Source organism: Paenibacillus sp. FSL P2-0173, from assembly GCF_038008045.1.
Lineage (GTDB): Bacteria > Bacillota > Bacilli > Paenibacillales > Paenibacillaceae > Paenibacillus > Paenibacillus polymyxa_B.
On record NZ_JBBOYK010000002.1, the window covers coordinates 692,058 to 1,153,430 of the forward strand.

409 protein-coding genes, 8 tRNA genes, 5 pseudogenes and 5 riboswitches (1 of these 427 cut by a window edge) are annotated in these 461,373 nt (G+C 46.0%); of the genes and pseudogenes, 102 read left to right on the forward strand and 320 right to left on the reverse strand.

Features of this window, described 5'->3' with window-relative positions:
- Positions 1-42: 42 nt before the first annotated feature.
- From MKX30_RS13435 to MKX30_RS13465, 7 genes are all read right to left on the reverse strand, one after another.
- Positions 43-612 (reverse strand): manganese catalase family protein, encoded by a 570-nt coding sequence (locus MKX30_RS13435; protein ID WP_013309567.1) that lies wholly within the window; start codon positions 610-612, stop codon positions 43-45.
- A 33-nt stretch (positions 613-645) separates the two neighbouring features.
- Entirely contained in the window at positions 646-1,095 is a 450-nt protein-coding gene (locus MKX30_RS13440) for a spore coat protein CotJB (protein WP_023987893.1), read from the reverse strand.
- 1 nt (position 1,096) lies between these two features.
- On the reverse strand, positions 1,097-1,321 hold the full coding sequence (locus MKX30_RS13445; RefSeq protein ID WP_025722540.1) for a spore coat associated protein CotJA: 225 nt from the start codon (positions 1,319-1,321) through the stop codon (positions 1,097-1,099).
- A gap of 240 nt (positions 1,322-1,561) precedes the next feature.
- Positions 1,562-2,911, reverse strand: a complete 1,350-nt coding sequence (locus tag MKX30_RS13450; RefSeq protein ID WP_023987891.1) for a hemolysin family protein — start codon at positions 2,909-2,911, stop codon at positions 1,562-1,564.
- 108 nt (positions 2,912-3,019) lie between these two features.
- Entirely contained in the window at positions 3,020-4,150 is a 1,131-nt protein-coding gene (yfkAB, locus tag MKX30_RS13455) for a radical SAM/CxCxxxxC motif protein YfkAB (protein WP_075154000.1), read from the reverse strand.
- 97 nt (positions 4,151-4,247) lie between these two features.
- Entirely contained in the window at positions 4,248-5,408 is a 1,161-nt protein-coding gene (locus MKX30_RS13460; protein ID WP_025722542.1) for an HD-GYP domain-containing protein, read from the reverse strand.
- Entirely contained in the window at positions 5,362-6,816 is a 1,455-nt protein-coding gene (locus MKX30_RS13465) for a bifunctional metallophosphatase/5'-nucleotidase (RefSeq protein WP_341062900.1), read from the reverse strand. Before MKX30_RS13465 ends, MKX30_RS13460 begins: the two co-directional genes overlap by 47 nt.
- Positions 6,817-7,135: 319 nt before the next feature.
- On the opposite strand from MKX30_RS13465, the gene MKX30_RS13470 reads away from it, so the two are divergent.
- A complete protein-coding gene (locus MKX30_RS13470) occupies positions 7,136-8,200 on the forward strand; it encodes an HD-GYP domain-containing protein (RefSeq protein ID WP_023987887.1) in 1,065 nt (354 codons plus the stop codon).
- Positions 8,201-8,413: 213 nt separating this feature from the next.
- Here the strand turns inward: MKX30_RS13470 and MKX30_RS13475 are convergent, their stop codons facing one another.
- From MKX30_RS13475 to MKX30_RS13505, 7 genes are all read right to left on the reverse strand, one after another.
- Positions 8,414-8,776, reverse strand: a complete 363-nt coding sequence (locus MKX30_RS13475; RefSeq protein WP_023987886.1) for a YmaF family protein — start codon at positions 8,774-8,776, stop codon at positions 8,414-8,416.
- A 304-nt stretch (positions 8,777-9,080) separates the two neighbouring features.
- Positions 9,081-10,478 (reverse strand): Fe-S cluster assembly protein SufB, encoded by a 1,398-nt coding sequence (gene sufB / locus MKX30_RS13480; protein WP_013309556.1) that lies wholly within the window; start codon positions 10,476-10,478, stop codon positions 9,081-9,083.
- A gap of 30 nt (positions 10,479-10,508) precedes the next feature.
- Positions 10,509-10,931, reverse strand: coding sequence for a Fe-S cluster assembly sulfur transfer protein SufU (gene sufU, locus MKX30_RS13485; protein WP_013309555.1), 423 nt, complete (start codon positions 10,929-10,931; stop codon positions 10,509-10,511).
- Positions 10,921-12,144: a cysteine desulfurase gene (locus MKX30_RS13490; RefSeq protein ID WP_076264325.1), complete on the reverse strand. Its 1,224-nt coding sequence runs from the start codon at positions 12,142-12,144 to the stop codon at positions 10,921-10,923. Before MKX30_RS13490 ends, sufU begins: the two co-directional genes overlap by 11 nt.
- A complete protein-coding gene (sufD, locus tag MKX30_RS13495; protein ID WP_023987884.1) occupies positions 12,141-13,445 on the reverse strand; it encodes a Fe-S cluster assembly protein SufD in 1,305 nt (434 codons plus the stop codon). Before sufD ends, MKX30_RS13490 begins: the two co-directional genes overlap by 4 nt.
- Before the next feature lie 23 nt (positions 13,446-13,468).
- Positions 13,469-14,251 (reverse strand): Fe-S cluster assembly ATPase SufC, encoded by a 783-nt coding sequence (gene sufC, locus MKX30_RS13500; RefSeq protein WP_013309552.1) that lies wholly within the window; start codon positions 14,249-14,251, stop codon positions 13,469-13,471.
- A 445-nt stretch (positions 14,252-14,696) separates the two neighbouring features.
- A complete protein-coding gene (locus tag MKX30_RS13505) occupies positions 14,697-15,167 on the reverse strand; it encodes a Dps family protein (protein WP_013309551.1) in 471 nt (156 codons plus the stop codon).
- A 313-nt stretch (positions 15,168-15,480) separates the two neighbouring features.
- Between MKX30_RS13505 and mtnK the strand changes: the two genes are divergently transcribed.
- Both mtnK and mtnA read left to right on the forward strand, forming a co-directional pair.
- Positions 15,481-16,704, forward strand: a complete 1,224-nt coding sequence (gene mtnK / locus MKX30_RS13510) for an S-methyl-5-thioribose kinase (protein ID WP_028542908.1) — start codon at positions 15,481-15,483, stop codon at positions 16,702-16,704.
- Between the two features lie 5 nt (positions 16,705-16,709).
- Complete coding sequence (gene mtnA, locus MKX30_RS13515) at positions 16,710-17,819, forward strand: S-methyl-5-thioribose-1-phosphate isomerase (protein ID WP_338533427.1); 1,110 nt, start codon at positions 16,710-16,712, stop codon at positions 17,817-17,819.
- Positions 17,820-17,970: 151 nt separating this feature from the next.
- On the opposite strand, the gene MKX30_RS13520 is transcribed toward mtnA, so the two are convergent.
- From MKX30_RS13520 to MKX30_RS13530, 3 genes and pseudogenes are all read right to left on the reverse strand, one after another.
- Positions 17,971-18,273, reverse strand: coding sequence for a YunC family protein (locus tag MKX30_RS13520; RefSeq protein ID WP_023987881.1), 303 nt, complete (start codon positions 18,271-18,273; stop codon positions 17,971-17,973).
- Positions 18,274-18,588: 315 nt separating this feature from the next.
- On the reverse strand, positions 18,589-18,879 hold the full coding sequence (locus MKX30_RS13525) for a hypothetical protein (protein WP_071558963.1): 291 nt from the start codon (positions 18,877-18,879) through the stop codon (positions 18,589-18,591).
- A pseudogene (locus MKX30_RS13530) lies at positions 18,863-19,411 on the reverse strand (WXG100 family type VII secretion target); the annotation flags it as partial. The pseudogene MKX30_RS13530 and the gene MKX30_RS13525, both read right to left, overlap by 17 nt.
- Positions 19,412-20,923: 1,512 nt before the next feature.
- On the opposite strand from MKX30_RS13530, the gene MKX30_RS13535 reads away from it, so the two are divergent.
- Positions 20,924-21,616 carry a hypothetical protein gene (locus MKX30_RS13535; protein ID WP_279831432.1) on the forward strand — a complete coding sequence of 231 codons (693 nt, stop codon included), beginning with the start codon at positions 20,924-20,926 and terminating at the stop codon, positions 21,614-21,616.
- 546 nt (positions 21,617-22,162) lie between these two features.
- Here the strand turns inward: MKX30_RS13535 and MKX30_RS13540 are convergent.
- From MKX30_RS13540 to MKX30_RS13640, 21 genes are all read right to left on the reverse strand, one after another.
- The gene (locus tag MKX30_RS13540) at positions 22,163-22,414 is read right to left on the reverse strand and encodes a hypothetical protein (protein WP_023987879.1); all 252 of its coding nucleotides are present in this window, start codon (positions 22,412-22,414) and stop codon (positions 22,163-22,165) included.
- Between the two features lie 13 nt (positions 22,415-22,427).
- Positions 22,428-23,591, reverse strand: a complete 1,164-nt coding sequence (locus tag MKX30_RS13545; protein WP_076294942.1) for a WXG100 family type VII secretion target — start codon at positions 23,589-23,591, stop codon at positions 22,428-22,430.
- A 460-nt stretch (positions 23,592-24,051) separates the two neighbouring features.
- On the reverse strand, positions 24,052-24,273 hold the full coding sequence (locus tag MKX30_RS13550; protein ID WP_104495212.1) for a hypothetical protein: 222 nt from the start codon (positions 24,271-24,273) through the stop codon (positions 24,052-24,054).
- 476 nt (positions 24,274-24,749) lie between these two features.
- Positions 24,750-25,286: a DUF5984 family protein gene (locus MKX30_RS13555; protein ID WP_341062901.1), complete on the reverse strand. Its 537-nt coding sequence runs from the start codon at positions 25,284-25,286 to the stop codon at positions 24,750-24,752.
- Between the two features lie 116 nt (positions 25,287-25,402).
- Positions 25,403-25,801 carry a hypothetical protein gene (locus tag MKX30_RS13560; protein ID WP_279831443.1) on the reverse strand — a complete coding sequence of 133 codons (399 nt, stop codon included), beginning with the start codon at positions 25,799-25,801 and terminating at the stop codon, positions 25,403-25,405.
- Between the two features lie 668 nt (positions 25,802-26,469).
- Positions 26,470-26,601 (reverse strand): hypothetical protein, encoded by a 132-nt coding sequence (locus MKX30_RS13565; protein WP_279831444.1) that lies wholly within the window; start codon positions 26,599-26,601, stop codon positions 26,470-26,472.
- A gap of 177 nt (positions 26,602-26,778) precedes the next feature.
- The gene (locus MKX30_RS13570) at positions 26,779-27,225 is read right to left on the reverse strand and encodes an RNA 2'-phosphotransferase (RefSeq protein ID WP_279832193.1); all 447 of its coding nucleotides are present in this window, start codon (positions 27,223-27,225) and stop codon (positions 26,779-26,781) included.
- Between the two features lie 345 nt (positions 27,226-27,570).
- A complete protein-coding gene (locus tag MKX30_RS13575) occupies positions 27,571-28,059 on the reverse strand; it encodes a hypothetical protein (protein ID WP_071640119.1) in 489 nt (162 codons plus the stop codon).
- Positions 28,059-29,402 carry a WXG100 family type VII secretion target gene (locus tag MKX30_RS13580; protein WP_341062902.1) on the reverse strand — a complete coding sequence of 448 codons (1,344 nt, stop codon included), beginning with the start codon at positions 29,400-29,402 and terminating at the stop codon, positions 28,059-28,061. The genes MKX30_RS13575 and MKX30_RS13580 overlap by 1 nt, the downstream gene beginning before the upstream one ends.
- Before the next feature lie 182 nt (positions 29,403-29,584).
- Positions 29,585-30,130 carry an RNA 2'-phosphotransferase gene (locus tag MKX30_RS13585; protein WP_341063007.1) on the reverse strand — a complete coding sequence of 182 codons (546 nt, stop codon included), beginning with the start codon at positions 30,128-30,130 and terminating at the stop codon, positions 29,585-29,587.
- A 33-nt stretch (positions 30,131-30,163) separates the two neighbouring features.
- Positions 30,164-30,364: a hypothetical protein gene (locus tag MKX30_RS13590; RefSeq protein ID WP_023987867.1), complete on the reverse strand. Its 201-nt coding sequence runs from the start codon at positions 30,362-30,364 to the stop codon at positions 30,164-30,166.
- 179 nt (positions 30,365-30,543) lie between these two features.
- Positions 30,544-31,089 carry a hypothetical protein gene (locus tag MKX30_RS13595; RefSeq protein ID WP_220031013.1) on the reverse strand — a complete coding sequence of 182 codons (546 nt, stop codon included), beginning with the start codon at positions 31,087-31,089 and terminating at the stop codon, positions 30,544-30,546.
- Between the two features lie 366 nt (positions 31,090-31,455).
- A complete protein-coding gene (locus MKX30_RS13600) occupies positions 31,456-32,829 on the reverse strand; it encodes a helix-turn-helix domain-containing protein (RefSeq protein WP_220031012.1) in 1,374 nt (457 codons plus the stop codon).
- A 428-nt stretch (positions 32,830-33,257) separates the two neighbouring features.
- Positions 33,258-34,625 carry a helix-turn-helix domain-containing protein gene (locus MKX30_RS13605; RefSeq protein ID WP_310167802.1) on the reverse strand — a complete coding sequence of 456 codons (1,368 nt, stop codon included), beginning with the start codon at positions 34,623-34,625 and terminating at the stop codon, positions 33,258-33,260.
- A 179-nt stretch (positions 34,626-34,804) separates the two neighbouring features.
- On the reverse strand, positions 34,805-35,260 hold the full coding sequence (locus tag MKX30_RS13610; protein WP_264453973.1) for a GNAT family N-acetyltransferase: 456 nt from the start codon (positions 35,258-35,260) through the stop codon (positions 34,805-34,807).
- An 81-nt stretch (positions 35,261-35,341) separates the two neighbouring features.
- Positions 35,342-36,016 carry a VOC family protein gene (locus MKX30_RS13615; RefSeq protein ID WP_053325064.1) on the reverse strand — a complete coding sequence of 225 codons (675 nt, stop codon included), beginning with the start codon at positions 36,014-36,016 and terminating at the stop codon, positions 35,342-35,344.
- A 94-nt stretch (positions 36,017-36,110) separates the two neighbouring features.
- Positions 36,111-36,635 (reverse strand): hypothetical protein, encoded by a 525-nt coding sequence (locus MKX30_RS13620; RefSeq protein WP_341062903.1) that lies wholly within the window; start codon positions 36,633-36,635, stop codon positions 36,111-36,113.
- Between the two features lie 53 nt (positions 36,636-36,688).
- Positions 36,689-37,864 (reverse strand): MFS transporter, encoded by a 1,176-nt coding sequence (locus MKX30_RS13625; RefSeq protein ID WP_279831463.1) that lies wholly within the window; start codon positions 37,862-37,864, stop codon positions 36,689-36,691.
- Between the two features lie 76 nt (positions 37,865-37,940).
- Positions 37,941-38,252, reverse strand: a complete 312-nt coding sequence (locus MKX30_RS13630) for an ArsR/SmtB family transcription factor (RefSeq protein WP_023987858.1) — start codon at positions 38,250-38,252, stop codon at positions 37,941-37,943.
- Positions 38,253-38,381: 129 nt separating this feature from the next.
- Entirely contained in the window at positions 38,382-40,430 is a 2,049-nt protein-coding gene (locus tag MKX30_RS13635; protein ID WP_341062904.1) for an iron ABC transporter permease, read from the reverse strand.
- Positions 40,427-41,422 (reverse strand): ABC transporter substrate-binding protein, encoded by a 996-nt coding sequence (locus tag MKX30_RS13640; protein WP_023987856.1) that lies wholly within the window; start codon positions 41,420-41,422, stop codon positions 40,427-40,429. Before MKX30_RS13640 ends, MKX30_RS13635 begins: the two co-directional genes overlap by 4 nt.
- A gap of 168 nt (positions 41,423-41,590) precedes the next feature.
- Here MKX30_RS13640 and infC (MKX30_RS13645) point away from each other — a divergent pair, with 168 nt between their 5' ends.
- The 3 genes from infC (MKX30_RS13645) (at position 41,591) to MKX30_RS13655 (ending at position 43,922) form a co-directional block, all read left to right on the forward strand.
- Positions 41,591-42,106, forward strand: a complete 516-nt coding sequence (infC, locus tag MKX30_RS13645; RefSeq protein WP_341062905.1) for a translation initiation factor IF-3 — start codon at positions 41,591-41,593, stop codon at positions 42,104-42,106.
- Between the two features lie 60 nt (positions 42,107-42,166).
- Positions 42,167-42,937 (forward strand): ANT(4')-I family aminoglycoside nucleotidyltransferase, encoded by a 771-nt coding sequence (locus tag MKX30_RS13650; protein WP_023987854.1) that lies wholly within the window; start codon positions 42,167-42,169, stop codon positions 42,935-42,937.
- A 436-nt stretch (positions 42,938-43,373) separates the two neighbouring features.
- Positions 43,374-43,922, forward strand: coding sequence for a hypothetical protein (locus tag MKX30_RS13655; protein WP_023987852.1), 549 nt, complete (start codon positions 43,374-43,376; stop codon positions 43,920-43,922).
- Between the two features lie 107 nt (positions 43,923-44,029).
- Here MKX30_RS13655 and MKX30_RS13660 read toward each other — a convergent pair whose 3' ends face one another.
- On the reverse strand, positions 44,030-44,413 hold the full coding sequence (locus tag MKX30_RS13660; protein ID WP_340981450.1) for a DUF423 domain-containing protein: 384 nt from the start codon (positions 44,411-44,413) through the stop codon (positions 44,030-44,032).
- Positions 44,414-44,632: 219 nt separating this feature from the next.
- Between MKX30_RS13660 and MKX30_RS13665 the strand changes: the two genes are divergently transcribed.
- The 3 genes from MKX30_RS13665 to MKX30_RS13675 all read left to right on the forward strand — a co-directional run bounded on the left by MKX30_RS13665 (position 44,633) and on the right by MKX30_RS13675 (position 47,767).
- Positions 44,633-45,106 carry a hypothetical protein gene (locus MKX30_RS13665; protein ID WP_053325059.1) on the forward strand — a complete coding sequence of 158 codons (474 nt, stop codon included), beginning with the start codon at positions 44,633-44,635 and terminating at the stop codon, positions 45,104-45,106.
- A gap of 32 nt (positions 45,107-45,138) precedes the next feature.
- Positions 45,139-45,990 (forward strand): DegV family protein, encoded by an 852-nt coding sequence (locus MKX30_RS13670; RefSeq protein WP_068940141.1) that lies wholly within the window; start codon positions 45,139-45,141, stop codon positions 45,988-45,990.
- Positions 45,991-46,147: 157 nt separating this feature from the next.
- Complete coding sequence (locus MKX30_RS13675; RefSeq protein WP_341062906.1) at positions 46,148-47,767, forward strand: S-layer homology domain-containing protein; 1,620 nt, start codon at positions 46,148-46,150, stop codon at positions 47,765-47,767.
- Between the two features lie 68 nt (positions 47,768-47,835).
- Here the strand turns inward: MKX30_RS13675 and MKX30_RS13680 are convergent, their stop codons facing one another.
- Both MKX30_RS13680 and MKX30_RS13685 read right to left on the reverse strand, forming a co-directional pair.
- Positions 47,836-49,425, reverse strand: coding sequence for an amidohydrolase (locus MKX30_RS13680; protein WP_341062907.1), 1,590 nt, complete (start codon positions 49,423-49,425; stop codon positions 47,836-47,838).
- 45 nt (positions 49,426-49,470) lie between these two features.
- Complete coding sequence (locus MKX30_RS13685; protein ID WP_028542930.1) at positions 49,471-50,169, reverse strand: 4'-phosphopantetheinyl transferase family protein; 699 nt, start codon at positions 50,167-50,169, stop codon at positions 49,471-49,473.
- Positions 50,170-50,396: 227 nt separating this feature from the next.
- Between MKX30_RS13685 and MKX30_RS13690 the strand changes: the two genes are divergently transcribed.
- The gene (locus MKX30_RS13690) at positions 50,397-51,863 is read left to right on the forward strand and encodes an RICIN domain-containing protein (RefSeq protein WP_025723966.1); all 1,467 of its coding nucleotides are present in this window, start codon (positions 50,397-50,399) and stop codon (positions 51,861-51,863) included.
- A gap of 108 nt (positions 51,864-51,971) precedes the next feature.
- Here the strand turns inward: MKX30_RS13690 and MKX30_RS13695 are convergent, their stop codons facing one another.
- Together MKX30_RS13695 and MKX30_RS13700 are read right to left on the reverse strand one after the other, a co-directional pair.
- Positions 51,972-52,487 (reverse strand): acyl-CoA thioesterase, encoded by a 516-nt coding sequence (locus tag MKX30_RS13695; RefSeq protein WP_013309488.1) that lies wholly within the window; start codon positions 52,485-52,487, stop codon positions 51,972-51,974.
- A gap of 100 nt (positions 52,488-52,587) precedes the next feature.
- Positions 52,588-53,136, reverse strand: a complete 549-nt coding sequence (locus tag MKX30_RS13700) for a helix-turn-helix domain-containing protein (protein WP_341062908.1) — start codon at positions 53,134-53,136, stop codon at positions 52,588-52,590.
- Between the two features lie 413 nt (positions 53,137-53,549).
- Between MKX30_RS13700 and MKX30_RS13705 the strand changes: the two genes are divergently transcribed.
- Positions 53,550-54,788 carry an MFS transporter gene (locus tag MKX30_RS13705; protein ID WP_028542931.1) on the forward strand — a complete coding sequence of 413 codons (1,239 nt, stop codon included), beginning with the start codon at positions 53,550-53,552 and terminating at the stop codon, positions 54,786-54,788.
- Between the two features lie 73 nt (positions 54,789-54,861).
- Here MKX30_RS13705 and MKX30_RS13710 read toward each other — a convergent pair whose 3' ends face one another.
- Positions 54,862-55,035, reverse strand: a complete 174-nt coding sequence (locus MKX30_RS13710; RefSeq protein ID WP_160790889.1) for a hypothetical protein — start codon at positions 55,033-55,035, stop codon at positions 54,862-54,864.
- 154 nt (positions 55,036-55,189) lie between these two features.
- Between MKX30_RS13710 and MKX30_RS13715 the strand changes: the two genes are divergently transcribed.
- Together MKX30_RS13715 and MKX30_RS13720 are read left to right on the forward strand one after the other, a co-directional pair.
- The gene (locus tag MKX30_RS13715) at positions 55,190-55,915 is read left to right on the forward strand and encodes an AzlC family ABC transporter permease (RefSeq protein WP_023987840.1); all 726 of its coding nucleotides are present in this window, start codon (positions 55,190-55,192) and stop codon (positions 55,913-55,915) included.
- Complete coding sequence (locus MKX30_RS13720) at positions 55,912-56,235, forward strand: AzlD domain-containing protein (protein WP_341062909.1); 324 nt, start codon at positions 55,912-55,914, stop codon at positions 56,233-56,235. The genes MKX30_RS13715 and MKX30_RS13720 overlap by 4 nt, the downstream gene beginning before the upstream one ends.
- Positions 56,236-56,279: 44 nt before the next feature.
- On the opposite strand, the gene MKX30_RS13725 is transcribed toward MKX30_RS13720, so the two are convergent.
- The 6 genes from MKX30_RS13725 to MKX30_RS13750 all read right to left on the reverse strand — a co-directional run bounded on the left by MKX30_RS13725 (position 56,280) and on the right by MKX30_RS13750 (position 60,800).
- Positions 56,280-56,435, reverse strand: coding sequence for a hypothetical protein (locus MKX30_RS13725; RefSeq protein WP_155613660.1), 156 nt, complete (start codon positions 56,433-56,435; stop codon positions 56,280-56,282).
- 57 nt (positions 56,436-56,492) lie between these two features.
- Positions 56,493-57,227 (reverse strand): ABC transporter permease, encoded by a 735-nt coding sequence (locus MKX30_RS13730; RefSeq protein ID WP_013309463.1) that lies wholly within the window; start codon positions 57,225-57,227, stop codon positions 56,493-56,495.
- 14 nt (positions 57,228-57,241) lie between these two features.
- Positions 57,242-57,949 carry an ABC transporter permease gene (locus MKX30_RS13735; RefSeq protein WP_023987832.1) on the reverse strand — a complete coding sequence of 236 codons (708 nt, stop codon included), beginning with the start codon at positions 57,947-57,949 and terminating at the stop codon, positions 57,242-57,244.
- Positions 57,946-58,869 carry an ABC transporter ATP-binding protein gene (locus MKX30_RS13740; RefSeq protein ID WP_023987831.1) on the reverse strand — a complete coding sequence of 308 codons (924 nt, stop codon included), beginning with the start codon at positions 58,867-58,869 and terminating at the stop codon, positions 57,946-57,948. The genes MKX30_RS13735 and MKX30_RS13740 overlap by 4 nt, the downstream gene beginning before the upstream one ends.
- Positions 58,870-59,013: 144 nt before the next feature.
- Positions 59,014-60,084 carry a sensor histidine kinase gene (locus MKX30_RS13745; protein ID WP_069080729.1) on the reverse strand — a complete coding sequence of 357 codons (1,071 nt, stop codon included), beginning with the start codon at positions 60,082-60,084 and terminating at the stop codon, positions 59,014-59,016.
- The gene (locus tag MKX30_RS13750; protein WP_023987829.1) at positions 60,081-60,800 is read right to left on the reverse strand and encodes a response regulator transcription factor; all 720 of its coding nucleotides are present in this window, start codon (positions 60,798-60,800) and stop codon (positions 60,081-60,083) included. Before MKX30_RS13750 ends, MKX30_RS13745 begins: the two co-directional genes overlap by 4 nt.
- 164 nt (positions 60,801-60,964) lie before the next feature.
- Here MKX30_RS13750 and yhbH point away from each other — a divergent pair, with 164 nt between their 5' ends.
- From yhbH to MKX30_RS13765, 3 genes are all read left to right on the forward strand, one after another.
- The gene (gene yhbH / locus MKX30_RS13755; protein ID WP_023987828.1) at positions 60,965-62,131 is read left to right on the forward strand and encodes a sporulation protein YhbH; all 1,167 of its coding nucleotides are present in this window, start codon (positions 60,965-60,967) and stop codon (positions 62,129-62,131) included.
- Positions 62,128-63,570 carry a SpoVR family protein gene (locus MKX30_RS13760; protein ID WP_264454001.1) on the forward strand — a complete coding sequence of 481 codons (1,443 nt, stop codon included), beginning with the start codon at positions 62,128-62,130 and terminating at the stop codon, positions 63,568-63,570. The genes yhbH and MKX30_RS13760 overlap by 4 nt, the downstream gene beginning before the upstream one ends.
- 214 nt (positions 63,571-63,784) lie before the next feature.
- Positions 63,785-64,816, forward strand: a complete 1,032-nt coding sequence (locus MKX30_RS13765; protein WP_341062910.1) for an aromatic ring-hydroxylating dioxygenase subunit alpha — start codon at positions 63,785-63,787, stop codon at positions 64,814-64,816.
- On the opposite strand, the gene MKX30_RS13770 is transcribed toward MKX30_RS13765, so the two are convergent.
- The 7 genes from MKX30_RS13770 to MKX30_RS13800 all read right to left on the reverse strand — a co-directional run bounded on the left by MKX30_RS13770 (position 64,803) and on the right by MKX30_RS13800 (position 72,516).
- Positions 64,803-65,984 carry a WD40 repeat domain-containing protein gene (locus MKX30_RS13770; protein WP_341062911.1) on the reverse strand — a complete coding sequence of 394 codons (1,182 nt, stop codon included), beginning with the start codon at positions 65,982-65,984 and terminating at the stop codon, positions 64,803-64,805. The two genes, MKX30_RS13765 and MKX30_RS13770, sit on opposite strands and share 14 nt — an antisense overlap.
- A gap of 122 nt (positions 65,985-66,106) precedes the next feature.
- Positions 66,107-67,690: a sensor histidine kinase gene (locus tag MKX30_RS13775; protein WP_053325049.1), complete on the reverse strand. Its 1,584-nt coding sequence runs from the start codon at positions 67,688-67,690 to the stop codon at positions 66,107-66,109.
- On the reverse strand, positions 67,687-68,373 hold the full coding sequence (locus MKX30_RS13780; RefSeq protein WP_025723943.1) for a response regulator transcription factor: 687 nt from the start codon (positions 68,371-68,373) through the stop codon (positions 67,687-67,689). Before MKX30_RS13780 ends, MKX30_RS13775 begins: the two co-directional genes overlap by 4 nt.
- 34 nt (positions 68,374-68,407) lie before the next feature.
- Positions 68,408-69,943 carry a PucR family transcriptional regulator gene (locus tag MKX30_RS13785; RefSeq protein ID WP_053325048.1) on the reverse strand — a complete coding sequence of 512 codons (1,536 nt, stop codon included), beginning with the start codon at positions 69,941-69,943 and terminating at the stop codon, positions 68,408-68,410.
- 258 nt (positions 69,944-70,201) lie between these two features.
- Entirely contained in the window at positions 70,202-70,828 is a 627-nt protein-coding gene (locus tag MKX30_RS13790; protein WP_068940131.1) for an aspartate/glutamate racemase family protein, read from the reverse strand.
- A gap of 15 nt (positions 70,829-70,843) precedes the next feature.
- Positions 70,844-71,794: an aminopeptidase gene (locus MKX30_RS13795; RefSeq protein ID WP_028542944.1), complete on the reverse strand. Its 951-nt coding sequence runs from the start codon at positions 71,792-71,794 to the stop codon at positions 70,844-70,846.
- A gap of 26 nt (positions 71,795-71,820) precedes the next feature.
- Positions 71,821-72,516, reverse strand: a complete 696-nt coding sequence (locus MKX30_RS13800) for an AroM family protein (protein ID WP_341062912.1) — start codon at positions 72,514-72,516, stop codon at positions 71,821-71,823.
- A gap of 326 nt (positions 72,517-72,842) precedes the next feature.
- Between MKX30_RS13800 and MKX30_RS13805 the strand changes: the two genes are divergently transcribed.
- The 6 genes from MKX30_RS13805 (at position 72,843) to MKX30_RS13830 (ending at position 78,321) form a co-directional block, all read left to right on the forward strand.
- The gene (locus MKX30_RS13805; RefSeq protein WP_023987818.1) at positions 72,843-73,544 is read left to right on the forward strand and encodes a response regulator transcription factor; all 702 of its coding nucleotides are present in this window, start codon (positions 72,843-72,845) and stop codon (positions 73,542-73,544) included.
- Positions 73,541-74,902, forward strand: a complete 1,362-nt coding sequence (locus MKX30_RS13810; RefSeq protein WP_341062914.1) for a sensor histidine kinase — start codon at positions 73,541-73,543, stop codon at positions 74,900-74,902. Before MKX30_RS13805 ends, MKX30_RS13810 begins: the two co-directional genes overlap by 4 nt.
- 22 nt (positions 74,903-74,924) lie before the next feature.
- Positions 74,925-75,518: a PepSY domain-containing protein gene (locus MKX30_RS13815; RefSeq protein WP_316243474.1), complete on the forward strand. Its 594-nt coding sequence runs from the start codon at positions 74,925-74,927 to the stop codon at positions 75,516-75,518.
- Positions 75,519-75,637: 119 nt separating this feature from the next.
- The gene (locus tag MKX30_RS13820; RefSeq protein ID WP_023987815.1) at positions 75,638-76,189 is read left to right on the forward strand and encodes a PepSY domain-containing protein; all 552 of its coding nucleotides are present in this window, start codon (positions 75,638-75,640) and stop codon (positions 76,187-76,189) included.
- Between the two features lie 206 nt (positions 76,190-76,395).
- Positions 76,396-77,406 carry an aminoglycoside phosphotransferase family protein gene (locus tag MKX30_RS13825; RefSeq protein WP_341062915.1) on the forward strand — a complete coding sequence of 337 codons (1,011 nt, stop codon included), beginning with the start codon at positions 76,396-76,398 and terminating at the stop codon, positions 77,404-77,406.
- A gap of 18 nt (positions 77,407-77,424) precedes the next feature.
- A complete protein-coding gene (locus MKX30_RS13830; RefSeq protein WP_023987813.1) occupies positions 77,425-78,321 on the forward strand; it encodes an aminoglycoside phosphotransferase family protein in 897 nt (298 codons plus the stop codon).
- A 140-nt stretch (positions 78,322-78,461) separates the two neighbouring features.
- Here MKX30_RS13830 and MKX30_RS13835 read toward each other — a convergent pair whose 3' ends face one another.
- Both MKX30_RS13835 and MKX30_RS13840 read right to left on the reverse strand, forming a co-directional pair.
- Entirely contained in the window at positions 78,462-79,484 is a 1,023-nt protein-coding gene (locus MKX30_RS13835; RefSeq protein WP_279831530.1) for a globin-coupled sensor protein, read from the reverse strand.
- 291 nt (positions 79,485-79,775) lie between these two features.
- On the reverse strand, positions 79,776-81,671 hold the full coding sequence (locus tag MKX30_RS13840; protein WP_023987811.1) for a PrkA family serine protein kinase: 1,896 nt from the start codon (positions 81,669-81,671) through the stop codon (positions 79,776-79,778).
- Between the two features lie 283 nt (positions 81,672-81,954).
- On the opposite strand from MKX30_RS13840, the gene MKX30_RS13845 reads away from it, so the two are divergent.
- Positions 81,955-82,788 carry a DUF2161 domain-containing phosphodiesterase gene (locus tag MKX30_RS13845; RefSeq protein WP_023987810.1) on the forward strand — a complete coding sequence of 278 codons (834 nt, stop codon included), beginning with the start codon at positions 81,955-81,957 and terminating at the stop codon, positions 82,786-82,788.
- Between the two features lie 19 nt (positions 82,789-82,807).
- Here the strand turns inward: MKX30_RS13845 and MKX30_RS13850 are convergent, their stop codons facing one another.
- Positions 82,808-84,061 (reverse strand): aminotransferase-like domain-containing protein, encoded by a 1,254-nt coding sequence (locus tag MKX30_RS13850; RefSeq protein ID WP_029516518.1) that lies wholly within the window; start codon positions 84,059-84,061, stop codon positions 82,808-82,810.
- Positions 84,062-84,111: 50 nt separating this feature from the next.
- Complete coding sequence (locus MKX30_RS13855) at positions 84,112-84,768, reverse strand: response regulator transcription factor (RefSeq protein WP_023987808.1); 657 nt, start codon at positions 84,766-84,768, stop codon at positions 84,112-84,114.
- A 275-nt stretch (positions 84,769-85,043) separates the two neighbouring features.
- On the opposite strand from MKX30_RS13855, the gene MKX30_RS13860 reads away from it, so the two are divergent.
- Positions 85,044-85,451 carry a hypothetical protein gene (locus MKX30_RS13860; RefSeq protein WP_023987807.1) on the forward strand — a complete coding sequence of 136 codons (408 nt, stop codon included), beginning with the start codon at positions 85,044-85,046 and terminating at the stop codon, positions 85,449-85,451.
- On the forward strand, positions 85,448-86,515 hold the full coding sequence (locus MKX30_RS13865; RefSeq protein ID WP_341062916.1) for a phosphodiester glycosidase family protein: 1,068 nt from the start codon (positions 85,448-85,450) through the stop codon (positions 86,513-86,515). The genes MKX30_RS13860 and MKX30_RS13865 overlap by 4 nt, the downstream gene beginning before the upstream one ends.
- A gap of 99 nt (positions 86,516-86,614) precedes the next feature.
- On the opposite strand, the gene MKX30_RS13870 is transcribed toward MKX30_RS13865, so the two are convergent.
- The 12 genes from MKX30_RS13870 to MKX30_RS13925 all read right to left on the reverse strand — a co-directional run bounded on the left by MKX30_RS13870 (position 86,615) and on the right by MKX30_RS13925 (position 99,376).
- A complete protein-coding gene (locus MKX30_RS13870) occupies positions 86,615-86,863 on the reverse strand; it encodes an AbrB/MazE/SpoVT family DNA-binding domain-containing protein (protein WP_013309439.1) in 249 nt (82 codons plus the stop codon).
- A 376-nt stretch (positions 86,864-87,239) separates the two neighbouring features.
- Positions 87,240-87,704: a tRNA (uridine(34)/cytosine(34)/5-carboxymethylaminomethyluridine(34)-2'-O)-methyltransferase TrmL gene (gene trmL / locus MKX30_RS13875; protein ID WP_023987805.1), complete on the reverse strand. Its 465-nt coding sequence runs from the start codon at positions 87,702-87,704 to the stop codon at positions 87,240-87,242.
- A 239-nt stretch (positions 87,705-87,943) separates the two neighbouring features.
- Positions 87,944-89,035: a 3-phosphoserine/phosphohydroxythreonine transaminase gene (serC, locus tag MKX30_RS13880; RefSeq protein WP_028542950.1), complete on the reverse strand. Its 1,092-nt coding sequence runs from the start codon at positions 89,033-89,035 to the stop codon at positions 87,944-87,946.
- A 265-nt stretch (positions 89,036-89,300) separates the two neighbouring features.
- On the reverse strand, positions 89,301-90,725 hold the full coding sequence (gene glnA / locus MKX30_RS13885) for a type I glutamate--ammonia ligase (RefSeq protein ID WP_023987803.1): 1,425 nt from the start codon (positions 90,723-90,725) through the stop codon (positions 89,301-89,303).
- A gap of 270 nt (positions 90,726-90,995) precedes the next feature.
- Entirely contained in the window at positions 90,996-92,033 is a 1,038-nt protein-coding gene (aroF, locus tag MKX30_RS13890) for a 3-deoxy-7-phosphoheptulonate synthase (protein ID WP_023987802.1), read from the reverse strand.
- Between the two features lie 263 nt (positions 92,034-92,296).
- Positions 92,297-93,253, reverse strand: coding sequence for a 4-hydroxy-3-methylbut-2-enyl diphosphate reductase (locus MKX30_RS13895; protein ID WP_341062917.1), 957 nt, complete (start codon positions 93,251-93,253; stop codon positions 92,297-92,299).
- Between the two features lie 110 nt (positions 93,254-93,363).
- Complete coding sequence (locus MKX30_RS13900; protein ID WP_013309433.1) at positions 93,364-94,842, reverse strand: sensor histidine kinase; 1,479 nt, start codon at positions 94,840-94,842, stop codon at positions 93,364-93,366.
- 1 nt (position 94,843) lies between these two features.
- Positions 94,844-95,533 carry a response regulator transcription factor gene (locus MKX30_RS13905; protein WP_013309432.1) on the reverse strand — a complete coding sequence of 230 codons (690 nt, stop codon included), beginning with the start codon at positions 95,531-95,533 and terminating at the stop codon, positions 94,844-94,846.
- A 149-nt stretch (positions 95,534-95,682) separates the two neighbouring features.
- Positions 95,683-97,269 carry a S1C family serine protease gene (locus MKX30_RS13910; protein WP_023987800.1) on the reverse strand — a complete coding sequence of 529 codons (1,587 nt, stop codon included), beginning with the start codon at positions 97,267-97,269 and terminating at the stop codon, positions 95,683-95,685.
- A 195-nt stretch (positions 97,270-97,464) separates the two neighbouring features.
- Positions 97,465-97,773, reverse strand: a complete 309-nt coding sequence (locus tag MKX30_RS13915; RefSeq protein WP_023987799.1) for a hypothetical protein — start codon at positions 97,771-97,773, stop codon at positions 97,465-97,467.
- 84 nt (positions 97,774-97,857) lie between these two features.
- Positions 97,858-98,433 carry a 3D domain-containing protein gene (locus MKX30_RS13920; protein ID WP_023987798.1) on the reverse strand — a complete coding sequence of 192 codons (576 nt, stop codon included), beginning with the start codon at positions 98,431-98,433 and terminating at the stop codon, positions 97,858-97,860.
- A 61-nt stretch (positions 98,434-98,494) separates the two neighbouring features.
- The gene (locus MKX30_RS13925) at positions 98,495-99,376 is read right to left on the reverse strand and encodes a putative sporulation protein YtxC (protein WP_028542952.1); all 882 of its coding nucleotides are present in this window, start codon (positions 99,374-99,376) and stop codon (positions 98,495-98,497) included.
- Between the two features lie 240 nt (positions 99,377-99,616).
- Here MKX30_RS13925 and MKX30_RS13930 point away from each other — a divergent pair, with 240 nt between their 5' ends.
- The 4 genes from MKX30_RS13930 (at position 99,617) to MKX30_RS13945 (ending at position 102,893) form a co-directional block, all read left to right on the forward strand.
- Complete coding sequence (locus tag MKX30_RS13930; RefSeq protein WP_025723301.1) at positions 99,617-100,012, forward strand: hypothetical protein; 396 nt, start codon at positions 99,617-99,619, stop codon at positions 100,010-100,012.
- 207 nt (positions 100,013-100,219) lie between these two features.
- Positions 100,220-100,714: a cation:proton antiporter regulatory subunit gene (locus MKX30_RS13935; RefSeq protein ID WP_209941468.1), complete on the forward strand. Its 495-nt coding sequence runs from the start codon at positions 100,220-100,222 to the stop codon at positions 100,712-100,714.
- Positions 100,715-100,718: 4 nt separating this feature from the next.
- Entirely contained in the window at positions 100,719-101,945 is a 1,227-nt protein-coding gene (locus MKX30_RS13940) for a cation:proton antiporter (RefSeq protein ID WP_341062918.1), read from the forward strand.
- Between the two features lie 84 nt (positions 101,946-102,029).
- Positions 102,030-102,893 (forward strand): YitT family protein, encoded by an 864-nt coding sequence (locus MKX30_RS13945; RefSeq protein WP_069080466.1) that lies wholly within the window; start codon positions 102,030-102,032, stop codon positions 102,891-102,893.
- 96 nt (positions 102,894-102,989) lie between these two features.
- Here the strand turns inward: MKX30_RS13945 and mqnC are convergent, their stop codons facing one another.
- The 4 genes from mqnC to metA all read right to left on the reverse strand — a co-directional run bounded on the left by mqnC (position 102,990) and on the right by metA (position 107,958).
- Positions 102,990-104,123 (reverse strand): cyclic dehypoxanthinyl futalosine synthase, encoded by a 1,134-nt coding sequence (gene mqnC, locus MKX30_RS13950; protein WP_023987792.1) that lies wholly within the window; start codon positions 104,121-104,123, stop codon positions 102,990-102,992.
- Between the two features lie 433 nt (positions 104,124-104,556).
- Positions 104,557-105,735, reverse strand: coding sequence for an aminotransferase class V-fold PLP-dependent enzyme (locus MKX30_RS13955; protein WP_053325033.1), 1,179 nt, complete (start codon positions 105,733-105,735; stop codon positions 104,557-104,559).
- Entirely contained in the window at positions 105,732-106,916 is a 1,185-nt protein-coding gene (locus MKX30_RS13960; RefSeq protein ID WP_023987790.1) for a PLP-dependent transferase, read from the reverse strand. The genes MKX30_RS13955 and MKX30_RS13960 overlap by 4 nt, the downstream gene beginning before the upstream one ends.
- Positions 106,917-107,040: 124 nt before the next feature.
- Positions 107,041-107,958, reverse strand: a complete 918-nt coding sequence (metA, locus tag MKX30_RS13965) for a homoserine O-acetyltransferase MetA (RefSeq protein WP_068940112.1) — start codon at positions 107,956-107,958, stop codon at positions 107,041-107,043.
- Between the two features lie 118 nt (positions 107,959-108,076).
- Positions 108,077-108,202: riboswitch (SAM riboswitch) on the reverse strand.
- Between the two features lie 551 nt (positions 108,203-108,753).
- Here metA and corA point away from each other — a divergent pair.
- Complete coding sequence (gene corA / locus MKX30_RS13970) at positions 108,754-109,689, forward strand: magnesium/cobalt transporter CorA (protein WP_023987788.1); 936 nt, start codon at positions 108,754-108,756, stop codon at positions 109,687-109,689.
- A gap of 161 nt (positions 109,690-109,850) precedes the next feature.
- On the opposite strand, the gene MKX30_RS13975 is transcribed toward corA, so the two are convergent.
- From MKX30_RS13975 to MKX30_RS14030, 12 genes are all read right to left on the reverse strand, one after another.
- Positions 109,851-110,858, reverse strand: coding sequence for an HRDC domain-containing protein (locus MKX30_RS13975; protein WP_028542957.1), 1,008 nt, complete (start codon positions 110,856-110,858; stop codon positions 109,851-109,853).
- 166 nt (positions 110,859-111,024) lie between these two features.
- Positions 111,025-111,903 (reverse strand): ROK family protein, encoded by an 879-nt coding sequence (locus MKX30_RS13980; protein WP_023987786.1) that lies wholly within the window; start codon positions 111,901-111,903, stop codon positions 111,025-111,027.
- 223 nt (positions 111,904-112,126) lie between these two features.
- A complete protein-coding gene (locus MKX30_RS13985; protein WP_013309415.1) occupies positions 112,127-113,023 on the reverse strand; it encodes a 5'-3' exonuclease in 897 nt (298 codons plus the stop codon).
- A gap of 72 nt (positions 113,024-113,095) precedes the next feature.
- The gene (locus MKX30_RS13990) at positions 113,096-113,461 is read right to left on the reverse strand and encodes an arsenate reductase family protein (protein WP_075153966.1); all 366 of its coding nucleotides are present in this window, start codon (positions 113,459-113,461) and stop codon (positions 113,096-113,098) included.
- Between the two features lie 43 nt (positions 113,462-113,504).
- On the reverse strand, positions 113,505-114,464 hold the full coding sequence (locus MKX30_RS13995; RefSeq protein ID WP_028542958.1) for an RluA family pseudouridine synthase: 960 nt from the start codon (positions 114,462-114,464) through the stop codon (positions 113,505-113,507).
- Between the two features lie 21 nt (positions 114,465-114,485).
- Complete coding sequence (locus tag MKX30_RS14000; RefSeq protein ID WP_028542959.1) at positions 114,486-115,049, reverse strand: cob(I)yrinic acid a,c-diamide adenosyltransferase; 564 nt, start codon at positions 115,047-115,049, stop codon at positions 114,486-114,488.
- 18 nt (positions 115,050-115,067) lie between these two features.
- On the reverse strand, positions 115,068-115,637 hold the full coding sequence (locus tag MKX30_RS14005; RefSeq protein ID WP_341062919.1) for a hypothetical protein: 570 nt from the start codon (positions 115,635-115,637) through the stop codon (positions 115,068-115,070).
- Between the two features lie 101 nt (positions 115,638-115,738).
- Entirely contained in the window at positions 115,739-115,945 is a 207-nt protein-coding gene (locus tag MKX30_RS14010; RefSeq protein WP_023987781.1) for an aspartyl-phosphate phosphatase Spo0E family protein, read from the reverse strand.
- Positions 115,946-116,060: 115 nt separating this feature from the next.
- Positions 116,061-117,272, reverse strand: coding sequence for an aminotransferase class I/II-fold pyridoxal phosphate-dependent enzyme (locus tag MKX30_RS14015; RefSeq protein ID WP_341063008.1), 1,212 nt, complete (start codon positions 117,270-117,272; stop codon positions 116,061-116,063).
- Between the two features lie 12 nt (positions 117,273-117,284).
- Complete coding sequence (locus MKX30_RS14020) at positions 117,285-117,785, reverse strand: Lrp/AsnC family transcriptional regulator (protein ID WP_023987779.1); 501 nt, start codon at positions 117,783-117,785, stop codon at positions 117,285-117,287.
- Between the two features lie 143 nt (positions 117,786-117,928).
- Positions 117,929-118,315 carry a spore coat protein gene (locus MKX30_RS14025; RefSeq protein WP_013309407.1) on the reverse strand — a complete coding sequence of 129 codons (387 nt, stop codon included), beginning with the start codon at positions 118,313-118,315 and terminating at the stop codon, positions 117,929-117,931.
- Positions 118,316-118,349: 34 nt separating this feature from the next.
- Complete coding sequence (locus MKX30_RS14030; protein WP_013309406.1) at positions 118,350-118,586, reverse strand: hypothetical protein; 237 nt, start codon at positions 118,584-118,586, stop codon at positions 118,350-118,352.
- A 113-nt stretch (positions 118,587-118,699) separates the two neighbouring features.
- Between MKX30_RS14030 and MKX30_RS14035 the strand changes: the two genes are divergently transcribed.
- Positions 118,700-119,938: an NAD(P)/FAD-dependent oxidoreductase gene (locus tag MKX30_RS14035; RefSeq protein WP_028542960.1), complete on the forward strand. Its 1,239-nt coding sequence runs from the start codon at positions 118,700-118,702 to the stop codon at positions 119,936-119,938.
- Positions 119,939-120,009: 71 nt separating this feature from the next.
- On the opposite strand, the gene MKX30_RS14040 is transcribed toward MKX30_RS14035, so the two are convergent.
- The 4 genes from MKX30_RS14040 to MKX30_RS14055 form a co-directional block, all read right to left on the reverse strand.
- The gene (locus MKX30_RS14040) at positions 120,010-121,263 is read right to left on the reverse strand and encodes an MFS transporter (RefSeq protein WP_023987777.1); all 1,254 of its coding nucleotides are present in this window, start codon (positions 121,261-121,263) and stop codon (positions 120,010-120,012) included.
- A 116-nt stretch (positions 121,264-121,379) separates the two neighbouring features.
- Complete coding sequence (locus tag MKX30_RS14045; protein ID WP_023987776.1) at positions 121,380-122,087, reverse strand: hypothetical protein; 708 nt, start codon at positions 122,085-122,087, stop codon at positions 121,380-121,382.
- Positions 122,088-122,141: 54 nt separating this feature from the next.
- The gene (locus MKX30_RS14050; RefSeq protein ID WP_013309402.1) at positions 122,142-122,555 is read right to left on the reverse strand and encodes a DUF350 domain-containing protein; all 414 of its coding nucleotides are present in this window, start codon (positions 122,553-122,555) and stop codon (positions 122,142-122,144) included.
- Between the two features lie 58 nt (positions 122,556-122,613).
- A complete protein-coding gene (locus MKX30_RS14055; RefSeq protein WP_023987774.1) occupies positions 122,614-124,983 on the reverse strand; it encodes an endonuclease MutS2 in 2,370 nt (789 codons plus the stop codon).
- A gap of 152 nt (positions 124,984-125,135) precedes the next feature.
- On the opposite strand from MKX30_RS14055, the gene MKX30_RS14060 reads away from it, so the two are divergent.
- Positions 125,136-125,495 carry a phage holin family protein gene (locus tag MKX30_RS14060; RefSeq protein ID WP_023987773.1) on the forward strand — a complete coding sequence of 120 codons (360 nt, stop codon included), beginning with the start codon at positions 125,136-125,138 and terminating at the stop codon, positions 125,493-125,495.
- 151 nt (positions 125,496-125,646) lie between these two features.
- On the opposite strand, the gene zapA is transcribed toward MKX30_RS14060, so the two are convergent.
- From zapA to ilvB, 15 genes are all read right to left on the reverse strand, one after another.
- Positions 125,647-127,671: a cell division protein ZapA gene (gene zapA / locus MKX30_RS14065; protein ID WP_341062920.1), complete on the reverse strand. Its 2,025-nt coding sequence runs from the start codon at positions 127,669-127,671 to the stop codon at positions 125,647-125,649.
- A 209-nt stretch (positions 127,672-127,880) separates the two neighbouring features.
- On the reverse strand, positions 127,881-130,328 hold the full coding sequence (gene pheT / locus MKX30_RS14070) for a phenylalanine--tRNA ligase subunit beta (protein WP_341062921.1): 2,448 nt from the start codon (positions 130,326-130,328) through the stop codon (positions 127,881-127,883).
- 28 nt (positions 130,329-130,356) lie between these two features.
- Positions 130,357-131,388: a phenylalanine--tRNA ligase subunit alpha gene (gene pheS, locus MKX30_RS14075; RefSeq protein ID WP_269321413.1), complete on the reverse strand. Its 1,032-nt coding sequence runs from the start codon at positions 131,386-131,388 to the stop codon at positions 130,357-130,359.
- 450 nt (positions 131,389-131,838) lie between these two features.
- On the reverse strand, positions 131,839-133,689 hold the full coding sequence (gene abc-f / locus MKX30_RS14080; RefSeq protein WP_053325022.1) for a ribosomal protection-like ABC-F family protein: 1,851 nt from the start codon (positions 133,687-133,689) through the stop codon (positions 131,839-131,841).
- Positions 133,690-134,056: 367 nt separating this feature from the next.
- The gene (locus MKX30_RS14085) at positions 134,057-135,097 is read right to left on the reverse strand and encodes a polysaccharide lyase family 1 protein (protein WP_053325021.1); all 1,041 of its coding nucleotides are present in this window, start codon (positions 135,095-135,097) and stop codon (positions 134,057-134,059) included.
- A 271-nt stretch (positions 135,098-135,368) separates the two neighbouring features.
- Positions 135,369-135,439: transfer RNA gene (locus MKX30_RS14090), tRNA-Gly, on the reverse strand.
- A gap of 107 nt (positions 135,440-135,546) precedes the next feature.
- Positions 135,547-137,688 carry a bifunctional diguanylate cyclase/phosphodiesterase gene (locus tag MKX30_RS14095; RefSeq protein WP_341062922.1) on the reverse strand — a complete coding sequence of 714 codons (2,142 nt, stop codon included), beginning with the start codon at positions 137,686-137,688 and terminating at the stop codon, positions 135,547-135,549.
- Positions 137,689-138,029: 341 nt separating this feature from the next.
- Positions 138,030-139,133: an ATP-binding protein gene (locus MKX30_RS14100; protein WP_023987764.1), complete on the reverse strand. Its 1,104-nt coding sequence runs from the start codon at positions 139,131-139,133 to the stop codon at positions 138,030-138,032.
- A 337-nt stretch (positions 139,134-139,470) separates the two neighbouring features.
- On the reverse strand, positions 139,471-139,887 hold the full coding sequence (locus MKX30_RS14105; protein ID WP_013309391.1) for a hypothetical protein: 417 nt from the start codon (positions 139,885-139,887) through the stop codon (positions 139,471-139,473).
- 260 nt (positions 139,888-140,147) lie between these two features.
- A complete protein-coding gene (locus tag MKX30_RS14110; protein WP_023987763.1) occupies positions 140,148-140,687 on the reverse strand; it encodes a peroxiredoxin in 540 nt (179 codons plus the stop codon).
- Between the two features lie 322 nt (positions 140,688-141,009).
- Complete coding sequence (leuB, locus tag MKX30_RS14115; protein WP_023987762.1) at positions 141,010-142,086, reverse strand: 3-isopropylmalate dehydrogenase; 1,077 nt, start codon at positions 142,084-142,086, stop codon at positions 141,010-141,012.
- Positions 142,087-142,290: 204 nt separating this feature from the next.
- A complete protein-coding gene (locus tag MKX30_RS14120; protein ID WP_025724101.1) occupies positions 142,291-143,832 on the reverse strand; it encodes a 2-isopropylmalate synthase in 1,542 nt (513 codons plus the stop codon).
- A 124-nt stretch (positions 143,833-143,956) separates the two neighbouring features.
- A complete protein-coding gene (gene ilvC / locus MKX30_RS14125; RefSeq protein WP_013309387.1) occupies positions 143,957-144,949 on the reverse strand; it encodes a ketol-acid reductoisomerase in 993 nt (330 codons plus the stop codon).
- Positions 144,950-145,111: 162 nt separating this feature from the next.
- Entirely contained in the window at positions 145,112-145,597 is a 486-nt protein-coding gene (gene ilvN, locus MKX30_RS14130; protein WP_023987760.1) for an acetolactate synthase small subunit, read from the reverse strand.
- Between the two features lies 1 nt (position 145,598).
- Positions 145,599-147,344 carry a biosynthetic-type acetolactate synthase large subunit gene (gene ilvB / locus MKX30_RS14135; RefSeq protein WP_341062923.1) on the reverse strand — a complete coding sequence of 582 codons (1,746 nt, stop codon included), beginning with the start codon at positions 147,342-147,344 and terminating at the stop codon, positions 145,599-145,601.
- 613 nt (positions 147,345-147,957) lie between these two features.
- On the opposite strand from ilvB, the gene MKX30_RS14140 reads away from it, so the two are divergent.
- Positions 147,958-148,398 carry a GNAT family N-acetyltransferase gene (locus MKX30_RS14140; RefSeq protein WP_068940002.1) on the forward strand — a complete coding sequence of 147 codons (441 nt, stop codon included), beginning with the start codon at positions 147,958-147,960 and terminating at the stop codon, positions 148,396-148,398.
- A 34-nt stretch (positions 148,399-148,432) separates the two neighbouring features.
- Here MKX30_RS14140 and MKX30_RS14145 read toward each other — a convergent pair whose 3' ends face one another.
- The 9 genes from MKX30_RS14145 to MKX30_RS14185 all read right to left on the reverse strand — a co-directional run bounded on the left by MKX30_RS14145 (position 148,433) and on the right by MKX30_RS14185 (position 156,969).
- Positions 148,433-148,780, reverse strand: coding sequence for a hypothetical protein (locus MKX30_RS14145; protein WP_023987757.1), 348 nt, complete (start codon positions 148,778-148,780; stop codon positions 148,433-148,435).
- Positions 148,781-149,163: 383 nt separating this feature from the next.
- Complete coding sequence (locus MKX30_RS14150; protein ID WP_010349245.1) at positions 149,164-150,123, reverse strand: ABC transporter permease; 960 nt, start codon at positions 150,121-150,123, stop codon at positions 149,164-149,166.
- Position 150,124: 1 nt separating this feature from the next.
- Entirely contained in the window at positions 150,125-151,204 is a 1,080-nt protein-coding gene (locus MKX30_RS14155) for an ABC transporter permease (protein WP_013309382.1), read from the reverse strand.
- The gene (locus MKX30_RS14160; protein ID WP_023987756.1) at positions 151,197-152,735 is read right to left on the reverse strand and encodes an ABC transporter ATP-binding protein; all 1,539 of its coding nucleotides are present in this window, start codon (positions 152,733-152,735) and stop codon (positions 151,197-151,199) included. Before MKX30_RS14160 ends, MKX30_RS14155 begins: the two co-directional genes overlap by 8 nt.
- Before the next feature lie 140 nt (positions 152,736-152,875).
- Positions 152,876-153,913 (reverse strand): BMP family lipoprotein, encoded by a 1,038-nt coding sequence (locus tag MKX30_RS14165; protein ID WP_023987755.1) that lies wholly within the window; start codon positions 153,911-153,913, stop codon positions 152,876-152,878.
- A 377-nt stretch (positions 153,914-154,290) separates the two neighbouring features.
- Complete coding sequence (gene rplT, locus MKX30_RS14170) at positions 154,291-154,650, reverse strand: 50S ribosomal protein L20 (RefSeq protein ID WP_007429517.1); 360 nt, start codon at positions 154,648-154,650, stop codon at positions 154,291-154,293.
- 52 nt (positions 154,651-154,702) lie between these two features.
- The gene (gene rpmI, locus MKX30_RS14175) at positions 154,703-154,903 is read right to left on the reverse strand and encodes a 50S ribosomal protein L35 (protein WP_013309379.1); all 201 of its coding nucleotides are present in this window, start codon (positions 154,901-154,903) and stop codon (positions 154,703-154,705) included.
- A gap of 20 nt (positions 154,904-154,923) precedes the next feature.
- A complete protein-coding gene (gene infC, locus MKX30_RS14180; protein ID WP_013309378.1) occupies positions 154,924-155,421 on the reverse strand; it encodes a translation initiation factor IF-3 in 498 nt (165 codons plus the stop codon).
- Positions 155,422-155,730: 309 nt separating this feature from the next.
- Positions 155,731-156,969 (reverse strand): glycosyltransferase family 2 protein, encoded by a 1,239-nt coding sequence (locus MKX30_RS14185; protein ID WP_023987754.1) that lies wholly within the window; start codon positions 156,967-156,969, stop codon positions 155,731-155,733.
- Positions 156,970-157,579: 610 nt separating this feature from the next.
- On the opposite strand from MKX30_RS14185, the gene MKX30_RS14190 reads away from it, so the two are divergent.
- Positions 157,580-158,107, forward strand: coding sequence for a phosphatase PAP2 family protein (locus tag MKX30_RS14190; RefSeq protein WP_013309376.1), 528 nt, complete (start codon positions 157,580-157,582; stop codon positions 158,105-158,107).
- Positions 158,108-158,158: 51 nt separating this feature from the next.
- On the forward strand, positions 158,159-159,292 hold the full coding sequence (locus MKX30_RS14195) for an MGDG synthase family glycosyltransferase (protein WP_023987753.1): 1,134 nt from the start codon (positions 158,159-158,161) through the stop codon (positions 159,290-159,292).
- 40 nt (positions 159,293-159,332) lie between these two features.
- On the opposite strand, the gene trmB is transcribed toward MKX30_RS14195, so the two are convergent.
- On the reverse strand, positions 159,333-160,046 hold the full coding sequence (gene trmB / locus MKX30_RS14200) for a tRNA (guanosine(46)-N7)-methyltransferase TrmB (RefSeq protein ID WP_023987752.1): 714 nt from the start codon (positions 160,044-160,046) through the stop codon (positions 159,333-159,335).
- A gap of 104 nt (positions 160,047-160,150) precedes the next feature.
- Positions 160,151-160,348, reverse strand: coding sequence for a hypothetical protein (locus tag MKX30_RS14205; RefSeq protein ID WP_013309373.1), 198 nt, complete (start codon positions 160,346-160,348; stop codon positions 160,151-160,153).
- A 306-nt stretch (positions 160,349-160,654) separates the two neighbouring features.
- Here MKX30_RS14205 and MKX30_RS14210 point away from each other — a divergent pair, with 306 nt between their 5' ends.
- From MKX30_RS14210 to MKX30_RS14225, 4 genes are all read left to right on the forward strand, one after another.
- Positions 160,655-161,608 carry a TIGR01212 family radical SAM protein gene (locus tag MKX30_RS14210; RefSeq protein WP_028542970.1) on the forward strand — a complete coding sequence of 318 codons (954 nt, stop codon included), beginning with the start codon at positions 160,655-160,657 and terminating at the stop codon, positions 161,606-161,608.
- Positions 161,609-162,190: a class I SAM-dependent methyltransferase gene (locus tag MKX30_RS14215; protein ID WP_341062924.1), complete on the forward strand. Its 582-nt coding sequence runs from the start codon at positions 161,609-161,611 to the stop codon at positions 162,188-162,190.
- A 169-nt stretch (positions 162,191-162,359) separates the two neighbouring features.
- Complete coding sequence (locus MKX30_RS14220) at positions 162,360-163,334, forward strand: type I phosphomannose isomerase catalytic subunit (RefSeq protein WP_023987749.1); 975 nt, start codon at positions 162,360-162,362, stop codon at positions 163,332-163,334.
- 25 nt (positions 163,335-163,359) lie between these two features.
- Positions 163,360-164,367, forward strand: coding sequence for an alpha/beta fold hydrolase (locus MKX30_RS14225; RefSeq protein ID WP_053324957.1), 1,008 nt, complete (start codon positions 163,360-163,362; stop codon positions 164,365-164,367).
- 96 nt (positions 164,368-164,463) lie between these two features.
- Here the strand turns inward: MKX30_RS14225 and MKX30_RS14230 are convergent, their stop codons facing one another.
- The 3 genes from MKX30_RS14230 to MKX30_RS14240 form a co-directional block, all read right to left on the reverse strand.
- Complete coding sequence (locus MKX30_RS14230; protein WP_053324956.1) at positions 164,464-164,994, reverse strand: YfiT family bacillithiol transferase; 531 nt, start codon at positions 164,992-164,994, stop codon at positions 164,464-164,466.
- A gap of 136 nt (positions 164,995-165,130) precedes the next feature.
- Positions 165,131-166,429 (reverse strand): 2-oxoglutarate dehydrogenase complex dihydrolipoyllysine-residue succinyltransferase, encoded by a 1,299-nt coding sequence (gene odhB / locus MKX30_RS14235; protein ID WP_341062925.1) that lies wholly within the window; start codon positions 166,427-166,429, stop codon positions 165,131-165,133.
- A 5-nt stretch (positions 166,430-166,434) separates the two neighbouring features.
- The gene (locus MKX30_RS14240) at positions 166,435-169,326 is read right to left on the reverse strand and encodes a 2-oxoglutarate dehydrogenase E1 component (RefSeq protein ID WP_023987745.1); all 2,892 of its coding nucleotides are present in this window, start codon (positions 169,324-169,326) and stop codon (positions 166,435-166,437) included.
- A gap of 707 nt (positions 169,327-170,033) precedes the next feature.
- Between MKX30_RS14240 and MKX30_RS14245 the strand changes: the two genes are divergently transcribed.
- Positions 170,034-171,305, forward strand: coding sequence for an MFS transporter (locus MKX30_RS14245; RefSeq protein ID WP_341062926.1), 1,272 nt, complete (start codon positions 170,034-170,036; stop codon positions 171,303-171,305).
- A gap of 247 nt (positions 171,306-171,552) precedes the next feature.
- Here the strand turns inward: MKX30_RS14245 and MKX30_RS14250 are convergent.
- Positions 171,553-171,626 (reverse strand) — tRNA-Pro (locus MKX30_RS14250).
- Positions 171,627-171,791: 165 nt separating this feature from the next.
- Between MKX30_RS14250 and MKX30_RS14255 the strand changes: the two genes are divergently transcribed.
- Positions 171,792-172,097, forward strand: a complete 306-nt coding sequence (locus MKX30_RS14255) for a hypothetical protein (protein WP_341062927.1) — start codon at positions 171,792-171,794, stop codon at positions 172,095-172,097.
- Between the two features lie 41 nt (positions 172,098-172,138).
- Here the strand turns inward: MKX30_RS14255 and MKX30_RS14260 are convergent.
- Positions 172,139-172,542 (reverse strand): annotated as a pseudogene (locus tag MKX30_RS14260) (hypothetical protein).
- Between the two features lie 284 nt (positions 172,543-172,826).
- Between MKX30_RS14260 and MKX30_RS14265 the strand changes: the two are divergent.
- Both MKX30_RS14265 and MKX30_RS14270 read left to right on the forward strand, forming a co-directional pair.
- The gene (locus MKX30_RS14265; RefSeq protein WP_023987741.1) at positions 172,827-173,039 is read left to right on the forward strand and encodes a helix-turn-helix domain-containing protein; all 213 of its coding nucleotides are present in this window, start codon (positions 172,827-172,829) and stop codon (positions 173,037-173,039) included.
- 210 nt (positions 173,040-173,249) lie between these two features.
- Positions 173,250-173,471 carry a helix-turn-helix domain-containing protein gene (locus MKX30_RS14270; protein ID WP_010349271.1) on the forward strand — a complete coding sequence of 74 codons (222 nt, stop codon included), beginning with the start codon at positions 173,250-173,252 and terminating at the stop codon, positions 173,469-173,471.
- 105 nt (positions 173,472-173,576) lie between these two features.
- On the opposite strand, the gene MKX30_RS14275 is transcribed toward MKX30_RS14270, so the two are convergent.
- From MKX30_RS14275 to MKX30_RS14285, 3 genes are all read right to left on the reverse strand, one after another.
- On the reverse strand, positions 173,577-174,134 hold the full coding sequence (locus MKX30_RS14275; RefSeq protein ID WP_076264337.1) for a hypothetical protein: 558 nt from the start codon (positions 174,132-174,134) through the stop codon (positions 173,577-173,579).
- A 29-nt stretch (positions 174,135-174,163) separates the two neighbouring features.
- Positions 174,164-174,964: a barstar family protein gene (locus tag MKX30_RS14280; RefSeq protein ID WP_341062928.1), complete on the reverse strand. Its 801-nt coding sequence runs from the start codon at positions 174,962-174,964 to the stop codon at positions 174,164-174,166.
- A 79-nt stretch (positions 174,965-175,043) separates the two neighbouring features.
- Positions 175,044-175,691 (reverse strand): hypothetical protein, encoded by a 648-nt coding sequence (locus MKX30_RS14285; RefSeq protein ID WP_341062929.1) that lies wholly within the window; start codon positions 175,689-175,691, stop codon positions 175,044-175,046.
- Between the two features lie 462 nt (positions 175,692-176,153).
- Here MKX30_RS14285 and MKX30_RS14290 point away from each other — a divergent pair, with 462 nt between their 5' ends.
- On the forward strand, positions 176,154-176,912 hold the full coding sequence (locus MKX30_RS14290; protein WP_069080684.1) for a DUF2087 domain-containing protein: 759 nt from the start codon (positions 176,154-176,156) through the stop codon (positions 176,910-176,912).
- 155 nt (positions 176,913-177,067) lie between these two features.
- Positions 177,068-177,409, forward strand: a complete 342-nt coding sequence (locus MKX30_RS14295) for a GIY-YIG nuclease family protein (RefSeq protein WP_053324945.1) — start codon at positions 177,068-177,070, stop codon at positions 177,407-177,409.
- 2 nt (positions 177,410-177,411) lie between these two features.
- Here MKX30_RS14295 and MKX30_RS14300 read toward each other — a convergent pair whose 3' ends face one another.
- From MKX30_RS14300 to MKX30_RS14350, 11 genes are all read right to left on the reverse strand, one after another.
- Positions 177,412-177,972, reverse strand: a complete 561-nt coding sequence (locus MKX30_RS14300) for a GNAT family N-acetyltransferase (RefSeq protein WP_254347824.1) — start codon at positions 177,970-177,972, stop codon at positions 177,412-177,414.
- 29 nt (positions 177,973-178,001) lie between these two features.
- Positions 178,002-178,559 carry a hypothetical protein gene (locus MKX30_RS14305; RefSeq protein WP_023987734.1) on the reverse strand — a complete coding sequence of 186 codons (558 nt, stop codon included), beginning with the start codon at positions 178,557-178,559 and terminating at the stop codon, positions 178,002-178,004.
- Positions 178,560-178,867: 308 nt separating this feature from the next.
- Positions 178,868-179,812, reverse strand: a complete 945-nt coding sequence (locus MKX30_RS14310; protein WP_254347822.1) for a class I SAM-dependent methyltransferase — start codon at positions 179,810-179,812, stop codon at positions 178,868-178,870.
- 115 nt (positions 179,813-179,927) lie between these two features.
- Positions 179,928-181,139, reverse strand: coding sequence for a rhamnogalacturonan acetylesterase (locus MKX30_RS14315; protein ID WP_254348193.1), 1,212 nt, complete (start codon positions 181,137-181,139; stop codon positions 179,928-179,930).
- A 60-nt stretch (positions 181,140-181,199) separates the two neighbouring features.
- Positions 181,200-181,682: a ribosomal maturation YjgA family protein gene (locus MKX30_RS14320; RefSeq protein WP_254347820.1), complete on the reverse strand. Its 483-nt coding sequence runs from the start codon at positions 181,680-181,682 to the stop codon at positions 181,200-181,202.
- 223 nt (positions 181,683-181,905) lie between these two features.
- A complete protein-coding gene (locus MKX30_RS14325) occupies positions 181,906-182,493 on the reverse strand; it encodes a GNAT family N-acetyltransferase (RefSeq protein WP_160789227.1) in 588 nt (195 codons plus the stop codon).
- On the reverse strand, positions 182,490-183,203 hold the full coding sequence (locus tag MKX30_RS14330; RefSeq protein WP_013309351.1) for an HAD family hydrolase: 714 nt from the start codon (positions 183,201-183,203) through the stop codon (positions 182,490-182,492). Before MKX30_RS14330 ends, MKX30_RS14325 begins: the two co-directional genes overlap by 4 nt.
- A gap of 250 nt (positions 183,204-183,453) precedes the next feature.
- The gene (locus MKX30_RS14335; protein WP_053324940.1) at positions 183,454-184,011 is read right to left on the reverse strand and encodes a hypothetical protein; all 558 of its coding nucleotides are present in this window, start codon (positions 184,009-184,011) and stop codon (positions 183,454-183,456) included.
- A gap of 25 nt (positions 184,012-184,036) precedes the next feature.
- On the reverse strand, positions 184,037-184,432 hold the full coding sequence (locus MKX30_RS14340; protein ID WP_071558994.1) for a hypothetical protein: 396 nt from the start codon (positions 184,430-184,432) through the stop codon (positions 184,037-184,039).
- 145 nt (positions 184,433-184,577) lie between these two features.
- A complete protein-coding gene (locus MKX30_RS14345) occupies positions 184,578-185,663 on the reverse strand; it encodes a saccharopine dehydrogenase family protein (protein WP_053324939.1) in 1,086 nt (361 codons plus the stop codon).
- Positions 185,650-186,465, reverse strand: coding sequence for a class I SAM-dependent methyltransferase (locus tag MKX30_RS14350; RefSeq protein ID WP_034095001.1), 816 nt, complete (start codon positions 186,463-186,465; stop codon positions 185,650-185,652). The genes MKX30_RS14345 and MKX30_RS14350 overlap by 14 nt, the downstream gene beginning before the upstream one ends.
- Before the next feature lie 172 nt (positions 186,466-186,637).
- Between MKX30_RS14350 and MKX30_RS14355 the strand changes: the two genes are divergently transcribed.
- Positions 186,638-187,729 carry a LuxR C-terminal-related transcriptional regulator gene (locus MKX30_RS14355; RefSeq protein ID WP_076294965.1) on the forward strand — a complete coding sequence of 364 codons (1,092 nt, stop codon included), beginning with the start codon at positions 186,638-186,640 and terminating at the stop codon, positions 187,727-187,729.
- Between the two features lie 76 nt (positions 187,730-187,805).
- On the opposite strand, the gene MKX30_RS14360 is transcribed toward MKX30_RS14355, so the two are convergent.
- The 15 genes from MKX30_RS14360 to MKX30_RS14430 all read right to left on the reverse strand — a co-directional run bounded on the left by MKX30_RS14360 (position 187,806) and on the right by MKX30_RS14430 (position 198,061).
- Positions 187,806-187,985, reverse strand: a complete 180-nt coding sequence (locus tag MKX30_RS14360; protein WP_023987721.1) for a hypothetical protein — start codon at positions 187,983-187,985, stop codon at positions 187,806-187,808.
- A gap of 77 nt (positions 187,986-188,062) precedes the next feature.
- Entirely contained in the window at positions 188,063-189,064 is a 1,002-nt protein-coding gene (locus tag MKX30_RS14365; protein WP_023987720.1) for a sugar kinase, read from the reverse strand.
- Positions 189,061-190,122 carry an SPFH domain-containing protein gene (locus tag MKX30_RS14370; RefSeq protein WP_013309343.1) on the reverse strand — a complete coding sequence of 354 codons (1,062 nt, stop codon included), beginning with the start codon at positions 190,120-190,122 and terminating at the stop codon, positions 189,061-189,063. Before MKX30_RS14370 ends, MKX30_RS14365 begins: the two co-directional genes overlap by 4 nt.
- Before the next feature lie 170 nt (positions 190,123-190,292).
- A complete protein-coding gene (locus tag MKX30_RS14375; RefSeq protein ID WP_264454033.1) occupies positions 190,293-190,958 on the reverse strand; it encodes an HD domain-containing protein in 666 nt (221 codons plus the stop codon).
- Between the two features lie 52 nt (positions 190,959-191,010).
- Entirely contained in the window at positions 191,011-191,730 is a 720-nt protein-coding gene (locus MKX30_RS14380) for a HEAT repeat domain-containing protein (RefSeq protein WP_264454034.1), read from the reverse strand.
- 224 nt (positions 191,731-191,954) lie between these two features.
- A complete protein-coding gene (locus tag MKX30_RS14385) occupies positions 191,955-192,989 on the reverse strand; it encodes an NAD(P)/FAD-dependent oxidoreductase (protein WP_023987717.1) in 1,035 nt (344 codons plus the stop codon).
- Between the two features lie 153 nt (positions 192,990-193,142).
- Complete coding sequence (locus MKX30_RS14390; protein ID WP_341062930.1) at positions 193,143-193,646, reverse strand: DinB family protein; 504 nt, start codon at positions 193,644-193,646, stop codon at positions 193,143-193,145.
- Positions 193,647-193,670: 24 nt separating this feature from the next.
- Positions 193,671-194,120, reverse strand: a complete 450-nt coding sequence (locus MKX30_RS14395) for a hypothetical protein (RefSeq protein ID WP_023987715.1) — start codon at positions 194,118-194,120, stop codon at positions 193,671-193,673.
- Positions 194,121-194,148: 28 nt separating this feature from the next.
- Positions 194,149-194,670, reverse strand: coding sequence for a GNAT family N-acetyltransferase (locus MKX30_RS14400; RefSeq protein WP_341062932.1), 522 nt, complete (start codon positions 194,668-194,670; stop codon positions 194,149-194,151).
- Between the two features lie 38 nt (positions 194,671-194,708).
- Positions 194,709-194,930: a hypothetical protein gene (locus MKX30_RS14405; RefSeq protein WP_053324930.1), complete on the reverse strand. Its 222-nt coding sequence runs from the start codon at positions 194,928-194,930 to the stop codon at positions 194,709-194,711.
- Positions 194,931-194,945: 15 nt separating this feature from the next.
- Positions 194,946-195,437, reverse strand: a complete 492-nt coding sequence (locus MKX30_RS14410) for an 8-oxo-dGTP diphosphatase (protein WP_023987712.1) — start codon at positions 195,435-195,437, stop codon at positions 194,946-194,948.
- A 154-nt stretch (positions 195,438-195,591) separates the two neighbouring features.
- On the reverse strand, positions 195,592-196,053 hold the full coding sequence (locus tag MKX30_RS14415) for a hypothetical protein (protein ID WP_340858836.1): 462 nt from the start codon (positions 196,051-196,053) through the stop codon (positions 195,592-195,594).
- Positions 196,054-196,064: 11 nt separating this feature from the next.
- Positions 196,065-196,493, reverse strand: coding sequence for a GNAT family N-acetyltransferase (locus MKX30_RS14420; RefSeq protein ID WP_340858838.1), 429 nt, complete (start codon positions 196,491-196,493; stop codon positions 196,065-196,067).
- Positions 196,494-196,790: 297 nt separating this feature from the next.
- Entirely contained in the window at positions 196,791-197,144 is a 354-nt protein-coding gene (locus tag MKX30_RS14425) for a FlxA-like family protein (RefSeq protein WP_340858840.1), read from the reverse strand.
- Between the two features lie 80 nt (positions 197,145-197,224).
- Positions 197,225-198,061, reverse strand: a complete 837-nt coding sequence (locus MKX30_RS14430; RefSeq protein WP_068939950.1) for a hypothetical protein — start codon at positions 198,059-198,061, stop codon at positions 197,225-197,227.
- A 288-nt stretch (positions 198,062-198,349) separates the two neighbouring features.
- On the opposite strand from MKX30_RS14430, the gene MKX30_RS14435 reads away from it, so the two are divergent.
- The 3 genes from MKX30_RS14435 to MKX30_RS27400 all read left to right on the forward strand — a co-directional run bounded on the left by MKX30_RS14435 (position 198,350) and on the right by MKX30_RS27400 (position 199,789).
- On the forward strand, positions 198,350-198,925 hold the full coding sequence (locus MKX30_RS14435) for a class I SAM-dependent methyltransferase (RefSeq protein ID WP_053324924.1): 576 nt from the start codon (positions 198,350-198,352) through the stop codon (positions 198,923-198,925).
- 15 nt (positions 198,926-198,940) lie between these two features.
- A complete protein-coding gene (locus tag MKX30_RS14440; RefSeq protein WP_023987704.1) occupies positions 198,941-199,546 on the forward strand; it encodes a DedA family protein in 606 nt (201 codons plus the stop codon).
- Between the two features lie 153 nt (positions 199,547-199,699).
- On the forward strand, positions 199,700-199,789 hold the full coding sequence (locus MKX30_RS27400; RefSeq protein WP_007429455.1) for a putative holin-like toxin: 90 nt from the start codon (positions 199,700-199,702) through the stop codon (positions 199,787-199,789).
- Between the two features lie 204 nt (positions 199,790-199,993).
- Here the strand turns inward: MKX30_RS27400 and MKX30_RS14445 are convergent, their stop codons facing one another.
- The 3 genes from MKX30_RS14445 to recQ all read right to left on the reverse strand — a co-directional run bounded on the left by MKX30_RS14445 (position 199,994) and on the right by recQ (position 205,313).
- The gene (locus MKX30_RS14445) at positions 199,994-201,307 is read right to left on the reverse strand and encodes an alkaline phosphatase (protein ID WP_023987703.1); all 1,314 of its coding nucleotides are present in this window, start codon (positions 201,305-201,307) and stop codon (positions 199,994-199,996) included.
- Between the two features lie 184 nt (positions 201,308-201,491).
- Positions 201,492-203,360, reverse strand: coding sequence for a B12-binding domain-containing radical SAM protein (locus MKX30_RS14450; protein WP_028543002.1), 1,869 nt, complete (start codon positions 203,358-203,360; stop codon positions 201,492-201,494).
- 54 nt (positions 203,361-203,414) lie between these two features.
- Positions 203,415-205,313: a DNA helicase RecQ gene (gene recQ, locus MKX30_RS14455; RefSeq protein WP_025724305.1), complete on the reverse strand. Its 1,899-nt coding sequence runs from the start codon at positions 205,311-205,313 to the stop codon at positions 203,415-203,417.
- A gap of 223 nt (positions 205,314-205,536) precedes the next feature.
- Between recQ and MKX30_RS14460 the strand changes: the two genes are divergently transcribed.
- Positions 205,537-206,550 (forward strand): RluA family pseudouridine synthase, encoded by a 1,014-nt coding sequence (locus MKX30_RS14460; protein ID WP_023987700.1) that lies wholly within the window; start codon positions 205,537-205,539, stop codon positions 206,548-206,550.
- Positions 206,551-206,634: 84 nt separating this feature from the next.
- Here the strand turns inward: MKX30_RS14460 and MKX30_RS14465 are convergent, their stop codons facing one another.
- Complete coding sequence (locus tag MKX30_RS14465) at positions 206,635-207,483, reverse strand: hypothetical protein (protein ID WP_075153940.1); 849 nt, start codon at positions 207,481-207,483, stop codon at positions 206,635-206,637.
- 698 nt (positions 207,484-208,181) lie between these two features.
- Here MKX30_RS14465 and speD point away from each other — a divergent pair.
- Entirely contained in the window at positions 208,182-208,988 is an 807-nt protein-coding gene (gene speD / locus MKX30_RS14470; RefSeq protein WP_076264349.1) for an adenosylmethionine decarboxylase, read from the forward strand.
- Positions 208,989-209,261: 273 nt separating this feature from the next.
- Positions 209,262-210,680: an NAD-dependent malic enzyme gene (locus MKX30_RS14475; RefSeq protein ID WP_322155896.1), complete on the forward strand. Its 1,419-nt coding sequence runs from the start codon at positions 209,262-209,264 to the stop codon at positions 210,678-210,680.
- Positions 210,681-210,765: 85 nt separating this feature from the next.
- Here MKX30_RS14475 and MKX30_RS14480 read toward each other — a convergent pair whose 3' ends face one another.
- Together MKX30_RS14480 and MKX30_RS14485 are read right to left on the reverse strand one after the other, a co-directional pair.
- Positions 210,766-211,446, reverse strand: a complete 681-nt coding sequence (locus MKX30_RS14480) for a serine/threonine protein kinase (protein WP_023987697.1) — start codon at positions 211,444-211,446, stop codon at positions 210,766-210,768.
- Between the two features lie 136 nt (positions 211,447-211,582).
- Positions 211,583-212,314, reverse strand: a complete 732-nt coding sequence (locus MKX30_RS14485) for an HAD family hydrolase (protein ID WP_075153939.1) — start codon at positions 212,312-212,314, stop codon at positions 211,583-211,585.
- A gap of 359 nt (positions 212,315-212,673) precedes the next feature.
- Between MKX30_RS14485 and MKX30_RS14490 the strand changes: the two genes are divergently transcribed.
- The 3 genes from MKX30_RS14490 to MKX30_RS14500 all read left to right on the forward strand — a co-directional run bounded on the left by MKX30_RS14490 (position 212,674) and on the right by MKX30_RS14500 (position 214,852).
- Positions 212,674-213,528 carry a hypothetical protein gene (locus MKX30_RS14490; RefSeq protein ID WP_339201659.1) on the forward strand — a complete coding sequence of 285 codons (855 nt, stop codon included), beginning with the start codon at positions 212,674-212,676 and terminating at the stop codon, positions 213,526-213,528.
- Between the two features lie 113 nt (positions 213,529-213,641).
- Entirely contained in the window at positions 213,642-214,397 is a 756-nt protein-coding gene (locus tag MKX30_RS14495; protein ID WP_013309319.1) for a threonine/serine exporter family protein, read from the forward strand.
- A 20-nt stretch (positions 214,398-214,417) separates the two neighbouring features.
- On the forward strand, positions 214,418-214,852 hold the full coding sequence (locus tag MKX30_RS14500; RefSeq protein WP_013309318.1) for a threonine/serine exporter family protein: 435 nt from the start codon (positions 214,418-214,420) through the stop codon (positions 214,850-214,852).
- Between the two features lie 121 nt (positions 214,853-214,973).
- Here the strand turns inward: MKX30_RS14500 and MKX30_RS14505 are convergent, their stop codons facing one another.
- Complete coding sequence (locus MKX30_RS14505) at positions 214,974-215,486, reverse strand: GNAT family N-acetyltransferase (protein WP_023987694.1); 513 nt, start codon at positions 215,484-215,486, stop codon at positions 214,974-214,976.
- Positions 215,487-215,689: 203 nt separating this feature from the next.
- Here MKX30_RS14505 and MKX30_RS14510 point away from each other — a divergent pair, with 203 nt between their 5' ends.
- Together MKX30_RS14510 and MKX30_RS14515 are read left to right on the forward strand one after the other, a co-directional pair.
- Positions 215,690-216,418 (forward strand): MBL fold metallo-hydrolase, encoded by a 729-nt coding sequence (locus MKX30_RS14510; RefSeq protein WP_028543006.1) that lies wholly within the window; start codon positions 215,690-215,692, stop codon positions 216,416-216,418.
- A gap of 72 nt (positions 216,419-216,490) precedes the next feature.
- Complete coding sequence (locus MKX30_RS14515; protein WP_258297394.1) at positions 216,491-217,579, forward strand: M24 family metallopeptidase; 1,089 nt, start codon at positions 216,491-216,493, stop codon at positions 217,577-217,579.
- A gap of 65 nt (positions 217,580-217,644) precedes the next feature.
- Here the strand turns inward: MKX30_RS14515 and MKX30_RS14520 are convergent, their stop codons facing one another.
- The 5 genes from MKX30_RS14520 to MKX30_RS14540 all read right to left on the reverse strand — a co-directional run bounded on the left by MKX30_RS14520 (position 217,645) and on the right by MKX30_RS14540 (position 224,620).
- A complete protein-coding gene (locus MKX30_RS14520; protein ID WP_023987659.1) occupies positions 217,645-218,343 on the reverse strand; it encodes a queuosine precursor transporter in 699 nt (232 codons plus the stop codon).
- 250 nt (positions 218,344-218,593) lie between these two features.
- Positions 218,594-219,991 carry an L-cystine transporter gene (locus MKX30_RS14525; RefSeq protein WP_025724316.1) on the reverse strand — a complete coding sequence of 466 codons (1,398 nt, stop codon included), beginning with the start codon at positions 219,989-219,991 and terminating at the stop codon, positions 218,594-218,596.
- A gap of 243 nt (positions 219,992-220,234) precedes the next feature.
- A complete protein-coding gene (locus MKX30_RS14530) occupies positions 220,235-222,139 on the reverse strand; it encodes a beta-glucoside-specific PTS transporter subunit IIABC (RefSeq protein ID WP_023987657.1) in 1,905 nt (634 codons plus the stop codon).
- 170 nt (positions 222,140-222,309) lie between these two features.
- Entirely contained in the window at positions 222,310-223,143 is an 834-nt protein-coding gene (gene licT / locus MKX30_RS14535; protein ID WP_023987656.1) for a BglG family transcription antiterminator LicT, read from the reverse strand.
- Between the two features lie 205 nt (positions 223,144-223,348).
- The gene (locus MKX30_RS14540) at positions 223,349-224,620 is read right to left on the reverse strand and encodes a PTS transporter subunit EIIC (RefSeq protein WP_341062933.1); all 1,272 of its coding nucleotides are present in this window, start codon (positions 224,618-224,620) and stop codon (positions 223,349-223,351) included.
- Between the two features lie 502 nt (positions 224,621-225,122).
- Between MKX30_RS14540 and MKX30_RS14545 the strand changes: the two genes are divergently transcribed.
- Positions 225,123-226,823 carry a methyl-accepting chemotaxis protein gene (locus MKX30_RS14545; protein ID WP_341062934.1) on the forward strand — a complete coding sequence of 567 codons (1,701 nt, stop codon included), beginning with the start codon at positions 225,123-225,125 and terminating at the stop codon, positions 226,821-226,823.
- Between the two features lie 219 nt (positions 226,824-227,042).
- Here MKX30_RS14545 and MKX30_RS14550 read toward each other — a convergent pair whose 3' ends face one another.
- From MKX30_RS14550 to cobD, 10 genes are all read right to left on the reverse strand, one after another.
- Complete coding sequence (locus tag MKX30_RS14550; RefSeq protein ID WP_341062935.1) at positions 227,043-228,662, reverse strand: cobyric acid synthase; 1,620 nt, start codon at positions 228,660-228,662, stop codon at positions 227,043-227,045.
- 38 nt (positions 228,663-228,700) lie between these two features.
- Entirely contained in the window at positions 228,701-229,570 is an 870-nt protein-coding gene (cobS, locus tag MKX30_RS14555) for an adenosylcobinamide-GDP ribazoletransferase (RefSeq protein WP_341062936.1), read from the reverse strand.
- Positions 229,567-230,133, reverse strand: coding sequence for a bifunctional adenosylcobinamide kinase/adenosylcobinamide-phosphate guanylyltransferase (gene cobU / locus MKX30_RS14560; protein WP_341062937.1), 567 nt, complete (start codon positions 230,131-230,133; stop codon positions 229,567-229,569). The genes cobS and cobU overlap by 4 nt, the downstream gene beginning before the upstream one ends.
- Positions 230,130-231,200, reverse strand: a complete 1,071-nt coding sequence (gene cobT, locus MKX30_RS14565; protein WP_076264351.1) for a nicotinate-nucleotide--dimethylbenzimidazole phosphoribosyltransferase — start codon at positions 231,198-231,200, stop codon at positions 230,130-230,132. Before cobT ends, cobU begins: the two co-directional genes overlap by 4 nt.
- A gap of 43 nt (positions 231,201-231,243) precedes the next feature.
- Positions 231,244-232,077, reverse strand: a complete 834-nt coding sequence (locus MKX30_RS14570) for an ABC transporter ATP-binding protein (RefSeq protein ID WP_053324912.1) — start codon at positions 232,075-232,077, stop codon at positions 231,244-231,246.
- The gene (locus MKX30_RS14575) at positions 232,074-233,120 is read right to left on the reverse strand and encodes a FecCD family ABC transporter permease (RefSeq protein ID WP_209941360.1); all 1,047 of its coding nucleotides are present in this window, start codon (positions 233,118-233,120) and stop codon (positions 232,074-232,076) included. Before MKX30_RS14575 ends, MKX30_RS14570 begins: the two co-directional genes overlap by 4 nt.
- Positions 233,117-234,124 (reverse strand): ABC transporter substrate-binding protein, encoded by a 1,008-nt coding sequence (locus MKX30_RS14580; protein ID WP_338533386.1) that lies wholly within the window; start codon positions 234,122-234,124, stop codon positions 233,117-233,119. Before MKX30_RS14580 ends, MKX30_RS14575 begins: the two co-directional genes overlap by 4 nt.
- A 209-nt stretch (positions 234,125-234,333) precedes the next feature.
- A riboswitch (cobalamin riboswitch) is annotated at positions 234,334-234,527 on the reverse strand.
- A gap of 121 nt (positions 234,528-234,648) precedes the next feature.
- Positions 234,649-235,407: a histidine phosphatase family protein gene (locus MKX30_RS14585; protein WP_445671561.1), complete on the reverse strand. Its 759-nt coding sequence runs from the start codon at positions 235,405-235,407 to the stop codon at positions 234,649-234,651.
- Positions 235,408-235,445: 38 nt separating this feature from the next.
- A complete protein-coding gene (gene cbiB / locus MKX30_RS14590; RefSeq protein WP_209941358.1) occupies positions 235,446-236,417 on the reverse strand; it encodes an adenosylcobinamide-phosphate synthase CbiB in 972 nt (323 codons plus the stop codon).
- Complete coding sequence (gene cobD, locus MKX30_RS14595) at positions 236,407-237,510, reverse strand: threonine-phosphate decarboxylase CobD (RefSeq protein ID WP_053324909.1); 1,104 nt, start codon at positions 237,508-237,510, stop codon at positions 236,407-236,409. The genes cbiB and cobD overlap by 11 nt, the downstream gene beginning before the upstream one ends.
- A 159-nt stretch (positions 237,511-237,669) precedes the next feature.
- Here cobD and MKX30_RS14600 point away from each other — a divergent pair, with 159 nt between their 5' ends.
- A complete protein-coding gene (locus MKX30_RS14600) occupies positions 237,670-238,671 on the forward strand; it encodes a lipoate--protein ligase (RefSeq protein WP_023987643.1) in 1,002 nt (333 codons plus the stop codon).
- Positions 238,672-238,833: 162 nt separating this feature from the next.
- Positions 238,834-239,634: a Cof-type HAD-IIB family hydrolase gene (locus MKX30_RS14605; protein WP_023987642.1), complete on the forward strand. Its 801-nt coding sequence runs from the start codon at positions 238,834-238,836 to the stop codon at positions 239,632-239,634.
- 138 nt (positions 239,635-239,772) lie between these two features.
- Here the strand turns inward: MKX30_RS14605 and MKX30_RS14610 are convergent, their stop codons facing one another.
- Positions 239,773-240,684, reverse strand: coding sequence for a DMT family transporter (locus tag MKX30_RS14610; RefSeq protein WP_023987641.1), 912 nt, complete (start codon positions 240,682-240,684; stop codon positions 239,773-239,775).
- 132 nt (positions 240,685-240,816) lie between these two features.
- Between MKX30_RS14610 and MKX30_RS14615 the strand changes: the two genes are divergently transcribed.
- Positions 240,817-242,310: an aminotransferase-like domain-containing protein gene (locus tag MKX30_RS14615; protein WP_023987640.1), complete on the forward strand. Its 1,494-nt coding sequence runs from the start codon at positions 240,817-240,819 to the stop codon at positions 242,308-242,310.
- A 15-nt stretch (positions 242,311-242,325) separates the two neighbouring features.
- Here MKX30_RS14615 and MKX30_RS14620 read toward each other — a convergent pair whose 3' ends face one another.
- Positions 242,326-243,096, reverse strand: coding sequence for an MBL fold metallo-hydrolase (locus tag MKX30_RS14620; RefSeq protein ID WP_341062938.1), 771 nt, complete (start codon positions 243,094-243,096; stop codon positions 242,326-242,328).
- 165 nt (positions 243,097-243,261) lie between these two features.
- Positions 243,262-244,323, reverse strand: coding sequence for a sulfate/molybdate ABC transporter ATP-binding protein (locus MKX30_RS14625; RefSeq protein ID WP_023987638.1), 1,062 nt, complete (start codon positions 244,321-244,323; stop codon positions 243,262-243,264).
- Between the two features lie 219 nt (positions 244,324-244,542).
- Here MKX30_RS14625 and MKX30_RS14630 point away from each other — a divergent pair, with 219 nt between their 5' ends.
- Entirely contained in the window at positions 244,543-244,944 is a 402-nt protein-coding gene (locus tag MKX30_RS14630; protein WP_023987637.1) for a secondary thiamine-phosphate synthase enzyme YjbQ, read from the forward strand.
- Between the two features lie 173 nt (positions 244,945-245,117).
- Here MKX30_RS14630 and MKX30_RS14635 read toward each other — a convergent pair whose 3' ends face one another.
- The 3 genes from MKX30_RS14635 to MKX30_RS14645 all read right to left on the reverse strand — a co-directional run bounded on the left by MKX30_RS14635 (position 245,118) and on the right by MKX30_RS14645 (position 247,841).
- The gene (locus MKX30_RS14635) at positions 245,118-245,699 is read right to left on the reverse strand and encodes a TetR/AcrR family transcriptional regulator (protein ID WP_023987636.1); all 582 of its coding nucleotides are present in this window, start codon (positions 245,697-245,699) and stop codon (positions 245,118-245,120) included.
- A gap of 5 nt (positions 245,700-245,704) precedes the next feature.
- The gene (locus MKX30_RS14640) at positions 245,705-246,337 is read right to left on the reverse strand and encodes a YigZ family protein (RefSeq protein ID WP_023987635.1); all 633 of its coding nucleotides are present in this window, start codon (positions 246,335-246,337) and stop codon (positions 245,705-245,707) included.
- A 148-nt stretch (positions 246,338-246,485) separates the two neighbouring features.
- Entirely contained in the window at positions 246,486-247,841 is a 1,356-nt protein-coding gene (locus tag MKX30_RS14645) for a glucose-6-phosphate isomerase (protein WP_013369975.1), read from the reverse strand.
- Between the two features lie 251 nt (positions 247,842-248,092).
- On the opposite strand from MKX30_RS14645, the gene MKX30_RS14650 reads away from it, so the two are divergent.
- Complete coding sequence (locus MKX30_RS14650) at positions 248,093-248,992, forward strand: NAD(P)-dependent oxidoreductase (RefSeq protein ID WP_028543020.1); 900 nt, start codon at positions 248,093-248,095, stop codon at positions 248,990-248,992.
- Between the two features lie 108 nt (positions 248,993-249,100).
- Here MKX30_RS14650 and ppnP read toward each other — a convergent pair whose 3' ends face one another.
- The 4 genes from ppnP to MKX30_RS14670 form a co-directional block, all read right to left on the reverse strand.
- Entirely contained in the window at positions 249,101-249,415 is a 315-nt protein-coding gene (gene ppnP / locus MKX30_RS14655) for a pyrimidine/purine nucleoside phosphorylase (protein WP_023987633.1), read from the reverse strand.
- A gap of 215 nt (positions 249,416-249,630) precedes the next feature.
- A complete protein-coding gene (gene tkt / locus MKX30_RS14660) occupies positions 249,631-251,676 on the reverse strand; it encodes a transketolase (RefSeq protein WP_341062939.1) in 2,046 nt (681 codons plus the stop codon).
- Between the two features lie 416 nt (positions 251,677-252,092).
- Positions 252,093-252,992, reverse strand: a complete 900-nt coding sequence (gene purU / locus MKX30_RS14665; protein WP_023987631.1) for a formyltetrahydrofolate deformylase — start codon at positions 252,990-252,992, stop codon at positions 252,093-252,095.
- Positions 252,993-253,014: 22 nt separating this feature from the next.
- Positions 253,015-254,142 carry a deoxyribonuclease IV gene (locus tag MKX30_RS14670; RefSeq protein ID WP_025722686.1) on the reverse strand — a complete coding sequence of 376 codons (1,128 nt, stop codon included), beginning with the start codon at positions 254,140-254,142 and terminating at the stop codon, positions 253,015-253,017.
- Between the two features lie 297 nt (positions 254,143-254,439).
- Between MKX30_RS14670 and MKX30_RS14675 the strand changes: the two genes are divergently transcribed.
- Positions 254,440-255,354 carry a TIGR01777 family oxidoreductase gene (locus MKX30_RS14675; protein WP_028543022.1) on the forward strand — a complete coding sequence of 305 codons (915 nt, stop codon included), beginning with the start codon at positions 254,440-254,442 and terminating at the stop codon, positions 255,352-255,354.
- Between the two features lie 201 nt (positions 255,355-255,555).
- On the opposite strand, the gene MKX30_RS14680 is transcribed toward MKX30_RS14675, so the two are convergent.
- The 15 genes from MKX30_RS14680 to MKX30_RS14750 form a co-directional block, all read right to left on the reverse strand.
- The gene (locus MKX30_RS14680; RefSeq protein WP_341062940.1) at positions 255,556-257,358 is read right to left on the reverse strand and encodes a DUF6382 domain-containing protein; all 1,803 of its coding nucleotides are present in this window, start codon (positions 257,356-257,358) and stop codon (positions 255,556-255,558) included.
- Positions 257,359-257,421: 63 nt separating this feature from the next.
- Positions 257,422-257,934, reverse strand: a complete 513-nt coding sequence (locus MKX30_RS14685) for an A24 family peptidase (protein WP_209941351.1) — start codon at positions 257,932-257,934, stop codon at positions 257,422-257,424.
- 94 nt (positions 257,935-258,028) lie between these two features.
- Positions 258,029-259,024, reverse strand: coding sequence for a TadE/TadG family type IV pilus assembly protein (locus tag MKX30_RS14690; RefSeq protein ID WP_341062941.1), 996 nt, complete (start codon positions 259,022-259,024; stop codon positions 258,029-258,031).
- Positions 258,993-261,209 carry a hypothetical protein gene (locus MKX30_RS14695; RefSeq protein WP_341062942.1) on the reverse strand — a complete coding sequence of 739 codons (2,217 nt, stop codon included), beginning with the start codon at positions 261,207-261,209 and terminating at the stop codon, positions 258,993-258,995. Before MKX30_RS14695 ends, MKX30_RS14690 begins: the two co-directional genes overlap by 32 nt.
- Before the next feature lie 40 nt (positions 261,210-261,249).
- Positions 261,250-261,918, reverse strand: coding sequence for a TadE family protein (locus tag MKX30_RS14700; RefSeq protein ID WP_075153925.1), 669 nt, complete (start codon positions 261,916-261,918; stop codon positions 261,250-261,252).
- The gene (locus MKX30_RS14705; protein ID WP_023987623.1) at positions 261,918-262,109 is read right to left on the reverse strand and encodes a Flp1 family type IVb pilin; all 192 of its coding nucleotides are present in this window, start codon (positions 262,107-262,109) and stop codon (positions 261,918-261,920) included. The genes MKX30_RS14700 and MKX30_RS14705 overlap by 1 nt, the downstream gene beginning before the upstream one ends.
- A gap of 13 nt (positions 262,110-262,122) precedes the next feature.
- The gene (locus MKX30_RS14710) at positions 262,123-263,007 is read right to left on the reverse strand and encodes a type II secretion system F family protein (RefSeq protein WP_080751609.1); all 885 of its coding nucleotides are present in this window, start codon (positions 263,005-263,007) and stop codon (positions 262,123-262,125) included.
- A 6-nt stretch (positions 263,008-263,013) separates the two neighbouring features.
- The gene (locus MKX30_RS14715) at positions 263,014-263,805 is read right to left on the reverse strand and encodes a type II secretion system F family protein (RefSeq protein ID WP_023987621.1); all 792 of its coding nucleotides are present in this window, start codon (positions 263,803-263,805) and stop codon (positions 263,014-263,016) included.
- Positions 263,802-265,049, reverse strand: coding sequence for a CpaF family protein (locus tag MKX30_RS14720; protein WP_023987620.1), 1,248 nt, complete (start codon positions 265,047-265,049; stop codon positions 263,802-263,804). Before MKX30_RS14720 ends, MKX30_RS14715 begins: the two co-directional genes overlap by 4 nt.
- Before the next feature lie 15 nt (positions 265,050-265,064).
- Complete coding sequence (locus tag MKX30_RS14725) at positions 265,065-266,231, reverse strand: hypothetical protein (RefSeq protein WP_034095159.1); 1,167 nt, start codon at positions 266,229-266,231, stop codon at positions 265,065-265,067.
- A 517-nt stretch (positions 266,232-266,748) separates the two neighbouring features.
- On the reverse strand, positions 266,749-269,076 hold the full coding sequence (locus MKX30_RS14730) for a histidine kinase (RefSeq protein WP_023987617.1): 2,328 nt from the start codon (positions 269,074-269,076) through the stop codon (positions 266,749-266,751).
- Between the two features lie 219 nt (positions 269,077-269,295).
- On the reverse strand, positions 269,296-270,183 hold the full coding sequence (locus tag MKX30_RS14735) for a metal ABC transporter permease (RefSeq protein WP_023987616.1): 888 nt from the start codon (positions 270,181-270,183) through the stop codon (positions 269,296-269,298).
- Entirely contained in the window at positions 270,180-271,109 is a 930-nt protein-coding gene (locus MKX30_RS14740) for a metal ABC transporter permease (protein ID WP_341062943.1), read from the reverse strand. The genes MKX30_RS14735 and MKX30_RS14740 overlap by 4 nt, the downstream gene beginning before the upstream one ends.
- A gap of 5 nt (positions 271,110-271,114) precedes the next feature.
- A complete protein-coding gene (locus tag MKX30_RS14745) occupies positions 271,115-271,879 on the reverse strand; it encodes a metal ABC transporter ATP-binding protein (RefSeq protein WP_023987614.1) in 765 nt (254 codons plus the stop codon).
- Positions 271,880-271,893: 14 nt separating this feature from the next.
- Positions 271,894-272,865 carry a metal ABC transporter solute-binding protein, Zn/Mn family gene (locus MKX30_RS14750; protein ID WP_069080978.1) on the reverse strand — a complete coding sequence of 324 codons (972 nt, stop codon included), beginning with the start codon at positions 272,863-272,865 and terminating at the stop codon, positions 271,894-271,896.
- A 236-nt stretch (positions 272,866-273,101) separates the two neighbouring features.
- Here MKX30_RS14750 and MKX30_RS14755 point away from each other — a divergent pair, with 236 nt between their 5' ends.
- The gene (locus MKX30_RS14755; RefSeq protein WP_341062944.1) at positions 273,102-273,878 is read left to right on the forward strand and encodes a DUF3153 domain-containing protein; all 777 of its coding nucleotides are present in this window, start codon (positions 273,102-273,104) and stop codon (positions 273,876-273,878) included.
- A gap of 8 nt (positions 273,879-273,886) precedes the next feature.
- Here MKX30_RS14755 and MKX30_RS14760 read toward each other — a convergent pair whose 3' ends face one another.
- The 3 genes from MKX30_RS14760 to MKX30_RS14770 all read right to left on the reverse strand — a co-directional run bounded on the left by MKX30_RS14760 (position 273,887) and on the right by MKX30_RS14770 (position 275,312).
- Positions 273,887-274,312, reverse strand: coding sequence for a thiol-disulfide oxidoreductase DCC family protein (locus tag MKX30_RS14760; protein ID WP_023987611.1), 426 nt, complete (start codon positions 274,310-274,312; stop codon positions 273,887-273,889).
- 130 nt (positions 274,313-274,442) lie between these two features.
- Positions 274,443-274,769 carry a hypothetical protein gene (locus tag MKX30_RS14765; RefSeq protein ID WP_025722703.1) on the reverse strand — a complete coding sequence of 109 codons (327 nt, stop codon included), beginning with the start codon at positions 274,767-274,769 and terminating at the stop codon, positions 274,443-274,445.
- Positions 274,770-274,892: 123 nt separating this feature from the next.
- Positions 274,893-275,312 (reverse strand): organic hydroperoxide resistance protein, encoded by a 420-nt coding sequence (locus MKX30_RS14770; RefSeq protein ID WP_013309264.1) that lies wholly within the window; start codon positions 275,310-275,312, stop codon positions 274,893-274,895.
- Between the two features lie 642 nt (positions 275,313-275,954).
- Between MKX30_RS14770 and MKX30_RS14775 the strand changes: the two genes are divergently transcribed.
- On the forward strand, positions 275,955-277,274 hold the full coding sequence (locus MKX30_RS14775) for an Nramp family divalent metal transporter (RefSeq protein ID WP_023987609.1): 1,320 nt from the start codon (positions 275,955-275,957) through the stop codon (positions 277,272-277,274).
- Between the two features lie 77 nt (positions 277,275-277,351).
- On the opposite strand, the gene MKX30_RS14780 is transcribed toward MKX30_RS14775, so the two are convergent.
- The 6 genes from MKX30_RS14780 to MKX30_RS14800 all read right to left on the reverse strand — a co-directional run bounded on the left by MKX30_RS14780 (position 277,352) and on the right by MKX30_RS14800 (position 283,709).
- The gene (locus tag MKX30_RS14780; protein ID WP_023987608.1) at positions 277,352-278,242 is read right to left on the reverse strand and encodes a GNAT family N-acetyltransferase; all 891 of its coding nucleotides are present in this window, start codon (positions 278,240-278,242) and stop codon (positions 277,352-277,354) included.
- A gap of 166 nt (positions 278,243-278,408) precedes the next feature.
- Positions 278,409-279,137: a potassium-transporting ATPase subunit KdpC gene (gene kdpC, locus MKX30_RS14785; RefSeq protein ID WP_023987607.1), complete on the reverse strand. Its 729-nt coding sequence runs from the start codon at positions 279,135-279,137 to the stop codon at positions 278,409-278,411.
- A gap of 19 nt (positions 279,138-279,156) precedes the next feature.
- The gene (kdpB, locus tag MKX30_RS14790; protein ID WP_023987606.1) at positions 279,157-281,187 is read right to left on the reverse strand and encodes a potassium-transporting ATPase subunit KdpB; all 2,031 of its coding nucleotides are present in this window, start codon (positions 281,185-281,187) and stop codon (positions 279,157-279,159) included.
- A gap of 37 nt (positions 281,188-281,224) precedes the next feature.
- A complete protein-coding gene (kdpA, locus tag MKX30_RS14795) occupies positions 281,225-282,901 on the reverse strand; it encodes a potassium-transporting ATPase subunit KdpA (RefSeq protein WP_053324899.1) in 1,677 nt (558 codons plus the stop codon).
- 151 nt (positions 282,902-283,052) lie between these two features.
- Positions 283,053-283,130 carry a potassium-transporting ATPase subunit F gene (locus MKX30_RS27405; RefSeq protein WP_071559652.1) on the reverse strand — a complete coding sequence of 26 codons (78 nt, stop codon included), beginning with the start codon at positions 283,128-283,130 and terminating at the stop codon, positions 283,053-283,055.
- Positions 283,131-283,313: 183 nt separating this feature from the next.
- Positions 283,314-283,709, reverse strand: a complete 396-nt coding sequence (locus MKX30_RS14800) for a hypothetical protein (RefSeq protein ID WP_023987603.1) — start codon at positions 283,707-283,709, stop codon at positions 283,314-283,316.
- 115 nt (positions 283,710-283,824) lie between these two features.
- Positions 283,825-283,997: riboswitch (cyclic di-AMP (ydaO/yuaA leader) on the reverse strand.
- 466 nt (positions 283,998-284,463) lie between these two features.
- Between MKX30_RS14800 and MKX30_RS14805 the strand changes: the two genes are divergently transcribed.
- Positions 284,464-284,949, forward strand: a complete 486-nt coding sequence (locus MKX30_RS14805) for a glutathione peroxidase (RefSeq protein ID WP_023987602.1) — start codon at positions 284,464-284,466, stop codon at positions 284,947-284,949.
- 145 nt (positions 284,950-285,094) lie between these two features.
- Here MKX30_RS14805 and MKX30_RS14810 read toward each other — a convergent pair.
- A tRNA-Leu gene (locus MKX30_RS14810) sits at positions 285,095-285,177 on the reverse strand.
- A gap of 262 nt (positions 285,178-285,439) precedes the next feature.
- On the opposite strand from MKX30_RS14810, the gene MKX30_RS14815 reads away from it, so the two are divergent.
- Complete coding sequence (locus tag MKX30_RS14815) at positions 285,440-286,177, forward strand: urease accessory protein UreF (protein ID WP_028543043.1); 738 nt, start codon at positions 285,440-285,442, stop codon at positions 286,175-286,177.
- A gap of 296 nt (positions 286,178-286,473) precedes the next feature.
- Positions 286,474-286,722 (forward strand): hypothetical protein, encoded by a 249-nt coding sequence (locus MKX30_RS14820; protein ID WP_013309254.1) that lies wholly within the window; start codon positions 286,474-286,476, stop codon positions 286,720-286,722.
- Positions 286,723-286,818: 96 nt separating this feature from the next.
- Here MKX30_RS14820 and MKX30_RS14825 read toward each other — a convergent pair whose 3' ends face one another.
- The 6 genes from MKX30_RS14825 to MKX30_RS14850 form a co-directional block, all read right to left on the reverse strand.
- Positions 286,819-287,202 (reverse strand): helix-turn-helix domain-containing protein, encoded by a 384-nt coding sequence (locus tag MKX30_RS14825; RefSeq protein WP_013309253.1) that lies wholly within the window; start codon positions 287,200-287,202, stop codon positions 286,819-286,821.
- 94 nt (positions 287,203-287,296) lie between these two features.
- Positions 287,297-287,671, reverse strand: coding sequence for a helix-turn-helix domain-containing protein (locus tag MKX30_RS14830; RefSeq protein WP_069079636.1), 375 nt, complete (start codon positions 287,669-287,671; stop codon positions 287,297-287,299).
- A 185-nt stretch (positions 287,672-287,856) separates the two neighbouring features.
- Positions 287,857-288,312, reverse strand: a complete 456-nt coding sequence (locus MKX30_RS14835) for a MarR family winged helix-turn-helix transcriptional regulator (RefSeq protein ID WP_023987598.1) — start codon at positions 288,310-288,312, stop codon at positions 287,857-287,859.
- A gap of 163 nt (positions 288,313-288,475) precedes the next feature.
- Positions 288,476-288,558: transfer RNA gene (locus MKX30_RS14840), tRNA-Leu, on the reverse strand.
- Between the two features lie 15 nt (positions 288,559-288,573).
- Positions 288,574-288,649, reverse strand: a tRNA-Lys gene (locus MKX30_RS14845).
- Between the two features lie 86 nt (positions 288,650-288,735).
- Positions 288,736-288,807 (reverse strand) — tRNA-Glu (locus MKX30_RS14850).
- Positions 288,808-289,051: 244 nt separating this feature from the next.
- Between MKX30_RS14850 and MKX30_RS14855 the strand changes: the two genes are divergently transcribed.
- Together MKX30_RS14855 and MKX30_RS14860 are read left to right on the forward strand one after the other, a co-directional pair.
- Positions 289,052-289,813 carry a DeoR/GlpR family DNA-binding transcription regulator gene (locus tag MKX30_RS14855; protein ID WP_013309250.1) on the forward strand — a complete coding sequence of 254 codons (762 nt, stop codon included), beginning with the start codon at positions 289,052-289,054 and terminating at the stop codon, positions 289,811-289,813.
- Positions 289,814-289,882: 69 nt separating this feature from the next.
- The gene (locus tag MKX30_RS14860; protein WP_023987597.1) at positions 289,883-290,758 is read left to right on the forward strand and encodes a Cof-type HAD-IIB family hydrolase; all 876 of its coding nucleotides are present in this window, start codon (positions 289,883-289,885) and stop codon (positions 290,756-290,758) included.
- 178 nt (positions 290,759-290,936) lie between these two features.
- On the opposite strand, the gene MKX30_RS14865 is transcribed toward MKX30_RS14860, so the two are convergent.
- From MKX30_RS14865 to MKX30_RS14875, 3 genes are all read right to left on the reverse strand, one after another.
- Positions 290,937-291,025 (reverse strand) — tRNA-Ser (locus tag MKX30_RS14865).
- Between the two features lies 1 nt (position 291,026).
- Positions 291,027-291,102, reverse strand: a tRNA-Asn gene (locus MKX30_RS14870).
- A gap of 44 nt (positions 291,103-291,146) precedes the next feature.
- Positions 291,147-291,671 carry a SprT family protein gene (locus MKX30_RS14875; RefSeq protein WP_053324897.1) on the reverse strand — a complete coding sequence of 175 codons (525 nt, stop codon included), beginning with the start codon at positions 291,669-291,671 and terminating at the stop codon, positions 291,147-291,149.
- A gap of 144 nt (positions 291,672-291,815) precedes the next feature.
- On the opposite strand from MKX30_RS14875, the gene cmpA reads away from it, so the two are divergent.
- Positions 291,816-291,950, forward strand: coding sequence for a cortex morphogenetic protein CmpA (gene cmpA / locus MKX30_RS14880; protein ID WP_007429337.1), 135 nt, complete (start codon positions 291,816-291,818; stop codon positions 291,948-291,950).
- A gap of 103 nt (positions 291,951-292,053) precedes the next feature.
- On the opposite strand, the gene MKX30_RS14885 is transcribed toward cmpA, so the two are convergent.
- From MKX30_RS14885 to MKX30_RS14910, 6 genes are all read right to left on the reverse strand, one after another.
- Positions 292,054-294,276 carry a Tex family protein gene (locus tag MKX30_RS14885; RefSeq protein ID WP_341062945.1) on the reverse strand — a complete coding sequence of 741 codons (2,223 nt, stop codon included), beginning with the start codon at positions 294,274-294,276 and terminating at the stop codon, positions 292,054-292,056.
- A 179-nt stretch (positions 294,277-294,455) separates the two neighbouring features.
- Entirely contained in the window at positions 294,456-294,806 is a 351-nt protein-coding gene (locus MKX30_RS14890) for a type II toxin-antitoxin system PemK/MazF family toxin (protein WP_007429335.1), read from the reverse strand.
- Positions 294,807-294,812: 6 nt separating this feature from the next.
- On the reverse strand, positions 294,813-295,094 hold the full coding sequence (locus MKX30_RS14895) for a CopG family ribbon-helix-helix protein (protein ID WP_007429334.1): 282 nt from the start codon (positions 295,092-295,094) through the stop codon (positions 294,813-294,815).
- A 293-nt stretch (positions 295,095-295,387) separates the two neighbouring features.
- Positions 295,388-296,584, reverse strand: a complete 1,197-nt coding sequence (alr, locus tag MKX30_RS14900) for an alanine racemase (protein WP_028543050.1) — start codon at positions 296,582-296,584, stop codon at positions 295,388-295,390.
- Between the two features lie 258 nt (positions 296,585-296,842).
- Positions 296,843-298,120 carry an outer membrane lipoprotein-sorting protein gene (locus MKX30_RS14905; RefSeq protein WP_339201637.1) on the reverse strand — a complete coding sequence of 426 codons (1,278 nt, stop codon included), beginning with the start codon at positions 298,118-298,120 and terminating at the stop codon, positions 296,843-296,845.
- Between the two features lie 110 nt (positions 298,121-298,230).
- Entirely contained in the window at positions 298,231-298,863 is a 633-nt protein-coding gene (locus MKX30_RS14910; protein ID WP_053324896.1) for a LysE family translocator, read from the reverse strand.
- A 236-nt stretch (positions 298,864-299,099) separates the two neighbouring features.
- Here MKX30_RS14910 and MKX30_RS14915 point away from each other — a divergent pair, with 236 nt between their 5' ends.
- Both MKX30_RS14915 and MKX30_RS14920 read left to right on the forward strand, forming a co-directional pair.
- On the forward strand, positions 299,100-300,092 hold the full coding sequence (locus MKX30_RS14915) for an ABC transporter substrate-binding protein (protein WP_341062946.1): 993 nt from the start codon (positions 299,100-299,102) through the stop codon (positions 300,090-300,092).
- A 109-nt stretch (positions 300,093-300,201) separates the two neighbouring features.
- Positions 300,202-301,932 carry an ABC transporter substrate-binding protein gene (locus MKX30_RS14920; RefSeq protein ID WP_341062947.1) on the forward strand — a complete coding sequence of 577 codons (1,731 nt, stop codon included), beginning with the start codon at positions 300,202-300,204 and terminating at the stop codon, positions 301,930-301,932.
- Between the two features lie 24 nt (positions 301,933-301,956).
- Here MKX30_RS14920 and MKX30_RS14925 read toward each other — a convergent pair whose 3' ends face one another.
- The 3 genes from MKX30_RS14925 to MKX30_RS14935 form a co-directional block, all read right to left on the reverse strand.
- The gene (locus MKX30_RS14925) at positions 301,957-303,588 is read right to left on the reverse strand and encodes a formate--tetrahydrofolate ligase (protein ID WP_023987590.1); all 1,632 of its coding nucleotides are present in this window, start codon (positions 303,586-303,588) and stop codon (positions 301,957-301,959) included.
- A gap of 212 nt (positions 303,589-303,800) precedes the next feature.
- Positions 303,801-304,109, reverse strand: a complete 309-nt coding sequence (locus tag MKX30_RS14930) for a hypothetical protein (RefSeq protein WP_341062948.1) — start codon at positions 304,107-304,109, stop codon at positions 303,801-303,803.
- 100 nt (positions 304,110-304,209) lie between these two features.
- Positions 304,210-304,713 (reverse strand): DUF6933 domain-containing protein, encoded by a 504-nt coding sequence (locus tag MKX30_RS14935; RefSeq protein ID WP_023987589.1) that lies wholly within the window; start codon positions 304,711-304,713, stop codon positions 304,210-304,212.
- Positions 304,714-304,981: 268 nt separating this feature from the next.
- On the opposite strand from MKX30_RS14935, the gene MKX30_RS14940 reads away from it, so the two are divergent.
- From MKX30_RS14940 to MKX30_RS14965, 6 genes are all read left to right on the forward strand, one after another.
- The gene (locus tag MKX30_RS14940; RefSeq protein ID WP_023987588.1) at positions 304,982-305,689 is read left to right on the forward strand and encodes a response regulator transcription factor; all 708 of its coding nucleotides are present in this window, start codon (positions 304,982-304,984) and stop codon (positions 305,687-305,689) included.
- 1 nt (position 305,690) lies between these two features.
- Positions 305,691-306,635: a sensor histidine kinase gene (locus MKX30_RS14945; RefSeq protein ID WP_049828512.1), complete on the forward strand. Its 945-nt coding sequence runs from the start codon at positions 305,691-305,693 to the stop codon at positions 306,633-306,635.
- 108 nt (positions 306,636-306,743) lie between these two features.
- Entirely contained in the window at positions 306,744-307,667 is a 924-nt protein-coding gene (locus MKX30_RS14950) for an ABC transporter ATP-binding protein (RefSeq protein WP_075153913.1), read from the forward strand.
- Complete coding sequence (locus MKX30_RS14955) at positions 307,660-308,355, forward strand: ABC transporter permease (protein WP_069080825.1); 696 nt, start codon at positions 307,660-307,662, stop codon at positions 308,353-308,355. The genes MKX30_RS14950 and MKX30_RS14955 overlap by 8 nt, the downstream gene beginning before the upstream one ends.
- A gap of 121 nt (positions 308,356-308,476) precedes the next feature.
- Positions 308,477-308,621, forward strand: a riboswitch (FMN riboswitch).
- A gap of 172 nt (positions 308,622-308,793) precedes the next feature.
- A complete protein-coding gene (locus tag MKX30_RS14960; protein ID WP_023987584.1) occupies positions 308,794-309,741 on the forward strand; it encodes a DMT family transporter in 948 nt (315 codons plus the stop codon).
- Between the two features lie 240 nt (positions 309,742-309,981).
- A complete protein-coding gene (locus tag MKX30_RS14965; protein ID WP_053324890.1) occupies positions 309,982-312,012 on the forward strand; it encodes a methyl-accepting chemotaxis protein in 2,031 nt (676 codons plus the stop codon).
- Between the two features lie 143 nt (positions 312,013-312,155).
- Here the strand turns inward: MKX30_RS14965 and MKX30_RS14970 are convergent, their stop codons facing one another.
- Both MKX30_RS14970 and MKX30_RS14975 read right to left on the reverse strand, forming a co-directional pair.
- Positions 312,156-313,637 carry a carboxylesterase/lipase family protein gene (locus tag MKX30_RS14970; RefSeq protein WP_338533694.1) on the reverse strand — a complete coding sequence of 494 codons (1,482 nt, stop codon included), beginning with the start codon at positions 313,635-313,637 and terminating at the stop codon, positions 312,156-312,158.
- A 153-nt stretch (positions 313,638-313,790) separates the two neighbouring features.
- Positions 313,791-314,354, reverse strand: a complete 564-nt coding sequence (locus MKX30_RS14975; protein ID WP_023987581.1) for a GbsR/MarR family transcriptional regulator — start codon at positions 314,352-314,354, stop codon at positions 313,791-313,793.
- A gap of 514 nt (positions 314,355-314,868) precedes the next feature.
- On the opposite strand from MKX30_RS14975, the gene MKX30_RS14980 reads away from it, so the two are divergent.
- Together MKX30_RS14980 and MKX30_RS14985 are read left to right on the forward strand one after the other, a co-directional pair.
- Positions 314,869-316,092: a quaternary amine ABC transporter ATP-binding protein gene (locus MKX30_RS14980; RefSeq protein ID WP_028543061.1), complete on the forward strand. Its 1,224-nt coding sequence runs from the start codon at positions 314,869-314,871 to the stop codon at positions 316,090-316,092.
- Positions 316,067-318,664: a glycine betaine ABC transporter substrate-binding protein gene (locus tag MKX30_RS14985; protein ID WP_075153911.1), complete on the forward strand. Its 2,598-nt coding sequence runs from the start codon at positions 316,067-316,069 to the stop codon at positions 318,662-318,664. The genes MKX30_RS14980 and MKX30_RS14985 overlap by 26 nt, the downstream gene beginning before the upstream one ends.
- Before the next feature lie 96 nt (positions 318,665-318,760).
- Here MKX30_RS14985 and MKX30_RS14990 read toward each other — a convergent pair whose 3' ends face one another.
- The 6 genes from MKX30_RS14990 to MKX30_RS15015 form a co-directional block, all read right to left on the reverse strand.
- Positions 318,761-319,984: an ABC transporter permease gene (locus tag MKX30_RS14990; protein WP_023987578.1), complete on the reverse strand. Its 1,224-nt coding sequence runs from the start codon at positions 319,982-319,984 to the stop codon at positions 318,761-318,763.
- A gap of 1 nt (position 319,985) precedes the next feature.
- Positions 319,986-321,350 carry an HlyD family secretion protein gene (locus MKX30_RS14995; protein WP_279831817.1) on the reverse strand — a complete coding sequence of 455 codons (1,365 nt, stop codon included), beginning with the start codon at positions 321,348-321,350 and terminating at the stop codon, positions 319,986-319,988.
- 23 nt (positions 321,351-321,373) lie between these two features.
- Positions 321,374-321,958, reverse strand: coding sequence for a TetR/AcrR family transcriptional regulator (locus MKX30_RS15000; RefSeq protein ID WP_023987576.1), 585 nt, complete (start codon positions 321,956-321,958; stop codon positions 321,374-321,376).
- A gap of 255 nt (positions 321,959-322,213) precedes the next feature.
- Positions 322,214-323,578 carry an ABC transporter substrate-binding protein gene (locus MKX30_RS15005; protein ID WP_340958517.1) on the reverse strand — a complete coding sequence of 455 codons (1,365 nt, stop codon included), beginning with the start codon at positions 323,576-323,578 and terminating at the stop codon, positions 322,214-322,216.
- 124 nt (positions 323,579-323,702) lie between these two features.
- Entirely contained in the window at positions 323,703-324,524 is an 822-nt protein-coding gene (locus tag MKX30_RS15010) for a carbohydrate ABC transporter permease (RefSeq protein WP_340958518.1), read from the reverse strand.
- A complete protein-coding gene (locus tag MKX30_RS15015) occupies positions 324,521-325,486 on the reverse strand; it encodes a carbohydrate ABC transporter permease (protein ID WP_023987573.1) in 966 nt (321 codons plus the stop codon). The genes MKX30_RS15010 and MKX30_RS15015 overlap by 4 nt, the downstream gene beginning before the upstream one ends.
- Positions 325,487-325,678: 192 nt before the next feature.
- Here MKX30_RS15015 and MKX30_RS15020 point away from each other — a divergent pair, with 192 nt between their 5' ends.
- Entirely contained in the window at positions 325,679-325,999 is a 321-nt protein-coding gene (locus MKX30_RS15020; protein WP_023987572.1) for a hypothetical protein, read from the forward strand.
- A 114-nt stretch (positions 326,000-326,113) separates the two neighbouring features.
- Here the strand turns inward: MKX30_RS15020 and MKX30_RS15025 are convergent, their stop codons facing one another.
- A complete protein-coding gene (locus tag MKX30_RS15025) occupies positions 326,114-326,488 on the reverse strand; it encodes a PH domain-containing protein (RefSeq protein ID WP_023987571.1) in 375 nt (124 codons plus the stop codon).
- 371 nt (positions 326,489-326,859) lie between these two features.
- On the opposite strand from MKX30_RS15025, the gene MKX30_RS15030 reads away from it, so the two are divergent.
- Complete coding sequence (locus tag MKX30_RS15030; RefSeq protein ID WP_023987570.1) at positions 326,860-327,648, forward strand: polysaccharide deacetylase family protein; 789 nt, start codon at positions 326,860-326,862, stop codon at positions 327,646-327,648.
- A gap of 238 nt (positions 327,649-327,886) precedes the next feature.
- On the opposite strand, the gene MKX30_RS15035 is transcribed toward MKX30_RS15030, so the two are convergent.
- Both MKX30_RS15035 and MKX30_RS15040 read right to left on the reverse strand, forming a co-directional pair.
- The gene (locus tag MKX30_RS15035) at positions 327,887-329,215 is read right to left on the reverse strand and encodes a prolyl oligopeptidase family serine peptidase (RefSeq protein WP_339201635.1); all 1,329 of its coding nucleotides are present in this window, start codon (positions 329,213-329,215) and stop codon (positions 327,887-327,889) included.
- Between the two features lie 100 nt (positions 329,216-329,315).
- Entirely contained in the window at positions 329,316-330,197 is an 882-nt protein-coding gene (locus MKX30_RS15040; protein ID WP_053324884.1) for an AraC family transcriptional regulator, read from the reverse strand.
- Between the two features lie 1,086 nt (positions 330,198-331,283).
- On the opposite strand from MKX30_RS15040, the pseudogene MKX30_RS15045 reads away from it, so the two are divergent.
- Positions 331,284-332,035: pseudogene (locus MKX30_RS15045) on the forward strand (IS110 family transposase); the annotation flags it as partial.
- A 164-nt stretch (positions 332,036-332,199) separates the two neighbouring features.
- On the opposite strand, the gene MKX30_RS15050 reads toward MKX30_RS15045, so the two are convergent.
- The 3 genes and pseudogenes from MKX30_RS15050 to MKX30_RS15060 all read right to left on the reverse strand — a co-directional run.
- Positions 332,200-333,873, reverse strand: a complete 1,674-nt coding sequence (locus MKX30_RS15050; protein WP_341062949.1) for a hypothetical protein — start codon at positions 333,871-333,873, stop codon at positions 332,200-332,202.
- Positions 333,874-333,903: 30 nt separating this feature from the next.
- Positions 333,904-334,932, reverse strand: coding sequence for a LamG-like jellyroll fold domain-containing protein (locus tag MKX30_RS15055; RefSeq protein WP_341062950.1), 1,029 nt, complete (start codon positions 334,930-334,932; stop codon positions 333,904-333,906).
- A 1,579-nt stretch (positions 334,933-336,511) separates the two neighbouring features.
- Positions 336,512-337,252 (reverse strand): annotated as a pseudogene (locus MKX30_RS15060) (aldo/keto reductase); the annotation flags it as partial.
- Between the two features lie 131 nt (positions 337,253-337,383).
- On the opposite strand from MKX30_RS15060, the gene MKX30_RS15065 reads away from it, so the two are divergent.
- Together MKX30_RS15065 and MKX30_RS15070 are read left to right on the forward strand one after the other, a co-directional pair.
- Positions 337,384-337,878: a MerR family transcriptional regulator gene (locus tag MKX30_RS15065; protein WP_053324878.1), complete on the forward strand. Its 495-nt coding sequence runs from the start codon at positions 337,384-337,386 to the stop codon at positions 337,876-337,878.
- Positions 337,879-338,682: 804 nt separating this feature from the next.
- On the forward strand, positions 338,683-339,753 hold the full coding sequence (locus MKX30_RS15070) for an SDR family oxidoreductase (RefSeq protein WP_025685980.1): 1,071 nt from the start codon (positions 338,683-338,685) through the stop codon (positions 339,751-339,753).
- Between the two features lie 44 nt (positions 339,754-339,797).
- Here the strand turns inward: MKX30_RS15070 and MKX30_RS15075 are convergent, their stop codons facing one another.
- Both MKX30_RS15075 and MKX30_RS15080 read right to left on the reverse strand, forming a co-directional pair.
- On the reverse strand, positions 339,798-340,178 hold the full coding sequence (locus MKX30_RS15075; protein ID WP_025685981.1) for a winged helix-turn-helix transcriptional regulator: 381 nt from the start codon (positions 340,176-340,178) through the stop codon (positions 339,798-339,800).
- Positions 340,179-340,525: 347 nt separating this feature from the next.
- A pseudogene (locus tag MKX30_RS15080) lies at positions 340,526-340,624 on the reverse strand (WGxxGxxG family protein); the annotation flags it as partial.
- Between the two features lie 11 nt (positions 340,625-340,635).
- Here MKX30_RS15080 and MKX30_RS15085 point away from each other — a divergent pair.
- Both MKX30_RS15085 and MKX30_RS27410 read left to right on the forward strand, forming a co-directional pair.
- The gene (locus MKX30_RS15085) at positions 340,636-341,430 is read left to right on the forward strand and encodes a site-specific integrase (RefSeq protein ID WP_053324876.1); all 795 of its coding nucleotides are present in this window, start codon (positions 340,636-340,638) and stop codon (positions 341,428-341,430) included.
- 16 nt (positions 341,431-341,446) lie between these two features.
- The gene (locus MKX30_RS27410; RefSeq protein ID WP_445671562.1) at positions 341,447-341,644 is read left to right on the forward strand and encodes a hypothetical protein; all 198 of its coding nucleotides are present in this window, start codon (positions 341,447-341,449) and stop codon (positions 341,642-341,644) included.
- Positions 341,645-341,710: 66 nt separating this feature from the next.
- On the opposite strand, the gene groL is transcribed toward MKX30_RS27410, so the two are convergent.
- The 7 genes from groL to MKX30_RS15120 all read right to left on the reverse strand — a co-directional run bounded on the left by groL (position 341,711) and on the right by MKX30_RS15120 (position 347,065).
- The gene (gene groL / locus MKX30_RS15090) at positions 341,711-343,339 is read right to left on the reverse strand and encodes a chaperonin GroEL (RefSeq protein WP_013369880.1); all 1,629 of its coding nucleotides are present in this window, start codon (positions 343,337-343,339) and stop codon (positions 341,711-341,713) included.
- 73 nt (positions 343,340-343,412) lie between these two features.
- On the reverse strand, positions 343,413-343,694 hold the full coding sequence (gene groES / locus MKX30_RS15095; protein ID WP_007429271.1) for a co-chaperone GroES: 282 nt from the start codon (positions 343,692-343,694) through the stop codon (positions 343,413-343,415).
- A 360-nt stretch (positions 343,695-344,054) separates the two neighbouring features.
- Entirely contained in the window at positions 344,055-344,822 is a 768-nt protein-coding gene (gene tatC, locus MKX30_RS15100) for a twin-arginine translocase subunit TatC (protein WP_023987474.1), read from the reverse strand.
- Between the two features lie 111 nt (positions 344,823-344,933).
- Positions 344,934-345,185: a twin-arginine translocase TatA/TatE family subunit gene (locus tag MKX30_RS15105; RefSeq protein ID WP_013309213.1), complete on the reverse strand. Its 252-nt coding sequence runs from the start codon at positions 345,183-345,185 to the stop codon at positions 344,934-344,936.
- A 103-nt stretch (positions 345,186-345,288) separates the two neighbouring features.
- Entirely contained in the window at positions 345,289-345,771 is a 483-nt protein-coding gene (locus MKX30_RS15110) for a MogA/MoaB family molybdenum cofactor biosynthesis protein (protein ID WP_013309212.1), read from the reverse strand.
- 113 nt (positions 345,772-345,884) lie between these two features.
- Positions 345,885-346,373, reverse strand: coding sequence for a cyclic pyranopterin monophosphate synthase MoaC (gene moaC / locus MKX30_RS15115; RefSeq protein WP_013309211.1), 489 nt, complete (start codon positions 346,371-346,373; stop codon positions 345,885-345,887).
- 38 nt (positions 346,374-346,411) lie between these two features.
- Positions 346,412-347,065: a 5-formyltetrahydrofolate cyclo-ligase gene (locus MKX30_RS15120; protein ID WP_339202283.1), complete on the reverse strand. Its 654-nt coding sequence runs from the start codon at positions 347,063-347,065 to the stop codon at positions 346,412-346,414.
- Positions 347,066-347,335: 270 nt separating this feature from the next.
- On the opposite strand from MKX30_RS15120, the gene MKX30_RS15125 reads away from it, so the two are divergent.
- Positions 347,336-349,300, forward strand: a complete 1,965-nt coding sequence (locus MKX30_RS15125) for an ABC-F family ATP-binding cassette domain-containing protein (RefSeq protein ID WP_254348189.1) — start codon at positions 347,336-347,338, stop codon at positions 349,298-349,300.
- Positions 349,301-349,847: 547 nt separating this feature from the next.
- Here MKX30_RS15125 and tsaD read toward each other — a convergent pair.
- The 4 genes from tsaD to tsaE are packed head-to-tail and all read right to left on the reverse strand — an operon-like array spanning position 349,848 to position 352,761.
- Complete coding sequence (gene tsaD, locus MKX30_RS15130; protein WP_075153902.1) at positions 349,848-350,912, reverse strand: tRNA (adenosine(37)-N6)-threonylcarbamoyltransferase complex transferase subunit TsaD; 1,065 nt, start codon at positions 350,910-350,912, stop codon at positions 349,848-349,850.
- Positions 350,909-351,424: a ribosomal protein S18-alanine N-acetyltransferase gene (gene rimI / locus MKX30_RS15135; RefSeq protein WP_071639897.1), complete on the reverse strand. Its 516-nt coding sequence runs from the start codon at positions 351,422-351,424 to the stop codon at positions 350,909-350,911. Before rimI ends, tsaD begins: the two co-directional genes overlap by 4 nt.
- A gap of 17 nt (positions 351,425-351,441) precedes the next feature.
- The gene (gene tsaB, locus MKX30_RS15140; RefSeq protein ID WP_075153901.1) at positions 351,442-352,278 is read right to left on the reverse strand and encodes a tRNA (adenosine(37)-N6)-threonylcarbamoyltransferase complex dimerization subunit type 1 TsaB; all 837 of its coding nucleotides are present in this window, start codon (positions 352,276-352,278) and stop codon (positions 351,442-351,444) included.
- 3 nt (positions 352,279-352,281) lie between these two features.
- Positions 352,282-352,761: a tRNA (adenosine(37)-N6)-threonylcarbamoyltransferase complex ATPase subunit type 1 TsaE gene (gene tsaE, locus MKX30_RS15145; RefSeq protein ID WP_053324873.1), complete on the reverse strand. Its 480-nt coding sequence runs from the start codon at positions 352,759-352,761 to the stop codon at positions 352,282-352,284.
- Positions 352,762-352,895: 134 nt separating this feature from the next.
- Here tsaE and MKX30_RS15150 point away from each other — a divergent pair, with 134 nt between their 5' ends.
- The 5 genes from MKX30_RS15150 (at position 352,896) to MKX30_RS15170 (ending at position 357,378) form a co-directional block, all read left to right on the forward strand.
- Positions 352,896-353,426: a cysteine hydrolase family protein gene (locus MKX30_RS15150; RefSeq protein WP_075153900.1), complete on the forward strand. Its 531-nt coding sequence runs from the start codon at positions 352,896-352,898 to the stop codon at positions 353,424-353,426.
- Between the two features lie 612 nt (positions 353,427-354,038).
- Positions 354,039-355,223: an acetyl-CoA C-acetyltransferase gene (locus tag MKX30_RS15155; RefSeq protein ID WP_075153899.1), complete on the forward strand. Its 1,185-nt coding sequence runs from the start codon at positions 354,039-354,041 to the stop codon at positions 355,221-355,223.
- A 55-nt stretch (positions 355,224-355,278) separates the two neighbouring features.
- Positions 355,279-356,019 (forward strand): acetoacetate decarboxylase, encoded by a 741-nt coding sequence (locus MKX30_RS15160; protein WP_068938650.1) that lies wholly within the window; start codon positions 355,279-355,281, stop codon positions 356,017-356,019.
- Between the two features lie 40 nt (positions 356,020-356,059).
- Positions 356,060-356,725 (forward strand): CoA transferase subunit A, encoded by a 666-nt coding sequence (locus MKX30_RS15165; protein WP_023987464.1) that lies wholly within the window; start codon positions 356,060-356,062, stop codon positions 356,723-356,725.
- On the forward strand, positions 356,722-357,378 hold the full coding sequence (locus MKX30_RS15170) for a 3-oxoacid CoA-transferase subunit B (RefSeq protein WP_341062951.1): 657 nt from the start codon (positions 356,722-356,724) through the stop codon (positions 357,376-357,378). Before MKX30_RS15165 ends, MKX30_RS15170 begins: the two co-directional genes overlap by 4 nt.
- A gap of 241 nt (positions 357,379-357,619) precedes the next feature.
- Here the strand turns inward: MKX30_RS15170 and MKX30_RS15175 are convergent, their stop codons facing one another.
- Together MKX30_RS15175 and MKX30_RS15180 are read right to left on the reverse strand one after the other, a co-directional pair.
- Positions 357,620-357,799: an H-type small acid-soluble spore protein gene (locus MKX30_RS15175; RefSeq protein ID WP_023987462.1), complete on the reverse strand. Its 180-nt coding sequence runs from the start codon at positions 357,797-357,799 to the stop codon at positions 357,620-357,622.
- 56 nt (positions 357,800-357,855) lie between these two features.
- A complete protein-coding gene (locus tag MKX30_RS15180; RefSeq protein WP_023987461.1) occupies positions 357,856-358,095 on the reverse strand; it encodes a hypothetical protein in 240 nt (79 codons plus the stop codon).
- An 814-nt stretch (positions 358,096-358,909) separates the two neighbouring features.
- On the opposite strand from MKX30_RS15180, the gene ku reads away from it, so the two are divergent.
- Positions 358,910-359,824, forward strand: a complete 915-nt coding sequence (gene ku / locus MKX30_RS15185; protein WP_341062952.1) for a non-homologous end joining protein Ku — start codon at positions 358,910-358,912, stop codon at positions 359,822-359,824.
- A gap of 22 nt (positions 359,825-359,846) precedes the next feature.
- Here the strand turns inward: ku and MKX30_RS15190 are convergent, their stop codons facing one another.
- The 8 genes from MKX30_RS15190 to MKX30_RS15225 all read right to left on the reverse strand — a co-directional run bounded on the left by MKX30_RS15190 (position 359,847) and on the right by MKX30_RS15225 (position 368,701).
- Complete coding sequence (locus MKX30_RS15190) at positions 359,847-361,652, reverse strand: ABC transporter ATP-binding protein (protein WP_071559030.1); 1,806 nt, start codon at positions 361,650-361,652, stop codon at positions 359,847-359,849.
- 142 nt (positions 361,653-361,794) lie between these two features.
- Positions 361,795-363,291 carry a nucleotidyltransferase domain-containing protein gene (locus MKX30_RS15195; RefSeq protein ID WP_341062953.1) on the reverse strand — a complete coding sequence of 499 codons (1,497 nt, stop codon included), beginning with the start codon at positions 363,289-363,291 and terminating at the stop codon, positions 361,795-361,797.
- 47 nt (positions 363,292-363,338) lie between these two features.
- On the reverse strand, positions 363,339-363,806 hold the full coding sequence (locus MKX30_RS15200) for a lasso peptide biosynthesis B2 protein (protein ID WP_209941286.1): 468 nt from the start codon (positions 363,804-363,806) through the stop codon (positions 363,339-363,341).
- Between the two features lies 1 nt (position 363,807).
- Positions 363,808-364,110, reverse strand: coding sequence for a lasso peptide biosynthesis PqqD family chaperone (locus tag MKX30_RS15205; RefSeq protein ID WP_025720436.1), 303 nt, complete (start codon positions 364,108-364,110; stop codon positions 363,808-363,810).
- A complete protein-coding gene (locus MKX30_RS15210; RefSeq protein WP_341062954.1) occupies positions 364,097-365,140 on the reverse strand; it encodes a serine kinase in 1,044 nt (347 codons plus the stop codon). The genes MKX30_RS15205 and MKX30_RS15210 overlap by 14 nt, the downstream gene beginning before the upstream one ends.
- Before the next feature lie 189 nt (positions 365,141-365,329).
- Positions 365,330-365,458: a paeninodin family lasso peptide gene (locus tag MKX30_RS15215; RefSeq protein WP_023987454.1), complete on the reverse strand. Its 129-nt coding sequence runs from the start codon at positions 365,456-365,458 to the stop codon at positions 365,330-365,332.
- Positions 365,459-365,510: 52 nt separating this feature from the next.
- Complete coding sequence (locus tag MKX30_RS15220; RefSeq protein ID WP_076264378.1) at positions 365,511-367,436, reverse strand: asparagine synthase-related protein; 1,926 nt, start codon at positions 367,434-367,436, stop codon at positions 365,511-365,513.
- Positions 367,433-368,701 (reverse strand): sulfotransferase family protein, encoded by a 1,269-nt coding sequence (locus MKX30_RS15225; RefSeq protein WP_341062955.1) that lies wholly within the window; start codon positions 368,699-368,701, stop codon positions 367,433-367,435. The genes MKX30_RS15220 and MKX30_RS15225 overlap by 4 nt, the downstream gene beginning before the upstream one ends.
- Positions 368,702-368,915: 214 nt before the next feature.
- Between MKX30_RS15225 and ligD the strand changes: the two genes are divergently transcribed.
- A complete protein-coding gene (gene ligD / locus MKX30_RS15230; RefSeq protein ID WP_013309189.1) occupies positions 368,916-369,818 on the forward strand; it encodes a non-homologous end-joining DNA ligase in 903 nt (300 codons plus the stop codon).
- A gap of 69 nt (positions 369,819-369,887) precedes the next feature.
- Here the strand turns inward: ligD and MKX30_RS15235 are convergent, their stop codons facing one another.
- Both MKX30_RS15235 and cls read right to left on the reverse strand, forming a co-directional pair.
- Positions 369,888-370,832: a YitT family protein gene (locus MKX30_RS15235; RefSeq protein WP_081384250.1), complete on the reverse strand. Its 945-nt coding sequence runs from the start codon at positions 370,830-370,832 to the stop codon at positions 369,888-369,890.
- A 195-nt stretch (positions 370,833-371,027) separates the two neighbouring features.
- Positions 371,028-372,458, reverse strand: a complete 1,431-nt coding sequence (cls, locus tag MKX30_RS15240; RefSeq protein WP_028543093.1) for a cardiolipin synthase — start codon at positions 372,456-372,458, stop codon at positions 371,028-371,030.
- Positions 372,459-372,604: 146 nt separating this feature from the next.
- On the opposite strand from cls, the gene MKX30_RS15245 reads away from it, so the two are divergent.
- Both MKX30_RS15245 and MKX30_RS15250 read left to right on the forward strand, forming a co-directional pair.
- Positions 372,605-373,636 (forward strand): M23 family metallopeptidase, encoded by a 1,032-nt coding sequence (locus MKX30_RS15245; protein WP_023987449.1) that lies wholly within the window; start codon positions 372,605-372,607, stop codon positions 373,634-373,636.
- A gap of 45 nt (positions 373,637-373,681) precedes the next feature.
- Positions 373,682-374,143 carry a bactofilin family protein gene (locus MKX30_RS15250; RefSeq protein WP_341062956.1) on the forward strand — a complete coding sequence of 154 codons (462 nt, stop codon included), beginning with the start codon at positions 373,682-373,684 and terminating at the stop codon, positions 374,141-374,143.
- Positions 374,144-374,182: 39 nt separating this feature from the next.
- On the opposite strand, the gene MKX30_RS15255 is transcribed toward MKX30_RS15250, so the two are convergent.
- The 16 genes from MKX30_RS15255 to MKX30_RS15330 all read right to left on the reverse strand — a co-directional run bounded on the left by MKX30_RS15255 (position 374,183) and on the right by MKX30_RS15330 (position 391,189).
- The gene (locus MKX30_RS15255; RefSeq protein WP_023987447.1) at positions 374,183-375,268 is read right to left on the reverse strand and encodes an AI-2E family transporter; all 1,086 of its coding nucleotides are present in this window, start codon (positions 375,266-375,268) and stop codon (positions 374,183-374,185) included.
- 243 nt (positions 375,269-375,511) lie between these two features.
- The gene (locus MKX30_RS15260) at positions 375,512-376,294 is read right to left on the reverse strand and encodes an ABC transporter permease (RefSeq protein ID WP_023987446.1); all 783 of its coding nucleotides are present in this window, start codon (positions 376,292-376,294) and stop codon (positions 375,512-375,514) included.
- Positions 376,287-377,207, reverse strand: coding sequence for an ABC transporter ATP-binding protein (locus tag MKX30_RS15265; RefSeq protein WP_068938660.1), 921 nt, complete (start codon positions 377,205-377,207; stop codon positions 376,287-376,289). Before MKX30_RS15265 ends, MKX30_RS15260 begins: the two co-directional genes overlap by 8 nt.
- A 109-nt stretch (positions 377,208-377,316) precedes the next feature.
- Complete coding sequence (locus MKX30_RS15270) at positions 377,317-377,808, reverse strand: hypothetical protein (RefSeq protein ID WP_023987444.1); 492 nt, start codon at positions 377,806-377,808, stop codon at positions 377,317-377,319.
- A 131-nt stretch (positions 377,809-377,939) separates the two neighbouring features.
- Complete coding sequence (locus MKX30_RS15275) at positions 377,940-378,917, reverse strand: LCP family glycopolymer transferase (RefSeq protein ID WP_068938662.1); 978 nt, start codon at positions 378,915-378,917, stop codon at positions 377,940-377,942.
- 14 nt (positions 378,918-378,931) lie between these two features.
- Complete coding sequence (locus tag MKX30_RS15280) at positions 378,932-380,272, reverse strand: UDP-glucose dehydrogenase family protein (protein WP_076264381.1); 1,341 nt, start codon at positions 380,270-380,272, stop codon at positions 378,932-378,934.
- Positions 380,273-380,323: 51 nt separating this feature from the next.
- Complete coding sequence (locus MKX30_RS15285; RefSeq protein ID WP_341062957.1) at positions 380,324-381,133, reverse strand: WecB/TagA/CpsF family glycosyltransferase; 810 nt, start codon at positions 381,131-381,133, stop codon at positions 380,324-380,326.
- A complete protein-coding gene (locus tag MKX30_RS15290; protein WP_341062958.1) occupies positions 381,111-382,352 on the reverse strand; it encodes a glycosyltransferase family 4 protein in 1,242 nt (413 codons plus the stop codon). The genes MKX30_RS15285 and MKX30_RS15290 overlap by 23 nt, the downstream gene beginning before the upstream one ends.
- Positions 382,349-383,581 (reverse strand): glycosyltransferase family 4 protein, encoded by a 1,233-nt coding sequence (locus tag MKX30_RS15295; RefSeq protein WP_341063011.1) that lies wholly within the window; start codon positions 383,579-383,581, stop codon positions 382,349-382,351. Before MKX30_RS15295 ends, MKX30_RS15290 begins: the two co-directional genes overlap by 4 nt.
- A 751-nt stretch (positions 383,582-384,332) precedes the next feature.
- Entirely contained in the window at positions 384,333-385,595 is a 1,263-nt protein-coding gene (locus tag MKX30_RS15300) for a hypothetical protein (RefSeq protein WP_340858924.1), read from the reverse strand.
- Positions 385,582-386,925 carry a flippase gene (locus MKX30_RS15305; protein ID WP_023987437.1) on the reverse strand — a complete coding sequence of 448 codons (1,344 nt, stop codon included), beginning with the start codon at positions 386,923-386,925 and terminating at the stop codon, positions 385,582-385,584. The genes MKX30_RS15300 and MKX30_RS15305 overlap by 14 nt, the downstream gene beginning before the upstream one ends.
- Before the next feature lie 77 nt (positions 386,926-387,002).
- Entirely contained in the window at positions 387,003-387,992 is a 990-nt protein-coding gene (gene gmd, locus MKX30_RS15310; RefSeq protein ID WP_023987436.1) for a GDP-mannose 4,6-dehydratase, read from the reverse strand.
- A gap of 21 nt (positions 387,993-388,013) precedes the next feature.
- The gene (gene fcl / locus MKX30_RS15315) at positions 388,014-388,952 is read right to left on the reverse strand and encodes a GDP-L-fucose synthase (protein WP_023987435.1); all 939 of its coding nucleotides are present in this window, start codon (positions 388,950-388,952) and stop codon (positions 388,014-388,016) included.
- A 36-nt stretch (positions 388,953-388,988) separates the two neighbouring features.
- Entirely contained in the window at positions 388,989-389,687 is a 699-nt protein-coding gene (locus MKX30_RS15320) for a sugar transferase (protein WP_023987434.1), read from the reverse strand.
- A gap of 85 nt (positions 389,688-389,772) precedes the next feature.
- Complete coding sequence (locus tag MKX30_RS15325; protein ID WP_023987433.1) at positions 389,773-390,459, reverse strand: CpsD/CapB family tyrosine-protein kinase; 687 nt, start codon at positions 390,457-390,459, stop codon at positions 389,773-389,775.
- Complete coding sequence (locus MKX30_RS15330) at positions 390,440-391,189, reverse strand: YveK family protein (RefSeq protein ID WP_023987432.1); 750 nt, start codon at positions 391,187-391,189, stop codon at positions 390,440-390,442. Before MKX30_RS15330 ends, MKX30_RS15325 begins: the two co-directional genes overlap by 20 nt.
- A 327-nt stretch (positions 391,190-391,516) precedes the next feature.
- Here MKX30_RS15330 and MKX30_RS15335 point away from each other — a divergent pair, with 327 nt between their 5' ends.
- On the forward strand, positions 391,517-391,885 hold the full coding sequence (locus MKX30_RS15335) for a helix-turn-helix domain-containing protein (protein WP_023987431.1): 369 nt from the start codon (positions 391,517-391,519) through the stop codon (positions 391,883-391,885).
- Positions 391,886-391,938: 53 nt separating this feature from the next.
- On the opposite strand, the gene MKX30_RS15340 is transcribed toward MKX30_RS15335, so the two are convergent.
- The 25 genes from MKX30_RS15340 to thpR form a co-directional block, all read right to left on the reverse strand.
- Entirely contained in the window at positions 391,939-392,121 is a 183-nt protein-coding gene (locus tag MKX30_RS15340; RefSeq protein WP_071559043.1) for a hypothetical protein, read from the reverse strand.
- Positions 392,122-392,432: 311 nt separating this feature from the next.
- Positions 392,433-394,727: a hypothetical protein gene (locus MKX30_RS15345; protein WP_341062959.1), complete on the reverse strand. Its 2,295-nt coding sequence runs from the start codon at positions 394,725-394,727 to the stop codon at positions 392,433-392,435.
- A gap of 48 nt (positions 394,728-394,775) precedes the next feature.
- The gene (locus MKX30_RS15350) at positions 394,776-396,350 is read right to left on the reverse strand and encodes a glycosyl hydrolase (protein WP_023987428.1); all 1,575 of its coding nucleotides are present in this window, start codon (positions 396,348-396,350) and stop codon (positions 394,776-394,778) included.
- A gap of 13 nt (positions 396,351-396,363) precedes the next feature.
- Positions 396,364-396,444: riboswitch (cyclic di-GMP riboswitch) on the reverse strand.
- 155 nt (positions 396,445-396,599) lie between these two features.
- A complete protein-coding gene (locus tag MKX30_RS15355; RefSeq protein ID WP_013309163.1) occupies positions 396,600-397,976 on the reverse strand; it encodes a sugar phosphate nucleotidyltransferase in 1,377 nt (458 codons plus the stop codon).
- Positions 397,977-398,231: 255 nt separating this feature from the next.
- Positions 398,232-398,378, reverse strand: a complete 147-nt coding sequence (locus tag MKX30_RS15360; RefSeq protein ID WP_155613653.1) for a hypothetical protein — start codon at positions 398,376-398,378, stop codon at positions 398,232-398,234.
- A gap of 257 nt (positions 398,379-398,635) precedes the next feature.
- On the reverse strand, positions 398,636-399,964 hold the full coding sequence (locus MKX30_RS15365) for a UDP-glucose dehydrogenase family protein (RefSeq protein ID WP_279831889.1): 1,329 nt from the start codon (positions 399,962-399,964) through the stop codon (positions 398,636-398,638).
- Between the two features lie 5 nt (positions 399,965-399,969).
- Positions 399,970-401,070: a glycosyltransferase gene (locus MKX30_RS15370; RefSeq protein ID WP_023987424.1), complete on the reverse strand. Its 1,101-nt coding sequence runs from the start codon at positions 401,068-401,070 to the stop codon at positions 399,970-399,972.
- Between the two features lie 28 nt (positions 401,071-401,098).
- The gene (locus tag MKX30_RS15375; RefSeq protein WP_028543108.1) at positions 401,099-402,247 is read right to left on the reverse strand and encodes a glycosyltransferase family 4 protein; all 1,149 of its coding nucleotides are present in this window, start codon (positions 402,245-402,247) and stop codon (positions 401,099-401,101) included.
- Positions 402,244-403,431 carry a glycosyltransferase family 4 protein gene (locus tag MKX30_RS15380; RefSeq protein WP_341062960.1) on the reverse strand — a complete coding sequence of 396 codons (1,188 nt, stop codon included), beginning with the start codon at positions 403,429-403,431 and terminating at the stop codon, positions 402,244-402,246. The genes MKX30_RS15375 and MKX30_RS15380 overlap by 4 nt, the downstream gene beginning before the upstream one ends.
- Entirely contained in the window at positions 403,418-404,257 is an 840-nt protein-coding gene (locus MKX30_RS15385) for a glycosyltransferase family 2 protein (protein ID WP_023987421.1), read from the reverse strand. The genes MKX30_RS15380 and MKX30_RS15385 overlap by 14 nt, the downstream gene beginning before the upstream one ends.
- Before the next feature lie 22 nt (positions 404,258-404,279).
- A complete protein-coding gene (locus tag MKX30_RS15390; RefSeq protein WP_013309157.1) occupies positions 404,280-405,659 on the reverse strand; it encodes a lipopolysaccharide biosynthesis protein in 1,380 nt (459 codons plus the stop codon).
- A gap of 5 nt (positions 405,660-405,664) precedes the next feature.
- Positions 405,665-407,107, reverse strand: coding sequence for an O-antigen ligase family protein (locus MKX30_RS15395; protein WP_023987420.1), 1,443 nt, complete (start codon positions 407,105-407,107; stop codon positions 405,665-405,667).
- A gap of 5 nt (positions 407,108-407,112) precedes the next feature.
- Complete coding sequence (locus MKX30_RS15400) at positions 407,113-407,883, reverse strand: WecB/TagA/CpsF family glycosyltransferase (RefSeq protein WP_028543109.1); 771 nt, start codon at positions 407,881-407,883, stop codon at positions 407,113-407,115.
- Between the two features lie 4 nt (positions 407,884-407,887).
- Positions 407,888-409,225, reverse strand: a complete 1,338-nt coding sequence (locus tag MKX30_RS15405; protein ID WP_023987419.1) for an O-antigen ligase family protein — start codon at positions 409,223-409,225, stop codon at positions 407,888-407,890.
- A gap of 10 nt (positions 409,226-409,235) precedes the next feature.
- Entirely contained in the window at positions 409,236-410,171 is a 936-nt protein-coding gene (locus tag MKX30_RS15410) for a glycosyltransferase (RefSeq protein WP_023987418.1), read from the reverse strand.
- Positions 410,171-410,869: a sugar transferase gene (locus MKX30_RS15415; protein WP_013309152.1), complete on the reverse strand. Its 699-nt coding sequence runs from the start codon at positions 410,867-410,869 to the stop codon at positions 410,171-410,173. Before MKX30_RS15415 ends, MKX30_RS15410 begins: the two co-directional genes overlap by 1 nt.
- A gap of 16 nt (positions 410,870-410,885) precedes the next feature.
- Positions 410,886-411,779, reverse strand: a complete 894-nt coding sequence (galU, locus tag MKX30_RS15420; protein ID WP_013309151.1) for a UTP--glucose-1-phosphate uridylyltransferase GalU — start codon at positions 411,777-411,779, stop codon at positions 410,886-410,888.
- A 39-nt stretch (positions 411,780-411,818) separates the two neighbouring features.
- Positions 411,819-412,457, reverse strand: a complete 639-nt coding sequence (locus MKX30_RS15425; RefSeq protein WP_341062961.1) for a CpsD/CapB family tyrosine-protein kinase — start codon at positions 412,455-412,457, stop codon at positions 411,819-411,821.
- The gene (locus tag MKX30_RS15430; protein ID WP_023987416.1) at positions 412,441-413,184 is read right to left on the reverse strand and encodes a YveK family protein; all 744 of its coding nucleotides are present in this window, start codon (positions 413,182-413,184) and stop codon (positions 412,441-412,443) included. The genes MKX30_RS15425 and MKX30_RS15430 overlap by 17 nt, the downstream gene beginning before the upstream one ends.
- Before the next feature lie 281 nt (positions 413,185-413,465).
- Positions 413,466-414,104, reverse strand: coding sequence for a response regulator (locus MKX30_RS15435; RefSeq protein ID WP_013309148.1), 639 nt, complete (start codon positions 414,102-414,104; stop codon positions 413,466-413,468).
- A 116-nt stretch (positions 414,105-414,220) separates the two neighbouring features.
- Positions 414,221-415,858 carry a sensor histidine kinase gene (locus MKX30_RS15440; RefSeq protein WP_028543112.1) on the reverse strand — a complete coding sequence of 546 codons (1,638 nt, stop codon included), beginning with the start codon at positions 415,856-415,858 and terminating at the stop codon, positions 414,221-414,223.
- A 321-nt stretch (positions 415,859-416,179) separates the two neighbouring features.
- Complete coding sequence (gltB, locus tag MKX30_RS15445; protein WP_068938671.1) at positions 416,180-420,778, reverse strand: glutamate synthase large subunit; 4,599 nt, start codon at positions 420,776-420,778, stop codon at positions 416,180-416,182.
- 463 nt (positions 420,779-421,241) lie between these two features.
- Positions 421,242-421,925, reverse strand: coding sequence for a metal-dependent hydrolase (locus tag MKX30_RS15450; protein WP_028543114.1), 684 nt, complete (start codon positions 421,923-421,925; stop codon positions 421,242-421,244).
- Between the two features lie 217 nt (positions 421,926-422,142).
- A complete protein-coding gene (locus MKX30_RS15455) occupies positions 422,143-422,955 on the reverse strand; it encodes a cell wall hydrolase (protein ID WP_279831903.1) in 813 nt (270 codons plus the stop codon).
- A gap of 111 nt (positions 422,956-423,066) precedes the next feature.
- Positions 423,067-423,633: an RNA 2',3'-cyclic phosphodiesterase gene (gene thpR, locus MKX30_RS15460; protein ID WP_028543115.1), complete on the reverse strand. Its 567-nt coding sequence runs from the start codon at positions 423,631-423,633 to the stop codon at positions 423,067-423,069.
- A gap of 227 nt (positions 423,634-423,860) precedes the next feature.
- On the opposite strand from thpR, the gene MKX30_RS15465 reads away from it, so the two are divergent.
- Positions 423,861-424,817 carry a D-2-hydroxyacid dehydrogenase gene (locus MKX30_RS15465; protein ID WP_076157882.1) on the forward strand — a complete coding sequence of 319 codons (957 nt, stop codon included), beginning with the start codon at positions 423,861-423,863 and terminating at the stop codon, positions 424,815-424,817.
- A gap of 4 nt (positions 424,818-424,821) precedes the next feature.
- Here the strand turns inward: MKX30_RS15465 and MKX30_RS15470 are convergent, their stop codons facing one another.
- The 12 genes from MKX30_RS15470 to MKX30_RS15525 all read right to left on the reverse strand — a co-directional run.
- Positions 424,822-425,808 (reverse strand): TRM11 family SAM-dependent methyltransferase, encoded by a 987-nt coding sequence (locus tag MKX30_RS15470; protein ID WP_023987410.1) that lies wholly within the window; start codon positions 425,806-425,808, stop codon positions 424,822-424,824.
- Between the two features lie 13 nt (positions 425,809-425,821).
- The gene (locus MKX30_RS15475) at positions 425,822-426,766 is read right to left on the reverse strand and encodes an MsnO8 family LLM class oxidoreductase (RefSeq protein ID WP_053324846.1); all 945 of its coding nucleotides are present in this window, start codon (positions 426,764-426,766) and stop codon (positions 425,822-425,824) included.
- A gap of 69 nt (positions 426,767-426,835) precedes the next feature.
- Entirely contained in the window at positions 426,836-428,251 is a 1,416-nt protein-coding gene (locus tag MKX30_RS15480) for a deoxyguanosinetriphosphate triphosphohydrolase family protein (protein ID WP_053324845.1), read from the reverse strand.
- A gap of 242 nt (positions 428,252-428,493) precedes the next feature.
- Complete coding sequence (nikC, locus tag MKX30_RS15485; protein ID WP_023987407.1) at positions 428,494-429,405, reverse strand: nickel transporter permease; 912 nt, start codon at positions 429,403-429,405, stop codon at positions 428,494-428,496.
- Between the two features lie 35 nt (positions 429,406-429,440).
- The gene (locus tag MKX30_RS15490) at positions 429,441-430,445 is read right to left on the reverse strand and encodes an ABC transporter permease (RefSeq protein ID WP_053324844.1); all 1,005 of its coding nucleotides are present in this window, start codon (positions 430,443-430,445) and stop codon (positions 429,441-429,443) included.
- A gap of 29 nt (positions 430,446-430,474) precedes the next feature.
- A complete protein-coding gene (locus MKX30_RS15495) occupies positions 430,475-432,130 on the reverse strand; it encodes an ABC transporter substrate-binding protein (RefSeq protein WP_341062962.1) in 1,656 nt (551 codons plus the stop codon).
- Positions 432,131-432,581: 451 nt separating this feature from the next.
- Positions 432,582-436,451 (reverse strand): non-ribosomal peptide synthetase, encoded by a 3,870-nt coding sequence (locus MKX30_RS15500; protein WP_068938673.1) that lies wholly within the window; start codon positions 436,449-436,451, stop codon positions 432,582-432,584.
- A gap of 4 nt (positions 436,452-436,455) precedes the next feature.
- The gene (locus MKX30_RS15505) at positions 436,456-447,768 is read right to left on the reverse strand and encodes an amino acid adenylation domain-containing protein (protein ID WP_341062963.1); all 11,313 of its coding nucleotides are present in this window, start codon (positions 447,766-447,768) and stop codon (positions 436,456-436,458) included.
- A gap of 33 nt (positions 447,769-447,801) precedes the next feature.
- Positions 447,802-449,049 (reverse strand): ACP S-malonyltransferase, encoded by a 1,248-nt coding sequence (gene fabD / locus MKX30_RS15510; protein ID WP_341062964.1) that lies wholly within the window; start codon positions 449,047-449,049, stop codon positions 447,802-447,804.
- Between the two features lie 13 nt (positions 449,050-449,062).
- A complete protein-coding gene (locus MKX30_RS15515) occupies positions 449,063-456,196 on the reverse strand; it encodes an amino acid adenylation domain-containing protein (protein ID WP_341062965.1) in 7,134 nt (2,377 codons plus the stop codon).
- Positions 456,197-456,232: 36 nt separating this feature from the next.
- Complete coding sequence (locus tag MKX30_RS15520) at positions 456,233-457,867, reverse strand: carbamoyltransferase N-terminal domain-containing protein (RefSeq protein ID WP_023987400.1); 1,635 nt, start codon at positions 457,865-457,867, stop codon at positions 456,233-456,235.
- A gap of 41 nt (positions 457,868-457,908) precedes the next feature.
- Positions 457,909-461,373, reverse strand: the 3' portion of a protein-coding gene (locus tag MKX30_RS15525) for an SDR family NAD(P)-dependent oxidoreductase (RefSeq protein ID WP_341062966.1). 570 nt of this gene lie beyond the right edge of the window; 3,465 of the gene's 4,035 nt are visible here — the last part of the coding sequence; its start codon lies off the right edge, out of view; its stop codon occupies positions 457,909-457,911.

Here is a 461,373-nt window from a genome sequence, read left to right on the forward strand (position 1 = left end):
CTGCAAGCTTAAGCTCACCAAGAGACCTTGTGTATCATTTTCTCAGAACACTTTCTTCCGATCTCTTTCCCCCTTCAAAATTTCCACAGACTCATGGAAACGGAGCGAATGGATTATTTCGCGTTCACGCAGAAACTTCAGACTATCCTGCAAATCCACATCATCTGTTAAATCAATCAGCCACTGATATGTAGCTCTCGCCTTTTCTTCTGCCGCAATATCCTCATACAAATCCGCAATTGGATCACCCTTGGCTTGAAAATAGGTCGCTGTAAAAGGAACTCCGCCTGCGCTCTGGTAATACAGCGCATGATCATGCGCCGCATAATATTCCCCCAGCCCGGCTGCCTTCATTTGCTCTACACTCGCATCCTTGGTCAGCTTGTAAATCATAGTCGCAATCATTTCGAGGTGCGCAAATTCTTCCGTACCTATATCATTAAGTACGCCGATAACCTTATCCGGAATCGTATACCGCTGATTCAGATACCGCAAAGCCGCCGCCAGCTCGCCATCCGCTCCACCATACTGCTCCATAAGCAGTTTGGCCATATGAGGATCACATTTGCTGACACGTACGGGATATTGCAGTTTTTTCTCATATACCCACATTCATGTTCCTCCTTTATAAAAGGTTGTACCTACCTAGACCTGCCACGGCCAAGGAGTTTGGTTCCATTCCCAAGGATACTTGGAATAGGCACGGCCAAAATTTTGTAAAGGCCCATATAAGATCTGGTACTCGTTAGCAATCGCCGTTCTTTCCTGCGTCAGCTTATTGAACTGTTCGATAGCCTGTAAATCATCCGGGTGTGTATTGAGATACAAATTCAGTTCCACCAATACAAAATCTACCGCCTGAAGCTTCTCCAACAGCGCATAAAACTGGGCATCACCCGGCTTGGTTTGGGGCGTGCAGCCTTGGGCTGGGTTTCCGGCTTGACTATAGTCCTGAGCTTGGCTCTGATACTGGTTCTGGTATGAATACGGATTTGAATAAGGGCTTTGATATGGATTCGGCTGTTGATACCCACTCTCATGCTGAATTTGCTGTTGGAATGGGTTTGGGGACTGACCCTGTTTTGGATTCTCCATTCTATTCGCCTCCCCCCTGGTTTCTCATAGGCTCATAAGGGCTGTAAAGTAGAGGCCATAGTGTCCCCTTCGTCAGCGCCTCATCTGGACTGAATTGCGGTAGACCAGGGGGCTGAAATTGTACAAATAAGTTTGGCGGAAGCACATAAGTCTTGCACAGGACGGGTGGACACGGATCGAACGGGCCGACAAACGGGGCATACTCACCTTGCTGTGGAAATTTCACGGGCCGGGACCTCCTTTGATTGATCCATCTGCTTTACTATTCAACATATGCCGCATCGCCCAAGTCTCGAACAAAAAATCACAGATAAAAATAATTGTTCAAAGAAAATAACTATAGAACTGTTTCTAATCAAAAAAGAGCCTTTAAACCCACGGTACGTGGATCTAAAGGCTCTTTCTTCAGCACTCTATAATAACTTACATACCTCAACTGATCTTACCTATCTCTGTGGATCAGGAATCAATCGGTAGAAAGCTCATCTTCAATCACAGGCTCAGGCTTGCGGTGAATCTTCACTCTCATTATGCGAAGCCTTGTTGCTTCCTCCACCTCAAAGGTAAGGTTATAAAACTCAATTTTCTTCCCTTTCACCGGAATGCCTTCCAATTCCTTGAACAGCCATCCCCCGATGGAATCCACCTCGTCGTCTTCAATATTCACTCCAGTCAAATCATTGACATCCTCAATGAGCATACGACCGTCCACAGAGATGAAGTTCTCCTTCATTTCCACGCTCGGGCGTTCATCCTCAAATTCATCATAGAGATCCCCGACGATTTCCTCCAAAATTTCCTCCGCTGTCAGCAGCCCGGCCGTTCCGCCGTACTCATCTACCACGAGAGTCATTTGGGAATGTTTTTTCTGCATAAGGCGTAGCACGTGACTCACTTCCATGGACTCCGGCACATTCAAAATAGGACGTACCACCGAAGCCAGATCCAGTTGCTCTCCCTGCTCAGCTAGCAGAAGATCCGTAATATGGACAAAACCGATAATCTGGTCTTTATCCTCAACCGCTACCGGGTAGCGGGAATGCTTGGTCTCGCTGATAATCTTGAGATTTTCCTTAAACGACAAATTCGTGTACAAACAATCCATATCTGTACGCGGCAGCATGATTTCGCGGGCAAGCAAGTCAGAAAAATCAAAAATATTATCCATCAGCTTAATTTCGTCCTTATCAATCACACCGCTTTTGGCGCTCTGATTCATCAATATACGAATCTCTTCCTCCGAATGAGCCGCTTCGGCTTCACTCGCCGGCTGAATGCCGAATGCACGCAACAGTAAATTTGCCGCAGCATTCAATACCCAGATCACAGGCAGAAAGACCTTATAAAAAAGCAGCAAAGGCGCCGATAAAAACAACGCCACACCTTCGGTCTTCTGAATCGCTAAGGACTTTGGCGCCAGTTCCCCCAATACGATATGCAAAAAGGTAATTACGCAAAATCCGACGATAACGGATACCGTTGTAATCAGTGTACCGTCAGTTACACCGAGTTTGTGCATGAGTGGCTCTATCAGGTAGCCGGATATTGCTGGCTCTCCAATCCAACCCAAGCCCAATGAAGCCAGCGTAATGCCCAATTGGGTGGCGGACAGATAAGCATCCAACTTTTGGTTCACCTTCAGCGCATAGCCTGCCAGGCGATGACCCTCGCTTTGGAGCTGCGTCAATCGGGATTGGCGCATTTTGACCAACGAAAATTCTGCGGCCACAAATACACCATTTAGAAAGACAAGCAGCAGTACCAAGAGGAGATTCACAGCTAGCAATCCCCAATGAAACTCGGTATGACCATCCAATACGAACTCCCCATTTCTATAGTTTGCATTTTGCATCTTTTGGTTTGCAAGCAATTCAATCCAAATTTTATTGATTGGAAGTTGCTAATTAAAATCATGCAAAAATACTCATAATTGTAATGCTTTTCTTGATTTAAAGTCTATTCCTTTGTAGTACATATCCGCCACGAGCAGGTTCGGTCCACAACAGGCAGCGGCATCACAATGACAGTTCACAGTCTGATTCAGCGGATGCTCATTCAGCCATTCACCAAAAATATCGTCCAGACTGTCTTCCTGAATGTTTCCGAAAGCCGGAATGTCTGCAAAATCCGTCACATACACGCTACCCGTGAACATATTCACATTCACACGGTTTCTTCCGTCTGGATCATTACGCACCGTAATATTCGGTTCCTGACGCAAGCGGCGAAGCAGTTTGCGGTCTTCTTCCCGATCCGAACAAGCAAAGAACGGTAATGTCCCAAACAACATCCACATGTCCTGATTACGTACATCCAGCAGCTTATGGATAGAGTTTCGCATATCGTCGAGTGAAAGCACAGGCAAAGCAGAGGCAAAATTCGACGCATACATTGGATGAACTTCATGCCGTCGGCATCCCATTTCGTTGATTAACTGATGAATGCCCTCCAGCTTCGTGTGTGTCCGATAATTAATCATGGATTCAGCTGAAATGAACATTCCCATTTCACTCAATCTGCGGGCATTTTCCATCATTTTTTCATACAGGCGAACAGCACCCGCACGTGGAGTCGGCCGGCGGGTATTTGCAAAACCCACTTCATAAAAATCGTCCGCATTCAAATAGTTAAACGAAATATGCATCACATCCAGATAAGGAAGCATCTTCTCATATCTGCGAATATCTAACGTCAGATTGGAGTTGATTTGTGAGCGAATACCGCGCTCCTTGGCATATTTCAGCAGTGGAACGATCACTTCATCCACTGTTTTATCGAGTAAAGCAGGTTCCCCGCCTGTAATACTGATGGTCTCCAGATGCTCGACTTCATCCAGACGCTTCAGCATTAGGTCTAACGGCAGGAAAGGGGCCTCCTTCATAACCAACATGTCGCCAACAGCGCAATGCTCACAGCGCATATTACATAGATGCGTTACGGTCATTTCCACACTCGTTAGCAAATGACGACCATGTGTACGCAGTGAGACAATCGGGTCCCACGGATCATAGGTTGGCGATATTTGGGGTAGCGTGTTATTTTGTAGAACTGTCATTATGTTTTCACCTTATTTCTGTTATTAACCTCAAAAGACGTATAATTATCATATCATGATGTGTAAAGTGTCTGCATGCTTTCTTCCACATCATCTGCTAATCTACGTGTACTCCTCCGAAAGGGGCGGCAGTAGCGCCCAATGTGTTTGTAATCATAACCGAGAGGGATACGGACAAATCGACATCATAAGGTGCCTTCACTTCCTGCCCATCCCGGTCCCTTACAATGCGAATGACGGGTCTTTGCGGGATTTTGGGATGTATACGCACCACGACCCCCTCTTCCCCCGTGTTGAGCACCACAGAGAGTCCCAGGGGATAAATAGCTACACAATCACGAAAGGCTTCCAGCATTCGCTGCTCATATAACGTTCCTGCCCCGGCGTACAGCACTTCCATCGCTTCATAAGGCAACAAAGCCTGTTTATATATCCGACTTGCTGTCATTGCGTCGTACGAGTCCGCCAGACCGATCCATTTCGCATATTCGTGGATCTGGTCCTTTTTCCAACCATGTGGGTATCCACTGCCGTCGATACGCTCATGATGCTGTAATGCACAATGAGCCGACAACAAGGGAATTCCAGGCTCGTCTTTGAGCAGCTTGTAGCCGATCACCGTGTGTGTTTTCATATGCTCATATTCCTCATCCGTCAATTTACCCGGCTTATAGAGTACTTGAGGTGAAATTTTCATTTTACCGATATCGTGCAGTAGTGAACCTATCCCCAGCTCCATGAGCTGGTTATTATCGTAGCCATTGGATATTCCAAGTACTAGTGAATATAAACATACGTTCAAAGAATGATGATACAAATCCTGATCCGCGGCCCCGATATCCATCAACATAATGATGGTGTCCTGACGGCCTCCAATATCGTCCAGAATGGATTCCATCACCTTATAAAATGACTTGCCAAAATATTTGTGCTTATGATCTACGGAGTAGGATGACAACCCTTGAAACTGCTTTTTGATTTCCTGTAGCGCCGCGGCCCTTGTCTGTTCATGGATCATCTCAGGAATGACGATATCTTCTGTCACAGCATCCTCAATGTATACATATCCAATACCGACTTGGCCTAGACGTTCAATCAATCGCGAAGTAAGCTCAACACCTTCCGAGAGCAGCACCATTCCGTTTTCATTGTATATTTTTTTGCCCAGCTTCATGCCGGCTCTCAATAATGTAACAGGTACCAGTCGCAGCTTAATCCTCTCCCGATTGTTTTGATACCTGAAGCCACCTAGCTGCAAAACATTCTTCCATCGCGCCCGGACGCTTCAACTCCATTTCAATCAAATCCCGTAAAAATTCTGGAAGCATAAATCGGAGATCTGTTCCGTTCGCAAGCACTTCATAACCTGCTTTGAAAGTGAACATATCCAACGTGCCCACTGTGTATTCCTCATGCTCTTCCAATAGTTGACCCGCTACACGAATGTCCGTCACTTTTTCATAAGGAGCACGGCCCGAGTCATACTGAATGGCCAAGCCTTCCACACACATCGTGCCAAGCACTTTGCCTCTGAAGCCAAAGCCCGTCATGGGCTTGTCTGTAAATTCAGGCAGCAAGGACTGCTCCAGCGCCAACCGAATATCTCTTCCCCGCAACTTCATAACACAGGCATTAATCGGCGAAGGGCATAAGGAATGTAGTATTCCTTTGCTGATATCCCCTTGAGGTAATGGGCCGAGCAGTTGTCCCGCATTGACGAGGGCAATTTCTGTTCCTGTAAAATGGGACACCGCTTGTGCCAGCATATTCCCAAAAGGGGATTCCTGATCATATGCAATCTCCAGTTTCCGATCCGTCACCGCAATGGTGCTCTCCATGGTGCGCTCTGCTTGTCTGCGATGCACCACAATGGCCGATGCCACTTTTTCGTCCAGTAGTGTCTGATCTACAGGAACTACGCCGCCTGACGTGACTCGAAACGGTTCGAGGCTATTGTTACGACTTAGTGTCACTTCACCCAGCAGCGTTCCGAACTTCCCCGCCCCACATAAAGCTGTTTTTCCGATCCAAAGCGGTTCCTCCAGCACATGATGGGTGTGACCTCCAAGGATAACGTCAATTTCAGGAAACTGCGACGCTAATTTTTGATCGGAAGGTAGACCCAGGTGCGACATCACGACCAAAACATCAACCTGCTTTCTCAGTGCCGCGATCTGCTTCCCCAGCACCTCAAACGGATTGAGCACATCCCAGCCCAGCAATTGATAAAACTCTACAAAAGGAGCCGTCACACCGAGTAAACCGACCTTGATTCCAGCTTTGTTTACGATAAGGGATTCCTTCATCCACGAAGGGCTCATCCCCGTAGCACGCTCTGTCATATTGCCGCATACGACCGGACAATGAATTCCCGCATATGCCTGTTCAATCATATCCGGGGTAAAAGTCAGTCCCTCATTGTTACCGATCGTAATTGCATCGTATCCTGTTAGATTAATCACATCCACATTTGCCCCACCGAGCGTTCCTTCCGTTTCGGGGGCCATCCGGTCCATGTGGTCTCCTATGTCGAGCACAAGCAGCGCATCCCGTGATGCGGCTCTTCGTTCATCGATCATCGCGGCTATCGAAGGCATACTGCCAAAATGACTATGGATATCATTGGTATGCAAAATGGTCAACGTTTGCCGAGTCGTCATCTCCATAACCGCCCTCCTCTATACTTTATATATATCGACTTTGGAGCTTCTAATGTTTAAGCATACCATGTTATTTAGCAATATGGTACATATGAGTGGACATAGTCCTTAAGCTTCGCTGTACTCTCTGAACAATCTCACATCATAAACATAGTGAAAAGCATTGACGTTATCTACTGTAGGTATCTGATAGGAAACGGGTTCCTGGGACCTATTTTACAGCTTGGAATAATAGTAATTTAGTCGTTGTCATCCCATATAATTCTTGATATATTAGGGTTGTTTCATATTTTCGACAAATTTACGACAATAAGGAGGTTAGCACATGAGAGTTCACGTTACCGATGCCAAGCCGGGAGATCGCCTCAAATCCGATACATACAACGGGCACGGTGTACCTGTCATGATTCAGGGCACCGAGCTTCAGCATGACGACATTTCCAAACTCATTATGCATGGTGTCGATTATATCGACATTGATGCCGGTTCTGCGAGCATTCCGGTTGACTTTGCCCCCGATGTTCCAGCTTCCCCTGAATCCCTCAAACGCGCCGTTCCCCTCATGGAGCAGACGATCAGTGGCTTTGAAAGCATGTTTCTCGAAGCTTCCTCAACTGGAAAATTTGATGAATATCGAGTTGATGAACTGTTCGGCCCTCTCGTTTCAGAGCTGGCTCGTCAAAAAGATGTCGTATCTCTGCTGTTAATTATGGAGCGGGGAGATCACTATACCTATAATCATTCTCTCCAAGTAGGTGTACTGTCATATTACATTGCCACATGGCTTGGATATACAGAAGAAGAAGCTTATGCTGCTGGTAAAGCCGGATATTTACACGATATAGGCAAATCCATGATACCGGATGAAATTTTGAACAAACCAGATAAACTGACACCTGAAGAATTTCATGAAATGAAGAAACATTCTCTCTATGGCTATGATATTATTCGCAATTCAACCAGCGATGAGATTTCTGCAATTGTCGCCTTGCAGCATCACGAGCGTGAAGATGGAAGTGGATATCCCCATGGACTGTTCAAGGAAGAAATTCATCCTTTTGCCAGCATAACAGCTATTGCAGACGTGTATAGCGCGATGATTTCCAATCGTGTGTACCAGACGAAGCAGGAGCTACTCGCCGTATTACGCGAGCTGCACAGCATGAGTTTTGGACATCTAAACCCAGAAGCTACCCAAGTGTTCATCAGACATATGCTTCCTAATTTCATTAATAAGCAGGTTCTGCTGACTACAGGGCAGACAGGAACGATTATTCTGAACAATCCTGCTGATTACTTCAGACCCTTAGTGAGAATTAACGATGATGAATATGTAGATTTATCTAGGGAACGCCATGTATCCATTGATGAAATTTATTTGGAATCCTGATCCGCTACTGCCTCCCGGCGTTACTTCGGTGGAACGAAATGTCTTGCCGAAGCCCAGGCTACGCGAATAAAAAGAGACTGTCCTTGATTCGTAGGTTATTCTACGAAGGACAGCCTCTTTTTATGTTAGGGACATTAACCTAGTCACAATTTACAACGATCAAAAACAATAAAAACGCGTTTCTACTACTATATTATTTGCTACATTTGTTTATTAAATAAGAGGTGCCTGAATCAATGTTGCGAAATTGAACTGGTGTACATGACCATCATTTAATGTGGTTTGGCCCGTAACAAAATGTACGTGCTTGCCATTTCCGACTGGAATAGCGGGTCCTGTTCTAATCCTTCTCAGATTATGAAAATGGTTCACGAAATCAGTTTTTGAAAGATCAATTTCATGGACATGACTTCTTCCAACTCGAATCGCTTGCCCAGTAACACCTGCAAAGCGGTGGTTATGTCGGTCTGCGCCTTCTTCAGCCAGTTTGGTACTACCTTCAAATTCATGTACATGCCTCTGTGTCTGTTTAGAAGAGAGGGTTTTCTTCTTCACTCCAGCTTTATTCTTCTGCATCCGTTGCCTGCCTCCTTATGTTTTGTGGCTTTACAATATCCTATTAAGCAAACATAGTTAAGTGCTAGGCAATTATCCGCAGTCCTAACAATAATTTTTTTTAATTCTATCTCCCCTTATAAAAGCGGTTTCAGAAAACTGCCGAAGTCTTTTTAGACATTACGGAAAAAATAGAAGAAGACGAACTTAAAAAGTTCGCCTTCTATACTAGCAGGAAATCCGAGTCGGCACAAAATCGGCACGACTCCGATTTAACAGCTTTAGAATACCTCAAAAACCTTGTCACACCAAGGGTTACTGCGTTTTAACCAATACTGCCTTCCATTTCGAACTTGATCAAACGGTTCATTTCTACCGCATATTCCATCGGCAGCTCTTTGGTGAACGGCTCAATAAAGCCCATAACGATCATTTGCGTTGCCTCTGCTTCAGTCAAACCACGGCTCATCAGATAGAACAGCTGATCTTCCGATACCTTGGAAACCGTTGCTTCGTGCTCAAGCGTGATGTCGTCATTCATAATTTCATTATAAGGAATAGTATCTGAAGTTGATTGATTATCCAAAATCAGCGTATCACACTTGATATTCGATTTTGCACCTTGAGCCTGACGACCGAATGAAGCTAATCCGCGATACGTTACTTTACCGCCGTGCTTACTGATCGACTTGGATACAATTGTGGAGGTGGTGTCTGGTGCCAAGTGGATCATTTTCGCACCTGCATCCTGATGCTGGCCTTTGCCTGCAACAGCGATGGACAGGACCATCCCTTTCGCTCCACGGCCTTTCAATACAACGGCTGGATACTTCATCGTCAACTTGGAACCGATGTTACCATCGACCCATTCCATCGTTGCGTTTTCTTCTGCAACCGCACGTTTGGTTACCAGGTTATAGATGTTTGGTGCCCAGTTCTGGATCGTTGTATAACGAACGCGTGCGTTCTTCTTACAAATAATTTCGACCACGGCACTATGCAGTGAGTTCGTGCTGTAAATTGGAGCCGTGCAACCTTCTACATAATGCACAAAGCTGTCTTCGTCCGCAATAATAAGCGTACGCTCAAATTGACCCATGTTTTCCGAGTTGATACGGAAGTAAGCCTGCAATGGAACTTCACATTTCACGCCTTTTGGTACATAGATGAAGCTACCACCTGACCATACCGCACTGTTCAGTGCAGCAAACTTATTGTCCGCAGGAGGTACAACTGTTGCAAAATACTCTTTCAGAATCTCAGGATGCTCACGCAACGCCGTATCGGTATCCATGAAAATAACGCCCTGATCTTCCAGTTCCTTTTGCATACTGTGGTAGACAACCTCGGATTCATACTGTGCGGATACACCAGCCAAAAACTTTTGCTCCGCCTCAGGAATACCCAGTTTATCAAAGGTTTCTTTAATTTCCGTCGGAACTTCTTCCCATGTCTTCCCTTGTTTCTCGGAAGGTCTTACATAGTACTGGATATCGTTGAAATCCAGTTCATCCATATCTCCGCCCCAGTTTGGCATTGGCATTTTTTCAAACTGTTTCAGTGCTTTCAGACGGAACTCCAGCATCCATTCTGGCTCATCCTTAATTTTGGAGATTTCCTTTACAATTTCCGGAGTGAGACCCTTACCTGTTTGGAAAATGGACTTGTGCTCGTCACGAAAGCCATATTTATACTCTTCCATTTCCGGTGCTTTCTTGGCCATGTTTCTCAAACCTCCTCTGTTCTATTTAAATTATTTATCTTCATCAATCCCTTTGCGCAGCGCGTTCCAAGCCAGTGTCGCACATTTGATGCGGGCCGGGAACTTATTCACGCCTGACAAAGCTTCCAATTCTTCATAATCATCGAATTCAACGGCTTCTCCCTTCATTAAAGAAGAGAAGCGGCTTGCCATATCCAGTGCCTGATCAATCGTTTTTCCTTTGACCGCTTCTGTCATCATCGAAGCTGAGGACATACTAATCGAGCAGCCTTCGCCAGTAAAACGGGCATCTTCGACCACGCCGTCTTTCGTTTTGAGTTGAAGAGAAATCCGGTCACCACACGTAGGATTATTCAAATCCACCGTAACGGCATCGTCCTCAAAACGTCCGCGATTGCGCGGATTTTTATAATGATCCATAATCACGCGTCGGTACAAGTCATCAAGTTGCATCGCCAAAATACTCCTTTGTTTGGATTAAGGCGCTGACCAAAGCGTCGACTTCCTCTTCCGTGTTATAGAGGTAAAAGCTGGCACGTGCAGTCGCGCTGGCTTTCAACCAGCGCATCAATGGCTGGCAGCAATGATGGCCTGCACGTACAGCCACCCCTTTGCTATCCAATACGGTAGCTACATCATGCGGATGCACATCATCCAAGTTGAATGTTACAAGCCCGACATGACGTTCTGCAGGTCCGTAAATCGTCAACCCCTCCACTTCACGGAGACGTTTGAGAGCATAGTCGACCAGACGGCTTTCATGCTGTGCAATGGCGTCCAGTCCGATGCTTTCCAGAAAATCAATGGCAGCTCCCAAACCAACGGCTCCGGCTATAATCGGGGTTCCACCTTCGAATTTCCAAGGCAGCTCCTTCCATGTGGATTCATACAATCCCACATCGTCGATCATTTCACCGCCGAACTCAATGGGCTCCATGTTTTCCAGCAGCGCCTTCTTGCCGTACAGTGCTCCGATCCCAGTAGGAGCACACATTTTGTGACCCGAAAAGGCATAAAAGTCAGCATCGATGTCTTGCACGTCTACTTTCATATGTGGTGTGCTTTGTGCACCGTCTATAACGATGACTGCGCCTTTGCGATGCGCAATAGCTGCAATCTCTTTGACAGGGTTCACAACACCCAGCACATTGGAGACATGCGCAATCGCTACAATTTTCGTATTTTCTGTAACGGTATTCTCCACATCAGCAAGATCAACGCTACCATCCTCTTGAAGTGGAATATATTTCAAAGTCGCGCCTGTGGCTTTAGCTACCTGTTGCCACGGAATCAGATTACTGTGATGCTCCATTTGGGTGATGACAATTTCATCACCTGCCTGGCAATTAGCCCTGCCATAGGAAGAAGCGACCAGATTCAACGCCGTTGTTGTTCCTCTTGTAAAAATAATTTCCTGACTGCGCTTTGCATTCAGAAAGCGGGCTACCTTCTCCCGCGCACCTTCATAAGCATCCGTTGCGCGACTACCCAAGGTATGCACACCACGGTGAACATTTGAATTATCATATTCGTAGTAGTGCTTGATCGCCTCGATGACCGCCAGCGGTTTTTGCGAAGTGGCCGCATTATCCAAATAAACCAGCGGATGACCGTTAATCTCCTGATGTAAAATCGGGAACTGTTCACGGATCAATGCAGTATTCATTGGCCTAACTTCCTTTCAACAAGGCTTTGCAGCTGATGTTGAAGTCCTTCGAGCGGAATTTCAGATACGACAGGTGCCAAGAAGCCATAAATAATCAGACGTTCAGCTTCTGCACGGCTAATCCCGCGGGACATCAAGTAATACACTTGTTCACGGTTTACCTGACCAACCGATGCTGCGTGACCTGCCGTTACATCATCTTCATCAATCAGCAGGATCGGGTTAGCGTCACCACGCGCTTTCGGGCTGAGCATAAGAACACGTTCTGTTTGCTGACCGTCTGCTTTGGTAGCACCTTTTTCAATTTTTGTAATTCCGTTAATGATGGAAGACGCTTCTTCACGCATTACTGCGCGCGTAATCATCTGACTGGCGGAATTTTTACCAAAATGCTGTGCTTGTGTCGTATAGTTCAGCTTTTGTGAGCCGGAACCAACAGCAATGATCTTGGCATCCGAATTGGAGCCATTGCCTTTGAGCACGGACATGGTATTGCTTGCTGTATTGCCGTTGTTCATTTCGCCCACAATCCATTCGATAGCTGCGTCATTTCCCAACGTAGCACGACGAATCGAAATATCCGTTACTTGCTCTCCAAACTGATGGACTGTCGCATAACGTACTTTAGCTCCTGCATTTGCAACAACTTCTACCGCACCGTTATGAAGAACAGGTGCCGCCAAATCCGCAGATACATAGTTGTCTACGTAAGTCACGGAACTGTGGCTTTCGACAATGAGCAGCACATGCGGCGCAAACGTTGCAGTCGCATCGTCCGTCAGGAATACAGCTTGAAGCGGAACGTTCAGCTCTACATTTTTAGGCACATAAGCAAATACTCCACCGTTCCAGAGTGCTGCGTGCAATGCAGATAATGAATTTTCTTCAGCCTTAATAACTGTGTTCAGATGAGCTTTAACCAAATCAGCATGCTCTTTAACCGCTGTTTGTAAATCCGTGAAAATGACGCCTTGCGCCGCCAATTCCTCGCTCAGCTTCACATATACCGCGCCGGAGTTGCGCTGAATAATCAGACCACCCTCCTGTTGCTCTTTGACCAGATCAGCAATGGCTGCCGGGACCTGCCCTACCGATGCAATGACCTCGTTCTGTTTATGTTGACCGTAATCGTTTAATTTCCATCGTTCGATTTTTGTTTTTTCAAATACCGGAAGCTCCAGTTTGCCTGCAAGCTCAAGTGCTTTTTGTCTGTCTTCGGCCAACCAAGATGGTTCGCCGTTACGTTCGGACAGAACACGCAGTTGCTCGGAATCTACCGGAAGGATTGTTTGTGTAGTCATTAGTTTTCCTCCTCGCTTCCGGCTTACGCCTCTTGTCCTACAGTTTCATCAACGATACCCAGCTCTTCCTTGATCCAGTCGTAACCGTCCGCTTCCAGACGCTCAGCAAGCTCAGGACCACCGGATTTAACGATACGTCCTTGCATCATTACATGTACATAATCTGGTTTAACGTAGTTTAACAGACGTTGATAGTGAGTAATGATAAGGAAACCACGCTCTTCGGAACGCATAGCGTTGACACCGCTAGCCACGATTCTCAAAGCATCGATATCCAGACCGGAGTCGATTTCATCAAGAATGACAATTTTCGGATCAATCATCATCATTTGCAAAATTTCATTCCGTTTTTTCTCACCACCAGAGAAGCCTTCGTTCAGGTAACGGTGAGCAAACTCAGGATTCATTTCGAGCTCTTTCATTTTGCTTTCCATTTGACGGATAAACTTAATCAGGGAGATTTCTTGTCCTTCTTCACGGCGTGCGTTGATCGCACTACGCAAAAAGTCGGAGTTCGTTACCCCTGCAATTTCACTCGGATACTGCATCGCCAAGAACAATCCTGCACGTGCACGCTCATCCACTTCCATATCCAGCACGTCTTCTCCATCCAAAGTTACTTTGCCATCTGTGACTTCATATTTAGGATGACCCATCAAAGCAGACGCGAGTGTACTTTTACCCGTACCGTTAGGACCCATGATGGCATGGATTTCTCCGCCCTTCATTTCGAGGTTAATACCTTTCAAAATTTCCTTGCCTTCAATGGTCGCCTTGAGACCTTCAATCTTAAAGTTTGTAGCCATATTCGCAATACCCTCCAAAAAATGTAGTGTGGTGTCGAAATCAGAAAGTATATTTAAACAGGGGAGCCCCCTGATTTCAAGTAATATTTAAAAATTTATTTATAATCATTCTAAACTGATTCTCAATGATTCTCAAGTTATTTTATAATAAATATCTTTAAGGGTGCAACCAACAGACACACGTTATCCAACTTTCTTCATAAAATGTTCACCCTACTAGGCACACAAATAGCAAAATTCATCCTGTGGTTGTTCATATAATTATAAATTTGTACAAAAAACATGGGATGCATGATCTTTTTCCAGCCATAAAAACGCTACTGACAGCATGACGTCAGTAGCGTTTTACATGTAGAGAGTTTATTTCAGAGCGTAACCCCATCACTATGGAGTGGAATTAATTTCACCGAACTAGGCATTGGGTAATGGAGCGAAATTCGGCCAATTAGCCCAAATAAGAGCGAAGCATCCACATATGTTTCTCCAGATCCGCTTTATAACCAATCAGCAAATCTGCAGTTGGCTGGTCGGAATTGCTTTCCGCCAGTTCGATACCTTCCTGAAACTCCTCGCATACAGTTGCAAAATCCTCGATCAAGGTTTGTACCATCTTAGGAGCATCTTCGTTGCCGGTTGCTTCCTGAATCGACGACAGCTCCAGATATTCCTTCAACGTTGCGGAAGGAGAACCTTTCAACGCGAGCAAACGCTCGGCGATCTCATCCATTTTCAATGTCACTTCATTGTATAACTCTTCAAATTTAACATGGAGTGTGTAGAAACTAGAGCCTTTCACATACCAGTGATAGTTATGAATTTTTACATATAACACATTGAGGTTAGCGACTTGACGGTTTAAAAGTTCCTCCACCGATTTGGTTTGCGTATTTTTCGAGTTACTTGTTGTTTTAGCCATCATAAATCCCTTCCTTTTTCATCAAATTGACTTTCAGGAACGTTTACATATCCATCACCGTCATTACTGACGGTAAGACGCCAGCGGGCATCCTAATATCACCTGCCGGACGTCTGTCTCATATTTACCCTCTCTATACGGAGACGAAACAAAAAAAGAGTTCTCCTTTCTTCCTCTTTCAATCCCCATAAAAAAAATGTACAAAACTTCAATGATTTTCGTTATACTTTCTATATCATATCAAAATACTTGGTTTAATATTGTGATATTTTTTAAACTATTTACATGCGCACATTTTATGGAGGTGACTTCGTTGTCCCAATATCATCCTTTAACGACTGAAGAAGCAATCGAATTCGTGAAGAACATCCCCGGATTTTTTAGTCAGGAAGCCCATCTGGAATGCCGAGAAATCGGTGATGGTAACTTAAATCTGGTTTTTCATATTACGGATTCTGAATCTAACAAGAGTATCATTGCCAAGCAGGCACTTCCCTATGTAAAAATTGTGGGTGAATCCTGGCCGCTTTCACTGGATCGTGCCCGTATTGAACGCGAGGCACTTCAGCAGGAACACTACATTTGCCCCGAATTGGTTCCTGCGGTACTGGCGTATGACGATGAGCTTGCGTTGACCGTGATGGAGGATCTTAGCTCACACACCATCATGCGCAAGGGACTAATAGAAGGAAACACCTATCCATATTTCGCTAATCATATTGGGGAGTTTCTGGCACGCACGCTCTTCTTCACCTCAGATTTGGGCATGAATCAGCAGGATAAAAAAGACCTGGTTAAACGCTTTATCAACCCGGATCTCTGCAAAATAACTGAAGATCTGATTCTGGATGAACCGTATCGGATCTCAGATAATAACAACTATGGTGCGTACATCGAAGACGAAGCAGAGGCACTACGTACAGATCAAGTGCTTCACCTGGAAGTGGCTTTGCTGCGAGAAAAGTTTTTGACACGAACCGAAGCGCTTCTGCACGGTGACCTTCATACTGGCAGCATTTTTGTAACGACCGAATCGACTAAAGTCATTGATCCTGAATTTGCCTACTACGGACCCATGGGCTTTGATATCGGAGCAGTGATCGCCAATCTGCTGTTGAACTACGCAGCACAACCCGGATGGACCTCTGGCGAGAAGGCTCTAAAGGAAAGGCGTGACTGGGTTCTGGAGACCGCCATTCAGGTATGGGAGCAGTTTGAGCGTAGGTTCCGCAAACTGTGGGATGAGCATGTCACCGATCATATGGCACGTACAGCGGGATATCAGGACTTGTATCTCCAGAAAGTACTGCAAGATACGATTGGTTTTGCAGGGTGCAAAGTGATTCGCCGTATCATCAGCCTGTCGCATGTGGCAGATATCGACACCATTGCCGATCCTGCTATCAAGGAAGCTGCGGAACGTCTGGCGTTATCTATCGGTAAATCCTTGGTTCTTCGCAATCGCGAGCTTCATTCGATTCGGGAACTGGGAGACATTGTTCGGACAGCAACAGCTGCCCAAACTAAAGGAGCTTAAAGAATATGAGTGAAAAGAAAGAATCGGCGCCCGTAACCTCTGGGAAAGCTGCAGTGTCCAGTCAGGCTCTATCTTCGCTGGTGTGGAAAGGCAACCGCTTGTCTATGTTGGATCAGCGTCTGCTGCCCGAAACGATTGTCATGCTGGATTTATTCACGGCCGAGGAAGTATGGGATGGCATACATGCCATGAAGGTACGTGGTGCGCCCGCTATCGGGATGGCTGCGGCCTACGGCGTTGTGCTAGGAGCTACCGCCTACGACGGCACCGACGCTGCTGGGTGGCTGCAGCATGTACACGCCGTGTGCGGACATTTGGCTACTTCACGCCCGACGGCAGTGAACCTGTTCTGGGCCTTGGACCGCATGAAGAAGCGGGCTGGGGAACTCATCGATGAAGCTAGCGGAGGTCAGGTCGAAGACTGGAATGCCGGGCTGGAGCGTGAAGCCACAGCCATTCAGGCAGAGGATGAGGAAGTATGTCGCCAGATCGGTATCCATGCTTTACCTCTGTTCGAGGACGGGATGGGCGTACTTACTCACTGCAATGCAGGCGGATTGGCGACAGCGAAATACGGAACAGCGCTCGCGCCGATGTACCTTGCGCAGGAGAACGGCATTCACCTCAAAGTATTTGCCGACGAAACCCGCCCCGTGCTGCAGGGGGCGCGCCTGACCGCTTTCGAGCTTCAGCAGGCAGGCATTGATGTCACCCTGCTCTGTGACAATATGGCGGGCATGGTGATGTCCAAAGGATGGGTACAGGCCGTTATTGTCGGCACAGATAGAGTCGCTGCTAATGGAGATGTGGCCAACAAAATTGGCACCTATAGCCTAGCTGTGCTAGCGAAGGCGCATGGCATTCCTTTTTATGTCGCTTCGCCACTATCTACCATTGATTTGCAGACCGCAACAGGCGCAGATATTCCGATTGAAGAGCGTTCTGCGGAGGAAGTTACCGAAAGCTTTGGTAAAAGGACCGCCCCGCAGGGCATCAAAGTCTACAACCCAGCATTCGACGTTACACCTCATGAGTACATTACCGCCATCATTACCGAAAAAGGGATTGTACAAGCACCCTTTAGCGAGAACCTGACCCATTTGTTTGCCGAATAATTGTTCTTGCAGGTCATATCGTTCGTATATAATTCAAATGATTCTTCTCGATAGAATAATACTTTTCATAGAAAAAAACCGGAGCCAAAAAGTCCGGTTTTTTTCGGTTCTTGTTCCTCTACTTTTATGCAACATATGCACATAGGCTTCATTACACCAGTTTCAAAAGTGCTTCGTATCCTGGCATACCTGGCTTAATCCCCAGTTGCTCCGCTTCAGTCGTCACCGATTCCATCGGCGCTTCCAACAATTCCTTCAGCGTTTTTACCCCCACAGCTCGTGCGGCAAGAATTTTCCGATCCGCCAGCCGCTCATTGAGCAGCCCAACATCCAGTGCACCACACATGATGTAACCACGGGAGTTAGAGATCGTCAACAGCGTTGTTTTAGGCAGTTTGACCTCAACTCCGATAAATGTATGCTCACCCACTTGCACGGATTCCATGTGTATCATGGTTATTACATGCACCTCCTCTTTGTTCACCCGGGATATTTTATGCAGCATTTCCGGGTAAGTGTGGACGCCCGTGGATACATTCAAAATATTAGGAGGCTTATGGGTCTAGACTAGAAAGTGGACACATTTACTTTATCTGTGTTCACAATATTATTCCTTCAGTATCTCTGGTCCAACATCCTTACTTGCTCAGATGTGGCTGTTCCTTGCTGCTATTGCAGCATACCATTTATAGTCTTCAACCCATTCATCTTCTCCAATTGAATCGGGGATATCTTTTATATGGACATTTTGTCCATCTGCTTGATTACCTTATCCATCCAACAATTGCACTACTTGTGTTCCCTTTTTTATATCTTTAATATTTTCTGAATCCTTTACACTAATACCAATGAGTGGAAGGTTAGCAATGGAAAAAGAAAGGCTAATATCCAATACGTCCAGTTCACATTTTGTCCCATCTACCTTATCTACTTGTATTTTTGAACCTATCAAACTTTTCAGATTCGTATGATCCTGCTTATCTAATCCAATATTTGTTCCAATTAAAATGATTCCTTTATTGGGTGTTTTAATAATATCGTCTAACTTCATAATCTCCAAAAGAACATCTCCATGAATCGTTTTGTTTAGCTGCCCGTTCCATGTACCCATGATACATTCCTTTTGGAATACCAAAAGACATATATCTAAGAAGCTTCACACTGAATTGAATTTCTTCTCATAGCATTTTGAATTAGCGGCTACAAAATCCTGACCTAGTTCAGTTAAGCTATCTGCCGATTTTCGAAATGCGTTTCATGTATCTGCAGTAGGAACATCACAAGAATTAGGTGGGGGTGGTAAACAACTTGCGTCAATGTTCCCTGCTTCCATCAGATCTGCTAATCTGAATTTATCTGCATGGTGACGTACTCCCTAGCACTAGAATTCGTCAGGGTAAGTCATTCATATTCTTCTGAGATGTATGGGGTTAATTGTAAAATTCCTCCTTAGTCAGCCCTTCCCACAATTGCCCCATAGATGAAATTTGTTGTACTAAATTGCTATTCATTTGAGCTACTAATTGTTGTGCCTGTTCTAATTTCTTGGAGACAGTCGTAAGCTGCTCAGGTGTCACTTTAATTGTTGTCATATTATACCTCTGTTTAAGTTCGTTATGACATAAAAACACTATTCAAATTTATGGAACACCATATTAATTCCCAATCGTTACAAGAAAGGATAAACTTTCTATCTGCGTCTAAAGGCCTTATAGGATGTAACAACAACCATATCCTGCAACTCAGGAATAAGCATTAGCAATATCCCATGAGTTTTGCCATCATCGAGTTCTTTTAATCTTTTTTGAGTTCTTCTAATTCCTTATGCACTTTCTCAACTGCGGCATTAACAATCTTATGAATTTGGTACTGGGTTAGATCTTTATCAGTCTGCATTCTAATTCAAAATTTAATGTTACAGCCATAAAATCTTTTTACCATTGCCATACTGTTATGGTTTATCTTTTCAATGTTATACTGTTATGTTTTATTCTATATATTTGAGCAACTTTCCATCTGGGATAAAATCGCACTTGGCGTAAAAAGTGTATACTTCTTCATAGGTCATATTTTCATTGGGGCGAATCCATCCAGTAATTTTTGATATTCTCATTGATGGCCATTTGGCAGTCTTATTGTGGTAATCAATTTTAATACTGAATTATCTCCAAAAGGCTCTCCAGCATCATTTTTCCCTAACCAACTAGTTTTTCGTGCGTTTGCAACTCTTCAATCACTAATTCATCGAAATATGTAAAGTATCAGCATGAAAGGTTCCAAAGTTAATTGTATTTAAGATAAATCGATACAAAAATGATTCTTTGCCATTGAGAATTGTGATTTTACTATTCAACAACTTGCCTTCCTATATTTATTCCATATACATTTCTTAAAAGTGACAGTAAAATCCTGCTTTTATGGTGTTACTCCATCGATGCAACAACTGTCTCATTTCTTCCATTTTACATTCAGGAACAATTTCAAAGTAGATGTCAAATCAATTGGTTTTTCACCATGCTTCTCGCAACTAGCTACATACCAGTTATTATAAACATATTTGTATTTTGAGTAGTGCTTCATACGTAATTTTCTCCCTTCAAAAGATTATCAAATACTGTTTTTATGTTCCTCAAGTAAGTAGTAAGTGCTTCACTAACTTCTTGAAGTAGTACTTATTATTCGGTTTTCTCAAGAACTGATTAATTGTTATAGTAACAGCAACTTTTCTCCAATTCATAAGCATTGCTAGACTATTTACATCCTTAATCAGTGTAACCCATCCAACTTCCTTATCATCATTAGTTAAGATATGTACATCGCCTCATTACTTCCCCTAAAGGGATCTCGCAACCAGAAATAATAAAAGATGCCGTTTGACAATTCATATATGTTATAGTCTCCATCCTTAGCTGAACTTTAGTTACATACTTTTATTAAATTATCAACTTTCATTATATTTATTTGTTTGATTTCAATTAGATTTATTACTAGTCTACAATTTGATAATTTATTTTATATATGGTAGTATATTCCTTGTAAATCAAATCCATTTAAAGGATGTTAATGGTTTTGTTTTACTAACATATCTAAGGAGTGATTATAAAGTGAAAAAATTATTAAGTTTGTTTGTTGTATTTGTATTATTTTTAAGTGTACTTCCTTACTCAGTTAACGCACAGGATTCTTTATCTATTAACACCCCTGAAGACTACATTAATTATCTAAAAGCCAATAATAAAGAACTCAACTCGCAGAACGATAATGACTCCTCTGTCATTCTAGAGCAGTTCACAAATCTCTCGCAAGAAGAACAACAAAAGTTTGTAAATTATATGAATGATCCTGAAGCGATAAAATCAATTTTTAATGTAATACAAAGCGGAAAAGATTCAGATTTATATAATGGAGATATAAAAGTGAGGGTAAACCAAAACAAACAAGCACACTCTACTACTCCTTTTGCGACTGAATATACACCTCATGCTGAAACAGTCGTTTCTACATTTGGTATCAATATTATTACAACACAAGTATATATACATTACAGAGTTAGTGCGGGGAAAGTGACTGAAATTCTAAATGGCGGTGGAGTTGTTACAAGAAAGTGGGTCCCTTTAGTGAATATCACCATAAAAGAAGAGAAACCACATATTAACTCTGACAAGCGCAGCGCCTACCAGACAGCATATTTCACTTGGAACTTTACTCATCCGTCTCTTGAAGAGGTAATCGGAACTGGTACACATACAATTTGGGGATATGCAGACGGTACTTGGGAATCACAATTTTTAAATTAATAACAAAGGACGCAATAAATATTATGAATAAGAACCTGTTACAATAATAGGGATAGCGCTAGGCATACTACTTATTCTATATCTATTAACCAGATTATTAATAAGAGAAGCGTTTGATATATTTACTCAGCGCTTCTCTTTTCGTGATAAAAGTAGCACTTTATTAATTCATAGCGCCTTGTGAAGTAAAGCACTAATGCCCCGGTAAGGAAAAATGTATCTCAAATTAAAAAACCTCTTATCAAAGCCATGAAAAAAATTTCTGATTCATCCCCCTCCTCTCTAATAGTCTCATTAGACTATTTTGTTCTTCCCATAATTTTAAGTATGCATCATACTTCATAACATTCACGTACCTTCCGTTACTTTAACCATATCACTAAGTAAGTAGCCTGATTGAAGACTCTCCTGTTTAAACCCACCTCTAAATTCTTAGGTGCATGCAAATTATCTTCTTTATCAGATAAATTACTATGAAAAATGAAAAAAGCTCACTCCTATTTTATTGTTAAAGGAGCAAGCTCGGTTCGTATTATTGAAGCTACTTTATGATTCAAATGTCAACTTTTCGGGAAATATACCACCTTCTTTAACGAAGCAACGTGCCATCCGCTGTGCAGCCCTATCAAAATAAAATTTATTTGAATGACTCGGATCTGGTAAAGGTTCAATTTCAGAGAATAGCTTAGTCTCTTTGTTCAATTGAATTTTCCCCATAATGTGTTCATTTGGGCCATATCTATAAATAACTACATTCTCATCCTCATGCTCTTTAAAAAGTAAAACAAATGCTCCCATTATAAAATCTCCTCTATTCTATTTCCCATGGACGACCCGACCTTACCGCAGCTTTATGAGCAGTCTCATAGTCTGTTTTAAATATACCCTCAAATCTGGATTCAAACAATTCATGATTAAGCAAATCCATATCTTTTTCTGTTTGTAATCCTTTTTGTAATCTATCCCATGCTTGAGCTATTTCGTAATCAGAATGAAATCTGCCATAACCACTCGACTTTATATGTTCATTTATGAAAACGTGTTCTTTGATTCTTTGAACTCTACTTTCCTTCATTCCAGAATTTTCAGCTATTGCTCTTACATCACTATCAGACGCTCTGATTTGATCATACATCTCATCTGCTTCAGCTTCTCTACGAAAATATTCATCAATTGAAAGATCGTTTCTTCCACCTGTTTGTACTTCTGTTTTAGGTTCAGATTCTATTGAATTACGCAATTTCGAATTCGCATTATTCTTCGGAATCTCATACTTAATAGATGATTTCAAACCAATTTTAGGCTTGATTACTGAACTAACTCCTCCAATTAATCCAGCTGTACCGATCATATTAGCCCAGTGTTCCTTTGACCAGGCATTGTTTGGATTAAATGCCCCTTGAATCATACCTGTTACTCCAAATGTACCGAAATTGAGCATGTCATTCCATGAATCGTTTTGTTTAGCTGCCCGTTCCATGTACCCTTGGTACATTCCTTTTGGAATACCATATGACATATAATCTAGAAAGCTCCAGACTGAATTAAACTTTTTCTCATAGCGTACTGAGTTAGCGTCTACAAAATCCTGACCTAGTTCAGTTAAGCTATCTACTGATTTTTGGAACGCATTCCGTGTATCTGGAGCAGGAACAGCACATGAATTCGGTGGAGGTGGTAAACAACTTGCGTCAATGTTACCTGCTTCCATCAGATCTGCTAATCTGAATTTATCTGCATGGTGACGTAATTCCCTAGCAATAGAATCCGTCAAGGTAACAAAGTCATTCATATTCTTCTGAGAGGTTTGGAAGGAATAGTAAAAGTGCTCTTTAGTCAGTCCTTCCCACAATTGCCCCATAGATGAAATTTGTTGTACTAAATTACTATTCATTTGAGTTGCCGTTTGCTGTGCTAACTCAAACTGCTTGGAGGCAGTCATAAGCTGCTCAGGTGTCACTTTAATTGTTGTCATAATATACCTCTGTTTGAGTTCGTTATGACATAGTAACATTATTCCGATTTATGGAAAACGAACTTAATTCCTAATTGTTATGTGAAATAAGATAACTTTATACCTATGACCAAAAGCTTATAGTCATCGCTTTCAACTCCTGATCTTCAAACATACCCTGTAACTCAGGAATCAACTTTAGGAGTTTTTTATAGTTATGTAGCTGTTGTTTCGTGATACCGAGTTCCTTAACAATATCGGTAATATCTTTTAGATGGGCATTTTGTTCATCTGCTTGATTCCCTTATCCTAGCTCAACAACTTGTAATGTTGATATTGGAGCATGGTAATTTGAATTTGACGCACCTTCGTTTGAAGCAAGGTGTTTGTAAATGTCATCCTCCTTTATTCAGATTGACTAACTATGTAAAAGGCCCACTCCCGTTTTTATTATTAAGGAGTAGGCTCAAATAGTACTTTTTCAAATGTCTATGTTATCCCACAACTCTAAAATAGTCTTATCATCAATCTTCCCAAGAATAAACAACTCTCTTGCTGATTCAAACGACTGCGAAAAACTGTCTCTTTCACGAGTAAGAAAGTACCCTTCTTCATTCTGGCTAATCCAATAGCTATCATTTTTATAGGAGAACTGAAACTCTTCCCCCATTTCAAAACGTTCCACCAATTCATTGTATTCCAAAAAAGTCCCTCCTACTTCTTGTTAACTCTTTTAAATGCCCCATCTTTCTTTCCATTCAAAAACATGTTCATGAGACCACTCTGGATGCTGCTTTAAATTTCCATGATTCGTGTAACCTACATCGCGTGTAGCGCAATTGTTTTAATTTTCTTAGGTGTAATGGCATCTTACTACTTTATAACGAATGTTAGAGCATAGGAGACTATATGCTTTGTCGTGCTTACAATTTATATAGTACCCATACACAGCACCCAGACCACAAAAAGTCCTTTAAATGAGGCTTTATTTTTTCAGTCTTTAAAAAACATAAATCCTCTAACCCATACTAACCAAAAAGGCTAGATGAATAATCCCATCTAGCCCACTGTATCGTTTAGTGTTAAGTATTAAGAGTTATAGTTTAATGATTGGTTTATTGGGCACTGATAGCTCATCAAAAAAGCCTTAGAGGCATAAAGATAATCAAAGCAGTAAAACTATTCTTGGACTATTAAACCCTTTATTTTTTCACAAATTCTTTCGGCGTCACTTTTGTTCTTAGAATTAAATAGAAGATTATCCAAGAAATCTTCAACAAAATTCCTTACAGTAGAATCAAATATACCCATGGGGATATATTCAACTCCAATTGGATTCATGAAAGTGATCCCTTCCGAAGAGTACGTAGACTCATTATCCCATGCAATCTCTATTTCATCGTTAACTCTCCTGAAGAATACATCAGGCAAAAATGAGCCTGCTCTATTTGAAAACCATGAGTGTTTAAACTCCCATTCTTGCTTTGTATCAAACCATTGATCAAATTCAGCGTCATTATCGGACTCAAACAACAAACAATTATTTATAAGTTCAAGAGTGTTTTGTCCTTCAGCTGGAAGAGGAAATGCTTCATCACTCAATATATGCATATGATTTTCACTAAACCATTCAACAATATAAATTAAATTCCATTGAAAAGGTATTGCAACGTTTTCTCTCTTATACTCGAAAATATTTCTTCCTCGAACAAACAATTCAATTCTTCCCCATGATTCACCAGCTAAACTCTTTTCGTTAAAAGGATTATTTACAAATTCATATTGGATAGCAAAAGTACTTTTATCTCCAAATGTTCTCAGAATAACGCACCTCACTTATTTCTTAATAGCTTATTGTACTCCACTTTCGTAATTTTACCATCCCTTAGGAACTGCCTTAATACATCGGCAGGTACTTCCCTAGCAGGGTTCGTAACCTCATATGGATGCCAACCCATTTCACCATCTGGTTTAAATTTAACAAGCTTCCCCTCATAAATATTATATAGTTGCTTATTTTTTGAAGATGAGTAGGCTGCATCCAATAACTTTTGCCCTGTCTCAGCGTCTGGAATTGGGTTGGGACTCCCCCACCCACTTTGAGGATCATGTTTGGGATTAGGCTCATACGTTCTCTTTTGAATTTCACCCGTTCCTTCAAGTCCATCAGGTATCTTTTCTACCTTAACTTCTGGGGATTTAGATGAACCTCTACCTTTTCCTTTCGCCATCTGCCACAATTCCGCTGAGCTCTTCCCTATTCCGCACCTAATAACCTAGATTTTCAGGGATTTTATCCATAGCGCTAATACCAAAGATTGAGTAAAGATGAATATATCATTATTCCTTTTTCTTGATTCAAAACAATATAATTGACATAATATCAATAAACATCCTTACCAAAGATTTTTAAGATCGCTATATTAATAGACTTTTCCTACATTACTTTGAATGGCTTCATAGTACAAGAATTCTACTTTTACAAAAACATTATTGGAGGCTAACAAATGAGTAAATTCGAAAAAAATCTTATTAAGTATTTGTCTTACGGTTTTTTTGTAGGAATATACTATTCTTTTATTAAAGGGCCAACAACAACGAGCTCTTCGGTCAACGGTATGTTTGAATTCTATACGGTACCCACTTCTACTTTTATTTTCAGAACATTATCAACCTCGTTTCTACTAAGCCTCTTTGCTGGAGTGGTGTATACAATTACTTTTTTATGCATAAGAGTAAATAAGTAGATTTCATCCGAATAATTTTAAGGCAAAGGAGCCATCCAAGCAACGGCTTCTTTTCTTAATTGACGGTTCGAAGCAAATATTTATGAAAGCTTGTCCTGCTTGACTTTAAGGCTTAAATAAAGGAGATTTTAATCCCCTGAAGTAGCCGTATCTTAGACGCACCAAACATGAGTAACCACGGAGTAGGAGATAGTCAGCAGCGTTGTTTTAGGCAGTTTGACCTCGACTCCGATAAATGTATGCTCACCCACTTGCACGGATTCCATGTGTATCATTGTTCTCACATGCACCTCCTCTTTGTTCACCCGGGATATTTTATGCAGCATTTCCGGGTAAGTGTGGACACTCGTGGATACATTCAAAATTTTAGGAGAATTATGTATTTACAGCAAACAGGCCATATCAAAAAGACTAGATGATTCATCACATCTAGTCTCTTTATCATCGTTAATGTTCTAGGTCTACGCTTTGTCAAACTTCTTTAAGTACTGTGGCGGTACAAGGTCAGCAAGCCAAACACCATGGTTGGCTTTATAAAACTTCACTTGATTAGCTAATGCCTTTTCTGTGTCTACTTCGAGGATCACTAGTTCCCCACGTCTTTTGCCTACTAAAATTGCAAACTCAAGGGATTCCGATAGATGTACATACTTTCTGCCTATTGGCTTAATTCCTTCATTAAAAATGTTGTGGATTACCTTTGTGTTTTTACCGTGATAGAGAATGGTTGGTGGAGTAGCTTCCTTATAATCTAACCTGCCTGTACTGTGACCGTAATTAGCTTTTATGTATCCATTAACAGTTTCATACCTTTGCTTTGGACAATGGTTTACTACTTGCTTGATATCCGACTCACAGACATCGGCCCATCTATTCTCTGATCTTATCCCTTGAATCAAATCTTGAATGTCACAATAACCCTAATGTAGCTCCAATTAAAAAAACTCTTATCAAAGCCATGATAAAAAATTTCTGATTCATCCCCCTCCTCTCTAATAGTCTCATTAGACTATTTTGTTCTTCCCATAATTTTAAGTATGTATCATACTTCATAACATTTACGTACCTTCCCGTATACTTTAACCATATCACTAAGTTAGTAGTCTGATTGAAGACTCTCCTATTAATCCTGCCTCTTAATTCTTAGGTGCATGCAAATTATCTTCTTTATCAGATAAATTAATATGAAAAAAGCTTTCCCCCATTTTATCATTAAAGGAGCAAGCTTATAGATATTTATCAATTGCTGTGAATTATATTGATTTAGGATTTTTATAGCACCAGTTTGGATCATAGGGCAGAGATCTGAACTTCTGAATATCTTCCCAACTGTAAACCCAATCATAATCAGGAATCCAAAAATAGTCAGTAGGATTTAGCTTGAGATATTCATATATAAATCGAAAAATTAGCTCTTCAACACCATAAACATCTTCAATACATCCTACTTGATACAAGGACAAGCTTGAATCTAATCCACTAATATCTTCATCATGCTCATAATTAATTTCGTAATTATCAATTCCGTCAATATAGAATATAAACTGCTGGTTATTTTCAGCACCCAGTGGGTTATAAGATATATTTAGAGTTGTTGAAAAAAACTGTTCGTTCTTATATTTTTTATCATTGTCAAAATATAATCCAGCATCTGCATGAAAGGCAGCTACGATTGCATCTCCCAGTAATTTCTCAGGTGTATATTTTTCTCGTTCTATTAAAATAAAAGCCGAACTTCCCATCACTTAACCACCTTTCTTAATTCCTCTAAGGAATTTACAACAGTTACTCCTAGCTTCTTGATATTATCTAATTTTTCTATATTACTTTGAGATAGATTGCCCAAAGGCTTATCGATATAAAGTATAACTTTCTTCTGTTCTGGATTAAAATAAAGCTTATCAGTCGTAATTGTCATTTTCTCAAGTTGTCCTTCTTTAACTGCTTTGATTGAAGCCTTAACCTCAATTAATTCATTTTTTGTAACTACATCTAAATCACCTGCAAATTGACCATCTTTCTTTAAAATTTTTTGTCCAAAACCAGTGACTTCCCGTTCTTCTTTTAAAAAGCCAGCTACTTTTGCTTCAGTTGCCTTTCCTACATCTGAGCTATTCATAAAGTTCTCAATATCCCGGTTAATATTTTTGGGATGTTGATCAACCCATGTCAATTCATTGCCAGCAGGGTTTGTATATTTCGTCTTATTTCCTTCCTTAATTATACTCCCTATATTATTATTGTGAGTTCCCTCGATTACATGTGGAGCCTTTTCTGCCTTAGCTCCCGAAGATGGAGTAGATTTAGATGAACCTCTACCTTCTCCTTTCGCCATCTGCCACAATTCCGCTGAGCTTTTTCCTATTCCGCTTGCGCCTTTAACTGCGGTTGTACCTCCATGTGCCGCTAAAGCTGCTGAGCCAATCAATCCAGGTATTCCGATAATACTACCAACTCCTGTGGATGAAACAGCAACTGATAATCCTTCTCCACCTGTTCCAACGATTACCTCACCAGCTCCCTGCAATGTCGTAGCTACGTGACCGAGAATTTCACCTACTTTAGCAGCCATAGGATGATCATAGTCACGGTCTTTGTCGGGCAGCATTCCCAAGGTTAAATCTTCCTGAATGGCTCCTTTTGCTCCCTGAGCAGTATCCCACAGAATTTCTCCTTGAAGCTTGCTAGCTTCCATCTGGGCTTCAGCCTTGGTGATCTCAGCTTTACCGATTTGTTCAAAGATTTTATGTAACCAACCTTCACCGCTTGATGCCGTTTTAACAGGCACACCATTCCCCGGCACATCCAGTACGACTTTTTCTCCATCTACCTGTGTGAAGTTTTTTGAAATAAAAATGAGTTCTTGTGCAACCGTAGAAAGTCGTTCAAGCGTCACGCCCATGGATTGTCTAGAGACCTGAAAATCTTGGAAAAACCTCTCTCGGGTAGCACCAGACCAACCTTGTTGGACAAAATCAATTCTTCCATTCAGTAAATTCAACATACGTTCCATTTCGTGTTTACCATGCAAGAACTGGTCAGCCACTTCCATTAGCTTGTCAGGTGGAACCAATATTCTCCCCAATTGATCACGTCCATTTTAATTTAGATGGAAATAATCTTATCAGAAGGAGATGTTTAGGGATATCCACCTGTTATCCTGAAATTTCCTTTTATATTATGTGACAAATGGACTGATATAAACGGATTTACTATGTCAAAAGTATTGTATAAACCCTCTTTTTAATATAAACGAAAATATCAGTGTTAAATTTTTTTAAAATATTGTGGGGGCACAAAATCCGCAAGCCAAACACCATTGTTAGCGATATAGAACTTCACATTGTTAGCCATTGATTTTACTGTATCGATTTCAAGAATGACTAATTCACCACGTCTCTTACCTGCCAATGTTGCAAATTCAAGTGTCTCAGATAGATGAACATACTTTCTCCCCATGGGTTTAATTCCCTCGGTAATAATTTTATCAACTACTTTGCTATTTGTTCCGTGATAAAGAGCAGTTGGTGGAGTGAATTCTTTGTAATCTAATCTTCCTGTACTATGCCCGTAGTTAGCTCGTATGTATCCATTTACCATGTGGTATCGCTTCTTTGGACAATTAGTTACGACTTGATCAATTCCTGCTTCTCCTATATCCGACCATCTATTCTCTGACTTAATTGCTGAAATTAAGTCATGCACGTGACAATAACCTTCATGATCCAACTTAATTCCAAACTGTTCTGGTGTATGCCTAAGAATTTTACTCATAAATTTACTAAGGCTCTCTTCTTGTTTTGGTGATAACATCATATACTCCTTGTAATGAAATATTTGTTTTATCTATAGTAACCAATCTGATGATTCATAGCTTCTTGTGAAATAAAGCACCAATCCCCCGATAAGGAAAAATGTAGCTCCAATTAAAAAACCTCTTAGACTATATCTGCTATAAGCCTCCAATAATACTGCAACTCCCAGCCCACAAGGGAAATACCCGAAAATACCCCTTATCAAAGCCATGATAAAAAACTTACGATTCATAAATTTTTCTCCTCGCTAATCGTACTTCATTATATAAAAACGAACAAATTTATTTCATCCATATCCATATATCCTCTTTGTCCCCATTTCACAGCAATCCAAAGTCGACCAACAATACCTTTCCATTCTAAGCCTAAATTAAAAAGACAACAGGTGATACCTGCTGCCTTTACTCACCATTATTCAGCTTCCGTCAACATTTTTAAAATGCCAGTAAATGAGCCGTCAATCGACATAATATCTCCATTAACTTGTTTGCTAAATTGAGACTCCGTAAGTTTATCTTTTCCTGCTGTGTGATTCTTAATGAATTTTATAAGCTCTGCTTTCTGATTTGCAATATCCTTTAATGCTTGTTCGCTTTCTTTTTTGTAATTTTTAACTGTTTTATTTAGTTCCACTTTAGCCACGCTGAGCTGCTTCTTTAATTTATCATAGTCTGCTTTGGCTTGAGCTATTACCGCTTTACTAGACTTATTTTTCACTTCGTTTTTATAGCGCGCTGATGCTTGACTTAATCTCTGAGTTAGCTCACGAACTTCTGCCCCCAGAACAGCATTAAGTTTTTTTTGTGCAATTTTAATTTCCTTCACACGATCTTTGTAATTCTCAAAGTATATTTTTTCGATTTCACTTGTTGACATTGCTTTTGTAGATGTTGCTGCCAATACTTGTGATGGAATTAAGATAGCAAACATTAATAGTAGTAGAATAGCTTTCTTCATATGTATCTCCTTCTTTGGTAGTAGTGCAATTATCATAAGGGAAATGAAGGGAATAGGCAATATGTCTTGTTATTTAAATACTACTTTCCACATTTTATAATCTTCCAATGATCGAATAAGCATTTGACAGATAAAAGTCCAAGCTAAGTCACTTCTAGAAGCTTATTTATGTAGAGCAAAACAAACGATATAAAAAAAGCTAGACGGATAATTCCATCTAACCTCTTGATCATAGTTAATTTTCTAGGTCTATTGTGATCTTAAACTTGAGATTATTTTATTCCAACATTCCTCCATGTTGTCCAGTTGGATCGTAACTACTACTGCTACTGACATAAAACTGGATACTAGGAGGGTGGAATCAACTTACTCTTCATCTTCATTAACCACTTTAATTAGATTTCCGTAGACTGCCCTCGTATGAGCAGATGCATGTTCTTTAAAATACGTAAACAACCTCATACATCTAATTGCTTGTATTTTATTATTAACTTCAGCAGACTTTTCCAAACAACTTAACAAAAATGTGAAGCCGTCTGAAAACTTCCCTTTACGTAAAAGATAGATTGCCAATTCCCTTGAAAAATGAGTGTATCGCTCCGTTGTGAATCGATGAGAATACAACCCTTCAACTTTTTCCTGCTCCAGAAAGGAGATAATTTCTCTTTCAAATTGCTTTAAAATATCATCTACATCAAAATGGTATCGGTTTGCTGCCTCAATCATAATATCAAGTGCGGGAAGAATCTCATCTTTTCTTGAAGAAATATAAGCTACATAATCAGAAAGAACGCTCTTATCGCCAGAAAGAAGCTTATTAACATACGTGTTTACTACTGCCCAGTCTTCGTACTTTTTTCTCCATTTCAAAGCTTCTTCATCTGTATCAGTAACCCAACTTAAATCAGCGTATTTTTTAATGTGTTGAAGTCCCTTTTCATAGTCTTTCCTCTCACCACATGCTTGTGAACGAAGTAAATGCGAGAATGCCCAATACGCAAACAAAGGAAAATTAGGTTTCTTCGAATTGTCTTTGTGTACATGATGCCGCTGTTGTTGCAGTTTATATTGAATTTTTGCCTTGTCTCCCATTGCTTTAGCGAATAGTTCTACTTTATCCCATTTTCGTAACGAGCGGTATGTATTCGCCAAGTCTTTTAAGGCATCTAACTGATCTACCTCATCTAATCGATCAACGTAAGGCTCAAATTGAATGGCTGCATCATAGTTTTTCTCTTGATCGTCTCCAATACGAATCGTAAACAATCGATACTGGCAAACCGCCAATCGTTCTGAATACTGATACTTTTCCCCTTCTGACACGTTTTCATAAAGGAACGCCGCTGCTTCAGTATTACCCTTTTTAAAAGAATCCTCGGCTACTTCAAAAAGTGAAGGAAGATAAACAGGATTATCTAGCAACATACCTACAACTCTTCGCAAGCAATCAAGTCGTCCTAACACCACGCATCGGTACAAAAAAGGGCTGATTCTTCGCCAGTTGAGCGGTTCTTCTTCAATACATTCATCAATATAACGTTCATAAAAATAATCCGGTGGCAAATTCATACCCATAGTGATACGATCTAGCTGGTGAACAGAAATAGGTCGGTTGCCCGTCACAATGCCACTAACTGTTCCTACATTCAAATCAATAATGTGACCAAACTCGGTCATGGTTAAGCTTTTTCTTATCAGATAGGTTTGAACTTCTGCTCTAATCGTAGGTGTGATCTCCATAGATAAACCACCCTTTCAACGTAGACTCGGCATATGATACATAATTAAACCATGTAATGAGAAACAGTTAGTAAGAATTACTTTAGCCCATCATTTTCTTTTGGAACAAAGTCATATACCCTTCAGTTGTTTACAACAGCACACATAACATTTTTGCACTTTTTACATATATTTCTCAAAAGAAGATTTCCTCATATTGCTTATATACAGCAAAACGCAATAAAAAGGCTAGACGGATCATTCCGTCTAACCACTTAATAATAGTAATTTTTTAGGTTCTACTGTGCCTTATACTGGAGACTTTTTATTCTTAGATTCCCCCGTGGTGCCCTGTTGGTTCGTATCTAGACCCAAACTCTTGATATTGGAAAGGAGCAACCACTATCGTCATTAATAGAAAGCTAGTCACCAATATGGTTAGAACAATTTTATGCTTCATCTTCCTCCACCTCTTTAATCAAATTTCTATACGCTGTCTTTGTTTCAGGTGATGCATACTCTTGATAGGACTCATAGAGTCTTACACATTTGATTATATATGATTTATTATTAATAGCTGTAGATTTTTCCAAACAACTCAACAAAAAACGAAACCCTTCTGGATATATCCCTTTATTCAAATAGTATTTTGCTAATTCATTGGAGAAATGAGTAAAACGTTCTAAAATAATTTGTTGAGTATATACGCCTACTCGATTTTGTTCATTCAAAAAAGATTGAATTTCTACTTCAAACAATGCAAGTATATGATCTACATTTATATTGTATCGATTAGCCGCCTCGATTATGTTATCTATTGCGGGAAGTATTTCATCTTCCTTCGAAGAAAAATAAGCAACATAATCAGAGAGTACGCTTACATCGCCAGACATAAGCCTATTCACATAAGTATTGGCGTCGGCCCATTCTTTAAATTGATTTTTCCATTTTAAAGTTGTATCATCTTTTTCTTCTACCCAGCTTAAGTCGGCATACTTTTGAATATGCTGAAGCGCTGTCTCATAATCTTTATTAGCATCACAAATTTCAGCACGAATTAAATGCGAAAATGCCCAATAAACAAATGGAGGATAAAAAGGCTTCTTTGTTTGCTCACTCTTTGTATGCTGCTGGTCAATTTTATATTGTATTTCAGCTTTATTGCCCAAAGCCGTAGCAAAGTTATTTGCCTTATCCCACTTTCGCAATGAACGACAAGTATTTACTAAATCTCTTAACGCATCTAACTGGTCCGCTTCATCCAAACGTTCCACGTAAGCCTCAAATTGAACAACCGCATCATAATTTTTTTCTTGATTATCTCCTTGCCTCGTTTGGAACAGTCGATATTGGCAAATTGCTAAACGTTCCGAATACTGTTTTTTCTCACTCATAGCTACATTCTCGTACAGAATAGTTGCCGCTTCATAACATTCTTCTTTAAACAGCTCTTCAGCAAGCTCAAATAAGGATTCTGAATAGCCCAACTTATCCATCAATAGATTGACCACATCATGAATGCAGTCCAGTTTGTTCAATTTCGCACAATTATGTATAAAAGGACTCATTCGACGCCAATTCGGATTAGCCTCTGTTAAATACTCAGACACATACCGTTCGTAGTAATAGCCAACGGGATGCCCCATTGCTTTTGTAATTCGGTCTAGCTGATCCACTGAAAGAGTGCGGTTCCCATTAATAATACTGCTCATGGTTCCCGGATTCATTTCTGCCTCTCTGGCAAGATCACTAAGGATTAAATCTTTATCTTTCATATGTTTTGTTATCTCTGTGAGTATCGTGGTTGTGTTGTACAAAAGTAACCACCCCTTATCAGGAACTTGTTAGGATATCAACTCATTAAAAAGAGGACTATTGCAATCCAATGATTGTATAGCCTTTCCGCAATTTATTGTACCATCTTTTGGCACAATATCATATACCTTTCAGAACCTTACTTAAGATACCTTTGAAGGGTTTGCAAAGAAATTAAGCTCTATAAATCCTGAGACATACGAATCATATCTCTACACTGTATGCCATTCTCATAAATTTCTTCTAGATAGTTATGTCTGACAAAGAAATCTAGATCTACACCGACAATTCTGAACCCACATTTTTGGTAGAGAGCTAACTGCCCAATGCTAGAGTTTCCTGTGCCCATTTCCATCGTTTTATAACCTTGTGCCCTAGCTGTTTCAATTGCATGTGTTGCTAATTGTCTGCCTATTCCTTTACCATGCATACCTTCTGATACTGCTATATTCACTAACTCAACTGTTTCAGGTCTTGTAGGTAAAAGAACATAGACTCCAACAATATGATGGTCAATCTCTGCTACAAAACACTGCCCTCTTTTTAAGTATTCCTCAACAAGTTGGTGCGAAGGATCAGCTAGTAACAAGAGCTCTAATGGATATTTTTCATTTGAATCAAGTAGTCTAATATTCATATATTCTCTCCTGAATGTATTATGGCCCCCGGATTTCCCCCTTGTGTAAGCTTTATTCCAGAAATCCGGGGAAGCCCTAAATCAGTTTGATCTCAATTCATACAAACCATTGTGAAGCGAAAGACTGGCAGAGCATGGAGCTTCGAACAAGACTCTGGTGTTAAATACGGCCGGAAGCCTATCATCAGGGAACCAAGGCCGTTGTTTGTCTATGACTATAAATGATCCTTCTACATCCCCTAGCGGCGCGAATTTCTGTCCAGCCCCTCCCCATGAATCAAGTTGGAACGTTTCGGTGATTATCCTTGATACTTCGGAGACATCATCGACAGGAAGACCGATCTCGCTTATACGAAGTAGAGAGTGGGGCCCGAAAGCTTCAGTGACTGCGTTGTTGAGTGTATGGTGAGCGATGAACTCGACAAGGTTATGATCCGGATCATAGAAGTAAAGCGCTGTTGCATTCCAGTTTTCGAAAAAAAACTCATCTTCTTGGGGTCTTGAAATCAATGAAATCCCACGGTCGATTATCCACTGTTTTGCTTCTATGAATTTATTCGTTGGAATCGTAACCGCAATATGATAAAATTCATTTTCCATGTGGGAGGATTCCTGAAAAGCAAGAACCGATTCCCCTACTTGAAAAGACAACCGCGAAGGGTTTTCCTCCACAACCTGCAAATCCAAGAGAGAGCCGTAAAAAGCTTTTATCGCTTCGAAACTGTGGGTGCCTAAAAGCACTTCTTTTAATTTCAATGCATTGGTCCTCCCCATAAATAATATTGAAACCCATTTTCCGTCGTATCCAGATCAGCATTTTATCTCAGACTGTATGAGGCCATTACATTGGTTATTGATTATCCTTTAAATCGCTTAGAAGTTTGGCATTCACATCTAACGCCGCAAATTGAAGTAATACATCCTGTTCATCCAGAGCTTTACTTTTCGCCATTTCGAGATAAAGCTTGGGCTGATCCCGAAATGCCCGTGCGCCCCCAATCGAGTATGCCTTCTTGAGATATTTATGAGCTAATCCAGGCTTGCTCTGAAGAAGAAGCGTTTCCGCCATTTGAATGTAAGGCTCTGCATGTATGATTCGGTACCCTGAACCTTCTAAATCTAAAATCTCCTCATTTAAAAGCTCTACTGATCGCTGCATATGGCTGTTATAGTTGAGTATTTGAACATACTGATGCAAAGTTACACCTGTAATGCCCCATTTATGCTTAGGCTCAGGGATTAGATCCCAAGCCTTCTGTGCCTTTTCCTCGGCCATATCGCTATCTATGGGGAGTGTAAGAGCTGCTTCCTCTCCAAGAGCCCAAATCACTTCTTCCAATTGAGCCTCCAGATCGTGATACATTCGAATATTCATCTATTCCTCCCAATTAGATAATGTAGAGTACTCTTCTAATGTCTCTCCATATTTTAACGCACGTTGACTTCCGTTGCATTCGAATTGAACAATTTTATTTTTATAATCATAGATAAGAACGCTAGCAGCGCAAACATCATTCCGCTCCAGATGAGCTGGTGTATTCCCAAGTGAGAGATAAACCAGCCGCCTATAGCAGCTCCCATCGTAATACCTAGATTAGAAAATGAGACAAACAGGCTGTTACCAAACTCTGGAGCTTCTTTCGCTTCAGTGGTTAACCATGTTTGACTAATAATAAGCCCCCCGGAATGCACGGCCCCCCAAATGAGCACAACCACAATCATCGGTAGGAAAGAAGTCCCCAGAGCATAAGTGAATACGTAAATGACCATATATAGCAATGGGAACATGATGACAGTCTTGGTCAGATTTTTATGTAATAATCCCCCAAATAAAAAGTTTCCAAAAATCATGACGATTCCAAAGACCATCAACATCATACTGATCCATGACCCGTTCATAAGAGTTACTTCTCCAAGATATTCAGCAAAGTAGCTATACACCGAAAACATAGCTGCAAAGATAAAAATAACAGTCACAATGTTGAACCACAATTGAGGTTTACGTAATATACCAAGCTGTTTGCCATAAGACATCTTTTCCTGAACTGGCAGGGAAGGAAGCCATACGAGTATTCCTACAAATGCAATCATGCTTACGACAGCACCAAATAAGAAAGCAGCTTCTAACGATATCTTATCAGCAAGATAGGAAGTCAAAGGCACGCCAAAAGCAAATCCTACTGTAATTCCAGCGAAAACCTTGGTGACTGCTTTACTACTCTTTTCAGGGGGGACAAGATGAGATGCAGTCACGAGAGCGACCGAAAAAAAGACAGGATGAAAAATAGCAGGAAGAACACGAAAAATGAGCATGACCTCAAAATGAGTGGTATAGGCATAGACAATATTGGAAATGACAAAACTGAATACAGCGGTTAATAGAATGACTTTACGATTCATGCCGGAAACGAGTAAGGTCAAGAACGGACCTGAAATCGCTACAACTAAAGAAAAAATACTGACGAGCCAACCAGCCTGGGCAGCTGATACATTGAATTTTTGAGTTACTTGAGGAAGAACGCCTATAATCCCCATTTCCGTTGTAATAATGCCGAATACGCCTAAAGCCAGAATGATAATAAGTAACGGGTTAACCTTTTTCATTTTAAGTATAAGCCTCCATTTTAATTATATATATAGATTTGTAGATATGTTATGTGAAAAAAAACCTCCTTTCAGTTTATAGTTCCTTTTGAACGTACTCGGCAAATTCCCGGATTGTTTTTTCATTCCGACGATAGTACGTCCACTTCCCAATACGCTCAGACTCTAACAAACCGGATTTTTGCATCGTTAATAAATAACTTGAAATCACAGACTGCGCAAGTCCCGCTTTAGCCTGTATATCTCCCACACATACACCAATTTGAAAATTAAGCCCTTGTTTTAGATAAGCCTGTTCATCAAAAAACTCTTCTGGTTTTTTTAACCACAGCATAATTAGACGACGAGTTTCGTTTGACAATGCTTTATAAATCAATGACGGTTCCATATAAAATATTATATCTATTTTATTAGATTTGTAAATATAAAGCCCAATGACTACGTAGGAGAATTAATAATAAAGGCTGCTTCCCCACAGAAATCCGCTGGGAAACAGCCTGTTTGTGTACATATTCAACTACACTGACTTACTCTTATTGGAGCGATACATCAAGTACAGGAAATACGGTGCACCGATCAGTGCGATCAGCAATCCGGAAGGAATTTCGGTCGGCGCAAGCACTGTCCGGCCAATCGTATCAGCCAGCACCAGCATCACCGCTCCCAAGATGCTCGACAGAACAATGGAGCGGCGTACATGGTGCCCAATCAACGTACGCACGATATGCGGGGCAATCAGCCCGATGAAGCCAACTGTACCCACACAGGCCACCGCTCCGCCCGCCAGCAGTACACCCACTGCCATGGCCAGTAGCCGGGTGCGGCGCACCGGAAGTCCCAGTCCCATGGCGCTGCTATCGTCAAATACCAAAAGATCGAAGCGGCGAGCTAGCCACCAGGCTATTGGCAACAACACGAGCAGAAAAGCCAGAATCGTCGCCACCTGCCCCCAGTTTCGAGCGTAGGTACTACCCGTCAGCCAAATATAGCCTGTGCTGCCCCAAAGCGAACCTTGGATAATCAGTATCTGAATGCCGGCTGCTCCGATCGCTGATACAGCAATCCCAAGTAGGATGACCACAGACGGGTTTAGGTGCTTGTTCCATGATAAAAAGAAGATCACCGCCGCCGACACCGTCGCTCCGGCAATCGCCGCGATGGGCAGCATATAAACAGGCAGCCCAGGCCAAACGATAATCACTGCAAGCGCGCCGAAACCAGCCCCTGAAGAAACACCGATGATCGAGGCATCCGCTAAGGGATTACGAACAGCTAATTGGATCAAGACACCGCTGACCGCAAGCGCGATACCAGCCCCGGCTGCCACCAGCGTGCGCGGAATTCTAAACTGCAGCAAGGCCGAATTTGCGTTCTCACCGCCGAACAGGCCGGACAGCAAATCGCCGACCGGAATTCGCATTCCTCCAAACATCAGGCTGAATACGGTCAACAGCACGGCACCGCACCCAAGCAACATGACCAGCCTGCCATACGGTAATTTCCGAGAGCGCACACCTATGTTCATTGAAGATTGTCCACTAATACCAGAAGGTAGCTTCATCTTCCACAGAATCAGCCAAATTAACCAAGGAGCACCGATCAAGGCCATCATTGCTCCGGTCGGCAGATCCATGCTTGATTGGTGGACCATTTTCGCCAGCACGTCAGCGCCAGTCAACAGTAATGCCCCCCACAGGAAGGAACCAGGCAGCACCCAACGATGCATTTTTAGACCGCTTAAGCGAACCAAATGCGGAGCTACCAGACCCACAAAACCAATGGGTCCAATGACGCTGACTGTAATGGTCGACAGCAGTACAGCCAATACAATTCCCACCGCCCGGGTCAAGCTAACCTTTTGTCCGAGCGACGTGGATGTGGACTCATCCAGATCCAGAACATCAAACTGCCTTGACAGCAGAACGGCAATGATCGAGAGTCCTACGACCCAGGGCCAGGCGTAAGTCGTCCCGCTCCAGTCGTTTTGCACAAGCGAGCCAGAACCCCAGAGAAACAGTCCCTGCGTTTCAAATGAATAAAAGATATGCAAAGCTCCGGTAAACGAACCGAGAACCATGGATACAATCAAACCGGCAAGCGCCAACCGAATTGGACTTCCAGATCGTCCCCCGCCCATGAAGTAAGCCAGCACCGCTGCAAGCAGGCCGCCGACAGCGGCAAATAGAAACGGCGCCTGATGCAGCAATCCGGGAAACATCACCGCGCCAAGGACGACCACAAAGTAGGCACCGGCGTTAATTCCTAGTGTATCAGAAGCCGCCAGCGGATTTTTAGTGATGGCCTGGAGCAGAGCACCGGCGATGGCCAGCGCACCACCTGCTAGGATTCCGATGACCGTACGCGGCATTCGGAGATCCCACACCATGTTATGATCGAGCGTATTCTGACGCTGGGTCAACGCCTCAATTACTGTATGCAGCGGGATTGAAGCCTCTCCATAACACAAGCTTACAAAAAAAAGCACGATGAGGACGATCAATCCGCCCCCAAAAATGCTTCCTACACGCCAAGTCTTCGATAAACCCGTTGTGCCTGTTCGGGTCATTTCGTCAGAGCTCCGACTACTTGATCAACCAGCACTTTGGATGAGATTGGGCCGCCGAACGTCCATGTTGTACCGTCCAGTGGGTAGGTCCGTTTTTCTTTGACAAAGTTCAGTCCGTTCCATACCGAGTTGTTCTTCATCGCGGCTCCAAATACATCGTCCGTCTTTTGCGTAATATAGATAAAATTGCTGTCCTGCACAGCTGGAAGAGCTTCAATGCCAACGGTGCTAAACCCGTATTTCTCGGTCTTGTCCGACTTCCAGTCGTTCACCATGCCGATTTTCGCAAGCGTTCCCACTACAACCGAATTTTCTTTGAACATTCGCAGACTGGCAGCATTTTGAGCTGTAAAGGCTTGTGTCAGCGCATAGTGAAAGTCTGCTTTGCCTGCCTTCTCCAATGTAGCCTTTGCATCTACATAGTGCTGGTCAAGTTCGCTTAGGACCTTATCAGCCTGTTCCGTTTTTCCGGTAGCCACAGCGACTTGCTTGAAAATTTCGACCATACGGTCGTAATCATAGCCGTTCCCCTTGTAAGGATCGAATTCTATCGTCGGTGCAATCCCCTTAAGCTGTGCATAGATCGCTGCATTGTTATCGGCGTTAGAGATAATAAGATCTGGCTTGAGCGCCGCAATCGCTTCTAGATTCGGTTCGCCCCGTGTGCCGATATCAGTTACGGTATCAGCCAGCTTTGCCTCCGGTGTTACCCACAGCTTGTAGTTTTCATTGTCCGCATTGCCGACAGGCTGTACGCCAAGTGCAATGAGGTCCTCGGTAAACGTCCATTCGAGTACAACGACACGTTCCGCTGGCTTGTCCAGCTTGACTTCCCCGTGGTCGTCCTTAACCGTAACCGGACCAGCCGTAGTAGATGTCTGCTCAGACCCAGCAGTACCTTCCGTCTTCGAGCTATCCCCAGCTGCACCGCAGCCCGCCAATACAATAGTAAATACTACAAATAACAATAGGCTATTCAACATCTTTTTCATTTCTTTCAATCACCCCTGTATGTATATTGCATTGGAAAATGATAATCATTATCAGTAAAAGAGTATAGGCCTTAGTGACTTTTGTCAATACGGATAGATCTAAAATTGAATCGCAAACGGGTTCCGTATATGATAGCTTTATCATTGTTTAAGGGAGGCTACATTTACGTGGCAGTATTAATCAACGAGCAAATTAAAGCTGACGAAGTGGTACTCACTGGACTCGCAGGGGAGAAGCTCGGCGTTGTCTCGAAGTCAGAAGCCTTGGCTATGGCCCGATCCAAAGGGGTGGACCTGGTCTGCACCTCACTGATGAGCAGTCCACCGCCCTGTAGCTTGGTCGCAAAGGGCAAAGGAAAAGCGATTGCGCAAAAAGAAGCCGCAGCAAGCAAAACGAATGTCGGCCGAACCGCAAAAAACAGCGGCAAAGAAAAGGTCAAGGAGCTTCGCTTCACTGCTCATATTGAGGAGCATGATTACGACACGAAGCTGCGTCAGGCAGACAAACATCTGCGTTCCGGCAAACCGGTGCAGTTGGTCGTTAAAGCGTCTGGTGCAAAAGAAGCACCTGTCGCCAACGCTGTACTAGAGCGGCTACTGGTCGATCTGAAGGAAGCCGGAGTGAAGGATACTGGAATCCAGACGGGCGGCAAGGGCTCACAAGTGAAATTAAACCCTCGCTGAATGGCAAATCCGTAAATTGGACAAGTCACTTAGACCGTAGGAAATAGAGGGAGATCACTAATGGACATGAATGGACCTGTCAACATTTCTCGAAGTGAGAGACTTCAGACTTGCCACGAAATAGCTGCGAGGTTACATGAAGTATACAGAGACAAAATTCTGGCTATAGGGATCTATGGATCTGTTGCCAAAGGTACTGACGGCCCTTTCTCGGACATTGAAATGTTTTGTGTACTAAGTGAACCAAACGGCCCCGTAGAATTTAGCCATGAATGGTCGGCGGGGCCCTGGAAAGCTGAGGTGAACGTCTGTAGTTCAGACATTCTTCTTAAAATTGCCTCTACTGTTGAGGGCGATTGGCCATTGACACATGAACCCTTCTTTTCCCCACTTCGTCTGTATGATCCTAAAAACTTTTTTTCTATATTAAAGGAAGCGGCTGAATCCCCAACAAAGGAAGATTTCAGGCATGCCATCAACGAAGTGCTTGTAGGTGAAATGTACGAGTTTATAGGAAAGCTTAGAAATGTCCGTGTAAATGGCCCTCATACCTACTTGCCGTACTTGGTAATGCAGTTTGCCCAATATGGGGCTATGTTAGTTGGGTTGCACAATCAGAAGCTTTTCTCAACGGGTTCAATGGTTCTACCGGAGGCCCTGGAACTGCCGAGTCGTCCAGAAGGATTTGATCATGTAGTTAAGTTGGTGATGTCCGGAGATTTAGCTGAACCAGCGAAGATCATTTCAGCCTGTGAAGATTTCTGGAGTGGTCTTGTGAGTTGGGCAGTCGAACATGACTACCTTATTCGACCACAACGAATCCCCTTTTGATCGCAAATAAAATTTACTTTAATTGCGATTACTATAATATATCATGTTTTTGATATGCCCCATCCCCCCTTTCGTTAAGGGGGATTTTACTTTTCTTCTGGATGGATGATACTGCTTCGTTATATTTTCCCACTGTAACATGTTTAAAATTCAAACTACTTGATTTCACCCCCTACCTCCTTTATTCTCTGTATATGTAACTCTGGCTTTGCTTATCTATATCTAGTGCTCACATACTGACCTCATTCGTGTACACATGCAAAAATGTACAATTCCGGTGTACTCCATTAAAATTTTACACATAGGGCTTTATATAGATTTTATTTTTGTTAATATCCAACAACAGGGCCTTAGGCACTATGATAGATTACGTTTTAATGATATATTGATAGGTACTATAAAAGACTAATTACCCATGGCTTGGGCTGGAGGATGTATGAAAAAGGAATCAAATCAAGACGAAACCAGTTATTTATTTAATGTAGATGTATTAGTTAAAGGCCGTTCGAACGTAGAGGCCCTTCAGTTCCTGCTTAATCTCTTGAGCCAAAACGAACACATTGCGGATAGCCGGATTCAATCCGGTATTGAACTTGGGAATTTAATCGAAGCTGCACTGTATCTAAAAAAACAGTCAGCCAGTAATAACCCGTCTGACGCAGCTGCTACGCTTGCGGAAAAGTTCTCCAAAAAGAAGTCAGCCGCAGTTACGAACAAGCCGCCAGTCGTTCAAGAGATCAAACAATCCCACGTACAGCCAAAGCCTGCAACACAACAAGAACTTAGTACGTATGAATGGATCAAACGCTATATACAAGATAATACGCTTGTACGGTTAATTGTGAACCGCTATGGCGGACAGCGTAGCATCCCTTGCCGCATCCTCAATCTGGATCATGATAATAGCCTGCTGAGTGTGTATCATGTAGATGAGAAGCAAGTGTACTCCTTTAAAATGAATGAGATCGATGAAATTACATCGTAAATGTAAATACTTCATAAAAAAACGAAGCAAAAAAAAAGAGAACGGGCAGGAAAAACATGACGTCTTTCTTGCCCTTTCTCTTTTTTTTGCATTATCCGAAAAGAACTCTAATCCTCTTTCTTCAGGCCCATGGCAGCCCATGCCAACAATATCCATCCTGCAATAAAGCATACGCCTCCTAAGGGGGTGATAGCCCCCAGCACACGGATTCCGGTCAAACTTAGTACATACAAGCTGCCGGAAAACAAAATGATACCCGTTAATAACAGACGCGCTGCCCATCTCAAACGGTTGGAAGAACCCCACTGTCCAGCAGCCAACGCAATGATCAGCAAACCGACAGCGTGAATCATATGATATTTCACACCTGTTTCATACACGGCCAAAGCATCCGCGTCGATCCGGGCTTTCACAATATGTGCCCCGAACGCTCCAATGGCTACCGCCAACATCATCATTATAGATCCCATAAATATCCATTTTCGTTGCATGTTTGTGTACTCCTTTTCATCTCATCCTTTTAACCGAATGTTCTTCTTATTTTATCGAAACCGTATGAAGTTTACCAGCCAGCGTGTGTGAACAGACCACATACAGAATTGGATGATTAGACCCTGTCTTTTGAAGGGTAATGTATAGGGTGGCTTGCTTTTTTGTTTATTTTGTGGAAAATTAGTACCTGTTCGGACTATGTTCAAGGAGTTGAAAAAATGAGTTACCAAGATCCTAATTTGCAAAAGCCTGCTGCGCCTGAGGAGCACCCTGTTTTTTCAGAAACTCCTGTGTTCCAGCCTCCGGTCAAGCTCAAACATTCCGGTCCCGGAATTGCTTCTTTTATTATGTCGCTTGTCAGCCTGATCGGATATATTATTCTGGCTATTATGGTTATTAATCTGCTGGCTCATTTCGGCCAATACCAAACGATGAACCCGGAAGTCGCTCTGCAGCAAACCGGAACGGTACTGCTTCCTTTTATTTTTTTAGGCAGCCTGTTGCTGAATTGTAGCGGACTTGTGGTCGGTATCATTGGAATTGCGTTAAAAAACCGTAAGAAAACCTTTGCTATTACAGGCTTAATCATTAATGCACTTATTATTGTGGGCTTTATTGCACTTCTTGCCATCGGTCTTTCCGTTCCGAATAGCACAGCGGATATCTATCCTTCCTCCGTGCAATCTTTATAATTTTTCCGCATCACACAGAGAGGATTCAATGTATGAACAAAATTAAAATTTTTGCCGACAGTACCAGTGATATTCCTGCTCACTGGCGTCAACAGTACGAGATTAGTATTGTGCCATTGTATACAGTATTTGGTGATGAAGCATTGCAGGATGGTGTGAACATTCACCCAGAACAATTATTTCAACGTGTAAGCCGCGAGGGACATTTACCGCGTACCGCCGCACCTTCTCCGTCGGATTTTATTCAAGCCTTTGCGCCCTACATAGAACAAGGGGACGACATTTTATATATCAGTCTGTCTTCCGAGCTATCATCGACGTACCAGAATGCGCTACTCGCTGCCTCCGAATTTCCGGAAGGTCGCATTACGGTTTTTGATTCCTTGAATTTGTCGTGCGGCTTTGGCCTGCTTGTGATGAAAGCTGCTCGTGCGGCAACCAACGGCAATACGATAGAGCAGATTGTAGACATGTTGACAAAAACCAGGCCGTTAATAGACACGGAATTTGTCATTGATACACTTGAATACCTGTATAAAGGCGGAAGATGCTCAGGCATGCAAAACCTGATTGGCAGTCTGCTCAAAATTCGTCCGGTGATCAAAGTGATTGACGGAAAAATGACGCCTGCCTACAAAGTCCGCGGCAAACGTGAAAAAGCACTGGATCAGATGCTGCAAAACGCTCTGAATCAACGAGATCAGATGGATAACGATATCATTATTGTCGTGCACGCTTTGGCCGAGGAAGATGCGCTGATGTTGCAAGCTCGCTTGAAAGAAGAAACGAACGCACAAGAGGTACTGCTAACTACAGCAGGCTGTGTCATTTCCAGTCATTGTGGTCCACAGACTATCGGTATTATGTATGCCAAAAAAGCATAGTTTATCCAATATCAAACCCGTTGCCGCATAGGTAGCGGGTTTTTTGGTGTTTTTCCAGCAATTTAGCAATGAATAACTTTCCTCTTTTTGATAGTATTATTCGTCGAGTAACGATATATGAATCTACAATCTATCATAAAAAAGAAGGTTATTTGGTATGAGTTCCAAACGATCACGTTGGTTAACCAGGCTCACCCTTTCAGCAACTGCAGCCATCACAACATTCACTTCATACTTAGCTGCTCCAGCAGCAGCATCATCCGGCGCTACGTTCCAAGATATTGCACACAGCTATGCCTATCAGTCTATTATTTCCCTGCACGCTAAAGGAATTTTGAACGGTACACAACCTGGTTACTTCTCTCCTAAAAAGGCTGTTACCAGAGCCGAATGGGTTACCGCACTGGACCGTACACTCGGTCTGGAGCCTGTACAAGCAGCCGTTTCCTCCTACCGAGATGTTGCCAAAAAGACGTGGTACTATGGATGGATTGAAGCGGCTTCTCAACTCAATATCGTTCAGGGGGGAACGTCTGCCACATTCCAACCTAATAGTCCTATAACCCGTCAAGAAGCGGCCTTGATGATCGCACGTCTCATCCGTTCTTCGGGCGGATCAGGAAATGCTACTTCCTCCTTCACAGATACTGGGGAAATTGCAGATTGGGCTCTTGATGCGGTAACCACCGTAAATCGTTACGGCTTTATGAAAGGTGAAAGTAACTATTTTCGTCCAGCATCCTCTCTAACCCGCGAAGAAACAGCGGCATTGCTGGAGCGTCTGCTAACGTATTCAACAAAGCATGCTAACCAAACTGCTTCCACGGCTTCTTCCATCCGACTAGGCTGGCAATATGATCAAACCGTTCAGCAGTTTGAAAATACGGTGCTCCAATCCAACATCAACACCCTGTCACCACGTTGGTTTTTTCTAAATGAAACAGGTAGTATAAGCGACTATACTAATTCGTCGCTGCTCACCTGGGCCAAACAGCATCATAAAAATATCTGGGCTATGGTAGGCAACCGTTCCAATCTGGTGCTGACGCACCAAATTCTATCCAGTGAGGTTCTACGGAATAAAACTATAACTCAGCTTGCCAATGCCGTATCTGTATACGGTTTGAACGGACTTGTCATTGATTTTGAAAATGTAGATGGTCAGGATCGTGCCAATTTAACATTGTTCGTCCAACAATTAAAAGCTAAGTTGAAGAGTCAGAATACGGTACTGGCGATTTGTGTATCTCCTGATTATGGAACGGACTGGACTGCCGCCTTTGATTATAAACAGCTTGGCGCTGCGGCAGACTATCTGATCCTGATGGGATATGACGAGCATTGGGGAGGTAGCTCGATCCCCGGCTCTGTGTCCTCATTGCCATGGCTCCGTGAAAGCGTACGGCGTTTTGTACAAACCACCTATCCGGAGAAAGCGATCTTGGCGTTGCCATTATTTACACGGAACTGGACGCTTAACGCTAGCGGACATTCAATCGCTTCCTCTGATATATCACTAGATCAGCAAAACCAGCTAGTATCCCGTTCCGTCTCCAAACCAATCTGGAATGAGGATATTCAGCAGTATACCGTGTCTTACAAAGACACACAGCTTCATAAGCTGTGGCTTGAGGAAGGACGATCCTTCACTCGTAAGTATCGCTTGGGGCAGGATGCTGGGTTTGCTGGCTTCGCCTACTGGTATCCGGGCGGAGCCAGCTCTGATCTGTGGTCCAGTGTAAAAAACGCAGACCGATTTATACAGCGTGGTTTATAAAATACAAAGCCTTCAACCTCACGTGAAAAGTGAAGTTGAAGGCTTTTGGCATACAACTTATCACCAGCCTATGACCGATATGCTACTTTCCCGTTTACAACTGTCATTCGTACCCTCACGTCAAGTAAAGCTTGCGGGCTTTCCGATACATCACGGTCAATGACTGTAAAGTCAGCGGCTTTCCCTTCAGCTATCGCCCCTCTTTCATCAGCTTCCCCGGCTGCTACTGCGCTTCCCGTGGTAAACAGACGAATGGCTTCATGTACATCCAGCTTTTCAGCGGGAAGATAGCCCTCATGTATTTCTTCGGGCTTGGCGCGAGTCACTGCCGCATGAATACCAAGAAAAGGGTTTAACGGCTCAATCGGCGCGTCACTACCTCCAGCACATGGAATGCCTGCTTCCAGCAGCTTTTTCCAGGCATATAAATATTCAGTCCGTTCTTTCCCCACACGATCCAGTACCCAAGGGAAGTCACTTGCGACAAAACGGGGCTGGATGTCCGCAATCAGCGGCAGCTTCGCCATTCTCTTGATCAAATCCCTCCTAAGCACCTGTCCATGGATCAGGCGATCTGGCAAACCGCTTTCCTCCGTGAGCACATGGGCCTCCATCGCTGTCAAAATCATGTGCGCTGCCCCATCCCCTATAGCATGTACAGCCACTGGAAAGCCTGCGGCCCTGGCAGCTGCCACCATCTGATTCAGCTCTGGCTGCGGTTGAATCGCCATTCCGCGGGTATGTGGAGCATCACTATAAGGTTCTGACAATAATGCCGTTCTTCCACCAATAGCGCCATCGGCAAACATTTTAATCGCACCGATTTTAAACCACTCATTTCCGGTACCTGCACGCAGCCCTTGCACTTGCGCTTCTTCCATAAAGGGATGATAGATGAGCTGGTGTGTGCGAAAAGCAAGACCTTCTTCCCTCAGCTCCCTGTAAATTCGCTGCATCGTCTCCACGCTGCCCAAAAAACGTAAATCTTCCGTGTGCGCAGCAGTTAGACCAAGCCGTAGCGCATCCAGGCAAGCCCGCCGAATCGTATCCTTCTTAACCGAATAATCCGGCTCTGGCTGCACGCTAGTAAAGGCAAAGGATGCTTCCTCATAAATCAATCCGTTCAACCGTCCATGTGCGTCTCGTCCATAGGCTCCAGAAGCCGGGTCAGGGGTGTCCTCGCTAATACCCGCACGCCGAAATGCCTCTGAATTGGCCAAGAACGTATGAAAGCACGTACGAGTGAGATATACCGGATGCTGATCTGTAATGGCATCCAGCTCGGCTATACCCGGAATTTCAACAGGAATAAACGCATTTTCATTCCAGTTAAGTCCTAAAATCCACTCTCCCGGCGGTGTTACAGCGACCCGTTTGCGCAGCATAGCCAGCATCTCTTCCTTGGAGGTAGCTGATGTTAAATCCAGCATAGCCAGCTTCATACCATGCATAGACAAATGCATATGTGAATCGGTTAAGCCTGGCAGTACATAGGCGTCTTCCCAATCCACAGTTTCATATTCCTTACCGGTCAACTGCAATTCAAGCTCCCGAGCATATCCGATGGCTTGTATCCGACCCTGCTGTACAACGATGGAGTCTCCTTTGGAAGCCCAATCCCCATGCAACCGGCCGTGCTTGAACAAAACGAATGTCAACGCCACTCATCTCCTTTTTTCAACTATACGCATATCCACTTCATATTACGCCTGTGTTGCCACTTCCAAGCGTAGTGTATTTATATCTATCTGCTGCACCTGCTGGGCAAATTGGTCATGAGCTGCACAGACAGCCATTTTATAATCCTGATCCAACTCATACTGCTTAAAATGACAATACTCGGTGGTAAAGCCCTCTGTCGTGAAGCCTATGAACGGTTGTGCCTTCAGTTCGAATGAAAAAGACTTCAACGGTAGAGTTAGTCCCTGCCCCTCGGCCTTCACAAAGCTTTCTTTAAGCGTCCATAGATCGTAAAAATAGGACAATCGGTTGTCTGCGTCCTGACGCATTAACGCATCATACTCTTTGTCCGAAAAGCACACTCTGCCTACCTCAAAATCAATAGGACGGAGCTGTTCAATGTCGATTCCAAGCGGGTGATCATCAATAGCGCACACCACCCATTTTCCCGAGTGAGAAACATTAAAATGGAATGCGGGTGCATTTATCAAGGAAGGCTTACCGAACGCATTGTATGTAAATTGAAGACTGGCATTAGATACCTTCAATTGCCGGCAGACCAACCATCTTAGCAGCACATCGGCATATAAGCCCCTCAAAGCATCTTCCCGATGTAAAAAACGATCTAACTTGTGCTGCTTTTCCAGCGAAACCCGATTTACCAGTAATTCGTAATGCTCCTCAGCTTCCGGCTTGCTCGTATCAATCGCGTATATTTTCATGGTTGCCTCCTGTATATCTAATGAATATCAGCCAGTTTGTAACACTCACCGTTCGATTGAAGTCTGTTAGATATGGATGGCGTGTGCCGTGTACATGGTCAATATACTACTCTAGCACTTTCAATTCAATATGGATACAATTGGGATAAGCATCTCTATTAAAACTACTTCATAGAGCCTATTAATGAAAGCGCTTTAAAATAACGCATACAGAGGAGGACGAAACAATGAAATATGATTTTGCCCGCTTGCTGTGTATTATGCTCTCTATTTTGCTGACGTTGAGCATTTTTCAGATGTTTTCACCTAAGATCGCTTCAGCCGCTTCAGCGAATGTTGTGAATGGCATTCAGTTTAAAGATACAGATGGAAACGTGGTCCATGCCCATGGGGGTGGTATGATTAAAGTAGACGGTTACTATTATTGGTTTGGTGAAAATCGTAATCCCAACGGCACGTTCAAGGCGGTATCCGCCTACCGTTCCTCTGATTTAAAAAACTGGGAGTTTCGTAAAAACGTACTAACCAGCAGCTCCGCTGTAGAGCTGAATGTTTCGAATATTGAACGTCCGAAAGTGATTTACAATGAAAAAACACGTAAATACGTATTATGGATGCATAAGGAGAATGGGGTTAATTACAACGAGGCCCGAGTGGCTGTCGCTTCTTCCGATACCGTGGACGGCGATTACACGTATCAGGGCAGCTTCCGTCCTCTGGATCACGATTCGCGCGATATGACCGTATACAACGATAACGGTACAGCTTACCTCATTTCGGCTACCCGGGTAAACGCGGATCTGAACATCTATCGTCTGACACCGGATTTTCTGCAAGTTGAATCGCTGGTGACTACACTTTGGCCAGGACAATATCGTGAAGCTCCGGCGATGTTCAAAAAAGGAGACGTCTACTTCCTGATTACATCCGGGGCAACCGGCTGGAATCCCAATCAAGCCAAGTATGCTACCGCATCCAGCATTGAAGGAACCTGGAGTAATACGATAAACTTCGGGGACGGTACGACATATGGTTCACAGTCGGCTTACGTGATTCCTGTTGAAGGTGCCCAGACAACTTCATACCTGTATTTGGGCGACCGTTGGGCGGGTGCGTGGAGCGGTCCTGTGCAGGATTCTCAATATGTATGGCTGCCACTGCGTTTTCCAACAGCGACTTCATTAGCCATGGATTGGTTCGACAGCATTAATATTGACACCGCCAGTGGTGTGGTCGAGGGGATAACAACGCCAATTGCCATTGATCCGGATGCCTATTATCAGCTAGTGAATCGCAAGAGCAATAAGCCACTAAGCATTATTGGCAATGCAACGACGGACGGCGCAGACCTGGAGCAGCGTGCAAATTCCGGAGCTGCAAACCAGCAATGGCAGCTCAAGGATGCAGGCAGCGGATATTATAAAATTGTGAACCGCAACAGCGGAAAGCTAATTGGTGTTGAAAGCGGTACCACAACAGACGGTACAGTTATTGAGCAGTGGAGTGACGGAGGCTGGTCCAGTCAGCATTGGCAATTAGTATCCGTAACCGGTGGTTATTACAAGCTGAAAAATCGGGCAACCGGCAAGCTGATCGATATTTCTGAAGGCGCCACCGCCGATGGAGCCAAAGCCATTCAATGGGGCGATAATGGTGGGACGAATCAGCATTTCCGTGTAGTTAAAGTAGAATAGCTCAAGTTATTTTCAAAAGGAGCCGTATTCCGAGCAGACATGGTGACTGCTAACGGAAAAGACGGCTCCTTTTTACGTAAAACGATGAAATTGATAATCTCTAGTACGTTACAATTCCCACGGATAATCTGTTGTCAAAAAACTAGCCAACTGTTTGCTTTCTTCCCTCCGCTGACGCCGTATGGCTGCGCGTGATGGAGCCGTCTGGTGCAATTGTAACTGCTCTTCTGTTTCTGGAATCACCTGCGGGACAGTCACCTTACGGTTGTTCTCGTCCAATGCCACAAAGGTCAGAAAGGCGGTGGCTGCGATTTTTCGGTCACCAGTCATCAGTCCTTCACGAATTACCTTTACGAACACCTCCATCGAGCTACGGCCTGTCCAGGTTACGAACGCTTCTAGCGTGACAGAATCACTCGGATGGATAGGTAGCAAAAAATCCACCGAATCCGTAGAGGCTGTAACTGTGTTCGTACGACACAGCTTAGCAGCTGCAATAGATGCGATATCGTCGATATACGACATTAATCGGCCGCCGAAGAGCGTGTTATGATTGTTGATATCGTTGGGAAATACTCGGGACGTCTTGAAGCAGTAGGTTTCTCGGATGTACTTGCTTTCCATGGATTCTTTCCTCTCTTTTCCTCGTTGCTCTCTTTTTATATCTCAGGATTTTGCAAAATCATGATGTGGAAGCCTGTTTTAGACTATGCTAATCATCCCACTAATCCGCATAATAAATCAATACATAAAAATCGGCATCCTCATCCGAATCATTCCGGTAGGTATGTATGTCAGATACTTGAAATTGCACGGCATCCCCTGCACTCAGCTTGAGCTGTTGCCCCTGCATTTCAAAGTACATTTCCCCACGGATCATGAGAATCGTTTCCTCTCCCAAATGCTTCTCTGCCTGGTGTGTAAAGCCTGGCTTCAGACTTACCGTGAACACCTCAAACTTCTTTTCAGCGTGATACGGGAATACAGGGTAAACAAAATAGTTACCGTCCTCATCAATAACCGGATGCAGGTCTTCCCTCCGAATCTTCGTGATTTGCGGCGGATCTTGTTTGAGAAAGGTGGAGAAGGATACATGCAAACCGTTCGCAATTTTCCAAAGGGTTGTTACCGTAGGATTGGATTTCCCCTTCTCAATCTGAGCCAGCATCCCTTTGCTGACCCCTGTCAGTTCAGCCACCTTATCCAAACTTAATCCTCTAGTCTTCCTGATTTGAGCCAAATTAGAGCCAATAATATGCTGCATTGAATCCACGGACGATGCCTCCTTGTATCCAAAAGTCTATATAAGAAGAATACACAAAAGACTGTGTGTTCGCTATATATAGACTGTATCGTAAAATATCATTTATCTTTTGCAATTTTGGATGCATGACTTATTATCCACAGTAAATTAAGTGTAGCCGATCAAGGTAATACAAAGCTTAAACGGGAAGTAGACATGCTACAATTTACTGTAATTGTAATATGGTCAGGTTCCTCGCTTACTTCAACATGCAATAAAAACATTTGACATTGAATATAAATGTCCTTAAACTTTTCACTTATTAAAACTTTTTTCAAAACTATTGTAATATCCTGAAGGAGGGCTGCTATCCTATGACTTTTCCGTCCCTGAACACCCAACAGGTGAGAAAATCAAGTTTGGCTATCTAGGAGGGACTAAATTTGAATCTGCAAACCCGCAAGTCCCGCCACATGTATACGATGCAGCTGGCGACAATTTTTATTGGCTTTATTGTATTTGGCATCTCGGAAAATATTAAAGGCCCTGCCATTCCACGCATCCAATTCGACTTCAATCTGGATGAACAGCAGCTCGGAACATTGTTGTCTCTAAACGCACTTGGTTATTTGATTGCCTGCTCGTTCACCGCTGTCCTTGTCCGTAAGTGGGGAATCAAGGCGGTCAGCATCATTTCCTTTGCTTCCATGATCATCTCGGGAGTGTTCATCTATCTGTCGCACACGTATCCGTTCTTCGCCTCGTCCTACTTCTTGATGTATATCGGGAACGGCATGCTGGAGATTGCGCTCGCAATTTTGGGGGCGAGGATTTTTGTGAAAAATACCGGCACGATGATGAATTTGTCCCACTTTTTCTATGGGCTCAGCTCAACAGTCGCCCCTTTGCTGGCGACGGGAGTCATGTCACTGACGGTATTTGGACATATGCTGGACTGGCGGGGGATGTATCTGGCTATGTTGTCGCTCTGCCTGCTGCCGATTGTGGCCGCACTGCTCAGCACCTTCCCGGGAGACGATTTGCAGCATGAGGATCGAACCTCACTCAAGACGCTAACCCGCGATCCAGCACTCTGGATGATGGTAATGATCCTGTCGTTTGGAGTAGTCTCTGAGCTCGCAGTTGGGGGCTGGCTGGTCAACTTTTTAGAGAAAGCGTATTCATGGAGCACGGTGGAGGCGTCCAGCATGCTCTCAGCGTTCTTTCTTACCTTCTCGTTGGGGCGCCTATTGCTTGGTCCACTCACAGACCGGATGGGGTTCGTGCTTTCGACGATTCTATTCTCCGCCTTCTCAGCGATATGTACGTTCGCAGCAATCGCGGGTGGAGAGAGACTGGCGTTTCTCTTTGCCGTATCAGGTGCAGGTATTGCAATGATCTATCCGACCGTGATGGCGTTCATAGCAAGGAGATATCCGAAGGACAGTGATACAGCTATTACGTTCGTCGTCACGCTGATGGGCATAGGTAGTGTCATTGGCAACTATGTGATCGGCTGGGTAATCGAAGGGGTCAAGATAGTCTACGGCGCAACCACTGAGCTTGGCATACTGCGCGGACTTCAGGCGGGATATGGAGTTATCGGTCTATGCGCAGCCATCTGCGCGATCTCGGGAATTATTCTCTACGGATATCTGAAAAAGCGGCAGGAGCTTATATAAATCACCACCTTAGGGTTGTCCCATAAGTCATGAACTGACTGGGACGCCCTTTTTTTACGAGTTCCCCATTCAGTCAAAACAGCCCTTGTATGAACACATCCGAGCTGCTTTGATTCATCATCAGTTCTTGCTCATTTTCCATTTCGAAGAGCTCATCGGGAGCACATTTGAACACCACTTTTGGATGACTGGCTGCTGCCAAATCGTCTGGAACCGGAACACGACCGAACCTTTTTGGTAAGTACATAGCCTTCATTGGGTTGTCAACAGTAAAACAGCTTTTTAAGAGCAATTCTCCTGCAGGAACTATTCAACATAACATACAAACGTATAATATATTGATACTTTACAACTTACGTTATATACTATTATAAAATTTATACACTGGGGGTAAGGTTAAAATGTCCATAGCTTCGGAGTTGAGCGGAACGAAGCACGATTCACTCAGCTTTTTACAAGGGGTTAAAGATTGTATTCCTACATTGCTCGGTTATGTATGTATTGGGTTCGCGGCAGGCATTGTGGGCGCTTCATCAGGGGTTAGCACCATGGAAATTGCCTTCATGTCGGCGCTTGTATACGCAGGAGCCTCCCAGTTTATCATGTGCTCGATGCTGGCTGCAGCCAGTCCTCCATCCGTCATTATTTTAACGACTTTCATTGTGAATGCTCGTCATCTGCTGTTAAGTGCGTCGCTGGCTCCTTACTTTTCTAAATATTCATTGTGGAAAAACATAGGCATCGGTGTTCTTTTGACGGACGAATCCTTTGGAGTAGCGTCGGATAAATTGGCTAAAGGCGGGCAGGTCAGTGACCGCTGGATGAACGGGCTTAATATTACAGCTTATCTCGCCTGGATTGCATCCTGTGTAGCGGGAGGGGTTCTCGGGAACTGGATTTCCCGGCCGGAGGCTTTTGGTCTGGACTTTGCCTTGCCAGCGATGTTTCTTGCCCTGCTCATTTCCCAGCTCCAAAGTGTCCAGACCTCCAAACTCAAGCATCGTCTGCTGCTTGTGCTATGTATGGCTGTTCTGATGTACCTTTTGGCCTGGTGGGTGCCATCACATATCGCCGTCATTATAGCGACCATGATCACCGCAACGATTGGAGTGTTAACCGACAAATGAACATTAATCCCAATGTCCTGTATATCATTATCGGTGCCATGATTGTCACGGCGATTCCAAGGATCATTCCCTTTGTCGTGCTGCAAAGGCTGGCGCTACCCAAGCCAGTGCTACAATGGCTTTCCTATATTCCCATCTGCATATTCACGGCCCTCGTGATGGAAAATCTGCTCGTTCGAACCGAAACCTCAGTCACTCTTAATGGGCAAGTGCTTATGGCTGTTCTTCCTACGCTAGTGACCGCCTTGTGGAGCAAAAACCTGCTGGCTACCGTCGTTGTCGGTATTGTGAGTATGGCTGTAACTCGACTTTTGTGGTGAAGAAAAAAATTACCCTCCTACAATAGGAGGGCATCTGTCCTTTCTTAGGCTCCACCTGTCGTCCTTACTAACGAGGGCGACAGATCTCCTTCCTCAAAACCACGTTCTCGTTGTGAAAGATACGAGGAGGCTTGCAGCCTAAACATTTCTGCATACACTCCGTCTATATCCATTAAGTGTTCATGACTACCTGCTTCCACAATTTTGCCCTCCTCCATTAAAATAATGGTTGGGATTACATCCTCATGCTATCCTAACTACAACCAGTCCCTATTCACAAACATCTTTCTTCCACCATACAGATAGGCTAAAAACGTAAAAATGACAATCAGTCCGAGACTATAAGGCTCAACTCTGGGTGCATAAGTCGCTGTTTGCGGCATCATAATATAATAAGGAATCGTAAAAGGAAACCACGCACCTATGGAAGAGTGAAAGCCTGTTATGACAATATTAGGAACCACACAACAAATGGACATTCCCAGAGAAGCTCCAAAATTCCGAATTTTTATCGAGAGCATAAGCTGTAGTGCTGCCAGGGGAAAAATCCCGAGCCAACCTCCCAAACCGGTAGAAAGAACGACAGACCAAGGGATTTCTCCTGGAGCACCTGCTATATTTCCACTTACAAAATAGCCTACTATAAATATAAGCTGATCCAGACCCAGTATGAGAATGAGCAATATATATTTTGCATAATAAATTTGCTGACGAGGATACGGGCTGCTCAATAAAATCTTCCATCCTCCATCCCGGTGCTCGTACGCACACAAAAGAGAAGCAATAATTCCACAATAGAGCGGATAAAAAAACATAGAGTGAAATTGCGCTGAATAAGTATATAAAGTTAACCAACTGGGTGAAAAAAACTGCTTCAAATCATTCAGTTCCAGGACTCCCATTAAAGAATTTATGATCGCATCCAATATAATGAGAATCCAAACCATGATCCATTGAAGCTTTATTGTCTCCACGCGTAAAATAGAGCCCATGTATCTTTTCCTCTCTATTTGAATTCATGCTTGGTAAACTGTAGTGTACCAAGTCCCGTAAAGATGACTCCTGCACTTAAAGCAACGATCACCCAAATCATGTGTTCCTTCATCAGAGGACTTGATAATGCAGGGTACGACCAAGGCAATATTTTAATCCACAGAATACTTGTGCGTGCCAAAAACAAGCTTGCAATTGAACCGAATATACCAAACGCTAATGGGAATGCCTGATTAGTGAAAAGCGTAGACAGCCAAAGTTGAATTGCAAGTACTGGTAGGGTAGCCAAGCTTGCATTAATCGGCTGTAACAACATGATCCGCCAAGGAATGGGTTCGTTTGTATATAACACCCAGATGAGGCTCATACCTGCTACAGTGATCAAGGCGGTACCCAACTGCAGAATCACAATCCATACGATTTTGGATAAATAGATATAACTTCTGGGAACAGGCATGGCCATAAGCTGCTTCCATGTTTGAGTATCATGCTCTGTACCGGCCATAATGCTCGCCAAAAGTGTACCGCCAAGCAGCATCACAAACGAAAGGAACATAAACATAACGGCAAAACCAGCGTAGACACCTCCCGGTCCTTGCCGAAAGTAAAGATACCATTCCACAGCAGTCATGCCTGTAAGTACACACCCCTGTATAAGAGGAATCCACCAGCATATTTTCTTCAGCTTAAGCCCCTCTGCCTTTATAACCCGGAGTATCATAAGCTTCGCTCCTTACCTGTCAGTTCCAGGAATATCTCCTCCAATGTTTTTTTCTTCTCTGTGACCCGATAAATGGGATGATTGTGTTCCACAAGCACCTTGATCATCTCCGAAGATTGTTGCCGATCTACAATAGGAGTCACGACCTCATTTTGTTCAATCGATTCAGCTCCGGCCGTCCACCCATGCTGAATCAGTGCACCGGCAGCCAGAACAGGATCTGGGGTTTCAATGAATAATTGAGGCTTGCTTTTGGCGGTGAGTTCCTTCATCGTTCCCTGGAAGATCATTTCACCCTGATTAATAATTCCTACATAGGTTGCAATCTGCTCAATTTCGCTTAATAAATGGCTCGAAACCAGTACCGTCATTCCGTAAGCGCCAGGGAGGCTCATAATTAACTCCCGAATTTCCTGAATACCAGACGGGTCCAAACCATTCGTCGGTTCATCAAGTATCAATAATTTGGGGTTGGCAATAAGCGCCATAGCAATCCCCAGTCTTTGTCGCATCCCCAAGGAATATCCCTTTACCGGACGATACGCATCCTTGGTTAATCTCACTAAATCCAGCACTTCATGAATTCTTCGGGTCGGCAGTCCACGCATGGTTGTAACGATTTCTAAATTTCGATATGCGGATAAATGGGCATAATAGGCAGGTGATTCAACCAAGGAACCAATATCCTTCAATATTTCCATACGCTGATCCTTCAGCTTCTTCCCAAAAATCTCAATTTCCCCGGATGTGGATTTAATCAGCCCAAGTAGCATACGAATCGTGGTTGTTTTACCCGCCCCATTAGGTCCTAAAAATCCATAAATCTGCTGTCCGGGTACCTGGAGATTTATTCGTTTTACAAATTCCCGTTTTCCAAAACGCCTAGTTAGCTGCTGTGTATGTATTACATATTCAGACATTTCCTGATCTCCTCTCGACTTCTAATGCTGAAGCTTAAGTTACATACAGTTTACTGAAGTAAAGTAAACATCAGGTAAACAGTCCCTAAACAACAGGCAAAAAAACCGAGCAAACTGCAAAATGTGAGATCAAATGTTAAAAAGTTAGATGTTTAGCGGCAGTGAAATCTCCATCCTAGTACCCGCTTTACTGCCTGAAAGGATATGAAGCGTTCCGTTATGCGCCTCAATAAAGCTTTTGGCAATAGGTATTCCATGCCCTTGGGAATGAGATACCTGCATGTACTCATTGGAATTCATTCCTATTCCGTCGTCTTCGATAGAAATATGAAGCTTATCGTTCGCTTTGCTTACTTCCATGGAAACGTGTGTACCTGGAGGATTATGAATGATAGCATTAATCAAAAAATTCTGCAGCGCTCTGCCTAATAATTTACTATCGAAGGGCATAATACATGCCGCGTCCATTGACGTAAAAGAAAATTCGTATTGCTCGGCTGAAGGATGGTTAGCGATATCTATGACTGTACTACGGAGAAACTCCACAATGTCCTCCTTCTCCAATTGGATTGGCAATGGACCTTCCTTAAGCTGCATAGAAGCATTCAAATCCTGAATCAACTGCTTCATTTCCGTCACTTTCTCACTGATACCCATACTAAAGCTTCTTCTTTCTTCATCAGACCAGTCATACTCTTGAGCAGTTAGCATAGCCGCATATCCTTCAATATAAGATAATGGTGTTTTGAGATCATGGCTTACACCTGCTACCCACTGCTGTTTTCGTTTCTCTAATTCCACTCTCTCTTCCTCATTGCTGCGCAATTGAGCCGATAAGATGTTCATTTGTTCAAAAACTTCTTTATACAATTGATACGGAGGTTTATAACTATTTTTCTGATTTTTTTTGCCCTCTGGCAGTTCCAGTTCACTTAGCGGCGCTTGGAATTCCCCTGTCGCAATATTTCCAATCCATTTAATTACATACACCAAAGGTTTGCCTATATACCATCCGTAGGCAGCTATGAACACAACACTCTGCACGATACCAAGTCCTGTCCAGAATAGATCAATATTTATATTTTGAGATGCTCCAAATATACTTTTTATAAAAATATATAAGATCGTGCAAATAACAAAACATAGAACATAGGCCAGTACAAAGCATAATGTTACTTTCATAAAACGAAAGGACATCTTAACTAGAGAGTTCATTCTTGCTCCTCCATCTTGACTGACATCATTTTATAACCAAGTCCTCTTACATTGATTAAAAATTGCGGGTGCTTGGGATCAGGTTCTATTTTTTTCCGCAAACGGGAGATATGAATCACTACAGTCTTCTCATCACCCAAGAAGGCCTCGCTCCATATCGCCTCATAAAGCTGCCGTACACTGAAAATACGGTTAGGATGCTTGCACAGAAATACCAGCAGTAGCCATTCACGTGCCGGACAATCGACCTGCTTGTCCTCCACATACAATACACCGGATTCCAGTTCCAGACGAAAATATCCAAAATCTAAAGTGCGTAAGGTCGGTTTCATGGCCACTGTCGAAACTTTCCGATATTTCATTCGAGCTTTCATACGCGCAACGACTTCCAGCGGGTTAAACGGTTTGGTAATATAATCGTCCCCTCCGATACCAAACCCCATTAATTTGTCTAGGTCTGTATCTCTTGCCGTCAAAAAAAGAATAGGGGCATCCGTATATAGACGCATTTGACGACACACCTCAAACCCATCGTTATCAGGCAGCATAACATCAAGTACAATCACATCCACATGAGATTCCATCACGACTTGCAGCGCTTCCCGACCCGTTGCAGCATGCTTGACTTGAAGGAATCCTTCTTTTTTTAACACCGTTGTCAGCATATCCCGCAACCCCTGCTCATCGTCTACTATAAGTACTGCAATTTCTTCCATAACCCAAGGTTCTCCATTCTTTTTTTACATTTTTTACTTTCATTATAAAAGCAAACGGGCAGAATTTAAATCGAGTTCCATCACATATCGTTCATCCCCGTGAATATACTTAATAACCAACAAGGCCAAACTGTGCCGTGTATCCACTTGGGGGGTGCCTAATAATGCCGGAACCACGCCAGCCATATTCATTCGTCGTATCCCGCGAAGATTGGTCGCTGCATCGCAAAGGGTACCAGGACCAGCAACGTCATCAGCAGAAGGTCAAAGATGTCATTAAGCAAAATCTACCCGATCTGATAACGGAAGAAAATATTATTATGTCGGACGGTCAACAGATTATTAAAGTGCCGATTCGCAGTCTGGATGAATATCGCTTCATTTATAACTATCAAAAGCAAAAGCATGTAGGCCAAGGAGATGGCGACAGTCAGGTGGGGGATGTCATTGGACGTGATCCTGCTTCCCAGAAGCCAGGTAAAGGTGAGAAAGCCGGCGACCAGCCGGGACACGATATTATGGAAACGGAAGTCAGCATAGAAGAACTGGAAGATATGCTGTTTGAGGAAATGGAATTGCCGAATTTACAGCAAAAAGACAAGGATCAAATTGAGGTTGAATCTATCGTATTTAATGATATACGTAAAAAAGGCATGCAAGCGAACATTGACAAGAAACGAACCATTCTCGAAAATCTGCGCCGCAACGCCCGTGAGGGGAAACCGGGCATTCACCATATTAGTCCGGACGATCTTCGCTACAAAACATGGGAAGAGAAGACCATTCCCCAATCCAACGCGGTGATTATAGCTATGATGGACACCTCAGGTTCGATGGGCTCTTTTGAAAAATATTGCGCTCGCAGCTTCTTTTTCTGGATGACCCGCTTTTTGCGCCGTCAGTATGAAAAGGTGGAAATTGTCTTTCTCGCGCATCATACCGAGGCTAAAGAGGTTACGGAAGAAGAATTTTTTACCCGCGGAGAAAGTGGCGGCACGATCTGCTCTTCCGCTTATTTGAAAGCACTGGAGATTATCGACAAACGATATCCTCCTTCCAGCTACAATATTTATCCCTTCCATTTCTCGGATGGCGATAACCTGACCTCGGACAATGAGCGGTGTGTGAAGCTAATCGAGGAACTTATAAAGCGGAGCAATATGTTCGGCTATGGAGAAGTGAATCAATATAATCGCAGCAGCACGCTGATGTCAGCCTACAAGAATATTAAAAAGGATCAGTTTATGTACTATGTCATCAAGGAAAAAGGTGAGGTATACCAAGCCTTACGTACCTTTTTTCGCAAACGGGAAGGGGGATCGGTGGGATGAGTACCGACCAGAAGGAGCTAGAATATGCGATATCAGAAATTATGGAGATTGCCGATGGATTCGGGCTCGATTACTACCCGATGCGGTATGAGATTTGTCCGGCGGATATTGTATACACGTTCGGAGCCTATGGTATGCCCACGCGCTTCAGCCACTGGAGTTTTGGAAAAACATTTCACAAGATGAAAATGCAGTACGATTTTGGATTGAGCAAAATCTATGAGCTGGTCATTAACTCCAATCCCTGCTATGCCTTCCTGCTGGAAGGAAATTCTTTGGTGCAAAATAAACTGATTGTCGCCCATGTACTGGCACACTGTGATTTTTTCAAACACAACGCTCGCTTCTCAGCTTCTAATCGCAATATGGTAGAGAGTATGTCGGCCACAGCAGATCGAATCAACAGCTATGAAGTGGAATACGGGTCAGAGGCTGTGGAATCCTTCATTGACTCTGTACTGGCGATACAAGAGCATGTAGACCCACAGATTATCAAACCAAGGCATCTGGATAAACAACGCTATATGGAGCTCAAAATCCGGGAGCAGAAAGAACCTGGAAAACGCCAGCGCCCTCCTGGGCCTTACGATGATCTATGGTCACTGGAAACAGCGAAGCAGCATGATCCGACCGAGACCGAGGGCATCAAGGTACGCAAGTTCCCACCGGAACCTGAAAAAGATATCGTCTGGTTTATTCAGGAATTCTCGGAGGTACTGGAGGACTGGCAGCGGGATATTATGACGATGCTACGGGACGAAATGCTGTATTTCTGGCCCCAAATGGAGACCAAAATCATGAATGAAGGCTGGGCCTCCTATTGGCACCAGCGGATTGTAAGGGAACTGGATTTAACCGGGGAGGAAACCGTTGAATTTGCGATGCTGAACGCTTCTGTCGTACAGCCTTCCAAGCAAAGCCTGAACCCGTACTATTTGGGACTGAAAATATTTGAGGATATTGAAAAACGATGGGATAACCCAACCCGTGAGGAGCAAGAGCGACAAGGACGCAAACCGGGCGAAGGACGCGCTAAAATGTTCGAGGTACGAGAGTTCGACTCAGACACCTCTTTTATACGCAATTACATGACCAAGAAACTGACAGAGGATTTGGATCTGTACGTGTTTGAGAAACGGGGACCCGATTGGAAAATCACCGATAAATCCTGGGAAAACATACGGGATCAGCTCGTGTTTTCACGTGTGAATGGAGGCTCCCCTTATATCGTCGTCGAGGATGGAGATTACCTGCATACGGGCGAGTTGAAGCTCAAGCACCAGTACGAAGGCATTGAGCTGGATTTAAAATATATGGAGCGCACACTTCCGTATGTATATCAGCTGTGGGGGCGCACCGTTCATTTGGAAACCTTGATTGAGGGTAAGCTTGCCTTATTCTCATATGACGGTAAGAAACATCATCGTAAGTTTGTATAGTCATACAAAATCAAATAGCCAGCCTAATTTAAAAAAGGGGCATTCCTAAAAAGGATATGCACCTTTTTTTACTATTTCATACAACCTTAAGCGACCTTCGTTTCTTGCCAATTTCAGGACACCTGTTTCGTTTTGGATCAGGGGTGTATTATACTAATATAATAAATGACCCACGGGTCATAATTGAGAAGCAGAACGAGGAGCGCTGATATAGATGAACACCCATCCCAGCTTTCGTGAAGTTCGTGAAAGTGACCAGCAGGTATTCCCGATTGCCTGGTACGCCGTTGGCTGGTCCAAGGAGCTAAAAAATAAACCGCTTAAAAAGCGATTGCTTGGCAAAGATATTGTCCTGTACCGTGATGATCATCGTCAGGTACATGCCATCCATGCTTATTGCCCGCACCGAGGAGCTGATTTGTCGCTCGGCTATTGTCAAAACGGGCACATCACATGCCCATATCATGCATGGTCTTTCGATGAGAGTGGGCAGTGTGTGGATATTCCGGCACATCCGGGACGGGCTATTCCTGAGTTTGCTCATACCTATGCCTATCCCGTGATTGAAAAAGCCGGCCTGCTGTGGGTATATCCTCAGGCCGTTGGCTCAAAGTCTGAGATAAACTCAGGGTTGGGAACATCCACATCCCCCCCTCCTCTGGAGATTTTCCCCGAGCTGGAGGACCCCTCTCTCATTTTGTCTCCCTACGATTCCGTGTGGAAGGCACATCTGACGAGAGTTGTGGAGAGCGTGCTGGATGTCGCTCATTTGCCAATTGTCCATAACAAAACGATCGGTAAAAAATCCTCCACCGACATTCATATCGAGTTTGAAGCGGATGACAATCATATTCGAGTAAAAAACGGGAAAGGTTTATTACAATATACCTTTCCACAGCAATGGATTTTGACTCCCGCCAAGGAAGGACGCAGCAAGTTTATTAATTTCGTCACCTTCACTCCGATTGAGCAAGAGTTAACTGCCATCTACGGACTGGCTGGACGTAATTTTGCCAGATTTGTACCGGGCATGGGCCACATTTTTTCCAGATACAGTGGCAAGGTGCTGGAAGAGGATCGGGCCGTGGTGGAAAGCCAGCATCCGCGTCCAATCCCAGAAGCGCTGCGAATGGAGGCACACGTCCCCGCTGATGGACCTCAGGTTCGGTTTCGCAACCGCTGGTATGATTTCCTTGTCAACGATGAGCCTCGTGTACGACTGGGTCCAGAAACTACTTCCTCTTAAATTCGACGATGTAGCTTTGATTGAGCTGTTTTCCACCTTCCGAGATGTTCTGGTACATGGATAAAAACCGGGCGGATGGGCTCCATACCGTTGGGCTGTCATAGGATTGGATATCGGTCGTAACCGGAGTGGTTTTACCCGTAGACTGGTCAAACACATACAGCCCTCTCATGCCTTGCTGATCCTCATCATAAATGGAATAAGCAAGCTTGGACCCGTCGCTGGACCAGCTTCCACGACTCATTAAAGTGCCTTGACCGACGATTCCTTTCTCTTTGCCCTGTTCATCCAAAATGATCATACGGGCTGGTTCGGATGTATTCCATTTCCGCTTTTCAATGGCAATTGACTTACCATCAGGCGACACGGCAAAGGACATGGCACCCTCTGCAATGGTCACAGCCTGAGGATGATTGAGGGTGAACCGATTCAGCACCGGATACCCTTGTTTATCACTGCCTGTATAAAATATGGCGTTACCCACTTTTTCGACATGAGACATCAATTCAGAGCGATTCGGATCTTGAAAACTCAATTCTTTAGCTTTTCCGTCCAGACCAATCAGCTGGATTTTACCATCCGGTGTGCCTGTAATGAGATCATTCTCATCGCTCCAGCTCACTTCGTTAGTCATATCCAGCTTGCCGATCGATGTAACCTTACCACTGCCTAGTTCCAAAATGTAGCCTTGAATATCATATTTGCTGCTGGTGCTACCTTCAGTAAAAAAGACATGGCGCTGATCCGGTGATACCACAGCAAGTAACTGTGGAGCCTTACGACCTGGTGTTAAAATCCGCTCCTTGTCTGTCTCTACATTATGAATCCACAGCTGGGTTTTACGCTCCACAATCAGCTCTTCGTCGCTCAGCCAAGACCTCGCGTAGACATCCCCCAGCCTGTCGATAGACGATACCACCAGCTCGTCCGTTACTTGCTGCTGGGCTGCATCCGTGTCAATCACAGTAAGCTGTTGGCCCGGTTTCATACCGGATGCTGGATTTGTCTCTCCTGCGCTCTTCATGCCGCAACCGCTGAACAATGCCCCGGCGATTAAGCCGGTCATGAGCACCCCCGTGGCTTTCTGTCTGAAAACTCTTGTACGGGAATCTTCGCGATGAGAGGAGCCGTTCTTTTGCCCATAGCTGTCTATGTTTTTCTTTATCATGTACAACGGCCTCCTTGTTAACGATACCCCCAGTTTAATGCCCGAACATCTCATGAATACATCGGATTGTTTCCAAGTTGTAAACAAGACACCATTTTAGCCCTGTGCTAACAGTTGGCCATTTACAGGGAGCCATCGTGAACCAAGAGAGGGAGTCTAAGCGAAAATTCATTCCCACTTACATTTGTATGCCCGTTGTCATTTTCTAACCCACTATGATCTGAAGCTGTAAGCTGCAACTCTCCCCCCATGCGCTCCGCCAGTCTGCGCGCCAGAGGAAGACCGAGTCCCGTACCGCTGTCCTGACGAGATCGATCACGACTTAAGGTAGCAAACGGCTCAAAAATCATGTCCCATTGCTCCCTAGGAATCCATGGGCCGGAATTGCGTATACACACAATCACGGTGTCCTGTTCTACTCGATTCGATAACGTAATCCATCCACCGTCCCGATTGTACTTCACTGCATTATCCAGCAAATTCAGTACAATATGCATCAGATGCTTAGGGTCTCCCCACACCTGGGCAGGAACGGTATCTATCGAAAAATTCAGCCTACGCGCTGCCGCTTTTCCTCGAATACGGCTCCCTGCATCTTCCAGCAACGAATGCAGTTTCACAGCCTCTGTATGCAATTCAAAATCATATTTATCCAGCACAGATAGCCGCAGCGAGTCCTCGACAAGCTCGTATAACCGTTTTGTTTCCTTACTGATACTTTCTCTCGCTTCACGCACCAGTTCAGGATCATCCCCATACATATCCAGTAAATCAGCATAAGCCTGAATAGAGGTTAATGGAGTCTTCAGTTCATGGCTGATATTTCCAATAAAAGATTTTTGCTGCTGCTCCAGCTCTCTCAAACGCTGAACCGCTTCTTCCAGCCGAAGCTTTTCGTTTTCCAGCGCGGTAATGCTCTCCCGGATCACATGACTCATCTGGAGCATTCCTTCATCCAGTCTTCCCAGCTCATCCTGCCGCCGCAGCAGTCTGGTTTCCGGATAATGCCCTGCCGATATCTGTTCGGAAGCGCGAGTCAGTCGTCCGATATCTCTCGTCTGGCGGCTGACATAGCCTAAGCCCAAAATAAAGCTCAATACCAGCACCGCACCCCCTGTCCATAGAAACAACTGGGCAATAGCCTGGTAGAACTGCTGCTGCGCTTCTGTTGAGCTATGAAGCTGTACCACTCCCAGTAAGCCGTCCGGACCTTGAAGCGGAGCCAAATAGGTGACTGCGCTACCTTCCGTAATATACGCAATTTTGCCTTGGAGCGCATAGGAAAGGGCCTGGCTGACATTTGTTCTAAAAGCCAGCGGTAGAGAATTGCCAACCTCATGCCCCTGACCATCATATAAAATAACGCGCATATTGCTGGATACGCCCAGTTCCACTGCGAGTTGGGGCGCCTGCTTCTTCATGAAGCCTTCCGGTGATTGGCGCACTCCCAACAGGTAAGACTGTTTTACACGCATTTCTACAATTTCGGCCTGGCGCTTTAAACTGCGTTCCATTTGGTCTGTCTGGTTAGCGCGAATGCCAGTAAGCACGAGCCAGCTCAGCACACCGACAGTAAACAGCAGCAAAGCCGCCAGTACCAGGGGAAATTTCCAACGCAGGCTTAAGCCTGTAGGTTTGCGTTTGCGTTTCTGTTGGTCGGTGGACCGCAAGCTTCCTTGCTGATGGAGTGAATGATGTTCGTTCACGTCATTTTCTCTGCCTTATAGCCGATACCATACACGGTCTGCAATATCGCCTGATGCGGCTCAAGCTTCTTGCGCAAGCGCTGGATATGAATATCCACCGTACGCGTTCCGCCCACATAATCGAAGCTCCATACCTGCTCTAGCAGCTCGTCCCGTGTATACACCCTCCCGGCATGAGACACCAACAGCGCCAGCACATCAAACTCCTTGGGGGTCAGATCCAGCGCTATGGCTCCAAGTTCAGCCGTTCGGCTGGACGGACGTACCCGTAATGGGCCGAGTACCATTTCCGTTCCTTCCGGGGCAGGCGCTCCTTCTCGCTCCAGTCTCCGTACCAATGCTTTAATACGAGCGAGCAGCTCCCTCAGGTCAAACGGTTTGCTCATAAAATCGTCCGCACCCAGCTCCAGCCCGAGTACCTTATCAACGATATCGTTTTTGGCCGTCAGCAGTAAAATACCGATGCCCTTCCGACTTTCCAAACGGCGGCACACCTCATATCCACCCAGTTTGGGCATCATCACATCCAGTATGAGAACATCCGGGTGGAACAAACGCACTTTTTCCAAGGCGTCCTCCCCATCAACAGCAGTTTCCACCAAAAAACCCTCTCGCTTTAACGCATAAGCCAGCGCATTCCGAATGCTCGCCTCATCGTCCGCTATCAGTATTTTTTTATCCATGTCCTGCCCTCCCTGCATTAAAAAAATGCTCCAGCTACCTATGTTCCCGCAAATAATAATGAATCAGACATGTATGACATATAAACTGCTCACGTGGATCGTTAAGATCAAAATCTGTCATGTCGCGTATCCGTTCCAATCTGTATTTTACTGAGTTACGATGTATAAAAAGATAATTGGCTGTATCTACCAGACTGCCCCTGTTTTCCAAATAATAAAATAACGTTTTGAGTAAGTCACTGCCATGTGAGCGATCATATTGCTGAAGTCTCCCCAGCTTGCGTTCAAACAAATTTGAAAATTCCTCTTTGTCCATCGCTTCTCCAAGCATATAGTGCATCTCTATATCGCTGTATTTGCATACACGTTTATCAGGATACAGCCGCTGGGCTACAGTAATGGCACGACGTGCTTCATTGTAGCTTTGCAGCAGCTCCCATAACTTTTTGGCACTTCCGATGCCTAAATAATAATCGGCGGTACCCCAGGCTTTTTCAGTTGACCAGTTTTTCAGCGTATCACTCCAGGACGTTTCCTGATCAGAGCCAGGTGCGTTCTGATGATCATTCGGCTGAAGAGTCGGCAGAAATAATATCGCACGATTTGAACGGAACTCAATATGAGACACCACACGCCGTCGGGTCGATTCGATACTCAATAACCCAGAAAGAATCTCTTCTGGCGGAGCCGTAGCACTTTCCAGTACAGCCACCTCCCAGTTATATTCCGGGTTGAATCCCAATTGACGACCTCTCCGCTCAACCTCATGCCGCACCGGCAACGGAGGTGTCATGAGCTCATCTATAAAATTCCCCCGTAGTCGGCTTTCCGTATCTTCTACTGCCTTTTCACGCATTAATTCTAACGCCATCACCAGCCGTGCCTGCTCAATACCAACCTGCTCCATATCATCCAGTTCATTGCGGGCAATGACCAACTTGGCGACTGTACGTTTATCCACACTAATTGGAAAATGACGAGCATCTTGTACCTTCGCCCAATCCCAATCTTGTGGTGAAGTGACAATGGCTTGACCACCATTATCAACCAAAGCAACCGGAGCTTTAAAAAGCTCTGCTATATTATCGCTTACAGCCTGTATGCCACTGTTCTCCAGCACCATCGTCGTTAACGTTCGATAGATTTCTTCCGAACGTCGCAGCAGCTCTGCCTGTCGGTTCAACACCATATCCATGACACGCTGCGTAATATCCGTATAGGGAATATCGGCTGGAATCTCAATCACAGGAAGGCCACAGGCATTGCTTTCTTCAAGCGCACTATGGGGAATTTCCGTGAGAAAGCGGGTAGGCTTGATCACAAGCGCCGCCGCCCCGCCCTGATGCAGTAATTGAATAATTTGACACAATACCTCAGGCTCATGACGGATCGAATAAGCCGTTGTCATTAACAATACACCTTCCCGGACCCAGCCTTTCAGGTCAGGGACTTCCATAATGTCAATAAACCGGACAACCCGGCTTAGCCCTTGTTCTCCGCTTAATACCTTCGCCTCCTTCAACACGGGTATTGCCATGAGCTCTTGAACTGTTACACCCGGTATTTTCATAAAGACAGACCACCCTGCTATTTATTTTGCAAAATCCTTAGTTCATCTAATTTTCAGGATAGTGTACCAAAAAAGTGTACAAAACAAAACCTTTTACCGCTTGGTCAAATCTATCCACACCAGCCCATTCCTATCTTTAGGAGCTCAATGGAACATAAATAAACCGCCCTTTTCTGGAAAAGGCGGTTTATTTTAATATTCAACTATTTATAATGAAGTTTAAGAACTATCCTGCTTGTACCCCACACGAAGTGGCTGCTAGCGTACCGAAACAGCTGCACCCAACGCCACAATCGGGTCAATAGCCCGAATCCCTAGTGTACGCTCCAGCTCTGGCGCAAAGTTCATTGTTACAAAACCTGTACAGGCAAGTACAATTACCTCAGCCCCCTTCTCCTGAAGCCGTAACGCTGCTGCCATAGCTGCCTCTTTACCTTGTGGAGTGTTCAAGTCCAGTGTCGTCTGCACACCTATGGGACGCTCTGTACCGATATAGGAATCGCCCAAAATGCGGCGAATCAGCGGCGGAGCCTCCTCCAAAATGGTCAACACGCCTACACGGCTGGCCGATGTCAGAGCCAAGAGTGCCGCACAGGACCCCGCCCCGTATACAGGTACAGATACAGCCTGACGAGTTTCCTCTAGCGCCGGATCAGCCGCGCAGCTAATACCGATAGACGTACAGCCTTGTTCAACGAGTTGTTGCGCCGCGAGCACAATTTTAGGCACCGCTTCCCGGTCTGTGATATCATCGTAGATTCCTTTCGGCTGATCGGGGATACATACACTGGTGACAGGCAGCCCGTAGTGCTGCTCAATAACCCGGCCGTGAAGGTCGATAGCTGCTTTGTCCTGCATGGTAAGCACTCTGATCATTCCAAGCATGATAACTTCCTCCCTTTATCGCTCTAGCAACTGACCAGCCTTCATAATCAGACGATCATCCAGATATACATCCGGTTTTTGTACGACTCCGTCAATATGTACACCCGCAGCGACAGTTCCCCCAAAGGTATTATTGCTGCCAAAAGCGACATGAATCGTGCCATATACTTTCTCGTCCTCTAACACAACACCTGTAATGCGGGCTTTATCATTCGTTCCAATACCAAATTCGGCCAGCATTCTACCATCGCCTTCGCCGAGCATATCCAACAGGGACTGTCCGGCTTCCCCTTCTGCCGCGATTAATCTTCCATTTTGCACCGTCAGCAGCAGCGGCTCTTTTAAGGCACCGATTCCCGCTACAGAACCGTCCACCACAATCTGACCCTGTGCCGTTCCTTCCAGCGGAGCAATATACGCTTCACCGGAAGGCAGGTTCCCCGATTCGCCGGGATTCAAATACATACCTGTGCTGGGAACACCGTTGCGCCCTTCTATGGTAAAGTTCAGACTATATCCATCCTTTTCAATCCGTACCTGCTTGGCAGCAGTCAGCAATGCGGTCACCTCTTCGGTCAGCGCCTTGACCTTCGGATAATCAGCAGCAATTGCTCCATTCATGAACATATCGTCTGTCATGCCAGGCATGGTCGCCAGGCGTGCTCCAGCAGCTGCGGCTTGCTTACGGGCACTTGTATGTGTCAGCGAATACCGGGTGACACATACAACAACGTTGGAGCGAAGCATGGCTTCGGCAACAGGGGCTGGAGGCTCCTCGCCCGATTTGGAACGAACCTTCATCGTCAAAATAGCTGCTTCTGCCCCCAGTGCCTTGCCAGCTTCATATATGGACTCGCCCAATTCTTTTTTATCATCGTCGGTTACGACCAGAAGCGTCTCTCCAGCGGTAAGTCCCAAACATTTTTGCAATACATTTTTACTGATTTCAATACGTTGTTGACTCATAGTTCTTACCTCCAATTTTTAGCTCCTTACACCATTTCCGATACCAGTTTGCCAATCAAGGCATTGGACAATACAACGGGAACCCCTGAGTAATGCGCCGCTAGTTCTCTATGCGTTTCCGTATAGCCCATGCAATCCAGTACGATCAGATCGGCTTGATTCTTGAACTGTCCTGCTGCTCGGTGAAATTCTTCCTCACTGCCACTGTAAGGCGAGGCCGCCGCAAACTCTGGATTCAATCCATAAGGGCTGAATTTAAGCTTGAGGTTGTTCTTCTGTTCTTCGAGCGGTCCAATGAGACCCAACCTTCTTCCGCTGGACATGGCCTTTAGTACAGGAGGAAGCACATGATCTGGCTCAATTAGAAAAGCGCTTCGGGTATGCAATCCAGGAAACACACCGGTACAGAGTAGCAAAATAGTACGTATGCCTTGCTCCTCCAAACGTGTGATTTTGTCTTGGAGCAGTGGCTGGATTTTTTCGCGTGAAATGACCACCGACTCCCCGGTCGTCAAGCGCGAGGTTAATACATATTCTCCCGGTGACGGTGATAGATGCTGTTGTATATAGTCCAATGAGAGCCCATCTAGCGCACCAGCCTGTACCAGCTCTGCCCGTCCTTCCAATGCCCTTTCTACGATAGGGGTCACATCTGACCGGGGGGCTTGCCCAATCGTAATCATCCCAAGCTTATGCATTTTGAATCCCTGCTTTCGCTTCATTTTATTTTACGCTCCTGGCGACAAAGGGCAAGCTCGCGGTCTGCCCTTATTTCGGTTCTGGTGAATAGTTTTAACTTATGTTACTGCAACTTTCCTCACATAGACAATGTTCATACTGACCAAAACAAAGGCTTGTTTGTTGTGCATAAAGGATAAAAAAACAAAATCATAGCGCTACCATTACATTTTATTCCTTTTTAATGTCAAGAAATATAACGCAGCATAAACATCTCTTCCCTCACTGCCCTGCGCTATGAAGTGCCTTACCTGTCCGTATATGCTAAAATACTTCCGTATCGGCTATTCGCCTACAGGAGGGCATGATCATGAAACAATCTATTTTGATCGTAGAAGACGAAGAAAAGATTGCCCGGCTTCTAGAGATCGAACTTCAATTTGAAGGCTATCAAGTATGTAAAGAAAAAAACGGAATTGATGGGCTGGAGACGTATTGCAAAGGCAATTGGGATCTAGTGTTGCTGGATATTATGATTCCCGGTCTCAATGGCATCGAGCTACTTCGTAGGATTCGTAAGCATGATGCGAACGTTCCTGTCATTTTGCTGACGGCTAAAAGTTCCATTGCAGATAAGGTCGAGGGACTCGATTTGGGAGCCAATGATTATGTTACCAAACCGTTTGTGATCGAAGAGCTGCTTGCACGTGTACGGGCCGCACTCAGAGTGGGTGCAACGAAAGACATGGCTCCACAAGGGGTAGATAAATGGCTTAGTGCCGGGGATTTACGTCTCCATGAAGGTACTCGTGAAGTTCTTCGAGGAGAGCACAACATTGAGCTTACACCGCGAGAGTTTGACTTGCTCGTTCATTTACTCAGACACCAGCGGCAGGTACTTAGCCGTGAACAATTACTGGAGAATGTATGGGGCATAGATTATATGGGCGATACCAATGTGGTCGATGTGTATATTCGCTACGTGCGCAATAAAATCGACCCTACGCGCCAGCTCCCTGAGCTGATCCATACTGTACGCGGAATTGGTTATGTACTGAAGGAATCTTTATGAAGCTACAAAACAAAATCCATACGTACACCTCGTTATTATTCGCGGTCTTACTTGTAGCCATTAATTTTTCGATCTATTTCCTATTCAGCCAATTTTCGATAGACAATCGAAAAGACCAGGTAGAGGCCGCAGCAGAGAACATAGTTCGTGGGATTCAACGTGCTCCGGTATCCGTAGCCGCTGAGGATCTTCTCCGAGCCTATGTACCGCTGGATGGCATGCTTCGGCTGATGAAACCAGAAGGCGACTTTCTTCCCCCTATCACCTCTTCTTCCGAGCAATCTCTTAGCTTGATGAAGGGCGTTTTTGATGAAACACGGCAGGTTTGCATGATTACCTATGAAAGCAATCGTTACATTCTTGTATCGCTCCCCATGATTTGGACCAATGGCGAGGTTGTCAATCTCCAGGTGACCGAAAGTCTGCAACCGACGATGCAGACGCTACAGGTACTCAGAATCGTACTTGTGGCTGTCACTGGAATTGCGCTCATTCCTGTCGTGGTGTCGGGAAGGCTGCTCGGCAGACTGATCACACGTCCAATTACATCTATGATTAGCACGATGAAAGAAATTCAGCGCAGCGGGAAATTTAAACGTCTTCCGCTCAATTCATCATCACGCGACGAACTGGTCGAAATGGGTGAAACATTTAATGACATGATTGAACTGCTGGAGCGGAATTTCGTCAGGCAAGAACAATTTGTATCTAATGCGTCCCATGAATTGAAGACACCGCTCACCATTATTGAAAGTTATGCCAGTCTGCTCAAACGGCGGGGGTTGCAGTATCCCAACATTTTCGCCGAATCCGTTGAAGCGATCCATTCCGAGGCGATTCGAATGAAGGACATGGCAGAGCAGCTTCTTCTGTTGGCCAGAAACGAAGAACAATGGAATGTCGCGCTGGAGCCTGTACGCCTGACCAGAATAGCGACAGAATTAAAAGCTACATTTGAAAATGCGTTCGCCCGACAAATTCAACTGGATGTACAGGCAGACTGCATTGGCTATACCGATGAAAATAAGCTGAAGCAGCTCCTATTTATCTTTTTGGATAATGCACGCAAATACAGTGACGAGCCGATACACCTGATGATTGATACGGTGGGCGGTACAGCTCAACCCTGCATAAGAATCACAGATCAAGGAATTGGAATCCCGGAAGAAAAGTTATCTAAAGTATTCGACCGCTTCTATCGTGTGGATGAAGCCAGAAGCCGCGAGGAAGGTGGGGCTGGGCTAGGCTTATCATTGGCTACAGGAATTGCACAAGCTATACATGCTCAAATTGGGCTAGAAAGTGTAGAGGGGAGCGGAACAACTGCAACGATCATCCTCCCTACCGTTCCAAAATAATAAGCCAAAGGAGGGAATAACGATGAAAGCCATCTATGTGTGGGTGATTGGAGGTACGCTGGCGGCTGTGTTGATTACAATTTGTCTTTTACAGTGGCCTTGGGCACGGTCGTTAGCAGCTTCTCCATTGGAAGAAAAGGCCGTCATCCAATCCGTTTTGCATCAGTATCCCGGCGAGGTGCTCGAATCCCAACGCTTGGGTGATTTTTATCTGATCAGGCTGGAACGCGCCAAAGGGAAGTACGATATAAAAGCCAATGCCTATGACGGTGTCATCGACTCCATTAAGCGGACACAGGCTTATACAGATGCGAAGCAGGAGCCCCAAGATCACAAACCCGGTACCTCACCAACCAGAGACACATCGAATCCAGCTAATAAACCTGACCCGGTTTCTCTCGTTATTACAGAGAAAGAAGCAGCCAAGCTTGCTGCCAAAGCAGTTAACGGAACATCCGATGATATTGAGCTTCATCGCAACGACAAAGGCCTCTACTATCTGGTTGAGGTTGAGGTAAAAGATGGGCGTGAAGCAGTAGTACAGGTCAATGCAGTATCGGGCTCTATCGACTCTATAACGTGGGAAAAAGAAAAACAGGAGCACAACGAATCATGACGACTTGATGATCATCTCAGCTCATGTTTTCTCATGGTTTTCTCATGATTCTATTATGTTCCTCTCATGTTCAAGAGATAAGCTGTATTCATGCTTATAGCACAAGGAGGAATTATGTAATGAAAAAAAACTATACATTAGGAATTATGGCAGCCACGGTTCTGCTTGGAGTTACAGTTACGGGTGTCTCAGCGAATGCCGTATGGGCCGCTAAACCTACGGGCCTTATTGGAGCGACCGCCGCTGCCAACATTGCCAAGAAGGCTGTGGGGAATAATGCACAAGTTGAAGATGTCGAACTGGAGCGCAAGAACGGAAAAGTCTACTATGAGGTGGATCTCCAGCAAGGGGATAAAGATTGGGATATAGATGTTGATGCTTATACTGGGAAAACCATCCGTTCCCATTCTGAGCTTGATCATGACTCGAATGACGAGTCCTCCCTTAACAAGCCAAATCACATCACCCTGACTGAAAAACAGGCTGGACAAATTGCGCTTAAGCACGTACCCGGGAGTACCCTTTTGTCTTCTAAATTGGATAAGGAAGATGGACAGTTCATCTACGAGGTAAAGGTACTCACCAACGAAGGAACCGTTGAGCTTGAAATCCATGCATCATCTGGCGCAATCGTGGATACAGACGAAGATGATGATGACAACGAATATTAATCACCCAGGTCATAATCAGGGTAACTAAATACAGAGCTAATTAAAACGGAGCAGCGAACTTTTGCTGCTCCGTTTTTTTGACCAATGTGACATAGGAAAAGAACGAAGATGGCTTCATAAAACTGCACCTATTATTTCTTCATGAATAGACTGATAACTAACAGAGGATTACCTTTTTCTTCAATCCAAAGTCAAGTGAGGTTCTTATGGCGAAATCCTATACTAAAGCACAGATTCGCAAAATCACCCGTCGTTTCGGCCTGATCCCGTTAAAATCAAGCTTAGTCTCATCATTATACCGAAAAAATGCAGTGATCCAGGTGAAAACGAAAAAGGGAACTTATGCATTAAAGCCCTTTAGTCGTACAAAGATGGTCCGTTCAAATACGATTCAACAGATGGAACGAGCTGCGAGTCATATAAGGCTTTTGAAAAAGAGAAAGTATACCTACATGCCCGCATGGCTCCCCACTCATTCCGGCAAGTTATGGACTCTACATCAAGGAACGCCATTTTATGTAAGTCAGTGGATCAAAGGACGGGGACTGGAAACCGCTGAAGATTTCGAAAAACTGGGGCGGGCACTTGCCACACTTCACGCCACCTCCACCGGCTTGCATCGGATGGATAAAGGAAAGTCCCCTCCGACCATTCAACAATTGCGGATATGGAAAAACCAGGATCGTCTTTTTCAAAGAAAAATGATAAAAAACAGTCGCCATGATAAAACGTACCGCAACTGGTACAATACTCACGGCGAAAACTGCAAACGTTTATCCAGGCGAGCATGGAAGGATTTGCAGGATGCATCCATCATAAGGCTGCTTCGGATGGAACATCGGCATCCCTCCTTGATACACAGTGATATCACTACCCCAAATGTCATTATTTCGGATGACGGTCATCTCAAAATCATTGATTGGGATCGGGCTAAAATCGGCTCAATCTATGCTGATTTGGCAAAGGCCCTTATGAATACGACTCAATTCAATCCTGAATTTGTGCAATCCTTGCTGAAGGGATACCAAAAGCGTAAACCACTAAGCCGTACTGAACGGAAGATTGTTACAGCTTTATATAAACTACCACGAGAAGCCTGGCATGCTTCCCGACACCCGAATCGTTCAAGAGATCGCGAAATCCTGGACAATTGGGATCAGTCGTGGCCTCTTCGATTACAAATCATCCATATTTTGCAAGAGTGGGCTCATGTATAAAAGAAAGTGAGGATCAAAATGTCGATTTTATCGAACGTTGAGCAGATGTACGGAATCAAAATTCAGCGTACCCGTCAAATGAAGGACATTCACAAGATTGAGACCGCTAATACGACTTATTGCTTAAAACCCTACAAATTTCCGGAAGAAGAGATCCGTTTTATTACACGTGTCTTGTCCTACTTGGATGAGCGCGGGTTTACACGCAGCCAAAAGGTCTATCCAACAGTACAACAAACGGCTTACATGACCTATGAAGGTGTTTCGTATACATTAACCAATTGGGTTCATGGACTCAGACCAGAATTCACAAAAAGAATAGACTTCAAAAAGGGAATTGCTACTTTAGCCAAATTCCATTCCAGTGCCGTTAGCTTTCCTATCACTGAAGCTCCGCCATCCAGAATCCGTTATGAAGGCTTGAGCGATGAAATAGCTGGATACAAAAAACGCCTCATCCCATACAGAGGTACAGCACATCTCGTAGCTCTTTGTGAAGAAGTGTCCCATCGCCTACAGCAGCCCAAAGTTAGAGAAGCCATTGCTCAAGAGCAAAAAGCCGCCGCATTTATACACGGCGACTATAATTATCCCAATCTGATTAAAGACAAACAGCTCAAAATCCATTTGATCGACTTTGAAAACTGCTCCCTACATGTAAGGATGAAAGATCTCTCCCATCTTCTTCATCGGAATTGTCTTTGGAATGGGACAAAGATGCTGCGCGCGATAGATTACTATCAACGATATCGTCCATTGAGCACCCATGATTTGCATCTGCTTCACGCACTATTGATCTCTCCCTATCATGTGGTCCGCAATATCAGAATAGGCGGCTTCCGTTCTGCCAAGCGAGTCATTCCGTCGTTCGTGCATTTGAACAAATACCGACGTGAACTTAGATCGTTATTATAATCTGTCAGCTTGGAACTAAACAAAAAAAACAGACCCGCTGAAAAGGTCTGTTTTTTTGTGTTCTGACAACAACTACAGGAAAAGCGCATGCCGCTAAAGCCAATCGACTTGCTGCCCCCATAGTACATTCAAGCCACATCTTACACCTGCAGCATTTCCGAGGAGTGCTGTAGCATTTCCAATTCCTTCACCATGTTTTCGATCAGCTTTGTGAACGAAGCCAATTCCTCTGAGCTGGAAGCCTGTTGCCGGGCACTGGCTGTTGTGGCAGCTGTTTCGGATTGTACACTGTCAAGCATACGGGCAATATCCAGCACCTTGCGCTGAATTTGCTCCTGTGCTTGCTTCGAATTAGATGCAAGCTTTCGCACCTCCTGTGCCACAATTTGAAACCCGCGCCCTGCTTCCTGCGCATGGGCAGCCTCAATCGCCGCATTCAGTCCCAGCAGATGAGTCTGATCGGACAGTTCCCGGATCGTACCGCTCATCTGCTCAATATGCTTAATCTCGTCACTCAAATGCTGTACCAATTCCTCTGTATGTTCCTGCGAATAAGCAGTGTTGCAGGCACTCTCCGCGATATTATCCGTATTTTCCCTAAGCTCAGCAATCATCCCGGTCAAATTTTGCGCAATTCGGGACACAACGGTCAGCACCTGCGTTTGTTCGTCGGCCAGCTCGTTGATTTGTTCCTTTTCCTTTTCCTGATAAGCTTCCAGTACAAGCTGGGAATCCAGGTTGAACATTTTGGAAAGAGCATGCACAATAAAAAACCAGTCCTCTATCCCCGAACGCTTTAAAATGTCCACTGCAATATCAAGATAAGCAATGTACGTGCCCAAATAATAATCGGAAGACAATCCGATTCGGGAATGTACCTGCCCCACAAAAAGACGGTGTTCGATAAACGGATCATCTATTTTTCCATCTGCGAGAGAAAGCCAGTATTCACGTTGCGTTTGTTTTAGTCGTTCAATATTCGACCATTTGGAAATAATCGACATGAGATGCGGAACCTTTTCTACATGCTCATAAAACCGATCGACCACCTCATTCACAATAGATTGGAATAGTCCCTGATAATGATGCAATAAAGCCAAATCATCATCAGTAATACCAATATATTGTATCTGTTTTAATCTACTCTCCGCGACATGAATCATAAGTTCCTCCAAATAATAGTTTACATAGATTTTACATTACCATATTTATCGGCAACTTTTTAGAAATTGTTAAAAAAGCAGAAGATTGATTATGATTTTTTTCATAGCAATTTCAGAAAATATATAATCACAACTGCCTGATGATACAAAAAAAGAATCCGGCAGCACCTGAAATCCCCTGTGCTTGCCGAATTCCCTCTACGAAACACGTTGATCGGATACCTCACAACCGTGTGGCACCATCCAGATCAACCCATGGTTTCACCATACTTACTTGTTTATTATTTCGTCTTACCGATTCAGGAGGCTACCTACATACCTCAACAGATCGTTAGCGCTGGCTCCTGTGTAGCCATGCTCCTCAATCAATCGCTTAATCACTTCATTCATCCGTTTGAGCTGATTAGCGTCAGGCGTTTTGGTCGAAGTCGTAATCTTCACAATATCCTTCAAATCGGCGAACAGCTTCTTCTCAATGGCTTCTCGCAGCCGATCATGATGATGATACTCAAACTTCCGTCCCTTGCGAGAATACGCGGAAATACGGATTAATATTTCTTCACGGAACGCTTTTTTCGCATTTTCCGATACCCCGATTTGCTCCTCAATAGAGCGCATGAGCCGCTCATCCGGGTCGAGTTCCTCATCTGTGAGTGGATCGCGAATTTTCGCCCAATTGCAAAAAGCTTCGATGTTATCCAAATAGTTGTCAAACAACGTCTTGGCTGATTCCTCGAAAGAGTACACAAAGGCCTTCTGCACTTCTTTTTTAGCCAATTCGTCATATTCCTTACGAGCCACGGAAATGAAATTCAGATAGCGTTCTCGTTCTTCCTTTGTGATGGAGGCATGTTGATCCAGACCATCCTTAATTGCTCGTAAAATGTCCAGGGCATTGATGGATTCCACATTTTGCTTAATTAATGCACTAGAAATACGATTAATGACGTACCGCGGGTCTACCCCGGACATACCTTCCTCTAGAAACTCACTTTGCATTTCTTTCAGATCGGCTTCCTTGTATCCTTCGACCTCTTCACCGTCATACATGCGCATCTTTTTGACCAGATCCATCCCCTGTTTCTTCGTCTCCTTCAAGCGGGTAAGCACGGAGAAAATGGCAGCCGTTCGCAGCGCATGAGGCGCAATGTGGATATGTTTCATATCACTTTGTTCAATGAGCTTGGCGTAAATCTTTTCTTCCTCAGATACTTTCAGGTTATAAGGAATCGGCATTACAATCATCCGTGATTGCAACGCCTCGTTCTTTTTGTTTGCAATAAAGCTTTTATACTCGGATTCATTGGTGTGAGCCACGATCAGTTCATCTGCACTGATGAGCGCAAACCGCCCAGCCTTGAAGTTTCCCTCTTGGGTCAGAGAAAGCAAATTCCACAAAAACTTCTCATCGCATTTCAGCATTTCCTGAAACTCCATCAGTCCACGATTCGCTTTGTTCAATTCTCCGTCAAACCGATACGCACGCGGGTCAGATTCCGAACCATACTCCGTAATCGTGGAAAAGTCGATGCTGCCCGTCAAATCAGCAATATCCTGTGACTTCGGATCAGAAGGGCTGAACGTACCAATACCAATCCGGTTTTCTTCCGATATAAATACCCGCTCCACGCGGACCTTTTCAATATCGCCATCAAATTCCGTGCGCAATCTCATCTGGCAGGATGGGCAGAGATTACCTTCAATCCGTACACCCAGCTCCTTTTCAAAATCGGGACGCAGCTCATGGGGAATCAGATGAAGCGGGTCCTCGTGCATGGGGCAGCCTTCAATCGCGTATACAGCTCCCTGATCCGTTCTCGAAAATTTCTCCAGACCACGTTTTAGCAACGTGACCAGTGTCGATTTCCCCCCACTGACGGGTCCCATCAAAAGAAGGATACGCTTGCGCACATCGAGCCGCCTGGCTGATGAATGGAAATATTCCTCCACCAACTTTTCCAGCGCTCGATCCAGTCCAAAGATCTCCTGCTCAAAAAATTTGTATCGCTTATGTCCCCCAACCTCTTCTACACCAAAAGATTCAATCATCTTGTAAACCCGTGCATGAGCTGTCATCGCCGGCGTCGGGTCTTTCTTGAGTATCTCAATATACTCTCTAAAAGTGCCGCTCCAGGCCAGACGGTTGTTTTCCGCCCGGTACTCCGCAACGCGTTCAAAAATATTCATGCTCGGTTCCTCCCATGACTGCGTAATGACTATCCTCCACTCCTGATGATTATGGCTACACTCGTCACGCCTTTCAGGATATGATGCAATCCCCTTAAAAAAAGTGTAATACATACCTATGCAGATTGATTTCAGAATTGACCTATTTTTTATGACAGGTCTCTCTGCTTTTTCGAAAAAAACAAGGGATACACTGTGCTAAAATATACAACAACGACGCGGACCTGACGCATTATGGTACAATATAAGCTCGGAATAATGGGATAAAGGAGCGGGAGAAGTCATGGCGGTTCGGCATGAGACGGAGCTGTACGCTCCGGTGAAAGCCTTTTTTGAGAACTTGGGATATGAAGTCAAAGGAGAGGTACGCAACTGCGATTTGGTGGGTATCAAGCCAGGGCAACAGACACCACTGATTGTGGAGATCAAAAAGACGTTTAACCTGGCGCTTGTGCTGCAAGGCATGCAGCGTTTGAAACTAAGCAGCAATGTATATGTAGCTGTAGAACGGAATCGTGCCAAAAAAGGGGCAGTCAATCAGCGCTGGAACGAGCTGGTCGGACTGTGCCGCCAGTTAGGACTTGGCTTGCTCACTGTCACCCATTTTAAAACTAAGCCGCCGCTCGTTGAGGTACTGTGTAAGCCTGCGGCGCCTAGCGACAATGTCCACAATGCAGCAAAGGTACGCCCCGGCTCGCGCAAGGAAAAGCTGCTGCGGGAATTTCACGCACGCAGCGGTGACCACAATATCGGCGGCAGCACCCGACGCAAGCTGGTCACTGCCTATCGGGAAAAAGCGCTGCGTGTAGCCGTAGCCTTGCAGAGCTTGGGGGAAGCCGCTCCGGCGCAGCTAGCCCGCATAGCAGCCGTCAGCACAGCTGCTGCCGTACTTCAGCACAACTACTACGGCTGGTTTGAGCGCGTATCCCGCGGCCGCTATCGACTGACTCCGTTTGGCGAAGCTGCCCTGAACGAGTATGCGGCAGTACTGCAAGAGCATGGCATTAAAACGGCCACTGGAATGGACGCAGAGCTTGACGAGGACAGTGGACAGCTTCAGATTGCGGAAGCGCCAATCACTTACTCCACCGTTGCTGCGGAAGCGGAGGATGACTGACATGGGGCGATGGTTTTTGCTAGCTCCGCGCAGTAAATTCACTGATCGTCTCACCGATCAGATTCATGCCCATAAGCAATTGCTCACGGCCCGGATGGCTAAAATTGAGTCGGATATGGGACGCGCCTTCACTGCCAACCGCACATAGCGCACCTGGCATAAAGGCTACGCCTTTGGGTAACGCCGCCTTTAGCAGCAATGCGCTGTCCAGCCCATCGGGCAACTGCACCCATACATACATGCCACCGGACGGAATATGATACGTCACGTCTTTCCAAAACGGGCGCTTGAGCAGCTCCAAGATTAATTGAAGTCGAGTCGAATATTCCTTGTTCAGCATCGCTAAGTGCTCGTGCCATTGAAAACGCGAGCTGGTCAGCAATTGGAACAGCAGCCGTTGGTTCATCGTACTGGATTGCATATCAGCCAGCTGCTTCAAGGCGTACATCCCTTCAATTAACGGTGCAGGACCAGCAGCCCAACCCGTTCTCAGCGCAGGAGCAACTGTTTTATTAAACGAACCGATATAGAGTACTTGACCTCCCTGGCCCGCATGATCCAGCGCAAATAGTGAGGGGTAAGTCTCTGCAAATTTTCGACTCTGACCATGCGGACTCTTGTCATGGGACTCATTTTTTTGCTTCAAATGCAATTCACCATAAGAATCATCCTCAACTACTAGCACCTCATGATGCCTGCACAGGTCCAAAATTTCCTGCCGCCTTGCCGCGCTCCACAAGGAGCCCGTCGGGTTTGTAAACGTTGGCGTGGCAAAAAAAAGCTTGGGTCGATAACGGATCATTAAAGCTTCAAGCTTATCAGGAATGACACCTTCCCCATCTGATTCTACAGGAACGATCTGCGCACCCTGCATAGATAGTACTTGTAAACATCCAGGAGATGTAGGGTTTTCAACCAATACCGGATCACGCTCATCCACCATCAGCCTTATGATCAGGTCAATGGCCTGCTGACTGCCTGTCGTGAGAAGGATTTGACCTGGTGGTACTCTTACTCCTTTACGCTGTTCCCACTCTCCCGCAAGCCATGCCCGCAAAGGGAAATAGCCCTCCGGTTCACCATACTGGAGGGCGTCAGGGCCGGAGCCAAACACATCATGGGCCGCTTCTTCCAGCAACTTCACCGGAAACAGCTCTTGTGCAGGTAGTTCTTCAGCCAGAGATATAAAGGAGTGTCTTCTCGCATTTTCCCGGATATGACGCACTGGAGAAGCCAACATCGCAGCCGTTCGTGAAGCAAAGGAATATTGCATGAACATCCTCCTTCTCCTGAAAAATAGGTCATGATCTCCGGGCTGACGCGTCAGGCATATAGCTGCTTCATCTGACGCGCATATAAGGCATAACGTTCAATCGCCTGCGCCCGGCTGGACACGCCTAATTTCGCATAAATTTTACGTAGATAATTATCAATGGAGCGCCGGCTAACTTCGATCTCGATAGCAATTTTGTCATATGTAATACCTTGTACAATACGTTCCATAATAAACACTTCGGTTTGTGTCAATTCGTCAAAAGGCTCGGATGCCATTAACGGCATAAAGGGCCAGTTTCCACACCGAATCCAGTCCATTGGTAAAGAAGCAAATCCTTCGCGTAAACCGTTGATCAGATGGATTAACTGGCTCGGTGATGCCTGCTTGGATAGCATTCCATTTGCTCCAAGCGAAATTAGCTGCTGAAACAACGTAATATTATCCTCATCCGTCATAATAACAATATGGCTGTCCGGAGACAAGGCCCGCATTTGTGTCAAAAATGGTTCCGCCGTTCCCTCAGGCAACCTGTAGTCCATTAAAATGATTTCCGGTCGAATGGAACAAGCCAGCTCCAAGCCTTCCGTTCCGGAGGAAGACATCCCTCTGACAAGCAAATCCTGCTGGTCTTCCAAAATAAGCTTTGTTCCCAGCATACTTGTAGGATGGATATCTATGATGACCACCTGCCATACTTTTCTCATATCTAAACCTCCTGATTTTACAAAAAAATACATAGTTAGTAGCGAAAATAATTTTAAAATTAGGGATTGCATATGTAGAAATTGCGCGAATGTGAACGTATAGGAAGCGAAAAACGTTTAAGGAAATTGTATCCTAGGACTTCCTTCCGATGCAATCTCTTTTTCCAATATTTTTATACGACTATTTCGCTTTTGCGAAATAAATAGGCCCATGATAGAATTGGAACTGCAAATAAAGACTGGAAATTTGACTTTACACGGGAGTTGAAAATCGTATGCAAGCTTCACCTGAACGTCCTCCTACCGAAGCTCGGCGGAGCAATTCAAGAAAGGGGTTACCCGTAAAGGCTTTTCTGCTATTTTGGTTCATTCTTATTATACTAGGTGCTCTCGCAACCTATCTGTATAGCAATCACTTGAAGCAGCAAATGCTAAACGAGATGCAAACCCATACAGACCAACAGATTCAAGCACTCAAATCTGACTATGAAAAGCAACTGACTGCTCTTTCCAAGGAAGTTAGCGGATTGCAGGGAAAAGTCCAGTCCTTCAATGAACTACTGACCTTTACGAAGGATAATGCAAACAATAAGACCGATAACAGCAATAAACTGTATACCCAATTAAACGAAGTCAAGCAGCAACTCAATACACTTCAGAAAAAAATGGACTTGCTAAAATGAATGTAGACGCAAAACAAGTGAACCGGTTCTTTATGTTGGCCCTTGCTCCTTTTATCGGTTTGTTGGGGTGTATTTTGTTAGTGCATCCCTCATTGAGCTTTCCTGGGTCTACTTCTTCGAGTCTGCAAAAAGCTGAAGTCACTCTACAAACGCAATCAGTAGGCAAGCAGCTTGATGAAGCCAAGCAAACGGCAACATACACCTTGTCTACGATTCACCGGACTTCTGAGCTATACAAGCAAACGACCCAAACGATGAATCAGCTTGTCGTGACTGCCTCTACGCAGTCCAAGCGGCCCGCGGTCATCTATGATCGACGTATCACCGCCAAACTGGGGGTTCCCTATGAGCGGGTAGATAGCAACCGGATTACCATTGAATTGTTTAAGGTAAACCCGGGAATTTATCATGGCTACGCTATGAAGGTCAAACTTAAAGATCCTACTGCTATGAAAATGTCTTTGGGAAGTGACAAATTGGGTGGCTCCGAAACCACCATGCGTGCAGTCTTGAGACACGGAGCTATTGCAGGCATCAATGCAGGCGGCTTTGCGGATGGAGACGGCAAACGCTATCCATTAAGCACTACTGTCTTGAACGGCCACTACCTTACTGGCTTTCAGTCCAGTTTTAAGGATTTATCCTTCGTCGGACTGAGTAACGATGGCAAGCTTATCGGTGGCAAATTTTACAGTCAAGGTGCTCTTGACAGCTTAAAGCCTGCCTTTGGGGCTACCTTCGTTCCCGTCCTGCTGCAAAGGGGACAAAAAATGCCTATTCCTGACAAATGGAAAGTCTCCCCCAAGCGGGCCCCGCGTACGGTCATTGGCAACTATAAAGATGATCAGTTGCTCATTATTGTCGTAGACGGCTACAATGAAAGCGGGGGTTCGGGCGCGACGCTCGAAGAACTGCAAGGGAAAATGTACAATCTAGGTGTTCAAGATGCCTATAATTTGGACGGAGGCGGTTCCTCGTCGCTTATACTTAACGGTCGAGTCGTAAACAAACCGTCCGATGGTAATTTGCGTCCAGTCCCTACTCATTTTTTGTTCTATAAATAGCTACCTAATAGTCTACTACTAAATTAAATATGCTAGCCGACGTACGGCTCTATCCGAAAAAAAGCATCACGAACGAATGTCGTGATGCTTTTGCCTCATTTAGGAGGAATACTGTGTCATTTCTGTCAGGCATTGAGCACAAATATAACGGTCTTTGAAATCGTTCACTTGTTCTACTGACCCACAGAATACACATTTTGGACGGTAACGCTCCAAAATAATGTGGTCACCCTGAACCAAAATTTCGACAGGATCTCCCTCATTCATTTGGTATCTTTTACGCAGTGACTTAGGCAAAACTATTCTCCCCAGCTGATCAACTTTACGTACCACACCGGCAGGTTTCATCGTGATCGTACACCTCTCCTATTGAGTAATAACTTACAAATTTCTTACCATGCGAAAAACTAGGTACAAAGACACTATTCTTTATGTAGTATTCGCTGTCTTTTTGTCGAATCCTGCTGATCACAGGAAATTTTATTACATTTTTTCATAAAATCATGAACCATATCAAAGTATGGTACAGAATGTCTATAATATTTTTATCGACCGGAAAGCCAATTATCATTAGCCCTCGCTGAGAAATTTCGCAAATTTTCGACCATACAACCTTTATTTAAGCTCCACTGTCATGTACCTTTGAGCAACAAAGGTGAAACTCTTATTAGCAACTAAGGTCCTGGTTCTTTATTCGCATTTATACTTGTTCACTCGATGCTCTTTATGATAAATCCGGAAAATCCATTTGTCTCAGCGCTTCATATACAATAATCGCAGCGGAATTCGACAAGTTTAGAGATCTTACTTTATCAGACATAGGCATCTTGATACATGTATCTGGATTAGCAGCTAGCAGCTCTGGAGGCAAACCTTTCGTTTCTTTACCAAATACCAAGAAGTCTCCATCCTGAAATGCAATATCACTATATCGCTGATTCGCTTTGGTCGTCGCATAAAAAAAGCGGCCTTCCTGATATTTCTCCTGCACTTCAGCAAAAGACTCGTGATATTCAATGTGGACAGCATACCAATAATCAAGTCCAGCCCGTTTTAACGTGGCATCGTCGGTACGGAAGCCCAGTGGCTTCACCAGATGCAGATGAGTTCCGGTTGCAGCACACGTTCTGGCAATGTTACCTGTGTTAGCCGGGATTTCCGGCTCGACAAGCACAATATGTAATGGCATCACGTTTCGTTCCCTTCATCATTAAATTCATCAGACAAATAACCTACAGTTTAACCAAAGTGTATACATTAAAAACATACACATTCTTTTATTTTAACAAAATCAGACAGATATGAACATCAAACGACAAAAATTTCAACCCACACCACTAAAAGCCTTCCCCTATACACATTCAGGGAAGGCTCTACATTTACTTTTTCGATTTTAAATATCGTGTATCGAAATATATGTCCGCGTAATTAACTGTTACGTTGCTTGAATCCGTCCATAAACTCGGCTAATGCTTGACAGTTCTCCAGTGGAACAGCATTGTAGATCGAGGCGCGAAGCCCTCCTACACTGCGATGTCCCTTCAGTCCGATAAATCCGGCCTGTTCGGATTCCTTAATAAATTGTTTTTCCAGATCCTCATTCGCGAGGCGGAAGGTTACATTCATGATAGAGCGATCAGCGCTGTCCACACAACCACGATAGAAGCCTTCGCTACTGTCAATACGGTCGTATAGCAAAGCAGCTTTCTGCTGGTTCACACGCTCAATGCCTTCCAAACCGCCTTCTTCCTGAATCCATTTCAGCACTTCATTCACCATGTATATGGCAAAGGATGGGGGAGTATTGTAGAGAGAGTTATTTTTTTCATATGTGCTATAACGCAACATCGTAGGAATATTGTCTGGTGAGGAAGTCAGCAACTCTTCACGGGCAATCACGACCGTCACACCAGAAGGTCCCAGATTTTTTTGTGCGCCAGCATAAATCAATCCAAATTGAGTAACATCAAAAGGCTTGCAAAAAATATCGCTGGACATGTCCACAATCAATGGTACGGACCCCGTATCCGGGAATTGCTTAAATTGTGTACCTTCAATCGTTTCGTTGGACGTCATATGCACATAAGCAGTATTCTCAGGCAAGTCCAAGGAATCCACATTCGGAAGACGCATGTACTTCTCATCAGCGGAGGATGCGGCAATATGAGCCTTGCCCAGTAGCTTGGCTTCTTTATATGCCTTGTCCGACCAGCTACCTGTCATTACATAGCTCGCAGTCTGTCCTTCGCGCAAGAAATTTAAAGGCAGCATTGCAAACTGCGTACTTGCGCCCCCTTGTAGGAATAACACCTTGTAGCCTTGTGGATTGCCCAGCAGAGATAACAGACGTTCCTGCGCCTCATTATGAACAGATTCATACACAGCTCCACGGTGAGACATTTCCATGATCGACATCCCTGTTCCCTGGAAATCTACGAATTCAGCTTGTACACGTTCCAGTACTTTAAGCGGCAATGCCGCTGGTCCTGCATTAAAATTGTAGGCTCTCTTACTCAACAAATTCCCATCCCTTCTCTACTCTGGTGTGGATATTATCGCTATGATAGCAGTATTCATAAATGCGTTCAAGACTTGTATAAAAATGTTTTCAATTTCATTTATGATGTGACAAAGTTGTGAATGTTAACGTATTTAACATCTTTATTTTGTAATTTTCACTTTAATATTAAAAGGTCCCCGGCATAAGACCGGAGACCTATCTTGAATAACAACTGTTACCCGTAAGCTAGTGGTTGTTATTCAAAGCAGCTAAGCAATCAAGTTATTAGCAGTCAAAATACAGGCTATATTCGTGTGGATGAACACGGATGTTCACCGATTTAGCTTCAGAACGTTTGAACTCTACATAGTTATCAATAAAGTCCTTCGTAAATACGCCACCTTCAGTTAAGAATTCGTAGTCAGCTTCCAGAGCATCCAAAGCCTCATCCAATGAACCAGGTACGCTACGGATTTTACCTTTTTCAGCGTCAGACAGCTCGTAGATGTTGGTGTCAAGTGGACCATAACCCAATTCGATTGGGTTCAATTTGCGCTTGATACCATCCAGACCCGCCATCAGCATCGCTGAGAAGGCAAGGTAAGGGTTAGCAGTGGAGTCTGGTGTACGGAACTCGATCCGACAGCCTTTTGGAGTAACAGCCGCTACTGGAATACGTACAGCCGCAGAACGGTTACCTTTGGAGAATACCAGGTTAACTGGTGCTTCGTAGCCAGGAACGAGACGTTTGAACGAGTTTGTGCTTGGATTTGTCAAAGCGATCAATGCAGGTGCATGGTACAGAATACCGCCAATATAATGAAGAGCCATTTCGCTCAGATTAGCATAAGCACCTTTTTCGTAGAACAAAGGAGTGTCGCCATCGAAAATGGATTGGTGAACGTGCATACCACTTCCGTTGTCCCCGAAAATTGGTTTCGGCATGAATGTTGCCACTTTACCATATTGACGAGCTGTGTTGTGTACAATGTATTTATAGACGAGCAGGTTATCTGCTGTTTTCTTGAGTGTGTCAAAACGGAAGTTGATTTCCGCTTGGCCTGCCGTAGCCACCTCATGGTGATGGCGCTCAATTCTCAGACCTGCTTCTTCAAGCAAACGGCACATTTCACTACGGATATCTTGTTGGGTGTCTACTGGCGCTACAGGTACATATCCGCCCTTCACTCCCACTTTAAAGCCCAGGTTGCCGCCTTCTTCCTTACGGTTCGTGTTCCAAGCTGCTTCCTCGGAATCTACGAAGAAGGAGGAGCTATTCATGCCGCTTTCGTAGCGAACATCATCAAAGATGAAAAATTCGGACTCAGGTGCAAAAAATGCTGCTGTGCCCACTCCTGCGGATTGCAGAAATGCCTCAGCTTTTTTTGCAATGCCGCGAGGATCGCGGTCGTATTTTTCGCCATCTGGCGTAGCAATGTCACACAGAATATTCAGTGTAGGATGCTGAGTGAAAGGGTCGATAAAAACCGCTTCTGGATCGGGCAGCATAACCATGTCGGATTCCTCGATGCCACGATAGCCGGGAATGGAAGAACCGTCGAAAGCAACACCGTTAACAAATGTTTCTGCATCTACTTCGGAAGCTGGCAATGAAATATGGTGAGCACGACCAGACAAATCTACAAAACGAAAATCTACCCACTCAATATTATTTTCCTGAATTGTTTTCAATACGTTTTCAACGGACATGTCTTCTTCCTCCCAATTTTTCCGAACATTAAGTCTTATACAACCCTGAAATGTTCATGATCGAATGTTTTTTTCTGTCGTCATTATAAATCTCAAACATGACACGGGTCAATAGCTATGTAAGGTATTTTTTAAACTAATGTTAGATATGCTTACGCCCTTGATAACATTTGAATAGCACAAAAAGCCCGAAACATCGGGCTTTTAGGTAATTTAAATCTCATTACTGCGTTGCAGCAAAACTTTTATGCATTAATGTTAAACATTGGTTTAAGCAATGGTACTAGGCGTGTGAAATGTTTTCCCCACAGCAGGAGCCAATATTTCCAAATCTTTCAGCAAATCTGAAAATTGATCCGGGAACAGGGATTGTACACCATCCCCCGTCATTGAGTTATCGGGATCTGTATGCATTTCAATAATTAGTCCGTCCGCTCCGGCAGCGACCGAAGCCTTCGTCATAGGAACAACCAATTCACGTCTACCCGTGCCATGGCTAGGATCAGAAATAACCGGCAAATGGCTCAACTGTTGCAACACAGGGATCGCAGACAAATCGAGTGTATTTCTGGTGTAGGTTTCAAAAGTGCGGATACCGCGCTCACACAGCATAACATTCGGATTGCCACCTGCCAAGATGTACTCGGCAGCATTCAAGAACTCGTCATAAGTCGAGCTAAAGCCGCGTTTGAGCAACACTGGCTTGCCGCAAGTACCCAACTTACGCAGTAGATCGAAGTTTTGCATATTCCGTGTACCTACTTGCAGGATATCGGCATATTCCGCACAAATGTCTACGTATTCAGGTGTCATAACCTCTGTGATGGTCAGGAGGTCGTGCTTTTGACCTGCCTCAGCCATCATGATCAAACCTTCTACACCAGTTCCCTGGAAGCTATAAGGCCCTGTACGCGGCTTAAAAGCACCACCACGGAGAACTTGCGCACCTGCTGCTTTGACCAATCCGGCAATTTCATCTATCTGTGCAGCAGATTCAACGGCACATGGTCCACCCATAATGACAAGCTCGCCTCCGCCGATATTTACTCCTTTAATGGAGATAACCGTATTTTCCGGATGAAAATCACGGCTGGCCAATTTGTAGGACTTCGATATTTTAACCACATTTTCTACGCCTTTCATTTGACGCAGATGTTCAGCCAGCTTGGGCTCTACGCTACCGATCAGTCCGATGATCGTGCGATCCGATCCTCTTGATACATGAGCCTGCAATCCTTCTTTCTCAATAACTTCAACAATAGCTTGAATATGCTCTTCAGGTGTTTGAACACCAGCGATAACGATCATTTTTTTCTTCCTCTCTATGATACATATTTTATTAACCCATTATAGATTGATATTATGACACTTAGACGCTTGTTCGCTTTTAAGCTTTTATTCGTTAAAGCAACTATACCTGTTTTAGCTATACTCGTCAAGGCTTAATTATCCCGAATTATTCAATATTCTAACTTAGTGAAGCTAACCGAATAATATCTATAAATTAAAACAATTTGAAAAGCCGCTATCCGGATGGTTGTATCCGAATAACGGCTGTAATCAATCACAAACTATTTCGTCGTTTTTGACTTCTCCCGTACAGGAGGCAGCAGTTTTTTCATATCTATGGTTCGCTGAATCTCCCACGTATCCGGGTTAGCCGCATCATACTGCTCCAAATACGTAATAACCTCTTTGGTAATCAGTGTCGGCGTGGAAGCCCCAGAAGTCACAGCCACTTTGGCTACTCCCTCAAGCCACTCCCTCTTCAGCTCGGTCACATCAGAAATACGATAAGCTGTTGTACCAGCAATTTCCTCCGAAACCTGAGCCAATCGGTTTGAATTGTTACTGCGCGGATCACCGACAACGATCACCAGATCCACCTGTCCAGCCTGCTCAGCTACCGCTTCCTGACGTACCTGCGTCGCCAAACAGATTTCATTGTGTATCTCAGCACCTGGGAACTTCTCCAGCAGCTTCTTCATAATGTGCTTAATGTCCCATTGACTCATGGTCGTCTGATTCGTGATAAGGATTTTGCCAGCTGGTAACGTAAGACTGTCGATTTCTTCTTCCTTTTCAATCAGATGAACATGGTCAGGAGCAATACCGATAGCTCCCTCCGGCTCTGGATGATTCTTTTTGCCAATATAAACAATCTGATAGCCTTCGGCAGACTTCTCCCGAATCAGATCATGCGTTTTGGTGACGTCAGGGCAAGTCGCATCTACCGTAGTCAGCCCCTTGTCTCGTGCCAGCTTGCGAACCTCTGGTGATACGCCATGAGCAGTGAAGATAACAGTGCCGCTCTCTACCTGGCTTAAAATCTCCATACGGTTCGGACCGTCCAGTGTAATAATCCCTTCGTCTTCAAAGGAATTGGTGACATGACTGTTATGCACAATCATGCCTAATATATAAATAGGCCGGGGTAAGTCCAGATTTCTGGCTGCCTGACGTGCCAATACCATGGCATCGACTACGCCGTAGCAGTAACCCCGGGGCGAAATTCTGAGTACTTCCAAAATGAGCCCCCGCTTTCTTCGACACAGTATACAGCTCCAAAACTGGGCAGCTGTGGGCTTCCACGCCTCTACCGGCCAATTCTATGATGTAGTTGCCTTCCTATTATAGCCTATTCCAAAGGCGCGGAAAAGCTGACCGGAAGCCAGATGACAAATGTCGTTCCTTCTCCTTGGCGCGTAACCACTTCCACAGACCCGTGATGTTCATCAATAATCCACTTGGCAATAGATAGCCCCAACCCAATTCCCTCCGTCACCCCGCGTGACTCATCTGCCCGGTAAAAGCGGTCAAAAATAAAGGGAACCTCACTCTTATCCATTCCAATGCCCGTATCACTGATCCGTAGCCCCACCTGTCCTTGATAAATAATGGCATCAAATCGGACTGTGCCTTCAGGTGTATATTTGAATGCATTATCAATGAAAATGAATAGCATTTGCTGCAAATAATCCTTGCTGCCATCCATATAAATACCATTCAGCAACGAAAAATCTCCCACATTCCATTCGGCCGTTCGCTCTAAAAACTGAGCACGACGGGCAACCTCACTTACAAGCGGTTCCAACGCAACGGGAGTCTTATCGAACGTTTTCCCTGTGTCCGCTCTCGCGAGTGACAACATATCACTCACCAAACGGCTCATCCGTTTGCCTTCATCCGCCATGTCATTTAATGCCTCCATAGAAAGCTCGCGAATCATCTCTTCATCCATATTCGGTCGCTCTCCTGGTTCGGTAGTCCACATTTTGAGCAAAAAATCAACGTTGCCACGGATCGTCGTTAGCGGCGTACGAAGCTCATGGGAAGCATCAGCCACAAAACGACGCTGTGCACCGTACGCATCTTCCAGCTCCTTGTAAAACACCTCTGTACGCCCCAGCATGTTGTTAACCGTCCCGATTAATTGTCCAATTTCATCTGGTGGTCCGTCATATTCAATCCGTACACTCAAATCATTACTGGATTGAATCTGATTTGCCCCCTCAATGACCTTGACCAGCGGCTTCATAGACTTGCGAGCCAGAAAGAGACCTGAGGTCGCAGCAGCGAGTAATGCAAACAACGAACCGTATACAAGCACATTTTGTAACCTGTTCATGAGTCGATCCTGAGAGCCCGTGAATTGTCCTACCTGTAGCAACCCGACCACCAACCCCAACTCCTCGGACTTAATGGGCTGTTGATAAATCATAAAGGAATCCCCATTTACGTTCACACGTCGAATCCCCTCATTTTGAACTGCTCCTGCCGCTGTAGATGGAACAGGGAAGGTGATATTGAGGTCTTTCATATTTTGGGTGGTTTTGGTAACCCCGGACGTATAATTGTAAATTTGTACATATAGCTGTGAGTCATCTATTCCACGCCCCTGCTCCAATCCTAAATCCAAGTTAGGGACTTCAAACAATCCCCCTTTAATAATAAGGCGTAATTGCTTGTTAATCTGTGGCGCCTGAGTCATAAGCTGACTTTTCACTTCATTATATGTGTAGTAATATACTAGTCCGTAAATAGCCAGACCAAAAATGACAAGTACAATAGCCAAGATGCTCGAATACCAAGCTGTCAGCCGCCACCGAATAGACATATTACACATCACCTCTTAAAATATAGCCAGCTCCCCGAATTGTACGAATGAGCCGTTTACCGCCATCCTGCTCCGTTTTTTGTCGTAGCATGGCAATATATACTTCCAGCACATTCGATTCTCCGCTATAGTCATAGCCCCAAATTTTGTCCATAATCAGATCACGCGACAGAACACGCTTGGGGTTTTGCATGAACAAATGGAGCAGTTCAAATTCTTTGGCTGTCAGTTCCAAGCGTTTGCCGCCACGAACCACTTCACGGGATTCGTTATCCAGTTGTAAATCCTCGAAGGTAAGCCGATTTCCGTTATTGTCCTGTTGTTCGGTTTTACGCCGCAAAAGCGCTCGCACTCGCGCCAGCAGCTCCTCCAGAGCAAACGGCTTGACGAGATAATCATCGGCCCCTAGATCCAAGCCCTTAACCCGATTCTCAACCTCATCCTTGGCTGTAAGCATCAGGACAGGTACCGTGCTTCCACCCTCCCGCATGCGACGGCATACCTCAAAACCATCGACCTGCGGCATCATTACATCCAGCACGACCACATCAGGCTCAGCTGTCAGCATTTTATTTAATCCCTCTGCTCCATTGGCGGCTGTCAGCACTTCATAGCCTTCAAATGCCAGCCCTCTGCGTAGCATGGAAACAATTTTTTCATCGTCATCAATAATCAGAATAGTAGAACGCATACACGATCGAACTCCTTTATCTCTTCTTTTCCCTCTATTGTAGCAGGAGTAGACGCGTGTAGCATCTGGCTGCTCCATACAGCAAGAAACGGAAGGGATCTTCCTTCCGTTTCTTGCGTGCACATGTTCATTTTTGTAGAGTTATCAGCTTATTGCTGAAGCGTCGAGCTAAAGTCATTTTTGTTGCCTATTTTCAGCTGAACATCTTTTTTCTGCCCAGCTCGTTCGATGTTAAGCGTCAGTGCTGTACCCACTTTTTGTTTTTGAATGAACTGGATCAGCTCTTGTGATGTGCTATAAGGCGTGCCATTGGCTCCGATAATCACATCGTAAGGACGCAGATCGGCCTGATAAGCTGGCGATTTGTATATAATATCCCGTACTACCGAGCCTTCGGTTAGGGATGTGCCCAATTCTTTGGCTACTTCAGGACTCAAATTTAACAGACTTGCACCAATGAAAGGTACAGGTTCTTTCGGGATAGGCTGGTTATTTTTCAGCTTATCGACGACTTCCAAAATTGTATTGGACGGAATCGCAAACCCGATTCCCTGTGCGTCTGCACTAACAGCTACGTTCATACCGATAACCTGCCCTTGCAGATTTAACAGCGGTCCGCCAGAGTTACCAGGGTTAATGGACGCATCCGTCTGAATGAGATGCTTGTATTGCGTCGGTTTTCCAGTCGATTCACTATTAATGGTGATCGTACGTTCTTTCGCACTTAGCACCCCGGCTGTTACCGAATGCTCAAAGCCTTCAGGGTTGCCGATTGCGACCATCCACTCGCCGACTTTAGCGTTATCGGAGTCACCCAAAGTTACTGTCGGAAAGTTGTTTTTGCCTTCAATTTTAAGTACCGCCAAATCAAGATCAGCATTTTTGCCCAAGACTTTGGCTTCGTAAGGCTTATTAGTTCCCTCTACTGTAACCTGAACCACACTCGCGCCTTCAACAACATGGTTGTTGGTTAGGACGTAACCCGATTTATCAAAAATAAAACCGGAACCAATACCAAGCGGAGTCAGCTGCCCGCTGTTGCTACCTTCATTTTCATTACTGTTACCGCTACTGCCACTGTCACCATACTGATTACCGAAAAAGTATTGATACAGCGGGTCATTGTAATAAGGGCTGCTTTGTCTGCCGCTGCTACCACTGGTTTGTTTGGCAAGCGTTTCGATTTTGACGACTGCCGGACCAGCCTTGGCCACAACAGATTGAACATCAGCGGTACCTGAAGGCATCACAGCCGGAACTGCGCTTGGAGTCGAGCCAGTTGTTCCTGAATTAGTCGTTTCTCCACTTTCAGCTGCCGCCGAAGTTAACGCCGTCTCGGGTGTGAACATATTTGTTCGGTCAGCTGTGTACATCAATACCGTAATGACCAGCATCCCAGCCAAAAAAGATAAGAAAATTGTTTTCACCTGCGACTTGGGCTTATTCGGTTTGAATTGCCAGTTGCCACCATTCCGACCCGAACCATCCTGTTGCTCAGGCATAGCGCGATGGTATGAGGGAGGAAGAGGTCTCACTGCCTGTGGTGGCGTAATCTCAACATCCTTTTCCACCGACTGCCCTTCCTTACGTTGTCCGTCCGATTGAACTGAAGAAAAAGGGCCGTAAGAATAATAATATGAGGAACCGTTCGAATCGTTTTGCCGAGTTGCATTATCGGTATCAACCTGATCGTTGTCGTTCCGGCGTCCGGAGTTATTATTTTTAAATTCGTCCATTGTATATCTCCTCCCAAACCCTATGCTTCAAGGTGGTGTTGTTTAACTGACTTTATTTTGCACTTTAAACCTTAATTCCACCTTAAAAACAATTAAAAAGGAGATAAAACCTTAGACCTATTGTACCTATTCACTTTCACTTAAAACGAAATGCCCCGGATATAATCCGGAGCATTATCAATTGTATATGCTTTTTTATTTCGTGTTAAAGTTTTCGTCGAACTTTTCGTTCGGTGTTTGAGCATTGTTTTGAACTTTGTTGCGACTGGAGTTTTGAACTTTTTGAGCTACAGCGCCTGTACCGCCTTGTTCTGTTGCAAATTCTTCATCATACTTCTCATTTGGTGTCTGAAAGTTGTCTTGAATTTTATTTTGTTCAGACTGCTTTACCTTTTGTGAAACGACACCAACCGTATTGTCTTGTGCAAATTCCGCTTTGAACTGATTTCCTGCGCTTGCCTTGAAGCCTTTGTTCGTGAAAGAACTTCCGCCTTGATTTGGCATAATTCTCAACCTCCCAGTATGTTTTGCGGGATAAGCTCATCCCGCAACATAGTATGTGATGTTGGAAAAAACAATATTCAAGGATTATATGGAAGCATCCAGTGTCGCGGTCGGAATAGTTTTATGCGTTTCTATCACCTTTTGGAGCGATTTGACCATCTTTTCTGTACATTTTCCGTTCCCTTTTTTTATAATTTGAACATCCACATCTTTCTTGCCCCATTCAGAATATACCTGCCGGGTTGTTTTAAAATACAAGTCAATTTTATTGCCCTTAATCGCAGAACCTGTATCTGCTACAATCCCGTATCCATAACCTGGAATGTACAATATGCTTCCCAAAGGAAACGTTTTGGGATCAGCCGCAATCGTAGACAGTGTGTTCTTGTCACGACGTACTTTTACACCGGAATACGTAATACCGTAACCGGGATGACTTGGCCGTTTGCCAGTCGATTCATAGCCTGCTGTATATCCTGTTGCCGTGACCGTCATGGTCGTAATAACCTGCTCTTCGCGTGGAGCTAAAACAGGTGTGGACTGCCATTTTTTATGCTGGACCGGTTCTTTGTGACCGTAAACTTCATTGCCGGGCAATACCAGACAGGTTGCAATTAACACGGTTCCCAAAATCCGTTTCCATACCAACATGGATCTCATAAAAAACCTCCCCTTGAGGCAAAGGCTTTCCAGAAATCCATTAGTTTATACGAACAGATTATTATTTTTGAACATCCTGACCTGGATAAAGTCTGCTCAGTTTCACTTTATCTTCAAAAATATGCAGGAGTGTCCGCACTATGGGGGTGTGTTCATCGTCTGTGTGCAATATAATGGAAGCAGGAGAAATCGAAATAAGGGTGCTCACGATTCGATCCTCGACCTCCATTTCCAATTCAATGCCTGGCATCTCGACAATGATGTCATCTGCATCAGGAATCGGTATGGGCACCATGGCACTATCCAGAATCGTAAAATTATGTCCGCCTTGGTGAAGTACGTGTACGAGCGGAACTTTGCTTTCCTGAAAAAAAACAAAATATTTAAGCAGCCCCATAAATTCTTCGTATTGCCGATCTGCCCAGAATTCTTCCATAGCATAGTCGACGATTTCTTCAAGCTCTTTTTTATACGCATGGAGCCTAAATTGAATCAGCCCTTCCAAATTGATCACACGAAGCTCCTTGAAATCCTTCTCCAGGAGAGTAGTCAGCTTACCATGACGCTTCAAACGACCTCTGGGGCCATCATCGTTTAACAGTGAACGAATCATACTGCGAATTTGCTCTGCATCCTCTTTCTCCAGCAACGAACAGGCTTTGGTGAGAATGAGATTGAGCAGCCCCCACTCCTTGACTTCGATAATATAATCCGCTATTGCCGAAGACATGATGCTGTATACACAGGGGAGAAAGCTTTCAAACGCCGAATTGCTTTCTGTGCCCTTGCAGGTCCATGCCACTTTGTTATCCAGCTGTCTGAAAGTGAATCGAAATCCGCGCCGTGACATATGTAGTCCCTTTGTTCTACTTTTGACCACTTCGTAAAACCGGTCGGTTTCCTGATCTCCGTCTGTATTGGTCCACACTGTAAACAGTTCCATTGGCTCACTCCTTTCGATCACTGCTTTCAGTATATGGCGGCCTCTGAAGGGTTATACGAAGTGAACGACTGGAAACAGAAAGACATATTCAAAAGAGGATGATCTGGTTTCAAAAAGCCGGTTGGCGTGTTATAAACATTACTGTGATATAGGAAAAAAACCGAAAGACGTTTGAATATTTAGGGTGGGGTATGTTAAGGTTATAGTAATATGAATTTTTCACAAGAGGGAGGAGATAAGATGTCAACGATGCTGAACATGCTGCGTACATTCATGATCGTCATATTGAGCCTCGTTCAGATTTTGTCCCTTCCTGTGACGTTTCATGCGGAAGACACCACTCAATCCCTTCAGTTTACGGCGGGATCTTCTCTTATGCCTCATGCTGATATTTCCTCGTTAGAAACAGACTCTCACGGTCTGGAGCATCATTCCAAACCAGCTATACGCAAGTCCTCCCCTTTACTTCATCTGGTGATCGCTGCGGCCAAATCACTTCCCTTTGTCATTTTGATAGCGCTTGTGCTGCTATTGAGCATCCCTAAACTACGTCTGCCTTTTATTCCTGTCATTTGCAAACTAAAGAAGCAATTGTACTTGTTCCCCATCAAATTTACCTCTAGTTATGTGGCTTAACCTCCCTTTGCATGCACATCACCACATTTGCATGTCTATTTGTTAACCTGTCCCAATAAGTGTAATACGTAAAGTCTATTTATCAGGTTTTTTATGTTAATTTATAAAATTTAATACAAAAAGAAAGTTTCCATGTCACTCCCAAAGTATGTGATTTATTTCCCATACCATTCATTTAAATAACGTATCATACAGGAGGCTTTACAAATGGATATTAGAGAGTCTATTTTGCCAGGAATCGGGATTAAGTATCGAATAGATGCAGAGAGTGGCGACCGAATTGTCATTATTATTCATGATGATGGCAGGCGCGAGTTGTATCACTTTGATTACGAGGATCTGGAACAAAGTATTTCTATGACAACCCTGAATGATCAGGAAGCGCGATTGGTAGCCTCCATCATCGGTGGTATGACCTATAAGCCCAAACAGCTTGAAAGTGTAGAAATGACGTTTGACGATTTTATAATCGAATGGTATAGAGTGGAATCTGATTATGCAAGTGTCGGCAAATCCATCGGTGAGCTGGATGTAAGGCAAAATTCGGGAGCCACTGTTATTGCCATTGTGGAGAAAAAAGGAAATAAATATGTAAATCCTGGTCCTGAAGTGATGATTAACGATGATGCCACTGTAGTCGTTGTTGGGGAACGCGATCAGCAAAAACGCTTTAAACAAATCCTTATGAACGGAAGCGGGTGATTGGATGGATCATCTGGTATTTGAGGTTGGATTGGCTATTGCTCTCATCGCTGCAGCCGGACTTATTTCCTCCAAACTGCGCTTCTCGGTCATCCCTTTTTATATCCTGATCGGAATGGCAGTTGGACCGCATGCGATGGAGCTATGGCATTTTGATTTTCGCTTTATCGAAAGCGCCCCATTTATTGATTTTATGGGAAGAATCGGAGTGCTGTTTCTTCTCTTCTACTTGGGTCTCGAGTTCTCAGTAGGTCGGTTAATTAAATCAGGCCGTTCCATTGCCGTGGGCGGAACCATTTATATTGGCATCAATTTTACACTGGGGCTGGCTCTTGGCTTCCTGAGCGGCTTTCCTGTAGCAGAGACACTGGTTATCGCCGGAATTACAACAATATCATCCAGTGCTATTGCTGCGAAGGTGCTGGTAGATCTCAAGCGGACCGCCAATGCTGAAACTGAAATGATTTTGGGCATTATTATGTTCGAGGATGTTTTCCTCGCCGTATACATCTCCATCCTCTCCGGATTGGTTCTTAGCGATTCATCCTCGCTCGGGGGTGTGCTGCTATCAGCGCTAATCGCGCTAGGCTTTATGCTTGCAGTCATTATTATCGGCCGTAAGGCCGTCCCTCTGTTAAATCGGATTCTCCGTATTCGCTCCAATGAGGTATTCGGACTTGTTGTTTTCGGCTCTCTGTTTCTGGTGGCTGGTTTTTCGGAAACGATTCATGTGGCGGAAGCTATCGGCGCCCTGTTAGTCGGTCTGGTACTAGCCGAAACGGAACACGCCAAACGGATCGAGCATTTAATTGTTCCTTTCCGCGATTTCTTTGGCGCCCTGTTTTTCTTCAGCTTTGGACTATCCATTGATCCACTGTCCCTGGGAGGAAAGGCGATATGGCTTGCACTGGTAGCAGTCATCCTCACGTTGTTTGGTAACATTTGGGCAGGAATGCTGGCTGGGCGTACAGCCTCCTTATCTCCCAAAGCGTCAGCAAATATCGGCCTGACCATTGTGGCACGGGGTGAATTTTCGATTATCATGGCCAACTTGGGTAAAGAAGGCGGTTTGCTTGATATTGTTCAACCCTTTGCAGCCATCTATGTACTCATACTGGCGATTCTTGGACCACTTCTGACAAAGCAGTCAAAACCTATTTTTAATATGTTAAACAAAATATTTAAGTTCAAGGACCCCCGCCTACGAAAGGAAGAAAGTAACTCGGCGTAACTGTAAAAGCTGGATACGACAATCCATAGGAGGGAAGGCTATGCCGCACGCTGTAAAACATGCCGAAACTCTATGAGGCGGCTTGTGAAGCCCGCTTCAGGAGATGCGAGCAGGTTCCCTGTCTTTTATACGGTGATTGGCGGAATTACGGCATCCGTCGGTCTGGAATTGTTTTTGCATCCGCATGATATGATCGCTGGAGGCGTCACGGGGATCTCCAGACTCATGTCGCTTTATACACAGGAGCATTTTGGGTTACTGCTATTCGTTTTGAACTTGCCACTCATGCTGCTGTATTCTCTGTCTACTCACAAACCCATGCTGCTTCGTGCACTACCCGGCTTGTTCGCCTTTTCGGGCTCAGCCATCATTCTTTCGCCTTTTCCGGCAGTGAGCGGCCATCCGGTCGTATGTGCTTTGGGCGGCGGAATCTGTATAGGGCTTGGCGCAGGGCTGGCAGCTCGTCACGGTGGTCTGCTCGATTCACTAGGACTTAACGAGTCAGACGATGGCCGTCCATCCACATTATTGCTAACACATCGCAAGATTCCGTTAATACAGATTGTTATGCTATGTAATGGTCTGCTGCTCATTACGGCTGGCTTTGTGCTAGGCTGGGAGCCAGCTCTCTATTCAGCCTTATCCTGCCTCGCTGCCTATGAAACGACCCGGCTGATGTTTACCGGTCTGACGCGTATGGTTTGTGTAGTCAGCAAGAAGCAGCAAACCATCGAAGATGCCATATATCGCATGCTGCGTATACACAGCACGCCTGTTGGAGGCTATGCCCAGATAGAGAGCAAGATTAAAAGCGAATCTGAGGATAAAAAAGAACAAATGGTCATCGTTTACAGCGTTCATCTGTTGGATTTGCAGCGCTTTAAGGCAGTCATCCAAATGGCAGACCCGCAGGCTGAGATCATGTATATGAAACGATGGAAAGCATAGCAAAGTAACACATCAAAAAACGCTTATCTACACTAATCCTTGTACATAGATTAGTGATGGATAAGCGTTTTGTAATTAACAATATATTAACGGATATTAATTTTGCATGATAAAATCATGTTCAATACTGCTGGCACTGTCAAAAGTACGAATAATATCATAACGGGTATTGCGCTGTGCTGGAACGTGACCCGTCTCGCGGATCAACTGTAGAATGGATTCAATGTTAACCTTATACGTTGCGCCTGCAGCGGAAACTACGTTTTCCTCAATCATGGTGCTGCCAAAATCATCGCAACCGTAGTACAACGATTTTTTACCGATTTCAGGTCCCATGGTTACCCATGAAGACTGAATATGCTTGATGTTATCCAATACAAGACGACTGATCGCAACGGTCTTCAAATATTCCTCTGGCGTCTGGCGTTCCTTCTTCAGATTGGTGTTGTCTGGCTGGAAGGTCCAAGGAATAAAGGCCAAAAATCCTTCAGAATTATATTTGTTTTCAATGCATTCGTCCTGAGCATCACGAACACGCAACAAATGCAGCGCACGCTCCTCCATCAACTCGCCAAAGCCGATAACCATCGTAGCAGTCGTGTTCATCCCAACCTTGTGAGCCGTTTGCATCACATCCATCCAATCACGCCAAGAGCCTTTGAGACGGCTAATTTTGCGGCGTGTGCGGTCATCCAAAATTTCTCCGCCTCCACCCGGAAGCGAATCCAATCCAGCTTCATGAATGGCTCGAATCGTGTCTTCCATGGATAGACCGGATTTTTCCTTCATTTTGTGAATTTCAGCTGGCGAGAAGGAGTGCATCGTAATATCGGGAAAACGCTCCTTGATAGCTTTCAGCAAATCCGTATAATAACTGAACGGCAGATTCGGATTCACACCGCCTTGCATTAGAATTTCGGTGCCACCTACATCCTGCGTTTCCTTGATCTTCTGAAAGATCACCTCGTCCGGCAAAACATAACCTTCATCAGAACCCGGTCTACGGTAAAAAGCGCAGAAGCGACAATATACGTCACATACGTTCGTATAGTTAATATTTCGTCCGATGACGAAGGTTTTAATGGGATCGGGGTGCATGCGATTCATAACTTTATTCGCCGCATGACCTATTTTTTCTACCTCATCTGATTCGAACAAAGCAACGGTATCCTCTAAATTCAGGCGTTCGCCGCGTAGGGCTTTATCTAAAATATGGTCGATTACACTCATGGTGTATCCTCCTTCGCTGTCACAGGGCGACGAAATGAAAGACAGGACTTATGAACGAGAATGCTTTCACAAACCTGCGTTCGAACCCTGCCGTAATGTATGTTCATGACTGGCCTTGTATGTTGTCTGTGCTATTTAGCATAGTAAAACCTAATGATAATACTAACATATCTTTAGGTAAGGAACCATACTTATTCCCGCTTCTTTCTGCTTTTCACCTAGGAAAACAGGCAACTGCCAAGCTTGTCTCAACATTGCATATAGCCAAGAAATAAGAAAATAGAACTGAAAAGTGCATTTTTTCACACTGTCCTTCATGTCATTCTTATAGAAAACAGCAAGCCTCCTGAATGAATGGAAACTTGCTGTTTAGTACTGTACATATTTGCTCCCTGCCTGAAAACGACAAAGATACTACTGATGTGCTAACGCTCTAGCGCAGCGCCTCATCCAGATCACTAATCAGGTCGTCAATATCCTCCAGACCTACGGAGAAACGAAGTAATCCGTCCGTAATCCCGCGCTCCAATCGTACACTATGGGGCATAGCCGCGTGTGACATCATCGCCGGATACGACAAGATGCTTTCCACAGCTCCCAGACTCACCGCTACAATTGGAATACGTACGCGACTGAGGACTTCTTTTGCACGCTCACCAGAACCCACATCAAACGATATCACTGCACCATAACCGCTGGATTGACGCTCATGAACTTCACGTCCTGGATGATTCTCCAGACCCGGGTAGTACACCGCCTCAATGTCGTTGCGCTCGTTCAGCCAATTGGCGAGCTTTGCTGCACTCTTTTCGCTGTGAGCCATACGAGCCTCCAGTGTCTTCATACCGCGCATGAGCAACCATGACTCCTGCGGAGCCAGCACGGTACCCAGTCCATTTTGGAGCTGCTTGATTTGTCTCCCCAGCGATTCGGTACGTGCTACTGCAAGTCCTGCCAGCACATCGCTGTGTCCGCCCAGAAACTTGGTCGCACTGTGCAATACAATATCGACACCCTGCTCAATCGGACGTTGATAATAAGGTGTCATAAAAGTATTATCCAATAACGTCAAAAGTCCGTTATCCTGTGCCCAAGAGGTTATTCCTGCTACATCGGTAATTTTGAGTGTCGGATTGGACGGGGTTTCCATATATACAGCCCTTGTATTCTCCTGCAACGCCTCTTTCACATGGTTGAGGTCCGTCATGTCAACGAAGGTCGTTTCGATATTCATCCGTTTCAAAATGGAGGTCAGCAGTCGATATGTTCCTCCATATACGTCCTCGGAAACAATGACATGATCTCCAGCAGACAAGAGCATAAATGTAGTAGAGATGGCCGCCATACCTGATGCAAAGGCAAAACCGCTAGCTCCGCCTTCTAATAAGGCGATATAATCCTCCAAAGCTTGTCGTGTCGGATTACCTGAACGGCTATAGTCATGCTGTGGAGGATTAAAAATATCATGATGGTGAAAGGTAGAAGCTTGATAGATCGGGACGCTCGAAGCCCCCGTAACACTGTCAATTTCAGAGCCGAAATGCAGCAGCTTGGTAGCGAACTTCCGCTCTTTGTCCAGATCCTGGCCGATCCTTCTCGCATCCTCTATCATTGCTGCTCCCCTCCTTCTACTTCTTGACGTGCCGCTTCCAGCGCCGAACGCAAATCTTCAATTAGGTCGTCTGTATGCTCAATGCCGACGGAGAAACGCAACAGCCTGTCATCTACCCCGACTGCATCCCGAATTTCTGCTGGTATGTCCGCATGTGTCTGCACAGCGGGATAGGTCATTAGCGATTCCACACCGCCGAGACTTTCCGCAAACGCAATGAGCTTAATGTGACGAAGCAAAGGCTCCACATAACGAGCATCCTTTACTTTAAAGGAGAAGATACCCGTATTTCCGCTGGATTGTTTATTTTGAATCTCACGACCTGGGTGGCCTTCGAGAGCTGGATAAAATACTTCCGCCACCGCCGGATGCGTCAGTAAATAGTTAGATAGCACTGTTGCATTATGCTGATGTCGGTCCATACGCAGCGCTAACGTCTTCATCCCCTTCATCAACTGATAGCAGTCGCTCGGGGAAAGCACGGCCCCTATGGAATTGTGCAGGAAGGAAATTTCAGCTGATAGCTCTTTGCCTTTGGTTACGATCAGCCCTGCCAGCACATCATTGTGTCCGCCCAAATATTTGGTTGCGCTATGTACCACAATATCAGCGCCCAGCTCCAATGGCCGCTGGAAATATGGGGTTAGCAGCGTATTATCTACAATGGTAAGCAACTGATGTTGTGATGCCCACTCGGCAACCGCTCGAATATCAGTGATCATCATTAACGGATTTGTAGGTGTTTCTATGAATACAGCTTTGGTATTCGGTCGACATGACTGTTCGAGTGCTTCAAGATCGTTCGTATCCACATAACTTGCTGTTACACCAAATTTAGATAAAATACGCTCCAGCAAGCGATATGTCCCGCCATACAGATCCAGCGATACAATGAGGTGATCTCCCTGTCCAAACAATGCAAATACCGTTTGCAGCGCCGCCATACCTGAGCTACATGCAAAACCTGCATCACCCGATTCAAGTGCAGCAGAAGCCTCTTCCAGTACCTTTCGCGTAGGATTGATCGTCCGAATGTAATCAAATCCTGTGCTTTGACCTAGACGGGGATGGCGGAACGCCGTAGATTGGTAAATCGGGTAATTAACAGCCCCGGTTACTGGCTCCTCTACTGAACCGATTTGTGCCAATCTGCTTTCGATTTTCCACTGTTTCTCACTCATATGAATCCTCCTATTAACTTCCATAGTGGGTGCTATAACATATCCTGCAAAAATGGATGTCAAAGACTATACTGCTGCGCTACTGCAAGGTGGTACTGTACAAGGGTAAACTACAAGCCCCTTTTTAAATCTGGGGCCCGATATCGTAAGGTGTTTCTTGGTATACATAATAGTTCAGCCAATTCGAGAATAATAAATTGGCGTGTGCCCGCCAGATTGAGGGTGGTGTGCGCTTGGGATCATCATTAGGGAAATAATTTTTGGGGACTTCAACATCCATTCCTTTGCCCACATCGCGGTCGTATTCCCATTTCAGGGAAAGCGGGTCATATTCAGAATGCCCAGTTACAAAAATTTGTTTACCGTCAAGCGTGGCTACGAGGTACACTCCAGCCTCCTCGGATTCGGATAAAACTTCTAATTCGGTAATATGATCAATATCTTCCCGCCGAACCTCCGTATGTCTGGAGTGAGGAGCATAAAACAATTCATCAAAGCCGCGTAGCAATTTTACTTTAGGTTTAATCACGGTGTGTGGAAATACGCCAAAGCATTTGTAGTCGAGCCCGTATTTAGGGACATCGAAATGATGGTATAAGCCTGCCTGTGAGGCCCAACAGATATGCATGGTCGAAGTTACATTCGTTTTCGTCCATTCAAAGATTTGCTGGATCTCCTCCCAGTAGTTAACATCCTCAAACTCAAGCTGTTCAACCGGGGCTCCTGTAATGACCATGCCGTCAAAACGACTGTTCTTGATCTCGTCAAACGTTTTATAGAACATGTTCAAATATTCTTGCGATGTATTTTTGGATACATGAGATTTCATGTGCACCAGCGTGACGTCCACTTGCAGCGGCGTATTGCCGACCAAGCGCAACAGTTGGGTTTCCGTCGTCTCCTTTGTAGGCATTAAATTCAAAATGGCGATACGCAACGGACGAATATCCTGATGATAAGCCAAGCTTTCATCCATTACGAAAATATTTTCGCCCTCCAGCACTTCCTTGGCAGGTAGCGTGTCTGGGATTTTAATCGGCATGTAAACTCACTCCTTGTTCGGTAAGTTTTGCGAAAATCGTCTTGTTGAGATGCCGGGCATATAATAAAAAGACCTTTCTCAGGTTAGAGAAAGGTCATATTTGTATCCATATGCGCCTCTCTCATCTGTCAGGGCAACGCTCTTTGTACAAAGCGCGCGTCCTGCAAGAATTAGCACCGTGCGATTAAAATCGCCGGTTGCCGGGTATCATCGGGCTAGTCCCTCCACCTGCTCTTGATAAGATTTCGCTATATTCATTTTAGGTTCACAAAGTTCTTGTTGTTCACTTTAATGCATCGGCTGGGCTTCGTCAAGATGGGACTTTTAAATTTGTACCCTGCATTCACATTTTGTCTACCTTTTCCATAGGTTAAATCATATCCCTCCTATCGTTGAAGCTCTTGCCACTACTGTTGATTTAGCCCATGATTTTGCGCTTGAAAGGCCGTAGGCCGAGCGTTATACTATACAAGTGCTATTAGGCAAAAATATGGAGCAGTAGTGCAGATTTGAGTGTTTCCTGCGATACTGTGGCAATCTAAAAAAGAACATTTGAGAGGTGAATCCGGAATGGAAGGCGACCCGAGTCCGAATAGGCGGCGATCCCTGAACAACAGCATAGGAATGACTTCAGCTTGCCGAAAGACGGGACGCCAGGCTCTGCATGCTCCAAAAGCCTCCGGCTTTTGATGGGAGTGCACGCTTACCCGCACCGGCTAACTGGCTAACTGAGTCCATTCCTTATGCTTAAGGTAAACGTATTTCCGTTACGACGGAGCATAAGGAGTGACATATATGAAAATCCGTTTGGTCAACAACGGGGTTTTTACCCCTGTCGAAGAAATTGAAATGGCGCTTACTGCACCGGCAGAAGGTTTTTATTGGATTGATGCCGATGTCGATGATTTGGCAGTGCTTCAGCCTTTATTTTCCATGCATGATCTTGCAGTAGAAGACTGTTTGAGTGAAGAAGAACAGCGTCCGAAGATTGAAATTTATGAAAGCCATTATTTTATCGTTGTAAATAGCATTCGTTTTGATGATGAAGAAATATTTTTGCGAGCTTTGAACATTTTTCTCGGCCGCCATTTTATCATTACGGTGACCAAGCAGAAAATAAATGAGCTTCGTACCCTCAAGCCTATGCTGTGGGAGCAAGAAGTCAGCCAGCCTGACCGTTTTATGTATCTGTTGGTCGACTTGATTGTTGACAACTATTTTCTGGTTGGTGACCGGATTGAGGTCCGCATTGAGAAGCTGGAAGAAGATATTCTAATGCATACGAAAAAGTCGCATTTGAACGAAATCATCGGCTTACGAAGTGAGATTCTGTGGCTGAAAAAAGTGCTGGGTCCACAAAAAGAAGTCATCAATACCCTGAACAAACGGGATTTGCGGCTCATCGACGATCAATTGCAAAAATATTTCAGCGACATTTATGAAAATGCTGTGAAAATTTCGGAGACTTTTGAAACTTACCGCGACTTGATGGGTAACCTTCGAGAAGCTTATCAATCCAGTATCGCCAACCGTGCCAATGAAATTATGCGTGTGTTTACGGCAATTACGACCGTATTTATGCCATTGACAGTCATTACCGGAATATATGGGATGAACTTCGATAATATGCCTGAGCTTCATACACGTTATGGCTATTTTGTCGTCATTGGTATTATGGTGGCATTAGGTGTCAGTATGTTCTGTATTTTCCGCAAGAAAGACTGGGTTTAAAAAGAACAGGGGGGAAAAGTACCGAGTTGGATACTTTTTTCGATTTTCAGCTTGGTCATAAAAAGCAGCAGCCGTGTCCTGTGTGGAACTCGCTGCTGCTTTTTAGTATGTTGAACCCTGAATGTACTTTAATACTTTAGCTTTATTCAATCAGTTCTATATTATCCAACATGTCGGTCGGGTACCTGCTGATGACGAAACCGTATACGGATCAGACGCAGACGCTCGTAAATTTGATCCAGTCCTGTTTCGGTTGCCTTTTCTTCCCCATACACTTTCAGCATGACGGGCTTGAGCAGCGTATCCCCCAACTCTTCATAAGCAGACCAGATGGCTGCCTGCTCCTCCTCAGATACATTCACCAACTCCTTGCGGATCAGCTTCTCCATATCAATGCCATCCCTGTCCAAATGCTCCACAGCTTCAATCATCTCTCTACGATGCAAACCTGTCTTCATTCCGATATGCTCCAGTGAAAGACCGTCCGAAATGCCTTCGATAATCGTTCTAGTTAGGCTGAATTTGTTCAGCTCCTGCCTGTACTGGTTCTCTTTTTGCTTGTATAGCCATGACAAAAAAACTTCTTCTTCCAGCGTCTCTGTTACCCAGTTTAACGGAAATGGTGTGGTCCGGTCATTTTGTGTCGTAATAGCCAATAGCTCCGTCCCATATTGCGACACTTTACCCTGCCCCATACCAGGAAGTTCCAACAGTTCTTCTTCGGTATGGGGAAGATAGACGCTAATGAGTCGAAGCAGCCGATTCGTAGCAATAAAATAAGGTGCTTTTCGTTCCGTTGCTGCCTTTTGCCGTCTCCACATCGTCAACTGCTCATACACTTCATCACGTGGAAACAAATCACTGTAGCAATACAGCTTTTGCAGCGTTTGTCCTCGTCCTGATGATCCTTCTTGCTCATGAAATACGCCATGGATTAAGGGCCTATAGCCCTCAGCCATTTTGAGCGCCAGCTCATGACGGTATACATGTAGTAATTCCTGCCACAAGCTGCCCTCATACCAAAGGTCGTCTATACTTTCATCCGGGACATGCTGTGTGCTCCAGCCTGCACTCCATCCCCCTTCATGCTGCCCAATCCATACCTGAGCAAAGTCCTCATAGCCCTGTTCATTTCGTTTGGACAAGCGATTTAAAAATACAATATCCATGATTTCTTCCTCCCTCATATCGTTGAAAGACAGTCCCGCACAACACAAAAACGCAAAAAAAAGCACCCATCCTGCGTATTCGCAAGAAAGGTGCTTCCCTTTTTGAGCCGTACTATACTGTTGCCTATATAATAACCGTACCTTGGAGTGCCGTCAACCATAAATTCTAATGATTCAGCTTTTCCTTTGCCAATGCCAGAGCACCGCACAATCCAGCATTGTCACCCAATCCCGGAGATACGATATATTGCTCAATATCTGTTGCCAGACTCGAATGCTGTACGTATCCGTTCAAAAGTTCTTGAAGCTTGGTACGAATGAGCGGGAACAGTTGGTCCTGCTTCATCACTCCCCCGCCCATAATAATTTTTTGCGGTGACAGGATTAATACATAGCTCATTAAAGCCTGTGCCAGATAGTACGCTTCCATTTCCCAGGCCGAGTGATCGACAGAAAGCTCATGTCCTTTAACCTTCCATCTTTTTTCGAGCGCAGGACCTGCTGCCAGTCCCTCCAAACAATCTCCGTGATAAGGACATGTCCCCTCGTAAGTATCTTCTGGGTGACGACGTACCAGAATATGCCCCATTTCCGGGTGGGATAATCCATGTATCAGCTTTCCACCAACCAAAGCACCCGCCCCGATGCCTGTACCTATCGTAATATACAGACAGTTGTCCAATCCTTTGGCGGCACCCCAAATAGACTCACCAAGTGCTGCTCCATTCACATCCGTGTCAAACCCCATAGGCACATCAAAATGCTCTTTCAGTTTGCCAATCAGATTGTAATTTCCCCAATGTGGCTTTGGCGTTGTTGTAATATAGCCATATGTATCACTACCTTCGATAGGATCAATCGGCCCGAACGAGCCTACGCCCAATGCTTCAATGCCCTTGCCTTCAAAAAATGCGATGACATTCTCCATTGTTTCTGCTGGGGTGGTTGTTGGAAAGCTCGCCCGTTCCAGTACCTCTCCACGTTCGTTGCCAATTCCACATACAAATTTGGTACCGCCTGCCTCAATTGCTCCCAATACTGTCATAGTTGCTGTTGTCCCCTTTCGATAATCCGGTTCTCTCTCCACTATATTCACCTGAAATGTACCTGAGGTCAATCCCCTTATCGCAATTGTATATAATCCTTCACATGACTATATAACTCCGTCGACATATGGGTATACAAATAAGGACACTAACGCATCAAGCGTCAGCATCCCTATATTACTTACTTTACCTGAATTGTACGTACCAAGCCTAACAGCTTCATTAAGATCCGGTTGCGACACCCATCAATGTACACAAGCTTTTCATTTCAAGCTGCTCAAACTTGTCTACAATTTGCACGTGATCCAGCGTCAGCAGACAGCTATCCAAAGCACATGCTACAGGTACACCACAGTGAATTTCAGCAAGTTTGCGTGAAAGATGCAGCATATCCAAATCACTCTCAATTTTTTTACGGACCGAGGGTGTTAATTGATCCAGATTCTCCAGAATGCCCTCAATAGAGTCGTATTCCTGAACCAGCTTGAGTGCCGTTTTCTCGCCAATACCTCGTACTCCGGGATAATTATCGCTTGCATCCCCCATCAGGCCTTTAAGGTCCACCACTTGACGTGGCTTAAGCCCTTTTTCAGTCAGCAGGGTCTCCGGGGTGTATACCATATAATTGCCGTGCCCTTTTTTCATAATAATGACCCGTGTCCGCTCATCCACTAATTGAAGTAAATCATGATCTCCTGAGAGAATCATTACATCCATGTCCTCATTTTGCGAATAATGACGTGCAAGCGTACCGATACAATCATCGGCTTCAAAGCCTTCCGCTCCAATGTTGGGAATGCCGAGGCTGTCCGTCACTTCACGAATCAATGTAAATTGGGGAATCAAATCATCCGGTGCGTCGGCTCGGTTTCCTTTATACGCAGCAAAATGTTCCCCACGGAATGTCGTTCCGCCCATATCCCAGCAGCAAATGACATGTGTAGGATTAAACGTTTGGACTGCGTCCCAAAAATATCGAATAAAACCATATATGGCGTTCGTTGGCACCCCAGCTTTTGTACGACGGATATAACCGTTTGCGGCGGTTGCATAATAAGCGCGAAATAGCAGGGCCATGCCGTCAACCAGCATTACGGATTGTTCATTGCGTTGTGTCACAGATTGTATTGCTCCCATTCATCATAATATTTAACCCCCACAGTATAACATATCGTGAGTGTAAATTGGGCGTTATTGAGCTTCCCATGTGCCCTCAAATGTTTCCTCTTTGAATCCTATCGTTACTTTGTTCCCGTCGGTTACAATCGGGCGTTTGATTAATCTTCCATTCGAGGATAAAAGCGAAATTTGCTCTTCACGACTCATGTCTCCAAGCTTATCTTTCAGCTTTAACTCTTTATACACCTCACCGCTTGTATTAAAAAACTTTTTTAGCTCCAGCCCGCTTTTTCGAATTAAATCTTCCAATTCCTCCGAGCCGGGCGGCTGTTCAAAAATAGGAATAAGTTCCGTCTCATGTCCCTTGTTTTGCAGCCATTTCACTGCATTACGGCAGGTACTGCATTTAGAATACTGATATACTTTCAGTTGGCTCATCGCTAGATTAACCTCCATTTGGTTTTGATAGCTTATTTATATTTTATTCTGAAAAATATTGCGCTCTTAATAGCTCCTGCATTTCAGCCATATCTTCAGGTAGAGGAGCATAGAACGTCAGCCGCCCCCCGGTTACAGGATGCTCCAAGGAAAGCTCTGAGGCGTGCAAGGCTTGTCGAGGCATCCTGGCATCAAGCTGATCATATCGTTCACGTTGCGCAGCATCATCGGGTGTAATCCGGTACATTTTATCTCCGATCAACGGACAACCGATATAAGTCATATGCACTCGAATTTGGTGCGTACGCCCGGATTCCAACTTTAGTCCGATGCGACTTCCCCCGTTCCACACTTCCTCCAGCTTATACAGCGTAAGGGCAGGATAACCATCCGGGGTCACCATACGTAAATGCGGATTATCCGGGCTGCGGTCAATTGGTCCGTCTACCTTACCTTCCTGCAGCTCAGGACGCCCATGCACCAGAGCCGTATAGCGCTTATCCACCGTTCCCGCAATCATCTGCTCAGAAATATGCTGGTGTACATACGGATTTTTGGCTACTACCAGCACACCCGTCGTCTCTTGATCAAGACGATGAACAGGACGAAACCGGAACAGTTCTCCCTTGGCCTGCCAATAATGCACAACCCCATTAGCCAGTGTTCCAGTGTAATGACCGTGAGTTGGATGGACAATCATACCCGCCGCCTTGTTCACCACTAACAAATGTTCATCCTCAAACAATATCTCAAAAGGAATGGGTTCAGGTAAAATATCATCAGAACGCTCGCGCTCCATGCGAATTTCTACTCGATCCCCGGACTTCACCTTTACGCTGATGTACACACGTGTCCCGTTCAGCATAATACCTTGCTCGGTCAGCTTGAGTTTGGATATTAACTTTCGAGAAATGTTCATACGTTTTTGTAAAATAGTCTTCAACAGCATGCCCTCCTCCTCAGGAGGGATCGTATATACGATAGGTTCATAGTACAAGCTCATCACAAATTCCCGGTTGCCTCCTTATTTGCGGAACACTTTTTTGCTGCGCACATATTCGACATCGGGCACACCCTGACGGACATTCGCTGTGCGAGCAACGGCAAAGAAATAATCGGAAAGACGGTTCAAATACCGACGTACCGCCGGATTGATGTCCGTATGTTTACCTAGTGTAACAGCACGGCGTTCCGCGCGTCGGCAAACCGTACGGCAAACATGAAGCGTTGAGGATAATGTGCTACCACCCGGTATAATAAAACGCTCCACCTTCGGATTTTCCTCCTGACATGCATCAATCCAGCCTTCCAGTCGCTCTGCCAGCTCGTCTTTCACCTTATATTTGCTTTCACTGATTTTAACAAACGCCAAATCCGAACCACAATCAAACAGCTCCTGCTGTATTTCCTCCAATTGAGTCCGAATATCCGCAAACTTTTCCCCTTCGGCAAAGCTGATCGCTTGTCCTACAAAGCTGTTCAGCTCGTCAATTGTACCGTATGCCTCCACACGGTCATCATCTTTGGACACTCGACCTCCAATCACAGAAGTTTGTCCTTCATCACCTGTTCTGGTATAGATCCCCATATTACTCCATCCCCCTTATCATTCCGTAAGTGCTTTCAGCACCTTGATGGCTTCTTCCTTATTGCTTGTACGAGGCGGCACGGTAGCAAATAATGTTTTTGAGTTATATTTTAGCTCCTTAAACATCTTCATCTGCTCCACCGGAATTCCGAACAAATGAGTTTCCTTGCTTACATCTGTTTCTTCTTCCTCCTGCCCCTTCTTCTTAAATACGCCGCCCTCGAACACGCCCCGAGCGTACGTCTTCTTGTCAAAAGCATCATCTAACGGCAGATTCGAACCATTCTGTCCATACAGCTTCATGTCCTCTTCCGGCAAAAGAAACAGATCATGCTCCCCGGCCGCATATTCTACAACCAGCTTCTGCTGGTTATACAGCGGACTGACTGAAATCTCAATAGTCGGAGCCTGTTTGCCCAGCTTATCCTTAAGCTTTTGTGCCAGCTCTTCACGGATGACTGAAGCATCCCCTTTATCCATAATAAAAATGGAGAAGCTGTCCTTGTCCCGTCCCCCACATCCAGCCAATAATACAAGTGTCAACATTCCGATAATCCATGGCGATAGCCTTTTTAGCCCTGTTCTCATATGTACGCCCCCTCTTCCATGCCATTAATATATCATAAGTTGTGAACGCAAAAAAAGAAGGCCCTACGGCCTCCTTCTTACCTTTGGCTGACTTCACACGGTTAAACCTTGCATTCCGTACCATACATTTTCATGTATTCATTGATTTTCAAATCGAGCTTGCAACTAATCTCGATGACAAGATCAGAGGTGAAGGACTGCTCTTCCTGAAACGTCCGCATCATCTCATTGCGCAGGAACAAAATTTCATCTTCTAGGGAAATGTCGTATCCTATTGAACTAGACGAATTATATCCAACATATGACATGAGCATTCCTCCTACAATTGAAAAATTGAACTTCCTGCTTTCGAATTCAAATTATAGCATAGAAATTTAGAAATAAAAGACTATTTTTTATGAATTACCCATAAAAAAAATAATTTTAACCTTCTTTTCTTACTTTTTCTACAAAATGACCAATCCGATCCAGTGCCTCCGTCAGCTGAGCAACAGAAGTCGCGTATGAGCAACGAAGATAGCCTTCGCCTCCCAAACCGAACACATTACCCGGTACAGCCGCAACTTTAGCCTCTGCCAATAGACGCTGTGCAAATTCATCTGAGCTAAGTCCCGTGCTTTGAATACTAGGGAAAACATAAAAAGCCCCTCTTGGCTCATGGCACTCCAGGCCGATTTCCCGGAACCCTTCAACCATCAGACGGCGACGCTGATTATAGGCTTCTACCATACGATCTTTCTCACCCAAACCATTCCGCAAACCTTCCAGTGCCGCAACTTGCCCCATAGAAGGCGCACACATTACGGTGTACTGATGGATTTTGAGCATAGCCGCAATCAGATCTGGATGTCCGCATGTATATCCAATACGCCAGCCTGTCATGGCGAAGGCTTTGGAGAAACCACTGACGAGAATCGTACGATCCATCATACCAGGCATAGCGGCAAAACTAACATGCTTCTCTCCATAATTCAATTCAGCATAAATTTCATCAGAAATGACGATCAAATCATGCTTTTCCACGACTTCGGCAATCGGAAGCCAATCTTCATAAGTCATCGTAGCCCCAGTTGGATTACTCGGATAGCATAAAATCAGCACCTTGGATTTAGGTGTAATTTTTGCCTCCAACGCCTCAGCCGTCAGCTTAAATTCATCCTTAGCAAATGTTTCAATACCTACCGGAATCCCGCCTCCAATTGAAGTGATTGGAGAATATGAAATGTAGCACGGCTCGGGCACGAGAATTTCGTCGCCAGGTACAATTAACGCACGCAAAGCAAGATCAATCGCCTCGCTTCCCCCAACGGTCACGATAATCTCATTTTTAGGATCATAATTAACTTCAAATTGCTCATTCAGATAATCACTAATCGCATCACGCAGTTCTGGCGTTCCCGCATTAGACGTGTAGCTGGTAAAACCTCGCTCTAATGAATAGACACAGGCTTCCCGCATATGCCAAGGGGTTGTAAAATCCGGTTCGCCTACACCAAGGGTAATAATATCCTTGTTGCCACCCACCAAGTCAAAAAACTTACGAATGCCCGAAGATGGAATTTCGCGCACCAACGGGGACAAATAGGAACTCATGGCTTTGTTACTGTCGGTAAATGCTTCTGTTTTGAGATTCATCATGATCTTCCTTTACGGCGAAATCACCAGACGATTATCTTCCTGATGATCCTCAAAGATAATTCCGTCCTGCTTGTATTTTTTAAGCGTAAAATTAGTCTTGGTGGACAAGACCGAGTCAATAGGAGACAGTTTCTCCGACACAAAATTAGCGACCTCACGGAGGTTGCGGCCTTCAACTTCTACCAGCAAGTCGTATGCTCCAGACATGAGATAAACCGATTTAACTTGCGGATACAAATAAATCCGTTCTGCAATACCTTCAAATCCTCTTCCACGCTCGGGTGTAATCTGTACTTCAATCAAAGCAGTAACCTTTTCGTCGTCGACTTTATCCCAATTGACTACGGCGGCGTACTTAACGATTACATGTTGGTCTTCTAGCTCTTTAATTGAGGTGCGTACATCCTGCTCGTCAACCCCCAGTAAAGTAGCCAACAAAGTCGGTGTTCTTCTTGCATCTTCTTTTAACAATTCCAGCACTTTTAATTTCAAACCATTTAGCTCTGTCATTCTACATAAGGCCTCCATCGAAAGAGATTACTATACATCATACAATACGCACTTTAAACCTGCAAAGAAAAACCGTCCGCCCCGGTAAACCCGGCAGACGGACGGCTGTTATGGGAAATTGCTTCAAAAACGGAATATCCCGTTTACATATAGTAAGGGTTATTTTGGTGAGTAGGCTGCCCTTGCTGATGCATAGGTTGACCATATCCCCCCGCTGATGACGACTTTTGCTGAATGAACTGTTGGCATTCGTGTTGGGTCTTGCGAGCTTCTTGAATCTGTTTGTCCAAATCGATGCGCAGTGCTTTTGACGAAGTGGAGTACATATTGTTTTGACTCATCAGACGATACAAATCGCCTTGTAGGCGCAGCGTATCGTTCGTAAGGTCGGTGAACATCTGACGCACAGACGGACAATTGGATTCCGTTGTCGCTGTTGTATACTCTCCCACCGTGCGTTTCATATCGGCAAGAATGGTATAGAGCAAATCTTCTTCGGGCATAAATGACGTATTGTTCTGTGAAAACATCGTGATATTACCTCCTTTATTGGTTAATCCATAATTACTGCTGCGGTTGCATAGGAGCAAGCTGCTGGTGCTGTTGAAGTGCATTGGAAAGCAGGTTCAGGTGGTTCTCATGAGTTCTCGCGAATTGCAGACAAGCTTGCTGAATGGCTGGATGCTGAATGGATGCTGCTGTCGCCGTACATTGCTTGAGCAGCAGTTCTTCATTGGAAATGGAGTCCACGATGTACTCCAGCTCTTTGCCTGTCAAGGGTTGCATGTTGGTAGATTGCATAGTCTCTGTGCCTCCTTAAATGTTTTGTTGCACGCTGGTTATCTTGTCCGTTTGGCGAAATACTATGTACACATAAGAGATACTACATATTGCCTATAAGGAGTGCTGTTTATATGGAATTGATTAGCGGGAATACGTATTGGCCGAGTACCTTGGAGCAAACATCGGATTTTCCGCCTTTGGCAGAGGATTTAAATTGTGATGTACTGATCATCGGAGGCGGGATGGGTGGGTCCATCTGCTCCCGGCTATTGGGAGAACGACAGGTAGACACCGTGGTTATTGACAAACGCAAGCTGGTACATGGAAGTTCTTCGGCCAATACCGGACTGCTGCAATATAGCAATGATAAGACCTTAACCTCCTTCATCAATACGTTTGGTGAAACGAACGGTGTACTGTTTTACCGTATGTGCAAAGATGCTCTGGATCAGTTGGAAAAACTGTCTACCACGCTGGAAATTGATCCGTCCTTTATACGCCGCAGTAGCCTGTACTATGCAAGTACATCGGAGGATGTGCAGATCCTTCAGGAAGAGTACAAACAGCTAACCCGGTTTGGATTTCCCGTCGAATACTGGGATGAGCAACAGATTGCAGCCCGATTTCCTTTTCGAAAATCAGCAGCCTTGTACACGCACGAAGATGCCGAGGTTAATCCATTTTTGTTTGCCCAAGGACTGTTGCAATCCGCCAGCCGTCTCGGTGTACGCTTATATGAGCATACGGAAGCCAAGCATTTTGAATTTAATGAAAATGAAGTTGTTTGTTATACCAGCGGTGGAATTATCCGAGCGAAAAAAATCATTTTTGCAACGGGTTATGAAACACAGGAGATTAAATCAGATCGCGGAGCCGTTCTAGAAAGCTCTTATGCTATCGCCACCAATCCAATCGGAGATGTTCCCTTGTGGTATGAGCAGTGTCTGATTTGGGAAACTACTCGTCCTTATCTGTACATACGCTCAACACCGGAAGGACGCATCATTATTGGTGGTTTGGATGAACCTGTACTGGACGCCCATCAACGTGAAATCAGGCTGCTACACCAACAGCAAAAGCTGCTGCAAACGCTACAGGAGCATTTTCCGGGTGTTCCATTTCAGATCGACTATGCTTGGGCGGCTGTATTCGGCTCCTCTCACGACGGCTTGCCGTATATTGGTCCACATCCACGTTTTCCAAACTGCTATTTTTTGGAGGGTTACGGGGGAAATGGGACGGTTACGAGTATGATGGCCGCACAGCTATTGGCTGATGAACTGACGGGCACACACCGACCTGAAATGGAGCTTTATTCTCTAAACCGTACTACCAAGCCCTCGCCTGAAACAACGGAACCGATGGTTTAACATATGAATACAAAAAGAACCTCTTTCCCCTACTAATTGGGTCTGGAGGTCTTTTTTAATGTATTTTCAAACTATTCGGTTTGCTTGTGCCAGCGTTGTGCATGGGAATGAGATTTGCTCTGCTTCGTCTTTTGTTCCATTTTCAGCACACTTCGCATAAAAAACCATCCGAGCACTGGCATCAATGCAAGGCCAATCAACAACCAGATCATCGCCGTAGGAGCCTTGCTGATACTTAGGACACCCAAGAAAATGAGTGTTCCGGTCAATCGGCCTACCATTAAGCATAGTTCGCGCAGTACAACCAGTTCCACTCTCTGATTGGCATCTCCTTTACTCGTCCCCATTAAATCAAAGCTCGCAGAAATCATGGGAATTAAATATAAAGGCATAAATAAAGCGGTGCCGATCCCCATAATCAGTAGTGTGCTATACTCCATACGCCACAATAACGGTAATAACGCGATCACCAACAACACGGCACCCAACAGCATACCCGCCGAACGATAGTGTGGCTTGAGCCATTTTCCGACAGCCCAAAAGCTGAAAAATGATACCGCCGAGGTGATAAGTGAAAACTGTGCCAGCTTCCATTCCTGTTGAGTAGCTACATATACGAGCAGCGTAATCAGGAAGGCAAACACCCCTTCACGGATGCCCTGGGCAATAAGCGATAACGACAACGGACGCCACATACTCCCTTTTTGTGACAATCGTTGCTTGGGCTCTTTCCAATTGTAATTTCCTGTCGGCTTACGTTTGCGAAGAAAGAAACTAAGCACCACTCCTACGACATAAAAGGCCAAGGAAATACTGAATATCACGCGATAACCTGCGTCATCCTCCATACGGGCAATAATCCAACCGGACAGCCAAGGACCCACTATACCAGAAAACGAGCCCAGCAGACCCACCCATCCGTTAAAATGATCACGGCTTGCCTGATCCGTGACTTCGAAAAAAATCACATTAAACGCCAGCCAGAATAAACCTAATGCTGCACCCAGCAGCATCCCGAGCGGCCATATGTAGTTCACAGCCTGCGGTCCCGTATATAACACGATCAGATAAAATAGGCCTGATAATGCGGTCCCCACGCGTAGGGCATTCATTTTGTTATGTTCCTTGACCCACTTTCCAGCCACCCAGACCATAATTCCCAGTGCAATTTGTTGACTAACATTAAACCAGCCGATCATCGCGTAATCCTGCCTGCTTTTCCACAAATACACGTTAAGAAATGTGCCTGACAATGCTGCTGCAAACACAAACAATCCATTCAAGCTTAATAGCAGAATGGATTGTCCGTTCAGGTTTGATTTCAATGCAGTTCCCCCTAACCGAAAAATCACCAATCAGCTTATTTCAAGCCAGCTTGTTCAAAGATTTCTTCGATTTAAGATGCCCGTATTGAGCTTGGGCCTATCCGGGGAATTGCTATTTAATTGTTGGAAATACCGCTGAGCTTCTCCAGCATCCGCAGTCGGTCATTCTCTGACAGTGTCTGCTGGACATGGAAGCAGCTAGGGCACACATAAACATTCAAGACGAACGGCAAATCCAGAACGGGCTTGCCAAGCGCTGGAGACATCGACGGTTCAAAACCTTCTCTGGTTACGGTTTGCGAACCTGCATGCAGCATGTACTCCCCACATTGAGAACATTCAAGAACCTCATCTTGTCTGTCGAGTATTTGTTCAGCGCCTTGTTCATAAGCCATCAGATCCGCACCGCTTTCTTCAAATTTTTGCAAAGTATGCAGCACAGGCAACTTATGAAGCTCATTATCCTGCAACAACGGTGCATCAACCGGTTTTTCAACTACGATTTCATCATCTGCCTCATATAAAATATCCTGCTCCTCATCATCACCGAGCTGAATACTCAATGTCCGATAACCCTTCAGGTCTTCTTTTCCATGAGAGTGGGGCGCCGGGGTTACAGAAGCCACATGATCATGTTTCGTCTCTTCATGTCCATGCTCACCGGCATGTCTATGAACAGGTGGAGAAACAGACTCATCTTCATCATCGGTGATGTCAGAGTACCCTTTCAGATCATTATGGCAATAAGGACATTCTTCCTCAGGTCCTAATTCTTCATCCCAAATAATTTCCATGTTACACCATGGACAAATAGTCATTTCCAAGCTTTATCATCCTTCCGTTCCAAGCGTATACCAAGCTCTAGTATACAAGATGTGTTAAGTTACACTGGCACCGATCACATAAGATAAAGATATGGAAATAATCATGGAGAACAAGCCGACAGCACGATTATCCTCTTTAATCTGTTGATCGATAGAAAATACTGGTGTCAGAAACTCAAAAAGAAAGTACGCCGCAAGAAGCAGTAAAAAGCCAACGAACGACCAAATCATCGTATCATACACACTGGATTTGGCTTCCATTGCAAAGCGGAGTACGTTGCAAATACCGAACATTTTCCCTCCCGTAGCCATGGCTACCGAAACATTGCCGCGCTTGATCTCTTCCCAGCATTTATAGCGGGTTACCAGCTCAAAACACGACAAAAATACAATTAGCTCCAGCACCGCCACCGAGAAATAACCCAGCATCATCCCCAACGGATGTGACAGCAATTCATCAATCGCCATCTTCACTTCGTCCCTCCCGTTCTACCAAGCGTTCCCGGGCAAAGCCGGCAACCCCTAGCTATTCCAATTCAGCAACTGTTACGCCTGTGCCGCCTTCATTGTAATTACCGATACGGTAGCTTTTCACATGCTTATGCTTGCGGAGGTACTCCTGAATACCGGTTCTCAGGACACCCGTACCTTTACCATGAATAATGTGTACCTGACCCAGATTGGCCAGAAACGCTTCATCCATGAAGCGGTCCACTTCCATCAAGGCTTCCTCCACGTTCGCCCCCCGAAGATCAAGTTCACTTCGTACGTTATCATCCCGTGTCCGCTTAACGCCAGTCACTGGTTTTTGAACTCTTGGAGTCGTTGTTTGTGCAGGTTGCAGTAGTTCCAGATCATCCAGACTGACCTTCATCTTCATGATTCCCAGTTGAATCACAGCTTCCTTGGTACCGGACAGTTCAACCACGTGGCCTTTTTTATTTAGACTGTGGACGGATACTTCATCGCCAGCCATGATAGAACGAGTACGCGTAGCAGCCGGGCGTTTGACGGTACTTTTTTTGCGTTGTTTCGGTTCAGCCTCATCCAGTTCTCTGCGAGCTGCAATCAGCTTATGCTCCTTAACCGAGGCCCCTTCTTCCTGAGCCAATTTACGCAAATCAGTAATGATTTTCTCTGCTTCACTACGAGCCTTATCCACGAGAACCCTTGCTTCGTCCTCAGCTTTTTCCAGCATACGGTCCCGTTGGGACTCCAGCTTATCCAGCTCCATCTGATGACGGCTACGCAATGCTTCCATTTCCTTACGTAGCTGCTCCGCTTTTTCCCGTTCTTGCTCAGCTGTCAAACGGTTCTGCTCCAGTGACGCGATCATGTGCTCAACGCGCTGGTCTTCTTCCGTTACCTCACCACGGGCATAGTCTAAAATACGCCCTGGCAATCCCAATCGCTCGGCAATGGCAAATGCATTACTTCGTCCGGGTACACCGACCAGAAGGCGGTAAGTCGGGCTTAATGTAGCGACATCAAACTCCATGCTTGCATTAATAATTCCTTTGCGCTCATAGGCATACGCCTTCAATTCACTATAGTGAGTCGTCGCAACCATGCGGCAACCCATGGCATGTATATGCTCCAAAATAGATACAGCCAGAGCCGAACCTTCTGCGGGGTCCGTTCCTGCCCCCACTTCGTCAAGCAATACAAGACTTTTTGGCGTCATATTTTTCAGGATGCTAATGATATTGGTCATGTGACTGGAAAATGTACTCAAGTTTTGCTCAATGCTCTGCTCGTCACCAATATCGGCATAGATTGCATCAAATACACATAGCTGGCTTTCATCCTCAACAGGTACAAACAGTCCAGACATCGCCATCAAGCTAAGTAGGCCAATGGTTTTCAGGGTAACGGTTTTCCCCCCTGTGTTCGGTCCGGTAACGATAATAGAGGTGTATGAATTGCCTAACTCCACATCAATGGGAACAACCTGCTCCAACGGAATTAGAGGATGTCTGCCCTTTTTCAGCTTCAAATATCCGCGGTCATTCATTAAAGGTAAGGTTGCCTTCATTTCACGGGCGAGACGCGCTTTTGCAAAAATAAAATCAAGATTGCCCAAAATGTCCACATCATACAGCAACATATCTGCTTGTTCTGCGACGAGTGCGGTCAGCTTTTGTAAAATGACTTCAATTTCACGCTCTTCTCTCAGCCTTGTTTCCCTCAGCTTATTGTTCATGGCTACGATGGATTCAGGCTCGATAAACAATGTTGCACCAGACCCGGATTGATCATGAACAATTCCGCCAAAATAAGAACGGTATTCGGCCTTAACCGGGATCACAAACCGATCTCCGCGAATCGTAATCAACTGATCTTGAAGCATTTTGGATACAGTTGAAGAACGAATCATGGAATCCAGCTTTTCACGAATACGCACTTCTCCCGAGCGCAGCTCCCGACGGATTTGAGAAAGCTCTGTGCTGGCAGAATCCAGCACCTCTGCATTCTCGTCAATACAGCCTTTAATGGAGTTTTCCAAACCTCTCTGCTCCGAAAGCTGCTCACTCCAATACAGCAATGTTTCGACAGGATTTTCCTCATGCAAACTTGTCACGTATACCTGTATACGGCGTGCGGCCTGAACTGTTGTCCGAATGCCGAGCAACTCCTGCGGGCTTAACGTTCCACCAATACGGGCACGCTTCACCGCCGGAGTGATATCTACTACTCCGTTAAATGAAGGCACTCCTTTGAGGCGATCAGCAGCATAAGCCTCATCCGTGCCTTTCAGCATTTTCTTGATATGCTCCAAATCATCGCTGGGCTGTAGTCGAAGGGCTGTCTGTTGTCCCGTTGCCGTTTGGGCATAGTGACTTAGTTTATTTAGAATTTTTTGATATTCAAGGGTTTTGAAAATTTTAGAGTCCAACTTCACTACTCCTTTCACTTATATCTATATTATACCGAAAGCAGCAAACTTACGCTATTTGCCAACTCTGTTTTACACATAAGAAAGCTCTTCATGCCACACACTAACCTTTGTCTAACCCTGTAAATTCAAAAAACAAAGGAGGTTATTCCGTGAGCATTCTCGGGCACATTGTACGTTTCATCGTTGCCGCTCTGGTGCTGATGGTCGTAAGCTGGATCGTTCCCGGATTTAGTGTAGGCGGCTTTTGGAGCGCGCTGATTCTTGCCATTGTCATTGCCTTGGTTGGTTACATCATCGAGGCAGTGTTCGGCCGACGCGTTTCTCCATTTGGACGCGGTATCGTAGGTTTTCTAGTGAGCGCTCTGGTTATCTGGATCGCTCAGTATGTGGTGACCAATGTCAGTGTTTCCGTTCTGGGCGCATTGCTCGCTGCATTGGTTATCGGGATTATCGACCTGTTCATTCCGGTATCGACACCGTTTGAAGCCGGTCGCAAAGACGGGAAATAATTTCAGTAGACCCTCCCGGCAAAGCTGTCCCGAAGCAGATTTCGTCTGCCAAAGGACAGCTTTTTGTCATAAACACTTCTGAGTGGATACAATAAGCAAACAATCCCCGGCGATGAGCAGCCGGGGATTGCCATACATTTATAATCCGTATCTACTGATCCTGTTCGATAAGTTCAATCCATTCATTGTACTCCGTTTGAAGCTTAGTGTACTCTTCCTGTAATTGACGTAATTCTGTAGAAATCTTCTCCGTATTTTCCCGATCTACGTCCTGTTGTACTTGTAACAGACGAAGCTGATGCGCCGCCATTTCATATTTTTGACCCACTTCGTCCAATTCAGACTGCAAGGCCATTCGTTCCTGCTCTATGGACTGCTGCTCAGCTTTCGCCGTTTTGGCAGCTTCAACCGCCAAACGAGTCTCCTCCTGAAGCTGTTCCTTTTGTTCAACTGTTACCGCTATTTCGCGTTCCCAAGATGCAAATTCTTCCTTACGGGCAGCATCTTCAGCTTCCAGACGTTCCGCTTCTGCCTTCAACTGATCGTATTTAAGTTGCCACTCCAGAGATTCTTCCTCAGCATGTTCCAGCTTACTCCGCCGTTCGTGATCTTCCTGTTGAAGCTGCTTGATATTTTGCTCCAGCTGTCCAGCTCGGCTCTTCATGCTTCCATATTGCTCCTGAAGCGATTGATACGCCTTCGCTCCCTCTTGCTCTCGGACTTTGGCTTTTTCAAGCTCATCCTGAACACGAATCAGCTCAGGTGAAAGCTCCTTGATTCTCGCTTCGAGTTGAACTAGCCGTTGCTGTTGTGAAGCAAATTTATCATTAATAGCTTCGAGCTCAGCTGCTGCGTGCTGTAATTGCTCCTGTATCGCTTCCTTCTGTTCACGTGCTTCCAGCAGGGAGAGCTCCAGCTCATCAACTGCCAACTGGCGTTCTTCTGCAAGTTTCCTCCATGACTTCTCGCTTTCAGCTAGCGTAGCCAGCTCACTTTGCATCTTGCGAGAAGATACGTGAGCTTGCTCCAGCAGCTTCTGCATCCGCCGCTGTTCTTCCTCCAGCTTAGCCGTCTGCTGCTGCGCAGCCTTGGCTTCAGCTTCTAATTGATCATATCGGCTTTGCAGTTCTTCACGTGCAAGCGTATCTGCCTGCTCTCGCTCTATCGCAACCTGTCGCTGTGTTTCCAGCACAGACTCCAGCTCGGACTGTTGTTGCTTCAGTACTCTTGCTTGCTCTTGAGCCTCTCCCAGACGAGAAGAAAGCTCTGTACTGCCTGCCTGTACTTGTTCTAATTGTTCCTGAAGCTCCTCAACCCGAATCTCCTGCTCCAGTGCAGCTTCATCAGCTCGTTTCTGCGCTTCCTGATGCTGGAGCTTTTCTTCATTCAACGCCAATTCAGCCTGTTTACGTTCCTGCTCCAGCTGCTCATTCAGCCCGGAGCACTTGGTCTGCCATTCGCTTACCTTCTTACTATGCTCTTGCTGCAAAGCAGATCGCAGCTTGTCCAGTTCTGTACGCTTTTGCTCCTGATGAGTCTTCTCTGCAGCTGACAGCTTGGCTTCAGCCTGCTTAGCCGCTTCAGCCACTTCCTTCTTCATCTGCTCTTCTATCTGCCGGATACGAGCATTGGCCGCCTCCTGCTGCTCTTTCAGCTTGCGAGAAGCTTCTTGACGAGACTCCTCTAATTCACGTTTAGCTTGTTTTTGTCCATTTTCAAGTTCAGCCGCTTTTTTCTCCTGCTGTTCCAGCTTTGCCTTCAATTGGGCAATCTCCTTGGCTGATACAGATTCGGTTTCCATCAGCTTCTTCTGCGTTGCTTCCTTTTCTTCCTTTAGTTGAATAAGAGATTGATGCATATCTGTATTTTTTTGCTGCTGTTCCCCTAGAGCCGTCTGGAGTTGCGCCAGATCTCCCCGGAGCTCTGCTCGTTCCGCTGCTAAGCGGTTCATATGACTCTGAATTTCCTGGATTTGTACAGCTTCCTCTGCCATATGAACCGCAGCCAGCACGGCAATTCGGGGCATATCCAGACGCGAATGAGCTTGAGAAATGCTGTGCATACGCTCATCCACGTAATTGGCAACCTGCTTCATATAATCGGTATTGCTGCCGACGAGTTTATAAGAAGTACCGTAGATCTCTACAGTGACGCGAGTACGATCTGGTGTAGTCACAATTATGCCCTCCTTCAATACTACTGTATGTTGATTCTAAGGTGTGTCCGGTACTATGGTAACCCGCCTTCCGTGAAGCGTTCAACCTTATTAGTCCGGCTTCCCCGCAGCGGGTAAATATCAGAGTAAGAGAGCTCCTATGATGATAGGCCAAAAAGCCGTATCGAACCTCTGTCACTAAGATTCGATACAGCTTCCCGCATTTCCTGCTACTTTCTCAATTCCGCTCCAAAAGTTTGTTCCAGAGACGTAACGACAGGAGTATGCGCCGCATTGATCTCTTCATCCGTCAACGTATGTTCCCAATGACGATAGGTCAGAGAGATAGCTACGCTCTTCTTATCTTCACCAAGCTTACTGCCTGTAAATACATCAAACACTCGCGCATCCTGCAATAGCTCTCCGCCTGCAGCGTGAATAACACGAAGCAGTTCACCTGCCTCAACGTCTTTATTTACCACGAGGGCAATGTCACGTTCCACGGATGGGAAGCGAGCCAGCTCTCTGAACTGAATATGAGAGTTTGCGTGTTCAACGACCTGTTGCAACGCAATTTCCGCTACATACGTATCATTCAGCCCATAAGATTGTTGAAGCTCCGGATGAATCTGCCCAATGGTACCGATCCGTTGAGAGTTCCCATTCACATCCAGCCATACCGAAGCGGAACGGCCCGGATGGTAGCTTTGCGGTTGGTCAGCCACATAACGAATGCTGGCACTCAACCCGAAATAGTCAAACACCGTTTCAAGCGCGCCTTTAATATCAAAGAAATCAACCTTTTCAGCACCAATATTCCATTGTTTTTCACGGCGTACCCCAGTCAGCAGTAGACTAAGCACTTGAATTTCCTGCGGCTGACGGGTTAATGTTTGTTCCTCTGTATAAAATACCGTTCCCATCTCAAAAATCGCCAGATTGTCTTGCTTGCGATTCATGTTGTACACTGCTGTATCCAGCATCTGTGGAATGATACTCGTACGCAAAACACTACGGTCTTCGCTCATAGGCATAGCCAAACGTACCGGATGGCTACCTTCTGTCAGGGCATTAAATAACCCCGTACTTTGCGGATGTACAAAAGAGTAACTGATCGTCTCCTGCCAACCACCATGAGCCAGCAATCTGCGCAGGGAGCGGCGCAATGATTGCGATGCTGTCAAAGCTCCCGGAGTTGTCGGCCCTTCAATCGGCGTGGTCGGGATATTGTCGTAACCATACAGACGAGCTACCTCTTCGATTAAGTCCACGTCAATGGTAATATCTCCACGGCGTGTAGGTACTTCAACTTCCAGTACCCCTTGCTCTGCGTCGCCACATCCGAAATGAAGTCTACCGAAAATCGTTTTCACCTCAAGCAGCGACAGTTCGGTTCCCAAATATCGGTTTATTTTATCTAGCGACAGCTTGATAATGCGGTTTTCAGCTTTTGCAGACGCAGATTCTACGATGCCCTGGTGTACAGTGCCTCCCGCATAACGCTGAATCAGCGCAGCTGCACGATTCACAGCAGGCACAACAGCTCCTGGATCAACCTCTTTTTCAAAACGCAGACTTGCTTCCGAACGCAGTCCAAGTTGACGGGATGTTTTGCGAACTGTACCGCCGTCAAACTTCGCAGATTCCAGCGCAATGCTGACCGTCGCATCCGTAACCTCGGAGTTGGCTCCACCCATCACGCCTGCCAATGCAATTGGTTTCACACCGTCTGTAATCAGCAGCATATGCGGCTCCAGCTTACGCTCCTGATCGTCAAGTGTAATCAATGTTTCGCCGGCACGAGCGAGTCGAACTTCAATATTTCCATTTTCTAGCTTATCCGCATCAAAAGCATGCAGCGGCTGACCGTATTCCAGCATGACGTAGTTCGTAATATCTACGATGTTGTTGATCGGACGAACACCTGCCGCCATCAGACGGTTTTGAATCCATAACGGGGAAGCCCCCACTTTTACACCTGTGATATAACGGGCCGCATAGTGCGTACACAGTTCAGGAGTATCTACCTTCACAGACAGATGATCTGCTGCTGCATCGCTAATTTCCACCAGATCCTTAGCCGGATCAGCCAGCGAAATGTCACGTCCCAGAATCGCACTCACTTCATATGCTGCTCCGTGCATGCTCAGGCAATCCGAACGGTTGGGTGTCAGATCAAAATCCAGTACCTGATCATCCAGCGCCAGCAGCTTCGTAATTGGCATACCAATTTCAGCATCCTCAGGCAGCACCAAAATACCTTCTTGCAATTCCTTTGGAAGCAGCTTGTCATTCATGCCCAGTTCTTTGGCCGAGCAGATCATGCCCATAGATACAACACCGCGTAGCTTGGCTTTTTTAATGTGGAAATCTCCCGGCAACTTTGCCCCTACAACTGCAACAGGAACCTTTTGACCTGCATCCACGTTTTTGGCACCACACACGATTTGCAGATCTTCCTCTTGACCTGCATCGACAATACATACATTCAGCTTATCAGCATCTGGATGCTTTTCCTTGCTTTTAACATAGCCGACAACGACGCCAGTAATCCCTTGATTGCGCTGCTCGACCTCATCAATTTCTATACCCGAACGGGTGATTTTCTCTGCTAGCTCCTCCGCGCTTACCTGATCCAGCGATACATACTCGGACAGCCACTCGAATGATACTTTCATATGGGTTCACTTCCCTTGATATAGTTGTTTATTGACGCGCAAACTGTTTCAGGAACGACAGGTCACTGTTATAAAAATGACGAATATCGTCGATACCGTATTTCAATATAGCAATCCGCTCTACACCCATACCGAATGCAAAGCCGCTGTACACCTCGGGATCAAAACCGCCCATCTCCAGCACTTTCGGATGGACCATGCCACAGCCCAAAATTTCGATCCATACACGTTCGCCATTTTTCTTCACAAAAGTCACGTCTACTTCAGCACTCGGCTCTGTGAACGGAAAGAAGCTTGGTCGCAAACGGATTTCGGTCGATTCTCCGAACATTTCGCGTGCAAATTGAAGTAAGGTTCCTTTCAAATCACTCATACGAATGTCTTTTCCAATGACAAGCCCTTCAATTTGGTGGAATTGAAAAGAATGCGTTGCATCGTCATCATCACGTCGGAAAACTGTACCCGGACAGATAACCTTAATAGGCGTTTCGCCCTTCATCGCTTCCATCGCACGAATCTGAACCGGTGACGTATGGGTACGCATCAACAGATCCTCGGTCAGGTAAAATGAATCCTGCATATCCCGTGCTGGGTGATTTTTAGGCAGGTTCAATGCTTCGAAGTTATAATAATCCGTCTCTGCCTGTGGGCCTTCAGCCACTCGATAGCCCATACCTGTAAAAATATCCTCGATTTGCTCAATCACTTTGTTGAGCGGGTGCAGTCCACCTTGCGGCAACGCGCGTCCAGGCAGCGTAACGTCGATCTTTTCCGCTTGCAGACGCTCATTCGTTTCTGCTTTCGTGAACTCGTCCTGCTTACGGTTAACGACTTCTTCAATCGCCTCGCGCACCTCATTGGCTACCTGTCCAACAACCGGACGCTCTTCCGCGCTCAGCTTGCCCATACCGCGCAAGATTTCAGTCAGTGCGCCCTTTTTCCCCGAATATTTGACCCGTAAATCAGCCAGCTCCTTGGGTGTTGCCACCTTCTCCAATACTTCCAGTGCTTCTTCCTTCAAGGCCAGCAAATGTTCCTTCATTTGGATGGTTTCGCTCATCGCCTGTTCAGTCCCCTTTCTTCATATCCAGCTTTTCAGACAACAAAAAAAGGTCTTTTCTCCCGGTAAGGGACGAAAAGACCGTGGTACCACCCTCGTTAGACAATAAGCTCAGCTCACCCGGCGTCCTGCCTTACGGCAACTAGTTACAGGTGATTGTTCATGCTATGCATCATCGTCTCGCTCTGCACGTTGTAACGGTCGTGAACCGGTATCCCCTACTTGCACATTCGCCATTCACATGGCGCCTGAGGTTCAAGGAACTGCTCCGGAGCGAACTTCAACAGCCCAGTATTTGCAGAAACGCTCTCAATCCTACGGCGCTTCCTCCCTGTTCAATCGGACACTGCCTACTCTTCTCCATCAAGACATTTTCAAAAATTCGAACTATTGTTCATTATTATATGCAAACTACCGCGCTTTGGCAAGCAGGGCATACGTTTCATTTCTTTAGATATCTAGATCATCCAACCGTTCCAGATTTGCACGAATGCGCCTGATTTCGCTCAACAACTTCTCATTTTCGTCATTCGTGCCCGTCATTCCCATCAACTCTGTAAGACGCAATTGTAATCGAAGACGTTCCTCACGCCGCTCCTGGTCTTCTGGCTCCCGTTGACGGCTCCGCTCATCTTCTTGCTTTTCGTCGGCTGTCCCCTCATAGATTTCATATCCGCCCCCCGGCTTCATATCGAGTAACCGAGTTGCCGTGTACCTCACCAGCTCCCGATCATGTGAGACGAGCACCAGTGCTCCATCATAGTTACGCAAAGAATCCTCTACAATTTCACGGGTTTCAATGTCAAAATAATTCGTCGGTTCATCCAGCACCAGCAGATTGGCTCCACTAAAGTACAGACGCAGAAAAGCTACCCTGCATTTTTCTCCCATACTAAGTGTCCCGATCCTTTTAAACACGTCCTCTTTCGCAAAAAGAAAGCAGCCTAATACCGTTCTCGCTTCTGTTTGGGTCATCGTCGGGAGCGCAAGCAGACTGTCCAGCAACGTTTGATCCTCCGGAAGCTGCTCCAACTCCTGTGAAAAATATCCGATGTTCAACTGTGGGTTGGCTGTGATTTTTCCCGTCTGCGGCTCCAGTTGACCTGTTAATAACCGAAGCAGCGTGGTTTTACCAATTCCATTGGGCCCCCGAACAGACAGACGGTCTCCACGTGCAACGATCAGATTTAGATTTTTCACAATGATACGGTCGTCGTAGCTAAAGTCAACCTGCTCAGCACGCAGCAAATATTTTGCCTGAAACCCGCTGTCACTTAATTTCATGTGCAAAGACGCAGCCTCACGCGGTTGCTCTACTCTATTGGCTTCCAGTCGCTCCAGTTCCTTCTCCTTCGCATGATAACGGGAAATATTTTTTTTAGCCTTGGCCTTATAAAAGCTCTGCGTAACGGCCATCTCAACCTTGGATGCGCCACGATGCGCCTGATGAAACCATTCCCTGTAATTTCGAATCGTTTCCTCCAACGCCTGTTTCGCCAGCTCCTGCTTTCGATAGCTGGCTTCCTGCTCTCGCAGTTCCCGCTCCTTTTGCGCTTTATATTCCTTATAGCCGCCTTTATAGCGCCCAATACCTGTCGATGTGAGCTCAACTATACTCGTAGCCACCCGATCCAAAAAGGCTCTGTCATGCGATACAAACAGCAGCGTTCCCGGATACGTAGACAGCCACTGCTCCAGCCAAAGCAAGCTTTCGGCATCCAAATGGTTGGTCGGCTCATCCAACACCAGCAGCTTCGGCTGCCTGACCATGAGTCCGGCCAATCGCACTCTCGTCTTCTGGCCGCCACTCAGGTCACCATAAGCAATGGACCACGTCTGGACAGGCATTCCCATTCGAGTGAGCGCCTTTTCCACCTCAGACTCCCAGGCAAAGCCTTGCAGGCGTTCGTATTCATCCATTAGCTCGCCGTAACGCTCCAGATGATGCTCCATATCCTTCCCAGCATCGGCTAGGTCAGCTTCCAGCTGTCCCAACGCTTGCTTGAGACGCCAATGCCGAGGGCTGGCCTGCTGTGCGGCCTCCAGTGCGGTTCGAGACCAAGCCACCGTATCCTGCTGCTTCAGCCAGCCCCGCTCTTCCAGTGGCAAATCATGCTCTACTTGACCAGAGGTTGGTGCCTCATCTCCCAGCAATATTCGCAATAGCGTCGTTTTACCTGCTCCATTTCTTCCAAACAGTGCAAGCCGTTCTCCTTCCATCACATCCAGCGACACATTCTCAAATAAAGATGTCCCGTTCCAATCCTTTACTACATTGCGAATACGCAAAATTGTTCTCATACCACGATCATCCTTTCCCAGTCCGGTTTTTTGATCCCGGAAGCAATAAAAAAAGCCGCAGAAGGCTGCGGCTTGCATACAAGGAATATAGAATGACTGTTATGAATCGTTTCAGAACATACGCTTATGAAAAATAACACCGCAAACGAATAAACCAAATCCCGTTCCGGAATAAACGCATACGTCCCTACATTCATTTTCAGACACACTTCTCCCGTTGCAGCTTACAGCCGCCTGCCAGTAACTGTGCAGTTAAGTGGGAAAATCAGTGTGCTTACTTCATCGGACGTATGGTTACCTTCCTTTTCATGGGATACTTACTTGCAGTCAGTATAGCAGATCACAACACATTTGCAAATAACCCGCGTTATTTTCCGAATACCAAAGTTGTATTGGACGAACCTGCATATTTCGTTACAAACTCTTTAGTATATTCAGGAGTCTGTACCTGATAGCTATAGTTTTTGCTTGGGTTCCAGTTGGTTACACGCGATTTTTGGTTGTTGATGGCGGGTAAACTCCCCACATCTTTAAACTCGCCATTGGCTTTATCATCAAGAATACCGCCCTTTTCACTACCTTTTCCAAAGTAGTTGTACTCAGAATAGATTCTTGCATTCGTAGCAATGGTGTAAGCAAGCTGGAAATTATTAATATAATTATTTTTAACATGGAAATATCCATATCTCATAAGTCCTGGGCCACGTACAAGCAAGTTTTCAAAGTAATTATTAGCGATCGTGATATGGGGCATACCATCATAATTTTTATTGCCATCATCAGGGTATCCCAAAATGAGACCATATTTATGATTGGCAAATTTGGAGTTACTAATGGTTACATAATCAGCCGATTGACCTATGTACAAAAGTTTGTCCAGATCCGAGCCATTCGCATTATAATTGTGACCTGCAAATGTAACATGATCAATCCAATAATTTGTACCTGCCGTAAGATAAAGTTGGATGTCATCGTTACCGTTAATGTTGGAACTGTGCTCAAAAGTTAAATTTTGAAAGATCACATTTCCCGAATTATTTGTTGTTTTCAAATGAATGTTAACCAGCTTGTTTTGCGCGTAAGAACCAATGAGTGACTTGTTGGAACCAATGTTGACCACGGTTTTAGAGGAGGCAGAAATATTTTTTTCGATTACCAGAATTTTAGGAGTTGAATCCCCTAACTGGTTTTTCAAATCGTTTAGATTATTGATATAGATGACCTGACCACCTTTTCCCCCCGTTGTGGCAGACTTCGTAGTTCCATTTTCACTTTTAGCCTGTCCGGCAAAACCAGTCATTCCATTCGTCGACGTATCTGGAAAATCAGCAGCGGCGAACGTAGAACTTGCTGGAAAAGTAAACAGCAGCAAAGTTAATGCTAAAAACAGAAAAGAAAATTTCCTCATTGCAGCTACACCATCCTTTTTTTAGTTAAATCCCAACAATGCGACTATACTTATTTTTTAGTAATTGGTAAATAGTTCTTTTTATCTGTTTATTTATAGCATATAAGCTAAATATTTTATATTTTATTTTGTGCAGCAATGTAAAAATAGTTCGTAAGAACGCAAAAAAGCCGTGATACCCCGTTGGCACCCCGGCTATAATGTATTTATCCAGCTCCAAACAAAACAAAAACCCTTGCGTCACAAGGGTTCCGAACTTCTTAAAACAGTAAGCGGGTGATGGGAATCGAACCCACGCTATCAGCTTGGAAGGCTGAAGTTCTACCATTGAACTACACCCGCATTTTATAACATCTCGATTCTTATGTATGACACGCTCAATCTATCGTCAAGCAGCTGAATCAGGATGTTATTTAGTATAACTTACCTTTCAGCAAAACGCAAGCATACTACAAACTATCCTGAGCCAGCCAATTCATAGGTTTACGTAAAAACAATTTTTCAAAGACTTCTGCCGGAATGGGGCGACTAAAGTAATATCCCTGACCCTCATGACAATCCTGTGCCTGCAAAAAATGAAGTTGCTCCTCATTTTCCACCCCTTCAGCCGTAACCTTCAGCTTCAAATGGTGAGCCATGGAAGCAATAGTAGATACAATTGCCGCATTTTTGCTGTCGACCAGTACCTCATTTACAAAGGAACGGTCAATTTTTAGACGATCTATCGGGAGATTCTTCAAATAATGCAATGAGCTATAGCCAGTTCCAAAATCATCAATACTGATTGCGACACCAATAGCCTTTATTTTTTTCAACTGTTCAAAGGCCCGATCCTTATCAAAGGTCATACTTTCGGTAATCTCCAGCTCTAGATAGCGTGCTTCAAGTTCCGTATAGGTCAAAATGCCCCGAATTACATCCACCAGCTTTTTTTGCTGAAATTGGCGCATGGATAAATTGACCGAAATCGGGATTGGTGGGTACCCGAGCTCCTGCCACTGCTTATTTTGCAGACAAGCCTCCCGTAACACCCATTCTCCCAAGGGCACAATTAAACCACTTTCTTCAGCCACCGGAATAAAATCGCCCGGCATCACCATCCCACGATGAGGATGATTCCAGCGCACCAGCGCCTCCAAACTCGTGAGCTCACCACTTTGCAGGTGGACACGTGGTTGATACACCAATGAAAATTCCTCATTTTCAAGTGCTCGCCGCAGATCATTTTCCAGCTGGAGTCTTTCATGCGCTCGCATCTGCATCGCGCTGGCATACCGCTGAAAATTCACTCCCTGCTCTTTGGCACTATGGACAGCCGTATCCGCCTGCTGAATAAGCTGTTCACTCTGATTCGCATCCAACGGGTATAAAGCTATACCAACGCTCACCGTCACATGATAAGACTCTCCATCAATATCGAAAGGCTGATCGAACAGCTTCACCATATCATCAATACGATTTCTCATAGCATCTGTATCTTCGTATCCCGTTAGAAGAAAGGCAAATTCATCTCCGCCCATGCTAAAGACAGCTTCCCCTTCATGGCTAAAATGCCCCAAGCGTTCGCCTACTGCATACAGCAAATAATTCCCTGCCATATGTCCAAGCGAATCATTAATCGCCTTGAAACGATCAATATTTAGCACTAAAAGCGCTATTGTCTCATCCGATTTTAATGATTTGCACAATATTTTATCTAAGCGTTGGGAAAGGCGACGACGATTGGGGAGTCCTGTTATATCATCATTATAAGCAATGTGATTAAACTCAGATTCTGCTGCCTGCTTTTCACGATAAGGAACCAGAACCATCAACCGAACCAGCCCGCTCAACATATTATAAAATGCTATCGCGTTGGTCAAAAGTCCCAGAAGGTGATTAATATCGCTCATTTGCTCAGCAAATAAATAGAACAACTGACTCACAACACACAGCCCAATCCCACGAATAATAAGCAACATGCCCAACTCTGCCGGGCGGGCTTTCCGATATTTTCTCACCCCGAAAATAAAAGTGAGCACAAGCAGTAACATCACAGCCAGATTTAACGTCCAGCCCAGGTTGCCTATTTCGTATCGTATACGTAGATCTGGTAAGCCTGCACCAAATGTCTTAATAACTCCTAGAATCAGCAAAGTGCAGCCTATCCCCGCCCACAAAGCCACTGTTTTGTATTCAGACTTCGTCTTGCTAAACGGGAGGAAACAAACACATAAGAGCAAGACAGCGGTAAAGGCACGATTTACAAACAGCAGCCATAACGAAATGCCCGGAGACAAAGCAAAGTCCGTCAGGCTTACGAAACTAAACGAAACAATATGAACAAGGTAAAGCAGACCAGCCACCAAAAACGTCGGGGCAATAAGAAGCCTCTGCAAAGATAACTGTTCCAGTAAAACGGACCAGGATTGATAAAAAATACAAAAACAAATCGCAGCACAGGCAAATCCTACAATCGGATATAACAAGAAAAAAACATTATGGGAGTATATCTTATTCAAAGTTACGTGAAATAACTGAACCAAGACAAACAAAACTATCGAAGCAATGCCGATACCTATCGTTTTTTTTACTTCCAGCCGTATACTCATTCAGCCTCTTCAGCCCCCTGCATATCGGAGATTCCGATCATCTAAGACGTTTGACAGCTTTGGAAGCCGTTGTTTAAGTCTATAGTATCAAAAATAATGTTGTATTCTGGTATATAATAGCATTTAATCTGTGAAAGGTGAATCATTTTTTTGTCTTAAATTCGTGAATTCATTTTCGCATTTACGCAAATAACCGAGCTTACAGCACCAAAAAAGCGCATCATCTTGTCAGATTATGCGCTTCAGACAACCTTTTCCAAAAAGGTGATACCTATACCCCAACGCTGCACAACATAAAAGAAATAGTATGTACAGGACCCCTCTGCGAAAACCTCCCCATATTAAACTACAGGAAGCGTAATTTTAAATTGTGTGCCACTTCCATGTTTACTGTCTACATGTATGAAGCCTCCGTGATTTTTGATAATTCGATAGCTCACAGCCAGTCCCAATCCGGTTCCACTTTCTTTTGTTGTAAAAAAAGGATCAAATAAACGCGCCAATGTATTGTGATCCATACCTAATCCGTTATCTTCAATACAAATGTGAACATAATTGCCCTCAAGCACTGTATGGATATCGATGCAGCCCTCTCGTTCCCCACCGATGCTTTCAATGGCATCCATCGCATTTTTAATCATATTGAGGATAACCTGCTTAATCTGCTTCACGTCAATGGAAACCTTCATGAGCTCATCATTTTCGTCCAATGCAATCTGGCAACCCTTCATCAATGCTTCGCTTTCTGTCAGCATCACTACCTCTTTCAGCAGACCCATCACAGATACAGCCGTTTTTTGCGGAGCCGAAGGCTTGGACGAATTTAAGAACTCATAAATAATGTCGTTCGCACGATCAATCTCTGTTAATATAATCCGAGCATACTCATCCCTGCCCAACTCCACCAAATGCGGTCGAAGCAATTGAATAAAGCCCCGGATTGCGGTAAGCGGGTTACGGATTTCATGGGCGATAGAGGCAGAGATGCGTCCCAGCATCGCCAGCTTATCGTTTTGATACGCCGTCTGCTCAATCTGCTTATAATCCGACACATCCTTGACGCTAAACAAAAAATCGCCATCCATCTGATCACCGTAGGTCACTGTTATCAACCAATGCCGACCATACTCATCAATCAACTCATGATAGCGCTTTCTATGAAAGATAGTTTCTTTATAAATCCGCATGATTTTCTTCTTCTTAAACCGACTTAACTCAGGATGATGCAAAATTTGCATCAAATTGCGACCTGCTAGCGAACTCCGTGGTAGCTCCAGCAATTTCGCCATTTGCACGTTAATAAAGGTCAGTACCCCGTCACTGTCAAACAGCATGATACCACTATCCAGGTTCTCCAGCACATTTTCATACTTGTTATTGGCGATCTGTGTGGAAGGACAAGCTCCCACGGTATCAAGCAAGGCTTCTTGGAATTCACTGATCATGCCAGGCTTCCCCCTTGTTTCGGAATGACAAACTGGCCGTATCGGACGCGTAATAATCTTGAAGAAGAGAAAGGCATCTATCGACTACCCTTCAATGGTGTAGAAAACAGTTTCACAGAAATCCGACCATCTGTTTCCAATTCGAGTCTTATTTTATGATAGACAAGATTAAGGATCGCAGTCAATCGGAAAAAGTGTCGAATCCACATTTTTATCCTGTTTTCTTTCGTCATAATATCTGCGCAACATTACCAAAATGAAAGATTACGTTAGGAACAAGCGCCCTACACACCAAAGAAGCTCTCCAGAATTGAGAGCTTCTTTGGTGTGTAGGATGTCAACTGCCGCTCTTATTATGTTGAAGCCGGGATCGTCTTTGGCTCATAACGGCCAGTCTTCTCTTAAGCTCTCCCTGCCATTTTTCATCATTCATCTGTTTGGCTACCATCAATAAATCCAGGGATATGTCAATTTGACGCTTCACAATTTCAAACGCATCTTCACTTTCACGATTCACACAATTTTCAAATATCGTATCATCGTCTTCCATGACATAATCCTGAAAATCAATCTCGGTTGCCCCATCTCCATGTGCATATTCAGCCAAAATTTCATACTCATTTTCGACTTTATAATGAACTTCAATGCGACGACATACCGGGCAAAACAGCAAAGGAACATTATGAACTTGGGTGCGGTAATGCTTCAGCGTTCCCTTGGTTCCTACCATGCTTGCTCCACAGCAATAACTCATCCGGGCTCAGCCTCCTCTGAACAAAACCTGTTCTGCCTTGTTTATCTTCTACAATACCTTATTCGCTTTCATCAGGCAAAATTCCTCCAGAACACAACAACATTTCCATAATTATTTGTTACTTCACTCTGTATTGTCTCATTCAAACAGGCTATCCTCACATCTTCCGCTGCACAGAGCAGGCAAGCAAGCCCCCAATAACGGAAGAGTAACCGCTAGTTGGGGGCTTGCTTGTTTAATTTCAACTTGTGAAGCTTATATTACAGATTTTGATCGCCTGGTTTCCAGTTCATTGGGCACAAGCCACCGGATTGCAAAGCTTGCAGTACACGCAAAGTTTCTTCCACACTGCGGCCTACGTCGTTGTGGTTAACCACTTGATATTTCAATTCGCCTTCTGGATCAATGATGAACAAACCGCGCAATGCAACGCCTTCTTCTTCGATCAGAACACCATAATCGCTTGCTGTTTTTTTCGTGATGTCAGAAGCCAATGGGAAGTTCAGTTTGCCCAGACCGTTGTTTTCTTTAGCTGTGTTAATCCATGCTTTGTGGCTGTGCACGGAGTCTACACTGATACCCAGAATTTCAGTATCCAGCTCTTTGAATTGGTCAGCAGCATCGCTCAATGCTGTAATTTCCGTAGGGCACACAAAAGTGAAATCCAGTGGATAGAAGAAAAATACGAGCCACTTGCCACGGTAATCGGAAAGCTTCACCGAACCAAATTCTTGACCGTCTCCAGTCACTGTTTCCAATGCAAAATCAGGGGCGGGTCTTCCTACCAATCTTTCTGCCATAATATGAAATCCTCCTTTAAAATATGTAAGAAAAACACCGAATGTGCTTTCCTCAATCATCTGTATTGTAATGAACAACTTACTTGATAAATGTTATCATTCGCTGAAATCAAAGTCAATATTGTAACCATTACTTTTTTATAATTATTTTAAACTAGCTCGAAAATTCACAACTTATTCACATTTTGAACTTTCGAATATACAAGTAGCTCCTGATTGCTCAGGAGCTACTGTGCTAAACATCTGCAGAAAAGGCTGTACTGTATAACCTTACTATATAATAGGAAGCTTTTTTTTCAGAACGGGTACATTTACAAAGCTTTTAACGAATAGCTGCTGCGATCAGATCGCCCATTTGAGTTGTCGAGATCGCTTGAGATTTATCCACCGCAATATCCGCCGTACGGTGCCCTGCATCCAGTACCTCAGCTACCGCTTTCTCAATGGCATCAGCTGCCTTCTCGTACCCGAAGGTGAGACGGAACATCAAAGCAACGGACAAAATCGTTGCAATGGGATTCGCCAGTCCTTGACCTGCAATGTCAGGCGCCGATCCATGTACCGGCTCGTATAGGCCGAAGCTGCCTTGTCCAAGTGATGCGGAGGAGAGCATGCCGATGGATCCGGTCAGCATAGCCGCTTCATCACTGAGAATGTCACCAAACATATTTTCCGTCACGATGACGTCAAAGCTAGATGGACGACGCAGCAATTGCATGGCACAGTTATCGACCAATACATGCTCCAACTCGACATCCGGGTAGTCTACAGCAACCCGGTTAACTACTTCACGCCATAAACGGGAGGTTTCCAGTACATTAGCCTTATCCACCGATGCAAGTTTTTTGCGACGTTTTTGTGCAATTTCGAAAGATTGGCGCACAATACGCTCTACTTCCGTTACATTATATGCACAAGTATCAACTGCTTCCTCACCTTGAGGACTTTCTCGTCTGAACTTCTCGCCGAAATAAATGCCGCCCGTCAGTTCGCGCACCACGATCAGGTCCGTTCCTTCCAACACTTCCGGTTTCAATGTAGATGCGTCCTTGAGACAGTCAAAGACGACAGCAGGACGAAGATTCGAAAACAGACCGAGCTCTTTACGAATGCCCAGCAGTCCAGTTTCAGGACGAAGTTCCTTTGGATTGTTGTCCCATTGTGGTCCTCCTACCGCTCCCAGCAGAACGGCATCTGCAGTTTGACATACTGCCAGTGTTTCTTCTGGCAATGGTGTGCCCTTCTTATCAATCGCAATCCCGCCGAACAGCGCATGCTCCGTTTCAAATGAAAGGCCGAACACTTCTTCCGTACGTTTCAAAATTTTTTCTGCCTCTGCGACCACTTCCGGTCCAATTCCATCTCCCGCTATTACCGCAATCTTTTTAACGTCTGCCATCACGTACACTCCTCTTGTTATACAGCTATACAACTGTATTTTTCATACCTTCTTTGTAACATACATGGCAGGGCTTTGACCAAGATATAGAATCTATCAATTCAATAGGCACAGCCTATAAGCTTGTTTTTTCATCAGAGAAAAAGAAAACAGGACCGGAAACACCCGATCCTGTATATATCCAACTCTTAAGTCCGCATAAAATTAGGATTTATAATCTACGCGATTACTGTAGTTTTTACGCTTGTCGATCAAACCATTCAGCGCATCCACGTAAGCCCGAGCACTTGCTTCCAGAATATCGGTGCTTACCCCGCGTCCCTGTACAGACAGTCCGTTTTGCGTCAGTACTACATGGACTTCACCCAGAGCGTCCTTACCATGGGTAACAGACTTGATGGAGTAATCTGAAAGTACAACGCTCTCGCTGCTGGCTTGGTCAATCGCATTATAGATCGCATCGACTGAACCATTTCCTTCAGCTTCTGTCTCGATAACCTGACCTTCATCGTTAACCAGACGCACTTGTGCGGAAGGCGTAGCCTTGTTCCCATAGGTAACAAAGATGGTTTCCAGCTTGAAAACTTCAGGTGCATCGGCCAATTTTTCTTCCAGCAATGCCAAAATATCATCGTCCGAAACTTCCTTCTTCTTATCAGCCAAATCCTTGAACTGCCCAAAAGCGCGATTCAGATCTTCTTCGTTCAATTCGTAGCCCAACTCGATCAAACGCTCACGGAAAGCATGACGACCTGAGTGCTTACCGAGTACCAGCTTGCTTTCTTTCAGACCGATACTTTCTGGTGTCATGATTTCATAGGTCGTTTTCTCTTTCAGCATACCGTCTTGATGAATACCTGATTCGTGCGCAAAAGCATTGGCTCCAACAATCGCCTTGTTGCCCGGCACTACCATCCCCGTCAAACGGCTAACCAAACGGCTCGTGCGCGCAATTTCAGACAATTGCAGAGACGTTTTGGCCTGAAAAAATTCCTGTCTCGTCTCCAGTGCCATGGCGATTTCCTCAATGGCCGTGTTCCCAGCGCGTTCACCGATACCGTTAATGGTTCCCTCAATCTGATCCGCACCGTTCAGAATGGCAGCAAGTGTATTAGCGGTAGCCATTCCCAGGTCATTGTGGCAATGTGCACTCAATTGAATCTTCTCCACATCGACCACATTTTCCTTAATGTGTTTGAATATATTTCCATACTCGTAGGGTGTCAAGTAACCTACCGTATCTGGAATATTGACGACAGAAGCCCCTTCTTGTACAGCCATAGTGACCATTTCAACCACAAAATCAAGCTCTGTACGACCTGCATCCTCCAAAGAAAACTCCACTTTAGGCAAATATTTCAACCCATAGCGTATGGCAGCACGAGCGGTTTCCAATACCTGTGCCTTCTCCATCCGCAGCTTGTGCTGACGGTGAATAGGAGAAGTTGCCAAAAAGATATGGATACACGGGTCCTGAGCTCCCTTGAGTGCCTCGCGAACCGCATCAATATCCTGTTCCCTTGCACGTGAAAGGCCAATAACCGTCGAATTTTTTACAGCTTTTGCTACTGCATTAACAGCCGCCAGATCACCCGGAGAAGCAGCCGGGAACCCAGCCTCCATACGATCGATTCCCAGCTTCTCCAACTGATGAGCGATCTCCACTTTCTCACGAGTATTCAAGTTCACGCCAGGTGACTGTTCTCCGTCTCTCAACGTTGTGTCAAATATATATATTTTGCGCAACCTAACGCACCTCCTCAGGATTAGGACCCTTAAATTACAATGCGGCTCACGCAATAAGCAGGGCCGCATTGTAATTAATATTTATAAATAATTCATGTTGTCGAGTTCATAGTACAAAAGATTATTACTTTTTGATCCAATGCATCATTTCACGCAATTGTCCGCCCACCACTTCAATCGGATGGTTAGCTTCATTACGACGAGTAGCCGTCAGGAATGCACGTCCAGATTGATTTTCAAGGATGAAGTCACGAGCAAATTTACCTTGTTGAATGTCAGTCAATACATCCTTCATGGCTTTCTTCGTATCTTCCGTTACCACGCGTGGTCCAGTTACATAATCGCCATATTCCGCTGTATTACTGATGGAATCACGCATCGTTGCCAATCCACCTTCATACATCAGGTCAACGATCAGCTTAAGCTCATGCAAGCATTCAAAGTATGCCATCTCAGGAGCATACCCCGCTTCAGTCAATGTTTCAAAGCCCGCTTTTACAAGTGCGCTCACGCCGCCACACAATACCGCCTGCTCACCGAACAGATCCGTCTCCGTTTCTTCACGGAAGGAGGTTTCAATTACGCCCGCACGTGTACAGCCAATGCCTTTTGCGTAAGCAAGACCGATTTCTTTGGCTTGACCCGTTGCGTCCTGCTCAATTGCGATCAACCCCGGTACCCCAAACCCTTCTACATAGGTACGACGTACCATATGTCCTGGGGATTTTGGAGCAACCAGCAATACATCGCTATCTTTAGGAGCTACGATTTGTCCAAAATGAACGTTGAAACCATGGGAGAACAAAAGAGCTGCGCCTTTTTTCAGGTTAGGTTCAATTTCATTTTTGTACACAGAAGCTTGAGTTTCATCAGGTAACAAAATTTGAACCACATCTGCACGGCTTGTTGCATCAGCTACGTTCAGAACTTCGAAACCGTCGTTTCTTGCGACATCAGCTGATTTGCCTTCACGCAAACCAATAACAACATTCACACCACTGTCACGCAAGTTTTGTGCCTGAGCATGTCCTTGGCTACCGTAACCGATAACGGCCACTGTCTTTCCTTTCAATACGCTGAGTTCTGCATCTTTTTCGTAGTACGTTGTAACTGCCATGGTTAATTTCCTCCTTTTAATTGGACCCTTCATAATGAGCGGGTACTCCAAGAGACTTCCCTCGTGATTAGTATCTAAAAATCTCTTCGAGCCCCCGCTCTTATGCGGGCGGTTCTTTATTGATGTAATGCGCTATAAGCGGTAATTCGTTAAAGCTCCATATTAAGCATTGCCACGTATCATAGCTGTAACCCCGGTTCGAGTCAACTCCCGAATACCGTAAGGCTTCAACAACTCGATCATGGCATCAATTTTTTCTGTATCGCCAATGACCTGTACGATCAAGCTCGTCGTTCCAACATCAATTACAGCTGCTCTGAATGTTTCTACCACGCCCATGATCTCTGGCCGCTGAGGCGGTTCTGCCTTTACCTTTATCATCGCCAATTCCCGAGCTACCATCGGCTTGGAACTGAGATCAATGACCTTGATCACATCAACCAGCTTGTAAAGCTGCTTTTCAATCTGCTCCAGGTTGTTCTCATCCCCTACAGTCACAATGACCATACGGGATAATCCAACTTCTTCCGATTGTCCCACAGTTATGCTCTCAATGTTAAAGCCTCGGCGACCGAACAGGCCGGAAACACGTTGCAAAACGCCGGGTTGATCATTTACCAGTACAGCAATGGTATTTTTTGTTGTCATTTTACTCGTCCCCCATCAGCATTTGATCAATTGTCGAACCTTGCGTCACCATCGGATATACATTCTCTTCCTTGCTGACTACAAACTCGACAACGACCGGTCCGGGTGTATCAAGCGCCTCCTGCCAAGCCCGACGTGCCTCTTCCTTATTCGTAGCACGCAGCCCTTTGACACCGTATGCTTCGGCAAGTTTCACAAAATCCGGACTTCCAGCCAGGTCAATGTGACTGTACCGATTGTCATAGATCAATTCCTGCCATTGGCGAACCATTCCAAGCACCTGGTTGTTGATAATAACGATTTTAACCGGAATGTTATTGATTGCACAGATGGCTAATTCCTGCGAACACATCTGCATACCGCCGTCCCCGTTAATCGATATTACTAATCTGTCGGGATTGGCCATCTGAGCACCGATTGCAGAAGGGAAACCAAATCCCATCGTACCGAGTCCACCAGAGGTGACCCATGAGCGTGGCTGATTGAATTTGTAATACTGCGCTGCCCACATTTGATGCTGTCCCACGTCCGTCGTTACGATTGCGCCGCCCTTGGTCGTTTCATCCAACAACTCAACAACCCATTGTGGTTTAAGCACCGTTTCAGAATCCTTATAAGAATAAGGTTTCTCATTCTTCCAACGCTGAATTTGCGCTCTCCATGCATCAGCTCGATCCGCGCGTTTCACATCCTGATTCAGCAATTCCAGCACTGCCTTCACGTCACCCACGATAGGAATATCCGCTGCAACATTTTTTCCAATTTCAGCAGGGTCGATATCAATGTGGACGATTTTAGCTTGAGGAGCAAACCCATCCAACTTGCCTGTTACCCGATCATCGAAGCGGGCTCCGATACAGATCAACAGATCTGACTGTTGAATCGCCTGATTGGAGGTGTATGTTCCATGCATCCCCGGCATCCCCGTCCACAGTTCATGTCCACTTGGGAAACCACCCAATCCGAGCAATGTTGTCGTAATAGGAATTTCCGTTTTACGAACAAGCTCGTAAAGTGCTTCATGTCCACCGGAGTATACAACTCCTCCACCTGCCAGAATGAATGGACGTTCTGCTTCGGAAATAGCTTGAGTTAGCTTGTCTAGTTGAATTTTGTTGGGCAGCACTTTCGGGTTATAACCCCGCATGGTCACTGGTCCCGTTTGTGGAACGAACAACGTCTGGGCTGCGGAAATATCCTTCGGAATATCAATCAGCACCGGTCCCTTCCGCCCTGTGTTGGCAATATGAAATGCCTCATGGATGATTCGCGGCAGATCCTCTACATCTCTTACCAGATAGCTGTGCTTCGTAATCGGCATTGTAATTCCCGTGATATCGGCTTCCTGGAAAGCATCCGTACCGATCAGGGAAGATATAACGTTACCCGTGATGACCACCAACGGCACCGAATCCATAAAAGCTGTCGCAATACCAGTTACCAGGTTTGTCGCTCCAGGTCCAGAAGTCGCGATACATACGCCCACTTTACCGCTCGCCCGTGCATAACCATCTGCCGCATGAATAGCTCCTTGCTCGTGACGAGTGAGGACATGCTTGAAATCCTTAAAGCCATACATGGCATCATAGATATAAAGCACTGCACCACCTGGATATCCGAAGACACAATCTACTCCCTCCAGCAACAGGCTACGGAGTAAAATTTCCGAACCTGTAATCACTTCAGGCTTCATCCACTTTTCACGTAATTCATTGGTTGACCTAACTTCAGGAATTTGTGCACTCATTGGTCATCCTCCTTTACAAAATTTACATACATCTGACATTTGTAAAAACAAAAAAACCTTTCATCCCTAGAACAGACTTGCTGTTACTGAGGGACGAAAGGCTGTAGCTTCCGTGGTACCACCCGTGTTTGCCCGATATTTCGCAATATCGAACCTTGGCAGGTACAGAAATCGCAAAGGATCTCCATATCTGGCGTCTGTAACGTAGACCGTACGATTTTCCCTAATAGGTGATTCAGCGCACCGTTAATATCATCGGGCCCAAATACTTTTCAGGAAAACAGCTCCAAGGTGAGCTCGTTAAAAAGGGATTTTGGTGAAGCTTGCAGCTAATGCCTCACTCTCTGAACAAAAGAGCCCTAATCACTTCGTCCTCTTCATTGCCGTTGAGTTCATGTCATTCTTTCAAATGTTTAGACACATTATATGTCTCTCATCTGGGATAGTCAATACCCATATTTCATAAAAATTTATGTTTCTTTTCTGAAGCACCTCAGAGTCGCACGCTTGTAAGAGGTACCCGCATATTATAAAAAAGACCACACGGTGAGACAGTGTACTCCTCCAAAGCCACGTCTTATCTTGTTAAAAGGGTAGAAAAGGAGGCCCGTTTATGATTCGAAAACGCAGCTCTCAAGATGACACCATCATCTTTCGCCTAATCGAGCAAGAGCTTGTCCCCCTATCGCATTTAAGTGCCCAAGAAATGGAACAAATACGCAAAGAATTACCCCGGCGCTTAAACCGGGGCATCACTTTTGTAGCTTGCAGACCGGATAATGCACAGGTTGTTGGCTTCATTCATGTTATGCTGCATGGCGAACTATTATACATTGATTTGATCGCAATCTCTTCGGCTCATCAAGGTATGCGATACGGAAAAAAACTGCTGGAGCATGCCGAACACTACGGACGACTACGTCGCTGCAAGCGGGCTAAAGTTATGGTGGACGAAGACAATATCAGGGGGATCCATTTTTATCTGCGTCATCAATATCAAATACTGCGATACGTAGCTCTGAGCCGATGCCATGAACTCGAAAAGTCACTGTAAAAAGTATCTTTTTCGGGCTCAAAATTTTGTATGACTAAAATAAATTAGGGTAATACGGATATCCTACTCCGGGGTATCCCCCGTCTGTATACGGGCCTGGCTGCGGACCATATCCTGGTCCTCCATAACCTGGACCGTAGCCTCCATATCCCCCACCATAGGCACCAATGTATGGAGCTGTGCCGATGGCAAGCAAGTCAAACAGCACCAGAGGAATAATCGCCTTCGTGTTTACCTTTTTCTTGCGGTTTGGTTGAAGAACCAGTCGGTTACCCGAAATGCGAATCAGCTTGCCGCTGACCTGGGAACCATCCTTGCGAGTAGCAAAGATGACTTTGCCGACAAGCTTCTCCACCTGCTTTCTGGTTACTGCCTGTTTCATCGTATTTCCTCCTTCTTTCTCAACGGATGGACAGATTGAACGGCTCCTTGATAGCTCATCACCACCACAAAATAGACCGGAGCTGACAGGGGCCGAGCGTCCCGTCCAATCTGCATAGCACAGTCTATTCCATTCATGCCAGTAGCGTATGTTTAAATGCCTGCACAATATAAAAAAATCTGGTACCTGCACATGCAGATACCAGATTTTTATACACCAGGATTTTGCGAAATTCGATTCCCGTCGCTCCGAAGTGCAAGATATAGACGAACTAAACCATTTCGATCTATATCTTGTTCACTGGAAGTCGCTTATGGGATTTTTGCAAAATCCTCACACCAATGTACATTTTTCAAAACATGCACATTAGCTGTCTATAAGTTTTAACGCTTGCTTGGATCATAAAGTTGACCCAAAGCGGCTGGAGCGCGTGAACGTCCGACAGCCGCCACCAGTACAATAATCGTCAGGAGATACGGCAACATAAAAATAATTTCCTGGGGAATACTTTGCGACCATGCGAACAGCTGCACATAGTTGCGAATGGCTTGTGAAAAACCAAAAAACACTGCTGCGCCGAAAGCGCCGAGCGGATTCCATTTACCGAAAATCATAGCGGCAATAGCAATATATCCCTGCCCCGAAACTGTATTGTGAGAGAACATGTTGGTTGTAGTCAGAGTAATTGTAGCTCCACCAATCCCAGCCAACGCCCCACTGATCATAACGCCAATATAACGAAGACGATTTACTTTAATACCCACTGTATCGGCCGCTCCTGGATGCTCCCCAACGGAACGCAAACGCAAGCCAAACGGTGTTTTATACAAAGTAAAATAGCCAATAATAACTAATAGAATGGCTAAATATGTCGTTGGGTAAGCTTGGAAAAAGGCTTTTCCTGCAATCGGGATATCCACAAGGTAAGGGATCGATATTTCGTTAAAACCCTGAATCCGACCGGTGTCACCATCTCCCTCAAATAAAAGCTTAACCATGTACAGTGTACTACCTGCTGCCAGAAAGTTAATAACTATACCGCTTATAACCTGATCGGCTTTAAACGTAATAGAGGCTACAGCATGAATTAGCGAAACCAAAATACCGAACACGGCAGCTGACAGCACACCTACCCAAGCCGCAGAGGTGCCTCCTAGTCCAGCTTGCTCGGCATAAAATCCGCCAACACCCGCTGCAAACGCTCCAAATACCATAAGTCCTTCCAACCCGAGGTTCGTTACACCGGATTTTTCTGAAAAAACTCCGCCGAGAGACGCAAAAATAATCGCCGTCGCAAAAACGAGCGTTGTATGGATTAATTCACCAAGTGTTAACCAACTCATTTTACAACACCTTCTCTTTCTTACGCTTGGAGTAGAGCGGCTTCACAACCCAACGTACAATACCTTGGGCCGCAATGAAGAAAATAATCGAGCCAATGACAACCCGGATAATCTCGGGCGGTACATCTGCGCTAAAGCTCATCCCCGCAGAACCATACGTAAGCGTTCCGAACAAAACAGAACCGAGCAGCACACCGAATGGGTTATTCATCCCAATCAGAGCTACAGCGATACCATCAAAACCCGTTCCCGGTGATCCTGCCATGACAGATTGATAATGGAATACTCCCAGCACTTCAAAGGCGCCTGCCAATCCGGCAAAAACCCCACTAATAAACATCGCTTTTATGATATTACGATTTACATTCATACCTGCATAACGGGATGCATCCTGATTAAATCCGACAGCCCGAAGCTCATAGCCCTGCTTTGTTTTCCACATGAAAATGTAGAAAAAGACTGCTGCCAGCACAGCAATAACTGTGCCCCAATGTACCCGAGCATTCCCCATCATCTGGGACAGCCATTCGATGGAAATTGAAGCAGAAGGCTGAATATCCACAGAACGATTTTCACCATCCATAAGTGCGAACTGATTGATCACCAAATTAGCCAAATACAGACCGATCCAGTTCATCATAATACATGTAATAACTTCATTAACGCCTCGTTTGGCCTTCAAATAGCCAGCAATCGCAGCCCACAGACCTCCGAAAACTGCACCTGCAATTACAGCTAGCGGTGCATGAATGATAGCTGGCAACCCATGAAGTTTAATGCCCACAATCGAAGCAGCTGTCATACCTACCAGAAACTGACCTTCGCCGCCGATATTAAACAAACCGGCGCGGGCCGCAAAAGCAAATGCCAACCCCGTTAAAATCAGCGGAGTCATCTCACGGATAGCCTCTCCAAAGTTGTAGGAATCTCCGTATACACGGCTAAACAAAGCAGAATAGGCCACAATAGGGTCATACCCGCCAATCAGCATCACAATAGCACCCAGAAGGAGACCCAAAATAATAGAGACCAGCGCCAGTACAAAGGAGTCTTTTGTGAATATTTTCAATAGATTAGCCATTCTCTACTCCTTTCTTCACTGCACTTCCTGCCATCATCAGTCCCAGTTCCTGGTCATTCGTTTCTTCTGGCAGCACTTCCCCGACAATCTTGCCCTCATAGATGACAGCAATTCGGTCGGATACATTCATAATCTCGTCCAGTTCAAAAGATATGAGCAATACAGCTTTACCTTGGTCCCGTTGGGCAATCAGTTGTTTCTGGACAAATTCAATAGCTCCGACATCCAGACCGCGTGTAGGCTGTGCTGCAATGAGAAGGTCTGGATTTTTATCAATTTCACGCGCAATGATAGCCTTCTGCTGGTTCCCACCAGATAATGCTCTTGCCTTCGTGTGAATATCCGGTGTTCTTACATCAAACTTTTCGATAAGACTTTTGGCCTGTTTCTCTATAGCATCTTTGTTCAAGAAGCCATTTTTACTGTAAGGCGCCTGGTAATACGTCTCCAGCACCATATTTTCACTCATAGAAAAATCGAGCACCAACCCATGCTTATGACGGTCCTCCGGTATATGTGAAACGCCTGCCTCTGAAATTTTGCGTGGTGGCTGATTGGCCACCTCTTGTCCGAGCAAACGAATGCTCCCACCATCCACCTTGCGTAAGCCTGTCAAAGCTTCGATCAGCTCACTCTGTCCATTACCATCTACTCCGGCAATCCCCAAAATCTCGCCCGCCTTAACCTGCAGGTTCAACTCATTTAGAACATTAATGCCATCCTTGTTTTTAGAAATTACATTGTTCATTTCCAGTACCGTCTGTCCTGGTTGCGCAAGCTGCTTGTCCACTTTAAAGGACACACGACGGCCCACCATTTTTTCAGCCAGCTCATTGGGTGTTGTTTCAGACGTCTTGACCGTATCAATAACCTGACCTCTGCGAATGATCGTAACCGTATCTGCAATTTGCATAATTTCTTTAAGTTTATGAGTAATAAGAATAATTGATTTGCCTTCAGCGACCAAGCGTTTCATAATGTCCAGCAACTCAGTGATCTCCTGCGGTGTCAGTACAGCTGTAGGCTCATCGAAAATCAGAATATCTGCACCGCGATAGAGCGTTTTGATAATTTCTACACGTTGCTGCATACCAACAGATATATCCTCAATTTTGGCATTCGGATTTACCTGAAGGCCGTACTGCTCAGACAACCGCTGTACTTCTGCGGCAGCCTTTTTATAATTGATTTTCAGACCCTTACGTGGCTCCGAGCCCAGGACAATATTTTCGGTAACGGTAAACGGCTGTACGAGTTTAAAATGCTGATGCACCATGCCAATCCCCAGATCAATTGCCTTATTTGGACTATCAATCTGTACGGGTTTACCTCCGATTTCAATTGTCCCTTCATCCGGCTGATACAGTCCGAAAAGAATATTCATAAGCGTAGATTTACCCGCGCCATTCTCACCCAAAAGGGCATGAATTTCTCCCTTATGCAGCTTAATGCTGATGGAGTCGTTGGCAACGATGCCGGGGAATCGTTTTGTAATTTGCTTTAACTCAACGACGGGGGTCGCTGCATCCATGAGATCACCCTTATACACTTTATAGTATGTGCTCCAATGAGCTGATTTTGCCCGTTATAATCCATATAACTCCAGACGTAAGAACAAGGCTAGTCTTATGAACCAGCCTTGTCGCCACCTATATGTTCTTCAAGCCAAACTTATTTCGAAGGAACTGTAATTTCGCCCTTAATAATTTTTTGCTTGTATTGTTCTACAAGATCAAGCACGTCTTTAGGTACGTTTTTCGTTGATGTGTCTGCCAAACCAATACCATTATCCTTCAGAGCCAGTGTCTCGACACCGCCCTTAAATTTACCGTCAATCACTTCTTTAGATACGCGTTTTACAGCTTCATCTACACGTTTTACCATCGAAGTCAATGTTACGTCGTCACCAAACTCAAGCGATTGGTCTTTATCTACGCCAATAACCCATACTTGCTGCCCTTGTTGCTTACGTGCGAGTGCTTCGTTAAATACACCTGTACCAGATCCGCCAGCTGCATGGAAAATAATATCCGCACCGCTGTTATAGATCGTCGCAGCTGCTGCTTTACCCAGGTCCGGCTTATCAAATGCACCTGTGTAGTTAACTTCCAATTTTGCATTTGGATTTACAGCTTTAATTCCTGCTTCGAATCCTTTTTCAAAACGTTTGATCAACGGGCTGTCTTGTCCACCCACAAAACCAATTTTGTTTGTTTTGGTAAGTTTACCAGCTACAACCCCCACCAAGAAGGAACCTTCATTTTCAGCAAAAACAACCGATTTCACGTTAGGCGCATCCACGACACTGTCAATGATCGCCAAGTTTTTGCTTGGGTTGTCTTTCGCTACTTGTCCAATCGCATTCGCCAGATTAAAACCGATTCCCCAAGTCAAGTTAAAATCACCCTTAACAAATTGGTTCAGGTTAGGAATATAATCTTGATCGGATTTACTTTGCAGGTATTTAACTTTAGCGCCTGATTCTTTCTCAGTGGCTTGTAGTGCCTCCCAAGCAGATTGGTTAAACGATTTGTCGTTTACTCCACCCACATCTGTAACCATGCCAATTTGGACATTCGATGTTTTGGCAGAACCACCTGTGTCTCCACCATTTGCGTTGGACGCACCTTGATTTTTGTTACCGCAGCCTGCGAGAATGACCGAGATCGCCAGCAGCATAACCAAAGACATACTGAACATTTTCTTCATGCTGATACTGTTCCCCCTTAGTGTTAGATCCCTGGACTGTCTCTTTTCTTTGAACATGTACATGCTCATGCATGTCATTTACTGACGAGACAGATCGTACAGAAGACTTACTTTAGAGATTATACAATTATGATCGGCTAAAATCTAGACAATTAATAACCTTGGGTCAATTTTTTTTAAAGTTCCATCAATGTAAGCGCTACAAAGTTAAAAAAAACATACATTCTTCCATCTCACGTCATATTTATTCGTATTTTGGAGAAAACGAAGTCTTTACCATAACATTGAGTATGTACAAAAAAAGGCATCCCTACACAGCGTACTGCTTGGGATACCTTTTTACCACTTTCGCGGTTTCCACGCTTCATTATTAATAATTAAGCGTTGATTTTGCCTTTAGCAACAGTTGCCAAAGAGTTGAATGCATTAATATCATTGACTGCAAGATCAGCCAAGATTTTGCGGTTAATGTCCACACCAGCCAATTTCAGGCCGTGCATCAATTTGCTGTAAGACAAACCGTTCAAACGAGCTGCTGCGTTGATACGCACGATCCACAGTCTGCGGAAGTTACGTTTCGTCTGACGACGGTCACGGTATGCGTAAACAAGCGATTTCATTACCTGCTCGTTAGCTGTTTTAAAAATGCGGTGTTTGGAACCAAAATAACCTTTAGCAAGCTTCAATACTTTTTTATGACGACGACGAACGACGAATCCGCCCTTTACTCTTGCCATATCAATAGACCTCCCAAATAATGTTTATACTTCATTCATTGCAGTGCTAGTGCTATTTCAGGTTAGCAAGACCTTGTTTCAGACGTTTAACGTCCCCAGGTGCCATCTCAGGGTTAGTACCCAGAACGCGTTTTGCACGTTTGGATTTGTGGGAAAGCAAATGGTTTTTGTAAGCTTTGTAACGCATTACTTTACCAGTACCGGTAATTTTGAAGCGGCCTTTAAGGCTGCTATGTGTTTTCATTTTAGGCATTGAACTTCCTCCTTAATTTGTCATTGACTCTTTGGAGCCAATATCATAATCATGCTGCGTCCTTCGAGCTTGGGTTGGCGCTCCACGGTACAAAGATCAGCAACTTCCAATTTCACACGTTCGAGAATTTTTTGACCCACATTAGCATGAGTAATTTCACGACCGCGGAAACGAACGGAGCATTTCACCTTGTCCCCTTCATTCAGGAACTTCACCACATTGCGAAACTTGGTTTGGTAGTCATGTTCCTCGATGTTGGAACGGAACCATACCTCTTTGATGTCAACGATCTTCTGGTTTTTACGGGCTTCCTTTTCTTTCTTCTGTTGCTCATAGCGGAATTTTCCGTAATCCATAATCCGACACACGGGCGGCTTCGCTTGAGGCGCCACGTTCACGAGATCCAAGTTTGCGTCAATCGCCATTTGCAAAGCTTCACGCGTCGGTGTAATCCCGATTTGTTCCCCATTCGCACCAACTAGACGTACTTCTCTCACCCGAATCTCATCATTGATCATATGTTCCTTACTAATAACCCTCCACCTCCAGAACCTGTTATTGTTGTATTGTGTTTAAGCACAAAAAAGGGATGACGACTACACAGCCGACATCCCTGTCTGATACTCAATTCATCATGAAAGTTCAATTCACAAATCATTGGATCATGACCAGCCGGCAATACCGGGCAGGTGAGAAGTCGGACCTTCTACTTGTTAATCCATCTTTTCAATTAACATACTCGAATATCTTATCACGGTGCAATCGAGGTGTCAACCCTTTAATGAAAAATGAATGACACCGATCTTCAGTCCTATTTCACCGTCCAATTAACCTTGCTTACTTTGAACCTCTTCCAAGCGAACGACACGCGTATGCTGGGTATGGCTCCATTGCTTATTGTTCTGTGTAAAGAACGCATAGACCGTAATCGGATACCACGAAATCGCATAGATCGGGAACAGCAATAAGTACAGATATACTTTTTTGAATGTGACCTTTTCCAAAATCATTGCGATCACAAAAGTAGCAACATTCAGACCAATAGCTATAACACCAGTCCAAGCTGGTAACTGTACATAGATGTTCTCGATATTAGGTCCACCAAAGAAGGCGATATCTATCCACATCGCTACTGTCATCAAGAAGGTGAGCAGTACGATATACACGTTCAGACCATAAAGAGCCATATCGAATTTAATCAGGCTTCTATGCTTGATACTTTGCCACAGCAACGGGAAGAAATAACGACGAGCAACAGTGAAGTGACCTTGCATCCAGCGCAGACGCTGTCTTGACGAGGCCTTGAATGTCAACGGCTTTTCATCATATACCTTGGCATCGTAATTAAATCTTGGATATACGTTGCACTGTGTGCAGCGCATGGTGAATTCCAAATCCTCTACCAGACTTGTCGCACCCCAGCCCATTTCCTTAAGCAGATTTGTTTCAAAGCACATGCCTGTACCACCGAGGAAATTAGCCATGTTCAGATTGTGACGTGACAGCTGCCACAAACGGTTGATGTACCAATAAGATACCCCGTATGCCGCTGTAATCCAAGAATCCTCAGGATTCTTAGTATCAATGTACCCCTGAATAACACGGGCACCTGTACACAGATCATTGTTCATTTCACTCAAGAAATTAGTATGCGCCAAATTGTCAGCATCAAACATGACAATAGCATCATATTGGCGCGGCATAGCCCATAATTCCTTGAGCATCCACTCAATAGCGTAGCCTTTACCACGCAGATTCGGATTCGTACGTTCACAAGCATTCATGCCGTGAGCGCGAACGATGTCCGCAGTCTTATCTGTACAGTTATCACAGATTACGAACACATCGTAAAGTTCCTTCGGATAATCAAGTTGCTTCAAATTTTCCATCAATGCTCCGACAACCTGTTCTTCATTGTGGGCAGCGACTAAAATGGCAAATGATTTTTCTGGAGCCGCGTGCTCTTTCCTTTTCTTGCGAACCAATCCGAACAAGGAGAATGCAAACTGATAGACTGCGATCACCGCCAGTATGATCTGGAGCGTCACGAAAATAGCGTCTAACATGATCTCTTGTTACCCCCTTTTTATACCCCTTAAAATCTTGCGTTTGTTTGTTTTCTATCTGTGTAGCGCAAGTTGCGGCGCTTTGCGCGCCTTTTCTGTAGTTTTTGACCCGACCCTTGCTTTCTTCATTGGCTGTGCGCAGCCCCCTTTTGGCTGACACAGGAATGCCATTACGATTTTCGTTGGTTTTCAATCTTTTGTCAAAGCCCTTAAACTGGTCTCAGCAGCAAAAAAACACAACAAACTCCCGTTTGAACCGGGAATGCGGCGCTGGGCTTCTCATTCATGACGCTTAGGTCTTATTTTCATCCATTTGCTAACTTTTTATTTCTTTGGTCCCTCCTTTTTGTGGGCCAATTAGCAACCACTTCTAAACACTCTATCTTATTAGACGGATGAACGCAAAGAAAGTTATACAATTCGGCTTATATTCCATTAACATTTTTGTGTAGAATTGAACCAAGTAATTTATGAATCTTTAGTGATTCTTGAAATGAACAGCGTTTAAAAATATGATGAGAGCAAGAGAATAATTACTTATGGTCTGATTATGTCAAAATGACTCAAAATATTTGCCGACTGACCTGAACCGGCAACCGGAGGAAACCAAATGCAACGTCTAGTCGTAAAACTTGTAAATCTGGAGCAGCAGTTGTTCAAATGGATCAACGGACGCTTACACAACCGTTTTTTGAACTTCTGGCTTTATTATCTCACACATTTAGGTGGGGCTACCTTTACTATAGCCTCCACACTCCTTATTTGGTGGCTCGCTCCGAATCCGTGGAAAGATTCCGGTATGAAGGGAGCCATCGCTCTCGGGGTCAGTCACATCCCCGTAGCTATCGTTAAAAGGCTGTATCCGCGGATTCGCCCGTATTTGGCGCTACCAGGTACAAATACATTCCGCAACCCCTTGTCGGACCATTCTTTTCCCTCAGGGCACACGACCGCTATTTTTTCAGCTACCGTGCCTTTTATGCTACAGTCACCGATGCTAACACTGCTGCTGTTGCCTGTAGCGACAATTGTAGGTTTTTCTCGGATTTATCTGGGTCTCCACTACCCAACGGATGTACTCGCAGGAGCGGTCATCGGAACGTCTGCAGCAATAGGAACGGTTGCATTCTGGCCTTAAAGCCGATATGGTATGATTGAGAACATCCCAGCAGGAACAGGTGAAATGAGAGTGGCTAAAAAACGAGTGTTATTATTATCGGAAGGTTTCGGTGCCGGACATACTCAAGCTGCCTACGCGCTCTCAAGCAGTTTGCGGAAGCTTTCTCCGAATGTGCAGACAAGAGTGCTGGAGCTGGGGAGTTTTTTGAATCCAAGAATGGCCCCGCTTATTATTACAGCATACAAGAAGACTGTTGTATCGCAGCCTCGCCTAGTCGGATTGGTTTACCGTCATCAGTACAAAAAATCATTAAACCGTCTTACAACGCTCGCTTTGCACCGTCTGTTCTACACGCAGACCCGAAACATTCTCCGGCAGCTTCGTCCCGATTTGGTGGTATGTACTCACCCCATCCCAAGCGCGGTAATTTCACGTTTGAAGCGCTTAGGTTTACATGTTCCGCTTTGTACTGTCATTACAGACTACGATGCACATGGAACATGGATTAGTCCCGAGGTTGACCGGTACTTTGTATCTACGCCTGAAGTCATGCGTAAGCTACGCGCGCGCGGAGTACCCGTCTCGAAAATCCAGGTGACCGGCATTCCCGTTCATCCAAATTTTTGGGAACATCCTGGGCACGATGAAATTAGAGAACAATTTGGACTTAAACCCATCCCGACCGTACTCGTTATGGGTGGCGGCTGGGGCCTTATGAATGACGAAGTCATACATCGTTCGCTTACTCAGTGGAGAGAAAACATTCAATTTATTTTTTGTTTGGGGCATAATGATAAAATTCGTCGTAAAATGCAATTGGATCCTAGGTTTAATCATCCAAATATTCATATCTTCGGATTTACACGGGAAATCGACAAATTAATGGAGGTATCGAATCTGCTCATCACCAAACCCGGCGGAATGACATGCACCGAGGGATTGGCCAAAGGGATTCCGATGCTGTTTCACAAACCTCTCCCTGGACAGGAGGAGGAAAATTGTCAATACTTTACGGCTCAAGGCTTCGGAGAACCGATTACTTCGCTGGATGTTGTCGTTAAATGGATGAACCGACTGCTACACGATTTTCCAGAAATCGTCCGCAAGCGACAGGAGCACGTCCATAATGTAGCGCGATATTATCCTCTTCAGAGCGCACAGAGTATTCTGGATATACTGGAACCGAACAGGGTGCTTTCCTAAAAGGAAGCACCCTGTCTTATTTTATCCGTTTGATCTGTTTTTATTTCCCATACTTTTCGAGACGTGTTTTTCCGTACTCTTCCAAAGCATCTTTGCCGATCAGCACCTCGACTCGATGAATATTCATACCTTTGCCCATGAACTTTTGTTCATATTCCGTCATGACATGCTCTTCGTTGATCCCCTCACGATGAAGGTTTAACGAAATATTCGTCATCTGCAAACCGCTATCGGCAAACGAATTCAGAGAAAACTCAAACAGTGTCTCCGAATCGGTCTTAAAATGAATTTGTCCTTTGCTGTTCAAAAGCTGACGGTACTTGTCCAAAAAACGCGGATGCGTCAAACGACGACGTGCATGCTTGGCTTTAGGCCAGGGATCACTAAAATTCAGATAAATGCGTTCAATCTCTCCTGGTTCAAAAACATTCTCGATCTGTTCAATGTTTGCCAGTGCCAATTTGATATTAGGCGGCGTATCAACCTCTGAATTACTCCAGGCCAGACGAGACTTTTCTGTTGCACGGCGAACCAGCTCATCATACATATCAAAGCCAATATAGTTAACCTCCGGATTCCGGAAGCTCATTTGGCTTATAAATTGCCCTTTACCCATACCGAATTCCACATGAATGGGACGATCATTACCAAAAACCTGCTGCCATTTCCCCTTATACTGTGCCGGCTCCAAGATGACTAGATCCTGCTGTTCTTCCAGACTTTCCCGTATTCCTTTTCTTCCGCGTAAACGCATGTTACTCCTCCATATACTCTGTTATCAAGGAAAAAGGAATTTCACCCCCGCTTGAAGATACGGAAATGAAATTCCTTTTTCAATATATTTGGATTGGGGTCCAACTAATTTAATTGTTCATAGTCTACCCCATCAGCAGGTGAAAAATCAATTGTCTTTTGGCAAGCCGCTCTGATTTTTTGACGTGCGGTCGTTCCAATCTGACGATCCTGCCCAAAACGGACACCAGTCAATGCCAACGCCTCATCAAAGGTTAACTCAACAGTAACTTTATCCATACGCGTCTTATCCTGCGCATTCATAAAAGATCACCTCACGGGTTATTTGTGATGGAACCGACGTGCACTTACCCTAAAACAGGCGATAGAAACAGCATAGCTGCCTCCCTGAAGAATAATCATTAGCAACGGATAACTTTTATCTTCAGGATCGAAAACAGTCCTTTTATTGTATGTCTGGTACCGCTTACAATATAACACATTGTGTAACCTTTTTCAATCCGCAACGCCATAAAATCCGCACATTTTATTGACTTGTTCGGTCAAATGATTCCCAATGAAGACTGATTTTTGTTACAATAGGGTGATCGTAAAAAAAGGAGTACACCCATGAAAACAGATTTATTGCCTGCTCCTCTCCTGTGGGGAGATAAACGGTTCCATACTTGGAATTACGAAATGCGTGAGCAATTTCAAAATAAAGTGTTCAAAGTCATGCTGGATGCGGGTTTTACCTGTCCGAATCGCGATGGTTCCATCGCTAAAGGGGGTTGCACCTTTTGTAGCGCACGCGGATCGGGTGATTTTGCTGGGCGTCGTCGTGATGATCTGGTCACCCAGTTCAATACGATTCGGGATCGGCAGCATCTAAAATGGCCAAACGCCAAATATATTGGCTATTTCCAAGCCTACACTAATACGTATGCTCCCGTTGAGGAACTGCGAGAATACTTTGAGGTTATTCTGGAGCAGCCAGGCGTTGTCGGTCTGTCCATCGCTACACGTCCTGATTGCCTGCCTGACGATGTAGTGGATTACCTTGCCGAGCTAAACGAACGCACGTACCTGTGGGTTGAAATGGGTCTGCAAACTGTCCATGAATCGACCTCAGAGCTGATTAACCGTGCTCATGATACTCAATGCTATCTGGATGCGGTGGAAAAGCTGCGCAAGCGGAATATCCGCGTGTGCGCCCACATTATTTATGGTCTGCCCCAAGAGACGCATGAAATGATGCTCGATACGGGACGTGCAGTAGCGGCTATGGATGTGCAGGGCATCAAAATCCACCTGCTGCATCTCATGCGCAAAACGCCCATGGTCAAGCAGTATGAAGCGGGATTGCTACGCTTTCTGGAAAAGGACGAATACGTTAAGCTGATAGTTGATACGCTGGAGATTTTACCTCCCGAAATGATCGTTCATCGGTTAACCGGAGATGCCCCACGCGATTTGCTAGTGGGACCCATGTGGTCGCTTAAAAAATGGGAAGTGCTTAATGCCATCGATCATGAACTGAAGTCACGTGAAACGTGGCAGGGAAAATACTGGAGGCAACCTTAAATGGGGTTCCTATCCGTCCTAAGCTACGCTCATCAATTGGTGGCTGCGCGGGTGCAGCCAGGTGATACTGCTATAGATGCCACCGTCGGCACAGGAGCAGATACGTTGTTTCTGGCAAAAGCTGCTGGCAAACGGGGCCGTGTCTATGGCTTCGACATCCAGCAAGAAGCACTGCATTGCGCCCGTCGTCGACTGGAAGAAAACGCTTCGCCTTCATTAGCAGAAGTATCGCTACTGCTACAAGGTCATGAGCAAATGCAGGAGGCCGTTCCGGACATGCTGCATGGCAAAGTCGCTGCGGTCATGTTTAACCTCGGCTACTTGCCTTCCGAAGGCGCCGATCCTACTGTCATCACCCATACAGACAGTACGCTCGTCGCACTTGATGCTGCCTTACAATTGCTGCGACCACGCGGCATTCTGACTGCCGTACTCTATCCAGGGCACGCTGGAGGCATTGAAGAAGCAGATGCCGTTCTTCAATGGGCTTCTGCTCTCCCAGTCTCCAGCGGTCAAAGCATTATTTATCGTCAATTACAACGAGCCGCTTCGCCTTACGTAGTGGCGGTTGAAAAGAAATAATGTCGGATTTTAAACTCAGGTTATGAGCGGCTTTTTTAGCCGCCTTACATATATCATTTTTCAAGCTCGTTTGGGCGCTATTCATCCCAGTTTATTGCCCCAGCGGCACGTTATTGATTTCCCTATTCTGTTAGGTCGCACTCATTACTCATTATGGAGGAGAGAAATTATGCTAAAGCCATACCCGCTGCAATTTCAACCTGAGTTCAAAGAGAGAGTTTGGGGAGGACGGGCCTTAGAGCAATTTGGTCTAACCCCACCAGAAGGACATATCGGGGAAGGATGGATGATTGCCGATCATCCAAACGGAACAACAACGGTCATCAATGGTGAGCTGGCAGGCAAAGGACTGGATGAAATCCGCGAGACCTACGGGCAGGATTGGCTCGGGGCCAAGGGTGTATCGGAAAAAGGCGGACGATTTCCACTTTTGATCAAACTACTGGATTGTAATGATGACTTATCCGTTCAGGTGCATCCGACAGATGATTACGCAGGACTTCCAGCCGGAGAATTAGGGAAAACTGAAATGTGGTACGTGCTTGATGCCAAGCCAGATGCCAAGATTATTTATGGTCTGACCGAAGGTGTAACTCGCGAGAGTCTGCGCACAGCTCTTGAAAGTGGGGACATCCTCGGCAGTTTGCGCCAGGTTCCAGTCGAAGCAGGCGATACGTTCTTCATTCCCGCCGGAACCGTACATGCACTGTGTGCAGGCGTTGTCGTTGCTGAAATCCAGCAAAATTCGGATACTACCTATCGCTTATATGACTACAATCGCCCCGGACTAGACGGCAAGCCTCGTGAGTTGCATATCGAGGATTCCCTCAATGTAACCTCCTACGAGGGTGCAGGTGCAACAACGATGAAAACGGACGGCTTACAGCCTGGAAAATGGCTCCAGCTGGCTGCCTGTGAGTATTTTGTTGTGGAAAAGGGTATCGTAGATGGAAGTTGGGCACTTTCTACAACGGAAGACAGCTTCACCATTCTCGTGATTTGTGAAGGCAGTGGGACCATAACATGGAACAATAATACCGAGTCTCTTTCCTGTAAAGCTGGAGATTGCTTCCTGTTGCCTGCTAACCTGAGCGGTTACACGCTGAATGACGGAATGACCGTACTTAGATCTTATCTTCCTTAAAGCTTAAAGGATGTGATGTCTAATTATGCGGGAATACACCTTCACCATCGCTGAAAATGACGGAACAGAGCTTTTTGCCTACCGCTGGCTGCCTGATCAGAATTTGCCCATTAAGGGGATTGTTCAAATTTCGCATGGTATGTGCGAGACATCCTATCGCTACATTCGACTGGCCGAAAAGCTTACTGGTTGCGGTTATGGTGTGTATGCCAACGATCATATCGGTCACGGGCGCACGGCTGGTGATCCTGATAAGCTGGGTATGCCGGGAGCTAATGCGTTTAATCGAATGGCAAACGGCATGCTGGAGCTAGGCGAAATTGCGGCTAAGGAATTCCCTGATCAGTCTCGTTTTTTGCTGGGTCACAGCATGGGGTCCTTTTTAACCCAGAAAATTATGTATGATGATCGGCAAACGTATCACGGGTTTATTTTATCGGGAACCAACGGACGACGTGGTCTCCTAAAGCTCGGAGAGCAAGTTGCTCTACTGCAAGCCAAGCTGCAAGGAATGGATCATCGCAGCATGCTGCTCAACGCTATGGTCTTTGGCGGCTTTAACCGCGCCTTTCGTCCAGTGCGTACGGCGTTTGACTGGCTGTCCCGTGATCCTGAGGAAGTAGATCAGTTCGTACATGACCCATTATGTGGAGCTATTTGCACGACAGGCTTTTTTCTGGATTTTTTCAGGCTATTGCAAGAAATCCACTGGCCTTCCTCGCTGAAACACATCAATCCCAAACTGCCAGTTTATATTTTTGCCGGGGATCGTGATCCAGTGGGTTTGTTCGGTAAAGGTGTGTTGTCACTAGTGGAAATGTATCGAAGCCTAGAGCTTCAGGACATGGAGTATCGCCTCTATCCTGACGGTCGCCATGAGATGCTGCATGAAACAAACCGCGACGAGGTGATGAGTGACATCGTAGACTGGCTCGACCGTCATGTTAACACAGGGGTGACCTCTGTTTCCGCATTGTCTGGAGCCTCCGAGGCACCTGAACAATCAAACTCGCCCAAGTCATCAGCCTTGTGAGGAAATAAGAAAAGAAACCTTTAAAACCACGATCAAAGTGGGATTGAAGGTTTCTTTTTAATTCCTTTATATTTCATTTGGGTATAGTTTTAAAAATCACCATGCATTTCGTTCTCTCAAGGAAGTAATATGAGCTGTATGATGTTTGCCATGCCAGGCATAGATGCCGATGTTTCGTTCCAGGCGGATCGTCTGGCCCGATTCAGGATGAATAAACGATCGATGTAGCTGATCTTCTCCCAACGATCGCAACACGGTCACCCACCGTTCATGCAGTCCTTCTAGCAATTGCAACGAAGGTTCCAGTGGAAGCTCCCTGGCGTCTGGTATTTCGGCCCAACGCCCCTCATCATATGGCTTGATCGTGGGTGTATCCTCCGTCAGTGCCAGCTTAAAACGGATATAGCTGTTCATATGGCTGTCTGCCACATGATGAACTACCTGCCGAATCGTCCAGCCCCCTTCGCGATAAGGCGTATTTAGCTGCTGCTCATTCAGTCCTTCGACCGCCTGACGTAGTTGTGCAGGCAATTCAGCAATATCGTGAATCCATGCGATAAGCTGTTCTTCTGTAATGGTATCTGGAACAACGAATGATCCTATCGGATAGCGCAAGTCTTTATCCAAAACAGTTCCCGCCCTTCTCTACATCTACTCCCTGTCATATCAGTTGCCTTATGTTATAACTATGCAGGAAAAAAAGCAGACTCGCAAGAGTCTGCTTTTGTCATACACGTAAAGAGAAGATCCACTTACCTTTATTTTATCCTTCCAGTAACAATGATTCTGGATCTTCCAGCAATTCTTTAACCGTTACCAGGAAACGAACCGCCTCACTACCATCAATAATCCGGTGATCGTAGGACAACGCGATATACATCATCGGACGATTTTCCATGCGTTCCTCGTCGATGGCAATCGGGCGAAGTTGGATTTTATGCATTCCCAAAATACCCACTTGCGGCGTATTGAGAATTGGCGTAGACAGCAGGGAGCCGAAAATACCTCCATTGGTTATAGTAAACGTTCCTCCTTGCAAGTCGGCCAGAGAAAGCGAATTGGAGCGTGCTTTGCCAGCCAAATCTGCAATACTTTTCTCGATCTCAGCAAAGCCAAGACGATCGGCATCCCGCACAACTGGCACGACCAAACCTTCCTTGGCAGATACAGCAATCCCGATATCATAGTATTTTTTTAGTACGATATCATCGCCATTAATCTCTGCATTCACGGTAGGGAAGCGCTTGAGTGCGCCAACCACTGCCTTTGTAAAGAAGGACATAAAGCCCAAACCTACATCATGTTTTTCCTTAAACTTATCTTTACGGCGTTTACGCACATCGAGAATGGCAGTCATATCCACTTCATTAAAAGTGGTGAGCATGGCAGCTGTTTGCTGTGCTTCAACAAGACGCTTAGCGATCGTCGCTCTGCGTCGAGACATCCGCTGGCGTTCCACAGGCTTGCTGTACTCCGTTTGTGCTGGAGACGGAGGCGCAGGCTTGCTAGTAGCGGGAGACGTAGGTACAGATGCTACACGTGACACTTCAGCGCTGTTATGCGTTTTAACGTCCTCCTGGAAAACACGTCCCAGCGGGTCCTTTCCCTGTACCTGTTCAAGATCAATCCCGCGCTCACGCGCCAACTTCCGGGCGGATGGTGATGCCGTCTGGCCATTCCCGTCGCTATTCGATGAAATAGGCGGTGCAGACTTTTCTTCAGCTTTACCGCCGCCTTCTACGGAAGACGGTGAAGTCGCTACGGACGGTGCTTCAGGTGCTTGAGTCGCTGCAACTTCTCCAGCACCGGTTGATTCCGCACCACCACTGCCGATTCCGATCAAGCCAACAGCTTCACCGATGACCACAGTATCTCCCTCCTGACGAAGGATTTTCTGGACCACACCTGCTTCTTCCGCACTAATTTCCAGATTGACCTTATCGGTTTCCAGCTCCAGTAGAACATCTCCCTGTCCTACGGAATCCCCTTCCTTCACAAGCCATTTGGAGATTGTTCCTTCCGTGATGGATTCTCCCATTGCTGGCACTATAATATCGCTCACAGCCGCTACCTCCCAAGTGTAATATTGTTTTTGGAATCCTGCTTCAACGCCGATTGAATAATTCGCTGTTGTTCTAGGCTGTGTACTTGCTGATAACCGCTGGCCGGGCTTGAACGATCTGGTCTGCCTGCGTAACGAATTTCCGCTCCCTGTGGCACTACATTCCGCAGACGAGGTTCAATGTAACTCCAAGCCCCCATATTTTTAGGTTCTTCCTGAGCCCATACGAACTCCTTAACATGCGGGAAGCGGCCGAAAATATTCCGAATTTCCTCTTCCGGGAAAGGGTATAGCTGTTCCACACGAATAATATGCAGACGCTCTTCTGCCTCATTCTTATCCTTTTCCAATGCTTCTTCGAGATCAATGGCAATCTTGCCACTGCACAGTACAATGCGCTCTACACGATCCGGACGTGCACCCAGACCAGGCTGTTCCAACACAGGACGGAAAGCTCCTTCGCTGAATTCAGAAGCAGGCGAAGCGACACGATTATTACGAATCAGGCTCTTCGGCGACATCATCACAAGCGGACGGGCTTCCTCACTTTCGCTTAATGCAGCCTGACGGCGCAGCAGATGGAAATACTGAGAAGCACTGCTCAAATTAGCGACAGTCCAGTTATTTTGTGCGGACAACTGGAGAAAACGCTCCAGACGTGCGCTCGTGTGCTCTGGTCCTTGTCCTTCGCTACCATGCGGTAACAGCATCACCAGACTCGATTTCTGTCTCCATTTGGCACGGCCCGCAGAAATGAATTGGTCAAAAATAACCTGTGCACAGTTGGCAAAATCGCCGAATTGCGCTTCCCAAATCACTAACGTTTCAGGAGAATACACGTTATAGCCGTATTCAAAGCCGAGGACAGATGCCTCAGACAATGGACTGTTATGAATACTGAACGAAGCACGTGCTTCCGGCAAAGTATGCAACGGGCAATGTGTACGGCCTGTTTCAGGCTCATGCAGCACGAGGTTACGGTGAGCAAATGTAGCTCGCTCCGCATCCTGACCTGTCATACGAATAGGCTTGCCGTCTGCGAGAATGGTGGCCAAAGCCAGCGTCTCCGCCAAGCTCCAATCTACCTTTTCTCCCTCGTTCAGAGCGGTTTTTCTACGCTGTAAAATTCGATCCAGCTTCGGATATACATGAAAAGCCTGTGGCCATTTGAGCAAGTTTTCATTGATTTGGCGCAGCTTTTTCAATTCCACTGCAGTACGTACCATAGAACTCTGATTCTTTTTCGCCTTCACAGGAGTCATTTCCGGCTCTTGTTCCGGTTGATTCTTCACATGCTCATGCGCTTCCTTCAGTCTGGTTTGGACCTTTTCAATGAGGCCGGCACTAAACGCTTCATCCACAACCCCCTGCTTCATCAGCTTTTGAGTATACAACTTGCTCACCGTCGGATGATTCTTCACCTTACGATATACCAGCGGTTGTGTTGTTTCCGGGTCATCGGATTCATTGTGACCATAACGACGGTAACCAATCAGATCAATCAGAAAATCCTTCTTGAAACGATTGCGGTATTCGCCAGCCATACGAGCTGCTGCAATACAAGCTTCGGGATTATCCGCGTTCACATGCACAATTGGAATTTCATAGCCTTTAGCCAGATCACTGGCATAACGGGTCGAACGGGAATCGACACTTTCCGTCGTAAAACCCAGACGATTATTCACAATAATATGGACCGTGCCGCCATTACGGAAGCCACGCAAATTGGTGAAATTAAGTGATTCTGCCACGATACCTTCACCTGGGAAAGCCGCATCACCGTGCATAATAATTGTAGCTGCCTTGCTCACATCCAGCTTCGGATAACCAGCCTCACTGCGGTCTTCCTGTGCAGCTCGTGAAAATCCTTGTACCACTGGATTCACATATTCCAGGTGACTTGGGTTATTCGCCAATGTCAGACGGGCCTGCACCGCTCCCCCATCTTTTACAAAACGATCAGCACCCAGATGATATTTCACATCGCCAGTCCAGCCGTAGTTAATTCCTGTGGAACCTTCCGACGGGATCAAATCCTTATTCGGCGAATGATGAAATTCAGAGAAAATTTTACTGTAAGGCTTGCCCAGCACATGAGCCAGTACATTCAAACGGCCGCGATGCGCCATACCCATCAGGACATGACTTGCTCCTGCATTTGTGGTTAGACGAATAATCTCGTCGAGTACAGGGACAAGCACATCATTACCCTCAATCGAAAAACGTTTCTGTCCGACGAATGTTTTATGCAAAAACTCTTCGAACTGTTCTACTTCTACCAATCTGCCCAGCAACGACTTGCGTTCCTGTGTTGTGAGTGGCTTGGAGGACCAGCCGGATTCTGCATAGCTGTTCAGCCAGCGGCGTTCCTCCTCGTTATGAATATGACTAAATTCATAGGCAATCGGACCTGTGTATGCTACACGTAACCGTTGAATGGCTTCCCATCCGTTAAGTGTTCCCGCAGGAGCGTTATCCCATATTAAAGAGGCTGGAAAAGCCTTTAAGTCTTGTTCAGTTAAACCGTAAGATGCTGGATTAAGCAGGCGTGTATCCTGCTCTGCATCCAGTTCCAGCGGATCGATTTGGGCGGCTAAATGTCCGTATTCACGGATATTCCACACCATTTTCCCCGCTGTAACCGCTTTCTGCAATGTGTTCGAATCAAGGTGCCCCAAAGCACTTGTGGGGGGGCCTTGCAATTTGTTGTCTATCATGGAAGCAGCCGAGTATTCGGATTGTGGCGGCTCACCCCATTGATCAAACAGCTCGCGGTAAGCCGGATCAACTGTTCCGGGGTCCGCTACATACTTTTCATACTGGTCCTGCACATAACCTAGATTAGGTCCGTAATACGCCTGCCAAGGTACCTGTCTGCTGCTCTCTTCCATTGTCATCTCGTTCCCTCCGTCAAATTTTGAAATTCATAGCTGGACGGAAATCATTTTCATTTTTTTATTAAGTCTTCAATTTAAGTTGTTCACAATATGCTCACATTATATGAAATCCTTCATCAAAAGTCGAATTTCACAATTCTTATTCCTCTTCCATTGTATAAAGTTTTCTAGCTATGAGCATTTCCTTTTTCTCAACATATCCATGCGTAAATGAGATGAATCGGGCTATTCTGTAATTCTCCCTCCCATTATAGACAATTACCGTATGGATTATTTCAGATAACATATCGGACAATTAAAACAAGCCATTCCACAAAAAGAAGAAGAGCTTTGACTGGTATAAAAAAAGTAATCGCCACAAATGGCGTGGATTTAGCTTAATTAACATTGGAGACTGACACCCATTTGTAAGTCAGGAATCAAACACCTGGCAACTTAAATAACCAGCCGTCGGATATCAACCGTCGGCTGGTTACTTAAGTTTATATTGCTCCTCATACTACGCCAAACCATTTTGAAAACAACTTCCCAGTCCACCCCACTATGATTATCGTTAACAGCAGAATTTAAAAGGCAGAGGGTCCGATACGATGCAAATCCAAACTTAAAGTGACATTAAAGTCACTTTTCTGTACAATATTCCTACTTTTCACTATTATTTTAATTAGGCATCTAAAAACCGCTTTGAAAGCGAAAGGGATGGAACTGTGACTGGATTAAAACAAGTACTCAGAAACAAAAATTATGTCAGGTTTTTTCTGGCAACCTTCGCCTCACAAATGGGAGGAATTATCGGGGTTACTGCATTCATGTTTTATTTGTTGAAACGGTTTACCAATCAGCCATACTATGCAACGCTTGCCGAGTTAATGTATTCGCTTCCGATGCTGGTAGTATTTCTCGTGGTTGGAGTGCTAGCAGATCGGATGGACCGACAAAAAATTGCTGTTAATTGTGACTGGATCAGCGCTTTTTTATCCTTATGTTTGCTTATTTTTATTTGGGTCGATTCGATTCCTTTGATATTTGCCCTCCTCTTCATCCGTAGTGCTGCCTCCAAATTTTTCTTTCCAGCCGAAAGTGCCATTATACAGGGGATATTAAACGAAGATGATTACACCATTGCCGCAGGCCTCAACCAAATGATGGGGAGTCTTTTCATGTTATTTGGAGGAACTCTAGGGGCCGTCGTTTACTGGCACTTTGGAATTACTGGAGCCATCCTAATTGATGCTGTTTCTTTTATTGTGTCTGCACTGCTTATTCGTTCCTGCAAAATTCCAAAGGAAGTACGCCTTCCGAACGGAGCACATCAATTCAAACAATTAAAATTCAAACTTGTCATGATCGATTTTAAACAGGGGTTTCTTTACATATTACGCAACAGACTATTACTTTGGTTGGTTTCAGGCTTTTTTATGTTCGGTATTTTAAATGGTGGTTTTAGCGTTTTACCGATGTTTATTCTTAAATATAAGCTAGCTCCAGACAACTATGAGCAGTATATGGTATGGACAGGTATTATTTTTGGAGCTGGTGTGTTGCTTGGTACCCTAATCGCATCTCTCATCTCCGCCAAGCTAAAGCTACACCAAATGATTGCAGCGGGAGTTCTGGTAGCCGGAATGGGTATGTGCACACTTGGATTTGTTAACCACCTCTATGCTTTTCTGATTATCAACTTTGTCATTGCACTGATACTTCCGTTCATTAACATTGGTATAGGAGGATGGCTTCCTCGTATTGTAGATCCTCAAATGATGGGACGAGTGCAAGGTTTGATTAATCCGTTAATGATGCTGTCCCAGTCTCTTACATTAGGTTTCATTGCTGTAAGCTTCCCTTCATTTATTCCAATTGAGCTCTTGTTTTTATTAGTTGGGGTCTGTACCGTTATTGTAGGAATATACTACACTATTGTGCTTCCTCGTTATGCTGATTACAGCACTACTTCTAAGGCCCTTCAGGAATCTTTATAGGCAAATTAAAAAAGTCATACAGCAGACCATACCACCAGCGATTGTTGAATTGCCACTTCTGCCTCCGAATCCAATGCAGAAGTGGCTTCATCATATCTCCCCTCAGATGCTCGACAAGTACATACGTTGGTTGCATACGACTAGCTCGTCACAACCCAGTAGATACATAGACCGATAGGGTATGTAATATTCAAAAAAAACGCCCGGCAGACGCATTAGCTGCATCAGCAGGACATTTTGATTGAAATCGGAGTAGCGGGATTCGAACCCACGACCTCACCCACCCCAAGGGTGCGCGCTACCTGACTGCGCTATACCCCGATAACTCAGTGTATGTAGATCGATGCTGTTATTTACCATTATATTCTGGTCATAAAATCCTGTAAAGGGATTATTTTCTCATTCTTCCGTTGCATTTTTAAGTTGTTTTCATTATGGTAGATACAAAAGTTAAGAGGTCAAAAACAGAGATCTTAGGAGCTAACCATGCAAAGCAAAAAAGTGCTTATACCCGTTGCATTACTTCTTTTAATACAGTTAAGTGTTCCTATGTGCTATACCTTTGCACAGGATAACCTTGTCATAGATCATGAAACGAAAGAGAGATTCAAAGAACATTATGGCTTGGATGAACCGGAATTTCCTTCATCAAAGCAGCAGCAAAACATATTATTGGGAGGTGATTTTGGATTTACTCCCTCTGTTGATGCTGTTGTGGTGGAATTGACCATATTGATTAGGTATCCGCCCATTTTTATCAGTCAACAACTGGTACATTCACTGAAATCATAATTTTTTTCTACAAGTTCCATGATATAGAGCATAAAAATCATTTATTTCGTAGCAAGTTGTCTGCCACTTGGGGTCACTTCATCCTTCTTATTGAAAAGGTTTAATTCAATGGGTCCCCTACCATGTAGCCACAGCAGTTCATCGAATAAAAATGTCAGTCCATCCTTAGCGCGTAAGCGTTCGATGATCTCCATGACAACTTGCATAACTTCCCCTTGTACACCCTCTGCCAGTTGCAATCCTCCGCTCTCTCCATCTAGGTAAAGATGCGTATGATATGATTGCTCCACCTTCTTCACATGGCGCAAACACAGTATGCCATTTTCGAGGTAAAAGAAGTATTGATGGTCATACAGAATTCCTTCGATATTTCATACATATGAGGTAAATCATATGGCCCCTGAACCATGGATACCCGTTCCAATCCCATTACCCATTCTGTCATATATCCTCGCTCCATTCCTTTGTTCAAAGTTTCTTATTTGCCAATATACTTTCTTCTACAGGTAGTTTTTCAAACTAGGTGGTTGAACGATAATTAATTGCTAATTGTAAAACGTTTTGGTACGATAAGCATATTACTACGACGTTCACAAATAACATTTCAATAAACCAAATGCACATTACAGTGTTATTTTTGTTGTTTTCAGAATACATCGAACAGTGTTTATTGTCAATACTTTGATGTTGGTTTTTAACACTATAGAATGCATTTAGCTGGAGGAAAATATGATAAAGATTCATCTTTCCCGTATTATGGGCGAAAAACGAATAAATATTGCTGAGCTTTCCCGCATGACTGGATTACATAGAAACGGAATCACCAAACTTTACAACGAAGAAACAGACGGTGTGAAATTTGATACGCTAGATAAAATCTGTAAAGCTCTAGACTGCCATGTTCAAGATGTTATCGAGTATGTAGAGGATGATACAGACTAGATCCCTTCCGTTTATTTCCCCCTCCTCACGCATTTATTTGTTTAGAATTATCAAAATAGTAACTGTTGCTAATTTTAAATCATTTTGATACTATGAAGGCATTAAATTAGTTTACTTATAATCTTGTTAACTAGATTACTTATTTACAAATATATATCCCTAACCTACACTTGTCAACTAGTTTACTTGATTACTTTTGGAGGAATTGTTGTGATTAGATTTTCTCTTGATAAAATTATGAAGGATCGTGGACTCGAACAGAAAGATATTGTTTCCATTACGGGAATTAATAGGAATACGGTTAAAGCTTTGGCCTCCAACGCAAACGCCCGAATTGACTTTCCAACCTTGAATACACTTTGTCGAACCCTTGGCGTACTCCCTGGTGAACTGATCGAATACTTGCCAGAAGACGACGAAGAGAGCCGCTAACATGCTTAACGGCTCTCAGTTCTTTATATAATATTTAAAATGCTTTTTTACCGATCTTCCCACTCAATTAGATTCGAACATCGTAATCCCTTCCTATCCGTGATTTCAAATAAACTCTTCCCATGTATGATAAATGTCAAATAAAGCATTAGGGTTACGTTGTCCCTTTAATACTGCAAACATTTTATTCGATAAAATCATGATCACATCCATATCTTTTTGCTTAGTCAAACCAGTGATAACAGGGCGATTAAGGCTAACATACGACTTGGGTTTAAAAACAACTCCCCAATCCAACCCACTGTGATTACTTTTTACAACCTCACCTAGATAAATGGCAATATCCAGTGTAAAAGCTTGGGATTTTGTGTCGAGTTTATTCTCATATATATAGCTCTTCAACCATTCTTCAGTCTCTGAATGCTCCTCTTTTAATTCTGAAGCACTTTTACTTTGAATCTGCACATTCCTTAGATACCATTCCCAAATATCTATGAGCGAACGATCACTATAATCCAGATGTATCTGTGAAAATGCGCCAAGTTGCTCTAAACGCGAAGGTATTTGTTGTTTAAACCAATTAAAATGTTCCTTAGCTTCGTTTTTACTCATTTCAGAGTATTCTTTCATGACAAAAGGTGGTTGCATTAATTTATATTTCATTTCAAAAATTCCCTTCTTGCTTTGCTATCTTAATTCGAAGAAAAATTCACGGTAACACCACCTGATACTAAGATCGTTAGAAGATCCGTAAAATATTGCTGTGGTGAAAATCTATAACATCTCCCTTCTTGATCCCATTCTTCCTCGAATCTTTCCAAGAAATAATGTACGTTTTTCCAATGGATCGTGAACGGTCCTACTGTCCCAAAACCTCCACAGAGACAGTCCGATATACTGTCCAAGCTAAATCCATAGTACCCTCCGGGCCCATTAATCGCTTCACCAAGTGCTATGAAAAATGTTGTAAAATCAGATATGTATTCGCCGTCCAAAGTGTAGACTTCTCCTCGTTTATCCAGTCTAGCAAAATGATTAGATGCAGAATGTATTCTAGTCACGTTTAGCCACCCAGACCGTTCTTCTTTAGAAAAGCCTTGCCATATATTATTTTCAAGCGACTGAGCTCCCTTTAAAAACTCCCATAATCTTAATTCCACAGGGGAGGGCTTCGTTTCAAATGTACCTGCTAACTCCAAATTGAAGTTTCCTTTATTGTATTTTAGTTTATGGATTATGTAGGATTCAGATAGATGAAAATAATAGCTTCCAATCACTGTTTCTTCATCATTTAAAATAGCAATGTACAAGTTGTATATAGATTGTTTTAACTTCGTTATGTTTTCTATGAATTCTTCGTTAAATACAAATTGCTCAAAAATGACCTTTTTATATGTTTCGACAATGATATCACCCGTTAAGCCAACCACATCTCTACAATAACCAACAGTGAGCCCACTTTCATCGTCAATGACAGCAAATCTCGGCCTCATTTTATATCATACCTCCTCACAATAATTTTAAGGAATGTAGCATTTTAAGGCATCACTTTTAGCTTCTTGAGTAGAATAATCAATTAATTTGAAGCCGATAAGGATTGAGATCCTCTACACTTTTTATTTTTTTTAGATCTTCTGCAGGTATTGCAAAATAAATTTCCCCCTTCTCAGACTTAAATGTTAACGAAGCATCATACTTCTTTTCAACAATCCACTGCTTTATTTCCAACATCTCTTGCAGATAATGAATGGTTGAGAAGTTACCCTTAATATAAATCGAAGCTTCTGATGAGAGTTTCTGACTAACCATAGAATAGCTTGGAACCTTATCATGGTATGTTATACCATACTCTCTAATAAGATTAACATTTACGATGACTTCGGCATCTGAACCTGTAACTTCCTTTGTTTTTTGTGTTACAGCTTTTTTTAGCTCATCCCTCCACACAGAAGAGGCGTAGTTATCCATCATTTTCCCATAATAGTCTTCATCCACCAAAAAAGAAATCCCTGAGTCAGAGATCACATTAGCTATAAATTTATCATTCTTAAAATCATAATCTATTGAATCGATTTTCCAGTTCATAGTGTACGTTTTATGTAGGTAGTCAGTGACGTTACTCCGAAATTGGACTCTTTCTATCGGACTTCCTGTTGTAATTGATACAACTGTATATGCAATTACAATAATGATCACGAATAAAACAGCTTTTTTCAGCACTCCAACCAAACCTCTCTAATAAAGAATCATGTAAAAAGTTCTAAAGATTCCAGCAAAAATTCACGCTTATATTTGTTTTTATAATCGGCTAGCTTTCTTCTTATGATTTGTCTACATATGTCCTTTTGCGCCTTAGTAATTTTAACTTGCACGTTACTTATCAATTAATAGGATTGTCTACTCGCTTCAAAGGTATCATCCAGTAAATCACCAGCGCCACAACATGAGTAGATACGTCAAAAAATTCTAAAGCATATAACAGTGTTCCTCTATTCCCCTTGGTCTTTGGATTTATTAACAAGTCGATAAGAGGTAATTTACATATGATAACAATCCGATGTCTCTTTTGTATATAGCGAACATTGTCGAGACCCTAAAGAGATATCCACTCATTGATTTAAAATAAACAAAATGTTATATTGTCTATAAAATAATCATCATTTAATTGAGGTGTTTGCTAAAATGGATCATTCCGAACTATTCTGGAATGCTGGTATCGAAGAACTGAAGCGAGGATATATTCGCCAAGAAGAGCAGGTCATTTGCCTGCTGGACGGACAGCGATATGAGCAAGGCATCATATATCAGGATCAAGGGGTATTTTATGACGCAGAGCGGTATATGCGACTTCATATTCAGCGGACGTATGGTTCAGTCTTTGACTATTTGATCGGTCTGGACAAAAAGCTGACTGGACTGACGGATCATCAGAATCGGTTGCTTCAGTTATTTTATCAAGGCATGGGCGATGCGGATATTCAAAAGGAAACTGGAATCGGTAGCGCATCCACCATACGTAATCATCGCTTTGGTCTCAAAGAAAAAGAACGGCAGGCCAAGGTATTTCTCACATTAATGGAGCTGCTAAAGGAGAAGGACCGCCACGCTCCCGCCATTGTAGAAGTACCCATAGGAGCACGGATGGTGGACGAACGCTACAACATTACGGAAAACGAGCGGCAAAAGGTACTCACGAAGTATTTTCCGAATGGGACAGACGGACGCCTAAAGACCTTTAAAATGCAAGAAAAGCACAAGCTGATTGTGCTGCGTGAAATTGCGGACCGTTTTGTAAAGGGACAAATATATCATGAGAAAGATATCAATGCGATTTTACAGGAAGTATATGACGATTATGTCACGGTGCGAAGATATATGATTGAATACAATCTATTGGATCGTAAGCCGGATGGCAGTGAATATTGGTTGAAGGAATCTTGAATCTCAACGTTTATGAAATCAGCAATTTGCATAATTCGATTCCCAACGCTCGTAGGTACAATATATAGACGAACTAAATCGTTTCGATCTATACATTGCTGATTTGAAAATGCTCTTGGGATTTATGCAAAATGCTCAAATAGGAGGATTCGACAATGAATCGAAGAAAAGAATTGGTGCAGCAGTACATGGAGATGAAGACAGAGGCAGGAATCTATTGCATTCGAAATACACGTAATGGGAAAATTTTCGTCTCTTCCACGCTGAATTTAAAGTCGCTGAATGGACGGCGTTTTGAGCTGAACATGGGTGGATTTAAGAATAAACAACTACAACAGGAATGGAATGAGTATGGCGAAGATTCGTTTGAATTTGAAGTGCTGGACGTTTTGAAGAAAAAGGACTCAGCGTTCTTTGATGTCAAAGATGCACTAGCAAAGCTGGAGCAGACCTGGCTTGATCGACTCCAGCCTTACGGGGACAAAGGGTATTTGTAAACTTACCGATCCACGGGATGCTCTTCCCGAAGGTATCCAAAAATAACAGCGTCGACAAATTGACCTTTTTCATAAAAATAGTCTCTCAGGTGACCCTCTTTAGTAAAGCCACTTTTGAGTAGCAGCCGTTTGGAGCCTTCGTTATCTGGATCAATGAAGGCTTCTATACGGTGAACATGCGGCAAATGAAAGCCATAATCCACGACCACCTTCATCGCCTCCGTCATCAGACCTTGCCGCCAATATTCCGGTGCCAGCTCATACCCAATTTCAATACGGGAGTGCTCCTTCTGCCAGTTATGGAATCCAATTGTACCCACGATCCGCTCAGGAGCCTCTTTTAACGTAATCCCCCAACGAAAGCCCTCTTGCTTCTCATATCTGGTTAGCATCGAACGAATAAATTTTTCGGCTTGCTCTACCTCTGTAAAGCTTTCCAAGTCATAATATTGTGTGACCTCATCCTTGGAAAAATAGCCGAACACATCCTCCGCATCCCCTACTGTAAGCTGTCTTAAACGAAGCCTATCGGTTTCTAAAATCGGAAACGTTTCCATTGACATTATCCATCTCCTCCTTTACATCGAAGAACCTACCTTATCAGCCACCAGCCAATCCCAACCATCACTCCATTTATGAAGAATAATACAATACATGCTCTCCACTTGTTGCTTTCACTTGTTTGAAAAAAAACAGTCACTTTACTACGACACATGAACAACGTAAACAACAAATTCCAAATAATACGCATACCATATTTTACGTAGTATAGAGCAGGGTTTAGCTGTACACCGCCCAACGTTGGAGGGACATCCGGAATAAACAGAATTGCACACGTATAACGCATGGTCTCATATGTAAAATAAAATACTGCCAGCCACCAAGCCCACTTCTTACCAAATAACATGCCGACACCAGCAGTGGTCCCTGCCAAACCGAGTAACGCGATAAACCCTTGAAACATCCCCCTACAAATACCTACTAACGTAGAAGCCTCATTTAATGCATTAAGCGTCAATAGCTGGGTCACCAACAGAAGTGCTCCATTAAAGATCAATAAAATGGCTGAAATGCTTACACCTAAAGGTCGTTCGAAAACCACGTTCGTTACATAATCTTCTACTTCTTTTTTCGTATACAGATCTGACACTTCTTCTACTCTCCTAACCCAAATTATATACTTCCATTTCGGGCGGGTATAATAACAGTATGTTCTCGCCTCATTCCCATATATCGGCTTTTAGGAAAATATGATTTAATCTTTCCTGAAAATTCCGTTATCCGTAAGCTAATCATTATTATTCAGTGCAGCCATACTGCTAATGATCATCCGATAATGGTGTCAAATTAGCGTCATGAGAATCTCTATCATTAACAGAATCCCAAATAGAGTAATATCTATCCTTATACTACCATTCCAAGAATGAATCTGACAAATGAATGAACTACTACTTGCGCTTATGAATGTATACGCGTTATTTTCGTGGCCCTGTAACCTTCTGATGACTGGATATACTCTACTTGATAACCCATTCGAGCATCCAAAAGCCCTTCCATAAACGGAAGGCACGGACTGTAAATAAAACTCCCTCCTGGCCGAATGGCTCTAAGCAATTCCATATATTTGCGAGCGTACTCATGAATATTACCATCTGCCTTCAGATGATGATGTATAAAATGATTGGAGAATGCCATATGTGAAACGATCGTTCCCCATGTACGTTCTCCAAAGGTGATCTCTAACCAATCTCCTTGAGTGACACAACCTTCTGTTTCAGCCAACCGATCTGTTCCGTAAGCTTCAATTCCACAGGCACGTAAATAAGTAACTAACCGTGCCTCAGATCCGCAACCAACGTCTAGAACAGGCTCTTGCAAACGAGCAATGTCCAATCCCAGTAGATTGGCTTGCAACTCCGGCGTATACTCCTCACAAGGTATCCAAAAGGTATACTCACACTCTGCATACTTAGCAAACATTTCACGTCCATTGGTACGAGTTAAAAAATCTCTCAAATGCCCGTAATGCTGCTGAAGCAGCAAGTCCAGGGTTGCTCTATCTATAAATTTCTTCTGAAACAGTTTTTCAATCCGGGTGAAAAGTCGATCATACAGCTCCGTAAGCTCCCTCGCATGATCTGTGTGAAAATGTAGATACTGATTGGTATTTACAAACTGGGACAGTATTTTAGCCGCTACATCCTTCACAAAAGCGTTATACATATGCTGGCGCTTCAAGCTTTGAAGCATGAGGATCAGTTCCGAGCTTCTCTGCGTCAGCCAGTACGTCATTTCTGTTGAAGGTCCTAACAGAACAGAACCCTCGCGCATATAAAATAAACTCCGATGCTGATTGTACAGGAGTTGACCGTTAATAAGATTATGAAGTTGAGCGACTGTCATTCTCGCTTCCTCCTTAAGATCCAGAACATTAAAGCCCTACCCAAGCCTCAGCAATGCTATCTTTGGGTAGGGCCAGCTTATTTTCTAAGTATACCATGACTATGGAAATAATGTTTTATTGCGAATCTTCCGCCTGTACATAAGAGGATAAAGGAATATTCAACTCACGTATTCCCTGAGCTACCAGCCGAGCTATTTGCTCCGCACCGTATTCCTGAAAATGTGTATCATCCTTCACTCCATCAGGAAATGCAGGATACACCCCTGGCTCCACATGTAAAAATAACGGGAGTGTTCCTTCCAGGCCAAGTGTATCATAGTACGCTACACTCAAGCGGCTAAGATCGACCAGTGCAACATTTGTCTCCGATGCTGTTTCCTTCATGGCCTGCACATATTCCGGGAAACTAATCCGAAACGAGACACTTGCCGCATCATAATCCCGGCGGCCAACAGGAGTAATTAGCACAGGTGTTGCACCGCGTTGGATGGCTCCTTGGATGTAGGTTTTTAAGTAAACTTTGTAATCCGCGGGTGAAACATAACGCTCTTGGTTGTTGATCGCGGCATCATTATGCCCAAACTGTATGAGCAGATAATCTCCTGGACGGATATTGCGTAAAATATCATCTAACCGCCCTTGTACCAGAAAGGTTTTCGTGCTTCGTCCACCAATAGAACGGTTCACAAATATAGGCTCATCTGTGAAGAACGGAGCAATCATTTGCCCCCAGCCCGCCTGAGGCTTCATCGCGGATTTATAGGTTTGAACCGTAGAATCTCCCGCAAGGTATACCGAAGGGTGTTCTCCAGCCGTTCGAGCATCCTTTGGAGTAATAACCAAAGCGTTAATCTTCGCTTCATTACCTGAGAAATACAATTCAAGCTGCCCATCGATGAGTGCAAGTTCAAATCCAGCCTCGACAAATTGTCCTGCTGTTTTGGCAGTAGGTTCTACCTTGACGATGGACTCGGCTTTAACCGTAATGTCTGTGTTTCCGGCAGTATCTCCGGCAATTAGGGAAAGCGTGTAATCCGCAGGTGGTAAATTGACGACAAATGATGATCCTTGAACACGAACAAAATCTGAGCGTATAGCATCACTTCCACCACGATCCTCTTCATTCACTTTGGAAAGATCGGTAAATCCATAGCCTCGCTCAGGCGTGTAAACATCCTTGGCAGTGACTTGGGTGTAGCCGTCAGCTACGTTCCCAGGGCCAAAGTCAAATCGAAGAGGCGCCGCAAGCTGTCTTTCGGCCAATGCCTGCCCTGGGATAAGTATGGTTGCAAACAACAAGCTGAACCCTGCGCATAATCCAATCATCTTACCGAACAACCTGTGACGTTTTCCCTTTTGTTTCAAGCGCAACCCTCGCTTTTCAGGTTATTTGAGTGGTTTGTCATTGTCTCTACGTGTATTGCTCCCCGCCAGCTTTTGACAACCTTGATCCAGCGCCCAGGATACCACAATGCCAACCGTGTACCTGATCAGATCCGCGGTCAGGAACCCTTTCCCAAGCACCAAGCCGCCCAGCGTCGTTGCCCGAATGTGGTTAATCCAGGGAGCCTGGTACATCTGGCTGAACTCAATGGCGAAGCAAAACAGCAAGCTGCCCCACAGGGCTACAGACAATTGACGATTCACCCACAACATTCTCAGCCCCAAATAAATCATGCACGCCCACAAGGCATCCCCAAAGTGATCAGCAACGAATTCAGGCAACCGGGAGGAGTAAACCCGGCTTCCCAAACCCAACAAGATCGTGACCAGCACAGCAATTAGGTACGCAGCGCGAGCCTTCCAGCGGAATTTCCCCTTTATTTCCCGATTGGCCTTCCTGATGACGCTCTTACGAACGCTCCTCATGCTAAATCACCCGTCCTAATGCTGGGACATCTCCGCCAAGCTGCTGGAAATTCGTAAAGCATCCTCTCTTGGATAGCGCTTGCAAGATTGCTGAACCTTTTGCTGATGTCATATTGTATGCACACCAACTTGTCTGTATTTTTCATAATATAATTAATCATAACGAGCCTCCGTAATATCGTACAAACGTATCAGCAACTTCCAAACTGTTCGTGTGAGGATACTAAAATTCAATACCACGCACCTTGGCAAAAACCATTTGGTGTACCATGCTTCCCTCTTCATCATACTCGACGTTTCTTAAAATCCCCTCCAGTGTAAAACCTGCACGTTCCGCTACCTTGGCGCTGCGCGTGTTTCTGGAATCACAACGAATCTCCACCCGATTGGCATGCAAATGCTGTATGGCAAAATCCGTAATACCGTGCACGGCCTCTGTTATAATGCCTTTTCCGGTCCATGATGTTCTGAGCCAATACCCAATTTCAAATCTTCGTGCATCCCAATCAATACGATGCAGACCGCTGCTGGCTACAAATTCTCCCGAAACCGTATCAAATATATACAACATCATATCAGACCGATCCAAAAATTTAAGTCTGGCTTGGCGCGAACGGATTTCAGATTCCTCTGCCGTAGGAAGATTTCTTGCAAACGGAAGCCAAGGCCGCAGTTCATTCGCACTCTCTCGTATCGCCTCATTGACTGCCGCCCCATCCCCCCATTGCGGAGCGCGTATGGTCAATCGCTCCGTCTGGAATTGGTCAGGGAACGATAAGAGAATGGGATTCGGTTGCTGCTCCATACTCATGATGCACCCTCCTCCTTATTCGTTGAATAACTGCGACGATCCAGCCAACCTGTGATTTCACGCAAACTCCCAATCTGATAGTCCGGTACAATGCCTGTTTCCTGCCACGTCATAAAGCCTTCCAGCCAGATGGTATGCAATCCTGCACTTTGTGCACCACGAATATCATTTGTCGGGTGATCGCCTACATAACAGGCATGGCCGGGATCGACAATGTCCAGCTCATTCAGAGCCAACTCGAAAATTCGAGGATTAGGCTTCTGGATGTTGACGCCGCCCGATACGATAATGGAATCCACATAATCCCTCAGCATAACTCGGTCGATTTTCGCTTGCTGCGTGCGGAGTGAGCCGTTGGTAATAATACCAAGCTTCAAGCCACGCGACCGCAGTTCGGACAGCACTTCCTTGGCCCCGTCCATCAACACCGTAAACTTATGAAATTCACCATACCAAAAGCCCAGCATCTCTTGTACTGACGTATCGGGATTTTTCAGTTCCAAGTCTGCATGCAGCTCGGTATACAGTTCCCTCTTATCCCGGTACCCGTCCTGATCCGCCAAACGTATCTGTTCAACAACAGCCGCGCGGCTCGCCGGTTCTTCTGCCACAATAAATCGTTCAATAAAGCGCTCTGTATATGCCGCAAACGCCTGTTTACGATGAATAAGAGTATTATCCAGATCAAAAATAATCGCTTCTATGGACATAAATAGCTCCCTTCCTTCATCTTCTTGCACCGATTAGGCTGAAACAAATTGAATAATTCCTATTAGAAATAAAAGAAAAAAAACAGACAAGAAAACGATGATCATGTACTTCAAGATTCTCTTGGAGGTCGACTTTTGTTCCAGTTTGATCTCGATCTGGGTCAACCTTTCTTTGATTTCTTCCAAATCCTGCTCCACCTTCACATCATGCTCCCCTTCCTTCGTTTCGACTTATTCATCTTCCTGACACTCACTCACACAAGTTGCTCCAAAAACGCACTTTTTTTACGGCATTAAAATCAATTTGTTCATAAGGCTTCTCCCCAAATTCCAGCTTGAAATACTCCTGCAAACATTCCCCATACACGATAATATCCGTTTGATACACTGAAAATACCGGATTTCCTTCTTCAGATGGCTGCTCGGGGATATATCGATGTCCGTTGATCGGGATTAGCTTGGGCACACGTAAAAACTCACGTTTACATATATCAACGGCTTCCGCCGAATCTGTCGGTTTTTCGCCCCATTCGGGAGGCCAGAATATATGCTGCTCTACATCAAAAATCATACCTTCCAGCGGCCAATTCAACCTTTGCCGAATTACCCCCATCCGCTGTGGTGACGTATCTCTCCAAGGAATAAAGCTTTTACCGATGGGAAGAACACTCATCAGAAGCTCCCGCAAATCGGGCGGGAAGTGAATATCATACCTGCCTTCGACGTCGGTAACCTCCTGCATGGATAAGCCTGGAGCTAAGGTCACATCGTGTTTACGTAATAAATCTATGATATAAGCGATATCCATCTCTTATCGACTCCTCAGCAGCTAGCTAGTTGACCGGATTGGTCAAGAGGCCTACCAGGCTTGTAACTTCAACTTCACCAACACGGCGCGGGCCTTCCATAAAATATCCCCTTGTTCCTACCTGTATCCGGTGTCGGTGTACCTTTTCCCTCATTTCTCCAAACAAAACCCACATTCTCGCCTGTCCTTCCCGGTGAACCGGACGCTCGGTATCCATGATCAATTGACCATCTCCATCTTCAAACTCAGGATGTATGGCGTAAATCCCCGTCGTCGTGATATCATCGCTCTCATAGGCAAAATCGCAGCGGTACCCCTGAAAAGGCAGCTGTTTCCTGCCTCCTTCTTCCGGCGTGTAAAATCGATACTTTATTGTAAAATCGTGCGTATGCTGTCTGCTATTTTCATAGGGGTTCCACATTTCATATCATCCCCTTAGGTCTTTTCCAAAAATATGTACTTCTTTCTAGTGTAATTCAATAGGAAAAGAAATCCAAGACCTATCCGCAATACATTGCTGAATAAGCTTGGATTATATGAGAGTCCTTTATTATAATATATGACTTCTATACTTGCTGTCCGTTCACCTGAACATCTACGGCTACTTGCTGCCCCAACCAAGCCTGCATGCGATTCCACGAAAAAACCTGCTCCATGTGAAATACACCATATGGAAGTTCTGAACGGTACAGGGCGAGCGCTGCAAAGACGGTTGCCTTAGCGGTTAAATCAGATTGATGGTGCCCCCTCAGCCGACATTCGACCTTCGTCTCCTTGCCATTGAGCGTTCCTCGGGCATCTACCTTGACCGCTACAGCATTCCCTCCTAGATGTATCTTGCCAAAGCTGCGAACTACAGCATCACGCACAGTTTTCTGTCGGAGTAAACCTGATACTCCTATCGTTCGAAGCCCTGCCAGAAGCCGGGTGGTCAAGCGCGAATCGAAGCAAAGGCGTGTGCTAACCGTAGGAACTTTGAGCGTACGAGGAAGTGTCTGCTGATCCGAAAAAGGAAATCGATACGCCCGATGACGACCCACTCCTGCACCAAAGTCTGCTACTATGCCGTCGGTAAAGCTTTTTCGAGTCACAGGGCGTCCCTGTTCTATAACCTCCAAATCGGCATGAATCTGATCTACTGTCCACTCAATGGCAGCCTGACCGTGTTGATCTCCCAAGCCCAGCATCAAAGATATGTTCAACTCATCTGTCTGATCCATGAGCTGTGTCGCTTGCAATGCCAACAGATTGGTCAGTCCCGGAGCTAATCCTACACTTAACAGGGCTGTGGCCTGATAAGCTCGGGCCTCCTGATGACACTGCTCCACCTGACTCAAAAAGTCCGCATTCGCTGTAATATCCATGTAATGCACCCCATGTTGTAGACAGGCACGTACCAAGGTCGTATTATCCTGATCCAGACACATGATCACCATTTTGGCTTGCTCTAATATCGACGGGTCCAACGGCTCATGGATATTAAGCTGCAGGGGCTTTATCTTACCATTCGATTGTCTACTAAATTCAGTGGCACGCTCCAGGCTACGACCTGCGGCAAATACCTTGCCGGGAAACATTTCACTTAACTCCGTGCATATAATTTTTCCAACATGGCCATACCCGCCAATGATGATGATGTTATCCTTTGTCATAAGTCGTCTCTCCCTCTTTAACCGCAAACCATGCATTTACTAAAAAAGCGCCATAATACCGGGTGATGTGGGTAAAGCCTGCCTCTATCAACAGCTCCTGTATTGCCGCATTGGACACCGGGTTTGACTCACGACCGATGGAAGCAGCGAATCGTTCCCAATCCTCGAGTGAAATGCCCTGACTCAGCATATGACCTTTCCATGCCTGCATTTGGATGGAAAAAGAAGGCTCCTGCGGATTCCCATTAATAGAAGCTAGACAAAAAGGTGCACCCGGCTTGAGTCGAGCGGATATCTGGCGTAGCAATGCCTGTTTACTTTCCAAGCTCCGAAGAAAATGAAGCACCAGCAGGCAGGTAGCAGCGTCATAGACCGGTTCTCTGCATGACTCTTCGCCGTGCTTTTCGTGCTGTTCTTCAGGCTGTTCTCCAGACAACTCTTCCAACGTACCTGCAACAAACGATACTTTTGAACTGATGCCCGCATGTGTCACACGCTTACGTGCCAAATCCAGCATGTGCTCAGAGGGATCGACTGCCGTAAAGGACCATGCTTCATGGCGCCCTCCGAGTGTTATCAATTCCTGACCGCCTCCAGCACCGACAATTAGCACATTTGGATCTATATTTCTAGTATGAGCTTGTGCCTCAAGCTGTGCGGTTATCAGACAGTCTGTCATCTCATACAAATGAGCATATCCAGGTATTTTTAAAGCAATCGTATCCGCGTACTTATGCACATTCGGATGATTCCAGCTCATAGGTTGGTTTGAGTCCGTATTTCCAATAGGGGTATGTCTCATATGTGCTTTCCTCCAAACATTTAGCCTTGATCTTCTCAGACCATTCGTTTATTGTAGATTTTATTAAGAATCATTCTCAATTATAAAGACAATACGAATATCCACCATCCCATAAATGTGGGATTTAATAATCGCGCTTGAGAATCTCCAGCTTTCACGATAGGAGTAAATGATGAACGCACACTACACGCAATTTGCACAGCTTAAGGACGCCCGACAGCAAATCATTGATCTGGGGGAAAAAGCACCCTCATCCCTAACGTACAAGCACACCCTAATCGACCGCTTGCGTACTCAGATTGCTTTCGATGCGGCGTGCTGCACCTCAGTAGATCCGCGTACGCTGCTTTCCACGGGGGCATTTACAGAGTCGGGTGTGGAGGACATTCATAACAAACTGCTGGAATACGAATATCTACACGACGATATGATGAAATATGATCAGTTGGTGCGAGAAGGACAGTCTGTAGCGACGCTACATGGGTCTACACAAGGCCAACCGGATCGGAGCACACGATATAGAGATGTTTTGCAACCCGCCGGATTCGGGGACGAGCTACGTGTTCCATTTATGTACAAAGGGAGCTGTTGGGGATTTCTTACGTTGTTCCGTCATCATGGAAAGCCTGTATTCAGCGAGGAAGAGCAACAACTGCTTGAAGCATTAGCGCCGTCCATAGCCTACCATCTGCGTCAGGCCAGTGTCGGTTTATCTCCAGCCCCTGCCATGATCACGGAAAATGAACTTGAGCCAGGGGTTCTAATGCTTTCCGATAAGCTAGAACCGATCTCGTCCAATACAGTAGCAGAGCAGTGGCTACATCTGCTTCGGCAGCAGGAGGGAATCCATGAAGACAGCCTTCCGGCTCCTGTCCGGGCGGTATGCCTGCGAGCGCTATCCACTGCCACTGCACCAGCCCGACTATGTATCCCTTCCGCAGACGCAGGCACCCCATGGGTAACCATCAGAGCCACCCTTCTGCAAGGCGGACAGGAGCATACGGGTCAGAAGCAGCTAGCCGTATGGTTTGAGGCTGCTAAAGCAACTGACATGCTACCGCTTATGGCCGAGGTGTACTCATGGTCCGAACGAGAGAGACAAATTGTCCAACTCATTGTTCAGGGCTTTTCGACCAAGGAGCTGGCCAACGCACTTCATATTACTGCCTACACGGTGCAGGATCATCTGAAAGCGATTTTCTTGAAAACAGATGTAAGCAGCCGTCGTGAGCTAGTATGGAAGGTATATTCTAGATTCAATTAACCTATGTAAAGAAGACAGATGACCCGATTAGGGATCATCTGTCTTTGCATCACTGCTCTATTTGGACGCAAGAGCCTTATTTCTTCGAAGAGGAGTTCGTATCATCGTATGACACTGGTGAGGGCTTCGCAATCCATTCATCAGCCTCAGGCTCGATATCCACGCCATTTTCCAGCTTCGTTTTCTCCATCAAGGAATCTCCGTCCTCGTCCTTCTTGTTGCGGATTTTCGCTTCGTCTTGAGTGTAGTCGCTCATGTTGATTCCTCCTTTTTTAATTTCATCTGATGGTTGTACTTTACTCATAATTACCCATTGCCGTCCTGTACAAACCTCTACACGACCAGATGCCCTTTTTTCTCCGCCGGTCCAATGACCGCCTCAATGCCAGCATTAAACTCCAGAAAGTCGCTTTCTATTCCATCACTGAAAATAACTCCATTTTCCGGCATCTGCGATGCAATCCGTAGCGGTTTTTCGGCTGCTACCTGACCAAACACGAGTTCCGCAGCAGTCGTTCGACTGGGGAATGGTTCTCTCACCGTAAAATAAAGCGATGGCGAACTCCAAGTTGCACGATGATCATGACTCATTCCGTCTGCTGCCTCTTCCTGAGTGAAGGCTACACCGGGCATCAGCTGGCCTGGAGTCAGCGAGATTGGATGCCGTGTAGCACTGCCGACAATTCCGGCCGCTCCAGCCAGCACACTGGTCAGCCAGCCTGTCGCTCCCAATCCGGTTGAAACGATAATGCCGCTGGATGATTGTTGTTCTACTTGATCCTCCAGCCTTAGCTCATATCTCGCGGAGACATGAGTTTTGCGCCCAATGAACAAATCATTTACAGCATACAAGGATTGGCCATCATTTAATTGGGCTTTAGCCAGCGTAACCTCCTTAATTGGCCGTCTGTGCACGAACACATCCGGCACCACCCAGCGCAGGTCGGATACAGTAAACGGCAGCAATACCCCGTCCCAGCGCAATGGATCTGGATTCACACCGATAAGCGGTTGCTCGGTCAAATATTTTAACGTGTTAGCTACCAGCCCATCCTGCCCCAGCACCACCACTGTATCCTGCTCACCAAAAATAAAGTTCGGCACATGCTCCCGCTCCACAATCTGAACACGACCCAAGGCCGTTAACTCCGACGTTGCCGTTGCCACCGCCCTGCGGTAATTTTCGTCCTCCAGCACATAATCACTGAAATCCGCACCCAACCGTTCCATAAAGAAGCGAGCCTGCTGCACCGTATTGTATCGGACAATCAGTTCCTCCAGTCGCGTTTTACGCTTCACCAAAATGATCTTCTGCTCTGTCATTCGGCTGCTCATCGTGTTCTTCCTCCAGACCCTCTCGATCCTGCTGATCCGCTAGCTCCCGTATCTGACATGAGACCTTGCAGCAGATCCGGCGTAATATTCAGCTGACCGATTTTGCCTGCATTTTCTGCAAGCTCCTGGAATGCGATCGCAATTAGCTTATCCGGGCTCATATCCATGTTGGCCATAGCTTGAAGTACGTTCGGCTCAACATCCTGCAACGATTTCATGACTGCTGTCAGCTCATAGGCCTTGGCATCGGCTTCTGCCTTTTTATTCGTTACAGTCAGCTCAATCAGCTCGCGTTTTTTCTCCTCCAAGGCTGTGTCAAATCGTAGCTGCTCCTCTTTCATCTCGCTTTGCTTTTGCTTCACAGAACGCTCGGCATCGAGTTGAGTTTCGCGGATTTGTTTCTTTTTCGTCTCTACTGCAATCTCAGTGTTCAGCTCGTTTTCCTTCACACGCCGCTCTTGCTCAATAGATGCATTACGACGCTCATACAAAGCATGATCCGCGTTGCGAAGAATCTCTTCTCTCGCTTGAGCCTCCAGCGCTCTCATCGTCTCCTTATTGGGTAGAATCGCCAAAATCGACAGTCCCATAACCTCAATGCCGAGCTTTTCCATTTCCGTATGCTGTGCAATATCCTTCGTCATATTTTGGGCCAGACGTTCACTGGACTGAACAGCTTCTTTGAGCGGGACACGCTCCAAATACTTTTTGGTAAGCACCTTGGCGATGTTAATCACCCGTTGGGCCAGCTTGCTCGGGTCATCCGAAATGTAGCGTCGTTCCTTCAAGTCATACGTATAGTTTAAAATCTGCGTCGTTCTCCGATAATCCACAATTCGATAAGTCAGTTGCCCCTGCACCGTCACCGCCTGAAAATCATTCGTCATGTCCTCAAACATGAACGGCGCATCAATGGAAGAGACGGGCACGACAACAACCGAGGTGGTCGGGGCGTAGTAATAAAAAGATAAGCCAACACCCTCTCGAACCACCTTCCCGTTTTTCACCTTCATCACATATTCACTGGGCTGAAATTTAACAAAATTAAATCCAAACATAGCCGCTTCCCCGCTTTCATTATAGTTTATAATATTTTGTTATTATCATTTTGTTATTAACAATAAAATAACACACATTTTCAATAATATCAATATGACATTTTTAAAAAAATAAAGGCCATTTCCCCTCCGATATGCTCGGTTAGAGGAAACAGCCTTATTGAAACACTTTATTTATCATCCACATTCCATTCTCTATAAAATTGCTCCAAGTACATCTCCATCCATTGATGCCGAACTTCCGCCAGCTCTCGGGCATAAGCGGTATTCATTAAATCCTTGAGTTTGAGCAGCTTTTCGTAAAAATGGTATATGGCACTTTTACCTGCGGCACGATAATCATGCTGTGAAAAGTCTTTATCCGGGTGATGCATCATACTGCCTTTTGAGCCAGCATACATAAAGGTTCTTGCAATCCCAATCGCTCCAAGAGCATCCAACCGATCCGCATCCTGCACAACTTGACCTTCCAGCGTTTCCATAGGCGGGTTTTGTCCACCATTGTAGGACATCGTAGCTATAATAGTCATCACGTGCGTGATCACATCTGGATCACTTACATGCAGAAGCAGCCACTGCTCTACTTTATCCAGGCCCGCTTGCTTGGAATCATTTAATTTTTCATCCGCTACATCATGCAGCAGTGCTGCCAGTTCACAAATAAACGAATCTGCGCCCTCTTTGGCAGCAATTTTAAGGGACAGCTTTCTCACCCGGTCTATATGAAACCAATCGTGACCACTATGATCATGCTCCAACTGCTGCTGTACAAAGTGCTCCGCCTTTTGAATAATATCTGCCAAAATCGCTTCCTGTTGCTCCGTTCGTCTCTCCATATGTCACCTTTCAATCCCGTCCATACTTTCTATGGTAGGTTCGTTTAATTTTTTAATGCTTGGCCATCTGCTTACTGCGAATCATTGAGAGCGCCTTACGGGCTGCCAGTTTCCCATTCGGGCTTCCATGCTTCACCACTTCTTTTAATAATTCGGTCGCTGGTTCATATCCATGATGTCCCAAAAGGACACATGCTCGTTCCTGTACATACATATCCTCATCGTCCAAATAGGGAAGCAATGAGTCTAGTTCGCAGGTAGGCGTGATCGCCATTAGGCTGTAAAGAAGCTGACATCTCACATCATCATCCACAGGTGAATCCTTTTCTAGCAAGGCTCTTAGTTCATTCATGCAACGAATATCTTCCGCTAATTGTTCTGTGCTAATGTCCTCGCCGGACGGATAATCCTTACGGAGCTGTTCCCACTCCAGTGCTGGATTTTGCTCCAACTCTGTAATCAGAGAAAACGCACTTCTGTACGCCGGTGACAAATCCGTTTCCTCGTGACTTATATAACACAACTTATATGCTAACGGCCCCTCCACATATATGCCAACATAATTAGAATGGTCATCCGTCCATAGAGGGACGATATGTTTAAATACCTCGATCTGCCCCATCCACTTGATGCCCTCGGCAAGCTCTTGCTCATTCATGAGTTGAAGCTGAACGTTCCGTCCCTCTCGTTCCTTGCTATGTACATGCAAAGCTTCCACCATGTCGTCTGGCAGATGAATTGCTAGCCGTTCAAGTACCTCTTGTAAGCTCATTTTTCACGCTCCTTATCTTCTCTACTCAAAATCTACTATATAAGACCGAAAAGGACAGGCTTTCTTCATTTTTTTCTATATGGTGTATGCTATCCAACCTTTAGAACGAGAAGTCAGTAACCTGACAAAAAAAGAACCTCCAAAACCACACAAATCGCAGTCGCGGAAGTTCTTTTACATTTTCCCTACCCTATTGCTAATCCTATATAACTTATTCCGTATTCTTACTCCACGACACCAAGCTCGCGGTTTTTTTCCTTGAATCGGCTGTTATGAGAAGATACATATGCCGCTTTGTCAGCTGCTGGATCAATGTACAGCTTGGCGCTATTCAGTGCAAGGGCGGCATCTGTGAACGTACCGGCAATTAGATACAGCTTGCTTCCGTACTCGACAAAATCGCCTGCTGCGAAAATCCCTGGCAGATTCGTTTCCAGCTTTTCGCTCACTCGGGCATGCCACTCACCCATATCCAGTCCCCAATCCCGAAGCGGGCCGAAGTCGGATTTAAGTCCATGATTTACGATGACAGCATCGACATTCAACACCTGTATTTCGCCCGTATCTACATGACTGATCGTCACCTGTTCAATCGTCTCTCCATTGTTGCTATGTAGCTGACTCACCGCGTATGGTGTGAGGACACGGACCGAGGATGATTTCATACGAGCTACATTTTTCTCATGTCCGCCAAAGTGATCCCGACGATGTACGACGGTCACACTCGCCGCAATAGACTCTAGCTCATTTGCCCAATCCACCGCCGAGTCGCCTCCACCGGAAATCAGGACGTGCTTGCCCCGGAATGGCTCCAGCTCTTGTACAGTATAATGCAGGTTCGTAACCTCATAGCGGTCCGCACCCTCAATCTCCAGCTTAGCCATTTTGAGAATACCATAGCCTACTGCCAGAACGATCGTGCGTGTCCAATGCTGTTCCCCTGTGGCAGAAGTTAGCAGGAACGTGCCATCCTCTTGCCGATCCAAACCAGTGATCTGCTGTCCCAGCACAATGGTAGGCTCGAACGTCCGCGCCTGCTGCTCCAGCTGATCAATCAGCTTTTCACATAAAACCGGGGTAACCCCCCCGACATCCCAAATCATCTTCTCTGGGTATATGCGCATTCGTCCGCCCAGCTCATGCTTGGCTTCGATCAGCTTGGTTTTCATATCTCTCATTCCACTGTAAAATGCGGTATACATACCGGCAGGACCACCGCCGATGATCGTTACATCATATAATTCCAAGGACACTGTCACTCTGCAACTCTCCCTATCATAACGTAATATGTCTGCTCCTATTATAAGTGATAATAATTATCAATATCAATTAAGAAATAAAAACATGACCATTACAGAGGTTTTTGTGACCTTAGAACTACATTTTATAAGTTTATATAGCTACTGCTTCCATTATTCTCGTAGATTATGCAAGGATTGCTGCACTATCGCATGCAATGCTTTTTCATTAAGTCCTGTCTGTACAAATTGAAAACGGTGATCTGCCAATTTCTGAACTCGGTCTATGATCTGCCCCAGATGATAAGCCGTATGCTCCACCACATGGTATACGTCATACATATTTATCGTCCCCGTATGGTCCAATGCTACACAGAAGGATGAAAAAGCTTCTTCTAACTCATCCATCAGTTGTTCCTTGTTTTGCATGGAAGGTATAAAGCTATCCTCCATTCCTTGCTTGTATGTAATCGTCGGATCTATGAGCTTGGCTGCGTTTCTGCGCACATGTACCATGATATGGTTGATGATCCCACCAATGCTATTCGTTTCCGTCTCACCTACTCGCCATAGCACCTGTTCATCCAAAAGCACAATGCATGCCCGCAACTTTACCAAATATTGATCGTACATTCTGTGCTTGGATATGATTTTAAACTCATGCATAGAAGAATCCATATATTTATTTCCTCCTTCGTCCTATCAAGTGAATTTCTCAAAAAAATTACTTCCCTCGATCATCCAATACTGTTCAGGTGAAGGTACCTCGTTCAAAAAGTTTTGATATTCCCCTTTCCACCCCGCTGGGACATAGTGTTCAAACGAGGCTGGCTCAGGAAATAGCGAATAGAGAACTTTTTCATCAAAGTTAACATACAGAGCAGGACAGAACTCCAACACTTCATCCTGATGCTGAATAGCACCATCAAGCAACTGGAGCATTGAAGTTAGTTCCCCAGTAGCCACCTTATATTCACAGATGTGATCCAAAAATGCTCCCACTGTGGTTTCATCCAAAATAGGGATACCAAACCGTTCCTCCATCTCGGTATTCAAAAACCAATACTCTCTTTCCGTCACATACCAATTCCATTCCCCTTCAAAGATAACACCAACAATGATGTTTTGCGCATATTCAGGCCATAATTTCATGAGCTTCTCGCGTTCCCTTCTTTCTCACTCACAGTTCGATCCAAAACCGGTTTACACGGTTTCCGTCTTCCTCTATGTAATCCTTGTCCGGCGTTCCGCCATTTTGTATGATTGTTTTTTTGGAGGCAATATTATCGGAGTCGCATACGACCAGGGCTCGGGAAATCCCCAGCTCTTTTGCTTTTTCTAACGCCAAGGCCAGCATTGTAACAGCGTACCTGTTCCCTCGTGCAGAAGGACGGATACCGTAACCGATATGACCTCCGGCATTCATTAGGTGTTCGTTAAGGTCATACCTGATATTCACTGCTCCCACGACCTGTTCATTCGCATTCACAAGCCAGTATGTTGAGCTTTTGACCCAGCCTTCAGACAGGTTGATTCCATTTTCCTGATTACTTAAAAGCGTCAACATACCTTCAAAATCGTACGGCTCTACAGAGATCACCCAAGGTACCATATGCTCCTGGATCTGTTTCCATTCCTCATAAAATGAAAGATAAGCTTCCTTCCAGTCCTGATCCGGCTGTACCAATCTGACGGTCTGCATCCACTCACGGCCTCCTCTTTAAACGTTCAATTCATCTGCTATTGCTTATATTTCAATATCCATGAATTTTGCGCCCAATCTGCAAAAGAGAGCTTATTATCCCAAGTGACTCGCTTCATCGCTTTGGCACATCCCCAGTTTAGAATCTGCTGATGCAGCATATGCACCCGGAAACGCTCAGTAAATCCTTCTTTGGCTTCCATCCCTTGTGCGTAAGCAGTAAGAAAACCCTTTGCCAACTCTTCTTCGCCGTTCTCCAAATGTCGTCGTCATCTCTACACACCGTAGCTCTTAATCGTTGCTTCCAGGGTTTCATCCGTATCTGCTAGCCAAACGAAACTAACCTCAAACGTTCCCGGCTCGAAAAACAATGGAAATCTCCGCTTAAACCAATCCTGCATCGGCAGATTTAGCGCCTCCTTCATATCCACCCACAGCAGTTCTCCCTCAGGGGGATTTTTTAATAGGTCACCTTCAGTGGCTGTAGCCAAATAGTTAAAGACCATATATCTCAGCCCTTGACTTGGATCACAATATTCGTCGATTCCTTTAAATACAATTTCCGTAACGGTTAAGCCTGTTTCTTCCTTTACTTCACGAATGGCCCCATTCACAATGCTTTCTGGAAACTCTACTTTTCCTCCTGGCGCAATATAACCCGGAAACCCCTTTCGATTTGGTCTATTCATAAGCAATACCTTACTTCCGTCTTGAATCATACACATGGTATATATTTTGTGTGTCACTTCTGTTGTCAATCCGATCATACCTTTCTTTATTCACGATTCACTATAATCTAGCTTTTAACTTTCACACCGACATACTGTGGTTAAATATGGAATTTACCATACTTTAACTCGTTATTTTGTAGAGCGCAATAACTCTAACCATAGACTAGATTAGCAGGGTAACCTGGAGCGATCACAGTCCCTCGTCAAACAACTGTAGGCCTATGATTTCAAAGGCGACGCCGTCGCCCGCTTTAACGTTGACATCACCATTCATTTCTTCAGAATCCAAAATAAACGTAGTGTCTCCTACTATAATCTCCAGACATTCTATCTCGCCTGCTTCGCCCTGCATCACTTGATGTATCGTTCCTTGAATCCAGTAGTCGCCTAGCTTTGGTTGAGGCCGAAAAATCCCTGTCTCTTCAGTAGACTTCAGCCTTCTGAACCCTTCTATATTGGATTGAGAAGTCTCGACCGAAATCACACAACCGGGAATCAACTTATCCAAGCTTTGTTCATACGGGACAACATACGCATATCCAGAAGTCAGTTCATGCCAAAAATATGTCCAGTAGCCGTATACTTTTTCCTCGCAAATACTACGAATGATGATATGCTGGTCTTTATTTATTTCCTTGATCTGTACGCGCATATATAGAGTCCTCAGTAGATACTTTTCTTATAATAATAGTGTTTAAAGCCTCTCGGAGCATCGTCAATAACACCAACGACTTCATACCCATGCTTTTCATAGAATTTGGGCGCTTGAAAAGTAAAGGTATTAAGTTGTATAAAATTACACCCTTTATCTCTAGCAATCTGTTCGATTTCACCAAGCAGTTGTGAACCGTAGCCCTTTCCTCTGTAACGCTGATCTACCCACAAAATATCAACCTCCACCCAGTTCCAACATAGTACACTTAGGAGACCGCCCATGACCTGACCGTCTTCATCTTTGAGCGTAAGATTAATCTCTTCGTATTGGGTTCGAATATCTGCTGGGACGTGTTTCGCATTAAACTCAATCAATTCGTTTCTGACTAAACGCGCTTCAGCTCTACTACTTCGATTCATCTGAGGTTCCAGCATCATGGCATAAATCCTCCAATTTAAAATGATTACTAGCACTTACTGATTTAAATATAGAAAATAATAGGGTTAAAATACTTTCATCTTCCTACTGTTATATATTGTATATACTTTTCTATGTTTAGTCACATGATTCATTTAACGGATAGAATTATTCCCGATCTAATTAGCGCTGATTGAAAGTCGCTCCCTGGATTCATGCAAAATATTTAGTAAACGAAAAAAGCAGGCCCCTCTGAAACGGAGAGCCTGCTATCGTTTGTATCCATCGTCTGTCCTACAGGAAAAAAGATGGGATGATTAAATTGAAATATCCAGTGATTTCCCAACTCCTGTAATATCACTACTGTTAACGCTGTTGATACGAGTTGTTTCCGTGTTACTTGGAGCGGGCTTTTCCATTTTTGGAGTTGACGTGCTGCTGGATTGCGAACTTTGCTGTGCAATTTGAGCTTCAATCTGTTTAATTTGCTGCTGAAGCTGCTTCATTTTTGTTTCTTTTGTATCTTTATTATCTTTACTTTGCTGTACCTTGTTGTACTCCGCTTCAAGTTGAGCTTTTTGCTTTTCCAGACTAGCTGTTTCGTTGGTACTGGATGAAGACGAAGTGCTTGCAACAGATATAGAACTGCTGGAAGTGGATGAAATGTTCATACGAGATTTCCCCTTTATAAAAGTATGAGTTTACACGTGTGGGCTAACCGGTTCTAAGCTATGGTATTGCACTCTAATGACTAATACGACGATGATATAGATTGTTCAAAAGTCTTAGCGATTTTATCGAATAAAGCCGATATTTCTTCATCTGTGGCATTTGATTCGTCTGTATTTCCCCACGCGTCTTTTAATGTAGAAAGCAGATCTGTTTCCTGATCTTTGTCCGAAGCTGTTGACCCGGATATAAGACTGGAACTCAGAACGCTTTGCAAATCACTCAGCAAGGATCTTTTTTCATCTACTGTAAGCTCTTTCTCAGATGTAGTGCTGTTATCCTCTTGATTGGAAGTCTCTTGGATATTCCATGCGAATGGAGGCATAATTCCACCCATTGCCTGCATCATAGGAGGCAGACCACTGCTATCCATTTCAGGATGGGACGGGTCTCCTTCGGGCGGCGGTGCAGGACGATTATTTTGGATCGTTTCTGCTATCTTATCGAATAGCTCCGATACTTCCTCATCTGTTGCCGTCGAAAGATCCACACCGGCTAATAAATCGTTAACCGAAGCCAATGGATTCTTCGTGCTATTGGTGAGTTCATCTGTATCAGAGGAAGCACTTGAAGACATCAGATAACTTTGCAGATCAGACAACAGCATTTTCTGTTGGTCTGTAGTTAGTGCAATGGTATCCTGGTCGTCGTACTTGTAATCATTACTGTAGTTTTCCGTAGGAAGCGGAGCCTGCATTCCTCCCGTGTATTCCATAAATTCCTTGCTCAATTCGAGTGAATCGTTAGATTTCTTGTGTGTGGTATGACCCGTGGTATTTAGTCCATTCTCATTTGACTTCACCGTATTCGATTGATCATAGGAAGTCGTGATGAGATGCCTGTTAATGGATAGTGACAAAGTAGATCCCCTCTCAGTGTACATAATGTTTTTAGCTGCCCACCTACCTTTCATCGGCAGCAAATATGAATGCAACCTGAGGGTATGCTGAATGATAACTGAATAAATACAGACTCACTAATACCGTAATCCTTTTTTTTATTTCCTAGACCATAGTCAAGGAAAATCCCCTCCGCAGGACGGGGGGATTAACCCTACTCGAGACAGGAGTAAGTAAAGGGATAATTTGTTACTCTTAGCAAAGAATAAATAAACGTATTCTAAAAATTGAAAGTAGGAGAATGATGTATGATCCGTATTAGCCATTTGGTTCACGAGAGACTTATGTTCCTATTCAAATTTTTGTACTCGCCTGCATATGTGGGTAGTGTAACACCAAGTTCCAGATTTTTAGCTAAAAATATGATAGAATCCATTCCATGGAGTGAAGTTCATGCTGTTGCCGAGCTTGGTGCTGGCACGGGGGCAATTACTCAATACATCCCCTGTGCTGCTAAATTTCAACCCAAGGTTTTACTCTTTGAAAAGGACCAGGCCATGCAGCAGAATTTAAAAAGAAGATTCCCGAATTATCTGTGCTATTCCGACTCGCGTGAGCTTCAGCTTGCTATGAAAAATGCCCAAATAGAACAGCTTGACTGCATAATTAGCGGGCTGCCATTTTTCAATTTTCCACAAGAGATGCGAAATCAAATTGTAGAACAAATTCATCTATCACTCAGGGATGGAGGAATGTTTGTCGCCTTTCAATACTCTAAACAGATGAAGCAACAGTTAGGTGAATGGTTTGATATTGAAGAAATCAAGTTTGTGCCTATGAACGTTCCACCCGCATTCGTGTATGTATGCCGAAAGAAAGCATAAGAAAGGAGTATGCGTATGGACGTGGAATATTTAATTTCCATCATCGAACAATACGGCTATGCAGCATTATTCTTTTCTCTATGGCTCGGAATTGTAGGTCTGCCCATCCCGGACGAAGTCATTGTGATGACTGGCGGGGCTGTAACAAGCATGGGCATACTTCACCCGTTACCCGCTTTTTTAATTGTATATCTTGGGGTTATATCAGGCTTGTCCTTAGGTTATGTATTGGGGAGAACCGTGGGTACACCGATTCTAGAACGTTTGCGCCGGAAGAAAAAAATGGACAAGTACATTACGTTTTCGGAAAAATTAGTACATAAGTATGGAAACTTCACTATTTGCATCAGTTATTTGCTACCGATCGTCCGTCACATTATTCCATATATTGTCGGAATCAATAAAATGAGCTTCAAGCGCTATGCTTTGTTCTCTTATTCAACGGGCTTGATCTGGACGCTGATCTTCTTTCTGCTCGGACGTATCTTTGGCGATCATGTACAAGCAGCAGGAGAACTGATCCATCGTTATGGCCTGCAGATGGCATTGCTTCTCATCATGCTGACAATTATATTTTTTATAATGAAATTTGTGTGGGGGAAGAAAACAACGGAGGAGTAAAGGTTGAGGATATTCGGCATGTTCATAATATAAGCGAATTTAAAAGTTACCTTTGGTTTTGTCCTTTTTAGCAATACTATCCATATGATATACTATAAACTAACAACAGAATGGCTTAGATGGGCGGTCGGCTAGTCTCCTGCAAAGGAGGTGATGCCTGTGGAGGTTAAAGATACATTAATGTTGATGATTCAATTTGCAACGTTGGTGATCTTGATTATTTCCTTCAACAAAAAGAAATAGACCGCCCTCCGGAAAAGGTTAGCGGTCTATTTTACTAATCCAACCCTACAGCCACCGCCCTTATAAGCGGCTGTTGTAAAAGAGTGAGGATGTTGGTAGCATCCTTACTCTTTTTTAGTATATACTTATTAGCTTTAGTTTATCACAGGAAAAACCATATTGCCAATATGGAAAATCTTTTTAAGAGGCAGCTTTCACCCTACGTTACTTCTTTAATTGAAGCAGCTTAACCAGCTTGTCATGAATGGCAGTATTCGGGTAATTCCCGCTAAACTGAGAAGATCCGGGGCCCATCGCGGTTAACGCCACATCAACAGATGTATGTCCTCCTGTGGTCCAGTCGATATAAAACTTTTCATTAGAGCCTTTTACAGTAAAAGGACCATCCTCTTTGGAGACGCCTTCACCGGATTCATCCTCCGCATCTTCGCCTTCAATCGCCAAACCGCCCGTTTCATGATCTGCCGTCACCAACACTAATGTATCTGGATGCGCTTTGGCATACTCTTTAGCTACTTTAACGGCCTTATCGAGCTGTTGCCCAGCCTTAATCGTTAACTCACCTTCATTGTCATGCGCCATCTCATCCGTTCCTTCTTCCTCTACCATCAGGAAAAAACCTTTTTGGTTTTTGGAAAGAACATCAATCGCTTTAGCCGTCATATCCGGTAAAGAAACCGTTGGGTTGTAAGAGTTACCCAGCTTGTTGTGAGCTTGAAACATCTCTTCATTGGCGAACAGCCCTAACAACTTAGAACCTTTAGCTGCTTTCATTTCTGTCTGATCTGTCACATAGCTATAACCCAGCTTCTTCGCTTGTTCTACCAAATTTCCTTGAGTTCCCTTACTAGCTTCCTCAGGATCTTCTGCCGGAGCATCTGGATGTTTGCCTACTGTTCCTGCAGGGTACCAGAAATCCTCACCACCGCCCAGAATAACATCCACCTTGCTTTTCTCCAGATACTGCTTGGCAATCTCGCTTTGAGCGGAGCGTTTTTCGACATGCGCACCAAAGGCGGCCCCCGTTGCGTCTGTCACTTGGCTTGTCGTCACAACACCTGTAGACATGCCTGCCTTTTTAGCCAGCTCCATAATCGTTGTCACTGGTTTTTTATTCAAATCCATTCCGATCGCGCCGTTATACGTTTTCACACCTGTTGCAATTGCAGTCGCAGCGGCGGCGGAATCCGTAACAAGATTATCCCCTGAACTTGTGCTAACCAAGCCAGTTACAGGCATGTTGTCCATTTCAAGTAATCCCGATTTCCCTACCGTCGCCAAGCGAATCGCGTTGCGACTTGCTTCTCCCATACCATCGCCGATAAAGAGAATGACATTCTTAGGAGCATCGACTTTCGCTGACGAGGTTTTCAGTCCTTTGGATACCTGTGCGGTAGTAGACTTGGTACTAGATGAGGCTGCAAAAGCGTTAGGGATATTAGCAGATAACAATGGCGCACTCAAAACGGTAATGGCACCGAAAGCAAGGATACTCTTTTTCATCGAACGCTTTTTCACAAGGTCACACTCCAATAAATTTAATATTCATATATGATAAAGTAATCATATATCTGCTTTGTAAAGCATCGTAAAGCAAAAGATTACACGAATGTAAAATTTGGAGTGACCACCTGTTTTTTATAAAACAAAAGAAGACACCGACTCTTGGTTTATCAAAGTCGATGCCCTCTGGCGGCGATATTTAAATGGCGGCGATATTTTTGCCGATCGGCATGGTGTAGTAGAGCGGTTTTTGCTGTCCATTTTGCTGATAGACTACAAGCAGAAGCGTGCGGCCTTCGGCTGTCAATGGACTTCCCCCACTCAGGATATGATCCAGACTAAATGGCAGTACATCCAGCACCGCGTGCTTTTGCAGTTCCTTTTCACTCAGCTTCAATGAAGCAAAGGCTGGAATAATCTCGCGGTATGGCTGAGGCTGTTGATTGCCTACATTCGCCTCACCTGTACTCTCCTTGCTCGCATCTGCCACTAAATCTGCAACCGCAGGTGACAACAGCGCGTCCGGGTGCTGGAGAATCATTTTCATGTAGCTGGACCAATCGTCCTTCTCCAAGGTATGCTCCCACCAGATTTTACGCGGCTTGTATTTATGGTTCAGGAAATAATCAAGCTTCATCAGTCCAAGCACCATATCCATTCGCTTTGTTCCACGCGATTCCAGAAAGGACTGGAGACGCGTGAACAAGTCTTCGAGCTGATGTCCGATTTTTTGCCAGCCCTGTCCTTCCCAGTAGTCTCCGAATTCCTGAAAGAAATCAAAAGCGGACGAGAATTCACGCTCAATCAGATAGTTGACTGTATGATCCATACGATGAGAGTTCCAGTATTTCTCCAATACATCTTCCAAGCGCTTGAGCCGGACGATATCGGCAAAGGAAAGGACGTCATTGCTCAGCATTTCATACGGCGCAACATCCATATACGTATAGTTATACTTGTCTGCGTCGATACGCAGTCCGGTGCCACGCAGCATTTTGAGGAAGCCAAGTTGAAGCTCTTCCGGGCCGAGCGCAAAAACGTCATTAAACGTTTTACGGAACGTGTTGTAGTCCTCCAAGGGCAATCCGGCGATCAAATCCAAATGCTGGTCGATTTTACCGCTTTGTTTGACCTTGGTAACAGTACGGGAAAGCTTGGTAAAGTTCTGGCGACGTTTAACCAGCTCATTGGTGGGATCATTCGTTGATTGGACGCCGATTTCAAATCGAAATACGCCCGGTGGCGCGTTTTCCGCCAAATAATCCAACACCTCAGGACGCATAATATCTGCCGTAATCTCAAACTGGAAGACACAGCCACGGTGATTTTCAATCAAAAATTTGAACATTTCCAGTGCATAATCGCGTTTAATATTAAACGTCCGATCCACGAACTTGATTAGGTTGGCCCCATTGTCGATCAGATACAAAATATCTGACTTTGTGCGCTCGATATCGTAATAACGTACCCCAACCTCAATGCTGGACAGACAAAACTGGCAGCTGAACGGACAACCCCGGCTCGTCTCAAAATAAACAACCCGTTTCCCGAGTTCCGGTATATCCTCTGCAAAACGATAGGGCGACGGAAGCTCGTTCAAGTCCGCTTTCGGGCGGCCGGGCATCTGAATAACCTCTTCTCCCTTACGGTAAGCCAGTCCATATACAAAATGGAACTTGCGATCCCCTTCCAGCTCCTGCAGCAGTTGATGGAATGTTTCCTCTCCTTCACCAACCACGATAAAATCCACATTCGCCAAACGCTTCATCCAGTGATCCGTATCGTAGGATACCTCCGGACCACCCAGAACAATTTTGACCTCGGGCATAATTTTTTTCAACACATCAATGACCTTAATCGTCTCTTCAATGTTCCAAATATAACAGGAAAAGCCGATGACATCTGCCCCCCGTTGAAACAAATCGGATACGATGTTCATCACCGGGTCCTTAATTGTGTACTCCGCCAGCTCGATATCAAAGTCCTTTTCACTGTAGGCTTTGAGGCATCGAATTGCCAGCGAGGTATGAATATATTTTGCATTTAATGTTGATAAAATGACTTTCATAGGTCACAACCTTTTATAGTTTGCATGAACTGTTCTATCCTTACCTTAGTATAGCTATTCAAAATCCTCGTACACATCGTCTGCATAAATCTCGTCCTCGCTTACCGTTCCCCCGATATTCCCCTGATTTTGAAAAAAATCAAGAAACGGCTTGCCGTACTTGCGGAACTTCACTTCGCCGACACCCTTGATCCGCAACATGTCTGCCTCGGATTGCGGGCTCGCTACGCTCATCTCACGCAGCGTCGCATCATTGAAAATGATATAAGACGGTACATGCTCCTGAGCGGCCAGATCGCGACGAATCAGGCGCAATTGCTCGAACACGGTTTCGTTGACTGCAGCCGGGTATGCATCGCGTCCCTGTCGTCCGCGTGAACCTGCTCCACCTGCAAAAGCCGTGGCATGTCGCACCACACGCTGCATGACTTCTCGCTGGCCTTTTAGCACTTCAGCCGCAAGCTGCTGCAAGCGTACGACCGGATATTGCCCCTCGGACAACATCAGATAGCCTTCCGAAACAAGAACATTGATAATTTCAGCAATTTCTTTTTCCGTCCGGTTGCCCATCACGCCATAGGTTGGCAGGCTGTCAAAACCATACTGCAGCACTTTTTTGTTACGCGAGCCTTTCAAGACCGAGGCGACCATCGAGACCCCATAACGCTCCCGCATGCGATGAATGCACGAAAAAATCTTTTGCGCATCTATGGTCATATCAACCAGTTCCCGCTCATCTGTACATGAACTACATATACCGCAAGCTTCATGCTCTTCCGCTTCTCCGAAATACTCAAGCTGTGCCGTACGTAGGCAACGAGTCGTGTAGCAATAATCAACCATCTGCTGGAGCTTGCGGTAGTCGTTGCGCTTGCGGTCTTCATCCTGTGGATTTTGCTCAATCAGAAACTTCTGCGTCACAATATCTTGCGGTCCGAACAGCAAAATACATTGACTCGGGTCGCCATCACGTCCTGCGCGTCCCGCCTCTTGCACGTAAGCCTCCATATTTTTAGGCATGTTGTAGTGAATGACATAGCGTACGTTCGATTTATCTATCCCCATGCCGAAGGCATTGGTTGCTACAATGACACGGATATCGTCGTACAAAAACCCTTCCTGGCTATCTGCACGTTCCTGATCTGTCATCCCGGCATGATAGCGCCCGGCTGCCATGCCTGCGTCACGCAGCCGTTGGTACAAATCGTCCACGTCCTTACGTGTCGCCGCATAAATAATGCCCGATTCACCCTCATGCTCACGGGCATAATTCAGTAAAAAGCTGCGTTTGTCTTCCCCGCGCAGCACACTGAACGCCAAATTGGGCCGTCCAAGGCCTGTAACGAACGTCTCCGGTGAGCGCAGACGAAGCAGGCGCACGATGTCATCCATGACCTGCGGTGTCGCCGTTGCCGTAAACGCCGCCACGATTGGGCGTTCGTACAGCCCGTCCACGAATGGAGCCACAGCCAGATAGCTGGTACGGAAATCATGGCCCCACTGGGATACGCAGTGTGCCTCATCTACCGCAACGCAGGAAATTGGCAACTGAGCCATTTCATCGCGAAACCAGTCCAGTTCCAGTCGTTCCGGTGCGACATACAGCAACTTCAAGTCACCATTTCGTGCAGCTCGTATGCGGTCATTCACTTCTCGACCACTCAACGTACTATTGATGTAGGCAGCAGCAATCCCCATTGTGGTCAGCGCATCCACCTGGTCTTTCATCAGCGAGATGAGCGGTGACACGACAATGGTCAGCCCCTCATGCAACAACGCGGGGATCTGGTAGCATATCGATTTTCCGCCTCCTGTCGGCATGATGCCCAACGTATCGTTGCCCTCCAGCATACTGGCCACAATTTTCTTTTGTCCCTCCCGGAAATCGGGATAGCCATAAAATTTTTGCAGCAAGTCCTGCGCCCGTTCCAATGTTGGTGCTTGTACACTCATAGTTTCAAAACTCCTCATATTTCTAGCGTCCTTGACGCATATCGGCTTTTCTTTCGTTACCTTTAGTTTACCGGGGTTCAGGGTAATGTTCAACCGCTAGAAGACTGCCAATCTGGTTTAGTCCCTTATGGCGCTCGCTGTTTTCTCATGATATAGTGAACACGGTGCCGCAAATTTGTCCATAACTATGAAGAGACACGGTTCCAAGAAGGAGAAAGAATCCATGAACAATCGGAAACCCCAACGGAAAAATCATACAAAATCTACGTCAAACGCAAGCCATTCCAAACGCAGTCATAAACCTGCCGGAAGATCTGGCTCCCATAAACCGGAAGCTCAACGGAGAACGAATGCTTTAGATAAAGCCCCTGCCAAAACATACATCGTCCAGGAGCCTGCCGAGCTATTGAGCTTTTTAGTAGAACATGTGACTGGCATGGGTCGTAACTCCATTAAATCAGCACTGGCTCGTGGGCAGGTGTCCGTCAACGGCATTCCGCGTACCGTGCATAATTTTCCACTGGAGCAAGGTCAGACTGTCGCTCTTTCCAAGGAAAAAATAACTCCCGTCGTACCACTGACTGGGCTACGTATTTTGCATGAGGATGAAGCCATTATCGTTATCCATAAGGATGCCGGGTTGCTGTCCGTGGCTTCAGCGCAGGAGCAGGAAGTAACAGCATATCGCCAGCTTACGGCCCATGTGAGGCGCGAACATCCGTACAATCGTATTTTTGTACTGCATCGTTTGGATCGTGATACATCAGGAGTGATGATGTTTGCGAAAAGCGAAGCCATACAGCAGGAAATGCAAAAAGCGTGGAAGGAAGTTGTGTATGAACGAACATACATTGCTCTTGTCGAAGGACAAGTTAAAAAAGCTGAGGGTACGATCACTTCATGGCTGAAAGAAAGCAAGACGCTAAAAATGTATTCCAGTCCTTATCCGAATGACGGACAGCACGCAGTCACTCATTACAAGCTGCTTCAAGCCAATCGGCATTTTTCTTTGCTGGAAGTACGTTTGGAAACCGGACGCAAAAATCAAATCCGCGTACATATGGAGGATATCGGCCATCCAATTGTTGGAGATAAAAAATACGGTTCCAAATCCAAGTCGATTGGGCGTCTAGGCCTACATGCGAGGGTATTGTCATTTATTCATCCCGTCACCGGAGTATTGCTGCGTTTTGAATCCGACATTCCTAAAACCTTTTTGAATCCGTTTCGGGAGTAGAATTGGCAAAGCATACGGAGATTAGATGGAAAAATATAAGAGGAAATGAGGGGGCTGTAGAAGACAGCACCCTTTTTTGATTGATTAAGCGGTATACCTCCGAACACCATCAGCCATTTTCATCAACTCATCCCATATATATATGGGCGTATTACACACTGGACAATCTACCCAACCGTTTAAATAGGGTAATTGGGCAAGCAGCTTGTTCTCTTCAATTTTTTGGGCATATTCGTGTAACCACTGCATATTAGCACCTCTACGGTCCAATGAACGGGGGCGGATCGGATGGGGAACCAGATTGTCTGAATTTACAGGATCTTTATCATAGACAACCAGGGTGTCATTCTGTTCATCAGGCCAAATATAGAGCGGGGTACCGCAATGCGGACAATCCAGCGTATATTCGTCACCTGTATCGAAGCTTTGTAGCATATAAGCTACGCAGCGATAACCCTGAAAAGCAGCACCCGCAGCCAGAACATAGCGTTTACCGATATCTCCTTCGTGTTCCTTCGCATAGAGCACCATTTCTTCAGTCAATTCTGCAAGTCGGACAATGGCACTCCGATATTGCGCATAAATATATTCAGCCAGACTAGAATCCACTTTCACCTGATCCCTTGTAAATTCCAATGGAACTTTGGTATGTAGAGGATTGTTATTCTTCGCTTCGAATATTCCGCAAATGTTATATATATCTGCACGAATCCCTATATCAGAACTTTTTAACGCAATGTCTACAAGGTAAGGTACAGCCGCAAATGTACAAGTATACAACGTATTTTGGTGATACAGTTCCTCCCAATACAAGGTGTCAGCCATTTCGCCGTCATATCCGGCTTGGAGCTGCTTCAACATTTCTGGGACGTATTGAGAAGAACCGTAGGGGCCTTGGAGCAGAGTCCAGGCCGGATCGGACAAAGCCAGCATCTTGATACTCCTTTCACCGTTTTTTTTACAGTAGAGGATTTTGCAAAAATCTCATAAGCGACTTCCAATGAACTTTCCAATGAACAAGATATAGATCGAAATGGTTTAGTTCGTCTATATCTTGCACTTCGGAGCGACTGGAATCGAATTTTGCAAAATCCTGACAGTAACATGGGATCGGTTTGTAAATTAAATTTTGCTATCAAAATTCATTTTAACTTCATAATTCTCAGCTTCTTACGTTTATTTCATTATACGCACATTATTAGCTGAAGTTGCTTTTCTCGATTTACGCAATATACAAAATCACTATTTTTTCGGGTCTATAATCATATTCGGTTAAGCTTTCAGCATTGTGAAGGTGACACACATTAAATTAATGAATTACTAACCCGGTTCTTATGTTTTACTACGAGTCCTCTGTCCATTCAGTTCCTTCGCCCTATGCATAGTCTACATTATAAGTCCTGTTACTTAAAAATCGCTGAGTAAGAAATAAAGTATATATACGTTAAAATTTCCATACATGTAAAAACAAAGACGCTCCCCTGCCTGTTTTTAATTATGCCAAACGGGTAAGACATACTTGTTCAAGGCTTTAATCTAACAGCTACAGAACTGATTTTATGAATCGGTATATGAAAAGGAGTGTTGGGAATATTATGTATGAATACTGCGACTATAAGGGGAAATAGCCTATGACCATAACACCGGAACAGCGGATTACCCTGCACGGATTTAACAATTTGACCAAATCATTGAGCTTCAACATGTACGATATTTGTTACACCAAAACCAAAGAAGAACGCGAGGCGTATATTGAATATATTGATGAACAATACAACTCAGATCGGCTGACAGCTATTTTAAAAAATGTATCTGACATTATCGGCGCCCACGTACTCAACGTAGCCCAGCAGGATTATGTACCTCAAGGAGCCAGCGTAACAGTACTTATATCAGAAGGACCCATTGTGGAGGTACCGACTGAATCTTATGCCGAGTCACCAGGCCCCCTACCTGAATCTGTCGTGATACAGCTGGATAAAAGCCACATTACGGTTCACACCTACCCGGAATATCATCCAGACGAGGGGATCAGTACGTTTCGAGCTGATATTGATGTCTCTACCTGTGGGGAAATCTCCCCGCTCAAGGCACTCCACTATTTGACTCATTCTTTCGACACCGACATTATGACGATTGATTACCGGGTACGCGGCTTCACACGTGATACGAATGGACATAAGCTTTTCATCGACCATGATATCGCCTCCATTCAAAACTATATTCCAGACGAAGTGCGCAGTCAGTATGACATGATCGACGTGAATGTGTATCAGGAAAATATTTTTCATACCAAATGTAAGCTAAAACAATTCGATCTGGACAATTACCTGTTCGGCTACATCAAGGAAAGCCTGAGTGAAAAAGAGCAACAAAATATATCAACACGTCTCAAAATCGAAATGGACGAAATTTACTACGGTAAAAATATGACGTAACAGATCGAATGCGTAAAAATAAAACAGATCATTTCATTGAAAAAAAGGATGATCGCTTGGACTGGAATACAGCCGGGCTTTCGTCCTTTTTTAAATACAAAATAATAGATATTACTCAACTTGATCTGTACAAGCGAGAGATTGTTCACTATGATAGGGGAAGAAACCACTAATTTAAAATATCAGCATAGATTTTACATCCGCTTCTCATTGTAAGCGCAATCAATTGATCCTACGTATGATTTTGTTATGGAAGACAAAGGAGGAATTTGTATGCAAGGCGGTATTGGCGGTAAAAACATCATTTTGCGATTGGAAATTTCCACCGGATACATCCAATTTGGTCAATTGATTACGCTGGTAAACGAACATGGCGGAGATGTGATTGCCATTGACGTCATTAGCACCTCTGAGAAGGTCACTGTGAGGGATATTACAGTTACCATTGCCGATCCAGCAGAAATCGACCGAATGATTGCTCGCATTAAAAAAGCACAAGGTGTTAAGGTATTATCCATCTCTGATCGTACCTTCCTATTACACCTCGGGGGCAAAATTGAAATGCAGCCCAAAGTCCCAATTCAAAACCGCGATGACTTATCCCGGGTATATACCCCCGATGTGGCACGCGTATGCATGGCGATTCACGAGGAACCGGACAAAGCTTTCCGCTTGACGATCAAGCGCAACACGGTCGCTGTCGTCTCTGACGGAAGCGCTGTTCTCGGGCTAGGTAACATCGGTCCCTATGCAGCCATGCCGGTTATGGAAGGCAAAGCCATGCTGTTCAAGCAGCTCGGCTCCGTCGATGCCTTTCCAATCTGTCTGGATACGCAGGACACCGAAGAGATCATTAAGGCCATTAAACAAATGGCCCCAGCTTTTGGCGGGATTAATCTGGAGGATATTTCGTCGCCACGATGCTTTGAGATTGAACAGCGGTTACGTAAAGAGCTGGACATACCTGTTTTTCATGACGATCAGCACGGCACAGCTGTCGTTTTATACGCAGGGCTGATCAATGCGCTCAAGGTTGTCGGCAAAGCCCTGTCTGACGTCAAAATTGTCGTCTGTGGTATCGGGGCTGCGGGTGTGGCCTGTACGAAAATTTTGCTATCTGCAGGAGCAGTCAACATCATTGGCGTAGATCGTCACGGAGCGCTTACAGCTGATGAAACATACGAGCATCCGATGTGGAACTGGTATGCGCAGCATACCAACCCTGAACGGCTGTCGGGCACGCTGTCCGAGGTTCTGAAGGATGCTGACGTGTTTATCGGGCTGTCGGCAGGTGGACTACTGCAACGAGAAGACGTGAAACGTATGAAAGAAGCCCCGGTGCTGTTCACTATGGCTAACCCGGTTCCCGAAATTGCGCCAGAGGACGTCGAGGACATTGCGGGTGTCATCGCCACCGGACGTTCGGACTATCCTAACCAAATTAACAATGTGCTTTGTTTCCCTGGCATCTTTCGAGCGGCGCTCGACTGCCGTGCCCGTGAAATCAACGAAGAGATGAAGCTGGCGGCCGCAGAGGCCATCGCAGGCACGATCCGTCCTGAAGAACTAAACAAGCTGTATATTATCCCTGGTGTATTTAACGAGAGTGCAGTTCAACGGGTGCGTGAAAAGGTGATTCAAGCCGCGATTGCGAGCGGTACAGCCAGAAGAGTGCCTCGGGATTTCAGATAAAAGAAAAGGATTGCTCCCCTAAATACGGGTGCAATCCTTTTTGCTATGGAAAGGTCAGTCTGCATATCCGTTTTCTTTACAGCGGTTATGACCTCCATTTAGAGAACAATTGACTGGCACGCTGGGCAAACTCCTCCAGATTAAAGTTGGAGTTGTCCAGCTTGTAGTACCATTTTTTAATCGTATCCAAAATCCATGAGGGAACCTTAACCTCCGAGATACCAGAATAAAACGTATGATACGCCCACACCAAATGCTCCCAGCGCTTGTCATCGCCTTCCTTCACGTATTCAGATACATCCAATACCTTGGCACGTCCGTCTTGCATGAGTACATTCTTGAGGTGAATATCACGGGGATTCAGCCCCTTGGATCGGACAAATTCCCTCGCCTTTTCCACATCCAGAATGACCTGCTCTGGCACAGGAATTCCTTGCAGCAGACAATCCAGCAGCGTAATACCGGATTCATAACTTATGACAATATACTTGTCGCCTTTTCCGTAATAATGAGGAAAAAAGTCAGACCCTCGCAAACGCTCATATACGTCGGCCTCCGCATCTTTCTTCTCGATCGCCATGTCTGAGTACACCTTGAACGCGTAGCCTGGCAACGTATCGAGCGTAAATACGGCCGCATCTGTCCCGATGCCAATACAGCGGACGTCTTGAGTGCCTGTTTTAATGGTAACCGGATCATTATCCTCCGTACTGTATACGGTCACTTGACTTATGATGTCTTCTGCCTGCCTCCATTGTTCTACCATGCGCGATCCCCTCCTTCTCTGTTCTAAACCAATACCAATAAAGTTAGTTCTATAACAGATAAATAGTATTACGGGTTATCTTTTGGAATGGCTTCAAAATAGGTTGATTCTTTTATAAATACGGTATGTACCGTGTCTAACGAGCGTCCGGCAGAAGCAACCTTCTTAACTCTGCATAGCTTGCTGCTGTTTTATAGATCCCCAGCACGTCAGTCTCCGGGGGAGCGTTCCTGTGATTGAACCAGATCACCTGCCAATTCGCAGCTATAGCTCCCGCCACGTCATTACGCCAGGAATCCCCAATGTAGCAGCAGTGCTCTGCTAACGTTCCTGTCCGTTCGTTCACTACTTCAAAAATGCGCGGATCAGGCTTGGCATAGCCAACGGTCCCAGATACAAAGATATGCTCTGCTGCAACATGATTTTCCAGTGCCATGGCCTTGATCTTGCTCATCTGGTGTTCCTCAAGACCGTTTGTAATTAATCCAACTAAAAAGCCAGCCGAGCTCAAATCATTTATTAACGAGGTCGCCCCCTCAAAAGGCTCAATTCGGTACTGACGATCCAAGTATTCTTGTTGAACATGTACTGCCTGCTCACGGGTAATTTCTACCCCGAATTCTTGTAAAGCCAGAATGAAACGGCCTTCCCTCATCTCATCCAGTTCATCCGGCCCTGCCTTCCCCTCCAATAGTCCTCCTTTAGCCGATAGTACATCGCTGTAATAGCGAATACGATGGTAGGCTTTCTCATAAGGAAAACGATCACTCAATCCTAATACTGTACGCAATGCATCGCGTGTAGGGTGCAAATGATCGTACATCGTATCATCTACATCAAAAAAAACAGCCTTCTTTTGCAAGTTCATATGCCCACTTCTTTCTGTTAAATCTTCGGATGACGCTCCTTTTCACCTTGTCCTGATATTATACCCGTTGGCCTGTTACGTTGCACCTTGTCCTTCACACTGCGCATCCTGCAATCACACTTCACGTTTACTAACATACACTGAAAAGACCGCATTTTCACAAACTCACTTTACCTCTCTACCGAGCTAACATAGGTATCTTGTCCTGCTTTGCCCGAAAGCGTTTTATTTGACAACACACGGGTAAAAGGTCACATTTTTGAAAATATTCGTCATACAGGTTTACATTTCGTGTAAAATCACGTACCTTTTAGGGATGAACGCTTTACGGATGTACTTGGATAAGGGAGGCATACACGATGGATTCCGGTTCTAACCTAGCCTATGGATCAGCTACACCTTTGATTGAGGCACTTATAGAATTTGAAAAAGAGCTCGAAGCGAACCGGCATTCTCTGAGTTTTGATTTGGGATTGATTATGGAGCAGGGCCGCGCGCCACGATATATGGCTACACCACCAGATGTTGTTCCTTTTGCCCACGCAGGGGTGGACGGAATACATTATGGCTTTTTAACGGATTTTGGGCTTGAAAAGGACCTTTCCCGGGCCCCTATAGTATGTGTATCTCCCGTCGATTGGACGGGTGTGTGGGTGGTTGCCCGTCATTTGCAGGATTTTTTAAGCGTTGTTTATACAGAGAACAGTTCATTAAAACGATACTATGCCAGTGGAGATGACTATTCTGGACATGCAGGTCAGCGACTGCCTCAGATTGTAGATGAACGCACCGCGTTTGTACGCGAATGCTTTCGCGAACGCTTTGGTATCGAACCGATTCAGGATATGGCTGCGTATATCGACAGCTTGCGAACAGAACGGAAGCACAATGAAGCAGCTCCTACGCTAAACGGGTTGGGCATTCAGTTATCTTCTTCTGCGAAGCATAGCTCTTCTATGGAGAGTGCCCTCTTGACCGTAACGGAGCCTTTCCTTTGGGAACAACAAGGCGAAGCTGTGCGTGAGTTGTTCCACAACGGTTCGCGTGAAGCCAGGCTGGCTTTTATTCGGGATGCCCAGACACGGCATTTGTTCACCCATTCTGCTCTTCGTGCTTTTGTAGCTGGACAGCTTGAGTTGATGGGTCTGTCTGAGGCCGCAACATATCTGGAAGAGTCCTACTACACCGTTATTCCCGATATGATAGAATCATGACGAAATCCTTGGCTTCCGCCTAACATAACCGCCTCTGAAAAGGCGGCTTTTTGTGCTACAATAAATGAAAATAATAGGGCCGAACGGCCCGGTACGAATGAAAGAGAGCGAGTATGAATAATCATTCCTATCCTACTCCTGAAATCATTGAGGTTTGTCTGTTGGCGGGCAAACTGATGATGCAAAATGGAGCCGAAACCTATCGTGTTGAAGACACGATGTCCCGCATTGCTTCGGCCTATGGCATATCCCAGTCCCATAGCTATGTAACACCAACTGGGATTTTTTTTGCCATTAATGACTCGGAGCCTGCCAAGCTCATCCGCATCGTAGAGCGGACCACCGATTTGCACAAGGTGACAGAGGTCAATTCCATTTCACGTAAAATCAGCACAGGTGATTTGTCTCCTCGCGCTGCCGTCAAGGAGCTTTCGGAGATTGAACGTGGCCCCCTCCGCTATTCCAACCGTGTACAGCTGATGGCTGCTGCGTTGGCCAGCGGTTGCTTCATGATCATGTTTGGTGGAGTCTGGCGAGATTTCCCCGCAGCTGTGTTATGCGGAGGTATCGGATTTGCAGCTGTACAGTATTTTCACAGGCTCGTTAAGGTTAAGTTTTTCTCAGAGTTTTCTGCATCTTTTCTAATCGGCTTGTTGGCGGCTCTATTAACGATAGTAGGCTGGGGACAGATGATGGATAAAATTATTATTGGCTCTGTCATGCCACTGGTTCCAGGCTTGTTAATTACAAATGCCATCCGTGATTTAATGTCCGGGCACCTTGTTTCGGGTCTTTCCAAGGGAGCCGATGCTTGCCTGACGTCTTTCGGCATTGGAGCTGGCGTTGCGGTTATCATTTCTTATATGTGATTCGGAGGAGATTCAAGTCTATGCTTGCACAATTATTCACAAGCTTTATTGCCACCGCTGCTTTCGGCATACTTTTCCATGCCCCCCGGCGTTCACTACTGCAATGCGGTTTTGTTGGTATGCTAGGCTGGCTTGTCTATTATTCAACCACGGACAGCATGGGGCCTGTGAGCGCCAGCCTTTTGGCAACGATTCTCATCGGCATCGTCAGTCAAGGCTTTGCGCGGCTGTACAAAATGCCTGTGATTATTTTCAGTGTGGCAGGCATGATTCCGCTCGTTCCAGGGGGAATGGCCTATAATGCCATGCGCCAGTTCGTACAACAACATTATCCTCAGGCACTGGAGCTGGCCATGAGCACGCTGATGATCGCAGGTGCTATTGCTGTCGGTTTGGTGCTGTCTGAGGTGCTTAATCAAATTTTTCACAGTATACGTTTTAAACCACAGCGCTAAAAGCGATGAAAATAGCAAAGTAAAAGAGGCTGCTCCTAAAATCATCCGCAGTGTTTGAGAAGGTTTTGGAAACAGCCTTTTTCTGTACACATTACAAAGAATATTTAACTGTCATAAGCTATTATTCATCCACTCGCTTACCCAATATCGCTAAATCTCGCTCTATGCTGTCGAGCACAGCTACACGCGGATAGTATCCCCATTGCTCAAAACCAAACTTCTGCAGCAGCCCAATACTTGGCTCATTATGACCAAAAACAAATCCCAACAACGTTGTAATCCCCAGTCTCGGACATTCATTTAGCAAGTGCTGTACCAGTCGACTTCCTGTTCCTGTTCCACGAGAATCCTCATGGACGTATATGCTAATTTCTGCTGTACCGTTATAAGCTGGACGCCCATAAAAGGACTGAAGGCTGGCCCATCCGGCAATTGCACCCTTTTGTTTTAATACCCACAAAGGGCGGTGGTTCTCCTGATGAGCCTCAAACCATGGAATGCGACTCTCCACTGTCACCGGTTCCAGATCTGCCGTGACCATTCGTCCTGCGATCGTAGAATTATAAATGTCCACAATATCGGGAAGATCCTCTTTGCACGCAAATTCAATGGAAAAAGATTGGTCCTTATTCATTATTCGTATCCGCCTCCTATTGTGTGATTTATTTATTGTACAAGACAAGCGCCCGATCAGCCATATCGAGTTGTTTTGCGGATTAGTCCCAAAGGGTTTTATAATAGAGCCTGAAGATAAGGAAAAATAAAAACGGGGAAAGCGATTTAACACGATGAGACGGGAGGTATGTTTCGGAGTTAAGGATTCTGAAGCAGCTTAATATGAATATTGGAACTCAACTCTTGATTTTGGAAATACCTATGGAATCTTTTTTTGGAAAAACGACTATTTATCCTGTACTGCTCAAGGACGAGGATGGACTTACACTGATTGACACGGGAATGCTTGGCCAATTGGAGCCATTACGCAAGGCTATCTCAGATGTGGGTGAGGATATCAGCCGCGTGAAAAGAATTATTTTAACACATCAGGATATTGACCATATCGGAAATGTTCATGCACTGCTGGATCTGCTGCCGAATACTGCCCTGTTAGCCCATAAGGATGACGTTCCTTACATGACAGGAGAGCGACCGTTTGTGAAGCTGACGCCCGAACGGATTAAACAAATGGATACTGTGCTCAAGCAGCAAGCAGAGGATATGATTCGCCGCCTGCCAGATTTGCGCTTTGCTCATATTCTTGAGGACGGTGAGCATCTGCCTTATGGTGGGGGCATACAGATTATTCATACACCCGGTCACACGCCCGGGCATATCAGCTTGTATGTGCCCGCACAAAAGCTACTATTGGCAGCAGATGAACTGCTGGTAGTCGAAGGTGAACTGGTCGGGCCTGCAGAGTCGGCTACGCCGGATATGCCGCTGGCCCTGAAGAGCCTCGATAAACTAACTGTATTGGATGTCGAGAAGGTACTCTGCTACCATGGTGGTTACTATGATCAGAATGTACAGGCACGACTGCAAACATTATGTCAGGAAAGAGAATAAGTCATTCAATGCTATAAATAATTATGTATGAAGAGCTATAATGAATAAATAGACAGAAAGGAATGAGACTTTATGAATGAGAAAATAACCCGACTGTATGATGAACTGAAGTCACAGTCTTGGGACGGCCTGCTTGTGACCGATCCTAAACATATTTACTATCTGACGGGCTTTGCCAGTGATCCGCATGAGCGTTTTCTTGGTCTGGTGTTGCTTCGGGACCAAGAACCAGAACTGATCGTACCCGCCCTGGATGCAGAAGCCGCCCAAGCTGCTTCTTCTGTGACTCGTATATCCACCCACACCGATACAGACAATCCATATGATCTGCTGCGTCAACGTACAGGCACCGGTGTGAAAGCATTCGCGCTGGAAAAGGAGCACGTCTCCGTCCTCCGTTACGAACAGCTACATACTGCCATTGGCGCGGCTCAATATGTGGATCTAGGCCCTGTGCTTCAAGAAATGCGTGTGAGAAAAACTCCTGAGGAAGTACAACGTCTGAAACATGCAGCTCGTTTGGTAGAAGATGCTCTTCGTCACGGTCTCACCCATGTGCGTGAAGGGGTGACGGAAGTCGAGCTGGTGGCCGAAATCGAATACCAGATGAAAAAGATCGGCGCAGAGGGCCCGTCCTTTGACACAACAGTACTGTCTGGACCCAAAACAGCCTTGCCTCATGGTGTTCCAGGCACCCGCAAGCTACAGCATGGCGATCTGCTCATGTTTGATATGGGCGTATACTCCGATGGCTATGCTTCGGATATTACACGTACTTTTGCTTTTGGAAAGCTATCGGCTGAGCTGGAAACGATTTATAATACGGTTCTTCGCTCGAACGAAGCGGGAATTGCCGCCATTCGCCCGGGAGTTTCCTGCGCATCCGTAGATCAGGCAGCACGGGCTGTTGTTGAAGCCGCTGGATATGGCCCTGCCTTTAACCATCGAGTTGGACACGGCCTTGGCATGAGTGTTCACGAATATCCATCTGTACACGGAGGCAATAGTGATCTGCTTCATGAAGGCTTCGTGTTCACAATCGAACCCGGCATCTATGTGCCAGGCCTCGGCGGTGTGCGGATTGAAGATGACGTTCTGGTCACCTCTGATGGTGTTGAAGTGCTTACCTCTTTTCCAAAAGAACTGACAGTGCTGGGATAAAAACATCGCTATTCATTATATCGGTATGTAAAAAGTATGAAAAAAGGAGGGGCAACCCCAAGCCATCATGGCTTGAGGGTTTGCTCCTCCTCTTCTATAAAGCGGAAATTGCGTGCGATGTACAAAATGGGTGTACCCGCCGCGGTCAGTACAAATTTTAAGATGTAGGTGGTGAATAATATCTCGAGCCATATCCCCCACGCATAACCGTAAAAGGCAATAGTACAGAAAATGAGCGTATCTATAAACGAGCTGATCATCGTGCTGCCATTGCCGCGAATCCAGAGCTGATGACGTTCCGGAAAAAACTTGCGAATCCAGGCATACAGACGCACGTCCAGCAATTGACTGACCGCATAGGCTGTCAAGCTGGCAAGCGCAAGCCTTGGCAACAATCCAAACAGCTGTTGCATCGGTGTCTGGGCAAAATCCGTTGCAGTAGGCTGGAACTGCAGCACCATTTGCATCGTTATCGTCGTCATAATCAGAGTGAAAAAGCCGAACCACACAGCTTTACGCGCCTCTTTAGGCCCATATTTTTCATTCAGTAAGTCACTGGCCATATACATAGAAACATACATCGTATTTCCCAATGTAGTGGTAATGCCGACCAGATCAATCGTTTTGGTTACCTGAATATTGGCTAGTACAGTAGCAACACCAATCCAGGCGTACAGCCCTTTTTTACCGAACAACCGAAAACATAACAAAAAGAACATAAAATTGACGAGGACAAAAGCTGCCCCCCATAACAGATTAAACATGAAATCCTCCTAGTTTTGATAGCGCGGGATGGTTGCGAACCGCGGTTCATCCGAAGCAAGTCGGAAAAACATTATTTTAATGTATCATAGATTAGGATTCGTGAACAGCTATAATTTACACTGTCCTAAACTCAATACAAAGAGCCGACCTTGTGGCCGGCTCTTTGTATTGAGTACATTCTGTACGTGTGTTATATAGGCTACAGATGCGATAGGGGAATGCATCGTACACCTTTCGTTTATCATTCACTTAGGAGTGTGCCGTTGCATCCAAATCCATGCCATGATTGTTGAACACGTCTTGATCGTTCTCCTTAAGCACCTTGCCTGAAATGAGACCTGCGGTAATAGAATCATTGACATTTAACGCTGTGCGTCCCATATCAATCAACGGTTCGACTGAGATGAGCAATCCTGCCAATGCCACTGGAAGATTCATGGTGGAAAGCACGATCAGGGAAGCGAAAGTGGCACCACCGCCTACACCCGCCACGCCAAACGAGCTGACCGTAACTACCAGAATAAGCGTGAGGATAAAATCCCAGCTCGTTGGATCAATACCCACGGTTGGAGCAATCATGACCGCCAGCATTGCCGGATAAATACCAGCACAGCCGTTTTGCCCAATAGTCGCTCCCAAGGTCGCAGACAGATTCGCGATGCCGTCGGACACACCAAGCTTTTTCGTTTGTGTTTCAACATTTAACGGAATGGTCGCCGCACTGGAACGAGAAGTAAAAGCAAAAACCAGTGTAGGCAATACCTTTTTCACATACGTCACCGGATTGTAGCCGAACAAGGCCAGCAAAATAAGATGAATGATAAACATGACCAACAGAGCCACATAAGAAGCGAGCACAAACTTGATTAGCTTCAAAATTTCATCCGGATTGGTCGTAGCTACTACTTTAGTGATCAGTGCTAAAATGCCGTAAGGAGTCAATCTCAGCACCAGAGTTACAATCCGCATCACTACAGCGTACACTGCATCGATCACTTTACGGAAGGTTTGCGCCTGTTCTGGTTTTTTACGATCCAATCCGAGCACAGCCACACCGATAAAGGCCGAGAAAATGACCACCGCCAGCGTCGACGTACGACGTGCTCCCGTCATATCCTCAAAAGGATTTGAAGGAATAAATTCCAGCACCTGCTGTGGAATGGTCATGTCCTGAACTGTTCCAAGACGCTCTTCCATCTTCAAGCCCTGTGCTTGTTCCTTCTCCCCACCTTGAATCTCAATTGCCTTTAGATCAAACGACAAGCTGGTTACAATACTAACTGAAGCAGCAATTGCCGTTGTAATCAGTAGTACTGCAATAATGGATACGCTGATTTTGCCAAGGTTCTGTCTTCCCTTCAAATTCATAATAGCCGAAATAATCGACACCATGATAAGCGGAATAACTACCATTTGCAGCAAACGGACATAACCATTACCTGCGAGGTTGAACCAATCAACTGATTTTGTAATGACCTCTGAGCCTGCCCCATAGGCATATTGTAGAACAGCCCCGTAGATCAGTCCGAAGCCAAGTCCGGCAAATACCCTTTTTGTAAAGGAGATGTGCTTTTTCTGCATCCAGACCAATACGCCTAGCAGCAAAAGCAGCACAATAACATTTAAAATAATAAAGAAGGTATCCATGTATTATTTCCTCCAAACTTATACTTAATATGTTTTATAAGGTGATCCTTCAATCCGAAGATTACTATATCACAAAACCAACTATTTTTGTAGGTTTTCTAACAATAAAATAGTTAAGCAACTTCCACTTTGGATTTTATCGAAAACGCCAAACAGCAAGCCTTCATCTTTCGAAGACTTGCTGTTTTTTGTCCTGAACACAACGACATGTATTCAACTTAGGCGTAAAATCTTTATCAGCCGTTAGACGATCACTGTGTATAACAGTTCCTGTTCCTTAACCACTTTATGCTGATTATCAGCGGACTCCAACTCGCTAAACTGAGCTACATTCGTAACAATAACAGGCGTTATCGTTTCGTAACCAGCCTTGCGGATTTCCACCAGATCAAACTCCAGCACGAGGTCTCCTACCTTCACGCGATCTCCTGCTTTAAGATGAGGCGTAAAATGAAGTCCTTTTAGTTTAACCGTATCCATCCCAACGTGAATGAGCATTTCAAGTCCTGAATCACTCACCAATCCAACAGCATGCCCACTTTTGGAAATGGAGAACACTGTACCATCCACTGGGGAAACAACCCGGCCTTCGGATGGTTCAATAGCCCAACCTCTACCCATGATTTCTTGAGAAAATGCAGGGTCATTGACTTCACTGAGCGGCTTAACTTCACCCATAATCGGGCTGTATACCGGGATTTTCTCACCTTTCGGCAGTGAGGACACAGCAGATTGTGCTATTTCATCAGTAGAGATGTCTCCGGCAGCGTCTGTTGTTGCTTGTGGTGCTTCTTCGTTCTTTTCATCTGTAAAGCCGATCAAATAGGTAACAATCGTAGCAACCACAAATGCAATAATAAGACCCAGGATTGCGTATAAGAAAGTCGGTCCAATAAACATCGCCAGACCAGGCACACCAACCAATCCACCCATGACATACGCTTTTGTACCAAACAAGCTCATGAAGCCCCCGCCGACGGCTCCGCCGATCAACGCAGCAGTAAATGGTTTTTTAAACCGCATATTTACACCATACATTGCAGGCTCAGTTACACCCATAATAGCTGTCAAGCTCGTCGAGAAAGCCACTGTTTTGACTTTGGCATTTTTTGATTTTAAGAATACACCCAGTGCAGCACCAGCCTGTGCCAAGTTGGCTGCTCCCATAATTGGAATCATGTAGTCAAAGCCCAACGTTGCAATCGATCCAATCATAATAGGAACCAACGCATAGTGCATACCTGTCATAATGATCAGGGAGAAGGTACCGCCTAGCAGCAGACCTGCAAGTGCACCTGTATTTTCAAACAACCAAGAGATACCGCCTGACAGGCCATTACCAATAATGGAGCCGAGCGGCCCTACAGCAACCAAAGTCAAAGGTACAATAATCAATAAAGTCAATGTCGGAACAACGAGCAACTTCAGTGATGCATGTGTATACTTATCAATGAATTTTTCAACATAAGATGCCAGCCAGACCGCAATAACGATTGGAATCACGGTCGAAGAATACGTGGCCGCTGTCACCGGAAGACCAATAAAGCTAACCTTCACGTTAGATGCCAGTAAAGCTGTAATCGTCGGGTGCAAAATGGAAGCACCAATCGCCGCACCAATAAACATATTACTGCCGAGTTTTCTAGCAGCACTGACAGCCAGAATAATAGGCAGGAAGTAGAACGCACCGTCACCTATTGCCGCTAAAATCGTATAGGTTTGACTCTTATCGGACATCCAGTTCATTGCCACTAAAAGAGCAATGATCCCTTTGATCATACCTGCGCCGGTGATCGCTGGCAAAATCGGTGTAAACATACCCGCAATAAAGTCGAACAGTTTGCTGATCGGGTTTTGTTTTTTCTTAGATGCAGTGCTTGCTCCTGAGTCACTTTGCGGAGCCTTGGACATGTTGCTCACCAACGATTTGTACACGTTAGCTACGTCATTACCGATAATAACCTGAAACTGGCCGCCACTCTCCATGACTCCCATGACGCCATCCGTTTTCTGCAACTGCTCTTTCTGAGCTTTCTTATCATCATGAAGGTTGAAGCGCAAGCGGGTCATGCAGTGAATGACCTGCTCTACGTTTTCTTCACCACCAACCAGTGTAAGTATCTCTTTGGATAATTGATTTCGATCCATGAGGTGTTCCTCTTTTCTTTTAAGGTATAAAATAAAATGCGCAAATGGGCAATAAAAAAACCTGAATACAGAAAGCAGACAGCTTTATAAAAAGCCAATCTTCTTTCAGCATTCAGGTTTTGCCTTCTGGTTTAGAAGTAGCAATCCTAAATCCCTGATCATACATAAAATCATTGATTTTTAATGATACGCTCGATATGAATGGTGAGATACAACATCTCATCCTGGGACAAGCTTCGACCATAGATTTTAGTGGTATAATCTCTTATTTTTTCCGCGCAGGCGTAAGCATTCTTATACTGAACCTTAACCATATCATGAAGGGAATTATCTGTATTTTGTACAGGGGTCCCATTCATTACCCGTTGAGCAAAAAATTTGAGATGTGTAATAAAGCGGTAATAGCTTAACGACTCTTCATCCAGATCCATTACAAAAAAGCGACTTACAATATTTATGATATCCTTGACAATGTTAGTCAGGGTTATCGTTTCGCGCATTTCGCTATTAAGCTGTGCATTCACCAAATGTAAGGCGATAAATGCTCCTTCATCATCTGGAAGTGTAACTCCCAGCTTGTCCTGAATCATGTGCAATGCTTTGGTCCCAATCGTGAATTCCTTACGGTACATTCGCTTGATTTCCCAGTAAAGTGCATTTTTGATATCCATACCCAAGCGATAACGCTCTATGGCAAAATGGATATGATCCGTCAGCGAAATATAGATGCTGTCATGCAACTCTACACCAAGTATCGTTTTGGCATATTGGATGATTTCATCAGAAATTTCAACATATTCAATAGGGATATCAGACATCAGGGTCATGAGTTTGCGGGAAACCTCGGTACTTTCAAGTTTGAAAATTTTCTCGATTTTCTCTTCTTCAATCTCATCGCCTGTGTTTTTTTTAAAAGCAATTCCTCTTCCCATAATGACTAATTCTTTCTGCTGTTCATCAATGACCGTTACGACGTTATTATTCAGCACCTTTGCTATCTTCATTCCATCACCTTAAGCCGCTTGGAGTAGTAAAAAAAGGCAATACCAAAACTGACACATAGTGCCTGCTTATGGTTTTGCCCGATACGCTCAGTAACAATCCACGATTGTGCAGTTTTGAATAACTGACACCATAATATCATATAAAGACTGAGGTGACAAGTTTTTTTGTAAACACTTTCATGAGGCTTTTGGGCATTGGCACGCCTTAGCTGCCAGGGCTCTTTTCCACAACCGAGTTCGGAGAAGGAGAAGCATTCATGCTAGATGTGGACACTACTTGCGAATGCTCATCTTTTTCATCCACAAAGCCCATAAAATACGTAATTACGCCAGCTGTAACTAGTGAGATTAACATTCCCAAAATAGCATATATAAATGTAGGACCGACGAATAATCCCAAGCTGGGCAGACCTGATATACCACCAATAGCTGTTGCTTCAGTTTCAAATAAACTCATAAATGCACCACCGAGAGCCCCTCCGATCAACGCCGCAACAAAAGGCTTCTTAAAGCGCATTGTGACTCCATACATCGCCGGCTCAACCACCCCCATCATGGCAAGCAAGCCTGTCCAAAAGGCCAGCGTTTTCACTTTGACATTTTTGGATTTAAAAAGCACGCCAAATGCTGCACCTGCCTGGGCAAGTACCGCTGCCACTACCACAGGAAAGACATGATCGTAGCCCAGTGTTGCAAGCGAGCTGATCATAATCGGTACCATTATATATTGCATACCTGCCATAATAAGCAAAGACATCGCGCCCCCGAGCAGCAGCCCTGCAAACACTCCTGCATTATCAAATAACCATGCGAGTCCATCCGATAAATGTTGACCGAGATACCCCCACAACGGGCCAAGAACGAACATCATCAAAGGTATAAAAATCATCAGAGTCAAAGTCGGGACAGCCACTACTTTAAGCCAATAGGGGGTATGCTTGTCTAACCATTTTTCCACATACGACGCCATCCAAACGACAACAAGCATTAGTATTATGGAAGAAGCAGACTGCCCGTCTATGACTGACAAGTCGCCAAAGCGAACCTCCTCACCAGACTGGAACAACTCTGTCAGGCGGGGATGCAATACTGATGCTCCGATGGCAGCCGCAACAAACATATTGCTGTTCAGCTTTCTTGCCGCACTTGCCGCAAATAGAATGGGCAAAAAATAGAATAAACCATCGCTGATAACCAATAAAATGGTATACGCCTGTTGATCAGATAACAAACTAGTAAATACCTGTTGGTCTGAAAACAAAAAACCTAAGGACATGAAAATAGATATTAATACCTTTATCATTCCCGCCCCAATCATTGCCGGCAAGATCGGAGTGAATACGCCTGATACATAATCTAATAGACGACTTATCGGATTTCTCCCTGTGGCAGCTCTGTAACTTCCGGAAGTCTGCTCCTGTTCATCTTCTCCCCTGACCTGCGAAATCATTTCTTTGGAAAGTAAATCCCGATTCATAACTACCTTTTCCCCTTTTTATATGTATATTGAAGACCACTTTCGAACTTACCAAACCAAGCTTAGAAGAATATTGTAATAAAAGCGGTATTCCTTATGCTACTTATATTACTTCTTTTTTACAATAGTTTTAAAGAAGGAGTAATCTATTCGTTTTTATGCACCTGATAATTTACATCTAACTTACATCTAAACACCTAAGACCATAGTTATATATTTTTTGTTTGTTTTTGGGCAAATATGACTATTCAACCGCCTGTTAATTATGTAAAATAGGTCTAACCTACTTTTTAGTAAATCATGGATTACTTCCCTTTCACATTCTTGTCCCTTGAATACAGCTGAAATATACATAGAATCCGAACATTTTCAGTCTTTTCTTCAAGCAAGGAAAGGAAAACAAGTAGATCATGGCGTGCCTAGTATCTTATTGGACAAGCGGCCTACATCAAGCAGGGGAATTCGTCTGATTTTATTACCATCATGTGAGAGGAGAATTTTCATGAAGAGTTTTAATCGTTCCATTGGCGCGAAATTACGAATTATGTTTTTGCTGATTCAGCTCTTTGCATCCCTTTTGTTCAGCATCAGTTTCTATGCAATATCCATGAGTATCATTAATAACAGTGTCATGCCTCAGGTAGACCAATTGCTAGAAACTGGAGCTAAAAATGTGTATCAGGATCTCAATATTTCCTTAGCCGTTCAGGCCCAACAAGGAAGCGGTTCTGATTCCGGCTCCGCTATACAGATGGAATCCTATCTTCAGGAGAAGGTCGATACTCTCAAATTAGAATCGGCATATATCGCAGTAGTAAAGGATGGTAAAGCCGAAGTCGTCGCACGGAATGTAAAATCAGTATACAAGGTCAAGGATGCACTCATTCCTGTAGAGGATATTAAAAAAGCAAAACAAGGCGAGATGAATATCAGTGAAATTTACAGCGATTCGTACGGAGTACACAAAACCGCCTTCTTTGCTATATCGGGTAGTAATCTAGTTCTGGGTGTGAACGAAGATGTCGGATTCGTACAGGAAAAATCCCAACAAATTTTATGGATTTGCATAGGTATTACAGTGGCAACGCTCCTGCTGGGCGGAATTATTTCTACCCTCGTGATACGTAAAGTTGTAGAACCCATTGCTGAATTGGTTCGTCATAGCGAAAAAATCGCTCAAGGTGATCTTTCACAAGAAGCGAAAGTTCATGGAGTCAATGAAATTGCCCAACTTGCCCGCAGCTTCCAATCAATGTCTCATAACTTGAAAGAAATGATCAGCCATGTGCTTTCTACATCCGGTGCGGTTGTGGAAGGATCGGACGAGCTGCTTCGTCGGACTGAGGCTATGAGTGTAAAAGTGCAGGACTCTACAGTTGCCGCAGAGGAAGTAGCAAAGGGCAGTACCAGCATAGCTACAACTGCTGCTGAAAATGCACAGGCTATGGAGGAAATCGCTCAAGGTGTTCAGCACATCGCCTCCTCTGCCAATGATGTATCCGATCAAATCAGTGAAGCAACGAAAGAAACGGTTAACGGTAATACGCTCGCTCAAAAAGCTGTAGCTCAAATGTCACAGGTAGGACATGCTGCCGATGAATCGCTTCGATACATCCATAGTATGAATGAGCGCTCAGAAGCCATTGGCAGTATCGTTTCGGCTATTTTCGATATTACGAAGCAAATTCAAATGTTGTCCCTGAATGCCTCCATTGAAGCTGCCCGTGCGGGCGAACATGGACGGGGCTTCGCCGTAGTAGCTGGAGAAGTACGCAAGCTTGCCGAGCAATCTAAAGAAGCCACACAAGAAATTTCTGACTATTTGGTTACCATTCAAGAAGTATCGCAACAATCTGTGGACTCTGTGACCCAGGTTAGCCGTGAAATTCATTCGGGAACGGAAATGGTTCAAGAAGCGAGCTCAGCCTTTAACCAGCTAAGTGAGCTTATGCAAAAGATCAATGCTACGATTCAAACGGTATCTGCAGCAACGGAGCAAGTATCCGCCAGCTCGGAGGAAGTATCTGCTTCCGTGGAAGAGACAGCTCTCATCGCTGCCAATGCACAGCATATGATTCAAGAAATCGGTTTTAACGCCGATGAGCAACTAAATGAAATGGAAAGCCACAGCGAGGTTGTTCGCCAATTAAGCAAACAAGCAACCGAGCTGCAAAAGGCAGTTCAAAAATTTAAAATTACGTAAGCCGATACAATAGAGGATTTTGCAAAAATCCCATAAGCGACTTCCAATGGACAAGATGTAGATCGAAATGGTTTAGTTCGTCTATATCTTGCACTTCAGAGCGACTGGAATCGAATTTTGCAAAATCCTGAATAAAAAGAGGTATCTCACAGTCTTGAAAATGGCTGTAGAGATACCTCTTTATTTTTTAAAAGCGATTTTAATAATCATCCATGAAGTTTATGAATTCATTCCCATAATACGATAAATTTGCTCCATATCTAAATGAGCCCGTACCACCTCTGCGACACGGTCAAACTCTCGTTCCTTGGCTTCACGTACAGTAAAAGTGCTTTTTAAAGGTGCCAAGCCCTTGGTTTGTCGCAATCCATCCAGCCAGCACCGGCGAAAACGGTCATTATCAAACACACCGTGCAAATAGGTTCCCCATACTTTACCGTCTGTCGTACCCCAGCCTTCCTCAAAAGCTGTTCCTTCGCCACGCCGGATATGGAATAACCTTTTCATTTCGCTTAGGTTAAAAGTTATATCTATAGGTGCGTATGGTTCCGTAACATACTCCGTAACGCCCATATGTATTTCATAGCCTTCAATGCTTGGCTTGAAGGCAGAACCCGAATCAGGCGCAGTGCTAAGCAAAAGCGGGCAATGATTAGACAGGGTTCCCTGTACGCGTACGGTTTGCTTTTCCTTTAAAAAGGTCGTGGATAGAGCCAGCCAACCTAACCCTTCTGCCTGCTGCGGCAGCCCAGATTCGACGGCTTCGGGATCAAATAGCGCTGTACCCAGCATCTGATAGCCTCCACAAATGCCAACTAGCTGTGTGCGTCCAGTATTCATAGCCTGCCGAATGTCTTTCTCCAGACCTCTCTCACGCAATTCCAGCAGGTCTCCAATAGTGTCTTTGGTCCCCGGTAAGATAATGGCGTCCGGTACGCCCAACTGTCCGGCTTCTGTGACATAACGAACACTCACATCCGGCTCTGCGGCCAGAGCATCCGTGTCCGTAAAATTGGAAATCCGCGGATATCGTATCACCGCAATATCCAGTTCTTTACCTTTTGCAGATTGCTTGGGCTTCTTGTCCAGTACTACCGAATCCTCTGCTTCAATGCGAATGTCTGGTAGATAGGGCAATACACCGAGTACAGGAATGCCCGTCCGTTCTTCCAGCCAGTCTAATCCCGGTTGAAGCAGAGACAGATCACCTCTGAATTTGTTAATGATAAATCCGCGGATACGCTGTACTTCATGGGGTTCCAGTAACTCGATGGTTCCTACGAGAGAAGCAAAAACACCGCCCCGGTCGATATCTGAAATAAGCAACACTGGTGCATCCGCCCAACCTGCCAAATTCATATTTACGATATCTCGGTCCTTCAAATTAATCTCTGCCGGGCTGCCTGCCCCTTCCATAAGGACAATATCATAGGTATCACGCAACCGATTCAGAGCATCCATAACGGTCTGTTTGGCTTTTGGCAAAAAATCCTTCCGGTAATCGGAGGCGCTCATATAGGCATAAGGTACACCGTGTACAACAATTTGTGAGTGCATATCTTTGACTGGCTTAATCAGAATCGGATTCATGTCAGTCGTGGCCTCAATACCGCAGGCCTCAGCCTGCACCCCCTGAGCGCGTCCAATTTCCTTGCCGTCCTCGGTAACATAAGAGTTTAACGCCATATTTTGCGACTTAAACGGTGCGGGACGATATCCGTCCTGCGTAAAAATACGGCAAAGCGCAGTTGTCACCACGCTTTTGCCCACATCCGACGCTGTTCCTTGAAGCATCAATACGGCTGCCGGGTTCGTGCAGGACGGTTCGAAAGTTGACAATTGCCTCTTCCCCTTTAACGAATTCATTTCAAATCTGGTCACAACCCGTACAAAATTACAATAAACAACAATAAAACAGTCTCCAGCAATTCGTTTAAAGTTCCGTATATATCTCCCGTAAGTCCACCCAAGCGGCGGTTAATACGGTTTGCCGTGAAGGTTCCAACACCGTAAGCCAAGACCGGAATTAACACAAAGCCTATCGAGATTGGAAGGCTCTCAGAATATGAAAGGAACGTCTGTATGGTTGATCCTGCCAACGACAGATTCCCAGTATCCCTTGTTGCTGTAGCCAAACCTGCCAGAAGATATTGTCCTACGGCAGCACTCAAGGTCACTAATACAGCCCAGAATACGGCTAACCCTACGCGGCCACCACTCATATCAGCAAAACGCGCAGCCAGCCCATCATCATTACGGGCTTTAGGCCAGCGCTTCATTGCATGTACCATAAACCAGCGGCTCCAAACCATCGGAAGCAGCAGTAAGCCAGACACATTCCGTTCAACCAACACTGTATACAGCAAAGAAGCCTTGAGCATGAGTAGCAACACACAAGCAATAACGCCCATTGCTCCTACACGGCTATCCTTCATAATCTCCAGCATCCGCTCACGGGATCGGTAGCTGAACAAGGCATCAGCCGCATCCATCCACCCGTCCAAATGCAATCCGCCCGTCAACCAAACCCAGACAACAAGCGTAAGAATCGCACACGGCAACGGCGGCAACACCATAGAAGTAAGCGCCGCAAAGCCCAAGACAATGATGCCAATAACCACTCCGACCAGCGGATAATAACTTGCACTGCGTTTAAGCAAATCCGGGGAAAAATCCAATTCCGCCTTCACCGGAAGACGCGTTAAAAATTGAAAAGCCGCAGCAACAGCCTGACGTTCGCGGCTCATAGCTTATATTCCAACTGTTTGAGTTCTACGGGAATGCCCGCCGTCACCAAAAATACTTCATCACAAAGACGGGCAATCCGCTGATTCATAACCCCACTCAAATCCCGATACAGCCGACCAAGCGGATATTCGGGCACAATACCGTCACCAACCTCGTTGGTCACGATGACGAGCTGCCCCGGATACTGCTCCACAGCTGCCGCCAGTTCATTAATGGCAGCTCTGGACGCAGCTTCGCCGTCCTCGCCTGCGGCCAGCAGCACGTTCGACAGCCACAGGGTCAGGCAGTCGACTAGCACCGTAGGCGCGGGTGATGGCTGCGACGCTTGATCGCCGCCAAGCCGTCGCAGCAGCTCCGGCAGCGCCTGCGCTTCCTCCAGCGTCTGCCAGTCGTATCCGGCAGACTCGCGCTGGACCCGATGAAGGGCGATGCGCTCCTTCATCTCCATGTCATAGGCATGCGCCGTTGCAATGTAGCAGGCGCCAGGCGCGCGCGACATGCATAATCGCTCGGCAAAGCCGCTTTTCCCGCTGCGTGCCCCGCCGGTCACGAGCGCTTTCATCGCTGCGCGGCTCCCTGACCGTCCGATACGCCTGCATCGGCAAAGGTCGCCATTTCGCGCATAATGCGGCACGCCGCATCAATCAGGTGCAAGCTAAGCGCACCGCCTGTGCCCTCCCCGAGCCGCATGTCCAAATGAAGCATGGGCTCCAGCTTGAGCTGGCGGAGCACCGCCGCGTGCCCGCGCTCGTCCGAGGCGTGCGAAGCGAGCATGTACGCAGCGCTAGCAGGCGCAAGTGCACGCGCTGCGAGGGCGGCTGCGCCTGAAATAAAGCCGTCCAACACAACTGGACAGCGATGTGCGGCTGCCCCGAGGATGACTCCTGCCAAGGCGGCAATCTCTAGACCGCCGACCTTAGTGAGTACGTCGAACGCATCATTTGCATCTGGCTGGTTCACGTCCAATGCGCGGCAGACAACCGATATTTTACGGGTAAGCCCAGCCATATCTACACCCGTCCCCCGGCCTACGATAACTTCCGGCTCCAGTCCGGTGAGAGCACATACGACCGCAGCGCTGGCTGTCGTATTCCCGATGCCCAGCTCTCCGGTAACGAATAGCCGTGTGCCACCTTTGACCGCTTCTGCTACGGCTTCTGCTCCGGCCAAAACCGCCTGTTCCGCTTCTGTACGCAGCATCGCTGGCCCTTTAGCTATATTCGAAGTACCCATGCGTACCTTACGGTCCACCAGATTCGCGTGAGCGACATCCGCATTCACGCCAACATCTACCACCTTGACATCTGCGCCCGCATGGCGTGCCAGCACATTAATTGCCGCGCCACCTGACAGCATGTTATACAGCATTTGTTGTGTAACCTCAGCCGGAAAGGCACTGACTCCCTCTTCACACACCCCGTGATCCGCAGCCATGACCATAACCGTTTTACGATCAAATTCAGGCTTATCCACTCCTGTAATTCCTGCTAGCTGAATGGCCACACTTTCCAACTTTCCAAGACTTCCCGGTGGCTTTGTTAATTGGTCCAAATGAGCTGAAGCTGCCGAGGCCGCCACCCCATCCGGCTGGGCAATGCTATCGATCAGCTGACGCAGCTTGTTGTTCATAACTTCCACTCCCTGCTCTTTTTAAGTGTGTTTCATCGTTTATTTAATCTGCTGTATCCGAAGCACTCCTGCGCAGCAAGAGCTGCGGCACACCGCTATCGGGATGCGGAAGCATCACAGGCTCAACACCGTATACTCGTCGAATCCGATCCTCGGTTAATAACTTCGATGAAGCTCCCAATCCTTCAACCATTCCATCCTTGAGTACAAGCAAATCTTCGCAAAATTGGGCTGTCAAGTTAAGATCATGCAAGACCGCAATAATCGTCACACCCGTTTCTTGGCGCCAATCTGCCAGCAGTTCCATAAATTCAAGCTGATAGCGCAAGTCCAGATAGGTCGTAGGCTCGTCCAGCAGCAATATTCGTGGCTCCTGCACCATTACTTTTGCCAAAGCTACACGCTGTCGCTGTCCCCCACTCAAGCGGTCCAATGCTCTGTCCGCCAGCGTGGTAAGACCCAATCGCTCTAGCACGCGATCCGTGATCGCCTCCACATCAACACCCTTTTCCCTGCCTAGCCAGTCCTGATGAGGAAAACGTCCCATTTCTACGACTTCCCTGACGGTGTATCCCACTGGAGGAAGCCCTTCCTGTTGGAGTACGGCTATGAGTCGGGAAAGCTCTTTTCTGCTGTAGCTACCGACCTTTTTGCCATAGATATGAACGTTTCCCGAAGTTGGCTGATCTACACCGGAAAGCAAATGCAGCAAGGTGGATTTTCCACTGCCGTTCGGACCAATAATCCCCCACCAAGTTCCTTCGTCGACGCTCCAGCTTATATTCTTTAACGCATGGAACTCTCCATAGGCACGTGTTAGACCCGCTACCTCTAACGCCCGATCACGTACCTTCTGTGATTCACTTTGTTCTGTCACAGCATTTCCCCCCTGCGCAGCTTCTTGTTCCGGTACAGGAGATATGCGAAGAACGGTGCCCCAACAAAGGCCGTCATCACGCCCAGAGGAATTTCCGTGGGGGCTAACAACGTGCGAGCCGCCGTATCTGCCCAAGCCATAAAAATAGCTCCACCGAGCGCAGATAATGGAACAATCATCCGGTAATCAGGCCCTGTCACCAGACGAATGATATGCGGTACAACGAGTCCCACAAAGCCAATCACTCCACATACCGAGACAGCGGCTGCTGTCAGCAGCGTGGAAATGATCAGAACAGATAGCTTCGTCGCATCTACATGAACTCCCATGTGAGCCGCCTGACGTTCACCCAAAGCCAAAATATTCAGCACACGTGCCCGGTTCCATAGAAATACCAGTCCTATGACCACATAAGGTAAAAGGATTCCTGTATATGACCAACCGCGCAGGCTAAGACTTCCCATCGTCCAGTACAATATTTCATTGACCGTCTCCTTCGACATGGCTGTCAGAAAGGAAACAACCGCCCCCAGAAAGGATTGCATCACCACACCCGACAAAATGAGACTTTGTGTCGGAATTTTTCCACCTTCCCGTGCCAACGTCAGCACCATCCACAGCGTCAGCATTCCGGTCGTAAATGCCACTAGCGGCAGCGTCCATATGCCAACAAATGAAAATTGAAGGCCCCAATAAATCAGTACTGCCGCTCCTACCGAAGCCCCCGAGGATACCCCCAGTGTATACGGATCAGCCAAAGGATTACGCAGCACACCCTGAAATCCGGCTCCCGCCAGCGCCAGCGCTGCTCCTACCAACATTCCCAGTAACACTCGTGGCAATCTGACCTTCAAAATAATCTGCTCTGAGGATGTATTCCAATCCGGTGTAAACGTATCGCCTAACCATGGAAGGTGGTTAACCAGAATGCCCGTGATCTGGCTGACCGGAAGCTTGGCCGAGCCGATGCCAAGACAGAGCAATAGCGTCAGTAACAGCAGGACAAGACCTGTTCCTCCAAAGCCGATCAGTTTACGGTTCATTTGAAAATTTCAGGATACACGCCCTTGGCCACTTCCTTGAGACCTTCCGTTACACGTGGACCCGGACGACTGATCAAATTATCATCCACGGCAAACACCCGGTTGTGGCGAACAGCCGATATTTGATCCCATCCACTGCGAGCTTTAATAATTTCGCCGAGCGTTTGACCAGTTTTGTCGTCCTTGACACTTTTGCTGTACAAAATCACGTCAGGGTTCGCAGCAATAATATTTTCCTCACTAATTTGGTACCACCCCTTCTGCGTGGCGCCTACATTTTCGCCGCCCGCCAACGTAATCAGCTCGTCCATAAACTCGCCTTTACCAACTGTCCAGCCTGGTGAGAACTCGACGTATACCCGCAGCTTCTGCCCTTTACCGATATTTTTAATTCCTTCTTTCACTTCCGCTACATCTGCTCTCATCTTGTCGGTCACCGCTCTTGCTTCTTTCTGATGATCGGTGATTTTTCCATACAATTCGATGTTAGCCATGACATCTTCAACTGTCTTCGGTTCCGTTTTAAAAATCATAATTCCCATGTCGCGCAGCTTGGTCGTAGCCTGTTCACTAAGTGATATCCCTGCAAAAACGACTTCCGGGTTCGCAGCAATGATCGCCTCTTCGTTCGGTTTCATAATACCGCCCACTTTAGGCTTTTTCGTAGCTGCTTCCGGGTAATCAGAGTAGTCGGAGACGCCAACAATTTCCTTATCCAGCCCGATGGCGAACAGCGCCTCGGTTTCTGCCGGGGAGACGGAAACGATTTTATCCGGCGCTTTTTTGAATGTAAATTCCTGTCCTGTTGTATCCTTAACCGTGAGTGGGTAAACTGTTTTGCCCGGAGGCTCTTGTGCAGTTACGGTCTTTCCTGGCTGCTGTGAAGAAGTCTGATTCTCTTTATTTTCAGCATTTTTTCCATTAGTGCCACATGCACTCAGCACAACTGCCAAAATCAGAACCAATAGACCTGTTGTCCAAACCTTTATTTTTTTTCCTGCCATGATTTGCACCCCTTCATAAAAAAATCGTTAAGAGCGTTACTTGAGCATCATCAGATATCTTCTAAATCCAGCCTTCTTTTCCTATCAAAAAAAACCCCGCATCCTTATATCAGGACACAGGGGTCACGTTAGCGCAGATCGTGCGCAGGCGGCAGCTTCTTTCCGCACGGACAGTCACTGCGAACACGTCATCCTTTCCTCGAAGGATTATGGTGACAGGCGGACGGGCAGGTATCCTGACTTATGGTAAGATACATGTCCTGAAATTCCTTCATATGCTTAGTAGCACATAAAGCAGGACTAACGGGCATGTTTCCATTTACAGTGGCGGGACCGCGCCGGACTTACACCGACTTCCCTTTTAACAGCGCAGGCAAGGGAAACCATAGTTTCATCACACTGCGCCGACCTCGTCTGCTGGATATTTGATAAGTGGTAGTCAAGCCGTTCTTTTACTTGATGATTATAGGTTAAAAAGAGGCGGCTTACAACCCAAACAGCCTCTTTATCCGCAGGTGTCTAACCTAATGAGGAAGCATTTCTGCTATGTAATTGTGCCGTCCTGCCAGCCTCAATTGAATCCTAAATGCTTCTCCCGGCTTCGGATTCAAACTCCAAAAATCATGGCCCGGTATCAGCATGCAAGCTAACTGACGAATTACGCCACCATGCGTAACGACCAAAACAGAGGGTGGCGCAGCAGTCAAATCCATGGGTTGAACTTCCATAGCAACACGCCATTCATACAGAGAGTCAAGAAATTTCCGTAGACGATTCACAAAATCTGCCCAAGACTCTCCTCCAGGAGGGGTTATCCGTTGCGGCTCATCAATCCAAGCGCGATACAACGACACATCCTTGAGCATGTCATACGTTTTTCCATCCCACTCACCAAAATGAAGCTCTCGCAGACGTGGTTCCATCATAGGAGACATAGTAGATAGGGAACCTCCAGACGTCAATTCTGATTCCGGCACAATGATCTGCAAGGTCTGGCGACATCGCATTAAATCGCTGCAATAGATTCGAGCAAAGGACTGCCCTTGTAATTTTTCTTGCAAAGGCTTTAATTCCTGCTCTGCTCCCGGTAGCAAACCTAAGTCGGAGTGTCCCAGATATCGACGTTCCTTGTTCCATAAGGTTGTGCCGTGACGAACTAACACAAGTTCCATGTCCCAATGCAGATCTTCTTTAGCATCATACGGCACCTTATCCTCCTGTGAGTTCGGACTTTGTGAGTATTCTACTGTCCTTTTTGCTGCTATATCTTGTTTCAAGATCATGTCACTTCCTGCTCGATCATTATTCAGTGTGTCACTCCTCACCGCACCCATCCCAAGGCAAAACAACCTGCGGCTCCTAACAAACACAATCCTACAAACATACTGGACACGGCGAACATCAGCTGGATCGTATGCCGTATATCTTTCGACTCTAGCGGTCGTATCCAATCGCCCATGTATGCACGAAAGGAGCGCACGCCATGATACACATTATAGCCTCCAAGACGAATCCCCAGTGCACCGGCAACAGCCGATTCCGGGAAGCCACTGTTCGGGCTTGGGTGCAGACGAGCGTCTCGCTTGACTGTGCGCCAGCTTCTTGCAGCATCTCGCTTGTACATCCACGCCGCTACCACAAGCATTGCCGCTGTCAGGCGTGCCGGAATGTAGTTAGCGACATCATCCAGACGTGCTGAAGCCCAGCCTAAATGCAGATACTTTTCATTTTTGTAGCCAACCATGGAATCGAGCGTATTCACAGCACGATAAGCCAGCGCCAAGGGTGCTCCCCCGATCAAGGCATAAAAAAGCGGGGAAATAATCGCGTCCACGATATTTTCAGCGACCGTTTCGACGGTACCGCGTACAATCTCAGGCTCATCAAGCTGTTGCGTATCCCGCCCAACTATCATGCCCAGCTCCCGCCGTGCCGCAGCCAGGTCATCCGCCTGCAACGCTCGGTATACTGCCATTCCTGCGTCCTTTAGTCCTTTGGAAGCAATCGTGGTCGCAATCAGCACCATTTCTACGCCGACAGACAACCACGGATGAATCCAGGCAAGCAAGTGCAATAGCGCCCAGGCGAGCGTAAAGGAGCCTCCCGCCACAATGAGTGGAAGCAGTATACCCGCACGTTTCAACCCCCGGTCACTTCGGGCCTGGCGGCGAATCGCTTTTTCCAATGCTGAAATGGCATGTCCCATACCGATGACTGGATGTGGCAACCACCTCGGGTCACCGATCAGCCTGTCCAAAAGATAGGCTGCCAGGATAATCAAGCTAACTGTCACGCCGCTGCTCCTCCTCCAGCACTTCACCCAATACAGACAGCAGCCTGTCGTTGGCTTCTGCATCCTTGACCGCAATTCGAAAATGGCTCGTCGTCAGTCCCGGATACATAGCACAGCTACGTATAAGAATTCCGCGTTGTCCAAGCGCCTGCTGAATCGCCGATGCGCTCCACGTACCCGGCGCCCTTGCCAGCACGTAATTGGCTTCGCCGGGAACAACACCGCAGCCCCATTCCGCCAAGGCGGTCAACAGGCGGTTGCGCTCCGTAGCAATCAGCTCCTGTGTTTGGTGCTCATATGCTTGCCCACTTCTCAAACACGCTTCCCCAGCCAGCAACGCCAATCCATTCACACTCCAGGTCACCTGTTTGGCCGTCATTCGCCGGATATAGTCTGGATGAGCAATCGCATAGCCCAATCGCAAGCCAGGAATGGCATAAAATTTGGTCATTGACCGGATCAAAATCACATGAGGATAACGATCCAGCACAGGCAGTAGTGAGATTCGCCGTTCCAGCGGGATAAAATCAATGAATGCTTCATCCACCACCAGCACGGTACCCGTTTTGCCAGCCGCTTCTGCCAGTTCGCACAGCTCCTGCTTACCATATTGCACACCGTTTGGATTATTCGGCTGCCCAAGAAACAAAACATCTACCTGCTCCATGAGCTGAAGGATGTCCTCCACGTCCGCCTTCCATTGAAGCGAGGCCTTCCCGTACACCCGGTTGACCTCAGCTCCGAATTTGCCAGCCAGCTCCGCATATTCTGAAAAACACGGCTCCACTGTACCCACACGCTTAGGAGCCAGTCCCAATAGCAGGAGCGCCATACTTTCAGCCGCTCCGTTTCCGATACTTAACGACTCCGGTGGAACATGCAGTCGCCGTGCTAGCATATTTTTAAAATTCCGATGCCCAGGGTCTGGATAGCGAATCACAGTGTCAAATGAGTGTTGCAGCGCCTCAAGCACCTCCGGCGGTGGACCAAGCGGATTAATATTTGCACTAAAATCTACAAAATCAGCAGCAGCCCCGCCGAATGTCGCCGCAGCTGTTTCCCTGTCACCGCCATGACCGTAAACCTCTATCATTACCTCTCATCCTTTCCGGCCGTTCCCAATCATTTAGCTCCATTATGAGGCTGCTTTTTGCGTCCCGTCAATGCAAATGAGCTTTTGTACATGGCTCACTTGGGTTACAATAGAAGGAGGCACACATAAATTACACAGTTTATATACGGAGGAATGGACATGCTGTTCATCGACAACCAGGGGATACACGATCCAGCCATTAATCTTGCCATTGAGGAATACGCGCTCAAGCATCTACCGCTGGACGACAGCTATTTGCTGTTTTACATTAATCAGCCTTCTATTATTATAGGCAAGCATCAAAATACCATTGAAGAAATCAATGCCGAGTTTGTCAGAGATAACAATATTCAAGTCGTTCGTCGCCTGTCCGGCGGCGGTGCTGTATATCATGACCTCGGTAATTTAAATTTCAGCTTTATTACCAAGGATAACGGGGAGTCCTTTCATAATTTCCTCAAATTTACGCAACCTGTTATTGATGCCCTGCGCCAAATGGGAGTAGAAGCTGAAATGACAGGCCGCAACGATCTGCAGGTCGGAGAACGTAAAATTTCAGGAAACGCCCAATTTGCCACACGCGGACGGATGTTCAGCCACGGTACATTGATGTTTAACCTGAATCTGGACAATGTGGCTGCATCGTTGCATGCCAATCCCGAAAAATTCAAATCCAAAAGCACTAAATCCGTCCGCAGTCGCGTGGCTAACATCAGCGAACTGATGGACCGTGAGATGACCATAGAGCAATTTCGCGAGGAACTGCTGCGTTTCATATTCGGTGCAGAATTGGATCAGGTACCTCAATATAAGCTCACCGATACCGATTGGGCCAAAATCCATGAAATATCCAAAGAACGCTACCAATCGTGGGATTGGAACTACGGTCTGTCCCCCGAGAGCAATATCAAGCACACACGTAAATTTCCGGTCGGCATTATTGATATCCGCATGGATCTTAAGGAAGGCTATATCCGTGATATTAAAATCTATGGGGATTTCTTCGGCGTGGGTGACGTTGCTGATATTGAAAATATCCTGCGTGGCAAGCGCTATGATGAAGGTGAGGTACGTCAAGCCTTATCCTCTCTCGATTTGAAGCACTATTTTGGTAATATCGAGCTGGACGATTTTGTTGGACTTGTATTTTTGGAAGACTAACCGTTACTTTTTCCCATCGTTTCAAGCCAATACTTCAGTGGTTATAAGGGGACAGGCTCTTATAGGGGCCGTCCCCTTTTCATTGCGATATTGTCATTTTGAATATTATAAGATACAATTTTAACATTGCCCCATGATAGAGATAAAGGAGAGAATACCGATATGTATAAATTAATTGCCATTGATATTGATGATACACTCATTAACGACCAGAAGGAAGTTACACCGGCGACACAACAGGCATTAGAAGCTGCTGTAGCGAAAGGTGTGGTGGTTACCCTCGCTACTGGACGAGCTTATGCCTCCGCACACAAAATTGCTCGACAAACTGGTTTGAACGTGCCAATCATTACGTACCAAGGAGCTTTGGTTAAAAACCTGCTGGACGAAAACGTGCTGTATGAGCGTTATGTTCCACTCGTGGCTGCACGTCGCCTGTATGAATTCTGCGTAGAACGCAATCTGCATCTGCAAACGTATATAGATGACAAATTGTACACACGTGAAGATAATCAGAAAATCAAAGATTACACAGAACTGAACAACACGGAATATTTTGTAGAGCCTGTATTCAGTAAAGTTATAGAGCAGCCGGCTCCTAAACTGCTGATCATCGACGAGCCGGAAGTGTTGGATGAATTAATTCCTGAACTTCGCGAACTGCTTGGCAATGAAGTTCACATTACAAAATCCAAGCCTCATTTTCTGGAAATTATGCATCATGAAGGCACCAAGGGCCATGCGCTTACCTTCCTTGCAAACCATTTTGGCTGTGAACTGTCGGAAACGATTGCTATCGGTGACTCTTGGAACGACCATGAAATGCTTGAATGCGCTGGTCTCGGCATAGCGATGGAGAATGCCATTCCTGATTTGAAAAAGCTGGCTGATTACATCACTCGTAGCAATAACGAAGACGGTGTTAAGCACGCCATCGACAAATTCGTACTCAATGTTGAATAAGCAAAAAGTGCCTGCTCCCATAATACTTAAATAAAGTAATACAACAACAAAGCCTCCAAACGTCGCATGATCAGTAACATACGACAGTTTGGAGGCCTTTTCTGTCAGATCATATAATAACCTGACCGCTATAAAATATCAGGCAGCAGAACGTACCTTGCGCCTGTTCACCAGACGGATAATTCCATTGTTCATAAGGATTAGTCCGGTCACAATGAGCAGCACCCCAGCCAGCATCCACCAGCTTACATGCTCTCCATACAACAACGCTCCCAAGCCCACCGCAATCGGCGGTGATATATACAGCCACGTCGTCGGAAACAGGGGATTTGTACGCTCCATGAGCCAGTAGAACAGTGTATGTGCAATCATTGAACCAAACAGGATCAGATAAAGTAAAGACCCCATGGCAGGAAGGTACTGCCACCCCTCAGAACTCCACGGTTCCGTGATCGCAGACAGTAACAGCAGCATCCATCCCCCATGGATCATTTGCGCCGCATTCAGGGCAATTGGGTTCGTTTCACGAAATACATCCATCACTCGCTTGGAATAAAGAGCTCCCCCGGAATAACACAGCTCCCCCAGCAAAATGACAAGGCATCCCGCCAGCCACAGACCACTGATCTGAACCGCCAATCCGGGCAGCACAACCAGTACCACACCAAGAAAGCTGATCATGCAGCCAACGACCGTAATCCGTGACGTTTTTTGCCGTAGCAGTACAGATTGCAAAATGACGATCATCATCGGCCCGGTAGCTGACAAAATAGCTCCGATCCCCGAGCTGACATATTGCTCTGCCCAATACAAGGCTGAAAATGTACCGAAGGTCGTTCCTGCTCCAATCAGCAACATTTCCTTACGCCATAATAACGACCATCGTACTTTTCCGGTTAGCTTCATAGCAATGAACAATATCGCCCCTGCCGCGAAAAAACGTACACCTGCCGATAGGAATGGTGGAAGTCCGGCTTCCACTCCCACTTTTATGGCCAAAAACGTTGTGCCAAAAATAATACACATTACTGTAAACGCGATACCTATCATGATACGTCCCTCTCCCTTCAGTTGCTTTTAAGCATACAGGGGGACGAACAGAACAGATGTATAACTACAGAACAGTTGTATACGTTTTTAAAGTGCTATATAGTACAATACACAGAAAGGAGCGTGGACAGCATGGGTAAGAACAACAGCGAACTACTCTTTCCAGCCGATCATGCCTTAAAGCTGTATGAGCAGGTTATCCATTATGTAACTGTGCGGATTGATCGCGGGGATTGGCAAACAGACATGAAGCTGCCGTCCGTACGAAGCTTGGCTCAGGAGCTGGGTGTACATCGGCTAACTGTTTTCCGGGCATATCAGGAGTTGAAGCAACGGGGACTGGTCTATGTAAAAGACAAATCAGGATATTACGTTCATGCTTCCCAAGCGACTGGGCATGCAAAATATGCTGGCTACTCGGGACATTCGTCCATTGACCTCACGATTCACTCCGAATCTGCCCATGCGGCAGATGATCCGTCAGTTTCAGCCTGGAGAGGAATGGATGGACTTAGCCGCGTTCAATCGGTAAATGCGAATTTCCAGTTTTCCAAAGCGCTGATTGACCCCTCTCTCCTGCCCAACCGATTTTGGGGAGAGCTGATGATGCAGGTATTTGAAAAGCATCCAAAAGTAGCGGCCACCTATTCCGCTGTACAGGGCGATGCCGAGCTTCGGGAGGCCATGGCGCAGCATTTTAGCGTGGATAAGCATTTTGCTTTATCACCGGATGAAGTGCTGATTACCTCTGGAGCACAGCAAGCCATTGATTTAATTGCCCGATCTCTGCTCCGTACAGGAGACCGTGTATTGATCGAACGCCCTGCCTATGGCCCCGCTATGGAAATATTCCGTAGACTAGGCGCACGTCTGACTATGACTGATATTCGACCAGAAGGTTATGATATGGACCAGATTGAGTGGTGCATGAAAACGGAAAAACCACGCCTCTTTTATATGAATCCAACATTCCACAACCCGACGGGCTTTACGGTCCCCGATGAGCAGCGCAAACGACTGCCTGAACTAGCCGAGCGCTATGGCTGCCTTATTGTTGAGGATGACAGCACCTATGACATTAGCTTTGGGCAAAAGCCCCCTTCTCCGATTTTCGCCTATGATGTTTCGGGAAGCGTCGTCTACATTCGAAGTTACAGTAAATATGTCGCACCCGGTCTACGAATCGCAGCCGTGACCTGCCGACCACAGCTCATGAACAGCCTGCTGAACGTCAAAGCGTTAGTGGACAATGGATCGCCACTGCTGAATCAAAAGCTGTTTTTAGAATACTTTCAATCTCCACGTATGCAGCAGCATATTAAAAAGCTATGTATCGCGCTCCAGATTCGTAAGGAAACGATGGAAGACAGTCTCCGCGACTCCGGTTGGACGTGGACCAGCCCGGCAGGGGGACTCAACCTGTGGCTCCAGCTGCCTTCTACGTTGAAACCTAATGAATTACTTGCCAAAGGTATACAAGAGTCCGTATCCTTTGTCACCGGCAATGTGTTTGATCCCATCGGCGCAGAGGGTAAAACGCATATACGGCTGTCTTATTCATACGCCAACGAGCTACAAATCAAAGAAGGAATCTCCACACTTCTACGTATCAGTCGAACGATGTAAAGGTAAAGGGCACCTTTATTCTAACGGCAAACTCATGCCGGTGTGTGCCAAGCTAATCCCTTCCAGAAGCCCATAGTTGCGTGTGACATCCACATCATGGGACATATGTGTAAATACCGTGCTTTCAGGCTTAAGCCTTCCTATAAGCTCCTGAGCCTCCAGCATGTCATATACGGAACGGGTGGCATACTCGGCCTCCTCATGATAAAAACTCGTTCCCAGGACGAGCAAATTCAGATTGTGCAAGGGCAGAATTTCCGCCTCATTCAAGCCAATCGAATCCGAACAGTAAGTCCACGAGAAGCCGTCCTTTTCCAGACGATAAGCGTAGGCATATCCGTTCTTCCCGTGATTCACACGCCATCCCCGGATATTCCATCCGCCAAGTTGGGCTCCCTGGTCTACTGGAATAAGATCCAAGTTTCCAGAGAGCCAGGAAAATTGACGCAAGATCGTGTCAATCACTTCCTGTGGCGCGTACAAGCGACCTCTGTTCCCAGTCCAGCGACAGGCATCTGCCCATTCTGGTAATCCTCCAATATGGTCAAAATGTGCATGTGTCACAAGGATCGTAGGGATAAAACGCAGACCGCGCAATTCTAGCTGTCTGCGCCAGTCCGGGCCACAATCAATCATAAAGTCCTCCGTCTCGCTTTCGATCAGCACAGACGATCTCAATCTTACATTCGCCCCTGTCGTGCGAGCTTCTGTGCATACGAGACAATCACAATATACACGCGGAACCCCCATTGCATCCCCCGTGCCAAGAAAAATAAGCCGATTCATGGTTTAACTCCTATCTATATGGGTCTTTTTACTACTATTATAACGAACAGACCGATTCTACGTAAATCATCTGCGTAAATCCTTCCAGCGTCCAACGCCAAAAGGAGCATGCCCAAAGCCGTGAAATCCGGCTAGACATCCCCTCATGCATGATCGTATTTATTTTTAGATGATGATAGGCATTGGATCTTCCTTCAGGCGGTTTTCCACCATCCAGCTGGACTGGTCATTATAGAGATAGGCTCGATGCACCAACACTCGCACCTGCTGACCAGGTTCCAGCGTAGACTTCTCCAGTGAGCGGTATGTCATGAGACGATGATCCCCGACCTGTACTTCAACCATCCACTCACTTCCACGAAAATGCAAATGCTTCACTATGCCTTCCTCGGTCGCCGACAGAAGCGTAAATTCCTCGCTTGGCCCGACATCAATATACTCCGGACGGATCAAGGCACGTGTTCCCACTCCAGCAGCTTCTTCGAAGCCTCTAAGACTGCCTGCCTGTTCAATCACTGTAGATTCCCCAATAAAGGAAGCCACGAACGGGGTACCCGGTTTTTTATAAATATCCCAAGGCGTTCCTTTCTGCTCCAGTCGTCCCTGATTAATCACCATAATTTCATCCGCTACTTCAATCGCCTCATCCTGATCATGGGTGACAAAAATTGAAGTAATGCCCACCCGCTCAATCAACTCTCGCAGCCAGGTGCGCAACTCCTGACGAATCTTGGCATCAATAGCCGCAAAAGGCTCATCCAGCAGCAACAGTTGAGGCTCTGGTGCCAAAGCACGCGCAAAAGCAACCCGCTGTCGTTGTCCACCTGACAACTGATGCGGATAACGATGCTCAAAACCTTTGAGCCCCGTTAGTTCGACCAACTCTGTGACCCGTTCCTTGATGCGGGTTTTGGAGCTTTTTTTCACTTTCAGGCCAAAGGCAATATTGTCGTAGACGCTCATGTGCTTGAACAAAGCATAGTTTTGAAATACAAATCCGATTCCACGTTCCTGCGGGGACAGCTCGTTTACCCTTTTTCCATGAAAATGAATTTCTCCCGCATCCGGTTGCTCCAGACCCGCCAAAATGCGAAGAATGGAAGTTTTCCCCCCACCACTTGGACCGAGTAAGCCAATAAGATGGCCCGCCTGAATATCAAAAGATACGTCCTTTACTGCATGAAAATTACCGAAATGCTTGTTTAATCCTCTTACTTCCACATGCATATCCGTACACTTCCTTTCCGCTTCTGGACCTGTTCAGGAACAGCAGCAGCCTTGCTTCCCGCAAAGCACGTACCTCATTTGAAATCATTTAATTATTCCAATGTATATACTATGTTTTTTCTTATGTGATACTTTATCAAAGGAAAGTAATTTTCGTCAACTATATATTATATTAGGAATTAAAAGGGTAAAGTATTAAGAAGAAAGGAGATGGAGTCATTGCTGCATACTTTAGAATTATCCACTACACGGCGAGATGAAATGCGCGATATTACACGAGAGGTTGCTTCATTGATTGAAAAAAGCGGGGTACAACAAGGAACCGCACTTGTTTATTGTCCACACACGACAGCCGGCATCGCCATTAATGAAAATGCAGACCCAGATGTCAAACATGATGTGATGTTAAGACTAGATGAAGTTTATCCGTGGGAGCATCCCCAATATCGCCATATGGAGGGAAATACAGCGTCCCACTTAAAATCCATTACGACAGGCCCCTCACAAACAATCATCATCCATGATGGAAAGCTGTTGCTCGGACGATGGCAGGGACTTTATTTTTGTGAATTCGACGGACCACGCAGACGCCAATACCATGTAAAGATCATGGAGGGCTAAAGGACCGGGTAAAAAAAACAGACCATGATGTTTTCCTACTGGATGCATCATCGTCTGTTAAATCCTTAGTCGCTTTCGCAAAGTACCGTAATGATAAGTTACCGTCATGAAGTGCATACACCCAGAAAAGCGCCCTACATGTTCATGGCTGAAGCGTGTGAATGCAGGTACGCTCATAGGTGTCTGCACAGCAGCTTTACATGTGCTAAAGCAGCGGGCCTAATTTCTTCAAATGTTAAACCGTCCTGAATATAAAAGGATACAAAGCCATGCATGGATAAAAACAGGCTTTTCGGTACCCTTGAGCAATCTTCCTCCGAGTGCCCCTGACCACTCAATTCTTGACGGATCATAGACGCAAATAGTTCCACACAACGGTTTTGCTCTGTGCGACAGTATGCAAATAGTTCTTCATCGTGCATCATAAACATAATTTCGTACTGATATGGATTTTCCAAACCAAAACGGATAAATTCCAGCATCAAGTACTCCAGTCTGCTCAAGCCATCATCAGACGTACCTGTTGCTGCTTGCAGTAGAATCCCACGCAATGTATTAAAATCTTCAATCACAATGGCATAGAACAGTTCAGCCTTCTCTTTAAAATGATAATATAACGAACCATGACTGTAACCCAGATGCTGGCCAATGCTGCGCATTGAAATCGCACGGTAGCCCTTGGTAATAAACAAGTGCCTGGCCGCTTCCAGAATCCGCCCTCTTGACAACTCCTGTTCTACTGCTCTTCTAGCCATATTATTTATTCCCCTTCAATAAAGTAAAGCTGCTCTCCCTCCGACACAAGCGATTGCCCCTGCGTCAAGTCTGTTATCCAGTTGCTGAAGGATTCCGCATCACCAGCCAGCGGCAGACAGGTTAAGGTAACTTTATCCGTAAACATTGTTTCTCCAGTGCGGATGCTGCGATTGCGTAATTCATTTTCCACTTTGCCCAACCAGGTATAATCCAATTCTACAAAAACTTCGCGATGCAGCACACGCGTAATTGCATCCCCTGCCTCGATTGCTGCAACAGCACCATCTGAATATGCGCGAATCAGACCGCCTGCTCCCAGCAAAATCCCACCAAAGTAACGGGTAACAACAATAGCGACATTTTTCAGCTTCTGGTTGCGGATCACCTCCAAAATAGGCTTTCCAGCCGTACCACTCGGTTCTCCGTCATCCGATTGCTTTTGGATTTCGTCTCTTTCCCCAATCATGTAAGCAGAACAATTATGGGTAGCGTTCCAATGCTCTTTTTTGATACGTTCTATGAAAGCAGTTGCTTCTTCCTCAGTTTGAACAGGCTGAATATGACCGATAAAACGGGATTTTCGGATCACAATTTCCTTGTTTCCGGCACCGCGTACGGTTCGGTATTGTTCCAACATACACGTATAACCTTCCTTACTTCATTTTACAAGAAAGCAGTCCCCCGCTTCTGGCAGCTGGTGAACTGCTTTCCTGTACTTTAATTGATGCTATACACTATAACACTTCTGACCGAAATCCTGTTTCGCATCAGAGATTACAGCACTCTTATTCAGACAATCTCGCTTCAAGCTCAGCTTTTTCTTTTTCGAAGCCTGGTTTGCCGAGCAGCGCAAACATGTTCTTCTTGTAAGCTTCTACGCCCGGTTGATCGAACGGATTTACGCCCAACAGGTAGCCGCTGATGCCGCAAGCTTTTTCGAAGAAATAAGCAAGATAGCCGAAAGAGTAAGGGCTCAAGTCAGGAATATTTACAATCAGGTTCGGTACTTGTCCGTCTGTGTGAGCCAGCAATGTACCTTGGAATGCTTTTTTGTTTACAAAATCCACAGTTTTGCCTGCCAGGAAATTCAGTCCGTCCAGATCATCCTCATCTGCTTCGATGGTGATGTGACTAGGTACATTTTCAACTTGGATTACCGTTTCGAAAATGTTGCGGCTGCCTTCCTGAATGAATTGTCCCATGGAGTGCAGGTCTGTCGAGAAATCAACAGAAGCAGGATAAATGCCTTTGTAATCCTTGCCTTCGCTTTCTCCGTACAACTGTTTCCACCACTCGGATACAAAATGAAGAGACGGCTCGTAGTTTACGAGAATTTCAATTGCTTTACCTTTGCGGTACAAAGCGTTACGAACGGCTGCATATTGATAAGCCTCGTTCTCAGCTACATTCGGGTTGCTGTACTCTTTGGAAGCGTCTGCCGCCCCCTGCATCATTTCCTCGATGTTAATGCCTGCAGTAGCAATCGGCAACAAGCCTACTGCTGTCAGCACGGAATAACGACCACCCACATCATCAGGAATAATGAAGGATTCGTAGCCTTCCTCGTTAGCCAGTTTTTTCAAAGCACCACGTTCTTTATCCGTCGTTGCATAAATACGCTTGCGTGCTTCTTCTTTACCGTATTTTTTCTCCAGAGCTGCACGGAATACGCGGAATGCGATAGCTGGCTCTGTTGTCGTACCTGATTTAGAAATGACGTTCACTGAGAAGTCTTTTCCTTCAATCAGTTCCAACAGATGATTTACATATGTAGAGCTGATGTTGTTGCCTGCAAAATAGATAGCTGGACCCTTGCGTTGATCTTTAGGCAGCGCATTGTAGAAAGAATGCGACAGCATTTCGATCGCAGCACGTGCTCCAAGGTAAGAACCGCCGATACCGATTACGATCAGTACTTCGGAATCGCTTTGAATTTTAGCAGCAGCCTTTTGGATGCGCGCAAACTCTTCTTTATCATAATTAGTAGGCAGGTCAATCCAACCCAAGAAATCGGAACCTACACCGGTTTGGTTGTGCAGTTGCTCATGAGCCAACTTGATAGGCTCTGCAAAATAATCAATTTCGTGCTGACCTACAAAGGAGAGTGCTTTAGTGTAATCAAAAATAACTTTTTTAGACATGTTTGGAACCTCCTGTTTGGTATTACTAAGACCATGAATACGAACATAAGGACTTAGGAATAGGATACTTTAATTTGCTGGGCCTGACAAGCTTGCGTTACCTGTGTATCCTGTGCTTGACAGCCCTTCTTGTAGATAGGGTAGCATGCCCATGCTACAATTAACTGAGATCAACCTGTTTCAATATTCAATTCAAGCCGAACTCGCAATCTGCATCGGACGGCAACTTCCAACAAGAAAGGTGATTAGCAATGAAAAACATCGGATTTATCGGACTGGGCACCATGGGCGCCCCGATGGCATCCAATCTGCTAAAGCAGGGATTCGGAGTCACAGTTTATAATCGTACCGCTTCGCGCTGCGAACCACTGGCAGAGCAAGGCGCACGTACAGCTTCAACTCCTCGTGAAGCAGCTGAAGGTCAGCACTTGGTCATTACCATGGTCAGCGATGATCACTCCATTCGTGACATCTATTACGGCGAAGACGGCGTGTTTGCCGGTCTTACGGCTGGCATGACTGTGATGGACAACAGCACGATTTCACCTGAGCTGGTCAAACAACTAGCCGCCGAAGCGGACAAGCTGGGCTGTTCCTTCATTGATGCACCCGTAACAGGCAGTAAGCCCGCCGCTGTAGACGGCACACTCGTGTTCATGGTTGGCGGTGATGCAGAAGCCATTGCGGCACAATCAGATGTTTTTGATACGTTGGGCAAAAAGGTACTTCATATGGGACCTAATGGCAGCGGAGCCGTAGCCAAGCTCGCTCATAATACGATGGTTGGTATTCATAACCTCGCTCTGGCTGAAGGCTTTGCTATCGCGGCTAAATCCGGTATCCCGGCAGACAGCTTCCTTGAATTGGTACAACTCGGATCGGCAGGCAGCAAGGCCGCTGACCTGAAAGGGCGCAAAATCATTGAACATGATTTTAGCAACCAGTTCTCACTTGCCTTGATGCTTAAGGACTTGAAGCTTGCTTCCTCACTAACAGACAGCCTGTCCATCCCTGCACCTATGTTATCCATTGCCAAAAGCCTGTTTCAAGCCGGGCAAACGCAAGGCTACGGCGACGAGGATCTATCCGCTGTCGTGAAGACATACGAAGCATGGATTGGCCGCACCATTGGTGGTCAACCTCTCGAATAAGCTGTACCTTTCTTTGTAACCATACGGCTGTGCTTGTGTACATATGGCATAGCTTTAGGGTAAGCACACTTGGCTTGAAAGCTGAGTGTGCTTACCCGTTTTGGCTTATTATTCGGGATAAGAACAACAATAATCAGTTACACTTCGTACTTCCAGCTTAAATGATGACTTTGCAGGTACGTGAAAGGTTGCCGCCCCTTGTATTTCCAGCCATTCTTCAGTACCTGGAAGCAACACTCTCAAATCCCCTGCCAAAATCTCCATGATCTCACGGGAATCCGTGCCGAACTCATACGTTCCTGGCAGCATAATACCCAGTGTAACCTTACTGCCGTCACCCAGGATGACTGTACGGCTTGTAACCTGACCATCGTAATAAACGTTTGCTTTTTTAACTACGCTTACTCCATCAAACTGTGTCATTCGTTATCCCCTCATCTGCTCTCAATGGTTGAATGAATATTTGTGCATCATAACATAGATTTGATTCCAGCTTCAGTATGAAAATACACACTGTATCACCGTATGCTATACACTGGAATTCAATAGTGATTTTTTTGCAAAACATCAACTGTATGAAACAAACAGCCGTAAGCCTTTCTCAGGTTACGACTGTCTGTTTTAGATGCTCCAGTGTTTTATTTCAACAAAGCTTTCACACGGCTAACAACATTCTCTACCGTAAAGCCGTATTCCTTAATCACGCGGTCGCCAGGTGCGGATGCGCCGAATGTGCTGATACCGAGAATGTCGCCTTGGTCGCCAACATATTTTTCCCAGCCCAGTGGATACGCCATTTCTACAGCCAAACGAGCTTTCACTTCTGGCAGCAGAACGGAATCTTTGTATGCTTTGTCTTGTTTTTCGAACAGATCCCAGCTTGGGAAGCTGATAACACGTACTTGAATACCTTGTTCTGCCAGTGCTTCCTGAGCTTTAACAGCCAATTGTACTTCGGAGCCCGTAGCCAGAATTTGAGCAACCGGTTTGCCGTCTGCTGCATCTGCAACCACATAAGCACCGCGTTTGATACCTTCGCGTGCATGCTCAGCACTAGTAGCCAGGATTGGCAGGTTTTGACGAGTCAATACCAGAGCAACCGGGTTTTTCTTGTTTTCCAGCGTGTAAGCCCAAGCAGCAGAAGTTTCGTTACCGTCCGCCGGACGAATTACTGTCAGGTTCGGGATAATACGCAGGGAAGCCAATTGTTCGATCGGCTCATGAGTCGGACCATCTTCACCCACAGCAATACTGTCGTGAGTCAAAACGTAGGTTACAGGCAATCCCATCAGAGCTGCCAGACGAACGGCTGGACGCAGATAGTCTGTAAATACGAAGAATGTACCGCCGAATACTTTTACACCTTGGTGCAACGCCATACCGTTCATCGCAGCAGCCATACCAAATTCGCGGATACCGAAATAGATGTTACGGCCGGCGTAGTCTTCTGGCGTAAAGTTCGTCAGGTTGTTCAAATGTGTCATCGTGGAGCTCTCCAGATCGGCAGATCCGCCTGTCAGGAAAGGTACGTTTGGAGCCAATCCGTTCAGAGCATTACCAGATGCTACACGAGTCGAAACGGCTTTGTCTCCAGTCGTGTATTTCGGAAGATCACGATCCCATCCTTCTGGAAGATCGCCGTTTACAGCTGTTTCGAACTGCGCTGCCAAATCAGGGTGAGCAGCTTTGTATTTCGCGAACTGTTCATCCCATGCTTTGTTCGCCGCGATACCGCGCTCTTTTACTTTAGCAAATTGCTCGCGAACCTCTTGTGGTACGTGGAAGTCCTCTTCGTATACCCATTTGTAGAAATCTTTAGTCAGCTTGGCTTCTTCTGATCCCAGCGGGGAACCATGAGTACCACCGTGTCCGCCTTTACCTTGTTTGTTCGGGCTTCCGTAGCCGATGACTGTTTTCACTTCAATCAGCGTAGGGCGTGTCGAGTCGCCTTGCGCTTCTTCAATGGCTTTTTGGATGGCTGGAAGGTCGTTACCATCTTCTACGCGCAGTACTTGCCAGTTGTAAGCTTCAAAGCGTTTGGCAACACTTTCGGAAGAGGACAGGTTAAGCTTGCCGTCCAGTGTAATATCATTGGAATCAAACAATACAATCAGCTTACCCAGTTGTAAGCGACCAGCCAGCGAAGCAGCCTCGTGGGAAATACCTTCCATCAGATCGCCATCGCCGCAGATCGCATATGTGAAGTGATCTACAACTTTAAATTCGTCTTTATTATATGTTGCACCCAGTTGAGCTTCAGCCATTGCCATACCTACGGACATTGCGAGACCTTGTCCCAGAGGTCCAGTTGTAGCATCTACACCAGCAGTGTGCCCAAACTCAGGGTGTCCCGGTGTAAGGCTGCCCCATTGACGGAATTGTTTCAGTTCTTCCATAGGAAGATCATAGCCGCTCAGGTGCAGAAGGCTGTATAGCAACATGGAACCGTGTCCTGCGGACAATACAAAACGGTCACGGTTAACCCATGTAGGTTGATCGGGATTATGATTCATCGTTTTAGCAAAAAGTTGGTATCCCATTGGCGCGGAGCCCATCGGCATCCCAGGATGTCCCGAGTTTGCTTTCTCGATGGCGTCAATTGCCAACGTACGAATAGTTGTGATGGACAAATTGTCGATCGTGGAGTTTTCATCCTTTTGAATCGCTTGGTTCTGGTCAGTCATGGTTTGCCTCCTCATATTGTATAAAGTATGTCAATTGCATTCGGTCATACTCTCCAACATCACCGTCCGATATAGAAACGATGTCTATTGAAGTGAGTGAATCTGCTTGAATGTTTCAATATGACTTATACATTCTTAAGTATTGTACCATCTGCCGTGAAAGTTTGCCAGATCGTTTATAAAGATGATTGTGGAAATGTAGTACCGAGTCCTCATATAAATATACCCGTAATGTATTAACCTCATTTAAAAAATTATAAAATCACAAAAAAATATTATGTACTGACTGTTTATTAAGGCGAGTAACTCACATGAGGATTTTGCAAAATCCTTACATAAAAAAACAAAGCCCGTTATACAGCGGGCTTTGTTCAACAAAAAATATATACTCACAAATTTTTTCTAAAATTTTAAGATTAGTTAAAAACGACCGTTTTGTTCTCATGAACCAGAATACGATCCTCTGCATGCCACTTCACGGCTCTTGCCAAAACGACCCGCTCTATGGTGCGACCGATCCGTTTTAGCTCATTTACATCATCTCCGTGGCTTACACGCTGCACGTCCTGCTCAATGATCGGGCCGCCGTCCAATTCTTCAGTTACATAATGCGCAGTAGCACCAATAATTTTCACACCGCGATTATAGGCTTGGGCATATGGCTTCCCACCCACGAATGCCGGCAGAAAGGAATGATGGATATTGATAATCCGGTTGCGATAATGCTCAATAAACTTGGGAGAAATAATCTGCATGTAACGGGCTAAAATGATAACGTCAATGTCTTCGCCAATGACCTCTAGTTGGCGGCGCTCCGCCTCCGGTTTGGTATCGGCTGTTACCGGAATATGGTGATACGGGATGCCAAATGATTCCACATACTCCTTCATATCCGGATGATTACTAACCACCAATGAAATATCCGCGTCCAGATCCCCTGCCTGCCATTGCCACAGCAGTTCTACCAAACAGTGATCTTCTTTAGAAACGAAAATAGCCAGTTTTTTCTTGCGGCTAACCGCAGAAATCGTCCACTCCATACGGAATTGCTCAGCAACAGCGGCAAAATCCTGCTCCAACTGTGGCTGGGTTGCACTCAAATTCGGCAGATCAAATTCAATCCGCATAAAAAACATACCGCCGGACGGGTCCATTGTATATTGATCAGATTGAACGATATTGGCCCCATGCTCGTACAAAAAACGGGACACGGCCGCTACAATACCTGGTCCGTCTGGACAAGATACAAGCATACGCGCGCGATTTTCATGGGCTGATAGAGTGCTATTTGGCTGATGTTTTACGTGAATTTCCATGTGGCTATTAATCCCCCTTAGCTTATACCGTCACTGGCAAATGACTGCCGGCAAACCAGGCAATCAACCGTTGATTAATGTGTTCTTCACTCAAATCTGGAAATAGTGCTGCTTCCGTTATCATGTCATACAGACGCTCCAACGGCTCACGTGGATCGGCTTTTCTTGCTTTGGCATCATTTTTTAGCAGAGCCCAGGTGTCCAGCACAAATTTACGGACATCCACATCCTGTTTTTTGAAAAACGAATGCAATTGCTCTACCTGACCCAAAAACTCATCCCCAAAGCGTTCCTTTACATTTCCGCGAAGCAGGGCAATTTCAACCTCATACATCGGACGCTGAGTTTTGGCTTCCTTGCCAATCCATGGCGTCTCCAAAATAAACGGACGTCCTTGAAGTGCTTCATGATGCACCACATTATGAATAGTCTGATAGCCAATCCAGCCTGATCCGATCGGAGTATGTCGGTCTTTATGAGCGCCAACTGGATTTTTACTATCATTGATGTGAACAACTGCGATGCGATTCAAGCCGACAATACGGTCGAATTGCTCCAATACACCGTCCAGATCATTTACGATATCATAACCCGCATCGTGAATGTGACAGGTGTCCATACAAACCGTAAGACGCTCGTTATGCTCTACTTTATCTATAATGGAGGCAATCTCCTCAAAGCTACGACCCATTTCCGTTCCTTTGCCTGCCATCGTTTCAAGCGCAATGTTAACATCTGTCTCCTTCACGCCGTTTAGTACCTCGTTCAAACCATCAGCAATACGCCCGATTCCGTATTCTGCATCCTTATCGGTAAAAGCGCCTGGATGCAGCACGATATTTTTCACACCAATCGCGTGTGTGCGTCGAATTTCCTCCTGAAGAAAGCTGACCGCAAGCTCATAGGTATTTTCTTTGTAAGAGCCAAGGTTGATGATATACGGGGCATGCACCACGATATCTTCCATTCCCTTCTCAGCCATTAACTGCTTGCCTTCCTCCAAATACATGGACTCCATCGGCTTACGACGCGTGTTTTGCGGTGCTCCCGTGTATATCATAAAGGAGCTGGACCCGTAAGAAGACGCTTCTTTTGTAGCGCTGAGCAGACCTTTGTCCGAGAAGGACACATGAGAACCAATTTTCAGCATGATCCTGATTCATCCCCTTATCCTGTTATGCTTGTCTTATTTTAATTTAATCATTTTAACGTGATTATTGAAATCAAACAACATAGCTTTTATGGCAGCTTTCTTAAATGACTCTATTAAGGGAACACGTAGATAAAGTACACATCAGAATTTATGTTAGTCAAACGAGGGTAAATAAAATCATGGATTGACATCCTTAATCGTATAAAGGTACATTCATATGAAGTTTTTTTCTCAAAAAGGGTTATATTCTATAACAGATGTATTTTTTTGTGAATCGGAAGGAGAGCTGGCTCCATGAACATCATCGTATGTGGAGGAACTGGATTGGTGGGGAGTGCACTGGTCAAAAGCCTGCTAGACGACGGATACACCGTGAAAGTCGTTACCCGCAAGCCACTGGTAGGACACGAAGCGAGCCCCCGCTTGCAATATATGAGTTGGAACGAATTAAAACAAAAGCCTGAAGTACTGGAAGGCACAGATGCGGTCGTTAATTTAGCAGGCGAAACGCTGAATCAGCGCTGGACGGATAAGTCCAAACAAAGAATTCTTCAATCACGACTGCTATCTGTTGCCCGTTTGGCTCAAGCATTGAATGCTCTACAAAAAAAACCGAAAGTTATCATTCAGGCTTCGGCTGTTGCCGCCTATGGTGCATCCCTGACCGAAACATTCGATGAAACGAGCCCGCGTCGTTCGGAAGATTTTTTGTCTCAGGTGGTTGAGCAATGGGAGGAAGCCGCTAATGCCTACCCTTCTGATGCCCGTTTAATTAAGTTACGCATTAGCCTTGTGCTGGACAGAAAAAAAGGGGCATTCCCACTCATGAAGATACCTTATAGCTTCGGATTCGGCGGCAAAATAGGCAGCGGTCATCAATGGATGAGCTGGATTCATATTGAGGATATCGTTCGTCTGATCACGTACTGCATCCATACGACGGAAATCGTCGGGGCAGTGAATGCTTCATCACCACATCCCTTGACGAACGACCAGTTTGGGAGGACAGTAGCTATGGTATACCACCGTCCGCATTGGTTTCCCGTTCCAGGCATTCTCGTTCAAAAACTGCTCGGTGAGATGAGCACCCTTGTCTTGGATGGCCAAAAAGTACTCCCGCACAAAGCGCTGGAGCACGGATTTAAGTTTAACTATCCTTCACTTAAGGACGCTCTAGAGGAACTCCATTCTTCCCAAAAACAGCATTGAATTCAAAAAGAGGAACTCCAGGCTGGTAGGTAGTGTCACTACCAGCTTAGGGTTCATTTTTTAAGTCAGACACAATCTATCGAGCAGACTGCAAGTTTTTAAGATGCCTCATTTTATTATTATTAATAGTCCACTATTCATAAAGAAGGAAGCCCTAAATCTAACAGGCCTCTTCTTGACATCTATCCATATAACCTTCATTTATGATGCATTGGAGGATTTAGAAGAGTCCAACCGATAAGTATAAGAGACTCCAGCGATTTTAAAAGTGTCTCCCTCATTCAGGATGTACTCCTTATAAGGCACCATAGGCTCTCCATTCAGAGCAGTTCCGTTCGTCGAGGATAAATCCTTAACAATGTGGCTATGTTCTCCTGTAACTATGCAAAGCTCAATATGAGAACGGGAAGCTCCATCCGTATGCTCCACAAACTGGACCAATTGCGGATCTCTCCCGATGATAAAGCTGCCTGCAACGAATTGGTCTGGCTGCAACCGGATGCGCTCGGTCCCTCCACTACCTGGTGGCTTGCGTTCCAGGCAAGCAATCGGTGATTGCTGAACAGGTGAAATCTGTATCTCTTGATCTGGACGAAGCAGCATCGTTTCCTGCTTAGATGCAGCATTTAGCAGCTCCGTTACCCCGGAGAGAGACTTATAATAAGCCTCACTGGTATCACTGGCTTCCAATTCATTTCCCCGTCCCGCACCTTTCCACGATGGCTCGTGTAGGTCATAGTTTGCTGAAGTGTTCTCCCTATCTTCGGTAACTCGGTTTCCCGCGCTTTTAGATTCTGAGTTTGGAAAAGTCCATTTCCAGCTCTCCTGCCCTTGATCACTCGAATCGGAAGATTGCTTGTCTTGATGATGACGTCCCGCTACAAATCCGGTCAGCTTATCTACCTGATAACGATCATTTTTCCGCTGTGCTGAGGAAGAAGTAGTTCCTAACCATTCCGAATCCAATACAGGTACTGAATCGCTGTACATATGAGATGAAGCTCGATTGCGCTCCCATTTCCCCGTCCAGCTTATATAAGCAACAGCGGCAAGTACCAAGGTCAGCACCACGGAAATGATCAACGGTACCGTCTCTGGATGATCCAGATAAATATAACGCCACACGATGGCCGAAGCGAGCAGACATCCGAGAGTAATGTAGGTTTTATATTTTTGCAATCCAGGCTCCACATCTTCTACTTCGTTTTCTGTTACAAGCTCAGAATTCTCCTCTGGTTTCACGAACGGTTTGAGCCGATTGATCCGTTTAAGCTCCTGAATCTCCTGCAGAGTCTCCCGATGCTCTTGCCCGTATGTTCCGCCACGATCAGTATAGTTCCCCTGTGAGGTATGAGCAGATATGATAGGGTCGGCTGATGAAAAAGCTCGCCCTTCCATACTTTCTCCCTTCACGCTAGCACTCTCTGTACCAGCCTTCATTCCTTGCAATAGCAGTTCCTTTAGCAATCCCAATTCAAATTCATTTCTATCACACAGATCGAGTATGCGTTGTATATATTCTCCCTGAAGGTGGGCCACACGAGTCATTAAACGAATAACCATCTGCTTAAATTGACTGCCTGTTTGCCCTGCATACTGTACACTGCGTAAAGGAACATAGGTTAAACTGGCGGTTTCCCTTGTACCTGAACCACTTAGAAAAATATAATCCTCGTGCAAAATAAACTGGCGGATATCTAACATATATTGCGGGCTGCGATGGAGGGTATCTGCCACTTCAAAAAGAATCCGGTAGAAATCAGAAGTCGACACGCTCCCACCTTTCCATAACTGGGAAAGCATGCGTTGCCCCGAAATATCGTAATGTAACTCTATCTGAAAATCGACTTCCTTTATTCTAAGTTCCAGCAGACCGGGAATCCGATTACCAGTCATCATGCCGGTCTGTACGGAATTTAAATCATCGGTCTTGAGCCCGTCTTCCTTGTTTAGAATCATAAATGTCCCGCCGTTCCGGGCAAAATCCCTGCTTAAACCAAACAATTCATGACCTCCTTAACAATTTCCTATCTCCGTGAGGTAGCATGATCTCCCCCAGCGGACATGTCATGGCAAGAAGTAAAGATAAGCACTGATCGCTCCCGGAATGACTGCGGTCATAAAAGGAAACCTGAGGTGCGCTTCATTTCCACCGGTCAGCGCTTTGCCGCTGCGAAATAGAAAAAATCCTCCTAAATTAAAAGCCACGCGCCGCAGTCTCATGATGGTTTCCCTCTTCCATAGCAAAATCCCTATGCCAATAATACCTGCAAAAAAAATCGAATATAAAGCTGCCTGCCATGCAAAAGCAGCACCTGTCCATGCTCCAATCAAGCCGAACAGCTTTACATCTCCTGCACCAACAGCTCCCATCCAGTACAAAATCAGCATGAACCCAAATCCGGTACCCAGTCCAGCAACAGCAAATAAAAAACCGTGCCACCCTCCAAACAGAGTATTGAACACCAAGCCTACCACTATGCCGGGCAATGTAAGCTTATTAGGGATTTTCATGCTACGTAAATCCGTAACTAACGCAATCGCGAGCAGAACTCCGCATACAATATACATCCACGTCAATGCGATCTTCCCCCTTTATAAAATAGAACTAGCAGACTACCAAATCACTTTCCATCGTAGTTATTCCTGTCCGTCTATGTCGAGTCGATCCTATCTAACCATCAGCTGGCTTTTCCACGGTAAACGGAACTTCTATACGTTGACCGTCCTCCGTTTCAATCACAAAGCTCCATTGACCAGGTGTTGTGTTCGTTCCCACAAACCAGTTCCATTCAATAATCCCGTCCGCACTGGCAGAGGTCCAGCCCAAATGCTGGGCCGTGCTTTCACCCGACTTATAAAGTACAGAAAGATTAGCAGTCGTCCCAGGCTCAACCTTGGCCTTGATCAAATTGTACACACCCTTCACAGCAGGTTCAGGCTTGACGAGCAACTGTATGGAATGCTGCGCATCCTTATCCGCTGTTGCCTCTCCTGTACCTGTCCCCTCCCCTGTGTCCCCAATCCAGAGACGTTCCTCTGCCGACGCTTGAAGAACAATGCTGCGATACAAAAAGGGGACCTTCATCGGCAGTTCATACGATAGCTCTACTCTAAAATAAGGGTCCTTAGTTCCTGTAAGAGCAGCTACATGTACACTCGTTATATGAATACGGTCATACTCCAGAATGCTTTCCTCCATAAAAGGCTTTAGCATCGGCTTCAGAACAGGATCGAGTGCAGCTTCCGTAAATCGCCCCCGCAGCTCCTCCATCGGCTTTTGACCGCCCTGAACAGCGCTTTCTACCCAATCACCAATTGGAGGTGGCAACTGGGCAGCGAATTGGCTTGCATATTCACTCACAGATAACTTGGGCAATTCATCCAGCGGTTCACGGACTGCATCTATTTTCGCGGACGCCGCCTCCACGGCTAGAGAAACTGGGTAAATTTTAGTCGAAACCTGCTTAACCGCTTCTGAAGCGGTGTTCTGCAAGGCTGTGGATACCAGCGTCATCTGAACCATATAAATGAGAAAAATAATAAAAAACAGAAACATTGGCAACACCAGTGACGCTTCTAAAACAATACTTCCTTGTTCACATTGCTTCTGCCCACAAACTTTCCGTAAACACCGATTAATAGGAAAAATGCGCTGTTTTCGTGACATAGTACACACTTCCCTTAATACTCTCGCCTTCTTTTGAGGCGGTTCCGAGCATCTTCATTACCCCAGGTAGAAACCACAGCCTCATCCCATTCTTGACCTCACCCGTTGCATACGTTTGCCGCTCAGCAGGATTGACATCTGTATTCAGGCGGATCAGAGCAAGCATACGGGACATTTTTCGTTCATTATTGCTATGGAGCATCAGGAACAATCGCAAATGATCCTTGTATGTCATTCGAAATTTCAGAAAATCAGACAATGGCACGTCTCCCTTTTGTGCCAGCATAATCATATCTTCTATCGCTTTTTCTACTCCATATAACAAAGCTGCCGCCAAAACGACCAGCGGATTACCTTTTGAGCTGTTTTTAACCAATCCCTCCATTGTTCGAATGGCAAGTCTCATAGCAAAAATTTCTCCATAGGCGGATGCCAGATTACCCGTCGGATTATGGAAGCCATACAGGATATACTCAACTTCCTGATTATTCACCTCCAGCTGATCTCCCAAAATCTGTGCAGCATTTCCCACATTTCCACCCGATCCGGCCAAACTGCCAAAACGGCTAAAATCCACATGATGGAAGTAAGAAAGTGCGTATTCATTCTGGTAAAACTCGTCTCCCAGTTGAGTCAGTAAATTGGATGCCGACCCGTATAGACCATCCATACTATCCATGGAAGCTCCCGCAGCATCATAGGTGTCATAGGGCAAATCAGCGGATACAGATGGACTGGATGTAGACTGGTTAAACGAAATACTTTCATTGTAATACCGCTCCAGATTTTGGAATTGTTCTGCACTTTGTTTACCTTTGGAAAGAACCTCAATGATCCGATAGGCTTGTTTGAGCTTGTTTTTCGCCTCTTTTTCCATTTTCTTGCGTTCTTTGTCCGGTCCACGTCGCGTATCCATCATTTTGACTTCACCGTCGAGTACATTGGCAGGTCCCGCCCAAGCATACGCATTCAAGTATTTATCTATCTCTTTGAGCGTTGATGCGACTTCTTGCTTGAGCATGTCTGCATTCAAAAATGGATCTGTATAAAAAGATAAGGTACGCATCATGCTCGTTATTCTATTGTTAGCAGTATTTATAGAAGTCCGTTGCTTTTCGATTTCTGCTTCCCATTGCTCAAATTCCTTGTCTGAAATCAACAAATCCTCTGCTTTTTGCCGTGCGCTTCCTACCGACGGATCTGCGTTGGAGCCTGCTCCGCTTGGAGTAGGGGCTGCTGAAACCTCATCGTAGCCTGCATTGGCCGCCCTCTGCTTATATTGGGCAATGACTTTGCGCATCTCTTCATTAATCTGTCGAGCCTCATTTAATGGTTCCTTGGCTTCCAGAAGCAGCTTGTCATGTTCTTCTCCAGCCTGAACCATGATCTGACGCAGGCGATCAAGCGATGCCCTCGCTCTACGTGCATATTTTTCCATCTGCATGATTTTAACATCGTCCACACTCTTCTTATTGTCTTCATATACATGTACGTAATGCTTATATTGAGCGGCAATATCGGCCACAACCTCAAGCGGGTCCCATATATACTGATTGGGCATATAGGTGCCCCTCTGTTTAATAATCCGCTTGCGAACCTCTTCCATATAAGCTCCTGCCTTACGCTGCTTCTCCAGCATGTCATCCAGTTTGGCCTCTCGTCTGTCGTACAGCTTTTGCAGCCTTTTCAGCAAATCTACCGTATGAGAAGCCTCTTTCATATTTTGAGAGAGCGGCTTTAGCTTTTCGAGCACTTCAAACGTAAAATCGACAGGTGCTTTATACTTCATCTCTTCACGGATCTGCTCGTTAAATATGGCATATTTACCAAGCTCCCTTTCCATTTGCAGGGAACTAGAATCCAGCTTCATATTCATAAGCGGTAGCGTTTCTGCGCGTGACGTACGCCGCGCGCTGTCATTCAGCACTTTCACCATAATTTGTTCTCCGCCGCCTTCGCCATAAGCAAACAAACCGTACTCCTGTTGTAATGTCGGATCATAAGCAGACATCACTGAACGAACCGCCGCATGGGTCAGACGTTCGGTCTGCACATGCAATGCAGCAATTCTCGCGTAATCAATAAATACAGCAATAAAACCGAACATGACCGCCAAAATCAGAATTAAAAAGACCGTGACAGCACCTGATTCCCCGTCCTTTGTATTGTGTCCCTTACCAAACACCCGCTTCCTCCTTTCCAGTTACATTCCCGTTACTTACTTCTCAATGACCGTTTTGACCATATTGCATCAGTACTTTCCCTACAACTGCCGAATCTACCTTTTCACCTGATCCTCTGCCCATAAACTTCGCACCATAATAACGGACCAACTCCACCGTACGAATCCATTCCACAGGTTCGACCACGCCAGAGCTCATTTTCCCTTGCAAATCCGTCTGATCTAAAAACTGATTCAACAAAGGTACCTTCACTATCTTATTTAACTTTGTGGTCACCTTACGGTGAATCATACTGTTCTCATATGTCATCTGCCCCTGCATGCCCGCAGGCATTCTATTTTCTGCATTGGACAGCTTCTGAGCAGGTAACGAGCCTCCCCCATTGCCGCCCGGCACCTGTACACTTTCCTGATTGTTGGCTCCGGTCCAGCCAAACAGGGCTCCCAGCATAACATCATCCTTCAGGCGCCAATAGAGAGAATCCCGTTGCCCTTGTGTAAATGCTCCCGTACGTGGGTCCTTGAAGCTGTTATCCCAACTGTAAGCGGCCCTTTCCGAAGCAGTAGCAGCGACCTGCACCAATATAGATTTTTGATATATGTACAGGCAAAAAAATAACATCACAAAAATGACCAGCAGTAGAATGGGAAAGACGAGGGAAGCTTCCAAGGAGAAGCTCCCGTCCTCTTTTTGTGCTAATTTACGCAGCATTATGAATCCATAAAATCGTTACTTTTTTTATCCGCCTTTTTCAAAAGCCCTTCTACAATTTTCTTGATCTGATCCTTAAAAATAATTGCCACCGCAATCAGAATGGCAATGATCAGGATCATTTCTAACGTACCCAGACCATCCTCATCCTTGTACAACTTACGAATACTGCCTGTTACTAATATCATCATCGTTGTATTCCTCCTACATATTCATCATCATTAAAGCCGGAGCGCCCACCAGCACAATTACCGTTAGCAAAATCAGCGCCATCGGGAATACTAGCTTAGATGAAGCCTGTTCCCCTCTTGTGCGGCTAATTGAAGTCCGCTTGCCCCATAACGTCTGGGATAACTCACGTAAAGCCATCACGAAATCGCTCCCGCCGCGCCTCATATTCAACAAAACTGTCGTTGTAAATACTGTCATTTCCTGAATACCACAACGTTTGCTCAGGTGCTCAAATGCCTGTTGAAAGGAATAGCCACTTTCCCATTCCGCCACCGTCTGCCTCAGTTCTCGATACAACGGATGTTCCGTATTCGCCCCTTTACGTTCCACGCAATGTAGCAATGCCCGTTGTACCGTCTCACCTGCACCTACTAAAAGCATCATTTTACTCAACAGTTCAGGCAATTCCATTAAAATTTGCTGCTCCCGCTTCTGTACTTTCCCATGCAAATCCTTGATCAGCGCGATGGGTACCAGAATACCAAGTCCCAATCCGAGCACCAGCCCGGTCGCATCCCCGCCCAGCATAAGCGATATTAAAGCTCCACCAGCAGCCATTATATATCCGTAACCCAACATTTCTGTCAGAAAAAGCATCGTTTTTTCTCCGCTGTTGCGCATACCATACAGCTTCTGCACCGAACGCTGGAGCTTGAACATCAGCAAAGGCAGCCTGTGAGTAGCACGTGAAGCATGAATCATGTGTACAAATGGGACTGAAAGTCTTTGCAGCCGCAGTCCCTCCAGCTTCATATGGCGAAAATGCGCATACTTAGCACCATGCATCTGGTTCAGCACCACCCAGCCTCCCACTTGCAGAACCAGCATGACCAGACAAACCAACATCACCACACCCATCTCTCCTTACACTTCAATCTTCATAATGTGATTGATCCACACAAGACACCCACCAAGCACCAATAAACAAAAGGTTGATAAAATCATACCTGTACCGCTGTATAAGGGCATCATGTAATCACTCGCTGTCATCGTCATAAACAATACAAACAAAAAAGGCGCCGCAAACATAACCCTCGATTCAAAACGTTTCTGCGCAATCATTACACCGATCTCCTGCTGAATTTCCAACTTCTCACCAATGACACTTGAAGCTCGTCGTACAACTTCCACCAGATCACCTCCGGTTCGCTTGCAAGCCGCAAATACGTCCGCAAAATTCGTAATATCCTCCATTTGCGCCCTACGGGCCAAATCCTGCAAAGCAGCCTCTACAGGTTGTCCGATTTCGAGACAGGCGGTAATAATGTTAAATTCAAAAATCAGGTCGTGATCTCCATCCGGACTAAGCAACCTCAAATCCTCTACAGCCTCACGAAAACCATTCTCCACCGACCTTCCCGCTGAAAGAGAAGACGAGAGTGAATATAAAGCCTGCTTGAATTGGATGCTTAGAGCAGACCTGCGTCGATGCAGCAAAAATTGCCTAAAATAACGAGGCGTCACCCCAGCCCCGGCAGCGCACAGCAACGATAATATCCATTGGTGATAAAATAGATAGCCGATCATCGCAAACAGCACGCCACTAAACAATATGCACAGACTTTTTTGTACTGTCGATAATGTATACACCGTATAATCTGGCAGAGAAGGGATCTCATGTGATACTTGCTTGGCAGTCGTTTTTCCTGGCTTCACGCTGATACTCCTCCCCTGTACCAGCTTTCCGGATTGATCCCGGCCATTTGCAGCTTCAAAGTATGTTGCAGACCTTCGCCACAACGTTCCAGACCTCCTACGATTCGCCCCTTACTTTCTCCTCGTTCCTGAAAACGATAAAGGGGATTAAGCGTCACCTCACCATTTTCAAAACCAATCACTTCGCTAATTTCCAGTACTCGTCTGGATTTGTCGCGCATCCGTGACAGATGAACGAATATATCAATGGCCGAGCTGATCTGCTGCCGTACTACTCCAAGCGGAAGCTCTGCCCCTCCGAGCACCATCGTTTCCAGCCGGCTGACCATATCGCGGATATTATTTGCGTGGCCAGTTGACAAGCTTCCATCATGGCCAGTATTCATCGCTTGCAGCATATCCAATGCCTCACTTCCCCGGACCTCACCCACCACAATGCGGTTGGGCCGCATACGCAGGGAGGAGCGAATCAGATCACGAATTGTGATTTCTCCCTTCCCCTCGGTGTTCGCATTCCTTGTTTCCATGGAAACTAGATTAGGGACCGTCACAATTTGCAGCTCTGCTGAGTCTTCAATGGTAATAATCCGTTCAGACGACGGGATAAACTGGGATAATGCATTCAGAAAAGTTGTTTTACCAGAACCCGTTCCTCCGCTTATAAAAATGTTGTACTTGCTACGTACCAAGTCCTTGAGCATAGCAGCGGTTTCTGCATCAATCGCACCCATTTGTATCAAGTCATCCATCGTCATAGGACGCTCGGGAAACTTCCGTATTGTCATCGTCGGACCCTTGAGAGCAACTGGAGGCAGCACAATATTTACGCGTGACCCATCCTTTAACCGGGCATCCACAATGGGAGAAGCCTCATTCACAATTCGGTTCACCCCGGCTACAATCGTCTGGATTAAATCCTCCAGCCGCTCGCGAGACTCAAATTGATCAGGTACCTGCATCACTTCACCAGCCCGCTCCACAAAGATTTCCCGGTGACTGTTAATCATAATTTCCGTAACGGTCGGATCGTCAATCAATGGCTGGAGTACATCCAGCCCACGGAAAGAGTTAAAAATCTTGCGGACAAGTGCGTGCTTCTCTCGGGAAGTTAAGCCCACCAGCTCTACATCGTGTAAAATTCGATTTTCAATATGCCGTACCAGATCTGCATCCTTTACCGAAGACGTTACGTCCAGCCCGTTTCGGATATCTGCTCGCAATGCCTTAAACCGTTCCTCATTCATGTTCATCAGCCCCTTTTAAGACCAAACAGCGGGCGGATGTGTTACACTGTCCACATTCAGCAGCTCGTGGCACAGATGACGAATTTCCCGCTGATAAATCGGTGAACTAAGCAGTAGCTCACGGTGCTGCATCTGCTTCCATGAAGGTATATAGGGTAACGCTCCGTTCAGCTCCATGAAGTCACGAGGTAACGAGTTGATCATAGTCCCCATATAGCGGTTCACCACAAAGCTGGTTTTGCATATCATGTCTTCAAGCCCTTCAGGCTGCGTGGTTTCTAAAACATCCAGCCATAATCCGCACTTGTGCATGCTCATTAAATCGTCTGCCAGCAGCCAAATCAGCTTATGACTAGCTTCAAGCACGGCTTGAGCCCGATCACCTTTTTCAGAATCGCCATCTACGATCACTACATCATACTGTCCGCTTTCGGCAACCGTTCGAATCAGCTCTTTCGCTTCATCACAAGTCATGTCCGTCAGCTCCTTGCGATTATAGACAGGCTGAAAAGTATCCGCCTGAATTTCAGGGCGACGAATACAGTAGGAAGCCATGGATAATGGAGTGTCCTCACTCCCCTCCGCCTTGAGATCATAGAGCAGCCTGGACAGCCCTTCTCCTTCTGCTCCGCTAGCACTGCCTGAACCAGTGAACAACGAGCTTGAATCCACCGTCTCCAGATTCAGATAGAATACCGAATATCCCTCATTCCCCAGCTGTTTGGACATATTGAGTGCGGCCGTTGTCTTGCCTAGTCCACCGGAAGCTGCTACGATGCCGATAATCATTCCACCTTCCCGACTGTTTACACTTTTCCGACCGTTCGACCTCTGTCTAGCCGTTTCCAAAATAAAACCGACCAGCTCAGATAAAGGCTGATACTTTAATAAAGGCTGTCCATATTCGCTCACTTGTTCTCCCTCATGCAATACCAAACAAGGAATATCAGCAGCTTCCCTGTCTGTCCATAGATTCAAAAAAGCCGCTTCACCTACCACCACATCCGGTCTTTTCATTCCACTGGTTTCCATCATGTATTGATGAAATGCCTCCGGTTGCGAAAAAGCCGTGATTCTCAGCCTTCTGGCGTACTCGCTTCCGTGAACATAATTCAGCAGCGGCTCAATATAATCCCGGCTTTCTACGGCCAATACCACTTTCACTGGAACTATAACGCTCATCCCTTTCCCTAACACAACAACGCAAAAAAGCACCGTTCATCCATCCGTAAGTACATACGGTTGGTGAACGGTGCTTCCGTCACGTGCAATCTATTTACTGGTAGAATAGCATAGCGCTTATATTAGAGCAAGTATTTTTTGTGCAAGTATCTTCCAAAATCCTCGTACTAGGAGAAGGCGGGCAGTCTAGCCCCGCCTCCTAGCATCTTCATCTTAGTAGAATTTGTGGTGACGACGATGACAGTCATGATGACGATGATGGCGGTGATGGCGACGTTTCCGGCAATGACATTTCTTATCAAAATCTTCATGTTTCCGGTGATCATGTTTAAATTTAGGTTTAAACTTAATGACAGTCACCTTAATGATCTTCTTAAAGATACGTTTTTTTGGCTTACGCAAATGACAATGTTTAAACATTTTTAATTCGCCTCCATTTCTTTGAGATAGAATATACTATGGAAGCAGCGAACCATCGGTAACCATCATATGACTATTTATGAATTTACTGGGCGAATTAACGATCTACCTCCAGCTTAATATCCGGATCATAATCCGCCACAATTAGAACATCCATATGACGTGCTTGACGGAGAATCCTCGGCACAACCGCAGCCTTCCCCCAACGGCTACTTCGGGAAGACTGCCCCACGATGAGCTGCGTACCTGAATATCCTTCCACTGGAGCAATCAAAATGTCGGCAATCTCGCTTCGGCTGGAAACAAGCCGTATCTCAAAGGTTCCCCCCAGTCGGTGGGTCAGCAACTTTAGTTGTTCCAGACGAGGGTTCAGTCTCTCGGGCATACGCTCACCGACATGAACATAAGTCACAATCCACACAGCCTTCAGACGAAAGGCGATACGAAAACCGCGGCGAATCAACCTTTCAGCATTTTCGCTTAGCGTCACGCCTACGAAGATCACTTCCTCCCTGCGCCACGGTCCCCGAAGTGATTCGTGTCGATCCCAGGATTCCAGCCGCTCATCTACGTCATCTGCCAATTCCCGCAAAGCAAGTTCACGCAACGCAATCAGATTGCCCAGTTTAAAAAAGTGGCTAAGTGCCTGTTCCACCTTCGCATGATCGTATATTTTGCCCTCACGCATACGCTGCTGCAACGATTTGGGAGCCACATCAACAAGCTGTACTTCATCGGCCAGACGCATCATATGGTCGGGGACAGTCTCTCTCACTCGTATGCCAGTAATCTGTTCTACCGCATCATTCAAGCTCTCCAGATGCTGTACATTCATTGTGGATATCACAGAAATACCTTGTTCCAAAATGGTAAGCACATCCTCATAGCGCTTAGATCTCAGACTTCCGGGCACGTTGGTATGTGCCAGCTCATCAATAAGCACCACCTCGGGATTACGCCTGAGAATCGATTCCGTGTCCATTTCTTCCAAGTGTGCGCCATGCCGCTCGATGGACTGACGGGGTATCATCTTCAGAGATCCTACCTGGGCCAGTGTTTCTGCTCTTCCGTGCGTTTCCAGCAATCCGATAACTACATCGATCCCACTCTCCAGCAGATCATTCCCCTCTCTCAGCATCGTGTATGTTTTGCCGACCCCCGGAGCAGCGCCAATGTATACCTTGAGCTTGCCCCGCAGGATTTTGGCTGCCTCAGCCTGTGCTTCCTCAACGCTCAAACGATGATACGGATCGTTATCTCCCTCCTCCTGTCTCATTGTTGGCAAAATCCGCTCACCCTCCTGCTCGGCCCGGTCCGCAATCAGCAGCAAATCCATATTTTTCATTCGTTTTAAAATCCCGTTCACAAGCGATCCTTTCATCAGCTCCTGCCACGGCGTCTGCCGAGAATGCCCCATAACAATTCGGGTAACATTGTGCGTCACCGCATAATGAATCAGTTGACGAGGCAACCTTCTGCGGGAAAAAAGCGGGATTTCTTCAAATGTTGATCCGATCTTGTCAGCCAATTTCTCAATTGAACGCTTGAAGGCAGCTGATTCCTTGGACAGCTTGCGCTTCGAGCTGACAAAGGAGACTACTAGCATATCTCCACCCAACCGCTTGGCGACCTGTTCCCCCCTACGTACATAAATGGACCCATTCCAATGATATTGGACAGGTACCAAAATACGCTCTGCGGCTCCAGACGCCCCGTGCAAGCCTAACTCTTCCCGGTGCCGTTCCAGCGAATCGTTCACATCCTCTGCTACCAATCGCAGGGCTAGCTCACGCAATTTACCCAGATTTCCCCGGTGAAACATCTCAGGATTGGGCGTATGCATATAGCCTTTCGCCAGCCGTTCCAAAATCATCTCCGGGGTGGCATCAATCAGACGAATTTCATCCGCCAGCTCCAGTGTATCAACCGGAACCGTATATTCCGCTTCAAAGCCTGTCAGCTGATATACCCACTCCGTAATTCCTTCGAGTTCATAAACATTGACCGTCGTAATGACGCTAATTCCCTGCTCCAGCAAATACCGAATATCCTCCAGCCGTGTTGGAAATAGGGCGTCTTTCCGGTTATGATGTGCCAAATGATCCACCAGTACCACCTCGGGATTTCGTGCCACCAAAGCTTCCACATTCAGATCCTTTTGCTCCTCACCATCTTTTATCCAATGAATACTAGGCACTCGCTCCAGCGTGCCGACCTGTTCCACGGTCACAGGCCGCTGCATGGTTGAGACCGCACAAATCACAACATCAATACCTTCATGCTGCAGCGATTGTCCCTCCTGCAGCATATGATACGTCTTGCCCGAGCCACTGACCGCACCCATGTATATTTTGAGTCTGCCTCGATGCAGTTTGTTAATCGAATCCAGTATTTCCTCTGGTGATTTACGTTTGAAGCTCTCCACTTTCGTTCCTCCCCACAGCGTGCCGCTTGTTTGTTCCGTCCATTCTTATATGGTTGTAATGAATGTACTCCCGTGTCCCAATCAATTCAAGATGATCAATCAAGCTTGCCCCAAAAAAAGCCGCACAGGGCAGTATAAGCGCAAAAAAACGTGCATTCAGGTCTCTTATGCCTGAATGCACGCTATTTTGGGTAACTCATATGGGATCACTTCCTACAATCACTTGCTATCTTCGCCAACGATCCCCCGTTGTTGAAATAACTTTTGCCATACCACACCGTGAGACGGGGAAAAGAGAAAAGCTAAAAGCAGCAACACACCCGATACACACAGCATACATGCTGCAATAGAAGCATCCAATACACTTGCTGTGTAAAAGCCTACGACCGAACTGATCGCCCCAAATCCGACGCTGTATACAATCATATGGGACAACTTCTCCGTCAGCAAATAAGCGGTAAGAGGCGGTACAACGAGCATGCCAACCACCAGAATTGCACCCACGCTCTCAAATGACGCCACCGTCGTTAGTGAGACGAGACTCATCAGTAGATAATGAAATAAAACAACTGGAATGCCTAATGAAGCTGCCAAGGCGGGATCGAAGGAAGTGATTTTAAATTGCTTGAAAAAGCCCCCTATCACGAGCAAATTGATCAAAAACATCGCGCCCGTAATCCACACAGCCCTCGGACCGACATCGAAGCCGGCTATTTCTAACGTATTCCACGGCACATAAGCAATTTCCCCATACAAAACGTGATCCATATCCAGATGGGCATTGGAAGCAAACACACTGATCAGCAAAACACCGATAGCAAACAATGTCGTAAACACCACGCCAATGGCAGCATCACTTTGCAGACCGCTTTGTTGGAATAGCTGAATCAGGTACACCGTTAGAAGACCCAGCACAGCCGCACCAAACATCATCCACACCGAATCCCTCGATCCGCTGATGAGAAAGGCAATGACAATCCCCGGCAATACCGCATGACTGATTGCATCACCGATCATAGCCATTTTTCGGAGCACGAGAAAGCACCCAACGATACTACATCCCCCTGCCACTAACATTCCCGTCAAAATTACATAAAATGAACTCATAGGGCACGCTCCTCCCTTGGCTGTGTTCTGACTGTCTGCTCCAGATTTTTTCTGGCGTTCAACCGAACGATAGCCTTGGAGATCATCCCGCGCTGCGGCGCAAAAATCAAGCTCACTCCAAACACCACAGTCGCACACAACACGCATAACGGTCCTGTAGGCAGATTTTGTCCCAGAGAGCTAATGACCGTCCCACCAAGGCCTGCTATAGCACCAAACAAGCCTGATAGGCATACCATGACACCCAGCTTCTCTGTCCAGTATCTTGCCGACACGGCCGGGGTAATCAGCAGGGCAGCCATCATAATGACTCCCACGGCCTGAATGCCAGCAACCACCGCAATGACAATCATTAGCATCAACAACTTATCCAGCAAACCTGCCGGAAAACCAAGTCCGCGGGCAAAGCCGGGATCAAAGCTGAGCAGCTTAAATTCCTTGAAAAATAATATACATATTCCGATGAGTACCACCGAAATTACCGCCATCGTATAGACATCAGACAATACCATTGCCGCAGCTTGACCAAATAGAAATTTATCCAATCCGCTTTGGTTGCCTGCGCCACTATGCTGAATTTCGGTCAACAACATAATGCCGAAGCCAAAAAATACCGACAGCACCGCTGCAATCGCGGAATCGCTTTTAATTCGTGAATACCGGGTTAATGCACTGATGGCAAAGGTAGCAACAATCCCCGCAATAGCGGCCCCAATCATAAATCCAAACACGGATTTTGTACCTGTGATCATAAAAGCCACACATACCCCCGGCAAAGCCGCATGTGCCAAAGCATCTCCCATGAGCGACTGCTTGCGCAAATACATAAAACTGCCAATCACCCCGCTGCTTAAACCGAGCAAAATGCAGCCCAGCAAAATCCACTGCATGTTTGGGTCGGTCAAAAGCGTTGCCAAGCTTGTCATACTGCTCACCTCACTCCGAGTATCGTACCGGAATCCGGGCCTGTTTTGAGTATACTCAGACGCCCGCCATACGTACGCTGCAGATTTTCCTCGGTAAAAATATCTGTCGTCTCTCCAAACGCCATCAGATGCCCGTTCAACAGCATAACCTGGTCAAAATAATCCGTGACCGTAGATAAATCATGATGAACGACAAGCACGGTTTTACCCTGCTGTTTCAGATCGTTGAGCAATGAAATAATGGCTTTTTCTGTTGCAGCGTCCACACCGACAAACGGTTCATCCATAAAATAAAGCTGAGCATCCTGCGCAAGTGCTCTGGCTAAAAAAACACGTTGTTGCTGACCGCCAGACAATTGACTAATCTGCCTGTCTGCATATTTGCTCATTCCAACCTTGTCCAAACTCTCCATCGCAGCCTGACGATCTGCTGCTCCCGGACGCTTAAACCAGCCCAATCTGCCATACCGTCCCATCATAACCACATCCAATGCGTTCGTCGGAAAATCCCAATCCACCGACTCCCGCTGTGGTACATAGCCAACCTTGAGTAGCTGTTGCTTGTAGGGCTTGCCATAGACCAGCACCTCGCCCCTAAGCTTTGGAATCAGTCCAAGCGCTGCCTTGATCAGTGTAGATTTCCCAGCCCCGTTCGGACCGATAATACCAATCAGCTTGCCTTCCGGCACCTCAAAGGAAACATCGAACAAAACGGGCTTTTTTTGATAAGCTACCGATAAATCACGAACGACAAGTGGTGAATGCCCCATGTATCTCTGCCTCCTTATTTAAGAGCTTTAACAATCGTATTAACGTTATGCTTGACCATTCCAATATATGTTCCATCTTCTGTGCCCTCTTCACCCATGGCATCCGAATACAGCTCGCCACCAACCTTAATTATATGACCTTGCTGAGCGGCCCCCTGAATAACCGCATCTATGGCCTTTCTCGGAACACTAGATTCTACGAATATAGCCTTGATTTTATGTTCGACCAGATAATCTCGCAGCTTGGTCACATCTTGAGAACCCGCTTCTGATTCTGTGCTCATACCTTGAAGTCCTCTCACTTGAATGTGGTAGGCATCTCCGAAATAGCCGAAAGCATCATGTGCCGTGACAAGCACGCGCTGGGCTTCCGGTATACTGGCAATCTGCTCTCTCGTGTAATCATCCAGCTCTCGCAGCTCAGTAAGATAGCTTTCTGCGTTGGCCTTATATTCCTCCGCATGAACAGCGTCTAGCGCCGACAATTCATCTCTGACGGTTTCTACCGCAGACATCCAATTCTGTACGTTAAACCAGATATGTGGATCATGCTCAGATCCCATTTCCGGGCTACCTGCACGCAAGTGATCCTGGGCGATGTTTTTGGACACGGATATGACGGGTTTTTGCTTGCTGATTTTCTCCAGAATGTCCTGCATTTTTCCTTCCAGATGCAACCCGTTATAAAAAATAACGTCGGCCTGATCCAGCTTGCGCATATCTCCCTGAGAAGCCTTGTACAAATGCGGGTCAACGCCTGACTTCATAATTCCCGTGACCTCCACATGATCACCGCCGACCTTGCCGACAATGTCAGAGATCATACCGATGGTAGCCGTAGCCTTTATTTTTTGTCCCGCCTCTCTCGCAGTTCCCTGCTCCTTCTTCTTAGCATCGGTACATGCAGTCGCTAGAACTAGAGCTAGAGACAACACTCCAACCGTCGTTACCCATCGCGGCAAAGCCTTCTTAAACTGCTTGTTCATGTTTTAAAATCCTCCTTTGAATATTCGTTTTGGGACAAACTATTTCCTTGATTCAATTATTTTTTATCAATACTATATTTTAGAGTATACACTAAAGTTTTTACCTAGGGAAACATTTTATAAAATATAATTCTTGTGTATTTCGTTATACCGTTCGATTTTCGTTCTCCCAATGTGTAATATATAGAAGATATCCAGTCATTAAACCAAAGAATACATATAAAGAGGTGCAGGTCATGGAGCCAACAGGATACAGCCCTTATCGGAACAAACGTCGGCAAGTTCGGATACGAAAAATACTGCTCATTTTTATGCTGGTGTGCTGTCTGCTTGCCCTAACTTCCTGTGCTCGAGGTGACATCCATGTAGATGTTCATCTCGATCAAAGTGTAGATATGGATGCAACATTCAGTGTAAACAACCAGACACTGATGATGTTGGACAATCCCGGGCTGCTAGATCAATTAGTCAAGCGTATTCAAAGCAACAATGTAGATGTACAGCCGCTAGCTGAACAGGGAAGAAAGGGATATCAAATCAAGGGACATTATCAAGGAGATTGGAGCACAAACAAAAAAAATCCCAGTCAGGGATTAAATCTACCTGAGGGATTAGAAATAAAGCGTGCTGTGAGCCCGCATTTTTTCACAACGAATATTGAGCTTACCATGAAGCTCGATCTACCACGGATGCTTCCTAAAGAAGCTCAAGGACTGAGTGACAAATTTGAGCAAATGAATGTGTTTGCGCGCAAATTACTGGAGCGGCAGCTGGATCTTAACTTCAGCCTATCCTTACCCATCCAACCTGCTACCAATAATGCGGACCGTGTGTCGGAAGACGGAAAAACACTATATTGGGACATTGCTCCATTGGAATCTAACGAGCTAAAATTGTCTGTTAACGTACCCAATGTACGACATATCGTGTATGTAGCTGTTACGAGCCTGATACTGATCGTGATCGCTGTGATCTTACTAATTCGTAGACATCGCTCCAAAAAAGAAACTTAAAAAAGCAACTAAAAAAATCGTTGTCTAATTTCTGGTGGGGGGATCTGACATTGATCCTCTTCATCCTTGCCAAACCAACGATATCGGTTACGCGCCACCCAGTTATAGACGGCATTGCGCACAAAGCGGGGAACCAGGATGAACACATAGGCCAGCGGATATGGAAAACGAAGACGTTTGGCAATTCGCAAAGCTGCGGTTGACCTTGTATAATACGTACCGTCTTCAATCAGCACGAACGTATCCAACTGATCTGTAGATAGTCCTCCTGCACGTAATAGTTCTTGTCCTGCCTCAGATTGCAGGGAACCAAAATGAAATGTTCCCTTAGGGTCACGCTTGATAATAAAGCGGGCCGCTCCCTGACAAAAGTGGCATACCCCATCCACCAACACAATGGAATGATCTGAATGGGCATGATCAGACTGGTTCATAAATGCATTTCACCTCCAGAGAAATCAACGGCATGAATACCAGCAACGCAACCATATGAATATAAACAAAAAAACGCCGAAAGTATCCGACGCTTGTTTAGAAATGTATAGTCTTTACCTGTTCGAAAAACTAGCTCAATGCTTTCTCAAACAGCTGTTTCGTATTAATTTGCTCTAAAAACTCCTCATGGAACTTATCCATACACTTGCAGATAAAATCCTTATGGCATACCGGGCAAGGCGTCGTTAGCAGTCGACTAATATTCGTCAAGGTCCACTCCGGATTACGTTGAGAAAAAACGCGGCACTCCGTTCCATCGGCCAAACTCATTTTAAACTCATAAAGCCCTTCTTTTTCGTTGCTGCCAGCCAGCGTGAAATTAACAATATTCGGTCTGTAAGACATCATATCACCCGTATTTTTCAAATTTGTTTCGTACCTGATGACCAGAATCACCTAAGCCATCTTAATGAATTTTGGCGATGATGTCAAATGGTCGCGAATCTCAGCTAATCAAGATCTATGTGCAAAAGCCGCCAATAAATCGGCGGCCAGAGTGTAAAAGTTATAGAAATGCAGTCAAATGACATTGAGCTCGACATCAATGTTACCGCGTGTTGCTTTGGAGTATGGACAAAAATCATGTGCTTGGCGTGCCAAATCTTCGGCCTGGGCGCGTTCAATACCAGGTATTTTCACATCCAGACGTACCGCCAGCTGGAAGCCGCCATCGCTTGGGTCCTTGCCGATAGATACGTGGCTGGTGACCTCAACATTATCCACCTTCACCTTAGCCTTTCGGGCCACGTTAGCCAATGCGCTCTCATAGCAGGCACCATAGCCTGCCGCAAACAATTGCTCCGGATTCGTAGCTTCTCCACCTGCGCCACCCAGTTCCTTCGGCGTACTGAGCTTATGCTTCAAAACCCCATCAGATGAAGCGACTGAACCGTCTCTTCCACCATGTACCGTTGCTGATGCTGTGTATAATGCTTCCATGATTTCATCTCTCCTTCTCTATAACATTTGCTTTTCGCAGGAATCCATCGTCATGTTAAGACATGATTACCTTCTCGTATGTACTTTAAACGAACTACACAAAATGAATCATTTAAAACATGGAAGTTAACTGATTTATTTACCGTTTAATTCCACCTGAAACGCGTAAATTCGAAGAAAAAGGATTGCACCGGGCTATTTATCGTTTCAGTCCGAATGACTACAAGGAAATTGATAAAATATGGAACGGCGTTCACCCGGAAGATGGACAACCTTTGTATGTTAAAGACGGTCCTCCCGAAGGAGCTCCATCCCCGATTTAGAGGAAAAGCCAGAAATGTTCTCCCCAGGACTATCCTCGGAAGAAATTGAGGAACTGGCTGCACGGCTCTCCCGCAATATTTAAAAGATGTAATTCAAAAAAAATCCAAAACGACCAAGCTGCTCCCCTCAGAGTGATATAGCTTGGTTTTTCTATTGTTCAGCTTTATACGATGGCTATATTGCTTCAAAAATACGATTAACTTGCTTGACCACACAAAAGTTGCACTAGACAAAAACTATTGTGGGTGTACAATAGGGATAACACAATCGTTATGTCACTAATAATATATTTCAACATCAATAAAGAAGGTGAAGCGTATGAAAAATACAAAGGGCAACTTCGCGGAAATCGCTTCACTGTCGGAAGTGAATCGTTCCTTGAGCGTCCCGAAAGACGGGACCTGGTTTCGGAAGTTTCTTGCCTTTGCTGGACCCGGCTATATGGTCGCAGTCGGCTATATGGACCCCGGCAACTGGGCCACAGACATCGCCGGCGGATCGAAATTCGGCTACACGCTGCTTAGTGTCATTCTAATCTCCAACCTGATGGCCATCCTGCTGCAAGCCTTATCTGGCAAGCTTGGCATTGCCACAGGTAAAGATTTGGCTCAAATGTGCCGTGATGCCTATAGTCGTCCTGTCGCGATCGGCTTATGGCTATTGTGCGAAATTGCCATTGCAGCCATGGATTTGGCCGAGGTCATCGGTTCAGCCATTGCGCTGAAGTTGCTGTTCGGTCTACCGTTACTATACGGAGTTATCATTACAGCATTTGATGTTATGCTCATTTTACTGCTGCAAAACAAAGGTTTTCGGGCATTGGAAACACTTGTCATTGTGCTGATGGCGACGATTGCCGGCTGTTTTGGCATTAATCTCCTTTTGGCACAACCGGAATGGGGCGGCGTATTGGGCGGCTTTGTACCTGACTCGCAAATTTTGACGAATCCAAGCATGCTGTATATTGCCATCGGTATTATGGGCGCTACGGTAATGCCGCATAACCTGTATCTGCATTCTTCTATTGTACAAACTCGCAAATTTGAGCAGACTTCAGCAGGTAAACGGGAAGCTATTACATTTGCAACTTGGGATTCCAGTATAGCGCTGATGTTCGCTTTATTTATTAATGCCGCCATCTTGATCGTGGCAGCTGCTGTATTCCATACGGCAGGAAGAACAGATGTAGCCGAAATTAGTGATGCCTATTATCTGCTTTCGCCACTACTGGGAACCACACTGGCGAGTATACTATTTGGGGTGGCGTTACTCGCCTCAGGTCAAAATTCAACCGTTACAGGCACTTTAGCTGGACAAATCGTGATGGAGGGCTTTCTCAATCTTCGTCTTTCACCTTGGTTGCGTCGTCTGGTGACCCGCCTCATCGCGATCATTCCAGCGGTCATCGTCACTGCCATCGCAGGGGAAAAAGGTGCGGAGGAACTGCTTGTGCTGAGCCAGGTCATCCTGTCCATCCAGCTTCCCTTTGCTATCATTCCATTACTTCTCTTTACCAGCGACAAAAAAATTATGGGTGAATTCGCAAATAAAATGTGGCAAAAAGTATTAACCTGGATCGTGACCGCTGTCATTATCATCTTGAATGTAGTGCTCATCATCCAAACGATTTCAGGTTAATCGGTAGCCAAATATGAATATATTAAAAAGGTATCTCACTTGCCCCAATGGCAGCGAGATACCTTTTTTTGTTCATCCTATTTTATTTGTCCTGTATAAATTAAATTTTGTATAGCACTCACATAATAATGAGACTCGGCAGAAATCTCAAACCCTATTGACCGATAGAGGTTCAAGGCACGCTCATTTTGCGTAACTACTCCTAGTCGAATCTTAGTGTACTGCTTGGCAAGCAAAATTTTCACCAAACAAGCAAGAATTTCACGGCCATACCCTTTGCCTTGGTATAATGGATGTACACAGAAATCATGAACAACAGCTGTATCCATATGAACATGATTGACTCGAATCATTCCGACCGGTGTCAGTCTATCTACAGCGAGGTAAGTTACACGTTCTGGTTCTCTCGTATGCTTAAAATAGTTCTTTGTCCAAGACTCGGAATCACCAAAAGCTTGCGATGAACATTCAACCATAAAATCAAAATCCTGATCTTCTTCTAGCCGCAAAACTAAGCCGGATTGATGTAACCTATCAGATTGGAACCGATTTAAATTCATGGAGAATTCAGACGTACTAAAGTTGGCCCCCAAGTGCTTCACACAATCTATTCCAGGTATTGAATTGGACGGGATTCTGATGCGACATGCTTTGATGCCTTGTAATTGTATCTCAGCTGCAGCATTGTACATTAAGGAGCGGAATACACCCTGGCGCCGATAATTAGGATGAACCATAGCGTTAATATTAGCTTCGATTTCATCTGATGTATACCAACTGAGATAGCCAATCAACTGGTTGCCCAATTGGCAAAGGATCGCTTTATCTCCACCGTTTTCTTTAAGGCTTTCTATGCCCACTCTTAAACTTGATCCGTCGAAATTCTTGCATAGTTGTTCCAACATTCGTATTCGAGCAATCTGATGATCTGAAAAATCATTCATTTTAAAAAATTTATAATCTTGCATATTATTGGTTACCCTCATCAAGAAGAAACCACGCAGTTTATGGACGAGTAGGCGCTGTCCTTCTATAGTCTGTCCGCTTATTCATCGTTACCATTTGGACCGCCTCCTTGATCATATATGAGTACTATTTTAACTTAATTATCAGACAAATCAATTTATTATATTCTCAACGCTTGGCAGGCTCTACCTTCATTTGCGCCTCAAGCGCGAGATTCAGCTTGAGCACGTTCACACGCGGCTCACCGAAAACCCCGGCGCTGCGGCCTTCTGTCTGCTCCTGCACCAGTGCTCTCAGTTGATCCTGCGGGATACCCGTCAAGCCACTAATGCGCGGAATTTGCACCCGTGCCGCCTGTGGCGAGATGTGCGGGTCCAGACCGGAGCCGGAGTTCGTAATCAGGTCCACCGGAACCTGACTGACGGGTACATCCGGGTTATGCTTCTGCCAATCCGCAATAGAGTCCTTGACTCGCTGTATCAAGGCTGGATTCGACGGCGCGTAGTTGCTTGAGCCTGAACCAGCCCCATTGTAATCAACGCTCGATACCCGACCTTGAAAAAACGCCGAATCGGCAAAGGACTGCCCAATCAGTTCGGAGCCGACCACCCGCCCCTCCGCGTCACGAAGCATACTGCCGTTTGCTTGCTGTGGAAACAGAACTTGCGCTACTCCTGTACTGACTAGCGGATATGCCAAACCGCACAAGAGAATCATCAGCACTGAAGTTCGCAAAGCCACTCCAATAACTGCACTTCCTCGCATCTCTTGTCTCTCCGGTTGTCCTTCCGACACTGTCCCGGTCCCTGTACGTTTGTTATGACCTTGCCCGCCAGATTCGGCTTTTTCGTGCGCAGCAAATCTGCGTCCAGACATCATCCGATAAAAACCACTCATGTCGCTCACCCTTTCTGCGCTAAATCCACAAATGCACCAACAAATCAATGGCCTTAATGCCAACAAACGGTACGACCATACCGCCCAGACCGTAAATCAGCAAATTCCGTCCCAGCAGGCGATCCGAGCTCATCGGCTTATACTTCACGCCCTTCATGGCCAGCGGAATCAGAAGCGGAATAATAACCGCGTTAAAGATCAGCGCCGACAAAATAGCGGACAGCGGGGAGCCAAGCCCCATGACGTTCAAAGCGCCCATTTGTGGAATGGCCAGCATGAACATCGCCGGGATGATGGCAAAATATTTGGCAACATCGTTTGCAATGCTGAACGTTGTCAATGCTCCGCGCGTCATAAGCAGCTGCTTGCCGATCGCGACCACCTCAATAATTTTGGACGGATCGGAATCTAAGTCCACCATATTAGCCGCTTCTTTGGCCGCGACTGTGCCGCTATTCATGGCAAGACCGACATCCGCTTGCGCCAGCGCAGGTGCATCATTGGTGCCGTCTCCGGTCATAGCAACCAGCTTACCCTGTTCCTGCTCACGTCGGATAACCGCTATTTTGTCCTCCGGCTTGCTCTCAGCTACAAAGTCGTCCACACCCGCTTCTCGTGCAATTGTAGCTGCTGTCAGTGGATTATCTCCGGTACACATGATCGTACGGATACCCATTTCCCGGAGCTGATCAAACCGTTCCTTCATGCCTGGCTTCACTGTATCCTTCAGATAAATAATGCCGTATATCTGATCATCCAGCGCGACTGCCAGCGGTGTACCTCCTTCAGAGGCTACCTGATTCGCTATTTCCTCCAGATCAGCTGGAACACTGCCGTTTTGCGAGACGATCCATTGCCGAACAGAATCCACCGCGCCTTTGCGTACCTTTCGTCCATCGGCCAGATCCAGACCACTCATCCGGGTCTCCGCCTTGAATTCGATAAAGGTTCCACCTGCTGCCAAGGATGCATCCAGCGTATGCTCCTGTTTGCGCATCAACTCGAGAACCGAGCGACCCTCTGGCGTCTCATCCTTCATAGAGCTAATCGCTGCCCACTTCACTAACTTTGCCTTCTCCACGCCCTCTACAGGCACGAATTCACTCGCCATTCGGTTCCCGAAGGTGATTGTACCTGTTTTATCCAAAATCATCGTGTTGATATCCCCAGAAGCTTCTACCGCCTTGCCTGACATGGCCAGCACGTTAAACTGGGTGACCCGGTCCATACCGGCAATCCCGATGGCTGACAGCAGTCCTCCAATCGTGGTTGGAATCAGACAGACTAGCAACGAAATCAGCACAGGAACAGGCAAATCAATGTTAAAATGACGGGCAATCGGCGCTAGCGTAACCACTACAATTAGAAAAATAATCGTTAAGCTAATCAGCAAAGTGTTCAGTGCAATCTCATTCGGCGTTTTTTGCCGCTGTGCGCCTTCCACGAGCGAAATCATTTTATCAATAAATGTCTCGCCCGGCTCTGTCGTAATCCGCACCTTAATCCGGTCACTGACCACTCGCGTCCCGCCGGTTACCGAGCAAAAATCACCACCCGATTCCTTGATGACCGGAGCCGATTCGCCCGTAATTGCAGATTCATCCACCGAAGCCAGACCTTCAATGACCTCACCATCGCTTGGGATCATTTCGCCCTGGGAGACAATAACCACGTCCCCCTTACGCAATTCGGTTGAGCTAACCACCTGAATGTCATTTCCGATGAGCTTGTTAGCTTGCGTATCCTGCTTGGATTTTTTTAAAGAGGCAGCTTGTGCCTTACCCCGCCCCTCCGCGAGCGCTTCGGCAAAATTAGCAAAAAGCAACGTAAACAACAGAATAACAAACACGGCCAGGTTAAAGCCCATTTCCTTGCCAGTTCCAAAATAACCGGGAAGCAGTAACATTAGCAGCACGACCAATGTACCGATCTCCACGACGAACATGACAGGATTCTTCATCATAATCATCGGATTTAATTTTATAAAGCTATCCTTGATCGCATGCTTCAAGATGCTTCTGTCCAGCATGTGTTTGCGTTGTTCCTTCATGATCAAACACCCCGTTCATCCATTCTCATTTTCTTCTTCACATGGTCAAAAATTCAGCAACAGGTCCCAATACGATAACGGGTAAAAAGGTCAACGCACCAATCAGCAGCACGACCCCGATCAGAATGGCTCCAAATAACTTGTTGTCCGTACGCAGTGTCCCCGTCGTCACCGGAGTCGGTGCTTTGGCATTCAATGAAGCCGCCACAGCCAACAATGCAATCATAGATACATATCGTCCGAAGAACATAACCAGCCCCGTTGTCATGTTCCAGAATACGTTGTTATCCGAAAGACCTTCAAATCCCGAACCGTTATTTGCAGCAGATGACGCATATTCATAGAGCACCTGAGTCAACCCGTGATAGCCAGGGTTAGTGACCGCGTCGTATCCCCAATGACTCATAAACGCAAGCGCAGTTGGGGCGAGAATGAGGAACGGATGTACCAAAATGGCAATCGCGATCAGCTTCATTTCCTTGCCTTCAATTTTCCTTCCCATAAATTCCGGAGTTCTCCCGACCATCAGTCCGCATATAAACACACCCAGAATCGCATACATCAGCATATTCATCAGCCCGACACCCTTGCCGCCAAAAATGACGTTTAGCATCATTTCTCCCAAAGCAGCCATGCCACCCAGTGGGGTTAGTGTATCATGCATATTATTGACCGAACCTGTCGTTGCCGCTGTTGTGACCGCAGTGAATAAAGCCGATTGTCCAATGCCGAAACGAACCTCTTTCCCTTCCATGCTTCCTTGAGAAGCATCCACACCCAGTGTCTGGATTAACGGGTTACCTGTCTTTTCAGACACGTACGTAATAGATAGAAAAATAAGAAACAATACCATCATGGAGCTAAAAATAATCCAGCCCTGCTTACGATTACGGGCAAACAATCCAAAGGTATACGGCAACGAAGCCGGCATTATCCACATTGCCAAAATTTCCAGCACGTTCGTCCAAGGACTTGGATTTTCAAAAGGATGCGCAGAGTTAGCTCCCGCATAACCGCCTCCATTCGTCCCCAAATGCTTGATGGACTCCAGAGAAGCAATGGGCCCCATAGAAATCTGCTGCTGTGTTCCGCTCAGCGTCGTAAGATCCGCCGTAGGCTGTAGCGTCTGTGGTACCTTCAATCCAACCAGCACCAGCGTAAGCACAAAGGCCAGCGGCAGGAAAATCCTTATAATGGCTTTAATAAAATCTTGAAAGAAATTGCCCATCCCTTCACCGCGCCGCGTCAATCCTCTCATAAAAGCCGCAGCAACCGCAAAACCGGAAGCAGCCGAAGTGAACATCATCATCGTGACGAACGCCATCTGTGTCAGATACGTAAGCCCGCTTTCTCCGCTATAATGTTGGAGATTCGTATTCGTCATAAAGCTGATTACCGTATTAAAAGCTAGTGATGCTTCCATATTACTGTTTCCAGCCGGATTACCGGGAAGCATTCCCTGTAAACGCAACAGCAAGTAGCTGATCGCCACAAGCACGACATTCGTTGCAATGAAACTCATAACATACGTAGTCCAACGCATGCTCTCCAGCTTCTTCAATCCTACTATCTTATAAATCAGCTTTTCTGTTCCGCCAAAAATCCGATCCGTCCGATTGGGTTCATTCGAGAATACATGATACATATAGGTGCCCACTGGCTTTACCAAGAGCAGCAATATGACGATCACAATTCCAATTTGAAGCAGCTCCATCCTTTATTCCTCCTTCAAAATGCTCCTGCGTTTGGAACAACAGACCTGCTTCCAGAGCACCAAACGTGTGCACACGTTTGCGAAAACCTGCTACCTATGATGCTTAATATTCAGATCTGTTGTTCCCGCCCGCTCTATCCCCTATAGCTGATTAGAACTTTTCAGGGTTCAGGAGTGCGTAGATTAAATACATAAACACAATAGCCGTAAGTCCAAGTATAACGATCATCCTCTTCGTCCTCCTTTAGAGGTCTGCGCATCACACCAGCGTACAAACAGCAGTATCACTCCATAACTCACAGCCATGACGAGCAGCATGTATATATCCATCATGTTTATACCCTCCGTATCGGTCCTCAGATCGCCATTCTTATTTGATCATAAAATCATAAAACAACTATGTTATAAGTGCTTATCCGTTCAGCAGAAAACCCACCTCTCCGTTCAATGTGTAGATCACATGATCCGCTCCCAATCCCCGATAAATTCCTTGTGGATTACAGCCGTGCGTAATAACATAGATCGATTCCGATGTTAGCGGCCGACATATTTGCAGGAAACGGCACGTCAGATTCAAGCTGTTCTCGAACAAATACACACTACCAATTTCTTTTTTTGGAAAATTCCATTTTCCTGCTTGCATGGTATTGATGCGGACAATGTGCTCCACACCCATTTTTTTGAGCTGTCGTTCCTCCTGGGCGCTATTCGTGAGAACTGCAAACGCCAATTTTTTGAAAATAAGCAATTTCACAAAACTTCTGCCCGCTTCATTCGGTGCAGTGACAATAATTAACCGACCTTCCATCAGTAGCTCCTCTCCCGGTATAAAAAGACAACAAAAAGAAGCCGAAGGAAAAAGGCTTTCCTCCGGCTTCTTACATATCCATGATAAAATAAACCATGGCTGCACACGGCGGTTTGTTGCCTCTCCCTGTACGCTTACGAGGTTAGCTGTCGGATTCGGACGTGAGAGTCGCCCTATTTCTGGCACTTGACCTGAAAATTCACCCCATGAGACACACGGCTTCCGAAGCCGTACAATCTCGATTGGTTCCCCCGCTTTTGCAACTGCAAAATTCAGCGCTATAGACATTTCGTTGTTGCTTCATTCAAGTTAATTTGAAATTACGTCTTGAATCATACACCCGCGCATGGAAGACTGTAAAGCTCAACTGCGGGGTTATAAATCGGCCTTTAGAGCCTAGGATATTAATAATAGCGCTTACAATGCAACTATGCTTCTCACAGCTCCTTCAATCTCTGTTTTTCATCCCTTTTCGAAAATGACAAGCATGTCAATATTGGCGTAGGGTAGGGCGTTTTTGGCCTTTTTTTGTAAAAAGAGAAGAAAATACGCTATATGTACCAGCTAAACACCGATTGAACCCGCTTTTATAAGAAGAAACACCTTAATTCGCTCCATTTGCGGTGCGATTTACTGTTTTGAACAAAATACGATTTTACAGCGGCTAAAGGCTTGATACAGCTTTTCAAAACTTGCAACCTCGATTTTAATTGCTTACAATTTAATTGCTGAATATTGAATAAGGAGAGATACTATGACCGTTTATGAATATGATGCGCACACCCTGCAAGGGAAACAAATTCCGTTATCCACATATGAAGGGAACGTTCTGCTTATCGTGAACACTGCCAGCAAATGTGGGTTAACCCCCCAATACAAAGCGCTACAAGAGCTATATGACCAGTACCATGAACAGGGGCTCGAAATTTTGGGATTTCCCAGCAACCAATTTGCCAAACAAGAGCCAGGTTCCAGCGAGGAGATTTCCGAGTTTTGCCAGATCAATTATGGTGTTACCTTTCCGATGTTCGCCAAGACAGATGTCAATGGCGATCAAGCGCACCCCTTATTTCGTTACCTGACCCAAACTGCTCCGGGGGTATTAGGGTCCAAAGCGATCAAATGGAATTTTACTAAATTCTTAATTACACGAGAAGGTAACGTATTTAAGCGCTATGCACCGCAAACCACTCCAGATAAGCTGGCGGGAGATATAGAGAAGCTTTTGCAGCAAAACTGACATCCTTCTTTATCACAGTTAATAAACGACCGGTTGTCTACCGTTGTTCTGTGGCAAAAGGATATAACGAAAAATGCTTAACAAAAAAAGCATCCCTTCACGTAAACCGTGTCAGGATGCTTTTTTAACTGAGTCTTGCATATAATGCGGTCGAGAGGACTCGAACCTCCACGGGCGTACGCCCACTACCCCCTCAAGATAGCGTGTCTGCCATTCCACCACGACCGCAAATCATAATGTAATGAGGCAACAGATTTATTATACTCTCTCATCAACTATTTGTAAACAAAAATATAATAATTATTTTATATGTTATTTTAACTAACATATATGAGCGATAAGAATATTTAATTTGACACAAAAGCTACTTAAATGTAAATATATATTACATATATTTCGAATATCTTTCGTCCCCCCAAGTAAAGAGTGAAATAACGTAACATAAGGATTCACTTCGAGGAGGCGAACCACCCTGCATAAAGGCAACCGCTTGCTGAACTATGCATTATTGTTGGACCCTTCCCTACCTGTTGGTGGCTTCACCCGTTTCAACGGACTGGAGAAACTATCCCGTAACGGACATTTGAACAGTCTACAAGACCTGGAACATTACATGCTGGATGATTTGTATCCTCAATTTACAACCGTTGACGGCATGGCTATCAAAAGTCTGTATGTCGCCATCCAGCAGAATGACAGTTGGCGGATCGCCCTCATTGATAAGATGCTGCATACCCAACGTCCCTCCTGGCAGCATGTGAAGGAGTTTCGTCTATCCGGTCAGCGTCTGCTCAAGCTCGCTAAGGCTCTTTATCCTTGGCTTGAATTTGACCAGTTGGAATCCATACTCATTCAATACAATGCGATTGGCACACTCGCTACCGTTCACACCTGGATTAACTTCCTCCTCGGAAACGATGTAGAACAGACCGTTCACGGCTATCTTAGCGCAGCGGTGTCCTTCTGTGTGGAAGATGCCTTCAAACTACTCAATCCTCCTTATGAGGAAAAGAACCCTCTTATGGAGCGTATGACAAGCGAGCTCCTCTCTGCCTGGAAGAAGCTTAACCAACCTGAGCCAACTGCATCTCAGCGTCGCTTTCTTCACAGACATTGGTCCAGCTCCTACATCACTCTACCTCTTTATATGAGCCATAATAACCAATTGGATGAACCTAGACTGTTTTCCTCCTCAGGTCTATTCAAACGCCTTCCAGCATCCCCCTGATGCGTCGTTTCGCCAATGTGGTCACAACACCAAAAACACTCTGTCCCTTTCCTCAGGTGGCAGAGTGTTTTTTATCCACATATAATCGCAATTCACAGCATTAGCAGACTCTAGACGGATTATCAGAACCACCTAGCACTTAATTAAGTAATTAATTCAACAAAATGACGCATTTACGATTGTAAAAACACGTATAAAAGTGTATCATAGTGTTAGATGGTTAATTCTAACATGTTTACTGATGATTATTATAACACACCAATTATTCCGCAAGAATCCGTAAGGGGCGATTTCTCTTGAATAACAAAATGCCTGTCACCTCCTTCGGGTGGGCCATCAAACAACGGCTTGTCGAACTTCGACTGGATCAGAAAACATTTTGTGAGACACACAATATTCCGCCTTCACGCTTGTCCAATCTGATTCACGGCACCCGCAAAGCACAAAGGTACAGAAAACAAGTTGCTGCAATTCTGAACATCGACGATAACGACTATAAGGAGGCACCGCACTCTAAACCTAACAAGCATTCCAGTTACATATAGGTCATTCCATATCACCAAGAAACCAAATAGACCCGTAAAGCGAACCCCACTCGTTCGTTTACGGGTCTTCAACCCAGACGATCTTTAGCCAAAAAATTATTCCGGCTTTGTTTTATCCTTCTCACTTTTTTGCTTACGGTATTTTGCAAATTCAACATATTCTAAAATAAAATTCTGTTCTTCCGTCTCAAGATCTTCTGCCTGGCAATTCAGTGGCCCCATCACTCCAAAAAAATAAGCAGCCTTCTGCTCCTGAAGTACGCCTTCTCCTGGCTTAATCCCTTTCATTAACCAATCGAGCGATACATTAAAAAAGTCCGAAATCTGAATCAAATGGGTGGTACCCGGCGTTGTTTTACCCCTTCTCCAATCACCGAGATTCCCTGAACTGATTTTAAGTTTTTCACAAAATGCCTTCTTGGTCATTCCGCGATCCTTAATCAAAGCTTCAATCCGCTGATAAATAGTTTGATCTCCCAAAATGTTTCCCCTCCGACACAGTAACTTTTTCTGAAATAATTTTCATTTTTCAAGCCTTACTCATTAGTAATCCTCATCAAATCCTAAGCAACCATTACCTCATAGTAGAATTGCGCTGGTTTTTCTCTTTACGAAAGCGGGTAAATTCAATATACTCAAGTATAAAATTTCTTTCCGCCTCACTAAGCGGTTCCCCCTGGCAATTCAGTTGCCCTGAAGCGCCAAAAAAATAAGGGTCTTGCGACTCCTTTAGCACCTCACCCTGTACATCTCGACCCAGCATGATCCAATCCAGACTGGCATCAAAAAACGAAGCAATTTCAATGAGTTTATTCGTGCCCGGCGTCGTTTTTCCTCTTTTCCAATCCCCGAAGTTCCCTGTACTAATGCCTAACTGCTGGCAGAACGCCTTTTTCGTCATTCCCCGTTCCTTGATGAGTTCCTCAATGCGATGGTAAATAGATTGCATAGAAGTTCCTTCCTCCCTAGCAGGCTCTCAAATAACGATATCATGTTCTCTGTTCCCATTTCAAAGATCACGTATGCTAAAATTACCGAATTATGTATGTTGGTTTCCATTATACCACAACACGCAACAAAAACCGCCTGTTTTCCGAAGAAAGGGCGGTCTTTAAGCCAGTTCACTTACGCCAATCACGTAGCAGAGTTGTCGATTTTAAGTAAGATATGCTTCAATTCATTCAAAGTTTCACTCAGATGCAATAAATCTTCTTCTGGCAAATACACCAGTCTTTCTTGAATTTTATTGGAGAAGGTATGAAATACCTGTTCACAAAAAGCATCGCCTTCCTGTGTAATCGCCACATTCACGACTCTGCGATCCGAATCACACGATTGGCGGTCAGCCAACCCATGCTCCACCAACTTATCCAGAAGAGGAGTCATGTTTGGACGTGAGACATTAAGTTGTTTGGACAAATCGGATACTGTAGACGAACGCACTTCACGCAGAAGCATGAGCACTTGAAAGTTATTAGGCGACAAGTGTAATGGGAAATCGAGCGGACCGTAGGTGAAAAATTTCTTCTTCACAATCGGAAACAAGCCCAAAATATTTTCTGATATATTTCCTAACAGTTGAGTGTCCATATTTTTCACCGTCACTTCATAAGTTTATACTTATCATTCTATAACATTATGGCATTATATTATACTATGGAATCATTATTTCATCATAATCATTACTTTATTACATCACTACACAAATAAAAAAAGCCTCTACCGCGAGAGACTTTTCCGTTTATTCCATTGATGCGGTCGAGAGGACTCGAACCTCCACGAGCGTACGCTCACTACCCCCTCAAGATAGCGTGTCTGCCATTCCACCACGACCGCATAACAAAATATAAATGGTGAGCCATGAAGGACTCGAACCTTCGACACCCTGATTAAAAGTCAGGTGCTCTACCAACTGAGCTAATGGCTCATGCTGTTCATCCAAGCTGTCCGCCATTAGACCAGACCTCAGGAATTTCCCTTAAGCATGCAACATGTAGTCTATAAAGACAACAATGACCCGTAGGGGATTCGAACCCCTGTTACCTCCGTGAAAGGGAGGTGTCTTAACCCCTTGACCAACGGGCCTTATTATTATACGCCAACTTGGCGACAAGAAAGAGTATATCAAATAGAATAACGAATGGCAATACTTATTTCTAAAATTTTTAAAAAAGCAGTTTTTATAAGCACAAAATTCGCATTTACTTACAATACCTTATCTAAAATCACTAAAATCCTGAAAACAGCGATAAATGATTGCAATATCACTTGTATTTACTTATAATCACTTACGAGATACCGAAATAATTATATATCAGAGGAGCTTTTTATGTATCAGGAAGAACGAATGTTAAAAATCGTTGATTACTTACAGCTTCATAAGCGTATTTCGGTGGATGATATTTGTGAATTTTTTAATGTTTCACGAGATACGGCCCGTCGAGACCTCGTAAAACTTGAAGAGCATCAAAAAATTATTCGCACCCGCGGCGGCGCTCTTCTCCCTACACTTCATCACGATCCAATTGGAAATTATAATGAAAGACTACTTACTGTATCCGAGGAGAAACAAGTGATCGGACAGCTGGCTGCCAGCATGGTACGAGATAAGGATCGTATTATATTGGATTCCTCTACCACCGTACAGGCGTGTGCAGAAAGACTGAATGTGCAGGAATGTTCGGTCATCACCAATTCAATCAATCAGGCTGACGTGCTATCTGGAAAAGACGGTGTCTCCATTCATCTGCTGGGAGGCCGCCTGCAAAAAGAACACCGATATGTATATGGCTCCTCCGTGATCGCCACTTTGTCTCACTATTTTGTAGACAAAGCCTTTATCGGGATTGGTGGTATATCTGCCCACGGACTAAGCCTGATTCATGAAGAAGACGGCATGCTAAAGCATCAGATGATGAAACAGGCAGATCAGGTGATCATCCTTGCGGACCATTCGAAATTCGGAATCAATTTTCCATATCGTTTTGCCGATCTGTCTGAAGTTAATATCGTGATCACCGACAGATTGCCAGAACCAGCGATGCTGGAAATTTTGCAACATTATGATGTGGAAGTTGTTGTACCCTCATAAAATATGAAACTGCTTAGCTAGAGCTCAAGATTTATCACAGAGATATCGAAAGACAGGAGCTGGAGAGAAATGAAACTGTTTGCGATTGATATGGATGGAACACTGCTGAACGAGGAAGGAAAAATAAGCAAAGTGAACGCGGAGGCTATACGCCAAGCACAGCAGCAAGGCGTTCAGGTGACAATTGCCACTGGTAGAGCTGCTTATGACGCCTGGACGAAGCTAGAGGAAGCAGAGCTTGTAACTCCCGTCATTGGAGCAAACGGCGCAACCGTACACGATGTGCATCGTCGTCAGTTAACCTCTACTCCTATGGGCCGCAGTGAAACGTTTGAAGTGCTGAGCTGGCTGCATGACAACGACTTTTACTATGAGGTCATGACAGACCGCGCTATTTATTCTCCACAAAACGGACATCAGCTGCTTGCTGTTGAAATGGACCGCTTGCTGAGCTCCAACCCGGATATTTCGCTGGATACTTTATTACATGCAGCTGAAAAACAATATGAACAGACCGGACATACTCGCATCGCTTCATATGAGGACATTCCACTGGATGTAGAGATTTATAACGTGCTCTGTTTCTCCTTTGATCAAGCCAAATTGGATTGGGGCCGTGAACGTTACCGAGGTTTTCAGGGCCTGAACATGGTCATCTCTTCAGACCGTAACTTTGAAGTCGAGCATAGGGATGCGTCTAAAGGTAATGCATTGCGTTATCTGGCGAATCATCTGAGCATTCCCATGCAGGAAGCCGTAGCGATTGGGGACAGCTACAACGATATCTCCATGCTGACGATGGTAGGAACAGGCATTGCCATGGGCAATGCAAAAGACGACATCAAGGCCGTCTGCTCCGAAGTGACTCTGACTAATGCAGAAGATGGCGTTGCTCATGCTCTGTTGAACATACTCAAGACAGTCGAGGCTGACAGCGTGAAATAGAAGTTATTGGCTGCGTACAAGACAGGCTAACGTCGCTTCATGCTGTACGAAGCACGTCCGCCTCTCCATTTAAACGATTTCAGTCCACCGTTATTCTCAAAGCAGATATAGACGAAAAGGACGCTCGCAAGCATCATTACAATGCATACGAGCGTCCTTTTTCTGCTTAAAATACCAACGGAGAGAGAGGGATTCGAACCCTCGCACCGCTTTCGCAGCCTAACCCCTTAGCAGAGGGTCCCCTTATAGCCACTTGGGTACCTCTCCATGGCTCCCCGAACAGGACTCGAACCTGTGACAACTCGATTAACAGTCGAGTGCTCTACCAACTGAGCTATCAGGGAACATTACTGTAAATTATCATACAGTATGGTTAATTTACCATGATTCAGGGGGTGCCGTCAAGTGCCAACAGGCGAAGCTTACCTCCACACTTCCCACAGCGATACCGCTGAGGATTCATCTTACGCTTGCGCATATACTCCTGTTTACAGGAAACGCATACTAGCTTGTAACGATAAGGCTGAGGCTTACGTTCCGTTCTTCCTGGCAGAGTCTGACAATGCCTGCTCCCTCCTACACGGGCAAGCCATGCTTTGAAGTCAGCATCTCGATGCTGATAGCCCATCCCTCGCAAATGTAAATGATAATGGCACAGCTCATGCTTAATAATTTTCTCCACCTCAGAACGTCCGTAAGCTGCGAGTTGATGTGGATTAATTTCAATATGATGACTTTTCATAAAATACCTACCGCCTGTGGAAGACAGGCGCGCATTAAAGGTGGCTTGATGTCGAAACGGCACACCGAAGCTCTCCAGCGAAATGCGCTCTACCCATTCTTGAAGCTCTTCATTACTCATAGAACGGCTCATTGAATGGTTCATTGAATTGCTCAGGGACTTGGACTCCATCCTAACAGTCTCTCCTCCTTTGCTCCTTACTGACAAGCATATTATAAAATAATGACCGAAGTCTAACCCCCAATTCATAAGCACACTTTAGGTACCCACCCCATATGCTAAACATACAGAAGTAACGCAGAGGAGGAGATCGGCTTGCCTCAATGGCTCAGCAACCAGCTCATGCGGGCCTTTTACAAAAAGGACCGGCGCCAAATTAAACTGTTGAACGATTGTTGGTTTTTTTATCATAAAGCACCTGGCGTGGAGTTCGATGCCAACAACGGTTAGAAGCTAAGGCATCCAAAAATGAAAGCCGGAATCTCCGATCAGTTCGGAGATTCCGGCTTTTGTTATACCTTCACAAGAAGGTTGTACAGCTTTATTTAAAGTATTATGCCTGCGATTGCGCCTCTGCAGGAGGTTTCATCGTCAGACCAACCCTGCCTTTTTTCAAATCAACATTTAACACCCACACCGTCACGTTATCACCGACAGATACGACATCCATCGGATGCTTTACGAAGCCACTGCGCAGCTGTGAAATATGAACCAACCCGTCACTTTTAATACCGATATCGACAAATGCGCCGAAATCAATGACATTGCGGACGGTTCCCTGAAGCTCCATACCCGGTGAGAGATCCTCGATCTTCAGCACATCCTTGCGGAATACAGGCAACGGCAGCTCGTCACGCGGGTCACGGCCCGGACGCTGGAGACTGTCCAGAATATCCTTCAGTGTTGGCACGCCGACTTCAAGCTTTGCAGCCAATTCGTCAATGTTGGACACGCTCAGTGCTTCCATTGCAGTCTTAGTACCCAGATCGTGGGCGCTGATGTTCAGTTCCGCCAACAGGCGGTCTACGACAGCATACGATTCAGGGTGAATCGGTGTACGGTCCAGCGGATTTTCTCCACCCGGTATACGGATAAAGCCTACAGATTGCTCGTAGGTTTTTGCACCAAGACGCGGCACCTTCTGCAACTGACGACGGTTGCTGAATTTACCGTTTTCCTCACGGTACTTAACGATGTTTTTGGCAATCGTCGCATTGATCCCCGCTACATAGGATAACAGCGCAGAGGAAGCCGTATTCACATCCACACCGACATGGTTAACGGCTGATTCGACAACATCCTTTAAGCTTTCATCCAGATGTTTCTGCGACACATCATGCTGGTATTGGCCTACACCAATAGCCTTCGGCTCAATTTTGACCAGCTCAGCCAGCGGGTCCTGCACACGACGTGCGATGGAAGCCGCACTGCGCTCAGCCACGTCCAAATCGGGAAATTCCTCCTGTGCCAGCTTGGAGGCAGAGTATACGCTCGCGCCCGCCTCATTGACGATCAGATACGCTAGACTGCTGTCACCAATGTCCGCAATGACTTCCGCTACAAATTGCTCTGTCTCGCGCGAAGCGGTTCCGTTACCAATGACAATCAATTCGATACCATATTGGGCAATTAGCTGCTTGAACTTTTCAGCAGCCTCGCGCTTCTTGTTGTTCGGCGGTGTCGGATACGTCACAGCCACTTCGAGCAGCTTGCCGGTGTCATCGACAGCCGCCAGCTTACAGCCTGTCCGATAGGCCGGATCGACACCGAGCACACGTCGGCCCTTGATCGGAGCCTGTAGCAACAGGCTGCGCAAGTTGCCTGCAAAAATGGAGATGGCCTGCTGCTCGCCCTTCTCCGTCATTTCAGCGCGTACTTCACGCTCGATAGATGGCGCGATAAGTCTTTTATACGCATCCTCAATGACACTGCGCAGCAGATCTTGCACGACAGACGATCCTTTAATCACTTGGCCAGCCACGTAATTGTAAATGGAATCTGGCGCTACCTCCAGACCAACCTTAAGAATGCCTTCCCGCTCCCCGCGATTAATCGCCAGAATACGGTGAGGTGGCATTTTCTTAGCGAGCTCACGATAGCTGTAGTAGTTCTCATACACGGATTCTTGCTCCGCGTCCTTCGCTTCGGAGGTCAACATACCATGGTCCAGCGTGTATCGGCGTACCCATTGGCGAATAGACGCATCATCCGCTATATTTTCAGCTAAAATGTCCAAGGCTCCTTGGATGGCCGCCTCGGCGCTGTCCACTCCCAGTTCCGCATTTACATAGGACTCGGCTTCTTTCAGAGCATCGCCCTGTTTCGGCTGGCTCCAGATCCAGATGGACAGCGGCTCCAGTCCCCGTTCCTTTGCTACACTGGCGCGGGTTTTTCGTTTTTGCCGATACGGACGATACAGATCCTCCACTTCCTGAAGTTTAACCGCAGAGGTGATAGCAGCCTGCAGGTCTTCCGTCAGCTTGCCCTGCTCATCAATAATGCGGATGACCTCTACCTTACGATCTTCCAGATTACGCAAATACACCACACGATCTTCAATTTCACGCAGCTGATTTTCATCCAGCTCTCCTGTCATTTCCTTACGATAACGCGCGATAAAAGGAATTGTATTCCCTTCATCCAACAAACTGATCGTTGTCCGGATTTGCTTGAGTGCCAGCGACAGCTCTCTCGCCACTTGTTTGACAATCCGCTCTTGGCGTTCTGCTTCGTTCGGCTCCTGCCGGATTTCCGTCTTCGTTTCCTCGTTAGACAAACCTATCCCTTCTTCCTCACAGCTCTTGTCGTACACCATGTCTTTCATTATCACAAAAAAAGATTCAAAGCGCCAGCAGGTGACGTTAAAGCAAGCCCTACCTGCATTTTTCATTGGACACGCAAAAGGGCAGCGCCCAAGCGCTGCCCTTTTCCCGTTTCACTCGTCGTTCCATCACGCTAAAAATCAATCAAACCGAGACTGATTTGTAGCGAATCGCTCACTTTGCGCATGGTTTCTTCATCTAAATGGGTGATTTTGTCGGTAAGCCTTTGCTTGTCGATCGTCCGAATTTGCTCCAGAAGAACAACAGAATCACGATCAAAGCCATGCGTCGCCGCGTCGATTTCCACGTGTGTAGGCAGCTTTGCCTTCTGAATCTGAGCGGTGATAGCTGCTACGATCACAGTAGGACTAAACCGGTTGCCGATATCATTTTGAATGATCAGCACAGGTCTGACGCCACCTTGCTCGGAACCGACTACGGGTGAAAGGTCTGCAAAAAAAACGTCGCCGCGCTTTACGATCAATATGGATTACACCCCGCTAACTGTACGGCCCAAGGTGCTGTTTGCATCTTCCTCCGCGTGAAAGGCTTCGGATGCCATGGTTAAGTTAATTTTAGCCATTTCCATGTATCCACGCTGCATAGCTTCACGAATGTAACGTTTTTTACGTTCGCCTACATACAGCTTCATGGCCTGCCTGATAAATTCACTGCGGTTGGAATTTTCCATAGCTACGATCCCGTCCACTTCCTGCAAGAGATGATCTGGCAAACTGATCATTATTCTTTTGGTGTTCTGCAAATTGGCCAACTTCTCTTCCACCCCCAAAACCTTGTCGCCATTGTACCATTATAACGTTATTCCCGGTAATTTATTCAAACGGAATACAAGAGAATGTATATGATATTCGTATATCATCTATGCTGCATTCCATTATAAACTACGCAGTTCGTTTTCGTACAGGCGTTTGATCCCCGAAATACAAGTGTCAGCGGAGCCTGATGCGTCTTTTGACAGTTATAGCGCTCTTTTCTTTCCTTTGTACATATTTCGGGACGTTCTGCGAAAACTCCTGCTTTTATTCGGTAATTTGCGTTATGAAATTAATTCCAGCGGGTTGGAAGAAGCGAGTTCACTCGAACAACAGGAACATGACCTCGTGTGTATACACGCGGTACCCTATCTGCGATCATGCAGATCACCTCATAGTGGATCGTACCAAGCTTGGATGCCAACTCATCCGCCGCGATAGTTTCGCCGGACTGCTGGCCGATGAGAACAACCTCTTCGCCGGTTTGGATTTCTTCCGCATCTTCTGCGAAAGATTGTAAGGATACCATACACTGGTCCATGCAAATCGTACCGAGTACCGGGACGCGGCGACCGCGTATCAACACTTCGATCTTCCCACTCAGCATGCGGGAGTATCCATCCGCATAGCCGATTGGCAGTGTACCGATCCGTTCTTCACTGGAGGTTACATACCGGGTGCCATAACTAACTCCCCAGCCGGGAGGAAGCGTTTTGGTGTAAACCACCGCCGTCTTCAATGACAATACAGGCAGCAGCTCAATGGCTTGCCGATTAACCTCATCAGACGGATACAGACCGTATATACTGATACCAATCCGCACCATATTGGGGGAAAGAGAAGGGGTATCAATGGTGGCGGCGCTATTGCCCGTATGTATAATGGGAATGGTAATACCTTGTTCCCTTAGCGCTTCCGCCACGCCCCGAAACCGATCATATTGCAGCAGTGTATAGCTTTTGTCTTCTTCATCCGCGCGGGCAAAATGGGTGTACATGCCTTCCAGCAGCACCTGCTCTAATTCGTGAGCCTGCCGGACAAAAGCCATAGCCTCTTCTCCAGGCAGCAAACCCAGTCTTCCCATGCCACTGTCTATTTTGATGTGCACCTTCAGCTTGCGTTCGTTTCCTTGGCGGTCCAGTCTGCGGATACCCTCCAGCACTTCTTCACTGAACACAGTCAATGAGATATCATGCTCCCAAGCCGTTTGTACAGCTTCCGGTGAGGTATAGCCGAGTACAAGAATCGGTAGCTGAACCCCCGCATGACGAAGCTCCAACGCTTCATCCAGAAAAGCGACGCTCAAATAATCCGCACCAAGGCGTTCCAATTCCTTTGAAATTTCCACGGCACCGTGTCCGTAGGCATTAGCCTTGACACAGACCAGTATCAGCTTATCCGCTGGCAATGCCTTGCGAAAAGCTTCATAGTTGGCGCCAAGGTGATCCAGGTTGATTTCGGCCCGGGTCGATCTGTATTGTGCTTGCAAATCCAGTCACCTTCTTCAATTGTTAGCCTGTAACATAACCTTTTACCATTCGGAGTGTGGCAAAGTTCTTGCTTCCAAAGGTTAATGGTAATGTTCAAAAACGTGGCTGTCAATGGCAGGAGACGTTTGCCTGCATCCTCTACAATGAACACGACATACAAGCGGTGCACATCCTAGACCGCGAATGAACAAAAGACGGATACGGGCGGCAGCAGAGCATTTTTACACTCTAGACCGTCTGCATCCGTCTATAAAGTTTTATTTACCCGATTGATCCTGTATAGAAGCGGCAATTTGTATCATTTCGCTCACAGGCAGGTCAGCACTGGTGATTCTGAACTCGATTCCGTCATTCATCCAGGTCATCGTCTGCTGTTCGCCTCCGGTCAGAACGGCAAAGCTTCCTCCAATATCAACCAGTTCGCCTGCGGCCAGTGCGACCGCCCGATCTTTGGGACGTGCCTCTACAATGGTATAGTTATACGTTCCACTATACCGCAGCATCACCGCATGTGTACCATTATCCTCCAGCTCCGGCGTATCCTTGATCTGTACTCCGGCTGGCGTGTAGGACGGTTCGATCAAGCCGAACTCACCCATCACAGCTTCTGCCGCATCTGTTCCCGCTGACGTTCCGTTTGTGGCATCCGATGTGCCCGGGGTTTGTTGCTGCGCCTCTGCGTTGGCTGCTGCGTCCGGTTTGGATGTATCGTTTGTGGCAGTACCGTCCACCTTCGCTTCCCCTGACTGCTGCTGGACTGCATCCCCTGTTGTTCCCTGCTCTTGTCCGGGTTCGCCAGACGTCACGCCAGTCGTCCCATCCATCGCACCGGAAGGATCAAGCTGACCGCTGGAATCTACTGCTCCAGAAGATGGCGCCCCTTCGCTACCCGTACTCGTCTTACCTGAAGCCATGTTCCGCTCCATATCAAAGGAGTCCTTGTCAAACTTCGTATCAAAAGCAAATTGATCGAATTTCAGATCAACAACTACCTTGGCATTCGCATCAGACACCTGTACCTGAGTGGGTGCATAGTCATTTTTGGACAGCCATATCTTTTGTCTCACCAGCGCATGGCTGTTGTAATTTGCTGCCACATCAAACACATAGGATTTATCGTCGGTAGCCAACTGACGGGAGGCATCGCCGATAATGCTGCGAACTAACGTTTCATATAAATATACTTGACCCTGATTGTTTGGCCAGTCGCTTTTGAAACGGAAGCTTTTGTTCAGGCTGGGTGTCAGTACAAATACACCCTCATCATTACGAAGCACAATTTGCGTAACATCCTTTTTCTCGTTCGTCATGGCAATTCGGTAATAGGACGGCTTGCGGTAGGAAATATCAACCTTGTATTCCTGCGGCGTGTCGCCGGTATGCAGCGTCATCAAAGCTGTACCGTGGTAGCTGTTCAGGTCGCTCACCACGTCACTCAAATCTTTAACCACATCGTCCGCGCTCTTCTTGCCGCACCCGGCCAGTAGCAGCGTTACACACATGACCATGGCAAGCATCCATGAAATCCGGCGCATGTCATCAACCCCTTCAGCACATGTTTTAAATGAATTAGTACATGTCTATGAAGGACTTGTTCGATTTATGCAGACTGGCATGACAAGCTTGAACGTATCCTTGTGTAATGCTATAAAATCTTTTGGAGAGTGATCATAAATTCATACAGGAAATAAAAAGAAAAACCGATCAAGACCACACCAGCACTGATCGTGACCCACTTGATGGCGGTTCGATTCATCGCTTTTCGTGTTGTCGCAACAAGGGCCATCAAGCCTAAATCATGGATAAGAATACCAAACAAAATACCTAAGCCAACAACCAAGAATTGACTTGTATTTGACTGATCAAATGAGCTTGCCAGCACAGTCCCAAAAACACTCACCCAGAACACTAAATTCCCCGGTGAAACAGCTACAAGCAGTCCATTTTTATAGGAAGAAAATAATGATTTCGTCTTTTTTTCTCCTTCCAGTGCAATATCATGATCCGCATTTTTAATGCTGTCGTACCCCACGTAGCACAAAAATATAGCTCCAATGAGCCACATGATCACCTGTACAACAGATAATGACAAAACAGAGGCCAGACCAAAATATAAACCAATGATTAATAACAAATCGACGGTCATCCCCCCAAGGCCCACAATCCATCCATGCATGAATCCATTCTTTAGCCCTTGCTTCGTCATTTCAACCGTAATTGTACCTACAGGTAGTGCTATAGAGAAACCTAGTAAAACATATGTAATAAACAATGCCATTTCAAAACCCCTTTCAAATGTATAAAAACGATATTCTATACCATAAAAAATGACATATCAATAAAATTTGAAAAACCTGAAATGAGCTAAGAACACATGAGAATTATTTTGTACAAAATCGGATTCATTGACCAAGTTTGTCCATTGAGTATTGAGGGTCCAGCGCTTATCATTGCTTTTGTGATAATAATTCTCATTTACAAAATTCTGAATCATTCTATTATACGGAGGTTGCTATGGTCAACAAGAACTCGACAATCAACAAAAATTCTACTCGACAATACACTGCCCTGATCTGCCTTTTCTTTCTTATGGGGGCGTTGCTACTGGGATGCGGCGCATCTGACAATCAGACTGCAAGCAGCAACACAACAGCATCTACAAAAACATCGGAAGCTGCCACAACTCGTGACTACACAGACTATAAGGGACATACAGTGAACATTCCCACGACTCCTGGGCGCATTGCTTACTTCGGAGAAAACTATGGGGATCTATTGGTTTTAGACGTACAAGCTATAGGTACATCGACTTCTATGATTGAAGGCAAGGTTTATGAGAAGCAGGTTCAGAACGTGGCCGATCTGGGGTTCCCGATTAATTTGGAAAAAACCTTGGAACTACAGCCTGACCTAATCATTACCGCCGATACAGATGAAAAACAATACGCAGCGTTAACAAAAATTGCACCTACAATTATGTTCGATACCTTTGCCCCGTTAAACGAACGTTTGCTGCATCTCGGAGACATTGTGAATAAGAAAAAGGCTGCTGAAGATTGGCTTGCCCAATATAAAATAAAGGAAGCGGAGATGTGGACCAAGCTTCACGCAGAGGGTGTTAAGGCGGGGGAAACTGCTTCAGTGTTTACCTACTATCCTGGCGACCGTTTATTCGCAATGGGACGGACAGGACTGTCACAAATACTGTATGAAAAGAATGGTTTCAAGCCTACTCCTCTTATTCAGAAAGCACTGGATGAGGACAAAGGATTTGTACAAATATCTCAGGAAGTGATCGGACAATACGCTGGAGATCGGATTTTCATACTAAGAACACCAAGTTCAGAAGCCCAACAATCCACCGAACAGTTAATGAAAAGCAAGCTGTGGCTCCAGCTTCCTGCTGTCAAACGGGGACGTGTGTACACTCAGGATATTGGCAAAACTGAAAGTGATGCTTCCACTCGAGAATGGCTGCTGGAGGAATTGCCCAAGCTCATCAAATAAAAATTGGAGAAGCTTATCGACACTTGTTGATAGGCTTCTTTTTTGTTGAACCTAAAGGAGGTATACTTATACATACATGATAACCATTCTCAATAAAAGGAGCAATACCGTGAACCAGTCTCCGTCGTCCGTATATCCTCCCCCATTCAGCTCGCTGCTTTTTCATTTTAAAGAAATTGCGTTGGTTGGTGAGCCTACCGATGAATTATTATCACGTCCCAATTCATATCACTGTCTTCTTATATTCATCGGTGGGACAGGTATGGTGGACATTGGCCCAGAGCAGTATCTATCCCATACAGATCATGGGTATTGGCTAGCTCCAGGTGAATCCTATCAAATCGCTCCCCTGAATGGAACTGTACCCGAATACTACAAAATCACGTTTGAGGTCATCGCTTTGCCATCAGAACCACAAGTGGACATGGCCTTGGCTGAACACGCAGCACGTATGCCATCCCTATATCATGAACCTGTCCTGCCGGGACCGCGCGAATACATTGCCTCCTCTTCTTCCTCCAAACTTATTCAGTTGACTGAAGAGTTATTTCATAGTACCCAACAAATGGTACAGCCGCATAACCAAACATCTGTATTACGGCAGCAAATCATGTTTCAAGAGTTGCTCTTGTTGTGGCAGGAAGACCACACCCATATTGATCAAAATAATACCTCTAATCCGGCATTGCCAGCATCGGTGGAAGGTACCCTTTCATATATGGAAAACCACTATGAAAAGCCCATTACCGTCAAGCAGCTCGCTGAACAAGCGAACGTTTCCATATGGCAATACTCCCAATTGTTTCGTAAAATTACAGGCAAAAAGCCGCTGCATTACCTCACTGAGCTGCGCTTGAACCATGCCAAGCGGCTGCTGCTGGAATGCAAACGGCCTTTACGTGAAATTGCTCGTCAGGTTGGTTTCTCTGACGAATATTATTTTAATCGACGGTTTAGGCAAATGACCGGGATTCCCCCTGGCAAGTACGCACTTTCTGTCTCCGGTTCTGTGCGCGTCAAGGATTGGACGGGTCACCATATTCACATTCCGCGCCGAGCAAGCCGCATCATCTATCATGGAGAAACGATGGGCGATCTATTGGCATTAGGGACCAAAGCCATCGGCGGAAGTCTGCAACTCAGTGAATACAGCGTCTATAAACATCGTCTTGTGAATGTCGCCGATGTGGGCCTTCCACTGGATATTCGCTTGACCAGCGCTCTTGATCCCGATCTAATTATCATCGCCAATTCGGATGAACAGGAATATGAGCGCATTGCCAGTATCGCACCCACCGTCACCTTCAACTCCTTCGCCACGCTGGAGGAACGGATGCGTACACTTGGCGTCTGGCTCGGTAAGGAGCGGGAGGCCGAACGCTGGTTGTCTACCTTTACAGCCCGCAATCTGGCAATGTGGCAGCAGCTCGGTACGCAAATCACAGCCGGAGAAACGGCCTCCGTCTTCATCTTCGATCATGGTGATCGGCTCTTTGTCATGGGGATGTCCGGATTCTCGTCGGCCCTCTACCACCCACAGGGCTTTCAGCCCGTTGAGCTGATCCAAAAGGTGCTCGACGCGGAACAAGGCTTCGCAGAAATAGATCCGAACGAATTGCCTGAGTACGCCGGGGACCGCATTTTTATGCTTGTCCCAACAGCTCCAGAATCCAAACGTACGCTGGAACGTATGATCAGCAGCCCTCTCTGGCGCAGCCTTCCTGCTGTACGTCAAGGTCGGGTATATTTCGTAGAAGCTGACCGCTGGAACTGGAGCGATGCCATGACCCGGCAAAAACTGCTTACTGCACTGCCCAAACTGCTTGGCACTCCATCCTGAGAAGCTGCCATTTTTCTAAAGATACTACATTAGACCTTGAATGCTCCCATCTGCCTCCAGCGACATATGCTCAGCTGCTGGGGATTTGGGCAATCCTGGCATCGTCATAGTATTGCCTGTTTCCACGACCACAAAGCCTGCCCCTGCGGACAAAGAAACGCGGGACACGTGAATGGTAAAGCCCTCCGGTGCACCTAGCAGAGAAGGTTGATCTGAGAAAGAATACGGCGTTTTGGCCATGCATACAGGCAGTTGTCCAAAACCAAGCTGCTCCATACCGGCCAACGCCCGTTTGGCCGCAGGAGTGTAAGCTACCTCTGCCGCACCGTAAAGTTCCTTCGCAATGACACTAATTTTCGCTTGCAAATCAAGTGTATGCTCATACAATGGTGCAAAATGGGCTTTGTCCTCCTGGAGCAGGTTGAGCAGGCTTTGGGCTAGCTTTTCTCCCCCTTGGCTTCCCTGTGCCCACACCTGTGACAGCTCTGCGGGTACACCCAGCTTGCGGCATTCCGAGAATATTAGTTCCAGCTCGGCCTCGCTATCTGTTACAAAATGGTTGACCGCTACCAGTACTGGCACGCCAAACTTTTGCAAATTCCGTACATGCCGGTTCATGTTGGCTAATCCAAGTTGCAATTGCTCCAGATTTTCTGCGTCCAGCTCATTTTTAGCTACACCGCCGTTATATTTCAGCGCTTTGGCGGTTACGACCAACAAAGCCGCATCTGGCTGCAAACCGGATTGACGGCACTTGATGTCAAAAAACTTTTCTGCCCCCAGCTCAGCCCCGAATCCAGCCTCCGTAACGACCACCTCTCCCAGCTTCAGGGCCAGCTTCGTACCGATCAAACTACTGCATCCATGCGCAATATTCGCAAAAGGTCCGCCATGCACAATAACTGGAGTTCCCTCCAACGTTTGCACCAGATTGGGTTTCAATGCTTCCCGAAGCAGCACAGCCATACCTTCCACCGCATGTAGTTCCTCAGCTGTTACCGTTTCGCCATCTACGTTATAACCAATCACCATCCTACCCAATCGCACTTTAAGATCGTCCATATCTTCACTTAAACATAATACCGCCATCACTTCTGAAGCCGAGGTAATCAGAAAGCCACTTTCTCTCACCGCTCCATTACCTGACCCCAATCCGGTCACAATATTTCGTAAACTCCGGTCGTTCATATCGACAGCACGTTTCCACACGATCCGCTCCGGTTTCAACCGCAAAGCATTTCCATGAAACAAATGGTTATCGATCATCGCTGCCAGCAAATTATGCGCAGCTGAAATCGCGTGAATATCACCTGTAAAATGCAGGTTAATGTCTTCTGCCGGAACAATCTGGGCTTGTCCTCCCCCGGTTGCTCCTCCTTTCATGCCGAAGCAAGGGCCAAGGGACGGCTCACGCAACGCAGCAACGGTTTTATGCCCCAGCGCATTCAGCGCCTGTGACAGCCCGATGGTTGTCAGCGTTTTTCCTTCTCCCGCCGGTGTGGGATTCATCGCCGTAACCAGCACCAGCTTTCCATTCGGGCGATCCTTTAACTGCTCCCACAGGGACGGGTTCAGCTTCGCTTTATATTTTCCATACGTCTCCAAATGTTCTTCTTCAATTCCTGCTTCTTTGGCTATATCAATAATCCTCTTCATCTTTCGTTATGTACCCCCCGTTTTATAAGTCTGACTGATGGTGCCAAACCCTGTATCGTTTTATTTTACCAAAGTGTGCCGCTTATTGCGCTATGATTCATTTCATCGCAAGCGTTGCTATCATGTGAGTTATAAAAAAAGAGCATTCCCCGCCCGCATGGACTTTGGTGGATGCTCTTTTGATACGTCTCGTTTAACAAGCAGCTCTCAAATTAACCTGCAAAGTTAGCAGCGTAATTTTCAGCAATAAATCTCTTGGAAATCAGGATAGCTTGGGATTTCTTAGTAGCAGGACCATAGCCTTGGGACAGCAGATCATTAATATGTAAGCGGTTATAGATGAAGCAAAATACAAAGTTGGACGCCCCACTCGTAAGGATCGATACCAGAAAAATAATAACTGCCCACTTCCAATCCCCTCTAAACAACGCAGGGAAAAAACCGAAAAAGAGCGTAGTCCATGAAAAACCTACTTTGCGTTCCTTGATCATTCCAGTTTTATTTCTTAATTTAATCTTCATTTACCCCTTACCTCTCTTTATATAGTCTTTTAGAACTATATTAGATTATATAGGACAGAGGGAATAAATGGAACTTAATTTCGGTAAAATCATAAATTTCTCAAATACTCTCTAGTTTATAATGCTTTTCTAGCATTTCTTTAAAAACATCAACAGGGTACTTGTATTCAACAGTTTTGAAAACAATCCGGTTATTCCACTGGTTTTTTTCCAGCTCGCACCCATGCTCCATATCCAGTTCCTTCATGATAAAAATAATCTCATCCAAGGTTCCCATTACACTATGACTATTCGTCGTCGTAGCCAGCATCTGCTCGCCTTCCTGTGTGTATGCCTTTACAATCTGCTCATCAAAGCCTTCACTGATCATTAATTCCTTCAAAGCTTGCACAAAAAGAACTGGCAGGTTGTTGTACTGCGATTTCTTAATCCCAAAAAGCGTGATGCTTAAGCGGGATATATCATGCATAAACACTATATTTTTTCTTCGATTAAGTAAAAACAAGCTGGCATGCCAACTATTCAAAGGCGGATAAATATCAACTTGAAGTGGTTCGGTCTCCCATTCCTTCAGCAGTTTTTGTGTTCCTCGTATAACAAACATCGTTGCTCTCCTTTATTGACGGTCCTGTACCGCAGCGTGATTCGACATACCTAGTCTCTTACATGAGGCATGTCCCGGATATTATAACACCGTATTCCAAACATCCGATTATAAACTCTTTCAGTATAATATAGGGGAATGATATATTACCAGACACATTAATTTTCCCTTTGGATATTTTTTATGGAAATCCCCTCCACTGCTCTATATAATTCAGGTACAGTTCGTCACGCGAGCTTAATCTAAAAATTAGGGGTGTTCCACACCTATGTCACAACATATTTTACTTATTGAAGACGATCTATCCATCGCCGAAATGCTACTCAAAGCACTCACTAAGGAAGGATACAGTCTAACCACTGCCTATGACGGGGAAGAGGGGCTTCTTGCCTTTGAACGTCATACCTATGATCTGGTACTGGTGGATTTGATGATGCCGAAGGTGGACGGTATGGAGGTGATCCGCCGAATCCGTACCCACAGCGCCGTACCTATTCTGATTATGTCAGCCAAGGACAGCGATGTGGATAAAGCGCTTGGACTGGGCTTTGGGGCAGACGATTATGTTGCCAAACCTTTTTCAATGCTGGAAATGACCGCTCGTATTCAGTCCGCGATCCGCAGATCTACTACATATGCCCGTCAGCAACAGCAGGAGGAACAGCCGCAAGCACAAGTTTTGACCTACGGCAGTCTGCGCATTGATTTTGATCATTTTACAGTCATACGCAATGAAAATGAAATTCAGCTAACAGCCAAAGAGTCCGATATTTTGAAGCTGTTTGTAGCCAATCCGAATCGGGTATTTACAAAAGCACAATTATACGGATTTATTTGGAAAGACGATTATATGGGTGATGAGAACGTGATTAACGTTCATATTCGCCGCCTGCGTGAGAAAATCGAAGAAGATCCCTCTCATCCTGTCCACATTAAAACGCTATGGGGCATTGGCTACAAATGGGAGAATGGTTGATATGAACATCGAAAACATTTCTCAATGGATTATCGTTCTCATCATGTCAATCGTTATAGTATGGCTTTGGCGGGAGCGTGTGGCCTATAAGCGCAAAATAAAGGATATCCGAACCCTACTAGAGCGGATTGTGACGGTGAATCATGCGGAAAAGCTGCTATATGTCACAGGTGACGTTGAACTGCAACGACTCATGACGGAAATTAACCGACTACTGGACTTGAATCTCAGAGTGTCTGCAGATTACAACCGTAGCCAAATCGCTATGCGCAAAATGATTTCGAACATTTCCCACGATCTCAAGACCCCGCTTACGGTTGTGCTTGGATATGCCGAGATGCTGGATGGCGATCCGACTATTTTGCCAGAAGAACGTATAAAGCTGCTATCCAAAATTCATCAAAAGACAAGCGAGGCGATTGAGCTGATCGGCAGCTTTTTTAGCTTGGCGAAGCTGGAGGCTAATGATACGGATATTCCGTTGACTCGACTAGAAGTGGGAGAACTGTGCAGACGCAGTATTTTGGAGTTTTATGACCTGCTGACCGCACAGGGGTTTACTGTGCATATTGAGATCCCAGAGCACCCCATTCATGCCTTGGGGAACGAAGGAGCGATTGGGCGGGTACTGAACAATCTGATCTCGAATGCCATTCGCTACGGGGCAGACGGACGGACGCTGGGTCTGGCTCTATCGGAACAGCAGGATACGGTGTGTATCGAGATATGGGATCGTGGGAAAGGCATACAGGAATCTGAGCAGGACAAGGTTTTTGAACGCATGTACACACTGGAGGACTCCCGCAATAAGGCGGTACAAGGCAGCGGACTGGGCCTTACGATTGCCAAACGCCTGGTTGAAGCGATGAACGGAGAAATTCAATTAACTAGTAGACCATATGAGCGGACGGTCTTCTCTTTTACATTGAAGAAAATCAACTATTAGTCGAACTAAACATGCTCAACTTAATAAATTTGTAAGAATCACGAAAGAAAAATGAACATTTTGCCCTTTATCCTTGAATTATCAGCAGTATACGAAGGGAGAACACCCATGACTTACGTAATACGTACACATCAGTTGACCAAGGCCCTGAAGGGCAACGAACTTGTAGCGGGAGTCAGTATGAATGTGCGCAAGGGAGAAACCTATGGATTTCTCGGTCCTAACGGGGCAGGCAAGACGACGATAATGAAAATGATTACGAATCTGCTCAAGCCGACATCGGGTGAAATTGAATTATTCGGTGAAAAATTAACGCCGAAGTCGTATCATCTGCTCGGACGGATGGGTTCAATTATTGAATACCCGATTTTTTATGACAGGCTGACGGCACAGCAAAATCTCGAACTTCATTGTGAATATATGGGCTACTATAATAAGCAGGCTGTTCAGGATGCCCTGGAATTAGTGAATTTGCGAAATGCAGATGACAAGCCGGTAAAGGATTTTTCGCTAGGAATGAAACAACGTCTCGGGATTGCCCGCGCTATTGCGACTAAGCCAGAGCTACTCATTTTGGATGAACCCATTAATGGTCTGGACCCAGTGGGAATCAAGGAAATCCGCCAACTATTCCACATGCTATGCAAGGAATATGGGATGACCCTGCTCGTGTCCAGTCATATTTTAGCGGAAATAGAGCAGATTGCGGATACGGTGGGCGTGATTAATCACGGACGACTGATTGAGGAAGTATCGATGGAGCAGATGCGGGAAACCAATACGGAATACATCGAATTTACGACCAACGATTGTAAGAAGGCGGCCTACGTCCTCTCCCATCATTTGAGCCTGAATAATATAAAGGTGATAAATGAACAGAGTATACGTATTTACGATACAAATGTACCGCAGAAACAAATTACGAAGACGCTCATCTTAAATGATATAGAGGTGGATTCCATTCATCAGAAAAGCAGCACGCTGGAAGACTACTTTTTTCGCCTGTTAAACGGAGGTGATCTCCATGCTTAAATTGATGCAGTTGGAGCTGAAAAAATTCCATCTCACGGGTTATATCCGTTCAGCCCTGATCGCCAATGCATGCATTCTTGGGCTGCTCTGTGTTATTGCGCTGGAAAGTCAAAGTGAAGGAATACCTGAATTCACACAGTACACTCAACTATTGGATCTAATAGACAATTTTGTAAGAGCTACATTTATTGTGTTTGCTTCCGTTCTCCTATGCCGCTTTATCGTCGGGGAATTTAAGTCCAAATCGATTACGATCTTGTTCATGTATCCGATTCATCGTCAAAAGCTGATGATCGCCAAACTCTTGGTCGTATTACTGTTCACGTTCTTGTCCATTATTATTTCGGAAATAATCATTACGGCTGCTATTCATCTGCTCAACCAGTTTGTTTTGATTGTACCGGATAACCTTACTCTTTCCATACTGGGGCAACAATCAGCACGGACGTTAATCAATGCCGTTGCTGCCAGCTTTATGGGACTGGTTCCGCTGTATATGGGGATGCGAAGATACTCTGTACCCACCACCATTGTGACCTCAATCCTGATTGTAGCATTGCTTTTCTCCAATAATAACGGCGCTACCCTTAGCTCCATTGCCCCCGTGCAAATAGGCTTCTCTATACTGGGAATGCTTGTGGCTTATGCGGCGATTCGACGTATTGAGTATAAGGATATTACCTCGTAATATGTAATTTCGTAGAGCGCTTTCAAAAAACAGATGAAAATCATTGTTCGATATACACACATTTTTCACTGGACTTCATTCTAAAACAGGTATATCCTATAGGAGAAATTAAAAACGGAATAAGGATCTTCGGGGTAGGGTGAGATTCCCAACCGGCGGTATGGCTCATGGAGCTAAGCCCGCGACTCTGTATCTGGCAACAGGATACGGACTGATTTGGTGAGATGCCAAAGCCGACGGTAAAGTCCGGATGGAAGAAGATCGAAATATCAACATGCCGCGAAGTGGATGAATACTGCGTTATTGGTTTTGCAGTAACTTCATTTAACTTGCATAAAGCGGCAAGTTTATTTGATCAACCCCCGTCTTGCATGGCCATTCGCCATGGACGGGGGTTTTTGTGCCACCGGTCCTGTATTCGCAAGGAGCTAATTGAGTATGAGTCAATCTTCTACTGTACTAACATCCAAAGGTTTTGATCGTAGCTCCCACATGAAAAGCGGTTTTTGGCTGGTCGCAATTGGAGCGGCCTTGTGGGGCGCAGACCCGCTGTTTCGTATTATTTTGTTAAAGTCATTTACTTCAACACAAATTGTACTAATGGAGCATGTGCTGCTTTTCCTCGCTCTGACACCGATGCTGTGGAAGCATCGTGAGGAACTCAAAGCGGTACGGCTTCGTCAAGTTTTCGCTATTTTGTTCGTCTCGTGGGGTGGCTCGGCTCTGGCCAGCGTAATTTTCACCATGGCACTCAGCAATGGTGATTTGAATGCTGTACTCTTACTCCAGAAGCTTCAACCCTTGGTCGCTATTATTCTAGCTCGTATTATTTTGAAGGAAATGTTGCCGCGTCATTTTGGATTATTAATTGTCGTCGCTCTGTTCGGGACGTATCTTCTGACCTTCGGTTGGTCGCTCCCCTTCGGACATGTTCGTGATTTTGTCCAGGTCGGTAGTCTACTTGCACTCGGTGCAGCAGTTCTGTGGGGCGGTTCGACAGTCATGGGAAGTTACTTGCTTCGTTCAATGAAATATGAAACGGTAACCTCCCTCCGCTTCATGGTCGCGCTCCCTCTGCTGATTGTCCTCACCTCTGTAGAGCATGCGCCATGGAATATGCCTGCCGGTACATGGGCGGGCGCAGCTGTGATTATCAATCTGCTATTGCAGGCATTGCTTCCGGGTCTTCTTAGCTTATTGTTGTATTACAAAGGCTTAAGTACGACCAAAGCGTCTTATGCTACGATGGCAGAATTAAGCTTTCCCATGGTTGGTGTCGTGATTAACTGGATCGCATTTCAGCAAATTGTCACTGTAGCGCAATTGACTGGTTTTATGCTCATCTGGATTACGCTCTTTATGATTTCACGTCAGCAAAAAAATTAACAGTTCAATGTCCCTTTCATGACTCACCCAAGCCAAATCGTGAAGATGCTCTTGCATCTCTGATTTGGCTTTTTATGTATTCGTATTCATATAAATCATAGTTCTTTAGACCTATTTTCCGAAAAAAGTGTCTAAAAAATGCAATTATTCCTCGTTTCTCAAAGATTACATCTATAAAATTCGTCGGTTTCTGTCGAATAAAACAATGTAGTGATCATCAGACACAGAGGAGCAATAACTATGACTAAAACAAAACAAACAGTTCCGTGGTGGAACAGGTTTCTCAAGCAGTTTTATTTAATGAGGACAAGATTAATAATATCTTTTTTGGCTGTGTTATTGATTCCGAGCGTACTTATCGGGTACTTTTCCTATCAGGGGGCTACGACACAACTCAGTCAGCAAATGGGCGGTTCCGTATATACGAATCTGTATCTGATCCGAAGCAATGTCAATCAGTATGTAGCGCCCATTATGAAAGATCTGGACGTGCTTACCACTGAAATCAAATCTGATTCCATTGGTACCAACCAAGAGGCCCTTCAGAAAAAGTTGGATGTCATCGTCAAGGCTCATCCCGAGCTAGATGCCGCGCTTCTCGGCAATGCGAAAGGGCAATACATACGTTCGCCGAAAAAACAGGAGGACGATTATGACCCCCGGGAGAGAAAATGGTACAAAAATGCAATGCTGGAAAAGGGCAAGGTATTCGTCGGTGTTCCAGTTGCCAGCGTCACGACAGGGAATTTAGTCGTTAATATATCGGGAACGCTGGAGGACGGTGAAGGAGCTGTTTCATTGGCTTTGAATCTGGACAAAATGGGTGAAAGTCTGCAGTCTGTCAAGATTGGTGAACGCGGAGGACTCATTATTGTTGATTCTGAACATAAAGTTGTATCTGGGACTGGAACAGCCTTTAACAAGGCAGGCAAAAAACCTGCTGACGCCATAGAGGGACTTCCCGAAGTGGCGACAACCGTCGAAAATGATACTCCTTCCATGTCGCAAATTCAATTTATGAATCGAGATATGCTGGCCTTTACACTTAAGGACCCTCTCACCGGTTGGAGCATTGTCGCACTGTCGGATCTGGAGGATTACAGTGATGCAGCCCAACCGATTCTGAAGCAAAGCCTGATTGTGATTGTCATTTCCATACTTGCCGCTGCAATCATCATTGTGCTTATGGTCCGCTCGTTCTTAATTCCGCTGCGCAAGCTGCAAGCAGGAACACGCATCGTCCGTGACGGAAATCTGACCGAACGTGTTAATCTATCCAGCAAGGATGAGTTCGGCGAACTGGCACAGAATTTTGACCAAATGACGCATTCCTTGCATACGATGGTTTCCGAGGTCAATCAAACGTCCTCCCGACTTGCTTCCTCTTCTCTGATGATCAAGGAAAGCACAGAGCAAACGACGGAGTCCGTACAACACGTAGCGGAAACGGTTATGGAATCCGCAGAAAATGCAGCCACCAGCGCCGAGGCATCCGAGCAAACCGCTAATGCCGTTGAAGAAATGGCGAAGGGTGTCAGCACCATTGCCGAATCGGCAAGCTCCATCGTGGATTCAGCAGGACAAACCGAGCATGATGTGGCTCAAGGCAGTCAAATGATCAGCCATGTGCGGACACAAATGGACCGTATTCTGGAAGCTGTAAGCCAAACAGCTAGCCTGATGGATGAGCTATCCCAGCTCTCAGACGATGCGAAGCAGATGAATACAGCTATTGCCGCTATTGCCAAGCAAACCAATTTGTTGTCTCTGAACGCGTCTATTGAAGCTTCCAGAGCAGGCGAAGCCGGGCGTGGATTTGCCGTAGTCGCTATAGAGGTACGCAAGCTGTCTGAGCAATCCAAGGAAAGCGCGGATTCCATCAGTCAGATCATTACTCAGATGCTCGATTTGATTCAACGCTCCACCGCTACCATGAACGGTAATGTTCGTAACCAGGTAGGTGAAGGATTACGTATTAGCCAAGATGCAGAAGGTGCATTTACGAATATTGAACGTTCTACATCTCATATCGTGGAACAAATTCAAAGTGTATCCGCTGCAGCTGAACAAATCTCAGCCAGTACAGAGGAAGTTTCCGCTACTGTCACCCATTTGGCAAGTCTGTCTCGCAATTCAGCGGACAGTTCACAGACAACATCTGCTGCCGCTCAGGAGCAAATGGCGGCCATGGAGGAAATCGCATCTTCGTCTCAGGAGTTGTCCAACATGGCGCAGGATTTGCAACAGCTGGTTAAGCGATTTAAGATTTAACTTACACATTGCATCGTTGCAATTTCATGCAAGTAAGAATGAACAGCAATACATCTTATGACTAACAAAAGCCTTCGTCCGTATACAAATTACGGGCGAAGGCTTTTTACATTAGAGTTCTTAGGATGCTCTCTCTTGTCTACTTATATGGTCATCTGACCGATTAACTGACGGCGTCTATCTCCTTCGGGGTCGTGCTCTACCTTAATATCCTGATGGAAAATAGCTGTAGTCCGCTCTTCTCTGTCGTACATTGGCCAAGCCCCCTCCGACAGCACAGGCTTCCCATCACGTGCAAAAGCAACCCATGCCTGCTGCATATTTTGAGCCAGCTTCTGCATCGACGGTTGAATCTCTAATCCAAGCTTACCTAGCAGCTCCAGATTATCGAAAACAAACGCAATTTCGGCACCGTGAACCGCTTGTCCAAAGGTAGGATGCCCCGGCAATGTCCAATCAAAACGATACATCCATACAGGCGTATGCGCCGACTGCGCAACAGCAAGAGCCAACGCAGGACGCCAAAAAAATAGATCAGTCAACATTTGCGCCTGTCCCTCAATCGTAACCGGAAATGGTTCTATCAGGTCGCCGATGTCTGACATGCCCGTCATCATCTCCAATGCCTGACTCGCTGTTGACTTGTTCATTAGATGGGATTCTTTTCGGATGAAATAGGCACCCTCATGCAAGTTCGTTCCAATCAAAACGGATACCTGCTTTGCTGAACCTTGCGCGATTGCAGACAGCGGTACATCTGGCAAGGTCACACCGTCCACGACAGGTTGATAGATCATCGCCATCCCTGGTCCGATGACTTCATGCGTCTTCGCCATAGCTAGCATCAGCGCATCTGTCGGCAGCGTAAACAACCGTTCTGGATGCTGAGTGTCCACACCCAGCTGCTGCAGATACACAGCCGTCACTTGTTTAGCCTGTGAAGTTGACAATACCTGCGACGCACCACTCTGCAAAATCGCACGCTGGAACAGTCCCTCAGCTGCTGGCATCGCCAATAAAGCGGCAATACTCATCGCCCCTGCCGATTCACCGAACACCGTTACTTCGTCCGAGTTACCGCCAAAGGCAGAGATGTGATCCCTAACCCATTCCAGCGCAGCGATCTGATCCAGCAGTCCCGCATTAGAGGTCAGGCCATCTCCCTTTGGAGTCAGATGCAAAAATCCTAACGGCCCTAATCGATAATTGATCGTAACAACCACAACATCGCCATTCTTCGCCATGCGTTCCCCGTCATATAAAGGTATAATCCCGGACCCCGTGACAAAGGCACCGCCATGAATCCACACCATCACCGGACGTCCCTTCTCAGGAGCCTTCGAAGCAGGTGTCCAAATGTTCAGGTATAAGCAATCCTCTGACTGCTTAGGCGGTTCCACCAGATTTCCAGTCATGCTTTCAGCGGATGGCATAGGTTGCGGACAGATTGGCCCAAAACTCGTCGCAGCCCGTACACCCTCCCAAGACTCCAAAGGCTGGGGTGCGTGAAAACGTAGTTTTCCAATAGGAGGCTGTGCATATGGGATACCTTTCCATACATGATATCCATTCCCCGTTTCCCCACGTAATTGACCTAAACGAGTATGTACTGTAATACTCTCCATCATGAAGCCTCCTTTATTTCGTATGTTCAACACAACGGTATAATATCAATCTTTACATATCTCTATTATACCCTTTGCACACGGCCAAACCAAAAAATACCGGAAGCACTTTTGCGCTCCGGCATTTTTATAAACAAGATAGAGAAATAGCGATTAATCCCGAACTTCTTCTTTGGGAATCAGCTTGTAAATTTCTTCGCTTTCCATAGAGTCAATTAGTCGGTCTAGCCACTTATAATAAGCGACGGCCTGCTTCATTTTCAATCGGTCTTGCTGAAGAATCGCCTTAAATTCCTCGTACTCTTCACCCTGATTCATCAATCTGTCCAGCTCATCTATGGCTTTGCGCAGCACCAGTAAATTTGTTTCTACCGCTTTTCTCCATTTAATAGCGAAGAAGTCAGTGAAGGTTTGATGCCAGTCATATTCGACTTCATACAAGTCTTTGCGTGAGCCCTTGCTCCATACCTTATTTACCATTTTCAGATCCAATAATGTTCGAACTCCTGTACTCATGCTCGTTTTGCTCATTTCCATTTCACGGCCCATCTCGTCCAGCGTCATCGGTTTATCCGCAAAAAAAAGCAAACCGTATAAATGCCCCGCAGACAAAGTGATCCCATACAGGTCCATGTTTTTACCTATAGCTTCTATAACACGTTTGCGAATTTTTTGCAGCGAAGCCTGCTGCTCATCACCTAACTGGTACAAGCTCATGCTTGCAACCTCCTAATTTTAGAGCATTTTGCACAACCTAGTATGAACGATTTACCCGTAAAAGATTAGCTTTGACGCAATGTATGAAATCTTTCAATATAAATGAAATGTTTCAAAAACAAAGCTTCTGTCTATATTACAACAGCATGGATCGTTCAAAATCATAATTCGCAAAATTGCTAATGATAGTAAACTTTTAAAATTATGGATATACATAAATCTTTTTCTTATGGTTATATTTCATTGTCTATTTTAAAAAAAGCACTATCGGTTGTAAAGTTCCGAATGTTTGAGCATTCTATAGAACGAAGGAGCATATCAAAGGAAACTTTGTACAGTTTTTTCTGTACGTACTTTATGAACAGTTTTTTTGTTTGAAATGTAAGCAATGCTTCTGTTACAATTAATTTTGTCATTAACCGTTCAGGATGTTCAGAATTATGATTTTTATACTCAATCCTTAATGCAACATGGGGTTAATACCAAGCAAAGTATAGAAAGAAGAGGTGTATGTATGACGATTTTGGAAGTCAAAAATGTCAGCAAACTCTTTGGTCCTCACGCAGAGCAAGGTGTTCCGCTCCTGGAGCAAGGCTGGGGCAAGGAAAAGTTGGCCAAAGAAAAACAGATTACTGTTGGTGTCAATAAGGCCAACATGGAAATTAAGCAAGGTGAAATTTTCGTAATTATGGGTCTATCGGGCAGTGGCAAGTCCACTTTGGTGCGAATGCTAAATCGCTTGATTGAGCCTACCTCCGGTGAAATTCTGGTCCACGGCAAAGATCTCCGTAAGATGAACAAAGAACAACTTCGCGAAGTTCGTCGTAAAACCATCAGCATGGTTTTTCAAAAATTCGCCCTGTTCCCACATCGGACTGTATTAGAGAATGTAGAATATGGTCTTGAAATTCAAAAGGTAGAAAAAGCACAGCGTCAGGAAAAGGCGCAACAAGCGCTGGAACTGGTTGGTCTTAAAAACTGGGGCGATAAAATGCCCGATGAATTGAGTGGCGGTATGCAGCAGCGTGTCGGTCTGGCACGGGCGCTGGCTAATGACCCTGAAGTACTTCTGATGGATGAAGCGTTCAGTGCATTGGACCCTCTTATTCGCCGTGACATGCAGGATGAGCTGTTGGAGCTTCAAGATAAAATGAAGAAAACAATTGTGTTTATCACCCATGATCTGGATGAAGCGTTGCGGATTGGTGACCGGATTGCATTGATGCGAGACGGTGCGGTCGTACAAATCGGTACACCGGAAGAAATTATGATCCAACCGGCTAACTCTTATGTAGCCCGCTTCGTCGAGGATGTGGATCTGTCCAAGGTATTGACTGCTGCTCATGTCATGCTTCGTCCAGAAACCATTACCATGGATCGTGGTCCGCGTGTGGCTCTGGAATTGATGCGGGAGCGTGGGATTTCCAATTTGTTCGTCATTGACCGCACCAAAAAGCTACTGGGTGTTATTAACGCCGAGGATGCTGTGCATGCACTGCGCAACAATTTGAAGATTGAAGATATTTTGATCACTGACGGACCGCAGGTTCCTGCCGAGACTGTCATTAATGATTTGTTTGAAATTACAAGCTCGTCCAAAGTGCCGCTGGCTGTAGTCGATGATAAGCAGAAGCTACTGGGCGTTATCGTCCGTGGAGCATTGCTCGGCGCACTTGGTGGAGATGTTACCACTATGAAGGAGGTGAATGCCCATGATACCGAAACTGCCAATCGCTGAGTGGATTCAATCCATTGTCGACTGGATGGGTATTCATCTGGCTGGATTGTTTAATGTTATTTCTTCCATTATAGAAGCTGTAGTAGGCTTTTTCTCAGGCCTGTTCATGCTTCCGCACCCTCTGGTGTTCATCGTGATTATCGGGATTATCGCCTTTATGATCGGGCGGGTTCAGCTTACGCTGTTTACTGTCATCGGCTTCCTGCTAATTGATAATCTCGGCTATTGGAGTGAAACAATGAATACGCTGGGACTGGTCATCACGTCTGCGCTCGTATCCATTGTTATCGGTATTCCCATCGGGATCTGGTGTGCATACAGTAAATCCGCATCACGCATTATCACGCCTTTACTTGATTTTATGCAGACGATGCCTGCGTTCGTGTACTTGCTCCCAGCGGTTACCTTTTTCAGCCTAGGTGTTGTACCAGGTGTTATCGCTTCTGTTATCTTTGCTATCCCCCCAACCATTCGTATGACCAACTTGGGGATTATGCAAGTATCGGGTGAGCTGATCGAAGCATCAGACGCTTTCGGTTCAACATCTGCGCAAAAGCTGTTCAAAGTTCAGCTTCCACTGGCATTGCCTACCTTAATGGCTGGTATTAACCAGACGATCATGCTGTCACTGTCCATGGTTGTTATTGCTTCCATGATCGGTGCAGAAGGCATCGGTGCTGTTGTGTACCGTGCTGTGACACAGCTGCAAATCGGTAAAGGTTTTGAAGCCGGCCTAGCTGTTGTCGTTCTGGCTATTGTGCTTGACCGTTTTACGCAAAACCTGTTTAAACCTACGCAAAAAGGCAAAAGCCGCGTATCCAGCAAGCAAAAAGTATGGATTACTTCTGCAGTTACAGCTGTCATTTTGATCGCTGGTGCATCTCAATATTTTGTTGGTACGGATCATTCCGCATCTGGCAAAGGTAACGCTGCTGCCAACCCGGTTGGCGAAGAAGTCGGTTACAAAATTATCGGTATTGATGCCGGGGCAGGCATTATGAAATCGACTGCCAAAGCAATTCAAGACTACAATTTGTCTGATTGGAAGCTCGTTGAAGGTTCCGGTGCAGCCATGACGGCCACACTGGACAAAGCCATTAAAGCGAAAAAACCGATCATTATTACAGGTTGGACTCCACACTGGATGTTCAACAAGTATGATCTCAAATATTTGGAAGACCCTAAGAAGTCTTATGGTGAAGCCGAGGGTATTCATACGATTGCCCGTAAAGGATTGCAACAGGATGCTCCTATCGCTTATGAGTTTCTGAAACGTTTCAAATGGACACCAGAAGATATGGGTGAAATGATGGTCGCCATTCAAGCCGGAACCAGTCCTGAGCAAGCTGCCAAGGATTGGGCGGAGAAACATGCCGACAAGGTTCAGGAATGGACTCAAGGACTGCAACCTGTCAATGGTGACACCTTCAAGCTAAGTTATGTGGCTTGGGATTCTGAAATTGCCAGCACGAATTTGCTGAAATATATTTTGGAAAACAAACTAGGTTATAAAGTAACCGCACTGCAAGTGGAAGCAGGTCCTATGTGGACGGGTGTCGCTAGTGGTGATGTAGATGCTTCACCTGCGGCATGGCTGCCGTTAACCCACGCGGATTACTGGGCTAAATACAAGGATAAGCTCGACGATCTTGGGGCTAATATGAGTGGTGTTAAAACCGGATTAGTCGTTCCAGCTTACATGGATGTTAAATCGATTACTGATTTGCAGGATAACGGAGCCGAAGCGGCTCCGGCTTCCGCCACAACTGGGGACTTTGGCAAAGAGGTCGGCTACCGCATTGTCGGTACCGACCCTGGAGCCGGACTAATGAAGCTGACCGCTAAAGCTATGAATGACTATGGCTTATCCGACTGGAAGCTGCTTGAAAGCTCTGGGGCTGCTATGACCGCTACACTGGATAAAGCTATCAAAGCCAAGCAGCCTATCGTCGTAACAGGTTGGACTCCTCACTGGATGTTTAATAAATATGATTTAAAATACTTGAAAGATCCTAAAAAAGCGTACGGTGATAAGGAAGAAATTCATACCATCGCCCGCAAAGGCTTGAAGCAGGATGCTCCTGTGGCTTATGAATTTCTAAGCCGATTTAAGTGGACTGCTGAAGATATGGGTGAAGTGATGATCGCGATTCAGGACGGTACTGCCCCACAGCAGGCTGCCAAGAACTGGGCTGATAAACATCCTGACAAGGTTCAGGAATGGATCAAGGGCCTACAGTCCGTCAACGGTGATCCTTTGAAGCTGAGCTACGCTGCTTGGGATTCTGAAATTGCCAGTACGAACGTATTGAAATATGTATTGGAACAAAAATTGGGCTATAAAGTAACAGCCCTGCAAGTGGAAATCGGCCCAATGTGGACTGGCGTGGCCGGCGGAAGTGTAGATGCTACTGCTGCCGCTTGGCTTCCATTGACGCATGCTGATTATTGGGCTCAATACAAGGATAAGGTGGATGACATCGGAACCAGCATGACTGGCGTTATGTCCGGGCTTGTCGTTCCATCCTATGTGCCGATTGATTCTATCGAGGATCTTAAGCCGCCGCAATAATATTTTTTCCACTTTTAAACCATACGAATAAGCGAAAGGCAGATCAGGATTTAATCCTGATCTGCCTTTTTATGATATCCATATTTAAAGTTGCTCTCAGCCTTTTAGCGTGAATCCTTCTTGAGCGGGCACATCGGCATGCTGCCCTGTCGTCTGGTGCTGTCTAAAGAATAACGGATAGATCGCGAAGGACACCAGCAGACTCACACAACCAATGACGCCCAAGGCAATCATATCTTTGAAGATGTATGTGATATCCAGTCCTTTGAGCGTGATATTCCGTACAGCATCCAGGTAATACGTCAGTGGCAATATTTCAGCAAGCCCCCGCAAGAAGCCGGGCATTGCCTCTAATGGCCACGTATAGCCTGATAGCATAAAGGAAGGAACAGCAATCAACATCAGGGTTTGGGTCGCATCCACTCTAGTCTTGGAAAAGAGACTGAATAGGAATCCTAACCCGCACAGTGCAAAGTTAAAGGCCAGCGACACTAAAATCAACGGTAATACCTGTCCCCTAAACGGAATATCGAAGCATAAAGCGCTGATACTGAATACAGTCAGCACATTGAAAGCTCCCGCTGCATAATACGGTGCCAGTTTGGCAATAGCCATACGCCAAGGGGTATTTCTCCATGCACCAAATCTCCCCCAAGTCCCTGCTTCCTTATCACGCGTGCAAGACAACGCAATACCAAGCAGCAAACACTGCTGGAGAGCCGCAGAAATAACCCCTAGTGGCATGAAAAGCTTATAATCATATACCGGGTTAAACAACACTCTGGACCGGAACGGGATGGTAGTCAGCGTCGCGGCAGCCTGATCGGAGTTCATTCCCTTTTGCTTCATGGAATTGACCGATACTCCGGCACTCACGCTGCTAATAACCTGATTCGCAATCCGACTGGCGCTGTTGGAATACATCATATTACTGCCGTCAATCAGCGTGAGCACGGGTGGATTTTCCCCATGCTTAAGCCGAGTCGTAAAGTTGTCGGGAATGACGATTCCGACCTTAGCTTCCCCGGTCTCTACCTGACGGACAACATCTTCCTGATTGGTCGCTTGCCGTGTAACGGCAAATGAATCGGTCGAATCAAACGCCTGAATGATCTGGCGACTGAGCTGCGAATTATCTCCGTCGTACACTGTGACAGGCATCTCGGTAATCCGCTGATGTGAATACAGGAAGCCGAATAGTATCGTATACACAATCGGCGTAATCAGCAGAATAGCCATAAAGCGGCGGTCCCGGAAGATGCTCAGCCATTCCTCGCGAAACACATCGCGGATACGAAGTCTTTCCTGTGAATCCTGCATATTACTGCGCCCCTTTGCCTGTAAACAGAACCGTGGAGCCTGTTGGAACCGAAGCAGCAAGGTCTGGCAATGCTACTTTAACACCGAAGGAACGGACATCCTTGTCACCGGAGCTTTGGCTCGGTTTTTGAATGGCAAAGTCCGCAGCCGATTCTAACAGAATGACTTTACCCTTCAGCTCCTTACCGCCAGACAGCAATTTAATTTGGACTGTATCCCCTGCTTGAAGACCGTTCAGAGACGTTTCAGGTACATAGAATTTAGCCCAACGTTGTGTCGAAGTTTCAATGGTATAGACCGGGAATCCTGCGCTAGCCATTTCACCTAAGCTAAGCGACTTGGATTTTATGATTCCATCTTCTGACGCATATAGCGTAGTGTAGCTCAAATAGGTCTGAGCCTCTTGAAGCGCGGCTTCCGCTTGGGCTACCTGAGCATTGGCACCTGCAACCGCAGATTGAGCCTGCTCAACTGTGGATTGCGCCGCCTTCACAGCGGATTGCGCTTGCTCTACCGAAGCCTGAGCAGCTTTGACATCTTCCTGTTGCACAGCAACTTTGCCCGCTCCTGCCTGTGCTTCCTTCACCGCAGCCAAGGCTTGACGGTATTGAGCTTCAGCCGCCGTAATTTCCTCCTTGCGGCTTCCCTCCCGTGCCATATCCAATTTTTGCGACTCTGCATTATATTTGGCCACTGCCTGTTGATGTTCCAATGTCGCTTGATCCAAAGATGCCTGGGTTGCTGCTCCGGCTTCTTGAAGCTTTTTGGCACGCTCCAAATTTTTAACGGTCAGGTCCAGCGTTTCCTTGGATATCTTCACAGATACTTGCAATTGCTCAAGCTCCTGCGGTCTTGCCCCGCTCTTGAGGGCATCCAGTTTTGCCTTGGCGGCGTTCGCAGCCGCTTTGGCCTGTTCGATCTGGCTGGAGGAAGCCTCTGCGGTCACACTGACCGATGTCGTACCTTGGCTTTTCTTGGCCTGAGCAGCACTCACAGTGGCCTGTGCCTGGCCTACTCCTGCTTGAGCCTGCAACACTCCAGCTTTTGCTTTGGATACATTACTCTTGGCTGCCAGCAACGCCGCCTGTGCCTGCTTCACCTTATCTTCCAACTCGCGACTTTCCAGATGGGCTAACACCTGCCCCTTTTTAACCTGATCGCCTTCTTTGACGAGCATCTGGTCAATCCGTCCTGCCATTTTAAAGCTGGCATTGAGGGTATCCGACTCCACATAAGCCGTAGGAATGGAAGAAGACTGATCCGCAGACAAGCTGCTTCCACCCCGTGGAAAAGCAGTCAAGGCATATATTCCAACCGCGATTAAAATAATAAGTACGACGTAAATCGTATATTTTTTAGCTTTCATGTTCTCATCACTCCATCTGTCTATTAATGTTGCATGCCCAATGCATTACACACAAATACTTCAATACTTTCTCGAACCTCTTGCAGATTCATCGTTTCGCCCCAAACCATAGACCGCATCGGAGCGAAAATGTAAATCCCAAATAAGCAATTGGCTGTTGTTTTGGCATCCAGCTTACTTGAAATTTTCCCATATAACTTACCGGAATCGATCTCTGCCTCCATAAAATCAAAATAATCAGCCAGCACCTGCCTAATATTAAAATGCTGCTCTTGTGAAACCCAGCCCTTACTGACCAATAGACGGCAAAAGTCCGGCTCTCTCACAATAAACTCAATATGTACTTGGATCAGCTTACGAACCCTAAGCTCCACCTGATCTTTAGGAGTATGAGCCATTGCTTCATGGATATCCCGGACAAAACGCTCCATCCCCATCTTCAAAATGTAAATGTACAAATCTTGCTTGTTTTTAAAATTGTAATACAGGGTGCCCTTGGCTATGCCGCATACCTTGGCGATTTCCTCCATATTTGTTTCATTAAAGCCTCGTTCGGAAAAAGCTTTGAGTGCGCCGTTAAAAATAATTTCCTTTGTCTGCTGTTTCATGCTTCCTCCTTTTTTGAACTGACCGTCCAGTACAAAAATTATGTATTTATTATAAGCCCATTTTTAGTTATCCAGCAATAGGAAAAATGAAAATAATTCATTTTAGACATTTCGTCTAAACACTCATTCTAAAAATGAAAATGCAAAAACGGATCGAATAAGTGAGGGGGTCACTCATTCGATCCGTTATGTCATAAAATCGGATGATAAGGGGGCCATTCTACAGATTATCAACCGATTTTAAGGGAAGGCCGACTATTTTTTTACGGTTTGATTGTATTGAGCAATTTTGCCTGTAATTTCTTGTGCAGCTTGATCCAATGCCTGTTTTGGCTGTTGCTGGCCACTCAGCACGGCCTCAATTGCACCTTCTACGATTTGACGCGCTTCTGGAAATACGCCCATCACCGCGCCCTGTGTAGCGGTGGATTGTGCCGATGCGTGCAATTGGTCAACCGCCGTCTGGAATTGCGGATATTTTACCATATTATCTTTGAGTACCTTCTCGTTATAGGCTGCTTTCGTGATCGGGAAGTACCCAGTATTTACACTCCATTGTGCCTGTACAGCTGGGGAAGCGACGAATTTAATGAACTCCCATGCTGCCTTCTGCTGAGCTTCGGGCTTGTTGTTCATGATGTACAAGCTTGCGCCGCCTACAACCACGCCGCCTTCTTTAGCTTCATTGGATCTTGGCAGGAATCCTGTGCCTACTTCAAATTTATCGCCAACCTGCTCCACAATATTACGCAGCGAAGCGGTGGAATCCAGCGTCATCGCAATTTGTCCTGCGGAAAAAGCTTTTGCCGTATCGTCCGAGTTACGTCCCAGATTGGATACAACCTTTTCATCGATCATTTTCTTCCACCACGTCAGCGTTTTTACACCGGCATCCGAATTCAGCATGGATTCCGTTGCCGCTTGATCACGACCATTGCCATTATTCACATAATCCGCGTTCTGATTGGCAAACAGTTGCTCCATGAACCAGCCGTAGATGGCAATGGAAGCACCGGATTTACCATCCTTGCTCAAGGCTTTTGCAGCCTTTTCGAACTCATCATACGTTTTCGGAGGATTAGCTGGATCAAGTCCTGCGGCTTTGAATGCGTCCTTGTTGTAATATAAAATCGGGTTTGACGTATTGAACGGCATGGCGTTCAATTTACCATCAATCGTGTAGTATCGTGTAATATTCGGCTCTAGCTGCGACAGATCAAACTTATCTGCATCAATAAATTGTTGTACGGGTGTGATCATTTTGGAGTCGATCATAAATTTACTGCCGATTTCGTATACCTGAATGATGTCCGGTCCGCTATTGGATCCAAGCGACGCTTTCAGCTTGTTCAAGCTGTCATCATATTTGCCTTGATATACTGGCTCTACCTGAATGTCCTTATGACTGGCGTTAAAGTCAGCAGCGATCTGCTTGATTGCTTTTTCACCGTTACCGGACATCGAATGCCACCAAGTCAGCTTCACTGGAGAAGCCGCTGCTCCCCCATCACTACCATTACTCGGCTTCTCTGCAGCAGTATTATTGCTACAACCTGCTGCAACCACCATGGCAGTCAGAATAAGCAGGGTCAATGCACTTTTCAGACGAAAAAATCCCATAATCTCTCTTCTCTCCCTTTGATTAAATGATTCTTGAATTGGCATTCTCTTGCGTATTCTTGTGTGTTGAAGCTCTGTATATGGGCTGCTTGCGCAGGTGTTGCTTTTCATTTGACATATGTGCTTAGCCTTTAAGCGCACCCGCTGCCATTCCACGAACCAACTGTTTTAGTCCAAAGATCAGCAGAAGCAGAGACGGTAAAATGACTAGGGCCGTACCCGCAAATACCAGATTCCATGAAGTCGATTCCTGAAATTCGAGCATGGATATTCCGATTTGTACCGTACGCATATTCTCGCTATTGGTGATCAGTAAAGGCCAGAGGTACGAATTGTACATATTCAGGAACGAATACACAGCCAGTGTTCCGAGCGCAGGGCGCGATAACGGAAGCACATGGAACAGAAAGTAACGGATATGCCCGCACCCATCCATACGAGCCGCCTCAAACAGTTCCTTGGGAAGCTGGAGAAAAAATTGCCTTAATAGGAATGTCCCGAATGCCGTCGCCAGAAAAGGGACCGTCAATCCTTGATACGTATCAAGCCAGTTCCAGCTTCGTACCGTCAGGTAGTTTGGAATAATGGTCACTTCCCAAGGGATCATCATCGTCGCTACAAACATGCTGAAAATGAAGTTTTTCCCCTTGAATTCCATTTTGGCAAAGGCGTAGGCCGCCAAGCTGGCTGTAATCAGCTGCCCAATCATGGTTAGAACCGAAATGAGAAATGTATTTCCAATAAAGGCTGCAATCGGTACAATTTCAAACACTTCAGTGAAATTCGCCATATGAAAAGAATGTGGAAGAAAGCTTGGTGGATAAGCGCTTGCTTCCTCCGGCGACATGACTGCCATAAAAAACGTATATATAACCGGATACAAAATGAGAGCAGCTGCAATCGTAAGCAGCACATACAGCAATGTTGAATTCAGGTGTCTTTTCATTGGTAATGCACCTTTCTTTCCACCCATTTGAACTGAATCATCGTGAGCAGCAGAATGACAGCAAACAAGACAATCGCCTGCGCGCTCCCCGTTCCAAACCGGAAATTAACGAAAGCTTCCTGATAGATGGAATACACGAATACATTCGTACTGTTCACCGGGCCGCCTTTGGTCAAAATGTTAATTTGAGCAAAAGACTGGAAGGCTCCAATGATGGAAACTACTGTTACAAAAAAGATCGTCGGTGATAACAGTGGCATGGAGATACGCCAGAACGTGACGAGCGGGCCAGCTCCGTCCATTTTGGCACTTTCATACATGTCATCTGGAATCCCTTGAAGTCCGCTTGATAAGATAATGTAATTGAAGCCTAGATTCATCCAGATGGTCATCATGGCTACTGAGAACAGCGCCCAATCCGGGCTGGTCAGCCATGGAACCGGATTGATATGTAGCAGGGAAAGCACATAGTTGAACATCCCCAGTGTCGGATGAAAAAGAAATTTCCAAATGACCGCAGATGAACCGACCGACAACACCATCGGCAGCGAAAAGGCAAACTGGAAGATACGCATTCCCCGTAATTTACTGTGTGTAAGTGCAGCCAGTACCAGCGCCAATAAAATACCTACTGGTACTGTTAGCAGTGCAAACAGGAGTGTCACCTTAATCCCTTGCAGAAACAGTCCCGAGCTGAAAAGTGTAGTGAAATTATCTAATCCCACATAAGCTGCAACGTTTCCTGCGGGATCTGTAGAATGCAAGCTGAGATAAACGGACTTGATCATCGGATAAAACATAAATACAGCAAACAAAATAAGCGATGGAGCCAAAAAGGTATAAGCCAGCGCGTTTTCGCGCAGTCTTTGAATTTTTAGCGAACCCGTGCGTATGCGGGCTTTAGACGAAGTCTGTTGCTGACTCCTCGTCCCCAGTCCCATAGATTTGTTAAGCTCACCCAAAACGGATCGCCCCTTTCTTTTCAAACCAACCTCAGTAAGTGTATCGTTTCGATGTAAAGGGAACGTCAAGTGGGCTGGAGTAAAATGTTAATGTTTTTTCTTTTTGTAAAAGCAACTCTCTATAGGTATGAGCACAAAGACATAGACTCCTGCATACGATGCATCATTACATGGTATGGAGGTTAGAGGCGAATGCCGTACAACACCGTCAGTCCGCAAACTTTATATCAAGCTAGACCGGAGTTACAGGCCGAACTCAAAAATATCCGCGATCATTTGCATTATCAATTAAGCCCCTACATGAATCACACGGTCAGGGTCCAAACGATGGATCATCAAGTATATGAAGGAACGATTGTGCACATCGATGCGGATCATTTGTATCTGAGGGTCCCTCAGCAATATCACTCACCCTTCTCAGGCACCACAACCCCTGATCGCTCCTATGCCTACAACAATGTCATTCTGCCGCTGGTATTATATAATTTATTGGTTATAACCCTATTGAGTTAGCGCTCGATCCATATCTCTCTCTAATTAAAAGACAAAAAAACCTCCAAATTCTGTAAGGAGCCTTCTTGGCACATTACGAAGTTGGAGGTTTTAGTTATTTGTTTTCCATAATCATTAGTTCTCACAAGAGATACCTGCTTCTTGCTCTAGTACAGCTACAAAGCCCTCTATACAATCTCCACTCGGCAGGTGGGTGAACACCTCGTTCACACCCTGATTGATCAGCGTGATGTTCCCCCTAGAATCCGACAAATCCTTATCTAGCTTAGCCAGTGAAATATGGTGATAATTGATGAACTTGACCCAAGGAGTACCCATAGTGCAGGAATAAAAGATGATTCGTTCGGACGTCACTGCCAGCATTCCATGAAGCGATATCTTCTGGGAGCTCTGTTTCAAATCATACGTACACCCCATATATGATCGGATGTGTTCGCCCGCTTCTAACGTCAGACTAATAGCTCGCAACTCTTTTTCATTTGTTTTCATCCCGTCTCATCTCCTGTTCGAAGTTCAGGAACGAGTCGCAGCTCCTTGACCTCAGATCAGCTTTTGCGGCTTGTCCCGTCGACCTCTTCATTTTTCGTTAGATTAAGACTCTCACGAACTGGACAATGACCTACCTCAACTGCACATTGAAACCAAGGATGGATATGTACAACTTATCATGGGTACAGGATGTTATCAACAAGCAAGCTATCACTCTTTTTGAGCATAACTCCGTAATCTGCGCCTTGCTGAAGAAGCAATTAGATCTAATTTTAAGTGATTGGAATGGATGAATTTCAGAAACGAGGAATGGTATATGCTTCTTCTTGGCAAGCTAATGTGAGAATACGTTAGAACGGAGAAGAAGCCTTATGAAATATAACCGTTTGCTGTGCGCTGGAATCGCTGTTTCTTTACTGTGTATCAGCTCTTGCCCCACTCCATCTACCAATGCACAAGCCACATCATACGCCTCCCCTGCTCCTACAAAGGGAAGGGCCTATTACGAAGAACGGGGCGACATTGTATGGGAAGTTCCTACCCATCGTAAGCTTATCGCTCTCACATTCGATGACGGACCTGACGAAAGCAACACGCCTGCCATTTTGGATTTGCTTAAAGAATATGATGCTAAAGCGACCTTTTTTGTCGTCGGCAGTCGTGTCGAAAAGCTGCCTCACCTTGTCAAACGGGAACGAGAAGAAGGGCATGAAGTTGGCAACCATACCTTTCTTCACTCATCCTTTCAGTACATTTCCCGCAACAAAGCTCTGTCCGAATTGGATCAAGCTCAGGCGAGCATCGTTCAGGCAACTGGTACGGGAACCCATCTTTTTAGGCCACCCGGCGGCTCCTATACCGATTCGCTGGTTAAGCTCTCCAAGGAGAAAGGGCTGAAAATTATTTTATGGTCCTGGCATCAGGACACCTTAGATTGGCGAAAACCTGGTGTGCATCGCATCGCTAATAAAGTCCTTCGCAACGCCCGTAACGGCGACATTGTCCTCATGCACGATTATGTACATCAAAGTACACAAACCGTTGAAGCCTTGAAAATTATTCTACCCGAGCTCAAGAAGAGAGGATACACCTTCGTTACGGTATCCGAATTACTCTCTAATCGGGAAAAACCGGATGGGCTGATTGAAGTGAATAAGTGAAAGAGAACAATTAAACTCCGTCAATTATTTGTTGACGGAGTTTTATACATGAGGATTTTGCGAAAACCCAATAAGGAACTGATAATGCCGAGCGATAACGTGTTGTTAACGAATGACTCAGAGAATGTACGGTAAAGCTGGCTTCCCAAAAGCATAATCTATTTTTCAATAGTTTTTCATTGAACTTTAAAGAAGCCTATTACATCATATTGCTATTTTCATTTGCTAGCTATACCTTTCAGTCCAATGTTTTGGAGGCCAGCCATTGCATCATGGTTGTTTTCTTTCCGTCAATCACCTTCGATACTTCGTTGTTATACACGTAAATCCAGGACCAGTGGCCGTTGTATTCATACGGTGTTTGGTCGCTCTTCTTGTACAAACCAGAGGTATCCACTACGTTATCAAATAACGACATATGAACATCCTTTGCTCCGGCATTCACTAAACGGTTGTAGGTCGGAATCGCATAATCGTTGGGCGGTACTACGGTGTCGGTTTTGGCAGCCACAAACCAGATCGGCAGGTTCTTCATTTCGTTTATTTGTTCATCGGTAATAAGGCTGTCCTTTAAGGCTTCACAGGCCACCACAGCTGCTGCAAAATAATCTTTATAATCACGGATCATCAGCATAGTCATGTAACCACCGTTGGAGTCTCCGCCAATATAGATTCGATCTGTATCAATGTCTTTGTTTTGGGCCACGTACTCCTTAATTAAGGACATCAATGCTTGCTCGTACTTGGAGGTTCCGTCCCCAAAGCCTGTAAAGCCATCCATCCAGTAGGTTGGGGTCTGAGGTGCCAACACATAAGCCCCGCCAAAATAGGATTGGATATCCTTAGAAGCAAAATTCGCTGCTTTATTTCCGGAAATCGGAATCGTCGGATCGGTACCTCCCTCACCCATACCGTGCAGCCAGATCACTAGAGGGTTTTTCACTTTGTCTTGTGCCGGTGCGTAGTCCACATACGTTAAAGTAACACCGTCAAAAGTAGCTTTGCCAGTTGTATATTGATCAACCAGCTTCCGTATCTCTCCTGCGGAAGTATCAATCTTCAAGCCGGAAATCGTTCCTGATTTGGTTTTAATAGCTTTTTGCTGCGTGATCGTGTATTTGTTATCATTCCATGCATTAAACCCGGAGCCTGCCGCATCATAATGAATAGCGGAGCTTAGTGTTAAGGCCGGGCCGATCTCCATTTCCAATACAACGTAGCTTCCGGTTTTATTTACAGGGTTGCCACTTTTGTCCGATACATAGGCCTTGGTGACTTTCCGGTTGCCTTCCTCAAAAATAGGATTTACCAGCCTGCTATCGCTTCTTTCTACATGCACCTTAAATGTATCCTTGGTGATCGCATCTTTAGGTACCGGCTTTCCCAGGTTAACAATGATCTTCGTAATGGTTGCTCCCCAATCCTTAACCTCCGCAACCGTCCGGTACGAGGTGGGCTGTATCTTTACATCCTTGGCCCATGCACCGGAATTGAAAGCAAGGGTCGTACCGATAGCTAAAGTGAATAACATAGTTGTTTTAGCAGCCTTTTGAAACCGTTTAAACATGATGTCTTACCTCCCGGGTCCATTAATAAAACGCTTACATTATTTATTTTAATGATTTTTTTATTTGTATCCTGTCTTTTATTAGCCTAATTCAGGTCAATTACTGACTCCTTGCTCCAGAATACCCCTTGTTCTCTTTTCGATATTGATGCGGTGTTGCCTGATAAACCTTTTTAAATACCCTGGCAAAAGACTTCTCGTTCGGAAATCCGTGCTCCAGCGCAATTTGTATGATGGAATGATCCGTATTCATGAGAGCTCGAAAAGATCTCTCCAGACGGATGGCATTGATATATTGAAATAGGGTCATCCCTACATGCTTCACAAAAAACCGGGACAAATATTCGGGAGACAACCCAAAAACCTGAGCTATCGAATCCAAGGATAAGCTTTGATCGTAATTCTTTTTGATATAATCGGTTATCAACGTCAGCCGCTCCAAATATTTATCGGAGTTAAAGCCACGGATAGATTCATGATCCATTTTAAAATGCATTAATAACAGATACACCAGTTTATAAGATAATGACGTTAAATGGATATGCGCTAAAGGGTCATTATGCCGGTTGAGATAAGCCACAAATAAGGTGTTTAACAAATCACGCAGCTCCGCAAAATGCAGTAATCTCTGCTCGTTAGTTTCAAAAATGGATACGCAGTCAAATGAAATCGGGTCACTGCCGTTAACATTTGCTCTAATAAATTCAGAAGGAATCAGAACCGTTATAGCCTCTCTCCCTTTTCCCTTAGCTACAGAAAAGGAATGAATGGCATTCGAATTAATGAGCAAAATATCTCCTTCTTTGGAGCTATAACTCGCGCCATCGATGTAGATATGGTCGATTCTTCCTGAAAGCACATAGGATATTTCGATGCTGTCGTGCCAATGCCCAGGTATGTACGCTGGTTCATTTGAGGAATGAACTATAATTTTTAACGGAAAATGATTGTCTGCCTGGACCAGCTCATATTTGTATTCCAAGTTTGTCGCTCCTCTCAGATGTGAACATATAAATAGAAGAAAATGGCTTCAGCAGAGTGCCGAAACCACTTGTATTTAACCTTCCTCTCTCTATATAAACAAAAAAACCTAAGTATAACAAAATACATAAGATCCTTAGATCTTAACATTTTGTTCCTTAGGTTTTGCCTGCGTAACAGTAACAATCCTAGAGCTATTCATTTAATTAAGCTAAGTATATAGCGGGTTAAAATCCATGTCAACGCTTTCATTTTGGGCGTTCAACCGCCTAATTATCTTGCGACTTTCAGGAACTCCCTGGGGTCCCTGCGGTCCTTGAGACCCTTGAGGTCCTCTAATCCCTTTAACAATGACCTTCGGCAAAACTTTGACTTTTTTAACCGTACATCTTCTAAATTTTCTCCGATGCATTCTCTTTTGCCAACAATAATGTCGAAACATAATTAATGGTCACCTCCAAAGTCTAATCAAAGTAGCTTATTGTGCAATTAACCAAAAAGATTGGGCTGTTGACTTCATCTAGGAAAAGATAGGCATAGGCCTGACCCTATCATGTTTGGATTATTACAGCTCATCCTATTGAAGCTTATTATCCATCCAATAAATTGATTCAAGTCCTGCATCATATTGTTCGGCTGCTGTTCCCATTATCGTATCCCTCGGCTTTAGTTATAGCGTAATGCGAAACAGCGGATGTTCGCGAAATGCCATGCGTGGCGCGCTGCTGTCTCAGCCGGTGGTTACCCTGGATTAAAGGAGCTGTCGTGTGAATCCCTCGGGAGAGCAAACCGCGATTTCAATAACAAACTCACCTTCACAATCTATAATATCTATCAAATCATCGCCCAACGGCTGGATACACATATCCATAACTGGCTTAATGCAGCTGCAAGAAGTGTATAATCCAACGCCTTTTTTCTCACAAAATTAAACCCAGAATTATTTTCATCGTGAGTGTAGGTGTTAGTGAGCCTGTATTACTTGATGAATGGGCTGAATGATGTAATAAAGGGCCTCAAACAAATGACTTCATTTATATAAATTCCAACGAAGCTCATTTCTAGGAAATCAGGTGGGCATCGTCCCATAGTATTAGAATCAACTGGACATTATCACACACCAATTGTGCAATTTTTCTTGACAGAGGGTACTTATTAATTATAGTGAATCCTTTCATATCGTATCGGGCTAAGAGTTCTAGTTTACGTAAGGTAAAGACAAATATTATTGACGCTAATCACCTCTGCGGGCTGTATTATAAAGAGGACCTAGAGCCTTATAAACAACGGCAATCCAACGCTTAAACCTTCGTAACCTTACGGACAGCTTGAACATATTACAGGCATGTTTGTACAAACCAAACGGCAATTTCACGGAGTTTTTGGTGCCTTATATTCGGATGTTTCTTTTTCTTTACCGACTTACAATCAATTCCAAGTTCAGAAGAAGTTTTGAAAGCAGGCGAAAAAACATCGCTAACAAGATAAATGAGTTCTGTGAAAGTCGTTCATAACAATGGGCAGATAGTCAGGCAAAAAAACTAATGGCTACCGCAGTCAAAACCCTTTTCAGAAAACCTTATATCATAACCTTTCTTTAAGTTTGAACATGTATATTAATATGCTTCTTGAATACAAAAAGCACCTATCCACGCTTGAGGACGAGATAGATGCTTTAGTAAAGCATATTGAAGAGTGTATGATTATCCGATCAATCCCCGACATCGGTGAAAAAATCGCTGCCACGATTATTTCTGAGATTGGGGAATAGATCGGTTTAATCCCCCTAAGAAACTAGTAGCATTTGCCGGAATTGATCCCAGCATACCATTAGGTGGTTTTATGGAACAACTAAAAGATGGCCTCAGCCTTAAAATGCTTAATTCTTCTTTTAATAACACATTCGTTCAATTTATTAATCTTTAATTGGTTATCACTGGTAAAACAATATGGTCTTTAAACTCACCTAAGTAAATTGCACTAAAATTCCTTAGTAATATAACTCACAATCGAATATTATCGCTCTTACGGTCAGGATCTGAAATGAACTTGATAAGACGATAGGTATTCCAGTAACCTCTTGAACGCCCGTATTTATCTACACGACGGGTACCACTATCCCATTCACTAGTTGCACGGTGGACAGTTCTAACTCCCCACCGTCCCGAAAAGTTCCACCATGTAGGCATTTCCACAATTGGATTTTCCAATGAAGTCGGTTCAGGTAGTGGATAGCTACTTTCAGGTAATTCAGGATCGAATCCAAATCGATCAATTACTCGAATCATGGCTTTTAGACCTTTGCCCACAGGTGCAACTCCTGGACTTGTTAACGTTGGGAACCCTGGAGGCAATGCCTGTCCTCCGCCTCTCCTAGCAACGTCGGTACTGCTCGGAAGAGATGCCTCTGTAATCGTTGGATCGTCCTTGAGCAACCAAGATAGCACAAACAAAACTAGGCCAATTAAAAATACCACCCCAGAAACAACTAAACATACAACGACTGCTGGAGGAATTGGCGATGCTATAAAAGCAAGACAGATCCCGGCACCTGTGCCAGCTGCCCCCATAATAGCACCACCAATGGAATTTAGAGTAGGGTCAGGAGGCGAATCCCCAGGAATCACTACTGCTCCTGCAATGTTAAACAAGTTCTTGTGTAGTCCAGCACCGACAAATGCCACAGTATTCGTACCAAACCTGATTACTCCCAGGTTAGGATTGTTGACATTAAAAAGAGGACGTACCTCTGCCGCCAATGGTGAGTCAAGATCTTCACCGGTAGTATAACCTTTACTAAATACTACAAAGCGGGGCTCAAAATAGTCAATACACTCCTTTACATCGTTCCCATAGAAAAAATCCATACGTTGCCGTCCATCTCGGCTCTTACGCATGCCTAGATCATCAAAGATATTTTTAATGAAAATAGTAATCGCTTCCCACTGTCCCTCCCGTTTATGAATCTCGTCATCTTCACTAGATAGGGCCGGTTCCATTGCAGGATAAAGCATATAATAAGTTATAGCAATATAACGATCAAGGTCTAGCATAATGTTATTCTTATCAGGTTCATCTGATTCAATGCTTGGGGGAAAATCAAGTTGTTTATTATCTTTTACACTATCCCTCCGTTCTTTATCAAGCTGCGGATATGTTCCAGCCCATTCAACCTCGGCGTAAATGGTCGGGACGCTTAGACGCGGTAAGGTAAATTCGGGCGAGGGTGTAGGTTCATCTAATGGTATTATTGGATTAATATTGCTACTTACTGACCTAAATAGCAAATCAAGGTATTGAAGAGAACCTTTTGTGTAGCCTTGATTGTCAGGAGACAGAGCATCATCCCAACCTGCAACATTAATAAACAAATCCTGATTAAATCCAACAGTAAATTCTTGTCCGATGCCGTTAGGCTCGATATTACTGAGGGCCAAGTGATCACCTGTGGGGTAATGGCTACCTGCTTGAACATCTATATCGCCAAAGCTAGTGGTATTGCGGTCTACCACCATTACCGCACTACCTCGCTTATTAGTTTTTCCATCCCATGGATCAGTGGCTAGATGATCCAACCATTCTTCGGCGGCAATTGGGTAAAATCGCTCACTCGGATCGAAAAGGAGGATTGGCTGAAAAGCCAAAGCGAGTTCCACTGAGTTTAAATTCTTAAACATGTTTATCACCCTCCTGTTTTATTCTCAGGTTTACCTAGACAAACGATGAATCTCGTCAACGAGCGCATTCGGATCTATGGTTGTCTTATTAAGGCAAAACGCGCTTAGTACACCTTGAAGTTCATCGAAAGGTAAAGGCATGCTTTTGATAAGATTGTCTCTTTCCCTCTTAATTTCCTCAATCTGATGTGTACTAAGGTTTTGCATTGCGAGTAAAGCAAGCCTAGCCTGAGCCGAAGTGTAAGTTGCCTGGTCGCCTCGCAAAAAGGCTGTAAAAGCTTCAAAAGAGTATTGACGTTGCTGTTTTGTAACTTCAGCATCGTTACCCCTTACTTGGCTCATGATGTCGAGACCAAACTGTAGTATCTCACGCCCTTTAGCTTCTACCGATTCAGGTGTCTCTTTATCCTTTCGTAACTTTTGCACAATAATATCAATGGCTTTACTGTCTTTGCAAGAGGAATTTAGGAGCCCATTAATGTCTTTATATGGATCATATTTAAACAATTTAATTTCACTGATAAGCCCTTTAAAGGTCCAGTCGTTTACTAATTTATCGGCCTCGTGTCCTATGGCAATGCCTCTAGATCCAATAGAACTTACTTGTCCCTCACCATTATATGTTTCGGCAACTTTTACTCCATCAAGATAAAGTTCTGAAGTATTTATTCCATCATATAGGAGTTCTGCTGTATGCCAGTTGTCAGTAGTAATAAGGCCTGGCTCGGATCGAACTACCCAATGGTTGCGATCAGTGAAGATGTTCCCGCTCAATGACCCATCACTTTCAATCCACATTCCAAAACAATGATCACCCTGGATAAGGTTATATGTCCGATTGAAAGCTCCTTCTGGAGACAAATTAAATGAAACGAGGACGCGGATAGACCAAAGATCCTTAAGACTAGGGTTAGGGTCAATTTGAACTATGCTCTCTGGTTTGTCAAAGAAAAAAGCTTCTGGCTGTTGTTTAACATATAATGGCAAACCATGGTTGCGATTATCAGACAAGTCAAAGGATGAGCGGGAATAGCAATGATGGATAATTAACTTATTCAAAATCCTTCCTCCCCTTTTTATCAATAATATATATTCTGAACAAACGATACTTAAATATTCGTAGCTTTTGATACCAATTTGCAGAAGAATGTCTAATTTAGTTTTTGTGCATCAGCATCAAAAAAGCCGATTTCACAATGGAGAATCGACTTCATAAGTATTCTACATAAAGATAGGTAAGGGTTTAAAGTTATCGCTCCCTTTTCCCCCTGTTCACACCGTACGTGTGACTTCCACCTCTTACCTTGTTCCAACTAATCCAATTTACTCTATCTATGTATTAAGTAGACGAGTGCTGTTTTTCCAAAGTTAGATTATTTCATTTCGACATTTTAATCGTAGAGTATTCACTTTTTCTTTCTACTTATTAGTAAGCTTTAAATAATATAAAAATTTTCTATTCTGTCTTTGTCTTTTTGATGAATTGACTGATGAACTGCTTTATGAACAATAAGCAAGTTCGAATAACTATCATCTTTCCAAAGATAATAAGGGTTCATGTGATGTCAGTGCCATTCATGTGTCCCTAATTGCTCAAGATGTAGGAAAGCATACTTTTGTCGATAGCCTTTAAGCTATTATGGTACAAGTGTATCCCTCGTATTACAAAGACTTTATACGATCCAAGTAACAATATAAACAAGTATGAATTACTTTTACTGAAAACATCAGGATCTATCCGAACCATTCGTATTGACGCAAAACTTGTGAAAATGTTAAAACGCCATGAGATCAAACAAAAAGAAATAAAATTAGAGAAAGGAAACCTATATGTAGATAACCAGTTTATCTTTGCACGAAATGATAGACATCTGCAATCAAGAAAAGTAGTGGAAACTAGACTAAAACGTCTATTTAAAAAGGCAGGTATTGATAAAAACGTTAACCCTCATTCAGAAATACACATACCTCTCTCTTAATTGAAGCGGGTGTGGGAGTAAAGGAGATTCAACAGCGTTCAGGCATAACAGACATAAACACAACAATGAATATTTCCCCTCATATGACAGCCAATATAGAGAAAAGGTCTCTCATCAGTTCAGTGAACTGATGAGAGACCTTTTCTGATAAGACGGTTTTTGTGAAAAAAGTGAGCATTTTTACTTACTATGAGCAAAAGTATGAAATTTATCTTTATTCCACTTAAAAACCCCAATATATCAAGGCTTGATGATGTTTATTACATCATGCCGCCCATCTTTGATTAAGCCTCGCCGCTAGACATTTCAGAACTTAACTCTTAATTTATAACACTTTTTTTCCCTATTCAGAAAATTTCATTTGCCTATATTCATCCATATTCGCCGAGATTGTGATTTTTTTGTGATTCAAATAACGAAATATTCACCACATATCGTTCTCATTAATAATTTCCTTCTATTGTATATTGAGACATACGAAGTAGCAATGATATTTCTGAGAATTTAATATTCTCTAAAATACCTCTCACCTTCTCTTGGCAGCATTGGTATGCTCTATCCCGCTCCCAGTCCTCCAGAATGACGATGTCCCGCAGTGTAGACCTTTCCATCCCCATAAGAGGATAAACGCGTGATAAGTTTACGGTTCGATTCAAGGTTTACAGATCGACTCTCCAGTTGCCCATCATCTTGGCGACTTCCGGGTCGCGGTACGATAAGAAAAGACTTTCCCGCGTATCGAGGGTCGAAATTTGTTCGATATCGTCCGCGCTCAACTCAAAATCAAAAATGTCAAAGTTTTCAACGATCCGCTCTTTTCTCACCGATTTTGGAATTACAACGACTTCACGCTGAACAAGCCAGCGCAATACGACCTGAGCGACGGACTTTTTGTGTTTTTCTGCGATCGAGACCAGCACTTCGTTTCTGAACATGTTGTTAAGTCCCTCAGCGAACGGGGCCCACGACTGGTGTTGAACTCTCTGCTCTTTCATAAAAGCTGCGCTCTCTGTCTGCTGGTAGAACGGGTGCGTTTCGATCTGGTTGACGGCGGGCACGATTTCGTTATGAACGATGAGGTCCATAAGGCGGTCGGGTAGGAAGTTGCTGACACCGATCGCCTTAATCTTGCCTTCGCGGTACAGGTCTTCCATCGCACGCCAAGCACCGTAGTAATCGCCGAACGGCTGGTGAATAAGGTACAGATCGAGATAGTCGAGTTGCAGTTTCTTCAAGGATTTGGCAAACGCGAACTTAGCACTCTCGTAGCCGGCATCCTGAACCCATAGCTTGGTCGTGATGAACAGCTGCTCACGCGGTACGCCGCTGCGCTTGATCGCACGACCGACCGCTTCCTCATTCAGATAACCGGCGGCGGTGTCGATCAGGCGGTAACCAGCGGAACTGGGAAATCGGGCACCTCAGTGGGCTTCCGCTTACGGTCGACTTGCATTACAATAAGCCTATCGCCTTCGTGTTACACGAAGTCAAGCCGTCTTCAAAAATTTTATTTTTCCAAGGAGGATTCCACATGTATACAGTCAAAGAAGCCGCCCAGATAACGGGGCTCACCGAGCACGCTGTACGCTTTTACACGGATAAAGGCCTAGTACCAAGCGTACAGCGCAATCAAAACAACATTCGGATGTTCGACGAAGAATCGATCAACTGGTTGCATGGCGTCAAATGTCTTAAGCAATCCGGGATGCCGATTGGAGTCATTAAAATGTACGTCGATTTCTGTCTCGAAGGGGATTCGACCATTCCGCAACGCTACACACTCATGATAGAGCATAAGAAAGCGGCGCTCGTTAAGCTCGAAGAAGCCAAACAGCACGTTGCCCATTTGGAACAAAAAACGGCCCTGTATCAGGCCATTCTGGAGCACCGCTCTCCAGACACGACCAATCCTGGAAACTGGGATAAAATTCAGCATATGCATAGTGACGTTTTTTACTCGCCCTCTGTTCGGAGGGCTAGAGATCTACGTGAGACACAACTGCTCGAAGAAAATACTCTTTTTTAAACTCCTGGTTGGCTTAGGATGAACAAGATTCACATCAGTCTAGATTGAACTAACACAGAGACGTTAGTTCAATGAAACAGCGACAGTCTAGGGCTTTATTTTCCCGTCCTAGCCTACCGTTGTTTCTTTTATTGTAATTATCAAAACTTTATTTTCATCGAACATTAAAAAGTGGATTAAAAGCACCTTGAATGTCCGTCTGTAAACAATTTTTCAACTAAAAAGCTCTGCTGACCTTAAGGTTAGCAGAGCTTTTACTATTTTATTTAGAGTATTCACTTACTTCAAATGTTAGGATACGATCATAATCCAAAACCGTTAGAAGGAAATAATGGTCTCTAAAGTACCCTTCTCCTTCTCCTGCAAGCATGATGATCTTTTGATTGATCCCACCCTCCAGAATTACGGTATGCCTCAGGATGGTCTTGTCTTCCCATGAGATATAGTTGTCCTCTTCCAGCGCAGCAACCCGGCTTTTATGCCCACTCTGCGCCTAGCTTACTTAAAACTGTGGGAATAGAACGGCAGACTATGGCTTGAAAATAAAGTCTTAGACTACCACTGTTTTTATTTAAGCTAACGTGTCCCGTTAACTTAAACTACCTTTGAAATCTAGCGCCGAGTATACCCATCTACCATAATGATTAAGAAAGCAAAGAGAGAGTTGACTGACTTCTTTTCGTCTGAATATACCTCGATTACTTTAAAGTGCTTATGTCACTTTATAGTGCGTACTTCCTATGTATGGTTAGTTGATGCAAAATAATGTTGTACAAAGAATAGTACAGAAGGAGCTGAAACACTATGAATAATGAATCTACAACAACACGCAAAGTCGCCTTGGTCGTAGGTGCGAATGGTGTTATCGGTCGCAACCTCATTGATCACCTCATCTCTCTTCCTGATTGGGACGTGATCGGCGTATCGCGTCGCGGTGGAGAATCTAGCAACCATGTTCGATATGTGGCTGCGGATCTACTCAATATAGACGATCTTCACGAGAAGTTAAGCGATTTAACTGGGGTAACACACATTTTTTATGCTGCTTACCAAGACCGTCAAACTTGGGCTGAACTTGTTCCACCGAACCTCGCCATGTTAGTGAACATCGTAGAAGTGATCGAACCAATCGCGTCGGGCTTGAAACATGTCAGTCTGATGCAGGGATACAAGGTATACGGCGCACATCTCGGCCCGTTCAAAACTCCTGCTCGTGAGACGGACGCTAACCACATGCCTCCTGAGTTCAATATTGATCAGCAAGATTTCTTAGAACAACGGCAAAAAGGTAAGGCTTGGACTTGGTCTGCACTCCGTCCTTCTGTAGTCTGCGGCTTCTCGCTTGGAAATCCGATGAACCTCGCAATGGTCATAGCGATTTACGCTTCAATTTCTAAGGAACTGGGAATACCTTTGCGGTTTCCAGGTAAGTCGGGAGCTTATAACAGCCTCTTGGAGATGACAGACGCTGGGCTTCTCGCAAAGGCAACAGTATGGGCGGCGACCGACGAACGCTGTGCGAATCAGGCATTCAACATTACGAACGGCGATCTGTTCCGTTGGAATGAGTTATGGCCGAAGATCGCTCAATACTTTGGTATGGAAACAGCGCCTCCGTTGCAGATGTCTCTGGACGTTGTCATGGAGGACAAGGAGCAGCTTTGGAACAAAATGGTTGAGAAGCATGGGCTTGCTCGGAATTCCTATAAAGACGTATCCTCTTGGCTATTCGGCGATTTCGTGTTTGCATGGGATTACGATTTTTTTGCCGACGGAACTAAGGCTCGTCGTTTAGGCTTTCACGAATTCGTCGATACCGAAGCAATGTTTATGAACATCTTCAACGACTTCCGCAAGCGTAAAGTCATCCCGTAAACTACCGTTTAAATAAGAAAGCCGACCTTGTACTGGGTCGGTTTCTAACTGTTATTTACGTCTGTAAGCATTGGATTAGCCAGAACAGTAGCCTTTCCCTCGTACTTTCTCTCTATATGCGAATCCCCCCAACGGCACATCAGATGTAGGAGTTCCTTTAAACTCCAGCCGTAGTCTGTCAACTCATACTCAACTCTAGGTGGTACCTGATTATAGGAAATACGTAAGATGACGCCCTCTTCTTCAAGCTCCCGAAGGTGCTGCGTTAACATCTTTTGAGTAATTGCGGGAATCAAGCTCTTAAATTCATTATTACGTTTCTTACCGAATGTCAAATGAAAGAGAATAACAGGTTTCCATTTCCCACCAATTACCTCTAAAGTTGCCTCAACTGCAGTGTTGTAAATTTTTTCAGTCTTTTTCACACAACTTGCCCCTTTTCGAATATTTCGACACAAGTCATTGGTAACTCCTGATGAATTGGAGCCATTAAATGTCCCTATTAAACATTATAACTACAACCAAAATATTACGCTATCCTGCCCGCTAGCTTAATGACGTATTCGTTATTCTAAGACTTCATTTCCTCAGAACAGATGCCACATACTGGGGATGGTTTCAGAATACACGTAAAGCGCCTTACAAAAAGGTGTACAATAAACGACTTTCGACGTATTCAGACTTAGCAGCAAATAGTTTAATTAAAAACAATCCCCGCCGACCAGTTAAGGTTAGCGGGGATTGTTAAGGTGTTTTTGAGTTGTATTTACGATTATCTTTTTTTGTGGTTTTCATGGTCGCGACGTCTTAAGCCTGCCAATCCAATTAATCCCAACAGACCAAGCCATCCCCAATTATCATTATCATCTTGTTAAACATGGCGTGGATGCCAAGAAAGTAAAAAAGCTCCCTTTCGAGGAAGTTGCATGGGATTGGCTGAAAACCTACTCTAAAGGGGAGGTCAAAGAAAGCACCGTCAGAGTCAGAAGCAAAGAAATTAAAATTTTGGTGAGATACATTCCCAAAATAAATATTGACAAGGTAACGCATAAGCAATATCAAAACATACTCAATGATCTCGATGATAAAAAATATGCCCGAACCACAATTGAAGGGGTACATGTCACTGCGAATATGATTATGAAATATGCAATAAAAAATAAAATGCGATTGGACAATCCTTGCACGGGTGCAGTCATACCAGCCAAAATGCTGACTGTAGAAGAAATTGAAAATACGACCATTGAAGACGAATTTTTAGAAAAGCCTGAAATAATGGAATTCCTTCAGGCAGTATACCTGCATGGCCTACCAATGGATTTAGAGCGTTTTTATCTTCTCGCCTTTTCAGGCATGCGTTCAGGGGAACTATGTGCCTTAAAATGGACGGATATTAATTTTGAAACGAATGAAATTCGAGTGACCAAGACTCTCTATAATGAGCAAAACAATATGAAGCTATATAAACTCACCCCTCCTAAAACTAAAGGGTCTATCCGCACTTTCGACTTGGACGAAACCATTATGGACTTGCTTGCCGATTATAGAAATACGCAGCAAAAAATAGTTCAGGAAAACAGAAAAATGTACCGTGATTATCATGACAAGGATTTCGTATTCTGTCGTGACAATGGATATCCATTCATCCAAAAAAGAAGCCACTCCCCATATCTTTAGACACACCCACATAAGCATGCTCTCAGAGGCTGGAGTAGACCCAAAAACGATTATGAAGCGCGTTGGACATGATGACCCAGAAACAACTCTAAAGATCTACACACACGTCACAGAAAAGATGAAAAAGGATGCTAATGAGAAAATAAGAATTCACTTTGCAGATATATTGAACTTCAATTTTACGAAAGATCATCTCCCTTTGCAAGAAATGTGATTTTTTCGTGATTTAATGAAGAAAGGCTCCCTCTCGGGAGCCTTTTAAATAGCGGTATACCCTTTGTTACATCATGCCGCCCATTCCACCCATGCCGCCCATATCAGGCATTGCAGCCTTTTCTGGTTCTGGCTTGTCAGCGATAACCGCTTCGGTAGTCAGGAACATTGCTGCTACAGAAGCAGCGTTTTGCAATGCATAACGAGTTACTTTCGCAGGGTCCACGATACCAGCTTCGATCATGTTTACCCAGTCGCCAGTAGCTGCGTTAAAGCCTACGCCAACTTCTTCGCGTTTCAGACGCTCAACGATTACAGAGCCTTCTTCACCTGCATTAGCAGCGATGGTGCGGATTGGAGCTTCCAGAGCGCGCAACACGATGTTCACGCCTGTTTGCTCGTCGCCTTGCAGTTCAACAGCTGCAACTGCTTTGTATACGTTCAGGAGCGCTACACCACCACCGGATACGATACCTTCTTCAACCGCAGCACGGGTTGCGTTCAGGGCATCTTCGATGCGCAGTTTGCGTTCTTTCAATTCTGTTTCAGTTGCCGCACCGACTTTGATGACTGCTACGCCGCCGGACAATTTAGCCAGACGCTCTTGCAGTTTCTCTTTGTCGAACTCGGAAGTGGTTTCTTCCAGTTGCGTACGGATTTGACTAACACGAGCGTCGATGTCGGCTTTGTTTCCAGCACCGTCAACCACAATCGTATTTTCTTTTGTGATACGCACTTGACGTGCTGTACCCAGTTGGTCTACGGAAGCTGTTTTCAGGTCCAGACCCAGTTCTTCCGTGATCACTTGACCGCCTGTCAGGGCAGCGATATCTTGCAGCATTGCTTTACGACGGTCACCAAAGCCTGGAGCTTTAACAGCTACAGCGTTGAATGTACCACGCAGTTTGTTGACAACGAGCATAGCCAGCGCTTCGCCTTCGATGTCTTCAGCGATCAGAACGAGTGGCTTGCCTTGTTGTACGATTTTTTCAAGCAATGGCAGGATTTCTTGTGTGTTTGTGATTTTTTTGTCTGTGATCAGGATATATGGATTGTCCAGCACAGCTTCCATTTTGTCCGTATCTGTAATCATGTACGGGGAAATGTAGCCACGGTCAAATTGCATACCTTCAACCACTTCCAACTCTGTTGCAAAACCGCGGGATTCTTCAACCGTGATTACACCGTCTTTGCCCACTTTTTCCATAGCTTCAGCGATCAGTTCGCCTACTTCGTCATCAGCAGCGGAAATACCAGCTACTTGAGCAATGGATTGTTTGCTTTCGATTGGTTTGGAGATGGCTTGCAGTTCAGCAACAGCTGCTTTAACCGCTTTGTCAATCCCTTTACGGATACCGATTGGGCTTGCGCCCGCAGTTACGTTTTTCAGGCCTTCTGTGATGAGGGCTTGAGCCAAAACAGTAGCAGTAGTCGTACCATCACCAGCTACATCGTTCGTTTTGGTTGCTACTTCTTTAACCAGTTGAGCGCCCATGTTTTCAAACGCATCTTCCAGCTCGATTTCTTTTGCAATCGTTACACCGTCATTGGTGATGAGCGGGCTACCGAATTTTTTCTCCAGTACAACGTTACGGCCTTTCGGTCCGAGTGTTACTTTAACAGCATTAGCCAATGCGTCAACCCCGCGCAGCATAGAGCGACGAGCGTCTTCACTAAATTTAATATCTTTAGCCATTTGTGATAAACCTCCCTATGGATTATGAATGATTTGTTTCAATTCCTATATTCAGGTCTTGTCCGGGTTCCGGTTAACCGATGATCGCGTGGATATCGCTTTCTTTCATAATCAAATATTCTTTACCTTCATATTTGATTTCCGTTCCAGCGTATTTAGAGAAAATGACACGGTCGCCTTCTTTTACTTCCAGAGGAATACGGGCACCGTCTTTCAATGCGCCTGCGCCAACCGCGATAATTTTGCCTTCTTGCGGCTTTTCCTTGGCAGAGTCAGGAAGTACGATCCCGAAGGAAGTCGTTGTCTCTTGCTCAATTGCTTCCACCAATACGCGTTCACCCAAAGGTTTGATCATGAAAAAATAGCCTCCTTATTAAGTGTTTTATCCTGTAATTTGGTTGTTATGTTGTATGTATTAGCACTCGACAGTCGTCAGTGCTAACAACCAACTTTATGATACTCAACTTGAGATTGAATTTCAAGTCCCTAATGTATTTTTTATGGGAATTTTTATGGACAGCCCTTCCCGATTATATCCATCTATCTGAAAAATAACCGTTAACCCAAGGCTAATGGTTACTTTTAAGGCAGCTAAGCTGCTGCTGTTCATACTCTGTAAATAGTTATGATATACAAATGCTATTCATTATCTGCAAGTTGTCATGTAGCGCGGACCCGAATAAATTGTTTACTGAGCCATTCAGGTCCTGCCTTATTATTCCGAAGCTACACGCAACTGGGCCTCACGTTCCTCCTGCGCACGCAGCTGCCTGCGGTACACGACCGAAGACAAATACACGCTCACTTCATATAGCACCAGCAACGGAATCGCCACCAAAAAATCGGAAATAAAGTCCGGCGGAGTAATGACAACCGCAACGAACACAAGCAGAAAATAAGAAATCTTCCGCCATTTGCGAAGCCGCATTGGTGTTATAACATGAATCCCCGTCAGAAACATGATAAGCAGTGGGAGCTCAAACAACAGCGCTACAGGCAGTACAATATTAAACATAAAGGTGAAATATTGTGCTATCCCGTACGTTTCCTGTAATCCCATACTTTTGGTGACAGACGATGTAAACTGAATCGCCATTGGGAAAATAATGAAATAAGCAAAAGCTGCCCCAATGATGAACAAAAGCAGCACATAAGGCACATACCGCAAAGTCGCACTCCGTTCTTGCGGTCTTAAGCCCGGGCTGACAAACTTCCACAGTTGGTAGCAGGCAAACGGTAGCGCCACCGCAATCCCGATGATCATGGCGATCTTCATGTAGATACCAATCCCGTCCCAAAAGGAAAACGCGTTTAACTGAAAAGCTTGCGCCGAACCGGAGCGAATAAGCCAGTCATAGACAGAACCCGCCGCGAACAGACCACCAGCCAGTGCCAATACAAATACAATTAGCACATAAATAATTCTGCGGCGAAGCTCTCCCAGATGTTCCATTAACGGCATTTCATGCTCTGATGGGGTCAAGTCCATTCCTCCTTTCTGAACGGAACGCAGCAGCGCCTCCTAAAAAATAAAGCCCTTCACTGAAGAAGAGGCTCTTGTTTATTGTACAAGCATCAAGAATTATAACTAAATCTATGACAAGCGTTTATCCTCAGGCTGAGGTTGAACTTCTGAAGACGTCGTTTGTGATGCTTTGACCACACTATCTTTGCTGTCTTTACGCTCAGTCCGTTCATCTTCTGATAAAATATCGCGTGCCCCGTTTTTAAACTCACGGAATGTACGCCCTACAGCTCGACCCAGCTCAGGCAGCTTGTTCGGACCAAATAACAGCAGCGCCAGAATAATCAACAAAATATAACCCGGTGCTCCAATATTGGGCATGTGTAGTAATCCTCCTTATGTTGACGGACAAAATAAGAATCTTTGCCCGTATACGGCCTTATAAATTCTTATAGGTATCATACCACACACGATGTGCTGCCTTCTACCGGAACTGGCCTGTCACCATAAGCAACGCTTCTGGAAGTTGGTCCATTATCGCTGCCAAATTTTCATGCACACCTTTGGGTGTTCCTGGCAAATTGACGATCAGTGTACGTCCGCGTATTCCCACGATTCCACGGAATAGCATAGCCGCTGGATTTTTCTGCATCACGATCATTCTCATGGCTTCCGCCATGCCTGGCACTTCCCGTTCCACTACCCGCCTAGTCGCCTCGGGTGTCACATCACGGATCGCCAGCTCAGTTCCGCCCGTAGTTAGTACCAGGTCTGCATGAAAATAATCGGTCATTTCGATTAAAGCTGCAATAATTTCATCCGGTTCATCGGGAACGATCCGGTATTCCACAATCTCTCCGCCCAGTTCTTCTTCGATGAGTTCCCGGATGACCTGTGCGCTTGTATCCTCACGCTCTCCCCTTGCCCCTTTATCACTGGCTGTTAGGATCGCCGTTTTCCACACCATAAGATCACCCTTCTCCTATCATGAAAGAATACTTTCTCTTCTGAAAATCAGAAACAGCCACGCTGCATCCTCCATCACATCACAGTACCCTCTCGGCGACAATGTTGTCTATGTCAAGGTTCCCGGTGGTCCTCCCTTTGAAAATCCCCATGCTTGCCACCTGTTTTGGATTGCAGCATGGTAGGGCCGATGATCATATCTTTTTGCAGCGCCTTGCACATATCATACACGGTTAACGCTGCGGCTGAAGCCGCTGTCAAAGCTTCCATTTCTACACCTGTTTTACCTTCGGTCTTCACTTCAACTTCAATATGAAGCACATCATGTCCATTATCGGAAAAAGTAATGTTCACGCCTGTCAGGGCCAGTGGATGACACATCGGTATCCAGTCTGACGTTTTTTTCGCACCTTGAATCCCTGCGACCTGGGCCACAGCAAGAACATCACCCTTGCCGATTCTTCCTTCTTTTACAGCCGTCAATGTAGCCGGATTCATCGTAATCTGAGTCACGGCAACTGCTGTACGAATCGTAGACGTTTTACCCGAAATATCTACCATCCGAGCCCGTCCCTGTTCGTTAAAATGAGTAAAGGAATCCACGACTCCCTCACAGCTCCTTTCACATACCCAACTTTACTTCATTCATCATTTGTCAATTTTGCATAATCACAATCTAAGCGTCCATCCAGAGTAAACAGCACGTCCACTCGCAAATCACTTGGCTCCATGGGCACCTGTGTCAGCAATTGTCCCGGCAGCAGCAGCGAGACATAAAGCGGACCTACGTGGCTGTTGTTACGCTTCTCTGCCTCTACCTGTACGGTAAAGCGGTCATAATAGCCTCCGCCGTAACCAATCCTGCCCCCACGACGATCAAAGGCCAAGCCAGGCACAACAACCCAGTCAATTCCCGCCCACATTTCAGGCGACCATTCCTTGCATGTCAAAGCAGGCTCAGGGATGTTCCAGATACCGGGTACAATATCTCCGTACTGATCCATCTCCCTCAGCTCCATAGTCCGGGTTACCGGATCCACTCTTGGGGCCAGGACACGATCTCCCTGTGACCAGCAATGCTCAATGAGGGGAGCCGTCGAAATCTCGCTGCCAAAAGAGAGATAACTAAATAATGTTAGCTTATCTCCGTTTCTGTCTATTCTAAGCTGCTCCCATGCCTCGATTGCATGCCGACAGGCCACAGCCGATGCCTTCTGCCTTGTCAGCGGGTCCATGGAGTCACGCGCTTCCCGTTGCTGCAAACGCAGCGCGTTCTTCACATTACAGACATCCATCACATCCGCCCTCCCGCACAATCGTCGATAATCTTTAAAACGTTACTATTGTCCCATTTGTCAGTAAGTGCTGTACGTTGCAAGTTTTTTTCATTCTTTTTCACTTCTCGTTTAAGTTTATCATTGTTTATACAAATTGACTACACGCGGCTCAAGGGTTTACAGGGTGAAAGCAGTGCAATAGTGGGTAATTTCATGTAAACTGGAAGGAAGGTACCTGCGAAGAAAGCAGGTAGAACTGTGCAAAATGTAATGGAGGAACGATACGCTATGCTATTGCAAGTAACCGGAATTACTAAATCCTATGGAATTGAGCCCGTTCTGGACGGGATTAACCTTCAAATATTGGAACGTGAACGTATTGGACTCGTAGGTGTGAACGGCGCAGGCAAATCGACCCTGCTCAAAATCATTGCTGGTGAAATATCCTATGACAGTGGACAAATTTTCAAGGCGAAGGAGACCAGCATCGGTTATCTGGCGCAAAACAGCGGCTTGAATTCTGATCGTTCTATCTGGGGGGAAATGATGCTGGTGTTCACTCCCCTGATTGAAGCGGAACGGGAACTGCGGCAAATGGAACAGGACATCGCTGACCTGGCCAATGCTCAAAACGAAAAACGCTACGCAGATCTGCTGGAACGCTATGCACGTCGTTCAGACTGGTTCAAGGATCACGGTGGTTATGAAATGGAGACCCGTATTCGCAGCGTGCTGCACGGCATGGGCTTTGGTTCATTTGCACCTGAGACGCCTGTAGCTACTCTGAGCGGAGGACAGAAAACCCGGCTTGCGCTAGCACGCATCCTACTGCTCGCCCCAGATGTCCTTATGCTCGATGAGCCTACCAACTATCTGGATATTCAAACACTGACCTGGTTGGAGGACTATTTGCGCGGCTACTCCGGTTCTCTGCTGGTTGTATCACATGACCGTTATTTTCTGGACCGACTGGTAACGACGATTATTGAAATCGAACGCCATCGTTCTACCCGATATACAGGCAACTACAGCCGCTACATGGAGTTGAAGGCTGCCGAGTACGAAACGAACCTGAAACATTACGAAAAGCAGCAAGGAGAAATTGCCCGTTTAGAAGCATTCGTACAACGTAATATCGTACGGGCTTCCACGACCAAACGCGCTCAAAGTCGGCGCAAGCAGTTAGATAAAATGGAGCGTATGGATCGGCCCATGGGAGACTTGAAAAAGGCTCATTTTTCCTTTGAAACAGCCCATATGTCAGGTAAGGAAGTGCTGGAGGTACGTGACCTCTCTGTGGGGTATGAAGGTAAAAAGCCTTTATTCCAGCACGCATCGTTCGACTTAAAACGTGGAGATACCGTGGCACTGATTGGTCCGAACGGGATCGGAAAATCGACGTTGCTCAAATGTCTGACCGGATCACTTAAACCTGTTGCTGGCTCCATCCACTGGGGCACAAAAATCAAAATCGGCCTGTATGACCAGGAGCAGACGAACCTGAACCCCGCCAATACCGTACTGGAGGAGTTGTGGAGCGAATACCCTCATATGGAAGAAGCACGTATTCGTACAGTGCTGGGTAATTTCCTGTTTAGCGGTGACGATGTACTGAAAAAAGTAGCTGCATTAAGCGGAGGGGAAAAAGCCCGCGTTTCTCTGGCCAAGCTCATGCTGCGCGAAGCCAACGTATTAATTCTAGATGAGCCTACCAACCATCTGGATTTGTTTAGCAAGGAAGTGCTGGAAGCAGCTTTGATGGACTATGACGGTACACTGTTGTTCATTTCCCATGACCGTTATTTCCTGAACAAAATGGCGGAACGTGTCATCGAGCTGCATCCTGAAGGGATAGAACATTTCCTGGGGAATTATGATGACTATGTAGCCAAAAAGCAGGAGTTAGAGGAAATTGCGCTGGAAGCTCTGGAGGCAAATCAGGCCACACGCGGCAAAACATCGGCTGCCTCTGCATCCGTGACAGACGAGACCACGTCCAAATCACGCGCCGCCACCTATGCGGCGGACAAACAAGCCAAAAGCGAGGAACGCAGCCGTCAACGCAAGCTGGAGGCATTGGAAAACCAGATTAAAACGCTGGAAGAACAAATTTTAGGGCTGGAGGAACAAATGACCCTGCCTGAGATTTATCAGGATTACACAGCGCTTCAGAATATTCAGGCACAACTCGACACCCATAAACAGGAATTGACTGAAACCTATACCGCTTGGGAAGAGCTGTTAGAAGAATAAACACTACTGCATAAAATCTTAGCCTTAAAAAATTCACATTTTCCTCTTTTGTATTTTTGTACACAAGATTATCCACAGCTTATGTGTATGAATGAGATTGAAAAATGGCCTTTTGGGCCATTTTTTTATTGATAAAAAGCCATTTTCAAATGAAAACCAAATTTATCCACCCTTTTATCCACATTATCCACAGATTTCACAAGAACTAAAGGTGTTACATATCCCCCAACTTGCTATCTCCAAAAAGTCTTATCCTGCTTGCTTCGGGCTCGGTTATCCACATTCGAAGCGGTATATGTGGATAACTTTGTTCACAACTTGACAAATCACATCATTATTCGGGCAGTATCAAAATTCCAGATTTTTTTGAGGAATCATGAAAAATCGTGAACAATTGTGACGAATAATGTGAGGGAATGAGATACTGCCATTCATTTGCTCAAACTCCTGTATTTTATCCTCTTGAATTTATATTTTTATGATAGTTATGGAGCAGGACAAAAAAGACACGACTCAACTGTGCCGTGTCTTGCTCATTCTTCTTCAATTAAGTTTGGACAGACCATTCTTCCAGAGACAGTCCTGGATCAGCCTTCATATCCAATGAGGTAAATTCCCCGCGCTTCCATTTGGCGTAGGCCGCAGCACCGATCATCGCTGCATTATCTGTGCAATATTTCATCGATGGTACAAGCAGCTCAATTCCTTCGCGCTCACAGCGCTCCCGCAATGCTGTACGCAGTCCGCGATTAGCAGCCACACCGCCACAAAGCAGGAGCTGCTTCGCACCGTATTCACGCATGGCACGAATCGCCTTTTCCACCAGCACCTCGACGACCGACTCTTGAAAGCCTCTTGCGATCGCTCCGACATGAACAGTTTCTCCGCGCATTTTCGTCTGGTTAATTACATTCAGCACTGCAGATTTCAAACCGCTAAAGCTAAAATCATAAGAATCCGGCTCCAACCATGCACGCGGCAAAGTAACCACTTCCTCCGATTCATGAGCCACACGATCCACATGCGGACCGCCGGGATACGGAAATCCAATGGCTCTCGCTACTTTGTCGTAGGCTTCTCCAACCGCATCATCCCTTGTACGACCAATGAGTTGAAAATGACCTTCGGACTCCATCAGCACCAGCTCTGTATGTCCTCCTGACACAACGAGAGCAATGCACGGATATACGATATCATGCTCCAGCTGATTGGCATAAATATGTCCCGCGATATGATGCGTCCCAATTAACGGCTTGCCGAACGCCAAAGCAGCGCTCTTAGCGGCGACAATACCAACCAGCAATGCACCAACCAGTCCTGGTCCTTGTGTCACGGCAACCGCCGAAATCTCGCGTGGGGTAATTCCTGATGTTTGCATGGCCTCGTCCAGCATGTAGGTGATGCTCTCCACATGCTTGCGTGAAGCCACCTCTGGCACAACACCACCAAAGGCTTTGTGTGTTTCAATCTGACTGGAAATCAGATTCGAGAGCACCTCTGTGCCATTTTTCACGACAGAAACAGCCGTTTCATCACAACTCGTTTCCACTGCCAGTATATAGCAAGGCTCGCCAGAGGCGGAGCCTGTACCTGCTTTTTCCTCTTGCATCATTGCTTCTGCACGCTTCCTTCCTGTTCACCGGATGCCCCATGCGCGGGAAGATCCGCCCACATGATCACAGCATCCTCGTTATTATCCGAATAATAGCCTTTGCGCACACCTGCGGGCTTAAAGCCTTTTTTCTCATACAAGCCTTGAGCGATCCGGTTCGTTACCCGCACCTCCAGCGTCATACGTTCCATCCCTAAATAAGAGGCGGTCTGCATCAGCTCATCCAATAGCTTGTCTCCAAGCTTACGTCCGCGATAAGCCTCACGAATCGCAATATTCGTAATATGGGCCTCATCCATAATCGTCCACATGCCTGCGTAACCAATGGCTTGTCCGTCTAGTTCCATAATCATATATTTAGCGAAATGATTCATCGTCAGCTCATTGCGGAATGCTTCCTCTGTCCACGGTAGCGTGAACGCTTCATGCTCAATCTCCAGCACATCGGGAATATCATTCAGTTGCATCAAGCGAAACTCAAGTTTCTCTTCCCGCTGTATGTTCTTTGCCATGTTGTTCACCGCTCTCTTCAGCGCTGGCGAAGCAGATTGGCTTCCGCCTCCGCCAGCTGGGTATAATTAGGAACCAGCGTATGTAACTCGTCATGTTCTTGACGAAGCAGCTTATCCGCCCCAAGGCGGCCAACCCATCTTCCTTCCAGCTCATAAGGTACGATACGAAGCTCGCTCCAAGCACGCAGGCGCTCGGCTGTTTCGGCGTGAACCGCCGTTTCACCGACTAGCCAAATGACTGGAGGACGCTCTTCATAGGGCAAAGCCTCCAGCCGTTGCAGCAGGTCATCGGTCCAAGCAGTCATCAACCGGATTGCATCTGGCTCCAGCCGTTGCGGACTCTCGACGTCGTCAACTGTACTCACGTCGAACAGCCCCGTGTAAACCTGACCACGGCGCGCATCCAGCACGGGCACAATCCAGTCTGCTGCCTGCGCTCCGGACGAACCGTTATTCACAGACTCATTTTTATCTTCTTGTCCCTTCATCTCGATGCCGCGATTCCAACCACCCCACGCCAAAGCATGCAAAGTGGATATGGACGTCACCGGGATACCCCAGGCCCAAGCGAGTGTTTTGGCTGCGGTCACCGCAATCCGGATACCGGTATAAGACCCCGGTCCAACACCAACTGCAATACCATCTACATCATCTCGTGTCAGCCCTTCTTCATTCAGCAGTCGTTCCAGCTCGGTAATCACATGCACGGAATGATTACGTTCGCCATAGACGTTGCTTTCTCCCAGCAATTCTCTTCCGTTCATCAGAGCGGCCGCCATCACGGTCGTCGCTGTATCTAACGTCAAAAACCGCTCACGCGGCTTTACATTCACATCTGTATGCTCTCTTTGCATGGTTCAAACTCCATTCTCCCGCAAACTGCGGCACCATTGTTCATAAGGCTCGCCGTACCCGGTCAGGTGAATCAAGCGCTCCCCGACATCCGTTGTTTCTATATACATGTGAAGCCGCTGCTCCGGCAATATATCCGGTATAATACTACCCCATTCCACCAGACATACTCCTGTCCCGTAAAAATATTCGTCCAGCCCGAGATCCTCTGCCTCGTCCTGGGAAATCCGGTACACATCCATATGATACAAAGGCAATCGGCCCTCGTACTCCTTAATGAGGGTAAAGGTTGGACTATTTACGATACCCGGCACACCTAAATGGCTGGCAAAAGCCTTGGAAAAAGCAGTTTTGCCCGCTCCCAGATCTCCATCCAGCACAATCACCGTTCCGGGGACCGCTTTGGCTGCCAAAAAACCTGCCAATGCCCCGGTCTGTGCCTCTGAGACAGAACGGAACATAAACTGCTCCTGCGAAATTGTCATATATTTTAATCACCTTTCGTCCGAATCGGACCGTTCCAACTTGTTCTTTATTATATAGTTCACCTTATGTCGCCGCAAGGCATGAAGACATGCTATTGTAAGTTAGATGATACACACAGGGAGGGATTGAAACGATGGGGCAAACCGTTTTACTCATGATTGATGTTCAGCAGGCTATGTTCATGTATGATGAGAAGCTGTATCGTGAACAGGAAGTTGTAGCGCATTTGCAGCAGCTTTTGGACAAAGCCAGAGCTACAGGTACACCAGTGATTTTTGTACAGCATACCGATGAAGCGGATGAGGATTTCCGGGAAAACAGTGTAGGCTGGGCCATCGCCGATGTGGTGCGTCCTCTTCCTCATGAACGAATTGTTCGTAAATCATCCTGGGACAGCTTCTATCAAACCGAATTGGGCCATGTGCTGAAGGAACTGGGAGCCGATCAACTCGTAATCGCGGGGATGCAGACCGAGTTTTGCCTCGACACGACTTGCCGAAGCGCCTATAGTCTGGGATACCATAACAACGTGCTCGTATTAGATGCGCATAGTACATTTGATAGCAAGGTGCTGAGCAGTGAACAAATTGTAGCGCATCATAATGGGATGCTTGGCAATCGTTTTGTTCGTTTACTCGCGACAGCGGATGTACATTTTTCGTGAGTTGTTGAAGTTTTATGTTCCAAGCCGATTGCTTTCAAGCAAGTCGGCTTCTTTTATTGTTCATACGAAAAAACCGCCCTTTCAAGTGACACCGTTAACAAGAAGCAAGCTGGCACAATATAACGAAGATTATGAATATTGAAAGGCAAATCCGTCTTCAGAACATTCTGGAGGCTTTTTTTATTTCCCAGCGATGAGTTAGATGATATTTGCGAGGAAAACTTTTTCATGTATGGATTGTAACTTTCATTTTTAACAGAAAATTCAATTTATGATCATGATTTTCAGAAAAATTAAGAAATTAACAGAAAACGTTAGAATGGCCTAATTATTGTGGCCTATATGGCTCTATAAACATCTGTACATAGATATGTGTATATTTTTGAACATTGAGCAAAATCTGCATTAGAACTATGATGAAACTGGTTTTAATTTCCAACGAGAGAAGGCGATCGAACCCTCACACTCACTGTCTTAGGCACCATGATATGCCCGCAAGCAAATGTATCTTGCAGTCGCTACATCTCGTAGGTTAAGAACGGAAATTACGAATTGAAGTGCAATCATGGATGTATTGTGTCTTGAACACAACGAAAGGAATGTGAGTTTTTAATGAAAAAAGTAGCTTTAGTAAGCCCGTTGAGAACAGCGGTCGGCTCTTTTAACAAAACCCTTGCGCCTCTAAGCGCTCCTGAACTGGGAGCAACTGTGATGACAGCATGCCTTCAGCAAAGTAAATTAGAGCCTTCTTTGATTGATCAAATTTATTTGGGAAATGTTCTTCAGGCGGGCAATGGCCAAAATCCTGCCAGACAGGCGGCACTAAAAGCCGGTATCCCTATTGATGTACCCGAAACAACGATAAACACGGTTTGCGGTTCAGGACTCCATGCCGTTGCTTTAGCCTACAATTCAATATTGGCGGAACAAGGCAACATCGTCTTGGCCGGAGGCATGGAGAGCATGTCGAATGCCCCTTACCTGCTAAGGAATGCAAGAAACGGCTACAAACTTGGCAACGGTGAGTTGGTAGACTCCCTGGTGGCCGACGGTCTTACGTGCCCGATCAACCATTACCATATGGGAATTACCGCAGAAAATGTTGCCGAGAAATATGGAATTTCAAGACTTGAGCAGGATGAATTTTCCCATCAAAGCCAGATAAAGGCCGTAGAAGCTAAAAACAAGAAGCTTTTTGAAGAGCAGATTGTTCCAGTCATGATTAAAAACAAAAAAGAAACTATTTCTTTCACGGAGGACGAACACATAAGAGGAAATACAACGAAAGAAAAACTTGCTCAATTAAAACCTGCGTTTAAGGAGAACGGAACAGTTACCGCCGGAAATGCTTCAGGAATCAATGATGGCGCGGCGGCTATGCTTGTAGTGTCGGAAGACAAATGTAAGGAACATGCGTTAAAGCCGTTGGCATATATCAAGGGTTATTCACTTGTTGGCGTTGACCCTGCATATATGGGAATGGGACCGGTGAAGGCCATTTCGTCACTTCTGAAGCAACAGGGAATGTCTATTGATGACATCGATCTTTTTGAAATTAATGAAGCGTTCGCCGCACAAGCACTAGCGGTATTGAAAGAGCTTGGAATCAATCCTGAGAAGGTGAATGTCAATGGCGGCGCGATCGCGATCGGGCATCCTGTCGGTGCAAGCGGTGCTAGGGTATTGGTTACGCTGGTTCATGAAATGGTGCGAAGATCTTCACGTTACGGCATCGCCTCGTTATGCATCGGAACGGGAATGGGAATAGCGATGCTAGTTGAAAATGCACTCATTTAAAGTGCGAGTTCAGGATGACTTTTAGAACTATCTCTTAAAAGGAAGGGAGATCGCTATGAATCAAAAAGAAGTACTTTCACTCCAATCCATGCCTGCGGCCAGCGGCAGTTATGGGCGCCCACCATGTCGCTTCATCAACCGGGAATTTTTCATCATTACCTATGAATCCGATCCCGCTGCGATTAGACAGGCGGTCCCGGAACCTCTTCAGCCGGATGGAAGCAATACCGTTTCCTATGAATGGATCAAGATGCCCGATTCATCCGGGTTAGGAAGCTATGAGGAAAGCGGTATTGTCATTCCGTGTACTTTTCATGGAGAACCCTGTAATTTTGTTGCCCAAATGTATTTGGATAACGCGCCTGCTATTCTGGGAGGACGTGAAATCTGGGGATTTCCGAAAAAATGGGCGAAGCCTCGCTTGATCGTTGAGGAGACGGAAACGCTGACGGGTACATTGCATTACAACAACGTCCTGGTGGCCACGGGAACCATGCCTTTCAAATATAACATTCTTGATGAAAAGGAAACGGCTAAAGCCATCGCAAAAACGCAAGTTAATTTGAAATTAATTCCTGATGTTGACGGTACCCCTAAAATTGCTCAGTTGGTAGCGTATAATCTCGAAAACATTACGGTAAAAGGCGCCTGGTCAGGGCCTGCGAGGTTAAGCCTGATTCCCCATGTCAACGCTCCTGTGGCAGATTTGCCGGTAAAAGCTTATATTGGCGGAAAACATTTTATTGCCGATTTAACGCTTCCATATGGAAGAGTCCTCTATGATTATCTCCAATAAAGTTGCTTTCCTAAAAATATATATATAAGGAGAAGGAACCATGAATAACAAAGTAATCTCCGCTGAAGAAGCAGTTAAGCAGATCAAAGACGGAGACACGGTGATGGTCGGAGGTTTTCTGGCAGGAGGCTTTCCGGAGGAACTTGTACGTGCGCTTGTCGACACCAATCCCGCCAGCAATCTTACGATTATATCCAATGATACAGGCACACCGGAATTATCTATCTATAAGCTTGTAAAAAGCGGCAGAGTAAAGCGGATTTTTGCATCCTATATTGGCTCTAATCCGGAAACGGGAAGGCTCCTGATGACGAAAGAAGCGGAGGTTCAACTCTTCCCGCAAGGTACGCTCGCTGAAAAAATACGTGCAGGAGGAGCAGGCTTGGGCGGTGTTTTAACGCCTGTAGGTGTAGGCACCATTGTAGAGGAAGGAAAAAAGAAAATCCAAATTGACGGGAGAGAATATTTGCTCGAACTGCCGCTCAAAGCAGATGTGGCGCTAATCAGAGCTCATAAGGCTGATGAAGCGGGAAATCTTGTCATCAACGGCTCTTCACGTAACTTCAATTTGGTAATGGCTACAGCGGCAGAGTATGTAGTTGCTCAGACAGACGAATACGTAAAGACGGGAGAAATTGACCCCAATCATGTCAACGTTCCCGGAATATTTGTCGACGCAATTGTAAAGGTGGGTGAAAACGCATGAATAACAGAGAATTCATTGCTCGAAGAATAGCCCAGGAATTTAAAAATGGCGAAGTTGTCAACCTTGGTGTTGGAATGCCTACAATGGTGGTAGACTATATCCCCGAAAACATTCATATTATGCTGCAGGCTGAGAACGGAATCCTCGGTGTAGGCCCAAAAGCGACTCAGGGGAAAGAAAGACTCGATTGTATCGATTCAGGCGGAAGCTATGTTACAACTATGGAAGGAGCTTGCTTTTTCGACAGTTCGCTTTCATTTTCTATCATCCGTGGAGGGCATGTGGATATCACCGTGTTGGGCGCCCTGGAGGTCGATGAGAAAGGCAACCTTGCAAGCTGGATGATCCCAGGGAAAAAGGTTCCGGGCATGGGGGGAGCCATGGATTTGGTGGTCGGAGCCAAGAGAGTGATTGTAGCCATGGAGCATGTGAACAAAAATGGAGCGCCGAAAATACTGGAACAATGTAAACTGCCCCTCACCGCTGTAAATGTTGTAAAGACCATCGTAACCGAAAAGGCTGTCATCGATGTTATTCCAGGTAGTGGACTGATGCTGAAGGAAATTGCGCCGGGTTTATCGGTGGAAGACGTTCAATTGGCAACTGAGGCTAAACTGATGATTTCACCACATTTAAAGGCCATTGCAGTATAAAGTCATGTAAAGGAACCAACTCCACCTTCAAATTAACTTGTCTGGCGTTTAACTTGTTCCCTCGACTGCATTTATTATTACAAATAAGGTTCGCTAATTGCTCATTGAGCAATTGCGAGCCTTTTAGGGTTGAAGCGGGATCATTCAAGCAGCATTCTACGATGAAAGCCTACAGCTGTCCAAGATCTTTTTCTAAAGCTATACCCCATACTATGGGAAAAATCTGGTTTGGTGCCCTCTTCTATTGTTCTTCCAGACGATCCACACGGACGGTTTGGGTATTGCCGGGTCTGCTACCTATCTGTACCGTTGCCATACCGTTTGCTTGGTCTACATGCTCAATCCAGATCGGTTTACCATCCAATTGTACGGCAATATTTTCAGATGAATCATAAATAGCTTTTGCTCGTTCCACGTTCATGTTATTCTTCCCCTCCTGTTTGTTGTTGTGTGCATTCATTCAGAAATATAGTTCACCTAGTCTTCATCTATAATCCGTTCAACGTCTAATGAAGGGATGCTATGAGAAGGCGAAGTTGAGACTACAGCCTCCAAATCCACATGAGCCACAGCTACGGGAAAAGGCGGACGAATTCCATGTGAAAGAGCAAACTCGGGCGGCAATGCATCCTGTTCGCCTCCAGCTGGGCCCCGAAAGGCGATTTGGCTTTGACCCACACGATGCCTGATTTGCTGAGGATAGGATTTTCCGGACATAAATTGTGTACCCCCTTTTGAATCGGATATGCCTTACTATGCACCAAACTTGCTGTAACCATGCGCACGCGGAAGCAATTCGCAGTCTTCATTCACAACTCATACAAATCCTTTGTACGAAACATAAAAATGATTTGCTCACAGCCAAGGCGTTGGAATCGAAGGATGCAGATGCGGATAGCTCGTCACTATGGGATGCTCGGTAATCGTTTAGTGCGTTTGCTTGCGACGACGGATGTACATTTTTCGTGAATTTAAACATAAAACAGCCCCAGCTTCTCACGAAGACCGGGGCTATCTATGATTCCATCCCATAAATGAGGTGCGTATTATTTTTATGCTTTAGCTGCCCAAATTTCAATTTCAATTTTTATTTCAGGCAATCCTAGAGCAGTAAGGTAGCCGAAATCGACCTCGTCATTTTTAAATTTTTCTACCGTTTCTTCTAACCATTTTTAGGCAGACTCCACCAATAAAAATGATTTTAGAAAAAAACAGCAGTAGAGTATCCATATCCAAAAGATATAAAGTTTAATGATCTTTTCTTCATGACATGAACACTCCTTTCTTATAAAATGTCAAAATCGTTGGTTATCCCTTATCTTAATATAACTAATGTAACTTAACAACTTCATATCATTGTATTATGCGATGTAGTCATACCTCAGAATGCAGATTAGTTGGCTTGCTCTTTTCTTTACACCTCATACATTCCTTTCTCCGAAGCATACTAAGTGAAAAATGGGTATGCTCACAGCCGAGCGTTGGAATCGAAGGATACAAAATGCGGATTAAAAAAAGGAGGAGCGGCGTAATGCATACAGTCTGGAAAGGTGCGATCAGCTTTGGGCTGGTTCATGTGCCCGTTAAAATGTTTTCTGCGACTGAGGATAAGGACATTTCCATGCGTTATATTCACAAGGAGTGTGGAAGCCCACTTAGCTATGTACGAAAGTGTCCCGTTTGTGACAAGGAGGTCGAATGGGAGGAAATTGGAAAAGCATACGAATATGAAAAAGGAAAATTTGTCATGTTCGACAAGGAGGAACTGGAGCAAGTTAGCGGACAAGCGGATAAAAATATTGTTATTTTAGATTTTGTGGATTTGCAGGAAATTGATCCGATTTACTTTCAGAAAACGTATTATCTGTCCCCGGATCAAGCTGGCTCCAATGCGTATAAGCTGCTCATGAATGCGATGAAGGATACCGGGAAAATCGGGATTGCCCAAATCTCCATCCGCTCTAAAAGCAGCCTGGCGGCTATTCGGGTGTTGGATGAATGTTTGGCGGTGGAGACGATGTTTTACCCCGATGAAATTCGCCCCATTGCTCAAGTGCCTAACTTACCGGGGCAGGAGGAGGTTAAAGAGAAGGAGCTGACCATGGCAAAAATGCTAATTGAGCAGCTATCTACACCTTTTGATGCAGCAAAGTATACGGATCAGTACCGCGAGCGTCTTCTGGATCTCATTCAACATAAAGTGGCTGGTGAAGAGGTGCGAATCGCCCCAACACAGCCTCAGACCAATGTAGTAGATTTAATGGCCGCCCTTCAGGCCAGCATCGAGGCAGTGCAACCTGTCGTTACCGATCCCGGCCCTGCTGCGAAAAAACGCCCTGCGCGTAAACCAGCGGCCCCAACAGCACAGCAGGCTGTTGCAGGCGAGAACATCTCTCCGACTCCAGTCAAAAAGAAAAGAAGCACTGCCAAACGTAAAGAAACTTAAGCTGAGTTACAGAAAAGTCTGGTTAAGGGGTGGCGGTGACACTGCTTTGATACGATAGTAGCTGACTGAACGCCCCCCGCTCCTCTTGTTCCAGTTGGTGGTAGTTCCCCTGCTGTATGACCTCGCCTTGATCCAGTACGACAATTTGATCCGCATGTCTGATGGTTGACAGGCGGTGAGCAATGACGATCAACGTCATTTGACCTTTCATCCGTTCCAGTGCTGCCTGAATTGCGGCTTCATGCTCACCATCCAGCGCACTTGTCGCTTCATCTAGTATAAGTACCGAAGGATGATGCAAGACAGCCCGTGCTAATACTAGCCGTTGACGTTCTCCTCCAGACAGACGAATCCCGCGATCTCCAATTACTGTGTCCAGCCCTTCGGGCAATCTGGATACAAAGTTGTCTGCGGCGGCAAAATGTAACGCCTCCCATAGCTGCTGCTCACTAGCATCCTTATCTGCCAGCATCAAATTTTCGCGGACAGTCGCGTGAAATAAAAATGGGTCTTGTGACACGTAGCCAAACGACTGCCGCCACTGGAGCAACAATTCGTCGTCCAGAACAAGCCCGTCTATTGTAATCTGCCCCCCAGTTGGACGTAAAAAACCCATCAGGACATCGACCATTGTACTTTTACCTGCTCCCGATTTCCCTACAATGGCTGTCATTCCCCGAGCGGGTATGAACAAGTTAATTTGACGCAGCGCAGACTCTGCTGCACCATCGTAGCGATAATCCAGATGGCTGCATTCGATCCCATGACGAAGGGACAGGGGTTGCCGTACAGATGCCGATACAATCAATGACGGATCTGTGAAAGCTTCGCACTCCTGTTGCACCTTGGTGACACTCTCAAAAGCGGAGATCATAGACATGATGTATTCCAGACTCGCTTGAATAAGAGCAAATCGGGGCCATAAGCGTGAAAATATAAGAATCAGCACAATCAGTTTTTCAGGAGTAACATGCAGCCACTGCAGCGATGTAAATATGACACAAGCGACAAAAACAGCTGCCGCTGTACGATGAAAAAACTGTGTGGTCGCATTTTGCCGGACAAATTGGGTCGTATTATCCTCCATGCGTTGTGTCAGGGAGCGAAACCAATGGATATTCGCCGCTTCCAACAGATTGCTTTTAATATCTTTCATGCCGTTCATGTGATCCGTAATCCCAGCAAAATAAACCTGCGACAGCTCAGTGGTACGATCACCTAATTGTTTGGCATTTCGAATGGAGCGGCGGAACACGACAAACAGCCCCAATCCACTCAGAAATACCAGCCCGGTTAAAGAGGGGGATAACCAAAAAGCCAACGCAATCTGGATCATCGTAAACATGACAGCAGTAGTCAGTTGAAGAAGCAAATTCGTTCCCTGACTGACACGCGCCAGCTCGGTCGTCATCACATGGCTAAAATCAGATTTACGCTGACGCAAATAAAATGCCCACTGCGCCTTCATAAAGGAAGTGTACACGTCTATTCGCAAAGAGCGCATAAAACGCTGCTGAATCCGCGAATTCAGGATGGATTGGTAACGCTGAAGCAAAGCCTGCCCTGTAAGCAGCACTATAAAAACCATCAACATCCCCGGCAACAGCCAGCTTTTAGGAATGAACGGCAAAAAATGTTCCAATCCACCAGACAGAAATGGCATCCCTGAATGACCAACAAATACGCCGATAGCCGCCAGCATAGGAACAAGCATATAAATGCCAAAACCCTCCAGCAGGCTGACAATGATCATACATCCAATATTGAGAAATAACGCACCGCCGTTCACGCTATACAGCTTTGTCATATATAATCGCAGGTGAACCATAATGCACACTCCTTATCCAGGATTTTGAAAAATTCGATTCCAGTCGCTCCAAAGTGCAATATATAGACGAACTAGACCATTTCGATCTATATATTGTTCATTGAAAGTCGCTTATTGGATTTTTGCAAAATCCTCTATCGAGTCAGTGCTTTGAAAATCGCCGCTTCAGCCAAAGAAATGGACGTAAAGGGATATACAAAAAATGCAGCTGGCGAGGCAGTGGAAAAACGGCCGAATCCCCCGTAGAAGGAAACAAACGGCTGATGAGGTACCATAGTCTGTGTCTTGGCTCTTTTAAGGAAAGCAAGTAAGTGCGGCTGACCGGCTGATGGGCAGCCGCCGTGTTTCTGGTCATGACTTGGCTGGAGGCGACAGCTGGAGTAATGGGGGCACAACGGGTAGCAGTGCTCATCGGGCTATGATCGGCGTTACTGGCATCTTCCGTGATGCTAGTAACGCCACTGGTGGCAAGCATGGCTGCTTCGCCACAGGTACCGCATACCGAAGCACCGCCATCCGGAGGGGCGGCCTCCGCTTGCTCCGCCAAAGCTCTGCTATGCAGCAGCTCTGATGGAGCAAGCCTACCTGTACTCGGCCCGTGGGCAATCGGGTACGGTGCGGGAACGCTGGCCTGCATGAAGGCCAGCGCGCTCAGCGCGAGCCTGTGCGCCTGCCGGGTAGCCGATGCCGGACGCATCGGCTCCGGTATCGGCGTACCCAACAGCGCAGCGGCGAGTGCCCAAGCCTGCCCCCCAGCAGGCAGGCCCCCGTAGCGGCGCATCATCGGCAGTAGCGCCTCCCAATCGACAGCACATACCGCAAGCCTGTCGATGTCAACCAGCCAGCGTAGCCTGAACCAGCCGTGACGCGCACCATGCGCGCTCAAGTACAGAAATTGATGCTCGCTGCCAAGCGTATACATACAGGACGTCATCACAGTCCTATTGTCGGCAGATCCCAATGGTACCTGCCGACTGGCTCCTGCAGCTTTGCCCATTTTCCGGCAGTTCCACAGCTCGTCAAAAGAGGGTTCCCCACCCCCATCCGGGTGAAGCCGCCAATGCAACTCAATCTCTACCCGTTTTTGCGGATGGAGGTAGGATGCATGGTGGTCCTTCCATTTCCAACTACCAAGGACACGCACTTCTCCGCTCTTGGACGCATATCCGGCTTCCTTCATCCAATGCTCAGCCTCATCCATATCGTCAGGGGCAATGAGTAAATCGATATCCTTGGAGGTACGCAGAGAAACATCCCCGTACAACTGCTGCGCCAGAGCAGGACCCTTCAACATAAGCACACGAATTCCATGAGCTATGAGCAGCCTGGTCAGACGCTCGGCTTCTGCTTGAAGATGGAGCATGCGAAGCGTGTTTCGATGATACTGCGCCTGAAGGTTTCGCAACAATTCTGCGGGAATGAACGGATGATTCAATGTTTTCAGTTGGAGATACACCGTAGGTACCACTCGATGGTGCTCGGTCAGACGTAAAAAGCGGACCCAATCCATCTCACGCAGCTGGGTAGCAGCAGTCTTATCCTGCCAATGAGAAACGTCTTTCCCCAATAGAGAGAGTAACAACGTTAATTCTTGATCCTCATTCCAATTCGCAAGTTCCAAAACAGACTTGGTGGGCATGCATTCTTCTCCTTCTTGTCTCATCGCATTAAAGCAAAGAACTGCCTTTATCTTTCATTTTTTGTATTTGTAGCCATCACAGCACGTCTCCCGAATATCCCCACCACCGTAAATGCTTCCATCTCCCGTTTCCCCGTAACATAAATCGGTCCGCTACGTACCCATGCATGTGCGGCCAAGCGTCCAGCGGCATTTTTGGCTGTGCCCAGATACAGCGTGCAGTCCAGTTTTCTGCGCCCCAGCAACGTCATCGCCGCAGCGGCTTGTACAAGACAACTACTGCGCCAAGGAGTATAACGGCTTGCCAGCTCCACAGCGTGCGAAATCTGCTGAATGGACTTCTCCTGCCTGACATCACACTGCCATGGAGTTTCTTCCATACATATGCCCCAAACCCTTGAGTAATCCCCAAAAGAACGACGCTGGCGCAGCCTCGCCCATCCCAGCTCCAGCCAGGCTTCCGGCAACAATTTCCTGACCTCTGGAGACAGGAGAAGAAGCCGTTGTATCCGCATGTTATACCGACTCCCGTAGAAGCTTCAACAGTCCTTCCCGCTCCAACTCAGCCACAAAGGTATGTACCTGTTGTCTGCACTGTTCCTCGTCCACCTCATATTCATTCGTCAGGACAGTTACGATATCGCCAAGGGAAGGACCGGATTCTGCCAGTTCCCAGATTCGTCCTCCTGTGAAGCCCAAGTTATAATATTTACCAGTGTTAATGCTCATCATCACTTTTTCTCCGTCCATATCACTGACATAGACCTCTTCACCGTAAATGACGCGATAATGGTCTTTAGCTGGATTAGTGGCTGCCATAACTCTTTTCCTCCTTACGAATGATATCAAGTACCCGTTGTACAACCTCGGACGCAGTAAAGACAGAACTATCCCTCAGCAGCCGCCAGCACTCTACTTTACGAGCCATCCTAGCCGCTGTATCAAACGACCATTCACTCAAACCCATTCGCGGAATAATCACCCTACGATATGTATGTTGTAGTAATGTATGCAAGCACTCCAGAACGTTCAAGGGCTGTTCCGTAACCGCCACTAGCTCCCCTTCGCGCATCAACGCACGGATTGGAGAATCTGCCACAAGCTCGAATACGCCCCCTAAGGGCAGCGGATCGTTAAAAAATTCATCTACGGCGGGTACGGCATATTTATTCAGTTCACCTGCAAGCATACGCAGATCACTGTATTGTGGCATTACAGAATTGCCATCAGTTAGGGACCGTATGTTATTTCTTTTGCGTGCATGCTTGTTCTCCCGTAAAGCCTCCAGTTGGAGCAAGCTATCCAACCCCAGCTTTTGCTGCGGATAAGCTGGATACACGATGGCTGAGGAAGCCGTAGCTTTTACAGCAATCACGTCATCACTAACCATCTGATAACCTGCCTGCCTAAAAGCAGCAGCCAGTGTCGATTTGCCCGTACCCGATTCACCCACAAATGCGTAGGCCCTCCCCCCGATGACGACCGCACTTCCGTGAATAGGTAATATTCGTCTTTGCATCAGCAGAACACCCATGCATGTACCCAGCACAAACAGCCGCACGGTGTCAGGATCGGCCCCGGAGAATATGCTTACTTCGATCTCCTTGCCTTCCCTGACGGCATAAATGGCCGTGCCTGGTATTTGGAACATAAATCGCTCATCTAGCATCACAAAATTGGCCTGCTCCAGCTGACCACTCCATGCAGTTAAATCAGCCTGCCGAATGACTACATCCTCTACTGCTTCCGGTGCTGCCAGGATCAGCTCAGGCAGATTCAGCTCACTGGCAATTCTGAGTCCAAAGGCTATATATTTCGTCCAACTGACATTTGTACTCCTGTCATGCACGATAGGACTCACTCCTCTGTCCTTAAAAATCCCGTCTTTATTTCTTGGGCAATACCTCTAACCCGAAGAAATAAAGACGGCTTTGTATTGAATACGAGTCCAATGGATTATGCTATTCTCGTTCATTCAGTCGTTATCGGACCAGTTTTTTGCTTCCAGCCCAACATCGGCTGCATGTATAACCATGTGTTAGCTTGGATTATGAAGATCGGCATCGTGGTCAGACACCCAGTCAATCTGTTTCCAGCCTTTACCCGCCATAGTCTGGTTAATATCCAGCACCTCTATCGTCGGTTCCTGCCATTCTTTTTTACTCATCTCATCACCTCCCCTCCAACGAATGGCGAACTGTCTGACCGGATAGGTTCGATCAGTTCAATCTACAGAGAAAACGGTACACGATCAGGCTATGCATTAGTAGTCGTATATTCGGATCAGACGCCTGCTCAGGGCGGGGGTGGTGAAGTTTCGCCATAGCCGTCTTAATAAACTCAATATTGAGATATTCGGCGGCTCGTAAATCATGACACATCAGTTGAAGCTCTCCCATAAACGTATCCCAGCAAGGAAGCATTCGATGTAGCCAATCTGCAGGCTGCACACCGCGTACCCGCTGGTTCAATCGAACATCATCAGGTAGATGATCACGCATGGCCGTACGAATGAGGGCACGGTCCCGACCGTTTTGCACATACTGTTCAAAAGGCACCGATAAGCAAAAGCGAATCACTCGGCTGTCTCCGGTCGGATCACGTTCCCACAGGCCATACCGTAGTGAAAGTTTGGTCGCGACCACACCATTTTTGTTAGCAATCGCCAAATTCGAAAATTTCTCTTTTCTCGTCTGATCGGCGTTTTTCATCCAGCCTGTTCCGCTCAATACAGGAATATCTTCTACATGCATCCGTTTGGCAAACTCCGGGTGGATCAGTGAAGGAACGGGACTTCGATTGCTACGCCGCAGCCATGAACGAGATTCAAGCGAAGTCGCTTTTTTCAACATCACAGGGAGTAGATGAGACATACGCCTGCCCGTAAGCTTGCTGTACCGCCACAACCCCTGAAAGGATTGCAACCAGTGCAAACGACGAAACTGCCGGGCATAATAGTCTAGTGCAGGGCCCCACGATACGGTAAAATTGCCTCGTGCCCCGGTCAACAGTACACCGACATTGTGCTCCTGTGCTTTTTCATAAAAACCTCTGATCCAGAAGGAGTTTTCAAAATATTTGTAGGGTGCTTCCATGAGTTCCAGCCAAATATCAATTTCAGAAAACGGACTTTTACCCTCAAAATCCATATAATTCTCGTGAATGTTGCCCACATAGCGAGCCGTAGACTGAATATAGCTTCGTTCGTTCGCCAGCAATGTAGGCGGTGTCCAGTCTGTAAAATCTTGAACAGGCACATAGCTGTAGGCATGCAGTGGCTTTTGTTGCAAGTGCAGCGATGGTGCGGCAAAGCTGGCAACCGCCCCAGAATCCAGCCCTCCGCTCAAGGCAGCCCCTACAGCGCGATGCGTCCGTAGTCGGGCAGTGACCGCCTGTGTGAACACCTCGCGGAAAGCTTCTATGTACTCGCCCCCTGTTTTGAGCCGCAGTGGCTCTACCTCATCCAGACATGCATATTTATGAAGGGTTCGCTTCCCCTCCTCCATAGTGAACCAATGTGCAGGAGGAAGCTGGTTGATATGCTTGTATGCGGTCGTTCCGATATCGACGGATTCCTGCATGGCACGGATGGACAAAAATTCGGCCAGCCACGGTTCATGCAGTTCTTTTCGCAGAGAGGATAGGGCCAAAAGTGGAGCGACTACCGTGCTAAACGCGAATCCTCGGTCATGTTGGTAGATGTACAGCGTACGATTTCCTGTCACATCTCGAGCACCATATAATCGATGTTCCTTGGCATCCCAAATGACAAAGGCAAAATCACCTATCAGATAACTGGCTGCTTCCACTCCCCATTTGTCATATGCCAGCAAAATCAGCTCGCTGTCCGTGATATCTTGCCGCCGTTCCTGCTCAACTCCCAGCCGTTCAAACAGCTCGGAACGATTGTCAATAATCGCATCCGCCGTGATTGCCAAATCTCTTAGCTCATCATAGAAGGGAAGACGCTCATGAACAGATTCCGGGGTCACATGCTGGGCATGACAACCTAAAAAAATAGAGCCTTCGCACCAAGCGCATACGCGGTCAGCGGGATATTTTCGCAGGGCTTGCATCATTTTCCCGCCTTCTTCGGTGCTTACGGACTCATGCCCAAAGCTATAGATTCCGGCAATCGCACTCACGTTCTTCCCCCTTTTTCTTTTCCTATGCTTGATAACGCTACAGACGCCAAGCGCCCGAGCTTACGGGCAAAGAGGCTGCGAGATCGGAGACCTTGATTTGGGCGTTGATAGCTTTGGAGCTGAGCGATAAGACGGTTCCGCTCCTCATAGCTATGTGCCAACCTGTTTTCCAGTGATTGGATCCGCCGATCGTTCACGATCTGGTCCACCTGCATCCTTGCCAGATCTTGAGGTACAGTATGACGGGTTGCATTTATCACAAGTTCTCTGTTATCTGCATCCCGGTCTTCCAGCATCCGATAAGCTGCCTTCCATTCAAAGCCGCTTTGTTGGAGAAATTGTTGTGTACGTTGACTCAGCAGCTCTATATCCGGCTCCTCTTCAAAGCGGACTCCAGTCATCTGCTCAGCCTGCTCCAACGCTTCCGCGTAACCAAGCTGCCTAAACATGCGGGACCCAATGCTTCTGCAATATAGCTCAATTTCCGTTTTACTCAACAAATGTTGCCAGCTATGTACCGAATCCTGATGCGCCTGCTCATGCTCTCCTACGAATGGATCACCCGCTCCCATGCTATAAAAAAGACTGGATTTGGGCGTATCCGCAAAGTCTCCGTACTTTTCCATCCCCGGCTCATACTTGATCCCCAGAAAACCGCACAGCTTCTCGATCTCCATCGTTGGATTGGATACGAGTTGTTCATACCTAAGCGGGTATGCAAGTGGATGAGGTGTAGCAAAATAATGAGCGTAACGGAACAAACCAACCGTAATATCCGTCATTTTCATATTAAAATGCGGACTCCCCAGTTCCTCCAGCAGTTGAAAACGTCCATTCCGTAGCTGATTGACCTTTTTGAATGAGGCCACAATGGCTAAAGGATTCCGGATAAGCCACAGCCTGCGGGCAGCAGGGAATAAACGGTCTATAAATTCCAGCACCGTATAGTAACGCGGGGATTTGTCGATAAGCATATCTGCTGTAGTTCCTTGAAGCAGACCATTATATATTTCAAGTGCATACGAACGGGAGGCCTGCTCCAGTACATCGGAGGAAACCATACCTTTAAAAAATTGCCGAAGTATCCCTGTTCCTCCATATGGCCGTGCATGTGACTGAGGAAGATCATATAAACTGAGCAGAAACCACATTTCCTGTGTGGCAAACAGGCGGGAATGGTTTTGCAAAATGGCGGTAAGCAGCGAGCTTCCACTCCGAGGGACACTTAACAGGAATACCAGCCCTCCGCCTTGCTTTTCAATCAAGCAAACTCCTCCTCTACCTCTGCTCAAGACACTTTAATAGATACATATCGTATTTTTTATTATAAATTTATGATACATAATGTATCTTGTCAATCCCTTTGATGGATAAATTCAGCACTTCACGTTCATGTTAAACCATATGTAGATCTATAAGTGCAACAATCAGCCTGTAAATAAAGATTTTGCTGCATGTTAGCCAAAGGAGGATAGCATTATGGGACAAGCTGTTAAAGGTACTATTACCATTGAAGGTCAGGAAATTCCTATCACCAACCCGGATAAACCACTGTGGCCTGAAGCAGGCGTGACTAAGGCGCTATATCTTCGCAAGCTCGCGGTATTGGCTCCCTTCCTGCTCAAATATTGCCATCATCGTCTGCTGACCGTCATCCGCTGGCCACATGGGATTCACGGTGATTTTTTTTATCAGAAAAATGCCCCACGTCCTCGGCCGGACTATATTGAAACCGCTCTGCATGATGGTATTGAATATATCGTGCTCGGCAAATTGCCACAACTTCTCTGGCTTGGTAATCAAGCTGCGTTGGAATTCCACCCCTCTCTGCATGAAGCGGGAAGCAAGCTGCCCTGTGAATGGATGATTGACCTTGATCCATCCAGAGAGGTGGAGCCACGTATTATGGAGGCAGCCTCTATTGTCGGTGAAGTACTGGCTTCGCTTGGTTTGGATTCCGTCCCCAAAACTTCCGGGGCCACAGGTGTACAAATTATCGTTCCGATCCGTACAGGCATAACCTTCGACGAACTTCGCAGCATCGGGCTATTAGTTGGACAGTTTGTGACAGAAAAGCACCCGCATCTGTTCACACTCGAACGGTTAAAGAAGGATCGGGGAACAGCCATCTATTTTGATTATTTGCAGCATTATCAGGGGAAAACTCTGGCCGCTCCTTATACCCCGCGGGCACGCCCCGGCGCTACGGTCTCCACTCCGCTAACATGGGAAGAGGTACGGCAAGATGTATCACCACTTGACTACCATTTGCTGAATATTGAGGAACGACTAAACCAGGTAGGCGACTTGATCGACAAGGTTCCTCCCCAGCCCGTAGAAGACGTCCTCAAGCATATGCGCACCAAGGCACACCGAACCTGATCCATGCTTGGAAGAACAAAAAAGGGGACGAACCCCGCAGCCATTAGGCTGAGAAATTGTCCCCTTGCGCTAGTGTATTCCTTTTTTCTTAAAGCGTCCGCCCTTCACATCGTGAATGTTACCGATCGCAACGAAAGCGTGTGGGTCCCAATCTTCAACGATGCTCTTCAGCTTCGCTTCCTCCAGTCGGGTAATGACGACGAAAATCACTTTCTTGCTTTCGCCCGTAAAGCCGCCTTCACCTTCCAGATAAGTTACGCCCCGTCCAAGACGATCTGTCAGGGCATCCCCAATATCACGGTATTTTTCACTAATAATCCAGACCGATTTGGACTGATCCAGACCTTCAATCGTAATATCAATCATTTTCATGGCAATATAATAAGCAATCATGGAATACAGGGCATTCGGCCAACCGAACACAAAACCTGCACTTCCCAGAATGAAGATATTAACGAACAGTACGATCTCACCGACCGAAAAAGGAGTTTTTTCACTGACGAGAATAGCTACGATCTCTGTTCCATCCAGCGAGCCGCCGGACCGAATCACAAGACCCACCCCAACGCCGAGAATGACGCCCCCAAAGATAGCACCCAATAGTGGTTCGCCAGGAGTCAATGCACTTACATTGTGAAGTAACGCGGTACCGATGGACATCACGATAATGCCGAATAATGTGGATAAAGCGAAGGTTTTACCGATTTGTTTGTAGCCGATAACTAAAAATGGAAGGTTCAACAGGGTCAGGAAAATACCGAGTGGATAGCCAGTAATCTTGGAGGCCATGATGGAAATACCTGTGACGCCTCCGTCGATAACGCCGTTAGGAACCAGAAATATTTCGAGGCCCACTGCCATAAGCGTCGCACCAAAAATAATCATGGCCGCACGCTGAAACAGGCGTTTTGCTTTGTTCTTCGGATTAGCTGGAATTTTGCTGATCTTGGTCAACTCTCCGGTTACATCTGTGATTTCAGACAGATTTTGAACTTCCTTGCTCACTACACTCATATATAAATCCCCCCGTTACAGTATGGTATATTGGACCGAAAAAGGGGCTGCTATCCGCAGTCCCCTCTCCTTTACCGCGCTTGTGTTATATGAATAGTATACCATAAAACTGTGATTTTGCGCAAAAAAGTTAGCAAAGAGCACATAAATCACAATAAAGCGGGATTATATCGATAAAAACGGCGAAAACCGCCTTTAAAGGAGTGGAGAGAGCATGCGAGTTAGAATTTCAGCTATTTTCTGAGATCGAGGCCGTCTGCGGAACACGTTTAAATCTATGCGTGAGGAGTTGGAAATGTCCTCTACAAAATCTTCCGAAAGCCGTTCCAGTGCTGAATTAGCAAAAACTATAGCGGTCAACTCAAAATTATAGAAAAAGCTGCGCATGTCCATATTGGCGGTCCCGACCGAGCCGAGTAAATCATCGACAATCACCACTTTGGCGTGAATAAATCCTTTTCGATATTGGTAGAACTCCACCCCTGCCTCCAGCAATTCTTGCACATAGGATAAAGACGCCAGATGAACCAGCTTCGAATCGGATTGGTAGGGAATAATAATTTTCACATCTACGCCACTGACTGCTGCTAGCTTGAGCGCCTCATAAATCCCCAGATCGGGAATAAAATACGGCGTCGTAATCCAAATCCGCTTTTTGGCAACTGTGAGCGCTCCAAAACACATTTCCTGAATCGTATCCCAAACCTGATCGGGACCGCTGCTCAAAATCTGTACTTCCTCATCCCCAGTGCAGGTATGTGGAGGAAATAAATTCACATCCATCAGCCTTTCCCCTGAGGCCAGCTTCCAGTCGCTAAGAAATGCATTTTGCAGAAAATAAACGCTATCTCCTTCAATCTGCAAATGCGTATCCCTCCAAAATCCCACTTTGGGGTATTTTCCGAGATAATCGTCGCCTACATTAATCCCTCCCACAAATCCGATCATGCCGTCCACCACCACGATTTTCCTGTGATTGCGATAGTTAATCCGGCGGTCCAACGTGGCGAAAAACGGAGGTAGAAAATAATGAAATTCCACTCCCGCCTCACTACAGGTACGAATAAAGGAATAGGGCAAATGGTAGCTTCCTACACCGTCCACAACGAATCGTACCTTTACTCCCTCACGTGCCTTGCGGATCATGACCTCTTGAAACTTTCTTCCGATTTCGTCGGCCCGAAATATGTAAAACTCCACATGGATATGATGTTGTGCATGTTCCATCGCTGTCAGCATAGCCTCGAAGGTTTCTTCACCGTTCGTCAGCACACGTGTGCGATTACATCCAGTCAACGGGTTTTCTGACATACGAATTAACTGGTTAAACAGACGCTCCTGATGCTTGAAATGAGGATTATGCATTTGCTCCACATGTTCAATCACCTTGGATTGCGCCCACAGACGCTCGCGAAATTCACGAAACAGCTGCGATCCCCCTTTTCGAACCATTTTGCGCTTCTGATAATCCTGTGCAACAAAGTAGTACACGACAAAGCCAATGAGCGGGAAGCAAAACAAAATAAAAAGCCAGGCTACCGCTTTGGACGGCTTGCGAAATTCAAAGAGCAGGATCGTCCCGGTCTGAAAAATAAAAACAATTAAAACCAACAGCAACCACAGCATGTCTAAGCCTCCTTATATATCTCAGGATTTTGCAAAATCCTCATCTACGTTTTATACTAAGCTCCAATTTTTTTGACATGTTTGGCTCTTAAGCTGAATAGATAGTAACCAAGCACTATAGGAGCGATGTCCGGAAAGGAGCGATTATGAAAAAAGGAAGCCTAAATCGCCGGATGACCCTGCTTGTTATTCGGGATGCACAGCAACCGCCCAAGCAGCTACAATGCTCTACAGCCGCTGTCATTCTCGTCCCAACTCTTGTGATCGCGTCTATCTCTACACTCGTGATCGGGCTGCAAATCCGTTCTTCCCATATTATCTCCCAAATGGAAACGAATCTTGCTGTCCAGAGTTTGCAGATGGAGGTCACGGTAGCGGACAAGGATGCAGCCATTGGGCGACTACGGCAGGAAGTCATGGAGCTGACGAATCAAGCCACCAATATTCGTGAACGCCTCCAGCGTGTAACGGAGCTGGAACAGCAAATGCAGCAATTCATTCGAAAACACGGAAACTCATCTGCCACAAGTAACCATAAAAAGACCATGACGCCGCTCTCCTGGGATGCTTCCGGCCATATCGGGGGCGAGCTGATCGCAGTGCATGAAAATACTGCCCTCCTAACTCGCCAGGCAATGGATGATTTTCAGGAGATCGAATCTCTGTTGGACACGGTGGAACGTACGGTTCCCCGCTCTATTCAGCAAGCAAATGCCGTACAGCAGAATCTGGAGCGCAAACAAGCCGCACAGCTACTCCAGACTCGTAGACTGGCTCTTGCCGAGCAAGGGAATCCCTCCGTTTGGCCTGTAGGTTCACGGCGAATGACCTCCAGCTTCGGCTATCGCAGCGACCCTTTTACGGGCAGATCTGCCTTCCATTCAGGCGTGGACATTGCCGGACAAACCGGTGATCCTGTCTATGCAGCAGGAGCCGGCACCGTCTTGGAGGCTGCTTCTAGCGGAGCCCGCGGCAAGTGCATCATCATCCAGCATCCTGACGGACTCCAGAGCTGGTATATGCACCTGAGCGGCATGCAGGTGGCTCCGGGGGATCGTGTCCACAAAGGACAGACCATCGGTCTGCTGGGAAGTACCGGGAGAAGCACAGGACCTCATCTTCATTTTCAGATCGTCAAGCATAACCAACCTGTCGATCCATTACTGTATGTACAATGAGGATTTTTGAAAATATTTACAATAAAAGATTGGGGGAAAACCATCATGTTCAAGGAATCCAAAAAAAAGCTCTCCGCCCCAGCTATGGATACACTGCTCGCTAATGGCACCAGCTTTGAAGGTACAGTTGAGGCAGAGGCCAATATTCGGATTGACGGTCATTTTCAGGGCGATATCCGCAGCACTCGTACTGTCGTCGTTGGAGAATCTGCTGTTGTACGTTCGGATATCATCGCACAAGACGTCATTCTTGCCGGTAAGGTGTTTGGCAGCATTACTACAGAAGGACGACTGACCATTACGCCGACAGGTGAACTGTACGGAAATACCGCGACCACTGCATTGGTCATTTCTGAAGGCGGTATACTGGACGGCACAATTCAAATGAACCGAACAAAGGATGTAGAGTTGTCAACTTCTACGAATGAGTCAAACGACGAAACCCAATCTAGTTTCAGCAAAAACAAGGAGGATAGCCAAGCCGCTCTGCAATCCGAAGCAGGATAAAGTCAGTATATACTCCTTTAAATCCAGTGCATTCTCCATTCATTCCATAATATCCTCCACTCTGCGTTCCAAAAATAATTGGTACACCTTGCGTATGACGATTTTTCCGCACATATACAATGGAATCACCAAAATGATACCCAGAATCCCGAGCAGGTCGCCACCAACTAACAGTAAAATAACGACAGTCAACGGATGAATATCCAGCTGCTTGCCAAAAACTATAGGTGACAGCCAATTATCCTGAATTTGCTGTGCAGCGATCACCACGACCAGGGACCAGAGTGCCATCGAAGGTGATTCGAGTAATCCAATAATAACCACAGGTATAGAAGCAGCCACTGCCCCCACATAGGGAATAAAATTAAGAAAAATCGAAATAACGGCAAGCAGCAAGGCATAAGGCAAGCCAATAATTAAAAATCCAAGAAACATCATCACACCCAACGCGACATTAATCAGCACCCGACTCACGATAAAGCTGCTGAGTGCACTATCGATATCTTCCATAACCTCCAATGCGTCCTTGTGATATTTTTTTGGAAAGAAGTTTAGCATTTTAGGGCCAAACTTGCTCCCTTCCTTCAGCATGTAATAGAGCAATATTGGAAAGGTAGCCAATACAATAAAAAAGTAGGACACGAACGATACCAGCTTTACCGAATAATCAGACAGTGTCGAAAAAGCTTCGTTCAACGTATCTGACAGTTGTGACAGCGGGTCTTCACCCGGAGGCAGCACTTGTCTCAAGGATTGATTATGCCGCCATTGGCTCAATTGATCAACCAGACTTTTAATGAGCTTCGGCGCATTTTCAAATAAATTGGTAACTTGATCACGCAGCGTAGGCCACACACCCCATGAGAAAACAAACAATAACACTCCAATGACCAAATAAATCAGCAAGATGGAGATAGATCGTTTGATTTTTCTCCGTTCCATTACATCTACAATCGGCCTCAATAAATAATAGAGGAAAAAAGATAGCATCAACGGTACAACCAGCAAGCTGACCAAAGATACGAGAGGACTGAATATAAAGCTTACTTTGGTGCCCAAGTAAATGATGAGTAATAGCATGACAATACCCGTAGTCAGACGAAAAAAACGATTATTTTGCAGCATATCATGCGGCCCCCCTCTGTTCTGTTTCTCTCTACCTCTTTAAACGCAAAGTGACCCTATTGATTGATTCTTGCTGAAAATAGATTACAATATACCCCTGCACGTAGAATGTGTAGTAAAAAATGACATATATACAGGATAAAATAGTCTTAAATGAGGATTTTGTAAAATTCTTAAATAACAAAAGGACGTCCAAATGCTAGGCATTTGAACGTCCTTTGTGTTACTCTATGGCACTTCGATTTAGGTCGAAACATCCCGTTTTACGAAAACCACCCAGGCAATGGCGATAAAAATCACATAATAGGCGGCCAGCACGGTGAGCGAAAAGGTTAGACTGGAACTTACTGTACCCGGCGGCATATCTAAATATTTTTTCAGATCCATATGCGTAAATAGAACGTATTTGGTCCATTCAAAACGATCTGTGCTGAACAAGCCAATCGTGTTATAAACTGTTTTGGTGAACATCATGAACAGTGACAGCCCAATCGCCAAGGCACTGGAACGGAAAACAGCGGACAGCATAAAAGCAAAGGCCATCGTCACGAATAAGGCGATATAGCTATACAAGAAGTTCAGTGTTACGTAAGATATCGGATCACTGAACAGCGGAACAGAACCCGCTGGTGCATCCTTGGATAACATCAGCCATGAGGACAGCGTAACCATCAAAATCAAAATGATCGTTCCGAGCAAACTGAACAAAATCACGGATATATACTTGGACAACAATATTTTGCTGCGAGTCCAAGGTCGGATGAGCAGCAGCTTAATCGTTCCCCAAGTAAATTCACCAGCCACCGAATCAGCGGCTACAATGACCGTAAACGTCGTATTGAGGAAAAATGTAAACAACGTCGTCAACGCAATCCCATCCCACACACTGACCTGATCGGAAACCAAGGAAATCAGCATCGGAATCACAGCAGTGATGACCGCCAGCAATCCCAGCATAATCCATGTGCGCACACGCAGGTAAATTTTCAGATTTTCGTTATGTACCAGCTTGAAGAAATCACCCAATGACCCCGCCTCCCGTCACTTCCAAAAATTGATCTTCCAGCGTACGGGCAACCGGGCGAATCGCATATACTTTAATGCCATTTGCAGCCAGCAGGCTGTTCATCTCTGCAATCTGTTCCCGCTCCAGGTGAAGCAGCAGTTGATTACCTTCGACGCGCCCTGCTCCAGCAAGCGCATAAGCTTGTTCGGCATCATTTACCTCAAAAGCAATTTCCGCCTTATGCACTTCCTCCCCTGTATTCTTCAGTTGCTTGATATCAACCAGCCGTCCGCTCTGAATAATAGCTACACGGTCGCACATCAGCTCCATCTCGGACAACAAATGGCTTGATACGAATACAGTAATTCCTTCCGTACGGGTCAATTGACGCAAATAATCCCGCAGTTCACGAATACCCTGCGGGTCCAAGCCATTGGTCGGCTCGTCCAGCACAAGCAGCTTCGGTCGATGCAAAATCGCCTGAGCTACCCCAAGTCGCTGCCGCATCCCGAGCGAGTAGGTTTTTACTTTATCGTGAATCCGATTTCCGAGTCCCACCAGACGAATCGCTTCTTCCACGCGCTCTTGGGTCACGCCAGGAGACATTCGCGCAAAATGCTGCAAATTTTGATAGCCTGTCAAAAACTTGTACATCTCCGGGTTCTCAACAATCGCGCCGACATGGGCAACGGCCTTTTCAAAATCGGTATTAATGCTGTCTCCACAAATATGAATATCGCCCTTGCTGATCGAAATCAGGCCAACCATCATACGGATGGTGGTCGTTTTTCCCGCACCATTGGGTCCAAGGAAACCAAATACCTGCCCCGCCGGAACCTCCAGCGTCAGATCATCCACGATCGCTTTTGAGGAAATGATTTTACTCACACCCTCCATACGTATGACGGGAACCTGTCCTGTCGCTTGCTGCATGCTTTGAAACTCCTTCCATCCGGAGTGAAGCTGTGATCCATTTTACTGTACATTTCCGGTTTTGGAAGTATTGTACCATATTTAACCTTTTAGAAACACCACGCAACCTCTATTCCTTGTCCTTGTATATCCAAAGCACCCGCCACTTCTCATCTTCCTGCGTCACATAACAAGGCTGTACGATATCAAAATTACCGAATCGGGTCTTGTAATGCTGAGTGACCGTAATACGGTAAACTTTCCCTAACTCTTCTCCATTCTGATCGGTACGAATGTCATATTCAGCCTGCGGCTCCCCCAGTTCAAACGTGAACGTATCCGTCCCCATATCCTGCATAAAAACGTGCGCACGCTGCTGTACATACGTGGACTTCTCGAATTTCTTTTTCATTTGCGAATGAAAAAGCTCCCATGAGCCTCCGAAATTTCCCGATTGCTCCATAGTGTAGAACTCGTTCAGTGCTTCTACCGCTTGATCGCCCTCGCCTGTAGACATCACCCCATGCAGACCCAGCCACAGCAACCATAACAATCCACATATGATTGCAAAATATAATAGCTTACGGACGAACGCCGAAGCCGCTCTCCTTCTAAACAGCACACATTGCCCCTCCCTCTGTTGGACTATACCGAATTCTCTACAGATGTATGTGGGACAAGCCTTTTTTAGAAGACTTTATAAGAAAATAACGGGTGACCTCCCAATAGGGCACCCGTCTACATAAGGCTTACCTAAGGCGATATGGCCTCGGTAAGCATGTGCTTCTCCAGCACTCCATGGATACGCTGGCGTTCCTGCTCATCCACAATGTAATAATACACACCGTTGATTTTACGCCCATGTCCCTTCAGCTCAACGGTATCCGTCTGCTTGAGGGACGGACCGATCCGGGTCAGGAAGGTGGTCATATCGTCAAAGGTAATGTCTGTGCGAATCTGCTCCCCCGCTGCCTCCAGTATCGGTTTTACCCTCAACAGCCCTTCCTTGCTGATGGACTGGGCAAGAATTTGCTTGAGTAGCTCCCGCTGGCGAGCATTTCTTCCGAGATCCCCACGTGGATCATCAAAACGCATACGGGCGTAGGCCAACGCCTCAGCCCCGTTCAAGTTCAAATTACCCTGCGCAAAATGATGGCCCTCATATTGAAAATCAAGTGGGTTATGAACCTCGACTCCCCCCACAAGGTCCACCATTTTCGCAAACCCTTCCATGTTCATCTGTACATAGTAATCTATCGGATGGTTCAAAAAATGCTCTACCGTACGGATCGACATATCCACGCCCCCAAAAGCAAAAGCGTGATTGATTTTGTCCTCACGCCCCCTGCCGATCAACTCTGTTCGCGTATCACGTGGGATGTTGAACATCAACATAGAGCCTTCGGCAGGGTTAACAGACAAGACGATCATCGTATCCGATCGTCCTGGATCGTGAGGCCGCCGATCTACGCCCAGTACCAGCACGGTGAACGGCTTGAACTGGGAGATGGCTGCCGGATTGGGTGTACTTGATCCAGAGTCTGTATCTACGGATCGCCCTGCTCCGCCCGTTGCAAGGGTAGAAACCGACCCAGGCTGCACGATGCTGCGCGGATGATACATCGCATTCGCCGCTGTTTTAAAGGAATGATACACATAAGCGGTGTAGGCAGTAGCCCCTACGACCAATAACGCCGCAGCCCCCAATGTCATCTTCAGCCATCGTTTCATATGCAGCCTCCCCTTTACGGATTTACTACAGACTGATAACGATCTACATCCAGATTGTTCATCTGTGGCCTACCGACAGAATAGTATGCAAAGGGGGATTGTCTGATTTGCTCCTCGCTGTACACATTGCGTCCGTCGATCATAATAGGATATTTCATAAGCTCATTCAGCTCACCCAGCCCGATTTCACCAAACTCCTCCCATTCCGTCAATAGACACAGTGCGTCGCATCCCTCTGCTGCTTCCCGTGCGCTTTCTGCCCACGTTACTTCCGAGCTGTCCAGCAGTCTGCGGAAGTTAGCGGTAGCGATCGGGTCATATGCACGAATTTGCGCCCCTGCCTCCAGCAGCGACTGCATAATATCCAGCGCCGGGGCATCTCTTACATCATCTGTATTCGGTTTAAAGGCCAGCCCCCATATGCCAATCGTGGCTCCTTCCAGATCACCCAGCGCCTCTTTTAGCTTACGAATCACGTTAAAACGTTGCCCCTGATTCACTTCCACCACAGATTTCAGCAGCTTGAATTCATAGTCCACGTTGCCAGCAATTTGGATCAGAGCTTGTGTATCCTTGGGAAAACAGGAACCCCCATAGCCGATACCAGCAGACAAAAAGGAGGAACCGATCCGCTGATCCAGCCCCATACCGTGTGCCACGCGTGTAACGTCTGCGCCCACCTTTTCACAAATATTTGCAATCTCATTAATAAACGAAATTTTGGTCGCCAAAAAAGCATTCGACGCGTACTTGATCATCTCCGCCGAACGGATATCCGTGGTTACGATATTTGTCGTCAACGGTTCGTGCAGTGTAGTCAGCACAGTGGACACATGCGGATCGGAAGCTCCGATGATGATTCGATCTGGCTGTAGGGTGTCTATGACTGCTGAACCTTCACGTAAAAATTCGGGAACCGAAGCCACACCAAACGGATAATTTGTGCGGCTCGCAATCCAATTTTGAATACGTTCGTTCGTTCCGACAGGCACCGTGCTTTTGGTGACAATTATTTTGTAGCCATTCATGGCGTCTGCCACCTCGCAGGCGGCTTCTTCAATATAGGACAGGTTCGCTTCTCCGCCTGGCAGCGAAGGTGTGCCGACCGCCAAAATAACAATTTCAGCTGCCTCCACCGAAGCTGCCGTATCTGTTGTAAAGCTTAGTCGACCTTGTTCTACATTATCTTTAATTAGAGCCTTTAATCCCGGTTCATAAATCGGCACCCCACCTGCACGCAGCTCATGAATTTTGTCCTCATTCTGATCTACACAGACGACGGTATTCCCGAGTGCGGCAAAGCAGACCCCCGACACCAGCCCGACATACCCTGCACCAATTACACATAGCTTCAAAGCAACTCCCCCTTTTACATGCTGTCTCATTGCATCCTGCTTTTACCGACTTCACTTCTCTATATCTCTTCCTGCAAGCCGATTATGATAAAGCGTAAGCCGTTTGTTTTGCCGATAAGATTTTAGAAAACGGTATACATACATCGGATTGTTATAGGCATACCTCTTCCATAATCGCTTCGGTTCGCAGATCAGACGATACAGCCACTCCAGCCCCAGCTTTTGTATCGCTAGTGGCGGTCTACGAACCTTTCCAGTGATATAGTCAAAGGCCGCCCCTACTCCAATCATCACGCCATGAATGCGGTCTTTGTTTCGATGCATCCATATTTCCTGCTTCGGGCAGCCTAAGCTGACGAATATGATATGCGCGCCGGACGCATTGATTTCATCAATGATCCGCTCCTCCTCATCTGGGTGAAGCTCACGAAATGGTGGTGAAAAGCTGCCCGCGATGCGGATTCCGGGGGAATCCTGTTCTACTCTTTCTTTTAAGCTATCCAGCGTATCCGGCGTACTGCCGTAAAAATATATACTCACCTTCGTCTGTGGCGCACGTTCGCACAACTTGAGCATCAGACTGGGACCATCTACCCGATCCTGACGCTCAAATCCGTACAGCTTAAGCGCCCATACCAACGGCATACCATCCGGAGTACACAAATCGGCTTGAGTGAGCGCTTTGTGGAACTCGGAATGATTCCCGGCTGTGACAATGGAATGTGTGTTGCAAATACATACATAGCCGTCCTTTCGTTCGACTGCCCATTGTTCCAGCATGTGTACCGTCTCCTGAAACGTAAGTGCTGCAATATCTGCATCCGCAATCCTTCCGACTCTATATTGGGGCAGCTGTTTCATAATCACGCTCCTCCATCGCCTCGCTATATATCGCCATCAGCTGCTTTACATTCACTTCTTCCGTATAGCGTGCAGCATAATTTTCCGACACCTTCTGTCTCATAGCTGCATAGTTTTCATAGGCTACTGCACAGCGAATCACAGTCTTTATATTTTCCAAATCATCATGTTGAAAATGGAAACCCGTCACCCCGTCCTCCACGACTTCCTCCAGTGCGCCGAGCCGGCTGCATAATACCGGGGTTCCAACAGAAAAAGACTCTACAATGGTCATGGGAAATCCTTCATACCAAATGGAAGGCACCATGACATACATGGCTCGGCTCATGCAATCCAGTACCGTGTCTCCATCCTGCTTACCGAGAAACCGAACATCTTCCTGCGGATAAGCAGCGGCCAATTCAGCCTTTTCCGGACCATCCCCAATGATGACCAGTCTAAATCCCCCCCGATCTTCCAACTGTGACCAGGCTTGCAGCAGATTGCGAACCCCTTTTTCAGCAGAAATCCGCCCCACGAACAACAAATAACGATCATTCGGGTCATACTGGGTTTTCACTTTTTTATGATGGATAAAATTCGGCTTTACGGCGATACGATCCAGCGGAATACCGCTTTCGGCAAATTTGTCCCGTGCAAACTCCGTCAGCGCAATATAGCGACTTACCTTGTGCTGCCATGTGCCGATCAGATCGTTGAACTTAATCATCGCCGCCACCGGAATCGTCTGAAGCTGTGAACCTCGATAGCATCCATGACGGATGGAGTGCAGCAGCGTGCCGTGCAGGCATTTTTCACAAACCTTATTCCCTCGCATAAAGGTTGCCGCCGGACAAATCAGCCTGTAATTATGCAGTGTCTGGACAACCGGAATCCCCAGCCGTTCACAAGCATGATAGACCGAAGGAGATATAACTGGGAAAAAATTATGCACATGCACCACATCCGGCTTCACCTGTGAAAGCAGCTTCTTAATTCTTTTGAATTCCGGCAGGGACCATGCCGCCTCTACTGCCAGCTTTGCCATGTTCGCTAGCCCTCTGCTTTGAATGCTGTCGTTGTGCACATAGTAATGCTCTGTCTCTATTCCTCTGGAACGCAGCATAGCCGATTCTTGCTCGACAACCTTGTCTTCTCCCCCGCTTTGCTGATAAAAGTTATGGATGATCAGCACCTTGCTTACAGGAGGGTTCATCTGTCTGCTGACCTGTTGGCTCACGTGGCTGCCCCTCTTTCCTGCGTTGATTGCATAACGCGGTTAGAATTCCCGGGCTTGATCCCTTGATGGCTTACTATTTCATCCGCAATGCGATCCCACGACATACGCTCGACCGTAAGGAAGGCCTTCTCCGCCATACTTCGTCTCAGCTCAGCATTATCCAGCAAAGCGCCTATCCGACCAGACCATTCCTCTTCTGAAAAGCTTCTCAGCATCACTCCGCTCACTCCGTCCTCAATCAAGGTAACCGAGCCCCCGTTTACCGAAGAGATAATCGGGACGCGAAACAGCATGCTTTCCAGCAGCACCATACCAAAAATATCGTATTGGGTCGGAAACAGCATCACATCCGCCGCTCCATAAACCTGCCACAGATGACGTTGCTCCACTCTTGAAAAATGTATAATACTGTCCGTTATTCCCAGTTCATGAGCATATGTCCAATAGCGGTCTGTGTCCGTCTTCCGTCCATTCCCCACCATTAACAAAAGGCAGCTAGGATGCTTTTGGAGTACCCTTTTGAACGTACTCAGCATAAAACGTATATTTCTCCGTTCCTCCAGTACACCAACATACAGTAGCACCGGACGATCTCCGATTCGACGCAGCTCATTCGCGACCTCACGGTTTTCCTCACGTTCTCCGCTTATGTCTTCACTGTTGTTACTGGTGTCACTGTCGAATGCTCTCTCTACTTTACTGCGATCCAGTCCGACTCCAATCGTAACCACGTTGTCAAAACCTTTATTCTCCAAATAGCACTTGGCCAGATCGGATTTGACATAGGTACGGCGTAGAGATTTTGCTACCTTCGGCAGCAGCATAATATCGTACAGTTTGCGGATCAGCGCGTGCGTGTTATCCCGGTATGGGCCGTGATACAACGCCAGCTTATCAGGGCATTTGCGGGAAAGCAGATAGGTCATGATCTGGTTGTATTCTGTAGTAATGACCAGACCATAAGCATCCAGAAAAGAATCTTTGAGAACATCTCTGTAGATGCTGTTGCTTAAGAACTTAAACCCGTGGAGCCAGATAATACGCAGGGTGCATCCTTCGTGACGGTAGACCTGTTCCAGATGGGTTTCCTTACGATCGTTGTAGTAAACAATATCGCAATCATAGCCTTTTCGAACGAGTGCTTTGCCCAAACCGACTTCCTGTAAATTGTATGAGTCCCCGTTCACCTTGCTAGCAAAATTGCGGAGATACAATATTTTTTGAATCATCATCAGGGCTCCTGCCATTTCATATTGGGTGAGTTATGGCGGCGGGGTTTAGAGACCGCTGCGCACTCCATTTGATCTTCCGATCGCTGTTGCAGTGGGATTCCTGGATATATAAAACACTCTGAGGTAAGAATCCCACTGCAAAGGCGAACGCTAGCGCTTCTTCAGATTCAAATGGACCGCTCCGCTGCTGACCGCCGGGTCCATAAAGTCACCCCATTTTAAAAAAAGGGAATGCTGGCATGAAGTGCCCCCGCTGCGCAGATATACGCGAGCGAATGCATGCAGCCGTTGACCGCGCGCTACCTTGTATACCGATCACATTAGCGATAAACGATTGAACAGCATAGAGCTACTACCGCCGGGTTAACCAAGCAAGACACCTTAACTAGGATTGATTGCTGCCTGCTAAAAGATTGATATCCACTGAACGCTGTCACTTTGACAGAGAACGGTACAGAGCATTAATTATGCCGAGATGCGTACCAGGCGAGAAGTTCGCGGCGATAGGGCGAAGCTATCGCCAGGCGGCTTTTACCTTCCCCACCTTATGGGCTGGGGGAAATTCTTTTTGGCGGCGGTGGGTAGCGGAGGGTAAGGATTTGAATCTGAAGAAGCGAAGCGGTCGCCTTTGACGAGGGATTCCGCCCTCTGTAGGGCTTTATTCAAACAAAGGAATCCCACGTCAACAGCGATCGGAAGATCAAACCCGTCCCGAAGCGGCCTTCCATCCACAATAGTTGCTCCAGGATCAAACCCGCCCCGAAGCGGCCTTTCCCCTCCAACTTGAATGTTCACGCTGCCTTTCCTCCATCATCTGCATATTAAAATGGTCTGCCCCTTTGAGCTGGGCAGCTGCCATATCCGCCACTAAAGTCACACTCGATTCCATCGGCACAAAGCGGTATTTGTAGGCCGTAAGCCGATGATCGGTTTCGTGAAATAAAATATCCTGAGCGTAATTCCCCCATCGGTCCTTGGGCATCAAATCAATGGTCATGCCAGCATGCGCAGAGGGCAGCAGCATATTAGAGCCGTGGATGCCGATCACTAATCGGCTGGCTGCGTATACCTCGCAGACCCGCAGCTCACTTTCCCGGTCAAAGCGTGTGACACGCTCATCAGAAATCCATGCCGGGAAGCTCCCGGTACGCCCAAGTCCAGCGACTGTAAAACGATGATCTGGGAAGCTTTCTCTCAGCCTGCGGAACAGTCGTATGATTTTACTGCGCTGATGATAAATTAGCGGTTTTAGCCCACGCTTGAGCTGCGGAAATTTCTGTACCGCTCTTGCGATATGATGGCTGCCGCTCCACAAGCGATCTTCCCTCCATACGAAGGTAATGCGCGGCTCCGACTCACGCCTCTCGTCATAGCGGGAGACACCTGTAAACTGCTCAATATCAAACTGATTGGGATGTGAATATGCCGGGCTGACATACACCTCATCAAAGCGCATCAGTTCCTCAATCATCCGATGATGTAACACAGGATAAAAGTTTCGTGCCCTGCTGAACGGCACATCAACCGTCCAAATTTCAGACACATATGCTGGCACCATCCATTCCAGCGACTTTTGCACAATGACGATGATGCCCAGGTCCGGCGATTGCTCGTATTCGCGTTGCACATTGAGCAGCTTGAGCAAAGCATGGCCATACAAATAATCCATTGTGTTGATGATAATCACACGTGTAGAAGCTTTCATTTTATGCACAGTCATGCCGACTGCTAAGTCATAGGAAGGATTCATCAACGATTGCCGCAAAGGCTCTCCGAGCCATTTTCTCGACTTCGCATCACCTGTCAGAATATAGTCAGGCATTTCTACACGATAAGGTGAATACGTGGCATGACCGACCCTCATGTCCTCGAGATATTCGCGTCCGCACCCCTCACACGCAGTGCTGACACATACATGGATTCCCTGCCACAGCACCTCTCCACCACGTACCTTACTTCCACAATGCGGGCACTGTTCCTCATGCCGAACAAACGGTTTAATGGGTATCATGATTGTTCTCTCCAACTTTCGGTACTGTAATATGAACACGCCAGAAGGTCAGGATGGACTTCATCATCCAACCCAAATTAGATTTAACTTCCTTAAATAGCAAATCTAATAGAAATACAGATATCGTAAAGGACAAGATCGTCGCCACTAACGACCCTCGGACACCAAGCAACGGGATTAGCGCGTAATTGAAAGCGATATTCGTGACCGCCCCCACCACCGAGGTCAGCAGCGTGTATCTGAACAAATTTTCATTGGTAATAAACAAGCTTTTAGCAACACTGAAGTTAGTGAAAAACAGACGAATCGCAAACAGAGACAACAGCGAACCTGCTTCGGTAAATTCTTTCCCATACAGCACAACCACTACCCATTGGGATAGAAAAAATAAAGGTACCGAGGTCACAAGAAAGCATATAAACATCAGGCGATACACCGTAGACAATGTCTGTCTGTATTCGTCGCTTCCTTTCTGCTTGGAGCGGGTTACTACTGGAGCATAGGCCGTTGTCAGAACAACCGGAATGAAGCCCAGCACTTCGATGAGTCGGAGTGCAACGGAGTATTGCCCAACCGCAGCGTTCCCCAGCAGTTCACCGATAATGACTTGATCGATCCGTGCCTGTACATATACAGCGGAAGATGACAGTATAAGCGGCCAGCTGTGATTCATAATTCGCCGAGCTGTGGCTAAGCGGAACGTCCATCGCTTCACACGTCGTCCTTCCTTACGGAAGAAATACAGCAGCAGCAGGCTCCCCAATAGAAACTCTCCATGAGCACACAACGCCACCACCCATATCGGAACACCGGACAACAACAGAATGATTTTGATGGTGGAGCCGAGAACAAAGGCGGTATTCTTGGCAACGACCGTGTATTTGGACAGCATCTGCGCACGAAACCAGTAGTCGATGATATCAAACAATTGAAATACCGAGGCCGTAGCCAAGATCAGATTGATCAACCGCACCGAACTGTCTTCCGGTCTGAGCAGTGAAATGAAGGAATAGGACAGTACAATGGCTATCAGAGTACCTACCAATTTCAGCAGAACCGCCGTACCCAATAGCTCATGCTCATCCTTGGGGTCTTTGACAAGATCGCGTACTAATATAGAATCAAAGCCAAGGGTCGTGAAAATCAGAAACATCCCGAAAAAGGATTCCGCATAATTCCACTTTCCCAGTTCCTCTGGTCCCAACACTCTCGCCATGATGATGCTGACTGCCAGGCCGAACACCATGCGAATCATTTTGTCACCGAACAGCCATGATGTATTCACCAGCAAACTTCTGCGCGGTTTGGCGCGTTTTTCGACTAATGTCATAGGTTTTACTCCATCTTGAAAAATGACCTTGCGTACAGCGAAGAGACCCCCGCCCAGGCGGATGGCCTCTCCATCTCTTACACGACGACAGAAGCTTCAACTGCAGCCTGCCTTTTTACCCGCTCCAAGTCTGTATCCACCATCATATGAATGAGCTGCTCGAAGCCTACTTCCAATCGCCAGCCCAGCTTTTCTTTCGCCTTGGCACAATCGCCGAGCAATAGATCTACCTCTGCCGGACGGACAAATTGAGGATCGATCACGACGTAATCCTCATAATTTAGGCCTACATGGGAAAAGGCAATTTGCAGCAGTTCACGCACAGAATGCATTTCTCCCGTGGAAATGACGTAATCATCCGGTTGATCCTGCTGAAGCATCAGCCACATCGCCTTTACATAATCCCCTGCAAAACCCCAGTCTCGCAGTGAATCCAAATTTCCCATGCGCAGCTCCTGCTGCAACCCCAGCTTGATACGAGCTACCGCATCCGACACCTTACGCGTTACAAATTCCAGTCCTCGGCGTGGGGATTCGTGATTGAACAAAATGCCAGAGCAAGCAAACATATTAAAGCTTTCGCGATAGTTCACTGTAATCCAATGGCCGTATACTTTGGCGACACCGTAGGGACTACGTGGGTAAAACGGAGTCGTTTCTGTCTGCGGTGTCTCCAGCACCTTACCGAACATCTCGCTGCTTGACGCCTGATAAAAGCGCGCTTCCGGTTTGGCAATTCGAACCGCCTCCAGCATATTGGTGACAGACAGCGCTGTAATCTGACCTGTAGCCAACGGCTGCGGCCATGAGGCCGCTACGAAGGATTGAGCAGCCAAGTTGTAGACCTCATCCGGGTCGGACTGACGGACGGCTTCGATCAATGAAGCCAGATCGGTCATATCACCGGAAAGCCAGTGGATGTCATTCTGGATATGCGCTACATTTTCAAAGTTCGGTGTGCTGGTTCGTCTGCGCACCCCGTACACCTCATAATCCTTGGACAGCAGCAACTCAGCCAGATAGGACCCGTCTTGTCCGGTAATCCCTGTGATCAGCGCTTTTTTCATTCCCATTCCCCCACCGTTTTTTTATTGTTCAACCAGATCCAGACCTTGAAATGCCTGATACACAGACTTTAATCCCTCTTCTAGTGAAATACGCGCCGACCAACCCAGCTCGGAAATTCGGGATACATCTACCAACTTACGCGGCGTTCCATCAGGAGCGGAGGTGTTAAAGGTAATTTCTCCCTCATAGTCGACTACATTCTTCACTCGTTCAGCCAGCTCACGAATAGAGATATCCTCACCTACGCCGATATTTACAATTTCATTTCCCTCATAATTGTTCATCAGGAACAGACAGGCTTCAGCCAAATCATCAGAATGAAGAAATTCTCGCCGCGGCGTACCTGAGCCCCATACTTCGACAGTCGGAGATTGATTCAGCTTGGCTTCATGAAACTTGCGGATGAGCGCAGGCAGCACATGAGAGGTCTGGAGATCAAAGTTGTCGCCCGGACCGTATAAATTCGTCGGCATCACAGAAATAAACCGGGTTCCATACTGACGGTTGTAAGACTGACACATTTTAATCCCGGCAATTTTAGCAATTGCATAGGCCTCATTAGTAGGCTCCAGTTCACCTGTAAGCAGATATTCTTCCCGCAACGGCTGCGGAGCAAATTTAGGATAGATACAAGTAGAGCCGAGGAATAACAGCTTGCCTACATTCGCCCGGTATGCCGCATCAATCACATTCGTTTGTATAAGCAGATTGTCACGGATAAAATCAGCCGGATATTCGTTATTCGCCAAAATCCCACCAACCTTGGCCGCTGCCAGAAATACATAATCCACAGGCTCTGTTTCAAAAAAATGATCTACTGCCTCTTTATTGCGTAGATCCAGCTCACGGCTTGTGCGAGTAATAATATGACGGTAACCCGCATCCTGAAGCGCTCGGACAATAGCGGAACCCACCAGTCCGTTATGCCCTGCTACATATATGTTGGAATGAAGATCCATACTTATCCCCTACCTTCTTCGTGAAAATGAAAGACTTTAATACGCATCCTTGGAGCCTAGCAGCACACGAAATGTTTTCAGCATAATGATCATATCTGTGCGGAAACTGCGTCTGGATATGTACTCCAAATCCAGTTCTACCATCTGGTTAAAGCTTAGATGATTACGACCGCTGATCTGCCATAGACCAGTGCAGCCCGGTGTAACCGTCAGACGCAGCTTATCCCTCACTGTGTAATCATGGACTTCTCTTGGCAATGGGGGTCTGGGTCCTACCAGACTCATCTGCCCACGTAGTACATTGAACAGTTGTGGCAGCTCGTCGATGCTCGTTCTGCGAAGAAAGCGACCCACACGGGTAATTCGGGGATCGTCCCGCATTTTGAACATCGCACCCTCAATTTCATTTTCCACCAGCAGTGCAGACAATCTGGCTTCGGCATCAGACACCATAGAACGAAATTTGATCATGCGAAACGGCCGCTCGTTTTTTCCAATACGTACTTGATAAAATATTGCACTTCCTTTTGGGTCCTCCAGCTTAATCAGCAAAATGACAAGCAGAAATACCGGGCATAGCACGATGATTCCAATGAAAGACAATATAATATCCATGCTTCGCTTCACGAACGGGTATACGTTCCATCCTTGCCGCCGTTCAAGCCCATGAGCAACCGAATAAACATCCACTGACGCGCCCAGCACTTCGGCCTCGTTCGAGCGGGAAGAAGACACGTCTCATCACCTCGCTCCTTATTGATAAGTATTATTTATACATTGTTAAAAGAATTTTATATACTATCATTTTCCTCCTTTTTATTCATGTCAGATTGCGTTCCTCCATCCCCCGCTCGGCGCGGGTATTCGAACGCTTCACATTATTAAGTACTACACCCAGAATGCGCGCCTTTACTCTTTCCAAATTCGCTTTTGCTTTCTTGACGATATCCTTTTTGACTTTCCCTGCCTGCACCACCAGAATGACTCCGTCACACATAGCGCTTATAATTAAGCCATCCGGAAAGGACAGCAACGGCGGCGTATCCATTAAGATCACGTCATAATGTTCTTTTAGGTCAACCAGCAGAGCATTCATTCTGCGGGAACTGAGCATCTCGGACGGATTGGGCGGGTTCGGTCCGGCTGTAATTGCATGCAGATGGTCAATCCCGGTTTCCTGAACCACATCCTGCCATGCCTGTTGATTGGCAAGCACCCGTGTCAGCCCCGTGTGATTACGCAAACCAAACATATGGTGCAAAGAGGAACGACGCAGATCCATATCCATAATCAGCACCTTTTTCCCCTCTTGCGCATAGGTTACAGCCAAATTGCTAATCGTGACCGTTCTACCTTCACCCGCCTGAGCGGACGCCACCATCATAACCTCAATCGGCTCGTCTATAGAAGAAAACTGGATGTTAGTACGAAGCATGCGGTACTCCTCCGAAACGGAAGACTGAGCATGTAGGGATGTAACGAGCTGATTATTGATTAATCGCGGCATATTGCCCTTCACCTACCTGTTTAGGAGTTGTAGTGGAGCTGTCGGAGCGTTTATCTTCTTTTTTCATTTTCGTAATCAGGGATAGGGTAGGCAGACCGAGTTCTTTTTCAATATCCTCTTCATTCTTAAATGTATCATCCAGTACCTCCAGCAAAAACGCCAAGCCTATTCCCAACAATAAAGAGGTGGCAAAAGCAATAAATATCTGTATAGCGGGATTACTGTTCACGGGAACTGCTGGATCATTCAGACTGGCTTCGCTTAGGATGGTGACATTGTCCATTTTCATGATAGAGGGGATTTGCCGTTTGAATACTTTGGCTACCGCATTGACGGTTTTCACAGCCTTCGTATACGATAAATCGCGGATTGTTACATCCATGACCTGTGAATCACCTGCGGTGTTCACTCTTAATTTTGACGCCAAAGCTGACGGAGTGACCTTAAGGTCGGGGAAGCTGGCGACCACCTGATCCATAATCGCCGAGGAGATCATAATTTGCTTATAGGAGTTCGTTAAGGCTATATTCGTTTGAACTACACTGTAATCAACGACACCTGCACGATCCGGTCGTGGCGTCTGGTTGATAATGAGCTTTGCGGTAGCTTCGTAAATCTGCGGGGTAAAATATACATTTTTTATGCCCACTACAGTACATACCAGCAATACGATGCTACCAATCAACCACATTCTTTTACGGATCAAACGGATGTACTCTTTCAACTGCACAAGACCAGTCCTCCCTGATTGACTTGTTTTCGATGCAATAACGCTTGTACTGATCCTCTGCATAACGGGGAAAAGAACGATGCATGACCCTCTAATCTATAGTAAAATGTTGTATAATAGCGCATAGAAGGTCCAGCCAGCGAATAAGCACAAAATGCTCAATCATCGGTGGCCTCTTAGGGTATATAAACGAAGACATAAGTGAAAACTATGAAATAAAGATACGTTATGTAACTTACATAACTAATTTATGATACAAAACGTATCTTGTCAAGCGTAAAATTGCTTTTTTACCTTTCTTAACCTTGCCTTCAGGAGGAAAAACAGATGAATTATGGCACCCGCATCGCTGAATTACGAGAACATAAGGGATTAAAACAAGAGGAACTAGCGCAATCCCTCGGAATTACGCGGGCAGCTCTTTCTCACTATGAAAAAAATAGGCGCAAGCCAGATTTTGAGATCCTGACCAAGCTCGCTGATATTTTTGGGGTAACGATTGACTACTTGGTGGGACGTACGAGCCATCCGGCGGCAATATTGGATTCAGATGTGAGGGAATTTGTGGACCAGCTTGAACTGTCCGACGAGGATATTCTGCGACGTTTCAACCTGACCATTGACGGACGCACCTTGTCTGAGGAAGAAGCCAAACGTTTTATTGCATTTGTCCGAATGGAACGAATGATGGAATAAAGAACGCGGCCGACTGCCTTACGTCTCAATCAAGTAAGACCAGCCGTTGGAATTTACACGCGCTTGTCCTTCCGGTATGTGGTTTCATCAGCGTCGCTTTCTAGCCATTCTGGTATCGTGATACCACATTGGAGCAAGATGTCCCGGATGTCCAAGTGGATGGCAGCTTTGTCTGCTTTCTGTACGTTGTTTCGAAAAAGAGGGTTGTTCACCCCTAATTCTGTCTCCTTGTTCATTCAGCACTAACCTCGCTTTATTATTCTTGGTCACCGGAAAGAGATTTCCCACAAACCATGTATGTATAGTCATGAACAAAACTATTATATATGAATACATACCTGCAATGTTGTCGTCTTATGACGAGAATATAAAAGGATTTTCTTATTTTTTTCTTCATTATACGTAAAGTATTGGCAAATCAGAACGATTTTCCAACAAAAAAGAACCTGTCAGGTCCTATTTTCTCCTGATAGGTTCTTTTTTGTTTTAATTCGAAATGATGTTAGGTATTCGTTATCTAAGGTCCTATATACATTCCGATCTAATATTAAGCGACCTCGGCTGCCTGGGAAACCTGAGTGCCTCCGGTCGCCCGAACTTTGTAGACATAATGGCCTCCGGCTTTTACTGTGCGGTCTGTATACGTGCTTCCCGCTACTTGCGAGGCAATCACCTGATAAGCCCCGTCGGTCCCGTCAGCACGCAGCACATCATAGGAAGATACGCCTTCTGCCTGAAGCCAATTAATCTTTACTGCCCCATCCTGAACAGAGGCTGCCTTCACCCCTGTTGGAGCTGAAGCTGCGGTTTGATCTGTACTTTTTAATTCCAAAATATATTGTACCGCTTCACCAGGACCCAGCTTTTCTTCAAAATCAAGGGCAGGAGAAGCCTTGAGTCCTGATATGGAACGTTGTGCCTGACTGTAAGTAGAACCCGCTCCAAAACGTTCACCCGTGTACAAACCGGCTTTCGGCATCGTTACCCGTACACGAACTGTCTGCGTGGTAGCTTCGAAATTCACTAGATTCACCAGCAATTTGTCTGAAGTAGCGCCGCTACCTGCCAGCGGTTTAAGCTTGGACGTATCCACCGCACGAACATACACCATCTTATCCTTGGTTTCCTCTGGATTCAGCACTGTATAAGTCAGAGGTTTTCCATGGGTGGCATAGGCTAAGCTCAAGCGTCTCATGATCTTAACGCGGGTGTCCTGTCCTTGCCCGAACGGATAAATTTCTGTGTTGGCCGGGTTATGACTTTGCAGATCGAAGCCTGTTTTAAACAGCGTATAATCTTTATAAAAAGCAGCGTGCTGGATAAACATATCGGCAAACCCAATTTGCGAACGCATAATCCGGTCGAATGCAGCTGCTTGTGGCTGACTAGCCCCGTAATCTGGATTGTCTCGATGCGTATCATTGGTACCGAACTCTGTGTTCAGCATCTTTTTCGCCAGTCCATTGCTCGAACCGCCGAAGGTTTTCAAATTTTGGACGAAGCTGCCCCCGCCCTCTTCATTATACGATTCACCATAGGCGTGTCCATTGGTCAGGTCGGTGACTTCCTCCAGCTGTTTACGTTGCGCCGGGTCCCGTTCCCATCCATCTGGGTCACCGCATTTTTGCGTACCACTGGTTTGATTTTTGCATGCCTTGGTAGAGTACGTTGGCCAGTAGGCCCAGCCCGGTGCTACGGTTTTGAGATGCGGTGCCAATTGCTTGCCTTCTGTATTCAACCACTTGGCCACAGCCAGGTTTACCGCCTTGGAGCGATTAAATAATCCAGGTTCGTTATCTACTTCATAATATTGAAGATAAGAACCGTATTTTTTTACATAATCGCGCAACTTTTGCTTGGCCGTCTCTGGTAGAGAACCATCTTTTTGCAGCTTAATATCACCTGTATATAAATACAAAGCAGACGATTGCATATTATACTGCTTTAACGTTTGATAGTAATCATCCACGTCTGTACAGGCCTTGCCCACATTACTGGCACAGGTGACCCTCATGACGTTGCCACTATAAGCAATGCCCAGCCACTTGAGAACGTATGGTAAATGCTTAACTGCACCCTGATCATAATAAAATTCTTTATTGTTCACATTTGTTCCGGTCAGTATATATTTACCGTGTACCGGTTCGGTCGCAGGTGAAGCTAACGTCTCCAAGCTCAAGTCATCCCAAGTCCACCACACATTTTTATCTTCTGCAGAGGAGCAGTATAGGCAGCGCGCTGTCTTTAGCTTGAGTACGTTAACACCGCTTTGCAATTGCTCTTTGGGTATATACAGCTCGTAGTTGTTTTTGAAATTATAAGCACTCCCAGTACCGGAAACCCCGGCAATCTGAATAATACCGGACAGCTGATGATTTGAAAATACAGCCATTTGCGGGACTGCTTTGCCCGCATCCAAAATCCGAACACGGAATATCATACCATTGGGAGGAATCTGATTCAGCTTATACTGGAGTGTCAGTTCAGGGTTCGTGGACGCATTCAAACCGGGAGGAATATCTCCACTGCTGAGCAATACCGGAACTATTGTACTCTCTGCTTCCGACAATGCTGACAATGATCCTTTAGCAGACGATTCGGTAGAGGCAGCTGCTGTAGAAATATCGATATTATCCCTACCGACCACACCTTTGAATTCCGCTGAAGAGTCATCCCTCTGACCCAGCTTCCATACTGGACTGGCAGCCGCTACTTTATCCGTCTGCAATTCTGCGCTTCTTGAAGGCGTGTATATAAACCAAGCGATCATCGCTATAGCTACGACCGCTAGTAGTCCAGATAAAACTACTGAATACCTATGGGATAACCATTTTTTTATCATATGATCCACCCTCTCTCCTCAAATTTTTTGACCGGGAAAGAGTATCAATCAAGGAAGAAACAAAGCGTTTCCGGGAATCACCGCTTTCGCTTCATGCTGACTTTCCCACATTAGACGTGCCATCGCGTCGCCTTTTTCATCATAGTATTCCACTTTTAAATCTACCATTTTGCCTGCTTCCAAAGTAATACTACCTTTACGCTCTGTCCAGCTTTGTTTGAACCAGCTGTCAATAACCAACTTGCCGTCTACCCATACACGGATACCGTCATCGGATATCGTTGTGAACGTATAGGTCTCGCTATATTGCGGTTTGATTTTACCCGTCCAGCGAACCGAGAACTGATCGGCATTCACCTTTGGATCAGCTGCATTGGCACGCCAGTTGTAGTCCAGCTTGCTATCTGTACGGATCAAAGCAGGACTTCCGCTCAAATTCATATTGTTAAAATATTCGCCCTGCAGCCCGTTCACATATACCACATCAGGAACGGAAGGAGGAGTCGGAGCCGGGATAGGCTCACTTTGTCCCTCGTCCGGTAAGGTCGGTACGTCTGTCCCAGGTTGTTCAATTGCTGCCAGCCCATTTTTCACATCATCCCGCGTCAAACTCTTCGAATCATTCATATAATCCTGAATTTGATTTGTTGTGTTATTCTCAGTCAGCATCTTGCCCCAAGTCATGGAATATACCCATTTAGGTTGAGCCTGCAATACCTCAGAACTAGGCATCTCACCGTGCTCCCCAATGGCAATCGGCTTATTCCGTGCCAGCCCGAGCAGACCTTCGTAATGACTTTGCTTAAAATCATTGTTGTAAATGTCTACTGCCAAAATGTCCACTTTGTCATCCCCCGGGTATTTTGGGGTATACGGGACAGTATACGAATTGGGCGCATTCGGACTCCATACCCACAGCAGATTGTTCAATTGATGTGTGTTTGTAAAACGGTCATACATGATATTCCATAGCTGATTGAAATTAGTTTTGTTTCCCCACCAGAACCAGTCACCATTCATTTCGTGGTAAGGTCTCCACAAAACCGGAACCCCTGCATCACGAAGCTGCTTTAACGATACAGCGACCTTATCCAGATCGGCAATGAGGAGGTTATACTGCGCAGTACCTGGAGTCACGTATTTGTTGAACTCTGCCTGACTTACTTTCGCCTGTACATTGGCCCAAGTCAGTGGCCTACCTGGTAGCGCTTCATGAAAAGTCATCGTCACAATACCACCGGATCTGTCCCAACGGATAGCACTATCGACGACATTTTTACGTTGTGCTGCTTCCGTAGCGTCAGATTGACCAGAGATAGCTCCCATCTCATAGCCGTGTACACCAACATATGCCTGACTGATTTTTTGGACCTTGTTACTTAATTCATCTGGACTTTCCAAATAATCATGCTGACCGGTGACTATTTTTTTCCCTGAGATGTTGAGTAAATAATTGTATAGTTCACGGGCCTGAGTAGAAGCGTCCGAATTAACAGGTTGTAATGAAGCGGCATTCGCCACCGACAGAGAATCTCCAAAACCGACGGGCAACAATGAAAAAAGCATAACAACGGGGAGTACATGACGTATCAGTCGATACAGAGGAATAAAATTGAATCTCACTTTCGCTCTTCCTTTCGGTAGCCAGGCTGCCATCCTTGTGGAAGGCCCTTTAGCTTTGCGTACCTGCCTTTCGACAGGGCTGCGTTTATCGTTGGAAGGAGTTTGGATTCCTTCTTACCCTAAGTATCGACTTTTTTTTACCAAAATTTAATAGGTCATGTTCATGAATTTACAGGTTTTCGCCCAATTTCGACAGTTTAGGCTATGAATTTTCATGAATTCGTCTTTTTTTCGTTTTTACGAAAATAATTAGGAGATAAATTGGTGACGGGAAATTTCATTCCAATCCATACAAAAGCGGACAATATCCTCTTCAACCAACTCAGAGCCAGTCTGCACCTCAATAAAGTCCACATCGGTCACTGCCAAAATGCTATGCTTCGTCCCTTCAGGGATACGTACTACGTCACCAGCCTTCACTTTGTGCAGCTTCTCATTCAAAATAATTTCCGCTTCACCGCTAATAATGGTCCAGATTTCACTTCGTTTGAAATGAAGCTGGTAGCTGATATTTTTGCCTTTCCGTACGCGGATTCGTTTGGTCAATACCTCGTTACCCTCGTCATACTTGACATAATCCACAACCCGATACTGTCCCCAACGACGTTCTTCATACATTGGACGCTGATCATGAGCCTTGAGCACTTCCTTAATGCGAGGACTTTCTGCCTTATTGGTCACAAGAATGCCATCCGGGCTAGCGGCTACGATCAGATCATTCGTTCCAATGATCGCCACAGGAATGTCTAACTCGTTAATAAGGCTCGTATTGACGCAATCCTCCGTTACTACACCTCTGCCCACTTGTTGATTAGACATTTCTTCTGTGAGCGTATTCCAGGTACCCAAATCCTTCCAAAAACCATCATACGGAAGAACTACGATGTCCTTTTCCTTCTCGACTACTTCATAGTCAAAGCTGATTTTTTCCAGAGATGCGTATTGCTTTTGCATTTCTTCATAATTAAGCGGCAACCCCTTGGATGCCAAGATATCCAGCAAATAACTTAATTTGAATGCAAAAACCCCGCAGTTCCATAGAGCATTGCGTTCAATCAGACGCTCCGCCTGCTCCCGGTCGGGTTTCTCTTGAAAATGGCTCACTTCACGGTAGCCTGTGCTACCTTGAGTGGCATCGTTTTTCGGAATAATGTAACCATATTTCTCTGAAGGATAGGAAGGGACAACCCCGATTAAAGCAAGCTTGCCTTCACTCTCCTGAAGCGTATGTTCCAGCTGGGCTACGGAAGCGAAGAAAGCATCCTCAACATAAGGATCTACAGGCAATATTGCTATAATTTCATCAGGTGAAACACCTGCAATGGAATATAGATAAGTCGCTGTCAGCGCAATCGCAGGAAAGGTGTCTCTGCGTTCCGGCTCAACAATAATGCGCGTATTCGGCCCGACCTGACTCTGGATCATTTCGACCTGTGCTCTCCCTGTCGCAATAAACGAGGATTCTGATAATCCGTTGTCTCCCAATTGTCTCCATACCCGCTGTACCATGGATTCCGAAATCCCCTCCGGGCTCTCCAGTACCTTCAAAAATTGTTTGGAACGGGAATCGTTGGACAAAGGCCATAATCTTTTACCGGAACCACCAGACAAAAGTACGAGCTTCATAACTCTCCACTTCCTCTCTATAATGTATGGGTGATCGGATGGGGCAGGGTTGAGTAGTCCGCTACAGGCTGGATTTGATCTTACGATCGCTGTTGGACCGGGATTCATTCGATTGTATAAAATCGTATAAAGGTTTGAATCCCGGTCCAAAGGCGAACACTATCGCTTCTCCAGATTCAAATCCAACCCTTCGCTACTCAAAAAATGCATCATATCGATCATACCTTGTGGTGCAAAAGGCACGACCAGACATTATTAAGTCCGGTCAGCCTGTAAAAATCTCACGCCTTCGGCAACAGCAATGGCGTCTTTGCGTCGCAGGAGCAGCATAGCGTATCCGCATGGTAGTGCTTGCTCCACAGGGGCGGCGCAGCGCCGCTTGATCGGAAGGAGCGGCATCAACCGCGCCGCTCCTTCCGATACGCCCTTCCTACTCCCACCCCATAAGGTGGGGGTTTAAAAACTGTGACTCTATGCTGGAAAAGCAGCGGAGCGGTCCATTTGAATCTGGAGAAGCGCTAGCGTTCGCCTTTGCAGTGGGATTCTTACCTTGGAATGTTTTATATAATCCAAAGAATCCCACTGCAACAGCGATCGGAAGATCGAATGGAACGCGCAGCGCCTCCAACCCGCCACAGTCACTTTTTAATCTGTCACGTTTAAACTTCCACCTTATCCCGATTCCACCCACTCATCCGCGGACGACCCACGGAGTAGTATTCCAGCCCGGAGCCTTGGATCTGTTCCTCAGCGAATACGTTACGACCGTCAATGAGAACCGGTTTGTGCAGAATGGAGGCCAGTTGTACGAGATCAACTTTTTTGAACTCTTCCCAATCAGTCAACAGGCACACAGCGTCGCTACCTTCAGCGGCTTGCTGTGGGGATGAGCACCACATAATATTCGGGTGATCCACGCGCTCCTTGAATTTATCCATCGCAATGGGATCATACAGCTTGACAATAGCGCCTGCCTGAATGAGCGTTTCTACGATTTCCAGTGCTGGAGCTTCGCGGATGTCATCTGTATTTGGCTTGAAGGCGAGGCCCCAAATGCCAATCGACACACCGTTCAGTTGACCCAGCGATTCGCGCAGCTTGGATACAATCATAAAGCGCTGGTCGGTATTCACCTCGACCACCGATTTCAACAACTTAAATTCATAGTCTACATTACCTGCAATTTGGATAAGCGCATTTGTGTCTTTTGGAAAGCAAGAGCCACCATACCCGATCCCTGCTTGTAGAAAAGAGGAGCCAATCCGTTTGTCCATACCCATACCGTCAGCCACACAGGTTACATCGGCGCCAACCTTTTCGCAAATATTAGCGATTTCGTTAATGAACGAAATTTTAGTTGCCAGAAACGCATTGGACGCGTATTTGATCATTTCAGCACTACGGATATCCGTCACATAGATTTTATCCGTGAAGACCTGATGCAGAGTGACCATGGTTTCACGCAATCCTGTATTGTCCAAACCAATAATGATGCGATCCGGATGAAGCGTATCATTGATGGCTGAGCCTTCTCTCAGGAACTCCGGCGCGGAGACGATATCGAAAGAAAAACTCGTGTGACGAGCCAACACGTCCTTAATCTTTTCGTTCGTTCCGACAGGTACAGTACTCTTGGTCATAATAATCTTATACCCGTTCATGGCTTTCCCAACATCAGCGGCCGCCTGTTCAATGTACGATAAATTCGCCTCGCCGTTAGCCAGAGAAGGCGTACCTACCGCCAAAATTACGATATCCGAGCGGCGTACCGCATCGGCCAAATCCGAGGTGAACTCCAACCGGCCCGCTTCCAGATTCAACGCGATCAATTCCTCAATACCCGGTTCATAAATCGGAGATTCTGCCCGGTTCAACATGTCGATTTTGTGCTGCTCCAGATCGACACAAATCACCTCATTACCTTTTTGCGCAAAACATACACCCGAGACGAGCCCAACGTATCCAGTACCGATTACAGCCAGCTTCATTCCGTTCATCCTCCTTTTAGAAAGTTCACATAGGCTTGTTCTACATACTTTTTTAATTGATCCTTGAAGTTTTCTTCATCAAATTTGCGGGCATGGGTAATGATATCGTCCACATTCCATGCATGTTGCTCAACCTTTTCGACGGCCTCCAGCACATCCTCTACTTGATGCTTGCGGAAAAATACGCCGTTCACATGAGGAACAATCGTATCCAGCGCTCCCCCACCCTGAAAAGCGATGACAGGCCGTCCGGCCGCATTCGCCTCCAAAGGCGTAATACCGAAGTCCTCTTCACCCGGAAAAACGAGCGCTCGGCATTCTGCCATCAGCTTGTTAACCTCTTCATCCTCAAGCCTGCCGAGGAACTCAATGTTCGGGGCAGCCATACCTTCGAGTCGTTTACGGTCTGGTCCTTCACCCACAATGCGCAGCTTGAGACCGTTACGTTTGAATGCTTCGATCGCGAGATCGATGCGCTTGTAGGACACCAACCGGGATACGATCAGGTAATAGTCACCGATGTTTGTAGCGCGTTTAAAACGGGATGTATTAATAGGTGGAAAAATCACATCCGAATCCCTTTGGTAATAGTGCAAAATTCTTCGTTTAACAACCGAAGAGTTGGCAACAAACTGGTCTACGTTGCGAGAAGTTTTGGCATCCCATGTTTTCAACCGGTTCATGTACAGCTTGAGCATGTTTTTGAGCAGGTTGGATTTGGACTGCCGGGCCATATATGTATCGTAATCCCAGGCAAACCGCATCGGTGTGTGACAATAACAAATGTGAAACGTATGTTTGGGTACCTGGATGCTTTTCATAAATGCACTGCTGGAGCTTAAAACAATGTCGAAATCCCTAAAATCAAAATCACGTATAGCAATGGGATACAGCGGCAGCACTCCTTTGAAGTTGTCCTTCACCCCTGGGACTTTTTGTAGCCAAGTGGCTCTAATATCCGCATCCTTCAAGTTACGCGACAGGCGGTCGTCGCTGAACACCGTTGTGAAGATAGGAGCCTCCGGATACATATCGTGGAATACCTCTACTACCCTTTCCGCTCCGCCCATTTGGATTAAGTAATCGTGTGCTATCGCTATTTTCATCTGAATCATCCTTTAACGCGAATGTCGGTCAGACTCCTGCCAACAAACCCTTATAGTAATGAACTATATCCTTAACTGTGTTCTCGATGACAAAATGCTTTTTGACCCGTTCCATCCCTCTCTCACCCATCTGCTGACGTTCTTGTGGATGCTCCAACATCCAGCGGATGGCTTCTTCCAGCTTAGCCGGATCACCCGGTTCAATAAGCAGCCCGGTTTCATGGGGTACCACCGTTTCCTTGGGTCCACCCTCATTGGAAGCAATCACTGGGAGACCCGCAGCCATGCCTTCAATAATGACCTGACCGAATGGTTCTGGTGTAATAGAGGTATGAATCAGCAAATCACAACGCTGCATCAGGCCTTGAATGTCATCGACGTGTCCCAGCAGATTGACGTTAGCCAACCCGTATTCGCGCATCGTGGACTCTAATCGTTGCTTGTATTCCTCTTCTCCGAACAACGCATCTCCAGCCAGCCAGAATTTCACGCGCTGATCCGGTAAAAAGGAGCGTGCCGCTTCCAGTAAAATATGCTGTCCCTTCCATTCCGCCAATCTGCCGACCAATACGACGTTAAACGAGTCATCACCACGTGAATCCGCAGCCGTGTCACGTGCTGTAATTGCTTTGGCAAAAGCAGAGTAAACGACGAGCGTCTTTTTGTCCGGGGGTAACTCCAACGCACTCAGCGTGGATTTGGAATTTGCAATCACTCCGTTGGGCAAAAAGCGGGACATCAGCCGAATCCCTTTGGCCACAATCGGCTTCAGATACGGCGGACCGATGTGGTCACGGATATGCCAGATCAAGGGCAGCTTCGCCGATTTGGCGGCTACTGTACCATACAGTGCAGACTTGAGCGAGTTCGTGTGAACGCACACGACCTTTTCCTCACGCAGCAAGGGCGCAAGTTTTCTACCGTAAGCCAGCAAACGAAAAGCTGCTGCAGGCGCACCTAGATTCACGGCATTCCGTCCCCGATTGCGAATCGAATCGTCCAATGGAACGATGCGCACATCAATATCACGCTGCCGAAGCCGATCTGCTAAATCGCCCTCCTCTGCCAAAATAACGAGCGGGTCGATATGTTCCCCGATATTCGTCAGTATGTTATACAAAGCGACTTCGCCGCCGCTCCATCTTGCCGTATGGTCAATATAAGCTACTCTCATCATTTCGCCGCCGCCTTTCTATCAAGGACCTGTCGGAACACCTCTTCCACCTGCTCCGCTACATGTCCCCATGTATATCTGCTCAGGACATGGTCCCGGCATTCCCTTGCATTCGGTAGAAGTTCACGATGATCCAGCACACGCAGCAACCCTTCAGCAATGGCTTCACTATCCGTTCCCTTGAACAAAAGCTCGGGACGGAATCCTCTTAAAATCTCCTTGTTGCCACCCACAGGAGTCGCCAGCACCGGCAGTCCCGAGGCCATCGCCTCCACTGTGATCAGACCGAAGCCTTCCAGTGCCTGTGTGGGTACAACGAACAAATTCGATGCTTGGTGATACAGTGGAAGCTCCTCATCCGACACATAACCGAGCAGCCTTACATGGTTATGAAGATTGTATTCCTCCACCTTGGAAGCCAATTCCTCCATCAAGGGGCCCTTCCCTCCAATCAGCAACACATGATCAGGATGACGCTCGGTGACTCGTCTCCATGCTTCCAGTAGCTGTAGCAGTCCCATTCGATTAACAAGACGACGAACGGTGAGCACAATCGTCGCATTTTGCGGCAAATTCAGGCGCTTCCGCACCGCTTCTTGATCCTCTGCCGGGTGGAACCTTTCTACATTCGCCGCACCAGGAATAACATGAATTTTGCTGAGTGGAACCTTATAGTGCTCATGCAAAATATCCCGAAAGGTTTCGCTTAGCACTATAAATTTATCCGCCAATCCGTAGGCCTTCATTTCAATGGATTTGGCCAACGTCGTTTTTAGCAAATGCTTGATGCCCTGTCCTTCAATCTTCATTTCCTCCGTCCACGGTCCGTGAAAGGTGGTAACTACCGGGATTCCTCTTTTTTTCGCCTCCAGCGCCGGTCCGACACCATAGGGAGCAAAATGGGAATACAGTACATCCATCGGTTGCTTATCGAACAGCTCTGCTGCATATTTTTGCATTAGCTCTCGACGCTTCCACATGGATTGCTGCTTGCTGCCAATCGAATGAATTCGAATACGGTCGGGCGCCTGCGGCTGCTCTTCACTACAGATTAGAGCATCCAGCGTATTGCGCTCTAACGTAAGCTGCTCGCAGATGGATTTGAAATATGTGTTGAGGCCTCCTGGCTGCAAGGACGGCCAGCTAAGCCCCGTTGCCGCAATACGAAATCCGTTATTGTACGACATAGCTGGTTTCTCCTTTCTGCTCGGTATGTCCGTCATCCACGATTTCTATCTTTTTTCGCCGCTTGGTTAGCTCATAATGCTTGAAGCAGACGAGAAACTCATACATCACCCAGAATACTGCTACGGCAAAACCCGCCAATCCCTTGCGGTATAAGCCTTGGACAAAATACTTCTGCACAAAGCGGGCAGGAGGCCGCCACAACAGTCTGGTAATCCGAAAGGATCTTCCTTTGTTAAATGCCGTCTCTGCTTCCAGATCTGTATATTTGTTAAAACGGGTCATATGATCACTGATGCTGCGGAAGCCGTAGTGCCATAACACGCCCTCCAGATTGACAATCTGGGAAGAGGCTACATCCGGCATTTCATGAACAAGACTATTCGTAATGCCATAAATACGCCGATTGTACAAACGAACCAGGTATTCGCCTTTGTTCATCCATTTGCCGAGAAAATCTCCAATCCGGAATACGGAATATGCTTTGGCCGGATCGTGGAGCGTTTCCTTTACTTTCAACAAGTCTCCAAGCAACTCTGCATCCACTACTTCGTCCGTATCAATCAGGAATATCCAATCAAATTCCGCTTTTTCAACACCAAACATGCGCTGTTTGGCATAACCGGGCCACGGGTTAGAAAACACCCGACAGCCCAAGGATTCAGCTACCTGAATCGTATTGTCCTTGCTCCCTCCGTCAATGACGACGATATCGTCCGCAAAGGGCTTGCAGGATTTAATGGCGGCTGTGATTCGAGTGCCATCATCCTGAGCGATAATAACTACGGATATCCGGTTGTCCGCGGGAACGCTAGACATGTGGTTCATTAGCGGGTGCCTCCTTCTTTATCTAACCGTTAACTGGCTTTTTCCGGATGTAGTGTGACATCGTTGATCGGAGCCATTGAAAATCTTGTTTGGAAATAAGCAGTCTTGGAATCTTCATTTTTAGAACGAATTTAACATTACATAAAATGAAAATGAACCGTAGAATCCCCGAAGACAGCATTGCTATCCCTGCACCCGTCAATCCATATTTCGGTACGAGTATGGACAGCAATGGAATGACGAGCGCCAATCCGACACCCTGTAGAATGGTAACCAGTTTGGGCTTACCCAACGCCATAAATTGTTGTGCCAGCACCATGGTTCCCCCACTGATAGCAACCTCAAGCACCAGGAACCGGAATACCGTAAGCGCTTGTTTAAACTCTTGACCGTATAACAATGTAAATACGAACGGAGCAATCAGCATCAGCATCACCGCAGCCAGAAAGGTTGCCGTTGATGTCACTCGAAATGCCCGAAATGTTATGGCCACCGCCTCTTCCTTATTCAGACCGGAGGCTTTGGGAAACAGCACGACAATGATCGAGGTAGAAAATACATTCACCATCCTGGCCAAGCTGACCGCTACTGCATATAAACCGAGATCAGCGGGTCTGAGCAGACCCGCAATCAAAATCTGATCAATATAAGTGGAAACCTGCCCCATGAGATCATTTCCGTATGAACCCATACCGTAGGTAAAGAGATTTTTAAATTGCGTCCAGCTGTTCTTTACCTTTGGTTTGTACAGCCGAATCATTCGTATCGTGACACCAATATAAATCGGCAAGCCCGGCAGTAAATAGGCCAATGCCGAGGTGTACGGATTCATATTTCCGGTTAAGATCAGAATCGCCAGACCCAGCAGTGTACTTAGCGGTACCAGATACCGGAATAAATTGTACTGCTTATATTCCGAGCGAACTTGAAGCAATGCATTATTGATCTGTGAAATCGCTATGAGCGGACACATCATCATGGAGCACTGCGCGAAAAGTATGACCGATGAAGAAAAAGAGCGCAGCCAATAAGGAATTAGAAAAACTCCGACGAGTGTCGCCAAGCCCCCGAACATGGTAGCCAGTAGCAAGGCCAGACCATACAGCTTGCCCGTTTCCTCCGGTTTCCTTTTCGCATTGTAAATCAATGCAGACGGGACACCGAAGCTCATGCAGAAGGCGAGAAATTGGGACCAGTTCACCATCGCTGTCTGTTCCCCGCGTCCAGTAGGACCCAGGAATCGTGCCGTTAGCACACCAGTCAGCATATTCACGACGAGAATCAGCATACTGAATATCATCGTTTTTACTGCTGCAGAGCTGTTATCCTTGCTTTTGGCAAACCGAATCACCGTGGACCATAGTGTCCGGACAGGTGCGGATAATGCTTGTAAGTTTTGCACAGCCTTTACCTTCTTTCCGCGATGACATCTTTTGCCCATAGTCCTATTCCGATCATCATCCAGATCAGATAGCCGCGCATACCGGGGAAACCATTATCTGATATGAGACTGGCTACAGCTCCGGCCCACGTAGCCAACGCCAGTCTGATATAAGGCTGACTGGCATCTCGTGCGGCAATACGGGCGAGAAGGCGCTTGATGATAACGAAGAGACCACCGAAGAAAAAGAATGCCCCGAAAATACCGAAGGTGAGGAAAATGGCGATATATCCATTATCCATAATCCCAAGTTCGCCGAGATCGCCGCCGTTATCAAGCTTGGTTCCGATTCCTACACTCCCAATCCCCTGCCCGACCGGATTGCCAGCAATCGCCGGAAGCATCGTATGCAGTAAATCCAAACGTTCATTGTACGAATGATCCTGCTGAATATCCGTCAGCGTCTGCATGCGAGCCACCAAACCTTCTGCCCCTGGAAGTTTTGGAACAATGATGTAGAGAAGAAGGCCAACTATAGCTAGTTGAAACAAGGTTTTCCACTTTCCCTTGGAAGATGAACTGAGAATGTAAGCCAGTAACATGACGAATGCAATTAGCCAGGCTGAACGTACCAGCGTGATTAAGAGACAAACGACCGTCAGCAGGATTCCGATCCATCCCAAAGTGCCACGCCAACGTTTTTCCATTAGCATGGGTACAAGTGCCATCGCCAGGAAAATAGCGCAGGGACCGGGCGAGTTCATGGAAGAAAATACTCTGATTTGAAGTGGTTCTGGAACACCAATGGAATTCATTTCTACATGATTCATCCAAAATGCATCCCACGGAGGCACCGTCAAGTACTGAATAATGCCGTAAATTGCCACAAGAACAGCAATGTTGGCATATGAATACAGCAGTCGGTCCAGCTCCTTCGCCTTCATGGGCTTAATCGCAAGATAAGGCAACAGGATCAAAGGAACCACATAATTGGCTAAATCATAAGCAAAAACAATACCATTTTTGAATAACCCGACCACACTTCCGTAGGCCAATTCTATGCCGAAAAATACAGCAATTCGGGTCAAGGGTTTTTCCGCCTGATGAATGCCTCGCAACACAGGAATAATCAACATACTGCTTACCAGCAGCGGTGCCACGCTCAACAAGGAAACCGAGTGATACGTTCCCTCCATCCAATCCGCAATGCGGCGGATTTCCGGGCCTACTGCCCACACTGCCAGTGTGTAAGGAATCAGTAGCCGCGATTGCAAGATCGCCAGCAGGAAGGCCGGAAAAACGAGCGCCAGCAATATGGCTCCCTGCTGGCTCATGGTGGGATTCATCTTGGCGCTGACAAATCCGATGGCGAGTGGCAACATACAAGCCAGCAACCCCATGCCGATCATGCTGATTCCACGCCGATTTCCTAGCCAAACGGAAATCTGCTGATCTGCCAACCGACTCATGTTTCTCACCCCTGACCTCCCTTCATCCGCTTCCGCTTGAACATCTCCTTAAACAGCAGAACGAGAAATTGGGAATCCTCAATCAAATATCTTTTCCACAATCGTTTAGGCTCCTGAGACAACCTCCAGAACCATTCAAATCCCGTCTTCTGCATCAGCTCCGGTGCTCTTTTCACATTTCCCGACAGGAAATCAAAGGTCGCTCCCACCCCAATCGAAATCGGAGCGCGGTAAGTCTCGTAATATCTGTAGATCCATTTTTCCTGTTTAGGGGCGCCTACACCTACAAAAACGATGTCCGGGCGAGCCTCTTGAAGCAGTTGGATAATGTGCCTATTCTCCTCCTCGTTTTTCTCAAAACCATAAGAAGGAGAGTAACAGCCCACCACATTCATGTTCGGATAAGATTCCTGGAGATTGAGCATAGCCTTCTCAGGAATACCGTCAGCTGCACCCAGAAAAAATAAACGATAGCCTCGATCCTCAAAAGCCTCTCCCAGCCGAGTGAACAAATCTGAACCGGACACCTTTTGTTTGAGGGGTTTTTTCAGTAACTTGGACGCCCATATGATAGGCATCCCATCGGCCACTACAGCTCCGGCATCCGAATACACCTTGCGGAATTCATCATCCTTGCGAAGCTTGATCACATGATCGACATTACAGGTCAAAATGTAGGAATGACGCTGATGTTCAATAGAAGTATCTATAAATTCGAGTAGATCATTAAAATCGTAATTATCAAAGTTGACATCGAACATGTTCACTCTGCTCATCGTATCACTTCTCTTTGCGAAAATCGGTTTGAGTAGATGTCTGGTATAACGCGTTCAAATACCAGCAAAATGGAATAATCATCTGAACCGTCGACAACGTATTATCTGAAAACGAGTAGATCAGAAAGCCTGCAATTAAGCTTACAAAATAAGGTTTGATAGACTTGGCAAGCGACCGGTAAATGAGAGCGAATACGATCAGCAATGAAAGCATTAATAGCCCGCAACCGATATATCCCGTGTCAAAATAAAAGCGTATATACTCGTTATGCGGTACAACAAAGCCATTGAATAATGTCCCATCGTTCGCGACCGTTACCGCGCCAAGACCTCTCCCTGACCAAGGGTAATCATGTACTCTGTTCAAAAAATATTCCCATGCCTCCGAGCGTCCCGACAGGTCAATGCCTGTATCGGTCTCCCGTTCGAAGGAGCGTTTTTTTAAATTGTTCCATTGCAGGGCCACCGCCCCCAGAGCAACCAAAAACGATCCGGCCAGCGGTAGCAAATAATTGACTTTCCCCTTGAGGTACTGACGGGCAATATCAAACAGATACACAGCAAACATTAATAACAATGCCAGAATCGGTCCACGTGTACCGGTGGCGATCAGAATCAGAAAGTTCAGTGCCAACACAGTGTAATAAAAAGCGGCTTGCTTGGGTTTACGCTTGACCTCAATTAGAGAGACAGCAATTCCGAGAAAGGAGAGCATTGCCAGATGTGGCGGTATATTCGCTCCTTGTACTCTGACTGCGCCCGTAAATTCTACATCCGTAAACGAATGCAGCCCTAGAACCTGCAAACCCAGTCCAATGACCACACTAATAATGGGCAACAAACTGATCAGTCGGATATGCTTTTCTGCCACATCCTTTTTCCACTGGATCAGTAAAAAAAAGAAAGGGAGTGATAAACCGACGAACGCCTTGACGGCAATCGAGGTCGTTAACAAAGGCAGCCATGCTGAAAATCCAAATGTAATCCCCAGCATGATCACCAATGCCCAGACCGGATAGCTGAACTTGAGACGTATGCCATACACGAGCATACACGGCACCAGCAGAGCCAAAATGCCCAATTTGTACAATGACAAAATCTCAATACCGAACACGCCACCCTGATACAGAGAATCGACTGAGACTGCTGTACTTAGCAAAACAGCGTAGCTGATGCGCTCCGGATGATGGATGGAAACAGCCAGCAAGAGCAGTAAACATACCGCCGCAATACTGACCACCGGCTGATAGGTAGCCGCAATTCCTACAGCAAGAGCGCCCAGTAGAAAAATAAAAACATGCTGTATGGTGTTTATTCTAGTAGTCCAAGGATAGTTACTCATGTTCCATCTTTCACCCCGCAGCTGACTCGCTTTTCCGGTTGCGCAGTGTATCCAGCGTCCCACGGATACTTTCAAGCCTGCACCGGTTCAACAGCTTCCTGCCCTCACTACGTGCCAGCAGGGAATCCACAGTGATGTATAACACTTTGGCTGCCGTCTTCGCCATCAGCATCGCGTTGCCGCGCAGACCTACGGCCTGAGCAGCGTTAGACATGCCCTGACAATAGTAGCGGTTCATGATCCATTCTTTCGTTAACCGTGAAGACGGCACAAAATGTTCCACAGACATGTGTGGATGATACATAATCGTTCCACCATTTTTACGGATTTGCTCGAATACCCACGATTCTTCACCTGATAGAAGGATATCTCCCTTTCTGCCTAGATGAAGCGGGAACATAACGGCAGCAAAAGCCGTTTTGCGCATCGCCATATTCGCTCCAAATGGATTCAGTCCCGACGGATATTCACGAACGGCTTTGCCTAGATCAATAATCGTGTAAGGCAGTTCAAGCGGGCCTGTCAGCCAACCCGGTCGTTCCGTCTCAAACATAGGGTCAATTTTCCCACCCATAGCCGTCAGCTCAGGATTGTTCCCGAATGCTGACATAATCGTTTGCAACCATGTAACACACGGAATTGCATCATCATCGAGAAAAGCAATGACTTCCGCTCTTGATAACGTAATACCTGCATTACGAGCAGCAGACAATCCTTGTTCGCGCTCATAATGATATCGGAGATGGATATTCTGACCATGGGCGACGGTGAACCTTTTGATCGTCGCTGCTGTATGATCGGTGGATCGGTTATCGACCACAATGATCTCAGCCAGTGCAAGGTCTTCCAGCTCCAGCAGGGACATTAACGTTTTCTCCAGCAGGTCCGCCCGGTTATAGGTGCAAATAACGACGGACACTGCAGGACATCGCTTGAATGCATCCATCAGTAAGCATCCTTGGAGAACAGCATTTTAACGCCTGTTTTCATGATGATTTTCAAATCGAGCCACGTATTGCGAACATGAATATACTTCAAATCCATTTGCACCATTTCTTCGAAGCCTACACTGTTACGTGCGCTCACCTGCCAGTAACCCGTACATCCCGGTGTTACAATCAGGCGTTGCTTATCATAATCAGAATATTGCTCGACCTCGCTGGGCAACGGCGGACGCGGACCGACTAAGGTCATGTCGCCGACCAACACGTTCCACAGCTGCGGAATCTCATCAATACTCGTCTTGCGCAGAAAACTGCCAATTTTCGTGATCCGAGGATCGTTCTTAATTTTGAACATGGCGCCGCTCACTTCATTCAGCTCCATCAAGTCCTTTTTCAGTTCCTCAGCATTGGACACCATTGAACGGAATTTATACATATCGAATAACTTCTCATTCTTGCCCACCCGAGTTTGCTTGAAAAACACGCTTCCCTTTGGGTCTTCGAGCTTAATCAAAACGCCTACCACTACAAAAAGCGGAAGCAAGACGATCAAGCCCACGAACGACAGCAGCATATCAAGGAGGCGTTTTGTGACCAGGTAGGACGTTTTATCCTGAATTTGTGTATTTCCGTATGGCATGTAAAACGCTTTACCTGACATGACAGCCTCGCCGTCCTCCGGTAAATTTTCCATGCTCATGCTGACGTACCCCCTCTCAACCTGCCGTGGTTGCTTTCTCGGTCTTTTTCAACCATTCATTCATGGCCTCCATAACCGGATACTTCAAATCATCGCTGGCAAGTGCAAATTCAAGTGTGGTTAAAATATATCCAAGACGCTCACCCACGTCATAACGAGTGCCTTCAAAATCATAGGCGTACACACGCTCACTCTGATTCAGCTTTTGGATCGCATCCGTCAACTGAATTTCGCCGCCAGCTCCTTTTTCCTGAAGATCAAGATATTTGAAAATTTTCGGCGAGAACACGTAGCGACCCATAATAGCCAAATCAGATGGCGCTGTGCCTGGAGCCGGTTTTTCTATAAAATTATTCACTCGGTACAAGCGTCCGTCCTGCTGATCCGGTTCAATGATGCCGTACCGGTTCGTAAATTCCTGCGGTACCCGCTGCACACCGATAACCGAATTTTGAGTTTCCTCATACTGATCCATCAGCTGGCGCAGGCAAGGTTTTTGACCTGTTACGATATCATCGCCCAGCAGCACACCAAACGGCTCGTCCCCGATAAAGCGTCTTGCGCACCATACCGCATGTCCAAGACCTTTGGGTTCTTTTTGGCGAATGTAGTGAATTTCCACTCCCGAAGAACGCTGTACTTCCTCCAGAAGTTTCAGCTTACCGTCCTCGAGCAGTTTGGATTCCAGCTCAAATGCGTTGTCAAAGTGGTCCTCAATGGCACGTTTGCCTTTACCCGTAACGATAATAATGTCCTCAATACCCGAAGCAATCGCTTCTTCCACGATATATTGAATCGTAGGCTTATTGATAATTGGAAGCATTTCCTTAGGCATCGCTTTTGTGGCAGGGAGGAAGCGCGTACCTAACCCTGCTGCTGGAATAATGGCCTTTTTCACTCTTTTCGTCATCGCACTCATTCTCCTTGCTTCATCGAATTTTGGTGTTGCTTACTTCACCTGATTCATCACAATTCCAACCAGCGTCGCACTGGCCTGCTCCATGAGTTGCTTTGTTTTGCGTAGATCTTCCCGTTTGGTACGACCATGTCTAGCAACGAGAATCACACCATCCGTCAAGCCTGCAATCAAGCGAGCATCCGTATAATTCAACGCCGGAGCCGAATCAAGCAAGATGATGTCATATTCACGTATGAGCTCTTCCAGCAGCTCAGCCATACGTTCGCTACCGAGCAGATCTGCTGCGTTGTACAGGGTGTCTCCACCGGGAACAACCGATAGCTCCAGCCCACCATGCCTAACGATAGACTTGGAAGAAGCCCCACCGCGCAAATAAGCCGATAGACCTGCGGTATTCTCCATTCCGAATATTTCGTGCAGCGCTGGTTTATGCAGATTGCAATCCACCAGAGCCACCTTCTTGCCTTCTTGTGCAAAGGAAACTCCGATGTTGGCGAGCAGTGTAGTTTTACCCGCTCCGCTTTCCGGCGAGGTCAACAATAGAACCGTGCCACGGTCCTTTTGCCCAATCACCTGCTGCCGGATGTATGTACGGAGGGATCGAAATGATTCCGAGATATACGATGATGGATTACTTTCTGTAATCAACATGTCATTCAATCGCAGCATATTTACGCTCCCCTACCCGTTCTTTGGAATTTCCGGCTGCTCCATCGACGTCTTTCTTGCGAATGACTGGAATCGATGCGATTACCGGAATACCGATGTCCGCGTCCGCTTCTTTCTCCGAGCGCAGCGTGCCGTTAATGCTTTCCAGGAACACAATCGTGCCCAATGCAATCATCAGCGATACGAGAAAACTAATCGCAATATTCATGAGCGGGTTCCCATTAATCGGGTCAGGATTGGCCTGAGGGTCCGCTTCATTTAAAATTTTCACATTATTCAATTCCATCAATCCCGGAACTGTCTGTACGAATTTCTGGGTTACCGCGTTTACTACCGCTGCGGCCTGTGGATAGCTCCCTGCCTCAAACGTCAAACCGATAACCTGACTTTTATCCGAGGATTTAATCTGCAGCTTCTCTGCCAACTTCTGCTGCGTCAAACCGAACTCGGGATGAGCCGCTACAACAGCGTCCATAATTTTAGGTGAAGTGAGAATTTGCTTGTAGCTTTCCACCAAATTAAGACTTGTGTTGACGTCGTTCAGATTGTTACTCCCCTGCTTGGCGGAAATATGATTAACCAGCAGTTGGCTTGAAGCGGAATAGACTGGCTTCACAACATTGTCGCTCACAAAGTATGTTGTTACACATGAGAGAATGACAAAAATTGCGATCAGCCACAATCTTCTTTTGATCAGGACTAGATAATCCAAAATGGTTTTCTCCACAAAAATCCTCCCTCCTATACAATTTCTCTTCATATTTAAGTATGACTTTATTGTAACAATTGGCTCTGTGAACGACATGGAACCGAATGGCACTTTCTCCCTCACTATGGGGGGAGGGAAATGTATACTTTCGGATACGGCATGGTATACTTTTGTACCATGCTTTGTCGATTATGGAAAAAGAAATCGAAAAAAGCCTCAAAATCACAAAGCTTGGTGATTTTGAGGCTTTTCTTTCCACTCGCATATAAAAGTGCAGCGCAGCTTATAGAGTCAGCGCATCATACCATGTTTGTTGGCTCGTACTTCGCCAGACCAATGGCATTGGCATACAATGCTGCCTGCGTACGATCCGCCAGCCGCAGCTTGGCCAAGATCTGACTGACATGCTTTTTGACTGTGAACTCACTGATAAATAACCGCGATGCAATTTCACGATTGCAGGCTCCTTGTCCCAGCTCGACCAGCACTTCCTTTTCCTTTGGCGTCAGGTCGTCCGACAGATTGCCCGCATCTTCACGCAGCTTGTTTTCGAGAATAGCCGGATCATAATATTTGCGTCCTTTGTTGACAAGATGAATCGCGTAAATTAATTCCTCAGGCAATGCTTCCTTAAGCACATAACCATCCACGGAAGCTTCCTCTGCTTTCAGAAAATCTTCACGTGTTGCGGAAGAGGTCAGCAAAATAAATTTGCTTCTGAAACCACGTCCGCGCGCTATCTTGATAATATCCAGCCCCGATTCATCAGCTAGTTTCAAATCCAGCAGCACCAGATCCGGATCTGTTTCCTCGATCACCACAAGTGCTTCCTGTTGATTCTGGGCCTCTCCCGCAAACTGAACATTGGGCTGCATGGATATAACCGCAGCGAGTCCTTTCCGTACTAAAGGATGATCATCGACAATGACAATTTTCATGATTCGGCCTCCTGTCTACAGTTCAGGATTTGCATAATCCCTATGTATCCGATTGTTACCGCAGATTTTGTATTGCAGAATGTTCACGCATTTTATTCGAGGATTTTGCAAAATCCTCATTCATAAGCATTTACCGGAATGGACAATCGGATCTGTGTTCCCTCTCCGATTCGACTTGAAATATCAAATTCGCCTCCCATCGATTGAGCTAAATATTCCATATTCATCATGCCCAGGCCCCCGCCTGCACTGACCGCCTCACCTCCTGCTACCATTCTCGCCGTCTCAAACCCTACTCCGTCGTCATGAATAGACAGTCTAATCACTTGGGGCGTCAATTTTAACTTCACATCAATTCGCTTGGCCAATCCATGACGGATTGCGTTCCCCGCCGCTTCGGAAATGATGCGGAACAAAGCTTTTTGGTACAAATACGGAAGTGAATAATGATCACCATGAATGTCAAAATCAATTTGTACATGGTTCAGCTTGGAGAGTGTATGGAGATGACTTTTCACCGTCCCTAACCAAGTTGAGCCTCCGCTTTTTTTCGAGCTTAGACTATGAATCGCCCCTTTCAGCTCTCTAACCGCTTGGTTAGCAGATTGCTGAATTAGATCAATTTGCTCCTCCACCTGCTCCTTTGGCTGATGACACCAGGTTTGCCGGAGAGAATGCGTTGCGTACACAATACCAAAAAGACTTTGAGAAACATTGTCATGCATTTCATTTGCAATTCGGTTCTGCTCATTCGTCACAATCAGCTGATTTTCAATACGCTCCAGCTCATAGCGCTCCAAGAACACAGCGCTCAGCTCAGCCAAGAATATCAGTTGTTGCACGAGCCAGCGTCTTCCTGTCAGACTTTGATCCGGGCCCAGCTTGAGGCCAATCGTCGCTACAAAACGGGTCGTCATCGGTACTGTGATCATGAGGAAATCGCCCCATTCTGGCAGATGTCTGAAAAATGGTTCACGCTCTTCCCTGAATTCCTCCCGATAATTCCCCAGCTCCTCAAATAGCTGCTCCTCCTCCTCTACCGTCCAGCCTGTCTGGCTACTTTCCGGTGCATCCTCCTCCTGACTATCCAGCCAGAAAAATGCACGGCTCTGCTTTGTTAGCTTGACAGTATAGTCTGAGATGACCTGGCCGAGATTTAAAGCCTCATTGTGGCTGGTCGTCTCCATGATGTGGTAAATCGACTTGATATGATCCATCGTCTCATTGGCTTGTTCTTTAGCCACCTTCAGTTCGTCCTTCATGACGCCGATAACCTGCATTGCCATCGTAGTTACGATCAGTACCAGAAACAAATTGATATTCTGCAATATAAGATCCCACAAAAAATATTGACCTGGTGTAAAAAAGATATAACAAAATGTAAGCACCAAGCCGATATAAGAAAGGAGGAGTGTCCAACTGTATCTCATAGACAGATGAGCACAAGCCACCAGCATGGGGGTAATCACATACCATTTGAACGGGCTATCCATCCCTCCGGTTGGGAATAACAACAAAATGATCCCTGCTGTTTCTAGTGCAATGCTGCATTTCAATACCATATCATGAAGTCTGTATTTACGGTAAATCCAAGTAAATGCTGTAACGGATAAAAATAGAAAACCAATCAGTAATAGCTTCTGCCACACGATTAACCTAGATGATTCGAACAGAAAAACAAGTGACGTTAGAGATAGTGATACATAACGGTATAAAAAAATCATTTTGTCTTCTGCTGACTTCCTCAACTTCATCCTGTCACCCTATTCTGTGTTTTGAAGGGACGATGGGCATATTAGGTTTGTTTGTGTACTCTAAAAAAATCATAACCAATCCAAAAATAAATAACAAGACATAAACTCTTACGTAAACGGTTACATTCCAAAAAATTTGGTACTTTTTATAACATATTTACCGTTTCAGGAAAACATTTTGGGGGTAATGTCAGAATTTATGACGTTTGTCAAGGAAATGAATCACATTTTTAGCAACCTAAAAAAGACTTGCTGGTACCACCGTGATTATAACAGCGGTATTCAGCGAGTCCTTTTTTAGTAAATTTGGTAGTCTACATTTTAGCCCCCGGCACGCGCCAATTCACGCATATTGGCTTCAAATGCTGCCAACAGAGCTTCATCTCCGCTCAAACCAGTTGCCTCTTCTTTTTGGATCTGTTCAACCATACGCTTGTAATCCTTTGGAATCACCCGTACAAACTGCTGAATCGCAGTCTGCCAATCATCCAAAATACGTTGTCCCGCTTCACTACCCGTGTAAGTGACATGGCGTTGAATCAAGCCGCGCAAATCCGCTGCTTCTGCAGGTTCTTCCACACCTTCCAGCAACACCATTTCCAGATTACAACGGCTCAGGAACGTCCCCTCAGGGTCATAGACATATGCAATACCTCCGGACATTCCGGCTCCAAAATTCCGTCCGGTTCCACCCAATACCGCTACACGTCCGCCCGTCATATATTCGCAACCATGATCCCCAACGCCCTCAACTACAATACGTGCGCCGGAGTTCCGAACGGCAAAGCGCTCGCCTGCGATTCCGCTAATGTAAGCTTCACCGCTGGTCGCTCCATACAAGGCTGTATTTCCGATAATAATGTTCTCTTCTGCCTTAAAGGTTGCTTTGTGAGACTTTTTCACTATAACCTTACCGCCAGATAGCCCTTTACCGACATAGTCATTGCTATCGCCTTCCACGCTCAGCGTGATGCCTTTCGGAATAAATGCCCCGAAGCTCTGACCTGCCGATCCAATAAAGTTAAAGCGAATCGTATCCTCTGGCAGACCCGCCGCTCCATACTTACGGGTGACCTCGCTGCCCAGAATCGTTCCTACCGCCCGATTTACGTTTGTAATAGGTAAGGTACCCTCAACAGGCGTTCCGTTCTCCAGCGCTTCCGCAGCCATCGGTACGAGCTGCTGCATGTCGAGTGTTTCTTCCAGACCGTGATTTTGGCGTTGTACGCGGTAACGTACACTACCTTCTTCCAACTCAGGAACATGCAACAGCAAGCTCAGGTCTACGCCCTTCTTCTTCCAATGCGAATCGGCGTTCACGGTATCCAGACAATCCGTACGTCCAATCATTTCCTGAATTGTACGGAAGCCCAATTCCGCCATAATTTCACGGACATCTTCTGCGATGAAACGCATAAAATTCACCACATGGGCAGGATCGCCCATATAATTTTTGCGCAGCTCCGGATTCTGCGTAGCCACACCAACCGGACATGTATCCATTTGGCATACCCGCATCATAATACAGCCCAACGCCACGAGCGGCGCTGTAGAGAAGCCGTATTCTTCCGCGCCCAACAGGGCAGCTACTACCAAATCGCGGCCAGACAGCATCTTGCCGTCTGTCTCCAATACCACGCGGTCGCGCAGGTTGTTCAACATCAGCGTCTGATGCGTCTCCGCCAGACCCAGCTCCCAAGGCATACCTGCATGGCGAATGGAGCCTTGCGGGGAAGCGCCTGTACCACCGTCGTAACCGCTGACCAGAATAATGTCAGCACGGCCTTTTGCTACCCCTGTAGCAATCGTGCCTACGCCTACTTCTGACACCAGTTTCACGTTAATGTCAGCACGCGGATTGGCGTTTTTGAGATCATAGATGAGCTCTGCCAAATCCTCGATAGAATAAATATCGTGATGCGGCGGTGGTGAAATCAAACCTACTCCTGGCGTAGAACCACGTACCTCAGCAACCCAAGGGTATACCTTACGTCCTGGCAGTTGTCCACCTTCACCCGGCTTCGCGCCTTGCGCCATTTTGATCTGAATTTCGTCGGCATTCACCAAGTAATTCGATGTTACACCGAATCGGCCTGACGCTACCTGCTTAATCGAACTGCGACGAGAATCGCCATTGGCATCCGGAATGAAACGTGCAGGGTTCTCCCCACCTTCACCCGTATTGCTCTTGCCACCGATCCGATTCATCGCAATCGCCATATCTTCATGCGCTTCCTGACTGATCGAGCCAAAGGACATGGCTCCTGTCTTGAAGCGACGCATAATGGATGCAGCGGATTCCACTTCTTCCAGCGGCACAGGCTCACCCGTAGGCTTCAACTGAAGCATCGAGCGGATCGTTAAATGCTGTTCCGTTTCGCCCTGCACCAGCTTGGCGTATTTCTTGTATAACTTGTAGTCTCCAGAGCGAACCGACTGCTGGAGCAAATGCACCGTTTGCGGGTTAAACAAATGCTCTTCCCCGTCGTTACGCCATTGATAGTCGCCGCCCGAATCCAGCACTTTGTCGTTGCCGTCCTTGTCGGTGAAAGCACGGTTATGATGAACGAGCGCTTCCGTAGTCACTTCCTCCAGACCGATACCGCCAATGCGGGAAGGTGTCCAGGTGAAATAACGGTCAACAAAATCCTGTTTCAGACCTACAGCCTCAAAAATTTGTGCTCCACGGTACGACTGAATCGTGGAAATACCCATTTTGGACAATATTTTAACGACACCCTTTGTTGCCGCTTTAATATAATTTTTAACTGCCTTTTCGTGCGAGATGCCGCGCAGCAAGCCCTGCTGAATCATGACATCCAGCGTTTCAAAAGCCAGATAAGGATTAACCGCGCTCACACCGTATCCAAGCAGCACCGCATAATGGTGAATATCCCTTGGCTCCCCGGACTCCAGCAAAATGCTCACACGTGTACGTGTACCCTGCTTAATCAGATGGTGATGCAGGCTGGAAACAGCTAGCAACGCCGGAATGGCCGCATTTTCCGCATCCACTCCACGGTCGGACAAAATCAGGATGTTATGACCTTTGTCAATGACACGGTCAGCCGCCTCAAACAATCCTTCCAGCGCCTTGCGTAAGCCCTCAGCACCTTCCTTCGCTTCAAAGAAGATCGGAATTGTCATTGATTTGAAGCCCGGACGGTGTACGTGGCGAATTTTGGCAAACTCCTCATTCGACAACACCGGCGAATCCAAACGAATCTGACGACAGCTTTCCGGTTCTGGATGCAGTAAATTGCGCTCTGGCCCAATTGTAGTTGCGGTTGACGTTACAATCTCTTCACGAATGGCGTCAATCGGCGGGTTCGTGACTTGAGCAAACATTTGTTTAAAGTAATTGTACAAACGTTGCGGACGATCAGACAGCACCGCCAATGGTGCGTCGTACCCCATTGAGCCAATCGGTTCCGCACCTGTAAGTGCCATCGGCTCCAGAATTTTGCGCAGTTCTTCAAACGTATATCCAAAAGCGAGCTGAAGCTGATTTACATTTTCATGTTTAGGCTCCGGCTGTTCTAGTGCTTCTGGCAGCTCATCCAGATCAACCAAGTGCTCATCCAGCCATTGCTGATAAGGTTCCTCGGAAGCGATACGTTCCTTTAACTCTTCGTCAGAAACGATACGGCCTTCTTGGGTATCAACCAACAGCATACGACCCGGACGGAGACGATCCTTATAGAGCACATTTTCAGGAGCAATATCCAATACACCCGCCTCTGAAGACAGTGCGATCAGATCGTCCTTGGTCACATAATAACGTGCAGGACGCAGACCGTTGCGGTCGAGAATTGCCCCAATCTGGATACCGTCTGTAAACGCCATTGCAGCAGGTCCGTCCCACGGTTCCATCATGGTGCTGTGATATTCATAAAATGCTCGCTTCTTCGGGTCCATGGTTTCATGCTTGTTCCAAGGCTCCGGCACCATCATCATGGCTACATGAGGAAGGGAACGTCCGCTCAGATACAGAAACTCCAGCGTATTATCAAACATGGCTGTATCGGAGCCATCTGGGTTAATGACTGGTTTTACCTTCTTGATATCTCCACCAAACGCTTCGCTTTCAAACTGCGCCTGGCGAGCATGCATCCAGTTCACGTTGCCGCGCATAGTATTGATTTCACCGTTGTGAATCATAAAACGATAAGGATGCGCACGGTCCCAGCTCGGGAACGTATTCGTGCTAAAACGGGAATGGACCAGCGCGATCGCCGATGTCACCCGCTCATCCTGCAAATCCAGATAAAATTTGCCTACCTGCTCGGTTGTCAGCATTCCTTTGTATACAACCTTGCGACATGACAAACTTGGAATATAGAACGACTCACCGTTCTCATCCTCTTGGTTATAGCGAATAGCAAGCTCTGCACGTTTGCGAATGACATACAGTTTCCGTTCGAAGTCCAGCTCTTCCTTTAGATCGCTACTGCGACCGATGAATACCTGACGCACGCCCGGTTTAGCTGCTTTTGCCGATTTCCCCAGCATTTCGTCATAAGTTGGAACATCGCGAAAACCCAAACAATTTTGACCTTCGTCCACGATAATATCTCTTAGCTTCTGCTCATGTACCTCACGAACTTTGGGATCATTGGATACAAAAAGCATACCAACGCCATAATGTCCGGCCTTTGGCAATTTGAAACCCAATCGCTCCGCTTCCTCTTGAAAAAACAGATGAGGGACCTGAATCATAATCCCTGCTCCGTCACCGGAGTTTGGTTCACTTCCCTGACCGCCCCGATGCTCCATATTCACGAGCATGGTCAAAGCCTGACTTACAATATCGTGCGATGGTTTTCCCTTGATGTGGGCAACAAAGCCCATGCCGCAGGCGTCTTTTTCGAATTGGGGATCATATAGTCCCTGTTTGGGTGGTAAACCTGTCTGTCTCATGGAACGCAACCTTTCTGTTATAAAGTCATGCTGGCCTGAAATACAGGCGGCCGAATAGAAGACAGTGGCAACAAGAGGTAACTCAAAGAACAACTACGAGGAATGGGGGACAAAACATGTGACGTATTCAAGGCGGTACGGTCCGCTGAATGCGTATGTTTTTCAATAATTATGCAATGGCTTGACTTGAAAAATACGTCGATTCCACTGATGAATCTAATTAGTTCTATCATTTTATCATTGACCTATCATGTTAGCAATTCAAAGTTTTTATGATTGTGATAATAAATCTTTTACATTACAGCTTCAACGTATCAATGCAAAAATATCTCATTTTTATGTATAAATATTCACTTTTAAAAAACAGCCTTACCTATTCCTCTAAGGAACAGAAAAGGCTGACAAAGGAGATTTGATGAGTTTATAGACCATCAAGTGTATTCCCGCAAATCAGATATCCGTATTAAAATTCGAGACTTTCGCCGGGCTTCAATGCTTTCCCTTCAATGCCTTCTTTGTGTAGACGATCACAGAAGCCGTCTCCGTCCTGCTCAATACCCGGGAACGTATTGTAATGCACCGGTATTACGCGGCTTGCACGCAGCCATTTTGCTGCCAGCAGTGCATCCTCCGGTCCCATCGTATAACCATCTCCGATCGGCAATACCGCAGCATCGATGGAGTTAGTTTCCCCAATGAGACGCATGTCGCCAAACAGGCCAGTATCCCCTGCATGGAAAAAGGTTTGGCCTCCCATGGTCAATAAAATCCCCGCAGGCTCTCCCATGTAAATGGTTTGTCCGTCCACCGTCAAAGATGAGCTGTGGAATGCAAGTGTGAATTTCACATGGAAACCGTCAAAGTGGTGACCCCCACCCAGATTCATACCGTGAGCTTTGGCTCCCAAGGATGAACAATATTCAGCCAGTTCCGCGACCGCGATTACTGGACAATCATTGCGCTTGGCAATTTCAACAGCATCTCCAAAATGATCAGCATGACCGTGTGTCAACAACACGGCATCCACCTGAATATCCTCAGCTTTTACGGTTGCCTTAGGATTTCCCGTCAAAAAAGGATCAATAATAATCCGTTTCCCCTCTGCCTCTACCAGTACAACTGAATGTCCATAATATGTGATTTTCATATCATCTACGCCTCCTTTGTCACTTTCATTATTTTGGTTACTTTCCTTTACCTATTATACCTCTTTTGCATACTGGCTTCACCTGTACCACAAAATCCGTTCACAAAGCTGAACCCTATTGTTTAGAAAGGGCTGTTATTTGTAGAAGGCTGCCAACTAAACCGTTTCAATCTATACATTACTGATTTGAAACGCTCAGGGGTTTTATGCCAAATGCTCATTTATAAAAGGTATGATGACCGATAGTTTTCACCTTGGTACGCGAATGATGAACCGTAAGGTCCTGGGCTAACGTAAGCGACAGGAAAAAACAGGTGTTATCAGGCACGGCTTTATGGCCGTTCAAAGCAGCAGTAACCGCACGGATGCTGTCCTGGTTGGGCTGAACACGACGAAGACGCCCGTTCGCGACCGGACTAAATTGCGCTTTTTGATAAATCACTGCCTGAATCGTATCGGGAAATGGGGCTGACCGCAGCCGGTTTAAGACAACGTTGGCAACTGCCACTTTGCCTTCGTACGGTTCGCCTTCTGCTTCTGCCATCACTATTTTTTGCAGCAGGAGCAGTTCTTTAGCGGAGACAGGATAGCTCCAGGTAGACAACGCCTTGTCATCCTGAGTGAGCATTTTTGTCTTCGTAAAGTAGATGGTTGTAGGAGGGGGTAGGATTGCGGACTTGCTATGCTGGACCTCAAGCTTTTTCTTGCCTGTAGCAACGTTATTCCGAGCTTGTTCCGCCTGCTTCATCTGGGAAGCGGGTAACGGTGTCGGCATGATTTCTTTCCAGCTTGGCTGCCCATGAGCAGCGACAAAGATGGGGCTTGTCCTGTTTGACCCGTTATGGGTCCCCATCCTGTCGCCATATGAAGGAGCCGAAGAGTTCCCTGACCAGCTCAGAGATTGCATAGGTGTATTTTTATGATTTTTCTGTGTTTGCTGAACCTCAGCGTAGAGGCCTATCCCCAATATACAAACAAGCAGCACACTCAAAAGAGGTGCAAACCAACGATGTTCTTTAACGATTTCCATAATGTTCCTCCCGTTAACTTTAAGCACATTCCTCAGATATGTAACCCAAAATGCGCCTTTTGAATAACGCTGAAACACTATATCACTAAATTCGCTGATAGATCAAGGCTTTCACCTCATTAATGGGAATGTTTGAATTATTTGGTACATTGGTTTTTGACCCATTCGGGTTGCATATAAAACAAATTCTCCCACTTCCCACGGCTCGCTGCATCGGTCATTTGACTGCCAAATAGACGGTGGAATAGGCTTTTCTCCTGTGTACGAACGTGCTAGGGTGATATGAGGTCGATAAGGTCGTTCCTCGGGTTTAAAACCCAGCGGTTCCGTAGCCTGGAGTATGGACTGGTACAGTTGATCCAGTGACTCACGCTGCCCGGTCACTCCCCTCCACAGTACACGCGGAAATTCTTCACGGCCAAAAAAACCTGCTTCTCCAATGCCGAGTGTGAACGGGCCATGCTCAGCTGCAGCTTGAACTAAAACCTGCTCAAGTTTCGGTATAACCGAGGTCTCCACATCACCCAAAAACTGAAGTGTCACGTGGTAATCTCTGAAATCACTCCATTTGCGAAAAGTCAGGTCTTTTAAATCCTGCTCCACCCAATCATGTAATTTCTTCTTATGCTCATTTGGGAGAGCAATAGCTGTAAAAAGTCTTTGCGATTCATTTTTCATCAATCTATACCTCCTTTCCTAATAGATATTTGTGGATATCTCAAAAAGTAGCTGTTTGGATTGTCCCTAATCAGGGTAAAGCCATTTGTTGTTATATATAGTGACACCGCGAGCTCGTTTTTACCCTAATTATGCAATTTTTTCGGCAATCTGTTATTCTTGAAAGGATGGTTCGCCAGAATATATTGGAAACTCCAAGGAATCAAAAATCGAGGAGGTTATGAACTATGGGAAACATTTTAAGCTTACATCAACTTACGGAAGAGCAAAAAAAACAAGTTCGTGCAACAGCTCCGGGCTACGAGTTGATTATTGGCAAAGCTCAAGAATTGGAGTCTAAACAAATCCGGGAGGCCGAGGTTATTCTAGGCTGGTCAAAGCATATTGCCGAAGAGGCGTTACACCCAGACAGCAAACTGAAGTGGATACAAACCTGGTCGGCTGGGATTGATAAGCTACCGCTTACCGAATTGGAGAAGCGTAACATTTTACTAACGAATACAAGTGGTGTGCATGCAATTCCAATTACAGAGCAGATTTTTGGAATGCTGCTATCGCATACACGTTATTTACAGCAAGCAGCTCTCTTGCAACGTCAGAAAACATGGCAGCCACCGAAAGGCCAACTGACGGAATTACGTGGCAAAACGCTGTTGATTACAGGCGTTGGCGAAATCGGCCGCGAAACAGCGCGAATTGCAGAAGCCTTTGGCATGCGGGTGATTGGCGTCCGACGTTCCGGCAAGGAAGCTCCCCATGTAGAGCACATGTATACTAACGAACAACTACACGAAGCATTGGGAGCAGCGGATATCGTGGTAAATATATTACCATTCACCAAGGAAACCCATCACTTCTTTGACGAAAAAGCATTTGCAGCTATGCGTAAGGGAGCCTTCTTCATTAATGTAGGCCGCGGTGGCACCGTTCATACGGATGCACTTGTACGCTCTTTGGAGCAAAAGCATATTGCCTTTGCCGGACTGGATGTATTCGAGGAAGAACCGCTACCTGCTTCACATCCGCTATGGAGTCTGGACCATGTCTTGATCACACCGCATATTGCAGGCGATACGGACCGATATGCCGAACGGGCGGTAGATATTTTTCTTACTAATTTGAATGCCTATGCCGCTGATCAGGAACTGCCGCTGAATGTGGTTAACTACAAAACTCAGTATTAACACACTACTTACAGATCCAGATTTCCCGACTCATACCTGTCTTATGTATGCGGCATTGCTCCGTAAGGGTCCAACCTGAGTCGGATAACAATGTTTCCATCGGCTCCGTGCTCACGACCACTGCCCGCGCGGCCAAGCGTCTCAGACTGCGCAGCATCTTCTTTTGTTCATCAGCCGGGAGCACGGAGCACAGGTTATAGGGCATATCCAATATGGCCGCATCGTATGTGCCTTCGAGCATATTCATATCCCCCAGCTTCACTAGATCTTCTTCATATCCAAAATGACGCAAATTCACTCGTGCCCCACGCACCGCCAACGGGTTGATATCACAACCGCGAATATCCTTTCCCATACTCAATGCCTCAATCATTACATTGCCCATACCACAACACGGGTCTAGCAGTTTCAATGAGCCTGGCTCTCCCTTTGCTGCTGTTAGATCAGTTGCTGCCAAATTCACAAGTGCCCTAGCTACCAGAACGGGTAGTCCAGTAGAATAATTTTGCGGCTTCTGACGACGCTCCTGCCACGATCTGTCGCTATACTGACACGTGCCCAGTAGCCACCGTTCTCCTATCCGAATAACACCAAGGGTGATATCCGGTGTCTTCATTTGCGCCTGCCCATGAATGCGTGCACCCATTCGGCGTTCGATCCCGCGCCGCTCGTCATAGTCAGCCTCATGGTCACCTTCTTTAAGGCACAACACCTTGAAAGTCTTTCCTTCCTCAAGTTGTAACATAGAAGCTGCTTCGCATAGCTCTTCCAGCGTTCCCGCATCTGTCATTACATCCAGCCTAAGATGAATAAACGGGCTCGTCCCCGGCTCCAGACGCCGATGGGACAATAGGATGGAGTCCTGCACGGGCGGCTGACCGAACAAGCATTTTAATTCCAAAAAACACAACTCACGCTCTGTTTCATGACACGCATAGGTATATATGTAGCTTGGTTTCATTTCTTCGATATTCGTTTTCTGTTTATTCATGTCATATCTCTTTTCATTTGGAATCAAGGTTAGAATTTACAGCCTCCGCTATTAGACGGTAGGAGTGAAGCCGCTGCTCATAATCGGGAATCGGTGTGACCAACAGAAACTCATCATTATCATATTTAATCTGCAAGCCGCGTAACCGTTCGGCAATATCCGACGGCGTTCCCACCAGCCAGCTGGCTCGCATTGCCGGGTCGCCCAATGAAATCTGACCAGCCCATTGCTGCGCCAGTTCATTCGTCAAGGCACATACTGCTCCTACAGCAACCATGGTACGTGGCTTGTCCATCCGGTTGGATGGCTGAAAGCTGGAGCGGTAAATGCTTAGCATTTCTTCCGTTTGCTGTTCACTCATAAACTGACCGAATACATAGCCTGTTGAATACTGGGCGGCATATTCGGCACTTTTTCGGTTTGTACCCAGCATCCACACTGCTGGCGGCTGTTCAGGCATCGGCCGGGCAAACACAGGCACCTGTTCATATTCGTATGTACCTTCCAGCAAAGCCAATAGAGCTTCCATCGTCTGTGGCAGCTCCGTCACATGTTGAAGAAAATTACCGCTCAGTGCCATTGAAGCATGAGGTCCACCACCAGGTGCTCTCCCCAGGCCCAATTCGACTCTGCCAGGATATAGAGCAGCCAGCAAATGAAACCATTCCGCGACCTTGACTGGACTATAATGCGGGAGCAAAATAGCACCCGCACCCAGTTTGATTGTCTTCGTCACCGCCCCGATATGAGACAGCAGCACTTCCGGGCTGGAGGAAGCCAGCCCCTCCATATCATGGTGCTCCGAGGTCCAGTAGCGTGTATATCCCCATGCTTCTGCCTGTCTTGCTAGTTCACCAGCTCGTTGAACCGCCTGCTCCGGACGGTTACTGGGCAGCAACGGCACCATATCGAGCACACCGAGATTCAACCTTTTTATAGATAAAGACTGAGATTGCATAGACACATTCCTCCCTCCTGCTATCCATTACAAACCAGTTCCTTCTACTATATAGGGGTAATTTAAAGGTCAATCCAGATCATAAATCGAACCCACCTTCAGGCCGTATAACTCATTATAGATTTTTTCAGCAAAAGCATCGGTCATGCCTGCAATATAGTCTATGACCATATGCTCCCATGTCCAGATCGGTTTCGCCTTGGCTTGGTCGCGCTCATAGCGCTGGAGCCAGTCGCTTGGAATAATAGATTTGGACGTTTCTGGGTCCAGAAAAGCCAGCCACAGCCGTCTGAGCATCCACTCACTCCGTTTTTGCAGTCGCTGTACACGCAGATCGCGGATCATCGTAACCCAAGCAAAGCTTTTCAACACACTCACAGTGCGCAGCATATCCAAATCTTCGCTTCCATCCCGCACGAAGGTTACCTTTTTCCAATTTCCATCCTCAATTACACCCAAGCTGCTGACAAACAGGCTGACCCAGTATGCCTTCACTTCACGGCGAGTACGGGAATAATCGTGTTCACACATCGGCATCTTGCCATTCCACACCTTCAAAAATTCGCTCAGCACAGCCGCTACCTTCTGCTCAATCTGAGCCAGTTGCCAGCCTTGCCAGAAGCTATCCTCCAACGTGGTGATTTTCTCCGTAATCAGACGAATTAAATACGGATCATATAAGAAATGCTCGTGCACCTCGATTTTCCCAGCTTTAATCCCATCCTCCAGATCATGCGCAGAATAAGCGATATCGTCGCACAGGTCCATAAGCTGGGCTTCTAGCGTCTTTTTACCATCAGGGATACCCCAATCCTCGCGGATAGAACGTATGTATTCCCACTCATGCAGGTACAACCCTTTTTTGTTCAGAATCCCCGGGTACGGGTATTTGTTGATCCCCAGTAACACAGCGTCCGACAAATTCAAACCATCCACGTTCTCACGCTTCTCCAAAAACATAATCAGTCGGAAATTGTGCGCGTTCCCTTCAAAATGCTCATAAATTTGTCGCTCACGCGCATAGGCCTCCTGTCCACGCTTGGACTCCGGTGTGAAGCCTCCGGCAGAGGATATCTTTTCTACCTTTGTTTCAATCAGTTGATCCAAAATCCCGTCCAGCACCTCTTCTCCCTTGTGTCCGAACGGTGGATGCCCAAAGTCATGTGCAATGGAAGCACATTCTACCACCTCAGGGTCAATGATCAGTCCTGCGTTATCTGCTTGTTCCAGCTCTACTTCGGGATGGCGGCGCAGCAAGCTTCGGGATGCCTCACGCGCAATTTGCGCTACCTCCAAAGAATGCGTCAGTCGTGTGCGGTAATAATCGCCCGTGCCTGCGCCAAATACCTGTGATTTACCCTGCAACCGACGGAAAGTCGGTGAATGGATTAAACGGGAGTAGTCCCGTTCATATGCGGCCCGTGAAGCGTCGCTTCGTGTCTGTTCCGCAAATTGCCGATGCTCTCTCTTGTCCTGCCATGTCATAAAGCCCACTCCCTACGTACTCAATTGGAGTGATTATACATTTTTTTTGCGCCTCAGGAAAGTTCACATGACTTTCAGCTGTAAAAGTTACTTTTAGCGTCACTGCGCAGTCGGATTGTGCTTTCGAAGCGAGTATCCTACGGAAAGCTCTTAATGTCATATAAAAAAGGTGTTCCCCAGCCATTTGATTCAGGCCAGAGAACACCCCTTTACTCAACTTTATATACCTCACCACTTTTGCTCTAACGCTTCGCCCTCGGGTCAAGCACATCCCGCAGGCCGTCCCCCATTAGGTTAAAGCCCAATACGGTCAGCATGATAGATACCCCCGGAAAAATAACTGTCCACGGCGCGTTCTGGATATATTGCCGCGAATCGGACAACATTTTACCCCACTCTGGCTCAGGAGGTTGTGCACCCAAGCCCAGAAATCCAAGCGCTGCCGCTTCAATGATGGCCGTTCCGATCCCCAACGTTCCCTGTACGATGATCGGTGTCAGGCTGTTAGGCAAAATATAACGGAGGATGATTCGTGTATTATTGGCTCCAAGCGCTCTGGCAGAAGTGATATACTCCTCCGTTTTGACACTCAGCACCTTAGATCGAACCAACCGTCCATATGTTGGCACATTGACAATGGCAATGGCATACAACGCATTTTCCAATGAAGGTCCTAGAATGGCCACAATGGCAATGGCCAGCAAAATCCCCGGAAATGCCAGTAAAATGTCGAATAGCCGCGAGATGACCATATCTGCCCATTTTCCGTAAAATCCTGCGATTAAACCTAAGGCTGTTCCTACAATCATTGAACCAATAACAGACAAGAAACCGACCCACAACGAGATTCTGGCTCCATACAGCGTGCGAGTCAGTAAATCTCGACCGAGATCATCCGTACCGAACCAATGCTCCGCAGAAGGAGGCTGCAAGCGGCTCACCAAATTTTGCTCTTTATAGTCAAAAGGAGCAATCCACGGCGCGATCAAAGCAATGATGACAAAGAAGATAATAATGCTCAGGCCGACGAACGCCATTTTATTGTGACGGAAAGCCCTCCATGCGTCTCTCCAAGGGCCAGTCACGACAGGCAAATGCGCCAATGTGCTGCGTGTCGTCGGTATGTTGTTGGGTTCCATTGAAAATTGTGACATCGGACAAGCTCCCCCTTGAACAATTGGCGACTTGATTACTGATAACGGATACGCCGGTCGAGCACCGCGTACAGCAAATCGACAATCAGATTAATGATGACGAACAGGAACGCAATGATCAGAATTCCGCTTTGAATAACCGGATAGTCACGCGAGCTGATCGCTTCAAAAATGTACCGTCCGATGCCAGGCCAGGCAAAAATGGTTTCTGTCAGTACCGCGCCTCCCAGTAGTGAGCCAGTCTGAAGACCGATGACAGTAAGTACAGGGATCGCAGCATTTTTAAGCGCATGTTTGTACACGACTTGAAAAGATGCCAGCCCCTTCGCCCGAGCTGTACGGATATAGTCCGCATCCATAACCTCCAGCATGCTGGAACGGGTAATGCGCGCAATGACCGCCATTGGAATCGTTCCCAGTGCGATACTGGGCAGGATCAAATGCTTGATGACGGTCCACACCTGATCCATACGTCCACCTATGAACGCATCAATCACGGCTAAATGTGTCACAGCTTCCACCGGATCACGAGAATTCATGCGTCCGATGGAAGGAAGCCAATGCAGTTTATTTGCAAAGATCCATTGCTCCATCAAGCCCAGCCAAAAAATCGGCATCGATACTCCGACCAGGGCAATGACCATACTGACATAGTCAAACCAGGAATTTCGCTTCCAGGCACTCACGATGCCGGCGTTCATTCCGACTACTACAGCAAAAAACATGCTTGCTACTGTCAACTCCAGCGTAGCCGCCAGATAAGGAAGCATTTCCCGGGCAATCGGCTGCCTGGTACGAATGGAATCGCCCAAGTCCCCTTGTGCCAGCTCACCTAAATAGGTCCCATATTGCTGTAACCACGGCTTATCCAGCCCCAATTGCTCACGTAGCGCCTGCTTGGACTGTTCCGTAGCCTTATCTCCCAGTATGGTTTCCGCCGGATCTCCCGGAATGGCATGAATAATGGAAAAAACGATGAGCGTCATGCCCAGTAATACAGGAATCAATATAGCCAGTCTTTTTACAATATATGAGTTCATATCCTATTCACCGCCTGCTTGCGTTTGGGCTATTCAAAATAAATATTTCCGTACGCTTCAATACCTGCCGGAGAAGGTACAAAACCCTTGAGGTTCGCTTTACCTGCCATCAGCGGTGTGCTATGAACCAATGGAATCCACGGCGCATCCTGTTTAATAATCACTTGTGCTTGTTTATACAGTTCCCCACGCTTGTTCTGGTCGACCTCAACCTGAGCCTTCACCAATATTTTATGAAGTTCCTCATTCACATAAAAACTGCGGTTATTGCCTGGAATCGTATCCTTGTCCAGCAATGTATAAAGGAAATTATCCGGGTCACCATTATCCCCGTTCCATCCCAGCATATACAGATCATCCTTTTTCCCCGCCTTAACATCATCCAGATACGTAGCCCATTCCGGGGATTGGATGTTTACTTTGACGCCTATTTTTTCAAAATCGGCTTGAATGGCCTCTGCCACCTTTTTGCCGTCAGGCATATAAGGACGAGATACGGGCATTGCATAGAAGGTTAAAGGCTCGGGAAGCCCGTTAGGAAAGCCCGCTTCCGCCAGCAAAGATTTAGCCTTATCCAGATCATAGGCGTAGTCCTGAATACTATCGTTGTACCCCCATAACGTAGGTGGCATCGGATTGACCGCAGGCTTAGCCTGCCCTGCAAACAATGCATCAATAATGGCCTGCTTGTTCACTGCGTGATTCAGTGCCTGCCGCACCTTGGGATTATTGAAGGTTTTTTTCTTTAAATTAAAGCCAATGTACGCCACATTAAAGGAGGGACGTTCAATTTTCACCAACTCGCTATTACCGTCTAACTGCTTTGCATCATCCGGGTTCAAATCCTCCATCAGGTCAATTTCCCCGTTTTGCAGAGCATTAAATCTCGCGGTATTGTCGGGTATGGAACGAACAATGATCTTAGCCAGCTTCGGCTGCCCCTCTTTCCAATAGTTTGGATTCTTCTCCAGCGTGATGGTATCGTTCCGTTTCCATTCCTTAAATACAAAAGGACCCGTGCCGACCGGATTACTCTTGAAATCAGCCTTTTTCTCCTGAATAGCCTTGGGACTTGAAATACTAAAGGATGGCATAGCGATATTTTGTAAAAACGGCGCCTGCGGCTTGTTTAGTGTAAACTGGACGCTGTTCGCATCTACCGCTTTAACCTCCTTAATCACCCTACTTCCTTCAGGACCGAACATAGAATCATAATAGTCAAACGAGTCACCTTCAAATTTGTATGGACTTTTCGGATCAGCCCAGCGGTCAAAGTTAAACACAACCGCTTCTGCGTTAAAGTCACTTCCGTCATGAAATTTTACACCCTGACGCAGCTTGAACGTATAGACCAGTCCATCCGGTGATACTTCCCAGCTCTCTGCAAGCCCCGGTTGGATCTCCGTTGTGTTTTGCTTATATTCCAGCAGTGTGTCGAACACTTGCATTCCGATTTTTAGCGACTCGCTTTCAGTCACAATGGCAGGATCTAGCGCCACGGAATCTCCGCCGCGTCCATAAATAAGCGTGTCCTGCACGCCCTCTCCTGCTCCACTTGGTGTTTTCCCTGCCTCTGGCTTTGCTCCTTCACCTGATCCCCCACAACCGGAAAGCGCCAAAACAGCTCCTAGCGCAAGCACCAGCAGAACGGTCCAGATTTTGTGTTTTGCATACTTTTTGCTCATGCAGCAAACCCCTTTCACACCTTATATATTGTTAATTCGTTGATACCGGATGAATGCCAATTCCTTTGGATTGACATGACAAGCTTGTCCTCAAGCTGTGGTCCCAGGTTCCGAGTTCATCAAATAGGTGTAGTAGGACAGAAGTGTTCATATCTAGTGGTGTAAGAGATGCTGTAGGGTAATGAATAGATGTGATGTAATAAATAGAAAGAGGAGTATGTGAGGTCGTGGTGAAAGTGTGATATTTACTCACAAACAGTGAATATTATGCTCAAACAAAGTTGATTATTGGATACTTTACTATAAAATCTGGAAGCAGACAAGGGGGTTTTTCATACATTACGATATGTTTTTATACATCATGTCAATTAATATTACAAACCAACTTACACGATCATATCAAATAAATACTCCTGCTTGGGGTCTTCAACCTCCAAGCAGGAGCATAATCTTACCTCAAAAATGTATTCAGCACCAAACCTACAGACACGGCTTGGGCTCCTTTTACGATAGAGAAATGATCGCCAGGCACTTTATGCGTGAACATTTCCCCCTTGCAATACAATTCCCATCCTTTATATCCTAATTCCCAGGTATGTTCTGAAATAAACAAACATACAGGGGCCTTTACAGCTCGATCGGGCTGGTAGACATGCTGCATTTTCACCCAATGATTCACACTTTTAAAGCGTTCTAGTAATTCACTCCGTCCCAACTCATTAAATTCCGGTAGCAAGGGGAGTACACTGGCTGGAAATGCTCGCTTCCAAAGCGGTAAATCGAACGTTTCTTCCATCCTCTCCAGTTCCTGAATATGGTGGTCCCAGTGATCTTCCTTGCCATACTTCAAAGGTGGCAGTGTGTCCAGAATGGCCAAAAGTTCGACACGTTCTTCTTGTTCTTCCAATTGTCGGGTTATTTCGAAAGCAAGCGTTCCCCCCATACTCCACCCCGCAACATAATACGGGCCTGTTTTCTGAATACTTTTCAATTGATTCACATATCGGTGTGCCGCTTCCTTCATCCCGGCTGTTTTATTTTCAGCAAGAATCGAAGCATCCATTTTTATGCCCCAATAATTCCAAGTAGCTGTAAGTCCGTTGACCAATTCCATGTAGCAACTGACATCCAAGCTTCCATCATGGATGAAAAAAAGGTGCTTATCCTGCGCTGTGCCGGGCTTTAAGAGGACAAGCGTGTCTGCTCTGGCTGGAAACACACTTCTTTCCTTTCCCTGCAATGCACTTGCCAGTTGGCGGATGGTAGGAAAAGTAAATAATTTGGTGAGCGGTAGGTCTATCCCTAACTCACGCAAAACTAGTGAAACCAGCTTGGTAGCCTTGAGCGAGCTTCCTCCCAGGGTGAAAAAATTGTCCGTTACACCAATGCGATCCGTCGGCAGGTTCGTGGGCAGAACCATCGACCAGATGCGAACCAGCTCCTGTTCCAGTTCATTGCAAGGAGGGACATATTCATTCTCCCGCAGTGCTTCAAGATCAGGCTCTGGCAACGCGTTCCGATCAACTTTGCCATTCACATTCAGTGGCAAACGCGGAAGTCGGATCAGACAGGCAGGAATCATATAATCCGGTAAATATGTAGCCAGCTCCAGCCGGACTTCTGCCTGTGACATTTCTACGTCGGAAACAAAGTAAGCACAGAGGTATTTGATCCCGTCGCTGTGCTGACGAACAAGCACGACTGCTTCCTGAATCCCCTCTATATGTGCAAGCCGAGCCTCAATTTCGCCGGTTTCAATACGAAAGCCCCGAATTTTGACCTGGTGATCCATGCGACCCAAAAATTCAAGCGTTCCGTCAGCCAGCCATCGGGCACAATCTCCAGAACGGTACATACGCTCTTCTGGGAGCCAGGGATGAGAAACAAATTTGGCTGCCGTTAATTCCTCCCGAGCCAAATAGCCACGCGCCAATCCTTCACCTCCAATGCACAGCTCACCCGGTACTCCAATGGGCTGAAGTTGATTGGACGCGCTCAGGATATAGACCTGTGTATTGGCGACAGGCTTGCCAATCGGCACGTTATGGTCATAGTCCTCCTGAATCGTATGGAACGACGTAAAAATAGTATTCTCCGAAGGACCGTAGGCATTGACAATCGTTAAATCCGGCTGGGCGGCGCGAAGGAGCTTCATATGCTGCGGAGACAAGGCGTCTCCCCCGGTCATGATCAATCGAAGTCCAGTAAAGATGGAAGGTTTCTCATCAATCAGCTGATTTAGCAAAGGAGCCGTGAACCATGCCATCGTGATTCCATACTGTGCCATCCTCTTGCCGAGTATGTCGGCAGATAAAAGCTCTTCTTTTTCAATGAGATACAAGGTTGCCCCGCTCAGCAGTGTTCCCCACAGTTCAAAAACCGACACATCAAAGGCCAGGGAACACGTCTGCAATATTCGATCCTCTTGCGTAATAGCCAACGGCCCTGGCTCTAACACTAGGCGAGCAAAGGATTGATGCTCAATCATTACACCCTTTGGTTGTCCTGTAGACCCTGAAGTATAAATAATGTACATCACATTGTGCGCCTGATTGCTGTCCTCCAGATTACGGGGTTCTCCCGTATAGAGACTCGGGTCTGTGAGCAGTAACATGTCCACTCCAGGAAAGCGTCTAGTGCTGGCAGTCGGTAGAAGGCATATTTTCGCCTGACTATCCTGTAATAGATATTGAATCCGTTCATCTGGGTAGAGCGGATCAATCGGTAAATAAGCGGCCCCGGCCTTCAAAATAGCTAAAATACCAACAATCATCTCCAACGCAGGCGTAGCTAAAATACCGACGACATCTTCTGCCTGAACTCCCTTTTGCCGTAAAACCCGCGCCAATTGATTGGCACGTTCATTTAATTCATCATACGTTAGTTGCTTTTCTTTCCACCTCACGGCTGGATGGTCAGGCGTCCGTATCACTTGCTGTTCGAACAGTCGATGGATGGTTACCCCATGCGAATTTTTTTCGTATGCATTTTTGCTGTGGGTCTGATTAAAAGTATGAAGTAAAACGGTGCGCTCTTCTTCTGTAACCATATCAATGTCTTCGATCCGAATATCGGGTTGTTCGCCAATGATTTCGACAATTCTGGCAAAATGCCGTAGCATACGGCGGGAGCTTTCCTCCGTAAACAACGCTTTGCGATATTCCAGTTCCAGTCCGATACCCTCCTGCATTTCGTATGCATACAAGGTGATATCAAATTTAGCGATTTTATGTTCAAAAGTATAAGGAGAAAACGTGACCTCTGTTGCCTGCACGACAGGCTGCGGTACATTTTCCAATACAAAGCAAGCATCAAATAAGGGATTACGACCACTGATTCGTTCAGGATTGACCTGCTCCACCAGCATATCAAAGGGGTAATCCTGATGCTCAAACGCAGCAAAAGTTCGGTCTGCCACTTCTTCCAGAAAATCAGAGAACCGCTTGGTTCTCTGCGGTTTCTGACGCAAGGCGAGCGTGTTCACGAACATGCCCACAATCCCTTCAAACTCGGAATGAGTCCTTCCGGCGACAGGTGTTCCGATGACCAGATCCTCCTGTCCGGCATATTTGGACAGAAGGATGCTGTACGCGGCGAGTAGAACCATATACAACGTAACATTGTGCTGCAAGCATAATGCACGCAAGGAGTGAGCCGTGTTAGCTTCAATCGAGTACGATACGATCCCACCGCTGTAATCAGACCTTAAGCCTTTTTCATCCGTAGGCAACGACAGCAGAGGAACATCCTCTGTAAATTGGTTCAGCCAAAATTCACCCTGTTTCTGAATATGAATATCGCTTAATTGATCGTTTTGCCAGATCGTATAATCGACATACTGAAACTCTAATGGAGCAAGCTCCTGTCCCTGATATAGAGCCATCAGCTCTTCAAATATAATGTTGATGGTTACCGCATCCGCGATGATATGGTGGATATCAAACAGGAACAGAATCTCCCCATCAACCAAAGGTACAAGCTCAGCCCGCCATAGAGGGGCCTCGTTCAGATTGAACGGACGGATAAACTCGTTAACAAGCTTATCCGTACTCTGATCCGAACGTTCTCTATAGGGAATCGATACATCGATGGATTCATGGACGAGTTGTAAAACCTCGCCGTCCTTTTGAATAAAGGACGTTCGCAAGCTCTCATGACGTTCTGTCAGCCTACACCATGCTCTGTACAGCCGCTCTGGCTCCAGCGCTCCTTTGATGATTCGAATGCTGGGCATGTTATAGATAATGTTAGGTCCGAGAAGATCATGAATCAGATATAGCCGTTTTTGCGCCGAAGATGTTTCATATCCTTCATAATGCATGATGCTAAATCTCCCTCCGTCGGCGTTCTTTTTTCTCTACTTTTACTGATGACAGTGCATGCTGCTGAACTGGGATGACTTCTCTCATAAGCTTTCCATCGCCCCGAAGTATGTTGCTAATCTCGGTTTCCTCTGTTCTGAAAAACTCAATGGCAAACGGAACAGATTCATGAATAAGCTGAACAATCTCGCCGTTGATCACATCAAATGTGGTCCTAAAAGCGTCGTGACGCTGAATAAGCGCTTGGAAGGCTCCCTCAAGTCTGGCCAGGTCCAGTTCTCCTTCCAGCATCATGGCGCCCGGTAGATTATAGCTTAGATCCTCTGGATTCAGCTCGTGCATCATAAAAAGACGCATTTGAGCAGACGAGGCCGGATAATGGGCGCTTGGAGTCGCAGCAGGGATCAAGGAACGGACTGTCGCTTCATCCTCGTGATGACACTCAACTCTTCTGGAGCTTATGTGATCTGAAAGTTGTCGAATAGTCGGAGCTGCAAAAAGTTCCTTTAAAGTAATCTCGATGGCCAACATTTGACGCACACGCAAAATGAACTGGTAAGCGAGCAACGAATCTCCGCCAAACTCAAAGAAATGATCATCTATACCTACTGCGCCTGTTTTGAAAATGTCCGCCCACAACAGGAGCAGTTGCTGTTCCATTTCGTTGCGGGGCGGTGTATGTTCTTTGCCGGAAGGCAACTCTACCCCCAAGGTATTTAACGCCTTACGGTCCAGCTTTCCGCTTGAACCAAGAGGCATCGTCTCCACCTTCATAAAACGTAAAGGAATCATATATTCCGGCAATCGTTCCAGCAAAAATGCCCGCAGTTCTCGAACTGTACAGTTGGTTTGCACAACCAGATAAGCGCACAAATACTTGTTGCCCTGCTCATCTGTCAAATCAAGTACAGCTGCCTGCTGAATGTCGTTATTTTGCAAGAGGGCTGTTTCAATTTCACCTGTCTCAATCCGGTAGCCTCCGATTTTCACCATTTGATCCGACCGTCCCAAGTAAACAATCTCGCCGCTAGGCAGCATCCGGGCAAGATCGCCTGTCCGATAGATTCGCTCACCTGGTACAAAAGGATTGGGGATAAAACACTCTGCCGTAAGTCCATCCAGATGTACATACCCACGTGCCAGATGGCACCCTCCCAGACAAAGCTCTCCTACCTGCCCCAAACTAACCAACGCCAGCTCCTGATTTAAAATATACGCCCGGGTGTTGCCCACAGGCCGTCCGATCGGAATCGGACCTTCGGAAGATACAGACGTACACGTATAGGCTGTTGCAAACACACTGGCTTCCGTAGGCCCATACAGATTAAGTAATCTCGCTTCCGGGAACTTCAGATTAAAACTTCGCACCTGCTCCTGGCCTATCTGTTCGCCACCCGACATGACCCAACGCAAAGTGGCTGCTTGGATTGTATCCTCGACTGAAAGCTCTGACAAAAACATTTGCAGCACGGTAGGAATGAAGAAAGCCACTGTAACCTGATGCCTGTGAATGGTATCCAGCATTTGACGGGTATCCGTTTCTGCACCTGCCTCCAATAACACCAATCTTCCTCCGCCCATGAACCAGCTGAAAAGCTCGACGATGGAACCATCAAAGGTATAGGATGCTTTTTGCAGCACCGTGTCCTGCTCCCTTAAACCAAGCTGTTGTGCCAGCCATACCACTCGCGCACTAAAGGCGTGATGCTCCACCATCACCCCTTTGGGCTGCCCGGTTGAGCCGGAGGTGAAGATGACATAAGCCAGATGATCAGGCTGGATGACAAGCTCTGGATTACCTCGTTCTTGCTGATCCTGACACAGTAAGTCAACGTCGATGATCTGCTGGATTTCTTCATCCATCCAGCTGGCATGGCACTGCTGATGGGTCAGAATCCATTCAGCCCCAGCGTCTGCCAGGATGTAGCGAATCCGTTCCTTTGGATCGGCTGGATGAATGGGGAGGTATGCCGCCCCTGCTTTTAACACGCCCAATAAAGCAACAATCATTTCCGGTGAGCGCTCCATAACAATAGCTACTACTTGCTCTGGCCGGGTACCGGAGTCCAGTAGGCTATGTGCGACCAGATTCGCCCGTCGATTCAATTCCCCGTAGCTGATCTCCTGTTGACCGGAAATGAGAGCGATATGCTCAGGGTTTCGGCTTGCTTGACCCTCGAAATATTGATGTAACAGCTTTACGGACCCCGGACCCATGTCTGTCTGATTGAAATCATGGACAAGTGTCTTCCATTCCGCCTCGCTCACCGATTCCGAAGCCGCTATGGCAAGCTCACTCACCCAGTCCTCTTCCTTGTGGACGCTTGCTGACTCAAGTATTTCCTCTCTGTCCCGCTGATTCGGGTCAACTGCCACCTTTTCTATCCGAAGCTCTCCAATCTTTTGCTGTGGATTGACAAGGACAGTGTGTAAGATTTGAAGGAATTCCCGGCTCAAGCGTTCCACCGTCTCCCCGGTAAAGAGATCTACATCGTATTGAAGGATACATTCGATATGCTCGTCGGTCATGGCTGCAGTAAATGTTAAATCGAATTGTGCTCCTGTATACTCCGCTTCATCACATGGAGTCAGTTTCAGACCGGGTAATTCTACGATGGTACGGGAAGACTCGTTCAATAATGCAAACATGGTATCGAACAGCGGATTGCGACTTGTTTTGCCAGCCAAATTCAACTTCTCAACCAGTTGCTCAAACGGATAGTCCTGATGCTCAAAAGCCTGAAGAGAACGTTCCTTTACCTGCATTAAAAATTCGTGTACAGTCATGTCCTTCTCCGGTGTGTTGCGAAGGGCCAACGTATTGACGAACATGCCGACAAGAGGACTCAGGCTCGCATGAGTTCTGCCGGATACCGGAATGCCAACGATAATATCTTCCTGTCCACTGGCTTTGGCCAGCAATAGGTTATAGGCCGCCAATAGAACCATAAATACCGTGACATTTTGTTGCAGGGCAAAGCGTTTTAACTTCCACGTCCATTCCTGATCCAGCTCAAAATGAATGGCTTGCCCTTCACCTCTTCTCACATCGGGGCGTGAAAAATCCGTAGGCAATTCCAGCTCTGTAATTTCCCCTTGAAAAAGCTCCAGCCAAAACTGCTCCTGCTGACGGAATTCCACACTGTTCAAAAACTCACGCTGCCACACGGCATAGTCTTTATACTGGATCGTCAATTCCGGTAAGTTCATGCCCCCGTATAAACGAGCAAATTCCTCGACGATTATCTCTTGGGAAAGACCGTCCGTAATAATATGATGCATATCAATGAACAGCAAATGACGGTTGGCAGGCTGATGAATAACCTGAACGCGGAACAATGGCTTTTGCCGGAGATTAAAGGGCTTGATTAATCCATCCTGTTCCACTAATATTCCACGTTCACGGCCCGATTGAATTTCTTCTATCCATGTCGCTAACCCCTGAACCGTACCTGCCCGGAAGAAATCGCGCAGTGTCAGATTTACATTCCAATCCTTGTTAATAAGGTAGACCAGCTTGGTTGCCAGCAAGGATTGCCCGCCCAGCAGGAAGAAGTCATCCTGTGTGCCAATCTGCTCCCGGTGCAGGATTTCCGACCAAAGCTCAACCAGGCGTTCTTCCATGGGTGAAGCTGGATGTACATAGGCCGTACCGACCTTGATACTTTCATTAACCTGCGGTAAAGCATGACGGTCGATTTTTCCGTGATGTGTTAACGGGATCTCATCGACTCGAACAAAGTAAGACGGAATCATATATTCAGGCAAGGTTACCGACAGATGGGTCTTCAGTTCTACCACCGACAATTCCTGATCTGTAACGATATAGGCGCATAGCTCATGCATACCAGGCTGGACTTCCTGAACCAACACCACTCCATCCTGTATACGCGGGTGCTGGAGCAACGATTTTTCAACCTCGCCCGGCTCAATGCGGTAACCCCGCACTTTAACCTGCTGATCGACTCTTCCTAAAAATTGAATTTGCCCATCTTCAAGATATCTGCCCAGATCACCCGTTTTGTACATCCGCTCGCCCGGTATCCACGGATTTGCTACAAACTGCTGCTGCGTCAGTTCGGGGCGGTTCATATAGCCGCGTGCAACTCCCCAGCCTGAAATACATATTTCACCGGGTACCCCGATAGGCATAACATCCGTACCCCTGCGATTCATGATGTATACCTCAGCATTGGCTACAGGCCGTCCGACAGGCAATGGATGGACAGCTGGAATATCCGGCACACAATAATAGGTAGCACAGACGGTCGCTTCTGTTGGTCCGTACGTATTGTAGACCTTTGCCGAGCGCAACAACTGGGTGACATATTCACTTTTCAGCACATCCCCCCCGCTAATATAAGTGCGAATATGCGGGAAAGGGGACAGTTGATTTAGCTCATTTAAAATAAACGGCGAGGCACTGACCACGGTCACTTGCTGCTGGCGAATGAATTGGTTCAGCCATTGGATGTCCTTCAGTTCATCCCGTGAAACCATAGCCAGCGTTCCCCCTGCTGCCAATGTAGGGTATATTTCCTCCACGGATGCATCAAAGGTAATGGCTGCCTGCTGGAGCACTACGTCCTCAGCCGTTAGATGGAACTCATGCTGGAAAGCCGTGATGTAATTCGTTACATTTCTATGCTCAACCATGACTCCTTTGGGCTTACCGGATGATCCTGACGTGTACAAAATATAAGCCAAATGGTGAGATGCCACAGACTCCTTGCCTGCAAGTGCAAAAGCTAGATTATCAGCATCTACGCTGTACAAGGCCGGATCACTTACATCCATGACGGACCCTGTAAAACGAAGCGTGTCGATGCTGACGGTGTCCTTAGAAGTTAGGAGCAGAGACACGCCGCTGTCCTCCAGCATGTAGGCCACCCGCTCCGTCGGATGTTCCGGGTCCATAGGGACATAGGCTGCTCCTACTTTGAGTACGGCAAGCATGCTGGTCAGCATATCTAGCGAACGGGGGACCAGGATACCGACAGCTTGGTCCGGTACCAAATGATAAGTTAGCAAGTGCCGGGCAAGCTGATTAGCTCTGATATTCAATTGGCTGTAAGTCAGCGAATGCTCTCCGTAGACGGCAGCAATCCGCTCAGGTTGCTGTTCGGCCTGTTCTTCAAACCACTGGTGAACCAGCTTTTCCTGTGGGTAATTCACCCGGGTTTCATTCCACTCGTACAGGGTTCGCTGCTGTTCTTCCGCCTGATTCATGGAAATGAGGCCAATCGGCCGCGAAGCATCAGCACAAACTTCTTGTAAAAGATTCTTGTAATAGCTCGCAAGCCGACGTATGGTCTCTCCCTTGAACAGTTGGGTCGCATACTCAAAGTGAAAACGCAGCTTGCCTTCATTTTCAACCCATATGACTGTCAGATCGACTTGGACAGCCTCCATCTTAGCTTCCAACGGAGTAAAGCGAAGCCCGTTGATGCTCATCGGCTCCCCCCGAAAGTTCTGGGAAATAAACTGAACATCAAAAAGTGGGTTCCGGCTTCGGTCTCTCGGTACGTCAAGCTGATTCAGCAGCATTTCAAAGGGATAATCCTCATGCTTATAGGCTTCAAGCGCGTGCTTCTTAACCTCCTGCAAATATGCTGCGAAAGGCTTATCTTCAGCTGGCGCAGTTCGTAGGGCAAGCGTATTGATGAACAGCCCAATCATGTGCTGGACCTCTTCCGACTGGCGACCTGCGCTTGGAATGCCAATAATGATCTCTTCCTGATTCGCATATTTGGCCAATAAAGTGCTATAGACAGCGTACAGAAGCATAAAGAGCGTAACCCCATGCTGTACCGCTGTTTTTTTAGCCAAAGCTGTTAATTCCTCACTCAGATCAAATGTATAGACATCCCCGGCATTGCTCATTTGCGCTGCCCGCGGCTCATCTGTAGGCAAATCAAGTACAGGCAGCGTCCCCTTAAATACGTCCAGCCAGTATGCCTCCTGCTTTTTCATTTCGGCACTGTCCAAACGCTGATTTTGCCACAATGTAAAATCGGTATATTGCATACGCAGTTGCGGTAGATCCTGTCCAGAATAGCCCTGTATCATTTCACTTAATAAAATACCAATCGAGGCTCCATCGGCTGCAATATGGTCAACATCGCACAGAAAGAGGTGGGAATCGTCCTTCAACCGGATCAGCTTCGCCTTTAACAGCGGCGCACGATTCAGGTCAAAAGGACGGATAAATTCATCCACATACGCTTCCAGCTCGCGCCCGTCCCCTTCGCTATATTCCAGTGAAAAATCTACCTCCGGGTACACTCTCTGTACCAGTTCGTTATCCCGCAACTCGAAAGCGGTGCGCAGCGAGCTATGACGACGAATTACCGCATATATGGCTTTCTCCAACCGATGATGATCCAGATTACCAGTGATGGTCATCGCACTGCATAGATTGTTCAAGGTGCTATATCCTGCCATTTGACGCATCATATAAAATCGACGTTGCGTCGAGGAAGCTGGGTACACCTCACGTTGTTCCACCGGATGAATGATCAGATTTTTGTCAGCTGATTGGGGTGCAGGCAGCTCCGTTTTCGTCAGAAGAGGCTGCTTCGCTTCTCCATCCGTATACAGAGCTAATTCGCTGACCGTCATATAGTTGAAGATATCGCTCATATCCACTTTTTTGGACAAGCTTTGATTCATCTGTCCCACCATTTTACTAGCAATCAGGGAGTCTCCTCCCAGCTCATAAAAACTGTCATAGATGTTCAGCTCATCAAGCCCCAGCACTTCCGCCCATATGCTTGCGATCACCTTTTCAGATGAGCTATATTGTTCTGTTGCCCGACCACGCAACTGCACAGGACGGCGCACGGCAGCAGATGACGTGACCGCATGGTCATGCAGAAGCCGACGATGACGGTCCAGAATAGCCCGCATTTCATGAGAAAATCCGAAAGGAATGGCAGCGGAATCCAGCGCGGCCACCTGAGCGTAATTCAAGCTACCCACAATGACACGGGGAACGGGATGAAGCAATAATTGTTCAAGAGCGGCCAGTCCCTCTTGTGTGGACAGAGCCTGAAATAAGCTCTCTTGGAAATCAACCTCATGCTCAAAAGCCATCCCAACTTCCTGCCAAGGAGCCCAGTTGATGGCAAGCGTACGTCGGCCGGAGTGATTCCGCCACTCAGCAAAGGCATCCAGATAGGCGTTGGCTGCCGTGTAGTCGCTTTGGCCTGGTCCACCCATCAGTGAAGTCACAGATGAAAAAAGAATAAAAAAGTCCAGTGTATCCGCAGTGGTGATTCGGTCAAGCACATGTGTGCCTGTTACCTTCGGAGCCAGTACCTCGGTAAAGCGGTCCTGGCTCTTGAGAGCCATAAAACCGTCTCCAGCCACACCCGCAGCATGGATGATACCGTGAATAGACCCATACTTGTGGCGAAGTTCATTCAAGGCTTGCTTCATAGCGGTCTCGTCAGCTACATCGACAGCATAATATTCTACCTGCGCTCCCTGCTGCTCCAATTCCAGCAAGGCGGTAACCGTATTCAGCATCCTTGTATTCATATCTGGCTTTAAGTTCTGTCTTACGTTACGGCTTCCGTTCGAATCAGCGTTTGCAATGGCCTCCCATTGCTCCTTGGGTGGCAAATGGTTGCGACCTATCAATCCCAGTGTGACCTGACCTTTAGAAGCAAGCCATTTACCGATTGCCAATCCCAGCCCGCCAGTACCCCCAGTTATGACATAGGTTCCCTGCGGTCTGATCGTAATCGGGTCAACTTCGCTTTCCGTCAGATCCACAGGTTCAATCTGCTCTACATAACGTTCGCCGTTACGCCAAGCGACCAGAAATGTATCATCATCGTGCCGTAGGGAATGAATGAGTTCTGAAGGCTGGGTGCTTGTATCTATATCGAGACAACGGCAGCTCAGATCAGGGTATTCCTGACCGATGACCCGGGCTAGCCCAAACAAGCCCGCATGTTCTGGTTTTAATTCATTTTCCAATTCATTCACTTTATAAGCCTGCTCAGCGATCACCGTCAGTTCCTTAACAGCTGACTTGGTCTCTGCGATTGCCTTAGCCAGATGAAATAGCTGAACCATAGACTGCCCGTTCCAGAGGTATATCAGTTTCTTAGCATTCTGACATCGCATCTCTGTCAACAAGCGTCTATGATCTTCCTCGGAACCCGTAGAGAAGTAAGCATGGTCTGACATTTTAGTAAAGGTGACTCCTCGCTTCACTTCAACCACATCATACCCTTCGTGCGCTAACAATCCACGTAGCGTTACACCGATCGGACGGTTATCAGTGAATAATAAAATCGTTTCCAGCGGTGTGGATAACACTGAATCATTTGCGGTCCGGGTTACTGTATCTTCTTCATACTCGGAGGGTGCTTGTTCTTGCTTTTTCCATACAATCTGATGATATTTATGATGTTCTGTATAGCGGGTTCGTTTAAGATCCGCCTCGTGTACACGTTTGACTGCATAATCTTCAATTTCTACCAGTACCTGACCTTCGGCACCCAGAATGAGCACATCTACCGTTAAAATTTCTCCACTTTCCCTGACCTTGTTTTTTTTGCGCAGATAGCTGTAGCAAAGCCGTGGGAGGGAGTCGTAAATGCGCAGCTTGTGATATGAAAATGGCAGAAACAGGCCATTTCCTAAACTCTGGCTTGCTACCCCGACGGCCACATCCAACAAAGCGGGATGCAGCACGTATTGACTTACATCCATTTGATAGGCTGCGGGCAGCTCCAGCTTAGCCAACACTTGATCTGTTCCAATTGCAATCGTCCGTAGCGTCTCCCACCGCGGCCCGAATGAAAATGCAACAGCAGCTTCGGCATGATTCTCACCGACTACTACTTCCTGATCGTTGCACTCAGTCCGAATATCGCCCAGACTCATAACAGGATGGGCTGCCTTTACAAATACCGCGCGCCCCTGTGCATGCCTTACCCAATTCTGCTCCCACGGCTGAACTGAGGGTCCCGTCCGGCTTAATACCTTAAACGAAAACGTCTCACCCTCCCGTTGCAAAACGGTGTGTACTTCTCTTTCTTCCTCTACTCCCACGATGAGCGGAGAAATAAACTGGATATCATATAGCTCCAGCACCTTGCCTGGACGCTTGTATTTTTCCAATCCTGCCCTAACCATTTCCAGATAAGTGGTTCCTGGTACAATACAGTTTTCCATAATCTTATGCTCGCTTAGTACCCAATGACGCCCAACAGAGAAACGGGTCAGGTAAATATCCTGATCCTCGGTTTCTGCCAAACAATAGTCCAAAAGCGGATGTGTTGTTTCCATCTCTGTGAATTTTCGAACATGGGAAGCCTGAGAAACGACTGCCTTCTCCTCTACCTCCACCCAGCATCGCTTAGGCTCAAAAGGATAGGTGGGAAGGCTTCGTCTGCGGCACGCTTTGCCTTCATACAAGCTCTCCCATTTCACATCTGCTCCCTCAACATACATACGGCACAGGGAATCCAGCGTCTCGAACTCGAGTGAAGACTGGGTCAGTTTCTCTTTGGCTGATGCTGTCAGTCTTCTGGATTCCTCCAGCGTAAGCTCCCCTGCTTCTTTTTCCTTCTGTGCAGATACAACCTTATGACGTCCAAAATACACACCCGGTATGAACTCTTCTTGTTTCGCTTGTCCGCTGAAGCCTGAGGTCTGAATTTGAGTCAGCTTTACTCCTAGATCATCCCAATCCCGGCACAGAATCGCTAGACGAAAGCCGTACTGCCCTCGTCCGGTATTGGCGGTATAACAAAGATCGCGTAACGGATAGGTTTTGGGTTCCATGACATATTGCTGATATTGCTTCACATAGGCTGCAAGCACTGTTTCATTTTTAGCAGATAACGTAAAAAGCTGAACCGTTTCCGGTGTTTCCTGCTCCAACTGGCCACCATCCTGCATTTCAGCCCACACCGGGGCCTCTTCCAGAACGACATGGCAGTTCGTACCGCTGAGCCCGAAGGAACTGACTCCGCAGCGTCGCGGAAAATCCTCCTTGGGCCAAGGCTGCAGCTTGTCATTCACATATACAGGCGAATCAATAAAGCTAATATCCGGGTTTGGGCAGGTAAAATGTAGGCTCGCCGGAATTTCTGCATGCTCCAAAGCGAGCACTGCCTTTAAAAAGCCCGTGATTCCCGCACTGTTATCCAGGTGACCTACATTGGTTTTGACCGAGCCTATGGCACAAAATTGATTCCGGTCGGTATACTGCCGAAAGGCTCTCCGTATACCATCAATCTCCACTGGATCACCCAGCTTGGTGCCTGTCCCATGAGCTTCAATATATGTAATGGTATCCGGGTCAATCCCAGCATCCTTCCAGGCCCGTACAATGACATCCTCTCCTGCCAGCGAATTGGGAGCCGTAATCCCGGCTGAAGTCCCGTCATTGTTCACAGCACTGCCTTTAATGACAGCATAAATATGGTCCTGATCCTGAATGGCCCGCTTCAAGGGTTTGAGCAGAACAGCGGCTACACCTTCTCCTCCACCTGTGCCATCTGAAACGCTATCGAACGTTCTCGTCCGGTCATCCGAGGAGCCTACACCCAGCCCCCCGCCCTTTCCCTCTTTTATAGGTACAAGTGTGACCTTTACCCCGCCGGCAATCGCCGTATCGCAATCGCCGTGCCGCAAATCCCGGCAGGCCAGGTGAATGGCCACCAAAGATGAAGAACATGCGGTATCCACCAACAGACTGGGCCCTTTTAAATCCAGCAGATAGGCGATCCGACTGGCAATCATGGAATGGATATTACCTGGAATCGCCGAAGAAGCTGATGAAGGAGCCATTTCTGCTATAAACCGCTTGTACTCCTCACCAAAATCACTGCTGTAGCCGACATAGACTCCTGTCCGACTACCGGAAAGCTTTTTACCACCGTACCCCGCATCTTCAACTGCCGCCCAGGCAGACTCCAAAAACAGTCGCTGGTTTGGGTCCATCAATCGCGCTTCAGCCGGAGAAAGTTGAAAAAAGGGATAGTCGAACTTATCAATTTCTTCTAGAAATCCACCTTCATTTAATGCCGTTTGTTCATTCAACAGCCCGGCTTGGAAGAGGCTCTCCAGCTCCCTTTTTCGTCGGGCAGGAAAAGGGCGTATGGCGTCCTGCCCCGCCCGCAGAAGATCCCAAAACTGAGCTGCATTTTCACTTTCGGCAATTTTACAGCTAATCCCGATGACTGCAATATCCGAATCTCGCAGCTCATTAACCGCGATCGGACCCGCGTCCTGAAAATCCTGTTCATTGAATTGAAGAGCCGCCAGATTGAATCCTGTTTTTGTCATCATCGTACTCCCTTCCGTTCCTCGTGTTCGCTGCGATTAGCTGACCTGAAACGCGGGAAATAATTCGCGTGTATGCGTATTGCTGAAAATCTGCTCAAACCGTTCAGCCCGTAGTTCCGTTGGTGTTAATTTGGTTGCAAAAATGGACTTTAGCTTGTCCAGAGCTTGCTGCATTTGTTCCATCGTTGGTTCTGTTCCGGTTGTGATCAATTGTTCGCGCAGGATTTGCAATTCTTTGTATGGAACGACTACACCCTGCTCATACTCATCGTTATTCCAGTTCCGGTTCTGGGTTGAAACCGCAATCGCAATACAGGAGGTCACCAGACCCAAACCATCTGGTTTGCTCTCGATATCAGCATTCCGCAGCAATTCCAGAGTGGAGGGATGCTCAAAAGCAAAGGAATGAGCCGTAGAGGTGATACCAGCCATTAAATTTCTCAATACGGTTTTGGGGCCGATTTCTATAAAATGATTCACACCCTGATTCAGCATGTATTGAACGCTTCTGTGCCATTGCACAGGCCGTGCCATCTGGGACGTCAGGTTAGATAGGATATAACGACGATCCGCATAGGGTGTCGCTGTAACATTAGAGAGCACAGGCCATTGAAAACGGCCATAATCATATCTCTCCAGCTCCTCCCGAAATTTCCCCGCAGCGCTCCGCATTAAATTCGTATGGAACGGAAAGCCCACCTTGAGGCGAATCGTCTTGATTCCTCTATGGTTCAGTTCCTCTTCTGCCTTCTCCAGTGCAGGAGTATGACCCGAAATGACGAGCTGCTCAGAGGAATTATAATTCGCAATGCCGACCGATACACCGGCTGTCGAGGCTTTCTGGCACACCTCATCCACCTCACGCTCATGACTCCCGACTACCGCCAGCATCGCTCCTGTACCGGGAGCAACAGCTTCCTGCATCAGAATGCCCCGCTGACGTACTATTTTCACCGCATCCGAAAAAGCAAGCGCCCCTGTACTGACCAATGCCGAGAATTCTCCCAGACTGTGACCCGCTACCAGAGATGGAGCAAGCTTCAATTCCTGCATCAGTACACGAAAAGCTGCGATGCTCACGGTCAAAATGGCAGGCTGGGCATTAGCGGTCAGAGTCAGCTCATCCATGGAACCTGTGAAACAAAGCGTCTTTAGATCAAACCCTAGCGCATCCTCGGCCTCTTCAAAGGTTTCTCTTGCTACTGAATATTCATCGTATAAGCTTTGACCCATGCCTACATATTGAGAGCCTTGCCCCGGGAATAAAAATCCTAATTTTTTCATCGTTCCATCCTCCTTATAGTAGGTCTGCAATCTTGTGCAGTACGTGGACATAGGCCTTCATCATCTGTTCCGCCCAAGTCTTCTTCAGTTTTCCAGCTTGATATTCGCATAGGAACCGTACCTGCTCCGCGCGCACATCCATATGAAGCACCCAGTCAAATTGTCGGGTCACCTCATGTCCCGCCGGCGTATGATTCAGAAACACACAAGGGAGAAAAGCAGACGGATTGGCGTTTCCTGTCCCATTTGGCAACATAACTGGGATCGGGTAAAGGTCGGTCTCTTTCGCTTTTTGACGATGACCAGCAACCTCTATGCACAGGGCGCTAAAATCATCATTTTCCGTCAATCGTACACGCAGCGGATACAAGCTCTCCCCTGTCAGTTGTAATGCGAGGAAAGAGGACTGTCCATGGTGTATGAACTGTTTATGTGGTAATAGGTGTCCTTCACCGATGAGCAATACCAGTTCGGACTGACCTGTCATTTGTGACAAAACATACGTATAAACGGCTAGTAACAAGTCTGTTAGGGCAAAATCCTGACTCCAGACTGCTTTCTGTAACGTGGTCAGCAAGTCCGCAGGTAAGGTAAAGGTGAACGTAGCCTGCCCTTCGGCTCCTCCATCTGTCCGCATCGCCTCATTCCACGGAATAAAAGATAACGATTCAGCCAAGTAAAGACGCCAGTATTGCTCCTGACGCTCATATCGTTCCTGTTCCGCATCCGTCCATGCTTGTTCTCCTTGCTGCTGCTCCAGAAAACCGGAAAGTCTCGCAATGGTCGGATAGGCAAAACAGTCTGCAACGCTGATTTTCCCTGGATAGATTTGCTGGAGACGAACATTCATTTGAATGAGCAAAACCGAATTGCCTCCCAGCTCAAAGAAATTATCGTGGATGCCAAGTCCACTTCTGTGCAATACCTCTTCCCAAATTCGGCTGACCTGCATTTCCACCTCTGTAGCAGGTACCGTATATTCCACTTCAAGAAGAGGACGGCTAGGATCCGGCTTGGGCAGCATTCGACGGTTTACTTTTCCGTTCGGCGTTAAAGGCATCTCCGACAAGGTAATAAAATGCGAGGGAACCATATATTCTGGCAGCCGGGCAAGCAAATGATTACGTAGCTCACTCACTGATAAAGTCTGCTGGCCTACCCAATAGGCACAAAGGGAGTGGTTCTCCTGTTCATCTGATCGGTCCTGTACCACCACAGCTTCCCGAATGGCAGGATGAGCCAGCAGCGCCTGTTCAATTTCCCCCAGTTCCACCCGATAGCCACGGACCTTGATCTGATCATCCATCCGGCCCAACACTTCAATCTCACCGTTAGGCAACCACCGCGCCAAATCTCCGGTCATAAACATTCGCTCACCGGACCGGAACGGATTGGCTTTGAACTTCTCGGATGTTAGCTCAGGGCGCTTGTCATAACCGGATGCAAGTCCCTTGCCTCCAATCCAGAGATCACCCGCTACAAGATCCGGTACAGGCTGGAGCTGCCCATCCAGAATATATACTTGTGTATTCGCTATCGGCGTACCTACTGTCACCCGCTCGTGCTGGGTAAGCTCCTGCACAGTTGACCAGACTGTAGTTTCGGTTGGGCCGTACATGTTAAAAATGCGCGCAGTGGTCACGTCCTGCGTCTGACGAAGCAATGGCTCTGGTAAAGCCTCGCCTCCCACCATCACGACCTGCAACGTGCGCATACTCTCTTTTGCTTCCGGGTGCATAAGCAAAAGCTGAAGCCGCGAGGGTGTCATTTGCAGCAAGTGCGGACCTGTTCGGCAAATGGCTTCCAACAGCAGTTCAGCATTCGCCTGCTCTTCTCCCGTAGATAACACTACCCGTAGCCCCTTCGCCAAAGGCAGTAGCGTTTCCAATACAAAAATATCAAATGCAGCAGTAGTTACCGAGAAGAAGGTCTGACCTTCAAGAAACGGAATTCGCTCGGTAATCCCGTAGATCAGGTTAACGATGGCTTCCTGACGGATCATCACGCCTTTTGGATGTCCGGTCGAGCCTGAGGTGAAAATCATATACGCCAAATCATGGGGTCCCGGCTGTGTGATCTCCAGCCTTTTTCCATCCTGAAGGTATATACTCTCGTCATTCAACGAAATGACTTCACCTCTAAAATCCAGTCCATCCAGCAGTGTGTCCCGACTAATAAGCCATTGCGCTTCACTCTCTTCCAGCATGTAGGAAATACGCGCCGCAGGATAGTCGGGGTCGATCGGCAAATAGGCAGCACCTGCCTTTAAAATGCCGAGCATCGCCGTCAGCAAATCTACCGACCGTTCCAGCAGCAAGGCAACCACCGTATTCACGTCCGCTCCTTTGCTGCGCAATGTTCTCGCCACCCGATTGGACAGGACATCCAGCTCGCCATAGGTCAAACACTGGCTCCCACATTCTACCGCTATGGCGTCCGGCATCCGTGCAGCCTGTTCTTCGAACAGGTGGTGCATCAGCTTGTCAGCCGGAAACGCAAGCTCAGTCGCATTGCGGTCGACAAGGATGCGTGATTGCTCCGCAGGAGTCAGCAGGCTGGCAGCATACAGGGGGCGGTCCGGCTGCAAAGCCAGTTGGACCACCAGCTCTATGAAATGCTGCGCCATCTGGCGAACCGTATGCTCGCGGAACAGTTCCGTGCTGTATTCAAAGGTACAATGCAGCCCATTACGGCGATTATCACCTACACCTTTAGCAGTCGGCATCTCAACCACGGTCAGCATCAAATCAAATGAAGCAAAAGGGCTTTCCAACGGATAAGGCTTCACCTGTAAACCCGGCACTTCCCTGCTGCCATCCATAAAATTTTGCAGCCGAAACATCGTGTCAAACAGCGGATTACGACTCAAATCCCGCTGGAGATGCAAGCGATTAACGAGCATATCAAAGGGGTAATCCTGATGCTCAAACGCATTCAACGCATTGTCTTTGACCTCGTCCAGAAACTGTCGGAAGGTCTTCTCCTGTACGGGAGCATTTCGTAACGTAAGTGTATTTACGAACATACCGAGCATCCGCTCCAGCTGAACATGCGATCTTCCGGCTACTGGCGTACCCACCACGATGTCCTCCTGCCCACTGTAGCGGGACAAGAATACATTGTATGCTGCAAGCAAAACCATGAATAACGTGGCACCACTCTCCGTTGCCAGCTTCCGCAAACTTGTTGCACAGTCTGACGACAGACTAAATTCCAGCGAGCCCCCGGCAAAGCTCCGTTGTCTTGGTCTTGGATAATCTCCCGGCAGATTCAGAAGTGGAATTTCCTTTCCAGTGTGCTGTTCGTCGAACATCTTCAGCCAGAACGCTTCCTGTTCTTTCAGATGTTCCCCGCTGAGCTGTATATGCTGCCAGGCGGCAAAGTCTTTATACTGAATGTGCGGTTTTTCCAGAGCGCTTCCTTCCATCAGGGAGATAAACTCATCAATAAGCACTGTCGCAGAAATTCCATCAAAAATAATATGATGCACATCCAGCAGTAGAACATGGCTCTGCTCCGCTAATCGAACCAGCATTACCCGTAAAAGCGGTGGCTGTTGCAAATCAAAAGGACGCAAAAATGATTGCTGAATCTGCGGCATATCGGCCGCCGTCCCTTCGGTATATTCCATTTTCCAAGCTACATCCGAATGAATCTGCTGTACTACCTCATCCTCCAGCAGGGTAAAGCCCGTTCGAAATACTTCATGCCGGAGCAGTAATGTTCGAAACAGACGTTCAAGCTGCTCTCGTTGGATACTGCCTTCCAAATGCCATGCAGTGAACACGTGATTGCTCAGGCTTTCTCCTTCCAATTGATGCAAAACAAATAATCGTCTTTGAGCGGCGGAAACTGGGTAATACTCCTGCTCAGGCAACGGTTCGATAGAAGCTGCATGAACAGAGGTCTTTTGACGAAGCAAATCTGCCAGCTCACGAATGGTTTGATGATCAAAAAGTTCTTTGAACGTCACTTTCACCTGCAAGCGCTCCTGAATCCGGTAAATCATTTTTGCCATCTTGAGTGAATGTCCACCCAACGCAAAAAAGGGGTCCTGTACACCCACTTGCGCTATATCCAAAATTTCTGTCCAAATGGTGGATAGCTCCTGCTCCATGCCGTCCCTTGGAGGTACATATTCTGTTCCTGCAAGACTTCTTCCCTCAGGTTTTGGCATGTGCTTACGGTCGATTTTACCGTGTGGGGTCAAAGGCATGGCTTCGAGAGGGACCAACAGACCGGGAACCATATAGTCGGGAAGCCGTTCTTTTAGATGTTCACGTACCCCTTCTGACGTCATTTCCGGCGACTGCAATGTGTAGTAGCCGATCAACCCGGTTAATCCCGTTTCCTCCACATGTGCAATCACCGCTGCCTCACGAATAGATGGAAGACTGACCAGCGCCTGCTCAACTTCCTTCATTTCGATGCGAAATCCCCGCACCTGAACCTGATCGTCCTTTCGCCCAAGATACTGAAATTGCCCGTCCGGGGTCTGACAGCCTAAGTCTCCCGTTCGATAAAGCCTTTCTCCGGTCAACGGATGCGTAGTGAAGGCTTTGGCTGTCAAATCCGGCTTGGCCCAATATCCACTCGCCAGTCCTGTCCCGCCGATACAAATCTCGCCTTGCACTTGGAATCCGGCAAGCTGTCCATCCTGATCCAGCACATACACATGAGTATTCGCAATCGGCAGCCCCAGAGGAATACGTAATGTTCCTGCATCCGGCTTGTGCTGAATGATATGCTGGGTCGCATAGATGGCCGATTCGGTCATGCCGTATAGATTGGCGATTTTCGCTGTGCGAAAAAGAGTGTACCATTCCTGCACGATATTCACCGGAAGCGCTTCGCCCCCGTTAAAAATCCACTTTAGATCAGGCAATGGATGAGATTCCCCCGCATTTCGTACAGCACTTAGGAAAACATTCATGAGCGCAGGAACAAATTGAGTAACCGTCACTTTTTCCCGCTCCATAAATGGGTATAGCTGTGCAGGGTCTTTGACGATATCCGCAGGTACAATCGTTAATTTGGCTCCCTCCATCAGCGGCCAGAACCATTCCCACACCGAGTCTGTAAAGCTGGTAGACGTCTTCTGCGCGATGACATCGTCTGCTCCCAGAGCAAAGGTATCCTGCAACCAAAATAACGTATTCAGCACAGCCTTATGGGTCATCATCACCCCTTTGGGCTGTCCCGTGGAGCCAGATGTGTACATGATATACGCCAGGTCTTTTTCATTAGGAATATTTTGCAGACTCAGATCATCCGTAGACATCCCTTGTGCTTTAACAGGAATAAAATAAGACTCATCCCCTCGCATCTCCCGCAGTCTAACGATCCACTCCGACTCTCCCCATACCGTTTCATCCAGACAAATGACAGTTTTAATACAGTCTGGCAAATGATCTAACGTCCGCCCGAAATAACGTGAATTCGTAACAAGCACGCGGCACGAACTGTCGTCAAGCATATATTGGATTCGGGATTGCGGATAATCAGGATCAATCGGTACATAGGCACCACCAGCCTTCATAATCCCTAAAATAGCGGTAAGCAATGGGACATTCCTATCCCCCATAATGGCAACCAGCGAGTTCGGACGAACTCCATAGCGACTGAAAAGCTGTCCCAATTGGTTGGAGCGAAGGTGCAGCTCCTTATAGGTGACAGCCATGTCGCCGTCCAGAACCCCCACTGCATCAGGGGTACGGAGCGTCTGCTCCTGAATACGAGACGTAATTGTGACTCCAGCCGGATAAACCTTCTGCGTATCATTAACACGATGGATGACCGCGCGTTCCTCTACCCCCATGTAATCCATTTTCCACACAGACTGCTCCGGGTCCTGAATGGCACCCGCAATAATGTTACGGAAATACGCTCCGATCCTGGACATCGTTAAGGCTGTAAACAAATCTGTTCCATAGCTAAGCGATATGACCAATTCGTCATTTACGGATTCCACAATTACGGTCAAGTCAAACTCGTTCGCGTCGGCACCATTTCCCAGCTTGATTCTTTCCATCGGGATTCCCCCGAAGTTCTCCTCATTTTTGGAGCCGGCTGCAAAATTAATTAGAACGTCAAACAGTGGGGCACGATTTAGGCGGCGCGGACGGTTCAATACCTGCAATAGCTTGTCAAAAGGATAGTCCTGATGGGCGTATGCTCCTGCGCACTCATCTTTAACTTGTTGTAACAATCGGGAAAAAGAAACGTCTCGGGAAAGTCGATTCCGCAGCACGAGAGTATTCACAAAAAAACCCATCAGGTTTCGAACCTGCTTTTGATTCCGTCCCGCCACAGGAGTACCCATAATAATGTCCTCTTGCTGAGTAAGCCGGGCTAATAACACATTCAGACTGGCAACGATCGACATGAACATGGTGGTTCCGTACGTGCGGTTCAACCGCTCCAAGCCCGCGCATAATTCCGCATCCAGAATGACCTTTTCCACCGCCGCCGGAGCATTTCGGATGGTCGGACGCGGAAAATCCAAAGGCAATTGAAGACTTGGCAATTCACCATCCAATCGGGATTTCCAGTATTGCTCCTGCGAGCTTAGTTTTCCAGTAAGCACCTGCTGATTTTGCCAATGTGCATAATCAATATACTGGATCGGCAATTCTGGCAAATGGGGGCTTGTTCCTTGCTCCAACGCCTGATAAATATGAAACAGTTCTTGAAAAAACAGATCCATAGACCAACCATCTTCAATGATGTGGTGCATACAAATATGAAAAACATAGTCGTTTGCCGCCAGCATGTAGATCTGTGCCCGCCATAATGGACTCTGCTCCAGATCAAAAGGCTGATTCATCACAGTCTGTATTTCTTTTTGTACCTCTGCCCACGCTGTTTCTTCCCCTGTATCCGATACATCCACAACAGGCACGTTTAAGGTCAATTGCTCCAGCACCACTTGCTTCGGTACACCTTCGACCACCGTGAACACTGTACGAAGGATAAAATGTCTTTCAACGATGGTATGGAGGGCCTGCTGTAAATACGCGGTATTCACAGCTTGTCTGATTCGAACGGCTACCGACTGATTTAAGGCGCTGCTCTGAGCGTCCAGCTGGGACTGAACCCAGAACCGTTTCTGCCCATGAGACAGATCATAGGTCTGCTTCTCTCCCATGTGTAAACCTCCATCTGTACATTATTCGAGGATATGCTACTGCTTTTCGTATAACGTTTCATTGCACCAGACATACCGGGTTCCGTTCCATTCGGTTGCAGAACGTACATCCGGGAAAAAGCCGCTGCCGAGCAGATTGGCGCTGGTATTGCACAGCACTGGAATACCGCTCAAATTCTCGTACGCATGCAGCAATTCATAGATCAGCGGATTATCCTCCCGACTCACCGTCTGGAGGCGTGCCGTTCCATCGAGATGACGGATCGCAGGAATGCGTTCCACCCATTCATCACGCAACATATGATCAAAAAGCATATACGGATCACGGGTTCCCGGTGAAAAAATAGCAGGTGCATGCTCCTCCATACAGATCGGTGAGACCGGACGATAGTCTTCCCGCTGCTTGATGGCATTCAGGCGGTCTTTCATATCCGGTTGAACGGCAGCTGCCAGTATACTCCGGTTGCCCAATGCACGTGGTCCCAGTTCCGCCCGATCATGCAGCACCACGACTGGATCATCTGTCGTATGCAGCAGTTCCGCGAGCTGTGCTACCGTACAAGCACGTGATTCCCAGCCTTCTGCTGGCTCATTTTGAATGACCATGGGTCCGCTGTACACAGACCAATTCAAATGAGGATGACCTGTCTGATGAATCATTTCACAACAGGCAGCACCAATAGCCGAACCTGTATCGTTGGTGAACGGAGAAACAAACACATCGTCAAATAATCCGCTTTCCCGAATCGCACTGTTCCATTTGATATTCAGAGAACAGCCTCCTATAAAGCAAAAGTTTCGTGTTTTCCGTCCATGCTTGGTCACACTCGCCTCCAGCGAGGTTACGAGAAGCTGCTCCAAATACTGATGGAAAGACGCCATGGCGTCTGCATGCGGAATATGATGCTCATCTACATATCGCTTGATTTCCTGAGAAAACGTCCAGTTAAACTCCATCGAGGGTGAAAAATGCCGTGCATACGTCAGCTCAAACTGTTCGAGCAGCTCTGGACGTACCTGTCCCTTGGCAATGTAGGCCATAACCTTGCCCGCTACCGAAAGATCATCCACGCGCGGTCCTTGCCCTCCGCGCAGAAATGGCTCAAAGTGCAGCGAAAACAGTGAATAAATGTTGCCAATGTACATGAAGAGAGGACCCAGATTTTCTAATTTTCCGTTCGCTGGATCAAAGTAATAAAAACGCGGATACATGCCGCCATCGTACACGAGCGCGTAAGACGGCTCCTTGGTCACCGCATAAGGACTTGCACAATAGGTGCTGGCGATATGTGTGGTTGAATGCATATAGCTGGTATAGTCGTAGGTTCTTCCGCCAATGGCAAGACCAATGCCCGAATAGGCTTGGAGCGCGTCGGCTGATAGCGATACTTCGCGGTAAGGTGCAACCGTGAGAGACAGCTCCTGTCCATGGGAACGCGTGTCCACCTTGCTTTCCTTCAATCCGGCCCAGCCGTCGATGACAAACCGATCCACATCTGCCGAGGTATAGCCATGCAGGTTAAGCACTTCCTCGACAAAATCCAAATCAGGAATTTCGCTGTAGCGTTTGTTGTTATTGAATTTTTCAACCTCGTAGCTGAAAATAAGCTTGTTATCCTCAATCAAGGCCACACTACCATCATGCGTTAATTTCAGTCCGCAGAATAACATGTTCCTTCACTCCTCACCTGTTAGCCCAACACAAAGCCGCTTTATTGTTCAGCCTCAGCAAAATGACGTGGTAATACCGGAATGATATCGGATTCCTCGAAATCGACACGATTGGATTCATCTATCCAGCTTCCCAGCCCGGCCACCGTTGGCTCCTGAAAAAAGACCTGAATCGGTACATCTATGGCCAGCTGGTCTTTAATTTTAGCAATGACACTCATCAGCATCAGCGAATCTCCATTTTCAAAAAAGTCCTGGTGTATGCTAATTTCCTCATGCCCCAGTACCTCGCCCCAAATCTGACCTAGCTGCCGTTCTGTTTTCGAATACGCATCTCCATCACGGCCGATCAAGGTCACTTGAATGTGAGAGTTCATGTGCACTCCAGTGTCCGTAGCTTCCGACTTGGGCTGTAGCGTACGAAACAGCTCTTCCTCGAAGGAGACAAATTTAGCACCCAGCTTCACATTTCGCTGGATCATATCGTTCAGTGCCTCATTAGAGGTAATGAACTGCTTCAGCTCTTGATAGGACTCCAGCAGATGACTGTAGGCTTCAGATTCTTGATCGTTGTGCCCCTGCGCTTGCTCTGTAATTTCTTTTGTTAAGTCTGGGGAAAAGCGAACCTTGAGCAGCGTCAACACTTGAGCCAGCTCCTGGCTGCGAATGTTGGCAATGACCGTTTGGGTCAGTTTATATTGCAAAAGCCGATCAAACAGCTTGCCATAGTCCTCCGACGAAATCGGCTGAGATAACATCCGTTGATCCATCAGCTCGTCCGATGTAGCCCCCATCTCCAGATGCGACCAGTTGATCGCCATCATCTCCATGCCACGACGGCTCTGATAGTGGGCATACTGATCCAGAAATGCATTTGCAGCAGCGTAGCTACCCAAGCCTACACCTCCCAGCTGCGAAGCCACTGACGAGAAAAGAATCCAGAAGTCCAGCGTTTGATCCTTAGTCACCTCGTTTAACACCCATGTTCCTATTACCTTGGCTCCCATGGTTCGCTGGAACCCCGCTGCATCCATCTGCTCCAGACGAATTTCCTCCAAATGCATCGCGGCATTCATGACCCCATGAATCGGGCCATAACGTGCATGCACATCATCCACGACCTTCTTCATTGCATCCAGATCCGTGATATCTGCCGCATAGTAGCTCACCTCGGAGCCGAGCTTTTCAATCTCCAACAGTCCACGGATTTTCTTCGTAATTTCAGAGGTATCCAGCCCCGCAGCTCGTTCCTGCCAGCTTTCCCGGTCCGGAAGCACAGTACGGTTCACCAGCACGAGCTTAACCTTCGCCTGCCGGGCAAGATAGCGGCAGGTTTCCAGTCCAACTGAACCGGCTCCCCCGGCAATCAGATAGACGCCACCCTCACGGATTGTAATCTTCCGATGTGGATGAGCTGTAAGCTGCATCCGTTCCAGCTGCTGCGTATACCGCTGACCGCTTCGCCATGCTGAACTTTGATCTGCTTCGTCCCGATCCAATTCCAGCATGATTTCCTGAGCAATGTCGGAATTGTCGCGTCCGATCGTTTCTACATCCATACAGCTACAACGATGCTGACTATATTCCTGCGAGATGACCTTCATCAATCCCCACAGAGGCGCTTTTTCCGGGAACACATATGTATCCTCCGCTACGACCAGCTGTGCGTAGTTCGAGACGACTTTGATTTCCAACAGGCGATGAATCGAGCTTGCCTGAACAGCCTTCATCAAATAAAAAAGACTTAAAGCCCCTTGCTCCTGACTTTCATTCAAATCATCGAGTTGTCGCATGCGACTGCGAATTTCGGTGCAGGTCCACAAGTGGACGATACCGGAAAGCTCTGCTCCCCCTCGCGTCTCAACCTCGGTCACGGCTGCAAGCAGCCTGTTATAATCCTCCGCATAGCCGGGACGAATCTGATAATGGCTCGGATCTATGGCAGCATAATCAGATGCAGCCTCTACGATAATAGGTGTGAGTCCTTGATCCTTCATAAACTCGCTAAGTGAAGCAGCTACGCCTTCTTCATCCGCCAGAATAAGCCATGACTTGCTGGTAACCGACCGTTCTTGGGAGGCAGAAGCCGTCAACGGACTGGCTACCCAATTCAGTTCATAGAACCACTGGTCAACCTGCTTCTCCGGTACCGATCTCAAGGCTGGGGAATCTGCTACACGCTCCATCGCATGCTCCGGGATATAATTCACCCAATGTCGTTTGCCTGCAAATGGATATACAGGTAAAGGAACACGATGTCTTTGATCCAAATCATGCAGAGCTGTCCAATTGATCTCGCTACCTTGCATATATTCATCCACAACCCGATCTAGGCTGGTGTCAGGCTGTACCTTGAAGCTTTTCTCCTCACGGGTCGTTAGGCGGGTATAATATATCCCCTCTCCCGCTAAAGCTGGACGTGCAGCTTCATCTGCATTTGCAAAACGCTCCAGCCCTTCCTTCAATTCTTCAAGACTTGTAGCTACAATCGCAAGCCGATAAGCATAGTGCCCCCGTCCCTGATTGCTTGTAAAACAAATATCTGGCAGCGCATGAGCGGTGCGATCCAAAAACGTACGATAACGGTCAACCAAAGCATCAAAGGAAGCTTTACTCTTGGCAGACAACGTAAATACATACGGTACGTTTTCTCCACTGGCGGACTGGCTCTGCTCGTCCTGCTCATATTCCTCCAATATGACATGACAGTTAGTTCCTGCTAGACCAAAAGCACTTACTCCTGCCCGCCGTAGCACTCCTGCCTCCGTCTCCCATGGAACCAGCTCTGTATTCACATACACAGGCGATTCAATGAAATTAATGTGCGGATTCGGCTCGTTAAAATGGAGGGTTGCCGGAATCTCCTTCTTTTGCAATAACAGCACTGTTTTGATCAGACCTGCAATACCGGCTGCGGTGTCCAGATGACCTATGTTCGTTTTCACCGCGCCCAAGGCACAAAAATGCCGCTTGTCCGTGTAGCTGCGGAAGGCGTTGGTAATGCCTTCAATCTCAATCGGATCGCCTAGGCGGGTTCCTGTACCGTGAGCCTCAATATAGGTTACCGTTTCCGGGGAGATGCCCGCATTTCGCCAAGCTTCCTTCATCAGCTCCGTCTGAGCCAAGGCACTTGGCGCGGTAATTCCATTTGATTTTCCGTCCGAATTCATGGAGCTGCCTTTAATGACAGCGTAGATATGATCCCGATCCTTTTTAGCCTTTTCCAGCGTCTTCAGTACGATGACCCCGAATCCCTCGCCCCATACCGTCCCATTCGCTGCGGCATCGAAGGTGCGCGCAACAGAGTCGGGAGAAGCAATGCCGATATCGACCAGTCCTTCATCTACGGGAAACAGGGTCAGGTTCAGCCCGCCGGCTACAGCCATGTCACAATCGCCAGTAATCAGTCCTTTGACCGCATGATGCACAGCAGCCAAAGATGCCGAGCAGGCGGTATCAATCAGATGGCTGCCGCTGGCGAGATTCAGCAAGTAGGCTACCCGACT

Bases quoted from the DNA above. Each gene is read 5' to 3' on its own strand.
- MKX30_RS14925 (WP_023987590.1), bottom strand. From the start codon at position 303,588: ATGAAGAGGATTATTGATATAGCCAAAGAAGCAGGAATTGAAGAAGAA.
- MKX30_RS15020 (WP_023987572.1), top strand. From the start codon at position 325,679: ATGCCGTACAACACCGTCAGTCCGCAAACTTTATATCAAGCTAGACCG.
- MKX30_RS15300 (WP_340858924.1), bottom strand. From the start codon at position 385,595: ATGATACCCATTAAACCGTTTGTTCGGCATGAGGAACAGTGCCCGCAT.
- MKX30_RS15495 (WP_341062962.1), bottom strand. From the start codon at position 432,130: ATGAGCAAAAAGTATGCAAAACACAAAATCTGGACCGTTCTGCTGGTG.
- MKX30_RS13475 (WP_023987886.1), bottom strand. From the start codon at position 8,776: ATGCAGAAGAATAAAGCTGGAGTGAAGAAGAAAACCCTCTCTTCTAAA.
- thpR (WP_028543115.1), bottom strand. From the start codon at position 423,633: ATGAAAAATGAATCGCAAAGACTTTTTACAGCTATTGCTCTCCCAAAT.
- MKX30_RS13660 (WP_340981450.1), bottom strand. From the start codon at position 44,413: ATGCAACGAAAATGGATATTTATGGGATCTATAATGATGATGTTGGCG.
- MKX30_RS13765 (WP_341062910.1), top strand. From the start codon at position 63,785: ATGAACACCCATCCCAGCTTTCGTGAAGTTCGTGAAAGTGACCAGCAG.
- mtnA (WP_338533427.1), top strand. From the start codon at position 16,710: ATGAGTGAAAAGAAAGAATCGGCGCCCGTAACCTCTGGGAAAGCTGCA.
- MKX30_RS14145 (WP_023987757.1), bottom strand. From the start codon at position 148,780: ATGAAACAGGCAGTAACCAGAAAGCAGGTGGAGAAGCTTGTCGGCAAA.
- MKX30_RS14580 (WP_338533386.1), bottom strand. From the start codon at position 234,124: ATGGCAGGAAAAAAAATAAAGGTTTGGACAACAGGTCTATTGGTTCTG.
- speD (WP_076264349.1), top strand. From the start codon at position 208,182: ATGACCATAACACCGGAACAGCGGATTACCCTGCACGGATTTAACAAT.
- glnA (WP_023987803.1), bottom strand. From the start codon at position 90,725: ATGTCCGTTGAAAACGTATTGAAAACAATTCAGGAAAATAATATTGAG.
- MKX30_RS14605 (WP_023987642.1), top strand. From the start codon at position 238,834: ATGTATAAATTAATTGCCATTGATATTGATGATACACTCATTAACGAC.
- MKX30_RS15500 (WP_068938673.1), bottom strand. From the start codon at position 436,451: ATGCATTATGAAGGATATGAAACATCTTCGGCGCAAAAACGGCTATAT.
- MKX30_RS13670 (WP_068940141.1), top strand. From the start codon at position 45,139: ATGAACAAAATTAAAATTTTTGCCGACAGTACCAGTGATATTCCTGCT.
- MKX30_RS14155 (WP_013309382.1), bottom strand. From the start codon at position 151,204: ATGGCTAATCTATTGAAAATATTCACAAAAGACTCCTTTGTACTGGCG.
- tsaD (WP_075153902.1), bottom strand. From the start codon at position 350,912: ATGATGCAAGAGGAAAAAGCAGGTACAGGCTCCGCCTCTGGCGAGCCT.
- MKX30_RS15025 (WP_023987571.1), bottom strand. From the start codon at position 326,488: ATGAAAACAAATGAAAAAGAGTTGCGAGCTATTAGTCTGACGTTAGAA.
- MKX30_RS13980 (WP_023987786.1), bottom strand. From the start codon at position 111,903: ATGACAGTATTGGGAGCAATTGAGGCAGGCGGTACCAAATTTGTATGT.
- MKX30_RS15325 (WP_023987433.1), bottom strand. From the start codon at position 390,459: ATGCCGCGATTAATCAATAATCAGCTCGTTACATCCCTACATGCTCAG.
- MKX30_RS14165 (WP_023987755.1), bottom strand. From the start codon at position 153,913: ATGAAGAAAATGTTCAGTATGTCTTTGGTTATGCTGCTGGCGATCTCG.
- MKX30_RS14700 (WP_075153925.1), bottom strand. From the start codon at position 261,918: ATGCTGCGTAAATTAGCACAAAAAGAGGACGGGAGCTTCTCCTTGGAA.
- MKX30_RS13730 (WP_013309463.1), bottom strand. From the start codon at position 57,227: ATGGGCTCTATTTTACGCGTGGAGACAATAAAGCTTCAATGGATCATG.
- MKX30_RS14110 (WP_023987763.1), bottom strand. From the start codon at position 140,687: ATGGCAGAAAGATTGGTAGGAAGACCCGCCCCTGATTTTGCATTGGAA.
- MKX30_RS14515 (WP_258297394.1), top strand. From the start codon at position 216,491: ATGAATGAGAAAATAACCCGACTGTATGATGAACTGAAGTCACAGTCT.
- MKX30_RS13940 (WP_341062918.1), top strand. From the start codon at position 100,719: ATGGATCATCTGGTATTTGAGGTTGGATTGGCTATTGCTCTCATCGCT.
- MKX30_RS14645 (WP_013369975.1), bottom strand. From the start codon at position 247,841: ATGTCTAAAAAAGTTATTTTTGATTACACTAAAGCACTCTCCTTTGTA.
- MKX30_RS14050 (WP_013309402.1), bottom strand. From the start codon at position 122,555: ATGGCGATTGATGAATTGCTGTCACATCCGTTGGGGATGATGCTGGGT.
- MKX30_RS13800 (WP_341062912.1), bottom strand. From the start codon at position 72,516: ATGAAGCGAAAGCAGGGATTCAAAATGCATAAGCTTGGGATGATTACG.
- fcl (WP_023987435.1), bottom strand. From the start codon at position 388,952: ATGGATCTTCATTCCAACATATATGTAGCAGGGCATAACGGACTGGTG.
- MKX30_RS15425 (WP_341062961.1), bottom strand. From the start codon at position 412,457: ATGCTGCGATTGAATGACATGTTGATTACAGAAAGTAATCCATCATCG.
- MKX30_RS14480 (WP_023987697.1), bottom strand. From the start codon at position 211,446: ATGGTAGAACAATGGAGGCAGGCAGAAGACATCATAAGTCAAGTGACC.
- MKX30_RS14945 (WP_049828512.1), top strand. From the start codon at position 305,691: ATGAACATCGAAAACATTTCTCAATGGATTATCGTTCTCATCATGTCA.
- MKX30_RS14205 (WP_013309373.1), bottom strand. From the start codon at position 160,348: ATGAATGCGCAGGATAAGACGCGTATGGATAAAGTTACTGTTGAGTTA.
- MKX30_RS27410 (WP_445671562.1), top strand. From the start codon at position 341,447: ATGCTCTCAGAGGCTGGAGTAGACCCAAAAACGATTATGAAGCGCGTT.
- MKX30_RS14780 (WP_023987608.1), bottom strand. From the start codon at position 278,242: ATGCAAGATTATAAATTTTTTAAAATGAATGATTTTTCAGATCATCAG.
- MKX30_RS13850 (WP_029516518.1), bottom strand. From the start codon at position 84,061: ATGCAATATTCCTTTGCTTCACGAACGGCTGCGATGTTGGCTTCTCCA.
- MKX30_RS13750 (WP_023987829.1), bottom strand. From the start codon at position 60,800: ATGGAAGAAATTGCAGTACTTATAGTAGACGATGAGCAGGGGTTGCGG.
- MKX30_RS13695 (WP_013309488.1), bottom strand. From the start codon at position 52,487: ATGGAAAGCAAGTACATCCGAGAAACCTACTGCTTCAAGACGTCCCGA.
- MKX30_RS14540 (WP_341062933.1), bottom strand. From the start codon at position 224,620: ATGAATCGGGATTTACTTTCCAAAGAAATGATTTCGCAGGTCAGGGGA.
- MKX30_RS13975 (WP_028542957.1), bottom strand. From the start codon at position 110,858: ATGGATATTGTATTTTTAAATCGCTTGTCCAAACGAAATGAACAGGGC.
- MKX30_RS13720 (WP_341062909.1), top strand. From the start codon at position 55,912: ATGAACATTAATCCCAATGTCCTGTATATCATTATCGGTGCCATGATT.
- MKX30_RS14140 (WP_068940002.1), top strand. From the start codon at position 147,958: ATGATTCGAAAACGCAGCTCTCAAGATGACACCATCATCTTTCGCCTA.
- MKX30_RS13760 (WP_264454001.1), top strand. From the start codon at position 62,128: ATGAGTACCGACCAGAAGGAGCTAGAATATGCGATATCAGAAATTATG.
- MKX30_RS14355 (WP_076294965.1), top strand. From the start codon at position 186,638: ATGAACGCACACTACACGCAATTTGCACAGCTTAAGGACGCCCGACAG.
- MKX30_RS14805 (WP_023987602.1), top strand. From the start codon at position 284,464: ATGACCGTTTATGAATATGATGCGCACACCCTGCAAGGGAAACAAATT.
- ppnP (WP_023987633.1), bottom strand. From the start codon at position 249,415: ATGACACAGTTTGATGGAGTAAGCGTAGTTAAAAAAGCAAACGTTTAT.
- MKX30_RS14505 (WP_023987694.1), bottom strand. From the start codon at position 215,486: ATGAATAAGGACCAATCTTTTTCCATTGAATTTGCGTGCAAAGAGGAT.
- MKX30_RS14325 (WP_160789227.1), bottom strand. From the start codon at position 182,493: ATGAGTATGGAGCAGCAACCGAATCCCATTCTCTTATCGTTCCCTGAC.
- MKX30_RS15110 (WP_013309212.1), bottom strand. From the start codon at position 345,771: ATGGTGTGGAAAACGGCGATCCTAACAGCCAGTGATAAAGGGGCAAGG.
- MKX30_RS14185 (WP_023987754.1), bottom strand. From the start codon at position 156,969: ATGTTAGACGCTATTTTCGTGACGCTCCAGATCATACTGGCGGTGATC.
- MKX30_RS13665 (WP_053325059.1), top strand. From the start codon at position 44,633: ATGAGTTACCAAGATCCTAATTTGCAAAAGCCTGCTGCGCCTGAGGAG.
- MKX30_RS14225 (WP_053324957.1), top strand. From the start codon at position 163,360: ATGCGGGAATACACCTTCACCATCGCTGAAAATGACGGAACAGAGCTT.
- MKX30_RS13910 (WP_023987800.1), bottom strand. From the start codon at position 97,269: ATGGACGAATTTAAAAATAATAACTCCGGACGCCGGAACGACAACGAT.
- kdpA (WP_053324899.1), bottom strand. From the start codon at position 282,901: ATGGAGCTGCTTCAAATTGGAATTGTGATCGTCATATTGCTGCTCTTG.
- MKX30_RS14360 (WP_023987721.1), bottom strand. From the start codon at position 187,985: ATGAGCGACTACACTCAAGACGAAGCGAAAATCCGCAACAAGAAGGAC.
- MKX30_RS14300 (WP_254347824.1), bottom strand. From the start codon at position 177,972: ATGTCAATGGAAACGTTTCCGATTTTAGAAACCGATAGGCTTCGTTTA.
- MKX30_RS13900 (WP_013309433.1), bottom strand. From the start codon at position 94,842: ATGTCTATTCGGTGGCGGCTGACAGCTTGGTATTCGAGCATCTTGGCT.
- MKX30_RS15470 (WP_023987410.1), bottom strand. From the start codon at position 425,808: ATGAATAAACAGAAAACGAATATCGAAGAAATGAAACCAAGCTACATA.
- MKX30_RS15435 (WP_013309148.1), bottom strand. From the start codon at position 414,104: ATGAAAATTGTCATTGTCGATGATCATCCTTTAGTACGGAAAGGACTC.
- MKX30_RS13635 (WP_341062904.1), bottom strand. From the start codon at position 40,430: ATGACCCGAACAGGCACAACGGGTTTATCGAAGACTTGGCGTGTAGGA.
- MKX30_RS13630 (WP_023987858.1), bottom strand. From the start codon at position 38,252: ATGGAACCGTCATTGATTTATAAAGCATTGTCAAACGAAACTCGTCGT.
- sufU (WP_013309555.1), bottom strand. From the start codon at position 10,931: ATGCAACTTGATGACTTGTACCGACGCGTGATTATGGATCATTATAAA.
- MKX30_RS15065 (WP_053324878.1), top strand. From the start codon at position 337,384: ATGTATACAGTCAAAGAAGCCGCCCAGATAACGGGGCTCACCGAGCAC.
- MKX30_RS14545 (WP_341062934.1), top strand. From the start codon at position 225,123: ATGAAGAGTTTTAATCGTTCCATTGGCGCGAAATTACGAATTATGTTT.
- MKX30_RS15365 (WP_279831889.1), bottom strand. From the start codon at position 399,964: ATGAAGCTGGCTGTAATCGGTACTGGATACGTTGGGCTCGTCTCGGGT.
- ku (WP_341062952.1), top strand. From the start codon at position 358,910: ATGCATACAGTCTGGAAAGGTGCGATCAGCTTTGGGCTGGTTCATGTG.
- MKX30_RS14400 (WP_341062932.1), bottom strand. From the start codon at position 194,670: ATGCAGACCGTCAGATTGGTACAGCCGGATCAGGACTGGAAGGAAGCT.
- MKX30_RS14460 (WP_023987700.1), top strand. From the start codon at position 205,537: ATGAACAATCGGAAACCCCAACGGAAAAATCATACAAAATCTACGTCA.
- MKX30_RS14855 (WP_013309250.1), top strand. From the start codon at position 289,052: ATGTATCAGGAAGAACGAATGTTAAAAATCGTTGATTACTTACAGCTT.
- MKX30_RS14365 (WP_023987720.1), bottom strand. From the start codon at position 189,064: ATGAGCAGCCGAATGACAGAGCAGAAGATCATTTTGGTGAAGCGTAAA.
- MKX30_RS13825 (WP_341062915.1), top strand. From the start codon at position 76,396: ATGGCGAAATCCTATACTAAAGCACAGATTCGCAAAATCACCCGTCGT.
- MKX30_RS14970 (WP_338533694.1), bottom strand. From the start codon at position 313,637: ATGGAGAGTATTACAGTACATACTCGTTTAGGTCAATTACGTGGGGAA.
- ilvN (WP_023987760.1), bottom strand. From the start codon at position 145,597: ATGACAACAAAAAATACCATTGCTGTACTGGTAAATGATCAACCCGGC.
- MKX30_RS13930 (WP_025723301.1), top strand. From the start codon at position 99,617: ATGTCAACGATGCTGAACATGCTGCGTACATTCATGATCGTCATATTG.
- MKX30_RS15005 (WP_340958517.1), bottom strand. From the start codon at position 323,578: ATGGGATTTTTTCGTCTGAAAAGTGCATTGACCCTGCTTATTCTGACT.
- MKX30_RS14000 (WP_028542959.1), bottom strand. From the start codon at position 115,049: ATGGGGATCTATACCAGAACAGGTGATGAAGGACAAACTTCTGTGATT.
- MKX30_RS15475 (WP_053324846.1), bottom strand. From the start codon at position 426,766: ATGCAATCTCAGTCTTTATCTATAAAAAGGTTGAATCTCGGTGTGCTC.
- MKX30_RS14335 (WP_053324940.1), bottom strand. From the start codon at position 184,011: ATGGATATCGCTTATATCATAGATTTATTACGTAAACACGATGTGACC.
- MKX30_RS14275 (WP_076264337.1), bottom strand. From the start codon at position 174,134: ATGAAATATAAATTAATGCAACCACCTTTTGTCATGAAAGAATACTCT.
- MKX30_RS14415 (WP_340858836.1), bottom strand. From the start codon at position 196,053: ATGCGCGTACAGATCAAGGAAATAAATAAAGACCAGCATATCATCATT.
- MKX30_RS15265 (WP_068938660.1), bottom strand. From the start codon at position 377,207: ATGCAGCAAGCGACAGGACAGGTTCCCGTCATACGTATGGAGGGTGTG.
- corA (WP_023987788.1), top strand. From the start codon at position 108,754: ATGAAAATCCGTTTGGTCAACAACGGGGTTTTTACCCCTGTCGAAGAA.
- MKX30_RS14450 (WP_028543002.1), bottom strand. From the start codon at position 203,360: ATGAAAGTCATTTTATCAACATTAAATGCAAAATATATTCATACCTCG.
- MKX30_RS14620 (WP_341062938.1), bottom strand. From the start codon at position 243,096: ATGAATCGGCTTATTTTTCTTGGCACGGGGGATGCAATGGGGGTTCCG.
- MKX30_RS15520 (WP_023987400.1), bottom strand. From the start codon at position 457,867: ATGTTATTCTGCGGACTGAAATTAACGCATGATGGTAGTGTGGCCTTG.
- MKX30_RS14640 (WP_023987635.1), bottom strand. From the start codon at position 246,337: ATGTTGGAACAATACCGAACCGTACGCGGTGCCGGAAACAAGGAAATT.
- MKX30_RS14095 (WP_341062922.1), bottom strand. From the start codon at position 137,688: ATGAGTATACGGCTGGAAGTAAAAAAAACGATAGGTATCGGCATTGCT.
- MKX30_RS15405 (WP_023987419.1), bottom strand. From the start codon at position 409,225: ATGAGTAACTATCCTTGGACTACTAGAATAAACACCATACAGCATGTT.
- MKX30_RS15305 (WP_023987437.1), bottom strand. From the start codon at position 386,925: ATGACATTAGTCGAAAAACGCGCCAAACCGCGCAGAAGTTTGCTGGTG.
- MKX30_RS13465 (WP_341062900.1), bottom strand. From the start codon at position 6,816: ATGGAGATGACGACTCGGCAAACGTTGACCATTTTGCATACCAATGAT.
- MKX30_RS14615 (WP_023987640.1), top strand. From the start codon at position 240,817: ATGGGTAAGAACAACAGCGAACTACTCTTTCCAGCCGATCATGCCTTA.
- MKX30_RS15410 (WP_023987418.1), bottom strand. From the start codon at position 410,171: ATGGATGCATTCAAGCGATGTCCTGCAGTGTCCGTCGTTATTTGCACC.
- MKX30_RS14835 (WP_023987598.1), bottom strand. From the start codon at position 288,312: ATGGACACTCAACTGTTAGGAAATATATCAGAAAATATTTTGGGCTTG.
- cls (WP_028543093.1), bottom strand. From the start codon at position 372,458: ATGCTGTGGTTGCTGTTGGTTTTAATTGTTTTTATTTTTCAGACCGGG.
- MKX30_RS13575 (WP_071640119.1), bottom strand. From the start codon at position 28,059: ATGGGAAGTTCGGCTTTTATTTTAATAGAACGAGAAAAATATACACCT.
- MKX30_RS15150 (WP_075153900.1), top strand. From the start codon at position 352,896: ATGGGGCAAACCGTTTTACTCATGATTGATGTTCAGCAGGCTATGTTC.
- MKX30_RS13780 (WP_025723943.1), bottom strand. From the start codon at position 68,373: ATGGATAAAAAAATACTGATAGCGGACGATGAGGCGAGCATTCGGAAT.
- sufB (WP_013309556.1), bottom strand. From the start codon at position 10,478: ATGGCCAAGAAAGCACCGGAAATGGAAGAGTATAAATATGGCTTTCGT.
- yfkAB (WP_075154000.1), bottom strand. From the start codon at position 4,150: ATGACAGTTCTACAAAATAACACGCTACCCCAAATATCGCCAACCTAT.
- gmd (WP_023987436.1), bottom strand. From the start codon at position 387,992: ATGAAAAAAGCGCTGATCACAGGGATTACCGGACAAGACGGGTCCTAT.
- MKX30_RS14775 (WP_023987609.1), top strand. From the start codon at position 275,955: ATGAAAAATACAAAGGGCAACTTCGCGGAAATCGCTTCACTGTCGGAA.
- MKX30_RS14650 (WP_028543020.1), top strand. From the start codon at position 248,093: ATGAAAAACATCGGATTTATCGGACTGGGCACCATGGGCGCCCCGATG.
- MKX30_RS14575 (WP_209941360.1), bottom strand. From the start codon at position 233,120: ATGAACCGTAAACTGATCGGCTTTGGAGGAACAGGTCTTGTCCTGCTG.
- MKX30_RS13830 (WP_023987813.1), top strand. From the start codon at position 77,425: ATGTCGATTTTATCGAACGTTGAGCAGATGTACGGAATCAAAATTCAG.
- fabD (WP_341062964.1), bottom strand. From the start codon at position 449,049: ATGAAAAAATTAGGATTTTTATTCCCGGGGCAAGGCTCTCAATATGTA.
- MKX30_RS14160 (WP_023987756.1), bottom strand. From the start codon at position 152,735: ATGGATGCAGCGACCCCCGTCGTTGAGTTAAAGCAAATTACAAAACGA.
- MKX30_RS13810 (WP_341062914.1), top strand. From the start codon at position 73,541: ATGAAGCTACAAAACAAAATCCATACGTACACCTCGTTATTATTCGCG.
- MKX30_RS13855 (WP_023987808.1), bottom strand. From the start codon at position 84,768: ATGAGAAAAGTATGGCAGGTGGTCATCATAGATATCCATCCTACAAGT.
- MKX30_RS13625 (WP_279831463.1), bottom strand. From the start codon at position 37,864: ATGAAAAAGGTTAACCCGTTACTTATTATCATTCTGGCTTTAGGCGTA.
- MKX30_RS14315 (WP_254348193.1), bottom strand. From the start codon at position 181,139: ATGATTGGATTATGCGCAGGGTTCAGCTTGTTGTTTGCAACCATACTT.
- MKX30_RS15335 (WP_023987431.1), top strand. From the start codon at position 391,517: ATGAATTATGGCACCCGCATCGCTGAATTACGAGAACATAAGGGATTA.
- MKX30_RS13785 (WP_053325048.1), bottom strand. From the start codon at position 69,943: ATGAAAATACCGGGTGTAACAGTTCAAGAGCTCATGGCAATACCCGTG.
- MKX30_RS13795 (WP_028542944.1), bottom strand. From the start codon at position 71,794: ATGAGTCAACAACGTATTGAAATCAGTAAAAATGTATTGCAAAAATGT.
- metA (WP_068940112.1), bottom strand. From the start codon at position 107,958: ATGCCGATTAAAATCCCAGACACGCTACCTGCCAAGGAAGTGCTGGAG.
- MKX30_RS15125 (WP_254348189.1), top strand. From the start codon at position 347,336: ATGCTATTGCAAGTAACCGGAATTACTAAATCCTATGGAATTGAGCCC.
- MKX30_RS13435 (WP_013309567.1), bottom strand. From the start codon at position 612: ATGTGGGTATATGAGAAAAAACTGCAATATCCCGTACGTGTCAGCAAA.
- MKX30_RS14150 (WP_010349245.1), bottom strand. From the start codon at position 150,123: ATGAGTTGGTTAACACTTGGTGAATTAATCCATACAACGCTCGTTTTT.
- MKX30_RS15215 (WP_023987454.1), bottom strand. From the start codon at position 365,458: ATGAGTAAAAAAGAATGGCAGGAACCGACGATAGAGGTGCTGGATATT.
- MKX30_RS13620 (WP_341062903.1), bottom strand. From the start codon at position 36,635: ATGAATATTCGAATGTATCACGATCTGGAGGCTCAATTGGAAGAAGTG.
- MKX30_RS13805 (WP_023987818.1), top strand. From the start codon at position 72,843: ATGAAACAATCTATTTTGATCGTAGAAGACGAAGAAAAGATTGCCCGG.
- MKX30_RS13845 (WP_023987810.1), top strand. From the start codon at position 81,955: ATGGCGGTTCGGCATGAGACGGAGCTGTACGCTCCGGTGAAAGCCTTT.
- MKX30_RS13655 (WP_023987852.1), top strand. From the start codon at position 43,374: ATGAAAAAGGAATCAAATCAAGACGAAACCAGTTATTTATTTAATGTA.
- rimI (WP_071639897.1), bottom strand. From the start codon at position 351,424: ATGGCAAAGAACATACAGCGGGAAGAGAAACTTGAGTTTCGCTTGATG.
- MKX30_RS13470 (WP_023987887.1), top strand. From the start codon at position 7,136: ATGAGAGTTCACGTTACCGATGCCAAGCCGGGAGATCGCCTCAAATCC.
- MKX30_RS14440 (WP_023987704.1), top strand. From the start codon at position 198,941: ATGGACGTGGAATATTTAATTTCCATCATCGAACAATACGGCTATGCA.
- MKX30_RS15345 (WP_341062959.1), bottom strand. From the start codon at position 394,727: ATGATAAAAAAATGGTTATCCCATAGGTATTCAGTAGTTTTATCTGGA.
- MKX30_RS14495 (WP_013309319.1), top strand. From the start codon at position 213,642: ATGAATAATCATTCCTATCCTACTCCTGAAATCATTGAGGTTTGTCTG.
- MKX30_RS13865 (WP_341062916.1), top strand. From the start codon at position 85,448: ATGAATGTAGACGCAAAACAAGTGAACCGGTTCTTTATGTTGGCCCTT.
- MKX30_RS14290 (WP_069080684.1), top strand. From the start codon at position 176,154: ATGGATCATTCCGAACTATTCTGGAATGCTGGTATCGAAGAACTGAAG.
- MKX30_RS14020 (WP_023987779.1), bottom strand. From the start codon at position 117,785: ATGACAGAGCTAAATGGTTTGAAATTAAAAGTGCTGGAATTGTTAAAA.
- mqnC (WP_023987792.1), bottom strand. From the start codon at position 104,123: ATGAGTGTAATCGACCATATTTTAGATAAAGCCCTACGCGGCGAACGC.
- MKX30_RS15440 (WP_028543112.1), bottom strand. From the start codon at position 415,858: ATGAAGTTGAGGAAGTCAGCAGAAGACAAAATGATTTTTTTATACCGT.
- MKX30_RS13745 (WP_069080729.1), bottom strand. From the start codon at position 60,084: ATGAACTCTCTAGTTAAGATGTCCTTTCGTTTTATGAAAGTAACATTA.
- MKX30_RS13840 (WP_023987811.1), bottom strand. From the start codon at position 81,671: ATGAATATTTTTGAACGCGTTGCGGAGTACCGGGCGGAAAACAACCGT.
- MKX30_RS13710 (WP_160790889.1), bottom strand. From the start codon at position 55,035: ATGTACTTACCAAAAAGGTTCGGTCGTGTTCCGGTTCCAGACGATTTG.
- MKX30_RS13920 (WP_023987798.1), bottom strand. From the start codon at position 98,433: ATGAGATCCATGTTGGTATGGAAACGGATTTTGGGAACCGTGTTAATT.
- MKX30_RS15070 (WP_025685980.1), top strand. From the start codon at position 338,683: ATGAATAATGAATCTACAACAACACGCAAAGTCGCCTTGGTCGTAGGT.
- MKX30_RS13690 (WP_025723966.1), top strand. From the start codon at position 50,397: ATGAAATATGATTTTGCCCGCTTGCTGTGTATTATGCTCTCTATTTTG.
- MKX30_RS13790 (WP_068940131.1), bottom strand. From the start codon at position 70,828: ATGCTTGGAATGATCAGAGTGCTTACCATGCAGGACAAAGCAGCTATC.
- MKX30_RS14190 (WP_013309376.1), top strand. From the start codon at position 157,580: ATGCAACGTCTAGTCGTAAAACTTGTAAATCTGGAGCAGCAGTTGTTC.
- MKX30_RS13520 (WP_023987881.1), bottom strand. From the start codon at position 18,273: ATGATACACATGGAATCCGTGCAAGTGGGTGAGCATACATTTATCGGA.
- yhbH (WP_023987828.1), top strand. From the start codon at position 60,965: ATGCCGGAACCACGCCAGCCATATTCATTCGTCGTATCCCGCGAAGAT.
- MKX30_RS14995 (WP_279831817.1), bottom strand. From the start codon at position 321,350: ATGAAAGCTAAAAAATATACGATTTACGTCGTACTTATTATTTTAATC.
- MKX30_RS14395 (WP_023987715.1), bottom strand. From the start codon at position 194,120: ATGAAATTATGGCCTGAATATGCGCAAAACATCATTGTTGGTGTTATC.
- kdpB (WP_023987606.1), bottom strand. From the start codon at position 281,187: ATGAAGGAACAACGCAAACACATGCTGGACAGAAGCATCTTGAAGCAT.
- MKX30_RS13860 (WP_023987807.1), top strand. From the start codon at position 85,044: ATGCAAGCTTCACCTGAACGTCCTCCTACCGAAGCTCGGCGGAGCAAT.
- MKX30_RS13610 (WP_264453973.1), bottom strand. From the start codon at position 35,260: ATGAATATTAGACTACTTGATTCAAATGAAAAATATCCATTAGAGCTC.
- MKX30_RS14930 (WP_341062948.1), bottom strand. From the start codon at position 304,109: ATGAAGATTAAATTAAGAAATAAAACTGGAATGATCAAGGAACGCAAA.
- MKX30_RS14025 (WP_013309407.1), bottom strand. From the start codon at position 118,315: ATGTTTTCACAGAACAATACGTCATTTATGCCCGAAGAAGATTTGCTC.
- MKX30_RS15175 (WP_023987462.1), bottom strand. From the start codon at position 357,799: ATGAACGTGGAACGAGCAAAAGCTATTTATGATTCATCTGAAAATATT.
- MKX30_RS13995 (WP_028542958.1), bottom strand. From the start codon at position 114,464: ATGAGCTTGTACTATGAACCTATCGTATATACGATCCCTCCTGAGGAG.
- MKX30_RS15490 (WP_053324844.1), bottom strand. From the start codon at position 430,445: ATGAACTCATATATTGTAAAAAGACTGGCTATATTGATTCCTGTATTA.
- licT (WP_023987656.1), bottom strand. From the start codon at position 223,143: ATGAAGATAGCAAAGGTGCTGAATAATAACGTCGTAACGGTCATTGAT.
- MKX30_RS14875 (WP_053324897.1), bottom strand. From the start codon at position 291,671: ATGGAGTCCAAGTCCCTGAGCAATTCAATGAACCATTCAATGAGCCGT.
- MKX30_RS15195 (WP_341062953.1), bottom strand. From the start codon at position 363,291: ATGCCCACCAAGTCTGTTTTGGAACTTGCGAATTGGAATGAGGATCAA.
- MKX30_RS15515 (WP_341062965.1), bottom strand. From the start codon at position 456,196: ATGGGAGAGAAGCAGACCTATGATCTGTCTCATGGGCAGAAACGGTTC.
- MKX30_RS14105 (WP_013309391.1), bottom strand. From the start codon at position 139,887: ATGAGTTATTGCTGTGGAGCAAGCATGGTAGGAACCAAGGGAACGCTG.
- MKX30_RS14410 (WP_023987712.1), bottom strand. From the start codon at position 195,437: ATGATCGGATTGACAACAGAAGTGACACACAAAATATATACCATGTGT.
- MKX30_RS14725 (WP_034095159.1), bottom strand. From the start codon at position 266,231: ATGAGCGTTATAGTTCCAGTGAAAGTGGTATTGGCCGTAGAAAGCCGG.
- MKX30_RS14475 (WP_322155896.1), top strand. From the start codon at position 209,262: ATGCAAGGCGGTATTGGCGGTAAAAACATCATTTTGCGATTGGAAATT.
- MKX30_RS14635 (WP_023987636.1), bottom strand. From the start codon at position 245,699: ATGGCTAGAAGAGCAGTAGAACAGGAGTTGTCAAGAGGGCGGATTCTG.
- MKX30_RS15250 (WP_341062956.1), top strand. From the start codon at position 373,682: ATGTTCAAGGAATCCAAAAAAAAGCTCTCCGCCCCAGCTATGGATACA.
- recQ (WP_025724305.1), bottom strand. From the start codon at position 205,313: ATGAGTGTACAAGCACCAACATTGGAACGGGCGCAGGACTTGCTGCAA.
- MKX30_RS15255 (WP_023987447.1), bottom strand. From the start codon at position 375,268: ATGCTGCAAAATAATCGTTTTTTTCGTCTGACTACGGGTATTGTCATG.
- ligD (WP_013309189.1), top strand. From the start codon at position 368,916: ATGGGACAAGCTGTTAAAGGTACTATTACCATTGAAGGTCAGGAAATT.
- MKX30_RS13595 (WP_220031013.1), bottom strand. From the start codon at position 31,089: ATGAAGAAAGCTATTCTACTACTATTAATGTTTGCTATCTTAATTCCA.
- MKX30_RS14690 (WP_341062941.1), bottom strand. From the start codon at position 259,024: ATGTCACGAAAACAGCGCATTTTTCCTATTAATCGGTGTTTACGGAAA.
- ilvB (WP_341062923.1), bottom strand. From the start codon at position 147,344: ATGAGTGCACAAATTCCTGAAGTTAGGTCAACCAATGAATTACGTGAA.
- cobD (WP_053324909.1), bottom strand. From the start codon at position 237,510: ATGATAGAGGTTTACGGTCATGGCGGTGACAGGGAAACAGCTGCGGCG.
- MKX30_RS14760 (WP_023987611.1), bottom strand. From the start codon at position 274,312: ATGAACCAGTCTGATCATGCCCATTCAGATCATTCCATTGTGTTGGTG.
- MKX30_RS14330 (WP_013309351.1), bottom strand. From the start codon at position 183,203: ATGTCCATAGAAGCGATTATTTTTGATCTGGATAATACTCTTATTCAT.
- MKX30_RS13585 (WP_341063007.1), bottom strand. From the start codon at position 30,130: ATGTTATCACCAAAACAAGAAGAGAGCCTTAGTAAATTTATGAGTAAA.
- MKX30_RS14510 (WP_028543006.1), top strand. From the start codon at position 215,690: ATGAATATTGGAACTCAACTCTTGATTTTGGAAATACCTATGGAATCT.
- MKX30_RS15505 (WP_341062963.1), bottom strand. From the start codon at position 447,768: ATGATGACAAAAACAGGATTCAATCTGGCGGCTCTTCAATTCAATGAA.
- MKX30_RS15245 (WP_023987449.1), top strand. From the start codon at position 372,605: ATGAAAAAAGGAAGCCTAAATCGCCGGATGACCCTGCTTGTTATTCGG.
- MKX30_RS14220 (WP_023987749.1), top strand. From the start codon at position 162,360: ATGCTAAAGCCATACCCGCTGCAATTTCAACCTGAGTTCAAAGAGAGA.
- MKX30_RS13835 (WP_279831530.1), bottom strand. From the start codon at position 79,484: ATGATTCATGTCGCGGAGAGTAGATTAAAACAGATACAATATATTGGT.
- MKX30_RS27405 (WP_071559652.1), bottom strand. From the start codon at position 283,130: ATGATCGTTATACTTGGACTTACGGCTATTGTGTTTATGTATTTAATC.
- MKX30_RS14525 (WP_025724316.1), bottom strand. From the start codon at position 219,991: ATGGATACCTTCTTTATTATTTTAAATGTTATTGTGCTGCTTTTGCTG.
- MKX30_RS13770 (WP_341062911.1), bottom strand. From the start codon at position 65,984: ATGATAAAGAAAAACATAGACAGCTATGGGCAAAAGAACGGCTCCTCT.
- MKX30_RS14965 (WP_053324890.1), top strand. From the start codon at position 309,982: ATGACTAAAACAAAACAAACAGTTCCGTGGTGGAACAGGTTTCTCAAG.
- MKX30_RS14955 (WP_069080825.1), top strand. From the start codon at position 307,660: ATGCTTAAATTGATGCAGTTGGAGCTGAAAAAATTCCATCTCACGGGT.
- MKX30_RS13540 (WP_023987879.1), bottom strand. From the start codon at position 22,414: ATGGGAGCATTTGTTTTACTTTTTAAAGAGCATGAGGATGAGAATGTA.
- MKX30_RS14005 (WP_341062919.1), bottom strand. From the start codon at position 115,637: ATGAGAACAGGGCTAAAAAGGCTATCGCCATGGATTATCGGAATGTTG.
- MKX30_RS14935 (WP_023987589.1), bottom strand. From the start codon at position 304,713: ATGTTTGTTATACGAGGAACACAAAAACTGCTGAAGGAATGGGAGACC.
- MKX30_RS14015 (WP_341063008.1), bottom strand. From the start codon at position 117,272: ATGAATCTCAAAACAGAAGCATTTACCGACAGTAACAAAGCCATGAGT.
- MKX30_RS13490 (WP_076264325.1), bottom strand. From the start codon at position 12,144: ATGAATACTGCATTGATCCGTGAACAGTTCCCGATTTTACATCAGGAG.
- MKX30_RS15180 (WP_023987461.1), bottom strand. From the start codon at position 358,095: ATGTCCGGAAAATCCTATCCTCAGCAAATCAGGCATCGTGTGGGTCAA.
- groES (WP_007429271.1), bottom strand. From the start codon at position 343,694: ATGATCAAACCTTTGGGTGAACGCGTATTGGTGGAAGCAATTGAGCAA.
- MKX30_RS15200 (WP_209941286.1), bottom strand. From the start codon at position 363,806: ATGCGGATACAACGGCTTCTTCTCCTGTCTCCAGAGGTCAGGAAATTG.
- MKX30_RS13955 (WP_053325033.1), bottom strand. From the start codon at position 105,735: ATGATAGAGGATGCGAGAAGGATCGGCCAGGATCTGGACAAAGAGCGG.
- sufD (WP_023987884.1), bottom strand. From the start codon at position 13,445: ATGACTACACAAACAATCCTTCCGGTAGATTCCGAGCAACTGCGTGTT.
- MKX30_RS14030 (WP_013309406.1), bottom strand. From the start codon at position 118,586: ATGCAATCTACCAACATGCAACCCTTGACAGGCAAAGAGCTGGAGTAC.
- MKX30_RS15035 (WP_339201635.1), bottom strand. From the start codon at position 329,215: ATGTTTAAACGGTTTCAAAAGGCTGCTAAAACAACTATGTTATTCACT.
- MKX30_RS13935 (WP_209941468.1), top strand. From the start codon at position 100,220: ATGGATATTAGAGAGTCTATTTTGCCAGGAATCGGGATTAAGTATCGA.
- MKX30_RS14720 (WP_023987620.1), bottom strand. From the start codon at position 265,049: ATGAATGAGGAACGGTTTAAGGCATTGCGAGCAGATATCCGAAACGGG.
- MKX30_RS13820 (WP_023987815.1), top strand. From the start codon at position 75,638: ATGAAAAAAAACTATACATTAGGAATTATGGCAGCCACGGTTCTGCTT.
- MKX30_RS14670 (WP_025722686.1), bottom strand. From the start codon at position 254,142: ATGCTGAAAATTGGTTCTCATGTGTCCTTCTCGGACAAAGGTCTGCTC.
- MKX30_RS14380 (WP_264454034.1), bottom strand. From the start codon at position 191,730: ATGAGCTTACAAGAGGTACTTGAACGGCTAGCAATTCATCTGCCAGAC.
- MKX30_RS14490 (WP_339201659.1), top strand. From the start codon at position 212,674: ATGGATTCCGGTTCTAACCTAGCCTATGGATCAGCTACACCTTTGATT.
- MKX30_RS14465 (WP_075153940.1), bottom strand. From the start codon at position 207,483: ATGCTGGCTTTGTCCGATCCGGCCTGGACTCTGCTCCAAGGCCCCTAC.
- tkt (WP_341062939.1), bottom strand. From the start codon at position 251,676: ATGACTGACCAGAACCAAGCGATTCAAAAGGATGAAAACTCCACGATC.
- purU (WP_023987631.1), bottom strand. From the start codon at position 252,992: ATGGAAATTCACGTAAAACATCAGCCAAATAGCACTCTATCAGCCCAT.
- MKX30_RS14370 (WP_013309343.1), bottom strand. From the start codon at position 190,122: ATGTTTGGATTTAATTTTGTTAAATTTCAGCCCAGTGAATATGTGATG.
- MKX30_RS13815 (WP_316243474.1), top strand. From the start codon at position 74,925: ATGAAAGCCATCTATGTGTGGGTGATTGGAGGTACGCTGGCGGCTGTG.
- MKX30_RS15275 (WP_068938662.1), bottom strand. From the start codon at position 378,917: ATGAAACGATGGCTGAAGATGACATTGGGGGCTGCGGCGTTATTGGTC.
- rpmI (WP_013309379.1), bottom strand. From the start codon at position 154,903: ATGCCTAAAATGAAAACACATAGCAGCCTTAAAGGCCGCTTCAAAATT.
- MKX30_RS14210 (WP_028542970.1), top strand. From the start codon at position 160,655: ATGAAAACAGATTTATTGCCTGCTCCTCTCCTGTGGGGAGATAAACGG.
- abc-f (WP_053325022.1), bottom strand. From the start codon at position 133,689: ATGAGAACAATTTTGCGTATTCGCAATGTAGTAAAGGATTGGAACGGG.
- MKX30_RS14375 (WP_264454033.1), bottom strand. From the start codon at position 190,958: ATGGAGAGACGAACGGAGCAACAGGAAGCGATTTTGGCAGATATTATT.
- MKX30_RS13740 (WP_023987831.1), bottom strand. From the start codon at position 58,869: ATGTCTGAATATGTAATACATACACAGCAGCTAACTAGGCGTTTTGGA.
- MKX30_RS14530 (WP_023987657.1), bottom strand. From the start codon at position 222,139: ATGGATCGAAATCAATTATCCAAAGAGATACTTACACTGGTTGGTGGT.
- MKX30_RS14830 (WP_069079636.1), bottom strand. From the start codon at position 287,671: ATGCAATCTATTTACCATCGCATTGAGGAACTCATCAAGGAACGGGGA.
- MKX30_RS13560 (WP_279831443.1), bottom strand. From the start codon at position 25,801: ATGGCGAAAGGAAAAGGTAGAGGTTCATCTAAATCCCCAGAAGTTAAG.
- MKX30_RS27400 (WP_007429455.1), top strand. From the start codon at position 199,700: ATGCCTGTGGAGGTTAAAGATACATTAATGTTGATGATTCAATTTGCA.
- MKX30_RS14910 (WP_053324896.1), bottom strand. From the start codon at position 298,863: ATGGCATTGTTTATTACATATGTTTTACTAGGTTTCTCTATAGCACTA.
- MKX30_RS14960 (WP_023987584.1), top strand. From the start codon at position 308,794: ATGAGTCAATCTTCTACTGTACTAACATCCAAAGGTTTTGATCGTAGC.
- cobS (WP_341062936.1), bottom strand. From the start codon at position 229,570: ATGAGCCGCGAACGTCAGGCTGTTGCTGCGGCTTTTCAATTTTTAACG.
- MKX30_RS15050 (WP_341062949.1), bottom strand. From the start codon at position 333,873: ATGTTTAAGAATTTAAACTCAGTGGAACTCGCTTTGGCTTTTCAGCCA.
- cobU (WP_341062937.1), bottom strand. From the start codon at position 230,133: ATGAAAGCGCTCGTGACCGGCGGGGCACGCAGCGGGAAAAGCGGCTTT.
- MKX30_RS14710 (WP_080751609.1), bottom strand. From the start codon at position 263,007: ATGGGTGTGGTGATGTTGGTTTGTCTGGTCATGCTGGTTCTGCAAGTG.
- MKX30_RS15415 (WP_013309152.1), bottom strand. From the start codon at position 410,869: ATGAGCATGGAAAATTTACCGGAGGACGGCGAGGCTGTCATGTCAGGT.
- MKX30_RS15455 (WP_279831903.1), bottom strand. From the start codon at position 422,955: ATGGAAATCGTTAAAGAACATCGTTGGTTTGCACCTCTTTTGAGTGTG.
- MKX30_RS14625 (WP_023987638.1), bottom strand. From the start codon at position 244,323: ATGCATGTGGAAGTAAGAGGATTAAACAAGCATTTCGGTAATTTTCAT.
- MKX30_RS14320 (WP_254347820.1), bottom strand. From the start codon at position 181,682: ATGAGGAGCGTTCGTAAGAGCGTCATCAGGAAGGCCAATCGGGAAATA.
- MKX30_RS14420 (WP_340858838.1), bottom strand. From the start codon at position 196,493: ATGATGCTGGAACCTCAGATGAATCGAAGTAGTAGAGCTGAAGCGCGT.
- MKX30_RS14990 (WP_023987578.1), bottom strand. From the start codon at position 319,984: ATGCAGGATTCACAGGAAAGACTTCGTATCCGCGATGTGTTTCGCGAG.
- MKX30_RS14010 (WP_023987781.1), bottom strand. From the start codon at position 115,945: ATGTCATATGTTGGATATAATTCGTCTAGTTCAATAGGATACGACATT.
- MKX30_RS14350 (WP_034095001.1), bottom strand. From the start codon at position 186,465: ATGAGACATACCCCTATTGGAAATACGGACTCAAACCAACCTATGAGC.
- MKX30_RS14035 (WP_028542960.1), top strand. From the start codon at position 118,700: ATGGAATTGATTAGCGGGAATACGTATTGGCCGAGTACCTTGGAGCAA.
- MKX30_RS15010 (WP_340958518.1), bottom strand. From the start codon at position 324,524: ATGAAAAGACACCTGAATTCAACATTGCTGTATGTGCTGCTTACGATT.
- MKX30_RS15120 (WP_339202283.1), bottom strand. From the start codon at position 347,065: ATGGATGTCTGTAATGTGAAGAACGCGCTGCGTTTGCAGCAACGGGAA.
- MKX30_RS15370 (WP_023987424.1), bottom strand. From the start codon at position 401,070: ATGAAAATAGCGATAGCACACGATTACTTAATCCAAATGGGCGGAGCG.
- MKX30_RS13440 (WP_023987893.1), bottom strand. From the start codon at position 1,095: ATGGAGAATCCAAAACAGGGTCAGTCCCCAAACCCATTCCAACAGCAA.
- MKX30_RS15480 (WP_053324845.1), bottom strand. From the start codon at position 428,251: ATGACATGGCAGGACAAGAGAGAGCATCGGCAATTTGCGGAACAGACA.
- MKX30_RS13870 (WP_013309439.1), bottom strand. From the start codon at position 86,863: ATGAAACCTGCCGGTGTGGTACGTAAAGTTGATCAGCTGGGGAGAATA.
- MKX30_RS14085 (WP_053325021.1), bottom strand. From the start codon at position 135,097: ATGAGGAAATTTTCTTTTCTGTTTTTAGCATTAACTTTGCTGCTGTTT.
- MKX30_RS13640 (WP_023987856.1), bottom strand. From the start codon at position 41,422: ATGAAAAAGATGTTGAATAGCCTATTGTTATTTGTAGTATTTACTATT.
- MKX30_RS15465 (WP_076157882.1), top strand. From the start codon at position 423,861: ATGGGAAACATTTTAAGCTTACATCAACTTACGGAAGAGCAAAAAAAA.
- MKX30_RS14860 (WP_023987597.1), top strand. From the start codon at position 289,883: ATGAAACTGTTTGCGATTGATATGGATGGAACACTGCTGAACGAGGAA.
- leuB (WP_023987762.1), bottom strand. From the start codon at position 142,086: ATGGCAGACGTTAAAAAGATTGCGGTAATAGCGGGAGATGGAATTGGA.
- MKX30_RS14750 (WP_069080978.1), bottom strand. From the start codon at position 272,865: ATGAACAAGCAGTTTAAGAAGGCTTTGCCGCGATGGGTAACGACGGTT.
- MKX30_RS14295 (WP_053324945.1), top strand. From the start codon at position 177,068: ATGAATCGAAGAAAAGAATTGGTGCAGCAGTACATGGAGATGAAGACA.
- MKX30_RS14340 (WP_071558994.1), bottom strand. From the start codon at position 184,432: ATGTGGAACCCCTATGAAAATAGCAGACAGCATACGCACGATTTTACA.
- MKX30_RS14520 (WP_023987659.1), bottom strand. From the start codon at position 218,343: ATGTTTAATCTGTTATGGGGGGCAGCTTTTGTCCTCGTCAATTTTATG.
- MKX30_RS14240 (WP_023987745.1), bottom strand. From the start codon at position 169,326: ATGACAATGGAAGAGAGCAGCAGACAGGTACCTTGGCAGGCGTATTAC.
- MKX30_RS14740 (WP_341062943.1), bottom strand. From the start codon at position 271,109: ATGACAAGCTTGGCAACGCTTTTGACCGACCCAAACATGCAGTGGATT.
- cobT (WP_076264351.1), bottom strand. From the start codon at position 231,200: ATGAACAACAAGCTGCGTCAGCTGATCGATAGCATTGCCCAGCCGGAT.
- MKX30_RS14675 (WP_028543022.1), top strand. From the start codon at position 254,440: ATGAACATCATCGTATGTGGAGGAACTGGATTGGTGGGGAGTGCACTG.
- MKX30_RS14905 (WP_339201637.1), bottom strand. From the start codon at position 298,120: ATGCGCCGGATTTCATGGATGCTTGCCATGGTCATGTGTGTAACGCTG.
- MKX30_RS14280 (WP_341062928.1), bottom strand. From the start codon at position 174,964: ATGAGGCCGAGATTTGCTGTCATTGACGATGAAAGTGGGCTCACTGTT.
- MKX30_RS13505 (WP_013309551.1), bottom strand. From the start codon at position 15,167: ATGGCTAAAACAACAAGTAACTCGAAAAATACGCAAACCAAATCGGTG.
- MKX30_RS14980 (WP_028543061.1), top strand. From the start codon at position 314,869: ATGACGATTTTGGAAGTCAAAAATGTCAGCAAACTCTTTGGTCCTCAC.
- trmB (WP_023987752.1), bottom strand. From the start codon at position 160,046: ATGCGTTTACGCGGAAGAAAAGGAATACGGGAAAGTCTGGAAGAACAG.
- MKX30_RS13685 (WP_028542930.1), bottom strand. From the start codon at position 50,169: ATGAAAATATACGCGATTGATACGAGCAAGCCGGAAGCTGAGGAGCAT.
- MKX30_RS14610 (WP_023987641.1), bottom strand. From the start codon at position 240,684: ATGATAGGTATCGCGTTTACAGTAATGTGTATTATTTTTGGCACAACG.
- MKX30_RS13990 (WP_075153966.1), bottom strand. From the start codon at position 113,461: ATGAGCCAACTGAAAGTATATCAGTATTCTAAATGCAGTACCTGCCGT.
- MKX30_RS14585 (WP_445671561.1), bottom strand. From the start codon at position 235,407: ATGATCTTGAAACAAGATATAGCAGCAAAAAGGACAGTAGAATACTCA.
- galU (WP_013309151.1), bottom strand. From the start codon at position 411,779: ATGACGAAAAGAGTGAAAAAGGCCATTATTCCAGCAGCAGGGTTAGGT.
- nikC (WP_023987407.1), bottom strand. From the start codon at position 429,405: ATGTCACAATTTTCAATGGAACCCAACAACATACCGACGACACGCAGC.
- trmL (WP_023987805.1), bottom strand. From the start codon at position 87,704: ATGCCATTACATATTGTGCTTGTCGAGCCGGAAATCCCGGCTAACACA.
- pheT (WP_341062921.1), bottom strand. From the start codon at position 130,328: ATGAAAGTATCATTCGAGTGGCTGTCCGAGTATGTATCGCTGGATCAG.
- ilvC (WP_013309387.1), bottom strand. From the start codon at position 144,949: ATGGCAGTTACAACGTACTACGAAAAAGATGCAGAACTCAGCGTATTG.
- MKX30_RS15385 (WP_023987421.1), bottom strand. From the start codon at position 404,257: ATGAACCACATGTCTAGCGTTCCCGCGGACAACCGGATATCCGTAGTT.
- MKX30_RS14435 (WP_053324924.1), top strand. From the start codon at position 198,350: ATGATCCGTATTAGCCATTTGGTTCACGAGAGACTTATGTTCCTATTC.
- MKX30_RS15205 (WP_025720436.1), bottom strand. From the start codon at position 364,110: ATGGCAGCCACTAATCCAGCTAAAGACCATTATCGCGTCATTTACGGT.
- rplT (WP_007429517.1), bottom strand. From the start codon at position 154,650: ATGGCAAGAGTAAAGGGCGGATTCGTCGTTCGTCGTCGTCATAAAAAA.
- MKX30_RS15400 (WP_028543109.1), bottom strand. From the start codon at position 407,883: ATGAGCAGAGTGAACATGTTCGATGTCAACTTTGATAATTACGATTTT.
- MKX30_RS14345 (WP_053324939.1), bottom strand. From the start codon at position 185,663: ATGACAAAGGATAACATCATCATCATTGGCGGGTATGGCCATGTTGGA.
- MKX30_RS14915 (WP_341062946.1), top strand. From the start codon at position 299,100: ATGGTCAACAAGAACTCGACAATCAACAAAAATTCTACTCGACAATAC.
- MKX30_RS13545 (WP_076294942.1), bottom strand. From the start codon at position 23,591: ATGACAACAATTAAAGTGACACCTGAGCAGCTTATGACTGCCTCCAAG.
- MKX30_RS14975 (WP_023987581.1), bottom strand. From the start codon at position 314,354: ATGAGCTTGTACCAGTTAGGTGATGAGCAGCAGGCTTCGCTGCAAAAA.
- MKX30_RS15395 (WP_023987420.1), bottom strand. From the start codon at position 407,107: ATGAGTCGGTTGGCAGATCAGCAGATTTCCGTTTGGCTAGGAAATCGG.
- MKX30_RS13715 (WP_023987840.1), top strand. From the start codon at position 55,190: ATGTCCATAGCTTCGGAGTTGAGCGGAACGAAGCACGATTCACTCAGC.
- kdpC (WP_023987607.1), bottom strand. From the start codon at position 279,137: ATGAGTGGTTTTTATCGGATGATGTCTGGACGCAGATTTGCTGCGCAC.
- MKX30_RS14100 (WP_023987764.1), bottom strand. From the start codon at position 139,133: ATGATCAGTGAATTCCAAGAAGCCTTGCTTGATACCGTGGGAGCTTGT.
- gltB (WP_068938671.1), bottom strand. From the start codon at position 420,778: ATGAGACAGACAGGTTTACCACCCAAACAGGGACTATATGATCCCCAA.
- MKX30_RS15165 (WP_023987464.1), top strand. From the start codon at position 356,060: ATGAATAACAAAGTAATCTCCGCTGAAGAAGCAGTTAAGCAGATCAAA.
- pheS (WP_269321413.1), bottom strand. From the start codon at position 131,388: ATGAGCGAAACCATCCAAATGAAGGAACATTTGCTGGCCTTGAAGGAA.
- sufC (WP_013309552.1), bottom strand. From the start codon at position 14,251: ATGGCTACAAACTTTAAGATTGAAGGTCTCAAGGCGACCATTGAAGGC.
- MKX30_RS14600 (WP_023987643.1), top strand. From the start codon at position 237,670: ATGCTGTTCATCGACAACCAGGGGATACACGATCCAGCCATTAATCTT.
- MKX30_RS13590 (WP_023987867.1), bottom strand. From the start codon at position 30,364: ATGAATCGTAAGTTTTTTATCATGGCTTTGATAAGGGGTATTTTCGGG.
- MKX30_RS13925 (WP_028542952.1), bottom strand. From the start codon at position 99,376: ATGGAACTGTTTACAGTGTGGACCAATACAGACGGAGATCAGGAAACC.
- tsaB (WP_075153901.1), bottom strand. From the start codon at position 352,278: ATGCAAAGAGAGCATACAGATGTGAATGTAAAGCCGCGTGAGCGGTTT.
- MKX30_RS14485 (WP_075153939.1), bottom strand. From the start codon at position 212,314: ATGAACTTGCAAAAGAAGGCTGTTTTTTTTGATGTAGATGATACGATG.
- MKX30_RS13960 (WP_023987790.1), bottom strand. From the start codon at position 106,916: ATGAGTGAGAAACAGTGGAAAATCGAAAGCAGATTGGCACAAATCGGT.
- MKX30_RS15190 (WP_071559030.1), bottom strand. From the start codon at position 361,652: ATGGTTCACCTGCGATTATATATGACAAAGCTGTATAGCGTGAACGGC.
- infC (WP_013309378.1), bottom strand. From the start codon at position 155,421: ATGATCAATGATGAGATTCGGGTGAGAGAAGTACGTCTAGTTGGTGCG.
- MKX30_RS15295 (WP_341063011.1), bottom strand. From the start codon at position 383,581: ATGATTCAAAAAATATTGTATCTCCGCAATTTTGCTAGCAAGGTGAAC.
- MKX30_RS14755 (WP_341062944.1), top strand. From the start codon at position 273,102: ATGGAGCCAACAGGATACAGCCCTTATCGGAACAAACGTCGGCAAGTT.
- MKX30_RS15000 (WP_023987576.1), bottom strand. From the start codon at position 321,958: ATGAAACAGCAGACAAAGGAAATTATTTTTAACGGCGCACTCAAAGCT.
- MKX30_RS14950 (WP_075153913.1), top strand. From the start codon at position 306,744: ATGACTTACGTAATACGTACACATCAGTTGACCAAGGCCCTGAAGGGC.
- MKX30_RS15375 (WP_028543108.1), bottom strand. From the start codon at position 402,247: ATGATGAGAGTAGCTTATATTGACCATACGGCAAGATGGAGCGGCGGC.
- MKX30_RS14770 (WP_013309264.1), bottom strand. From the start codon at position 275,312: ATGGAAGCATTATACACAGCATCAGCAACGGTACATGGTGGAAGAGAC.
- MKX30_RS14215 (WP_341062924.1), top strand. From the start codon at position 161,609: ATGGGGTTCCTATCCGTCCTAAGCTACGCTCATCAATTGGTGGCTGCG.
- MKX30_RS15105 (WP_013309213.1), bottom strand. From the start codon at position 345,185: ATGCCCAATATTGGAGCACCGGGTTATATTTTGTTGATTATTCTGGCG.
- MKX30_RS13675 (WP_341062906.1), top strand. From the start codon at position 46,148: ATGAGTTCCAAACGATCACGTTGGTTAACCAGGCTCACCCTTTCAGCA.
- MKX30_RS14500 (WP_013309318.1), top strand. From the start codon at position 214,418: ATGCTTGCACAATTATTCACAAGCTTTATTGCCACCGCTGCTTTCGGC.
- MKX30_RS13735 (WP_023987832.1), bottom strand. From the start codon at position 57,949: ATGATACTCCGGGTTATAAAGGCAGAGGGGCTTAAGCTGAAGAAAATA.
- MKX30_RS14940 (WP_023987588.1), top strand. From the start codon at position 304,982: ATGTCACAACATATTTTACTTATTGAAGACGATCTATCCATCGCCGAA.
- MKX30_RS14745 (WP_023987614.1), bottom strand. From the start codon at position 271,879: ATGGGGCATTCACCACTTGTCGTTCGTGATTTATCGGTAGCTTATCAA.
- aroF (WP_023987802.1), bottom strand. From the start codon at position 92,033: ATGATCGTTATCGCTGGTGTTCAAACACCTGAAGAGCATATTCAAGCT.
- MKX30_RS14705 (WP_023987623.1), bottom strand. From the start codon at position 262,109: ATGATGATATTAGTAACAGGCAGTATTCGTAAGTTGTACAAGGATGAG.
- MKX30_RS14425 (WP_340858840.1), bottom strand. From the start codon at position 197,144: ATGAACATTTCATCCACTTCCAGCAGTTCTATATCTGTTGCAAGCACT.
- MKX30_RS13915 (WP_023987799.1), bottom strand. From the start codon at position 97,773: ATGCCAAATCAAGGCGGAAGTTCTTTCACGAACAAAGGCTTCAAGGCA.
- MKX30_RS14265 (WP_023987741.1), top strand. From the start codon at position 172,827: ATGATAAAGATTCATCTTTCCCGTATTATGGGCGAAAAACGAATAAAT.
- MKX30_RS15380 (WP_341062960.1), bottom strand. From the start codon at position 403,431: ATGTCGTACAATAACGGATTTCGTATTGCGGCAACGGGGCTTAGCTGG.
- MKX30_RS15235 (WP_081384250.1), bottom strand. From the start codon at position 370,832: ATGAGTGTAGTGAGCAAGGAAGTTCAAAATCTGTCTGAAATCACAGAT.
- MKX30_RS14985 (WP_075153911.1), top strand. From the start codon at position 316,067: ATGATACCGAAACTGCCAATCGCTGAGTGGATTCAATCCATTGTCGAC.
- MKX30_RS14390 (WP_341062930.1), bottom strand. From the start codon at position 193,646: ATGGATTCTTCTATGCATGAGTTTAAAATCATATCCAAGCACAGAATG.
- MKX30_RS13650 (WP_023987854.1), top strand. From the start codon at position 42,167: ATGGACATGAATGGACCTGTCAACATTTCTCGAAGTGAGAGACTTCAG.
- MKX30_RS13600 (WP_220031012.1), bottom strand. From the start codon at position 32,829: ATGGAGATCACACCTACGATTAGAGCAGAAGTTCAAACCTATCTGATA.
- MKX30_RS13905 (WP_013309432.1), bottom strand. From the start codon at position 95,533: ATGCGTTCTACTATTCTGATTATTGATGACGATGAAAAAATTGTTTCC.
- MKX30_RS14800 (WP_023987603.1), bottom strand. From the start codon at position 283,709: ATGGAAGGTCGGTTAATTATTGTCACTGCACCGAATGAAGCGGGCAGA.
- MKX30_RS15450 (WP_028543114.1), bottom strand. From the start codon at position 421,925: ATGAAAATCACATATTATGGACATTCAGTTGTACTGGTAGAGGCAGAG.
- MKX30_RS14255 (WP_341062927.1), top strand. From the start codon at position 171,792: ATGCAAAGCAAAAAAGTGCTTATACCCGTTGCATTACTTCTTTTAATA.
- MKX30_RS15285 (WP_341062957.1), bottom strand. From the start codon at position 381,133: ATGAAACAGCTGCCCCAATATAGAGTCGGAAGGATTGCGGATGCAGAT.
- MKX30_RS15340 (WP_071559043.1), bottom strand. From the start codon at position 392,121: ATGAACAAGGAGACAGAATTAGGGGTGAACAACCCTCTTTTTCGAAAC.
- groL (WP_013369880.1), bottom strand. From the start codon at position 343,339: ATGGCTAAAGATATTAAATTTAGTGAAGACGCTCGTCGCTCTATGCTG.
- MKX30_RS15160 (WP_068938650.1), top strand. From the start codon at position 355,279: ATGAATCAAAAAGAAGTACTTTCACTCCAATCCATGCCTGCGGCCAGC.
- MKX30_RS15155 (WP_075153899.1), top strand. From the start codon at position 354,039: ATGAAAAAAGTAGCTTTAGTAAGCCCGTTGAGAACAGCGGTCGGCTCT.
- MKX30_RS15030 (WP_023987570.1), top strand. From the start codon at position 326,860: ATGAAATATAACCGTTTGCTGTGCGCTGGAATCGCTGTTTCTTTACTG.
- tsaE (WP_053324873.1), bottom strand. From the start codon at position 352,761: ATGACAATTTCGCAGGAGCAGTTTATGTTCCGTTCTGTCTCAGAGGCA.
- MKX30_RS15355 (WP_013309163.1), bottom strand. From the start codon at position 397,976: ATGAAGCTCGTACTTTTGTCTGGTGGTTCCGGTAAAAGATTATGGCCT.
- MKX30_RS15170 (WP_341062951.1), top strand. From the start codon at position 356,722: ATGAATAACAGAGAATTCATTGCTCGAAGAATAGCCCAGGAATTTAAA.
- MKX30_RS14310 (WP_254347822.1), bottom strand. From the start codon at position 179,812: ATGACAGTCGCTCAACTTCATAATCTTATTAACGGTCAACTCCTGTAC.
- MKX30_RS14735 (WP_023987616.1), bottom strand. From the start codon at position 270,183: ATGAGTTCATTTTATGTAATTTTGACGGGAATGTTAGTGGCAGGGGGA.